The sequence below is a fragment of the Pimelobacter simplex genome (assembly GCF_900114845.1).
Taxonomy (GTDB): Bacteria; Actinomycetota; Actinomycetes; order Propionibacteriales; family Nocardioidaceae; genus Nocardioides; species Nocardioides simplex.
This window is the reverse complement of record NZ_FOUK01000003.1, coordinates 56,775-497,734: the sequence shown is the minus strand read 5'-3', so window position 1 is coordinate 497,734 and position 440,960 is coordinate 56,775. Positions and strand designations below refer to the sequence as shown.

Genomic DNA, 440,960 nt, shown 5'->3' with positions numbered 1-440,960 from the left:
GACGAGAGCGTCCACCCGGCCGGCGGTCTCGACGAGCCGAGTGTGCTCGGACTCCTCGATCTCGATCTTGGGCATGGTGTCCTCCTTGGACTCCTTGGTGGTCTTCTTCTCGTCCGGCCGGGTGGCCGGGACGTAGGTGGTGACGATCCGCACCTCGGTGCGATCGCCGGTGAGCTCGACAGCACCGCTGGAGCTCTGCGTGTAGGGCTGGCCGTAGATCCCGTTCTCGTCGCCCTCGGACTCGATCTCGAACCAGACCGTCGAGTCGTCGAAGTCCCGCACCCACACCCAGGTCCGCTCGCTGCCGCCGTAGGCGTCGCGCAGCGCGACAGCGAGCCCGTCGCGGGTGTCGTTGACGGTGGCCTCCCGCAGCCCGCGGCCCGCCGCGCGGCGGCCGGCACGCGCGGACTCGAGCACGCTGAGCGCGCGGCCGCCGCGGCCGGCGCGGGTCACCCAGTCGACGGACTGGACGAAGGCGAGGCCCTCGATGATCGTGCCGCGGCGGCCGTCGGCCTCGCCGATGCTGGTGTCGGTGGCCGAGCCGAGGATCGAGACGCCGATGTCGTCGGCGAGGTCGTCGATCAGGTCGCGGTACGGCGTGACGACCCGGACCTCGGCGACCAGTGCGCCCGGCTCGGCGCCGGCCGCGATGTCGGCGTCGGTCGCGAGACGCGCCTCGGTGGTCGTGGTCGAGACCAGGTCCTTGATCGAGCGCTCGGGACGCTCCATCAGCTCGATGTCGGTGGGGTGGTCGGCGTACATGTGCGTGCCGGCCGGGATGACCTGGTCCGCGACCGCGGCTTCGAGGACGGCCGGCGAGTAGTACCCCGAACTGCCCCAGCCGGGGGAGATGAGCTGGACGAGGCGGAGACCGGGGCCCTGGCCGTCGGCGGCCTCGAGCAGGCGCGCGGTCTCGCGCAGCTTCTTGGACATGAGGAACCTCCCGGTAGCGGGGCGAGCGGGGTAGCGTGCGGCGGATGGAGTCCGAAACTGACGAATCAAGGTGTGCCCGGTGCGGTACCGAGCTCGTGTACGACGAGGCGCCCGACCAGGTGTCGCCGGACGAGGCATCGGTCACGATCGGGTTCGTGGCTCGGTGCCCGAACCCCGATTGCCCGGGGAACGAGTCCGAGCTCGCGCCGGTGGCAGATGGCTACTGACCCCGGGCGCGACGCCGCCCAGCCGTGCACCGTCGAGGCGGGTCACGTCTGGGCGTTGTTGGGGATCCACCTCTCCCTCACGCGAGGGGCGGAGGCGGAGGAGCAGTGCGCGCGGCCGGGCTGCGGCGCGATGCGGTACGTCGTCGATCGGGGCCGTCGGACGGCCTAGACGGTGGCCGCCGCGGTGTTACCCTGAAGTCGTGGGGCCCGCCTCCGTACCACGGGGGGACGGGGCCCCACACTCACTTCTAGGGCTGGACGAGCGGCACGGCGTGCACCCGGCCACTGGCGAAGATCCACAGGCCGGCGACGAGGTACTTGCGTCGGTCGACGTTGAAGTCGACGAGCTCGTCGATCAGCCCGCCGGGTAGCGCCTGGTCGCCGAGGTCGACGATGAAGTTCTCCTTGGTGACGCCCTGCCGTGCGGCCCGGCTCATCGCGTCGACGAGGCGGCCGTGGATGGTGGCGGCCCGGGCTTTGGTGGACTTCAGCTCGACCGGCAGCCGTTCGCGGCTGGTCCAGAAGAAGTCGTTGGTGGGCAGCGCGGGGTCCTTGGGGATCCACTCGATGTCCTCGCCGGCGTCGAGGAACCGCTCGACGAACTCGACCTCGTGGGGCTTGAGGATGTCGCCGCCGAAGTCGAGGGGGAGCGCTCCCTGCCGCTGGGCCCAGTACTCGCGGGCCTCCCACGGCTCGACGTCCACCGGCGGCGGACCGAACCGGGCGAGCGCGGCTTCGCGGTACGACGGCGGCGGCTCGTCGCTCACGTCGCTGCCCGGCGCGCCCGGCCGACCGTCCCCGCCACCGCCGGCGGCGCCGCCCTTGCTCGGCGGGCTGGCCGGCACCTGGGAGTCGCGCCACCCGTCGGCGTGCCGGGTCGTCGTCCACGCCTCCATCGGGAAGTCCCCGGCAGCCCAGGCCCGGTAGCCGTCCTTGCCGAGGATGGCCTTCTGGTCGGCGACCGACAGGCCGGCGAAGTGCTCCTCGGCCGACGGCAACCAGGACAGGTCGACCGAGCCGTCTTCCTCCCGCACGACCGGCACCCGGCCGCACCGGCCGGACGGGTGGTCGTTCGGGCCCGGGACCTCGAGGTCGAACACCTGGCCGTGCATCGCCAGGCACGAGCGGCAGGTCCGTGACCCGAGGTGTGCCGCCCACACCCAGCCGGCGAGGAGGTCGGCGTGCGCCTGCTGGGTGACCCGCTCGCCTTCGCGGTAGGCGTCGAGGGTCTCGGTCCGCGCGATGTTCTGCGCCCGCGCGCGGCCGAAGTTCATGTGGTCCTCGGCCCGGGACACCATCCGTGCCGCGGTCTGGCGGGGGTTGTCGCCGGCCGCGACGCCGCGGGTGAGCTCGCCGAGCACGATCGCGTACGTCTCGTCGGCGAGCGGGAGGGCGGTCGAGGTGACCTGCTGCGTCGTACGCCGGACGATGGCGTCGAGGGCCGCGGTCGGCACCTCGCGGTGCGGCAGTGGCCGGGACAGGCGCTGGGCGGCGATCAGCTCGACGGTGCCGGTCTGCGCCTGGGCGAGGACGTCGGCGAGGTCGTTGGTGATCGTGATGCCGAGGTTGGTAGCGAGGGTGTCGAGGCGGTCCGCGATCGCGGCGAGCACGCGGGCGAACCGCTCGTAGCGCACGACGGCGGTGGCGTTGACGCGGCCGACGTCGCTCAGGATGACGGTGAGGACGTCGAGGAGGTCGGCCGAGACCTCGGACCACGCGGCCGCCCAGGCCTGCGCGATCTGGGCGTCCTGGGCGTTGGCCAGCTCGGCGAGCGCCGCGGCGAGCGCGACCTCGACGGCGTAGGGGCTGGGCTGCTCGGGGGTGCCGGTCGTCATCGAGCAGCGCTCCGATCAGCCGTCGGCCGGCACGACGGTGCGGCGGCTCCCGCACTCGTCGCAGTAGCGCTGTTCCTGCAGGTGCATCCGAGCTCCGTGCCGTACGACGACCCACACGATCCACCCGGAAGGCAGGGCGCACCTCGTGCACCAGTGCCCGGGCTCGGTCTGCAGGATCTCGACGGCGACGCCGACGACACGGTGCTGATCGGCCACGGTCAGGCTGCCTCGCGCTGGCGGGCAATCGCTGCGGCCGCGGCCTCGATCCGCGGATCGACGAAGTTGCCCTGCTCGTCGGTGACGGCCTTGAGGACCTCGTCGACGTCCTTGACCCGCAGCGCGGTGAGGAGCAGCCGTAGCGTCTCCAACCCGGGAACCACGCCGGTGCTGTCGGCTGCGACGATCGCCTCGATCATCTTCAGCGGGTCGAGCTCGTTGAGGTCGGGCCATTCGACGACCACGGTCTTCTCGACGTCGCCGGCGAGCGTGACGACCTGCCGGTTGCCGACCTGCTGCACGACGCCGCGGAGCGGCCCCTGCGGTGCCTTCACCGCCTGATCGACGGCGTACGCGGCGAGCTGCTGGAGCACCGCTCCCCACAGCTCGCGCCGCATCCCCATCTCGAGGATCGTGGGCTGCTCCAGCGTCTCCGCGACTGCCCGCGCGCCCGTCGTACCGGGATCCGAGAGCAGCGTGGTGACCGGGAGCCCGAGCCCGGCCGCGGCCAGGGCGGCGAGCGGGCGCCCGGAGTCGCTGTCGATCGTCGCGCCGGTCTTCGGGATCGCCTCGAGGTTCGCGCCCGGTCCCATCGCGGCCACGCCGCCTGCGTCTGAGCCACCGATCGGCGGGACGTCCGCGGGCAGCGCGGACTGCATCCGGGCCACCGCGCTGCGGACCTTTGGCGCCCGGTCCCCGGTGAGCTTCCACGCGAACTTCGACAGCGCCTTGCATAGGCGCGCCCAGTCGGTCAGGAAGCCCTCGTACGCGCGTGCCCACGGCAGGGAGGCGTAGACGTCGGGGACGCCCCACTTCCAGCCGTCGAGCCGATTCACCGGGACGTGCAGGATCGGGACGTCCCACTGGACCGGGATGCCGTCGATCGACTTCGGCCGCGTGGCCGGCCAGAACCCGAGCGCCGGGTGGAACACGCGCCGCGTCTCCGGGCGCAGACGGGTGAGGCCGGAGTAGCCGCGCTCGACGACCGTGGCGTTGTACTCGCGGAGGTAGAACCAGGGGTCGTCGCGGTCATCGGGGTTGTTGACGACGTCGAGGATCTCCTCGAACGGGGTGGACCGGACCTGCACCCGCCCGGTCAGCTGGTTGGTGAAGCAGGCGATGAAGACCTGGCCGTCGGTACCGAGCGCCCGCTCGAGCTCCTCTTGGGCCTGCGAGCTGGTCAACGCCTTCTGGTTCGACTCGTCGTCCCACCACGCCTGGACGACCGCGTTGACATCCTGGCCAGCGTCCTCGCCAGCGGCACGAGCCTGGACGGTGACGCCCTGCCCCCAGATGTAGCCGGCGCGGAGCTGGATGCCGCGCTTGATCAGCGGCGACGCGACGGCCATGACGCGGCAGTTGCGGGTCACGCGCTGGAGGCCCTGCCGGGAGAACTCCTCGAGCAGCTTCGTGGAGGCCCGCTCCCAGCCGACGTCCTCGGCGGCGAGCTCGAGGTCAGCGAGGCGCTCGCGGAGCAGCGAGTTGTCGCTGTTGAGCGCCGCGACCTCGGTCAGCAGGTCGACGGTGTCGGGGACGGAGCCCTGGGGCCAGTCGGGCACGGCGGATCACCTGCCTCTCACGCTCGATCAGTTTGTGTCGGAACCCCGGCTTAGGGTCGGGGAGATCGGTGCCGGCGAACGGCGCCCCTAACGGAAGGAACAACCATGGCCGTGAAGGTCACCACCACCGAGGTAAGCGCCGGCACGAGCACCTACACCGTCGTCACGCACGACGACGGCGTGGACTTTCTCATCGACGATGGCCACCTGATGGTGTTTGACAAGGCCGGTGATCGAGCGGCCGGCTACGCGCCCGCGACCTGGCGCAGTGCAGTCGTTGCTGATTCTCAGTAGGGCGTGATGCTGAAGGCGTCGAGCTCGGGCTCGAGGTCTTCGCCCGTCACGACCTGGCTAATCAGGAGGGGCTGGAGCAACAGCCGGTTCAGGCCCTGCGACAGCGCGTCGACGTCGTCGTCGTGGGCGGCGGTCGGGAAGCCGGCGGCCTCCTCGATGACGTCGTCGGCCCACGGCGCGAGCTCGCTCGAGGGGAGCCAGACGTTCCCAGCCTCGACGAGCGGGGAGACGGCCGCGGCGCGGGCTTCCTTCCCGCCGTCGGGCTCGACGGGCACGATCCCGCCGATGCTGTTGGACAGCATCGCGATCACGGCCGGCCCGTTGGCCTTGTCCTCGACGAGCTTCAGCGTGGCCTGTGGCCATCGGGCGGCGAGCCGGCGGAACGCGGCGAGGGTCTCGACGAAGTCCATCCGGCCGTGGACCCGGTCGAGGAGGTAGGCGTTCGCGCCGCGGCGGCCCCAGACCTGGCCGGAGACGTAGTCGGTGCCCTCGGTCTTCTTGAAGGTGAGGTCCCAGGAGATCAGCAGGTCGTCGAACCCGGTCACGATCCGGGAGCCGTCCTCACGGACCAGCCAGAGCGGCTCGTCGTACCGCTGCCACCAGGTGCGCTTCAGGATCGTTCCCTCGGCCGGCGCCGGCCGGCCCTGGTAGAGCGCGTTCCAGGCGCGGGACCCGACCTCACGGATCTTCTTCAGCCAGTCCTTCACCGTCCGGCCGCGCGCGGAGACCATGAACTCGCCGGGCTCGCGGCCGAGCACGTCGATCTCGCCCTTCTCCGGGTCGTGGTCGGCCTGGGCCGGGATGTTGAGGGCCGCCCACTCGTCGGCGAACTCCTTCTGGAGCCAGCCGGCCATGTCGTCCTCGCGCCACCGGGTCTGGATCAGCACGACCGGCGCGCCCGGAGCGAGGCGGGGGAGCGCGACCTCGCGCCAGAAGTCCTCGACGGTCTGCTTCCAGGCCTTGGAGTCGGCCTGCTTCGCGTCCTTGTACGGGTCGTCGATGATCAGCACGTCGACGGGCCGCGAGGTCAGGCCGCCCTCGACGCCGACGCACACGACGCCGCCGGCGTAGCCGAGCAGCTCGAACTCGTCCTGGCGCTGGGAGGACTGGGAGAGCGTGAGGCCGAGCTCGGGGTGCTCGCGGAGGATGTCGCGGATCCGGCGGCCGAAGCGGCGGGCGACGTCCTTGCCGTAGGACACGATCGCGATCCGCAGGTTGGGGTTGCCATGGAGCAGCCACAGGGGGAACCACACCGAGGTGCGCTGGCTCTTGCCCTCCTGCGGGGGCATGTTGATGATCTGCCGCTCGCAGTCGCCGTCGCGGACCGCGACGAGACGTGCGTCGATGGCGTCGAGGGCGGGGGTCTGGATGGTGGTGCGGTCGAGGGCCTGGGCCATCTCGCCCGGCGTCTTCCATGGGCGCTGCCGCAGCTCGGGGGCGAGCTGGGTGCGGATCATCTCGACCATCAGGTCGGGGGCGGTGGTCATCCAACACCACCCACTTCCCCGAATCCACGACGTTCTGTCGGACCCCCCTGAGAGGGTGCTCGCATGAGCGAAGAGAACAACAACATGCCCGAGCCGAGCGACGACTACCTGGCGGAGAGGGCGGCTGCCCAGCCGGATCCGGTGCTGGGCCTTCTCGCCGACTCGATCATGGCCGGAGACAGTTCGCTGCAGGTCACGTTGACCGTCGGAGGGTCCCTCGTCACGGGTGTCCTGGTCAGCCGTACCAAGTGGATCAACGACCTGATGGATCACTACGGCGAGGCCGTGGCCTACATGGACGGCTTCGCGCGGGCGTGGAGCAAGATGGATGCGGAGGCGGAGCAGAACCCGGCCGAGCCGGCGTACGCCGGCTTCCTGCACCTCGTCGAGGCACGCGTGGTCTCTCCGGCGGGATTCCTGCCGAACGGAGACCCAGGGGCGTTCTGGCGTGGTCGGCTGAGCGAGGTCCAGGGCTGGTCGCTTGGCGTGCTGCAGGCCACCTGAGTCAACGCCGCCGAAATCTCAAGAACCCGTGTGCACCAGTGTCTGGGCATACGGGTTCTTGATGTGAAGATAACACCTCGCTGCGCGGACCAGCGACAGGTCGACGAGGTCAGGGCTCCAGCGTCATGCCCCGGCCGGTGTCGCGGACCGTGCCGACCCGGTTGCCCTGGGCGTCGTAGACGACGCCGTCCGACGCGGCGATCCGCTGCCGCATGGCGTCGCGCTGCTCGGCCCGCTCCTGCTCGGCGCGCCGCCGCTCCTCCGCGGCCCGCTGCTGCTCCGCCCGGGCCGCGGCCGCCCGCTCGGCCTCCTCGCGCTCCTCGCGCTCACGGGTGGCGGCCTTGACGGCGTCGTAGAGCTCGGCCATCTCGCGCTGCGCGTCGTCGTACGCCGCGCGGGCGCGCTGCCAGCGCTCGATCTGCTCCACGGTGGCCTCGATCTCGACCCCGAACGTCGAGACGACGGAGTAGTCCGGGAACCGCTCGTCCTCGTGGATCTTGATCGTGGTCATGCGCCGATCCTCCCACCACGCTGACCGCTTCGCCGCTCGACAGCGCGTCGCAGCACGTCCGGCCACGACACCACCTGCACCCCGCCCCGCGCGCCCTCGACCCACCGGCACGCGATCCCGATGTCGTCGCCCCGCGCGATCCACACCCTGATCGTCGGCGCGCTGATCGGCCGGCCCGTGATCTCCGCCGCCGCGTCGGCCGCCGCCTGCAGCGTGCACCAGCCCGTCTCGTCCGTCCCGCCGACCAGCGACGACCGGACCGCCGTCGCGTACTCGGCCACGGAGTACTCCTTCCGGCAGCCCGGGCACTCCCACGACCGGCCGGCGCCCGGGTCGTCGAGCCCGCCTTGGCTTTCCTTCCACGCCCGCGAGCACGCGCCGCACGGCGTACGGGCCTCGGCGACCAGCGACGCCGGGAGCGCGGCCGCCGCCTTCACCTCGTCGACGCGCGGGCCGCCGAGCTCGGGGTACGACGCGAGCACCCGCAGCCAGTCCTGCGCCGCGGCTCGCCGGACCAGCGCGGCCTGGAGCCGCCGGCGCGCCGGCGTGCGGTGCCGGCATCGCTTCGGGTCACGGAACCGGCGGACCAGCTCGTCGCCGCACTCGAAGCACTCGACGCCGCGCTCGGGCTCGCGCTCGTCGTGGAGCGCGCGTTCGATCTGCGCGCGCAGGGACCGGATCTCGCGGGTGAAGGCGAGGAAGTCGGGGCCGTCGGTGCGCTGGGCGATGTCGGGGAGGTGGTCGCGGAGGTACGCGATCGCGCTGCTGATGGTGGGCCGGCGGTACCCGGCGATCTTCTGCCCCCACCGTGCGGTCTTCGGGGGCCGGCTGGTGCCGGCCTGGTCGAGGAAGGTCCGGTAGACGTCCTCCCAGTGGGCAAGCACGGCGAGCGGCGGTACGGCGTCGGCGCGGCGGTGGTCGTCGCGGTAGGTGCGGGACACGAGGACGGCGTCGAGGCGGACGGTGGGGCCGATGAGGACCTGGGCGTCGCCGCCCGGGATCGGTGCCGCGGCGACGAGCTTGCCGTCGTGGCCGGCCTCGAGCGCTTCGGCCGACAGGGCGGCGTACCCGGCCTGGGTGTCGGCGAGGTCGTTGTCGACCTTGCCCTGGCACTCGGGGCAGGTCTGGGGCTGGGCGGTGGTGGCGTGCTCGCGGCCGCAGAGCGCGCAGTGTCGTTCCTCGCAGGGGGCGCAGCCGCGGTGGCCGGGGCAGGTGTGGTCGCTGGCGCAGTCGGGGAGGTGGGGCGTGGCGCCGCGGGGGCCGTGGGCGACGCGGTAGCGCAGGGTGCGGTCGTAGTGGCAGCTCGGGGTCAGGGTCACAGGTCCTCCTGGTCGGCTCGGTTCTGGTCGGCGTGGTCGAGGTCGTCGACGTTGGCGGGGCAGCAGAGCATGTGCTCGCCGGCGTCGCATCCGGGTTCTCCGGTGCAGATGGCCGGGGTGTCTGGGTGGGGCTCGCACAGCGCGCGGGGCCGGTCGCGCTGGGCGTCGACCTCGTCAGCGAGCCGTGCCCACAGCTCGGCGTCAGCGGGCGACGGCGCCCTGCACGAGCAGCGGCAGTCGCCGGCGGTGCAGGCGCCGTGGTCGGGCTCGCGCCAGGTCGTGACGGTCCACGGGTTCCGGTTCCCGGCGCAGGCCGAGCACGGGCGGCCCGGGGCGAAGTCGGCCATCGCGCGTGCGTGGTCGCGGAACCGCTCCAGGTCGCCGGTCACGGTCGCTCCTCGAGCGTGGTGATGACGAACGCGCCGTCGTCGGTCTCTCGCGCCGCGGCGACAGCGAGCCCAGTGGCGGGGTCAATGAACACACGCTGCTGGTGGCCGGACAGGTCGAGGTCGCCCCAGAAGATCGACGGGATGACGTCGCAGCCGTGGCGCCGCGGCCGGTAGGGCTGCTCCTGGCCGGCGTCGGTGCTCGACCAGATCCGTCCTGCCGCGAGGTCCTGCCGGAGCTGGTCGACGAGCCGGTCGCGATTGCGTCGCGCCGCGTCGAGGAGGTCGGCGGCCATCTGCTGGCGGAACGCGTCCATGTCGAAGTCGCTCACGCTGCACCGCCGATCGCGTCCGGCCCGCCCGTGCTGTTCGTCGCACCGAGCAGCTCGAGGAAGGCCCGCACCACCGCGTCCCGGTCCGCCGGCAGCAGCTGCACCCTCCCGGCCAGCACCTCCAGCGCACCGAGGAACGCCGCGGTCACCATCTGCGCCCGCGCCTGCTCGAGCTCGACGTGCCGCTCCGCGATCCCGAGCCGCGCCATCGTGTCGCCGGCCTTGAGGAGCTTGTCGAGCAGCCGGTCGAGGAGCGTGACCTCGGCGCGAAGCTGGGTCATGTCCTTGCCGCCGGCGATGCTCGTGTTGAGGTCGTTGACGCGGCCGCCGACGACGTCGGCCATGTGCTCGAGCGCGCCGGCGGTGCGGGCGAGGAGGTCGACGGGGTCCTTGATCGGGTCCTGGCCGGCGAGGCCGGGCCAGAGCTTGCGGATCTCCTCGTCCGCCTGGCGCTCGGTCTCTCGCTGGGCGGCAGCGGCGACGGCCTGGGGCGACTTGCCGCCATGGGCGGCGCAGACCTCCTGACCCTTGACGGGTTGGGCGCCGCAGGGTCCCTTGTGGCGCTTGGAGTGCGCGGTGCACTTCGTGTGGACCTGACCGCAGCGGTCGCACGGCGGGCGGGACGAGGCGGTCATCGGTGGAGGCCTCCGGTTCTGCTGAATGGGTCGGACCCGGTCGGTACGGTCAGCGCCATGACGGAAGACCCCTCGTTCTGGGACTGGCTCTGGTTCACCGCGCTCGACGGCATCGGGGGCGGGCTGCTCGGTGGTGCGATCGCCGCGTGGGCCCTCAGCCGGACGATCCGACATGAGCGGAGGCTTCGAGACGAGGAGCGTCGCAACGCCGAGGTGGACACGCTTCGGCAGCAGGTCCTCCAGTTCCGCGAGGTGGTGCACGACGCGGTGTTCACACTCGACCGAGACAACGCCGCAGACCTCCTGCGGATCCGGATCCAAATCTCGCAGGCGACACACGCATGTCGTGCCGTGGCGCGTGTCCCCGCTCCTGGCCTTTCTGCCCTGTTGGACGAGTTCAACCGCGAGTTCACCCGCATCGCCAGTGCGGACGAGATCGATTGGCTCGCGTTCGATCTCCTGACCGCCGCGATCCACGCGCACGCCTTCATCTGGATCGGCAACCCGGAAGTGTTCGAGGGCGACGACCGGCCGTCTCTGTACGACCCCGTCGAGGACGAGATGGCCGAAGAGCAGGAAGCCGAGGAGCTGGGCGCCGAGTCGGCAGACTGACCCTCGGGGCGCCTAGCCATGCTCGCCGCCGTCCCGCACGCGGCGAGCGCGCTGCTCGACCACCTTGGCGGCGTGGTGCACGCCGTCCCACCAGCCGTCTCGGTACCGGTAGGACCGGGTGTCCTTGCGCGGGGGCATGTCGTGGTCTCGGAACAGCTCCGCGCTGATCTTCTTGAGCTCGTCCGCCGCGACCTCCTGCGCGGCCACCGCGAGCCGGTCGTCGATGTCGCGTACGACCTGGCCCGCGACCGTGCCGCTGACGAGCCGGTCGCCGACGTGCAGCCGGACCTCGCCGGTCGGGTGGCGCCGGAGGTCGCTCAGGAACAGGTGCTCGCTCAGCCTGGCCCGGTCGGACGGCTCGGGAGCGGGCGCGTCGGCCTCCAGCTCCTTCGCGCGAGCCACAACACGAGCGGCGACCTCGTCGCTGACGGATGCGCGCAGAGCCACGGCTTCCGGGGTGCCGAACGACGACCGCTCGACCAGCGCCGTCATCGTGCTGTCGGTCGCCACGGGCAGGTCGGCCGGGTGCTCGTCGAGCAGCGCGCGGAGGGCGGCCACCGACACCGAGACGCAATCCAGGTCGACCTGCCGCCCCCGCTTGTCCGCCTCTGCGAGGTCGTCCTCGTCGTAGGAGTGCCCGCGGCCCTCCTCGCCGCAGCCGTACTGCTGCCGCTCGGCGTACCGCAGCCCACAGTCCAGGCACCGGACGTCGGCCCGCTCCGACCGGGCGCCTCGGTCGGCGGCCTCGGCTATCGCCTTGTCGAGCAGCGCGGCGAGCGCGGCGTGCAGGCCGGTCATCGCTCATCCTTCCGCCGGGTCTCGTAGGAGCGGATCTCGTCCGGGTTCAGGCCGTAGTGCACCGCCCGCTCCCAGACGATCTCGGCGGACTCACTGTGGTTACGGACGCTGGCCCAATCAGCCGCCTCCTGGCCAGCGAGACCCTGGGCGAGGGCATCGAGCAGGAACGCGCTCCTGGCGTGGCCGAGGAACTGGCCAAGCGCGAAGTCGAGCCGCGCGCCGACCTCCTGGTCGCCCACGACCTCGGCGAACGCGAGGTGCCACGCCTGAGCCTGCGCATAGTGGTAGCGCACCAGGCGGTCCAGGGGGACGGTCTCGCCCTCGCCGGGGTGTGGCTCGATCTCGTGGGCGTAGCGGGTCTCAGGCATGGGTGTCTCCTTCGTGGACGGCGGCGCCGTCGGTCGTAGTGGTGGCGGTCGGCTGGTCGGCGGCGCAGCGCAGGCACCACATGTGGTCGATGAGCCCCGCGACGACCAGCGACCCGATGCCGGGGTCGACGCGGCGCTGGTGGCCGCAGGCCAGGTCGACGGGCAAGAGCTCGAGGCGAGCCCGGTGCTCGGCCGGCGGGTGCGCTGTCGGCTCGGGCTGCGGTGTCGCGCAGGTCCCGTCGCAGTAGCTGCTGAGCATGCCGTCGCACATGGTCAGGCACCTTCCGCGGCGACGGCGCCAGCCACGACGCGGAGCACGCGCGCGACCGTCTGCTTCGTGTGGCTCCCGCCCGGCTCGTCTCCGCCGTCGAGGCGCTGCGCTGCGGCGAGGAGCATCGAGGCGTCGGTGTCGTTCGGGCCCTTGAACGGGTGCCGGGCCGCGCCGACGAGGGCATCGAGGGTCGCGCGCTGGTCGGCGACCTTCCGCGCCAGGTCGTTCCGGTTCTCCTCGACGTCGCGCAGCTGGAGCCGCAGCGCCTCGAGCTGGGCGAGCAGCGCGGTGGCCGACGCCGACCGGGCAGTGAGGACCTGCCCGCCCGACTCCCGACCACGCTTCCGAGCGTCACCCACCATCCCGCCACGGGCCACGCCCAAGAGGTGACCAGGGCCGTCGCCCGGCGCATCGGGTCGGAGGCCGTCGACGTCGTCGTGGTGCTCGGGGTCGGTGGCGTTGAGGGCGGTCTCGATGAGGTTGCGGTCTCGGAGTCGGGTGCGTCCTCGGCGGGTGGTGATCCAGCCGCGGCGGCTGGCGGATCGGAGGTGGTTCCGGATCGTCTGGTCGTTGAGGTCGGCGGTGTTGCGCATGAGCTGTGCGAGGTCGGTGGTGGGGTGCCACTGGTCGTCGTCGAGGAGGTCGAGGATCGCGATCCAGGCGGGGCGGCAGCGGGGGGTGAGGAGCCACTGGCTGCCGGTGCTGAAGCCGGGCGGTGGGTGGTGCTCGTCCTGCCGGGGGGACGCACTGGCGAGTGCGTCCCTGGAGGGCTCGCTGAGTGCGTCCCCCTCGTAAGAGTGGGGGACGTGGGACGCACTCGACTCGCGGGGTGCCCTGGCGCCGGTCGGGACGCAGTCAGGGACGCACTCAGGGACGCAGTCGTTGGGCTGGTTGGTGGGGTCAGGCGACGTGGTCATCTTCGGCCTCTCGGTACAGGGCGATGGAGTGGTGGAGTCGGGAGTTCCGGGCTCCGGGGATGGTGGAGATGAAGCCCTCGGTGACGAGGAGCTTGAGGGCGTGGCGGAGGTAGGTGCCCTTGCCGGCGACGTCGTTCTCGATGTCGCGCTGGGTGCACTGGTCGTTGTCTTCGACGTAGCGGCTGATGGCCTCCATGAGCTTGGTGGGGCGGAAGGTGCCGTCGTCGTTCTTGGGGGCTTCCTCGCGGGCGATGGACCAGTTGGTGATGCCGTGGGTCTCGGAGCGGGTGGAGTCGAGGGTGAGGGTGCCGGCGTAGCCGCCGCCGGAGGCCTTGCGGAGTTCGCCGGCGGTGTCCTTCTCGATGCGGAGGGTGATGCGGCCGATCTGGCCGGGGGCGGGCTGGGTGCGGGCTTCGGCGCGGAGGTAGGTGCCGCGGATCATGCGCTTCTTCGCGATGGACCCGATGGCGTAGCCGCTGGTTCGGGCCTCGGTCGACTTGGGGAGGTGGTCGATGGTGATGACGCAGGAGCCCGCGTCGGCTGGTCGGGTGCAGAGGAGCCGCATGACGCCGGAGATCTCGTCGCCGTCGTTGGTGTTGGCGCCGAGCATGGGGATCGCTTCGCCGATGGAGTCGATGAGGACGACGTCGGGGGCGTGGCGGACGACGTCGTCGATGGCGGCGCGGAGCTCGGGGCCGTCTTCGGGCTGGTAGTAGCGGAAGCGGGTGGAGTCGGCGATGTGCTCGAGGCGGGCGCCGAGGAGGAGGAGGCGGGCGGCGGTGTGGTTGGGGCCGTTGTGGTCGACGTCGACCATGGCGGCGGTGTCGCCGGCGTTGAGGGCTTCGACGATGGCGGCTTGGGCGAGCCAGGTCTTGCCGCACTCGGGGTCCCCGAAGATGCCGTTGACCTTGCCGGCGTAGAAGAGGGCGGCGCCGTCGACGCGGCGGCAGACGGTGGGCGGGTCGACGACGGGCGGGGTGCCGCCGTTGACCCAGGAGAGGTCGATGAGGCCGGTGCCGTTGTGGGTGGCGGGGCCCCAGCGGGTGACGATCTGCTCGAGCTCTTCGTAGGCGGTCTCGACCTGCATCGTGACGCTGCTGGGGTCGCCGGTGCGGGCGAGCTGGAGGAAGCGTTGGCCGATGGTGGCGACGCCGCGGAGGCGGGCGGTGTCGCGGACGATGGTGGCGTAGTGGCCGGCGTTCGCGGGGATGGCGCAGGCCTGCATGAGGTCGTGGAGGTAGGTGGCGCCGCCGATGCGCTGGATGTCGCCGGTGCGGATGAGGTGGTCGGCGACGAGGACGGCGTCGACGGTGCGGCCGGTGTCGGCGAGGTCGTGGACGGCGTGCCAGACGGTGGCGTGTTCGGGCCAGTAGAAGTCGGCGGCGGTGAGCTCGTCGCGGAGTTCAGGGATGAGGGTGGGCTCGAGGAGGAGGGCTCCGAGCACGGCGCGTTCGGCGTCGCGGGACGCGACGGGGCGTCGGTCGTCGAACGGCTTGTCGTAGTCAGGGTCGAAGGGCGGCTCGTCGGTCCCGGTGGGGTGGTCGACGGCGTGGAGGTGGTGACGGGGTGGGGTTCCGTCGGCGCTCACGGTGTCGGTGGCTCCTTCGCCTGGTGGTGGTCGGGGTGGTGGTCGGGGGAGGGGTGGTGCCTGGCCCGGGGCAGGTACGCCTGGCCGGAAAGGTGCGGCGTCGTGGGCGTCCTTCGAGGAACAGTTCGGGGACTCGTTGACCCCGGGCCAGGTGGTCTCAGGCGGCGGGGCCGGGGAAGTCGGGGTTGTCGATGAGGGCGTCCTCGTCCTGGTCGTCCTGGTCGTCCTCGTGCTCGTCGTCGTCTGGGTCGTCCGGCTCGGCGGCGCTGCTGGTGGTGCTCACGGAGAACGGGTCCTCGAGGCCGCTGCGGTCGGCGTGCACCGCGGCGCTCTCGATCTGGCCGCAGCGGTCGCAGACCGGGCCGTGCTCGGAGTCGTCGATCGAGAGGGTCGAGGAGAGGTAGGGGTGTGGCTCGTGGCGGGCGCCGGCCTCGACGACGGCGGCGAGGTGGGGCTCGGTGGGGCCGTCGCCGTACTCGAGGGTGGGGGCTTCGCCGGCGGCGAGCTGGCGCTCGTAGTGGAAGGACCGGGCGAGGTTGCGGAGGTGCTCCTCGGTGGTGGAGTCGGGGGCCGGCTCGATGGTGAGGATGGACAGGGAGACGGCCTCGTCGCCGCTGCGCTTCTCCGAGCGGGACTCGGCGACGAGCTCAACGACGGCGAGCACCTTCTTGCCGAGCTGGTCGTGGCAGCGCTTGGCGAGGTCCTCGGTGATGCCGGTGTTGCTGGTGCCCTTGGAGGCGATCTTGGCGGTGGTGGTCATGCGGGTGGTGCTCCTTCGGTGGTTGGTGAGGACGGATCTCGGTGGGTCAGAACGGGGGCTCGTCGGTGGCCGGCGGGGTGTCCCAGCCGGCGTTCGTCGAGGTGGCGGCCGTGCGCTGCTGGGCGCCCTGGGCGGGCCGTGCGGCCGCGGGGACCTTGGCGATGGTGGGGAACTTGATCTCGAGCGAGGTGCCCTTGCCGCCGTCGCGGGTCTCGTACTCGCGCTGGTAGATGCGACCGGTGACCAGCACCCGGTCGCCTCGGCGGAAGGCCTCCGCGGCGGGCTCGGCAGCCTGCTCCCAGAGGGAGACGTTGACGAAGATCTGCTCGAGGTTCTCGTAGGAGCCGTCGTCGAGGCGGCGGGAGTCGTTGGCGGCGACGCGCATGGAGCAGACGGGCTTGCCTGCGGGGGTGAAGCGGAGCTCGGGGTCGGCGACGAGGCGGCCGTCGATGGTGATGGTGGGCAGCAAGGGGGTGTTCCTCTCGGGTCAGGCGGAAGGGGTGGGGGAGCTGGTGGCGTGGGCGGCGGCGAACTTCTCGACGAGAGCGCGCGCGGGGAGGCCGCGGTGCATTGCGGGGAGGTGGCCAGCAGCGATGGCCCAGAGCTTGATCTCGGCCGCGGTGGTGTGAAGGTCGGCGATGCGCTGCTTGAGCGTTCTGGCGTTGTCGGCGCCTTGGCGGGCCTTGGCGGGGCGGCGCTCGATGTCGGCCTTGGCCATCACGGACTGGACGACCTTGAGCCCGATCCCGAGGCGCTGGCCCACCTCGATCTGGGTGAGGTTCTCGTCGACGTAGAGCCGGCGGACCTGCTCGACCAGGTCCGCCGAGCGGGGGACGGGGGCGCCGCGTCGCGGGACGCCGTGCTCCTCGAGGAGCCGGCCGATGGTCGGCGCGCTGCAGCCGTGGGCCGCGGCGATCTCGCCGGTGGTCTGGCCGGCCCGGTACGCGGCGACGATCTGCTCGGCGGGGAGCACCATCCGCTCTGGCCCGGAGCGACGCTGCGGGGTCGCCGGCGTCGGCCGGGGTGCCGCGGCGTCGACAGCAGGCGTCGCCGGCGGGGGCGGCGCGGGCGGCGCGGCTGGGGTGAGCTCGGCGAGCAGGTGGAGCGCCTCGAGGGCCGCGACGACCGCCGCGCGCGCGGCCGCAACGGCGGGGTGCGGGTGGCTGGCCGTCGAGCGCAGGAGCTGCCCGGCGTGGTCGACCTGGGCGTCGAGGATCTGGCTGGCGGTCGGGCGGGAGGGGGCCGGCGGTTGGCGATTCTCGACCGGCTTGGAGGGGCCGCCGGCGACGACAGGGCGCGTCTCCTGCGCCGCCGGCGGGTTCTTCCCCTGGGTGGTGGAGGAACCAGCGCCGGGAGCCCTGCCCGGTGTGCTTCGCACGTCGCTGGTCGATGTCGCCCGCGGTGCGCTACTCCGCGTCGTGGGCTTGCCCTGCTTCCCCTCCGTGGGCAGCTCGGTGGTCGCCGGCTTGGTGGGGGCCGGCGCAGGAGTCGGTGCTGGTCGTTTCGTGGTGGTCGCTCGGGCGGCCTTCTCGGCGGCCTGCTGCGCCTCCTCGGCCGCCGCGCGGCGGGCGGCGCCTTCGGCGCGCGTGATGGCCGCGCGGGCGCACTGCGGGCACCGGCCGTCGTCGTCGAGCTCGCGGCCCTTGCGCTTGCAGTCGGCACACCAGGGCTGGTGGGCCGCGCGGATCGTGCTGGTGTCGCGGGGGAGGTCGACGGGCGGCATGTCGGTGTAGTTGCCGCCGGTGGTGGCGTTGCCGAGGACCTGGACCATCAGAACAGCACTCCCTCGGCCCGGGTTGGCTCCTCGACTACCGACACGGTGGGCGTCGGGCCAGTGAGCGGGGTGACGGCGATCCGGGCGCCCGTGGCGGCGTCGGCGTAGCGCTTCACCCCGTGCAGATCGACGACCTGGCAGTCGTCGAGGTACACGCCGGCGGCCTTGAGGGCGTCCAGAACGGTGCGCTCGAGCTTGTCGGTGTCCGGCTTCTTGTCGGCGTACGACGGCGCGGTCGGCTTGAGCCGGCTGGCGTTCTTCCCGGTGCCGTAGTGGTAGCGGGGCCGGGCGAGGAAGAACTCGATGCTGACGCGCACGGGCCCGGCGATCGGGGTCCAGCCGTCAGGCAGCGCCTCTTGGGTGGCGCCGGCGACGGCCTGCCACCAGGGCCGCACCTTGCTGCTGGACTCGACCATGCGGGCGCGGCCGTTGACGACGAACGCGCGCTTGGATCCAGCGGGCGCGGGGGTCCCGACGGCGTGGATGGTGAGGGTGGTCATCGGCGGGTGTCCTCTCGGTCGAGCCAGACGATGAGGGGGAGGGCGGTGGCGAGGACCGCGACGATCAGGGAGCCGACGATGAAGTACTCGTTCACGGCGCACCGCCCGTCGAGTCGGCGGCGGTGTCGAGGTAGCGCCAGGTGATGACGGTGACCTCCTGGTCGACGGCGCCGCCCATGTGCTTGGTGAAGAACGCGACGAACGCGCGGGCAAGCGCGCCACGGGCGGGCCAGTCGAGCGGCAGGAACTCGCGGAGGTCGGCGGCCGTGAACCCCTCGCGGGCGACGGCGTCGTCGGTGATCGCGTTCAGGGGCTCGCGGCGGGTGGCGACGACCTCGACGTCGACGATCCGCACGAGGGGCTCGCCGGCCTTGCGGCCCATGACCTTCTCGCAGAGGGTGAGCCGGTCGCCGGGGCGGAGCATGGTCCAGCCGCCGCGGCGGGTCTCGGTCTTGCGGCGCTCGATGACGGCGTCCTTGGTGAGCGTCACGGACATCAGGCGCGGCATCAGAAGAGCACCGCCTGCGTGGTGGAGACGAGCACGACGGAGGGCGGTGCCGCGTCCTCGCCGTCCTCGACGCGCTGCTCGACGCGGGCCGCGTCGTACGCCTCGGCCTGCCACGGTGGCGCGACCGGCGCGCCCGCGGCCGGGTATCGCGCTGAGTCGCGCCAGATCACGCGCCCGGACGGCAGCTCGACGACCTGCATCGCGGGGATCCCGAGGCCGACGACGGCACCTGCCCACCGAGCGGCCTGCATGACCGCGGCACGGGCATCCCGCTTCGGCTTCCAGCGTGCCTTCGCGGCACCGTTCTCCATCGGCTCCCAGTAGTGCCTGGTGGTTGGGTACGGGCACCCGGGCAGATGTCCGTCGCGCGCGATGGGGCAGGTGCAGGCGTCGGCGTGGCTCCACGACTGCATCTGGTAGGTCGCTCGCTCGTCGGGGATGTCGACCAGGTGCTCGCTCACCGGGTCACCTCCGGGAACTCGTCCCAGGTGCGTCCGTCGAGCTCGCGGCCGGCGGCCCTCTTGTTCATGCGGATCATCTGGTCGGGCTGGTCGGTCGCGTTGGCGAGGCCGTAGGAGCCCCACTGCTTGAAGTGGAACGCGACGCTCGCCCGCACGCACTGATCGCGTAGGGAACGCACCCAGGCCGGCTGCATCGGCCGGGCGCCGCGGCCGGACTCGCCGCCGACGATCACCCAGTCCAGGTCGGCGGCGTAGTTGGGGTCCGCGCAGCTGCACGGGCACCCGAGCCAGGTGCGCAGCTCGACGGGCCCGAGGAGCGGCTCCATCGAGAGGAACCTGACCGCGGCCGGCGTGGCGAGCAGCGCGGGGATCCGGATGTCGGCCCACTGCTGGTTCTCGACCGAGACGCCGAGCCAGACGTTCGACAGCGGCCACGGCAGATCGTCCGGGTTCGGCGTGCTGGCTGGCAGGACGCCGTTCGAGCAGAGGCGGTTTCGCTCGTTGAACGCGACGTTGCGGACCGCGTCCTCGAACGAGAGCCAGCCGTTCGGCGTGTCGATCAGTCGCCGCTCGTTGAGGAGCGCCCGCATCCGCCCGTGGCGCTTCGTGAGGAGCTGGAAGGTGTGCTGGCCGGCCAGCGCCATGACGGCGAACACGCGGACGATGAACTCGTCCGAGATCTCGTCGTGGAACAGGTCGCTCATGCTGTTGACGAAGATCCGCCGCGGCCGTGTCCACCGCAGCGGCTGCTCGAGCTTGGTCGGCCGGAGCACGACGTCGAAGCCCTGCTCGTAGTAGTGGCCGGGCGTGCCGCGGAACCGCTCGGCCAGGGTCTCGGCGTAGCAGTGGTCGCACCCGGGCGACACCTTCGTGCAGCCCGTGACCGGGTTCCAGGTGGCGTCGGTCCACTCGATGTTGCTGCGGTCGCTCATGGCGTCACCGACCGGGCGTTGCCGACGGGAGCGTGCACACCGAGCTCGTGCCACACCGGGTGGCAGCCGTCGTCGGCCAGCTCGGGCTCGCCGGTGAGGATCCGCAGGACCTCCGCACGCATGGCCTCGGCGCCGTCGCGGAAGACAGGCCGGTCGATCGCGGTGACCTGGAGGTCCTCGACCTGGGCGACGACGCGGTCGACGGCGGGCGCGGCGATGGTGCGGGCGGCGGTACGGCGGGCGCTGAACCAGAGGCGCTTCATCGAGCCACCCCCAGAACGCGCGCGGCCTGCTCGACCTGGTTCCAGAGAGTGTGGTCGCCTCCCCGTCGATCGGGGTGCGCGATCTTCCGAGCGGCTCGCCTGACCTCGAACGCGACTGCGGGGTCGTCGAGGATGTCGCGAACCGTGCGGTCGCGCAGCGGTCCCTCGTTGCCGATGGCGATCCGCTCGAGCAGCTCGGCGGCCTCAGTTCGGGTCATGTGCGACGCGGGCATCGCGGTGCCGGCACCGATCGCCTTGAAGCCGGTGTACTGCTCACCGCGCTTCGTCACGCCGTACCGGTCGACCATCCGCAGCGCCTCGAGGCCCTTCGCGATGGCATAGAGGTTGTGCTGCCACGGGTGGGCCATGGTGTCGCGCCGACGACGGTTCGCTCCGGTGCCGACGTACGCCCAGGAGGGTCCGCGGACGAACGCGTCGGTCGCGTAGGCGAGCGGGCCGACGTTCGAGTCGAAGGCGAGTCGCACCCCGGGGCTCTTCGCCTTGGCATCCGAACGGAGCAAACCGTCGAGGCGGATCTGGCGCTCCTCGACGTCGACCTCGACGACGACGTTCTCGGCGTCGAGGTGGTCAAGCTCGCGCCCGAGCAGATCCAGGACGTCGGAGTACGTCACGGTGAACCGCGACGCTTCGTGCTGGCCGGTGAAGGCGGTGCGGTCGCTGATGGGCCGGACGGTGTACTTCATCGGGTGCTCCTCTCGTGGGTGAGCCCCGCGGGCTCGATCGGGTACTGGCCGCCGCACGCCGCCTTCCACTGCCGGCGCACCGAGCGGACGAGCTCGTAGTGCGCGCGGCCGCGGTTGCCCGCGATGAGCAGCTCGACGGTGGTGCGGATGCCGACCTCGCGCTGGGCGTCGATCACTGCCTGGGTGATCTCGTCGTCGGACTCGGTGGTGTCGATCGGCACCACGACCAGCGGACGGTCGACACGTCGCGCCAGGGCGCTCACGCCGGCACCGTCTGGCCGGAGTAGTGACGCTGCAGACCGAGGTAGGTCGGCCAGCCGGGGTCAACGCCGTCGTGCTCGATGCCCTTCTTGTCGAAGTACTCCCGCAGCCCGTCCGCCTGCTGCCGGCGCCACTTCACCTGCTCGGCGTGCAGCGCCGGGAGCGTCATGCCGGGGAACTTCCTGATGTGCTTGGCCATCAGCCTGGGGAAGATCCGGGCCGCGGCGATCGCGTCCGCCGTCGCGTCGTGCTCACCGGCGTGCACGACGCCGTAGTGCTCGCACACCTGAGCGAGCTTCCGCCCGCCCTTGCGGTAGGGGTCGGCGAACTTGTCGAGCACGAAGACGTCGACGATCGGCGTGACCTTGCCCATCCCCAGGCGGTCGAGCAGGGTCGGCTGGCCGCGGCGCATGTTCTCGGCCTCGAGGAGCGTCATGTCGTACGCCGCGTTGAACGCGACCACCGGCATGCCCTGACCGAGCCAGCGGGCGATGCGGCCGGAGACCTCGAACAGCATCTGCTCGGGCGTGTGGGTGGCGTTGGCGATGGCGTGCTCCCGGGTGATGCCGTGGACCTCGCTCGCCTCGACGGGGATGTCGATGCCGGGGTCGACGAGGTAGGTCGCGGTGACGGGGCGCTGCCCGGGGTGGAGCTCGACGAGCGCGGCCTGGACGATGCGCTCGTTGAGCGGGTCGACGCCGGTGGACTCGGTGTCGAAGGCGAGGACCGGGAAGCCCGCCCACTTCGCGGCGGCGCTCACGCCGCGTGGCCCGTCTGGAGCTGGGTCAGATAGTGCTGCAGCTCGGCCGCCGAGGCGGAGTCACACGTCAGCCCGCCCATGACCTGCGCGAAGTGGTCCTGCACGTCGGGGAGCGTCATGCCCTGCTGCCCGGCCTCGGTGACGATGCGCTGCCAGATCGCGTCGGCGTCCGGGCCCGGGTCGGCGACCGGCGTGTCGTCGCCGACGACCTCGCCCTCGACGGCGCCGTCCTCGTCGACGGCCTGCTCAGCGGGCGCGGCGGCGGCCGCGGGGTCGGGGAGCTCGGCCGCGCGCCTCACCAGGTGCTCGTTGAGGCCCTGGGTCATGTGTCCGGCGGCGTTCGCCTGCCGCCAGAGCTCGCGGATCTCCTCGGCGTCGGTCGCCTCGGCGGCGAGCGCGACGTAGTCCGGGCCCGCCGCTGCGAGCGCCGGCGCGCTGGTGACCGGACCACCCGCGAGCGCCGGGGCGGCGACGCGCCCGTGCCCGGCCATGAGCTGCGCCGGCGTCACGTCGATCTCGATGATGGGGACCATGTAGTGCCGGGTCTCGGGCTGGCCCGTGCTCTCGTTGCGGCCGACGGACGTGCGCTGCTCGAGGGCGAGCCAGCCGTTGACGTAGCCGCCGGCCTGGGCGAGGAACTCGGCCACGTCGGGGAGTTCCAGGGCGGCGTTCCAGCCGTGGGTCTCCACGCGCCACACGCCGATGCCCTCGACGTCGCGCAGGACGACGTTGAGGCGGGTGGTGGGCTTCTTCAGGGCCTCGATGTGCTGGGGGTCGTCGGGGTCGCAGGGCTCGTCGGTGAGGACGTTGTGCTGGCCGTCGCAGCGGTGCTGGCAGCCGGCGCGGGACCAGGTCTCGTACCACTGGGTGACGGGCTGCGGCGGGACCATGATGGGGAGGCGGGCCGAGGCGGTGACGACTTCCCACTGCGGGGAGCCGCCGGGCGGGGTCCACTCGGCGACGTCGCCGCCGTAGAGCTCGGCGACCTTCTCGAGGAGCGGCTTGGACGCGGAGGTGAGGCGGAAGCGGTCGAGCTTGACGGGCTTGACGCCCTCGGAGCCGTCGCGGCGGGTGAAGGCCTGCTTCTGGCCGAGGCGGATGCGGCCGAGCTCGCGGGCGCGCTTCTGGATGTCGAGGATGGGCATGGTTCAGTCCTTCGGTCGTTCGGTCTGGGTGTGGCCGCAGCGCGAGCAGACGAACTCGTCGCGGGCCGGGGCGAACCCGATCTCCGGGTACTTGCAGTTGGGGCAGGTGGCGTCACAGGCGATCCGCACCTCGGGGATCGCGCGATGACGGGTGGCCTCCTGCGGCTCGGCGTGCTCCCACTCGGCGTCGGACCAGCGCTGCTCGCCGACGGCGATGGAGATCGAGATCTGGCTCTGACACTGCGCGCAGACGCTGGTGCGGGTCTCGGTCCTGGGCTGAGTGGTCATCACGCCACCGCCTCGGCCGGGCGAGCAGGCGGCACGAGTGCCTTGCCGATCACCGGCTCGTCGGCCTTCGCCGACGCGATCCGCGACGACCACTCGTCGACCATCTGCGCGTGCCGGAAGTACCGGTACTCCAGCTCGCCGCACCGGGCCGGGTAGAGCCGGTAGCCCTCCGGGCGCAGGTGCAGCACGACGCCGACCTCGGCCGTCGCGGGCATCGGAGCCTTCGAGCCGTCGCGCAGCCAGCAGACCTTGCCCTGCCGGTACGCCGACATCTGCAGCCCGGCCTCGGGGTAGACGCCGTGCACGTGCCCGGAACCGAGGATCTTCGGGTGCGGAGCGCCGCCGTCGGCCGGCACGATCCAGTCGCCGCCGGTCTTCGTGTCGCCCATCAGGTCGCCCGCCGGGTCGACCTCCCAGCCCGCCGCGCGCAGGGCGTCGCCGATCCGGCCGTCGGCACCGATGAGGTAGTCGAGCGTGCCGGCCCAGCCGTGCTCAGGGTTCGCCACAACCATCTCGGACGCCGTCCACCGCGGCTGCCACTCATCCTCGAACCGGAGGAAGTGCTCGAGGAAGGGCGCGAGCTCGGGTCCGTCGATCGCCCACTCGGTCTCGCCGACCCGGATCACCTGGGGGAGGGGCGTGCCGAGGAGCCGCGACTCGATGACCTTGTGGACCAGACCGCCGACCTCGGCGCGCTCGTCCTTCTTCCGGGTGTGCGCCTTGGTGATCCACCGGCGCAGCTCGGCGAGCTGCTCAGGGTTCCGCGACGCCGCGACCAGCGCGGGCAGGTTCCCGATCGCCGAGTCGGCGACCATGTTCCCGGCCCAGTGGATCAGCGCCGGCTTCGGCACCCCGCCGCCGAGGATGGTGGTGACCGAGCGCAGCCGGTCGCCGGTGGTGTGGTCGGCGTAGTAGCCGTTGCCCTGCCGGGCGGGGATCGGTCCGCGGTCCTTCTTCTTCGGCTGCTTGCGGTGGTCCATCGGCCGGCCCTCGACAGCGGGCGGGTTGATGGTGTCGATGAGCAGCGGCCCGTCGAGGGCCATGTCGGTGGGGTCGCTCATGCTGCGGCCCTCCCGCTCGTGCCGAGGCAGTAGCAGCCGTCCGCGGCCGCGGTGACGGCGTCGTGGTGGCAGCCGGTCTCGGCCAGCTCGGCCTCGGTCTGCTCGGCGAGCTGGACGGCGGCCGAGGGGCACAGCTCGTTGCACTCGACGCCGGCAGGAGCCCCGCAGTCGGGGCACGCCCACGCCAGCTCGACGGTGGCGATCGCGGTCAGCATCGGCCCCACCGGTCCTCGTCGGCTCGGCAGTACACGCAGTGGTGCGCCGCGCAGCCGGGGCAGTACTGCCGGCCGTCGTGGCTGCAGACGTCGCGCTCGAGGCCGTCGCACTGGTTGATGCAGCCGCACAGGACCTCGCCACAGCCGCCGCAGTCCTCGTGGTCGGTGGGGAGCAGCGCGACGGGCAGGTCGGCGAGGACTTCGTCGGACCAGGCGCCGAGGGTGAGCTCGAGCGCGAGGTTGGTGAACTCCTCGCGGAGGGCGGGGTGCGGGGTGTGGACGACGGAGAGCTCGGGGTGCTGCCGGGCGGTGACGCCGACGGCCTCGGCGATCGCGAGCAGGTCGTCGTCCCACTCGGGGTTCACGTTCGAGGTGCTCATCGGCCGACCTCCGCGGCGATGGTGACCAGCTCCTGCATCGCGGTCTCGCGGTCGTTGGCGCCGGAGTTGGGCAGGAGCGTCGCTCCGTTCCAGGTGCGGCCGGAGAGCCAGCGGACGCGGATCAGGTCGTTGGTCCACTTGGTGAGGTACGGCTCGTTCGGCTGCTCGGCGAGGTCGGCCGCGAGGCGGTCGGCGTACCGGAGCAGCGCGCGGCGGACGAGGACGGCGTCCTCGAGGCCGATCGGGTCGAGGGCCTGCAGGGCGGGCTGGTCGGCGGCCTTGGACTCGACGGCCGGCCAGGAGCCGGCCGGGGCGTGCAGGTTGCACCAGAGGGTGAACCCGGCCGGGTTCCAGGGATCGCGCTGGTCCCACGCCTCGGAGTAGGTCTGAGCGGTGGCCCGGCGCGGGCACGTTGAGCACGTCGCGGTGGTCATCGGCTGCTCACCGCCTTGAGGCCGGCGCCGCGGATGCCGAACCGCATCCACTCGACGATGACGCGCACGCCGGTGTTGGGCAGGCGGCCCTCGACGCGGTGCACGGTGAGCCCGTGCTCGCGGCGCTGCTCGATGACGTCGTCGACGCCGGCGCCGAGCGAGGCGATCCAGACCGCGGCGTCGTCGCCGGCGATGTGGAACTCGAGGTGGTCGTGCTCGATCTCGATGGAGCCGGGCTCGGGGAGGTGGTGGGTGGCGATGTGGTTGGCGAGCGCGTGGAGGGCGTGGGCGACGATGCCGGCGCGCTGGCTCGTGGTCGGCGTCGTCATCACGCCACCACCGAGAAGCCGACGAGCACGTTGATGGCCCTCGCGACCGCCGCGCGGTTGCGCAGGTCCAGGTGGCTGATCGTGTCGTGGAGCGAGACCGTCGGGCCCGAGTGGCAGATGGACGCGAGCAGCTTCCAGAGCGCCGCGGTCCCGGTGCCGACCTGCTCGATGCTCAGCGCGTGCGTGCCGCCGGTCCAGCGGATCTCGTCGACGCTCACACCGGGGGAGATGATCTCGACGTACCGGTCGAGCGTGCTGCTCTCGACGAGTACCCGCGACGCTGCCAGGACCGGCCCCTTGTCGGCGTAGAGGACGGTAGGTGTCTTGCTGGTGGTGTTGGTCTCGGTCATGAGACGATCCCTTTCGATTGGTGTTCGAGACCCCTGGCGCGGCTTCCGACGGCGAGCGCTGGGGGCTCTCGGCTTTTCTGGTCAGGCAGTGCGGGTGTTGGCCTCGATGAACTCGTCGAGGTCCTCGGGGTAGACGCGGGTCTTGGGCCGGGCGCCGGAGACCTTGATCTCGACGGCGCGGAGCTTCCCGGCGGCGATGAGCCGGTAGACGTGGTGCCGCGAGCAGTCGAGCCGCTCCGCGGCCCGCTGCACCGAGATCACCCGGAGACCTCCGCTGCCGTTGCCGCGCGCCGCCTCGGCGGCGTGCGTGATCGGCGCCGCACTCACGCGGCGTTCCCGTTGCCAGTGCCACGCGAGGGAGTAGCAATCGCGGAGTTGCGAATGATTGGGCGCGCCTCGAAGTAGTCCTCCAGCTCGACCTGCAGGGTCCTGCAGATCCGGATCGCGATGTCCTCGCTGCAGTCGCTGTCTCGGCCCGACTCGAGGAGCGACACGTACTGCTGGGTGCACTTCGAGAGGACTGCGACCTGCATCTGGCTCAGACCGAGCGACTTGCGGCGGCGCTTCAGCTTGCCGGGGTCGATGACGTACATCCACACCTCGCGGATCGGGGGTCGAGCCCGGCGTCGCGGCCGGGCTTGGGGTCGGTTGCTCATGCTGCTCCTCATCTCGGTTGATTACAAGTCTCTCGCGAGACAGTAGCAACCAGTTGTGAGTTGTACAAGTAGTGAAGTAGGAACGTCTCCGCAGGTCAGCCCGCATGCGCCGTTCCGAGTGCCGCGGTTTACTTGTGCTTACACCGATGTAGTTCGGCGATCGACGTTGTACAACTCCCGAGGAGAGGCCCCACCGTGAGCGACGTGAACGAGACGCTCCAGGACCTGATGGAGCGTCGCCTCTACGAACTAGGGAGACGTCGTGGTCGCGGTGAGAGCATCAGCCTTCGAGAGGCATGGCAGCGCCTGCCCGAAGACGAGAACGGTGCGCGCCGACCGACCTACGAAGTCTTCCGTCGCATCCGGCAGGCCGGCCACAGCAACATCACCGACGAGACCGCGGACGCGCTCGCCACCATGCTGGACGTCCCGGTCGGGGACGTCCTCGTCGCAGCCGGCCAGCGCCCGCGCCTCGGACGGTTCGAGCTCCCGCGCCGAGCGGACCGGCTCACCCAAGGGGAGCGCGACGTCGTGATGGGCGTCGTCGACGCGATCCTCACGGCCGGCGAACGCGCAGAAGCCCCAGCTGAGCGCCCGCGCCACCTCGAGGCAGCTCGACGTGGCACGCCCCGCCTCCGCGAACTTCGCCAACAGCAAGATGAGGCCGGTCAGGCACCGGATCCCGAAGGTCCCGAGGGGGGCGCATGAGCGGCAAGGGTGGAGTGCTCGCGATGGTCGGTGGCGCCGTCGTCGCGATCGGCGTGACGATCGGTGCCGCCGTCGCGTTGACGGGCGGCACCGACCTCAAAGATGTCGCCGCAACCTGCGAGATCTCCGAGGCTCCCGAGGTCGTCACGGTCGGCGACGGCGGCGACTCGCTCACCGTCGGCGACGGCCAGGCGGAGGTCGCGAACAAGGCGTCGACCTGTGTACTCGACGAGCTCGACGCCCCCGACAGCGTCCGGGGCAAAGTGCTCGACACCAACGCTGCCCAGGGGCGCCAGAGCGACTCGTGGGACGACTGGGAGGTCTCCTGGACCTACCACCCGGACCGCGGCCTCCACCTGATTGTGGAGAAGGCCTGATAGATCCGTCGGACCCTCTGCCTAGGGTCCGTCGGCATGTACGACCCGTGGGACGACTTCGAGCTGCACCGGCTCAACGGCTGGAAGGTCGAGTGGCGACCGCTCACCGACCTGCCCGAGGACCGGCTAGGCCTGACGACCTGGCTGGACCGGACGATGCATCTCGACCCCGACCAGGAGAACCGGCAAGAACGGGTCACCGTCACGCACGAGGTGGTCCACATCGAGCGCGGCCCGGCGCCCGACGGTCACGAAGACCGCGAGGAGCGGATCGTCGACGACCTCACGGCCCGCCGGCTCATCAGCCTTGAGGCGCTGGCCGAGGCGATGGTCTGGGCGTACGACGTCGACGAGGTGGCATTCGTCCTGTGGGTCGACGAGCCGAGCGTCCGCGTCCGACTGCGGGGGCTCACGCCGGAGGAGGGCCGCTACATCCAGGAGGTCGTCGACGCGGCAGAAGCACGGTTCCCCGAGGACGTGTACGACGACGTCGCGTGGAGCGAGATCGGGATCGCCTGGAACGGAGACATCGAGCGAGGAGAGGAGGCGGGCTAGTGGCCAGCATTGATCGGCTGCCGTCCGGGAAGTGGCGCGCGACGGTCGTCACCCCCATCAAGCAGCCCAACGGCCGGTTCCGCCGAGTCACGAAGACCGACCCGCTGAAGTCGGTCGTCGAGCACTGGGCGAAGCGCACCGAGGCGGCGATCGCCACGGGCACCTGGATCGCGCCCGAGAACGCAGCGACGACACTGGGGGAGTACCGCGCGGTGTGGCGGACGACGAAGGTCGCCGATTCGAGCTCGATCGAGAAGAACGACAGCCACTGGCGCGTCCACATCGAGCCTGTCTGGGCCGGCCACCCCCTCGGGCTCATCGTGCGCCCCGACCTGAAGACCTGGGTGAAGCAGCTCGCGACCGAGCAGTGCCGCCGCTGCCACGCGAGCCCCGGCATCGGCGCCGACGGGCTGCTCAAGGTCCACAAGACCTCGCTCACCGGCGCGGCGCTGCTGCGCGCCCAGCGCCGCGAGGAGCCGACGGTGCGGCGCTGCTCCGGCAGCGGCATCGAGCCCGGCCTGGGCGCCTGGACGATCCAGGGGATCGTCTCCCACCTCTCCGGTCTGCTCACCTCCGCCGTCGAGGACGGCCTGATCCCCGCCAACCCCGCCCTCCGACTGAACCTGCCGCCGGCCCGGCCCAAGCCGATCTTCTTCTGGCACAGCTGGGAGGCCGAGAAGATCATCCTCGAGCTCGAGGAGCCGTACGCCCTGGCTGTCGATCTCGACATGCACGTTGGCTACCGGCCGGGCGAGCTGTTCGGTCTCACGCGCCGCTACGTCGACGTCCACACGTGGCAGATCTACGTGCACGGCGTCGCGACCCGCACCGGCTGGCGGCCGTACGCGAAGTCGACGAGGTCCCACCGGGCGACCCCGATCCCGAAGCGCCTGCGCGAGCGCGTGGCCGAGCACGTCGAGGACCTCGGCCCGGATGACCTGCTGTTCCCGGCACCTGGCGGCGGAGTCTGGGACGACCGGAACTTCGCCCGCAGGATCTTCACGCCGGCCATCAAGCGGGCCGGGGTGAAGCTCGGCACGCCGTACGACATGCGGCACACCGCGGCGTCCTGGCTGGTCCAGAAGGGCGTTGACCTCAAGCGAGTCCAGGACCTGCTCGGGCACGAGAAGTACTCCACGACGCTGCGGTACGCCCACCTGAAGCCGGGAGCGTTTGACGAGGTCCTCGACGCCTGGGGGGACTGATTGTCGGATCGGCCGTCCTCACCGCGTCCTCACGGAGCCCGCAGGCCCGCGGCCGTCCCAACGACGAAGAAGACCCCCTGACGCGCGTTTCCGCTGGTCAGAGGGCCTTCGTGATGCTGGTGGGCGATACTGGGTTTGAACCAGTGACCTCTTCCGTGTCAAGGAAGCGCGCTACCGCTGCGCCAATCGCCCCTGTGGAGTTGTGCTTTCGAGGTGGGTACGGGATTTGAACCCGTGTACACGGATTTGCAGTCCGTTGCCTCGCCTCTCGGCCAACCCACCACGGTGGCCCTACACACTGGCCTGGTCAGGCAGTGGGTCTGACCACTCCGAGCGGACGACGAGGCTCGAACTCGCGACCTCAACCTTGGCAAGGTTGCGCTCTACCAACTGAGCTACGTCCGCATCGCACTGCTTCGAGGCCCTTTCGGACCGCTCTGCGGTGCGGTTGAGAACATTAGCCGATCCCCAGGTGCGTGCCAAAACGGGGGGTGCCTTCGGGATGTCGCGGGGGTGTTGCGGGCGTGGCGCGGGGCGTTCCGGAGCCCTCCTAGGCTGGCCCCATGCGTGCGTGGATCAATGGCCAGCTCCTGTCCGACCCGACGGCGCCAGCGGTGCCGGTGACCGACCACGGGCTGACCGTGGGCGACGCGGTGTTCGAGGCGGTCAAGGTGGTCGACGGGCAGCCGTTCGCGCTGCGGCGCCACCTCGACCGGCTGGAGCGATCGGCCGCGGGGCTGGGGCTCGAGGGCCTCGAGCTCGACGACGTACGGCGGGGTGTGGCCGCCGTCCTGGGGGAGGAGCACCTGGCGCTGGGCCGGCTCCGGATCACGGTCACCGGCGGCAACGCCCCGCTGGGCAGCGGGCGGGGCACCGATCCGCTGAACGTGATCGTGGTGGCGAGCCCGATGGCGCCGGCCGCGGCGACGACGTCGGTGATCACGGTCCCGTGGCCGCGCAACGAGCGAGCGGCGCTGGCCGGCCTCAAGACGACGTCGTACGCCGAGAACGTGGTGGCGCTCGCGGCCGCGCAGAAGGCGGGGGCGACCGAGGCGGTGTTCGCGAACCTCGCGGGGCACCTGTGCGAGGGGACCGGCACCAACGTCTTCTACGTCGTCGAAGGCGAGCTGCGCACCCCCACGCTGGCCAGCGGCTGCCTCGCGGGCGTGACCCGGGCGCTCGTCATCGAGTGGTTCGGGGCGACGGAGGTCGACGAGCCCCTCGAGGTCGTTGCGGGAGCCGACGAGATCTTCCTGGCGTCGACGACGCGCGACGTCCAGGGCGTGCACCGCTGGGACGAGCGCGAGCTGCCGGCGCCGGGACCGGTGACCCAGGCCGCGGCCGCCACCTGGCGGGAGCGCGAGCCGGAGCTCATCGGGTTCGATCGTTGACCGTGAGCGTGACGCCCTCGCCGAGCCGGTAGGGGTTCGTCGCGAGGAGGGCGCCCAGGACCCGCCGCATCCGGGAGATCTCGGCGCGGACGGTGACCTGGTGCTCGGCGTCGCCGTAGAGCCGGCGGCTCAGCTGGCCGGCGGACATCCCGGCCGGTCCGGCCATGGCGATGGCGGCGAGCAGCTCGGCGTGCCGCGGGGTGAGCGCCACCCGCCAGGGGGAGTCGCCGCCGCGGACCTCGAGGGTCGCGGGTCCGGTGCCGAGGTGGAGCTCGGCGGTCAGCACGGGGCCGGACGCCGACGGGCGGATCAGCCAGCCGCCGCGCAGCCGCTCGGGCAGGCACACCCCCAGCCCCGGGACGGCCAGCGCCCGGTCGGGCTGCGGTGCCTCGACCCGGTCGCGCACGGCCACGCCCTGGTGGGCGGCGACCCAGCCGTGGTCGTCGACCACGAGGAGGGGGCCGTTGGCGCCGGACAGCAGCGGCTCCGCGGTCCGCCGGAGCTGCTCGAGGCCCTCCTCGTGGTGGCGCCAGAGCCGTGCCTCGGCGAGCCGGACGGACGCCGTCACGAGCGCCTCGATCGCCGGGTGCAGCGTGAGCGCCGGGCCGCTGACGTCGACGATGCCGAGCAGCGAGCCGTCGATCGGGTCGTGGATGGGGGACGCCGTGCAGTACCAGGGCACCTGGGCGTTCTCGAAGTGCTCGGCCGAGAACAGCTGCACCGGGGCGCCCTCGGCCAGGGCGGTGCCGATGGCGTTGGTCCCGACGGCAGCCTCGGTCCAGCGGGCGCCCTCGGCGAAGCCCAGACCGTCGGCCTGGCGGCGCACCCGCGGTGACCCGCTGCGCCACAGCACGATGCCGTCGGCGTCGGTCACCACGACCAGGTAGTTGGACGCGTCGGCGGCCGAGAGCAGCAGCTCGCGGATCTCGTCGATGACCAGCGCCAGCCGCGACGTGCGGCGGCGCTCGTCGACGTCCGCCGGCGTGAGGGGGTCGCGTCCGTTGCGCCCGTCGGGGTCGATGCCGAGGCCGAGCACCCGGCTCCACGAGCGCGCCACGACCGCCCGCGGCCGCTCCGGGGGAGCGGTGCCGGAGAGCACCGCGTCGTGGATCCGGACCAGGTCGCGGGCCCGCAGCGCGAGGTCGTGCGTGGCCATGCCCCCACAGTAGGCGCCGCGATGTGACCGGGGCCACATGCAACAACGTGCAACGGTTCCGGGGAGGGTGGCCGCGGAGGTCGACTTCTCGGCATGACCCAGCTCGACGACCGGCCCGTCACCGCGGCCGACACGACCGAAGCCCCCGACCCGGCGACCGCCTGGTTCGCCGCGTTCGAGGACGCCCTGACCGCCCGCGACGTCGACCGCGCCGCCGGCCTGTTCGCCGCGACCAGCTTCTGGCGCGACCTGATCGCCTTCACCTGGAACCTCACCACGGTCGAGAACCCCGACGGCGTCGCCGGCCTGCTCGCCAGCACGCTCGACCGGGTCGACCCCCGCGGCTTCCGGCTCACCGAGCCGGCCGACACCGCTGACGGCGTCACGACGGCGTGGTTCGAGTTCGAGACCTCCGTCGGCCGTGGGCGGGGCCTGGTCCGGATCGTCGACGAGGACGGCCCGAAGGCATGGACCTTCCTGACCACCCTCTACGAGCTCACCGGCCACGAGGAGCCGCGCGGCGTACGCCGTCCGATGGGTGCCGAGCACGGCGCGACCAAGGAACGGGTGACGTGGCTCGAGAAGCGGCAGGCCGAGGACGCCGCGCTCGGCGTCGACACCCAGCCGTACGTGCTCGTCGTCGGCGGCGGCCAGGGCGGCATCGCGCTCGGTGCCCGGCTGCGCCAGCTCGGCGTCCCGGCGCTCGTGATCGACAAGCACCCGCGCCCCGGCGACCAGTGGCGCAACCGCTACAAGTCGCTGTGCCTCCACGACCCGGTCTGGTACGACCACCTGCCGTACCTGAAGTTCCCCGACAACTGGCCGGTCTTCGCGCCCAAGGACAAGGTCGGCGACTGGCTGGAGTTCTACACGCGGGTGATGGAGGTGCCGTACTGGTCGAGCACGGTCGCCACCGACGCGTCGTACGACGAGGAGACGGGGGAGTGGACCGTTCACCTCGAGCGCGAGGGCAAGCCGCTGGTGCTCAAGCCGACGCACCTCGTGATGGCGACGGGGATGTCCGGCAAGCCCAACATCCCCGTCGTCCCGGGCGCGGACGTCTTCCAGGGCGAGCAGCACCACTCCTCGCAGCACCCCGGCCCCGACGCGTACGCCGGCAAGCGCGTCGTCGTGATCGGCAGCAACAACTCGGCCTTCGACATCTGCGGGGCCCTGTGGGAGACCGGCGCCGACGTCACGATGGTGCAGCGCTCCTCGACCCACATCGTCAAGAGCGACACCCTGATGGACATCGGTCTCGGCGACCTCTACTCCGAGCGTGCGGTCGAGGCCGGGATGACCACCGAGAAGGCCGACCTGGTCTTCGCCTCGCTGCCGTACCGGATCATGCACGAGTTCCAGATCCCCCTCTACGACCAGATGCGGGAGCGGGACAAGGACTTCTACGACCGGATGGCCGCGGCCGGCTTCGACCTCGACTGGGGCGACGACGGCTCGGGGCTGTTCATGAAGTACCTGCGCCGCGGCTCCGGCTACTACATCGACGTCGGTGCGGCCGAGCTGGTGGCCAGCGGTGACGTGAAGCTCGCGCACGGGCAGGTGGAGCGGCTCACCGAGACGTCCGTCGTCCTGGCCGACGGGACGGAGCTGCCCGCCGACCTCGTCGTCTACGCGACCGGCTACGGATCGATGAACGGCTGGGCGGCCGACCTGATCAGCCAGGAGGTCGCCGACCGCGTCGGCAAGGTCTGGGGGCTCGGCTCGGACACCACCAAGGACCCCGGTCCGTGGGAGGGGGAGCAGCGCAACATGTGGAAGCCGACCCAGCAGGAGAACCTGTGGTTCCACGGGGGCAACCTCCACCAGTCGCGGCACTACTCGCTCTACCTCGCGCTCCAGCTCAAGGCCCGCCACGCCGGGATCGAGACGCCCGTGCACGGCCTGCAGGAGGTGCACCACCTGGGCTGAGCCACCCTCCCCGCCCACCCTGGCCACGGCCGGGTCCGTGCCCTCGCGGCGCGGGCCCGGCCGTTCGTCGTCCCTCGGATCGACGTCTTGCGAACAGGTGCCGGGGTGACCTGTTGACAAAGCACGCCTTCCGTTCTCAACTTTGGATGACCATCCACAGATGGTCATACGTGAACGACCACACACTCGGGGGTTTGCAAGATGAGGAAGCTGTTGATCGGAGGTGTCGCGGCCGTCGTCGCGGCGGCGATGGTGCCGGTGTCCGGCCCGGCGGGCGACGCGCGCGCCGCTGAGAGCGAGGCCACGGCCGACAACGTGGTGGGCACCGTGCTCGCCGAGGTCGACGGGGTGCTGCGCGCCGTGTCCGGTGCCCAGGTCAAGGTCTGGTGGGTCCCCAGCGAGCTCGACGGCGCGATCGGTGCCGACCTGCCGATCCAGACCGTCGGCACCGTGCTCACCGCCAGCGACGGGTCCTACCGGCTGCCGCTGAGCTCGACGGTGCAGATGCAGCAGGCCGCCCGGGCCAACGGCGGCTACCTCAACCTCGACATCGGTGTCATCTCCGACGAGCTCGGCAAGCTCGAGACCACGACCGTCGTCCGCAAGCTCAACCCGCTGGGCCAGTGGGCGCTGCCCGAGCCGGTGAGCACCGACGCCGACGTCGACGGCACCGGCGACCCCAACGACCCCGAGGCCGGCGACGACGCGCCCGACGCGCTCGCCGCGCCGGTCAGCGACGACCCCGAGGTCGAGAACCCCCAGGCGCAGCCGGACTTCGTGCTGTCCTCCGACTCGCCCGACGTGCCGGACGCGCCGGCCGCCTCGTCGTCGTCCTCGAACCGGGCCGGTCTCGCCGCGGAGACGCCGGTGTACACGCCGTGCAGCTACGTCGTCGACGCCCGCCCGGTCCGCTCGGTCAACATCATCGAGTTCCACAACGCGAGCAACAGCGACGCCGGCTGGGTCTACGGCGAGTCCGCCGACTCCGACATCGAGGGCGCGGTCGACTACTCCGGTGACGGCGGCTGGTCCATCCACGGCTCGCGTCATGTCGGCAACACGGACAGCGGGTCGGTCCGCCGCACCTACACCGGCGGGAAGCGGGCCAACAACTTCGGTACGACGACCTTCACCTTCGTCGACGGCCACTACAAGGCGCTGGGCGTCGGCAAGTGGTGCGAGGGCACGACCATCCCGCCGGGAACCAAGCTCAAGCGGGTCGGCTCCTGGTACGGCGGCGTCGGCGCCAACACGGGGCCGGGCTCGGAGTTCATCGGCTGCTTGAAGAAGCCGCAGTCCGACCACCGCAACTCCATCGCCAAGTCCGGCGGGTTCACCCGCTCGACCAAGCGCGCGGCGAAGATCACGGGCGCGGTCAATGTCGGCCCGATCAAGGTGGGCGCGCAGAGCGGCTTCTCGTCGAACCTCGACGTGCACTGGGACGCCGTCCGGGGGCCGATCTGGCTGTGCGGCACCAACTACGAGCCGAAGTCCGCGGGAGTGATCCACGCGCAGAACAAGTAGCGCGCGTGGCACGTCCTCACCTGACCCGTGCGGTCGCCGTCGCGGCACTCTGCCTGCTCGCGCTTCTCGGAGCGTGCAGCGACAGACCCGGGACGGCGGCCGGACCGGTCCGTTTCGACGCTCCCGACGGCGTCGACCAGTGGGCCTTCATGAGGGCCGCCGCCGGCCACCAGGTGGTCTTCGGCATGCTCGGCCTCACCAACCACGGTGACCGCCCCGCCGTCCTCGCCCGGGCGGATCTCACCGGTCCGTCCGACGAGGTCGTCGCCGACGGCGCCCGGGTCGCGGAGGTGCTGGTCCGCGACGTCTCCGCGGACGACGACTACGTCGCCGCGGCACCGTGGCCCTACGAGCACTACGGCGACGGCACCGTGCCGCTGGAGGGGTACGAGCTGGCGCCGGCTGCCACGGTCGAGGTGCTCTTCGTCCTGACGGTCGACGACGTCGGACACTGGTACTGGCCGCGCACGGAGGTGCGCTACACCATCGACGGGATCGGCTACACCGACCGGACCTCGACCGGCTTCCTGATCTGTCCGCCCGGCGTCGAGCGGTCCTGCGACCCGCCCGCTTGATGATCCCTCGACGATTCGCGAACCGTCCGGGACGACGGTGTTGACGGCGGGGTCGCGCATCCGGACGGTGGAGCCCATGTCGACAGCGAGATCGCCCGCCGCGAGGAGCGGCGAGGCGAGGCGGCGGCCGCGGGTCAGGATGGCTGCTGCCCTGGCCGGTGCCGTCGTCCTCATGGTCCTGGCCGGCGTGGGATGGGCCGCCACGCGGCCCGGTCCGGTGAGGTTCGACACCGAGGGCACGGAGGGCACCGCCTGGGCCTACGCCCTGGCCGGTGCCGGTCAGCGCCCGGTGTTCGGCCTGCTCGGGGTCACGAACCACGGCGACCGGCCGGCCGTCCTTCGCGGTGCCCGGCTCACCGGGCCCTCCGACGAGGTGGCCGACGGCGGCGCCCGCGTGGTGCAGGTCCTGGTCCGCGACACCCCGGCCGGCGCGGACTACCTCGGCGCCGCGCCGGACTGGCCCGTCGAGCGTTTCGCCGACGACGCAGTTCCGCTCGAGGGCTACGTGCTCGCCCCTGGCGCGACCGTCGAGGTCCTCTACGTGGTCGCGGTCGACGTCGACGGCCACTGGTTCTGGCCTCGCAGCGAGCTCACCTACACCAGCGGCGGCCGGCGGTACCGGACCTCGACGTCGACCGGCTTCCTCATCTGCCCGCCCGAGGTCCGCGCGTGCGAACGACCCGGGTGAGCGCCCCGGATGAGAGCCGCGCGCGGGGGATAGGTTAGAGTCTCCGACCGCGGTTCCTTCGGGCTCCGCTCCGGGCGATTGGCGCAGTGGTAGCGCGCTTCGTTCACACCGAAGAGGTCACTGGTTCGAACCCAGTATCGCCCACCGGAGAGCTCAGGCCCCTGACCTGCCAGCACGGCAGACCAGGGGCCTGAGCCTTTCCCGGGCCGGTCCTCAGGGCGCCGCGGGGGAGTGCGCGGGTGCGGCCGCGGCGGGCTGCTGCGGCGGGGCCGGATCGGTCAGGGTCCGGTAGAGCGCCCAGGTCAGCAGCGGCATCAGGACCAGGGGCGCGAGCGCGGTCTGGAGACTGGTGGCGTCGGCCAGGGCGCCGATGGCGGGACTGGCCAGGCCGCCGATGCTGACGGTCAGGCCGAGGGTGATGCCGCTGGCGGTGCCGACCCGCGAGGGCAGGTAGTCCTGGCCGAGCGTCACCTGCAGCGAGAACGGGACGTAGAGGCCGATCGAGGTCAGCGCGACGAAGACGTACATCAGCGGTCCCGGCACCCAGACGACGCCGGCGACGGCGAGGGTGCTCAGGCCGTACGACCACCGCGACACGCTGACCCGGTCCCAGCGGTGCGCGAGCGAGCCGCCGGCCAGGGAGCCGACGATGCCGCCGGCGTAGAGCACGAAGAGGGCGGCGGTGCCGGCCGTCGAGCTCCCGCCGAGGCGCTGCTGGGCGAAGAGCGCGATGAAGGTGCTGAGCCCGACGAAGGCGATGGAGCGGAAGACGACGGCGAGCGAGAGGCGGACGAACGCCGGGATGTCGTCGTCGCCGGTCGGCAGGTGGTCGGTGCCGCCGGCGGTCCGGTCGCGGGCGAGCGCGGTGAGCACGGGCAGGGTGACGGCGAATGCCGGCGAGTGCCGGCAGCACGAGCAGGGGCGTCAGGGCGAGACCGCCGGTGGCGACGAAGGCGGCGACCAGGAGCGGCGCCAGGGCGAAGCCGATGTTGCCGCCGGTCGAGAAGAGCGCCATCGCCCGGTGGCTGCCGGCGCTCGCGATCCGCGCGAGACGCGCCGACTCCGGGTGGTAGGCGGCCACGCCGATCCCCGATACGGCGGCGAACCCGAGGGTCAGCGCGTACGAGCCGCCGACGCCGCTCAGCGCGATGCCGACACCGCCGACGAAGGTGCTGACCGGCACCAGCCACGGCAGCGCCCACCGGTCGGTCAGCGCGCCGAAGACCGGCTGGGCGATCGACGAGAGCAGCGAGGCGGCGAGCACGATGCCCGACGCGGCGGCGTAGGTGTAGTCCCGCTCGGCGATGAAGAACGGCACCAGGGCGGCCACCGCTCCTTGGTAGACGTCGACGCAGGCGTGCCCGAAGGCGAGGAGTCCGATGGATCGTGGAGAGGTCACGCCTCATCGTGGGTCGCCGGAACGGTGGCCCGCTTCCGATACTCTGCCAATCGATGACGGAGATCCGCCACACCCCGATCGCGCCCACCGTGACCCGCTCGCTCGCGGCCGGGGGGCACATCGACGCGCACCGGCACGAGGACCACCAGATCGCGTACGCCGGCCACGGCGTGGTCTCCGTGCTCACCGACCGCGGCACCTGGGTCGCCCCGGCCACCCGCGCGATCTGGGTCCCGGCCGGGACGGTCCACGCGCACCGGGCGCACGGCCGCGTGGAGCTGCACTTCCTCGGCCTGCCGACGACGGTCAACCCGCTGGACCTGAGCTCGCCGGCGGTGCTCGGCGTCGGCCCGCTGCTGCGCGAGCTGATCGTCGCCTACACCCAGGACGACGACGTCGACACTCCCGCACGCAGGCGGCTGCGCGCCGTCCTCCTCGACCAGCTCCGGGTCTCGCCGCAGCAGCCGCTGCACCTGCCGGTGCCCACGCACCCGGTGCTCCGGGCGGTGTGCGGCCTCCTGCAGGACGACCCGGGCGACGACCGGACGCTGGCCGATCTGGGCCGGGTGGTGGGCGCCAGCGACCGCACGCTCTCCCGCCTGTTCCGTGCCGACCTCGGCCTGACCTTCCCGCAGTGGCGGACCCAGCTGCGCCTGCACCTCGCGCTGGTGCTGCTGGCCGAGGGCACCCCCGTCACCACCGTCGCGCACCGGTGCGGCTGGTCGTCCGCGAGCGCCTTCATCGACGTCTTCCGGCGCACGTTCGGCAGCACGCCCGGGGCCTACGCCGCCGAGGGCTGAGGCGCTGGGACGTCTCGGGCCGCGCGCTACCGTCGGGAGACATGAGGTCCACCCACCGGCTCGCCCTGCTGGCGGGCCTGACGTTCGCTCTCGCCCTGGCCGTCAGTGCCTGCGGTACCGACGACGGCGGGGACGCCACGCCCCAGCCCGGTACGTCGTCCACCGGCTCCGGCACGCCGGGCAGCGGGACCAGCAGCGAGAGGATGAGCGCGGGCGCGAGCGAGTCGGCGGCGGGTCCGCAGGCGTGCACGGCGGCACAGCTGTCGTTGCTCGTGCGGCCGGCGAAGGGCGGTGGCGCGGCGGGCTCGCAGTACACCGAGATCGTGCTGACCAACAGCAGCGACAGCCCGTGCACGACGGGTGGCTTCGGTGGGGTGTCGTACGTGGGGAGCGGCGACGGCAGCCAGATCGGCGCGCCCGCGAGGCGGGTCGACGCCGACCACGTGCTGACGTTGACGCTCGAGCCGGGCGAGGCGGCGGTCCAGGTGCTGCGCGAGACCCGGGCCGAGAACTACTCGCGGGCCGACTGCGACCCGGTCGCCGTCGACGGACTGCGGGTCTACCCGCCCAACGAGACGCACTCGCTCTACGCGGCCCACCCGACCACCGGCTGCGCGAGCCGGTCGATCGAGCTGCTCGAGGTCGAGCCCTACCACGCGGCCGCCTGAGCGGCCGCGTGGCGAGTGGCCAGGAGCCCGGGGTCTCAGCCGGCGGCGCGAGCCGCGTCGGTCTCGCTGCGGGCGCCCTCGGTGCTGAGCCGGCCGCCCTTGTCCTCGAGGTGGGCGCGGACGAACCAGTGGAAGAGCTCGAGCTGCTCGGTCTGCGCGATGAACATGTCCTGGGTGACCAGGTCGAGGTCGTCGAGCTCGGCGATGCCCTCGCGGTAGGTGGTGATCACGCCCTGGTAGACGAGGTCGAGCGCGCCGAGGTGCTCCTGGGTGCTGGCCCGGCCGATCGCGTAGTCGTCCCAGGTCCGCGCGGCGACGAGCGCGCCCGGGGTGCCCTGGGGTGATCCGCCGAGGGTGGCGATCCGCTCGGCCAGGTCGTCGGCGAACCCGCGCACCGCGTCGACCTGGGGGTCGAGCATCTCGTGGACGGCGATGAAGTGGGGGCCGACCACGTTCCAGTGCACGTGCTTGAGCGTGAGGTGGAGGTCGGTGCAGGCGTCGAGCCGGCTCTGCAGGAGCGCGACCACGCGCTGCGCGGTCGCCTCGTCGAGTCCGGGCGTCGTGTAGTGGAGGGCGGGGGTTGAGTTCATGGACCATCGGTACGCGATCGCGGCGACCTCAAACGTCCAACCTCTTACTCCCGCGCACGGGCCCTGCCCGGCTCGGTACGATCGTCACGCGGCCGGCCGGCCGCGCCCATCACTGCGCCAAGGGAGCACCTCCGTGTCCGACATCAAGGTCGTCGTACTGTCCGCCGATGCGCGCCAGGAGTCGACCGTCACGACGGGCACCAAGGCCTGGGAGCTGTTCCGGGACGACGCCGACGTCATCGCCGCACGGGTCGCGGGCCAGCTCAAGGACCTGTCCTACGAGCTCGCCGACGGCGACGAGGTCGAGGGGGTCGCCATCGACAGCCCCGACGGCCTCGACATCCTGCGGCACTCGACCGCCCACGTGCTGGCGCAGGCCGTGCAGCAGGTCTTCCCCGACGCCAAGCTCGGCATCGGCCCGCCGATCCAGGACGGCTTCTACTACGACTTCGACGTGGCGACCCCGTTCGTCCCCGAGGACCTGGTCAAGCTCGAGTCCGCGATGCGCAAGATCGTCAAGGAGAACCAGCGCTTCGACCGCCGGGTCACCACCGACGAGGACGCCCTCGTCGAGCTGGCCGACGAGCCCTACAAGGTCGAGCTGATCGGCCTCAAGGGCAACGCCGCCGATGCGGCCGAGGGTGCGAGCGCCGAGGTCGGCGCCGGCGAGCTGACCATCTACGACAACATCAACCGCAAGGGCGAGGTGGCCTGGAAGGACCTCTGCCGGGGGCCGCACCTGCCCACCACCAAGCGGATCCCGGCGTTCAAGCTGATGCGCAGCGCCGCGGCCTACTGGCGCGGCGACGAGAAGAACAAGCAGCTCCAGCGCATCTACGGCACCGCCTGGCCGAGCAAGGAGGCGCTCGACGAGCACCTGCACCGGCTCGAGGAGGCCGAGCGCCGTGACCACCGCAAGCTGGGCCGCGAGCTCGACCTGTTCAGCTTCCCCGACGAGATCGGGTCCGGGCTGCCGGTGTTCCACCCCAAGGGTGGCGTGATCAAGCGCGAGATGGAGGACTACGTCCGCCAGCGGCACATCGAGGAGGGCTTCTCCTACGTCGGCACGCCGCACATCTCCAAGGACGGCCTGTTCCACACCTCGGGGCACCTGCCGTACTACGCCGACACGATGTTCCCGCCGATGGAGTTCGAGGGCGCGAACTACCAGCTCAAGGCGATGAACTGCCCGATGCACAACCTGATCTTCAGCAGCCGCGGGCGCTCCTACCGCGAGCTGCCGCTGCGCCTGTTCGAGTTCGGCTCCGTCTACCGCTACGAGAAGTCCGGCGTCATCCACGGCCTGACCCGGGTGCGCGGCTTCGCCCAGGACGACTCCCACTCCTACTGCACCCCGGAGCAGGCGCCGGCCGAGGTCAAGCACCTGCTGTCGTTCATGCTCGGCGTCCTCAAGGACTTCGGTCTCGACGACTTCTACCTCGAGCTGTCGACCCGCGACGACGCCAAGCCCGACAAGTTCGTCGGCTCCGACGAGGACTGGGCGACCGCGACCAAGGTGCTCGAGGACGTCGCTGCCGAGACCGGCCTCGAGCTGGTCCCGGACCCGGGCGGCGCCGCCTTCTACGGCCCCAAGATCTCGGTCCAGGCCAAGGACGCCATCGGCCGGACGTGGCAGATGGGCACCGTCCAGTACGACTTCAACCAGCCCGCGCGCTTCGGCCTCGAGTACACCTCGTCCGACGGCACCAAGCAGCAGCCGGTGATGATCCACTCCGCCAAGTTCGGCTCGATCGAGCGCTTCCTCGGCGTCCTCGTCGAGCACTACGCGGGTGCCTTCCCTCCGTGGCTCGCGCCGGTGCAGGTGGTCGGGATCCCGGTCGCGGACGCCTTCACCGACTACCTGTACGAGATCACCGACCAGCTCAAGAAGCGGGGCGTCCGGGTCGAGGTCGACGAGTCCGACGACAGGTTCCAGAAGAAGATCCGCAACGCGCAGCTGCAGAAGATCCCCTTCATGCTCATCGCCGGCGGTGAGGACGTCGAGAAGGGCGCGGTCAGCTTCCGCTACCGCGACGGGCGCCAGGACAACGGCGTCCCGATCGCCGAGGCGATCGAGCGCGTCGTCGCGGCCGTGGCGAGCCACGAGCAGGTCTAGGGCATGACCCCCTTGCGCCGCACCGCGCTCGCCGGCGCCGCCGTCCTCGCGACGGCGGTGCTGGCGGGCTGCGGCGGAGGGGACGAGTCGGCGGCGCCCTCGCGCCCGCCGACGCCCACGCCGAGCGTGGCCGCGAGCACCGACGCGGCCCTGCCCGGCGGCGACGCCGGCGACCCGGGCACCGACGCCGGCGACCTGGCCAAGATGGCCGAGGAGCGGGCCGGCGACCTGGCCTCCGAGCGCGGCGCGGGCAGCACGATCGCCCCGCGCGACGGCAACGTCCTCGGCGGCGACGTGAGCTGGCCGCAGTGCCCCAAGGGCGTCGGCATCCCGCAGAAGCAAGGCCAGGGGCTGCCGATGCCGCTGCCCGAGGCCGAGTACGTCGTCCTCGGGCTCACCAACGGACCGGGCTTCACGCCCAACCCGTGCCTCGCCGACCAGGTCGCCTGGGTCAAGCAGAACGACGTCCTCGTCTCCGTCTACGCCGTGTCGAGCTACCCGAGCAAGGCCCAGTTCGACGAGTACGGCGCCGACGGTCCCTACGACGCGTCGACCAAGACCGGGCGGCTCCAGAACGTCGGCTACCAGCAGGCGCGCTTCAACGTGGGCACGATGGGCCAGGTCGGCCTGGTCAGCCCCATCGTGTGGATCGACGTCGAGCCGGTGCCGCTGTTCTCGTGGAGCACCGACCTCGCCGCCAACGCGGCCGTGATCGAGGGCGCGGCGCGCGGCTACGTCGACGCCGGCTTCCAGATCGGCGTCTACTCGACGCCCCACCTCTACCGCACCGTCGTCGGCGACCTCACCCTCGGCGGTGTGCCCGAGTGGCGGGCCGCCGGGCAGACCTCGCGCGCCGAGGCGCTGCGCCGCTGCGGCGACGACTGGTCGATCCAGGGCGGCCCGGCCGTGCTCGGCCAGTGGGTCGAGGCGCAGCGCGACCAGAACGTCACCTGTGACGGGGTCGCCGCCGACCTCGGCCGCTGGTTCCACCGCTTCGCCTGAGCCCGGCCGTGCCGGGAGGACATGAGAAGGTTTGCCAATGACTTCGGACGACGTCGCCCCCGAGGTGCTCGACGGACGGCGCCGGCGCTGGCAGGAGCACAACCAGGTGCGCCGCCAGGTGATCATCGACGCTGCGATCGCCGTCCTGGAGCGCCAGGCACCCGGTGAGGACGTCCAGGTGCAGGCCGTCGCCGACGAGGCGAGCATGAGCCGCACGGTGATCTACCGGCACTTCGAGGACCGCTCCGACCTCGACCGCGCCGTGCAGCGCCAGATCTGCGAGAACGTCGGCAACGAGCTCCTGCCCGCCCTCTCGTACGACGGCACGCCGGACCAGATCATCCACCGCATCGTCGGCAGCTTCATCCGCTGGGCCGAGGCGCACCCCACGCTCTACTGGTTCGCCGAGCGCGACCTGTCCGGCTGGGGACCGAGCCCGCTGGGCCAGGCGGTCGAGCAGGTCGCCGAGGGCATCGAGGGGATCATGGCGATCGTCGTCGCCGCGCTGGGCGTCGAGCTGAGCGAGGACGACAAGGCCGCGCTCGACCCCTGGGTGTTCGGCATGATCGGCGCGGTCTTCGCGGCCGTGCGGCGCTGGCTCGAGCGCGACGTGCGCCAGCCCGGCATCGACGCGTGCATCAACATCCTGTCCGAGTCGATCTGGCTCCAGATCAACGGCATGGCGCTCTCCCGCGGGCTCAACCTGCCCGACCTGCCGGTCTCCGACCTGCTCCAGGCCCTGCAGCCCGGGGGCGACGAGTGAACGGGCCCGACGGCCTGGAGCGTCTCTGGACGCCCCACCGGATGGCCTACGTGCGGGGCGAGGAGGGAGAGGCCGACCGGCCGGCCCACGTCGACCCGCGCCCGTCGTGCCCGTTCTGCCGGATCACCCGCGACCCGGCGACGTCCACCGACGACGAGCTGGTCGTGGTGCGCGGAGAGACGGCGTACGTCGTGCTCAACCTCTACCCCTACAACCCGGGCCACCTGATGGTGCTGCCCTACCGGCACGTCGCCGACTACCTCGACCTCGACGACGCCGAGACCGACGAGGTGACCGCGCTGACCAAGGCGGCGCTGCGCACGATCCGCGAGGTCTCCCAGCCGCACGCGTTCAACGTCGGGCTGAACCTCGGGGGAGCGGCCGGCGGCTCGCTGTCGGGACACCTGCACCAGCACGTGGTCCCGCGCTGGTCGGGGGACGCGAACTTCATGACGGTGATCGGCGGCACCAAGACGCTCCCGCAGCTGCTGGGCGAGACCCGCGACCTCCTCGCCGCCGCCTGGCGATAGCGCCGCTGTCGCGACGATCGAGTAGGTTCCTGACCCGTGTTGGAACGCTTCAAGGAGTTCTGGGCGGGCACCCTCCTGCACCCGTTCGTGCGGCTGTTCATCCGGATGGGCATCAGCCCGGACGCGGTGACCCTGGTGGGCACGCTCGGCGTCAGCGCCGGCGCGCTGATCTTCTTCCCGCGCGGCGAGCTCCTCATCGGCGTCCTCTTCATCACCGCCTTCGTGTTCAGCGACCTGATCGACGGGCGGATGGCCCGGGAGATGGGCCGGGTCTCCAAGTTCGGCGCCTTCTGGGACTCCACGCTCGACCGGATCGGCGACGGTGCGATCTTCGGCGGCCTCGCCCTCTACTTCGCCGGCACCGGCGCACACCAGGGCGACAGCTACCTCTACCTCTGCGTGACCCTCTGGTGCCTGGTGATGGGCTCGGTGACGTCGTACGCCCGGGCCCGCGCCGAGTCGCTCGGCATGGACGCCAAGGGCGGCATCGCCGAGCGCGCCGACCGGCTCGTCTCGATCCTCGTGATGACCGGCCTGGGCGCCCTCCTCGACCTCCCGATCCTCATGTACGTCACGCTCTGGGCGCTCGCCGTGGCGAGCACCTACACCGTCGTCTTCCGGGTGCTGAAGGTGCGCCGGCAGGCGCTCGCCCTCGACGCCGCGGCAGCCGGGTCCGCCGAGGGCGAGACCGATTCCTGAACACCGTTCGGGAGGCCCTAGACTCGGTCTCATGAGCGAGCAGCAGGAGCACGGCACGACCCGGGTCAAGCGCGGCATGGCCGAGATGCTCAAGGGCGGTGTGATCATGGACGTGGTCACCCCCGAGCAGGCCAAGATCGCCGAGGACGCCGGCGCGGTCGCCGTGATGGCGCTGGAGCGGGTCCCCGCCGACATCCGCGCCCAGGGCGGGGTGTCGCGGATGAGCGATCCCGACATGATCGACGGCATCATCGAGGCCGTCTCGATCCCGGTGATGGCCAAGGCCCGGATCGGGCACTTCGCCGAGGCGCAGGTGCTGCAGTCGCTGGGCGTCGACTACATCGACGAGTCCGAGGTGCTGACCCCGGCCGACTACGCCAACCACATCGACAAGTGGGCCTTCACGGTCCCGTTCGTGTGCGGTGCGACCAACCTGGGCGAGGCGCTGCGCCGGATCACCGAGGGCGCGGCGATGATCCGCTCCAAGGGCGAGGCCGGCACCGGTGACGTGTCCAACGCGGTCACCCACATGCGCACCATCCGCGGCGAGATCCGTCGTCTGTCGGTGCTCGGCGACGACGAGCTGTACGTGGCAGCCAAGGAGCTGCAGGCGCCCTACGACCTGGTCGTCGAGGTCGCCCGCACGGGCAAGCTGCCCGTCGTCCTGTTCACCGCCGGCGGCATCGCGACCCCGGCCGATGCGGCGATGATGATGCAGCTCGGCGCCGAGGGCGTGTTCGTGGGCTCGGGCATCTTCAAGTCCGGCAACCCGGCCCAGCGGGCCGAGGCCATCGTCAAGGCCACCACCTTCCACGACGACCCCGACGTGGTCGCGAAGGTCTCGCGCGGTCTGGGCGAGGCGATGGTCGGCATCAACGTCGACGAGCTCCCGGTCGCCCACCGCCTCTCCGAGCGCGGCTGGTGACCCGCCGCGGCCGGTCCGGGTGCCGGACCGGCCGCGGAAGGTAAAACTTCACCCGGATCTTCACCCCCTTCCGTAACTGCAGCACCTTTCGGTCATTGGTCGTGTGTACCTCCGGCGCTTCGGGCGCGCCGGCCTCCCTGGTCACTCGGGACCCCCGATCCGAAGGTGGCACACATGAAGAAGTCGACGAAGGGTGCGCTCGCGGCCGGTGCCGCAGCCGTGCTCCTCATGGGCGGCGCGGGCACCCTCGCGTACTGGACGGCCGACGCTGACGTCGAAGGCATCGCCGTGACCGCGGGCGAGCTGAAGATCATCAACGACAGCTGCGCGAACGCGACGTGGAAGTTCGACAGCGCCGAGACCGTGTCCGGCAAGACCTACGCGCCCGGTGACCTCATCGTCCCCGGCGACGTCCTCACCAAGACCTGCTCGTTCGAGATCCAGGCGACCGGCGAGCACCTGCGCGCCACGCTCGACGTCACCGACCCGACCCGCGGCGGCAGCCTGTCCGGCACCAACCTGACGATCGACGACTCGTTCCAGATCGGCGGCGTCGACGTCGCCGACGGCGTGATCACCGAGGCGAACGACGGCAACGTCGTCAACGCGTCGATCACGATCACCTTCCTCGGCACGTCCGGCAACGGCACCCAGGGGCAGAACGTCTCGCTCAGCGACTTCGGCTTCGCGCTGCAGCAGGTCCACAACTGAGTCCTGCGGTGCGTGCGACGGCCGGTTGGCTCGGCCAGGTGCTCGCCTGGCTGGTGATCCTCGGCGTGGTGGGCGTGCTGGCGGTGGCGGTGGCAGTGCCCCGCATCGCCGGCGCGACCCCCTACACCGTGCTCACCGGGTCGATGGAGCCGTCGTACCCACCGGGGACCTTGGTGGTGGTCAAGCCGGTCGACTTCGACCAGATCGGCATCGGCGACGTGGTGACCTACCAGATCGAGTCGGGCAAGCCGGCCGTCGCGACCCACCGGGTCGTGGGGGAGGCCAACCGGTTCGACGGGACGCGGGTGCTCATCACGCAGGGCGATGCCAACGGCGACCCGGACCCGCAGCCGGTGACGGCGGTCCAGGTGAGAGGAGAGCTGTGGTACTCGGTTCCCTACCTGGGGCACGTCAACACGGCGCTCAGCGGATCGCAGCGCCAGCTGGCGGTGTGGGTGGTCGCCGGGCTCCTGGTCGGCTACGCGGCGTTCATGTTCGTGGGGTCGGTCCGGGACCGGCGGCGCGGACGCGTCGCACCGGACCTTCCTGCTGTTCCTGCCACTGCCGCTCCCGCCGCCCGGACCGCGCCTGAGCCCGCACCGGCGCCCGGCCCTGCCGGCGGCGTCCCGGCCCTCCTGGTCGGCGTCGCCGGGGTGACCGGCTGGCTCCTGCTCACCGGACTCGCCCGGCGCCGCACCCGCACCACCTGACCCTCCCGCACCGACCGAAGGAGAACCCCCGGATGTTCCGCCGGCTCGCCGCCCTCGCCACCACCGCCGTCGCGGTCGTGGCGACCGCGGCCGCGCCCGCCCACGCGGACGACGAGATCGGGCTGAGCACCGACGGCGTCACCTGGGCGGAGCAGCTCAGCGCGCCGTTGTTCGCGCCGGGCTTCCGGATCGTGCCGGGCGATGCGGAGAGCCGGACCTTCCGGGTCCGCAACGACGGGCCCTCGGCGGGCCTGCTCACCGTGGACGTCGACTCGGCCGATCCCGACGGCCTCCTCGGCTCCGGCGACCTCACCATCGAGGCGCGGGTCGGTGCCGGACCCTGGCAGCCCGTCGCCGCCGGGACCACCCGGACCGCGACCCGCCTGAAGGTCGCCGAGGGAGCGCAGACGACAGTGACCGTCCGGGCCACCTTCGACTGGGACTCGACCCGCCAGGACCAGAGCGTGCCGTTCTCCGTGCACCTGCAGCTGTCCGAGGACGGCGAGGTCGGGGGTGTCGACGAGGGCGGCGGCAACGGCAACGGCAACGGCGGGGAGGTCGGCGGCGAGAGCGAGGGCCTGCCGGCCACCGGCTCGGCCGTCGCGCCGGGACTGCTCTGGCTCGCCGCCGGGCTGGTGGGCGCCGGCCTGGCGCTCGTCCGCCGCCGTGACCGTGACGACGAGGGGGCCGACCGTGGCTAGTCATCGCGCGTCTCATCGCGCGTCCCGCCGCTGGTTCGGCCGGGGCCGGACCCGGGCCCTGCTGGCCACCGGCCTGCTGCTGGGCGTCGGCGCGGTGGGGACCTCGGCGTACTGGAGCACGGGGGCCACGGTCACCGGGGTCCAGGCGACCGCGGGCGCCATCCACATCGACCTCGCGGGCGCCCAGCGGGTCAAGCCGGAGACCTACGCGTGGACCGACCTGGGCGGCAACCTCTCCACGGCCGGCGGCTCGCAGGCGAAGGTGATCCGGGTGCGCAACAACAGCACCGGGGCGGTGCGGTTCAGCTACGACCTCGCGGCGTCCGCGCCGAACACGACCTTCGGCAACGCGCTGCAGGTGACCGTGCGCAAGGGCGGCTCGGTGAGCGGGACGTCCTGCACCGGCGGCACGCTCGTCGGCGGCGCCGGCGCGAACCTGCGGACCTACTCGGCGACCGTCGGCACGATCAGCTCGTGGTCGGCGGCGCCGTACGACGACCTGTGCGTCCAGGTCACCCTGCCGGCGGGCTCCGGCGTGACCGGCGGCAGCACGGCCGCCCTCACCTTCACCTTCTCCGCGACGCAGGTGGTCTCATGAGCAGGACGCTGCGGCTCGGCCGCGAGGCCGCCCTCTGGACCGGCGGGATCCTCGGCACCCTGTGCTTCCTCGCCGTCCTCGGCGGGTGGCTGTTCAACGTCACCCCGCTGGTCTTCGCGTCCGGCTCGATGACCCCGGCATACGGCGTCGGCTCGCTCGGCATCGCGCACGAGGTGCCGGCGTCCGAGCTGGCCGTGGGCGACGTGGTCAGCGTCCGCGACGCCCGGGGGAGCCGGGTGACCCACCGCATCGTCGGCGTCGACGCCCGCGGCGACGGCGCCGTGCTGACCCTCAAGGGCGACACGAACGACGTCGTCGACGCGCAGACCTACGAGGTCACCAGCGCCGACCGGGTCGTGCTCGACGTCCCCTATGCGGGCTACGTCCTCGCGGCGGCCTCGAGCCCCGCCGGTCTCGCCGCCGGGGGACTCCTGGTGATCGGCCTGCTCGTGCTCGCGTTCGGTCCGCGGAACGGGCCGCGGACCGGTCCGCGCCGGCACGCCCTCGTCGGGGCCGGCGCGGTCGCCGTCCTCGGGGTCGGCGGCGGGCTCGGCCTGACCGGCCAGGTGCCGTGGGCGTTCACCTCCGCGGCCTGGACCGACGCCGCGACCGCCACCGCGACCGTCTCCGCGACGACGCCGGCACCGGTCGCGCCCGTGCTGTCCTGCTCGGTCGTCGGTACGAACGGCGACTGGAAGATCAAGCTCGACTGGACCTACAGCCCCGACCCGACCACGAAGTTCGTCGTCCGCTCCAACGGCCTCGGCGTGCCCGGCACTCCCGTCGACGTCGCCAAGACGCTGCGGACCTGGACCTCGGCCGGCTTCACCAGCCGGAACGGTCAGGTGTGGGTGGTCGCGGTCAACGGCGTGAACGAGGTCGAGTCCACGCGCATCAGCTTCGACTTCGGCCCGGGCGCCGGCAACGGCAACAAGCTCTGTCCCTCTGCCTGACGCCGCGACCGCCTGCCGTAGCCTTCGCGCGTGCCCGCCATCGGTGTCTTCGCCCTCCAGGGCGACGTCCGTGAACACCTGCAGACCCTGACCGCCCTCGGCGCCGACGCCTTCCCGGTGCGACGCCCCACCGAGCTCGCCCGCTGCGACGGCCTCGTGCTGCCCGGCGGCGAGTCGACGACGATGTCCAAGCTGGCCCGCACCTTCGAGCTCCTCGACCCGCTGCGCGAGCGGATCGCCGGCGGCATGCCCACCTTCGGCACCTGCGCCGGGATGATCCTGCTCGCCGACCGGATCGAGGGCGGCACCGCCGACCAGGAGACCATCGGCGGCCTCGACGTCACCGTGCGCCGCAACGCCTTCGGCCGCCAGGTCGACTCGTTCGAGGCCGACCTGCCCTTCACCGGGCTCGACGCGCCGGTGCACGCCGTCTTCATCCGCGCGCCGTGGGTCGAGGCGACCGGGCCGTCGGTCGAGGTGCTCGCCCGGGCGCAGGACCACCCGGTCGCCGTACGCCAGGGGCACCTGATGGCGACCTCCTTCCACCCCGAGGTCGACGGCGACGGCCGGGTGCACCGGCTGTTCGTGGAGATGGTGGCGAGCGCCGGGGTTCGGGCGCAGGGATAGACTGCATCGGCTGTTTCGAGCAGCCGTGGACTGTCGACGTAGAAGAGGGACTGATGTCTGGCCACTCCAAGTGGGCGACCACCAAGCACAAGAAGGCCGCGATCGACGCCAAGCGAGGCAAGCTCTTCGCGAAGCTGATCAAGAACATCGAGATCGCGGCCAAGATGGGCGGACCCGACCCGTCCGGCAACCCGACCCTCTACGACGCCATCCAGAAGGCCAAGAAGCAGTCGGTCCCCAACAAGAACATCGACTCCGCGGTCAAGCGCGGCGGTGGCCTCGAGGGCGGCGGCGTCGACTACGAGACGATCATGTACGAGGTCTACGGCCCCCAGGGCGTCGCGCTCCTCGTCGAGTGCCTCACCGACAACCGCAACCGCGCCGCGATGGAGGTCCGCACCGCCGTCACCCGCAACGGCGGCACCATGGCCGACCCCGGCTCGGTCTCGCGCCTCTTCACCCGCAAGGGCGTCGTCGTGGTCGCCAAGGACCAGGACGGCAAGGACATCTCCGAGGACGACGTCCTCGAGGCCACCCTCGACGCGGGCGCCGAGGAGGTCAACGACCACGGCGACAGCTTCGAGATCCAGGCCGAGGCCAGCGACGTCGTCGCCGTCCGCACGGCCCTGCAGACCGCCGGCATCGACTACGACTCCGCCGAGGTCCAGTTCGTCGCCTCGATGGACATCCCGGTCGCCGACCCGGCCGCCGCGGGCAAGGTGTTCAAGCTGGTCGACGCGGTGGACGACCTCGACGACGTGCAGAACGTCTTCTCGAATGCGGACATCCCGGACGAGGTGCTGGAGCAGATCGAGGACTGACGAGACGCGCGGTCCTCCGCGTGTCTCGTCTATTTTCTGTGGACGTCGTCTACTGTCGGTGTCCGAACATCTGTTCGGACGAAAGGTGACGACGTGCGCGTGCTCGGGATCGACCCGGGGCTCACCCGCTGCGGCCTCGGCGTGGTCGAGGGCTCGATCGGGCGGCCGCTGACGCTGGTCGACGTGAGCGTCGTGCGGACCTCGTCCGAGCTCGCCGTCCCCGAGCGGCTGGTCTCCATCGAGAAGGGCATCGACGCGCGGCTCGACGAGTACCGGCCCGACGCGGTGGCCATCGAGCGGATCTTCGCGCGCTCCGACGTCAGCACGATCATGGGCACTGCCCAGGCGGCGGGCATCGCAATGGTGTGCGCGGCCCGGCGCGGTCTGCCGGTCGCGCTGCACACGCCGAGCGAGGTCAAGGCCGCGGTGTCGGGCAACGGCCGCGCCGACAAGAACCAGGTCGGCATGATGGTCACCCGGATCCTGCGCCTCGACGCGATGCCCAAGCCGGCCGACGCCGCCGACGCGCTCGCGCTCGCCATCACCCACATCTGGCGCGGGGGGACGCAGGCGCGCATCGATGCCGCCGTCGCGGCCGCCCGCCCGGCCCGTTCCCGCATCCCTGGAGGAGCCCGATGATCGCCTTCGTCCGCGGCCAGGTGGCCGCTCTCAGCCTGACCAGCGCGGTGGTCGAGGTTGGGGGAGTCGGCCTCGAGCTCATGTGCACGCCGGGCACGCTCGCCCAGCTGCGCACCGGCGCCCAGGCCACGCTGCCCACGAGCATGATCGTGCGCGAGGACTCGCTGACCCTCTACGGCTTCGCCGACGAGGATGAGAAGGTGCTCTTCGAGCTCGTCCAGACGGCGTCCGGCGTCGGGCCCAAGGTGGCCCAGGCGATCCTCGCCGTGCTCTCGCCCGACGGCGTCCGCACGGCGATCGCGGGCGACGACGTCAAGACGCTCACCAAGGTCCCGGGCATCGGGCAGAAGGGCGCGCAGCGGATCATCCTCGAGCTCAAGGACCGGATCGGCGCGCCCACCGGCGGGTCCGTCGCCAGTGCGCGGCCGAGCGCCGACGCGTGGCGCGACCAGGTCCACCAGGGCCTGGTGGGGCTGGGCTACAACGCCAAGGACGCCGAGAAGGCGGTCGACGCCGTCGCGCCCGACGCGGGCGACGCCCCCGACGTCGGTGCGCTGCTGCGCGCCGCGCTGCGCAGCCTCTCCAAGGCCTGAGAGGCTGAGCCATGCCCTTCCACGAGGACGAGCTCGCCGAGGCCGAGGAGGTCCACCTCCGCTCGCTCACCGCCGCCGAGGCCGAGGGCGACGAGCGCGCCGTCGAGGCGGCGCTGCGTCCGCGGAGCCTCGACGAGGTCGTGGGCCAGAGCCGGGTGCGCGACCAGCTCGGGCTCGTGCTCGAGGCGGCGCGCCAGCGCGGCCGGGCCCCGGACCACGTGCTGCTGTCGGGTCCGCCGGGCCTGGGCAAGACCACGCTCGCGATGATCATCTCCCACGAGATGAGCGCGCCGCTGCGGGTCACCAGCGGCCCGGCGATCACCCACGCGGGTGACCTCGCCGCGATCCTGTCGGGGCTCAACGAGGGCGAGGTGCTCTTCGTCGACGAGATCCACCGGATGTCGCGACCGGCCGAGGAGATGCTCTACCTCGCCATGGAGGACTTCCGGGTCGACGTCGTCATCGGCAAGGGGCCGGGCGCGACCGCGATCCCGCTCGAGATCCCGCCGTTCACGCTGGTCGGCGCCACCACCCGGGCCGGCCTGCTGCCGGGGCCGCTGCGCGACCGGTTCGGCTTCACCGCGCACCTGGAGTTCTACGAGCCGCACGAGCTCGACCTGATCGTGCACCGCTCCGCCGGGCTGCTCGGCGTCGAGCTCACCGACGAGGGATCGTCCGAGATCGCCGGACGCTCGCGCGGCACCCCCCGGATCGCCAACCGGCTGCTGCGCCGGGTCCGCGACTACGCCCAGGTGCGCGCCGACGGCGTCGTCACCCGCGGGGTCGCCCAGGCGGCACTCGACCTCTACGAGGTCGACGCGCTCGGCCTCGACCGGCTCGACCGCGCGGTGCTCGACGCGCTGTGCCGCCGCTTCGGTGGGGGACCGGTCGGCGTCTCCACGCTCGCCGTCGCCGTGGGCGAGGAGCGCGAGACGGTCGAGGAGGTCGCCGAGCCGTTCCTGGTCCGCAACGGCTTCCTCGCCCGGACGCCGCGCGGCCGGATCGCCACGCCCGCCGCGTGGACCCACCTCGGGCTGACTCCGCCGCCCCTGCCGTTCGACGACGCCGCCGCCACGCTGTTCGACGAGTGAGCGGGCCCGACAGCGGGCGGCCAGCGGCACGAATGTGACCGAACCTGCCGCCGATCCACCGCGCTGGGGGGTCCGTGGCTACACTTTGCCGCGGTCCGCCCGCTCCCGCGCGGAGCGGTGTCCCACCATGCCCCCTCACCCGAAGGTTCCTCGTGAAAGACGCGCTGTCCCTGCTGCCGATCGTGGCGATCGCGGCCATCTTCTGGCTGCTCATCGTCCGGCCGGCCTCCCGTCAGCGCAAGGAGGCGGTCGCACTCCAGGGCCGCCTGGCCGTCGGTGACGACGTCATGCTGACCTCCGGCATCTTCGGCACGATCGTCGGCGTGGCCGACGACCACTTCGAGGTCGAGATCGCGCCCGGCGTGGTCGCCCGCGTGGTCCGCGGCGCGGTCGCCTCGGTGCGCCGTACCGAGGACGAGGCGCCGGCCGGCACCGACGCCACCGACGGTGACGACACCGTCGCCCACGACAACGACAACAACGAGGAGCGCTGAGCATGGCGTCTCGCCGTTCGCACCCGGGACGCCACCTGGTCGTCTTCTTCATCGGGGTCGCCATCCTCTACGGCCTGACGGCGCTCTCGCAGGCGCACGTCGACAAGGGGGAGACCGCGTGGAAGCCCGCGCTGGGCCTCGACCTCCAGGGCGGCGTCCGGATCACGCTCTCCGCCGACGGCAGCACGTCGAAGGAGAACCTCGACGAGGCCCGCCGGATCATCGACCAGCGCGTCAACGGCTCCGGTGTCGCCGAGGCCTCCGTCGCGACCCAGGGCGGCCGGAACATCGTCGTCGAGGTCCCCGGCAAGACGGCCGACCGCGACCAGCTCGAGGAGACCGTGCGGCGCCAGGCGCAGCTGCGCTTCCGCCTGGTCGCCTGCTCCGACCAGTCGCCCGGCCCCTGCGCCGCGCCCGACCCGACCGCCGGCCTCGGCCGGGCCCCGCTCGACCTGGCCGCCGACGACGAGACGCCGGCCCCGTCGGACAGCGCCTCCGGGACGCCGAGCGGCACGCCGACCGGCACGCCGACCGACACCGCCAGCGGTACCCCGGGCGCCGAGCAGCCGGCCGACGACGTCGCGAAGGCGACGAGCGTCAAGACGGCGCTCGCGTGGATCAACCAGCCCGACCAGGCCGCGATCGCCGAGTTCAACCAGTACGCCTGCGACCCCAAGGGCGTCCTCGTCGATGCCCAGGGCAAGGCGGCCGACCTGCCTGACGAGCCGGCGAAGCCGCTCGTCGCCTGCTCGAAGCCCGAAGAGGGCGTGGTCATCAAGTACCTGTTGAGCGCTTCGGTCATCGAGGGCACCGAGCTCGACAACGCCTCCGCCGGCACCCCCGCGAACGGTGTCAACTGGGAGGTGCAGATCGCGATGGGCAACAGCAAGAACCGTGCCTTCCCGAAGGGCACCACCGGCGCGTCCGACGACTTCGAGGCCGTCTCCCGAGCCTTCAACGGCTCCGAGAACCAGTTCGCGATCGTTCTCGACGGGGTGGTCATCTCCGCGCCCCGGATGACGGCGGTCATCATCGACGGACGCTCGAGCATCACCGGCAACTTCACCGAGCAGAGCGCCCTCGACCTGGCCAACAGCCTCAAGTTCGGTGCGCTGCCGATCAAGTTCAGCGACAAGAACACCTCGGTCGAGGAGATCGGGCCCTCGCTCGCCGGCAACCAGCTCAAGGCGGGCATCACCGCCGGCGCGATCGGTCTCGCGCTGGTCATGCTCTACTGCCTCTTCTACTACCGCGGCCTCGGCCTGGTGGTGGTCAGCTCGCTCTTCGTGGCGGCGGGCATCACGTACGCGCTCGTCCTGCTGCTGAGCAAGACCGCCGGCTTCACGCTGACCCTGCCCGGCATCGCCGGACTCATCATCGCGGTAGGTGTCACCGCCGACTCCTTCGTCATCTTCTTCGAACGCATCCGGGACGAGATGCGTGAGGGCAAGTCGATGCGGGTCGCCGTCGAGACCGGCTGGGCGCGGGCCCGGGTCACCCGGGTCGCGGCCAACACGGTGCAGATCCTCTCGGCGGTGGTCCTCTACATCTTCGCCACCGGCGCGGTGAAGGGCTTCGGCTTCGCGCTGGGCCTGACCACGCTGATCGACCTCGCGGTGCTGTTCTGGTTCACCAAGCCGATGGTGTCCTGGCTCGCGCAGTTCAAGGCGTTCAACTCCGGTCACAAGCTGTCCGGCCTGAGCAAGGAGACCCTCGGCATGGATGTGCCCACGCCGCGACGCACCGCCGCTGCGGGAGGGGACGCCTGATGGGCAAGATGTCCCGCCTCGGCAACGACCTGTACCAGGGGCGCAAGTCGATCGACTTCGTCGGCAAGCCGTGGCTCTGGTACGCCGTCTCCGGCGTCGTGGTCGCGCTCTCCGTGCTCGTCCTCTTCGTCAAGCCGCTCAACATGGGCGTCGAGTTCACCGGCGGCTCCTCGCTGTCGATCGAGGTCGGCAACGGCAACGCGACGCAGAAGAACGCCGACGACCTCCGTGAGGAGATCTCGAAGTCCGGCATCGAGCCGGCCGCCAACCCGATCGTCACGACGGAGGGCAACTCCTCGCTCACCGCGCAGGTCGAGAACCTCAACCAGGCGCAGCGCGACGAGATCAGCAAGGTGATCCAGGAGGTCTTCCCGGACGTCACCCAGAGCAAGATCTCGATCCAGGAGATCGGCCCCAGCTGGGGCCAGGAGGTCGCCAAGCGCGCTGCGACCGGCGTCCTGATCTTCCTGGTCCTGGTCGTGCTGTTCATCTGGGCCTACTTCCGCGAGTGGCGGATGTCGGTGGCGGCGCTCATCGCGCTGATCCACGACGTGATGCTGACCGTCGGCGTCTACGCGCTGTCGGGCTTCCAGGTCACGCCGGCCGCGGTCACCGGTCTGCTCGCGATCCTCGGCTTCTCGCTGTACGACACCGTGGTCGTCTTCGACAAGGTCAAGGAGAACACCGGCCACCTGCGCAAGAACACGCAGACCTACGCCGACGCGGCCAACCTCGCGGTCAACCAGACGCTGGTCCGCTCGATCAACACCTCGATCGTGGCGCTGATCCCGATCGGCGCGATCCTCTACGTCAGCGCGGTCCAGCTGGGTGCCAGCTCGCTGCAGGACCTCGCGCTCGCGCAGTTCGTCGGCATGGGCGTCGGTGTCTACTCCTCGGTCATGCTGGCGCCGCGCGTGCTCGTGCAGCTCAAGATGCAGGAGACCGACGTCCAGATCCAGGCGCGCCGGGCCAAGGCCAAGCAGCGGGCGCTCGCCGACCGCTATGCGTCGGTCCCGGCCGCGGTCGACGAGGGTCCGGTCGTGGGCCGGCGCGGCGCGGACCTCGAGGTCCCCGACGAGCTCCTCGACGAGGACGACGACGAGCTGTACGCCGAGGAGGAGACTCCCCGGCGTGGCGGCGGCGGGTCCGGTGCGGGCACCGTGTCGTCGACCGACCCGCTCGGCAAGGGCCGCAACGTGCCCAACGCCGCGCGGCCGGTCAGCGACAGCGGCAGCTCGGGACGCAAGCAGCCGGTGCGCCAGGCGCGCTCCAAGCGCGGCAAGAAGTAGCCGGGTGGCCGATCAGGAGATCCGGGACCGCGCGGTCGACGCGCTGACCCGGCTGGTCCGGGACGTCCCCGACTTCCCGGAGCCGGGCGTGCTGTTCAAGGACATCGCGCCGCTCCTGGCCGACGGCCCGGGCTTCGCGGCGGTCGTCGCGGCGCTCGCGGACCTCGGCCGGGACGACGCGGGCCGCCCCGCCGTCGACAAGGTGGTCGGCATGGAGGCGCGCGGGTTCATCCTCGCCGCCCCCGTGGCCGTCGCGCTGGGTGTCGGCTTCGTGCCGGTCCGCAAGGCCGGCAAGCTGCCCCACGACACCCACCAGGTCGCCTACGCGCTCGAGTACGGCGAGGCCGTGCTCGAGCTGCACCAGGACGCGTTCGCGCCGGGGGAGCGGGTGCTCGTCATCGACGACGTGCTCGCCACCGGCGGCACCGCCCGGGCCACCTGCGAGCTGGTCCGGCGCTGCGGCGCGGAGCCGGTGGCGTTCGCGGTGCTGCTGGAGCTGGGCTTCCTGTCCGGGCGTGAGCAGCTCACCGACGTACCGGTGACGGCGCTGACCACGACCTGACCCATAGAATGGGGAGATGACCGAGGAGCGCATCACACCCCGCGTCCCCCAGCGGGCGCCCGGTGCCCCTGCCCCGGTCAGCTCCGAGCCTCCCGCCGGGCGAAGCGTCCGCGCTCGCCTGGCCCGGATGGGCAGCCGCGGTCAGGTCTCCAACCCGGTCCTCGAGCCGCTGTTCCGCGCGGTCCGCGCCAACCACCCCAAGGCCGACCTGGCGCTGATCGAGCGCGCCTACGTCACGGCCGAGCGGCTCCACGCCGAGCAGAAGCGCAAGAGCGGCGACCCCTACATCACCCACCCGCTCGCGGTGACCACGATCCTCGCGGGCATCGGGATGACCGAGCCCACGCTGGTCGCCGCGCTGCTGCACGACACGGTCGAGGACACGCCCTACACGCTCGAGGAGTGTCGTCGCGAGTTCGGCGACGAGGTCGCGCTGCTCGTCGACGGCGTGACCAAGCTCGACAAGGTCGTCTACGGCGACTCGGCCAACGCCGAGACCATCCGCAAGATGATCGTGGCGATGTCGCGCGACATCCGGGTCCTGGTCATCAAGCTCGCCGACCGGCTCCACAACATGCGCACGCTGCGCTTCGTGAAGCAGTCGACCCAGGAGCGCAAGGCCCGCGAGACCCTCGACATCTACGCGCCGCTGGCCCACCGGCTGGGCATGAACACGATCAAGTGGGAGCTCGAGGACCTCGCGTTCGCGACCCTGCACCCCAAGATCTACGACGAGATCGTCCGTCTCGTCGCCGAGCGGGCGCCCTCGCGCGACTCGTTCCTGGCCGAGGTCATCAGCCAGGTCGAGAAGGACCTGCGCGAGGCCAAGATCAAGGCGACCGTCACCGGACGCCCGAAGCACTACTACTCGATCTACCAGAAGATGATCGTCGGCGGCCGCGACTTCTCCGACATCTACGACCTGGTCGGCATCCGCATCCTCGTCGAGGAGGACCGCGACTGCTACGGCGTCCTCGGCGTGCTGCACTCGCGCTGGAACCCGGTCCTGGGCCGGTTCAAGGACTACGTCGCGATGCCGAAGTTCAACATGTACCAGTCGCTGCACACCACGGTGATCGGCCCGCAGGGCAAGCCCGTCGAGATGCAGATCCGGACCTTCGCCATGCACCGTCGCGCCGAGTACGGCGTCGCGGCGCACTGGAAGTACAAGGAGGACGGCCGCGCCGGCAACGACACCGACCGGCCCGGCGACCTCGACGACATGAGCTGGGTGCGCCAGCTCCTCGACTGGCAGAGCGAGGTCGAGGACCCGGGCGAGTTCCTCGAGTCGCTGCGCTTCGAGATCAACCAGGCCGAGACCTACGTCTTCACGCCGCGCGGCGACGTCATCGCGCTGCCCTCGGGCTCGACCCCGGTCGACTTCGCGTACGCCGTCCACACCGAGGTCGGCAACCGCACCATCGGCGCCCGGGTCAACGGCCGCCTCGTCCCGCTCGAGTCGACGCTCGAGAACGGCGACGTGGTCGAGGTCTTCACCTCCAAGGCCGAGGGCGCGGGTCCCTCGCGCGACTGGCTCAACTTCGTGAAGTCGCCGCGCGCCCGCTCCAAGATCCGCCAGTGGTTCACCAAGGAGCGGCGCGAAGAGGCGATCGAGCGCGGCAAGGACGAGATCGGCAAGCTGATGCGCAAGGAGGGCCTGCCCCTCAAGCGGCTGCTCTCCCACGACTCGCTCACGCTGGTGGCCACCGCCTTCCGGCTCACCGACGTCACCGCGCTCTACGCCGCCGTCGGCGAGGGCAACCTCGGGGCGCAGACCGTCGTCCGCAAGGTCATCGAGCTGCACGGCGGCGACCAGGGGGCCCAGGAGGACCTCGCCGAGGCCGTCACCATCACCGGCCGCCGCGGCCGCCCGACCCGTCCCACGAGCGGGGACGCCGGCGTCATCGTGACCGGCTCGCCCGACGTCTGGGTCAAGCTCGCCAAGTGCTGCACGCCAGTGCCGCCCGACGCGATCCTGGGCTTCGTCACCAAGGGCGGCGGCGTCTCGGTGCACCGCAAGGACTGCACCAACGCGGCCGGCCTCCTGGCCCAGCCCGAGAAGCTGGTCGACGTCGAGTGGGCGCCGACCGGCCAGTCGACCTTCCTGGTCAACATCCAGGTCGAGGCGCTCGACCGCTCCCGCCTGCTCTCCGACATCACCATGGCGCTCTCCGACGCCCACGTGAACATCCTGTCGGCCAACCTGACCACCTCACGCGACCGGACGGCGAAGTCCCGGTTCACCTTCGAGATGGCCGACGCCAAGCACCTCGACACGGTGCTCAAGGCGGTGCGGACGGTCCCGGGCGTGTTCGACGCCTACCGCGTCACCCAGTAGGCAGGCGGGCGGGTCGTCCGGCCCGCCGAAGTTCGTGGGTTGCGGGTGCGAGGTGCGACCTGGTGCTCGTGTTTCGGGGTGGGTGGGCCCGTCGGGTGAGCTGGGTTGCGGTGGCGGCCGCTCAGCCGGCACGGACCTCGTCCGCGCCGCCGCTACGCGGCCGCCACCTCGGCCTCGCCGCGCGCTTGTGCGGGGTCGTGTGCCTGAGAACGCGTCTCAGGCACACGACTCCCGATTCCGGGGCCGGGCCCGGGCCCGGGCGGTGCTGGCTCAGCCGAACTCGGCGGAGGCCTTCTTGGCCATCTCGAGGAAGGACCGGCGGCCCTCGAGGTTCTCCTCGAGCTCGCGGGCCTTCTTCTCGTCGCCGCGCGCGCGGGCGGCCTCGAGCTTGGCCTCGGCCTCGGCGATGGCGGCCTCGAGCTTGGAGACCATGTCGTCGGCGCGGGCGGACTTCTCGGGGTCGCTGCGCTTCCACTGGTCGTCCTCGGCCTTGCGGATCGTGCTCTCGACGGCGCGCATCCGGCCCTCGAGGTCCTTGATCCGGTCGCGCGGGACCTTGCCGGCCTCGTCCCACTTGTCGGCGACGACGCGGAAGGCGGCCTTGGCGGCGGCGAGGTCGCCGGAGGCCTGGAGCTCGGGCAGGATCGCCTCGGCCTCGACCAGGAGGGCCTCCTTGACCTCGGCGTTCGCAGCGAACTCCGAGTCGAGGGCGGCGTTGGCGGCGTCGCGGTTGCCGAAGAAGGTGTCCTGGGCGCCGCGGAAGCGGCGCCAGAGCTCGTCGTCGACGGCCTTGGGCGCGGGGCCGGCGGCCTTCCAGTCGCGCATCAGGTCGCGGTAGCGGCCCGAGGTGGGACCCCAGTCGGTGGAGTCGGCCAGCGCCTCGGCCTCGGTGACCAGGCGCTCCTTCACGATCCGCGCGCCCTCGCGCTTCTCGTCCTGCTCGGCGAAGTGCGCCTTGCGCGCCTTCGTGTACGACGAGCGCGCCGACGAGAACCGCTTCCACAGCTCGTCGTCGGCGGCCTTGTCGATGCGGGGGAGCTGCTTCCACTCCTCGAGCAGCTCGCGCAGCCGGTTGGCGCCGTTGCGCCAGTCGCGACCGCCGGCGATCTTCTCGGCCTCGGCGGCCAGCCGCTCCTTCTCCGCCCGGGCGTCGGCGACGCGCTGGGCCTTGGCGGCCTTGCGCGCATCCCGCTGCGTGGCGATCACCGGGCCGAGCTCGTCGAGCTTGCGCCCGAGGGCGGCGAGGTCGCCGACCGCGTGGATGTCGGCGAGCTGCTCGCGGACGACCTTGACCGATGACTGCGCTTCCTCGGGGGAGAGCACTCCGGTCAGCACCCTCTGGTGGAGCAGGTCCACCTCGAGAGCGAGGTTGTCGTACCGCTTGGTGTAGAAGGCAAGAGCCTCCTCGGGCGTCGCGTCAGGCATCTGCCCGACCGCCCGTTCGCCGTCGGTCGTCTTCACGTAGACGGTGCCGTCGTCGCCGACGCGGCCCCAGTCGGAGGTAGTCACAGTGGCCCATGCTAATCAAAGCCGACCCAGTCGATAGGCTGGGCCGGTGCTGATCGCCGCTTTCCCCGCCGGACCATGGGGCACCAATTGCTATGTCGCGGCCACGGCACCGGGCGCCGAGTGCGTCGTGATCGACCCCGGCAAGGACGCCGCGGCGGGTGTCGCCGAGGTGGTCCGCGAGCACAAGCTGAAGCCCGTCGCCGTGCTGCTGACCCACGGTCACATCGACCACATGTGGTCGGTGACGCCCGTCGCCGGCGCGTACGACGCCACCGCGTGGATCCATCCCGGTGACCGGCACCTGCTCACCGACCCGATGGCCGGCATCTCGGCGGAGTCGGCGAGCATGCTGCTCGGCGGCGACTACGAGTTCACCGAGCCGGACGACGTCGCGGAGCTCGCCGACGGCGCGGCGCTCGAGCTCGCCGGCCTGACGTTCGTGGTCGACCACACGCCGGGACACACCGCCGGCTCGGTCACCTTCCGGACGCCGTGGGCCTCCACAGGCTCGACCAGCGGCGGACCAGACATCTCCGAGGTGATGTTCTCCGGCGACCTGCTCTTCCAGGGCTCGATCGGCCGGACCGACCTCCCCGGCGGCGACCATGCCGCGATGCTCCGCTCGCTCAGCGCCAAGGTGCTGCCCCTGGCCGACGACGTCGTCGTCCTGCCCGGGCACGGCGAGCAGACGTCCATCGGCCGCGAGCGCGCGACCAACCCCTTCCTGCTCGACCTGATCGACACCGGCGGCGAGACCGCCGGACGAGTCACCCGAGGACTGTGACGACCCGCATGGCCAAGCCCACTCCGCTCAGCGGATTCCCCGAGTTCCTGCCTGCCCAGCGCTTCGTGGAGCAGGAGGTGATCGCCACCCTCGCGCGCACCTTCGAGCTGCACGGGTTCGGCAACGTCGAGACCCGCGCCGTCGAGCCGATGGACCAGCTGCTGCGCAAGGGCGACACCTCCAAGGAGGTCTACGTCCTGCGCCGCCTGCAGGAGGAGGACGGCGGCAAGGACCGGGGGATCGGCCTCCACTTCGACCTGACCGTCCCGTTCGCGCGCTACGTGCTCGAGAACGCCGGCAAGCTCGAGTTCCCCTTCCGCCGCTACCAGATCCAGAAGGTCTGGCGCGGCGAGCGGCCCCAGGAGGGCCGCTTCCGCGAGTTCACCCAGGCCGACATCGACATCGTCGGGCGCGACACGCTGCCCTTCCACCACGACGTCGAGGTCGCCCGGGTCATGCTCGAGGCGCTCTCCAGGCTCGACTTCCTGCCCGGCTTCCGGCTGCAGGTCAACAACCGCAAGCTGATCCAGGGCTTCTACGCCGGCCTGGGCCTCGACGAGCACGGGATCGACGAGGTCATGCGCCTGGTCGACAAGCTCGACAAGCTCGACCCGGCCAAGGTCCGCGAGCTGCTGCTCACCGAGGCCGGCGTCACCGAGGAGCAGGCCGACAAGGCGCTCGCGCTGGCGACGATCCGCACCACCGACGACTCGTTCGTCGAGCAGGTCCGCGCGCTCGGCGTGTCGAGCGAGCTGCTCGACGAGGGCCTCGACGAGCTCGCCACGCTCGTGCGCGCCTGCGCGCCGCTCGTCACCGAGCGCACGCGGATCGAGGCCGACCTGTCGATCGCCCGCGGTCTCGACTACTACACCGGCACCGTCTTCGAGACCCGTCTCGACGGCTTCGCGTCGCTCGGCTCGATCTGCTCCGGCGGCCGCTACGACGCCCTCGCCTCCGACGGCCGGACGACGTACCCCGGCGTGGGCATCTCGCTCGGCCTGAGCCGGCTGCTCGTCCCGCTCGTCCAGCGCGGCGTGCTGACGGCCGACCGCTCGGTGCCCAGCGTCGTCGTCGTCGCGGTCACCGCCGAGGAGACCCGCGCCGAGGCCGACGCCGTCGCGACCGCCCTGCGCGCCCGCGGCATCCCGTGCGAGGTCGCGCCCAGCGCGGCGAAGTTCGGCAAGCAGATCCGCCACGCCGAGCGCCGCGGCATCCCCTACGTCTGGTTCCCGGACGCCGAGGGGGCCGGCGAGGTCAAGGACATCCGCAGCGGGAACCAGGTCGCGGCCGACCCCGCCACCTGGCAGCCTCCTACCCAGGACCTGCGACCGCAGGTCGTCGTCACCACCACCTCCACCTCCACCTCTGAAGGGGAATCCTCGTGATCCGCACCCAAGACGCCGGCGCCCTGCGCGCCGAGCACGTCGGCCAGAACGTCACCCTCGCCGGGTGGGTGGCCAACCGGCGCGATCACGGCGGTGTGGCCTTCATCGACCTGCGCGAGGCCAGCGGCGTCGTCCAGGTCGTCATCCGCGACGAAGCCGTCGCGCACAGCCTGCGCTCGGAGTTCTGCCTCAAGGTCACCGGCGAGGTGACCGCCCGCGGTGAGGGCCGCGAGAACCCCAACCTGCCGACCGGGGCCATCGAGGTCGTCGCCAGCGAGGTCGAGGTGCTGAGCGCCGCGGCGCCGCTGCCCTTCCCGATCAGCGACCACGTCGACGTCGGCGAGGAGGTGCGCCTCAAGCACCGCTACCTCGACCTGCGCCGCAGCGGCCCGGCCCAGGCCATCCGGCTGCGCAGCCAGGTCAACAAGGCCGCGCGCGACGTCCTGGCCGGTCACGACTTCGTCGAGGTCGAGACCCCCACGCTGACCCGCAGCACGCCCGAGGGCGCGCGCGACTTCCTGGTGCCCGCGCGCCTGGCGCCCGGCAGCTGGTACGCCCTGCCGCAGAGCCCCCAGCTGTTCAAGCAGCTGCTCATGGTCGGTGGTCTGGAGCGCTACTACCAGATCGCGCGCTGCTACCGCGACGAGGACTTCCGCTCCGACCGTCAGCCCGAGTTCACCCAGCTCGACATCGAGATGAGCTTCGTGACCCAGGACGACGTGATCGCCCTGGGCGAGGAGATCGTCGCCGCGCTGTGGAAGCTGATCGGCGTCGACGTCCCGCTGCCGCTGCAGCGGATGACCTACGCCGAGGCGATGGCCCGCTACGGCTCCGACAAGCCCGACCTGCGCATGGGCCTCGAGCTCGTCGAGTGCACCGACTACTTCAAGGAGACGCCGTTCCGCGTCTTCCAGGCGCCGTACGTCGGCGCGGTGGTCATGCCCGGCGGCGCGAGCCAGCCCCGCAAGCAGCTCGACGCCTGGCAGGAGTGGGCCAAGCAGCGCGGCGCGCGCGGCCTCGCCTACGTGCTGGTCCAGGAGGACGGCGAGCTCGGCGGCCCGGTCGCCAAGAACCTCTCCGACGACGAGAAGGCCGGTCTCGCCGCCCACGTGGGCGCCAAGCCGGGCGACTGCGTCTTCTTCGCCGCCGGCGCGGTCAAGAGCAGCCGGGCCCTCCTGGGCGCCGCGCGCCTCGAGATCGGCCGTCGTACCGGCCTGCTCGACGAGGACGCCTGGAGCTTCCTGTGGGTCGTCGACGCGCCGCTCTTCGAGCCGGCCGACGAGGCCACCGCGGCCGGCGACGTCGCCGTCGGCGGGGGAGTGTGGACCGCCGTCCACCACGCCTTCACCAGCCCGCAGGACCTCGAGACCTTCGACCAGGACCCGGGCAACGCCCTGGCCTGGGCCTACGACATCGTCTGCAACGGCAACGAGATCGGCGGCGGCTCCGTCCGTATCCACCGCGAGGACATCCAGAAGCGCGTCTTCGAGGTCATGGGCATCACCCCCGAGGAGGCCGACGAGAAGTTCGGCTTCCTCCTCGAGGCCTTCAAGTACGGCGCGCCGCCGCACGGCGGCATCGCCTTCGGCTGGGACCGGGTCACCGCGCTGCTCGCCGGCACGGACTCGATCCGCGACGTCATCGCCTTCCCCAAGACCGGCGGCGGCTACGACCCGCTGACCGCAGCGCCGGCGCCGATCAGCGCCGAGCAGCGGAAGGAAGCCGGTGTGGACGCCCGTCCGGAGGACGAAACGAAGGCCTGAGGGCATCCTCACCGGACGGTTTGCCGGTCGTCGAGACCAAACCGTTACCGCGTCGGTATCGCCTTGACGCACCTGGTGCGCCTAGTGTCACGGACGGCGCGCGGCCAGAGTGGCCCGCGTCGCATCCGTGACGCACGGCGACGAGGTGAAGATGACGATCCCGGGCTCCGAACTGGAGATCCACGAGACTGACGCCCCGGTCGAGGACGACTCGGTCGTCTCGGTGGCCGGCCGGTCCCCGACCCAGCTGGCCATCGCCCGGTTCCGGGCCGACAAGCTGTCGATGATCTCGTTCACGGTGACCGTGTTCATCGTCCTGTGCGCGATCGCGGCGCCGATCCTCGTGGCGACGGGCGTGCTGCACCCCAACGAGTTCCACCAGGAGCTGCTGTCGGACGACGGCGTCGCGCCGGCCGGCCGCTTCGGCGGCATCAGCTGGGACCACCCGTTCGGTGTCGACCCGGCCTCCGGGCGCGACCTGCTCGCCCGGCTGATGCTGGCGATCACGTCGTCGCTGACGATCGCGATCAGCGGCACGATCCTGACCGTCATCATCGGCTCGGTGCTCGGCATCGTCGCCGGCTTCTCCGGTGGCTTCGTCGACGCCGTCATCGGCCGGATCATCGACCTGACGCTGTCCTTCCCGCAGACCCTGATGCTGCTGGCGCTGTCCGGTCCGGTGGTGCTGATGTTCCGCACCCAGATCGCGGACTTCGCGCCGCTCAGCTTCTTCGAGAGCGCCGACCTGTCCAACGGGTTCTACGTCATCCTCATCCTCGCGATCTTCGGCTGGCCGCCCGTCGCACGTGTCGTGCGTGGCCAGGTGCTCTCGATCCGCGAGCGCGAGTTCATCGAGGCGGCGCGCCTGCTCGGTGCGTCGCGGCGGCGGCTGTACTTCAAGGAGGTGCTGCCCAACGTGTGGGCGCCCGTCCTGGTCTACGTGACGCTGCTCGTGCCGGCCTACATCTCGGCCGAGGCCGCGTTCAACTTCCTCGGCGTCGGCATCAAGCCGCCGACCCCCACGCTGGGCAACATCCTCGGTGACTCGGTCAGCTACACCAGCGCCGACCCGATGTACTTCTTCCTGCCCGGCGCCCTGCTCGCCCTGATCGTCGTGGTGTTCAACCTCGTCGGTGACGGCGCCCGCGACGCGCTCGACCCCAAGTCGCACCGATAACAAAAAGACCCGGTGCTCCGCCGACATCACGGGACCCGGAGCACTGCGGCGCCGGCCGGGCCGGCGTCACTCACTGAAAAGGAGATAGTTGGATGGCCTTCAAGAAGCCATTGGCTGCAGTGGCCGCCACGGCGCTCGCGGCAACACTCGCCGCGTGCGGTGGTGGTAGTGACGACGGCAACAACAGCGGAAGCAGCGGGGGCAAGGCGGAGAAGGGCGGCAACGCGATCTTCCTCGTCGGCGTCCGGAACGTCGAGCACTGGGACCCCCAGCGCATGTACTTCGGCCGCGACCTCAACAACTCGGGCCGGCTGTTCTACCGCAGCCTCGTGGCGCTGCCGGCGTCCAACGACAAGGTCGAGGGCACCACGCCGATCGCCGACCTCGCGACCGACACCGGCACCACCAACGACGGTGGCAAGTCGTGGAGCTTCACCGTCCGCGACGGCGTGAAGTGGGAGGACGGCAAGGAGATCTCCTGCGAGGACTTCAAGTACGGCGCCTCGCGCAACTTCGCGACCGACGTGATCATCGGTGGTCCCGCGAACTACCTGTTCACCTACCTGGACATCCCGTCGGGCAGCGACGGCCTCCCGGAGTACAAGGGCCCCTACAACAAGAAGGGCCAGGACCTGTTCGACAAGGCCGTCACGTGTGACGGCAAGACGATCACGTACCGCTTCAAGAAGGCGTGGCCGGACTTCCCGCTGTCGATCGCGCAGCTGCGGTACATGGACCCGTACCGCGAGGACCTCGACAAGGGTGACGCGAACAACTTCGCGATCATCTCGAACGGTCCCTACAAGCTCGACGGCGCCTGGAAGGAGGGCACCGGCGGCAAGTTCGTCCGCAACGAGAACTGGGACGAGAACACGGACCCCATCCGCAAGGCCTACCCGGACACCTGGGACTTCCGCGAGGGTGACACCGACGAGGCGATCTACGAGCAGCTGCTCGCCGACTCCGGTGACGCGCAGTACTCCGTGACCGAGCGTCGTCTCCCGCCGGCTCTGTTCAGCCGCAAGGACGAGGCGGGCGACCGCTACACGCAGGTCGAGTCGCCGTCCGTCGACTACGTGCTGCCGAACTTCAACTCGCCGGTGTTCAAGGACGCCAACTGCCGCGAGGCCCTGAAGCTCGCGACCGACCGCGCCGCCTGGATCAAGGCCGGCGGTGGCGACCAGTACTTCAAGTCCGCCGACTCGGTCATCAACCCGAGCGTCCCCGGCTACAAGTCCAACCCGGCCTTCGAGGCCATGGGCGAGTCCGGTGACCCGGACGCTGCCAAGGCTGCGCTCGACAAGTGCTCGGCCCCGAAGCCGGTGAAGATCAAGTTCACCTACTCGGGTGGCACCCCCACCTCCGACAAGCAGGCCTCCGCGCTGAAGGCCGGCTGGGACAAGGCCGGTTTCCAGACCGAGCTCGACCCGCTGGAGGACACCTACTACTCCGTGATCCAGAAGCCGGACGCCGACTTCGACGTCACCTGGGGTGGTTGGGGTGCTGACTGGTCGTCCGCCGGCACCGTCATCCCGCCGCTCTTCGACAGCCGGATCAACCTGACCGGTGACTCGAACGGCAACGACTACGGCAACTACAAGGGTGGCCCCGAGGTCAACCAGATGATCGACGACGCCTACGCCGAGCCCGACCTCGACGCCGCCGCTGACAAGTGGTCCGCGGTCGACGCCAAGCTGGGTGAGGATGTCGCCTACATCCCGCTGGAGATCACGATCTTCAACTTCGTCCACGGAGGGAAGATCACCGGCTACGCCAACAACATCTCGGTGAACGGCTACGCCGACCTCGCCGTGCTCGGCGTGCAGAGCTGATTCTCCGCTTCTCACGATGACAGTCGGGGGTCGCCCCCAGGGCGGCCCCCGACTGTCGGTGCCCACTGCTCGACTCCTCTCAGACCGAGGTCCGCTGTGCTCGCGTACGTCATCCGCCGGCTCTTCGCCGGCGTGATCATGCTCATCGTGATGAGCATCGTCACCTTCGCCCTGTTCTTCGCCTCCCCGATCGACGAGGCGTCGTTCATCTGCGGCAAGAACTGCTCGGCCGCCCAGAAGAAGCAGACCTCCGCCGCCATGGGTTACGACGACCCGTTCGCGGAGCAGTGGTGGAAGTTCGCGAAGGGTGTCGTCCAGGGGCGCGACTACCCCGACGACCCCCAGCTGCGCGAGACGGCGCCGGAGACGATCGTCCACTGCGACGCGCCCTGCCTCGGCTACTCCCGCGAGCGTGGTGACACGGTCACCAACCTGATCAAGGACACCTTCCCGGTGTCGTTCTCCCTGGCGGTCGCCGCCTTCATCCTCTGGATCACCGGTGGCGTCCTGCTCGGCGTCATCGCAGCCCTGAAGAAGGGCACGGTCATCGACCGCGGCCTGGTCGGCCTCTCGCTGATCGTCTACGCCTTCCCGACGTTCTTCGTCGGCCTCGTTCTCTACAAGTTCGTCGCCATCAAGTGGGGTCTCACCGAGATCCCCCGCTACACATCGATCGCCGAGGGCGGGGTCGGCGGCTGGCTGTCGAGCCTGACGCTGCCGGCGATCACCCTCGCGGTGTTCTTCATGGCGGCCTACGTCCGGATGACGCGCTCCTACGTCATCGAGTCGTTCCAGGAGGACTACGTGCGCACGGCCCGGTCCAAGGGCCTGCCGGAGCGCACCGTGACCTTCAAGCACGCACTGCGTGCCGCGCTCACCCCGATCGTGACCATGGCGGGCCTCGACTTCGCCGGCCTGATGGGTGGCGCGATCATCACCGAATCGGTCTTCAACTACCCGGGCATGGGCAAGCTGGCGGTGCGCGCCAGCCAGGACTTCGACCTGCCGACCACCGTCGGCCTGGTCGTCCTGCTGGCCGCCTTCGTCATCATCGCCAACATCGTCGTGGACCTGTTGTACGCCGTCATCGACCCGCGCGTGCGGCTGGGCTGAGAGGAACAACCGAATGTCCACCACCTCCCCGTCCACCTCGGCCACGACGGCCACGTCGTCCGCGCCGCTGCTCGCGGTCCGCGACCTGCAGGTCCACTTCCCGACCCAGGACGGCGTCGTCAAGGCCGTCAACGGCCTGACCTTCGACGTCGAGCGGGGCAAGACGCTCGGCATCGTCGGCGAGTCCGGCTCCGGCAAGTCGGTCTCGAGCATGGCGATCATGGGCCTGCACCGCGGCACCAACGCGAAGATCGAGGGCGAGATCGTCCTCGACGGCGTGAACCTCCTCGACATCTCGGCCGAGGAGATGCGCAAGAAGCGGGGCCGCGAGGTCTCGATGATCTTCCAGGACCCGCTGTCGGCGATGCACCCGTACTACACGGTCGGCAACCAGATCGCCGAGGCGTACCGGGTGCACCACGACGTGTCCCGCAAGATCGCCAAGCAGCGCGCGATCGAGATGCTCGACCGGGTCGGCATCCCCAACCCGGACAAGCGGGTCAACGACTACCCGCACCAGTACTCCGGCGGCATGCGCCAGCGCGCCATGATCGCGATGGGGCTGATCAACGACCCCAACCTGCTCATCGCCGACGAGCCGACCACCGCGCTCGACGTGACGGTCCAGGCGCAGATCCTCGACCTGCTCCAGGACCTGCAGCGGGAGTTCAACTCGGCGGTCATCATCATCACCCACGACCTGGGGGTCGTGGCCGAGATGGCTGACGACGTCCTCGTGATGTACGCCGGGCGCGCCGTCGAGTACGGCCCGTGCAAGGAGATCCTCACGCACCCCGAGATGCCCTACACGTGGGGCCTGCTCTCGAGCGTGCCGGACCTGACCGGCGACACGGACGCGCGGCTGATCCCGATCCCCGGCAACCCGCCGAGCCTGCTCAACCCGCCGTCCGGCTGCGCCTTCCACCCGCGGTGCCCGCACCGCGACAAGGTGCCCGGCGACCTGTGCCGCACCCAGCTGCCGATGCTCGTCCCGGGCCAGCGCGGCGAGATGCACACGAAGCGCTGCCACCTGCCCAACGCCGACGCGATCTACGCGGCCGAGGTGCTCCCGGTGATCGCACCGGACCTCGCCGAGGAGCTGTGATGACGAACGAGACCATCAACCAGGACCCCGAGGACGTCCCGGCGCCGCAGCCGTCCGGCCACGGTGCCGCGGTGGCCCGGGCCGACGCCAAGCCGATCCTCGAGGTCGACCAGCTGCGGATGTACTTCCCGGTCAAGGCGCCCGGCGTGTTCCGCCGTACGGTCGGCCAGGTCCAGGCCGTCGACGGCGTCTCCTTCCAGGTCGCCGAGGCCACCTCGCTCGGCCTCGTGGGCGAGTCGGGCTGCGGCAAGTCGACCACCGGCCGGCTGATCACCCGGCTCTACAAGCCCACGGCCGGCGCGATCCGGTTCGGGGGCAAGGACATCGCGCAGGCGGGGGCGTCCGAGCTCAAGCCGCTGCGCCGCGAGATCCAGATGATCTTCCAGGACCCCTACACGTCGCTGAACCCGCGGCAGACGGTCGGCTCGATCGTCGGTGCGCCCCTGGCGATCCACAAGGTGCTGCCGAAGAACAAGATCCTCCCGCGGGTCCAGGAGCTGCTCGAGATCGTCGGGCTCAACCCGGAGCACTACAACCGCTACCCGCACGAGTTCTCCGGCGGCCAGCGCCAGCGCATCGGCATCGCCCGCGCGCTCACGCTGCAGCCCAAGCTGCTCGTCGCCGACGAGCCGGTCTCGGCGCTCGACGTGTCCATCCAGGCCCAGGTCATCAACCTGCTCCAGGACATCCAGAACGAGTTCGGCGTCGCGTTCCTGTTCATCGCCCACGACCTCGCGATCGTCCGGCACTTCTGCCCCGAGATCGCCGTCATGTACCTCGGCAAGATCGTCGAGATCGGCGACCGCGAGTCGATCTACAACAACGCTCACCACCCCTACACCCAGGCGCTGCTCTCGGCCGTCCCCGACGTCAAGCAGGCCGCCACGGGTGGCCGGATCGAGCGCATCCGGCTGCAGGGCGACGTGCCCAGCCCGATCGAGCCGCCGTCCGGCTGCCGGTTCCGCACCCGCTGCCCGATCGCCCAGGAGATCTGCGCCCGGCACGAGCCGCCGCTGCTCCAGATCGGCCGCCAGCACAAGGTGGCGTGCCACTTCCCGGGTCGCCTGGGTGAGGCTCCCCGCGAGCCGTTCACCACCGGTCTGCTCGGCGTCGACGCCGAGGGCCGGCCGGACCCGGGCGCCAGCCCGAGCACCGACCTGGTCGAGCAGCCCGGGTACGCCGACACCTGGTTCGACCTCGACAACAAGTCGATCGGCCGCGCCTGAGCGAGCCGCTCTGCGGCGTGCCGCCCGCGTCCTCGGACGTCGGCGGCACGTCCTAGAGTCGATGTCGTGGACTCCGACCTCCAGCTGTTCGACACGCCGGGCTCCGGCGCGCCCTCCGGGCGGACCGGAGGCTCGCTGAGCGACTCCGCCCACGCCGCGGCGCCGCTGGCCGTGCGGATGCGGCCGCGGGGGCTCGACGAGCTGGTGGGGCAGTCCCAGCTGCGGGCGCCGGGCTCCCCGCTGCGCCAGCTGGTCGACGGCGACAAGTCGCTCTCGCTGCTGCTGTGGGGGCCGCCGGGCACGGGCAAGACGACGATCGCGTCGATCGTGAGCCAGCAGACGGGCCGGCGGTTCGTCGAGATCTCGGCGGTGTCCGCGGGTGTCAAGGAGGTGCGCGCGGCCATCGACCAGGCGCGGCGCGAGCTGGTGGCCACGGGGGAGGAGACGGTCCTCTTCGTCGACGAGGTGCACCGGTTCAGCAAGGCGCAGCAGGACGCGCTGCTGCCGGGCGTCGAGAACCGCTGGGTGACGCTCGTGGCGGCGACGACCGAGAACCCGTCGTTCAGCGTCATCTCGCCGCTGCTCTCGCGCAGCCTGCTGCTGCGGCTCCAGCCGCTGACCGACGACGACATCGCCGAGGTCCTCGACCGGGCGGTGGCCGACGAACGGGGGCTCGGAGGCGAGCTGACCCTCGAGGACGAGGCGCGGGCGCACCTGGTGCGGCTGGCCGGGGGCGACGCGCGGCGCTCGCTGACCTATCTCGAGGCGGCGGCCGGGGCGGCGACCTCCCAGGGCTCCGACGTCATCGACGTCGCCACGGCCGAGACGGCGGCCGACCAGGCGGCCGTCCGCTACGACCGTGACGGCGACCAGCACTACGACGTCGTGAGCGCGTTCATCAAGTCCATCCGCGGCTCCGACGCCGACGCGGCGCTGCACTACCTGGCCCGGATGCTCGAGGCGGGGGAGGACCCCCGGTTCATCGCGCGGCGGCTGATGATCAGTGCCAGCGAGGACATCGGCCTGGCCGATCCCACGGCGCTGCAGACCGCGGCGGCGGCCGCGCAGGTGGTCCAGATGATCGGGCTGCCCGAGGGCCGGCTCACGCTGGCGCACGCGACCATCGCGCTCGCGGTGGCGCCGAAGTCCAATGCCGTCACCACCGCCATCGGCGAGGCGACCTCCGACGTGCGGGCCGGCAAGATCGGCGCGGTCCCGCCCCACCTGCGCGACGCCCACTACTCCGGCGCGCGCGACCTGGGGCACGGCGTGGGCTACATCTACAGCCACGACGCGCCCTTCGGCGTCGCCGAGCAGCAGTACGCGCCCGACGTCGTCCTCGACGCCCGCTACTACCGTCCGACCGAGCTCGGCGCCGAGGCCGCGGTCAAGCAGCGGTGGGAGCGAGTACGCCGGATCATCCGCGGCAAGTAGGCTTGCTCGTCGTGACCAACGAGCTCGCCGTCCCGGCCTGGCTGGCCGTCGTGACCCTCGGGGGCCTGCTGGCCCTCGTGGTGGTCGTGGCGAGCCTGGTCCGGTCCGTGCGCCGGGCCCGCAGCCACACCGACGCGCTGCTCGCCGCGGCCGCCCACGACGCCGAGGCGCTGCGCGAGCAGCTGAGCGGCATCGAGGACGAGCTGCGCGCCCAGCAGGCGGCCAGCGCAGGCACGGGCCGCGGGCGGGCCCCGGTCGCCGTCGTCGACGACCGCGAGTACGTCATCACCGACCTCGGCACCGAGCGGGGCCCGCGGGTCCCCGCACGGGTGGTGCCGGCGCCGATGTTCGCCGACATCGTGCTGCGCGAGAGCGTCATCAAGACCGCCGCGCTCGCCGCCGGCCTGCGCCGCGCGCTCTCGCCCGAGGTCCGCAACCGGATCCGGTTCGAGATGAAGCGCGAGGTCAAGCGCTCCCGCAAGGAGCGCCGGCTCCTGCTCAAGCAGGCCCGGCGCGACCTCGAGGCCCGCCAGCGCGCGAGCGTGGAGGTGCCCTCGTGAGGTCGGGCCTCTGGTTCACCGTGGGCGCCGCGGCCGGCGTCTACGGCGTGGTCCGCGTGCGCCGGCTCGCCGAGGCGTTCACCCCCGACGGCATGCGCGACCGGATCGGCGCCGCCTTCGTCGGCGCCCGGATGTTCCGCGACGAGGTCGCTCGCGGCCAGGCCGAGGCCGAGATCCACCTGCGCCAGCGCTTCGACGGCGCCGACGCCGGGCCACCCCGGCTGAGCGCACCCGACGACGGCACCCGCCGTCAGCTCGCGACCCGCACCACCACGACGGCCGACCCGGCCGCCTCCGACACGGAAGAAGGCAGCACCCGATGAGCGACCGGTACCTGAGCAGCGCGGAGATCCGCAACCGGTTCCTCGCCCACTTCGAGGGGCGCGGCCACACCGTCGTACCGTCGGCCTCGCTGCTGCTGGACGACCCCAACCTGCTCTTCGTCAACGCCGGCATGGTGCCGTTCAAGCCCTACTTCCTCGGCCAGGAGACGCCGCCCTACCGGCGCGCGACCAGCGTCCAGAAGTGCGTGCGGACCCTCGACATCGAGGAGGTCGGCAAGACCACCCGGCACGGCACGTTCTTCCAGATGAACGGCAACTTCTCGTTCGGCGACTACTTCAAGGAAGGCGCCATCCAGTACGCCTGGGAGCTCATCACGGGCGACCAGGCCTCGGGTGGCCTCGGCTTCGAGCCCGACAAGATCTGGGTCACCGTGCTCCCCGAGGACGACGAGGCGCGCCAGCTCTGGAAGCAGGTCGCCGGCCTGCCCGACGAGCGGATCCAGCCCCGCGGGCTCAAGGACAACTACTGGAACATGGGCGTGCCCGGTCCGGGCGGTCCCTGCAGCGAGATCTACATCGACCGCGGCCCCGAGTACGGCCCCGACGGCGGCCCCGACGCCGACGAGGACCGCTTCCTGGAGATCTGGAACCTGGTCTTCATGCAGGAGGAGCTCAGCGCCGTCCGGGCCAAGGACGACTTCGACATCGCCGGCCCGCTGCCGAGCAAGAACATCGACACCGGCATGGGTCTCGAGCGGGTCGCCTACCTGCTCCAGGGCAAGCAGAACCTCTACGAGATCGACTCCGTCTTCCCGGTCATCGAGAAGGCGATGGAGCTCTCCGGCAAGAAGTACGGCGCCACCGGCTCCGACGCCCACCTCGACGACGTCCGCTTCCGCGTGGTCGCCGACCACGTGCGCAGCTCGCTGATGCTCATCGGCGACGGCGTCACGCCGGGCAACGAGGGCCGCGGCTACGTGCTGCGTCGCCTGCTGCGCCGCGCGGTGCGCAACATGCGCCTGCTCGGCTACCAGGACCCCGCGCTGCCCGAGCTGCTGCCGATCTCGCGCGACAAGATGGGCGAGAGCTACCCCGAGCTGGTCTCCGGGTGGGACCGCATCGCGCAGGTGGCGTACGCCGAGGAGGAGGCGTTCCGCAAGACCCTCCAGGCCGGCACCCAGATCTTCGACCTGGCCGCGGGCGAGGTGAAGCAGTCCGGCGCGACCACCATCTCCGGTGACAAGGCGTTCGCGCTGCACGACACCTACGGCTTCCCCATCGACCTCACGCTCGAGATGGCGTCCGAGGCCGGCCTGACCGTCGACGAGCCCGGCTTCCGCGAGCTGATGAGCGAGCAGCGGGCCCGCGCCAAGGCCGACGCGAAGGCGAAGAAGGGCCACCACGCCGACACCGGCGTCTATCGCGACATCCTCGACGCCAACGGCCCGACCGAGTGGCTGGCCTACGAGACGCTCGAGACCGAGTCGCGCCCGCTCGCGCTGCTGCGCGAGGGCGCGCCGGTCCGGGCGCTGGGCACCGGCGAGGTCGGCGAGCTGGTCCTCGACCGGACGCCGTTCTACGCCGAGTCCGGCGGCCAGGTCGCCGATGCCGGCGTCATCGAGTTCGCCGGCGGCAAGGTCGAGGTGCTCGACGTCCAGCGTCCGGTGCGCGGCCTGGTCGTGCACCAGGTGCGAGTGGTCGACGGCGAGCTGCCCGCCGACGCGCGCGAGCTGCACGCCCAGGTCGACCCGCAGTGGCGCACCGGCGCCCGGCAGGCCCACTCCGGCACGCACATCATCCACGCGGCGCTGCGCGAGGTGCTCGGGCCCACGGCGCTGCAGTCCGGCTCCTACAACCGGCCCGGCTACCTGCGTCTCGACTTCGGCTGGCTGAGCGCGCTCTCGCCCGAGCAGGTCCACGAGATCGAGCAGGTCGCCAACAACGCGCTGCGCGCCGACCTCCCCGTCGGCTGGCAGTACATGACGCTCGGCGAGGCCCGCGACTGGGGCGCGCTCGCCCTCTTCGGCGAGACCTACGACGACCAGAAGGTCCGCGTCGTCGAGATCGGCGGCCCGTGGTCGCGCGAGCTGTGCGGTGGCACGCACGTCGACCACTCCAGCCAGGTGGGCACCATCGTGGTCACCGGCGAGGCGTCGGTGGGCTCGGGCAACCGGCGCATCGAGGCGCTGACCGGCATCGAGGGCTTCTCCTACCTGGCCCGCGAGCGCGACGTCGTCGGCCAGCTCTCCACGCTGCTCAAGACCCAGCCCGACGACATCGTCGGCCGGGTCGGCGACCTGGTCGACCGGCTCAAGCAGACCGAGAAGGAAATCGAGAAGATCCGCCTCCAGCAGCTGCTCGCCGGCGGTGCCGCTCTCGCCGAGGGTGCGACCGACGTCAACGGCGTCCGGCTCGTGGCGCAGCGGCTCGACGGTGCGGGCGGCGGCGACGTGCGCACGCTCGCCACCGACGTCCGGGCCCGGCTCGGCGGCGACACGCCGGCGGCCGTCGTCCTGATCGGTGCCGCCGACGGCAAGGCGGCCGTGGTCGCCGCACTCAACGACGCGGCCCAGGCCCGCGGCCTCGCGGCCGGCGACCTGGTCCGTGCGGCGGTGCCCTTCCTCGACGGCAAGGGCGGCGGCAAGGCCGACCTGGCCCAGGGCGGCGGCACCGACGTGTCCCGCATCGACGAGGCGCTCGCCGCCGTGACCGCGGCGGTCGCATCGGCGTGAGGCACGGCGTCCGCCTCGGCGTGGACCCCGGGGACGCCCGGATCGGCGTCGCGCGCAGCGACCCGTCCGGCGTCCTGGCCACCCCGGTCGAGACGGTCCGCCGCGGCAAGGGCGACCTGCGCCGGATCCACCAGCTGCTCACCGCCGAGAACGCGGTCGAGGTGGTGATGGGCCTGCCCCGCTCGCTGTCGGGCGGCGAGGGTCCGGCGGCGGTCAAGACCCGGGTGTTCGCCGAACGCCTGGCGCGGCGGATCGCGCCGGTCCCGGTGCGCCTGGTCGACGAGCGCCTCACGACCGTGACCGCGGAGGCTATGCTGCGCGACCAGCGCAAGGGTGCGAAGCGTCGTGCCGTGGTCGACCAGGTCGCGGCCGTCGTCATCCTGCAGCAGGCGCTGGACGCCGAGCGTGCCACGGGGACACCCCCCGGGGAGCTCGTGACCCCGATGGACGAGGAGACGCATGACTGAGTCGGTCCTGCCGGACATGAGCCCCGAGGGCGGCGATCCGGTCCCGACCGCGCCGGGCGGACGCCGGCGCGCCAGCAAGCGCCGCTCGGGCTGCCTGCCGATCCTCCTCGTCGTGGTGCTCTTCTGCGCCATCGTCGCCTGGTTCGCCCGCGGGGCGATCGCCGACGTCAAGGACCTGCTCGCCGGGCCCGAGGACTACTCCGGCCCCGGCAGCGGCGAGGTCATCCTGGTCATCGACCCGGGCCAGTCGGTCCGCTCGATGGGCGACGAGCTCGAGAAGCTCGGCGTGGTCGCCTCGGCCGACGCCTTCGTCGACGCCGCGGCCGACAACGACCGCTCGACCGGCATCCAGGCCGGTACCTACCTGCTGAAGAAGAAGATGAAGTCCTCCGACGTCGTCGACATCCTCGTCGACCCGTCGAAGATGGCCCGCGAGACGGTGACCGTCCCCGAGGGCAAGCGCACCGACGACATCGTCAAGCTGCTCGCCAAGAACACGGAGTTCTCGGCCCGGCAATACCGCAAGGTGCTCGCCGACCCCGCCGCGCTCGGCCTGCCCGAGTCCGCCGGCGGCAACCCCGAGGGCTACCTGTTCCCGGCCACGTACGTCATCACGCCGGTCGACACGCCGCAGACGATCCTGGCCGCGATGGTCGAGAAGTGGAAGACGACCGCCGCCGGGCTCGACCTCGACGCGCAGGCCCAGAAGATCGGGCTCACCGCGCACGAGGTGCTCACCGTGGCGAGCATCCTCGAGTTCGAGGCCAGCCGGACCCAGGACTACCCGAAGGTGGCCCGGGCGATCTACAACCGCCTCGACGACGGCATGCGCCTGCAGTCGGACGCGACGGTCGCCTACGCCAACGGGCTCTCCGGAGAGGTCTGGACCACCTCCGAGCAGCGCCAGATCGACTCGCCGTACAACACCTACGCGAACGAGGGCCTGCCCCCGGGGCCGATCGGCAACCCGGGCGAGGAGACCATGAACGCGGCGCTGCACCCGGCCGACGGCCCGTGGCTCTTCTGGGTCGTGGTGAACCTCAAGACCGGCGAGACGGTGTTCTCGACGACGCTCGCCGAGCACAATGCGGCGACCGAGCGGCTGCGCGAGTACTGCCGGACGTCCGACGCCTGCTGATGCGCTGCGCGGTCGTCGGCGACCCGATCGCCCACTCGCTCTCCCCGGTGCTGCACCGGGCGGGGTACGCCGCCCTGGGCCTCGACGCGTCGTACGACGCGATCCGGGTGCCGGCCGGTGAGCTGGCCGCCTTCGTCGCCGGGCTCGGGCCGGAGTGGCGCGGGCTGTCGGTGACCGCGCCGCTCAAGCGCGAGGCGCTCGAGCTCGCCGACACGGTCAGCGCGCGCGCCGAGCTCGCCGGGGGCGCCAACACGCTGGTGCGCAGTGAGACCGGCTTCGGCTGGACGGCCGACAACACCGACCTGCCGGGCGCCACGGCCGCCGTCCGCGAGCGGTACGACGGCCCGGTCGGCGCCGCCACCATCGTCGGCGCCGGTGCCACCGCGGCCTCCACGGGCCTCGCGCTCGCCGAGCTCGGTGCCTGCACGATCCGGCTCCTGGCCCGCGACCGGGCCCGGGCCGCCGAGACCGTCGCGGCGCTGGAGCGGCACCCGGGCCTCGAGGTCGACGTCGTCCCGATCGAGGGCGGCGCGATCATCGGCGAGGTCGTCGTCTCGACCGTCCCGGCCGCCGCGCAGAGCGAGGTCCTGGTCGCCGCGACCGCCGCCGCCGCGGTGGTCTTCGAGGTCGTCTACGACCCGTGGCCGACGCCGCTGGCCGCCGCGGCCGCGGCCCGGTCCCAGCCGCTCGTCAGCGGTCTCGACCTGCTCGTGCACCAGGCGGTGCTGCAGTTCGCGATGTTCACCGGCCACGACGGACCGCTCGACGCGATGCGCGCGGCGGGCGAGCGGGCGCTCGCCGCCCGGTAGGTTCCCCGCATGGAGCTCGTCCCGGCGCTGGTGTGCGCGCTCGCCGGCGCGCTCGGCGGCCTCGCCGTCCCGCGACTGGTCGCATGGTGCCCCGAGCCGGAGCACGACCCGGCCGAGAACCCCGCCGACTACCCCGACCACGTGCCGTTCGCCGAGCTCGCGGCGCGCCCCGGGCTCGCTGTCCGGTCGGCGGTGGCGTGCGCCCTCGCGGCCGGCGTCCTCGGCCTGGTCCTCGGCTGGAGCTGGGCGCTGGTCTGGCTGGTGCCGCTGGTGCCGGTCTGCTGTGCGCTCACGGTGATCGACTACGTGACCTGGTACCTGCCGACCCGGCTGATCTGGCCCTCCGCCGCGGTCGTCGCCGTCCTGGTCGCGGGCGTCTCGGTCGTGGTCGCGGACCCGGCCGTGCTCGCGTGGTCGGCCGCCGGCTTCGTCGTGCTCGGCGGCTACTACGGGCTGATGCGGCTGCTCAGCCCGCGGGCGATGGCCGGGGGAGACGTCCGCCTCGGCGCCCTGCTGGGCCTCGCGCTGGGGCCGCTCGGCGCCGGCGTGCTCCTGGTGTCGGCACTGGCCGCGGCGGTGCTCAGCGCGCTCGCCTACGTCCCGATGCTGCTGCGCGGCCGGGCGATCCGGAACGCGGGCAGCAAGGCGCTGCTCAAGCACCGCATCCCGTACGGCCCGTTCCTCGTGCTGGGCGCCCTCGTCGCCGTCGTCGTGGGACAGGTCCTGAGCGGCTGAGGCGCCCGTGGGAGACTTCTCCCATGTTGCGCTGGCTGACCGCGGGGGAGTCCCACGGCCCCTCCCTGGTCGCGATCCTCGAGGGCCTGCCGGCCCACGTCGAGGTCACGACCGACGACATCTCCGATGCCCTGGCCCGCCGTCGTCTCGGCTACGGCCGCGGCGCACGGATGAAGTTCGAGGCCGACGAGGTCACCGTCACCGGTGGCGTCCGGCACGGCCGGACCCAGGGCGGACCGGTCGCGATCCAGGTCGGCAACACCGAGTGGCCCAAGTGGGAGACCGTGATGTCGGCCGACCCGGTCGACCCCGCCGTCCTCGAGGCCCAGGCGCGCAACGCCGCGCTCACCCGCCCCCGCCCGGGCCACGCCGACCTCGCCGGAATGCAGAAGTACGACTTCGCCGACGCCCGCCCGATCCTCGAGCGGGCCTCGGCCCGCGAGACCGCCGCCCGGGTCGCGCTCGGCCGGGTGGCCAGCAACTTCCTCGAGCAGGCGACCGGAGCCCGGATCGTCAGCCACGTGCTCGAGATCGGCGGCGTCCGCACGCCGTCCGCCGAGCTGCCCGCGCCCGACGACGTCGCCCGCCTCGACGCCGACCCGGTCCGCTGCCTCGACGCCGACGGCTCGAAGCAGATGGTCGAGCGGATCGACCAGGCCCACAAGGACGGCGACACGCTCGGCGGGGTCGTCGAGGTCGTCGTCCACGGGCTGCCCCCGGGCCTCGGATCGCACGTGCACTGGGACCGCCGCCTCGACGCGCGGCTGGCCGGTGCGCTCATGGGCATCCAGGCGATCAAGGGCGTCGAGGTCGGCGACGGCTTCGAGCTCGCCGCCACCCCCGGCTCGCTCGCGCACGACGAGATCGTCCCCACCGAGGACGGCCTGCGCCGGGTCTCGGGTCGCTCCGGCGGCACCGAGGGCGGCATGACCACCGGCGAGATCCTCCGCGTCCGCGCGGCGATGAAGCCGATCGCCACGGTCCCGCGGGCGCTGCGCACCGTCGACCTCGCCACCGGCGAGGAGGCCGTCGCCCACCACCAGCGCTCCGACGTCTGCGCGGTCCCCGCGGCCGGCATCGTCGCCGAGGCGATGGTGGCGCTGGTCCTCGCCGAGGCCGTGCTCGAGAAGTTCGGCGGCGACTCGGTGCAGGAGACCCGCCGCAACGTGCAGTCCTACCTCGACACGCTCCGGTTCAAGTGACCGCTCCCGGCGCGCAGGGGCCGCGGGCGGTCCTGGTCGGCACCATGGGCGCCGGCAAGACCACCGTGGGCCGGATCGTGGCCGAGCGGCTCGGCGTCGCCTTCGCCGACAGCGACGCGATCGTCGAGGAGCGGGCCGGCAAGGTCGTCCAGGACATCTTCGTCGAGGACGGCGAGGCCGCCTTCCGGGAGCTCGAGCGCGAGGCCGTGGCGTGGGCGCTGGCCCACCACGACGGCGTGCTCTCGCTGGGCGGGGGAGCCGTGCTCGACCCGGCCACCCGCGCGCTGCTCGCCGCGCACCCCGTCGTCTTCCTCCGGGTCGGCCTGGCCGACGCGGTCAAGCGGGTCGGCCTCGGCACCGGCCGCCCGCTGCTGCTCGGCAACGTCCGGTCCCGGGTCAAGCAGCTGCTCGACGAGCGCACCCCCGTCTACGAGGGCGTCGCCCGGATCACCGTCGAGACCGACGGCCGCGGCCCCGCCGAGGTCGCCGCCGAGATCGTCACCGCCATCGCGAGCCAGGGAGAGCCCACGTGACCGCACCGACCGTCCTCCACGTGGCCACCGCGTCGCCGTACGACGTCGTGGTCGGCCACGGTGTCCTCGACCGGCTGCGCGGGCTGCTGCCCGACGGCGTCCAGCGCGTCGCGATCATCTGCCCCGAGTCGCTCGAACACCTCCTCGAGCCCTTCGCCGACCTCCTCGACGGCCTCGACGTCGTCGTCCTGCAGGTGCCCGACGGCGAGGAGGCGAAGAACTGGGAGGTCGCCGCCGCGTGCTGGGAGGCGCTCGGCGAGGAGGGCTTCACCCGCTCCGACGCGGTCGTCACGCTCGGCGGCGGTGCCACCACCGACCTGGGCGGCTTCGTCGCCGCGACCTGGCTCCGCGGGGTCGCCGTCGTCCACGTGCCGACGACGCTGCTGGCCATGGTCGACGCGGCCGTCGGCGGCAAGACCGGCATCAACACGCCCGCGGGCAAGAACCTGGTCGGCTCCTTCCACGAGCCGGCAGGCGTCCTGTGCGACCTGGCGCTGCTCGCCACGCTGCCGCGCGAGGAGCTCGTCGCCGGCCTCGGCGAGGTCGTCAAGTGCGGCTTCATCGCCGACCCGCGCATCCTCGAGCTGGTCGAGACCACCGACCCGGCCGCGCTGACCGCCGACTCCCCGGTGCTGCGCGAGCTCGTCGAGCGCGCCGTCCAGGTCAAGGCCGACGTCGTCGCCGGCGACCTCCGCGAGACCGGCGGCGCGGGCGGCCGCCCCGGCCGCGAGGCGCTCAACTACGGGCACACCCTCGCCCACGCCATCGAGAAGGCGACCGGCTACGAGATCCGGCACGGCGAGGCCGTCGCGATCGGCTGCGTCTTCGTCGCCGAGCTCGCCGCCCGGGCCGGCGCGCTGCCTGCCGAGCTGGTCGACCGGCACCGCGCCGCCTTCGGCCGGGTCGGGCTGCCGACCTCGTGGGACGGCGCCGACTTCGACACCCTGCTCGCGACCATGCGGGTCGACAAGAAGGCGCGCGGCAACCAGCTGCGCTTCGTCGTCCTCGCGGACCTCGCCCAGCCCGTCGTCCTGGCCGGTCCGTCCGAGGCCGACCTGCGCGCGGCGTACGCGGCGATCTCGGGCGGCGCCGCATGAGCGGGCCGCGCGACGTCTACGTCCTCAACGGCCCGAACCTCGGCCGGCTCGGCCGCCGCCAGCCGGAGATCTATGGCACGACCACGCTCGCCGAGCTCGGCAAGCAGTGCGTCCGGTGGGGACAGGACCTCGGCCTCGCGGTCAGGTTCCAGCAGACCAACCACGAGGGCGAGATGCTCGACTGGCTGAACGACGCGGCCGACCGCGGGTGGCCGGTCGTGCTCAACGCGGCCGCCTGGACCCACTACTCGTACGCGCTCTTCGATGCGTGCGCGCAGCTCGAGGCGCCGCTGGTCGAGGTGCACATCAGCGCGCCGTCGAAGCGGCCCGAGGAGTTCCGTCACACCTCGGTGGTGACGCCGCACGCGGCCAGGGTGATCGAGGGGCAGGGCATCGACGGCTACCGGCAGGCGCTGGTTTTCCTTGCAGAGGGCGGCGCCCAGTAGGATTGTCCGTCGGCCCGGCTGCGGGCCTCGCTCTTGGACACCTCAACAGAAGGCTGGCGCATGGCAACGACGAACGACCTCAAGAACGGCATGGTGCTGAACCTGGAGGGCCAGCTCTGGCAGGTGGTCGAGTTCCAGCACGTGAAGCCGGGCAAGGGTCCCGCGTTCGTCCGCACGAAGCTCAAGCACGTCGAGACGGGCAAGAACGTCGACAAGACCTTCAACGCCGGCACCAAGGTCGAGACCGCCACGGTCGACCGCCGGTCGTTCCAGTACCTCTACAACGACGGCAACAACTTCGTCTTCATGGACGTCCAGGACTACGACCAGCTCGAGGTCGACCCGGCGATCGTCGGCACCGCCGCCGGCTTCCTCCTGGAGAACCAGGAGGTCATCCTGGCCACCAACGAGGGCCGGGTGCTCTTCATCGAGATGCCCGCCTCCGTCGAGCTGCTCGTGTCCTACACCGAGCCCGGCGTCGTCGGCGACTCGGCCACCGGCCGGACCAAGCCCGCCACGCTCGAGACCGGCGCCGAGATCCAGGTCCCGCTGTTCATCGAGCAGGGCGAGAAGATCAAGGTCGACACCCGCGAGGGTGGCTCCTACCTGAGCCGTGTGAAGGGCTGATGGGAGCCCGGACCAAGGCCCGCAAGCGCGCCCTCGACGTCCTCTACGCCGCCGACCTGCGCGGCGAGTCGGGCGTCGAGGCGCTCGAGCGCGTCACCGCGGAGGCCGAGGCCCCCGCGAACCCCTACACCGCCGTCCTCGTGCGCGGCGTCTCCGAGCACCAGGCCCGCATCGACGAGGTGCTCGAGGAGTTCTCCACCGACTGGAGCCTGACCCGGATGCCCGCGGTCGACCGCAACGTCCTCCGGATCGGTGTGTGGGAGCTGCTCTGGGCCGACGACGTGCCGGACACCGTCGCCGTCACCGAGGCGATGACGCTCGTGCGCGAGCTCTCGACCGACGAGTCGCCGGCCTTCGTGAACGGGGTGCTCGGCGCGATCCAGCGGAAGAAGTCCACGCTCGTCTAGGAGCACCGGGTGGCCGTCCGCGCGACGGCGACCGACGACGCCTGGCTATTGGCGCCGGTGGAAGCGGACCGCACCGCTGCTCAGCCACTCGTGGGCGTAGGCCGGGTCGTGGATCCGGTGATGGTGGTGCGGGCAGAGGCACGCGGCGTCGTCGACGGTGGTCGACCCGCCCTGGGCCCACGGGGTGCGGTGGTGGATCTCGCACCAGGCGGCCGGCGTGGTGCAGCCCTCGGCGCGGCACCCCCGGTCGCGCAGCCGGATGGCCTTGCGCTGGGCCGGTCGGTGCAGGCGCTGCGCCCGGCCGAGGTCGAGGACCTCGCCGCGGCCGCCGAGCACGACCGGCAGGAGGGTGGCCTGGCAGGCGAGCCGTCGGGCGTCGGTGGCGCTGATCTCGCCCTCGCCGTCGGCGGCGAGGACGCCGGCCGTGGCCAGCTCGCCGCGGACCTGGTCGAGGGTCATGGTGACGAAGACCGATGTCGCGTCGCCACCGTGGAGCGGCAGGCCGTCGGGATCGATGTTCTCGAGCAGCGCGGCCAGGGCGTGGGCGTACGCGCGGTGGCGCGGGACGCGGCGTCCGTCGACGAGCGGGGCGTCGGTCGGCGAGGTGGCCTCGTCCGGCCGGCGGCGCGGTGAGGTGTAGGCCTGGAGGTAGTGCTCGAAGCGCTGGGCGACCGGCGTCGGGAGCACACCCCAGAGCCGGGTGCGGCCGTTGCCGAGGTCGCGGAACCGGAGCGAGGCCCGCTCGCGCGCCCGGCGCTCCTCGGCCTCGAGCCGGGAGCCCTCGGCGGCCTCGGCGCCGTCGGGGTCGAGGACCTCGAGCAGGCGGCGGGTGAGCCGGCGCAGCTCGCGCGGGCGGAAGTCGGCGCAGTAGCCGACGAGCTCGTGCTCGGCGGCGGCGGCGACGGCGTCGTCGACGTCGCCGGGCAGGTCGTCGAGGCCGTTCAGGATGATGTGCGCCTGGGCCGGCGAGACGGTGCCCGCCCGCATGCCGGCGGCGAGCTGGGGATGCTGGTCGAGGGCCTTGGCGAGGTGCCGGTCGGCGCGTGCTGCCTTGGTGTCGAGCTGCGCGGCGCTGGAGAGCCAGGCGGCGGAGTCGCGCGCGCCGGACTGGTCGCCGACCTCGTCGGCGCCGGCGAGCACCCGCAGCCGCAGCTCGTGGACCATCGACTCGACCTGGGCCAGCCGGACCAGGGCCGTCTGCTTGTCGGCCGTCGTCATGAACACCGGCTCGACGTGGGCGACCTCGCGGAGGGCGTCACCGAGTGCGTCGACACAGACCAGCACGGGGTGCGGGGGAGCGAGAGTGGCGGCGGACAAGGGGACCTCCTGAGGACAGGCGCGACAAAGGATCTGTCGCTCTGTCAGGAGGCACCTCTTCGGGTGCAGCGATGCACTGCCTCTGGCTGAGGCGCGTCTTGTCCTGCGGAGCTCGACCTCAGGACCCGGGACCACCACGAGCGCCCCGCCATCAGCCGTGCGGGCACACTAGCACACGTTCGAACAGATGTTCTAGTGGCTTTCGCGACGAGTTCCCGCGTGCCAGGCTGTCGCCATGCCGGATGCTGCTGAGAACGAGGTCGATGTCGTCGTCATCGGGCTGGGGCCGGGCGGCGAGCACGTCGCCGCCTCGCTCGCCCGCGCCGGGCTCGAGGTGGTCGGGGTCGACCGCCGCCTGGTCGGGGGTGAGTGCCCCTACTTCGGGTGCATCCCCTCGAAGATGATGATCCGGGCCGCCGACGCGCTCGCCGAGGCCCGCCGGGTGCCGGCGCTGGGTGGGGCGACCGAGGTCCGGGCGAGCTGGACGACGGTCGCCGACCGGATCCGGGACGAGGCGACCGACGACTGGGACGACCGGGTCGCCGTCGAGCGGCTCGAGAAGGCGGGGGCGCGCTTCGTCCGCGGGCACGGCCGCCTCGACGGGCCCAGGCGTGTCGTCGTCACCACTGCCGACGGCGAGGTGGCGATCACCGCGCGGCGCGGCGTCGTCCTCAACACCGGCACCGAGCCGGCCGTGCCGCCCATCCCGGGGCTGGCCGGCACGCCGTACTGGACCAACCGGGACGCCGTGCGCGTCCGCGAGCTGCCCGCGAGCCTCGCCGTCCTCGGCGGTGGGGCGATCGGCTGCGAGCTCGCCCAGGCGTTCGCGCGCTTCGGCGTCGAGGTGAGCGTGATCGAGGCCTTCGACCGGATCCTCGGTCCCGAGGAGCCCGAGGCCAGCGCTGTCGTTCGTGCGGCGCTCGAGGCCGAGGGCATCACGGTCCGCACCGGCGTCGGCGTCACCGCGGTCGCCCACGAGGGCGCGTTCAGCATCGGCCTCGCCGACGGCACGTCGGTCGGCGCCGACGCGCTGCTCGTCGCGGCGGGCCGTCGTACCAACCTGGGGGACATCGGCCTCGACACCGTCGGCCTCGACCCGGCGGTGCGCGCGCTCGACGTCACCCGCCGGATGCGGGTCAAGGGCACCCGGGGCCTGTGGGCGATCGGCGACATCACCGGCAAGGGCGCGTTCACGCACATGTCGATGTACCAGGCCGATCTCGTCATCCGCGTGCTCACCGACGACGGCAAGCCGCGCGCCGACTACCGCGCCGTCTCGCGGGCGACGTTCACCGATCCCGAGGTCGGCTCGGTCGGGATGACCGAGCAGCAGGCCCGCGATGCCGGCCTGCGGGTGGGCGTCGGGCTGGCGAAGCTCCCGGAGTCGAGCCGCGGCTGGATCCACAAGGTCGGCAACGAGGGCCTGATCAAGGTCGTCGCCGACCTCGACCGCGACATCCTCGTCGGGGCGACCGCCGTCGGGCCGTCCGGCGGCGAGATGATCGGCATGCTCGTCACCGCGATCCACGCGCGGGTGCCGTTGGCGACCCTGCGCGGCATGCACTTCGCCTACCCGACCTTCCACCGGGCGATCGAGACCGCCCTCGGCGACATCAGCTGAGGGCGGCGGCGGCGTCGGCGGCGGGGGACCGCGCGGCCCGCCGCCGGTCCCACCAGGCCCAGCCCGCCATCACGACCACGACGAGCAGGGCGCCGGCGATCTCGTCGATGACGTAGTGCTCGGCGTAGTAGACCAGCGAGAACAGCATGCTGGCGGGGTAGAGCAGCACGGTCCAGCGCCACGGGCTCGCGAAGCGCGCGATCACCCACCAGGCGATGAAGATCGCCAGCGCGGAATGCAGCGAGGGCATCGCCGCGACCTGGTTGCCGATGGTCGAGACGTTCTGGTGCGCGGTGGTCGTGCTGCCCGCCGAGGCGGTGAGGTCGAACCAGCCGCGGCCGGTGATCCGGGCGACGTCGTCGGTCAGGTAGCCGTCACGCGCGGCCATCCACGGCGGCGCCATCGGGTAGAGGACGTAGCAGATCACCGACAGCGAGATGATCACGAGGTAGCGGCGCATGAAGTAGACCCACTCGTCGCGCTTGCGCTTCCACAGCACCGCGCCGATGGCGAGCGCGGCAAAGAAGTGGGAGTAGTAGACGGTCGTGAGCACGACGTCGTACCAGCGCGGGGCCAGGGACTGCCGGCACGGCACGCCGCACAGGTGCTCCTGCAGGAACTGCGTCGGGAGCGTGCCGCCGAACAGCCAGCGATCGGCCTCGATCGGCTCGGTGAAGTGCACGCTGAAGATGCCGAGGTCGTCGGAGACGCCGCGGCTGTAGAGGTAGAAGAGCAGCACCACGAACGGCGGCCACCAGTCGCGCAGGAAGGCCAGGTGCTCGCGCACCGGACGGCGCACGTCCCAGGCGACCGTGGCCAGCCAGAGGATGAGGACCACCTGGTAGCCCTGCCGGGGCAGGCCCTCGACCTGCATGTAGACGACCAGGCCGACGACGAACGCGAGCGCGCCCAGCACGCGGACGACGTCGACGCGCGGCAGGTCCGACCGCACCGCCTCCGCTTCACCGCCCGTCATCACGACCTCCGGGAGGGAGAGTAGCCGGTGACCTCGCTCACCCAGGGGGATGGGCCCGGATCGGGTGCCGGGTGCCGGGTACCTGGGGTCCACGGCCGCGCCTGGCGCGGCACCGACACCGAAGGGAGTGGAGCAGCATGGGTCTCGACGACAAGCTCAAGAACACCGCCGAGGAGAAGATCGGTGAGGCCAAGGAGGCCACCGGCAAGGCGACCGACGACAAGGACCTCGAGGCGGAGGGCAAGGCCGACCAGGCCAAGGGCGCCCTCAAGCAGGCCGGCGAGAAGGTGAAGGACGCCTTCAAGTGACGTCGGCATGACGTGCCGGGCCCGGGGTGGTGCGAACCACGCCGGGCCCGGTTCCCGTCAGAGCCCCGGGAGTCGGTAGAGTCGGCGCAGCAACATCCTTTAACGAGCCGTCCTGTGAGGCGGAGAAGGAGGTTCCGTCAGTCTTGCCTGCACAGCAGACTCCGGAGACGCCCGCGAGCACGGGCCGCGTCGTTCTCGACGCCGGCGACATCAGCCGGGCGCTGATCCGCATTTCCCACGAGATCCTCGAGCGCAACAAGGGCGCCGAGGATCTCTTGCTTCTCGGGCTCCACACGCGCGGCGTCCCGCTCGCCCACCGCATCGCCGCGAACATCGCCGACGTCGAGGGGACGACGGTCGCGACCGGCGAGCTCGACGTCACGATGTACCGCGACGACCTGCGCTCCCACCCGACCCGCACGCCCCACCGCACCCAGGTGCCGGCCGGCGGCGTCGACGGCAAGACCGTCGTCCTGGTGGACGACGTGCTCTACTCCGGCCGCACCATCCGGGCCGCGCTCGACGCGCTCTCGGACCTGGGCCGCCCGGCCGTCGTCCGGCTGGCGGTGCTGGTCGACCGCGGCCACCGCGAGCTGCCGATCCGCGCGGACCACGTCGGCAAGAACCTGCCGACGGCGCGCAGCGAGCGGGTCAGCCTGCGGTTGGTCGAGACCGACGGCGAGGACGAGGTGCGGATCGCATGAACAAGCACCTCCTCAGCATCGACGACCTGAGCGCCGGCGACATCGAGCAGCTCTTCACCACGGCGGCCGAGATGCACGACGTGCAGCGGCGCGAGGTCAAGAAGCTTCCCGCGCTGCGCGGGCGCACCGTCATCAACCTGTTCTTCGAGGACTCCACCCGGACCCGGTCGAGCTTCGAGATCGCCGGCAAGTGGCTCTCGGCCGACGTGATCAACCTGTCCGCCAAGGGCAGCAGCGCGAGCAAGGGCGAGTCCCTGCGCGACACCGTGCTGACGGTGACCGCGATGGGCGTCGACGGCCTCGTCGTGCGCCACGGCGCGAGCGGTGCGGCCGAGCAGATCAGCCGGTGGATCGACGTCCCGGTGATCAACGCCGGCGACGGCACCCACGAGCACCCCACCCAGGCGCTGCTCGACAGCTACACGCTGACCCGCAAGCTCGGCTCGCTCGAGGGCAAGCACGTCGCGATCGTGGGCGACCTGACCCACAGCCGCGTCTTCCGCAGCAACGTCAAGTGCCTGGCCAAGCTGGGCGCGACGGTCACCGTGGTGGCGCCGCCGACGCTGATGCCGGCCGGCGTGGGCGACTGGTCCAAGACGGCGGGCTTCGCGACGTCGTACGACCTCGACGCGGTGCTGCCGAGCGCCGACGCGGTGATGATGCTCCGCGTCCAGCGCGAGCGGATGAGCGGCGGGTTCTTCCCGACCGCGCGTGAGTACACGGTCGGCTACGGGCTCACCCGCGACCGGCTCGCCGTGCTGAAGCCGGGGACGCCGATCCTGCACCCGGGCCCGATGAACCGCGGCCTGGAGATCTCCGCGGACGCCGCCGACGCGCTCGACTCGGTCGTCCTCGACCAGGTCTCCGCCGGCGTCGCCGTCCGCATGTCCGTGCTCTACCACCTGCTGGCGGGGGAGGAGACCAAGTGACCGCCTCGACCCTGATCAAGGGCGCCACCCTGCCCGACGGCACGACGACCGACGTCCTCGTCCAGGACGGCGTCATCGCCGAGCTGGGCGCGGTGAAGGCCACGGCCGACCGCACCATCGACGCCGACGGCCTGCGCCTGCTGCCCGGCCTCGTCGACCTGCACACCCACCTGCGCGAGCCCGGCCGCGAGGACGCCGAGACGGTGCTCACCGGCTCGCGCGCGGCCGCGGTGGGCGGTTTCACCGCCGTCCTCGCGATGGCCAACACCAGCCCGGTGACCGACACCGCCGAGGCCGCCGAGCGGGTCTACGACCTGGGCCGCGCGGCGGGCCTGGTCGACGTCCAGCCCGTCGGCGCGGTCACCAAGGGCCTGGCCGGCGAGGAGCTCGCCGAGCTCGGGCTGATGGCCCGCAGCCGGGCCAAGGTGCGGGTCTTCTCCGACGACGGCAAGTGCGTCCACGACCCGCGCGTCATGCGGCGCGCGCTCGAGTACGTCAAGGCGTTCGGCGGCGTGGTCAGCCAGCACAGCCAGGACCCGTCGCTGGCCGGACCGACCGCCTGCTGCCACGAGGGAGAGCTCTCGGGACAGCTCGGCCTGCCCGGCTGGCCCGGCGTCGCCGAGGAGGTCATCGTCGCCCGCGACGTGATGCTCGCCCGCCACACCGGCAGCCGGGTCCACGTCGCGCACGTCTCGACCGCCGGCAGCGTCGAGGTGGTCCGCTGGGCCAAGGCGCAGGGGATCGCGGTGACCGCCGAGGTCACCCCGCACCACCTGCTGCTCACCACCGACCTGCTCACCGGCTACGACCCGACGTTCAAGGTCAACCCGCCGCTGCGTCCCGACGAGGACGTCCGGGCGCTGCGCGAGGCGCTGGCCGACGGCACCATCGACGCCGTCGCCACCGACCACGCGCCGCACGCGCGCCACGACAAGGAGCACGCCTTCGTCGACGCGGCGTTCGGCATGCTCGGGCTCGAGACGGCGCTGCCGGTCATCACCACGGTGATGGTCGAGAACGGCCTGCTCGACTGGGCCGGCGTGGCCCGCACGATGAGCGTCAACCCGGCCCGGATCGCCGGTCTGGACGACGTCCACGGCCGTCCGGTCGCCGTCGGCGAGCCGGCCAACCTCACGCTCGTCGACCCGGCCGCGAAGGTCGTCGTCGACCGCGCCGCCAGCGTCTCGCTGAGCCGCAACAACCCCTGGCACGACCGCAAGCTCACCGGACGGGTGGTCGCCACGCTGCTGCGCGGCACGCCCACGGTGCTCGAAGGAGCTCTCGCATGACCACCGCTGCACTGCCCGCGCTGCTCGTCCTCGAGGACGGGCGCACCTTCCACGGCGAGGCCTACGGCGCCGAGGGGGAGACCTTCGGCGAGGCCGTCTTCAACACCGGCATGACCGGCTACCAGGAGACACTGACCGACCCGTCGTACCACCGCCAGGTGGTCGTGATGACCGCGCCGCACATCGGCAACACCGGCGTCAACGACGAGGACCCGGAGTCGAAGCGCATCTGGGTCGCCGGGTACGTCGTCCGCGAGCCCGCGCGCATCCCGAGCAACTGGCGCTCGCGCCGCACGCTCGACGACGAGCTGCGCGCCCAGGGCGTCGTCGGCATCTCCGGCATCGACACCCGGGCGCTGACCCGGCACCTGCGCGAGCGCGGTGCCATGCGGGTGGGCATCTCCACGGTCGAGACCGACCCCGAGGCGCTGCTGGCCCGGGTCAAGGAGTCGGCCGAGATGAGCGGCGCCAACCTGTCCGAGGCGGTCTCCACCGGCGAGGCCTACGTCGTGCCCGCGCAGGGCGAGAAGCGGTTCACCGTGGCCGCGCTCGACCTCGGCATCAAGGACATGACGCCCTACCGGATGAGCGAGCGCGGCATCGAGGTCCACGTCCTGCCCGCCACCGCGAGCATCGACGACGTCCTGGCCGTGCAGCCGGACGGCCTGTTCTTCTCCAACGGCCCCGGCGACCCGGCCGCCACGACCGGCCAGGTGCAGCTGCTGCAGCAGGCGCTGGAGCGCGAGCTGCCCTACTTCGGCATCTGCTTCGGCAACCAGCTGTTCGGGCGGGCGCTCGGCTTCGGCACCTACAAGCTGAAGTACGGCCACCGCGGCATCAACCAGCCGGTGATGGACCTGACCACCCGCAAGGTCGAGGTCACCGCGCACAACCACGGGTTCGCCGTCGACGCCCCGGTCGGCGAGCCCACCGAGACGCCCTACGGCGTCGCGACGGTCAGCCACGTGTGCCTCAACGACGACGTCGTCGAGGGACTCGAGCTGCGGACCGCCGACGGCAGGCTCAAGAGCTTCTCCGTCCAGTACCACCCCGAGGCCGCTGCCGGCCCGCACGACGCGGCGTACCTCTTCGACCGCTTCACCACGCTCCTGGAGGAGAACGCCTGATGCCGAAGCGCGAAGACATCAAGTCCGTCCTGGTCATCGGCTCCGGCCCGATCGTGATCGGCCAGGCCTGCGAGTTCGACTACTCCGGCACGCAGGCGTGCCGGGTGCTCAAGGAGGAGGGCCTGCGGGTCATCCTCATCAACTCCAACCCGGCCACGATCATGACCGACCCGGAGTTCGCCGACGCGACGTACGTCGAGCCGATCACGCCCGAGTTCGTCGAGAAGATCATCGCCAAGGAGCGCCCCGACGCGATCCTGCCGACGCTGGGCGGCCAGACCGCGCTCAACGCCGCGATCGCGGCTCACGAGAGCGGCGTCCTGGAGAAGTACGGCGTCGAGATGATCGGCGCCTCCTTCGAGGCCATCCACCGCGGTGAGAACCGCGAGCTGTTCAACGCCATCGTGCACAAGGTCGGCGGCGAGGTCGCCCGCTCGTTCGTGTGCCACTCGATGGACGAGGTCGAGAAGGCCGCCGGCGAGCTGGGCTTCCCGGTCGTCGTCCGCCCGTCGTTCACCATGGGCGGTCTCGGCTCCGGCATCGCGTACGACGGTGCCGACCTGCAGCGGATCGCCGGTGCCGGCCTGTCCGCCAGCCCCACCACCGAGGTGCTGATCGAGGAGTCGATCATCGGGTGGAAGGAGTACGAGCTGGAGGTGATGCGCGACAAGGCCGACAACGTCGTCATCATCTGCTCGATCGAGAACTTCGACCCGATGGGCGTCCACACCGGCGACTCGATCACCGTCGCCCCGGCGATGACGCTGACCGACCGCGAGTACCAGCACCTGCGCGACCTGGCGATCGGCATCATCCGCGAGGTCGGCGTCGACACCGGCGGCTGCAACATCCAGTACGCCGTGAACCCCGCCGACGGCCGGGTCATCGTCATCGAGATGAACCCGCGGGTCTCGCGCTCCTCGGCGCTGGCGTCCAAGGCGACGGGCTTCCCGATCGCCAAGATCGCGGCCAAGGTCGCGGTCGGCTACACGCTCGACGAGATCCCCAACGACATCACGAAGGAGACGCCGGCGTCCTTCGAGCCGAGCCTCGACTACGTCGTGGTGAAGGTCCCGCGGTTCGCGTTCGAGAAGTTCCCGACGGCCGACCCGACGCTGACCACCCACATGAAGTCGGTGGGCGAGGCGATGGCGATCGGGCGCAGCTTCAGCGAGGCGCTCAACAAGGCGCTGCGCTCGCTCGAGAACAAGCACGCGCCGTTCGACTGGGCGGCCCCGCTCGGCGACAAGGCCGCCCTGCTCGAGGGCACGAAGGTCCCGCACGACGGCCGGCTCCAGGAGGTCATGCAGGCGATCCGCGCCGGCGCGACCCAGGACGAGGTCCACGACGCCACCAAGATCGACCCCTGGTTCGTCGACCAGCTCTTCCTGATCGACGAGATCGCGCAGAAGGTCGCCGCGGCCGAGGCGCTCGACGCCGGCGCGCTGCGGCTGGCCAAGCGGCACGGGCTCTCCGACCTGCAGGTCGCGCAGATCCGGGGGATCTCCGAGGCCGAGGTCCGCGCGGCGCGCCACGCCACCGGCGTCCGCCCGGTCTACAAGACCGTCGACACCTGCGCGGCCGAGTTCGCCGCGCAGACGCCGTACTACTACTCCTCCTACGACGAGGAGTCCGAGGTGCAGCCGCGCGCCGAGGGCAAGCAGGCCGTGATCATCCTCGGCTCCGGGCCCAACCGGATCGGCCAGGGCATCGAGTTCGACTACTCGTGCGTCCACGCCAGCCTGGCGCTGGCCGAGGCGGGCTACGAGACGATCATGGTCAACTGCAACCCCGAGACCGTCTCCACCGACTACGACACCTCGGACCGCCTCTACTTCGAGCCCCTGACGCTCGAGGACGTGCTGGAGATCTACGAGGCCGAGAAGGCCGCCGGCCCGATCGCGGGCGTCATCGCGACGCTCGGCGGGCAGACCCCGCTCGGCCTGGCGCAGGGCCTCCAGGACGCCGGCGTCCCGATCGTCGGCACCAGCCCCGAGGCGATCGACCTCGCCGAGGAGCGCGGCGCCTTCGGGCGGGTGCTCGCCGAGGCCGGCCTGGTCGCGCCCAAGCACGGCACGGCGGTGTCCTACGAGGACGCCCAGGCGATCGCGCACTCCATCGGCTACCCGGTGCTCGTGCGTCCGTCGTACGTGCTGGGCGGGCGGGGCATGCAGATCGTCTACAGCGACCAGGCGCTCGAGGCGTACATCAACGCCGCGACCGAGATCAGCCCGGACCGCCCGGTCCTGGTCGACCGGTTCATCGACGACGCGGTCGAGATCGACGTCGACGCGCTCTACGACGGCACCGAGCTGTTCCTCGGCGGCGTGATGGAGCACATCGAGGAGGCCGGCATCCACTCCGGTGACTCCTCGTGCGCGCTGCCGCCGATCACGCTGGGCGACGCCGAGATCGACCGGATCCGCGCGGCCACCGAGGCGATCGCCAAGGGCGTCGGCGTTCGCGGCCTGATCAACATCCAGTTCGCGCTGGGCGCCGACGTGCTCTACGTGATCGAGGCCAACCCGCGTGCCTCGCGCACGGTGCCGTTCGTCTCCAAGGCGACGGGTACGCAGCTCGCCAAGGCCGCGGCCCGGGTGATGCTGGGGGAGTCGATCGCCGAGCTCCGCGCCAACGGCGGGCTCCCGGCCGAGGGCGACGGCGGCTCGCTGCCGTCCGGTGCGCCGATCGCGGTCAAGGAGGCAGTGCTGCCGTTCAACCGGTTCCGCACCAAGGACGGCCAGTTCGTCGACACCGTGCTCGGCCCCGAGATGAAGTCGACCGGTGAGGTGATGGGCTTCGACGCCGACTTCGGTACGGCGTTCAGCAAGTCCCAGGCTGCCGCCTACGGCCCGCTGCCCACCTCGGGCAAGGTCTTCATCTCGATCGCCAACCGCGACAAGCGCACGATGGTGTTCCCCGCGCGGGTGCTGGCCGACTACGGCTTCGAGATCCTCGCGACCCAGGGCACGGCCGAGGTGCTGCGCCGCAACGGCATCCAGGCGACCATCGTGCGCAAGCACTTCGAGGGCCCCGGCCCCGACGGGCAGCCGACGGTCGTGCAGATGATCCTCGACGGCGAGATCGACCTGATCGTCAACACCCCGCACGGATCGACCGGCGGCGGCGACTCGCGGGTCGACGGCTACGAGATCCGCTCGTCGGCGGTGCTCACCGGGACGCCGTGCATCACGACGGTCCAGGGTCTGGCCGCGGCGGTGCAGGGCATCGCCGCGATCCGCGCGGGCTCGGTCGGCGTCCGCTCGCTCCAGGAGTGGAACGCCGCCGCCGAGGCCGCCCGGTGACGCTCTACGACAAGGTCTTCGACCACCTCCTGGTCAAGATGGACGCCGAGAAGGCGCACCACCTGACCTACGACGCGCTGCGAGCCGGGGGACCGGTGCTCTCCCGGGCACCGATCCCCGGCCGCGCGCCGGTCGAGGCGATGGGCCTGACCTTCCCCAACCGGCTGGGGCTCGCGCCGGGCTTCGACAAGAACGCGCGGGTCTACGACCGGATGGGTGCGTTCGGGTTCGGGCACGTCGAGATCGGCACGGTCACCGCGCTCGCGCAGCCGGGCAACCCGAAGCCGCGGCTGTTCCGCCTGCCCGAGGACCGCGCGATCGTCAACCGGATGGGCTTCAACAACGACGGCTCGGCGGTCGTGGCGGCCCGGCTCGCCAAGCGCCGCCGCGGCGACCTGGTCCTCGGCGTCAACATCGGGAAGTCCAAGGTCGTCCCCGACGACGACCAGGCCGCCGTCGAGGCCGACTACGAGACGTCGACGCGCCGGCTCGCCCCGCACGCGGACTACCTGGTGGTCAACGTGAGCTCGCCCAACACCCCCGGGCTGCGCAACCTGCAGGCAGTCGAGAAGCTCGCCCCCCTGCTGCGCCACGTCCGTCGCACGGCTGACGAGGTGACGGCCGCCCCGATCCCGCTGTTGGTGAAGATCGCGCCCGACCTGTCCGACGACGACGTGCTCGCCGTCGCCGACATGGCGCTCGACCTCGGCCTGGCCGGCGTCATCGCGACCAACACGACGATCTCGCGCGAGGGGCTGCGCACGCCGTCGGCGAAGGTCGAGGAGGTCGGCGCGGGCGGGCTCTCCGGGGCCCCGCTCACCGAGCGCTCCACCGAGGTGCTCCGGCTGCTGCGCGGGCGGGTCGGCGACCGGCTCACGCTGATCGGTGTCGGCGGCATCAGCACGCCAGAGCAGGCCGCGGCGCGGGTCGCGGCCGGCGCGGATCTCGTGCAGGCCTACAGCGCGCTCATCTACGGTGGCCCGATGTGGCCACGACAGATCCTCAAGGCGCTGTGACATGAGCTTCGGCGACTACCAGCTGGAGCTCTACCTCGGCGCCCTCGGCGGCGTCCTGCCCGCGCACCCGTTCGACTACGCCGACCTCGAGGCGCGCGCGCTGGCGGCGCTGCCGCCCGAGCTGCGCACCTACGTCGCGGGCGGGGCCGGCGACGAGTCCACCCAGCGTGCCAACGTCGCGGCGTTCGAGCGCTGGGCCGTCGTGCCGCGGATGCTGCGCGCGCCGGCCGAGCGCGACCTGTCGGTCGAGCTCCTCGGCCGGACCCTGACGAGCCCGCTCCTGCTGGCTCCGGTCGGGGTGATCGGGATCTGCACGCCCGACCAGCACGGCGACGTCCACGCAGCCGAGGTCGCGGCGGCGACCGGCGTCCCGTTCATCGGCTCCACGCTGATGAGCGACCCGCTCGAGGTCGTGTCGGCCGCGGCCGGCGACGCGCCGAAGTGGTTCCAGCTCTACACGCCCAAGAACCGCGAGCTCGCCGAGAGCCTCGTCCGCCGGGCCGAGGCGGCCGGCTACGAGGCGATCGTCGTCACGCTCGACACGTGGGTACCGGGATGGCGCCCGCGCGACCTCGCCTCGGGCAACTTCCCGCAGCTGCGCGGCAAGGCGCTGGCCAACTACACCTCCGACCCGGTGTTCCAGGAGATGACCGGGCCGAACCCCGACCCGGGCACCGTGGTGATGACCTGGGCCGGCACGTTCGGCCACCCGGTCACCTGGGAGGACCTGCCGTGGCTGCGCTCGCTGACCGACCTGCCGATCGTGCTCAAGGGCATCTGCCACCCCGACGACGCCCGGCAGGCGCTCGACGCGGGCGTCGACGGCATCTACTGCTCCAACCACGGCGGCCGCCAGGCCAACGGCGGGGGAGCGGCGCTCGACTGGCTGCCCGACGTCGTCGCGGCCGTCGACGGCCGGGCGCCGGTGGTCTTCGACTCGGGCGTGCGCTCCGGCGCCGACGTCGTCAAGGCGGTCGCGCTCGGAGCCGACGCGGTCGCCATCGGGCGCCCCTACGCCTACGCCCTGGCGCTCGGCGGCGTCCCCGGCGCGGTCCACCAGATCCGCTCGATGCTCGCCGAGGCCGACCTGATCATGGCCGTCGACGGCTACCCGACCCTGGCCGACCTCGGCCCCGACGCCCTGCGGAGGACCTCCTGATGACCTTCGGTGCCCGACTCGTCGCCGCCGTCGCCGACCGCGGCCCGTTCTGCGTCGGCATCGACCCGCACGCGTCCCTCCTCCACGCCTGGGGGTACGACGACGACGTCGCCGGGCTCGAGCGGTTCGCGCTCGGCGCGGTCGAGGCGGTGGCTCCCCACTGCAGCGTGATCAAGCCGCAGTCGGCGTTCTACGAGCGCTTCGGCAGCCGCGGGGTCGCCGTCCTCGAGCGGGTGATCGAGGCCGGCCGCGCGGCGGGCGCGCTCGTGCTGCTCGACATCAAGCGCGGCGACATCGGCTCCACCTCGCAGGCCTACGCCGACGCCTACCTCGATCCGGCCTCGCCGCTGGCCTGCGACGCGGTCACGGTGAGCCCCTACCTCGGCTTCGGCTCGCTGCAGCCGTTCGTCGACACCGCGGAGAAGTTCGACGCCGGCCTGTTCGTCCTCGCCGCGACCTCCAACAAGGAGGGCCCCGAGGTGCAGGAGGCCGTCACCGGCGGGCGCACCGTCTCGGCCACCGTTCTCGACCACCTGCGCCGGCTCAACGCCGACGCGGTCCCGCTCGGCTCGTTCGGGGCCGTCGTCGGGGCCACGCTCGAGGACGACCGCGGCCTGGACCTCGCGTTCAACGGCCCCATCCTCGCCCCCGGGTACGGCGAGCAGGGCGGCACCACCGCCGACCTGCGCCGGATCTTCGGGGCCGGTGTCCGCAACGTCCTGGCCACCTCCTCCCGCGGCGTCCTCCGGCTCGGGCCCGACCCGGCCGCCCTCGCCGGCGCGGTGCGGCGCAGCAACGACGAGCTCCGCGAGCTGCTCGGGTGAGTCCGCGGAGCCGCCGGCTCGCCGCCGCGGCCGTCGTCGTGGCGGTCGCGCTCGTGGTGGGCTTCCTGTGGCTGCGGGGGAGCGGCGACGACGACCCGTTCGCGTCGTACTGCTCCGAGGTCGAGAACCGCCGCGAGCAGGTCGGTGCCGCGCTCGCGGCCGGCCCCGAGGTCGGCCTGATCCGGGCGCTGCCGAGCTTCGAGGCGCTCGAGGAGAAGTCGCCCGACGACATCCGGGCCGACTGGCAGCTCGTCGTCGCGCGGATCACCGACCTCGAGAAGGCGCTCTCGGACGCCGGGGTCGACGCCGCGACCTACGACCGCGAGGACCCGCCCGCGTCGGTGTCCGCCGACGACCGGAAGGCGATCGACACGGCCGCGGTCCGGCTGGGCTCGCGCGAGACCGCGGCGGCGCTGTCCCGGGTCCAGCAGCAGGCCCGCGACGTCTGCAAGACCCCGCTGAGCCTCTGAGCGTTCACCCGCGTTGCCGCCGCCGATCCCTTCTGGCTAGATTGGCCGACGGCGGCTCCGTCCGCCCCGCGACCACCCACCGAAGGACTCCGCACCCGTGGCTCTGCCTCCTCTGACCCCCGAACAGCGCCAGGCTGCGCTCGCGAAGGCAGCGGCCGCGCGCCGCGAGCGGGCCGAGGTGAAGAACCGGCTCAAGAACTCCGGCGCCTCGATCAGCGACGTGCTCGCGCAGGGCCAGGTCAACGAGGTCATCGGCAAGATGAAGGTGCTCGACCTCCTGCAGTCCGTGCCGGGCCTGGGCAAGGTCCGCGCCCGCCAGGTGATGGAGCGGCTCGGCATCGCCGAGTCCCGGCGGGTCCGCGGCCTGGGCGCCAAGCAGGTCGCCGCGCTGGAGCGCGAGTTCGCCGCCGGTGAGTAGCCGTCTGTTCGTCCTCGCCGGGCCCACCGCGGTCGGCAAGGGCACGGTCGCCGCCGCCGTCCGCGAGGAGCACCCCGAGGTCTACCTCTCGGTCTCCGCGACCACCCGGGCGCCGCGCCCCGGCGAGGTCGACGGCGTCCACTACCACTTCGTCGACGACGCCGAGTTCGACCGGCTGGTCGCCGAGGGCCAGATGCTCGAGTGGGCCGTCGTCCACGGCGTGCACCGCTACGGCACGCCGCGCGGACCGGTCGAGGCCGCGGTCGCCGCCGGTCGCCCGGCCCTGCTCGAGATCGACCTGCAGGGCGCGCGCCAGGTGCGCGAGACCGCGCCGGAGGCCGTCTTCGTCTTCCTCAAGCCGCCGTCCTGGGACGAGCTGGTGCGCCGGCTCGTCGGCCGGGGCACCGAGAGCGAGGAGGAGCGCGAGCGCCGGCTGGCCACCGCGCGCGACGAGCTGGCCGCCGAGGCCGAGTTCGACGTGACCATCGTCAACCGCGAAGTTAACGCTGCCGTCGATGAGTTGATAGCCTTGATGGTTGATTCCGTCCACGATCAGTGAGGACCTCTGTGTCTGCCCCGAACATCGCCGCTGAGGGTGTTACCAACCCGCCCATCGACGACCTGCTGTCCAAGACCGACAGCAAGTACAAGCTGGTCCTCTACAGCGCCAAGCGGGCGCGGCAGATCAACGCCTACTACTCCCAGCTGGGCGAGGGCCTGCTCGAGTACGTCGGCCCGCTGGTCGAGACCCACGTCCAGGAGAAGCCTCTCTCGATCGCGCTGCGCGAGATCAACGAGGACCTCCTGACCTGCGAGGACATCGACCCGTCCGAGCTCGTCGAGCCGGCTGCCGCGGCGGCCGCCCTGGCTCCCGCGGCCGACGCCGAGTGATCTGACGGCCCCCATGACCCGGCCCCGCGTGGTGCTCGGCGTCTCCGGCGGCATCGCGGCCTACAAGGCCTGCGAGCTGCTCCGTCACTTCACCGAGTCCGGTCACGACGTGACCGTGGTCCCCACCGCGGCCGCGCTGGAGTTCGTCGGCGCCCCCACCTGGGCGGCGCTGTCGGGCAAGCCGGTGTCGGCCGAGGTGTGGACGGGCGTGCACGAGGTGCCGCACGTCCGGCTGGGCCAGAGCGCCGACCTGGTGATCGTCGCCCCGGCGACGGCCGACCTGATGGCCAAGGCCGCGCACGGCCTGGCCGACGACCTGCTCACCAACACGCTCCTCACCGCCCGCTGCCCGGTCGTGCTGGCCCCGGCCATGCACACCGAGATGTGGGAGCACCCCGCGACCACCGCCAACGTCGCCACGCTGCGCTCCCGCGGCGTGATCGTGATCGAGCCGGCCGAGGGCCGGCTGACCGGGGCCGACACCGGCAAGGGCCGGCTCCCCGATCCCGACGAGATCTTCGAGGTCGCCCGCGACGTCCTGGCCCGCTCGCAGTCCGCGACGGTCACCGCCGTGCACGACCTCGCCGGGCGCCAGGTCGTCGTGTCCGCGGGCGGCACCCGGGAGCGGCTCGACCCGGTCCGCTTCCTGGGCAACCGCTCCTCGGGACGCCAGGGCTACGCGCTGGCCCGCGCCGCGGCCGCCCGGGGCGCCGAGGTCACCCTCGTCGCGGCCAACGTGGCGCTGCCCGACCCGGCCGGCGTCAAGGTGGTCCGCGTCGAGTCCACCGCCGAGCTGCGCGACGCCGTCCTGTCGGCCGCCGCGAGCGCCGACGCGGTGGTCATGGCGGCGGCCCCGGCCGACTTCCGGCCGGTGACCACCTCCGAGGTGAAGATCAAGAAGGCCGACGACGGATCGGCTCCGGCGATCACGCTGCAACAGAATCCCGACATCCTCAAGGAGATCTCGACCCACCGGGCCCGCCCGGAGTCGGTGATCGTGGGCTTCGCCGCCGAGACCGGCGACGCGACCGGCAGCGTGCTCGACCTGGCCCGCGCCAAGCTGGCCCGCAAGGGCTGCGACCTGCTCGTCGTCAACGACGTGAGCGGTGGCGCGGTCTTCGGGAGCACCGACAACGAAGCGGTGATCCTGGGCGCCGACGGGTCCGCGGTCGACGTACCGCACGGCTCGAAGTCGGCCCTCGCGCACCTCATCTGGGACCAGGTCGTCACCCGACTTTCCTGAGACTCCCAGGCATCACCTCGTGCCGTCCGTATCGTTGGACCACCGCCCATCCAGCCCCCAATCAGGAGTTCCCACCACCATGACCGGACGTCTGTTCACGTCGGAGTCGGTGACCGAGGGTCACCCGGACAAGATCGCTGACCAGATCAGCGACACCGTCCTCGACTACCTCCTCGAGCACGACCCCAAGAGCCGGGTCGCCGTCGAGACGCTGCTGACCACCGGTCTCGTCGTCGTGGCCGGCGAGGTCACCACCGAGGCCTACGCCCCGGTCGCCCAGCTGGTGCGCGACAAGATCCTCGAGATCGGCTACGACTCCTCCGCCAAGGGCTTCGACGGCAACTCCTGCGGCGTCCAGGTCGCGATCGGCGCCCAGTCGCCCGACATCGCCCAGGGCGTCGACACCGCCGAGGACGTGCGCCTGGGTGGCTCCTCCGACGAGCTCGACAAGCAGGGTGCCGGCGACCAGGGCCTGATGTTCGGCTACGCCTGCGACGACACCCCCGAGCTGTTCCCGCTGCCGATCAAGATCGCGCAGACGCTCGCCGAGCGCCTCACCGAGGTCCGCAAGAACGGCACGCTCGCCTACCTGCGTCCCGACGGCAAGACCCAGGTCACCATCGAGTACGACGAGGACGACCGCGCCGTGCGCGTCGACACCGTCGTGCTGTCCACGCAGCACGCCGAGGACGTCAGCCAGGAGCAGATCGCCGCCGACATCACGACGCACGTCATCGAGCCCGTGCTCGAGCAGTTCAAGACGAGCGTCCCGTTCGACGGCTACAAGCTCCACATCAACCCCACCGGCAAGTTCGTCGTCGGTGGCCCGATGGGCGACGCCGGCCTGACCGGCCGCAAGATCATCGTCGACACCTACGGCGGCATGGCCCGCCACGGTGGCGGCGCGTTCTCCGGCAAGGACCCGTCCAAGGTCGACCGCTCGGCCGCCTACGCCATGCGCTGGGTCGCCAAGAACATCGTCGCCGCGGGCCTGGCCCGTCGCGCCGAGGTCCAGGTCGCCTACGCGATCGGCGTCGCCAAGCCGGTCGGCGTCTTCGTCGAGACCTTCGGCACCGGCGTCGTCCCGGACGAGAAGATCCAGGCCGCCGTTCTCGAGGTCTTCGACCTGCGCCCGGCCGCCATCCTGCGCGACCTCGACCTGCGCCGCCCGATCTACGCCAAGACGGCCGCCTACGGCCACTTCGGCCGCGAGCTGCCCGAGTTCACCTGGGAGCGCACCGACCGTGCCGACGCCCTCAAGGCCGCCGTCGGAGCCTGACCACCCGGACACCCGCACGCCCGTCGTCCCGCTGGGGACGGCGGGCGTGTGCCGTCTCCCCCGAAGTGCGCCGGTTGCGGGCGCGAAGTGGACTGGTTGCGGGCGCGAAGTGGGGAGGTTGCGGGGGTGAGGCGCGGACGTTGCCGGGCGACCTGCACCTCGGACCCGCAACCGGCGCACTTCGCGCCCGCAACCTCCGGACCTCGGACCCGCAACCGGCGCACTTCGTGGTTGGATCGGGGGTCGCTGGTAGAACTGCCGCCATGACCCCGACCCCCGACGAGCCGGCGCTCGAGCTGCCGGGGCTCGTTCGCGACCGGGTCAAGGAGGGGCGGGCGAAGGCGGCGGCGACGCGGGCGCGCAAGGTCGCGGGGGCCGAGATCGCGGCGGTCGAGCCGGTGGCGCGGGTGGTGCTCGACGTGGCGCTGGCGCACCTCGACCGGGTGTTCGACTACGCGGTGCCGGCAGCGATGGCCGAGGGGGCGCGGCCGGGGACGCGGGTCAAGGTGCGGTTCGCGGGGCAGGAGGCCGACGGCTTCGTCGTGGCGCGCGCCGAGGCGTCCGACCACGACGGCACGCTCGTGCCGCTGCGGCGCCTGGTCAGTCCCGAGCCGGTGCTGAGCCCGGCCGTCGAGGCGCTGTGCCGGCGGGTGGCCGAGCGCTATGCCGGCGTCAGCGCCGACGTACGACGTCTCGCCGTGCCGCCGCGCCACGCGACCACCGAGCGCGAGCCCACGTCCCCCGAGCCGCCGCTCGACCACGACCCCGCGGCGGCCGACCGGGCGTGGGCGGCGTACCCGGCGGCAGCGCCGTTCCTGGCGCACGTCCGCGAGGGGCACGCGCCGCGGGCCGTGTGGGGAGCCGCGCCCGGCGACGACTGGCCGGCGATGCTCGCCCAGCTCGCTGCCGCGGCCCGCGCGGCGGGCCGGGGCGCGATCCTGTGCCTGCCCGACCACCGCGACGTCGCCCGGCTCGACGCCGCGCTCACCGACCTCCTGGGGCCGGGGCACCACGTCGCGCTCCACGCCGACCCCGGCCCGGCCAAGCGCTACCGCGAGTTCCTCGCGGTCAGCCGGGGCGCGCGGCGCATCGTCGTCGGCACCCGTTCGGCCGCCTTCGCGCCGGTCCACGACCTCGGTCTCGTCGTCATCTGGGACGACGGCGACGACCTCCACGCCGAGCCGCGGGCGCCGTACCCCCATGCCCGCGAGGTGCTGCTGCTGCGCGCCGAGCACGAGGGCACGGCGGCGCTCATCGGCGGCTTCAGCCAGACCGTCGAGGCGCACCACCTGCTCCGCACGGGCTGGGCCCGCGAGATCACGCTGCCGCGGGCGCAGGTGCGCGAGCGGGCGCTCATCGGCGTCAGCGGCGCCAGCGAGATCGCCCTGCTCCGCGATCCCAGCGGGGGCGGCGCGCGGGTGCCGCGCGAGGCCCACGACGCGCTGCGGTGGGGTCTCGAGCGCGGGCCGGTGCTGGTCCAGACGCCGCGCGCGGGCTACGTGCTCCGGCTGGCCTGCGAGCGCTGCCGGACGCCGGCCCGGTGCGGCGCCTGCGCCGGCCCGCTCGAGCTCACCGGGCCGACCACGCCACCGCGCTGCCGCTGGTGCGCGACCGAGGCACCGGCCTGGTCGTGCCCCGAGTGCGGGGCGGCCGGGCTCCGGGCGCCGATCGTGGGCGACGCCCGCACGGCCGACGAGCTGGGGCGCAGCTTCCCCAAGGTGCCGGTGCTGTCGTCGTCGGGCGACCAGGTCCGGTCCCGGGTCGGTGCCGAGCCACGGATCGTCGTCGCCACCCCGGGCGCCGAGCCCGTCGCCGAGGCCGGCTACGCGGTCGTCGTCCTGCTCGACACGTGGTGGGCGCTGGGCCGCGACAGCATGCGCGCGGGTGAGGAGGCGCTGCGCCGCTGGTGCAACGCCGTCGGCCTGCTCGGTGCCGGCGGGCGCGCACTGGCGGTCGGCGACCCGGCGCTGCCCGCGCTCCAGGCGCTCGTCCGCTGGGACCCGGCCGGCTTCGCCGCGCGCGAGGCGGGGGAGCGGCGCGAGGCCCGGCTGCCTCCGGCCGCTCGCATCGCGACCATCCGCGGGGCGCCGGGCGCGCTCGACGACGTCCTCACCCTGCTCGACCTGCCCGAGCCGGGTGAGGTGCTGGGCCCGGTGCCCACCCGCGACGACGACGTCGAGCGGGTCGTCGTCCGGGTGCCGCGGAGCCAGGGTGCCGACCTGTCCCGGGCGCTCGCCGAGGCGCAGCGGCTGCGCTCGGCACGCAAGCTCGAACCCGTCCGGATCCAGGTCGATCCCAGCGAGCTGCTCTGAGCGGCCGAGCGCGGCTCCGCCGCAGGGGAAGGCAGCAAGCTGCCTGGCGGGCGGCTCCCGCCGCGCTGCCGGCCAGGCGCCTCAGTAGGCTTGCGCAGTGGCTATCCGACCCATCCGCCTCTTCGGCGACCCGATCCTGCGCAAGCCGGCGATCGAGGTCGTCCACTTCGACGCCGAGCTGCGCCAGTTGGTCACCGACCTGACCGACACGATGCTCGAGGCACCCGGCGCCGGCCTGGCCGCGCCCCAGATCGGTGTCGGCCTGCGCGTGTTCACCTGGAACGTCGAGGGCGAGGTCGGCCACCTGGTCAACCCGCAGCTGAGCCTGTCCGACGAGACCCAGGACGGCCCCGAGGGCTGCCTGTCGCTGCCCGAGCTCACCTACGACTGCCTGCGCGCGCTCTCGGTGATCGCCACCGGCTTCGACATGCACGGCGAGCCGGTCACGATCGACGGCAGCGGCTACCTGGCCCGCGCGATCCAGCACGAGACCGACCACCTCGACGGCATCCTCTTCATCGACCGCCTCGACGACGCCGGCCGCAAGGCGGCGATGCGCGAGATCCGCCAGTCGGAGTGGTTCGGGCTCGAGAAGCCGACCATCCGGGTCTCGCCCCACGCGACGGGAGGCTTCGGCCGATGAGGGTCGTCTTCGCCGGCACCCCCGAGGTCGCCGTCCCCGCGCTCGACGCGATCGCCGCGTCCCCCCACGAGCTGGTCGGCGTGGTCACCCGCCCCGACGCGCCCTCGGGCCGCGGCCGCAAGCTCACCCCCAGCCCGGTCGCCCAGCGGGCCGCCGATCTCGGCGTCCCGGTGCTCAAGCCGGAGCACCCGCGCGAGCCGGAGTTCCAGGAGGCGCTGCGCGCGCTGCGCCCCGACTGCTGCCCGGTCGTGGCCTACGGCGCCCTCATCCCGCAGAGCGCGCTCGACATCCCCGAGCACGGCTGGGTCAACCTGCACTTCTCGGTGCTGCCGGCCTGGCGCGGCGCGGCGCCCGTCCAGCACTCCCTCTGGGCCGGCGACGAGTACACCGGCGCCACGACGTTCCGGATCGTCAAGGAGCTCGACGCCGGGCCGACGTTCGGCGTGATGACCGAGCGGATCCGCCCGACCGACACCGCCGGCGACCTGCTCACCCGGCTCGCCGAGGGCGGCTCGGGCCTGCTGGTGGCGACGCTCGACGGCATCGCCGACGGCTCGATCGAGGCGCGCGAGCAGCCCACCGACGGGATCAGCCTGGCGCCCAAGATCTCGGTCGAGGACGCCCGGGTCGACTGGTCCGAGCCCGCGGTGGGCGTCGACCGCCGGATCCGGGCCTGCACGCCCGGCCCCGGCGCCTGGACGACGCTCGACGGCGACCGGGTCAAGCTCGGCCGGGTCGAGATCGTCACCGACGGCCCGGACCTCGCGCCCGGCGCGATCCAGGCCGGCAAGAACGAGGTCCTCGTCGGGACGGCGTCCGCCCCGGTGCGGCTCACCGACGTCAAGGCGTTCGGCAAGAAGCAGATGGGCGCCGCCGACTGGGCGCGCGGGGTACGACTGCCCGAGACCGCGAGCTTCGAGTGAGCGGCCGCGGCCGGCAGCGGGTCGATCCCGCGCGGGTCGCGGCGCTCGACGTGCTGCGGGCGGTCCGGGTCGAGGACGGCTACACCAACCTGGTGCTGCCCGCCGTCCTCGCCCAGCACGGCCTGGGCGGGCGCGACGCCGCCTTCGTGACCGAGCTGGCCGCGGGCACGATCCGTCGCCGGGCGACCTACGACGCGGTGCTCGCCGCGTGCATCGACCGGCCGCTGCGCAAGGTCGAGTCCGCGGTGCTCGACGCGCTGCGGCTCGGCACCCACCAGCTGCTCGGCATGCGGGTGCCTGCGCACGCCGCGATCAGCACGACCGTCGACCTGGTCCGGGCCAAGGTCAGCCACGGCGCGGGCGGCTTCGCCAACGCCGTCCTGCGCAAGGTCTCGGCGCGCGACCTCGACGGCTGGCTCGCCGCGGTCGCTCCCGACGCCGGGTCCGACCCGCACGGGCACCTCGCGGTGGCCGAGAGCCACCCGCGCTGGGTGGTCGACGCGCTCGCCGAGGCGGTCGGTGAGGACGACGTGGCCGCGCTCCTGGCGGCCGACAACGTCCCGCCGCGGGTGACGCTGGTCGCCCGCCCCGGACGGGCGAGCCGTGACGAGCTGCCCGGTGCGCCGACCCCCTACTCGCCGTACGGCGTGACGCTCGACGGCGGCGACCCGGCCGGAGTGCCGGCCGTCGCCGACGGGCGCGCGGGCGTCCAGGACGAGGGCTCCCAGCTCGTCGCGCTGGCGCTCGCGAACGCCGCCGTGACCGGCCGCGACGAGCGGTGGGTCGACCTGTGCGCCGGTCCCGGCGGCAAAGCGGCGCTGCTCGCGGCGCTGGCCGCCGAGCGCGGCGCGGCGCTGACCGGCGTCGAGCTGCACCACCACCGGGCCCGCCTCGTCGCCCGCGCCGCTGCCGCGGGGCCCGGCCTGGCCGGCGTCGTCCAGGCCGACGCCACCCGGGCGCCGTTCGCCGACGCGAGCGCCGACCGGATCCTCCTCGACGCGCCCTGCACCGGCCTCGGCGCGCTGCGCCGGCGTCCCGAGGCGCGCTGGCGGCGGACGCCGGGCGACCTGGCCGAGCTCGTCACCCTCCAGCGGGCCCTGCTCGCCGAGGCGGCGCGGGTGCTGCGGCCCGGGGGAGCGCTGCTCTACGCGACGTGCTCGCCGGTGCTCGCCGAGACCGCCGAGGTCGTCACCGCGATCCTCGACGCCCACCCGCAGCTGCGGCTCGACGACGTGCGGGGCAGCCTGCCCGCCGTACCGGACGCCGAGGGGCCGCTGCCCGGCACCGTCCAGCTCTGGCCGCACCGGCACGGCACGGACGCGATGTTCCTCGCCCTGCTCAGGCGGGAATGACCCGAGATGGTTGACGGTTCAACCAGTGTGAAGAAGATCGGATTCCTCTCCTTCGGCCACTGGACGCCCAGCCCGCACTCGCAGGTGCGGACGGCCTCCGACGCGCTGCTCCAGTCGATCGACCTCGCGGTCGCGGCCGAGGAGCTCGGCGCCGACGGCGCGTACTTCCGGGTGCACCACTTCGCCCGGCAGCTCGCCAGCCCCTTCCCCCTGCTCGCCGCGATCGGCGCCCGGACCAGCCGGATCGAGATCGGCACCGGGGTGATCGACATGCGCTACGAGAACCCCCTGTACTTCGCGGAGGACGCCGGCGCGGCCGACCTGATCTCCGAGGGCAGGCTCCAGCTCGGCATCTCGCGCGGGTCACCGGAGCAGGTCGTCGACGGCTGGCGCTACTTCGGCTACGGCCCCGGCGAGGGCGAGACCGAGGCGGACATGGCCCGCCGGCACACCGAGGTGCTGCTCGACGTCCTCAAGGGCGAGGGCTTCGCCCAGCCGAGCCCGCGCCCGATGTTCGCCAACCCGCCCGGCCTGCTGCGCCTCGAGCCCCACTCCGAGGGCCTGCGCGACCGGATCTGGTGGGGTGCGGCCTCCAACGGCACCGCCCGCTGGGCCGCCGGGCTCGGCATGAACCTGATGAGCTCGACGCTCAAGGAGGACGAGAGCGGCCAGCCGTTCCACGTCCAGCAGGCCGACCAGATCCGCGAGTTCCGCGCGGCCTGGGCCGAGGCGGGTCACGCGCACGCGCCGCGGGTCTCGGTGAGCCGCTCGCTCTTCCCGCTGGTCACCGACGAGGACCGGGCCTACTTCGGCACCGGCCGCGACGAGTCCGACCAGGTCGGTCAGATCGACAACATGCGCGCGATCTTCGGCCGCACGTACGCCGCCGAGCCGGACGCGCTCGTCGAGCAGCTGCGCGAGGACGAGGCCATCGCCGAGGCCGACACGCTGCTGCTGACGGTCCCCAACCAGCTCGGCGTCGACTACAACGCGCACGTGCTGGAGTCGGTGCTCACCCACGTGGCGCCGGCGCTCGGCTGGCGCTGACGCCGGGTCAGGCGGAGGCGGGCGCAGGTGCGGGCGCGACCTGCGCCCGGGTCTGGTCGAGGAAGCGGTGGATCGTGTCGCGGCTGCGGCTCAGGCAGGCGATCCGCTTCTCGAGGCCGTCGAGCTCGGCAGCGAGGAGCGCGGCGACCTCGGCCGGGCAGGTCGGCTCCTCGCGGGCGCAGGCCTCCTCGGCGTCCATGAGCACCTTGACGAGCCGGGTCGGGATGCCGGCCTGGACCAGGCCGGCGACCCGCTCGACCCGCTCGACGTGGGCCTCGCCGTAGTCGCGGTAGCCGTTGGGCTGCCGGTCGGCGGTGAGCAGGTCCTGCTGCTCGTAGTAGCGGATCAGGCGCGGCGCGACCCCCGTGCGCGCCGCCAGCTCGCCGATCTTCATGTCTGCTGCCTCACCTTCGCGTGAAGAGACCTTGACATTGACATCAGTGTCAAACTCTAGCGTCGAAGCATGACGCTCACCAGTACCCCCGAACCCGCCACCACCGAGCCGGGTGCCGCCGCGCTGCCCTGGCCCGCCCTCCTCGTCCTCGGCGGCGCGACGCTGGTGATGGTCACCGGCGAGATGCTGCCCACGGCCGTGCTCGGGCCGATGAGCCGCGGGCTCGGGGTCACCGAGTCGGCCACCGGGCTGCTCGTCAGCCTGTGGGCGGCGGTCGTGGTCGTGGCGAGCTTCCCGCTCGTGCGGCTGACCCGGCGCTGGCCGCGGCCGCTCGTCGTCGCGGGCAGCCTGGTCGCCTTCGCGGTGGCGGCCGCACTCACCGCCCTCGCGCCGTCGTACGGCGTGGTGCTGGCGGGGCGCACCCTCGGCGCGGCGTCGGTCGGTCTGCTCTGGTCGACGGTCAACGCGCACGTCGCGGACCTCGTCCCGGACCGCCTGCTCGGCCGCGCCACCTCCGTCGTGCTCGGGGGCGCCACGCTGGGCCTCGTGCTCGGGACGCCGGTCGGGCGGCTGGTCGCGGACCTGGCCGGCTGGCGGGCGTCGTTCGCGCTGCTGGCCGTCGCGAGCCTGGCGATGGCCGTGCTGGTCCTGCGGCTGGTTCCCGCCGCACCGGCCGCCGACCCGGGCGTGACGGCGAGCGGTGCGGGCGGATCGTCGCTGCGCCCGATGGTGGTGATCACGCTGCTGGTCGCGCTGGTGCTCGTCGGGCACTACGGCGCGTACACCTTCATCACCCGCCTGGCCGGCCCGCCGGCGCTGGTGCTCCTGGTCTTCGGGCTGGCCTCGGCGCTCGGCGTGGTGGTGGCCGGTCGCGCGGACCGGACCGGGCTCGCGATGGTCGTCGCGACCGCCGTGACCGCGGCGGCGATCCTGGCCGTCGCGGGGACCGGCAGCCTGGCGCTCGTCGTGGTCTGGGGCGTGGCCTCCGGCGCGCTCCCGCCGCTGGCCCAGACGCTGGTGCTGCGCCTCGCCGGTCCCGCGCACCGCGGGCTGGCCGGCGCGCTCATCCCGGTGCTGTTCAACGGCGGGATCGCGGTCGGTGCCGCCCTCGCCTCCGGCGTCGTCGCGCGGTACGGCGTGGGCGGCCTCGGACTCCCCGCCGCGGCGCTCGTCGCGGCCGCCGCGGCGGGTCTGGCGGCGGCGACGCTCAGGGGCGGTCCCAGCGCGGCGCGAGGTGCAGCCCGTCGATGAAGGCCTGCAGCGGCGTGGGGCCAAGCCCGTCAGCGCCGGCGCCTCCTTGCACGGTCACGAAGTAGTTGCCGTGCACGGGGCTGGTCCACAGCGTCGACGGGTCGGCGCCCTTGTCGGGCTGGCCCGCCCAGGCGGCGTGGTCCTCGGCCGGGCGGACGACGACCGACAGGTTGCCGCCCCGGGTGCTCGTGCACCAGGCCTTGTCGTCGACCGGGAAGTACTCGCAGGTCCAGCCCGCCAGGTCGAGCGTGAACGGCAGCGCCGGGTCGCCCGGCGCGCCGACGTCGTGGCTCTGCTGGTCGCCGGGCGTCGGCGTCGCGGTCACCGTGGCGGTGGCCGACGGCGTCGGCGTGGTGGCGACGGTGCCGTCGCGGGCGGTCGTGCCGCCCCCGGACAGGAGGCCGGCGGTGACGGCAACCGCCGTAACGCCGAGGACGGCGCCGGCCGCGGCTCCGGCCCGGCGGCGCCGGCGGCCCCGGATGCCGGCGCGCAGGGAGGACTGGGCGAGGTGCTCCAGGTCGGGGCGCTCGTCGCGCAGCCGCTCGCGCAGGGCGGTGCTGAGGCGGGGGTCGTGGTTCGGGTCGGTGTCGGTCACGGGTGGGTCCTCTCGGCGTGGGGTGCGATCAGGGGGCGCAGCCGCAGCAGGGCGCGGCGCGCGCGGGTCCGCACGGCGGACTCGCTGATCCCGAGATCGGTGGCGGTGTCGGCGACGCTGCGGTCCTCCCAGTAGCGGAGGACGACGACGGCGCGGTCGAGCGGGGACAGTCCGGCGAGCGCGGCGAGGAGGTCGACGCGCGCACCGGGATCGGGATCGGCCCCGGCCGGTGGGCCCAGGTCGGCATCGGTCAGCTCGCTCGGGTGCTCGCTGCTGCGGCGCAGCCGGCGGTGGGACAGGAAGGTGTTGAGCAGCGTCGTGCGTGCGTAGGCGAGCGGGCTGTCGGCCGCCTGGACGCGGCGCCAGTGCACGAACACCTTCGCGTACGTCGCCTGGGTCAGGTCCTCGGCGAGGTGGTGGTCGCCGGTCAGGAGCATCGCCGCATGGTGGAGCTGGGTGCCGCTCGACCGCACGAACGCGGTGAACTCCTCGGCCTGCCGGTCTGCCTTCACACCCATCTGACGCCCCAGGTGGGCGGGCGCGTGACAGCCGATCTCACATCGGCCTCAGTCGAGGACGTGGCGCAGGTAGCGCTGCGGGTCGTCGAGGTAGCGACGCCAGTGCTGGACGAGGTCGAGCTCGGCCCACGTGGTGCGGTGCAGGCCGGCGTCGCCGACCTCGAGGATCGTGGCGCCCGGCATCGCCGCGAGCACGGGCGAGTGGGTCGCGCACAGCACCTGCCCGCCCTCGCCGACCACGCGGTCGAGCACCGAGATCAGCCCGAGCGTCGAGGAGAACGACAGCGCGGCCTCGGGCTCGTCGAGGCAGTAGAAGCCGGGGGAGTCGAAGCGGGTGCGGAGCAGCTCGAGGAAGGACTCGCCGTGGCTCATCTCGTGGTACGCCGCGTCGCGGTTCTCGGCCCAGGGGACCCGGTTGCTCTCGAGGAAGCTGTACCAGCCGTGCATCGTCTCGGCGCGCAGGAAGAAGCCCCACCGGGCCGCGCCGATGCCCCGCTGGAGCCGCAGCGCCGTGTGCAGCGGCGACTCGGTGGGCCGGGTGCTGTGGTGGCCCTGCGCGGTGCCGCCCTCGGGGGAGAGGCCGAAGGCCACCGCGATCGCCTCGACCAGCGTCGACTTGCCGGAGCCGTTCTCGCCGACCAGGAAGGTCACCCCCTTGGGCAGGTCCAGGCCCTCGCGGACGACCTGGGCCACCGCCGGCACGGTCATCGGCCAGGCGCGGGCGTCGAGGCGCTCGTCGGCCTCGACGCGTACGACGGGCGGCTGATCGAAGTCCACGCCGTCACCGTAGCGACGGGGTCCGACTACGGTGGTGTGATGAGCGCGAGCCGCTGGAAGCGCACGTCGAGCCGGGTGGTCTACGAGACGCCGTGGATCCGGGTCCGCGAGGACGAGGTCGTGCAGCCGGACGGCGGCCAGGGGATCTACGGTGTCGTCGAGGTGCGCTCGACGGCGGTCTTCGCGGTGGCGCTCACCGACGACGACGAGGTGTTGATGGTCGAGGTCGACCGCTACCCGACGGGCGATCCGGACTCTCTCGAGGTCCCCGCCGGCGGCAGCGACGGCCAGGACCCGCTGGTCGCCGTGCAGCGCGAGCTGCGCGAGGAGACCGGGTTCGCGGCGGCGGACTGGCGCGAGATCGGCCGGATGAACGCCTTGATCGGCGTCGCGGACGCGCCCCAGGTGGTCTACCTGGCGCGCGGGCTGACGTACGTCGGCGGCGAGGAGCACGCGGCCGACGGGATCGTCGGCCTGCGCCGGGTGCCGCGCGCCGAGATACCGGACCTCATCGTGGGGGGTGCGATCGCGGACGCGTCCAGCCTGGCGGCGCTCCTGCTCGCGCTCGTCGCGTCGCCGGACGTCGTCTGAGGGGTTCGGTACTGTCGCGCCATGGCGTCCCCCGCGGTCGAGATCGAGGTCGAGAGCCGGGTCGTGCGGGTGAGCAACCCCGACCGGGTGTACTTCCCGGAGATCGGCGCGACGAAGCTCGACCTGGTCGAGTACTACCTCGCGGTCGGTGACGGCATCGTCAACGCCCTGTGGGAGCGCCCGTGCATGCTGCACCGCTTCCCCAAGGGGCTCGACGGCGACAAGGTGCACCAGAAGCGGCTGCCCGCGGGCGCGCCCGACTGGGTCGAGACCGTCCAGCTCTTCTTCCCCCGGTGGAAGCGGACCGCCGACGAGCTCTGCGTGACCGAGCTGGCGTCGGTGATCTGGGCCGTCCAGATGTCGACGGTCGAGTTCCACCCCTGGAACAGCCGGCGCGGCGCGACCGAGCAGCCCGACGAGTGGCGCATCGACCTCGACCCCGGCCCGGCCTCGACGTACGACGACATCCGCCGGGTCGCCCACGTCGCCCACGAGGTGCTCGACGAGCTGGGCGCCGTCGGCTATCCGAAGACCAGCGGCAGCAAGGGCCTGCACGTCTACGTCCGGATCAAGCCCGAGCTCGACCACAAGGGCGTACGACGGGCGGCGCTCGCCTTCGCGCGCGAGGTCGAGCGGCGCGCGCCCCAGCTCGTCACCACGACCTGGTGGAAGAAGGACCGCGACCCGGCCGCGGTGTTCGTCGACTACAACCAGAACGCCCGCGACCACACCATCGCGGCGGCGTACTCGGTGCGCGGGCTGCCCGACGCCCGCGTCTCGACACCCATCCGCTGGGACGAGATCGACGACGCCGACCCGCGCGACTTCACGATCCGCACGGTGCCCGCGCGGTTCGCCGAGCTCGGCGACCTGCACCACGACATCGACGACCACGTCTTCGACCTCGCGCCGCTGGTGGCGTGGGCCGATCGGGACGATCTGCCGGATGAGGGCGACGAGGGCGGCGAGAGCGCAGAGGGCGCGGAGTAGGTGGCCCGGGTCCGTCTGCTGAGGCGCCGTCTCGAACGTGCCGCGCGGTTGGTCGCCGCCGTCGTGCTCGGGCTGTGCGCGCTGGTCCTCGTCGCCGTGGGCGCTGTCGAGTGGCACGACCGGAACCTGCCGCGCCACTGGGGCACGTTCACCGAGACGTCGACCGTCTGCGACGGCGGCCCGCGCCGGGGGTGCACCGTGACCGGGACGTGGGTCAGCGAGGACGGCTCGATGGTGAAGGCGGACATCGAGCTGGACGGCACCGTCGAGCCGGGGCGCTCGGTGCGGGCGGTGTACCAGCCGGGTGGCGGCCGGGGGGACGACGCCGACAACATCGTGCACACGGCGCCCTGGGCGAACGCCGGGCTGTGGGTGCCGTTCGTGCTCGCCGTCGCGGTGGCCGTCGGCGCGTGGCGTGTCGGGCGGCGGTCCCCTCAGGTCCTGCCCGCGGAGTAGGTTGCGAGGGTGACGCAGACCTCGCTCGACGCCGCGGCGCTCGACGCCGCCGACCCGCTCGCCGCCCACCGGGACCGCTTCGTCGGCGCGGCCGGCCCCGTCGTCTACCTCGACGGCAACTCGCTCGGCCGCCCGCTGCGGTCGACGGCGGCGCGGATGACCGCGTTCGTCGAGGAGGAGTGGGGTGGCCGGCTGATCCGCGGGTGGGACGAGCGCTGGTTCGAGCAGCCGCTCACCCTCGGTGACCGGCTGGCCGAGGTCGCGCTCGGCGCGGGGCCCGGGCAGACCGCCGTCGGCGACTCGACGACGGTGCTGCTCTACAAGATGGTCCGCGCGGCGGTGGCCGCGCGGCCGGGACGGCGCGAGATCGTCGTCGACCGCGACAACTTCCCCACCGACCGGTACGTCGTCGAGGGCGTCGCGCGCGAGTGCGGGCTCACCGTCCGCTGGCTCGACGTCGACCCCGACGGGGGCATGACGACCGACGACCTGGCAGCCGTGCTGGGCCCCGACACGGCGCTGGTCGTGGTGAGCCATGTGGCCTACAAGTCCGGCTACCTGGCCGACGTCGCCGCGCTCACCCGCCTCGCCCACGACGCGGGCGCCTGGATCCTCGTCGACCTCTGCCACTCGACCGGCGCGGTCCCGGTCGCGCTCGACGCGTGGGAGGTCGACGTCGCCGTCGGCTGCACCTACAAGTACCTCAACGGCGGTCCGGGCGCGCCCGCGTTCGGCTACGTCGCGGCCCGCCACCTCGCCGACGGCACGTTCGCGCAGCCGGTGCAGGGCTGGATGGGTGCGGCCGACTCGTTCACCATGGGGCCGTCGTACGCGCCGGCGACCGGCATCCGCCGCCTCCTCAGCGGCACCCCGCCCATCGTCGGGATGCTCGGCCTCGCCGACATGGTCGAGCTGGTCGCCGAGGCCGGCATCGAGGCGGTCCGGGCCAAGTCCGTCGCGCTCACCGAGTACGCCATCGCGCTCGTCGACCGCGACCTGCCCGATGTCCGCCTGGCGTCGCCGCGCGACCCCGCCGTCCGGGGCGGGCACGTCACGCTCGCGCACCCGCGGATGCGCGAGGTCACCGCCGTGCTGTGGGAGCGGGACGTGATCCCGGACTTCCGGATGCCCGACGGGCTGCGGCTCGGGCTCTCGCCGCTGTCGACGTCGTTCGCGGAGGTGGCCGAGGGCGTGGCGGCGATCCGGACGGCGCTCGACGGCTAGTCGCCCGTCCCGTCGGCGGCCACCCAGCGGTCGCCGTCGTCGGTGCGGAAGACGCCGCCCAGGGTCGTGAGGTAGGTCGTGTCGCCGACGACGAAGCTCGGACCGGTCACGACGCTCTGGGGCGGCCCGTGCGAGGTGGACTCGTCACCGTCGGGGGAGACGATCCACCCGTCGAGGTTCTCCTTGAGGACGGCGACCCGGCCGCCCGCGATCGGGACGACGGCCGTGGGTGCCTCGATCGGGAGGTGGAGGTACGGCGCCGCCTGGTCGTCGCCTGGGGTCCAGCGGTAGAGGGTCTGGTCGTTCCCGCACAGCGCGAGCACCGCGCCGCCACTCGGGTAGAGGGCATCCTCGCTGTCGCACCGGAAGGCGACGGGCGTCCAGGTCCGGCCCCGGTCGGTGGTCGCCGCGGCCCCGTTGCCGGCGCCCTCGTAGGTCAGCAGCAGCGCGTCGCCGGCCACGGCGAGCGATCCGGGCTGCCGTCCGTCGGGCAGCGGAACGACCTCGCCGCGGTCGCTGCCCGCGGGGAACCAGCGCAGCACCTCCTCGCCGGCGGTGGCGACCCAGGCGCCGTCGTCCTGGGCGACCACCTGGACGCCGGCGAAGCTGATGCCGTCACGCTGCGGTGCGGGGAGGCGGAGCGGCGTCCAGGTGGCGCCGCCGTCGGTGGTGGTGACGACCCGGCTGGGGTCGGTGGTGAGCTCCAGGCCCGGGAGGGCCCACCCGGAGGTGGTGATCGCCCAGCCGTGCTCGCCGTCGGGGGCGAACGTGAGCCCGAGGACGCGGGCGTCGTCGAACACGTGCACCCGGCGCCAGGCGCCGTCGTCGTAGCGATGGAGCACCGTGCACCCGCAGTCGGGCGGCGCCGCGGCCGCGAAGGCGGCCTTCTCGGTGATCGCGATCTGCTGGACGTCCTCGGGCCACTCGGCGCGGTCGAGGCCGCGCAGGTCGTGGCGTCCGGTGGGGGACGGCGGTCCGTCGCTGCCCCGCAGGCCGAGGACCGCGCCGACCGCGACGAGGGCGATGACGAGCGCCCCGGCGCCCACCGCGGCCGCGCGGCGCCGGGCCTGCTGGCGCCGGCGGACGCCGTCCCGGACCTGGCCGGCGACCTGCTCGGGGTCGGCTGGCGTCATGTCGGCGAACGTCGGCAGCTGCTCCCGCAGGACGGCGAGCGCGCGGTGGGCCTGGCTCTTGACCGTGCCGACCGAGCAGCCGAGCACCTCGGCGGTCTGCGCCTCGGTGAGGTCCTCGTAGTAGCGCAGGGCGATCACGGCGCGCTGGCGCGGCGGGAGCCGGCGGACGGCGGCGAACAGCTCGTGGTCGTGGGGCCGGTCGGCGGAGGCCGAGGCCGGGGGTGCGTCGGGGAGCTCGGGCAGGAGACGCTCGCGGCGCAGCTTGCGCCACACCGAGATGCTGCGGTTGACCATGGCCCGCCGGACGAAGCCCTCGGGGTCGTCGAGCTTGCGCCAGCGGGGCAGGGCCCGCTCCAGGGCGTCCTGCACCAGGTCGGCACCGCGCTGCTCGTCGCCGGTCAGCGCGCGGCCGAGCTTGAGGAGCTGCGGCAGGCGGGCGGCCACGAACGCGTCGAACGCGGTGTCGTCGCGATCGGCGGGCAGGGTGTCCGTCAGCAGTGGCTCCACGACCCGAGGACGCACGAGCGCGGCAGAAGGTTGCCTCGTGCTGGGATCGGGTCCGGGCGAGCCGGGGCCGGGTGGCTCACGCGCTGAGCGGCGGCCGGTCCAGGACGGCGCGCAGCTCACGGGCGTGCGCGTGCAGGATCACGGCGGCGAAGCCGTTGCCGGAGGCCTCCTCGAGCGCGGCCTCCTGGTCCCAGGCGTCGGCCAGGCGGTGGACGCCGGCCTGGTCCGCCGCGCGGCCGGCGGCGTCGGCGGCCCGCTTGCGGGCCTCGCTGTTCATCATCGGCATGGTGGTGCCTCCCCACGGCGAGTCGGCGGTGACTCGTCCTCCCATGATCGGCCGCCGGGCGCCGGATCGGAGGAGAATCGCCGAGGTCAGGCGGGATCGTCGACCCAGGCGACGGCGCTGATCCGCCAGCCGTCGGCGGTCCGGACGAGCTGGATCGACTTGGTGCCGGAGCCGGTGACCTCGGCGCCGTCCTGGTGCCAGGACTTCGCGTAGGTGCACCAGTGCTGGGCGATGTCGCCGGCCAGGTCGGTGCGCCCGGCGACCACCCACTCGCGGAAGTCGGTCATGGTGCCCGACGCCAGCAGGGCGACGCGCGGGGCGATGAACCCCTCGACGTCGTACGTCGTGGGGCCGGCCGGATCGGCCGGGGCGGTGCGGACGACGAGCGCCTGGGGGAGCAGGACCGCGCGCAGGTCCGCGGCTCGCTCGGCAGCGTCCGGACCGCTGACGAAGGCGGCGAAGAAGCGGGCGACGACGGCCTCGACGGCGGCGCGATCGCTGGTGGAGACCTCGGGCACGCCTCCGATCATGCCCGACCGTAGACTGACGGCCCGTGGGCCACATCCAGATCACGCCGTCGATCCTCAACTCCGACTTCGCCCGGCTAGGCGAGGAGGTCGCCCGGATCCCGGGCGCCGACTGGGTCCACGTCGACGTCATGGACAACCACTTCGTGCCGAACCTGACGTTCGGCCCGACGATGGTCGAGGCGCTCGCCCGGGTCAGCCCGGTGCCGCTCGACGCGCACCTGATGATCGAGGACGCCGACCGCAACGCCGTCGCCTACGTCGAGGCCGGGTGCGGCTCGGTGACCTTCCACGTCGAGGCGGCCAAGGCGCCCGTCCGGCTCGCCCGCGAGATCCGGTCCGCCGGCGCCCGGGCGTCGATGGCGCTCAAGCCGGCCACGCCGATCGAGCCCTACGAGGACCTGCTGCCCGAGCTCGACATGCTGCTCATCATGACCGTCGAGCCGGGCTTCGGCGGCCAGAAGTTCCTCGACCTGTGCCTGCCGAAGATCCGCCGGGCCCGGGCGATGATGGACAAGCACGGCATCGAGACCTGGCTCCAGGTCGACGGCGGGGTCTCGCTCGAGACCATCGAGCGGTGCGCGGAGGCCGGCGCCGACGTCTTCGTCGCGGGCTCCGCGGTCTACTCGGCCGACGACCCGGACGCGATGATCGCCGCGCTGCGCGCGAAGGCCGACGCCGCGCGCGGCTGACCGTGTCCTAGGCTGGGCTCGATGATGACCAGTCGGGCCCGTGCGGGCCGCTCCCGGAACGGCGACCTGGTCGTGGTCTGATCCGCGCACCTCCTGGCGTCTGCGTCACCCCGACCAGAACGCAGACCACCTCAGGAGAGACATGACCGCGCACTTCAACCACACCATCATCGCGTCGACCGACCCGGCGGCGATGGCCGCCTTCTACCGCGACCTGCTCGAGGCCGACGAGCAGCCCTCGTGGGGGCCGTTCACGAACCTCACCATCGGCGGCGACGTCCTGCTGCAGTTCGCGACGCCGCCGGTCGAGTTCCCGCCCCAGCACTACGCGTACCTGCTCGACGACGAGCACTTCGACCGGGCGTACGCCTGGATCACGGCCGCGGCCCGGCAGCACTGGGCCGATCCCCAGCAGACCCGGCCCGGTGAGGTGAACGACGAGCACGGGGGCCGGGGCGTCTACCTGCTCGACCCGTCGGGCCACTACCTCGAGCTGATCACCCGGCCCTACCTCTGAGCGCCTACGCTCGGCGTCGTGCCGGAGCAGCCCGTCGTCGCCGAGATCCACGTCGCCAAGGCGACCCGGTTGCCGATGCAGGCCAAGGACGTCGTCGAGGTCGAGACCGGCCGCGGGATCGTGGGCGACCGCTACCACGGCACGCGGCACCGGCACGTCACGGTGCAGAGCCGGGAGACGCTCGACGAGGCGGCGCAGGTCTACGGCCGTCCGGTCCCGAGCGAGCTGACCAGGCGCAACCTGACGATCAGCCACGGCGTGGTGCCACGCGACCCGGGGCAGCGGATCCGGGTCGGTGAGGTGCTGCTGGAGGTGGTCCGGGTGGCGGCGCCGTGCAAGCTGCTCGACGACACGATCGGCGCCGGAGCGCAAGAAGCGCTCCGGCGCCGGGCCGGGACCGTGTTCCGGGTCCTCGAGGGCGGGACGATCCGCGTGGGGGACCCGGTCGAGCTCAGCCCTCCAGAGCCGCGTCCAGCGTGATCTCGGTGCCGGTGAGCGCCTTGCTCACCGGGCAGCCCGCCTTGGCGGCCGCGGCCGCCTCGGCGAAGGCGGCCTCGTCGAGGCCCTCGACCTCGGCACGGACGGTGAGCTTGATGCCGGTGATCGCGGGGCCGGCGCCCAGCGTCACGTCGGCGGTCACGTCGAGCGCGACCGGGGTGCCGCCGGCCTTGGCGATCTCGCTGGACAGCGCCATCGAGTAGCAGGCGGAGTGGGCGGCGGCGATGAGCTCCTCGGGGCTCGTCGTACCGTCGGCGTCGTCGGCGGCGCGCTTGGGGAACGACACGTCGAAGGTGCCGGCACCGGACGAGGTCAGCTCGACCTGGCCGGAGCCGTCCTGGAGACCGCCGTTCCAAGCAGTGCGGGCAGTGCGCGTGGGCATCGGGGGAACACCTTTCGTCGGGGCGTCGGGGACGCACCCAACGTAGCGCCGCCCCCTATGCCAGCGACAGCACGCAGTCGGCGAGGACGGGGGAGCCGTCGCGCTCGCCGCCGTCGATCGCCGCGGAGGCGATGATCGACCCGCCCTCGCGCCAGCCGGACACCCGGATGGTCTCGCCCGGGAAGACGACGCCGGCGAAGCGTCCGGTGAAGCCGCCGACCTGGGTGGCGTCGCCGCCGAGCAGGCCGTCGGTGAGCTCGCGCAGGACGATGCCGTAGGAGCACAGCCCGTGCAGGATCGGCGCCGGGAAGCCGGCCGCCTTGGCGAAGCCCGGGTCGGCGTGCAGCGGGTTGCGGTCGCCGCAGAGGCGGTAGAGCAGGGCCTGCTGCGGCGTCACGGCGTACGACGACACGTGGTCCGCGTCGCGCTCGGGGACGTCGACGGCGGTGGCCGAGCCCCGGTCGCCACCCCAGCCGCCCTCGCCGCGCACGAAGATCGACGAGCGGGTCCGCCAGAGCTCCTCGCCGCTGCCGTCGCTGCCGGCGGTGGCGACGCCCTCCTGCCAGATGACGGCGGCCTTGCCCTTGTCCCAGACGTCGGTGATCGTCGTCCGCACGGTGGCCGTGCCGGAGGTCGGCAGCGCGCCGGAGACGGAGATCGACTGGGCGCCGTGCACGACCTGGGCGAGGTTGATGTCGCAGCCCGGCAGGTCGAGCGGCGGCGGGTCGGTCTCGTGGAAGGTGGGCGCGACCACGCCGAACGACGGCAGCACCTGGAGGGCGGCGTCGTCGAGGGTGTACCGCAGCGCCGCGGGCGACAGGTTGTCGCCGGACCGGGAGCCCGCGCCGATGGCCAGGTGGTAGAGCAGCACGTCGGACTCGGTCCACGAGAACGTGCGGGCGCCGAGGTCGGCGCCGATCGCGACGGACGGGTCGATCGGCATCAGCTGCGCTCCTTGGTGAGGTCCTCCGCGGCCAGGTAGCCGAAGACGATGGCGGGCCCGATCGTGCCACCCGGGCCCGGGTAGGTGTTGCCCATGACGGCAGCCGAGACGTTGCCCGCGGCGTAGAGGCCGGGGATCACCGAGCCGTCCTCGCGCAGCACCCGGGCGCGCTCGTCGGTGACGAGGCCGCCCTTGGTGCCGAGGTCGCCCGGGACGATCTTGACGGCGTAGAACGGGCCCTTCTCGATGGGCGCGAGCGAGCAGTTCGGCTTCACCGTCGGGTCGGAGTAGTACTTGTCGTACGCCGACTCGCCGCGGTGGAAGTCCTCGTCGGTGCCCGAGCGGGCGAAGCCGTTGAACCTGTCGACGGTCGCGTCGAGCGAGCCCTCGGGCAGGCCGACCTTGGCGGCCAGCTCGGCGAGCGTGTCGGCCCGGACGACGACGCCCTCCTTGTACCAGCGGCCGGGGAACGGCTGCCGTCCCGCGACGCCCGCGAACAGGTAGCGGTTGCGGTAGGTCTGGTCGAACACCATGTACGACGGCACGTGGTCGACGCCCGTGGCCTGGCCCTTGTAGATCTCGTGGGTCGCCTCGACGTAGGGGAGCGCCTCGTTCATGTAGCGCTGCCCGGCGGAGTTCACGATGATCGAGCCGGGCAGGTTGCGCTCGGCCAGGCAGAACCAGGCGCGCCCTGGGAGCGGGATGGTCGGCCCCCACCAGGCGTCGTCGAGCAGGTCGGTGGCGGCACCGGCCGCCGTGCCGGCGAGCAGGCCCGCGCCGGTGTTGGCCGGCGCGCCGGTCGACCACTCCGCGGCGGTCGGCTGGGGGAGGAACTTCTCGCGCAGCTCCTGGCTGTGCTCGAAGCCGCCGGAGCCGAGGATGACGCCGCGCCGGGCGCGGATCTCGCGGCGCTCCGTCCCACCGTCGGTCGAGCTTGTCGAGACCACCACGCCCACGACCCGCCCGTCCTCGACGAGCAGGTCGAGCAGGGCGGTGTCGTACTCGACCGGGACACCGGCGTCGGCGAGGCCCTTGCGCAGGCCGATGGCGATGGCGTTGCCCATCGCGAACATCTTCTTGCCGGTGACGATCGCGAGGAGGCGCTTGAGCATCACCTTCACCATCGTCAGCGGGCCGCGGAGGGTGCGCAGGCCGAGGCTGATCTTGCGGAAGTCGGCCTGGGTGACGATGAGGTTGGCCGGTGCCTTCGTGTACGGCGGGTGCAGCCGCTCGAGCTCGTCACCGAGGAAGCGCGCGTCGAGCGGGACCGGCTCGACGCTGCGCCCGCGCGGGCGGCCGCCGGGCTGCTCGGGCAGGTAGTCGGCGTACTCGGGGACCCAGGTGAAGCGCAGCGGGGTCTTCTCGCGCAGGAAGCCGAGGACCTCGGGGCCGCGGTCGAGGTAGGTGTCGCGGCGGACCTTCGGGACGACGTCGCCCACGATGGAGTCGAGATAGGTCTTGGCGGCCTCGCGGTCGCCCGGGTCGACCTGGCCGGCCGCCTCCAGGGCATAGTTGCCCGGGATCCACACGCCGCCGCCGGAGCGGGCGGTCGAGCCACCGAAGTAGCTGCTCTTCTCGACCAGGACGGTGTCGAGGCCCTGGGCGGAGGCGGCGAGCGCGGCCGACATGCCGGCACCGCCGGCGCCGACCACGACGACGTCGTAGGAGTCCTTCATGCGAAAAACTGTAACAGGTTCTAGTATGTCCGGGTGACCCCTCCAGACGCCGTCGCGGCGGCCGTGGACCGGCTCGCCTCGGCCCAGGCGACGCGGGTGCCGTGCGCGGCCGTCCGCGACCTCATCGGGACCGACGACCTGCCCGCCGCGTACGCCGTCCAGCAGGGTCTCGTGCAGGCCCGGATCGCCGGCGGAGCGCGGGTGGTGGGCCGCAAGATCGGGGCCACCTCCGAGGCCGTGCAGCGCCAGCTCGGCGTCGACCAGCCCGACTTCGGCTACCTGCTGAGCGACATGGACGTCAGCGACGGCGCCGCTGGCGCACCGGTCTCGATGCGGACGCTGGTCCAGCCGCGGGTCGAGGCGGAGGTCGCCTTCCGGCTCGGCGCCGACCTCGCGCCGGCGAGCGAGGACGAGATCACCCTCGAGCTGGTCCGGGCGGCGGTCGACGTCGCGCTGCCGGCACTCGAGATCGTCGACTCGCGCATCGAGGGCTGGGACATCACGTTCACCGACACGGTCGCCGACAACGCCTCCAGCGGGCTGTTCGTGGTCGGCCGTGACGGACTCCCGCTCAGCGGGATCGAGCCCCGCGACGTCGTCATGTCGCTGACGATCAACGGCGAGGAGCGCTCGGCCGGCACCGGCGCCGCCTGCCTCGGCGACCCGCTCGAGGCGCTGCGCTGGCTCGCCGTCCAGGCGCACCGCTTCGGCGACCCGCTGCGCGCCGGCCACCTGATCCTGTCCGGGGCCCTGGGCCCGTTCGTGCCGTTCGCCGCGGGCGACCGCGTCACGGCGTCCATCAGCGGCTTCGCGCCGCTGACCGTCACCTTCGAGGAGTGAGATGAGCAAGCTGACCGCCGCGATCGTCGGGCCCGGCAACATCGGCACCGACCTGCTCTTCAAGCTCCGGCGCAGCGACGTCGTCGAGCCGCGCTGGATGATCGGCGTCGACCCGTCGAGCGAGGGCCTGCGGATCGCCGCCGACCACGGGCTCGCCGTCAGCCACGAGGGCGTCGACTGGCTGCTCAAGCAGGACGAGCTGCCCGACCTGCTCTTCGAGGCGACCTCCGCCTACGTGCACCGCGAGTACGCGCCGCGCTACGCCGAGGCCGGCATCCGCGCGATCGACCTGACCCCGGCCGCGGTCGGGCCCGCCGTCATCCCGCCGGTCAACGGCACCGAGCACGTCGGCGCGCTCAACGTCAACATGATCACCTGCGGCGGCCAGGCCACGATCCCCATGGTCAACGCGGTCTCCCGGGTCACCCCGGTGTCGTACGCCGAGATCGTCGCGTCCGTCTCCAGCGTCAGCGCCGGGCCGGGCACGCGCGCCAACATCGACGAGTTCACGCGTACCACCGCGGCGGGCGTCGAGACGATCGGTGGCGCCGCGAAGGGCAAGGCGATCATCATCCTCAACCCGGCCGACCCACCGATGATCATGCGCGACACGATCTTCTGCGCCGTCGACCCGGACGCCGACACCGACGCGATCGCCGAGTCCGTGCACCTCATGGAGCAGGCCGTCCAGCAGTACGTGCCGGGCTACCGGCTGCTCCAGGAGCCCCAGTTCGACGGGCCCTCGGACTTCACCCGCGGGATGCGCCGGGTCTCGATCTTCGTCGAGGTCGAGGGGGCGGGCGACTACCTGCCGCCGTACTCGGGGAACCTCGACATCATGACCGCCGCGGCCGCGCAGGTCGGCGAGAACATCGCCCGGCACCTGATCGAGAAGGGCAACTGACATGGGTCTCGACAAGCTCGACCACCGGGCCGACGCACTCACCCGCACCTGGTCCGGCACCCACGGCGACGAGCCGTTCGGGACGCTCGACCTGCGCCTCACCGACACCTGCCTGCGCGACGGCTCGCACCACAAGCGCCACCAGTTCACGGCCCAGGAGGTCGAGGACGTCGTCCGCGCGCTCGACGAGTCCGGCATCCCGGTGATCGAGGTGACCCACGGCGACGGCCTGGGCGGCTCGTCGTTCAACTACGGGTTCTCGCGCACGCCCGAGCAGGAGCTGATCCGGATCGCCGCCGCGACGGCGAAGCGGGCCAAGATCGCCTTCCTGATGCTCCCCGGCGTCGGCACCAAGGACGACATCCGCGCCGCCCAGGACAACGGCGGCCAGATCTGCCGGATCGCCACCCACTGCACCGAGGCCGACGTCTCGATCCAGCACTTCGGGCTGGCCCGTGAGCTCGGCCTCGAGACGGTCGGCTTCCTCATGATGAGCCACACCCAGCCGCCTGAGGTGCTCGCGCAGCAGGCCCGGATCATGGTCGACGCCGGCTGCCAGTGCGTCTACGTCGTCGATTCCGCCGGCGCGCTCATCATGGAGCAGACCGCCGACCGGGTCGCCGCCGTCGTCGCCGAGATCGGGAGCCAGGCCGACGTCGGCTTCCACGGCCACGAGAACCTCGGCCTCGGCGTCGCCAACACGGTGATCGCGGCCCGCGCGGGCGCGACCCAGATCGACGGCTCGGTGCGCCGCTTCGGCGCGGGCGCCGGCAACACGCCGCTCGAGGCGTTCATCGGCGTGTGCGACAAGCTGGGCTGGACCACCGGCGTCGACTTCCTCAAGATCGTCGACGCCTCCGAGGACGTCATCAAGCCGGCCATGCCCGAGGAGTGCCAGCTCGACCGGATGACGCTGATGATGGGCTACGCCGGCGTCTACTCCTCGTTCCTCAAGCACGCCGGCAACGCCGCCGAGCGGTACGGGGTGAGCGGGGCGCAGATCCTGCTGGAGGCCGGGCGGCGCAAGCTGATCGGTGGCCAGGAGGACCAGCTGATCGACATCGCGCTGCAGCTGAGGGCGCGGGCGGGTGCGGGCGTCTGACGTGGCAGTTTCACCGCCTAGGCGGTGAAACTCCCGCTCAGCGGCGATCCCGACTTGCCAAAACTAGAACGTGTTCTACTATTGGACACACACTCTGTCGCAGACACAGGAGCTCCCATGAACCAGGACTTCACTCCCGAGGTAGCCGCCGTCCTCGCGGGCGTGCGCGACCTGCTGCCCACCTTCCGCGAGCGGGCCGAGGAGGGCGACCGCCTCCGGGTGATCCCGGACGCCTCGATCAAGGAGCTCGAGGAGACCGGGTTCTTCCGCCTCCTCCAGCCGAAGCGGTACGGCGGCCTCGAGGCCGACCCGGTCGCGTTCTACACCGCGGTGCGCGACATCGCCTCGGCCGACGGCTCGACCGGCTGGGTCTCCAGCGTGGTCGGCGTGCACCCGTGGCAGGTGGCGCTCTTCGACGACAAGGCGCAGCAGGCCGTGTGGGGCGACGACCAGAGCGTGCGGCTCTCGTCGTCGTACGCCCCGACGGGCAAGGCCGTCGTCGCCGAGGGCGGCTTCACGCTCTCGGGCAAGTGGAGCTTCTCGTCGGGCTCGGACCACTGCGCGTGGGTGCTGCTCGGCGGGCTCGTGTTCAACGCCGAGGGCCAGGTCGTCGACTTCCGGACGTTCATGGTCCCGCGCGAGAAGTACCAGGTCGTCGACGTCTGGAACGTCGTCGGCCTGCGCGGCACCGGCTCGAACGACATCGTCGTCGAGGAGACCTTCATCCCCGAGGAGTTCACGCTCTCGATGGGCGAGACCGGCCAGTGCAAGGGGCCGGGCCAGGCGGTCAACACGAGCGACCTCTACAAGCTGCCGTTCCACTCCATCTTCACCTCGACCATCGCCACGCCGATCATCGGCATGGCCAAGGGCGCGTACGCCGAGCACGTCGAGATGCAGCAGAAGCGGGTGCGGGCGGCGTACCTGGGCGAGAAGGCGTCGCTCGACCCGTTCGCCGCCGTGCGCATCGCGCGCTCGTCGTCCGAGATCGACGCGGCCTGGGCGCTGCTGCTGAGCAACATCCGCGAGGAGCAGGCGCACGTGGCGAAGGGGGAGCAGATCCCGCTCGAGCTCCGGCTGCGCGTGCGCCGCGACCAGGTGCTCGGCACCGCCCGCGCGATCGAGGCGATCGACGCGCTGTTCGAGGCCTCCGGCGGCCGTGCCCTCGCCGAGGGCACCTACCTGCAGCGCGCGTGGCGCGACGCCCACGCCGGGCGGGTGCACGCGGCCAACGACCCCGAGCGCGCCCTGCAGATGTACGGCGCCCAGCAGTTCGGCCACAAGGTCGACCCGGGGATGTACTGATGGCCGACTTCTCCCAGGAGGCGACCCGTCGCTCGGCCAAGGCCGGCGACATCACGCTCAACTACTACGAGGCCGGCCCGGAGGGTGGGTCGCAGGTCGGCGGCGGCCTGCCGTTCGTGCTGCTGCACGGCGGCGGCCCGGGTGCCTCGGCGTGGAGCAACTTCGGCTCGGCGCTGCCGCGGTTCGCCGGGACCTTTCGGACCCTGCTGGTCGACCAGCCGGGCTTCGGCGCCTCGGACAAGCCGCCGGTGACGGCCAACTACTTCCGCCACTCGGCGTCGTACCTCGTCCGGCTGCTCGACGAGCTCGAGATCGACCGGATCCACCTGCTCGGCAACTCGCTCGGCGGAGGGACGGCGACCCGGTTCGCGCTGGAGTACCCGGACCGCGTCGGCCGGCTCGTCCTGATGGGCCCCGGCGGCATGTCGGTCAACCTCTTCCACGCCGACCCGACCGAGGGCGTCCAGCGGCTGATGGACTTCAGCATGAACCCCAGCCGCGAGGCGCTGCGGGCGTTCATCTCGACGATGGTCGTCAACCAGGCGCTCGTCACCGACGAGCTCGTCGAGGAGCGGTTCGCCGACGCCACGGCGCCCGGCTCGCTCGAGGCGATGCGCTCGATGGGCGCGTCGTTCTGGAACCCCGAGTGGGCCGAGGACGGCATGCTCTGGCGCGAGGCGCACCGGCTGCGCAAGCACACCCTGCTGACCTGGGGCCGCGAGGACCGGGTGAACCCGCTCGACGGCGCCCTGGTCGCGCTCAAGCAGATCCCCAAGGCCCAGCTCCACGTCTTCCCGAACTGCGGCCACTGGGCGCAGATCGAGGCGGCCGACGAGTTCGCCGAGATCTGCACCGCCTTCCTCGCCCGCCACAAGGAGCGTTCATGACGATCGACATCAGGTCGATGGGCTACATCCGGGTCGCGAGCACCGACCTGGACGCCTGGCAGACCTTCGCCGGCAAGGTCCTCGGCCTCGCCGCGGGCCGCGGGCCCAACCCGGAGCACCAGTACTGGCGCATCGACGACGTGTCCGCCCGCGTCGTCGTCTTCCCGAGCGACGTCGACCAGCTCGACTGCACCGGCTGGGAGCTCGCCGACCACCAGGCGCTCCAGGCCGCCCGCGAGCACCTGCAGAAGGCCGGCGTCGAGTTCGAGGAGGGCACCCGCGACGAGCTCGCCGAGCGCCGGGTCCAGGAGCTGATCCGGTTCCGCGACCCGTGGGACAACGTCTTCGAGCTCTTCCACGGCATCACCTACGAGTCGCGGCCCGTCGTGACGCCGTACGCCGCGAGGTTCGTCACCGGCGACCAGGGCATGGGCCACATCGTCGTCCCGGTGCTCGACGACGTCGAGGCGCTCCGGTTCTACACCGAGGTGCTGGGCTTCCGGCTGCGCGACTCGATGAGCATGCCGGGCGAGTTCGTCGGCAAGGAGCCGGGCAGCAAGGTCTGGCTGCGCTTCCTCGGCGTGAACCCGCGCCACCACTCGCTGGCGTTCCTGCCGATGCCCAACCCGAGCAAGTGCGTGCACGTGATGCTCGAGGTCGACGAGCTCGACCACGTCGGACGGGCGCTGGAGCGGGTCCGCAAGCACAAGGCGCCGCTGTCGGCGACGCTCGGGCGGCACATGAACGACGAGATGATCTCGTTCTACGTCAAGTCGCCCGGCGGCTTCGACGTCGAGTTCGGCACCGAGGGCATGACCGTCGACGACGCCCGCTGGGTGGCGCGCGAGTCGACGGCGGTGTCGTACTGGGGCCACGACTTCGGCGGACAATGAGCGCGACTAACGTGGGCGACGTGAGCGAGATCCCCGACGGCATCAGTTCCGACGCCCGGGACACCTGGCCGCACCCCGAGCTGATCCAGTCGTGGCTGGGCGATGCCGAGGTCGACTTCGAGCTCCGCCCGGGCGAGGAGGTCGCGGTCCACGACGACCCCGAGGCCCAGGCGGCGGCTCGGCGGTTCCGTGACGTCCTCGGCTGCTTCGCCTCCGGCATCGCGGTGGTCACGACGATGAGCGGCGACGAGCCGGTCGGTATCACCTGCCAGTCGTTCTCCAGCGTCTCGCTCGACCCGCCGCTGATCACGTTCATCCCGGCCCGCTCGTCGCGGGCCTGGCCGCTCATCCAGCGCGCGGGGCGGTTCTGCGTCAACATCCTCGCCGCCGACCAGGAGCACGTCTCCGGTCAGATGGCGACCAAGGGCGTCGACAAGTTCGCCGGGATCGACTGGACGCCCGCCGCGGCGACCGGCTCGCCGGTCATCACGGGGACGCTCGCCCACCTCGACTGCACGATCCACGCGGTCTACGAGGGCGGGGACCACTTCATCGTGGTCGGCCGGGTCGAGCACCTCGAGACGCACGACCCGCAGGCCGCGGTCACCGAGCCGCTGCTCTTCTTCAAGGGCCGCTACCGCACCACCGACACCGCCAACACCGCTTCGTAGCCTCGCGGGCCGCTCGCGCGTTGATCCTCCGATCGACGTACGACGGCCCGGTCTGGGGGGATCGATGGCGACGAAGAGGCGCGCGACCGCCGCGCTGGCGTGGCTGCTGCTCGCCGGCCTGCTCACGACCGCGCCCGGGGCGACGGCCGCCGCGCCCGCGCCGGCCGCCGGGGGCGGCGCGGGACCGGTCGACGTCCGGGCCTACTGGACGCCGCAGCGGATGCGCGCGGCCGTGCCGGTCGACCGCTCCGCCGGCGTCACGGTCGCCGGCCGCCGTCCGGCCGCGGGTGGTGCCCGGGCGCGCGCGGTGGTGGCGCCGCGCAGCACCGGCAAGCTGTTCTTCTCCGACGGCGCGTCCGACTACGTGTGCTCCGGGGCCGCGGTCAACACCCCGGAGCGCAATGTCGTGCTCACCGCCGGGCACTGCGTCAACAGCGGCGCGACCCGCGGCCTGCTCGGCTGCCGGCCGGGGCGCTACTTCACGCGCTTCCTGTTCGTGCCCGGCTACGTCGCGGGCGCGCGCCCCTATGGCGCCTGGGCGGGCGTCACCGCGCTCGCCCAGCCCGACTGGGTCAACCAGTGCGGCAACTTCAGCCACGACCAGGCCGTCCTGACGGTCGCACCTCTCGGCGGGCGTCAGCTCGTCGACGTGGTCGGGGGCAACGCCGTCGCGTGGGGCTACCCGCCGCGCGAGGACGGCGTCCGGGTGATCGGGTGGCCGGCCGAGGCCCCCTACGACGGCGAGCGGGCGCAGCAGTGCGCCGGCCCCACCACGGCGTTCCCCGAGACCGGCGACGCGCAGATGTCGTGCCCGCTCAACGGCGGCGCCAGCGGCGGCCCGTGGTTCCTCGGCATGGTGAGCCCGGACGTCGGCTACATCTGGGCGGTCACCTCCCGGCGGACCACCGAGGGCCCGGCGCTCCTGCTCGCCTGGCCGCTCGACCGGACGATCCTGACGCTGCTCGCGGCCGTCCGCTCGGCGACGGCGACGGCGACCGCCGCGCGCCCCCGTGGGCGCGGGCCGCTGTCGGTGGCCGCGCTCCCGGCGGTCACCGGGCGCGGCCAGCCCTACCGGCTGCGGCTGCGGGCGCGGGCCGGGACCCGCGTCGTCGTCCAGGCCCGGCGCTCGGCGACGGCGCGCTGGCGCCGGCTGACCGTGGTCCGGATGCCGGCCTCGGGCGTGGTCGACCTCAACCGGGCCAGCGGGCCGGCCGGTCCGGTGTGGTTCCGGCTCAAGCAGGGCAAGCGGGTCGGCAAGAAGGCCAAGGTCGTGGTCCGGGCGTGCCCGCTCCCGGTCGACCGGCGGGCGGCCGTGGTGGCTGCCACCGGTTGCAGCAGCCCCACGGCCTGAGCGGGCTCAGAGCGCGACGGCGCCCCGGTGCGCGTGCGGCGCGCCGAACAGCTGACCGAGCGCGTGCGCCCGCTTGAAGACCAGGTGCGCGTCGTGCTCCCAGGTGATCGCGATGCCGCCGTGCAGCTGGACGCACTCGCTCGCGGCCAGGCTCGCCGTCTCCAGTGCGTACGACGCCGCGGCGTGCGTCTGGAAGGCCGCCTCGTCGGGGTCGGTCGCCGGGTCGCTCAGCGCGTACGACGCCGCCCAGCTCGCCGAGCGCGCCATCTCGACGCGGGCCAGGACGTCGGCCATCCGGTGCTTGAGCGCCTGGAACGAGCCGATCGGCCGGCCGAACTGCACCCGCTCCTTGCTGTAGTCGACCGTCATCCGCAGCGCCCGGTCGGCGAGGCCGACGGCCAGGGCCGCCACGGAGGCCGCACCGACGAGCTCGGCCCGGGTGCGCGCGGCGACGCCGTCGCCGATCACGGTGAGCTCGGCGCCGGACAGGTCGAGCCGGGCGAGCCGGACGCTCTGGTCCATCGCCTCGACCCAGGTCGCGCTCGCGCCGCTCACCTCGACGAGGTCGTCACCGCGCACGGCGAGCACGATCGCGGCGCGGTCGCCGTCGAGGACGGCACCGTCGTCGAGCGCGAGGGTCGCGATCTCGCCCGCCGCGATGCGGGGGAGCAGCCGCGCCCTGGCGTCGTCGGTGCCGCCGGCGAGCAGCGCCTCGGTCGCGACGGTGGTGGCCAGCAGTGGGCTGGGCGCGAGGGTCCTGCCGAGCTCCTCGAGCACCACGGCGGTCTCGAAGAAGGTGGCGCCGACGCCGTCGTGCTCCTCGGGGACCGCGAGCGCGGCCACGCCGATCTGCTCGCACAGGGTCGCCCAGAGCGTCTCGTCGTACCCGCTCGGGGAGACGGACGCCGCCCGCACGGCCGCCGAGTCGGCGCGCTTCTCGAGCAGCCCGCGGACGGTCGCGGCCAGCTCGGCCTGCTCCTCGCTGAGGTCGAAGTGCATCAGGCGCTCCCGACCAGCGAGTCGAGGATGCGTGCGCGGTGCTCGGCCGGCGTGCCCCAGGCGGTGACCAGCGCGCGGATCTTGGTGATCCAGACGCTCAGGTCGAACTCCTGCGTGTAGCCGATCGCGCCGTGCACCTGCAGCCCCGTGCGCGAGGCGAGGTAGGCCGCGTCGGCGCACGCCACCTTGGCGGCCGAGACCGCGCGCGGCGTGGGGTCGAGCGCGGCGCCGTGCACGAGGGGGCGGGCGAAGTCGAGCGCGATCCGGACGTCGGCCAGCTTGTGCTTGATCGCCTGGTACGAGCCGATCTCGCGGCCGAACTGCTTGCGCTGCTTGACGTAGGTGACCGCGTCGGCGAGCACCCGCTCGCCGGCACCGAGCAGCTGGGCGGCGGTGGCCAGCACCGCGAGGTCGTGCGCCGCGGCGAGGTCGCCGTCCGCGTCGACCGCGTCGCCGACGGTGACCTCGAACAGGTGGCGGCTCCGGTCGACCGAGGTGAGCGCGGCGCCGACGGTCGCCGCGTGCAGCGCGCCGCCGGCCACGGCGTAGACCTGGTCGGCGACGTCGGCATCGAGGGCGTACGGCATCGCGACGGTGGCAACGCCGTCGACCTCGGCGCCGAGGGCGAGCGGCAGGTAGGCGGCTGCCTCGACCCAGGGACCGGGCACGGCGTGCCGGCCCAGCGCCTCGAACGCGACGCACAGCTCGACCGGCGTCGCCTCGGTGGCGAGCATGGTCAGGCCCTGCTCGGCGAGGCGCTCCCAGAGCGCGAGTCCGGGGGCGTGGTCGCCGGCGGCCCAGGCCCGGGCCACCGCGACGCTGTCGGCGGCGGACAGCAGGGCGTCGAGCGACGCGGCGAAGTCCCGCTGGTCGGTGGTGAGCTCGAACCTCACTTCTGGACTCCCTTCGGCTCGCGGGGGAGCCCGAGGATCCGCTCCGCGATGATGTTGCGCTGGATCTCGTTGGTGCCCGCGTAGATCGGGCCGGACAACGAGAAGGTGTAGCCGTCGAGCCAGGTCGACTCGGCCTCGGCGTCCGGGCCGAGCAGGCCGAGGGCGGTCTCGTGCAGCGCCACGTCGAGCTCGCTCCACCAGACCTTGTTGACCGAGCCCGCCGCGCCGACGTCCCCGCCGTTCTTGAGCCGGGTGACGGTGCCCCACGTGTAGAGGCGGTACGCCTCGGCCTTGATCCACGCGTCGACGACGCCCTGGGTGGCGGCCGCGCGGTCCGGGCCGTCGGGCGTCTCGTCGTAGAGCGCGAGGAGCCGGTCGGCGGCCGCGGTGAACCGGCCGGGGGAGCGCAGCGAGAGACCGCGCTCGTTGCCGGCGGTGCTCATCGCGACCCGCCAGCCGTCGCCGGGCGCGCCGAGCACGTCGGCGTCCGGGACGAAGACGTCGTCGAAGAAGACCTCGGCGAAGCCCGCCTCGCCGTCGAGCTGGGCGATCGGGCGCACGGTGACGCCCTCGGCGTCGAGCGGGAAGAGGAAGTAGGTCAGGCCCGCGTGCTTCTGCGCCTCGGGGTCGCTGCGGAACAGGCCGAAGCCCCAGTGCGCGAGCGCGGCCCGCGAGCACCAGATCTTCTGGCCGTTGAGCACCCAGCCGCCGCGCTCGTCGTCGCGGCGCGCGGTGGACTTGAGCGAGGCGAGGTCGGAGCCGGCCTCGGGCTCGCTCCAGCACTGCGCCCAGATCCGCTCGCCGGTCGCCATCGAGGGCAGGAAGCGGCTCTGCTGCTCGGGGGTGCCGTGCTCGAAGATGATCGGCGCGAGCAGGAAGATGCCGTTCTGCGACACGCGCAGCGGCGCGCCGGCCCGGTAGTACTCCTCCTCGAAGATGACCCACTCGACGAGGGACGCCTCGCGGCCGTGGTGCTCCCGCGGCCAGGAGACGACCGACCAGCGGTCGGCGGAGAGCTTCGCCTCCCACTCCTGGTGCCGCACGAAGCCCTCGGCGGTGTCGAGGGACGGCAGCGGCTCGGCCGGCACGTTGGCCGCGAGCCAGGCGCGTGCCTCGGCCTGGAAGGCCAGCTCGGACTCGCTCAGTTCGAGATCCATGTCAGTTCGTGTTCCTCATCCCGTCGGGACCGTTGTGCGAGAGAATCTAGGCCCGGTCCGTGCTTGAACCAAGCATTTGCTTGGTAGGGTAGCAGCCATGAACCTGACCGAGGGTGCTGAGGACCGCGCTTTCCGCGCCGAGATCCGGGAGTGGCTGGGCGACCACCTCACCGGCGAGTGGGCGGCGCTGCGCGGGCTGGGCGGTCCCGGGCGCGAGCACGAGGCCCACGACGAGCGACTCGCCTGGAACCGGCACCTCGCCGAGCACGGCTGGACGGCCGTCGGCTGGCCCACCGAGCACGGCGGCCGCGGGCTGTCCCTGTGGCAGCAGGTGATCTTCCACGAGGAGTACGCACGCTCCAACGCGCCGGCCGGCGTCAACCACCTCGGTGAGCAGCTGCTCGGCCCGACGCTCATCGCGTTCGGCACGCCCGAGCAGCAGCAGCGCTTCCTGCCCGAGATCGTGGCGGTCCGCGAGCTGTGGGCGCAGGGCTACTCCGAGCCCGGCGCCGGCTCCGACCTCGCCAACGTGCAGACCCGGGCGCGTCTGGTCTCGACAGGTTCGACCGGCGGAGGTGAGGAGTGGGTCATCGACGGCCAGAAGGTGTGGACGTCGCTCGCGCACCTGTCCGACTGGTGCTTCGTCGTCGCGCGCACCGAAGCCGGCTCGGCGCGCCACCAGGGACTCTCCTTCCTGCTCGTCCCGCTCGACCAGGACGGCGTCGAGGTCCGCCCCATCGAGCAGCTCACCAGCGGCTCGGAGTTCAACGAGGTCTTCTTCACCGGCGCCCGCACGGCCGGCGACCTCGTCGTCGGCGAGCCGGGCCGCGGCTGGGGCGTGGCGATGGGCCTGCTCGGCTTCGAGCGCGGCGTGTCCACCCTCGGCCAGACCGTCGGCTTCGCTCGCGAGCTCGAGAGCGTCGTCGCCCGGGCCAAGGAGAACGGCTCCATCGACGACCCCGTCGTGCGCGACCGGCTCGCCGAGCTCAAGGTCGAGCTCGCCGTCATCCGCAGCTACGCGCTGCGTGCGCTCGCCCTGGTCGAGGGCGGCCAGGACTCCGCGGCCGGCGGGGGAGCGGGCTCGATCTTCAAGCTCGCCTGGGCCACCTGGCACCGCACCCTCGGCGAGGTGGCGATGGACGTCGCCGGCCGCGACGGGCTGCTCACCCGGGAGTCCGGGGCGTCGTACGACCTCGACGACCACCAGCGTCTCTTCCTCTTCTCGCGCGCCGACACCATCTACGGCGGCAGCGACGAGATCCAGCGCAACATCCTCGCCGAGCGCGTGCTCGGCCTACCGAAGGAGCCCCGCGGATGAATCACCCCACAAAGTTCTTCTCCTCCGCTTTGCTCCCCCGAACAACTTCGCGGGGGCCCCGATGACCGCCATGCGACCCGAACAGCCGACCCCCGACTACGTCCCGGGCCACGACCTGCTCGCCGGCAAGGTGGTCGTCGTGACCGCCGCCGCGGGGGCGGGCATCGGCGCGGCCGTCGTCCGCCGGGCGCTGGAGGAGGGCGCGAAGGCCGTCGTGTTCAGCGACACCCACGAGCGCCGTCTCCAGGAGGCCGAGGAGGCGCTGGCCGCCGAGTTCGGCGCCGACCGGGTCCGCCAGCTGGTCTGCAACGTGACCAAGGAGGAGGACATCACCGCCCTCCTCGACGCGGCCGACGAGCTCGGCGGCGTCGACATCATGATCAACAACGCGGGCCTGGGCGGCACGGACTCGATCCTCGAGGTCACCGACGAGACCTGGAACCGGGTCATCGACATCACCCTCACCGGCACCATGCGCGCCACCCGCGCCGTCGGCCAGCGCTTCGTGGCGGCCGGCAAGAAGGGCGTCATCGTCAACAACGCCTCCGTGATCGGCTGGCGCGCGCAGGAGGGCCAGGCCCACTACGCGGCCGCCAAGGCGGGCGTGATGGCGCTGACCCGGTGCTCCGCGCTCGACCTCGCGCCCCACGGCATCCGGGTCAACGCGGTCTCGCCCTCGCTGGCGATGCACCCGTTCCTCGAGAAGGTCACCTCGCCCGAGCTGCTCGTCGAGCTCAAGCAGCGCGAGGCGTTCGGCCGCGCGGCCGCCCCGTGGGAGGTCGCCAACGTGATGGTGTTCCTCGCCAGCGACTACTCGTCGTACCTGACCGGCGAGGTCATCTCCGTCAGCAGCCAGCACGCCTGATCACCCCTCACTTCGAACGCAAGGAGACCTGCCATGGCTGAGGCCTACATCGTCGACGCGGTCCGCACCGCGGTCGGCAAGCGCGGCGGCGCGCTCGCCGGCGTCCACTCCGCCGACCTCGGCGCGCACTCGATCGGCGCGCTCGTCGAGCGGACCGGTGTCGACCCGGGCGCCGTGGACGACGTCATCCTGGGCTGCTGCGACACGCTCGGCTCGCAGGCCGGCGACATCGCGCGGACGGCGTGGCTCGTCGCGGGCCTGCCCGACCACGTCCCCGGCGTCACCATCGACCGCCAGTGCGGCTCGTCCCAGCAGGCCGTGCACTTCGCGGCCCAGGCGGTCATGTCCGGCACCCAGGACCTCGTCGTCGCCGGTGGCGTGCAGAACATGAGCGCCATCCCGATCTCGGCCGCGATGCTCGCGGGCCAGCAGTACGGCTTCTCGACGCCCTTCGCCGAGTCGCCCGGCTGGATCAAGCGCTACGGCGACCAGGAGGTCAGCCAGTTCCGCTCCGCCGAGATGATCGCGGAGAAGTGGGACATCTCGCGCGAGGACATGGAGCGCTACGCGCTCGCCTCGCACGAGCGGGCCCGCGCCGCGATCGACGCCGGTCGCTTCGCGAGCGAGATCGCGCCGTACACGCTGGAGGACGGGACGGTCTTCGCCACCGACCAGTGCCCCCGCGACACGTCGCTGGAGAAGATGGCCGGCCTCGAGCCGCTCGCCCCCGGCGGCCGGATCACCGCCGCCGTCGCCTCGCAGATCTGCGACGGCTCGGCCGCGCTGCTGGTCGCCTCGGAGCAGGCGGTCAAGGACCACGGACTCACCCCGCGGGCGCGGATCGTGCACCTCTCGGTGCGCGGCGACGACCCGGTCTGGATGCTCACCGGCCCCATCCCCGCCACGAAGCACGCGCTGGCCAAGAGCGGGATGTCGATCGACGACATCGACCTGTTCGAGTGCAACGAGGCGTTCGCGTCCGTCGTCCTGGCCTGGATGAAGGAGACCGGCGTCCCCCACGACAAGCTCAACGTCAACGGCGGCGGCATCGCCCTCGGGCACCCCATCGGTGCCACCGGCGCCCGCCTGATGACCACGCTGCTCAACGAGCTCGAGCGCACCGGCGGGCGCTACGGCCTGCAGACCATGTGCGAGGGCGGTGGTCAGGCCAACGTGACCATCATCGAGCGCCTCTGAGCTTGTCGGGTCGAGCGCGTCTCCAGGGCTTCGGAGCGGCAGCAAGCTGCCCGGCGTGCCCTTCCCGCCGCGCTGCCGACCTGAGCCTCAGATCCAGCCCATCCGGCGCGCCGTCGCGGCGGCGTCGTGCCGGTTGGCCGCCCCGAGCTTGATGACCGCGCTCGACAGGTAGTTGCGGACGGTGCCCGGCGACAGCGCGGCCCGCTCGGCGATCTCGTCGACGGGCGCGCCGTCGGCGGCGAGCTCGAGGACGTCCGCCTCGCGCGGGGTCAGCGGGCTGTCGCCGGCGGCGATCGCCTCGGCGGCCAGCTCGGGGTCGACGTGGCGCCCGCCGGCGTGGACCTTGCGGACGACCTCGGCGAGCGTCACCGCCGACGTCGTCTTCGGCAGGAAGCCGCGGACGCCGGCACCCAGCGCGCGCTTGAGGTGACCCGGGCGTCCGTGGCTGGTCACGATCACGACGCCGCACCCGGGCAGCCGGCCGGCGAGCTGCTCGGCGACCGCGATGCCGTCCGGGCCGGGCATCTGCAGGTCGAGGACCGCGACGTCAACGGCGTGCTTGACCGCCATCGCCAGCGCCTCGTCGCCGGTCGCGGCCTCGGCGACGACGGCGAGGTCGGGCTCGAGCCCGAGCAGCTGGACGAGGGCGGTGCGGATCAGGTTCTCGTCGTCGGCGAGCAGCACCCGGATCGGTGACGTCACGAGATCTCCTGCAGGGGGTCGGCGAAGCGGGCGGTGAGCCGGAAGGACGGCACGTCGGCGGACGTCGTCAGGGTGGCGCCGAGCGGGGCGAGCCGCTCGCGCAGGCCGTCGAGGCCGAGCCCGGTGGCGCCCGGAGGTGACGCGGTCACGCCGTCGTTGGTGATCGAGAGCTCGTCCCCGCGGAAGGTGATCGCGACCTGGGTCGCGGCGGAGTGGCGGAGCACGTTGGTGACCGCCTCGCGCACGATCCAGGCGGCCGGCTCCTGCCAGGGCGCGGGCACCTCGGCGACGTCGAGGCGGACGTCGATGCCGGCCGATCGCAGCAGCGACCGCGCACCCTCCAGCTCCTGGTGCAGGTCGGTCGGGCGGTAGCCGCGGGCCAGCTCGCGCGCCTCGCGCAGGGCGTCGTGGGCGACGCCGCGGACAGCGAGGATCTGCGCCGCCGCACGCGGGTCCTGCCGGTCGGCGAGCGACGCCGCGAGCTCGGCCTGGACGGCGATCGCGGAGAGCCGGCGTCCCATCACGTCGTGGACGTCGCGGGAGAACCGCAGCCGCTCCTCGGCGACCGCCAACGCTGCCTGCGCGGATCGTGCCTGGTCGAGCTCGGTGACGACGCCGAGCAGCCACAGCGAGGCGCGCACGGTGAAGACGCAGAAGGCCGCCATGAACATCCCGCCGGCCAGCAGGGCCGGGTCGCCGGTCGTCGCGCCGATGAGGACGCCCAGCCCGAGGACGAGTGCCACGGTCAGCCAACGGTCCCGCAGCCCGCCCAGCGACCAGACCACGTTGACGAAGACCGCGACGACCACGACCTCCCACACCGGGTGTGGCAGCGCCAGCGCGACCGCGACCGCGCTGAGCGCGAGGAGCAGGGCGATCCGGCGCCACGGGCGCTGCTGGTCGAGCACCGCGTGCAGCACGCTCGTGGCCAGCACCGTGAGCACGAGGATCCCGGTGCCCGCGACGGCGAAGGCCGTGCGGTGCTCGGGATCCTGCGCGATCGCGGAGATGGTCAGCGTGCCGACGAAGAACCACAGCAGCAGGTAGAGCGACTGCCGGGTGTAGACGTCGACCCGCTCGACCTCGCTGAGCTCGGACCAGCGGCGCATGGGGTCGAGCCTAGGCGCTCTCACACCCGGGGCTCCCAGTGCAGCGAGCGCGCCGCGAGCGCGAACGCCGCCACGGTCCAGGCGACCAGCACCGCGAGGTGCGGCGCGGCCGCGCCCCAGGTGGCGGCGAGGTCGAGGCTGCTGGTGGTCCGGCCGTCGTCCAGGCCGAACCAGGTGACCCGGACCAGGCCGGTCAGCGCCGCACCCGGCGTGAGCTCGGCCCAGCGCTGGGCGGCCTCGGGGAGGGCCAGGCTGAGCTGGCCGCCCACGGCCAGGAGGATCACCGGGAGGCTGGTCAGCTGGGCTGCCTCGGCGTTGCGGGTCCAGGCCGCCGTCCAGAAGGCGAACGCGGCGTACAGCGCGATGCACGCGAGGACGCCCACGACGTACAGGAGCGGGTTGCGGGGGAGGTCCTGGCCGAACGCCGCGGCGACCGGGATCGCCGCCAGCGCGACCACCACGGCGATCACCGCACCCGGCAGCACGAGCGCCGTGAGCAGCTCGGCGTCGCGGGCCTCGCCGGTGCGCAGCCGCTTCAGGACGAGCTCGTCGCGGCGGGTCACGAACTGCGACAGGACGTTGTAGAAGACCGGGAAGACGAGCGCCATGGTCAGCGTCGTCGCGATGGTCGCGGCGCCGAGCGCCTCGTCGCCGCGGTCGCCGCCGAGCAGCAGGGCGAGGGGGAGCAGGGGCAGCGCGGCCGCATAGGTCAGCGCGAGCCGGTTGCGGGTCAGCAGGACGGCGTTCCAGCGGGCCAGCCGGAGGGTGCGCGGCACGGAGATGCGGGGGACGACGGGGAGGGTGCTCATCGGAGGGCCGCCTCGGGCTCGGGGGTGGTCGTGGTGGTGGTCGCGGGGTGGGTGCCGTCGGCGATCGCGAGGAACACCGACTCCAGGCTGGCGTGGCGGGCCTCCAGGTCGTCGAGCCGGAGCCCCTCGGCGCCGGCCCGGACCAGCAGGGCCGTCAGCGTCTCCTGGAGCGCGTCGGTCTCGACGGTGGTCCGGCCGCCGTCGGTGATGACGCCACGGCCCGCGGGGAGCTCGTCGAGCCAGGCCGGCGCGCTCGTCGTGCGGAGCCGGATGTGGGAGGGATGCCCGGCCACCACCTCAGCCGCCGTCCCGGACCGGACGATCCGGCCGGCGTGCATGATCTCGAGCCGGTCGGCGAGCGCCTCGGCCTCCTCGAGGTAGTGCGTGGTCAGCAGCACCGTGGTGCCGGCGTCCCGCAGCGACCGGACCAGCGCCCAGACGTCGCGCCGGCTCTCGGGGTCGAGCCCCGTGGTCGGCTCGTCGAGGAGCAGCACCTCGGGTCGGCCCATCAGCGCGCACGCCAGGTCGAGCCGGCGTCGCTCACCGCCCGACAGCGCCCGGACCGCGACGTCCGCCCGATGCCCGAGGCGGAGCAGGTCGACCACCTCGGCCAGCGGGCGCGGCGCGGTCAGCGTGCCGGCCCACATCCGCAGCGTCTCGTCCACGGTCAGGTCGCCGGAGAAGCCGCTCGTCTGCAGCAGCGTGCCGGTGCGCCGCCGTACCTGGTCGCGCGCGGCGACCGGGTCGAGGCCGAGCACCCGGACCTCGCCGGCGCTGGGGGAGCAGAGCCCCTCGACGACCTCCATCGTGGAGGTCTTGCCGGCGCCGTTGGTGCCGAGCAGGGCGGTGAGGGTCCCCGCGGGCACGTCGAGGTCGACGCCGCGGACCGCCTCGTAGGCCGTCGCGCCGGAGCCGTAGGAGCGGCGCAGGCCGCGGACCTGGATCGCTGGTGAGGTCATGCCTCCACGGTGCCGCCGGAGGCCGGCGTCCGGCAGGCCGCGCTGTCACCGGTTCCCGATGACATCTGTCATACGGGCGCGGCCGGGACGCTCAGGTACGGCTGCGCCGGCGCCGCTCGACCGCGAACACGACCGCCCGCAGCCGGTCGCCGTGCCGGCGCGGCTCGGCGAACGCCACCGCCACCCCGTGGCCCCCGCTCGCGAACGCCACGTGCCGCACCACCGTCGCCGGTTGGGTGAGGTTCTCCCCGTCCACCCGGACCGTCGCCTCGACCCGGGTGCCGAGCGCGGGCGGGCGGCTCGGGACCGTCGCCAGCAGGCCGCCCTCGCTGAGGTCGACCACGACGCCGTGGAGCTCGACGGGCTCCGGCTGCTCCTCGGTCTCCTCGGTCTCCTCGGTCTCCTCGGTCGCCTCGGTCCAGGTGAGCAGCACCGGGACGGTGAGCCGGGCCCGGAAGTAGGCCCGCTCCTGCAGCCGGGTCGCGGGCGCGTTGGCGCACACGAGCCAGACGTCGCCGTACGCGCGCCGGCCGGGACGGGTGCGCACGGTGCACTCCATCCGGCCCAGCGGGTAGGTCCAGGCCAGGGTCGCGTCGAAGTGGTGCTCGCGCGGGTCGAGGCCCGGCGGCGGAGCGACGACGAGGGTGGTCGAGCCGTCCGGCTGCGGCTCCAGGTCGAGGACCTTCGTCTGCAGCGCGAGCGGCGCGCCCGACGTCGGCCGGACCGTCAGTGCGACGGACTGCAGCACGGCAGGGTGCAGCTCGGGCGGTGCCATGACCATGTCGTGCTGATCGGCACCGCGGTCGCGCGGTTGAGGCCGATCGCGCACGTTTCGGCACGGGGTGTCGGCGGCCGCTGCTTCGATGGGGCCCATGATCGATCACCTGGGCATCAACTGCGCCGACCTCGACACGTCCAAGACCTTCTACGACCGCGTCCTGGGCGCGCTCGGCCACTCCCGCGTGATGGACTTCGGGGTGGCCTGCGGCTACGGCGTCGAGGGTCACCCCGGCTTCTGGCTGAGCAGCTATGCCGACATGCCGGCCGACCAGCGCGAGGTCCACGTCGCCTTCGAGGCCGCCGACGTCGCCGCCGTCCATGCCTTCCACGAGGCCGCCGTCGCCGCCGGCGCGGAGGTCCTCCACGCGCCGCGCGCCTGGCCGGAGTACCACCCCGGCTACTACGCCGTCTTCGTGCGCGACCTCGACGGCAACAACATCGAGGCGGTCACCCACCAGTACGTCGCCGCGGGCTGAGCGTCGCGGCTCAGAGCACCGTCCACCAGAGGCCGATGACCCCGGGGGCGAGCCCGAGCAGCAGCCACGGCGACTTCCACGAGCGGCCGTTGAGCAGCAGCGTGGCGGCGATGCCGCCGACCATGAACGCCACGGCGATGATGTTGAGGCCGACCCGGGCGTCGGTCCGGTCGGGGTCGACGTGGTCGGCGGCGATCACGAAGCCGGCCGAGAGGTGCAGGATCGTGGTCACGACCAGCACCGACACCACCCGGCGCTGGACCCGCTGCAGACGCTCGAGGTCGCGCGGGTCGGGCGCCTTGCGCGGGGCGTTGGGGTCCATCAGGTGGCGCCGGCGAGCGGAGCCGGGAGTGCCGGGACCGGTGGGCGGCGTCGCGTTCACCCGGCCAGGATATCCAGTGGAACCGGCGGCTCCGGCACCGCATGCTGCTGCCATGGAGCTTCACCCGTTCGGCCCCGACGACACCGCGGCCCTCGCCGCCTGGACCGACCTCGTCACCGCGATCTCCGCGACCGACGCGCCCTGGGAGCGGCGGATGACGCCCGCCCTCGCCGCCGCCCGCTGGCGGCACGGCTGGGACGGCGAGCCCGGGACGCCGTACCTGGCGCGGGTGGGCGATCGCGTCGTCGGCTGGGCCGGCGTCGCGGCCAGCGAGCACGACAACCTGCACCTCGCCTGGCTCGAGCTCGGCGTCCACCCCGACGCCCGGCGCCAGGGTCACGGCTCGGCGCTGCTGGCCGCGATGGAGGCCGAGGCCCGGCGCCTGGGCCGGACCAGCCTCGCGATCGGGGCCTGGGAGAGCGTCGCCGGCGACGCCTTCGCCCAGGCGCACGGCCTCGAGCGCAAGTCGGCCGAGATCAACCGCCGCCAGGTCCTCGCCGAGCTCGACTGGGACACCCTCGACCGGCACTACGCCGAGGCCCTGCCCCACGCCGCCGACTACGTCCTCGAGCGCCGCTTCGGCCCGACCCCGGACGACGCCCTCGACGCCGTCGCCGAGATGGCCTCGGCCATCAACGACGCCCCCACCGACGACCTCGACTACGAGGACGAGGTCTTCAGCGGCGCCCGGATGCGCGCCTACGAGACCTCCGTCGACGCCCACGGCGCCGACCTCTACCGCGTCGTCGCCCGGCACGTCCCGACCGGCGAGCTCGCCGCCCAGACGGTCGTCGCCGTCTCCCGGACCGAGCCGACCTGGGGCGACCAGCACGACACCTCCGTCACCCGGGCGCACCGCGGCCACCGGCTCGGCCTGCTGCTCAAGACCGACATGCTCCGCTGGCTCCGTGACGCCGCCCCCGCCCTGGCCACCATCGACACCTGGAACGCGGAGTCGAACGACCGGATGATCGAGGTCAACGAGGCGCTCGCCTACCGCGTCCTCGGGCGCGCCTGGACCTACCAGCGGCCCTGCTGAGCCGCTGACCTGCTGACCGGCAGACCTGCTGACCGGCAGGGCCTAGGAGTAGCGGTGCGACTTGGCGGCGTGGCCGCGCTCGCGGGTGCAGGTGCGGCCGCTCATGTTGCGGTGGCCGCACAGCTCTTCCTGCTCGTTCTCGTTCTCGTTGTCGCTCGCGGCCGGCTTGCGCGCCTTGGTGGCCTTGGTGGCCTTGGTGGACTTGGTGGACTTGGTGGACTTGGTGGACTTGGTGGACATGGTGGCCTTGGCGGGCTTCGCCGTCGCCGCCGGGGTCGACCCACTCGCGTCGGAGGCCGGCGGCGCGACGGCGGGCCGCGCCCGGGTGCCCGGTCGTCCGGCGCGCTGCTGGTCCTGCTGGTACCGGGCCTCGCGCATGGCCCGCAGTGCATCGAGCTTGCTCATCGGTTGATCACGCCCCTGACGCTAGGGCAGAGGTCCGACAGAACCGGGCGCGGGTAGGCTCGCGGCTCCGACGGACGACCCCCGAACGACGTCCGACCGACCCTGACCAAACCCCGAGCACCCGAACGGTGAGGTACTGACATGGTGGCGAGCCGAGCTGCTCGGGAGCGCAAGGCGCGGACCCAGGCGGGCCCCCTGGCCCGGGTCCGGATCGACCTCGGCGCGCAGGAGCAGTTCGTCTACAAGATCAGCTGCACCGAGTGCGTGGTCAAGAACGACCGCCCGTGGTCGGCGTACCGGCCGGGCGAGGACAACGGGTTCATGGCTGCCATGGACCGCTGGATCTTCCACCTGCGCGAGAAGCACCCGGCGGCGGAGGCTCCGTGCCTGGAGTTCCTCCCGGCGGCCGAGCAGCGGCTGCACGAGCGGCGTCAGCAGCGCGAGGCCCGCCGCTCCGCGGCGGACCCGGACTGACCGGCGCAGTCGCCGGCGAGCCCGGGCCCGGCCCGGAGCGCGCGCTCACCTCACACGACGTACGACGACGCCCGCTTCAGCTCCGCGGCCGCCTGGACGACGATCCGCTCGACGAGCTCCGCGCACGACGGCAGGTCGTCGATGACGCCGACCACCTGCCCGCTGGCGAGGACGCCCGCGGAGGTGTCGCCCTCGACCAGGCCGGCGCGCAGCATGGTCGGGGTGTTGGCGGCGAGGGCCATCTGGCCGAGGGTGCGGCCCTGGGCCTTCTTCATGGCCCGGCCGTCCTTGAGCAGGCCGGTCCACGACATGCCGGAGGACTTCTTGAACTCCAGCGTGCGGCGCATCGTCGGCCCGAGGCGGCGGACGGCGGAGGTCTCCTCGAGCGAGTCGACGAGGTCGGTGCGGAGCATCCGGTGCGGCATGCCGTCGACCTTGGTGGTGACGACGGTGTCGGCCAGGCCCTTGGTGAGGTAGAGCTCCTTGACCGCGTCGGGGACGGCGGAGTCGCGGGTCAGCAGGAAGCGGGTGCCCATGCCGACGCCCGCGGCGCCGTACGACAGGGCGGCGGCGAGGCCGCGGCCGTCGAAGAAGCCGCCCGCGGCGATCACCGGGATGTCGACGGCGTCGAGGACGGTCGGCAGCAGGAGCGTGGTCGGGACGGCGCCGGTGTGGCCGCCGCCCTCGCCGCCCTGGACCATGACGGCGTCCGCGCCCCAGGACGCGACCTTGACCGCGTGCTTCGCCGCGCCGATCGAGGGCATCACGACGATGTCGTGCTCCTTGAGCTTGGCGATGAGCTCCGGCTTGGGCGCGAGCGCGAACGAGGCGACCTTGACGCCGTGGTCGATGAGGAGCTGGCAGCGGTCGGGCGCGTCGGCGGCGTCGGCACGCAGGTTGACGCCGAACGGCTTGTCGGTGCGGCCCTTGACCTCGATGATCGCCTGCTCCAGCTCGGCGAAGGTCATGGTCGCCGAGGCGAGGATGCCGAGGCCGCCGGCCTCGGCGGTCCCGGAGACCAGGCGGGGGCCGGAGACCCAGCCCATGCCGGTCTGCACGACGGGGTGCGGGACGCCGACCAGGTCGGTGAACGCGGTGCGGATCTGCTGCTCGATCATGCGGCGGGAACCTCCTTGAAGCGCAGGCCCTTCGGGTCGAGGACCTCGCGGATGATCACCAGCTCCTCGTACGACGGCGCGCGGGTCTCCGGGACGTCGTCCGGGACCTCCAGCGCGAAGCCCGTCGCGGCGACGACCTCGTCGACGCCCACGCCCGGGTGCACCGAGACGAGGCGCATCGTGTCGCCCGCTCCGCCGAGGTCGAAGACGCCGAGGTTGCTGACGACGCGGTGGATGTCGTTGAACCGCGAGGCGCCCGCCCCGGCGGCGGCCGCGCGCGCGGGCCCGACGCCGGAGACGATGTCGACCTGCTCGACGAAGACCCGGGTCGAGTGCTTCGGGACCCAGTACGACGTCCGGTTGTTGACGGTGTTGCCCGGCGCGCCGCGCGAGCCGAGGAGCTGGCGCTTGGGCTGGGCGAACGGACCGATCGCGGAGATGTTCTGGTTGCCGTGCCGGTCGACCTGGGTGGCGCCCATCATCACGTGCCGCTTGCCGTAGGCGACGACGTCGAAGACGCGCCGGAACGGGATCCAGCCCTCGACGACGTCCTTGCCGCCCAGCGGGGGAGTGCCGCCCAGGAAGACCGACTCGCCGTCGCTGATGACGAGGTCGGGGTTCGACGTCAGCTTGGCGAGCCGGACGCCGAGCGTCGGCAGCAGGCCCATCGGGCTGGCGAAGATCTCGCCGTCCTGGCTGAAGGCGTCCGCGATCGCGGCGGCGCAGACGTCCGCGCGGGTGAAGTCGGTGTCGCTCACTGGGCGTTCTCCTCGGTGAAGGCCTGGACGGCGGCCTGGTAGGCCGCCTCGTCGCCGGCGAGGAAGCGGTCGTGGAAGGCCTGCCACTCCTCGTCGGTGCCGCCGGCCGCGGCGGCGTAGGCGCGCTGGAACTTCTCGTCGCGCTCGTAGTCGGGCGTGCAGGTGCTGAAGTGCGCACCGTTCGGGGTCTCGACGACGCCGGTGACCATCATCCGGCTCAGCAGCAGGCGCTGGACGGGGGCGTCGACGGTCAGCCCGGCGGTGTCGACGACCTGCTCGACGCTGACGTAGGTCTTGTCGGCGGCCATCGCGAAGAGGTCGTCGAAGTACGGGTCCGGTCCCAGGTACGACGCGTTGCCGTGCTGGTCGGCACGGTTGAGGTGGACGAGCGCGGCGTCGAGGCGCAGTGCCGGGACGGCGACGAGCTCCTCGTGGCCGTGACCGTCGTCGTAGGGGCTGGTGACCGTCTTGATCCAGGGGTTGTTGACGAGGACGTCGGAGCCGAGTCCCGCACGCATCGGCAGGAACGGCAGCCGCTCGGCCGCCGCCTTGAGGCCGGTCTGGAACATGCCCTCGTCGAGCTCGACGACCTCGGGGATCGACGCGGCCTGGCGGGCGCGCTGGAAATTGGGCTCCAGGGGGACGGTGTCGAGCGAGACGAACGCGTAGACCAGCTTGCGGATCTTGCCGGCCCGCGCGAGCAGACCGACGTCGGCCCCGCCCCAGCTGACGATCGTCAGGTCGGTGAGGTCGGAGTTGTAGATCGCGCGGACCAGTGCCATCGGCTTGCGCCGCGGGCCCCAGCCGCCGATGCCGATGGTCATCCCGCTCTCGAGGCTGCCGACGACGTCGTCGATCGACATCCGCTTGTCGCGCGGCTTGCGGCTCACTGGGCGCCTCCTGCCTTGGTGGTGCCGGCGAAGTCGTCACGGAGCTCGTCGCTGACGCCCATCAGGTTGAGCTCGAACGTGAAGCCCTGCTCCCAGCGGTAGGACTTGTTGACGTCGATCGGGTCGATCCCGTTGAGCGCCTCCTTGGCGGCGCGGATGACCTTGGTGTTCTTGGCGGCGATCTCGCCGGCCACCTTGAGAGCGGCGTCGAGCAGGTCCTCGCGCGGGACGACCTCGAGCACCGAGCCGAACTGGACGAGGTCCTTGGCCGGGATGGTGCGCGCGGTGAAGTAGAGCGTGCGCATCATGTGCTGGGGGACGAGGCGCGCCATGTGGGTGGCCGCGCCGAGGGCCCCCTGGTTGACCTCGGGGACGCCGAAGTAGGCGTCCTCGCTGGCGACGACGATGTCGGCATTGCCGACCAGGCCGACGCCGCCGCCGACGCAGAAGCCGTTGACCGCCGCGACGACCGGGACCGAGCACTCGTAGACAGCCTTGAACGCGGCGAAGCAGCCCCGGTTGGCACCGAGGAGCGCCTCGAAGCCGGTCGTGTTCTGCATCTCCTTGATGTCGACGCCGGCGTTGAAGCCCTTGCCCTCCGCGCGGAGGACGACGACCTTCGTGGCCATGTCGGCGCTCGCCTCGTCGAGGGCGGCCGCCACGTCGAACCAGCCCTGCACGGTGAGGGCGTTGACCGGGGGAGCGTTCATCGTGACGACGCGGATGCCGTCCGGTCGCAACTCGCTGGTGACTGTCATAGATGCATGCTACCAAGCATTTGCTTGGTATTGTGGAGTCATGACACTCAGCGTGGACCTTGGCGGCCGGGTCGCCCTCGTCACCGGCGGGGCGCGCGGCATCGGCCGCGGGATCTCCGAGGTGCTCCTCGCGGCCGGCGCCACCGTGGTCACCTGTGGCCGCTCGGAGGCCGAGCCGCCCGCCGGTGCGACGCACCTGACCTGCGACGTCCGTGACCCCGACTCGGTGGCGGCCCTCGTCGACGCCGTCGTCACCCGGCACGGCCGGCTCGACATCGTCGTCAACAACGCCGGCGGCGGCCCGTTCGTGATGGCCGACGAGGCCTCGCCGCGGCTGAGCGAGAAGGTCGTCGGGCTCAACCTGATGGCCGCACTGCACGTCAGCCAGGCGGCCAACCGGGTCATGCAGACCCAGGAGAGCGGCGGCGCGATCGTCAACATCTCCTCCGTCTCGGCGCTGCGGCCCTCGCCGGGTACGGCGGCGTACGGCGCGGCGAAGGCCGGCGTCGACTCGCTGACGACGTCGCTCGCGATGGAGTGGGGCCCGAAGGTGCGGGTCAACTGCATCGACGTCGGCCTGGTGCGCACCGCCGACACGGCGGAGCACTACGGCGGCGACGCCACCGTCGCCGCGATCGAGCGGACCATCCCGGCCCGCCGGATGGCCCGGTTCGACGAGATCGGCAATGTCGCCGCCTTCCTCGCCAGCGACCTGGCGACCTATGTCTCCGGCGCCAGCGTCGCCTGCCACGGCGGCGGCGAGATGCCGGTCTTCCTGCACATCTTCCAGAACACAGGAGAGAACTCGTGAGCAAGCTGCTCGACGGCCGCGTGGCCATCGTCACCGGAGCCGGCCGCGGTATCGGCCGCGCCCACGCCCTGGAGCTCGCCCGGCACGGCGCCAAGGTCGTCGTCAACGACTACGGCGTCTCCGCCGCCGGTGAGGGCACCGACGAGTCCCCGGCCCACGCGGTCGTCGCGGAGATCGAGGCGATGGGCGGCCAGGCCGTCGTCAACGGCGCCGACGTCGCCGACTTCGCCGCGGCCGAGGCGATGATCCGCCAGGCGATCGACACCTTCGGCGGCCTCGACATCCTCGTCAACAACGCCGGCTTCCTGCGCGACCGGATGCTCGTGAACACCGCCGAGGACGAGTGGGACGCCGTCATCCGGGTCCACCTCAAGGGCCACTTCGCCCCGCTGCGCCACGCCGGCGCCTACTGGCGCGCCGAGGCCAAGGAGGGCCGCACCCGCGCGGCCCGCGTGATCAACACGTCGTCGGGTGCGGGCCTGCAGGGCTCGATCGGCCAGGCGACGTACTCGGCCGCCAAGGCCGGCATCGCCGGCCTGACCCTGGTCGCCGCCGCCGAGATGGGCCGCTACGGCGTCACCGTCAACGCGATCGCGCCCGTCGCCAAGACCCGGATGACCGAGGGCGCCTTCGACACCTCCGCGATGGCCCTGCCCGAGGACAACTCCCCGATCGTCGCCTGGCTCGCCTCCGAGGAGGCCGGCGACGTCACCGGCCGGGTGATCGAGATCGACGGCTCGGTGATCACCGTCGAGAACGGCTGGACCCACGGCGCCTCCCGCGACGCCGGCGCCCGCTGGGAGGCCGAGAAGGTCGGTGGCGCCCTCCGTGACCTGCTCGCCGAGGGGCCGGCGCCCGAGCCGGTTTACGGGACCGCCTGAGTGGCGGCAGTTTCACCGCCTAGGCGGTGAAACTGCCGGTAGGCCCACGGAATTCTCTATGCCAAGGGGGAGTTCCGTGGGCCTAGTTGCGTCCAACCCCGCTGCTCGCGCGGAATGCCCGACGGATGCGCTCGGACGTCGCGTGAGGCCGGTCGAGGTCGGCCCACGTCAGGCGGACCATCGTCCAACCGGTCAGCTCGCGAATCTCGTCCTCGCGCTGCTTCTCGCGCATCACCATCTCCTCGAGCCTCTCGCCTGGACGGCGAAACCGGTGGTACTTCTCGCGGCCGTCGAACTCGAGCATCGTCCGATGCTGGGGCCACGCGAAGTCGAGCCGGCCGGCGAGGCGGCCGCTGGGGTGGCGAACCTCGAACTGCGTGGTCGGTGGGGGAAGGTGCTCGTCCAGGCACAGCAGACGTGTCCGTGTCTCGCCGACCGACTCTGCCGAAGAGTCGGCGAGGCGTAGCGCGAGCTGCAAGAGGAGTGTTCGCGGCCAGCTGGTCATCCGCTGGAAGCCGACAGCGAGATCGTCCTCCGTCGTGAGACCGCTGTTGAGGTACCAGTCGAGAACTGCGACCGCAGCGTCGCGAGACGCGCCGCTAGCGGTGTCCAGTGCGGTACGCGTGGGCGACGTGATCCAGCCGGCCGCATCGCGGGTGACGTCGTCGACAAGGCAACGGCCGTGGTGATGAATCACTCGCGCGAGACGCCGGCCGCTGGTCCCGTCGAGGTGGGTTACATGGGCAGTGGCGAGGTTCAGGCCCCAGTGCGGGCCGCCCTGCTCGATGCATGCGCTCACGTGGGACAACGCGACCCCGATGCCGTACTGCTGACGGACCGCGGCCGCCAGGAGGCGATGTCGGTCCACGGGGTCGGCTTGTGCCCACACGGGATGGACGACATAAGCGCCTTGGCGAAGCCGGATGAGGTGACCGGATCGGACCGCTCGCGAGAGCGCCTTGTCGTCAGCACCGGCCGCGATGGCGTCTCGACGGAGAAGGATGCCGTCCTGGTTGGCGAGCAGCTCGATCATCGGGCCAGCGTGGGTGCCCCGTCCCGGTCCTGCCAGCGCTTCGTACACGGCTTGTGGACAGGGCGTCGGCTGCAGACGCCTGTGGACGGTTGGCGTACGAATCTGGGCGTGGGCGCACGGACTTCCGTGCGCCCACCGGCAGTTTCACCGCCTAGGCGGTGAAACTGCCCGTCGTACGGAGGGAGGCTGAGGGGGCGGGGCGGGGGGTTAGATCCGCTCGATGATCGTGCCGGTGGCCATCGCACCGCCGGCGCACATGGAGATCAGGGCCGTGGAGGCGTCGCGGCGCTCGAGCTCGTGGAGCGCGGTGGTGATCAGGCGGACGCCGGTGGCGCCGACGGGGTGGCCGAGGGCGATGGCGCCGCCGTTGACGTTGACCTTGTCCATGTCGACGCCGTGCACCCCCGCCCACGACAGGACGACGGACGCGAAGGCCTCGTTGACCTCGAAGAGGTCGAAGTCGCCGATCGCCATGCCGGTCTTGTCGAGGAGGCGCTGGGTGGCGTCGATGGGGCCGTCGAGGTGGTAGTAGGGGTCGGAGCCGACGAGGCACTGGGCGACGATCCGGGCGCGCGGGGTGAGGCCGAGGGCGCGCGCCTTCGACTCGTCCATGATGAGGAGGGCGGCGGCGCCGTCGGAGATCTGGGACGACGTGCCGGCGGTGTGCAGGCCGCCGTCGAGGACGGTGCGCAGGCCGGCGAGGCCCTCGGCGGTGGTCTCGCGCAGGCCCTGGTCGGCGTCGACGACCCGGGTCTCGCCGGTGGGGTTGCCGTCGGCGTCGAGGACGGGCGCCGAGATCGGGGCGATCTCGCGCTTGAACCGGCCCTCGTCCACGGCGACACGGGCCTTGGCCTGCGAGGCCAGGCCGAGCGCCTCGAGGTCGGCGCGGGACAGGCCGCGGTTCTTCGCGATCCGGTCGGCGGCCTCGAACTGGTTGGGCATGTCGATCGACCAGTCGGCCGGGCGGGGGTCGCCCATCCCCGGGGGCACGTTGGCGCCGAGGGGGATGCGCGACATCATCTCGACGCCGCAGGCGATGCCGACGTCGATCGTGCCGGCGGCGACCATGTCGTTGACCAGGTGGGTGGCCTGCTGGCCCGAGCCGCACTGCGCGTCGAGCGCGGTGCCGGCGGTCGCCTGGGGGAGACCGGCGTACAGCCAGGCGCGGCGGACGGCGTCGTTGGACTGCTCGCCCGCCTGGGTGACGCAGCCGCCGACGACCTGCTCGACCAGGGCCGGGTCGACGCCGGCGCGGCGGAGCACCTCGGCCTGGACGAAGCCCAGGGTCTGCGCGGGGTGGAGGCCGGCCAGCCAGCCCTTGCGCTTGCCCAGCGGGGTGCGGACGGCATCGACGATCACAGGGTTGCCCATGCGGTCACCGTAGCACCGAACTAGAACACGTTCTACGAGTCGTCCCGGTCCCGGAGAAACGATTCACGAAACCCTTTCGTAATCGCGCGAGGCTTTGTACGGTAGGGCTCTAGAACGTGTTTCACCCCCATCAGCCGCAGCGAAAGGCTCAGCGCGTGACCGAGCTCCTCATCCCGACGGATTGGGATCCCACCGATCCCGACATCAACGAAGTGGCCGTGCCCCACGAGCAGTTCCGCGCGCTGCGCGAGAGTGAGCCGATCCGCTGGATCGAGCAGGTCCCCGAGGCGCGCGCCGGCTTCCTCGACACCGGCTACTGGGCGCTGACCCGGCACGCCGAGGTCCGCCAGGTCTCCAAGGACAACGAGAACTGGTCGGCGATGGAGAACGGCGTCATCATCCGGTTCGCGCCGGACATGACCCGGGACCAGGTCGAGGTCCAGCGCGCGATGCTGATCCACCACGACCCGCCGGACCACACCCAGATGCGCGGCATCGTCTCGCGCGGCTTCACCCCGCGCGTGATCGCCGCCCTCAGGACGGTCCTCGAGGAGCGTGCCCGCGAGATCGTCGCCGGCGCCGTCGCCCAGGGCTCCGGCGACTTCGTCGAGGACATCGCCGCCGAGCTGCCGCTGCAGGCGATCGCCGACTTCCTCGGCGTCCCGCAGGAGGACCGCAAGAAGCTGTTCGAGTGGTCCAACCAGATGATGGGCTACGACGACCCCGACATCGGCGCCGACCCGGCCGTCGCGTCGATGGAGATCCTGGTCTACTTCGACCAGCTCGCCAACGAGCGCCGGGCCAACCCGCAGGACGACATCGTCACCAAGCTGATCAGCGTCGGTGCCGACGACGACCACGGCGCGCTGACCAACGACGAGTTCGGCTTCTTCGTCATCCTGCTGACCGTCGCGGGCAACGAGACCACGCGCAACGCGACGAGCCACGGCATGCACGCCTTCTTCGAGCACCCCGACCAGTGGGAGCTGTGGAAGAAGGAGCGCCCGGAGACCGCCATCGACGAGATCGTCCGCTGGGCGACCCCCGTCACGGTCTTCCAGCGCACCGCCAAGAAGGACACCGAGCTGGCCGGCCAGGCGATCAAGAAGGGCGACCGGGTGGCGATGTTCTACGCCTCCGCGAACTTCGACGAGACCGTCTTCGACGAGCCCTTCAAGTTCGACATCAAGCGCGAGAACAACCCGCACGTCGCCTTCGGCGGCCACGGGGCGCACTACTGCCTCGGCGCCAACCTGGCCCGCCTGCAGATCAACCTGATCTTCAACGCGATCGCCGACCTCGCTCCCGACATCAAGCTCGTGGGCGAGCCGCGCCGGCTCCGCTCCGGCTGGCTCAACGCCATCAAGGAGATGCAGGTCGAGTACCGCTGACCTTCAGCGCAGGTTCAGGGTGGCTCCGTGAGAATGGGGCCACCCTGAGTCCATTTCTCGCCGGAGGTGCGGTGTGCGGGTGCTGGTGGTCGACGACGAGCAGCGGCTCGCGCGCTCGCTGCGGCTCGGTCTCGAGGCCGAGGGCTTCGCTGTCGACGTCGCCCACGACGGCACCGACGGGCTCTGGCTGGCCCGCGAGAACGAGTACGACGCGATCGTGCTCGACCTCATGCTGCCCGGCATCAACGGCTACCGGGTCTGCTCCACGCTGCGGGCCGAGAAGAACTGGACGCCCATCCTGATGCTCACCGCCAAGGACGGCGAGTGGGACCAGGTCGAGGGCCTCGACACCGGCGCCGACGACTACCTCACCAAGCCGTTCTCGTTCCCGGTGCTCGTGGCCCGGCTGCGCGCCGTCGCCCGGCGCGGGGCTCGGGAGCGGCCCACGGCGCTCGAGGTCGGCGACCTCGTCGTCGACCCCGCCGCGCGCCGGGTCCACCGCGGCGGCACCGAGGTGAGCCTCACTGCGCGGGAGTTCTCGGTGCTCGCCTTCCTCGCTCGGCACCCCGGTGAGGTGGTGTCGAAGCGCCAGGTCCTCGACGCCGTCTGGGACGGCGACTTCGAGGGCGACCCGAATATCGTCGAGGTCTACGTCCGGCACCTGCGCAACAAGGTCGACCGGCCGTTCGGGCGCGACGCGATCCAGACCGTCCGCGGTGCGGGCTACCGCCTCGCGAGCGACGGAGGCTGACCGTGGCGGTCCGCACCCGCACCACGCTCGGTGCCGTCCTCGTCGTGGCGCTCGCCCTGCTGGCCGGCGCCGCCGCGCTGGTGCTGGTGGTCCGCGGGTCGCTGCACGACGCGGCCGAGACCACCGCGGAGCACCGGGCCGACGACCTCGCCGCGCAGGTCGCCGCCAGCGGCCCGCCGGCGGCGTCGGTCGCGGAGCAGGGCGACGACGACGCCGACGACCCCGACGACCCCGACGACGTCGTCTGGCAGGTGCTCGACCCGTCCGGTGCCGTGGTCAGCGCCTCGCAGCCGCTCGCCGGACCACTGCCGGCCGGGGACGACGACGTCGTCGACCTGCCCGGCGCCGATCACCCCTACGTGGTCGTGAACGAGGAGGCCGAGCACGGCGGCACGACGTACGTGGTGGTCGCGGCGGTCTCGCTCGAGGACGTCGACGAGACGACCGCCGCGCTCCTCACCCCGCTCCTGGTGGGGCTGCCCGTGCTGCTCCTGGTCGTCGGTGCGACGACGTGGCTGGTGGTGTCGCGTGCGCTCGGTCCGGTGGAGCGGATCCGCCGCGAGGTCGAGCAGATCACCGGCACCCGGCTCGACCGGCGGGTGCCGGAGCCGCCGTCCCGGGACGAGATCGGTCGTCTCGCGCGCACGATGAACGGCATGCTCGGCCGGCTCCAGGACGCGGCGCGCCGCCAGGAGGAGTTCGTCGCGGACGCCTCCCACGAGCTGCGCTCGCCGTTGGCCAGCCTGCGCCAGGTGGCGGAGGTCGCCCAGGCGCACCCGGGCGCTCTCGACGAGGGCGAGCTCGCCACGACGGTGCACGAGGAGACGGTCCGGATGCAGGCGCTGGTCGACCAGCTCCTCGTGCTGACCCGGGCCGGTGCGGGCCGGGAGGGCGCGGTGCGGGTGGACGTCGACGTCGACGACCTCGTGCTGGCCGAGGCCCGTCGCGCCGCGCGGGCCGGGGTCGCCGCCGACACCACCGCCGTGGGCCCGGGACGGGTCCAGGGCGATCCGGTGGCGCTCGGCCAGGTGGTGCGCAACCTCGTCGACAACGCGCTGCGCCACGCCGCGTCGCGGATCGCGCTCGGCGTCGCGGAGGACGGCCGGCACGTCGTCGTGACCGTCGACGACGACGGCCCCGGGATCCCCGCGGCCGACCGGGAGCGGGTCTTCGAGCGCTTCGTGCGCCTCGACGACGCCCGGGCCCGCGACGCCGGTGGGAGCGGCCTGGGGCTGGCGATCGTCCGTGCGCTGGTCGCGGCCCACGGGGGCGTCGTCACGGCCGAGGACGCGCCGCTGGGCGGGGCGCGGCTGGTCGTCCGGCTGCCTTCCTGAAGGCGCCGTCAGACGCCTTCAGGAAGGGTTCAGCGACGTCCCGGCAGGCTCGGTGCCACACCGAGAACCACCCGAGAGGAACTCCCATGAGGACCACCGCCCTGCGCCGCAAGCGCGTCGTCATCCCCGCCCTCGCCACCGTCGCCGTCCTGGCCGTCGGAGGGACCGTGTGGGCCGCATCGGCCGACGAGGTCCGTGGCGACGAGCGGGACCGGGTCGAGTCCGCCGCGGTCGCGGCCGCCGGCGGTGGCCGGGCGGTCGACGTCGAGAAGAGCGACGACGCGGGGGAGGCCTACGAGGTCGAGGTCCGCCTCGACGACGGCCGCGAGGTCGACGTCACCCTCGACGACGACCTGAAGGTACTGGACCGCGACGCCGACGACGACGACAACGACGACGACGCCGACGACCGGCCGGTCGCCATCGGCGCGCCCGAGCGCACCGCAGCCGAGAAGGCCGCCCTCGCCGCGGTCGGCGGCGGCACCGTGGTGGACGTCGACCCGAGCGACGACCCCGGCGTGACCTACGAGGTCGAGGTGCGGGACCGCTCCGGCGTCGAGTGGGACGTCGACCTGGACGCCGCCTTCGCCGTGGTGAACCGGGTCCAGGACCGCTGACGCCGGCTGCCCGGGTGCAGTAGCGTCTGGTTGTGAAGCAGGCCGACGACCACCAGGAGGGCGAGATGAGCCAGATCAACGCCGACCAGTTCCCGGGATTCGCCGAGAACCACTACCAGCACGGCATGCACAGCCTGGCCTGGATCTCCCTGTGGGTCATCGTCGGTCTGGGCGTCGCGGCCGGTGTCTTCGGCTTCGTCTGGGGTCTCAACCACTGACCTGGCGCCATGCGGCGCCGGTGCGCGCGACCAGGTCGTCGACGACGTCCGCCACGTTGCCGCCCCCGCGCTCGTAGGCGGCGCGCTGCCGGGTGGCCCCGCCCTCGGCGAGGACCTGGGGGAGCACGGCGTCCACCAGTGCGGTGTCGCCGTGGGCCTCGAGCTGGTCCCGGACCCGGTGCACCAGGCTCTCCGCGACGGCGCGCGCCGGGGCGAGCCGGCCGGTGCGCGGGTCGAGCAGGCGGTCGGTGAGCCCGTAGCGGGCCGCGCGCCAGCGGGCCGCCCGGAGCAGCTCCGCACGCCAGGGGGCCGGTTCGGACGTGGTGGCGAGGGCGTGGTCGACCAGGCCGCGCACGAGCGCGGCGATCAGCACCGCCTCGTCGGGATCGGTGCAGACGTCGGTGATCCGGACCTCGACGGTCGGGTAGCTCTCGGAGAGCCGGGCGTCGTAGTAGAGCATCCCAGGATCGAGGGCCGCACCCGACGCGATCAGCTGCCGGCTGGCCTCGCGGTAGCCGGCCGCGGAGCCGAACGGCGCCGTCGGTCCGGCGCTCGGCCACTGCGTCCAGACCTGCGAGCGCCACGAGGCGTAGCGGGTGTCGCGCCCGTGGTGGAAGGGCGAGTTCGCGCTGATGGCGAGCAGCACCGGCAGCCACGGGGTGATCGTGTCGATCGCGCGGACGCCGTCGTCGTCGGAGTCGATGGCGACGTGGACGTGCAGCCCGCACGTGCCGCCCGGGCGGGCCACCTCGCCGTACGTCTCGACCATCGCGCGGTAGCGGTCGTCGGGCGAGGTCCGCGGGTCCCCGCCCCCCAGGGGGACGGCGCCGGACGCCGCCACCGCGAGGCCGACCGCGGCCGCCGCCTCGGTCGCGTCGTGCCGGGCGCCGACCAGGTGCCGGCGGAGGTCGTCGAGCGAGGTGACCGGTGGCGTGCGCGTCTCGAGCTGGTGGCGGAAGAGCTCGTGGTCGAGAGCGTCGCTCGCACCGCTGCCGTGCTCGCGGGCGTACTTGAGGACCTGCTCCGCACGCGGTGCGGGAAGGCGGCTCTCGGGGTCGATGAGGAGAAGCTCCTCCTCCACCCCCACGGTGCGTCGATCCATGGCGAGCGCGCGGTACCCGAAGGCCGCCGCGGCAGTCGCCGACGCCGCCTGACAGGATCCTCCACGTGACCTGGAGCCCGTGGCGGACCGTCGTCGCCTTCGGTTTCGTCAGCCTCCTCGCCGACATGGTCTACGAGGGCATGCGCTCGGTCGCGGGCCCGTACCTCGGCACGCTCGGCGCCTCGGCGCTCGTCGTCGGTCTGGTCACCGGCGCCGGCGAGGCGATGGCGCTGCTGCTGCGCCTCGGCACCGGCCCGTGGGCGGACCGCAGCGGTCGGCACTGGCGGCTGACCGTCGTCGGGTACGGGCTCACCGCGGTGTGCGTACCGCTCCTGGCCGTCGCCCCCGCGCTCGGGACGGCGGGCGTCGCGGTCGCCGCGGCGCTCATCCTCGCCGAGCGGGCGGGTAAGGCGATCCGGAGCCCGGCGAAGTCCGCCCTGCTCGCCCGGGTCGCCGTCGGCGGCAGCATGGGCCGGGCGTTCGGCGTCCACAAGGCGCTCGACCAGGTCGGCGCGTTCGCCGGGCCGCTCGTCGTCGCCGGGATCGCGGCCCTGACCGGCACGCTCTGGCCCGGATTCGCGGTGCTCGCGATCCCGGGCGCGCTCTCGCTGCTCCTGCTCGCCCAGCTGGCCCGCCGTGCCCCGCAGCTCACCGTCGTACCGGACGATCTGGCTGTCGCAGAGGCCTCCGGACAACCAGATCGTCCGGTACGACGGGGGCTCGGTGCCGCGCTGGGGCTCGACCTGCCGGCCCGGTTCCACGTCTTCTCGGCGGCCGCCGCGCTCGCCACGGCCGGGCTGATGACGTTCGGCATCATCTCGTTCCGGTTCGTCGAGATCGGGCTCGTGCCGCTCGCCGCCGCTCCCGTCGTCTACGCCCTCGCGATGGCGACGGCGGCCGTCGCCGCGCTCGGCACCGGCGCGCTGTTCGACCGGTGGGGGCCGCGGGTGCTGCTCGCCGTCCCGGTGCTGGTCGCGGTGCTGCCGCCGCTGGTCTTCGCCGACCACCTCGGCCCGGTCCTGGCCGGCGTCGCGCTGTGGGGCGTGGCCACCGGGATCCTCGACTCGACCGTCAAGGCGCAGGTCGCGGCCGTCGTCCCCGGACCCCGCCGCGCCACCGGGTACGGCGTGTTCGCCGCGGTCCAGGGGCTCGGGGCGATCGTGGGCGGTGCGGTCGCCGGAGCGCTCGTCACCCACCACGCGACGCTCCTCGGCGTGCTCGTCGCGGTCGCCCAGGTGGCGGCGCTCGGGCTGCTCGTGGGGGTGCTCAGGACCCGCCGGTGAGCTCCTCGAGCACCCGCTGGAACTCCGGCCCGACGACGATCGAGAGCGCGCCGTCGTCGTCGAGGCGGCTGAGCTGCTGGTAGCCGCCGCCGTCCCACCAGTAGAGGTGGGGGCTGAGCGGGCCGGGGGCGTCGCCGAAGCCGAGCGCCGCGAAGCGGGCCATGGCCTGGACGACGGGCACCACCGTCGCATCGCGGACCAGGTGCCAGGCGACCTGGTGCCGGTTGGGGACGCACAGCAGCCAGCCGTGCCGGCCGCTCTCGTGGCCGGTCAGCTCGGTGGCCAGCCGGGGCAGCAGCAGGGCCCGGCTGGCGGTGTGCACCGACTCGCCGAGCAGCACGTGGAAGGCGCCGCCGCCGTCGGGCAGGTCGAGGCGCTCGAGCTGCTCGACGGGCTGGCGGTGCAGGTTGGTGAGCCCGTGGGCGCGCAGCACGTCGGTGCCACCGAGGCGGGCGGCCCGGGCGTCGTCGTACACGGCGACGGTGTCGGGGAGGTCGAGCGCGAGCATCTCGACCAGGCCGGGCGCGAACTCGCGGTGGGGGAAGCCGTCGAGGCGGGGGATCGCGTCGCGCTCGTAGAGCCGCACGTAGGTCCGGGTCGCCGCCTGCTGGGGACTGAGGTCGGCGAACGGGTCGGGCGCGTCCATGCTGGCCAGCACCCGCTCGACGTGGGTGCCGACCAGAGCGGGCCAGGCGGCGTGGCCGCGGTCGTCCTGGTGGCACGACGCCGCCACGTTCCACAGCCCGAACTGGCGCCCGGAGTCGTCGGCGACGTGGCCGGCGTGGACGCTCACCTCGACCCCGCGCTCGGCGAACGCCGTGCGCACGAGCCCGCGCAGGTGCTGGGCCTCGTCGACGCCCAGGAAGGGCAGTGCCTCGTCCGGTACGACGGGTGCGGCCGCTCGGTCCGGGCGGCCCGGCTGGTCACCTTCGTCGTCGCGCCGCCGGCGCCGGAAGATGCTCACGTCGTCGCGTCCCCGGCCGGCCGGATCAGTCGCGCGCGGTGAGGATGATCGGGTCGCCGTCGGTGATGGCGACGGTGTGCTCGGCATGGGCGCCCCGGGAGCCGTCGGCGCTGCGGATCGTCCAGCCGTCGGGGTCGAAGACGATCTCGTCGGTGGTGTGCAGGAACCACGGCTCGATGGCGATGACCAGGCCCGGGCGGAGCTTGGGGCCGCGCCCGGCGCGACCGTCGTTGGCGACGTGCGGCTCGCCGTGCATGGTCCGGCCGACGCCGTGGCCGCCGAACTGGAGGTTCACCTTGAGCTCGGCCTCGTGGGCGACGCTGCCGATCGCGAAGGAGATGTCGCCGAGCCGGTTGCCGGCCCGGGCGGCGTCGATGCCGGCGGCGAGCGCCTTCTCGGTGACCTCGATCAGGCGGAGGTCCTCGTCGCGGGGCTTGCCGACGACGACGGAGAGCGCCGAGTCGGCGACCCAGTTGTCGACCGAGGCCGCGAAGTCGACGGAGAGCAGGTCGCCGTCCTGGAGGACGTAGTCGTGGGGGAGCCCGTGCAGCACCGCGTCGTTGACCGACGTGCAGAGCACCTTGCCGAAGGGGCTGGCCCCGAACGACGGGTGGTAGTCGATGTAGCACGACTCGGCGCCGGCGTCCTTGATCATCCGGTGCGCCAGCTCGTCGAGCTCGAGCAGGTTGACCCCGACGTCGGCCTTCTCGCCGAGCGCCTTGATCACCGAGGCGACGAAACGGCCCGCGGGCCGCATCTGCTCGATCTGGGTGGGGGTACGCAGCTCCATCACGGGATCAAGACTACGGGCCCGGCGCGGCAACCACGACGGCGCTGTGGCTCGACGCGTCGTCGGCGTCGAAGGCGATCCCGTCGAGGCGCCCGCCGGACACCGAGATCGTGCCGGTCCGGGAGACCGACTCGCCGGGGTCGACGGACGACGTGGTGCCGTCGAGCCAGGGGTCGCGCCATTGGCCGTCGACGACTCCCTTCACCCGGATGTTGTCGAGGTAGATCGTCCGGTCGCTCTTGTTGGTCGCCTCGAACGCGAAGTCGCAGGGCTCCGAGTCCGGGCAGGTGATCGAGGTGACGACGATCGACAGGTCGCCGTCGTCGGTGGTGAAGCGCTCGCCGACCTTCGCGCTCGGATCGGGCGGGTCGACGAAGTCGAGGAGGTCGCCGAGGTAGCGCAGCACGATGAAGCCGACGACGACGGAGATGACGAGCGCCGTCGCCGACAGGCCGGTGCCCCAGGCCGCCAGGCCCCGGCGCCCGAGGCGGCCGGCTCGGAGCAGGGCGATCGTCCCGAGCACGAGGCCGATCAGTGCGCAGATGCCGCCGACGAAGTTGAGGAGCGGGATCGGCGAGGCGCAGAGCCCGATGATGCCCAGCACGAGCGAGGCCACGGCGATGCCGTTGCGCGGCGTGCGCGGGGGCGGGGCGTCCGGGGACGCCGGCCAGGGCGGGGGAGGCGGGTACGGCGCCGGGGGCTCGCTCACCCTCGGACCCTAACCGCCTCCCGGCCCGCGCAAACCGTCAGTTCGTGGGCTTGTCGGCCCCCACGACCCACATCGCGAAGAACTGCGACCCACCGCCGTAGGCGTGGCCGAGCGCCTTGCGGGCGCCGTCGACCTGGTGCTCGCCGGCCGCGCCGCGCACCTGCAGCGCCGCCTCGCCGAAGCGGAGCATGCCCGAGGCGCCGATCGGGTTGGAGGACAGCACGCCGCCCGAGCAGTTGACCGGGATCCGGCCGCCCATCGCGGTCTCGCCGGCCTCGGTGAGCTTCCAGCCGTCGCCCTCGGCCGCGAAGCCGAGGTTCTCGAGCCACATCGGCTCGAACCACGAGAACGGGACGTAGATCTCGGCCGCGTCGATCTCGTCGATCGGGCTGGTGATGCCGGCCTGCTTCCACAGCGCGGCCGCGGCGTCGCGGCCGGCCTGCGGGTTGACCTGGTCGCGCTCGGCGGCCGTGGTCGGCTCGGAGCGCATCACCGTGCCGTGGATCCAGGCCGGGTTGGGCGACGACTTCGCGACGTCCTCGTCGGCGATGACCAGCGCGCACGCGCCGTCGGAGGAGGGGCAGGTCTCCTCGTAGCGGATCGGGTCCCACAGCATCTGCGAGGCGAGGACCATGTCGACGGTCTTCTCCTCGCGCAGGTGCGCGTAGGGGTTCTTGAGCGCGTTGGTGCGGTCCTTGGCGGCGACGATCGCGCCGATGTGGGTGGGCGCGCCGGAGCGGCGGATGTAGGAGCGCACGTGGGGGGCGAAGTAGCCGCCCGCGCCGGCGTGGACCGGCATCACGAACGGCACCGGCACCGACAGCGCCCACATCGCGTTGGACTCGGACTGCTTCTCGAAGGCGACGGTCAGCACCTTCTTGTGCACGCCCGACTGCACGAGCGAGGCCGCGACGATGGCGGTCGAGCCGCCCACCGAGCCGGCCGTGTGCACGCGCAGCAGCGGCTTGCCGGCCGCGCCGAGCGCCTCGGCGAGGTAGAGCTCGGGCATCATCACGCCCTCGAAGAGGTCCGGCGCCTTGCCGACGACGATCGCGTCGATCTCGTCGAGGGTCAGCCCGGCGTCCTCGAGCGCACGGTCCATGGCCTCGCGGCACAGGCCCGCCATGGAGACGTCCTCGCGCTTGGCCCGGTGGTGGGTCTGGCCGACGCCGATGACGGCGGCAGGGGTCTTGCCCATCAGTTCGTTCCCTCCATGACGCAGACGAGGTTCTGCTGCAGTGCCGGCCCGCTGGTCGCGTGGCCGAGCACCTTGTCGGCGGTGCCGTCCCAGATCCGGCGAGCGGCCTCGCCGATCCGGATCGCGCCGCCGGTGAACATCGGGTTGCCGGCGAGCGGGCCGCCCGAGGGGTTGATCCGGACGTCGTCGGCGAGCCCGAGGTCGCGGCGCAGGATCAGCTCCTGGTGGCTGAACGGCGCGTGCACCTCGGCGATCTCGACGCCGTCGAGGCCGCCCACCGCGGCGGCCGCGCGCGAGGCCGACTCGGAGCGGGTCAGCTCGCGGGTGCCGAGCTGGAGCCCGTCGGTGAAGTGGGACAGGCCGGTGATCCAGGCCGGGCGCTCGCGCACCTCGCGGGCCTTGTCGCCGGCGGCCAGGACGATCGCGGCGGCACCGTCGGTGACCGGCGCGGCATCGTGCTTGCGGAGCGGGTCGGCGAACATCGGCCGGGCGAGGAGATCCGCGACGGACGAGCCGCCCGCGCGGACGGCGTACTCGTTCTTCTCGGCGTCGGAGAGCGAGCGGTTGACGACCTCGGCCATGGCGGTCTCGTCCCACAGGCCGGCGTCGATGCCGAGGCGCGCCTGGAGCGCGGCGATCGACACGGTGTCGGGCCACAGCGGGGTGAGCGTGTAGGGGTCGAGCTGCAGGGCCAGGGTGCGGCGCAGGACGCCGGCCGAGGCCTTGCCGAAGCCGAACACCAGGGCCGTGTCGACCTCACCGGTCTGGATCTTGAGCCACGCCTCGTAGAGCGCCCAGGCGGCGTCCATCTCGACGTGGGACTCGTTGACCGGCGGGAGCACGCCGATCGCGTCGATCGCGCTCACGAACGAGAACGACCGGCCGGCCAGGTAGTCCGAGGAGCCGGAGCACCAGAAGCCGATGTCCTTCTTGGTCCACCCGGTCTGCTCGTAGCACTCGGCGAACAGCGGCACCAGGAGCTCGGCGCACTGGGGGGATCCGTCGTAGTCCTGCAGCTGTCGCTGCGCGAACCCGACGACGGCAACGTCACGCATGTCTTGTCCTTCCCGCCGCTCAGAGGTGGTGCTTGTAGGTGTCGAAGTCCGCGTCGGGCTCGTCGGCCGGCGCGAAGTGGCTGATGTTCTCGATCGTGGTGCCCCACTCGTCGCGGGGCTTCCAGACCGCCTTCACCCGCAGGCCCATCCGGATCTCGTCGACGGGGATGTCGAGGATCAGGTGCTGCAGCGCGATGTCCGCGCCGTCGAGCAGGATGTACGCCGACACGTACGGCGGCGCGATCTTCTGCCCGAGGAAGGGCACGTTGACGATGCAGAAGGTGGTCACGGTGCCGGTGTCGGAGAGCTCGATCTCCTCGACGGTCGGGACGCCGTCGGTCGGGCACGCGGGGCGCGGCGGCACGTAGACCTTCTCGCACTTCGGGCAGCGCTGGCCGACGATCCGGCCCTCGGAGAGGCCGCGGAAGAAGGCGGACTCCTCGGGCGAGGCGGCGTAGGTGTAGTCGAGGCTGACCGGTGTCACGATGCCGGTGACCGGCTCTGCCGGGGTCTCGTTGGTCGAGCTTGTCGAGACCGGCTCGGTGGGGGTCTCGACAGGCTCGACCGGCGCGGGCTCGAAGACGAGGTCGGTCATCGCGCCGGTGCGCTCCGCGGCCCAGCGGGCGCGGACCTTCAGGCCGGTGCTGATCTCGTCGGGGCTCGCGACGTCGACCGCGTGCAGGAAGGGCGCGTCGGCGCCGTCGAGGGTGACGAGCGCGAAGGCGAAGGGCCGGTCGAACGGCTGGCCCGCCACGGGCTCGCTGACCCAGGTCCAGGAGGTGACCGTGCCGGTCTCGGGCAGGTCGACGAAGTCGGCCGTGGCCTCGTGGGTGACCGGGTCGAACTCCGGGGGCGGGACGACGACGCGACCGTCGCTGAGCCGGGCGCCGACGAAGCGGCCGTCGCGCAGCCCGGTGAGGAAGCGGCCGATCACCGGGCCGACCGATCGGGTGTAGTCGAAGGACACCGTCACCGGTGCCGAGAGGGTGCGACTCATGAGCCAAAGTGAAACATGTTCTGCTCAAAAGTGAAACACGTTCTAGAAACGTGTCCGCGAGCCGGGCATGATGCAGCCATGAAACTGGGTCTGCAGCTGGGTTACTGGTCCGCACAGCCGCCGCAGGGCGTCGGCGAGCTCGTCGCGGCCGCGGAGGACGCGGGCTTCGACGCGATCTTCACCGCCGAGGCCTGGGGGAGCGACGCCTTCACCCCGCTGGCCTGGTGGGGCCGGGAGACCTCGCGGGTCCGGCTCGGCACCTCGATCGTGCAGATGTCCGGCCGGACGCCGGCCTCGATCGCCATGCACGCGCTGACCCTCGACCACCTCACCGGCGGCCGGGTCGTCCTCGGCATGGGCGTGAGCGGCCCGCAGGTCGTCGAGGGCTGGTACGGCGTCCCGTTCTCGAAGCCGCTGGCGCGCACCCGCGAGGTGGTCTCGATCATCCGCCAGGTGCTGGCCCGCGAGGCGCCGGTGACCAACGCCGGCCCGCACCACCCGCTGCCGTACGACGGCCCCGGCGCGGTCGGCCTCGGCAAGCCGCTCAAGCCGATCGTGCACCCCCTGCGCGCCGACCTGCCGATCTGGCTGGGCGCCGAGGGCCCCAAGAACGTCGCCCAGACCGCCGAGATCGCCGACGGCTGGATCCCGATCTTCTACACGCCCAAGAGCGCGGGCATGTACCAGCCCTGGCTCGACGAGGGCTTCGCGCGGCCGGGCGCCCGTCGTACCCGGGCGGACTTCGAGATCGCCGCCACCTGCCACCTGCAGATCGTCGAGAACGCCGAGCAGAAGCAGCAGGTCATCGACGGCATGAAGCCGTTCGTCTCGCTCTACATGGGCGGCATGGGCGCCAAGGAGCAGAACTTCCACCACCAGGTCTTCACCCGGATGGGCTACGGCGAGCTGGCCGACGAGGTGCAGGAGCTCTACCTGTCCGGCGAGAAGGACAAGGCCACCGCGCTCATCCCCGACGAGCTCGTCGACGACATGCACATCATCGGCACGCCGGGCGAGGTCCGCGAGCGGGTGGCGCAGTGGGAGGAGACCGGCGTGACCACGCTGCTGCTCTCGTGCCGCAGCGCCGCCGAGGTGCGGCAGATCGCGGAGCTGCTCGCCTGACGTCGTCCTCCTGAGGTGCTGGTCGCTGTCGGAGGTCCGGGCTACCGTCTCGGGCATGAGGCGGGAGCCGCACGAGAACGTCGCCACGGTGCTGGTCGACCCAGCGCTGCTGCCCGCCCTCGAGCTCGAGCTGGTCGAGCGCGACCTGTGGGTGTGGCCGGTCCGCTCGGCGCCGATCTGCGCCGACGGGCCGCGCACCGAGTTCCAGCTGCGCCGTCGCCTGGTCGAGGCCCAGCGCGGCGCCTGGGACTGCGCCGCCGCCTGGACGCCGGTCTGGATCAGCTTCGGTGAGCGCTGGGCGCGCGGCGACGACCCGCTGCCGTGGTCGGCGCACCGCACGCTCTGGGACCTGCTCGACGCCCACGCCGACCAGGTGCGGTTCCACCGGCGGCTGGGCGGGGTGCGGCCGCTCGTCGCGCCGGTCGAGCAGCGTCCTGCCGGCTGACCTGCGCCGCCGCTACTCCGACTCGAGCGGGTAGCCGCGCGAGGCGAAGGCCTCCTTGACGACGGCGCGCTTGGCCTCGACCGGCTTGTCGAACAGCCGGCGGCCGTCGGTGCCCTCGATGACGACCTTCTTGCCCTCGAAGTGGATGCCGAGGATCGTCTCGCGCACGAGCCGGCGCCGGTCGCGGTCGTGGACGACGACGATCGCGTCGTCGTGCACCTCCAGGCGCCACTCGTCGACGAGCACCACGAAGGCGACGACCAGGCCCGCCACGAGGCCGATCGCGGGCCGCGCGACCCAGGCCCACGGCTGGTCGAAGTCGCCGACCCAGCGCACGACGTCCTTGAACGGGATGAACGGCACGTCCGCGAGCCAGCGGGCGAGGAGCGGTCCGACGGTGAGCAGCAGGACGCCGCCGACGGCGAAGAGGGCGTAGGTCCAGATCTTGTCCTCGCGCGTGGAGCCCAGGTCGTCGTACGGCATGGGGACGACGCTAGGTGCCGGGGCGGGGGCCGGGCATCGGTCGCAGGTAGGGACCTGCCCGACCAAGGTAGGGTCCTTGCCCCGCAATAGAACACGTTCTAGTCTGCGAGGGTGACCGACACGCTCCGCACCCCTGCCCACAACGGCCACCTGATGGTCGCGGCCCTCAAGCGGCACGCGAACCGCCCGATCGTCCACCTCGGCGAGGTGACGCTGACCGGCCGCGAGACGGCGGAGCGGATCTCGCAGTACATCCAGGCGTTCGAGTCGCTCGGCGCCGGCCGCGGCACGCCGGGCGCGCTGCTCGCGCTCAACCGGCCCGAGGTGCTCTTCATCCTCGGTGCCGGCCAGACCCAGGGCTTCCAGCGCACGTCGCTGCACCCGCTCGGCTCGGCCGACGACCACGCCTACGTGATCAACGACGCCGGCATCACGACGCTCGTGATCGACCCCTACTTCGCCGACCGCGCGGTCGAGCTGCTCGGCAAGTGCCCGGGCCTCAAGCAGGTGCTGACGATCGGTCCCGTCCCCGAGGGTCTCGCGGACGTCGGCACCGACCTCACCGCCGTCGCCGCGACCTTCGAGCCGCAGCCGCTCACCGCCGCGGTGCTGGAGCCGGAGCACATCACGTCGATCACCTACACGGGTGGCACGACGGGCAAGCCGAAGGGCGTGATCGGCAACGTGCGCGCCTTCTCGACGATGGCGCAGGTCCAGATGGCGGAGTGGGAGTGGCCCGCCGAGCCGCGCTTCCTCATGTGCACGCCGCTCTCGCACGCCGGCGCGGCGTTCTTCGTGCCGGTCGTGCTCCAGGGCGGCACGCTCTTCGTCTCGGCCCGGTTCGACCCGGCCGACGTGCTCAAGACGATCGAGGAGAAGCGGATCAACTCGCTGATGCTCGTGCCCACCATGCTCTACGCGCTGATGGACCACCCCGACTCGCGCACCCGCGACCTGTCGTCGCTCGAGACCGTCTACTACGGCGCGTCCGCGATCAACCCGGTCCGGCTCAAGGAGGCGATCGAGCGGTTCGGCCCGATCTTCGCCCAGTACTACGGGCAGTCCGAGGCGCCGATGGTGATCAGCTACTTCCCGAAGGGCGACCACGTCGACGCCGCGGGCGTGCCGATCGAGTCGCGGCTGACGTCGTGCGGCCGGCCGTCGGCGTACCTGCGGACCGCGCTGCTCGACGAGGCCGGCAACCCGGTCCCGCCGGGCGAGCCGGGGGAGATCTGCGTGGCCGGGCCGCTGCTGTCGGCGGGCTACTGGCAGCTGCCCGAGGCCACCGCCGAGACCTTCCGCGACGGTTGGATGCACACCGGTGACGTGGCGCGCGAGGACGAGGACGGCTTCTGGTACATCGTCGACCGGACCAAGGACATGATCGTCACCGGCGGCTTCAACGTCTTCCCGCGGGAGGTCGAGGACGTCATCGCCGAGCACCCCGCGATCGCCCAGGTCGGCGTGATCGGCACCCCGCACGAGAAGTTCGGCGAGGCGGTCACCGCCGTCGTCGTGCTGCGCGAGGGCCAGGAGCTGACCGACGAGGTCGTCGCCGAGATCAAGGACGCCGTCAAGGAGCGCAAGGGCTCGGTCCAGACGCCCAAGGACGTCATCGCCGTCGACGCGCTGCCGCTCACCGCGCTCGGCAAGCCGGACAAGAAGGCGCTGCGGGCGCGGTTCTGGACGGGGGAGCGCTCGGTCGGCTGACGCCCGCTCAGCCGCGGGGCAGGGTCGTGAGCACGTCGAAGTCGCACCCGGCCGCGGCGGCCAGGTAGACCGGCTGGTCGGTGTGCGCCGAGCGCAGCGCCAGGCTGCCGCGCGGGCCGTCGTACCGGGTCGGGCGCGCGCACGACAGCAGGTCGTCGACCGCCGTCGACCCGGCGCCGTTGACGAGCGACTCGAGCAGCAGCAGGCCCTCCATGCACGACTCGCCCATCGCGGACGGCGGGCACGCGTCGGGTCCGTAGGCGCCGAAGTAGCGGCTGCCGAAGTCCATCGCGGCGTCGGTGACGAGCGAGCCGAAGTAGGCCGACGCCACGAAGAGGTCGGCGGTGGCGTCGGGACCGGAGGCCAGCAGCATGCTCTCGTCCATCAGCGGCGAGAAGCGGACGATGCCCGCAGCGAGCCCGAGCGCGGCGAACTGGCGGTTGAAGTGGACGGCGTCCTGGCCGAGCTGGAGCTGGATCACGCCGGTCGCCCCGGACGCCTCGATCATCGTCAGGACGTCGTCGTAGGCCTCGGTGCCGACGGAACGGTAGGCCTCGCCGCAGATCTGCACGCCCAGCGTGCGGGCGTAGTTGTGGCAGGCGGCCGCCGTCCGGCGCGGCCAGAGGTACTCGCTGCCCACGACGAACCACCGCCGCACGGCGAGCTCGTCGCGCAGCCAGCGCAGCGCCGGGAGCACCTGCTGGCGCGGCGTTTCGCCGGTCAGCCACAGGCCCTCGGTGTGCTCGCCGCCCTCGTAGAGCGCGGTGTAGACGTAGGGGACCCGCCGGTCGAGGCGCCGGGCCACCGCCCGCCGCACGTCGGAGCGGTGCCAGCCCACGACCGCCTGGATCCGGTCGCTCTCGACCAGGCCGGCGACGGAGCCCGCCGCGCCGGCGGCGGCGACCGAGGCGTCGATCGCCTCGATCCGGACCTGGCGGCCGAGGATCCCGCCGCGCGCGTTGACGTCGTCGACGGCCAGTCGCGCGGAGGTCAGGCAGGAGGGTCCGAACAGGCCGGCCGGCCCCGACTGCGGGTAGAGCAGGCCGACGACGTACTCGTTCGTCGTGGTCGGCATCGGCGCTCCTGGGGGACGGGACCTTCGCTGCTCGGACCCTAGCGCCGCGGTCCACGTGGGGGGAACAGCGTCGCCGGTCGGTTAGCGTTGTCCCATGCCCCGAGGACAGCTGAGCGCCGCCGCCCCGGGCGCACGCGTCCCTGCGGCCGACGTCGTCGCGGCCGACGACCTGGTCGTCGCCCGGCTGCTTCCGGTGCTCGACGCGCACGGCGTCGGGCTCGACGTCTTCCGGGCGCTGCGCCGGCTCTCCGACGCGGCCGAGGGGCTCACGGTCGGCGAGCTGGGCCGGCTGATCTCCGCGACGCCGCCCGCGACCACGCGCGTCGTCGACCGCCTGGTCACCGAGGGGCTGGCCTTCCGGCGCGCCGACGCCACCGACCGGCGCCGGGTCCTCGTCGTCGCCTCGGACGACGGGCGCGACCTCTGGCGCACGCTCGTCGCCGCTCTCGACGCCTGAGCGAACCCCGGCGAGGGCCGTTGACGGGCCTTTCCGGCGCCCCCTATGGTTCCGATCTGCAATAGTTCCAGATCGGTACGATTGTGCGGAGGTGCCCGGTGTCCAATGTGGGACTGCTGTTCGTCGGAGCGGTGCTGTTCGTCAACGGCCTGGGCCTCCTCGGCCTGGTGACCGCGCGCGGGGGAGCGCCGCTCAACCTGCTCGTCGGCACGCTCCAGGTGGTGCTGCCGACCATCGCGCTGATCCAGGCGCCCGACCTCGCGACGGCCGCGAGCTGGGCGCCGATCTACCTGTTCGGGTTCACCTACCTCTACGTCGGGATCAACGCCCTGGCCGGCCTGGACGGCACCGGCCTCGGGTGGTTCTCGTCCTTCGTCGCCGTGATGGCGGTCGTCCAGGCGGTGCTCTCGATCGAGGACGACCTCGCGTTCACCGCGATCTGGCTGACCTGGGCCGTCATGTGGCTGCTGTTCTTCCTCGTCCTGGCGCTCGGCCGCGACGAGCTGACCCGCTTCGCCGGCTGGGTGCTCGTGCTCGGGAGCCACCTGACCTGCACCGTCCCCGCCCTGCTCGGGCTGCACGGCAACTGGCCCACGTCGACCGGCTTCGGCGTGCTCGCGCTCGCCCTGGCGGTCGCGGTGGTGGGCCTGGCCGCCGTTCTCGCCCGGACGGCGCCCGCCGCCGCCACCGTGCCCGCACCCCGCACCGCCGCCTGAGAGGAAGTCATGCCGCTCTACGCCTTCCGGTGCCCCGAGGGCACCGAGTTCGACCGGACCTACCCGATGAGCGAGGTCCCCGCGTCCGTGGACTGCCCCGCGTGCGGAGCGACCGCCCGGCGCCGGATGAGCGCGCCGCGCCTGTCGGTCGCCGGCAGTGCGGCGTACCGGCTGATCGACAGCACGACCGCGACGGCGCACGAGCCGCAGGTCGTCACCTCGCTGCCCGGCGCCGGTCCCCGCGGCGGCGCAGGCGCGCGGGTCACCCGCAACCCGCTGCACCAGAAGCTGCCGCGCCCCTGATCGTCCCGTTCCGCCACCCATCACCCGAGGAGCACACCCCATGCCTGAAGTGATCTTCCCGCTCGACAGCGGAAAGAAGTTCGAGGACCAGCAGAAGCTCGGCCACAACCGGTGGCACCCCGAGATCCCGCCCGTGGCGACGGTCAAGCCGGGCGACTCCTTCCGGGTCGACTGCCGGGAGTGGTTCGACGGCGCGATCGTCAACGACGACTCGGCCGAGGACATCCTCAACGCGCCGCTGCTGACCGTGCACAAGCTGTCGGGTCCGTTCGCGGTCGAGGGTGCTCGCCCCGGCGACCTGCTCGTCGTCGACATCCTCGACGTGGGCCCGATCCCGCAGGAGGACTCCGGCCCGCTCGCCGGCCAGGGCTGGGGCTACACCGGCATCTTCGCCCGCAACAACGGCGGCGGCTTCCTCACCGACCAGTTCCCCGACGCCTACAAGGCGATCTGGGACTTCAACGGCCAGGTCGCGACCAGCCGGCACGTGCCGCACGTCAGCTTCGAGGGCCTCATCCACCCGGGCCTGATGGGGACGGCGCCGTCGGCCGAGCTGCTCGCCACCTGGAACCGCCGCGAGGGCGCGCTCATCGCCACCGACCCGGACCGGGTCCCGCCGCTGGCGCTGCCGCCCGAGGGCGAGCACGCCGTGCTCGGCGGCCTGGCCCGCGACCAGTGGGGCCGGGTCGGCGCCGAGGCCGCGCGGACCGCGCCGGCCCGCGAGAACGGCGGCAACCAGGACATCAAGAACCTGTCCAAGGGCACCCGGATCTTCTACCCGGTGTTCGTCGACGGCGCGAACCTGTCGGTCGGCGACCTGCACTTCTCGCAGGGCGACGGCGAGATCACGTTCTGCGGCGCGATCGAGATGGGCGGGTTCATCGACCTGCGCGTCGACATCATCAAGGGCGGCATGGAGACCTACGGCGTCAGCGAGAACGCCATCTTCATGCCGGGCCGGGTCGACCCCCGGTTCAGCGAGTGGATCGCGTTCTCCGGCACCTCGGTCACCCTCGACGGCGAGCAGCGCTACCTCGACTCGCACCTGTCCTACCAGCGGGCGTGCCTGCACGCGATCGACTACCTGACGAAGTTCGGCTACGCGCCCGAGCAGGCCTACCTGCTCCTCGGCGCCGCGCCGATCGAGGGCCGGCTCTCGGGTGTCGTCGACATCCCGAACTCGTGCTCGACGGTCTACATCCCGACGTCGATCTTCGACTTCGACGTGCGCCCCTCGGCCTCCGGGCCGTTCCAGGTCGACCCGGGCATCGGCGCCCCGCGCGCCGAGAACCGCTAGGCGCCGGCCGCGGGGAGCGGCTAGCGCGGCGCCTCGCCGCGCAGCCGCTCCCACACCAGGTCCGGGATGCGGTCGAGCAGCGCGTCCATCACCTGGAGCTTCCCGTCGATCTCGGCCGGGGCGTGCGCGCCCGACCGGATCATCAGCAGCGAGTCGCCGGTGATCCGCCACGACAGCCCGGGATGGTGGCGCATCACGTCGCGCACGTCGGAGAGCAGGACGTCGGCCGCGAACTCCGGCGCCGGCGAGTGGATCGTGAACGCCGCGTCGAACGCCGGGTCGCCGATCTCGATGTCGCGGCCGGTGAGCGAGTCGGCCCAGCGGCGCAGGGTGGTGGTGGGGCCGACCGCGAGGTCGGGCGCGCGCACGCCCAGGTTGAGCGCGACCACGGAGTAGGTGTGCCGGCTGGAGTCGTCGCCGCTGCCGGTCGTGAACTGGTAGTCGAACGCGGTGAACGGGCGGCCGTCGTACTGGCCGATGAGGACGTTGCTCACGTGCCGGCCGTGCCCGCGCCCGAACGGTGCGCCCTGGAAGCGGTCGACGAGCGCCGGGTCGGAGGGGCGGTACTCCCACTCGCGGCTGTGCGCGAACGCGGCCAGGCCCTGGCGGCGCTCGGCGGCGCGCTTGGTGCCCACGACGATGCCGACGACCAGCAGCGCGAGCACCGTGACGAAGACGAGTCCGATGACGAGGAACAGCAGGAGGGCGACCATGGCGCCATCCTGCCCCGGTCCGGGCCCTCGATAACGTGGCCCCATGCCGGATCTCGTCGTCGGGTTCAACCTCGACATGACCCTCATCGACACCGCCCCCGGGTTCCGCGACGTGCTGCACGCGCTCGGTGCCGAGCTGAGCGTCGAGTTCCCGGTCGAGGAGATGACCCGCCGGCTCGGCCCGCCCCTCGACCTGCTGCTCGAGCCCTACCTGCCGGCTGCGGAGATCCCGGCCGCGGGCGAGCGCTTCCGGGCGCTCTACCCCCACCACGCGATCACCGGCGTGCCGGTGCTGCCGGGCGCGCACGAGGCCATCGCCGCCGTACGACGGCGCGGCGGCCGGGTGGTCGTGGTCACCGGCAAGTTCGCGCCCAACGCCCAGCTCCACCTCGACCACACCGGCCTCGACGTCGACGTGCTCGAGGGCTGGGTCTGGGGCGTCGGCAAGGCGGCGGTGCTGCGCCGCGAGGCGGCCTCCGTCTACGTCGGCGACCACGTCCACGACGTCGAGGGCGCGCTGGCCGCCGGCGTCACGAGCGTCTCGGTGCTCACCGGCGGCTGCACGGCCGACGAGCTGCGGGCCGCGGGGACGCACGTCGTCCTCGAGAGCCTGGCGGAGTTCCCCGCCTGGCTCGACGGGCACCTCGACGGCCGGGAGGCAGCGGGCGTCAGCGCCCCTTGAACTGGGGGGCGCGCTTCTCGAGGAAGGCCCGCGGGCCCTCCTTGGCGTCGTCCGACGAGAAGACCGCGGCGCCGACCTTGGCGTCGTCGGCCCAGCAGTCCTCCTCGTGCTTGCCCTCGGAGTCGCGCATCGTCTTGAGGATCGCCTGGACGGCGAGCGGGCCGTTGGCGGCGATCAGGTCGGCGAGCTCGTGGGCCTTGGCCAGCGCCTGGCCGTCGGGGACGACGTGCCCGATCAGGCCGAGCTCCTTGGCCTCGGGCGCCTTGAGCGTGCGGCCGGTCAGCAGCAGCTCGGCGGCGACCGTGTAGGGGATCTGGCGGGGGAGCCGGACCGCGGAGCCGCCCATCGGGTAGAGCGACCAGCGCGCCTCGGCGACGCCGAACTTCGCCGACTCGCCCGCGACCCGGATGTCCGTGCCCTGCAGGATCTCGGTCCCGCCGGCGATCGCCGGGCCCTCGACCGCGGCGATCAGCGGCTTGGTGAGCCGGAAGCCCTTGAGCAGGCCCTTGATGACGGTGGGGTCGTACTCGCCGGACTCGAAGCTCTCCGACGGCGGCTTCTCGTCGGCGGCCTTGAGGTCCATGCCGGCGCAGAAGTAGCCGCCGGCGCCGGTGAGGATGCAGACCCGGATCTCCGGGTCCTCGTTGACCCGGTCCCAGGCCGCCTCCATGATCCGGAGCATCGGTCCGGACAGCGCGTTGCGCCGCTCGGGGCGGTTCATCGTGACGATCAGCTTGTGGCCGTCCTGCTCGACGAGGCAGTCGGGGGAGGCGTCGGGGGCGACTTCGGTGGCGGACATGTGAACAACGCTAGCGAAAAAGTGAAACGTGTTCTACTGTCGGCCTCGTGGCCCTGAACATCGCCGACCTCTTCGAACACGCCGTCGACGCCGTCCCGGACAAGCCTGCCGTCCAGGTGGGGGACCGCGTCATCACCTTCGCCGAGCTGGAGGCGGAGTCCAACAAGCTCGCGCACTACCTGCAGGCGCAGGGCATCGGGACCGGCGACCACGTCGGTCTGTACGCGAAGAACAGCATCGAGCACGTGATCGCGCTGATCGCGATCCTCAAGGTGCGGGCCGTCTCGATCAACGTGAACTTCCGCTACGTCGCCGGCGAGCTCGAGTACCTCTTCGACAACGCCGACCTCGTCGGCCTCGTCCACGACCGCGTCTACGCGCCGCTCGTCGCCGAGGTGCTCCCCAAGGTCGGCGCCATGAAGGCGGTCATCGCCGTCCCGAACCCGCTCGAGCCCGACGACGCGAGCGACCTGTCGCCGTTCGGCGGCGTGACGCTCGAGGAGGCCGTGGCCGGCCAGTCCGACGTGCGTGACTTCGGCGAGCGCAGCCCCGACGACATCCACATCATCTACACCGGCGGCACCACCGGCTTCCCGAAGGGCGTCATGTGGCGCCACGAGGACTTCTGGCGGGTGCTCGGCGGCGGCATCGACTTCATGACCTCCGAGCCGCTCGAGGAGTACGACCAGTCCAAGAAGGCGCTGCAGGACAGCCTGGTCACCCTCCCGCTCAGCCCGCTCATGCACGGCGGCGCGCAGGCCTCGCTGCTCATGCACCTCTTCGCCGGCCAGGTCACCATCCTGGAGCCGAAGTTCGACCCGGTCCGCACCTGGGAGCTCGTCGACCAGCACGGCGTCCAGATGCTCTTCATGACGGGTGACGCGATGGCGGTGCCGCTCATCGACGCCTACGAGGCCGGCGGGTACGACGGCCAGACGCTCTTCGCGATCGCCTCGAGCGCCGCGATCTTCTCGAAGTCGGTCAAGGAGCGCTGGATGAAGGCGTTTCCCAACGCCGTGTTCACCGACTCCGTCGGCTCCTCCGAGACCGGCTTCCAGGGCACCGGCCTGCAGGACGCCAGCGCCCTCTCCACCGACGGGCCGGTCGTCTCGATCCCGCCCACGACGGTGATCCTCGGCGACGACAACCGCCCGCTCGACCCGGCCACCGACGTCGGCAAGATCGGCCGGACCGCTCGTGCGGGCAACGTCCCCGTCGGCTACTACAAGGACCCCGAGAAGTCGGCCAAGACCTTCATCGAGATCGACGGCGTCCGCTACTCGATCCCCGGCGACAACGCCCGGATCGAGGAGGGCAACCGGATCACGCTGCTCGGCCGCGGCTCCAACTGCGTCAACACCGGCGGCGAGAAGGTCTACCCCGAAGAGGTCGAGCAGGCCATCAAGGCCCACCCCGGCGTGTACGACGTCCTGGTGGTCGGCCTCCCCGACGAGAAGTACGGCCAGACCGTGGCCGCCGTCGTCGAGCTGCGGCCGGGCGCGAGCCTCGAGCTCGAGGAGCTGCGCACCTTCCTGCGCGCGCACCTGTCCGGCTACAAGCTGCCGCGGGCCCTGACGATCGTGCCCGAGATCCCGCGCAATGCCACCGGCAAGGCGCAGTACCCCCGGGCCAAGGAGCTCGCGCTCGCGGCCCGCACCGACGACCGCACCGATGACCGCACCGACACCGTGGAGGCGAACGCCTGATGCACACCGCGCTCTGTGATGCCTTCGGCATCGACTACCCGATCTTCGCGTTCACCCCCTCCGAGCACGTCGCGGCCGCCGTCTCGCGCGCGGGCGGCCTCGGCGTCCTGGGCTGCGTCCGGTTCAACGACCCCGACGAGCTCGACCGGGTGCTCACCTGGATGGACGAGAACACCGACGGCAAGCCCTACGGCGTCGACGTCGTGATGCCGATGAAGATCCCCACCGAGGGCACGTCGGCCGACCTGTCGACGTACATCCCGGAGGAGCACCGGAAGTTCGTCGACGAGACGCTCCTCAAGCTCGGCGTCCCGCCGCTGCCCGAGGGCGAGGGCCGCGAGGGCGTCCTCGGCTGGCTGCACTCCGTGGCCCGCTCGCACGTCGACATCGCCCTGCAGCACCGCCCGGTCCTCATCGCCAACGCGCTCGGCTCCCCGCCGGTCGACGTCATCGAGCAGTGCCACGAGGCCGGCCTCAAGGTCGCCGCCCTCGCCGGCGCGCCCAAGCACGCGCTGAGCCACGTCGCCAACGGCGTCGACATCATCATCGCCCAGGGCTACGAGGCCGGCGGACACACCGGCGAGATCGCCAGCATGGTGCTCACCCCCGACATCGTCGACGCCGTCGGGCCCGACGTCCCGGTCCTCGGCGCCGGCGGCATCGGCTCGGGCCGGCAGATCGCCGCCTCGCTCGCGCTCGGCGCGCAGGGCGTGTGGACGGGCTCGATCTGGCTCGGCACCGAGGAGTACCGCAACCTGGCCGGCAACAAGGGCTGGGAGACCGCCTTCCTGCGCGCCACCTCGTCCGACACCGTCCGCACCCGCATCTACACCGGCAAGCCGGCCCGCCTGCTCAAGACGAAGTGGACCGAGGCCTGGTCGTCCGAGGACGCGCCCGCGCCGCTCCCCATGCCGCTGCAGAACCTGCTCGTCGCCGACGCCCACAACCGGATCAACGCCTCCGGCGACCCGGACGTCATCTCGATGCCGATCGGGCAGATCGTCGGGCGGATGAACGAGGTGCGGCCGGTGGCCTCCGTCGTCGCCGACCTCGTTGCCGAGTTCGAGGAGACCAGCAAGAAGCTCGGGGGCATCGCGGGGCTCTGAGGGGCTGCGCCGACGGGGCCTACGCTGGCCCCATGACGCGCAACGTCCTGATCGCCGGTGCCGGTCCCGGGGTGAGCGGTTCGCTCGCCCGCCTGTACGCCGCGGAGGGCGGCCGCGTGGGCCTGCTCGGCGCCGACGCCGACGTCCTGGCCGCGCTGCGGGCGGATGTCGAGGGCGCCGGCGCCGAGGCGCTGACCACGGTGGCCGACCTGACCGACGACGGCGCGACGCGCTCCGCGGTGACCCGGATGGCCGAGCAGCTCGGCCATGTCGACGTCGTCCACTTCAACCCGTCGGCGTACCGCGAGAAGGACCCGCTGAGCCTGACCCCCGACGAGCTGCTCGACGACGTCCGGCTCGGGGTCGGCGCGCTGCTCAGCGTCGTCCAGGCGGCGCGGCCGTTCATGGGACCGGGCGGCCGGGTGACGGCGACCGGGAGCATGGCGGCCGACAGCCCGTGGCACGGTGCGGCATCCCTGGGGGTGCAGAAGGCGGGCCTGCAGAACCTCGTGCGCAGCCTCGACCGGACCCTCGCGGACGACGGCATCCGCGCCGTGTCGGTGACCGTGCGGGGCACGCTCGCCAAGGAGGGCCCGTTCGCGCCCGACAACGTCGCGGTGGCGCTGCGGGCGGCGATCGACCAGGACGAGACGGACTGGCAGGCCGAGGTGCCGTACACCGGCTGAGCCCCGGCGCTCAGAACGCCGAGACGCTCGCCGGCGCGCGGCGCGCCCGTGCGCCAGGACGTCGTGGGTGGTCGACGGGGCCGCCGTGCCCGTGCCAGGGTGGGCCGACGCGCGGATCGACATGGGGGTCGGATGATGGCGGACAGCACGACCGGACGACGCCTGGTGCTGGCGTGCGTCGTGGCAGCGGCGCTGGTGGTGAGCGCGGTGCTCACCGCGGGCACCTCCCAGGCGGACCTGTCGCTCGAGGGCGTCCCGCGCGCGAGCTGCGCGCCCGGCGACCTGCCCGAGACGTCGATCCAGGGCCGGGTGCCCGCCTCGGACTACCGGTCGGGCCGCGCCGCCCAGGGCTACCGGTGCAACACCGCGCAGGTCGGTCACCACGGCCGGCGCTCGTTCCTGGGGTCGGGCGGCTTCAAGGTCCAGCGCTACACCGACGTGACCGGCCGCACCTGCGCCTACTATGACTCGGCCGTGATGGCCGGGCTCAACGTGCCGGGCCTGCTCACCGGTGGCGCCGGGCTCGGCGTCGTCGTGCTCGACATGACCGACCCGGCCAAGCCGGTCAGGACGGCCAACCTGATCACCCCGGCGATGCTCCAGCCGCACGAGTCCCTCCTCGTCAACCAGGGCCGCGGCCTGCTCGCCGCGGTGCTGGGCACCCTTGGCACCGCGCCCGGCGTGCTCGACGTCTACGACGTCAGCCGGGACTGCCGCCGGCCCCGGCTGATGTCGACCACGCTCTCCGGGGTGATGGGGCACGAGAGCGGGTTCGCCCCCGACGGCAAGACGTTCTGGACGGCGGGCGCGGCCGGGTTCACGCTCACCGCGGTCGACCTGACCGAGCCGCGCCGGCCCCGCGTGCTCCACACCAAGGCGGGCGTCGTCTACCACGGTCTCCGGCTCTCCGACGACGGCCGCACGATGTACGTCGCCAACATCGGAAGCCCGAGCGGGCGCAACGCCTCCGTCATCGACGGGGCGGGGCTCGACGTCCTCGACGTGTCGGACATCCAGGACCGCCGGCCGCGGCCGCAGATCCGCACGCTGTCCCGGCTCACCTGGGACGAGGGGTCGATCCCGCAGGTGGCCGAGCCGTTCACCCGCGACGGGCGCCAGTACGTCTTCGAGGTCGACGAGTTCAGCGACCTGTTCGGCGACCTCCGCCGGATCAACTCGCCCCGCAGCCCTGTCGGCGCCGCCCGCATCATCGACGTCACCGACCCGCGGGCGCCCTTTGTCGTGTCCAACGTGCGGCTCGAGGTGCACGACCCGGCGGTGCGGGCCGAGGTGATGGACGACCCCGGCGGGCGCACGATCGTCCGCAGCTACACCGGTCACTACTGCTCGCTGCCGACCCGCGACGAGCCGCGCATCGCGGCCTGCTCGATGATCGGCTCCGGGCTCCGGCTGTTCGACATCTCCGACCTGGCCCGGCCCCGCGAGGTCGGCTACTTCAACCAGCCCGGCCCCAACGGGGGATCGGCGATGTCCCAGCCGGCGTGGGACGTCGCGCGGCGCCAGGTCTGGTACACCGACACCGACGAAGGCTTCTTCACCGTCGCCCTGCGCGGGCCGGCGGCGGCGCTGCTGGCGGCGCGCTGAGGAGCGGCGTGCAGATCACCTCCGAGCAGCACCTCGACGACGGCCTCCTCGAGCAGCGGTTCACGCTCGACGGCGTCCCCGGCATCCTGTGGACCCCGCAGCGTCCGGGCCCGCTCGTCCTGCTGGGCCACCCGGGCGGCATCGACGCGATGTACCCGCGCCTGGCCGGCCGGGCCCGGGCACTCGGCAGGCTGGGCGCCGCGGCGGCCACGCTGGAGCTGCCCGGCAGCGGCGAGCGGCCCCGGCTGCCGACCGTGGACGCCGCCCGGGCCGACCTCCGCGCCGCGCTGGCGGCGGGCCGCCCGGTCTCCGCCGACGTCGTGGACCGGCTGATCCTGCCGCTCGTCGACCGGGCGGTGCCCGAGCTCCGGGCCGCCATCGACGTCCTCCTCGCCCGGCCCGGGATCACCGGCCCGGTGGCCTGCGCCGGCGGGGTGATCGCGATCGGCGTCCGCCTGGCCCGGGTCGAGCCGCGGCTCGTCGCGGCGGGCCTGTTCGCGGGCAGCTTCGTGCCCGCGTCGATCCTGGAGGAGGCGCGCGCGGTGACGATCCCGGTGCACGTCCTGCTCCAGTGGGACGACGCGGGCAACGACCGGCAGGCCGCGCTCGACCTGTTCGACGCGTTCGGCTCGTCCGAGAAGACGCTCCTCGCCAACCTCGGCGGGCACACCGGCGTCCCGGAGCACGCGGGCGACGACGCGACGCGCTTCTTCGCGCGCCACCTCGGTCTCGCCCCCTAGCGGTACGCCGTGCCGCGCTCCTCGCGCACCCACACGCCGTCCCCGGGCGCGGGGACCCCGCCGGCGGCCAGGTCGCGCTTGACCACCTTGTTGGTGGCGGTGCGCGGCAGGGAGTCGACGACCCGCACGTAGCGCGGCCACGCCTTCGGCGAGAGGTCGTCCTGCGCCGCGAGGAAGTGCTCGAGGTCGGCCGCCGTCAGGGGCGAGCGCAGGATCAGCGCGCAGGCGACCTGGTCGCCGACCTTCGGGTCCGGGACGGCGTACACGGCGGCCTCGCCGATCGCCGGGTGCCGCAGCAGGATCCGCTCGACGGGCGCGGCAGCGAGGTTCTCGCCGTCCACGCGCAGCCACTCGCCGGAGCGCCCGGCGAAGTAGACCCAGCCGTCGGCGTCGCGGTAGGCGAGGTCGCCCGACCAGTACATCCCGCCACGCATCCGTTCCGCCTCGGCGTCGGGGTCGTTGTAGTAGCCGGCGAAGGCGCCGGAGCCGGTGGTGTTGACGAGCTCGCCGACGGCCTCGTCGGCGTTGAGGAGCCGGCCGGCGTCGTCGAAGCGCGCATCGGGTGTCACCGCGCCGGTCTCGGGCGACAGCACGGCGACGCCGGGCAGGGGCATGCCGAGCGCGCCGGCCGGCATGTCCGGGCGACGCTGGACGATGACGGCGTTCTCGGTCGAGGAGTAGGAGTCGACCACCGTGCACCCGAAGCGGCGGCCGAAGGCGGCGATGTCCGCCTCGTTGGCCTCGTTGCCGAACACCAGGCGCAGCGGGTTGTCGGCGTCGTCGTCATGCTCGGGGGTGGCGAGGACGTAGGTGAGCGGCTTGCCGACGTAGTTGGCGTAGGTCGCGCCGAAGTCCCGGACGTCGGGCAGGAAGCCCCGGGCCGAGAACCCCGCGACGGCGAAGGTGGCTCCGGTGGTGAGCGCCGGCGCCCAGCCCGCCATCACGGCGTTGGAGTGGAACATCGGCATCGACACGTAGTGCACGTCGTCGGCACCCAGGCCGAGCCGGCCGACGAGGTGGGTGCCGGGGCCGGTGATCTTCTCGTGCGTGACGCGGACCGCCTTCGGCGACCCGCTGGTGCCGCTGGTGAAGATCAGCATGAAGAGCGACCCGTCCGCCGGCGCCGCGTCCGGCGGGGGGACCGTGGCCGGGTCCGCCAGGGCCCCGAGCGCGACGTCGGCGGAGTCGACGACCACCTGGCAGTCGGCCTTCGCGACGTCGGCAGCGAGGGCGTCGCCGCGCCGGGTCGCGTTCAGCCCGACCAGGACGTGCCCGCCCAGGCCGGCCGCGGCCAGGTGCAGCGCGAAGGCGGGTCCGTTGGGCAGGAGCACCCCCACGTGCGGCGGCAGCGCCGGATCGAGGCGCTCCTCGAGCGCGGCGGCGAGCCGGGCCGCCGCGGCGACGTACTGCCGCCACGACAGCTCGTGGACCGAGCCTGCCTCCCGCCAGCGCAGTGCCGGCCGGTCGTCGTCCGCGCGGGCGAGAAGCAGGTCCCGGACGGTCATGCGAAGCTGCGGCCGATCGCCAGCGCCTGCTCGGTCGCGCCCCCGAAGAGGAACTCGAACCGCTTGCCGCTCGTGAAGTAGCGGTGCGCCTCGCCGTCGAGGTCGATGCCGACCCCGCCGTGGACGTGCACGGTGGTGTGCGCGATCCGGTGCCCGGCGTCCGCGGCCCAGAGCTTCGCGGTGGCGACCTCGGTGCCGGCCGGCAGCCCCTCGTCGAGGCGCCAGATCGCCTGCCACAGCGTCAGCCGCTGGCCCAGGACGTCGATGAAGCCGTCGGCCAGCCGCTGCGAGACGGCCTGGAAGGTGCCGATCGGGCGGCCGAACTGCTCGCGGGTCTTGGCGTACTCGGAGGTCAGCCGCAGCGCGCCCTCGGTGACGCCGAGCTGCTCGGCCGCGGCGAGCGCGACGAGGAGCTGGCCGAGGCGCTCGGCTGAATCGGGCCCGCCGATACGGACGCCGGCGGCATTGGCGAAGGTGATCAGCGCGGCGACGTCGCCGTCACTGGTCTTCTGCGCGACGCGCTCGACACCATCCGCGGTCACGTCTACCAGGTAGACACCGGGACCGTCCGGGCCCGTGGCGGTGACGAGAAGAAGGTCGGCAGCCATGCCGGCCCGCACCAGGGTCTTGGTGCCGGTGACGGACCAGTAGTCACCGCCAGTCGCGTCCGCCGTGACGGCCGGCGAGGCGGGCAGGTGCGAGCGCTCCTCGGCGACCGCGGCGGCGTAGAGCCCCTGCCCGGCGTCCTGACCGGCACCGGTCACCAGCGTCGTGCACGCGGTGTGCGTCGCCAGGGGGAGGGGCGCGACGTGGCGGCCGACCTCGACGAGCACGCGGGCCAGCGTGACCAGGTCGAGCTCGGTCCAGTCGAAGGCGTCGCCCAGCGTGGCCCACAGCTCGCGGTCGAAGCGGTCGCCGCCGGCCTCGACCTCCTTGAGCCGCGCGTTGGTGGTCTTGTCCTTCAGGATCTGGGCGGCGAGCTCCGCGGCCTCGTCCTGCTCGGGGGTGAAGAGAAAGTCCATGGTTGTGTCCTCGGTCCTCAGGCTCGCTTGGCGGCGGGCAGGCCGAGGCCGACGTACCCGATGATGTCGCGCTGGATCTCGTTGGTGCCGCCGCCGAAGGTCATCACCAGCGACGAGCGGTGGAAGCGCTCCAGGCGACCGGCGAGCACGGCGCCGGGGGAGTCGGCGGTGATGCCGGCGTGGGGGCCGACCACCTCCATCAGGGAGCGGTAGACCTCGGTGGCCAGCTCGGAGCCGTAGATCTTGGTCGCCGACGCCTCGGCGGGGGAGAGCGCGACGCCGTGGTCGGCGTCCGCGGCGAGCTTCCAGTTGATCAGCGAGAGCGCCTCGACGCGCGCGTGGGCCCGGCCGAGCGCGATCTGCACCCACTCGGTGTCGATGACCCGGGTGCCGTCGGGGTTGCGGGTCTCGGCCGCCCAGTCCTTGACGAGCTGCAGGGAGTGGACCAGCGGGGCCGCGGAGGTGAGCGCCACCCGCTCGTGGTTGAGCTGGTTGGTCATCAGCGCCCAGCCTCCGCCGCGCTCGCTGATCAGGTTGGTGGCCGGCACCCGCACGTCGGAGTAGTACGTCGCCGACGTGCCGACCCCGGCGACGGTGTGCACCGGGGTGTACGAGACGCCGGGCGCGTCGGCCGGCACCAGGATCATCGACAGGCCCTTGTGCCGCGGGGCGTCGGGCTCGGTGCGGCAGGCCATCCAGAGCCAGTCGGCGTACTGGATGAGCGAGGTCCACATCTTCTGGCCGTTGATGACCCACTCGTCGCCCTCGAGCGTCGCCTTGGTCTGGAGCGAGGCGAGGTCGGTGCCCGACCCGGGCTCGGAGTAGCCGATCGAGAAGTGCAGCTCGCCGGCGAGGATCTTCGGGAGGAAGAACTCCTTCTGCTCGTCGCTGCCGAAGCGCATGATCGTCGGGCCGACCGTGTTGAGGGTCAGGTAGGGGATCGGCACGCCGGCGATCGCGGCGACGTCGGTGAAGATCAGCTGCTCGACCATGGACCGGGCCTGGCCGCCGTACTCCTTGGGCCAGCCGATGCCGAGCCAGCCGTCCTTGCCGATCTGGCGGATGACGTCCTTGTAGACGCCGGCCTCGCCGAACTCACCGGTGGCCGACGCCAGGCCGGCGCGGATCTCGGGGGTGACGAGCTGGGCGAAGTACGCGCGGAGCTCCTCGCGCAGGGCTACCTGCTGCGGCTCCAGGTCGATGTGCATCGGGTCTCCTGTGACGGTGCTCGGGGCGGCCGGTTGTTGTCAGCCTAACGGCAAAACTGTAACGTGTTCTACATGACCGACACCCGCATGCTCGACCAGGGGACCCAGCCGATCCGCTTCGCGCGCGGATGGCACTGCCTGGGCCTGGCCTCGGACTTCGCCGACGGCAAGCCGCACGCCGTCCAGGGGTTCGGGACCAAGCTGGTGGTCTGGCAGGGCGGCAACGGCGAGCTCAACGTCCTCGACGGCTACTGCCGGCACATGGGCGGCGACCTGACCCAGGGCGAGGTCAAGGGCGACCACATCGCCTGCCCGTTCCACGACTGGCGCTGGGGTGGCGACGGCAAGTGCAAGGAGATCCCCTACGCCCGGCGGGTCCCGCTGCGCGCGCGCACCCAGCGCTACGAGACGGTCGTGCGCAACGGCCAGCTGCTCATGTGGCACGACCCCGAGGGCTCGGCCGCCGACCACGAGCTGCTCCCGCCCGAGCTGCCCGACGTGATGACGGACAAGTACACGCCGTGGTCGTGGCACACCAAGGAGATCAACGGCTCGCACTGCCGCGAGCTCATCGACAACGTCGCGGACATGGCGCACTTCTACTACGTGCACTTCGCCTTCCCGACGAGCTTCCGCAACATCTTCGACGGGCACACCGCGACCCAGTTCATGGAGTCGAAGGGGCGGCCCGACACGATGGGCGGCGGGTACGGCGACGAGAACTCGACGCTCAAGTCCGTCGCGACGTACTACGGGCCGTCGTACATGATCAACTGGCTCGAGGTCGACTACAAGGGCTTCATCACCGAGGTCATCCTCATCAACTGCCACATCCCGACCGGGCCGACGTCGTTCACGCTCCAGTACGGCATCAGCGTGCGCAAGCCCGAGGGCCTCGACGAGAAGACCTGCGCCTACATCGCCGAGCGCTACACCGAGTCGTTCGGCGACGGCTTCCTGCAGGACGTCGCGATCTGGGAGAACAAGGTCGCCGTCCAGAACCCGCTGCTGTGCGAGGAGGACGGTCCCGTCTACCAGCTGCGCCGCTGGTACGAGCAGTTCTACGTCGACGTCGCCGACATCGCGCCCGAGATGACCGACCGCTTCGAGTTCGAGGTCGACACCACGAAGGCCAACGAGTACTGGCACGCCGAGGTCGCCGACAACCTGGCCAAGCGCGCGGCCGCCGAGGCCGACGCGGAGGCCGCCGCGCCCGCGGACGCCTGAGGCCCACGCCATGGCTTCGTTCGTCCCGACCAGCGACGAGACCCTCGAGGACCTGCGCCGCTACACCGAGGACCGGCTGGTCGACGTCGCCTGCCTCGACTGCCTGGCCCAGGTCCGGGTCAAGAAGAACAGCGACCACCAGACCTCCGTCCAGTGGAGTGCGGAGGCCCGCGCCGATTGTCAAGAGTTCCAGCGACGAGGCCAGGCGCCCGGAGGGCGGGACGTGCACAAGCCCTGCTCCCGGCTGATGGCTAGCATCGACGACGCCGTTCGGGCCGGAGCCGTCCCGATCGGTGCGTACGACGGCTACTGAGCCATCTTTTAGTAGGGGAGTTCCGTGGACATCGAGTCCTTCGTGCTGGACGTCGTCGGTGTGGTCGAGGAGACCGCCGACGCGAAGTCCATCAGCTTCGCCGTGCCCGAGGGCGCGGAGGAGAAGTTCGACTACAAGCCCGGCCAGTTCCTGACCGTGGCGGTGCCGAGCGACCAGACCGGCATCGCCGCGCGCTGCTACTCGCTCTCGAGCAGCCCCCACGACGGGGGACCGCTCACGGTCACCGTGAAGCGCACCGCCGACGGCTACGCCTCGAACTGGATCTGCGACAACCTGAAGGTCGGTGACACGCTCCGCGCGCTGCCGCCGTCCGGGATCTTCACGCCGGCCTCGCTCGACGCCGACCTGCTGCTCTTCGCCGGCGGCTCCGGCGTCACGCCGGTGATGTCGATCACGCGCACCGCGCTGGCGCACGGCTCCGGGCGGATCGTCGTCTTCTACGCCAACCGCGACGAGAGCTCGGTCATCTTCGCCGCCGAGCTCACCCGGCTCGCCGCCGAGCACCCGGACCGGCTCCAGGTGATCCACTGGCTCGAGTCCGTGCAGGGACTGCCGACCGAGGCGCAGATGAAGGCGTTCGCGGCGGCGTACGGCGGCTACGACTCGTTCGTGTGCGGCCCGGCGCCGTTCATGAAGATGGTCACCACCGTGCTCAAGGAGCTCGAGGTCCCGCGCAGCCTGCGCCACCAGGAGAAGTTCGTGTCGCTGGGCGGCAACCCGTTCGGCGACCTCGCCGAGCTCCAGGAGGCCGAGGCCGAGATCGCCCTCGCCGAGTCGGACGACGACGGCCCCGGCGCCGACGTCTTCGCCGACGCGCCGGCCGGGCCGGTCAAGGTCGAGGTCGAGCTCGACGGCGAGGAGTTCACCTTCGACGACTGGGACCCGCGCACCAAGCTCCTCGACTTCCTCGAGAGCAAGGGCGTCAAGGCGCCGTACTCCTGCCGCGAGGGGGAGTGCTCGGCCTGCGCGATCCGGCTTCTCGAGGGCGACGTCAAGATGCTCTACAACGACGTCCTCGACAAGGACGACCTGGACGACGGCATCCGGCTCGGCTGCCAGTCCGTCCCGCTGACCGACACGGTCAAGATCACCTACAGCTGAGCGACGACGGCCGCCGGCTGCACCCCCCGAGGCTGCAGCCGGCGGCCGTCGTCCGTCTGGCTCGTGCGGAGCGCCCGGTCAGGCAGCCGGGGCGGCCGGGTGGGCCGCCGTGCACTTGTCGAGGCGGGCCTGGGCGTGCGCGACGCGCTGGACCTGGGCCTTCTTGGCCTTCTTGACGTTCGCCTTCTTCTCCTTGGCGAGCGCGAGCGTGGCCTTGGCGGAGCGCTTCTCCTTGGCCGCGTCGGCGGCCTTGACGGCGCCCTTGGCCTCGCGGACCTTGGCCTGCTTCGCCGCGAGCTTCGCGGTCAGCGCGTCGAGCTTGGCCTCGGCGCGGTCCAGCTGGGTCTGCTGGGTGGCGCAGGGGGCCTTGGTGGGCGCGTCGGCGGCGACGGCGCTGGCGACGGGCGCGGCGCTCAGTCCGAGAGCGAGCGCGGCCACCGTGACGGCGGCGTGCTTCCTGAGGTTCATCCGTGGCTCCTGTGGATCGGTGACGGCTTTCACCGAGTACATGTCTCCACCGAGCCGGCGTGTTACAGCCCGCCCGGATCAGTGCGCGCCGGAGACGCAGAACTCGTTGCCGTCGGGATCGCTCAGCGTGACCCACCGGAAGCCCGGCATCTCGCGGTCACCCACGTGGCCCGCCCCCGCCGCACGGAGCTCGGCGACCGCCGCGTCGAGATCGGCGGCGACGAAGTCGACGTGGACCCGGTTCTTGCCTGGCGTGGGGTCGTCGACCTTCTGGAAGCCCAGCCGCAGGCCGTCCGGCAGCGCGACCATGACGAACCAGCCGTCGTTCTCCTCGACGACCTGCCCCCCTGTCCGCTCGGCCCACCAGCGGCCGAGGGCGAGGGCGTCGGTGGTGTCGAGGGTGATCATCGCGGGGGAGAGCGTCATGGGGCGACCGTAGCGGCGGCCGCGGACAGTGCGCGGCACGGTCGGCGCTGTGGGCGCTGTCGGCGTCCCGTGGGAGGGTCGGGACCATGAACGCTGCCCTGCCCGGCCCGGACGGACTCCCGCGCTGCCCGTGGTCGCTCTCGCCCGTCGAGCTGCCCTACCACGACACCGAGTGGGGCTTCCCGGTCGCCGACGACCAGCGACTGTTCGAGAAGATCTGCCTCGAGGGCTTCCAGTCCGGGCTGAGCTGGCGCACCATCCTGGTCAAGCGGCCGGCCTTCCGCGCGGCCTTCGCCGACTTCGACTACCGCGTGGTCGCCGGCTTCGACGAGCACGACGTCGTCCGCCTGCTGGGGGACGCGGGCATCGTCCGCCACCGCGGCAAGATCGAGGCCACCATCAACAACGCCGCCCGCGCCCTCGAGACCGTCGCCGAGCACGGCTCGCTCGCCGCCTACCTCTGGACCTTCGAGACCCCCGCCGCCGAGCTGGCCGCGCCGCAGACCCTCACCACCTCGCCCGCCGCCATCGCCCTCTCCAAGGACCTCAAGAAGCGCGGCTGGAAGTTCGTCGGGCCGACCACCATGTTCGCGTTCATGCAGGCGATGGGACTGCTCAACGACCACGTCGTCGGCTGCGTGACCCGGAGCGAGGTCGAGGCGGCGCGGGCGGCGTTCACCCCGCCCGTCGCGGCGTAGCATCGGGCGATGCACGAGCGCGGACGCCGGACCAAGGAGCTGCCGGGCTGAGGGCACCCGCGGCTGGCTCGAGCTGCGTGACGACGAGCGGCGCCCGAGGTGCTGTCCTCGGTCGAGGGCAGGCAGGTCTTGTGGTCGTCGCTGTGGCCGGCGCGGCCCGACGACCGCATCGAGCTCACCGTGATCCCCGACCCGCCCGGCCCAGCGACCGTCGGCCACCTCCGCCGTCGGCTCAACGAGCTGCTCTACGCGGACCTCAGGTACAGCTACGGCCAGTGAGCCAGTCGCCCAGAACGGCCACCGTGTCGGGCACGAACTCCACCTCGCCGACCATCTCGCGCAGCCGCGCCACGCTCACCCACGCACCCCAGGCGACCTCCTCGGGCTGCCAGGTGATCGGACCGTCGTACACGCAGGTGTAGGCGAACGCGTGGTACGCCGTGTGCTCGTCGGAGTAGTCCGCCTCGCCGAGCGCCGTCAGCTCGACCCCGTGCACCCCGAGCTCCTCGAAGGCCTCGCGCACCGCGGCGTCGTACGGGATCTCGCCGGCCTGGAGGACGCCGCCCGCCGCGAAGTCGTGGCGGCCGGGAAACACGTCCTTTGTGTCGGTGCGCCGGTGGACGTAGACCTCACCCGCGCTGTTGCGCACCACCACCAGCGTCGCCGCGTGGCGCAGGTTGCGGGCCCGGACCTCGGCGCGGGGCGCCACCTCGCCGGTCGGGCGGCCGTCGTCGCCGTACAGGGCGACGGGCTCGGTGGCGGGGTCGGGGTGGGGCATGCGGTCGACGATAGCGGCGGCAGTTTCACCGCCTAGGCGGTGAAACTGCCGGTGGGCAGCGGGAACTCCGTGTGCCCAGGGGGAGTTTCGGGCGGCCAGTCAGGCGGTGAGGGCAGTTTCACCGCCTAGGCGGTGAAACTGCCGCGGAGCGCAGCCGGACGGTGAGCGGGCGTCACCAACCTCGCTCGCGCCACTCCGCCAGGTGCGGCCGCTGCTCGCCGAGGGTCCCGTCGCTCCCGTGACCCGGGTAGAACCAGGTGTCGTCGGGCAGCGTGTCGAAGATCTTGGTCTCGACGTCGTCGATCAGGCTCCGGAACGCGTCGGCGTCGCCGAAGGTCCCGCCGACGCCGCCCGGGAACAGCGAGTCGCCGGTGAACAGGTGGGGGTGGCCGGCGGGGTCGCGGTAGAGGAGGCAGATGGAGCCGGGGGTGTGGCCGGTGATCCGGATGACCTGGAGGGCGCAGCTGCCGACCATGATCTCGTCGCCGTCGGTGACCCGGCGGTCGACGCTGACGCCGGTCTGCTCGGTGATGGCGTCGGCGTCGGGCTCGCCGGCGACGACGCCCGCCCCCGAGGCCCGGACGACGTCGGCGAGGGCGCGGTGGTGGTCCCAGTGCTGGTGGGTGGTGATCACGGTGGTGACGCCCTCGTCCCCGATGAGGGGGAGCAGGGTCTCGGGTGCGGCGGCGGCGTCGATGAGGACCTGCGAGCCGGTGTCGTGGCAGCGCAGCAGGTAGCAGTTGTTCGACATCTTCTCGTCGACGGCGACCTTGGTGATGGTCAGGTTCGCCAGCTCGCGGATAGCGGGGGCGCCGCCGACGGTCACTTCTCCGGTGTAGGTCACGGTCCCGATCCTAGGTGCAGCCTCAGGCGCTGGTGAGGTCCGGGAGGGCGCCGGCGCTGCTGGTGACGGCGCCGTCGGCGTCGCGTCCGGTGGCCCACCAGGCGAGGGGGCCGACGGGGCCGCTGACGGTGGCGGCGCCCTCGGCGGGGGTGCCGAAGGTCCAGCGGGCGGGCTCGTCGGTGGCGACGACGTGGAAGCCGGGGCCGGCGTACTGGCGCGAGGAGGCGGTGAGGAAGGACGTCGCGGTGGTCGGCGGCCAGTCGGAGGCCGTGTAGCCGGCGCCGAGGTCGGCGTGGTGGATCTCGACCTCGCGCAGGCGCAGGAAGGGGACGTTGTTGGCGGACATCTGGCGGCCGCCGGGGGTCCGCTCGAAGGTGGTGCCCTCGGGCAGGACGGTGGCCACGTCGACCACCTCGGCGAGTCCGGCGACGGCGCTGCGGAGGCGGTCGAGGATGGCGGCCGGCCCGGCGGCGGCGACGAGGTCGTCGATGTCGCCGTCGCGGCGCTCCTCGGAGACGTACATCGTGCGGGGCACGCCGTCGCGGAGGCCGCGCAGGATGCCGCCGAGGCCCTCGGCGTTGAGCGCGAGATGGGCGAGCACGTGCGCGCGGCTCCAGCCGGCGCACAGGCTCGGGGCGGCCCAGGCGTCGTCCGACAGGGAGGCGGCGGTGGTGAGGAGGCGCTCGGTCGCGGCGGAGAGAGTGGTCACAGAAGTCATCATGCACCCCACCTGCCGACCCGTCGGGGAGGCGTTGTCGGTGCCGGGTGAGAGGGTGGTTCCTGGCGCGCTGGCTTGCCTGCGCGACGTACCATGGCGAACACTTGTTCGAAGACTCCCACTCCAACCAGCGACCACGCAAGAGGACCGGTAGTGACCGATCAGCTGATCATCCGCGGCGCCCGTGAGCACAACCTCAAGGACGTCTCGATCGACCTCCCGCGCGACTCGCTCATCGTCTTCACGGGCCTGTCCGGGTCGGGCAAGTCGAGCCTGGCGTTCGACACGATCTTCGCCGAGGGCCAGCGCCGCTACGTCGAGTCGCTCTCGGCGTACGCCCGGCAGTTCCTCGGCCAGATGGACAAGCCCGACGTCGACTTCATCGAGGGGCTCTCGCCGGCGGTCTCGATCGACCAGAAGTCGACCTCCAAGAACCCGCGCTCGACGGTCGGCACCATCACCGAGGTCTACGACTACCTGCGGCTGCTCTACGCGCGGGCCGGCCGGGCGCACTGCCCCACCTGCGGCGCCCCCATCGAGCAGCAGACGCCGCAGCAGATCGTCGACCGGATGCTCGAGCTCGACGAGGGCACCCGCTTCCAGGTCCTGGCCCCGGTCGTGCGCGGCCGCAAGGGCGAGTACGTCGAGCTGTTCAAGCAGCTCCAGACGCAGGGCTTCTCCCGGGCCCGGGTCGACGGCGAGACGCACAACCTCGACAGCCCGCCCACGCTCGACAAGAAGCTCAAGCACACCATCGAGGTCGTCGTCGACCGGCTCGCCGTCAAGGCCTCCGCCAAGCGCCGGCTGACCGACTCGGTCGAGACCGCGCTCGGCCTGGCCGGGGGACTGGTCGTCTTCGACCTGGTCGACGCCGGCCAGGAGCTGAAGTTCTCCGAGAAGATGGCGTGCCCCAACGACCACCCCATCGAGACCGACGACCTCGAGCCGCGCTCGTTCTCGTTCAACTCGCCGTTCGGCGCCTGCCCGTCGTGCTCGGGCCTGGGCACCCGCATGGAGGTCGACCCCGAGCTCGTCGTCCCCGACCCGACGGCCACGCTGGCCGAGGGCGCGCTCCAGCCGTGGAGCCACGCCCACGTCGCCGACTACTTCGGCCGGCTCCTCGTCGCGCTCGGCGACGAGCTCGGCTTCGACGTCGACACGCCCTGGGAGCAGCTGACCACCCGTGCCCAGCGCGCCATCCTCGACGGCCACGCCACCAAGGTGCACGTCGTCACCCGCAACCGCTACGGCCGCGAGCGCTCCTACTACGCCGACTTCGAGGGCGTGCGCAAGTACGTCGAGCGGCGCCACCGCGAGGCCGAGAGCGACACGAGCCGCGAGCGGTTCGAGGGCTTCATGCGCGAGGTCCCGTGCCCGGTCTGCTCCGGCAGCCGGCTCAAGCCGGTCTCCATGGCGGTCACCCTGGGCGCCAAGGACAAGGGCGGCAAGAACATCGCCGAGGTCTGCGCGCTGCCGATCAACGAGACTGCGGCCTACCTGGCCGACCTCGACCTGTCCGCGCGCGAGCGCCAGATCGGCGAGCGGGTGCTCAAGGAGATCCAGGAGCGGCTCAACTTCCTGCTCGACGTCGGCCTCGACTACCTCTCCCTCGACCGGCCCTCGGGCTCCCTGTCCGGCGGCGAGGCCCAGCGGATCCGGCTGGCCACCCAGATCGGCGCCGGCCTGGTCGGCGTCCTCTACGTTCTCGACGAGCCGTCCATCGGCCTGCACCAGCGCGACAACCAGAAGCTGATCGAGACCCTGGTCCGGCTCAAGGACCTCGGCAACACGCTGATCGTCGTCGAGCACGACGAGGACACCATCCGGGTCGCCGACTGGATCGTCGACATCGGCCCCGGCGCCGGCGAGCACGGCGGCCAGGTGGTCCACTCCGGCACCGTCAAGGAGCTCCTCGAGCACCCGGACTCGATGACCGGGCAGTACCTCTCGGGCCGCCGCGAGATCCCGGTGCCCGCCATCCGCCGTCCCCGCACGGTCGGGCGCGAGCTCAAGGTGCTGGGCGCGCGCGAGCACAACCTCAAGAACGTCGACGTCGCCTTCCCGCTCGGCGTGTTCACCGCGGTCACCGGCGTCTCGGGCTCGGGCAAGTCCACGCTGGTCAACGACATCCTCTACACGTCGCTGGCCAAGCAGATCTACAACGCCCGCACGATCCCGGGCCGGCACCAGAAGATCACGGGCCTCGAGCACGTCGACAAGGTGATCCACGTCGACCAGTCGCCGATCGGCCGCACCCCGCGCTCCAACCCGGCGACCTACACGGGCGTCTTCGACCACGTCCGCAAGCTGTTCGCGCAGACGCCCGAGGCCAAGATGCGCGGCTACCAGCAGGGCCGGTTCTCGTTCAACGTCAAGGGCGGGCGCTGCGAGGCGTGCGCCGGCGACGGCACGATCAAGATCGAGATGAACTTCCTGCCCGACGTCTACGTCCCGTGCGAGGTGTGCCACGGCGCCCGCTACAACCGCGAGACGCTCGAGGTCCACTACAAGGGCAAGACCATCGCCGAGGTCCTCGACATGCCGATCGAGGAGGCGCAGGACTTCTTCGCCGCCGTCCCCGCGATCGCCCGGCACATGACGACGCTCACCGAGGTCGGCCTCGGCTACGTCCGGCTCGGCCAGCCGGCCACGACGCTCTCCGGTGGCGAGGCGCAGCGCGTCAAGCTGGCCGCCGAGCTCCAGAAGCGCTCGACCGGCCGCACGGTCTACGTCCTCGACGAGCCGACCACCGGCCTCCACTTCGAGGACATCCGCAAGCTGCTCGGCGTCCTCTCGGGTCTGGTCGACAAGGGCAACACGGTCCTGGTGATCGAGCACAACCTCGACGTCATCAAGACCGCCGACTGGATCATCGACATGGGCCCCGAGGGCGGCTCCCGCGGCGGCACGGTCGTCGCCGAGGGCACCCCCGAGGAGATCGCCGCGGTCGCCGAGAGCCACACCGGCCACTTCCTGCGCCCCCTGCTCGACGGTCGCGGCGCGGCCCAGCCGGGCGCGCCGAAGCGGGCGCCCAAGGCCGCCGTCGACGCCAAGAAGACGCCGGCCGCCAAGAAGGCCGCGGCCAAGAAGACCGCCGCGCGCAAGGTGGCGGCGGTCAAGAAGTCGACGACGGGCACGGCGCGCAAGCGGAAGGCCTGAAACCCCCGAACCGCCCGAGGCAGGCGCAGGCGGTCCACTAGGGTTCGTGCGTGACTCGACGTACCCGCGGCCGCTCGGTGCCGGCTCTGCTGCTCGGCCTGCTGCTCGCCTCGTCGCTCCTCGCGGGGGTCGCCGAGGCGGCCGGCGCCTCCGCCGCCACCACCAGCGCCGCGGCCCCGCAGCTCCGCTGCGAGATCGACGCCTACGGCCACACCCGGGACGGACGGATCCACCTCCGCAAGATCACCGGGAACCGGGTGACGGTCGCGAAGGCGACGGCGCGGCCGGTCTCCTGGCGCCCGGTCGCCTGGGGCCTGGTGATGCTCAACAGCTGGCCCGGCCACGAGGAGACGCACCAGGTCGTCGCGGCCACCGACGGCAAGGTCCGGCTCGTCCGGACCGAGTGGAACACCCGCGGCAGCCTGAGGACCACGGTGCTCAAGGTGCTCGGCTCCGGCTACCCGAGCCGGCTGATCGCCTTCAACGACCGGTCGCTGTACTGGGTGGCCACCGACGGACTGCTGCACCGGGCCACCTGGAACGGACGCCGCCTGGTGCGGCCGCGGGCGCTCCCGGTCCCGATCCGCCAGGCCACCACCCTGACCGCGGCGACGACCGAGCGCGGCGGCAGCCGCGTGTACTACACCGACCGGGCCGGTGCGCTCCACGTCGTGCGGGACGAGGGCGCGCAGTCGACCGACACCGTGCTGCGGACCTCGGGCTACGCAGCGGTGACCGCGCTGCGCTCCGGCACCTGCATCGACGACCGCTACACGGGCGCGCCGGTCCCGGGCGTGCTGCTGGTGGTCGATCGCACCACCGGGGTCGCCCGGGTCCAGCGGGTGCTGCGCCCCGACGACGCGAGCGGCGGGACGCTCGCGGCGCCGGTCCGGGTCCGCCCGGGCGGCTGGACCTGGCGCCGGCTCGGCTGACCCGGACGCAGGCCGCGACACGACGCCGAACCCACAGCCGGTTCTCAGCCACGGCCCGTAGCCTGACCCCCATGACTTCCTCCCTGAGCAGGAGACGTGCCCTGAGCGGAGCGGCCACGCTGGGGGTGGGCGTCCCGCTCCTCGCCGCGTGCGGCAGCGGTGACGACGGCGCGGCCAAGGATCCCGCGACCGACCCGGCCACCGACGCGCCGAGCACGCCGTCCTCGCCGACGGCGACCGAGACCGCGTCCGGGACGCCGAGCAGCGGGGGCGGTGGCGCCGGCGGTCTCGTCGCGACGGCCGATGTCCCGGTGGGCGGCGGCGTCATCATCAAGGACGCCGAGCTCGTCGTCACCCAGCCGTCGGCGGGGCAGTTCAAGGCGTTCAGCGCGATCTGCACCCACCAGGGCTGCCTGGTCGGCAGCGTCTCCGACGGGCAGATCCACTGCCCGTGCCACGGCAGCTCGTTCTCGGTCTCCGACGGCGCCAGCCAGGGAGGGCCGGCGCAGACGCCGCTGCCCGAGGTCGCGGTCACGGTGAGCGGCGACGAGGTCACGCGTGCCTGAGGTCCGCGTCCCCCGCCGCATCGTGTTCTCCGGTCTCGGTGCGCTCGGTGTGGCCGTCGCGCTCGCCGGGTGCGCCGGTGGCGACGACGGCGGCAGCGGCAAGCCCAAGGTCGCGGCCGGCGACGAGCTGACCACGACCGACCAGGTGCCGGTGGGCGGCGGGATCGTGCTCACCGATGCCAAGGTGGTCGTCACCCAGCCGAGCGCCGGGAAGTTCGAGGCATTCACCGCCGTGTGCACGCACCAGGGGCTCACGGTGACCTCCGTTGCCGACGGGCGGATCCAGTGCGCCCACCACGGGTCGTCGTACTCGATCTCGACCGGTGAGGTCGAGGGCGGTCCGGCGCCGTCCGCGCTGGCGTCGGTCGCGATCAAGCAGGACGGGCAGCGGATCCTCGCGGCCTGAGCGCCGCGACGAGGGCCCGGCCCGCGGGGGCGCCGAGGTCGTAGGCGTCGAAGTGGTGCGCGTTCGCGAGCACCTCGACGCGGACGCCCGGCGCGCCGGTGAGCGCGGCCGACTGACGCAGCGGGACGGTCTCGTCGAGGTCGCCGTGCAGCACCGTCACGCCGCCCCCGGGTCGGTCGGCGGCGCCGGCGAGCAGGCGCGGCAGCGGGTCCGCGGCGGCGTACCTCTCGGGCACGTCTGAAGGCGTGCCGCCCATCCACTCGACGACGGCGCCGTCGCCGAGGCGCTCCTCGGCCGCCCGGCGCAGGTCGGCCACCGGGGCGAGCGCGACGACGGGGACGGGCGGCAGGTCGGCGGCGCACGCGCGCCACAGGACGAGCGTCCCGCCGGCCGAGTGCCCGACCCATGCCGTCACCGGCGCGGTCGCGCGGACCAGGGCGTCCAGGGCGCGCAGGTCGGCCAGGGTGGCTGCGGGGTCACCGGGGATCCGGCGGTACTCCGCCAGCCACACCTGCTGCCCGGTCGTGGCGGCGAGGTCGGCGGCCAGCCTGCGGGCGTGGCCGCGGTCGATCGAGGGCCGGAAGTAGCCGCCGTGCACGAGGACGATCACCGGGGTCCCGGCCCCGGCGCCGGTCCCGTAGGTCTCGGCGACCTGGTCGGCGTCGGTGCCGTAGCGCACGAGCGGCGCGGGGGAGTGCGCGGCGGAGGCGGCGTCGATGCGCTCCCAGGCGGCGTCCTCTGCGGTCACGGCACCAGCATGCCGGTCGGCGCCGTCGCCGTCTCCTTCCAGCGCAGGTCGCGCAGCGCGGGACGACGGTCGAGCCGGGCGTCGAGCACGGTGCGGGCGTCGTCGTACCGGCCGGCGCGCAGGAGGGCCGCGATCCGGGCCTCCTCGACGATCTCGCGCTGCGCGTCGGAGCCGCCCAGGCGCCATACCTGGGGGCTCAGCGCGGCGAGCCGGTCGGCCGCCTGCGAGCAGCGTCCCGCGGCGAGCAGGTCGAGGGCCCGGGCCAGGGGAGCGACGACCTCGCGGTGGGTCGGGCTCGCGTGCCCGGCGCTCCACTCGGCAAGGCGGCGCAGCCCGGGCCGGTCGTCGGTCGCCAGCAGGACGACGGCGGCGTGCAGCGCCAGGAAGGCCGTCGCGGGCTGCTCGAGGACGGTGCGGCCGGTGACCGCCGCGACCTCGTCGAGCGCCGGGACGTCGTGGGCGTCCGGGGTGATCGCCCAGCGGAACAGCAGGGCGCCGGTGTCGACGAGCGCCCGGCAGCCGACCGCGTGCTGGGGACGCAGCTGGTTCTCGTAGCGGGTCCGGACGGCGCCGAGGTCGCCGATCGAGAGCTCGTGGAGCGCGGCGTGCCAGGAGAAGTGGGTGAGGCTGTCGGTGGCGGCGCCGTCGCCGAGGATCCAGGCGTCCATCCAGGCGAGGCCGGCGGCGTGGTCGCCGGTCTCGTAGTGCGCGTGCGCGCGGGCGTGCGCCGCGTGCCCGCCGCCCGGGTCGCTCGCCAGCGAGCGGCAGGAGAGGTCCATCGCCTCGTCGAAGCGGCGCTGCTCCTGGCGCACGAACGCGAGGATGCCGGCGATCCACGGGTCGTCGCCGTAGGCCGGCGCGGCGCCCTCGACGATCCGCCAGGCCTGCTCGGGGACGTCGGTCACGCCCGCGAACGCGATGGTCGGCATCGCGACCGAGAGCAGCAGGGCGTCGCGCGGGTAGGTCGCCAGGTGGGCGACCAGGGGCGCGGGATCGCCCTGCAGGTGCCGGTCGATGGCGTGGACGTGGCTGCGCTCGCGCTCGGTCGCGCGCCCCGCGTGCAGCCGAGCGTCGGCGAGCCGCGCTGCGACGTCCACCTCGACGCACATCTCGTGGCCGAGCAGCGCCAGCGCCGCATGGCCGAGCGCGAAGGTCGGGTCGAGCGCGATGGCGGTGGCGATCCGGCTGGCCGCGCCCGAGCGGAGCCGCAGCAGGTCGCGCACACCGTCGACGTAGGCGTCGGCAGCGAGCGAGCCGGTGGTGAGGTCGTATCCGTAGGCGTCGCGACATCGGGTGCGTGCTGGCATAAGTCAAGTAAACCACCAGACAAAGTCTTTTAAAGACATGTCGGTGCATCTCCGTAGGGTTGACCGCGTGTCACCAGCGCTGAGTTACCGGCCCGCGCCCGGCTCGATTCCGACGCAGCCGGGGGTCTACCGGTTCCGCGACCGCTCCCAGCGGGTGATCTACGTCGGCAAGGCGAAGAACCTGCGCGCCCGCCTGTCGTCGTACTTCCAGGACATCGGCAACCTGCACCCGCGCACCGCCACCATGGTGACCACCGCGACGTCGGTCGAGTGGACGGTCGTCGGCACCGAGGTCGAGGCGCTGCAGCTCGAGTACTCCTGGATCAAGGAGTACGACCCGCGCTTCAACGTGAAGTACCGCGACGACAAGTCCTACCCGTGGCTCGCGGTGACCGTCTCCGAGGAGTTCCCGCGGGTCATGGTCGGGCGTGGCGCCAAGCGCAAGGGCACCCGCTACTTCGGCCCCTACGGCCATGCCTGGGCGATCCGCGAGACCGTCGACATCCTGCTGCGCGTCTTCCCGATGCGCTCGTGCACCAACGGCGTCTTCAAGCGCTCGAGCCAGATCGGGCGGCCCTGCCTGCTCGGCTACATCGACAAGTGCTCGGCGCCCTGCGTCGGCAACATCTCGCCCGAGGACCACCGCGCGATCGTCGACGACTTCTGCGAGTTCATGGCCGGCCGCACCCGGCCGTTCACCAAGCGCATCGAGCAGGAGATGTACGCCGCCTCCGACGCCCTCGACTTCGAGAAGGCGGCACGCCTGCGCGACGACCTCGGCGCGATGCAGAAGGCGCTCGAGAAGCAGGCCGTCGTCCTCGGCGACGGCTCCGACGCCGACGTCATCGCGCTCGCCGAGGACCCGCTCGAGGTCGCGGTCCAGGTGTTCTACGTGCGCGGCGGCCGGATCCGCGGGCAGCGCGGCTGGGTGGCCGACCGCACCGACGAGGGCGACACGTCGTCCCTGGTCGAGGACTTCCTCCTGCAGCTCTACGCCGGCGTCGCGCCCGAGGACGCCCGGGACGCCGTGCCGCGCGAGATCCTGGTGCCCGAGCTGCCGCCCGAGCACGCGACCTTCGAGCGGCTGCTCTCCGACCTGCGCGGGGCGAAGGTCGAGATCCGGGTGCCCCAGCGCGGCGACAAGAAGTCGCTCCAGGAGACGGTCGCCCGCAACGCCGTCGAGTCGCTCGCGCTCCACAAGACCAAGCGCGCCAGCGACCTCACCACGCGCAACCGGGCGCTCGCCGAGATCGCCGAGGCGCTCGACCTCGACGAGGCGCCGCTGCGGATCGAGTGCTACGACGTCTCCCACATCCAGGGCACCGAGATCGTCGCGTCGATGGTGGTCTTCGAGGACGGGCTCGCGCGCAAGGGCGAGTACCGCCGCTTCGTGATCAAGGACCAGGAGGGCTCCGACGACGTCAAGGCCATGCACGAGGTGATCACCCGGCGCTTCCGGCGGCTCCTCGACGAGCAGGCGCGCTCCGAGCTGCGTCCCGGTGACCCGGCCGCCGGCACCGGGCCGATGCTGGTCGACCCCGACACCGGGCGGCCCCGCAAGTTCGCCTACGCGCCCGGCCTCGTCGTGGTCGACGGCGGTGCTCCGCAGGTCGCGGCCGCGCAGCGGGCGCTCGACGAGCTCGGCATCGACGACATCCCGATCTGCGGGCTGGCCAAGCGGCTCGAGGAGGTCTGGGTGCCCCGCGAGGAGGACCCGGTGATCCTGCCGCGCACCTCCGAGGGGCTCTACCTGCTCCAGCGGGTGCGCGACGAGGCCCACCGGTTCGCCATCACCCACCACCGCAACCGGCGCTCGAAGTCGATGGTCGAGAGCATGCTCGACGGCGTCCCGGGCCTCGGCGAGGTGCGCCGCAAGACGCTGCTGCGCCACTTCGGCTCGCTGCGCAAGCTGCGGCTCGCCACGCTCGACGAGATCGCCGCCGTCCCGGGGGTCGGACCGCGCACCGCGGCCGCCATCAAGGAGGCGATCGCGGCCGACGACGCGACGCGATCCCCGTCCTCGACGGGTCCTGCACCACAATGACCCCATGAGCGAGAGCACCCCCGGCCAGCTCGTGGTCGTCACCGGCATGACCGGCGCCGGCCGCAGCACGGCCGCCAAGGAGCTGGAGGACCTCGGCTTCTACGTCGTCGATAACCTGCCGCCGAGCCTGCTGCCGGACGTCGTCCGGCTGGTCGACGAGAGCCACGGCCCCGCGCAGCCGGTCGCCGTCGTGGTCGACGTCCGGTCCGGCTCGTTCTTCCAGGGGCTGCGCAGCGCGCTCGCCCACGGCGTCGCCGGACGCGAGACCACTCTGGTCTTCCTCGACGCGATCGACGAGGTGCTCGTCCGCCGCCAGGAGGCCGCCCGTCGTCCGCACCCGCTCCAGGAGGGCGGCCGGCTGCTCGACGGCCTGCACCGGGAGCGCGTCGTCCTCGCCGACCTGCGCTCCGAGGCCGACCTCGTCATCGACACGTCGAACCTCAACGTGCACCAGCTCACCGACCGGATCGCTGACGCCTTCGGCACCCTGCAGACCACCCGGCTGCGGGTCTCGGTGATCAGCTTCGGCTTCAAGTACGGCATCCCGGTCGACGCCGACTACGTCGCCGACATGCGCTTCCTGCCCAACCCGCACTGGGTGCCCGAGCTGCGCCCGCGCACCGGCCAGGACCCGGAGGTCGCGGCGTACGTGCGCGGACGCCCGGGCGCCGAGGAGTTCCTCGACGCCTACGTGCCCCTGCTCGCCGGGGTCGCCGAGGGCTACATCCGCGAGGGCAAGCGCTTCATGCGCGTCGCCATCGGCTGCACCGGCGGCAAGCACCGCAGCGTGGCCATGAGCGAGGAGATCGCGCGCCGGTTCGGCGAGCGCGGCTACGTCGCCCGGGCGATCCACCGCGACCTGGGCCGGGAGTGATCGACCGGATGAGCTCGGACTTCCTCGGGAGCGACCAGCGTGCCCAGGCGGTGGTCGCGCTCGGCGGCGGGCACGGCCTCCACGCGTCGCTGAGCGCCCTGCGTCACCTCGTGGACGACCTCACCGTCGACGAGCTCACCGCCGTCGTCACCGTCGCGGACAACGGCGGCTCCTCGGGCCGCCTGCGCGGCGAGTTCGGCGTCCTCCCGCCGGGCGACCTGCGGATGGCGCTCGCCGCCCTCTGCGGGGACGACGAGTGGGGCGACACCTGGGCCCGCGTGCTCCAGCACCGCTTCGCCGGCGACGGCGAGATGCGCGGGCACGTCGTCGGCAACCTCCTCATCGTCGGCCTCTGGGAGCTCCTCGGCGACCACGTCGACGCCCTTGACTGGGTCGGCCGGCTGCTCGGCGCCAAGGGGCGCGTGCTCCCCATGGCCACCGAGCCCATGGACATCACGGCCGACGTCCGCGGTCTCGACCCGGCCGACCCCGACGCCCTCACCTCCGTGCGCGGGCAGGTCGAGGTCGCCACCACCGACGGCGTCATCGCCGCGATCGCGCTCGAGCCGCCCGACCCGGAGGTCAGCCCCGCCGTCGTCGACGCCCTCGCCGCCGCGGACTGGGCCGTCCTCGGCCCCGGCTCCTGGTTCACCAGCGTCCTCCCGCACCTCCTCGTCCCGCGGCTGCGCTCCGCGCTCGTCGCCACCGAGGCCCGGCTCATCGTCGTGCTCAACCTCGAGGAGCAGGCCGGCGAGACCCCCGGCTTCGGGCCGGCGGACCACCTCGCCGTCCTCTCCGAGCACGCCCCGGACCTCGCCATCCACACCGTCCTCGCCGACCGCCGCTCCCTGGCCGACGTCGACCCCGCCGAGCTCGCCGAGCTCGAGGAGACCGTCGCCGCCCTCGGCGCCCGCCTCGTCGTCGACGACGTCGCCGCCGACGACGGAGCACCCCGGCACGACCCCGTCCGGCTGGCCGCCGCCTACGCCCGGATCTTCGCGGCGGGCTGAGTCCCGGCGCCGGTGTGTGGCGCGGATCGCTCGCCCGCGGGCCGTCGTACCGCCTGGACGGCGAGGGTGGTTGACCCGCGTGGAAAGATCGGCCCCATGGCGATGACGGCACAGGTCAAGGCGGAGCTGGCCAGCACCCCGGTCACGAAGGTCTGCTGCCGCAAGGCCGAGGTGGCCTCGATGCTGCGCTTCGCCGGCGGGCTGCACATCGTGGGCGGCCGGATCGTGGTCGAGGCCGAGCTCGACACCGGCGCCGCGGCCCGCCGCCTCCGCAAGGACATCTCCGAGATCTACGGCCAGGGCTCCGAGGTCGTCATGGTGCAGGGCAACGGCCTGCGCAAGGGCAGCCGCTACATCGTCCGTGTCGTCAAGGACGGCGAGGCGCTCGCCCGCCAGACCGGGCTCCTCGACCAGCGCGGCCGCCCGGTCCGCGGGCTCCCGCCCGCCGTCGTGTCGGGTGGTGCGTGCGACGCGGTCGCCGCCTGGCGGGGTGCCTTTCTCGCGCACGGCTCGCTCACCGAGCCGGGCCGCTCGTCGTCGCTCGAGGTGACGTGCCCGGGCTCCGAGGCCGCGCTCGCCCTCGTGGGTGTCTCGCGCCGCCTCGGGATCCAGGCCAAGGCCCGCGAGGTCCGCGGCATCGACCGCGTCGTCATCCGCGACGGTGACGCCATCGGCCAGCTGCTCGCCCGCCTCGGTGCCCACGAGACCCTGATGGCCTGGGAGGAGCGGCGGATGCGCCGCGAGGTCCGGGCCACCGCCAACCGTCTCGCGAACTTCGACGACGCCAACCTGCGCCGCTCCGCGCGCGCCGCCGTCACCGCCGGCGCCCGGGTGCACCGGGCCATGGAGATCCTCGGCGACGAGGTCCCCGACCACCTGAAGATGGCCGGCGAGCTCCGCCTCGAGCACAAGCAGGCCTCGCTCGAGGAGCTCGGCCAGCTGCACGAGCCGGTCCTCACCAAGGACGCCATCGCCGGCCGGATCCGCCGTCTCCTCGCCATGGCCGACAAGCGCGCCGAGGACCTCGGCATCCCGGACACCGAGGCCTCGCTCACCCCGGAGATGCTCGCCGGCGACGCCTGAGCGCTGCGCCGGCGTCTCCGCGTCGACCCTGCCGCGGCCGTCCACCTGGGGGATAGGGTCGGGAGCACCGGCAACGTCCCGCACTCCCAGGAGGATCGCAGTGACCGTTCGTGTAGGAATCAATGGATTCGGCCGGATCGGCCGCAACTTCTTCCGCGCCGTCCGGGCCGGCGGTGCCGATATCGAGATCGTCGGTGTCAACGACCTGACCGACAACGCGACGCTGGCGCACCTGCTGAAGTACGACTCGATCCTGGGCCCGCTCGATGCCGAGGTCGAGGCGACCGATGACGCGATCGTGGTCGGCGGCACCGAGATCAAGGCGTTCGCCGAGCGCGACCCCGCCGCCCTGGGCTGGGGTGAGCTGGGTGTCGACGTGGTGGTGGAGTCGACCGGCTTCTTCACCGATGCCACCAGGGCCCGGGCTCACGTGGATGGGGGTGGTGCGAAGAAGGTGATCATCTCCGCGCCTGCCTCGAACGAGGACATCACCATCGTGATGGGCGTCAACCACGAGCTCTACGACCCGGCCGTGCACACGGTGATCTCGAACGCCTCGTGCACCACGAACTGCCTGGCGCCGATGGCGAAGGCCCTCAACGACGGTCTGGGGATCGTGTCGGGTCTGATGACCACGGTGCACGCCTACACCGCGGACCAGAACCTGCAGGACAACATCCACAAGGACCTGCGCCGTGCCCGTGCTGCGGCGTTGAACATCGTGCCGACCTCGACGGGTGCGGCCAAGGCGATCGGTCTGGTGCTGCCTGAGCTCAAGGGCAAGCTCGACGGGTACGCCCTTCGCGTTCCGACGCCGACGGGGTCGTTGACGGACCTGTCGTTCGCCGCGCCCCGTGACACCTCGGTCGAGGAGGTCAACGAGATCGTGAAGGCGGCTGCCGACGGTCGTTACCTGGTCTACTCGACGGACCCGATCGTGTCGTCGGACATCGTGACCAACCCGGCCTCGTGCATCTTCGATGCGCCGTTGACCAAGGTGATCGGCAACCAGGTCAAGGTCGCGGGCTGGTACGACAACGAGTGGGGCTACTCCAACCGGCTGGCCGACCTCATCACGCACGTCGGCGCCTGATCCGCATCGTCTAGGCTCTGACGCTTGTGACAGCAATCAACGGGCTCGACGAGTCGTTCCTCCAGGGTGTCGCGGGCAAGCGCGTGCTCGTCCGGTCGGACCTGAACGTCCCCCTCGACGGGGCGACCATCACCGACGACGGGCGGATCCGGGCCAGCGTCCCGACGATCGAGGCGCTCGCCGCGGCGGGCGCCCGCGTCGTCGTCGCGGCCCACCTCGGCCGCCCCAAGGGCGAGCCGGACCCGGCCTACTCGCTGGCTCCCGTCGCCGCGCGGCTCGGCGAGCTGCTCGGCCGGCGGGTCGCGTTCGCCACCGACACCGTCGGCACCTCCGCCCAGGAGACCGTGGCCGGCCTGGCCGACGGTGTCGTCGCGCTGCTCGAGAACGTCCGCTTCAACGCCGGCGAGACCAGCAAGGACGACGCCGAGCGCGGCGCCTTCGCCGACCAGCTCGCCGCCCTCGCCGACGTCTTCGTCTCCGACGGCTTCGGCGTCGTGCACCGCAAGCAGGCCAGCGTGTACGACGTCGCCCAGCGCCTCCCGCACGCGATGGGTGGCCTCGTCGCCGCCGAGATCGACGTGCTGCGGCGGCTCACCGTCGACCCGGCCCGGCCCTACGTCGTCGTCCTCGGCGGCTCGAAGGTCTCGGACAAGCTCGGCGTCATCGACAACCTGCTCGGCAAGGCCGACAAGCTGCTCATCGGCGGCGGCATGGTCTTCACCTTCCTCAAGGCCGACGGCCTCGAGGTCGGCCAGAGCCTGCTCGAGGAGGACCAGCTCGACACGGTCCGCGCCTACCAGGCCCGGGCGAAGGAGCTCGGCGTCGAGATCGTGCTGCCCACCGACATCGTCGTCGCCGACAGCTTCGGCGACGAGGCGTCGGCCCGCGTCGTCGCCGCCTCCGCGATCCCGGCCGGGACGCTCGGGCTCGACATCGGACCCGAGTCCGGCAAGGCCTTCGCCGCGGCCCTCGCCGACGCGCGGACCGTCTTCTGGAACGGCCCGATGGGTGTGTTCGAGCAGCCCGCCTTCGCCGACGGGACCCGCGCGGTCGCCGCGGCGCTCACCGAGGTCGACGGGCTCTCGGTCGTCGGCGGCGGCGACTCCGCGGCCGCCGTCCGGTCGCTCGGGTTCGACGAGTCCGCCTTCGGTCACATCTCGACCGGTGGCGGTGCAAGCCTCGAGTACCTCGAGGGCAAGGAACTCCCCGGCATCACGGTTCTGGAGGACTGAATGGCCAGCACGACGCGCACGCCGTTGATGGCGGGCAACTGGAAGATGAACCTCAACCACGCCGAGGCCGTGGTGCTGGTGCAGAAGCTCGCCTGGACGCTGTCGGACAAGCGCCACGACTACGGCAAGGTCGAGGTCGCGGTCATCCCGCCGTTTACCGACATCCGCTCGGTGCAGACCCTCATCGACGGCGACCGGCTCGCGATCCGGTACGGCGCGCAGGACGTCTCGGAGCACGCCAACGGCGCGTACACCGGCGAGATCTCCGCGGCCATGCTCGCCAAGCTCGGCTGCTCGTACATCGTCGTCGGCCACTCCGAGCGCCGGCAGTACCACGGCGAGACCGACGCCGTCGTCAACGCCAAGGCGAAGGCGGCGCTGGGCGAGAAGATCACGCCCATCGTGTGCGTCGGCGAGGGCCTCGACGTCCGCCAGGCCGGCGAGCACGTCGCGCACACCAACGCGCAGGTCGAGGGCTCGCTCGCCGGGCTGTCGAAGAAGCAGGTTGCCGGCCTCGTCATCGCCTACGAGCCCGTGTGGGCCATCGGCACCGGCGAGGTCGCCACCCCGGACGACGCGCAGGAGGTCTGCGCCGCCATCCGCGGCAAGGTGCGCGAGCTGTTCGGCGACGAGGCCGCGGACGCCGTACGGATCCTCTACGGGGGCTCGGTGAAGGCCGCGAACGTCGCCGGGATCATGGCCAAGACCGACGTCGACGGCGCCCTCGTGGGCGGGGCGAGCCTGGAGGCGGACGAGTTCGGGGGAATCTGCCGCTTCTACGACATGCCGGTGCTGTCCTAGTACCGGACCTGACGTAGGATTCCTCGCGTGTCGACGCTTCTGACTGTGCTGCTCGTGATCACGAGCCTGATCCTGATCCTGCTCGTGCTGCTGCACAAGGGTCGGGGCGGCGGCCTCTCGGACATGTTCGGCGGCGGCGTGTCGAGCTCGCTCGGCGGCTCCTCCGTTGCCGAGCGGAACCTCGACCGGTTCACGGTCGGGATCGGCGTGATCTGGTTCGCCTGCGTCATCGCGCTGGGCCTGCTGCTCGCGTACCAGAACTGATCTACTGCATCCGGCGCGCGGGAGAGCCGCGGCCGTCCGAGGCTTTGAGGAGATAGTCCGTTGGCTGGTGGTGGTGGAAACGCGATCCGCGGGAGCCGTGTCGGCGCGGGTCCGATGGGAGAGGCCGAGCGTGGCGAGGCGGCTCCCCGGCAGGCGGTGACGTACTTCTGCGCCAACGGTCACCGGGCCGTGATCACCTTCTCGGTCGAGGCCTCGGTCCCCGAGTCGTGGGACTGCCCCAAGTGCGGCCTGCCCGCCGGGCTCGACTCCGAGAACGCGCCCCCGGCGCCCAAGATCGAGCCGTACAAGACGCACCTCGCCTACGTGAAGGAGCGCCGCTCCGACAAGGAGGCCGAGGTCATCCTCGACGAGGCGATCCAGCTGCTGCGCTCGCGGCGGAAGTCCGGCGAGATCATCTTCTGAGCTGGTGGGCGCGAGCGCGTCTTCGCGGTGATGGAGGGCAGCAAGCTGCCCGATGGGCAGCTCTCGACGCGCTGCCGCGCTCGCGGTCGAGGTTTGCTCGGTGCGGGGTTGCTGGGCGGCAAGACGTCGGTGTCGCGTCGCGAGCGCGTCTTCGCTGACTCGGGGGGCAGCAAGCTGCCCGATGGGCAGCTCTCGACGCGCTGGCGCGCTCGCGGTCGAGGTTTGCTCGGTGCGGGGTTGCTGGGCGGCCAGACCTTGGTGTCGCGTCGCGGCGGCTGGTGTGGAGCGGTGCTGCGGCGCGCTCGCGGGTTGTGGGGTCACCACGGGACGGCCTCGACGATGAGGTTCCGGCGGTAGTGGAACCCGCCGCCGGGGGTGGTGACGCGGTCCGTGCAGGTGATGAGGACGAGGCGGCGGGCGACGTCCTGGGTGAAGACGCTCCGGGGCAGCCGGTGGCGGTCGACCGACCAGGTGCGGGTGACCCGCCACCGGTGGATGGTGCCCGCTCCGCCCGCGCCATCTGCCACCCGTACGACGTCACCTCGGCGCGCTGAGCGGAGCCGGGCGAACGCGCCGGGCCGGTCACGGTCGTCCGAGACGTGCCCGGTGAGCACGGTGGTGCCGACGAGCGCGTCCAGGGGCGCGCCGTGGGTCCACTGACCGGCGGTCCGGGCGCCGCGGGGTGCGGGGAGAACCGCGCCGCGGAAGGCGACGCCCGTCAGGGTGGCGGTGAGGCCGAGGCGGGGGAGGGCGACGGTGCTGGTCCCGCGGGCGGGGCGGGGGGATCCGGGGCGGGAGCCGCCGGTGTCGACGCGCGGATGCTGGGGAACGGCGACCGGGCGGGGGCCGACGAGCGAGGTCTCGTCGGCGATGCCCGCGGCGGTCCAGGGCACGGGTGCGCTCTGCGCCGACCCGGCGAGGGCCTCGCGGTACGTATAGCAGCCGCCGCGGGCGATCCGGGTCCGGCCGACGAGGAGCGTCGCCGTGGGCTCGCCGGTGAGCGGGACCGCGAACGTGCCGGCGGCGAGGACGGGTGCGCCGGTCCAGGTGGCGCGGGTGCAGCGGCCCTGGGCGTCGGGGGCGACCGGTCCGAGGAGCTGCCACTGGCCGGTGAGCGATCCGGTGCCGTTGCCCGAGCCGGGCGCTGGGGCGACCGCAGCGACGGCCGGGCCCGTGGGCAGGCCGGTGAGCACGACCCGGTCGACCAGCTCGACTCCTGCGGTGGCGCGCTGGTGGTTGACGAGGGTCCGCAGGCGCGGTGCGGCGGCGACGAGAGTGGTCTCCTCGGGGAGGCCGGCCGACGTCCAGGGGACGGGCAGGGTGGTGGCGGAGCCGAAGAGGCGTTCGCGGTAGGTGTAGCAGCCGGTCGCCGAGACGCGGGTGGCGCCGACGGAGAAGGTGCCGTCGTGGGGCACCGGGAACCGGCCGCCGGCGGCGACCGGTGCGCGCGACCAGTCCCGGCCACGGCAGCTCGCCGGTGCCTGGGTCGGTGACGCCGGCGATGCCGGCGCGGAGCCGGGTGCCGGGGCGACCGGGCCGAGGAGCTGCCACTCGCCGGTGAGGGGAGTGGGCAGGGGCGGTCCGCCGAGTCCGGAGACGGTGACGGCGTCGACGAGCTGCGCGCCGGGCTCGGCGCGCTGGAGGTTGACCTGGGTGCGGAGGGTCGGCGTCCGGAGCACCGGTGCCGGGGCGGTCGCCGATGCGGTCAGGGTGCGCGGGCCGGCGGCGGTGGCGACGCGCTGGGCGCGGGCGGACCCGTGGTGCAGGCGGTAGTGGTGCGCGGGCACGCCCGTGTAGCGGACCCGGAGAGCGACCGGCCCAGCCGCGGAGCCGCGCCGCCACGAGATCGGCGCCGGCGCGGAGGTGGTGGTGACGAGGGTGCGGGTGCTCCGGCCGTCGGCGAAGGTGGCCCCGCCGGTGAGGTGGAGGGTGACCCGGACACCCGGGACGGGCAGCCCGCGCGCGGAGCGGAGGCCGAGACCGGTGAGCGTCCCGGCTCCTGACCGCGCCGGATCGGCGGCGGGCCGGAGGACGGGCCTGGGCGCGCGGTAGCCGCCGCGCGGGGCGGCGCGGCGGACGGCGTCGCGCACCCACCCCCGAGCCGTACGACGCACGCGGGCGGCGCGGGCGCCGTCGGTCCGGTCGAGCTCGGCGAGGTAGGCGCGCATGGTGGCGGGCGCGGAGTTGCGGCCGCGGAGGGCGCCGACCGCCCACCAGAGGGCCGCGGCGCGGACCGGGTCGTGCCGGGCGCGGTCGAGGTGGGTGGTGAGCAGGTAGCCGACGACGGGGTCGCGGACCAGGTGGCTGGGGGTGGCCGCGGTCGGCCAGGCCCGGGTGCCGGTGTCGAGGCAGAGGCCGTGGCTGCCGCCGGGCAGGCGGGCGATGCCGAGCTCGTGGCCAGCGGAGGTGGTCAGGCCGACGAAGCCCGGGGTCCGCTCGGCGACAGGCCCGGGCGGCAACGGCGCCGACGGTGCAGGCGCCGGGGGTGCGGCCGCCGCACCACCCACCAGCGGCACCGCCGCCAGCGGGGTGAGCAGCGCGAGGACGAGGAGGAGCAGGGATCGCAGCAGGGAGGTTCGCATGCGACCGATCGTCGGCGGCGAGCGGCCGAGGCGCGATCGGGTCGGGTCGGGCCTGGGGATGACGGGCGGAGAACAGCTGCCTGTGGACGCTTCGTGGCTGACCAGGGGACCCAGGAGGCTCAGGAGACGCCTGAGGCCGCAGGCCCCGCCCTGCCCCCGCGAGGCCGGGCTCAGAGCGCGCTGGCCGCCGCGCTGTCGAGGAACCAGACCGTCTCGGTCTTGCCGGTGACGCCGCGGGCGGGCGTCTCGGCGACGGTGCCGTCGTCGGCGAGGGCGCGGCGGACGGCGTCCGCCTTGGCGTCGCCGCTGACCAGGAACCAGACGGACTGGGCGCGGTTGAGGGCCTCGAAGGTGAGGGTGACCCGGGAGGGCGGGGGCTTGGGGGAGTCCTCGACGGGGGCGGCGATCGCGTCGACGACGTCGAGACCCGGGTGGCCGGGGAAGAGCGAGGCGATGTGCCCGTCGGGGCCGACGCCGAGCATGAGCACGTCGAAGTCGCCGCCGCCCTCGGCGCGGATGGTGTCGCCGTAGGAGGTCGCCGACGCGGCGAGCGAGTCGGCCTCGTCGGAGGCCGGGGCGCTGTGGACGCGGAAGGCGCCGACCTCGTCGAGGAAGGCGGCGCGGGCCTGGGTGAGGTTGCGGTCGGGGGAGTCGGCGGGCACGTAGCGCTCGTCGCCGAACCAGAAGCTCACCGCGCCCCAGTCGACGCCGGAGGCCGGGGCCAGGCGGGCGATCTCGCGGTGCACCGCCTCGGCGATGGTGCCGCCGGTGAGCCCGACGTCGGGGACGTGGCCGGCGGCCTGGGCGTCAGCGATCCGGTTGAGGAGCTCGCCGGCGACGGCGGTCGCGAGCGCGCCCGGGTCGGGGTGGACCTCGACGAGGGGGGCCGGACGGTCGGTGATCGGCGAGGTCATCGCTGACGGTGCTCCTGGTAGTAGCGGACGAAGGCCTGGGTGGAGGTGTCCTGGGCGGCGAGGACGTCGTCGTCGCCGGACAGCGCCGGCGCGATCTGGACGGCGAGCTGCTTGCCGAGCTCGACCCCCCACTGGTCGAAGCTGTCGATGCCCCAGACCACGCCCTGGGTGAACGTGATGTGCTCGTAGAGAGCGATCAGCTGGCCGAGCACCGACGGGGTCAGCGCGGGCGCCATGATCGACGTCGTGGGCCGGTTGCCGGGGAAGACCCGGGCCGGGACGATCGCCTCGTCGGTGCCCTCGGCGCGCACCTCGTCGGCGGTCTTGCCGAACGCGAGCGCCCGGGTCTGGGCGAGGAAGTTGGCCAGCAGCAGCTCGTGGACGTCGGTCGTGCCGTCGACGAGCGGGTAGGCCGGCGTCGCGAACGCGATGAAGTCGGCCGGCACGAGACGCGTGCCCTGGTGGATGAGCTGGTAGAAGGCGTGCTGCCCGTTGGTCCCGGGCTCGCCCCAGAACACCTCGCCGGTGTCGGTGGTGACGGGAGTGCCGTCCCAGCGGACCCGCTTGCCGTTGGACTCCATCGTGAGCTGCTGGAGGTACGCCGGGAACCGGTGCAGCGACTGGGCGTAGGGGAGCACCGCATGGGTCTGGGCACCGAGGAAGTTGGTGTACCAGACGTTGAGGAGCCCCATCAGGGCCGGCACGTTGCGCTCGATCGGCTGGGTCTGGAAGTGCTCGTCGACGGTCCGGAACCCGGCGAGGAACTCCTCGAAGCGCTCCGGGCCGATCGCCACCGCCAGGGAGGTCCCGATCGCGGAGTCGACGGAGTAGCGCCCGCCGACCCAGTCCCAGAACCCGAAGGCGTTGGCCGGGTCGATGCCGAACTCGGCGACCTTGTCGAGCGCCGTCGAGACGGCGACGAAGTGCCGCGCCACGACCGCCTCGTCGCTGGGGACGGCGTCGGCGCCGGCCGCCGCGCGGATGCCGTCGACGAGCCACCGGCGCGAGAGCCGCGCGTTGGTGAGCGTCTCGAGCGTCCCGAACGTCTTGCTGGACACGATGAACAGCGTCGTCGCCGGGTCGAGGCCGGCGAGCTTCTCGGCCGCGTCGGTCGGGTCGATGTTGCTGATGAACCGGCACTCGAGGCCCTCGTGGGCGTACGGCTTGAGCGCCTCGTAGGCCATCACCGGGCCGAGGTCGGAGCCGCCGATGCCGATGTTGACGACCGTGCGGATGCGCTCGCCGGTGAAGCCGCGCCAGGTGCCCGAGCGGACGTCGTCGGCGAAGGCGTAGATCCGGCGGAGCACGGCGCGCACCTCTTCGACGACGTCGGCGCCGCCGACCTCGAGGTTGGACCCGGCCGCGCGCCGCAGCGCGGTGTGGAGCACCGCGCGGTCCTCGGTGACGTTGATGTGGTCACCGCGGAACATCGAGTCGCGGCGGTCCGGCAGGCCGACCTCGCCGCCCAGCGCCACGAGCGCGTCGAGCACCTCGCCGGTGAGCAGGTTGCGCGACAGGTCGACGCGGAGGTCGCCCGCGTCGAACGACAGGTGCTCGGTGCGCTCCGGGTCGTCGGCGAACCAGCGCCGCAGGTCGGGGGTGAAACCGTCGGCGAGCCGGGTCAGGCTCGCCCAGGCAGCGGTCGACCGGGGGTCGACGGGAGCCGCGCCCACGGCTTCAGGCTCCGGCCTGGGCCATCTGCGCCTCGACAGTGGTGACGAGCTCAGTCCAGGAGGCCTTGAACTTGTCGACACCCTCGGTCTCGAGCGTCAGGAAGACGTCGTCGAGGTCGATGCCGGCCGCGACGAGCTGGTCGAACACCGCCTGCGCGTCGGCGGCCTGGCCGCTGACCCGGTCGCCCTCGACCTCGCCGTGGTCGGCGAACGCGAGGAGCGTCTTCTCGGGCATCGTGTTGACCGTGTCGGCCACGACGAGGTCGGTGACGTAGAGGGTGTCGGGGTAGGCCGGGTTCTTCACGCCGGTGGACGCCCAGAGCGGACGCTGCGGGTGCGCCCCCGCGGCCGCGAGCGCCTGCCAGCGGTCGGAGGCGAGGACCTCCTCGAAGGCCGCGTAGGCCAGGCGGGCGTTGGCGACGGCGGCCTTGCCCCGCAGCGCGAGCGCCTCGTCGGTGCCGATCTTGTCGAGCCGCGCGTCGATCTCGGTGTCGACGCGGGACACGAAGAACGACGCCACCGACTGGATGGTGCCGAGGTCGATGCCGGCGTCCTTGGCCTGCTCGAGGCCGGCCAGGTAGGCGTCCATGACGCCGCGGTAGCGCTCGACGGAGAAGATCAGCGTGACGTTGACGCTGATCCCGGCCGCGATCGCCGCCGTGATCGCGGGCAGGCCCTCGAGGGTCGCCGGGATCTTGATCAGCACGTTCGGACGGTCGACCGCGGCCCACAGCGCCTTCGCCGAGGCGATGGTCGCGTCGGTGTCGTTGGCCAGGGTGGGCTCGACCTCGATCGAGACCCGGCCGTCGGCGGGGTGCGCAGCGGCCACCGGGGCGAGGACGTCGCACGCGTTGCGCACGTCGTCGGTGGTGAGCGCGAAGATCACCTTGTCGGCGTCCGCGCCGTCGGCGACGAGCTGGCGCACCTGTGCGTCGTAGCGCTCGCCGTCGGCGATGGCTCCGGCGAAGATCGTCGGGTTGGTGGTCACGCCGACCACGGACTTCTCGGCGACGAGCTCGGCGAGGTTGCCGGTCTCGATCCGCTCGCGGGACAGGTCGTCGAGCCAGATGGACACCCCCGCGTCAGCGAGGGCCTTCAGTCGTTCACTCATGGATCCTCCTCGTGCGGTGGATGCTGCGGGGGTGGTGCGGTCGATCAGTTGCGGGCGGCCGCCGCGATGCTCTCCTTGGCGGCCTGGACGACGGCCTCGGGCGTGAACCCGAACTCCCGGAAGAGCGTGCCGGCGTCGGCGCTGGCGCCGTAGTGGTCGATGCTGACGATGCGGCCGGCGTCGCCGACGTACTCGCGCCAGCCCTGCTTCACGCCGGCCTCGACGGAGACGCGCGCCTTGACCGTGGGCGGGATGACCTGGTCGCGGTAGGCCTGGGTCTGGGCCTCGAACCACTCGAGGCAGGGGAGCGAGACGACGCGGGCGCCGACGCCCTCGGCGGCGAGCTTCTCGCGCGCGGCGACGGCGTGCTGGACCTCGGAGCCGGTGGCCAGCAGGACGACGTCGGGCTGGCCGCCCTCGGCGTCGAGCAGCACGTAGCCGCCCTTGGCGACGTTGTCGGTCGTGGCGTAGCCGTCGGTGCCGCGCGGGAACGTGGGGACGTTCTGGCGGCTGAGGATGAGGCCCGCCGGACGGTCGCTGTTGCGCAGGACCTGGAGCCAGGCGGCCGCGGTCTCGTTGGCGTCGGCCGGGCGGATGATGTCGAGGCCGGGGATCGCGCGGAGCGCGGCGAGGTGCTCGATCGGCTGGTGGGTGGGGCCGTCCTCGCCGAGACCGATGGAGTCGTGGGTCCAGACGTACACGACCGGCGCCTTCATCAGCGCACCGACGCGGACCGCGCCGCGCATGTAGTCCGAGAACGTCAGGAAGGTGCCGCCGAAGACGCGGGTGCCGCCGTGCACGGCGATGCCGTTCATGATCGCGCCCATGCCGTGCTCGCGGATGCCGAAGTGCAGCACCCGGCCCTGGTAGGGGTCGCCCTGCCACTCCTCGACGGAGCGGTCGAGCGGCAGGAAGGACGGCGCGTCCTTGATGGTGGTGTTGTTGGAGCCGGCGAGGTCGGCCGAGCCGCCCCACAGCTCGGGCATCACGGCGGCGACGGCGTTGATCACCTTGCCGGACGCCGCGCGGGTGGCGACCCCCTTGGCGTCGGCCTCGAAGACCGGCAGGGCGTCCTCGATGCCGTCGGGGAGGCGACGGTCCTTCATGCGGTGCAGCAGCGCGGCCTGCTCGGGGTTGGCCGCGGCCCAGACGTCGTACTCCTTGGTCCAGGCGGCGGCCCACTCCTTGCCGCGCGCGATGAGCGAGCGGGTGTGGGAGAGGACGTCGGCGGGGACCTCGAAGCTCTTGTCGGGGTCGAAGCCGAGGACCGCCTTGGTCGCGGCGACCTCGTCGGCGCCGAGCGCGGAGCCGTGGGCGGCCTCGGTGTTCTGCGCGTTGGGGGCCGGCCAGGCGATGACCGTCTTGAGGACGATCAGCGACGGCTTGTCGGTGACCTCGTCGGCGGCCTTGACGGCGGCGTAGAGGGCCGGGACGTCCTCCTCGTAGTTGGCGAGGTCGGAGTGGTCGGTGCCGGTCCAGTCGACGGTCTGGACGTGCCAGCCGTAGGCCTCGTAGCGCTTCGCGACGTCCTCGTTGAACGCGATGTGGGTGTCGCCCTCGATCGAGATCCGGTTGGCGTCGTAGATGACCGTGAGGTTGCCGAGCTCCTGGGTGCCCGCGATGGACGACGCCTCGCTGCTCACGCCCTCCTCGAGGTCGCCGTCGGAGGCGAGCACGTAGACGTGGTGGTCGAACAGCGACGGACCGTCGCCGGCGCCGGGGTCGAGCAGGCCCTTCTCGCGGCGGGCGGCCATCGCCATGCCGACCGCGTTGGCGACGCCCTGGCCCAGCGGGCCGGTGGTCACCTCGACGCCGGCGGTGTGGCCGAACTCGGGGTGGCCGGGGGTCTTGCTGCCCCAGGTGCGCAGCGCCTCGAGGTCGGCGAGCTCGAGGCCGAAGCCGCCGAGGAAGAGCTGGGTGTAGAGGGTGATCGAGGAGTGTCCGCAGGAGAGGACGAAGCGGTCGCGGGCCATCCAGTCCGGGTCGGCCGGGTCGTGGCGCATGACCTTCTGGAACAGCAGGTAGGCGGCGGGCGCGAGGCTCATCGCCGTACCCGGGTGACCGTTGCCCACCTTCTGGACGGCGTCCATCGCGAGGACGCGGGCGGTGTCAACTGCCTTGCGGTCGAGGTCGGTCCACTCGAGCTCCGGGATCATGGTTCCGAGCCTACCGAGAGCGCGTGGGAGTGGGACATTCGCATGGCGCCCGGACGGCGTGCTGCCGGCCGGGCGCCACGGAGGGCCGTCCTACGACCAGTCGGACGCGATGGCGTCCAGGTCGCCGTCGGCCGGGGTGGGGAAGTGGCGGGCGCCCGGGAACCGCACCGACGGCTCCGTGTACGCCCCGGACTCGACCAGCCGGGCGATGTTGGCCCGGTAGACCTCGTCGACCTCGGCATGGCGGCCCGGCTCGGCGTCCAGCCACAGGTTGGCCGGGTGGATCGGCCGGTCGTACATCCTGCGGAACAGCTCGGTGCGCACGTCCTTGAGCCAGTTCGAGTTGAGGTTCATCATCCGGAACTGGCGCAGCGCCTCGATGTCGACCGGCGCCGCGATGATCGCGTTCGCGCCCGAGGAGGCGCGGGCGATCACGTGCCCGTTGTAGTCGACGACGTGCCCGTTGCCCCCGGCGATGTCGACCGGGTGCTCGGCGGCGGGGGAGGAGTACACCGGTCCGGTGTTCGGGCACAGCATGTAGAGGCTGTTGAAGTGCGCGTGCGCCCGGTTCTGCAGGAGCCACGTGCCGCCGTCGTCCGGTCCCGAGGTGGTCATCGGCACCGCCTCGCTCGGCCGGTAGACGAGCTCGGCGCCGTTGAGCGCGAGCGCCCGCACCGCCTCGGGATACTCCCCGTCGCTGCAGCAGAGCGTGCCGATGTTGCCGATGTCCGGTGTGCGCAGCACCGGGTAGAAGGCGTCGATCCCGTCGCCGAACAGCTCCACCCAGCGGTCGTAGACGTCGTGCGGGGTGCACGAGTGCTCGCGGCACCACACGTGGTTCTTCGCCGCGCGGTGGACGATCTCGCCGCTCGGCGAGATCACCACCATGACGTTGAAGAAGCGGTCCTCGATCACCTCGGGCCAGCGGGCCTTGCACTGCACGATGACGTAGGTGTCGTACATGCGCGCCAGCTCGGCGATCCGCTCGGTCTCGGGGCCGGGGATGTCGATGAACAGGTCGCGCGCGCTGCGGACGTGGGGGAGGTCGTAGATCTCGTCGGTGAACCCGGTGAGCGCCCCCTCCGAGAGCGCGACCAGCCTGACCGGCAGGTTGATCCCGACGATCGACACCGCGGCGTGGAAGGCCTCCTCGATGGTGTCCAGGTTGCGGGCGATGTGCTCGCGCGCGCCGATGCCGTGGACGAACGTCGAGAGCCCCACCGCGAGGTACGGCGCCACCGGTGCGCTCGCGCTCATGCGGCACCGCACCAGCGGACGGCCGCCGTGGCGTAGGCCTTCGCGGCGACCATGATCTCGTCGATCGCGCAGCGCTCGTCGACCGCGTGGGCCATCGACAGCGAGCCCGGGCCCAGGCCGACGGCGGGGATGCCCGCGGCCGTGAACCAGGTGAGGTCGGTCGCGCTCGGGAAGGGACGGACGTCGGGCGCCCCCGCGTACGCCGTCCCGGCGGCGGCCTCTTCGCGGGCGGCGACGACCGCGCGGCAGAAGGGGTCCGCCCGGTCGGTCCGTCCGCCGGGGTAGTGCATCGGCCACTCGACGCGCGGCAGGTTGCGGCGCAGCCACGGGTCGCCCTGCGCGACCCGGGCGACCGTCGCGGTGATCTCGGACTGGATCGCGGAGACCTCTGCCGAGGGCGGGTAGAAGATCGCGTAGTCGAGCGTGGTCTCGTCGGGGATGAACGCGACATTGCGCGCGGCCCGGGCGCCGCCGTCGATGACGTCGAGCCCGATCGTGAACTGGCCGGGCTCGAACAGCGGGTCGGTGAGCGTCACCTCCCACTCCTCCTCCAGCCGGCGCAGCGCCTCGTGGACGAGCAGGGCGCCGTCGACCGCGCTCGCGGCGACGGGCTCGGCGTCCGGTGCGGTGCGCAGCTGGGCGCGCATCAGCGAGCGGGCGGAGGCGTGCCCGGTCCTGCCGGCGACGGTGATCCGCATGACCAGCACGCCGGGCGTCGCCGGCATCACGCTGAGCGAGCCGACCGCGCCGGTGGGCTCGGCGATGATCGCGCCGTGGGCGGTGAAGCCGTGGCCGAGCACCAGGGACGTGCCGAGGTGGTGCTCGAGGTTCTCCTCGCCGGCGACCCCCTGGAGGACGAGGTCGCCCCGCAGCCGGACGCCGGACTCGCGCAGCGCCCGCGCCGCGAACGCCTGCGCGACGAGCCCGCTCTTCATGTCGACCGCGCCCCGGCCCCAGATGTGCGTGCCGTCGACGTGCCCCGCGAACGGATCGTGGGTCCAGGTGCTCGCGTCGCCGGCCGGGACGACGTCCAGGTGGCCGTTGAAGATCAGCGAGCGGCCGCCACCGGTGCCGCGGACCACGCCGACGACGTTGTCGCGGCCGGGGGCCTCGCCGAACAGCTGCGTCTCGGCGCCCGCCTGGCGGTAGTGACCGGCCAGCAGCCGGGCGACCTCGGTCTCGCCGCCGACGAGGTCGTCGTAGTCCTGGTCGGGGTACGTCGGGTTGACGCTCCGGACGGCGATCGCCTCCTGCAGCGTGCCGACGAGCTCGTCCTGCATCCCGTCGAGGCGGGCGAGGACCTTCTCCACGGCGATCATGCCGTCACCTCCGCCGTGTCGTGGACGACCTCGCCGCCCAGGTAGGTCCGCAGCACGCGCGTGTCGCGGAGGTCGTCGATGTCGCAGGTCAGCGGGTCGCGGTCGACGATCAGCACGTCGGCGTGCTTGCCGGGGGCCAGCGAGCCGATGTCGGACCAGCCGAGGACGCTCGCCGCGCCGGACGTCCACATCCGCAGCGCGTCGAGCCGCGAGAGGCTCTGGTCGGGACCGTCGTTGCGGTGGTCGCTGCCCGCGAACCGGTGGGTCTGGGCGAGCTCGATCTGCTCCCAGGGGTTCTTCGGTCCCCAGTCGGAGCCGCCGGCCAGCTCGAGGCCCAGGTCGGTCAGCCGCTGGAGGGGCTCGAGGTCGCGCCAGGCGTGCTCGCCGATCCGCTCGCCGTACATGGCGCCCTTGCCCCAGGCGAAGCCCGCGCTCGTGGTGACCTGGAAGCCCAGGTCCTTGTACCGGCGGGCCTGCGCGGGGGTGATGGTGATCGCGTGCTGGAGGATCCAGCTCCGGTCGCGGAAGTCGTGCTCCTGGACGACGCGCTCGGCGATCTCGAGGAAGTCGTCGTGCTCGCGGAACGCGCCCAGGCACATGTTGGCGCGGATGCCCTCGGTGGCGCAGAAGCGGACGAACGCCTCCTCCTTCTCGACCGAGATGAACCGGGTGCCGCGGGTGGGCCGGCCGAACGGGTTCTTCGCCGGCTCGTACGTCGCGAAGTAGCCCGAGAAGCACGGCCCGCCGGGGCTGATGGTGAGCCCGTCGGTGCGCAGCAGGTCGTCGGAGCGGTCGCCGACCTGGGCGGCGAACTGGCGGAGCCGGGCCGCGAACTCCTCGTCGGTGAGCGGGTCGAAGGGGTAGAAGATCACCGACTCGACGTCAAGGGTCGCCTGGATCCGCATGGTGAGGGCACCGGACGCGCGCAGGTGCTGGTAGAGACCGAGGTGCTCGGGCTCCATGGCGTGGCCCTCGTACCCCGTGGTGACGCCCTGGGCGGTGAACCGCGCCATCTCGGCGAGCGTCCCCGCGGCTGCGGAGTCCATGCTGGGCGGGGGGAGCTTGGTGAGGATCTGACCCCAGAACGGGTCGTAGGTGTAGTAGTTGGTGACCGGGCCGCGCAGGATGCCCGTGAGGTCGCCGTCGTCGGTCTTCTCGATCTCGACGTCGCACACCCTGTCGGGGATGAAGGCGGTGAGCCCGACCGCGCGCAGGCCGGCGCTGTTGAAGGCGACGACATTGGGCATCCGCGGCGCCCAGGCCTGGATCATCACGGGGTGCTCGTCGGTGGCCGTGTCGAGCACCCGGCGGCCGGGCAGGTGCCGCTCGAGCAGGTCCTTCTCGTTGCGCCGGATGAAGTAGTGCGGCTCGCCGACGGGCGTGCACATGATCCACTCGCCGGCCGGCGTCGTGGCGGCCTTGGCCCGGATCCGCGCCACGATGTCGGCGTGGTCGACGGCGTCGGTCAGGTCGACCATGCCGCCGGACAGGATCCCGAAGTGCATGACGTGCGGGTGGGTGTCCACCAGGCCCGGCATCACGACGCCGCCACCGGCGTCGACGCGGTCGGCGCCGGACCCGGCGACGTCCTCCATCTCGCGCCGGTCGCCGACGGCGAGCACGCGCCCGCCGGAGAGCACGACCGCCTCGGCCTCGGGCCGGTCCGGATCGAGGGTGAGCACGCGCCCACCGGTGATGAGTGTGTTGGTCATGAGTGGCCTTTCGCCGTGGTCGACAGTGACGTGCGCCACCGTAGTCCTGTGTTCTCCGTTTGGAGAAGACTGTCGGTGAAATCGGCCCGGATACGATGCGGCCATGCCTCCGCCCCCCTCCGTGCGCGAGCCCCGGATGGCCCGGGGCGTCGCCCGGCGCGAGGCGCTCCTCGATGCCGCGGTCCGGCTGCTCGCCCGCGACGGCGTCGGGGCCCTGACCCACCGGTCGGTCGCCGCCGAGGCCGGCACCACCCACGGCAACGCCCGCTACTACTTCGGGACGCTCGACCAGCTGCTCGACGAGGCGCTCCGGCGCCTGGCCGACCGCCAGATCGCCGAGGTGCGCGCGGTCTTCGAGGAGCTGCCCGACGTCGACGTCGCCCAGCGCGTCGACCGGCTGACGTCGTACCTGATGACGGCGCTGACCGACGACAGGGACTCCGCGATCGCCCGCTACGAGCTCTTCCTCGGCGTCGCCCGCCGTCCCGCGCTGCGCGCCAGCCTCGACGCCTGGGGGACCACCCAGCGCGCCGCCTTCGCCGGCGAGCTGCGCGGCGCCGGGGTCGCCGACCCCGAGGCGGCGGCGGCCGACCTGCTCACCGCCGTCAACGGTCTCGTGCTCGAGCACCTCGCCCTGCCGGTCGACGACTTCGAGGACGCCCGGCTGCGGCCGCTGGTCGCGAGATTCTTCCCACAGCACTGACCCCCGTGTCCGCTTTCTCCCCCGAGAAGCGCTCGGGCTACACTCGGAGCGCTTCTACCCCTGTTTGCGAGGACTTCCGTGACCTACGTCGACCCGACCAGCCCCGAGCTGCTGGCTGACGACGAGGGACCGCAGAGGGCGACCTTCCGCGACGTGGTGATGGCGTACGTCGGGCTGACCAAGCCGCGCGTCATCGAGCTGCTGCTGCTGACCACCGTGCCGGTGATGTTCTTCGCCGCGCGCGGCGTGCCCCCGCTGGGGCTGGTCGTGGCGACCGTCATCGGCGGCACGCTGTCGGCCGGGTCCGCCTCGGTCTTCAACTGCGTCTACGACCGCGACATCGACGAGCAGATGCGCCGGACGCGGCGGCGGGCGCTGCCCCGCCACATCGTCACCCCGGCCGCGGCGCTCGTCTTCGGCGTCGTCCTCGGCGTGCTCTCGACCGTCGTCCTGGCCCTGTGGGTCAACCCGCTCTCCGCGGTGCTCTCGGTCAGCGCCAACGCCTTCTACGTCTTCGTCTACACGATGCTCCTCAAGCGCCGTACGACGCAGAACATCGTGTGGGGCGGCATCGCCGGCTGCTTCCCAGCCCTCATCGGCTGGACCGCCGTCACCGGTGAGCTCTCCTGGGTGCCGATCGTGCTCTTCGCCGTCGTCTTCTTCTGGACGCCGCCGCACACCTGGGCCCTCGCCCTGCGCTACCGCGAGGACTACGCGCAGGTCGACGTCCCGATGCTGCCGGTGGTCAAGTCGGCCCGCGTCGTCGCGCTCCAGATCGTGATCTACAGCTGGGTCATGGTCGCCACCTCGCTCCTGCTGTGGCCGGTCGCCTCGACCGGGCTGCTCTACCCGATCGTCGCCGTCGTGCTCGGCGCGGTCTTCCTCGCGCAGGCGCACGGGCTGCACCGCCGGGCCAAGACGTCCGACGAGCTGAGCGTGCTCCAGCCGATGCGGCTGTTCCACTCGTCGAACCTGTACCTGTCGCTGCTGTTCGTCGCGGTGGCCATCGACCCGCTGCTGCACTGAGCTGACTGGCGCGAGCGCGGCTTCGCCGCTTGGAAGAGGCAGCAAGCTGCCCCGCTAGCGGCTCACGCCGCGCTGCCGCGCTCGCGGTCGAGGTTTGCTGGGTGCGGGGTTTGCTGGCGGCCAGACGGCCGCTCGCGCCCCCTCGCCCCGACCTCGGACGGCCGGCTGCGGGCCGGTTTATCCCCGGGCGCGGGTGGTGACGACGACCCGCGCGATGCCCGCGGCGATCACCGCGGCGCCGAGCATGTGCAGCCCGACCAGGATCTCGGGCAGGTCGGTGAAGTACTGGACGTAGCCGAGCAGCCCCTGCGCGAGCTCGACGACGAGCAGCACGCCGGCGAACATCGCGAGGCGGTGGTCGCCGCGACGCCGGGCGACGAGGGCGAGGGCGATCGTCAGGACGACGAGCAGCCACACCGAGTAGCCGTGGATGTGCGAGACGGTGGCCGGGTCGAGGCCGGTACGGCGGGAGTCGAGGTCGCCGGAGTGGGGTCCGGAGCCGGTGACGACGGTGCCGAGCCAGAGGACGACCCAGCCGACGGCGAACGTCACCCAGGCGAGCCGCGTCGACACGGCGGAGGCGTCGGGGCGGGTGGGGCCGGTGAGCTCGTCGAGGATCCAGACGCAGACGCCGACCATGGCCATCGAGACGAGCAGGTGGCCCGCCACGACCCACGGGTTGAGGTCGGTGAGGACGGTGATGCCGCCGACGACCGCCTGGGCCGGGATGCCGGCGAGGACGACGAGGCCGAGCGTGCGGACCCGGCCGGCGCGCTGCCAGGCGGCGACCACGAAGGCGAGCGCGATGGCGAGGAGGACGTAGGTCAGGAGCCGGTTGCCGAATTCGATCACGCCGTGGATGCCGAGGGCGCCGTGGGCGGTGTAGGACTCGTCAGTGCACTTGGGCCAGGTGGGGCAGCCGAGGCCCGAGCCGGTCAGGCGGACGGCGCCGCCGGTGACGACGATGAGGATGTTGGCGACGAGGTTCGCCCACGCGAGCGGCACGAGGCGTGCCGCCAGGGTGCGCTGCAGGCCGGCCAGTCGGGTCGTCGTGGTGGTCACGGTCACTCCCACTTGAAGGTTCGGGCGGTCAGGGCCGAGCCGGCGACGGCCCAGGCCGCGAGCACGACCAGGTCGCGGACGGCGATCGCGCCGTCGCACGCGCTGCGCATGGCCTCGCCGAGCGCTCCCGAGGGCAGCCAGCGGACGACGTCGCCGAGGCCGCCGTACTGGTCGGCCGGCAGGACGACGGCGCCGCCGGCCAGGAGCAGCAGGTAGACCAGGTTCGCGGCGGCGAGCGTGGCCTCGGCGCGCAGCGAGCCGGCGAGGAGCATGCCGAGGGCGGCGAAGGCGGCGGTGCCGCACAGCGCCGCGAGCACGACGCCGAGCACGCCGACGACGCCGGACGGGCCGGACCAGCCGAGCGCGAGCCCGACCCCGCCGATGACGACGAACTGGAACACCTCGACGACCAGGAGGGCGAGCACCTTGCCGCCGAGCAGCGTGGCGCGGGACAGGGGAGCGGTGCCGAGCCGCTTGAGGACCCCGTAGCGGCGCTCGAAGCCGGTCGCGATCGCCAGGGAGGTGAACGCCGTCGACATCACGGCGAGGGCGAGCACGCCGGGGGTCAGCACGTCGATCGGCTTGCCGCCGAGGTCGAGGCCGACCTTCTCGGAGCCGCGGACGGCGCCGACGAGCACGATCACGGGGATCACGACGGCGATCAGGAGCTGCTCGCCGTTGCGCAGCATGAGGCGGGCCTCCATGCCGGCCTGCGTGAGGAGCTGGCGGCCGACGGGCGCGGCGCCGGGGGCGGGCGCGAACGTGCTCATGACAGGGTCTCCCGGCCGGTCAGCTCGAGAAACACGTCCTCGAGGTTGCGCTGCCCGAGCGAGAGCGACTCGGGGAGGACGTCGTGGGCGGCGCACCAGGCGGCGACGGTGGCGAGCGTGCTGCTGTCGGCCGGTCCGGAGAGCTGGATGCTGAGGGGGTCGAGCTCGGTCAGCTCGGTACCGGGCCCGAGCTCGGCGGCCAGGGCGGCAGGCGCGCCAGGGGGGAACGGCTGGGTGACGACGATGCGCAGGGTGGCGACGGTGCCACCGCGGGTCAGCTCGAGGGGGGTCCCGCTCGCGACCAGCCGGCCGCGGTCGACGATGTGCACCTTGTCGGCGAGGCGCTCGGCCTCCTCGAGGTAGTGCGTGGTCAGCACCACGGTCACGCCGTCGTGGCGCAGCTCGTCGAGCAGCTCCCAGACGGCGCGGCGGATCTGCGGGTCCATGCCGGCGGTCGGCTCGTCGACGAAGACCAGCTCGGGCCGCCCGATGAGTGCGAGCGCCAGGCCCAGCCGCTGCTGCTGGCCCCCCGACAGCCGCCGGTACGGCGTCCGCCCGCACTCGTGGAGCGCGAGCCGCTCCATGAGCACGCCGGTGTCGAGGGGGTGGGCGTGGAGCCGGGCGAAGTGGTGGAGCATCTCGTCGGCCCGGGCGCCGCTCCACGCGCCGCCGGACTGCAGCATGACGCCGATCCGGGGGAGCAGCGTCCGCCGCTCCCGCACCGGGTCGAGCCCGAGCACCCGGACCGTGCCGGCCTGCGGACGGCGGTAGCCCTCGCAGGTCTCGAGCGTGGTCGTCTTGCCAGCACCGTTGGGGCCGAGGACGGCGGTGATCGTGCCCCGCTCGACGGTCAGCGAGAGGCCGTCGACGGCGACGGTGTCGCCGTACCGCATGACCAGTCCGTCGACCTCGACTGCATGATCACCAGCGAGAGACACGGCGACAGTCTAGGAACGCGCTCTCAGAGGCCGTCGGGCAGGGCCAGGGGGGCGAGCTCGTCGAACCGGTCGCCCGGGCCGGGGTTCGCCGGGGCGCTCGCGCCGCCGAGGTGATGCACGACACCCCACACCGCGTTGAGGGCCGTGGTGACCGCCCCCTCGGCCCATCCGGCGGTCCACGAGATGTCGTCGCCGGCCAGGAAGATGCCGCGCTGGTGGGCGGGCAGGGCGTCCTGCACGAAGTGCGTGAACAGCCGTCGCTGGTAGCGGTAGTGGCCCGGCAGGTTGGCCTTGAACGCGCCCATGAAGTTGGGGTCCGACTCCCACGAGACGGTGATCGGGTCGCCCACGATGTGCGACGCGATGTCGACGTCCGGGTAGATCTTGCGCAGCGAGTGCAGCTGCAGGCGCACCCGCTCCTCGACCGGCAGGGCGAGCCACTTCAGGGCGTCGTCGTTCCAGGTGTACGACAGGCAGATGGACGCGGCGCCGTCGTCCTCGAGCAGGTACGTCGCCCGGTTGAGCCGGTCGGTCAGCGTCATGCTCATCAGGTCCCGCCCGGTCGCGGGGTCGGCGTCCTTCCAGAAGGGCCGGTCGACGCGCACGAACGTCTTGGACGACTGCATGTAGTGCGTGCGCTCCATCGCCATCCACAGCGCGGGGGAGAAGAGCGACTCGTCGACGTCGATGCGCGCCGAGAGCAGCCAGACCTGGCAGGTGACGACGACGGCGTCGTACTCGCGGGTGGTGCCCCAGCGGTCGGTCAGCGCGAACTGCCGGTCGGTGCCGGGCGCGATCCGTGCGACGCCGGGCAGCGGAGCGCCGCCGTGGAGGCTCGCCAGACTGGTGCCGGCAGGCCAGTGCACGCAGTCGTCCGGGGCGTCGTTCCAGAGCCGGACCGGCAGCTGCTGCGCGCCGCCGTGGACCATCTGGTGCTCCTCGTCGGCGTTGGTGAAGATCACCCGGAGGATCTCGAGCATCGAGTTCGGGAAGTCGGTGTCCCAGCCTCCGGTGCCGAAGCCGACCTGCCCGAACGCCTCGCGGTGGCGGTGGCTGCGGGCCTGGAAGGCCTTGCTGTTGGCGAGGAACCCCGAGAACGGCTCCTCGTCGAGCTCGAGCACGAGTCGTGCCCACAGCTCGCGGATGCGGGGGACGTCGCGGTCGGTGAGCGCCCGCTGCATCTCGGCGAAGCCGACCTCGCCGAGGGCCTCGTGCCAGGCGTCGGCGACGTCCTTGAGGAAGGGCGGGAGGTCGTCGTAGGTGCGGGCGTAGTGGGACTCGCCGCCCAGCTCGATCACCGTGCTCGGCGTCGCCTCGGAGAGCGGGTTGGGGAACGGCGAGGTGCGCAGCCCGACCTTGTCGATGTAGTGGAAGAGCGCCCGCGACGACAGGGGGAAGCGCATGCCCCCCAGCTCGGCGATGGGCCCGTCGGCGCCGCCGAACGGCTGCGAGCGGAGCCGGCCGCCGATCTGGTCGGCCTCGTAGATGACGGGGCGCAGGCCGAGCCGCATCAGCTCGTAGGCCGTCACGATCCCGGACAAGCCGCCGCCGACGATCGCCACCTCGCGCCCGTGGTGCTCGGCCGGGACGGAGCCGAGCCCGGCCGGGTGGGCGAGCTGCTCGTCGTACGAGAAGGGGAAGTCGGGGCCGAGCATGGTGACGCCGGTGGGCGCCCCGTCGGCGGGGACGGCGTCCGGGGTGGTCTGGGCGGTCGTCATCGGTGCAGGCCTCCGTAGACCTCGGGCCGGCGGTCGGCCAGGTGGGTGTTGGCGCGGCGCGCGTCGGCGAGCGCGACCGGGGTGACGGTGCCGACGACGAGGGCGGCCTCGTCGCCCGCGCGGGCGAGGTCGGTGCCGTCGGCGCCGACGACGCAGCTGCTCCCGCAGTAGGTCAGGGCGTTCTCGGTGCCGGCCCGGTTGGCGTAGACGATCGCCATCTGGTTCTCGTACGCGCGGGCGCGCACCAGCAGGCTGCTGACCGTCTCGTAGGGCTCCATCAGCGCGGTCGGGCACACGAGCAGGTCGGCGCCCGCGAGCGCGACCAGGCGGACCTGCTCGGGGAACTCGATGTCGTAGCAGACCAGCAGCCCGACGGTGAACCCGTCGAGCGAGGCGACGACGGGGTGCCCGTCGCCGGGGACGTACGCCGCGGCCTCGTCCGGGCCGTAGAGGTGCGCCTTGCGGTGCCGCGCGAGCACGGTGCCGTCGCGGTCGACCAGCTCGGCGGAGATGTGCACCGTCGCCCCGTCGCGCTCGGGCCAGCTCCACGCGATGGCGAGGCCGTGCGCGGCGGCGATCGCGGCGACCGCCTGGGCCATCGGACCGCCGGCGGGCTCGGCCAGCTCGGCCGCGTACGGGCCGATGTCGTAGCCGGTGAGCGTGAGCTCGGGACAGACGAGGAGCCGGACGCCCTGCGCGGCGGCGTCGGCCGCGGCGGCGTCGAGCGCGACCAGCGCGGCGGGCACGTCGCGCAGCGGGCCGTCGGCCTGCCAGGCCGCGACGACGAGCCCCGGGGCGCCGGGGGAGGCGGTGGTGTCGGTCACGGGCTCACGCTATTGCTGCGGCGACGCAAGATCGAGAGATGCGCGTTGCCGGTCAGCGGAGATCCGTTGCGTCGCGACGGCCCGCGCAGGCGATCCGTTGTGGCGCCTACGAGGGCAGGCTGCCCTGCTCGCGGCGCAGGAGGGGCGACATGACGAGCTCGCTCTTGGTGCGCACCATGAAGTCCTCGCGCGCGATCCGCTCGACGACCTGCTCGAAGTGGCGCACGTCGGAGGCGAGGATGTGCAGGATCGCGTCGGCCTCGCCGGTCACGGTCGAGGCGGAGACCACCTCGGGCAGCCTCTCGACCGCGGCCAGGATCTGGTCCGGGGACGTCGAGCCGCGGCAGTAGATCTCGACGTACCCCTCGGTCGACCAGCCGACCACGGCCGGGTCGACGCGGACGGTGAACCCGGTGATCGCGCCCGACGCGACGAGCCGGTCGACGCGGCGCTTCACCGCGGGCGCCGACAGCCCGACCCGGTCGCCGATCTGGGCGAAGGTCGCCCGGCCGTCCTCGAGGAGGACGCCGATGATGGAGCGGTCGAGCTGGTCGAGCTGCATGGCGCTCATTGTGGCGGAACCGGAGCCGCGGCCGGGCGGCCGAGGCGCGAGTGCCGGCGGCCGTAGCCGGCGTAGAGGCACAGCCCCAGCGCCATCCAGCCCAGGAACACGATCCAGGTGGACGCGCCGAGGCTGAGCATCGCGTAGCAGCACAGCGCGGCGCCGAGCACCGGGACCAGAGGAGCCAGGGGTACGCGGAACGCGCGGGGCAGCTCGGGCCGGGTCCGGCGCAGGATGACGACGGCGACGTTGACCAGCGCGAACGCGAACAGCGTGCCGATCGACGTCGCGTTCGCCAGCTCGCCCAGGGGGACGACGGCCGCGAGCGCGCTCACGAAGAGCCCCACCACGAGCGTGTTCGCGCGCGGCACGCCCGTGCGGCGGTCGACCCGGGAGAAGAGTGGCGGCACGAGGCCGTCGCGCGACATCGCGAACAGGATCCGGATCTGCCCGTAGAGCACGGTCAGCACCACGCTCGCGATCGCCACCACCGCGCCGAGGGAGAGCAGCCCGACCACGACGGAGCCGCCGCCGGCCTGGTCGACGATCCGGGCCAGCGCGGCCTCGGTGCCCTCGAACCGGCGCCAGGGCATCGCGCCGACGGCCGCGAGCGCGACCAGGCAGTAGAGGACCGTGACGATGCCGAGGGACAGCATGATCGCGCGCGGCAGGTCGCGCTGCGGGTTGCGCGCCTCCTCACCGGCGGTGGAGGCGGCGTCGAAGCCGATGTAGGAGAAGAACAGCGTCGCCGCGCCCGAGCTCATCCCGGCCAGGCCGAGCGGGAACAGGGGAGTGAGGTTGCCCGCCCGGAAGGCGGTGAAGGCGACCGCGCAGAACAGCAGCAGCGCCAGGATCTTCACGACCACCATCGCGGTGTTGACCCGCGCGCTCTCGGTGACGCCGCGCAGCAGCACGAGCGTCGCGAGCACGACCACGACGAGCGCGGGCAGGTTGACGTGGCCGCCGGCCCCGGGCGGCTGGCTCCACGCGTCGGGGATCGTCACGCCGACGGTCGCGTCGAGGAGCTCGTTGACGTACTGGCCCCAGCCGACCGCGACCGCGGCGACCGAGACGCCGTACTCGAGGACGAGGCACCAGCCGCAGACCCACGCGGCGAGCTCGCCGAGCGTCGCGTACGAGTAGGAGTACGACGAGCCCGCGGCCGGGATCATCCCGGCCAGCTCGGCGTACGACAGGGCCGAGAGCAGCGCGATCACGCCGGCCACGACGAACGACAGGACGACGGCCGGTCCGGCGACCGGGACCGCCTCGCCGAGCACGACGAAGATGCCCGTGCCGAGGGTCGCCCCGATGCTGATCATCGTCAGGTGCCCCATGCCCAGCGTGCGGCGCAGGTGACCGCCGTCCCCGGCGCCGGCGTCCGCGAGGAGCATCTCGACGGGCTTGCGGCGGGTCAGCTGGGAGCGCAGCGACCCAGGGCGCGCGGCAGCGGTCGGTGGTGCGGTCGGAGCCATGACGAGAAACGTACGGGCGGTGACGGCCGTCACGTAAGCGACGTGACTTGCGCTCCGGCACAAGAATCTTGCGCGAGAACCTTCTCTCGCGGTGCTTTGTTCCACACCCACGCTCCGCCCTACGCTGGCGGCCGTGACTCCCTGGCTCTACGGCGTGCTGCTCGTGCTCGCGGGCGTGACCGCCGTGCTGCTCGTGGTCGACCTGGTCCGGGACCGGTCCGCCCAGGACTCCCACTACATCGCCTTCGCGGTGCTGGAGGTGGCGCTGCTGGTCCAGCTCGTGGTGGGCATCGTGGCGCTGGCCCGCACCGAGCGTGACGTCGAGGGCGCCGTCTTCGTCAGCTACCTGGTCACCAACGCGCTCATCCCCGTGGTCGGCGCCTTCTTCTCGCTGGCCGAGCGCTCCCGGGTCGGGACGACGATCCTGCTGCTCGCCGTGGTGACCGTCGCCGGGCTCGAGGTCCGGCTCTGGGACGTCTGGGGTGGTCGGGGTGCCTGAGCCGGGAGTGACCCAGGGCAACGCGCTCTCGCAGGGCTGGGGCCGCGCGCTCGTCTTCGTCTACGGCATCTTCGCCGTCGCGGCCACCGGCCGATCCGCCGTCCAGCTCGGCATGGAGCCCGACCGGGCGCCGCTGGCGTACTCGCTCTCGCTGGTCGCCGCCGTGCTCTACCTCGTCGCCACCACCTGCCTGCTGCTCGGCGGCCGCACCGGCTGGCGGATCGCCGGCGTCGCGGTCAGCATCGAGCTGCTCGGCGTGCTCTCGGTCGGCACGCTCAGCTACGTCGCCACCGACCTGTTCCCGGACAAGACGGTCTGGTCGCACTTCGGCCAGGGCTACGGCTTCCTGCCGCTCGTGCTGCCCTTCGCGGGGCTCGCGTGGCTGCGGCACACCCGCCCTCCGCGAGCGTGATCCCGGCAACTAAGGCTGACCTTCCTTGAAGGACCCTCCGCATTATCGGCACACTGATGTTGTGGAAATGCTGACCGAGACCGACGAGCCGACGCGCCAGCGCGTCGCGCGCGCGATCCTGGTCAACGGTCCGTCCACCGCGGCGGCCCTCGCCGAGCGTCTCGACCTGACGCCGGCCGCCGTCCGGCGCCACCTCGACCAGCTGCTCGCCGAAGGCGCGGTCGACGCGCGCGACCCCCGCCCCGCCGGGGCCCGGGGCCGCGGCCGGCCGGCCAAGGTGTTCGCGCTCACCGAGCGCGGCCGCGACGCCTTCGACCAGCAGTACGACGACCTCGCCACCGAGGCGCTGCGCTTCCTCGCCGAGACGGCGGGCGACGACGCGGTGCGCGCGTTCGCCGAGCGGCGGGCGGCCTTCATCGAGAAGCGCTTCCCCGAGGTCGCCGCGGCGCACCCGGGCGCCTCGCCCGCCGAGGTGCTGGCGCTGGTGTTCTCCGACGAGGGCTACGCCGCCACCGTCCGCGAGCTGCCGGTCGTGGGGGAGCAGCTGTGCCAGCAGCACTGCCCGGTGTCCCACGTCGCCCACGAATTCCCCCAGCTGTGCGAGGCCGAGACCGAGGCCATCGGCCGGGTCCTCGGCACCCACGTCCAGCGTCTGGCCACCATCGCCCACGGCGACGGGGTCTGCACCACGTGCATCCCGGCCTCGACAGGCTCGACCACCGAGAAGAGCTCGACCACCAAGAAGAAGGAGCAGGTCACGTCATGACCTCGATCGAAGAGCTGAACCCCGAGCTCAAGGGGATCGGTCGCTACGACTTCGGCTGGTCCGACAAGAACGACGTCGGCGCCAACGCCAAGCGCGGCCTCAACGAGGACGTCGTCCGCGACATCTCCGGCAAGAAGAACGAGCCGGGCTGGATGCTCGACCTGCGCCTGAAGGGCCTCAAGCTCTTCGACCGCAAGCCGATGCCGACCTGGGGCTCCGACCTCAGCGCGATCGACTTCGACAACATCAAGTACTTCGTGCGCTCCTCGGAGAAGCAGGCCCAGAGCTGGGAGGACCTGCCCGAGGACATCAAGAACACCTACGACAAGCTCGGCATCCCCGAGGCGGAGAAGCAGCGCCTCGTCGCCGGCGTCGCCGCGCAGTACGAGTCCGAGGTCGTCTACCACTCGATCCGCGAGGACCTCGAGGCGCAGGGCGTGCTCTTCCTCGACACCGACACCGCGCTGAAGGAGCACGAGGAGCTCTTCAAGGAGTACTTCGGCACCGTCATCCCGGTCGGTGACAACAAGTTCTCCGCGCTCAACACCTCGGTGTGGTCGGGTGGCTCGTTCATCTACGTCCCGAAGGGTGTCCACGTCGACATCCCGCTCCAGGCCTACTTCCGGATCAACACCGAGAACATGGGCCAGTTCGAGCGGACGCTGATCATCGTCGACGAGGACGCCTACGTGCACTACGTCGAGGGCTGCACGGCGCCGATCTACTCGTCCGACTCGCTGCACTCCGCGGTCGTCGAGATCATCGTCAAGAAGGGCGGCCGCTGCCGCTACACGACCATCCAGAACTGGTCGAACAACGTCTACAACCTCGTCACCAAGCGCGCGGTCTGCGAGGCCGGCGCGACGATGGAGTGGGTCGACGGCAACATCGGCTCCAAGGTGACGATGAAGTACCCGGCCGTCTACCTGATGGGCGAGCACGCCAAGGGCGAGACGCTCTCGATCGCGTTCGCCGGCGAGGGCCAGCACCAGGACGCCGGCGCCAAGATGGTCCACGCGGCCCCGCACACCTCGAGCTCGATCCTGAGCAAGTCGGTGGCGCGCGGCGGCGGCCGGACGTCGTACCGCGGCCTGATCCAGGTCAACGAGGGCGCCCACGGCTCCAAGTCCAACGTGCTGTGCGACGCGCTCCTGGTCGACCAGATCAGCCGCTCCGACACCTACCCCTACGTCGACATCCGCGAGGACGACGTGTCCATGGGCCACGAGGCGTCCGTCTCGAAGGTCTCCGACGACCAGCTCTTCTACCTCATGTCGCGCGGCATGGAGCAGGACGAGGCGATGGCGATGATCGTGCGCGGCTTCGTCGAGCCCATCGCCAAGGAGCTGCCCATGGAGTACGCGCTCGAGCTCAACCGACTGATCGAACTGCAGATGGAAGGAGCCGTCGGCTGATGACGGCCTTGCAAGATGTCATGGCTGAGGCTGTCGAGATGGGCCATGAGAAGCGCATCGAGAGCCACCTGAACCCGCCCGCGTCGTACGACCTGGCCGACCACCCCGTGCCCACCGGGCGCGAGGAGGTCTGGCGGTTCACGCCGATCAAGCGCCTGCGCGGGATCCTCGACGGCGAGGCCTCCGCGGCCGCGCTGACCCGGGAGACGAACCTCCCCGAGGGCGTCACGCTCAGCGAGATCACGGCCGACGAGGCCGTCGCGCTCGGCGAGCTCGGGCCCAACGAGCGCCCGGCCGCGCTGGCCGCCGCCAACGCCGGCAGCGCGCTGCTGCTCGACGTCCCGGCCGAGGCCGTCGTCGCCGAGCCGATCGTCATCCGGCTCACCGGTGAGTCGGTCGACGACCTCGTGTGGGGCCGGCTGCTCTACCGGATCGGCGCCCACGCCGAGGTCACCATCGTCCTCGTGCACACCGGATCGGTGCGCTACTCGGCCATCTCGACCTTCCTCGTCGGCGACGGCGCCAAGGTCAACGTGCTGAGCCTGCAGGACTGGGCCGACGACGCCGTCCACCTCGGTCGCGATGCGATCCGGGTCGGGCGCGACGCCTTCGTCAAGCACACCTCGATCTCCTTCGGGGGCGACCTGGTGCGCATGCACGCCAACGTCGAGTACGCCGGTCCGGGCGGCGAGGCCGAGCTGCTCGGCCTCTACTTCGCCGACGAGGGCCAGCACCTCGAGCACCGGCTCTTCGCCGACCACAACGCCCCCAAGACCAAGAGCCACGTGGTCTACAAGGGCGCGCTGCAGGGCCAGGGCGCGCACACGGTGTGGATCGGCAACGTCCTCATCCGCAAGGTCGCCGAGGGCATCGAGACCTACGAGGAGAACCGCAACCTGGTGCTCACCGACGGCTGCCAGGCCGACTCGGTGCCCAACCTCGAGATCGAGACCGGCGAGATCGAGGGTGCCGGGCACGCCTCGGCGACGGCCCGCTTCGACGACGAGCAGCTGTTCTACCTGCGCTCGCGCGGCATCTCCGAGAAGGAGGCGCAGCGCCTGGTCGTGCACGGCTTCTTCAACGACCTGATCCGCAAGGTCGGCATCCCCTCGATCGAGGACCAGCTGCTCGAGACGGTCGAGGCCGAGCTGGCCAAGAACGTGCTCAAGGAGCTGGCATGACCTTCGAGCGGGCCTGCGCGCTGGCCGACGTACCGACCGACGAGGCGCTCGCCGTCACCGTCGACCGGTACGACGTCGCCGTCGCCCGCGACGGCGACGAGGTCTTCGCGCTGCAGGACCTCTGCTCGCACGCCGCCGTCGCGCTGAGCGAGGGCGAGGTGGAGGACTGCACCGTCGAGTGCTGGCTCCACGGCTCGCGCTTCGACCTGCGCACCGGAAAGCCCACCGGGCTCCCGGCGACCGAGCCGGTCGCCACCTTCCCCGTCGAACTGCGCCCGACCGATTCGGGCGACGTCGACGTCTACATCGACGTCACCACCACGCTGAACGGAGTCACCCCATCATGAGCACCCTCGAGATCAAGGACCTGCAGGTCCAGGTGCAGACCGAGGACGGCCCCAAGGAGATCCTCAAGGGCGTCACGCTGACGATCAACGACGGCGAGACGCACGCGATCATGGGCCCCAACGGCTCGGGCAAGTCCACGCTCGCCTACTCCATCGCGGGCCACCCGCGCTACGAGGTCACCGGCGGCACCGTCACCCTCGACGGCGAGGACGTCCTCACGATGTCGGTCGACGAGCGCGCCCGCGCCGGCCTCTTCCTGGCCATGCAGTACCCGGTCGAGGTCCCCGGCGTCTCGGTGTCGAACTTCCTGCGCACCGCCAAGACCGCCATCGACGGCGAGGCGCCCAAGCTCCGCACGTGGGTCAAGGACGTCACCGGCGCCCTCGACCGGATGAACCTCGACGGCACCTTCTCCCAGCGCTCGGTCAACGAGGGCTTCTCCGGCGGCGAGAAGAAGCGCCACGAGATCGCCCAGCTCGACCTGCTCGACCCCAAGGTCGCGATCCTCGACGAGACCGACTCCGGCCTCGACATCGACGCGCTCAAGGTCGTCTCCGAGGGCGTCAACCGGTTCCGCGAGCGCGACGGCAAGGGCGTCCTGCTGATCACGCACTACACGCGGATCCTGCGCTACATCAAGCCCGACCACGTGCACGTCTTCGTCGCGGGCAAGGTCGCCGAGTCCGGCGGTCCCGAGCTCGCCGAGGAGCTCGAGGCCAACGGCTACGAGCGCTTCCTCACCGCGGCGGTCTGATCATGGCCCTGGAGGGGCTCCTCCCGGAGCTGGCGGTCATCCGCAAGGACTTCCCGATCCTCGAGCGCGAGCTCGCGGGCGGGCTGCCGCTGGTCTACCTCGACAGCGCCAACACCTCGCAGAAGCCGCAGGTCGTCATCGACACGATGGTCGACCACCTCGAGCGGCACAACGCCAACATCGCCCGCGCCATGCACCAGCTCGGCGCCGAGTCGACCGAGGCGTTCGAGGCGGCGCGCGACAAGGTGGCTGCGTTCATCGGCGCGCCCGAGCGCGACGAGGTGATCTTCACCAAGAACGCCTCCGAGGCCCTCAACCTGGTCGCCAACACGCTGGCCTGGGCGGGTCCGCGCCAGGTCGGCGCCGGTGACGAGGTGGTCATCACCGAGATGGAGCACCACTCCAACATCGTCCCGTGGCAGCTGCTCACCCAGCGCACGGGCGCGACGCTGCGCTGGTTCGGGATCACCGACGACGGCCGGCTCGACCTGTCGGCGATCGACGAGCTGATCACCGAGCGCACCAAGGTCGTCTCGCTGACCTGGGTGTCCAACATGCTCGGCACGATCAACCCGGTCGCCGCGATCACCAAGCGCGCGCACGCCGTGGGTGCTCTCGTCGTGGTCGACGCGTCACAGGCCGCGCCGCAGCTGCCGATCGACCTCGCCGCGATGCCGGCCGACGAGCGCCCCGACCTCGTCGCCTTCACCGGCCACAAGGTCGTCGGCCCGACCGGCATCGGCGTCCTCTGGGGCGCGCGTGCGGTCCTCGACGTCCTCCCGCCGTTCCTCGGCGGCGGCGAGATGATCGAGACCGTCCGCATGGAGTCCTCGACCTACGCGGGCATCCCGCACAAGTTCGAGGCCGGCACCCCGCCGATCGTCGAGGCCGTCGGCCTCGGTGCCGCGGTCGACTACCTCGGCCACATCGGCATGGACGCCATCCACGCCCACGAGCAGGCCATCACCGGCTACGCCCTCCAGGGCCTGCAGACCGTCAAGGGCCTCACCGTGCTCGGCCCGCTCGACCCCGCGGCCCGCGGCGGCGCGATCTCGTTCGAGCTCGACGGCGTCCACCCGCACGACATCGCCCAGGTGCTCGACAGCCGGGGCGTCGCCGTCCGGGCGGGGCACCACTGCGCCAAGCCGGCCCACGCCCGCTTCGGCGTGCAGAGCTCGACGCGCATGTCGTCGTACCTCTACACGGAGCCGAGCGAGATCGACGCCCTGGTCGAGGCGCTGGAATACACCCGTTCCTACTTCAAGTTGGACTGAGGATGACTGCTCAGGACCTCGATGCTCTCTACCAGGAGATCATCCTCGACCACTACAAGAACCCCCACGGCAAGGGGCTGCGTGAGCACGCCGACCGCACGGCCGAGGTGCACCACGTCAACCCGACCTGCGGTGACGAGGTGACCCTGCGGGTGCATCTGGCCGACGGCGTCGTCGACGACGTCTCGTACGACGCGCTCGGCTGCTCGATCTCGCAGGCCTCCGCCTCGGTGCTCTACGACCTCGTGGTCGGCAAGGGCGTCGACGAGGCGATGGCCATCCACCAGGAGTTCCTGACCCTCATGCAGGGCAAGGGCACCGTCGAGCCCGACGAGGACGTCCTCGAGGACGGCATCGCCTTCGCCGGCGTCGCCAAGTTCCCGGCACGCGTCAAGTGCGCGCTGCTGTCGTGGATGGCGTGGAAGGACGCGACGGCCCAGCTCGTCGCCACGAACTCACCAGCCGGAGACGGAGACAAGTCATGACCGAGTCCATCGACCACAGCGACCTCCCCGACGTGCCCGAGGCCGCAGCGGCCAGCACCAACGCGTCGTCCAACGTCGCGCTCGCCGACATCGAGGAGGCGATGAAGGACGTCGTCGACCCCGAGCTCGGCATCAACGTCGTCGACCTCGGCCTCGTCTACGGCATCCACGTCGACGAGAACACCAACCTCGTCCTCGACATGACGCTCACCTCCGCGGCCTGCCCGCTGACCGACGTCATCACCGACCAGACCGAGTCCGCGCTCGAGGGCCTCGTCAACGACGTCGCCATCAACTGGGTCTGGATGCCGCCGTGGGGCCCCGACAAGATCACGCCCGACGGGCGCGAGCAGCTGCGGGCGCTGGGGTTCAACGTCTGAGGCTCCGCCTCCTGAGGTCGACCTCCTGAGGGTCGTCGTCGGACGCCCGTCCGAGTTGTCGGCCGTTTCCTCCTGAGCGGCGTTGCTGCCTGCCGGTCGGACCTAGGGTGCCCGTTACCGTCGTCGCGGTGGGTGCCGGCGGTCATGACATCTCAGGAGGCAGGGCATGAATCACTGGCGATCCAAGGTCGGCGCGCTCAGCGCGGCGGCCCTGGTGATGGGCACCGCGTCCGCACTCGCGGCACCGGCTCAGGCTGAGCCGGGCGACGCCCCCACGACGGGACACGTGATCGGCTGGGCCGACGGCGTCCAGACCTCCAGCTACCCGGCTGAGGGCGGCCCTGCGGGTCCGTGGGCCGAGCTCGGCGACAACGGCATGGGCCCGAACGGCGTCGGCGCGATCCGCGAGGACGGCACGGTCGACATGCTGGCCGCCGCCCAGCCCTCGGCCATGTCCGTGCCGGCGAGCGTGAGCGCTCAGCGGACGGTGTCGCTGAGCGTGGGTGGCTCCCGGTCCATCTGGGCGGCCACGGCCGACGGCAGCATCACCAAGTGGGGCGGTTCCCGCGGTTCGATCCCGGACCAGACCTGGACGGCGGAGCAGCTCGGTGGCAAGGCAGTCGCGGTCACCGGCGGCGTCTACCGCGTCTACGCCATCGTGGAGGCCTCGGACGGCGCGCGCAGCGCGGTGGTGATCGCCTTCAGCCCCGACCCGAACGGGGACCTCGAAGGGGTCGTCCCCGTGCAGAACGGTTCGGGTACGGCGGTGACCGACCTGGTCGCGCTGGGTCCGGTCAACCGGGCGCCGGCCGGGGGCTACAGCACGAACACGATCGCGCTGCGCGCGGACGGCTCGCTGGTGGTCCTCGCGGACGGCGTGGGCTGGTCGGAGCTGCGCGCGGCCGGCGACGACCCCGTCGTGGCCTTCAGCAGCCAGGCCGCAGACGGGTTCGACCCGCTGCAGACCGCGGCGACCGGAACCTTCATCACCCAGAGCGGCAAGAGCTACGGCTTCCGGCTCTCGGCCGCCACCGGAAGCGCCCCGCAGACCTTCCAGTCGTGGCAGGACGACAACTTCCCGGGCGTCCCGGAGGGCGAGACCCTGAAGGAGGTCAACAGCACCGGTGACACGGCTGCCGGCAGCCCGCAGTTCCTGCTGACCGAGCAGGGCAATGTCGTGGCGTGGTCCTCCGAGCCGCAGGCCGGTGGCAGCGGGCCCGCCCCCGACGTTCCGCTCCCCGCGGCGATGACCGGCGGAGACGTGCTCGACATCGCCGACGGCGCCTACGCGCTCGTGGCCGGCGACGCGACGCCTCCGCTGGAGGCCACGAGCAGCCCGACCGTCGCCGGCACCGCCCGCGTGGGCGAGACGCTGACCGGTACCCCGGCGGCGTTCAACGACGCGTCGGCCACGGTGACGAACCGGTGGAAGGCCAACGGCACGGCGATCGACGGGGAGACGGGCACCACGCTCGCCCTGACGGCCGCGCTGCAGGGTCAGACGATCACGTTCGAGTCCACCGCCACTCGTGGTTCGGACACGCTCACCTCCGAGTCGACCCCGACCGCGCCGGTGGCGGCAGCCGCGGCGCCGTTGGCGGTCACCAGCGTCCCGACCATCGCGGGCACGGCCCAGGTGGGTCAGAAGCTGACGGGGACGCCCGCCGTCTTCAACGACGGCTCGGCCACCGTGACGAACCAGTGGAAGGCCAACGGCGCGGTGATCAGCGGGGCCACGGGCACCACGCTCACCCTGACCGCGGCCCAGCAGGCCAAGACCATCACCTTCGAGTCGACGGCGACGCGGGGTGGGGACACGCTGACCTCGGCCTCCGCGGCGCGGGGTCCGGTGACGGCGGCGCCGATCGTCAAGGTCTACCCGAAGCGGCCGACCCTGAAGATCACCAAGAAGCCGACCAGCAGGAAGGCCGGCAAGGCGACGGTCGTCGTGGCGCGCGCCAGTGCTGCGACCCCGGTGCCGACCGGCACGGTGCGGGTGACCCTCACCAAGGGCAAGACCAAGCGGGTCGTGACGGCGACGCTCAGCGGCGGCCAGCGGGCCATCAAGCTGCCGAAGCTGGCCAAGGGCAAGTGGCGGATCCAGGTCAGCTACCTGGGTGACGGCCGCTACCACCCCTACGCCTCGGCGGTCACCGTCCTGAAGGTCAAGTAGGCGACGATGATGCGCACGGTGGCCCCCGGAACCTGCCCGGGGGCCACCGTGCGCTCAGACCGCGACGTCCCAGGTCGGCAGGACCGAGCGCAGGGCGACGATGAGCTCGAGCCGCGTGGGCGGGTCCTCGAGCTTGGCACCGAACATCTCGCGCAGCTTGGCGAGTCGGCTGTGGAGCGTCTGGGGAGGCAGGCCCATGTCGCGGGCCAGCTGGTTCGTGGGGACGGCGGTCTCGAGCCAGCGCAGCAGGGTGAGCGCGAGGTCGTTGCGGCGCAGCGCCCGGACGCCGTCGAAGACGGCGAGGTGCTTGCTCACGAGCAGCCCCGTCAGCAGCGGGTTGCCGGCGACGAGGAGGTGGCCGAGCATCTCGGTGCACGGCACCAGCAGCCGGTCGTCCGCGGCCAGGCCGTCGCTGAGCAGCCGGGTGGCGCGCCACACCAGCTGCAGGCTGTCGCCGAGATCGGCCCACGGGGTGAGTGGCCCGACGACGACCTGTCCGGTCAGCGCCGGCTCGAGCGTCTCCGGGGCGACCTCCTCCGGGACCAGGAGCTCGTAGGCCGACGACCGGGCGACGAAGCGCGGATCGGCGCGCAGCTGCACCGGCAGCTCGTCACGGACCGCGACCAGCACCCGGATCCGCCCCACGCGGCCGGAGTGGTCGAGGTGGGCGACGTGGGGGAGCGGCTCGTCCGTGCCACCGACCTCGGCCCTCCAGTGCGCGTGCCGGTGCGCCCGGCGGGCGCTCTCGCGGCGGAGCTCGACGGTCATCGTCGTGCACACGAGGTGCAGGTAGCGCTGCGCGGCCCGGCGTAGCGCGAGCATCGCGTCGCCCCGCAGGGTGTCGTCCACGACCTGGCCGAGCGCGCTGACCACGACGGGGTGCACCGCCCGGAACAGGCGGTGGACGTCGACGGTCAGCAGGCCGGCGTGGCTGAGCTCGACCGCGAGGGCGCGGACCACGCGCTCGGCGTCGTGCGCGGCGTCCTCAGCGCGACCGCCGGCCGCGATGAAGCACTGGACGACGTCGGCGATCGCGCTCCGGACGTGCGGGTCGTCGGGCGGCGTGCCGAGCGACGTGCTCACCGCGCGCACCATGCGATGGCACAGGAGAGCCAGCCGGTCCGGCCGGAGCCGGACGGTGGACGTGCTGCCGGACGCCTCGATCGACAGGAACGAGACCGGCAGGGTCGAGACGGGCATTGCTGTCCTCCCTCCGTCGGCGACGGCACTCACCGTCGGGTCGTAGGGGGCGACCACCTCGATTGAGCCATGCGGACCCGGCCCGGCCAAGGGCCGCGGGCGGACCGGCTCCGGAACGGCCGGGATGTTGTGACGTGCGTGACAAGAAGTGGGCGCGGCCGGCGTCCGCTGCGGTCTCGCCCTGCGCTCCCGCACGCCGGGCACCCGACGCCGTCGCGCCGGTGCTCACCTCGGTGACAAGTCAGCGCCCGGACGGCGCACGATCGCGCCGGGAGAGCCCGGAGCGGGTTCCGGCGAGGCTAGGCTCCGGACCAGCACCGGTGACCGTCAGGGGGCGCCGGCCGGTGCGCCGAACCGCTCGTCCGTGTACGTCCGCAGGTTCTTGAGGAACCACCGGAACGCCGCGTCGAGGAGCGGCTTGCTCGGCGCGAGCGTGAAGCGTGCGGCTCCGGTGACCTCCAGCGCCAGGGTCCAGGTGAGGCGGCAGCCGTCCGCGGTCGCGACGACGTCGTAGCGCTCGCCGAACGCCTTGATCCGCTTCTCTGAGGCCTGGTCGAACCGGAAGGCGAGGAGCGTGTGCTCCTCCCAGGCGATGAACTCCTCGGCACCGACGAGCCCGCCGCGCATGGTGACGGTGCGGCGGGTCCCGACGCCCCGCGGCTCGGGTGTCGTCCAGGTGACGTCGGTGATCGCCTTCGCCCACCGCGGCCAGGCGGTCGCGTCGGCGAGCACGTCGAACAGCTGGGCCGGGGTGATCGCGAGGTCGACGCTGTTGGTGAAGCGGTGCGGCGCGGTGTCGATCCAGGCGAGATCGACGCGGTCGCAGGCGTGCAGGGTCGGGGTCGAGGCCATGGCTGCACACTAGAACAGGTTCTCGTCAGTAGGGTCGTCCCGTGCCCGAGGTCCTCGTCCCCACCACCCGCTGGGCGCGCTGGCTGGCGAACTTCACCGTCTCCCACGGCGCTCCCGAGCTCGTGGTCGACGCCGCCGCCCTGCGCGGGACGGCGGCCGACGGCTCGTGGTTCACGGTCCGCCTCCCCTTCTCCCGTCCGTACGACGGCCCGGCCGACCCGGTGGCGTTCGCCGAGGCGGCCACGGTGCCGGAGGCGTGGGGCCTGCTCCTGGTGCGCAAGGGCGGGTTCGCGGTCGCCCGGCTGACGGGGGAGCAGCTGACCGGGAGCAAGGTCGGGCAGCGGCACGTGCAGGGCCGCACCAAGGCCGGCGGGCAGTCCCAGCAGCGGTTCGCGCGGCGCCGGGCGAACCAGGCGCGCGACGCCTATGCGGCCGCGGCCGACCACGCCGTGCGGGTGCTCGACGGGGCGCCGCTGGTGGTGGCGGGCGGCGACCGCTCGGCGGTGGCCGAGGTGCTGGCCGACCCACGGCTGGCCGGGGTGAGCGCGGTGGGGCCGTGGCTCGCCGTACCGGACCCGCGGCGCACGATCCTCGACCAGGCGATCCGCGACGCGCAGGCGCTGGTTGTCGAGGTCGTGAACGCGCCTACAGCGCCCGGCTGAGGAAGGTGCTGCTCGGGTCGAGGGCGTAGCCCTCGAACGGTCCGCACTCCTCGAACCCACGGTTCAGGTAGAGGGCGCGGGCCGCGGCGAAGTAGTCCTGGGTGCCGGTCTCGAGGCTGACCCGGCGGTGCCCGGCCGCGCGTGCGGCGTCGAGCACGTGGTCGAGCAGCCGTCCGGCGACGCCGCGGCGGCGGGCGGCGGTCGCGGTGCGCATCGACTTGAGCTCGGCGTGGTCGTCGTCGATGCGCTTGAGGGCGGCGCAGCCGAGGAGGAGGTCGCCGGCCTCGGCGTCACGGGCGGTCCAGAACGTGATCCCGGGTGCCGCGAGCGCCTCGGGGTCGAGGGCGTGGACGCTCTCGGCCGGCGAGGTGGCGTACATGTCGGCCAGGTGCTCGTCGAGCAGGGCCAGGACGTCGGCCCGCCGGGGGTCGTCGGTCGCGATCCGCATGGACGGCATCCTGCCGGAGTCAGTCGCCGAGGCCGAGCTCGACCCGTCGCACGGCCCAGCGCCGGTCGAGGTCGGACATCTCCTCGAGCACGAAGGCGAGGAACTCGCGGGCCAGGACCAGGCGGTGCCGGGCCGGGTCGTCGTCGGGCAGGTCGGCGAGGCCGCGCTCGAGGGCGGCGATCATCGGGCCGTAGAGCTGGTCGATCCGGGTCATGGTGCCGTGCCAGGCGTCGTCCTCGACGACGAAGACGTCGCGCCGCGAGCCGCGCTCCCGCTCGCGGCGGATCATGCCGACGGTGTCGAGGTAGCGGACCGCGCCCGAGACCGACGCTGCACTGACGTCGAGCGCCGCGCCGAGCTCGGCGGCGGTCATCCGGCCGTCGTCGTCGACCAGCAGCGCGGCGAACACCCGCGAGGGCAGCCGGGCGAGCCCCGCGCTGGCCAGGGCACCGCCGAGCCGCTCGGTGAACGCGGCGCGCTGCTCCTCGGTCGACATGCCGTGATTCTACAAGATTCAGAAACTACTGAAACAGGTGCATGATGGGGACATGACGAGTCCCCTCATCGAGGTCCGCGGGCTGGTGAAGGCCTTCGGCAGGTTCCGGGCGCTCGACGGCCTCGACCTCGTGGTCGAGCCGGGCGAGGTGCACGGCTTCCTCGGCCCCAACGGCGCCGGCAAGTCGACCACCATCCGGGTGCTGCTCGGGCTGCTGCGCAAGGACGCGGGGGAGGTGCGGCTGCTCGGCGGAGACCCGTGGGCCGACGCCGCGGGGCTGCACCGGCGCCTGGCGTACGTCCCCGGCGACGTGAGCCTGTGGCCCAACCTCAGCGGCGGCGAGATCGTCGACCTCCTGATCCGGATGCGCGGCGCGGACCCCGCGGCGTCCCGCCGCGAGGAGCTCATCGAGCGGTTCTCGCTCGACCCGACCAAGCGCGGTCGTGCCTACTCCAAGGGCAACCGGCAGAAGGTCGCGCTCGTCGCAGCCCTCGCCACCGACCCCGACCTGCTCATCCTGGACGAGCCGACGTCCGGCCTCGACCCGCTCATGGAGCAGGTGTTCAACGACTGCGTCGCCGAGCAGACCGCGCGCGGGGCGACGGTGCTGCTGTCGAGCCACATCCTCAGCGAGGTCGAGCGGCTCGTCGACCGGGTCACGATCATCCGCGAGGGCCGGGTCGTCGAGTCCGGGAGCCTCGGCTCGCTGCGGCACCTGCACCGGACCAAGGTGGTCGCGACCGTGACCGGCCCGCCGCCGGAGCTGACCGGGATCGACGGCGTCCACGACGTCGCGGTCGCCGGCGACCAGGTGAGCTGCTCGGTCGAGCCGGACGTCCTGCCCCGGGTGCTGCGGGCGCTCACCGACGCCGGCGTGACGGCGCTGACGAGCACCCCGCCGAGCCTGGAGGAGCTGTTCCTCGACGCCTACCGCGACCGGGCGGGCGCCCGGCGATGAGCGCCACCGGCTGGACCCTCCTGCTGCGCCTCGGACTCCGCCGCGACCGGGTGCTCGCACCGGCCGGCATCGGCGTCCTGGTGCTGATGAGCATCGCCTCGGCCGCCGCGACGCCGAGCCTCTACGACGGGCCGGCCGAGCGGATCCACGCGGCAGAGGCGATCAACGCGAGCCCCGCGATCGTCGCGCTGTACGGGCCGATCCTCGACGTCACCAGCGAGGGCGAGCTTGCGATGACGAAGATGACGGTGCTCTACGCCGTCTTCGCCGCCGTGCTCTTCGTCGCTGTCGTGCGCCGGCACACCCGGGTCGAGGAGGAGACCGGCCGCACCGAGCTCATCGGCGGCACCGCCGTCGGCCGGGACGCGCCCCTCGTCGCCGCCGGCGTCGAGGCGCTGCTGCTCGCCGGCGTCCTGGGCGTGCTCACCGCCCTCGGCAACGTCATCGGCGGGCTGGACGCCGGCGGGTCGGTCGCCTTCGGCCTGCTGTGGGGCGGCAGTGCGCTGGTCGCGGCCGGGATCGGCCTGCTGACCGCACAGCTCTCGGCCAGCGCCCGGACCTGCGCGGGCTTCGCGGCGGGCGCCATCGGGGTGCTCTTCGTGCTGCGGGCGGTCGGCGACACGGGCCCGCAGTGGGTCAGCTGGCTCTCGCCGCTCGGCTGGAACACCCAGGTCCGCGCGTACGGCGACACCCGCTGGTGGCTCCTGCTGGCGTACCCGCTGCTCGCGCTGGCGCTCGCCGGCGGGGCCGTGCTGCTCCGCTCGCGCCGCGACCTCGGCGCCGGCCTGCTCGCGACCCGCCCCGGCCCTGCGACCGGATCGCCGCGGCTGGCCGACGCGTTCTCGCTCGCGGTGAAGGTGCACGCGACGACGCTCCTGCTGTGGAGCGTGGCGGCGGCCGCGCTCGGCGTCGTCTTCGGCATGATCGCGCCCGGGGTCGGGGACCTCCTCGACAACGCGACGGCGCAGTCGATCATCGACGAGCTCGGCGGCGCGCTGGTCTCGGCGATCCTGTCGATCGTCGCCGTCGTGCTCACCTACTTCGCCGCCACCGTCGTCGGCCACACGGCCCGGGACGAGACCGACGGACGGGTCGAGATCGTGCTCGCCACCGGCGTCAGCCGCACCCGCTGGTTCGCGGCCACAGCCGTGCTGGCCCTGGCCGGCACCGCCTGGCTGCTCGTCGTCACGGGCGTCGGCCTCTGGGTCGGGTACGTCGCCGCCGACGGCCCCGGGATCGGCAACCTCGTCACCGCCGCCCTCGCCTGGGTGCCGGCGGCCTGGGTCGTCGGCGCGCTCGCCGCCCTCTGCCTGGCCCTCGGCGCGCGCTGGGCGGCGCTCGTCTGGGTGTGGCCGGCGGCGTTCCTGACCCTCTCGCTCCTCGGCGACCTGCTCGACCTGCCGGGCTGGCTGACCGGGCTCTCGCCGTACGCGCACGTGCCGCTGCTGCCCGCCGCCAGCTGGGACTGGGGGAGCGCCGGCGGGCTCACCGCCGTGGCCGTCGTCCTGCTGGGCGTGGCGTGGTGGCGCTTCCGCGCCCGCGACATCGGCTGATCCCGCCCGCCCCGCAACCGGCGCACCTCGGACCCGCAACCTCCACACTTCGGGGAGGGGGATCGGCTAGTTTCAGCCGCATGTGGCAGCCGGAGCCCGACTGGGTGGCGCTCCCGGGAGGCACCGGGACGTCGACCGTGGGCGTGTGGCGGACCGCACTCGGAGGGCGGCCGGTGGTGGTGAAGCGGATCGGCGCGCCCGGAACCGGGGATCCGGCGGTGCTCTCCGACCGGGCCCATGCGGGCTACTGGCGCCGGGAGGCGGACGTCCTGCTGACCGGCTTGTGCACCGCGACCCCCGGCCTGCGCTCGGCGCCCGCCTCCGTCGAGGAGGACGACGCCGGGGTCACCATCGTGCGCGACTGGGTCGAGGACGCCGCCTCGAGCGGGCTCTTCCTCGCCCTCTCGCTCGGCCGGTTCGCCGGCGCCGAGATCGGGCACCCCGCGTTCCTCGCCCGCGACCTGATGCGCGACCGGCTGGCGCGCGTCGCCCGCAAGGGCGGCTGGCCCACGCTCGCCCGGACCACCGTCGCCGACGTCGCCGAGCACCTCTGGACCCGCCGCGAGACGATGCTCGCCCTGCTCGACGGCGTGCCCCAGGTGCCCCAGCACGGCGACGCGACGCCCCGCAACCTGCCCGGCCGCGCGGACGACGACGCGCTCGCGATCGACTGGGGGACGCTCGGCCACGGACCGGTCGGCGGTGACCTCGGCTACCTCTCGCTCTCGGCCCGTGAGGAGTTCGAGCCGCTGCTCGATGCCTACCTGCTCGGCCTGCCCTCCGGCATCGCGGACCGGGACGCCGTCGTCCTGGGCGCCCGGGTCGTGGCGGTCTACACCGCGCTCAGCCGCGCGGAGTGGGCACTGGCCCGGGTCGCCGGAGGCGAGGGCGCGCTCGCCGGGAAGTACCGGCACCCCGCGGTCGCGCCCTACCTGCGGGCGCTGCAGCGCACGTTCGGGCACATGGAGGCCCTGCTCGACCTCTGAGGCTCAGACCCGGGGTGCGGCGAAGGTGTCGCAGGAGTCGACGGTGCCGCCGTCGTACCCGACCATGAACCACTTCTGCCGCTGCGCCGAGGAGCCGTGGGTCCACGACTCCTGGTCGACGCGGCCGCCCGCGCGCTTCTGGATGTAGTCGTCTCCGACCGCCTTGGCCGCGGCGATCGCCTCGTCGATGTCCTGCTGGGTGAGGTCGAGGAGGAGCACCTGGCCGGACGCGTCCTTGGTCTGGGTCGCGTGCTGGGCCCACAGCCCGGCGTAGCAGTCGGCCTGGAGCTCGAGGCGGACGCCGTCGCTCTGGGGGCCGGTCTGCTGGCTGCGGACCTGGCCCATGAAGCCGAGCAGGTTGGAGATGTGGTGGCCGTACTCGTGGGCGAGGACGTAGTACTCGACGAACTGGCCGGTCGGGCCGCCCAGCTGGCGCTCGAGGACGTCCTGGAAGAACGTGGTGTCGAGGTAGATGGTCTCGTCGGTGGGGCAGTAGAACGGGCCGACGTCGGAGGTCGCGCCGCCGCAGCCGGTGTCGATGCCGCCGCTGAAGGTGACCATCTCCTTCTCGGGGCGGAACTTGCCACCGAGCTCGGAGTCCCAGTAGTCGGTCAGGGAGTTCTCGATGGCGACCCGGGCGCAGTCGCTGCTGTTGTTGGCGTCGTCGCCCGTCTTGCAGTCGGCGTAGCGGTCGGTGCCCTGCTGGGCGTCGCTCATCCGGGCCGGCGAGTACGCGCCGCCGCCGGCCGGGCTGCCGCCACCGAGCGGGTTGCCCCCGAGCAGAAGACCGACCACGACGACGATGATCACGACGATGATGCCGCCGATCCCGCCCTTGCCCGTGGGGATGGGGAGCCGCATGCCGCCGCCCCCGAGACCACCGCCCAGGCCGCCGCCTCCGCCGCCACCGCTGCCGGCGTCGCGGACCCGAGACTGGTCGAGGCGAGCCTTCGGATTGAATCGCACCACGAATCGCACCCTAGTGCAGGTTCCGGCGTTTTCGGCGGTGCGATCTGGCGTGGGAGAATCGGCCGGTCATGATCACTGTGCACCAGCTCGAGGTTCGCGTCGGTGCGCGGCTCCTCATGGAGAACGTCAGCTTCCGTGTCGGCGCCGGCGACAAGATCGGCCTCGTGGGCCGCAACGGAGCCGGCAAGACCACCCTCACCAAGGTCCTCGCGGGCGACGTCCTGCCGGCCAGCGGCACCGTCAGCAACAGCGGCGAGCTCGGCTACCTGCCCCAGGACCCCCGCGTCGGCGACCCCGAGGTGCTGGTGCGCGACCGGATCCTGTCCGCGCGCGGCCTCGACGACGCCGTCCGCCGGATGCGGGCCGCCGAGGTCGCCATGGCCTCCGACGACCCCGCCGCGCGGGACAAGGCGTTCCGCAAGTTCCAGCGCGCCCAGGACGAGCTCGACGCCGGCGGCGGCTACGCGGCCGAGACCGAGGCGCTGCAGATCGCGCAGAGCCTCGGCATCCCGGACCGCCTGATGGAGCAGCCCCTCGGCACGCTCTCGGGTGGCCAGCGCCGGCGTGTCGAGCTGGCCCGGATCCTCTTCTCGAGCGCCGAGGTGCTCATCCTCGACGAGCCGACGAACCACCTCGACGCCGACTCGATCATGTGGCTGCGCGACTGGATGAAGACCTACAAGGGCGGCTTCATCGTCATCTCGCACGACAACGACCTGCTCGAGGAGACCGTCAACAAGGTCTTCCACCTCGACGCCAACCGCGAGGTCATCGACATCTACAACATGGGGTGGAAGAACTACCTCACCCAGCGCGAGACCGACGAGGCCCGCCGCAAGCGCGAGCTGATGAACGCGCAGAACAAGGCCAAGACGCTCACCGACCAGGCCAACAAGATGCGCGCCAAGGCCACCAAGGCGAGCGCCGCGCAGCAGATGCTCAAGCGGGCCGAGCGCCTTCTCGAAGGGGTCGAGGGCGAGCGCCAGTCCGACAAGGTCGCCGCGATCAAGTTCCCGACGCCCGCCGCCTGCGGCAAGACCCCGCTCACCGCCCACGACCTCTCGAAGTCGTACGGCGCGCTCGAGATCTTCACCGCCGTCGACCTGGCCATCGACAAGGGCTCGCGCGTCGTCATCCTCGGGCTCAACGGTGCCGGCAAGACCACCATGCTGCGGATCCTGGCCGGCGTCGACAAGCCCGACACCGGCGAGGTCGTCGCCGGACACGGCCTCAAGGTCGGCTACTACGCCCAGGAGCACGAGACGCTCGACGTCAGCCGCACGGTCCTCGAGAACATGCAGTCGGCGGCCCCCGAGCTGACCGACACCGAGGCCCGCTCGGTGCTCGGGTCGTTCCTCTTCAGCGGCGACGACGTGCACAAGCCGGCCGGCGTCCTGTCGGGCGGCGAGAAGACCCGCCTCGCGCTCGCCTCGCTCGTCGTCTCGGCAGCCAACGTGCTGCTGCTCGACGAGCCGACCAACAACCTCGACCCCGCCTCGCGCGAAGAGGTCCTCAACGCGATCCGCCGCTACGAGGGCGCCGTCGTGCTGGTCACCCACGACGAGGGTGCCGTGCACGCGCTGGAGCCGGACCGGGTGCTCATCCTGCCCGACGGCGTCGAGGACCTGTGGAGCCCGGACTACGCGGACCTGGTCGCGCTGGCCTGAGCCGGCTGACGAGTGGTACCGGATCAGGTGCCATGGCGGGTGAGGAGGTCTTCTCGTGGACATCGACACCCGTGAGGTCGTGGGCCGGCTGCGCGAGGCACTGGAGCGCAGCGGGCTGAGCCTGCGCGGGTTCGCCACTGCTCTGGGTACCTCGCACGCGCGGCTCTCGTCGTACCTCAAGGGGACGGCGAGCCCGTCCGCCGCGCTGTTCCTCCGCGCCCTGCGGCTCGGCACCGCGCTCGGCGAGGCCGCCGCCCAGGGCTGGCTGACGCCGACGACGACACAGCGTGCGTTGAAGGCCGCGCTCGCGGCCGGGGACGACCAGCGGGCGTTCAAGGTGACCACCCAGGCGCGCGACCAGGTCCGCGAGCTGCTGGCGCTCCCCGGCGCCCCGGCCGACGCCTGGGAGGCCCGGCCCGGCTCGACCGACGACGAGCGGTGGGACGTCCTGCTCGCCGCGCTGGTCGGGCACGAGTTCGAGCAGGCAGGACGGACCGCGCCGGCCTGGACCGACCTGCGGACCGACGAGGACTGGGTCAAGCCGAACCTGCTCCTCGGCGACGCGCAGATCCGAGCCGCGACGCCCGGCTGGCTGGGTGAGCGGGGGATCTACATCGCCGAGCGTGACCTGGCCACCGCCTGACAGCGCTCGCGTCTATGTCGTCGCTGGCGCGGGGATCGCGCTCACGGTCGCCGCGCAGCGGGTAGTGGTCGATGGCGACCGCGATCGCCCGGCGCCACGGCCTTCGACCGCGCTGGCTCAACCCAGGGGCGGCGCCGCGCGACATCGGTCTCACCGTCGACTACGCACCGCCCGAGCACCTGCTGGCGATGAAGATGGTCGCGATGAGGGAGCGCGACTACGCCGGCATCGCGCTCCTGGCGACCGCGATGGGCGTCCCGCGCAGCGGTGACCTCGCCACCGAGGTCGAGGCGGTGGCGCGCAGCGCCGTCCGGATCGTGCGCCTATTCGCTCGCGATCGCGTCGAGGACGTCGAGCCGCGCCGCCCGGATCGCCGGGACGACGGCGGCGAGGACGCCGACCACCACGGCGACCACGAGGAAGGTCACCAGGTTGCCGAGGGGCAGCCCGAGGCTGGTCAGGTCCTTGGACAGCGACTGCTGGAGCAGCACGCCGATCAGGACGCCGAGGGCCATGCCGAGGACGGCGCCGAGCACGGCGATGGTGACCGACTCGAGGGTGATCATCCGTCTCAGCTTGGCGCGGCTCATGCCGACGGCGCGGAGCAGGCCGACCTCGCGAGTGCGCTCGATGACGCTGAGGCCGAGCGTGTTGACGATGCCGATGACGGCGATGACGATCGCGAGGGCGAGCAGGCCGTAGATCATGAAGAGCAGCTGGTTGACCTGGCCGCGGAACTCGTCGGCGAACTCGGCCTTGTCGAAGACGCCGACGATGGGGGCGGGCTTGGCGGCGGCGTCGACCTCGTCGCGGACGGCGGTCGCGTCGGCGCCGGGGGAGAGCAGGATGCTGAGGGAGGTGTCCTGGCGCAGGACCCCGGCGCGGGAGAGCTGGTCGAGGGGGACGGTGACCTCGGAGGTGACGTCGGAGCTCTTCGTGATGCCGGTGATGGTGGGGGTGAGCGTCTTGCCGCCCTGGAAGCGCAGGTCGAGGGAGTCGCCGACGGCGAGGTCGTGCTTCTTGGCGAAGTCCTCGCCGACGAAGGCCTGGGCGCCGCTGATCGCGGTGGTGCCGCGGACCAGGTCGAGGTGGTAGATCCTCTGCCACGCCGGGTCGACGCCGGTGACGGAGACGCCCTTGTCGTCGTAGCGGGCCGACGTGTACTGCTGGCGGCTGAGCACGTCGATGCCGTCGATGCCGGCGATCCGGTCGCCGATGGCGGTCGAGAAGGGCAGGTAGGTCGTGCTCTGGACCAGCAGGTCGGCGGTGAACTGCTGGTCGACCTCGTCGTCGATCGAGCGGTTGAGCGACGAGGCGAGCACGCCGATGGTCGAGACGAGGGCGAGGCCGATCATCAGCGCCGACGCCGTGGCACCGGTACGGCGGGGGTCGCGCAGTGCGTTCTCGCCGGCCAGGCGTCCGGTGGCGCCGAAGAGCGCGGCGAACAGGGCGCGGCAGATGACGAGCACCGGACGGCCGAGCACGGGGGAGAGCGCGGCGGCGGTGAGGATCCACAGGACGGCGCCGATGCCGACCCACAGGGCGTTGGGGCGCTGCAGCCCGGCGACCGCGAAGGCCGCGCCGATGGCGATGACGACCGCGCCGATGATCGTGCGCCGCCGCAGCGACGTCCGCTCCGGTGCGGTGTCGGCCCGCATGGCCGCGACCGGCGCGACCCGGCCGGCCCGGCGGGCCGGCAGGTAGGCGGCGACCATGGTGACGCCGACGCCGACCAGGTAGCTGGTGATCACCGCGCGGGAGGTGAGCTGGAGCGCGTCGCCGGCGATGTCGAGGCCGACCACCCGGAAGAGAGCCGCCAGGCCGCGGGCCAGCAGCAGGCCGAGCCCGATCGCCAGCGTCGAGGTGACGATCGACAGCACGAACGCCTCGACGAGCACCGAGCGGGTGACCTGGCCGCGGCCGGCGCCGAGCGCGCGCAGCAGGGCGAGCTCGCGGGTGCGCTGGGCGACGAGGATCGAGAAGGTGTTGACGATGATGAAGCCGCCGACGAGCACGGCGATGATCGCGAACACCGTCAGGAAGGTCTGGATGACGTCGAGGAAGGTGCCGATGGCGTCCTGGGACTCCTTGGCGACCTGGTCACCGGTGACCGCCTCGAAGCCCTCGGGCAGCACCTGGCCGGCGGCCGTGGCCAGCTGCTTCTGGCTGACGCCGTCGGCGGCGGTGAGGCTGATCCGGTTGAAGACGTCCTTGCCGCCGAAGAAGAGGTCCTGCGCGCCTGCGGTCGAGAAGATCAGCAGGGTGGCGCCCGCCGTGCCGCCGCCGTTGAACTCGGCGGTGCCGACGAGGGTCGCGGTCCGCTCGAGGGTGCCGAACGGCGCGAGGAGCTTGACCTGATCGCCGAGCCGGTAGTCACCGGCCTCGGCGGCGCGCTCGTCGAGCACGATCTGGTCGGTTCCCTCGGGCCAGGCGCCGCTCTTGAGGAGCAGGGTCGGCTTGCCCTCCATGTTGGGGCTGCCGGTGTAGTTGAACGACAGCGTGGGCGCACCGGTGCCCCCGACGAGCGTGCCGTCGGAGGCGAGCAGGCTCAGCCCGGCGCTGTTGACCTCGCCGTCGGCCCGGGCCACCTCGGGGAGCGCGGCGAGCGCGTCGACGACGTCGGGGGTCAGGGCGAGCGCGGACTGGCCGGACTCGCCGCCGCCGAACTCCTCGGTGTCGGCCGCGCGGACCACGCCGTCGGGCGTCGATCCGTGCACGATGCCGTCGAAAGTTTCGGACAAGCCGTTGCTGAACACCAGCACGCCGGACAGGAACGCCACCCCGAGCACGATCGCCAGGCCGCTCATGAGCAGCCGGACCTTGCGCGCGAAGAGGTTGCGCAGCGTCATCCGGAGCACGGGCTCAGGCCTCCCGGCGCGCGGCGGCGGCCGCCTGGAGCGCGGTCATGTGGGCCAGGATGGCGTCGCGGTCGGGGTCGCGGATCTCGTCGACCAGGCGGCCGTCGGCGAGGAACACCACCCGGTCGCAGTAGGACGCCGCGACGGCGTCGTGGGTGACCATCACGATCGTCTGGCCGAACTCGTCGACGCTGCGGCGCAGGAACGAGAGCACCTCGGCACCCGAGGTGCTGTCGAGGTTGCCGGTCGGCTCGTCGGCGAACACGATGGACGGCTTGCTGACCAGGGCCCGGGCGCAGGCGACGCGCTGCTGCTGGCCGCCGGACATCTCGGAGGGGCGGTGGCCGAGCCGGTCGCGCAGGCCGACGGTGTCGACGACCGTGTCGAACCACGCCTGGTCGGGCTTGCGGCCGGAGAGGCTGAGGGGGAGCAGGATGTTCTCGCGCGCGCTGAGCGTCGGGATCAGGTTGAACGCCTGGAAGACGAAGCCGATCTCCTCGCGGCGCAGCGCGGTGAGCGCCTTGTCGCGCAGCCGGGACAGCGCGGTGTCGCCGACCCAGACCTCGCCGCCGGTGGGGGTGTCGAGCGCCGCGAGGCAGTGCATGAGCGTCGACTTGCCCGAGCCGGACGGACCCATGATCGCGGTGAACTCGCCGGCGGCCAGGTCGATGGTCACGCCGTCGAGGGCGCGCACCTCGGAGTCGCCGGAGCCGTAGACCTTGCGCAGGTCGACGGAGCGGGCCGCGACGGCGGCGGTGGAGGTCATGCGCCCACCTTGCCAGGAGGGTCCGACGACCCGCATCCGGAATGTCCCCGAGGCCGACCCCGGGGGTCCGTAGGCTTCGGGCCATGGCTGCTGACGCACGCTTCGTGGGGGCGATCGACCAGGGCACCACCAGCACCCGGTTCATGGTGTTCGACCATGCCGGCACCGAGGTCGCCCGGCACCAGCTGGAGCACCAGCAGCTCCTGCCGCGGGCGGGATGGGTCGAGCACAACCCGGTGGAGATCTGGGAGCGCACCTCGGCCGTCGTCCAGACCGCACTGGGCAAGGCCCGCCTCGGTGCCGAGGACCTGGCCGCCATCGGCATCACCAATCAGCGCGAGACGACGATCGTGTGGCACCGGCGCACCGGGCGCCCGCTCTACAACGCCATCGTCTGGCAGGACACACGCACCGACGCGATCGCGGCAGCCCTCGACCGGGACGGCGCGGGCGGTCGCGGCGACGTCATCCGGCACCGCGCGGGGCTGCCGCCGGCGACGTACTTCTCGGGCGGCAAGCTGCAGTGGATCCTCGAGAACGTCCCCGGCGTGCGCGAGGCGGCCGAGCGCGGCGACGCGCTGTTCGGCACGCCCGACACGTGGATCCTGTGGAACCTGACCGGAGGCACCGACGGCGGCGTGCACGTCACCGACGTCACCAACGCCAGCCGGACCATGCTGATGGACCTCGAGACCCTGAACTGGGACGACGAGCTGCTCGGCTTCTTCGGCGTCCCGCGGGCGATGCTGCCCGAGATCCGCGAGTCCTCGGCCACCACGCCGTACGGCGTCACGCGGGCCGCCGGACCGTTCGCCGGCGAGGTGCCGATCACCGGCATCCTCGGCGACCAGCAGGCCGCGACGGTCGGCCAGGTCTGCTTCGCTCCGGGCGAGGCCAAGAACACCTACGGCACCGGCAACTTCATGCTGCTCAACACCGGGACCGAGATCGTCCGGTCGAAGGCGGGGCTGCTCACCACGCCGGCGTACCGCTTCGGCGACGAGCCGTGCGTCTACGCGCTGGAGGGCTCGATCGCGGTGACCGGCTCGGCCGTGCAGTGGCTGCGCGACCAGCTCGGCATCATCAGCGGCGCGGGGGAGTCCGAGTCGCTGGCCCGCCAGGTCGACGACAACGGCGGCGTCTACTTCGTGCCTGCCTTCTCCGGGCTGTTCGCGCCCTACTGGCGCTCCGATGCCCGCGGCGCGATCGTCGGGCTGTCCCGGTTCAACACCAACGCGCACGTCGCGCGGGCCACGCTCGAAGCCATCTGCTACCAGTCGCGCGACGTGGTCGAGGCGATGTGCGCCGACTCCGGCGTCGAGGTCGGCGTGCTCAAGGTCGACGGCGGCGTCACGCTCAACAGCCTGTGCATGCAGATCCAGGCCGACGTGCTCGGCGTCGCGGTCAGCAGACCGGTGGTGCCCGAGACGACGGCGCTCGGCGCGGCGTACGCGGCCGGGCTGTCGGTGGGCTACTGGCGCGACACCGACGAGCTGCGCCAGAACTGGCGCGAGGACACCCGCTGGGAGCCCCAGTGGGACGACGAGCGCCGGGCGACGGGCTACGCGCAGTGGAAGAAGGCCGTGCAACGTACCCTCGACTGGGTGGAGGTGCCCGGATGAGTCCCGCCGCCCTGTCCCCCCGAGCCCGCAGCGCTGCGCTCAAGCGATTGGCCGAGCAGCCCCTCGACGTCCTCGTCATCGGCGGTGGCGTGGTCGGCTCCGGGGCCGCGCTCGACGCCGCCACTCGCGGCCTGTCGGTCGGCCTGGTCGAGGCGCGCGACTTCGCCTCGGGGACGTCGAGCCGCAGCTCCAAGCTGATCCACGGCGGCCTGCGCTACCTGGAGATGATGGACTTCCGGCTCGTCGCCGAGGCGCTCAAGGAGCGCGGCCTGCTCATGCAGCGGCTCGCGCCCCACCTGGTCCGCCCGGTGCCGTTCCTCTACCCGCTCAACGGCCGCGGCTGGGAGCGCTGGTACGCCGGCACCGGCGTCGCGCTCTACGACGCCATGTCGCGCGCCAGCGGCTACGGCAGCACGCTGCCGCTGCACCAGCACCTCACCCGCCGCGGCGCCCGCAAGGCGTTCCCGTCGCTGCGCAAGGACGCCCTCGTCGGCGCGATCCGCTACTACGACGCCCAGGTCGACGACGCCCGGCACACGATGTTCCTGGCCCGCACCGCGGCGACGTACGGCGCGGCCGTCGCCTCCCGGACCCGCGTGCTCGGCCTGGTCAAGGAGAGCGAGCGCGTCGTCGGCGCCGAGGTGATCGACCTCGAGACCGGGCGCCGCTTCGAGATCCGCGCCTCGCAGGTCATCAACGCCACCGGCGTCTGGACCGACGAGACGCAGGCGATGGCGCGCGAGCGCGGCCAGTTCAAGGTCCGGGCCAGCAAGGGCATCCACCTGGTCGTCCCGCGCGACCGGATCCGCGGCGACGCCGGGCTGATCCTGCGCACCGAGAAGTCGGTGCTGTTCGTGATCCCCTGGAAGAGGCACTGGATCATCGGCACCACCGACACCGACTGGTCGCTCTCCAAGGACCACCCCGCAGCGAGCAGCAGCGACATCGACTACCTGCTCGAGCACGTCAACCGGGTGCTGGAGGTGCCGCTCACCCGCGACGACGTCGAGGGCGTCTACGCAGGCCTGCGCCCGCTGCTCGCCGGCGAGTCCGACGCGACGTCCCAGCTCTCGCGCGAGCACGCGGTGGCGCACAGCGTTCCGGGCCTGGTGGTCGTCGCGGGCGGCAAGTACACGACGTACCGGGTGATGGCGGCCGACGCCGTCGACGAGGCGGTGCACGGGCTGGCGTCGGTGCAGGGGCGCACCGCGGGCGCCTGCGTGACCGAGAGCGTGCCGCTCGTCGGCGCCGACGGCTACCAGGCGCTCTGGAACCAGCGTCGCGCGCTGGCCACCCAGTCCGGGCTCGCCATCAACCGCGTCGAGCACCTGCTGGAGCGCTACGGCTCGCTCGTGCTCGAGGTGCTCGACCTGGTCGCGGCCGAGCCCGAGCTGGGCGAGCCGCTGCCCGGCGCCGAGGACTACCTCAAGGTCGAGGCGGTGTACGCCGTCACCCACGAGGGCGCCCGGCACCTCGACGACATCCTCACCCGGCGGATGCGGATCTCGTTCGAGACCTTCGACCGCGGGGTCGCGGCCGCGCCGCACGTGGCCGAGCTGGTCCGCGGGCACCTGCGCTGGGACGCCGACCAGCAGGAGCGCGAGCTCCAGCACTACCTCAAGCGCGTCGAGGCGGAGCGGGAGTCGCAGCGCCAGCCCGACGACCACACGGCCGACGCGGCCCGCAAGGGCGCCGCCGACGTCGTCCCGGTGTCGCGGATCGCCGAGGAGATCGAGTCGATCGAGTCGATGGAGATGGAGACCCCCTGATGGACCTGCAGCTGACCGACCGGGTGTACGTGCTCACCGGTGCCACCCGCGGCCTGGGCCGCGCCACCGCCGAGGCGCTCGTCGCCGACGGCGCCCGGGTGGTGCTCTCGGGCCGCAACCCGGAGTCGGTCGACTCGGCCGTCGCCGCGCTCGAGCAGATCGGGGGAGCGGGGTGCGCCCGCGGCGTGGTCGCCGACAACGCCGACCCCGACGCGCCGGCTCGGATCATCAGTGCGGCGAACGAGGCCTGGGGCCGCCTCGACGGCGCGCTGATCAGCGTCGGCGGGCCGCCGGCCGGGCCGGTGACGGCGATGACCGACGAGCAGTGGACCGCCGCCTTCGGCTCGGTCTTCCTGGGCGCCGTCCGGCTGGCGCGCGAGGTCGCCGCCGTCCTCGGTGAGGGCGGCTCGCTCGCGTTCGTGCTCTCGACGAGCGTGATCCAGCCGATCGCCGGCCTCGCCATCTCCAACGGCCTGCGCCCCGGCCTGGCGATGACGGCCAAGACGCTCGCCGACGAGCTCGGCCCGCGCGGCATCCGGGTCAACGGGCTGCTCCCGGGCCGGGTCGGCACCGAGCGGGTCGCCGAGCTCGACGCCGCCACCGGCGACCCCGAGGCGTCGGCGGCCGCCGCGCGCGCCCAGATCCCGCTGGGACGCTACGGCCGGCCCGAGGAGTTCGGCCGGGTCGCCGCGTTCGTGCTCTCGCCGGCCGCGTCGTTCGTGTCGGGCGTGATGCTCCCCGTCGACGGCGGGATGTCGCGCCCGCTCTGACGCGAGAACGGACCTCCCTGCCGGCGCTTGCTGCCCTGCCGCTCGCCGCGGGGGCCGTGCCGGCGCTCGTCCCACGCGAGGTAGGCGAAGCCGCCGATCCCGAGGACGCCGAAGAACCACCACTGCAGGCCGTAGAAGAAGTGCGGGCCCTCGCCGAGCTCGGGGAGCTCGACCGGCTCGAGCGCCTCGGCCGGCGCGGGGTCCTCGGACTTCAGCGCGACGAAGCCGGTGAACACGTCGAGGCCGGTCGCCTTGCCGATCGGGCCGCTGGCGATCGCCCGGGTCGAGCGCCCGCTCACCTGGGTGCTGCCGCCGGTGCCGTCGGCGCGGACCCAGCCGGTGATGGTCACCTCGCCCTCGGGCGGCGCGGGCAGCTCGTCGGGACCGATCTCGGGGTTGTCGGTGGCGAACCAGCCGCGGTCGACCAGCACGGCCCGTCCGTCGGGCGTCACCAGCGGGACGACGACCTCGACCCCCGGCGCGCTCTTGCGCGTGCGGTAGCGGACCACCACGGTGTTCTCGGCGTCGTACTCGCCGGTGGCCGTGATGAGCCGCCACTCGTCGGACTCCGCCACCGGACGACCGGGCGCGAGCACCTCGTCGACCTGGACCGGGGTCCGGTCCTCGTTGGCGACGACGATGGCGTTGCGCTCCTTGCGGTCCTCGAGCCGGCCGAACTGCCACTCGCCCAGCCACCAGGTGCCGTAGCCGAGCACGATGATGGCCAGGAAGAACAGGACCCAGCGACGGCTCAGCAGGAACCGCCACGAGCTCAGCAGGGATCGCACACGCCCAACGGTAGGACCAGCCGGAAGCCAACCGGACCCCGGCCTATGCTGGGGGTGTGCAGCCCCTCCTCGACCAGCACGGCCGCGTCGCGACGGACCTCCGGGTGTCGCTGACCGACCGCTGCAACCTGCGCTGCACCTACTGCATGCCGGCCGAGGGTCTCGACTGGATGCCGCTCGACGACCAGCTCTCCGACGACGAGGTCGTCCGGCTGATCGGTGTCGCCGTGCGCGAGCTCGGCGTCCGCGAGGTCCGGTTCACCGGTGGCGAGCCGCTCGTGCGCCGCGGGCTGGTCGACATCGTCCGCCAGGTCCGCGCGCTCGACGCCGGCGTCGAGATGTCGATCACCACCAACGCGCTCGGCCTGTCCCGGACGGCGGGCGCGCTCGCCGAGGCCGGCCTCGACCGGGTCAACGTCAGCCTCGACACCGTCCGCGCCGACACCTTCCACGAGATCACCCGCCGGGACCGCCTCGACGACGTCATCGCCGGGCTCGCCGCCGCCGAGGCGGCCGGGCTCGGGCCGGTCAAGGTCAACGCCGTCCTCCTGCGCGGCATCAACGACGACCAGGCCCCCGAGCTGCTCGGCTGGTGCGTCGACCGCGGCTACCAGCTGCGGTTCATCGAGCAGATGCCGCTCGACGCCCAGCACGGCTGGGACCGCGACGCCATGGTGACCGCCGACGAGATCTTCGCCTCGCTCGCCACACGCTTCACGCTGACGCCCGCCCACGAGCCGCGGGGGAGCGCCCCGGCCGAGCTCTTCGTCGTCGACGGCGGCCCCGCCACCGTCGGCGTCATCGCCTCGGTCACCCGGCCCTTCTGCGGCGACTGCGACCGGGTCCGGCTCACCGCCGACGGCCAGGTCCGCAACTGCCTCTTCGCCCGCTCCGAGTCGGACCTGCGCAGCGCCCTGCGGGCCGGCGCCTCCGACGAGGACCTCGCCGCGCGCTGGCGCACGGCGATGTGGGGCAAGGCCGCCGGCCACGGGATCGACGACCCGTCGTTCCTGCAGCCGGACCGGCCGATGTCGGCCATCGGCGGCTGAGCTCGCGGGCTCAGCCCGTCTGCTCGTCGACGATCTCGGCGTCCACCGCGTCGGCGCCGCCGAGGCCCTCGAAGTCGAAGGTCAGCTCGTCGCGGTCGAGGTCGGCGAGCGCGGAGAACTCCGACGAGGTGAGCGCGCGGGGGATCTCCTCGACCTCCTTGGGCGCCTCGATGGTCGCGACCGGGTCGGCGGCGTTGAGCTTGCGCGCCGCGGGGAGCACCGAGCGCTCGAGCGAGCCGGTGAACGAGTTGTAGTCCTTGACGCTGCGCTGCAGCGAGCGGCCGAGCTTGTCGACGTGCTCGGAGAGCTTGAGGATGCGGCGGTAGAGCACCTGGCCGAGCTCGAAGAGGACCTGCGCGTCCTCGGTGAGCGCCTCCTGCTTCCAGGTGAAGGCGACGGTCTTGAGCATGCTCCACAGGTTGGTCGGCGTGGCCAGCACGATGCCACTGGCGAAGGCGTGCTCCATGAGTGACGGGTCGACGTCGATGGCGGCGTTGAGGAGCTGCTCGTTGGGGATGAAGGCCACGGTGAACTCGGGACTCACCGCGAGGCCCGTCCAGTAGCCCTTGCGCGCGAGCGTGTCGACGTGGCCGCGGACCTTGCGCGCGTGGTCGTCGAGCAGCCGCTGGCGGGTCTCGGGCTCGAGGCCCTCACGCTGGGCGTCCATGAACGCGTTGTAGGGCACCTTGGCGTCGATGGCCATCTGCTTGCCGCCGGGCAGGTTGATGACCATGTCGGGACGCCGGTTGCCGGAGTCGGCCTCGACCGAGTGCTGGAGCTCGAAGTCGACCCGGTTGAGCAGGCCGGCGGTCTCGACCAGCGTGCGGAGCTGGGTCTCGCCCCAGGCGCCGCGCACGGCGTTGTTCTTGAGCACGGAGGCGAGCGTGTCGGCGGCCTTGCGGGAGTCCTCGACCGAGCGCTGGGTGTGCTTGATCTGGGTGGCGAGCTCGGTGTGCTGCTGGACGCGCGCCTTCTCGAGGTCGTCGACCTTCTGCTGCATCGAGCGCAGGTGCTCGACCACGGGCGTGAGCGTCTTGAGGACCTGGGTCTGGCCGGTCTCGTTGGCCTCGCGCTCGCGCTGGGCCTGGCGCTGCTGGTCGAGGAGCGTGCGGTACTGCGCGCGCGCCTCGTCGACGGCGACCCGCAGCTCGTCGACGGTGGCCAGCGCACCGGTCAGCTCGGACTGGACGGCGGCCCGCGCGGCGGACTCGTCGGCGCGCGCCTTCGCCACGCGCGCCTCGCCCTGGATCTCGGCCCGCTCGACCTCGTGGCGCAGCGCCGCGAGCGCGGACTCGTGCGTGGCGCGGAGCTGGGCGAGCGCCGCCTCGTGCCGCTCGGCGACGACCTCGGGCGCCTCGCCCGGCGCGACCTCGGGGACCGGCGCCAGGGTGGCCTGGCGCACCAGCCAGCCGACCCCTGCACCGAGCAGGAGTCCGACGAGGAGCGCGAGGAGAACGGCCATGGGAGCAGTCAAACAGGAGGGCCCGACAGAACTCCGGCGGGCTCGCCGGTGGGCGGCCGATCAGGCGTAGCGGACGGTCCGCTCGGCCCGGGTCCAGCCGTAGAGCGCCAGCCCGCCGGCCTCGGCCAGCCGGACCGAGAGCCCGGTCGGGGCACCGACCGCGACGAGGGCGCCGATCCCGCTGGCCACGGCCTTCTGGACCAGCTCGAAGCCGGCCCGGCCGCTGACCACGAGGACCGCCTCGGCCGAGGAGGCGCCGGCGAGCAACCGGGCGCCGACGACCTTGTCGACGGCGTTGTGCCGCCCGACGTCCTCGCGGACGGCGACCAGCTCGCCCTCGGCGGTGAACAGCCCGGCGGCGTGGGCGCTGCCGGTCCGCGCGAAGAGCTCCTGGCGCGGCCGCATCAGGTCGGGCAGCGTGCGGACCAGGTCGTCGGAGGGCAGCGGTCCGGACCAGGGGAGCGAGGGCCGGCGGGCCAGCACCTCGTCGACCTCGTCGGTCCCGCACACGCCGCACGCGGCCGAGCCGGCGCTGAGCGCGTCGAGCTGGCTGGGCACCCGGGCCGGCACGGTGTCGAGGGTGAGCGTGACGACGTTGAACTCCTGCTCAGGCCGCAGCTCGACGTCGGTGCAGTAGGCGACGCCGGCGGCGCGGCCGAGGCCCTCGTGGTGGACCCAGCCGGCGGCGAGCTCGAAGTCGCTCCCGGGGGTGCGCAGCGTCGTCCACACCCGGCGGGTCGCGGCGCCCGGCCAGGCGAGGCGGATCTCGAGCGGCTCCTCGGTGAGCACCCGGTCCTCGTGCCGTCGTACGCCGGTGGCGAGGTGCTCGGCGACCTTGAGCCGGCCGGTGGGACCCGGCCGCCGTGCCTTCGTCACGCCAGCACCGCCCGGCGTCGCCGCAGCTCGTCGAGCCGGTCGGTCAGCCGGCGCCGGACGGCGCCCGGGAGGTCGCCGTCGAGGGCGGCGAGAGCCGCGGCCTCGGTGGCGTCGTCGAGGTGCGTGATGGGGAAGAACGCCTCGATGACGTCGCCCTGCACCCAGCCCTGGTGCGCCGCGACGAGCGTGTCGAGCTGGTCGAAGTAGGCCCGCGCGTAGTGCTCGGTCAGCGCCCGCTGGTCGGCACGCCACAGCCCGGCGCCCGCGGCCTTGACCTCGTAGTTGGGCACGGGGATCTCGCCGGTGGCGCGAGCCCAGGCGAACTCCTTGGCCTCGGTCGCGGGCAGCGACGCGACGGCCCGCGCGTGGTGGACCTTGGCGGCGCCGGTGGGCTCGGCGGCCAGCGCCTCGTCGAGCGCGCCCTGGTCGGTGGCACCGATCTCGGCGAGCCGGCGGAGGGCCTTCCAGCGCAGGTCGGAGTCGGCGGCGATGCCCGGCGGCAGCGCCTCACCGGCAGCCCAGCGCTCGAGGTCGGCGGCGTCGCCGGCGGAGAGGACGGTCGCCCGGAACGCCGAGAGCTGCAGCTCGGAGCCCTCCGGCGCGGCCTCGGCGGCGGACCGGACGGCGGCGTGGAAGCGTCCCGTGGTGCCGTCGGGCGCCAGCGGGAGGACGGTCTCGAGCACCCACGGCAGCAGGTTGCGGGCACCGTCGGAGGTGTCCTCGACCGGTGGCGCGGCGGCGAGCAGGTCGGCGACCTGGGGGAGCGTGACGGCACCCTCGAACAGGCCGAGCCGGACGCTGTTCCACATCGTCGCGCGCAACCGCGGGTCGGTCAGCTCGCGGGCGAGGGTGGGCAGCGCCGCCATGGTCACCGCGTCGGGCGGGCACACCGCCCACGTCGTCTCGGTCGCGTCGAGGAGGACGGCGGCGTCGCCCACGGCGAGCGGCGTCGTGGGCGCGTCGACGACGAGCGGCTGCTGGGTCCACCCCTCAGGACCGTGGACGGCGACCTGGAGCTGGTGCGTCCGGTCGGCGGGGTGGGCCGGCGGCGACGTCCGCCGTACGACGCCCGCGCCCCGGTCGAGGTCGAGCCGGTCGGCGCCGGGCGTGAGCAGCCAGTCCTTGACGAAGCCGTCGAGCGTCGCGCCGCCGGCGGCCCGCTCCCAGCTCGCGAACAGGTCGTGCATGGTGGCGTTGCCGAACCGGTGGAGCTCGAAGTGCTCGCGCACGCCACCGAGGAAGGCGTCGTCCCCGAGCCGGATCGCGAGCTGGCGCAGCACGTTGGCGCCACGGGCGTAGGAGATGCCGTCGAAGTTCTGCAGCGCCGACAGGGCGTCGGGAGCGGCATTGCCGGCGACCGGGTGGGTGGTCGGCCGCTGGTCGGCGGTGATGCCCCAGGTCCGGCGGGCGTAGGAGTCGTGGACGGGCGCGTCGGCGTACTCGGTGGCGTCGGTGATGACGCGCAGCCCCATGTACTCCGCGAACGACTCGTTGAGCCAGAGGTCGTCCCACCAGGCCGGGGTGACGATGTTGCCGAACCACTGGTGCGCCATCTCGTGCGCGATGAGGTTGGCGCGGAAGCTGCGGTCGGCGCGGGTCGCGCTGGTCTCGAACAGCAGCGGGTCGCGGATCGTGATGCAGCCGGGGTTCTCCATCGCGCCGGCGTTGAACTCCGGCACGAAGGCCTGGTGGTAGTCGCCGAACGGGTAGCGGATGCCGAACAGCCGGTGCAGCTCGTCGAAGGACTGCCGGGTCAGCGTGAGCAGCTCGTCGGCCTCGCGGTCGAGCGTCGCGGCGAGGCTCTGCCGCGAGCTGAGCCCGAGCGGGATGCCGTCGTGCTCGTCGCGGATCAGGTGGTACGGCCCCGCCACCACGGTGACGAAGTACGTCGCCAGCGGCTGCGTCGGCCCGAGCTCCCACCGCTTGCTCGCGCCCTCGCCACCGACCTCACGCGCCGGCGCGTTGCCGACGACGAGCCAGTCGGCCGGCGCGGTGATCCGCATCGTGTAGGGCGCCTTGAGGTCGGGCTGGTCGAAGCACGCGAAGACCGACGGGGCGGCGTCCATGAAGGACATGCCGTAGACGTACGCACGTCCGTCGGCCGGGTCGACCGAGCGGTGCAGCCCCTCGCCGTCGTGGCGGTAGGCCATCGTGGCCTCGACGACGAGCTCGTGATCGCCGGCCGACAGGTCGAGCGGCACCCGGCCGTCGGCGAGGAGCCCGGTGTCGAGCGGCGCCCCGTCGAGCCGGACGGCGTGGAGCGCGGTGGGCTTCACGTCGACGAAGGTCGTCGTGCTCGTCTCGCAGCGGAACCGGATCGTGGTGAGCGACGTGAACACGTCGTCGGCTCCGGTGAGGTCGAGGTCGACGTCGTACGAGGAGACGGCGAGGACGCTCGCGCGGTGCTCGGCTTCGGCGCGGGTGAGGCTCATCCGGCCAGCCTAGAACCCGCCCGCGGGACTGGAGGTTGTGGGAGGGTTCCGGTCATGCGTCCGTGGACCCAGGTGCCGCCCCAGCCGGGCCGGCGGTTCGTCATCACCGGCTCCAACGGTGGTCTCGGCCTCGAGACCGCGCGGATCCTGGGCTCCCGCGGGGCCGAGGTCGTGCTGGCCTGCCGCAGCATCACGAAGGGCGAGGCCGCCGCACGGAGCGTGCCCGGCTACGACAAGGGGCGCGTCGAGGTGCGCCAGGTCGACGTCAGCGACCTGGCGTCGGTGCGCGACTTCGCCAAGGGGCTGCGCGACGACGGCCGGCCGGTCGACGTCCTGATCAACAACGCGGGAGTGCTCGGCGTCCCGCTGGCGCGGTCGGCGCAGGGCGTCGAGATGCACTTCGCGACCAACTACCTCGGGCACTTCGTGCTCACCGACGAGCTCCGCCCGGTCCTCACCGACCGGGTCGTCATGGTCAGCTCGCGCGAGCACCGCTCGGGCGCGCTCGACCTCGACGACCTCGGGTGGGAGCGCCGGCCGTACCGCCCCTTCCAGGCGTACGGCGACTCGAAGCTCGCCGACCTGCTGTTCATGCGCGAGCTCGACCGCCGGCTCCGCGCGGAGGGCTCGACCCTGCGCGCCGTGGCGGCCCACCCCGGCGCGTCGGCCACGAAGATCACCGGCGGCAGCGGCAACCCGGTGGTGACGGCGATCGGCTACTACGGCCAGAGGCTCGTCGGGATGCCGGCCTGGCGGGGTGCGCTCTGCACGGTCTACGCGGCGACGATGGACGTGCCGGGAGGCACCTACATCGGCCCGCACGGGCGGACCGAGCTGTGGGGGTGGCCCGCGCCCGCGCGGATGTCGCCGAAGGCCGACGACGCCGCGCTGGCGCGGGCGCTCTGGGAGCGCTCGGTCGAGCTCAGCCGACCTTGATGCTCTCGAAGGTCACCGGGGTCTTCGGGCGGCCGCCGCCACTCTGGGCCCAGAAGCCGTCGTTGCCCGAGGCGGTCGCCTTCTTGAGCGTCTCGAGCGACGCCGCGTCGAGGTGGCCCCACACCGTGTACGACGGCGGGAACTGCGAGTCGCCGAACACGATGAAGAACTGGCCGCCGCCGGAGTCCGGCTGGCCGGTGTTGGCCATCGCGAGCGTGCCGGCCGGGTAGGTCTCGGTGCCGTCGACCTCGTCGGGGATGGTGTAGCCCGGGCCGCCGGTGCCGGTCTTGTCGTCGGGCTGCGCGGCCTTCGGGTCGAAGTAGGGGTCTCCGCACTGGAGGAACTCGAAGCCCGGGTCGTTGCCCTGGCGGTGGCACGACGTGTTGTCGTAGTAGCCCTGCTCGGCCAGCGACGCGAACGACGAGACGGTGCAGGGGGCCTTGTCGCCGTCGAGCGTGACCTTGAGGTCGCCGACCGACGTCTTGAGGACGGCGGGGACCTTCTCGGTGTACTCCGGCGTGGCCGGCGGCGGCGTGACCTTGCGCGCGGCGTCGCCCGACGCGACGTACTCGCAGGTGCCCGCGGCGCCGCCGCCCGACGTCGTCTCGGTCGCGGTCGGGCTCCCCGAGGCAGCCGGCGACGAGGCGCCGTCGGTGGTCTCGGGGTCCTTGGCGGACGACGGAGAGTCGTCGTCCCCGCAGGCGGAGAGCGTGGCGAGCAGCAGCAGGGCCGGGACTCCGGCGAGCAGGCGAGAGCGCATGGGGCGCATCGTACGCAGCAGACCTGAGCAGTTCGGGTCTAGGTTGGCGGCATGGACCTGGGCATCCACTACGCCACCTTCACCCATCCGGAGTGGCAGACCACGCTCGCCGACCGGATCGCCGCGACCGCGAAGGTCGCCGACGAGGGCGGCCTCTCGCTCTTCACCGTGATGGACCACTACTTCCAGATGGAGATGTCCGGCGGGCCGGCCGAGCCGATGCTCGAGGGCTACACGACCCTCGGCTTCGCCGCCGCGCTCACCGAGCGCATCGACCTCGGTCTCTACGTCACCGGCGTCACCTACCGGCACCCCGGCCTGCTGGCCAAGATCGTCACCACGCTCGACGTCCTGTCCCGCGGCCGGGCCTGGCTCGGCATCGGCGCGGCCTGGTACGACCGCGAGCACGCCGGGCTCGGTGTCCCCTTCCCACCGGTCGCGGAGCGCTTCGAGCGCCTCGAGGAGACCCTGCAGATCTGCCGCCAGATGTGGAGCGACGACGACGGCCCCTTCGAGGGCGCGCACTACCGCCTCGCCGAGACCATCTGCGTCCCGCCGCCGGTGCGGGGCCGGGTGCCGGTCGTCATCGGCGGCTCGGGGGAGCGCAAGACGCTGCGCCTGGTAGCCCGGTACGGCGACGCGTGCAACCTCTTCACCGGCGAGGGCCCCGACGGCGTGGCGCACAAGCTCGACGTGCTGCGCCGGCACTGCGACGACGCCGGGCGCGACTACGACGAGATCCGCAAGACCATCCTGTGGTTCGGCGACCCGGTCGCGGAGTCCGAGCGCTTCGTGCGCGAGATGGACCAGTACGCCGCTCTCGGCGTCACGCTCACCTCGATGATGCCGCCGACCGACGACCCGGCCGGGTGGGCGGGAGCGCTGGTGGAGCAGGTGCTGCCGCGGGTCAGCGGCTGACGGGACGGGAGCGCGCGGCCGCGCCTCCTCTCACCGGTGCCCGCCGGCGATCCGCCCGTTGATCCTGCGGAGCACCCACGCCGGCGCCAGCCCCGACGACGCCATCAGCACCTTCGCCTGGGTGCCGACCGCGCGGTGGACGGGCTGCGGCAGCCGGTGGGGGCCGACGACGTCGAGCACCTCGCGCGCCACGTCGTCGGCCGTGAGCCGGATGCCGAGGGAGCGGGTCGAGGCGATGTCCATGCCGGTGGTCATCGCGGTCTGCACGAACAGCGGCCACACGGCCCGCACGGTGATGTCGTCGGCGGCCCACTCGAGGTCGAGCGCCTCGGTGAGGCCGCGAACGGCGAACTTCGTCGCCGAGTACGTCGCGAGCTCGGGCTGGCCGTAGATGGCACTCGCCGAGGCGAGGTTGACGACGTGGGCACCGGGGGTGGCGCGCAGGTAGGGGTAGGCGACGTGGCAGCCGTTGAGCACACCCTTGACGTTGACGTCGACGATCCGCTGCTGGTCGGCGAGCGGGATCGACGCGAACGGGCCGCTGCGCAGGATGCCCGCGTTGTTGACGAGGACGTCGAGCGTGCCGCCGGTCCGCTCGGTCAGCTCGGCGAGCCGCTGCTCCCAGGCGGTGGCGTCGCGGACGTCGAGCTCGCCGGTGACGATGCCGTCGAGCTCGCCGGCCAGCGTGGCGAGCCCGGGTGCGTCGACGTCGTACGCGCCGACGAGGTAGCCGGCGGCGTGGAACCGGGTGGCGACGGCGCGGCCGATCCCGGCGGCGGCTCCGGTGACGACGACACTGCGCTGCGCGTGCTGCTGCGGCTGGCTCATGGAGCGCAGTATCGCCGACCCGGGCTCAGGCGCCGACGAGTGCCGCGAAGTCGGTGGGCAGCTCGTGGTCCTCGAGCACGCGCATCTCGATCGGGCCGCCGCTGTAGGAGTCCTCGCCGATGATCATGAGGTCCTCGTCGAAGGACCAGAAGATCACGTTGCGCATCCGGATCAGGTAGTTCTTGTCGGCCTCGGCGAAGTCGCCCGCCATCGGGTGCTGCACCATGAGCGCACCCGGCTGGATCATGGTCAGGTTGCCCTCGATCACGATGCACTGGTCGTCGACGACCATGCGCTCGCAGTGGAACTCCAGCACGTGGCCGTTGTTCTCGACCAGGTTGCGGTAGTACGCCGCGACGCCCTCGCGGGTCTTGGGCCCGACGTCACCGGACAGCTCCCAGAAGTGGTAGTCCGTGGCCTCGCCCAGCGTGCCGACGAGCGTCTCGAGGTCGCCGTCGCGCTCGGCGGCGGCGTGGACGCGCATCCTCTCGAGCATGGTGCGCTGGCGCGGGGACTCGGTGGTCGCCAGCCGGTCGGTGATGACGTCGACGAGGTGGTTGCGGTCGAGCTGGATCATGGGTGCTGCCTTTCGGTGGGGTGAAGTGCGAGCCGGCCGTGGGCAGCGAAGGACGCCTCCCGAGCGGTGCGGTCGGCCGCGGTGAAGGGGCGGTAGCCGTCGGGGGTGGCGTGGAGCAGCAGGTCGTCGGTGAGCCAGGCCTCGCCGCGCAGCACCTGCTTGTCGAGCTTGCCGGTGCCGGTCAGGGGCAGCTCGTCGACGAGGCGCACCAGGCGCGGGCGCCACTTGGTGCCGAGGTCGGGCTGAGCGTCGAGGAAGCGGTCGAGCTCCGCGGCGTCCAGGCTCTCGCCGGGCACGAGCAGGAGCGAGGCCATCACCTCGTCGCCCGTGCGCGGGTCAGGCACGCCGTACACGACCGCGGTGGCGACCGCCGGGTGCCGGGCGAGGATCCGCTCGATCGGGGCGGTCGCGAAGTTCTCGCTGTCGACCCGGATCCAGTCCGAGCTGCGCCCCGCGAACCAGTAGTGCCCCTCGGCGTCGGCATAGGCGAGGTCGCCGGTCCAGAAGTCGCCGTCGCGCACCTTGGCCGCCATCGCGGCCGGGTTGTTGTAGTAGCCCTCGAACCGCGCCGCGCCACCGCGGACCACGATCTCGCCGATCGCCTCGGCCGCGTTGAGGAGGCGGCCGTCCGGGCCGAAGGCGGCGGGCGGGCACACCGCTCCGGAGGAGCCGACGATCTCCAGGCCCATCTGGGGGTCGGGGCGGCCGAGGGCGCCCGGGGGAGTGTCGGGGCTGCGCAGGATCGCGCACACTCCCTCGGACGAGCCGTAGGACTCGACGACGCGGCAGCCGAAGCGGCGGACGAACTCCTCGCGGTCGCGGGTCGAGGCCTCGGTCCCGAAGCCGTAGCGCAGCCGGGTCCGGCCCTCGCGGGGGTCCTCGGGCTGGGCCAGGACGTAGGACAGCGCGCGCCCGACGTAGTTGAAGAAGGTCGCCCCGAAGCGCTCGACGTCGGGCAGGAAGCCGGACGCCGAGAACCGGTCGCGCATCGCCAGCGTCCCGCCGACGACGAGGATCGGCGCCCACGCTGCCATCAGGGCGTTGCCGTGGAAGAGCGGCATCGCGTTGTAGGCGACGTCGTCGCGGGTCAGCCCGTGCCGGTTGAGCTGCCCGATCACGGCCAGCCGGTACGACGAGCACACGACCGCCTTGGGCGCCCCCGTCGAGCCGGACGTGAAGAGCAGGAGCAGGACGTGCTCGGCGCCCGGGGGAGCGGTCGTCGCGACGGGGTGCGCCTGCGCCCGGGCGATGACGTCGCGGTAGCGCTCCCCGTCGGCGTCGAGCACGTCGACGCCGGCGAGCTCGGCGGCGTCCACCCCGTCGACCAGCGCGCGGTGCCCGGGACCGACGACGAGGGTCTGGCAGTCGGTCGCGCGGATGTCGGCGGCCAGCTCCGCCCCGCGCCGGGTCGGGTTGACCCCGACGACCGTCGCTCCGCACAGGGCGGCGCCGGCGATCAGCAGCAGGTACTCCGGGTCGTTGTCCATGAGCACGCCGACGTGCCAGGGACCGGGCCGGCGCAGCGCGGTGAGGGCGCCGGCCCGGACCCGGGCCGCGGCGACGAACTCTCGCCAAGTCAGGGTCTCGGCCCCGAACAGGAGGGCAGGATGGTCGTCCTCGGCCCGCGCGAGCAGCAGCTCCGCGACCGAGCCGTGGGGGAACGAAGGTGTCACGAGGGCTCCCGGGTGATCCGCTTCATATTGCGTTGCGTGACGAAACATAAATAGACTCCGCCGCACCGTCAAGGGTCTGCCGATCTGAGGAGGTACCGATGAGCGAGGCCGCAGCCGCCGCCGGCCGTCCGCGCGACAGCCGGATCGACGAGGCCGTGCTCGTCGCCACCCGCGAGCTCGTCGCCGAGCTCGGGTACGCCGACCTGACCTTCCGCGCGATCGCCCAGCGGGCAGGGACGTCGGTGCCCGCGATCCGCCGGCGGTGGGCCTCCAAGGCGCACCTCGTGCACGAGGCGGTCTATCCCACCGACGTCGTGGGCGCCCCCACTGGCGCCGCCGACCTGCGCGCCGAGGTGCGCGCGGTCGTCGAGCGCTGCCTGGCGATCGTCGGCTCGCCGGCCGGCCGGCGCGCGACCCCGGCGCTGATGAGCGAGATGATGACCGACCACGCGCTCGAGCAGGAGCTCAGCGCCCGGCTGCTCGACGCCGGCTGGGACGCCCTCGCCGCCCGGCTGGCCGAGGCGTCGGAGCGCGGCGAGACCCGACCCGACATCGACCTGGGCGTCTTCGTCGAGATGGTCTTCGGCGCCACGCTGGTCGCCCTCGTCCTGCGTGGGCGCGAGGCGGTGGACGACGCCTGGGTCGAGGCACTGGTCACCGCGGTCGTCGACGGCCTGCGGGTGCGCTGACCCCTGCCGGCTGTCGGCTGTCGGCTGCGCGTCCTAGGGTCGGGCCATGGCCATCATCCACCGCGCGACGCTGAGCCCCTCCAAGCCCGAGCTGCTGGCCGCCTGGCTGGGCGGCGAGGTCGAGGTCCTCGGCAGCTTCCGGTACGACGACCCGGCGGGCGAGGTGGGCGTCGAGGCGTTCGTCGTCCGCGTGGGCGGCGAGGTGCGCCACGTCCCCCTGGCCTACCGCGGCGCCCCCGCGACCTACGACGGCGCGGTACCGGTCGGCACGATGGAGCACTCCGTGCTCGGCGCCCGCTGGGTCTACGACGGCACCGCCGACCCGGTCGTGCAGGGCTGCTACGCGCGGGCGCTGGCCGGCGAGCAGGAGCAGGCGGTCATGGAGCTCTGGGACGCCGGCGAGATGGTCGGCGTGGTGCCCGGCTCGGTCGTCGTCCGGCGAGAGGGCGAGGGCGATGCCGCCCGGCTGGTCGCGACCTGGGACAGCGGGACGCTGGTGGTGGCCGGTGACTGACCTCGACGAGCTCGCCCACCTCGACGCCGCCACCGCGCTGCTCCGGGCCCGGCTGGTCGCGGTCGGCCCGGACCGGTGGGACGCCCCGTCGCCCTGCGCGGGCTGGACGGTGCACGACGTCGCCGAGCACGTCGTCGGCGACGCGGTGCGCTACCGGCTGTGGCTGATCGGAGCTCCGGCCGAGCAGGTGACGGCCTCGCGGGCACTGACCTTCCTGGGAGACGACGCCGTCTCGTCGTTCGACGAGATCCAGGGCGCGCTGCGCGCCGCGTTCGCCGAGCCCGGGGCGCTGGACCGGATCGCGCGCCACTCGGCCGGCGAGATCACCGGCCGCGAGCTGCTCGAGCTGCGCCTGCTGGAGCAGACGCTCCACGCCTGGGACATCGCCACCGGCTCCGGCACCGATGCCACCATCGACGACGCGCTGTGCGAGCGGCTGCTCGGCTCGGCGGCGACGATCGAGCGGCTGCGCGGGCACGGCTACTACGCGCCGACGACGGCGCTGGCCGGCCCCGGCGACTCGCTGCAGGAGCGGCTGCTCCGGATCGCCGGACGCCGCTGACCGCTCGGGCCGGTCAGAGCATCACGAACGCGACGACCACGCCCGCCAGCACCACCGCACCCCGGAAGACGCCCGCCGGCAGCCGCCGGCCGATCCGCGCGCCGAGGTAGCCGCCGCCGACCGAGCCCGCGGCGAGCAGCCCGACGACCGCCCAGTCGAGGTCGGCGACGACGACGAAGATCAGCCCGGCCACGACGTTGCCGGCCAGCAGCGAGAGCGTCTTGAGCGCGTTGACGACGCGCAGCTCGACGTCCGTCCCGAGGCCCAGCACCGCCACCATCATCACGCCCGCACCGACACCGAAGTAGCCGCCGTAGATGCCGGTCAGGCCGGCGAAGAAGGTGGTGAGCGGGGAGAGGTGGTGGCGCGGCCCGGCCTCGGCGTCGCGGTAGCGCGCGAGCCGGCGGGCGAGCCACGGCTGGGCACCGACCAGCGCGCACGCGAGCAGGATCAGCCAGGGCACGGCCGCCTCGAAGGCCGCCGCCGGCAGCGCGAGCAGCAGCACGGCGCCGACCACCGCGCCGAGCGCGCAGCAGGTGAGCACGACCCTGGTCACCCGCGGGTGCTCGCGCAGCTCGGCCCGGTAGCCGAACGACCCGCTCAGCCCGGCCGGGATCAGGCCGACGGTGTTCGAGGCGTTCGCGACGACCGGCGGCAGACCGAGCGCGACCAGGACCGGGAAGCTCAGCAGCGAGGCGACGCCGACGGTCGAGCTCAGCACGCCCGCGCCGAACCCGGCGCCGAGGACGGCGAGCTGCTCGAGGCCCGTCACCCGTCGGTGCGGATCAGCGCGACGTCGCTGACCAGGCCGATGTGGTCGTGCATCGCGGCGGCGGCCGCGGCGGGATCGCCGGCGGCGATGGCATCGGCGATCCGGCGGTGGCCGGCGAGCGAGGCGTGGGGGCGCTCGGGCTGCGAGAGCGACTCGAGCCGGGTCTCGCGCACCAGCGGCCCGATCTCGAGCATCAGCCGGGCCAGGAGCGCCGAGTGGCTGGCGGCGGTGACCGCCGCGTGGAAGCGCTCGTCTCCCTCGACGCCGCGGCCACCGGCGGCGATGTCGGCCTCCATGGCGGTGATGGCGGCCTCGATCTCGGCCAGGTCGTCGTGGGTACGGCGCTCGGCGGCGAGCGCCGCGAGCTTGGTCTCGAGCGCGTCGCGGGTCTCGATGATCTCGGGGAGCCGGTCGGCGTGGGCCCGGATCGCCTGGGCGATGGTGCCCTCGGTCGGCCGGGTGAGCACCGTGCCGTCGCCGTGGCGCACGGTGACGACGCCGACGACCTCGAGCGCGACGAGCGCCTGGCTCAGCGTCGCCCGGCTCACGCCGAGCTGCTGGGCGAGCTCGCGCTCGGGCGGCAGCCGGTCGCCGACCGCGAGCCCGGTGGCGGTGATCCAGGCGGTGATCTGCTCGGCGACCTGCTCGTACAGGCGGGTCCGGGTGACCTTCGGGGGGAGGGGGCGTCCGTCAGCCATGGCGGCATCCTATTGACATTCGGCGGCACTGTCCTATTGGCTAGGCCACTGATCCAACCGTCCAGCCGGTGGGTCGGTGCCGGGCTCGCCGGCGTGAACGGGAGAGGTGGACCACTCATGGGAGCTGACCAGGCCGCACGGCCGGACGTCGAGGGCTTTCCGTCGTCGCTGTCAGGACCGCTGTCCGACGTCCTGGTGGTCGACCTCTCCCGCGCGCTGGCGGGCCCGCACGCCACGATGATGCTGGGCGACCTCGGTGCCCGCGTGGTCAAGGTGGAGGCGCCCGGGCACGGCGACGACACCCGCGGCTGGGGTCCACCGTTCGTCACGCCCGCCGGCGAGGGGGAGCGGGAGTCGACGTACTTCCTCTCCGCCAACCGCAACAAGGAGTCGATCGCGCTCGACCTCAAGGACGCCGAGGACCGCGCCGTCCTCCTCGACCTGGTCGACCGGGCCGACGTGATCGTCGAGAACTTCCGCACCGGCGTCCTGGAGCGGCTCGGGCTCGGCCTGGACCGGCTCCTCGAGCGCAACCCGCGCCTGGTCGCGCTGTCGATCACCGGCTTCGGCCACGACGGGCCCGAGGGCGGCCGGGCGGGCTACGACCAGATCGCGCAGGGGGAGGCCGGCCTGATGTCCCTGACCGGCTCCGGGCCCGACGACCCGCAGCGGGTCGGGACGCCGATCGCCGACGTCCTCGCCGGCATGTACGGCGCCTACGGCGTCCTCGCCGCGCTGCACGAGCGCGAGCGGACCGGCCGGGGCACCGTCGTCCGGACGTCGCTGCTGGCCGCGGTCGTCGGCGTGCACGCCTTCCAGGGCACCCGCTGGACCGTCGGCGGCGAGCTCGGCCAGGCGCAGGGCAACCACCACCCGTCGATCGCCCCCTACGGCCTGTTCCGCTGCGCCGGCGGCGCGGTGCAGATCGCGGTCGGCTCCGAGGCCCTGTGGGCCCGGTTCTGCGCGGCGTTCGACCTCGACCCCGCCCGCGAGGGCTTCGCGACCAACCCGGAGCGGGTCGGCCGGCGCGACGAGACGATCGCGCTCGTCGAGTCCGCCTTCGCGAGCTGGGAGGCCGAGCCCCTGCTCGCCAAGCTCGCCGACGCGGGCATCCCCGCCGGCAAGGTGCGCACCCTCGACGAGGTCTACGCCTGGGACCAGACCGCCAGCCAGGGCCTGCTGCTCGACGTCGAGCACGCCACGCTCGGCAGGGTCACGCTGCCCGGCCCGCCGCTGCGCTTCTTCGGCGCCGACGGCGCCGAGCAGACGGCGACCGACCACCGCCCGCCGCCGACCCTCGACCAGCACGGTGCCGCGGTCCGCTCCTGGGTGCGGGGCGAGGCGTGAGCGCCCGGCTCGGCGCCCGCGACCTGCTCGACCTCGTCCTCGACCCGGGCACCTTCACGTCCTGGGACGAGCCGGTCGACATCAGCGGCCACCCCGAGTCCTACCAGGCCGAGCTTCGGGCGGCGGCCGAGAAGGCCGGCACCGACGAGTCGGTGCTCACCGGTCGCGGGCTCGTCCACGGTCGGCCGGTGGCGGTCGTCGTCAACGAGTTCCGGTTCCTGGCCGGCTCGATCGGCCGGGCCGCCGCCGAGCGCATCGTCGCCGCCGTCCGGCGCGCGACCGCCGAGGGCGTGCCGCTGCTGGCCGCGACCGCCTCCGGCGGCACCCGGATGCAGGAGGGCACGCCCGCCTTCCTGCAGATGGTCGAGATCTCGCGCGCCCTCATGGACCACCGCGCCGCAGGTCTGCCCTACCTCGCCTACCTGCGGCACCCGACGACGGGTGGCGTGTTCGCGTCGTGGGGCTCGCTGGCCCACGTCACCGTCGCCGAGCCCGGCGCCCTGGTCGGCTTCCTCGGCCCGAAGGTCTACGAGGCGCTCAACGGCAAGGCCTTCCCGGACGGCGTCCAGGTCGCCGAGAACCTCGTCGCCAAGGGGGTCATCGACGCGGTCGTCGCCACCGAGCACCTCCCGCAGCTGGTGGACCGCGCGCTCGGCGTCCTCGTCGACCCGCCCGCGGCACCGGCCCTGCCCCGCCGCACCGGCGCGCTCGTCGAGCGCGACGCGTGGGAGAGCATCGTCGCCACCCGCGCCCCGGGCCGGGCCGGCGTCCGCGACCTGCTGCGCCACGGCGCCTCCGCGATGGTGCGCCTCTACGGCACCGACGAGGGGGAGCGGGACTCCGCTGTCCTCGTCGCGCTCGCCCGGATCGACGGCCAGCCCTGCGTCGTCGTCGGCCAGGACCGCGCCCGCCAGAGCGAGACCCACCCGCTCGGGCCGGCCGCGCTCCGGTCGGCCCGGCGCGCGATGCGGCTGGCCGACGAGCTCCGGCTCCCGCTCGTCACCGTCATCGACACCCCCGGTGCCGAGCTGTCGCAGCGCGCCGAGGAGGGCGCGATGGCCGGCGAGATCGCCCGCTGCATCGCCACCCTGACCACGCTGAGCGTGCCCACCGTGTCGGTGCTGCTCGGCCAGGGCTGCGGCGGCGGTGCGCTCGCCCTCCTGCCCGCCCGCACGATCGTCGCCGCCGAGCGGGCCTGGCTCACGCCGCTCCCGCCGGAGGGCGCCTCCGTCATCCGGCACGGCGACGTCGAGCACGCTCCCGACATGGCCCGCGCCCAGCACGTCCGGGCCGGGGACCTGCTGGCGGCGGGGAGCATCCAGGTCGTCGTCCCGGAACGCGACGAGGACAGTGCCGCCGACCTCGCGGTGGCGGTCGCAGCGGAGATCGGGCAGGCCTTGTCGGCGGCTAGGGCAGCGGTGCCTGCCTGACCGGGGTCCGCTGCCGGCGGCCGTGGACCACCATCGCCGCGGACGACAGCAGGCTCAGTGCGACGAAGAAGGCGATGAGGCCGCGGGGCTCGCCGTCGTCCAGGGCCAGCAGCAGGGCTCCGATCATCGGCGCGAAGCCTCCGAAGACCATGCCGGCGACCTGGTACGAGAACGACGCCCCCGTCGCCCGGCACGCCACCGGGAACAGCTCGCTGAGGAAGCCGGCCATCGGTCCGTAGGCGCACGACTGACCGACGCAGCGCATCACGATCATCAGCCCGTAGACGACCAGCAGGTTGCCCGACCCGAGCAGGGAGAACAGGGGGCCGACGGTGAGGATGCTGACCGCGACCCCGACGTGCACCACGCGCGCCGTGCCCCACCGATCGGCTGCCAGGCCCGCGAGCGGCAGCGTCACCACCTCGGCCGCTGCCGCGAGGGTCAGGCCGGTGAGCAGGAACGACGAGCTCAGGCCGAGGGTGTCGGTGCCGTAGCCCAGCAGCAGCGTGACGATGATGTAGTAGCCGCCGGTGGCGAGCGCCAGGGAGCCGATGGCGATCCCGATCGTCGCGCGGTGCTCGACGAGCACCGTGCGCAGCGGCGGCGTCGTACCGCCGTCGGCGCCGGTGGCGGCCCGGTGCTCCTCGAAGGCCGGCGACTCGTCCACCCGGAGCCGCACCACGAGACCGACCGCGACCAGGACGAGCGAGATCCAGAACGGGATCCGCCAGGTCCACGCCCGCAGGGCCTCGTCGCCGCCCAGCGCCACGAGGCTGAAGATGCCGGACGACAGCAGGGCGCCCGCCGGCGAGCCGAGCTGGGTGAAGGAGCCGTAGAACTTCCGGCGCTCCGGCGGCGCGTGCTCGACGGAGAGCACGGCGGCCCCGCCCCACTCGCCGCCGACGGCGAAGCCCTGCACCAGGCGGAGCGCGACGAGCAGGCCGGTGGCGAGCCAGCCGATGTCGTCGTACGTGGGGAGGCAGCCGATGAGGAAGGTCGCGACGCCCATGAGCAGCAGGGTCAGCACCAGCGTGCGGCGCCGGCCGACCCGGTCGGCGAGGCGCCCGAGCACGAGCCCGCCCAGCGGACGGGTCAGGAAGCCGACCGCATAGGTCGAGAGCGCCGCGAGCACCCCGAGCATCGAGCTGTGCTCGCTCTCGGGGAAGAACACGTGGCCGAACACGAGCCCCGCGGCCGTGCTGTAGGCGAAGAAGTCGTACCACTCGATGGTGGTGCCGACGAAGGCGGCGGCCGATGCCTTGCGCGCGCCCCGAGTCGCGGTCCGCATCAGGCCCTCCTCGCCCCTCGTCCGGCGCGCAGCGTGTGCACGATCTCGAGCACCACCCGGGCCGCCAGGAGGCCGGTGGTGCCGCCGAGGTCGTGGGGTGGGCTGACCGTGGCCACGTCGGCGCCGACGATGTCGAGCGGCTCGAGCGCCCGCAGGAAGGCGAGGCCCTCGCGGGCGCTGAGGCCGCCCCACTCGGGGGTGGCCACACCGGGTGCCGCCGCGGGGTCGAAGACGTCCATGTCCCAGCTCAGGTGCACCGGGCGGCCCGCGGTGTGCGTCACGAGCAGGTCGGTCAGCTCGGCCGGCGCGAGCGCGACGAGCTCGTCGGTGGTGCGCACCGCGTACCCCAGGCGCCGGGCGTGGGCGCACACCTCCGTCTGGAAGGTCGTGCCCCGCACGCCGAGGTGGATCGACCGGGCCGGATCGACCAGACCCTCGTCGACCGCGCGGGTGAACGTGGTCGCGGTGGTGAGCGGCTCCGCCCCGGCGTCGGCACCGGGAGGGGCGTCGGGATAGGCGTCGGTGTGGGCGTCGAAGTGCACGACGGCCAGCGGTCCGTGCGCCGCCGCCAGGGCCCGCAGCACCGGGAACGTGGCGGTGCCGTCGCCGCCGAGGACGACGGGGACCGCGCCGCTCGCCACGACCTCGGCCAGTGCCGGCGTGGCGTCGTCGAGCAGCGAGTCGAGCCGGCCGGGCGTCAGCCGGACGTCGCCCCAGTCGACGATCCCGCCGAGGTCGAGTGGGCCGCGGTCGGCCAGGTGGGGGCGCAACAGGCGCGACTGCTGGCGGATGTGGCCGGGTCCGCCGCGGGCGCCGATGCGGGACGGATGGGTGCCGACGTCGAAGCCGATGCCGACGATAGCGATCTCCGGACCGTCCGGCGGGTCGTCCGGCGCGGGCAGGGACAAGAAGGATCCATGGGGTGCCAGGAAGGCAGAGGTGCGGGACACGTTCGCTCACTTCGTCGTGGTCGTTGGTCATACCAACATTACCATTTGCGTATGGTGGTGCTCGAAGCTGCGGAGCGGACGCGGCGCGGAGGAGGAGGTGGGGTGATGGAAGCCGAGTGGGGTCCGGGCGACCTGCGACCGCGGTCGGTGGCCGGGGAGGTCGCGATCCTCCTCGAGCGCGAGATCCGCAGCGGCCGGTTCGGGCCGGGGGAGCGGCTGCCGTCCGAGCGCGAGCTCGCCACCCGGCTCGGCGTGTCCCGCACGAGCGTGCGCGACGCGATGCAGGAGCTCACGCTCAAGGGGCTCATCGACCGCCGCCCGGGACGCGGCACCGTCGTGGTCGAGCACGCGTCGCCGCTGGAGGAGTCGCTGCTCAGCACGATGGGCGCACCCGAGCGCTCCCTGCGCGAGGTCACCGACCTGCGCCGGGCGATCGAGGCCGCCGTCGCCGAGCGCGCCGCGCTGCGGGCCACCAAGACCGACCTGGCGAGCCTCGCCGCCTGCCTCGACCGGGCCCACGACCGGCTGCCGGCCGACGAGTCGCTCCGGCTCGACGAGGAGTTCCACCTGCTGGTCGCGCGGGCCACCCAGAACCCGCTGCTCGTCACCCTGGTCGAGACGACCGCCGAGTGGCTCGTCGACGTACGACGGCGCTCGCACCTCACCCGGGCCGGCCGGCGCGCATCCATCGCCGGCCACCGGGACGTCCTCGACGCGATCGCCGCCGGCGACACTGCCGCCGCCCGGCTGGCGATGGTGGCGCACGTCGCCGAGATCTCCCAGGTGATCCGGGCCCAGGGGCACTGACCGGTGGCCCGGTGCTGGCAGGCTGTGCCGCATGCCCGACGTCCCCCTGACCGACGAGCCCCTGATCCTCGACCGCCAGCCGCTGCCGGACGGCATCGGCGAGCGGCTCGCCGCCCAGCTGCGGTTCATCGCGGAGGCCGACAAGCTCAAGACCATCCTGCGCGCCTCGCCGCTGGCCGCCGCGGACCGGCGTGAGAACGACGCCGAGCACTCCTGGCACCTGGCGCTGATGGTCATCCTGCTCGCGGAGTACGCCGACGAGCCGATCGACGTCGGCCACGCGGTCCGGCTCGTGGTGATCCACGACCTCGTCGAGATCTACGCGGGGGACAGCCCGGTGTTCGTGCCGGGTGCCGCCGCGGACCAGGTCGAGCGCGAGGAGGCCGCCGCGGAGCGGCTCTTCGGGCTGCTGCCCGCCGACCAGGCCGCCGAGATCCGTGCGCTGTGGGACGAGTTCGAGGCCGGGCGCACGCCCGAGGCCCGGTTCGGCAAGGCGATGGACCGGCTCGAGCCGATGCTGCTCAACTGGCTCGACGGAGGCGGCACCTGGCAGCTGCCGGGAGCGACCGAGAGCACGGTGCGCGCCCGTGAGGCCGGTGTCGTCGCCGGGTCGACCTCGCTCGGATCGTTCACCGGGCAGCTGGTCGACGAGGGCCTGCGCCGCGGCTGGATCCGGCCGGACGAGGCGTGAGCGCCACCGAGCGACCGGTCGCGCTGGTCACCGGCTCCACCTCCGGCATCGGTGCGGGCATCGCCCGCCGTCTGGTCGCCGAGGGCTACACCGTCGTCCTGCACTCGCGCAGCTCGGTCGCGGCCGGCGAGGTGCTGGCCGCCGAGCTCGAGCACGCGGTCTACGCGCAGGCCGACCTCGCGGTCGAGGACAACCGGGTCCGGCTGGTCCGGGAGGCCGTGGCCCAGGCGGGACGACTCGACGTCCTGGTCAACAACGCGGGCATCAGCCGCGTCGTCCCGCACGACGACCTGGCCGCCGCCACGCCCGCGCTGTGGCGCGAGCTGCACGAGGTCAACGTGATCGCCCCGTTCCACCTGGTCGCCGAGGCGGAGCCGTACCTGCGGGCGGCACCCCGTGGCGGGTGCGTCGTCAACATCAGCTCGCACGCGGGCGTCCGGCCCAAGGGCGCCTCGATCCCGTACGCGGCCACCAAGGCGGCGCTCAACCACACCACCCGGCTGCTCGCGGTCGCGCTGGCCCCCGAGATCCGGGTCAACGCGGTCGCGCCCGGGCTGGTCGACACCCCGCTGACCGCCGACTGGACCGCCGCCCAGGAGCTCTGGCGCGAGCGGGCGCCGATGCGCCGCGCCGCCAGCCCCGACGACATCGCCCAGGCGGTGGCGCTGCTCGTGGCGTCGGACTACCTGACCGGCGAGGTGCTCCTCTCGGACGGCGGGCTCAACCTCACCTGAGCCCGGCGGCCGCCACCCCCGCACGGCGTCCGAAGTAGGTGCCGTCGCCGAGCGAGGTGCCGCTGATGTAGCCGCGGGCGTGCATGCTCGACGTCGCCCGGCCGGCGGCGTACAGACCGGGGATCGCGACGCCGTCGTGGTCGAGGACGGCGCCGTCGGTCGTCGTCCGCAGGCCGCCGAGGGTGAAGACCTCGGCGCCGCCTCCGGTGTCGCCGTACTCGGGGGCACTCATGCCGCGGCGGACGTCGATCGCGGCGAAGGGCGCGCGCAGCGGGCGCAGCCACCGCTCGGCCTTGTGGAAGTAGGGGTCCGCACCCCGCTCCGCATGGCGGTTGTACTCCGCAACGCTGGTCTGCAGCGCGCCGTCGGGCATGCCGATCTCGGCCTCGAGCTCGGCGACCGTCTCGGCCACGTGGTGCGGGCGGACGCCCCAGCGCTCGACCTCCGGCACCTCCTCGTAGGCCTGCTCGTCGAGCACCACCCACACCCGAAGGCCGTGCTTGAACAGGGCCGCCTGCCCGATCAGGCCGGGGTAGACGTCCTCGTTGATGAACCGCTGACCGCGCTCGTCGACGACCATCCCGCGCACCGCCATGCCCGGCACCAGCGTGATCCCGACCTGACCCGCCGCCATGTTGCGGACGGCGGCGCCCGCGGCCTGCGCCATCGCGATGCCGCGGCCGTCGTCCCCGCCGTCGCTGTTGACGGGCAGCCCGGCCAGGACCGGGGCGTGGGTGGCGACCATCGCCGCGTTGTCCGCGAAGCCGCCCGTGGTCAGCACGATCCCGCGCCGGGCCCGGTAGGTCACGTCCCTGCCCTCGCGCCGCGCGACCAGTCCGACGACCCGGCCGTCGACGTCGGTGACGAGCCGCTGGGCGCCGGTGTCGGTGTGCACCGGGATCCCGGCCTTCGCGACCGCCTCGCCCAGCACCTGCATGAGCACCTTGCCGCCGAACCCGTCGGAGGTGACCCGGTGCCCGCGCGGCGCCGGCGCCGCTGCGGCCGCGAAGGGGTGCGCGGCCTCGCCCATCCACATCAGGCCGTCGTCGGTCGGCGGCACCCAGGTGGGGGAGTCCCAGAGCGACTCCTTGAACGGCACGCCGTGGCCCACCAGCCAGTCGAAGTGCTCACGGCTGCCCCGGCTGTAGGCGGCGACCTTCTCCGCGTCGGCGTCCGGGCCGAGCGCCGCGAGCAGGAACTGCTCCATGTCGTCAGCCGAGTCGTCGAACCCGCACGCCTGCTGGACCGGCGTCCCGCCGCCGAGGTAGATCTCACCGCCCGACAGCGCGGCCGAGCCGCCCCCGGCCGAGAGCCGCTCCAGCAGGACGACGTCCGCGCCCGACGCCTGCGCGTCGAGCGCGGCCGCCGCACCCGCACAGCCGTAGCCGACGACGACGACGTCGGCCTCGTGGTCGAACTCCCGTACCTCGGCTGCCGCGACCGGCTTGACCGACGACTTCCACATGGCGCACTTCCTTCCGCTCGGTCCGCGGGACGCTAGGCGTGCCCGGGGGAGCGGGCGCTCGGCGTTCCCGCTGAGCGGCACCGAGGCCGGAGTCGACTCAGCGGCGCGCCCGCAGGTAGTCCGGCGCTCGGTCGAGCGCGGCATTGCGCTGGGGCCGCGCGGTGCTGCCGTCCAGCCCTGCCCAGGCACGGATCTGCGCGGTCGCCGCCGCGCGCTCCGCCTCGGGCAGCTGCGCGATCCGGGCGCCGTGGGTGCCACCGGCGACCACGTGGACCGAGCACTGGCGCCGCTCGACCGCCTTGCGGCCGCACGAGAACTGCTCGGCGCCCCAGGGGTCGTTGCCGCCGTACACGTAGAGCATGCGGTCCGACTTGTTCCGCACCCAGCGGTCGATGTCGGCCATCGCCCGCTTGTCGAACCGGATCGGCCGCAGCTCCTGCGGGACGAAGTTCGCGCCGCCCCAGCCGCCCGGGTAGCGCAGCACACCCGCGAGCGGCGCCTCGTACGCCTCGTACCACCCGAGCTGGTAGGCCGCCTGGTAGTAGTAGGCCAGCGTGCCGCGCAGGCCCTGGTCGAGGTAGCCGGTCAGCGGCACGACGCCCTGGGTCCAGTCCCAGACCTGCTCGTTGGTCGCATCGGCGCCGGGCACGTCGGCACAGGCGGACTGCGGGGAGTACTGCCAGAACGTGAAGTAGAGGTCGACGACGGCGGTCTCCATGCCCCGGTCGAGGCTGCCGAGGATCTCCCAGCTGTCACCGGTCGCCTCGGCGTCCTGCCGCGTGCGCTCCAGGAACCACGCGCGGTCCGGCCCGAGGATCCGCCGCTGGACCGCCGTCAACGCCGCCCGGCACTGGGGATCGGTGCCGACGTTCGCGAGGAACTCGTTGTAGGCGTCCTCGTCGTTGTCGACGTCGTTGGGCGCGACGTAGGGGATCGTGCCCTGGACATCGTCCGGGAAGAAGCGGCGGTGGTAGGTCGCCGTCATCCCACCCTTGGACCCACCCGTGGTCAGCCAGCTCTCGCGGTAGAGCCGCCGGAAGGACTGGATGATCGCGTGCTGGTCGGCCGCTGCCTGCCAGATCGTCAGCTGCTTCGGCCAGTCGGTCCGCGCCGGGATCGACGGCTCGAAGTAGCGGTACTCCATGCTCAGCTGGTTGCCGTCGACGATCTGCGTCGGCTCGCTGCGGCTCGGGTTCTGCGACACGTTGTAGCCACTCGTGTACATCACCATCGGCCGGCTCGTGTCCTTGTGCAGGAGCGTCAGCCGCTGCTCGAACGTGCCGGCGCGCGGGTTGCGGTGGTCGGCCGGCTGGCGGAACGTCAGCCTGAAGAAGCGGTAGCCGGCCGGCGCCGTCGCCTCCGTCACCGAGGTGACGCCGGGGAGGGCGGCGATCCGGTCGGCGATATCGCGCTGGTCCTGCTGGGCTCTCTGCTGTGCATGGTGCTGGGGTGTCGAGGATGCCGGTGGCGCGGCCAGGCCGGCGGTGAGCGTGGCCGCGAGCGCCGTGGCGAGGACCGCGCCGAGCGCGGACCGGGTGCGGGACATGGGGGACCTCCCGAGATCGTCGGCCGCACCACCGAGTCGGTGCGGCCGGGAGCCTTGATTCTGGCCCGCGGGCGCGCGCTCCGCCAGGGTCGTACCGGCTCAGCCGAGCCGGTACGACGCCCGTCGACGCCAGCTCGCCGCGGGCGCCGTCGCCAGCGCCGGCCCGCACCACAGCTCGACGTGGTCGACGGGCTGCTCGATCGGCAGGCGGGGGAGCACGGCTCGCTCGGCGGCGCGCAGCGCGTCGACGTCCCGCTCGGAGCTCCCGACCGTCACGTGCGGCACGACCGTCGCGAACGCGCCGCCGTAGGGCGGGTGCTCGGGGAACGCCGCCGCGACCGCCGCGGTCAGCTCGACGAACGGCGCCGGGTCGGCTGGTGCGAGGTACAGCACGGCGTCGTCGAACCACGCTGTCCGGTCGAAGCACGTCGTCCACGCGGGCACGGCTGCGAGCAGCGCCCGCAGCCGCTCGTCGTCGTCCACGGCCGGCTCCGGCCGGAACGGGTAGAGCACCGTCACGTGTGCCGGCACGCCCACCTCCGCTGCGCGGTCGAGCCGGGCCCGGTGGTGTCCTAGGGCGGGCTCCGCCGCGGGACACGGCACGATCAGCGCGCTCTCCACGCTTGCGACGTTACCGACTCAGGCGGGTCACCGCGGCCGCTCAGCTCGCTCGCGCTGCTCACCTCGCTCACGTCGTCGGCAGGACGAGCAGCCCCCACGCGACCAGCGGCGCGATCACGACGATCGACATGCCCCACTGCATCAGCCGCTTGAACACCAGCTCGCGGTCCTCGGGCTCCGCATTGGCCACCACCAGCGCGCCGTTGGTCGAGAACGGGCTGCAGTCGACGACCGAGCTCGAGATCGCCAGCGCCGCGATGAGCGCGACGGCGTTGACCTGGTCGGTCAGCAGGAAGGGGACGGCGAGCGGGATCAGCGCGCCGATGATGCCGGTGGTGGAGGCGAACGCCGAGACCACCGAGCCGATGAGGCAGATCAGCAGGGCGGCGATCACGGCGGCGCCGACGCCGGCGACCTCCTCGCCGAGCCACTGCACGACGCCCTGGTTCTCGAGCAGGGTCACGTAGGTGACGATGCCGCCGATGAGCAGGACCGTGCCCCAGCTGATCTTCTCGACCGCGCCCTTCGCGGACTGCGGGAACGCGAGCGTCAGCGCGACGGCGATCGTGAGGGCGGTGAAGCCCACGTCGAGGTCGAAGCCGAGCGCGCCGACGATGAGCGCGAGCAGGCCGAGGAGGGTGACGGAGCGCTGGGTGTCCAGGCGGTGCGGGTCGTCCTCGGCGGGGACGGAGGCGTTGGCCTTCACCTCGGCGGCCGAGTGCGGCTCGCGGTGGCTGGTAGGCCGGGTGGCGGCGAAGGACGCCGTCTCGGCGGTGGCCGCCATCGCGGAGACGTGGGCCTCCTCGCGGCCGCGGGCGATGAGCTGACGTCCGCCGAACGCGAGGTAGGTGATGACCGCGATGAGCGTGGCCGCGAGGAACGTCGTGAGGAAGAGGAAGCCCGCGTTGCCCGGCAGGTTGCGGTCGTCGACGACGCCGTTGGTGATGCTGCCGAAGATGCCGATGGGGGAGAAGCTGCCGGCGGTCGCGCCCTGCACGATCATCATGCCCATCATCACCGGGTGGATCTGGTAGCGGACGGCGAAGCCCATCCCCACCGGCGCGACGATGGCGACGGCCGCGGGGCTCACCGCGCCTACCGACGTCACGATCGCGCAGACCAGGAACATCGCCCACGGCACCAGCGCCACGCGCCCGCCGACCGCGCGGACGGCCGCATGGACGATCCAGTCGACGGTGCCGTTGTTCTTCGCCAGCGCGAAGAGGTAAGTGACGCCGACGAGGATGACGAAGAGGTCGCTCGGGAACCCGGCGAGCACGTCGTCCACCGTGGCGTCGTACACGGAGAGGCCGACGATGAACGACGCCACCAGGGCGAGCGCGCCCATGTTGACGCCGCGCAGGGTCGCGACGAGGAAGACGATCACGAGGACCGCCAGGGAGATCAGTTCATGCGACACATCGAGTCCGTTCCGAGAGCAAGCAGGTGAGGGGGCCGTGTGACCCAGGTCATGGCGATCGATCATGACAGTGGATGAGCCACCTGGCAACCCGGACAGTTGTCCACTAGTCTCCTGGCATGGATGCGGGATCCGGACGTTCCCTGCCGCCCCTCCGGCGCGAACGCCTCTACGAGAGCCTCGTGGCGCACATCTCGGACTTCATCGAGGCCCAGGGCCTGGTCAGCGGTGACCGGCTGCCGCCCGAGCGCCAGCTCGCCGCCGAGCTCGGCGTGAGCCGGGCGACCCTGTCCCGCGCACTCGCAGCGCTCGAGACCCGCGGGCGGATCGAGGTCCGCCACGGCATCGGCGCTCTCGTCCGCGAGCCGGACGTCGTCCCGGAGCCACGGGGGAGCGGGATCGAGCAGCAGGTGGCCGACCGCGCCGCCAGCGCGCCCGCCGAGGTCGCCACCGCCCGCGAGGCCGTTCTCGCCGGACTCGCCCGCGCCGCCGCCGTCAACCCCCAGGCCTCGCTGCGGATCGCCATGCTCGCCGACGACGGCCGCACCCGCACCTTCGACCACACCTGGCGCTGCATCCGCCGGCTGGCCGGTGTCTCGCTGCTCGCGGACCTCGACGACATGCTCGCCGCGAGCACGCCCGCGCCTGCTGACGGGCCGGAGGTGAGCGCGCGGCTCGACGTCCTCGCGGACGCGATCGTGGCGGGGGACCCGTCGGCGGCGGCGACTGCGTGCGACGGGCTGCTGGGCTGAGCTGCCGGACTGAGCTGCTGGGCTTGGCCGCTTGACGGATAGCGTGACGCCGTGACCTCCCGACTCGCCGTCGTGACCGGCGGCAGCCGTGGCGTGGGCGCCGCGACCGCCCGGCGACTCGCGCACGACGGGTGGAACGTGCTGCTGACCTACCGCACCGACGCGAGCGCCGCCGCCGAGGTCGTCGCCGACTGCCGTGCCGTGGGCGCCTGGGCGGGTGCCGTCCAGGTCGACGTCGCCGACGAGACCCAGGTCGACGCCCTCTTCGCCGACCTGCCTCCCGAGGCCGGCCCGCTGCGCGCGCTGGTCAACAACGCCGGGATCGTCGCGCCGACGTCCACGGTCGCGGACATGACGGCCGACCGGATCCGCCGGACCCTCGACGTCAACGTCGTCGGCGTCCTGCTCTGCGCGCGCAACGCCATCCGCCTGATGGCGACCAGCCGCGGAGGCGGTGGTGGCGCGATCGTGAACGTCTCGTCGCGGGCCGCCGTCCTCGGCTCGCCGGGGGAGTACGTCGACTACGCCGCCGCCAAGGCCGCCGTCGACACCGTCACCACCGGCCTCGCCACGGAGGTCGCCGCCGACGGGATCCGCGTCAACAGCGTCCGCCTCGGCCTCATCGCCACCGACATCCACGCCCGCAACGGCGAGCCCGGCCGCCTCGACCGGCTCGCGCCGTCCGTCCCGCTGGGGCGTCCGGGGACCGCCGAGGAGGCTGCGGCGGCGATCTGCTGGCTGGTGAGTGACGAGGCGTCGTACACGACGGGGGCGCACGTGGACGTCGCCGGCGGGCGCTGACGTGCTCGACCCCGCCGTCACCGAGGTCGAGGCACTGCTCACCGCGGCCGCCGCACGCCATCCCGCGCCGCCTTTGGCATCCGGCAGACCACGCCTGTCCGTGACGCACGCCCTGGCGGTCTGCGGCTGCGTCACCCTCGACGACGCGCCCACCTGGTTGCTCTACGTGACGGCCGACGGCGGCTTCGGCTGGACCAGCGTTCCCGACGGCGACGAATCCCTGGACCTGGTCGACGCCGGGTTCTCCGCCGTAGAGCACGCGGCGCCGTCCGACGTCCTGGCGTGGCTGCAGGGGAGCACCTGCGGTTCTTTCGGGGGCGGCGGCACCGAGCTTCGCGCCGTCCTCGAGGCGCTGGCTCAGGTCATCACTGCAGGCCGATGACCGGGCTGGCACGAACGTCCGGCCGCCGGTCGTGGTCATGACGAACGGTTGGCTCGGACTCGCTGTGAACTCGCCGGCCCGCGTTGCTCCGGGACCGCCCCAGCGTGGCCCACAGACCGCAACATGACATAATGTCACTTATCGGCGATCAAGTATCGCGGCCGGCACTGCACTACCTGCGTCTTCCGTACGACTGACGAGCCACCCCGACACACCTCAGGCAGAGCGATCCGAGCGTCTTGCTGGGCGGTGATCCGACGTCGACGGTATGTGCGCCTTCGTGCAGTCGGAAGCCGCGAGGACGACGATCACATCTTTCGGCTCGCCGGGGACTTCCACGGCCGACAGGTCATCAGGAGCCGTGTAGAACGTGACGTGACCAGTCGAGACGGTCGGATCGAAGAGTGTCGGCGTCACCGAGATCTGTCCGAGCATCGTGACGGTCGGCAGATCCTGCTGGCTCCGAGTGAGCGCCGCACAGGTGAACGCCGGCCCGCGGCGGAGCAGTATCTGGTCGCGATCTGCCCGGGAGCCGGCCAAGTCCTGATCCGGGATGCCCCGGCCGTTCACCGAGTACTCGTAGGCGTCGTCGCTAGGGAACCGCGCCCGGTCACCGTGATAGCTCTCCAACAATGCAGCTAGGACGTGGGCGCCGTCGCGGCGTTGCCAGCCAGCCCGCACGACTGATGCGAGCCCACTGTCGACGTCGTCGGGCTCAAGCGAGTCGAGAATCGACTGCACGCCGAGCTCGCTCGCACCCTGACTGATCCACGACATGAGCGAAGCCTGCCGACTCGACGCGTATCGCGCTACTCAGTCGGCGTCCCGCGCGGCAGTCGCGGCGAGGCGGACGTACGGTGGACGTTCCACGACAAGCAGGGAGATCCCGTGTCCGGCTACCCCGTCTTGCTCCACACCGCGATCGACGCTCACGACTGTCGCGGCTTGGCCGAGTTCTACCGCGAGCTGCTCGGGCTGCACTACCGGGATGGCGACGAGCCACCGACCGACGGAAGCCCTGATGACGCGAGTTGGCTGGTGTTGCTCGACGACGCCGGGGACCGGGTGCTGACCGTCCAGGAGAAGAAGGACACAACGCCTCCCACCTGGCCGTCCGAGCAGGTCCCGATGCAGATGCACATGGACTTCAAGGTGCCCACCGCCGACGACCTGGAGCGGCATCGCGAGCGTGCTGAGACGCTGGGCGCTCGGTTGTTGCACGACCGCTCGTCGGACGACGAAGAACCCCTGTACGTCCTCGCCGACCCGGCCGGACATCCCTTCTGCCTGCTCGTCCAACAGGGACGTCCGTAGCACCTCACGCTCCACGCGCCCGAGCCCACCGGGGACGGGGTGGTCCAGGCCCTGGGGGTTTCTGGACCACCCCTCGCCGAGGGGCTGCTCCTTAGTTCAGACCCGGCGCCGCTCCGAAGAGCTGAGGCCGAGCATACGTCGGCACTCCCCTGGCCGGATCCGTCTCAGGCCCTACCGGACCGCGAGGAACGCGGTCGCGCCGTCCACCTTGACCTGCAGGACCGCCGTCTTCACGCCGGCGACCGGTACGTCGTAGATCAGCCGGCCCTGCGCCGTGTCGTCGGTGTTCAGGATCCTCGGCGCGCTCTCGAAGGCGTCGCCATAGGGGGCCTTGTAGTCCGCGACGTGGCGGTAGCCCTTGCGGCCGATAACGAGGCGGGCGGCCGCGGGGTCGAAGGTGACGGGGAGGCCGCCGCGGTACGTCAGCTCGATCTCGACGACGACGAAGGAGCCGTTGTCCGAGAAGTCCTCGAGCTCGTCGGGCCCGATGTAGCCGACCGACTCGATCGACTTGATCTGGACCTGGCTCTTCCCGAAGCGCGCGACCGTTCCTCGTGGTGCCGGTGACGTCGCCGTGGTCGTGACCGTGGGACTGGGGGTGGCCGGCTCGGTGGCCGCAGGCGACCGCTTCTCCGACGTACCCACCCCCTGCCCGTCGTCACAGCCCGAAGCCGCAACGGCGAGGGCGAGCAGCAGCGCGGCGGCAAGGCCGGCAGCTCGACTGGGCCGAGCGCTGGGCAAGCCGTGGACAGACGGTGGCATGCCGCCGACCCTACGTCCGCGGCTGCAGCCGCTCCTCGCGGCGCTTCTCCACTCAGACTGTCGGGACGGTCCCCCCGTCGATGACGTACTCCGCACCGACGATGGCCGAGGCGCGGTCCGAGACCAGGAAGCAGACTAGGTCGGCGATCTCCTCGGTGCTGGCGAACCTGCCCAGCGGGACCCCGCCGAGTGAGTCGAAGATGCTCTGCCTGGCCTCCTCGCGGGTCATCCCGTTGTCGCTCGCGATGCTGTCGACGAACCGCTCGTACCCCTCCGTACGGATCCCGCCGGGGCTGACCGTGTTGACCCGGACGCCGCGCGGCGCCAGCTCGTTCGCGAGGCCCTTGCTGTAGGTGCGCAGCGCCGCCTTCGCCGACGCGTAGGGCAGCGTCGCGTCATGGAGGGGCATGATGCGCTGGATCGATCCGACGTGCAGGACGACCGCTCCCCCGGACTCGATCATCGCCGGGAGGAGTGCGCGATCGAGCCGCACCGCCCCGAGGAGGTTCAGGCTCAGCTCGGCCAGCCACTGCTCGTCGGTGACGACGGCGTACCCGCCGGCCGGCGTCGACGAGCCACCGACCACGTGGACCAGGATGTCCAGGACGCCCTGCTCGGCGATGCGGGCAGCCACCGCCTGGGTGCCCGCGACCGTCGACGTGTCCGCCTCGATGAAGCGATCGGGTCGCTCGTAGTCCTCGGGCATCGTCCGGGCGGTCGTCCAGACGTCGGCGCCCATCGCCCGGAGCCTGTCGACCACCGCTCTGCCGGCGCCCTTCGATCCCCCGGTGACCAGCGCCCGGCGGCCGTCGAGGCGGTCGCGATCCTCGTGTGCCATGTCTTCTCCTCGTCCGTCGGAAGGTCAGCCCGCGACGATGTCGAGTCGCTCGATGCGCCCGCCGTCGAGCACGAACCGGTAGTCCAGGTCGGCGGTGCCGCCGGGGAAGTCGCCCTCGAGGTGGTGGCCGACCACCCACGTCTCGCCGTCACGACGGACGCCGGTGAGCTCGGTCGTGTAGGTGAACTCCGCCCCCGCCTCGGTGAGGAACCGTCGCAGGGAGTCCGCGCCGCTGAAGGGCTCTCCGATGTCGGAGATCACCGCCGCGGGGGTCAGCAGGCGCAGGGCGGCGTCGGCGTCACGAGCCGCGTGGGCGTCCAGGAAGGCGCGGATCGTGGTGGGCAGCTGCTCGGTGTCGGCGTGGGTGTCGATGTGGCTGTTCGTGTCCATGCACTCGAGCCTGGGCACTCGGGCGCGGTGAGAGTCAAGGATTGGAGTCTCCCCCAGGGAGAGAGTCCAGACTTCGACCATGTTGGCGATCGGTGAGTTCTCACGGGTGACGCACCTCAGCATCCGCACGCTGCGGCGCTACCACGAGCTGGGGCTGCTCGAGCCGGAGCTGGTGGATGCGTCCAGCGGGTACCGCTACTACACCGCCGACCAGATCCCGACGGCGCAGGTGATCCACCGGCTGCGCGAGCTCGACGTCCCCCTCGCCGATGTCGAGCGCATCCTGGGGTCGCCCGACCCCGAGCAGCGCGCGGCGCTGGTCGCCGAGCACCTCGGGCGCCTGGAGGCGGAGCTGGCGCGCACCCGTGCGGCGGTCAGCTCGTTGCGACGGCTGCTGGCGCCGGAGCCCGCACCGTTGCGGGTCGAGCTGCGCGCGGAGCCCGCGGTCACGGTGGCCGCGGTCGAGGACGACGTGAGCGCGGGCGATGTCGATGCGTGGTTCGCCGGCGCGATGGCCGAGCTGGACGCCGCGCTCGGTCCGGCCTCCCGCGCGGAGCCGGCCGGCGGCCTCTACGACAACGCGCTCTACGAGCTCGGGCGTGGACACCTGCTGCTCTACCGGCCCGCCGCCGATCCGCCCAGCCGCGGACGGGTCCGCCCGGTCCGGCTCCCCGCGGTCGAGCTCGCCGTCACCACCCACGAGGGCGACCACGACGGCGTCGACGTGACCTACGGCCAGCTCGGCTCCTGGGTCGTCGACAACGCACTGACCGTGGCCGGGCCGGTCTGGGAGCGCTACCTCGTCGGTCCGCGCGACACCGACGACGAGACCGCCTGGCGGACCGAGATCGGATGGCCGGTCTTCCGCGTGGCCAAGGACCTCCCCTGACCCTGTGGCCAGGCTTCTCAGACGCCGGTGCGCCCGTCGACTCCCTCGCGGAGCAGGTCGGCGTGCCCGCAGTGCTGGGCGTACTCGGTGATCATCCGGAGCATCAGCCAGCGCAGGTTGACGTCCTCGTGCCAGTCCAGCGGTCGCGCGGTGTCGTCGAGCTCGTGAGCGGCGACGATCTCGCGGGAGACGGCGCACTCGTCGTGCCAGGTCGCCAGGTCGGCGGCGAAGTCGGCGTCTGCGGGCAGCTCGAAGTCGAGGTCGGGATTCTCCTCCGTGAAGAAGAGGAACGGCACCTCGCGTCGTTCGAAGTTCTGCTGGAACCACCAGCGCTCGCACCCGGCGAGGTGGCGGACCAGACCGTGGAGCGACAGCGTGGACGGCGCCATGGACCTGCTCCGCGCCTGCTCCGGGGTGAGGCCGCGACACTTCATCTCCACCGTCGCCCGGTAGTGGTCCAGGTACGCCGTCAGCGCCTCACGCTCGCCGGCCACCCGCGGGATCCGCGGGCGGTCGTCGTCCGCCCACTTGGGTGAGTAGGCGTCGTCGGTCAGGCCGGACTCCGGCCTGACCGTGCTGTCTCCCGAGTTCTCGCTCATGCTCCCTCACCCTGCCACGTCGTCGCCACACATCGGGTTGCCGAAGACGAGCGCCGGGCCACCGTTCTTGTGGACCTCCCGCTCGAGCACCATCCCGATCGCCTTCGCGACGCCCTGAGAGGCCACGTTGTCCGGGCGGATGATGGCGATCAGGTGCTGGATGCCAGCGTGCAGGGCCGCCTCACGGACGGCGGTGGCGGCCTCGGCGGCGTAGCCCTGGCGGCGCAGCGACGAGCGCACGTGCCAGCCGGCCTCGACGTGCCACTCCCCCTCGACCTCCTGCCAGGTCAGTCGAGCGTGGCGATGTTCGCGACGTCGGACGTCGTCATCTCACGGAAGCGGAGCCTGGCGGAGGGGGCGGGCAGCACGACGCGACCGTACGTCAGCTCGGACCGGCGGCGGCGACGACCTGCGGTCGCGCTCCCTGCCGCACCAGGGTCGGCGCGAGGGCCGCTCCGAACAGCACGGCCGAGACCGGCAGCAGGTCGAGGTCGGCCGACACGATCACGGTCGCGGCGAGCGCCAGCAGCGGAAAGGCGTACCAGCCCCGCCGGTGCTGGGAGCGCGCCGTCAGTCCGAGCAGGACGACCAGACCGGCGAGGAACAGCAGCGGGCCGACGGCGCGGAGCGGGGACGCCAGCTCCGGCCAGGCGGGGAAGAGGTCGGTGAGGGTGACCCAGGTGAACGCGGCGATACCGGCGACGGTGGCCGTAGCGGCACCGGTCCCCCAGGGCGCCGCGCGCGGCGTTCCGCGCAGGCGTGCCGCCATGCCGACCGCGACCGCGGCGAAGGCGATCCAGGAGACGAGGAAGCCGACATGGCCGAGGTTCCACCACAGGCCAGGGCCGTGGACGCCGTCGCGGCCGTCGAGCCAGCGGCACCCGGCGTAGACGAGGAGGGCGACGGGCACGGTCGCGCCGGCGCCCCTCACGAGGCCTCCTCGGGCGTGCTTGCGGCCGTCAGGGGGAAGCGCGCGTCGAGGCGGGGGCCGAGCACGGACTTCTCGAGGAACCGGAGGACGAAGAGCCCGCCGATCCAGTAGGCCGGGACGAGCAGGATGCCCTCGCCCGAGCTGTCCGGCGAGCTGACGGCGATGATCACGGCCGCGGTGATCGCGATGCCGAGACCGACGTAGAGGTAGCGCCAGCCGCGCTGCGCTGCCTGGGCCTTCGCCCGTGCCCGCCGCTGGTCGGCGATCCGGGTGTCGAGACCGTCGACCGCGATGCCGAGCCGGTCGCTCTCGACCGTGACGAACAGGTCGCGCACCGGGACGTCGAGCGCCTTCGCCACCATCGACAGGGTCTCGAGGCTGGCGTCGTTGCCGGCCTCCAGGCGCTGGATGGTGCGGACCGCGACGCCGCTCTCGTCGGCCAACCGCTCCTGGCTCCACCCTCGGGCGGTGCGCAGGTCCTTGATCCGAGCCTCGTTCATGTCAGTCATCCTTCCGTGCTGGGTTCATGGCTCCGAACCTAGGAACCAGCGACCTCCGGCGACCACGACAGCAGCCCGCCACCTCCCCGCCGCGGACCCGCCACGGACCCGACAACGACCTGACCGCCACTCGGCGGCGCCGGATCAGAGAGCGGCGAGGAACGCCCGCACCCGCTCACGCAGCAACGCGGCCGCGTCGGCGTCGTACGCGTCGAGCGAGGAGTCGGCGAACAGGTGCTGCTCCCCCGGGTACACGAAGAGCTCCGCCTCGGGCGCGGCGGCGACGAGCTCGCGGGCGGCGGGGAGGTCCTCGTCGAAGAACTCGTCGCCCTCCTTGCCGTGCACCTGCACCGGTACGCCGGCCGGCCACGACTTGCCGAGCTCCCCTACGGGCAGGCACGAGTACATGAGCAGCGCGCCGCGGGCACCCGGGCGGGTCTGGGCGAGGCGCTGGGCGATGGTGACGCCGAAGGAGAAGCCCGCGTAGACGAGCTCGCTGCCCAGGTCGTCGGCGACGGCGGCGCCGCGCTCGCGGATCGCGTCGAAGCCGGCCGCGCGGGCGTGGGCGAAGCCGTCCTCGATGCTCGTGAAGGTGCGCCCGTCGAAGAGGTCCGGCGCGTGCACGGTGTGCCCGGCCTCGCGGAGGTCGTCGGCGAACGCCCGGACGCCGTCGGTGAGTCCCTGGATGTGGTGGAACAGCAGCACCTCGGCCATGTCAGCGATCTCCTCGCTCATCGATCGGAACGTCCGGAACGTTCCTCGATGCTAGCCACGGCCACGGACAGCGTGGCCGGCCCAGCGCCGCAGCACCGCGACCTGGGCCAGGCCCGCCAGCACCCACCACGCGAACGCCCCGGCCACGCCGGCGTCGACCAGCCCCAGGACCACCCCCACCAGCCACACCGCGACCGCCAGGACGACGGTCAGCAGCGCCGTCCCGGCCGCCCCCACCGGCGAAGGACGGCACCACGGCCGCCCGGCCGCGACCGCGACGAGCAGCGGCGGGAGCACGACCGCCACCACCAGGGCGCCGAGGGGGAAGACGGCGAGGAGGACCGAGAGGAGCAGGACTCCCCCGGCGCTCCAGGCCAGGAGCGCGGGGCGCGGTCCGGTGAAGGACGCGACCGAGTCGGCGACCACCCAGGCCGCGGTGACGGCGAGCGAGAGGACGACGGCGGTCCCGGCGACGAGAGCCGGGACGAGCAGGCCGCCGGGCCCACGGCCGAGCGCCGGGACGACGCTCAGCGCCTGGACGAGCGCGGTCAGGGTGATCGTCACGCCGGCGACCGGAGGCCGGCCGGCGGCGGTCTGCTGGGTGGCGCTCACGACGGGTCCGTCCCGTCGACGGCCGCGGCGAGGAGGTCCTCGATCGACCCCGCGTAGACGACCTTCTCCCCCACGCGGATCTCCACCCGGTCCGGCTCGTCCGCCGGCGAGCGTGAGGTGAGGGCGACGCCGTCGACGGTGCTGCCGGTGCAGGTGACCTCGCCGGCTGCCGACGCGAGGCAGTCCGGGACGACGAGGAGCGGGACGTCGGTGCCGACCAGGTAGTCGATCGTGGCCACCCGCACGTTCGATGCCCGGTCGCCGCTGACCGGCGCGAGTCCGTCGTACACGGACCGGACCGAGCCGGCCGCGACGACGACCGCGCCGACGGCGACGACCGCGACCAGGGCGAGCAGGATCCGCCGGGCCCGCGGGGTGTGCGGCACGCGCTCGGCGACCGCGACCAGGGCACGGACCGGCCAGGACGGGGTGGTCATCGGGGCACCGCCTGCTCGTGGGCGGCGATCCGGGCGAGGTGCGTCATCCGCTCCGCCTCGAGCGTGGCGTCGGTGATGCCGTCGAGGGGGAACGGCGCGGGCAGGAGCAGCTCGGTGTTCCGGTCGAGCGGCGAGCCGCGGCGCATCAGCGGCGACTCGACCCAGTCGTTGAGGGCGAGCTCGCGGCTGCGGGAGGCGAGGTCGGCCGGCGTCCCGTCCCCCGTCGGCACGGCGGCCGACGCGTGGTCGATCACGGTGGTGAAGAGCGAGAGCGTCCCGTCGCGGTTGTCGACGATCTCGACCGTCTGCTGCTGCTGGGGGAAGTCGATGCACGAGGCCGTGGTGATCTCCCAGAACCCGCAGCCCGTCCCGGAGGTGTGCGCGAGGATCTGGTTGACGTGGGTGTGCCCGTTGAGCCAGGCGACGGCGACCGGGTGGCGGAGGAGCAGCTCGACCACGTCGGACGAGTGGTGCAGCCGCTCCCTCGATCCCGGCCGGTGCGAGGGATTGTCGAGCGTCCGGCTGTTGTGGTGCGAGGCGACGAGCACGAGCCTGCGCTCCTGCTCGGCCAGCACGAGCTCGCGCTCGAGCCACGCGAGCTGGCTCGCGACGACGGCTCCGTCGGGACCGGCGACGGCGTTGCAGGTGTCGAGCCCGAGCAGCCGGACCGTGCTGCTGAGGTCGGCGCGCCACCAGGTCTCGCCGGTGCGCAGGTTGCGCTCGGTGAAGCCGTGCCCGACCGGTCCGGGGCGGGACGCGGTGCGGAAGTGTTCGGCCATGAAGGCGCGCTGGTCGAAGAGCCGCCGCCCGGGGTTGGCGGGCACCGCCTTCGTGCCGCTCGCGCCGAGCAGCTCGCGGAACACGCCGCCGGCCTGCGTCCAGGCGCTGTTCTGGGCGGCGTACTCGGTCAGCATCGTCGAGAGCGTCGTCGGCATCGAGGAGGACTTGCGACCGCCGACGGCGATCCGCTCGGCCTGCTCGGTCACGCCGAAGGCGCCGAACAGCAGCACGTCGTGGTTGCCGAAGACGGCGTACCAGGGGGCGGCGAGGCCGATCGAGCGGACCTTCTGACCGACGGCCTGGTCGAGCAGACCGGGCAGACGGGGGTAGCCGTAGCGGGCGTACGCGCTGCCGGCGGGGTCGTCGGGACGGTAGGCCCACGTGGCGTCCTCCCACGCCTGGACGCCGTGGTACCGCCGGCCACCCGAGCCGGGGTCGACGACGCCGCCGTCCAGGAGGTCGATGTACCAGCGGAGCTCGAGCGTGGAGAGCATGTCGGCGCTGTCGCCGGTCACCACGGCGGCGCCCATCGGCGCCCGGGTGAGCGGGCTGAGGCGGGCCTGGTGGAAGCCGTCGACCATCGCCGCGACGGTGGCGACGGTGAGCTGCTCGTGCGGGCGGAAGGCGCCCATCCAGGTCGACTCGTCCTGCACGATCATCGGCTCCATGCGGCACGGCGACTGGGCGTCGACGAGGTGCAGGTCGGAGAGGTGCGCGAGGTAGAGCAGCGAGCGCCGGGCTCCGGCCCGCGCGGCGCCGGGGGCGCGACGCAGCAGGTCGAGGCGCGGGAGGTACCGCTCGCCGGGACCCGTCGTCAGGCGCCGGTACTCCCCCTGCACCACCGATCCGCGCAGGAACGTCTGCTGCAGCGTCGAGGGCAGGTCGTCGAGCCGCGGACTGCTCCCGACATCCGCCAGGCGGCGTGCCACCTGCACGCCGAGCGCGTCCGACTGCAGTCCGCCGGCTGCCGCGAGGGCGCCGATCCCGTGCACGAACGCGCGCCTGCTCAGCCCCGGCACACCGGACTCCTCATCCCGCTCCCCTGCTCCCTCACCGATTGGATACACAATGTATCGAGCCGGGGCGCCAGCGGGAAGAGGCCGGCCGCCCCACCTAGACTCGGACCATGCGCAGCCGTGCCGACACCCAGCAGCGGCTGGTGGCCGCGGCCCGTGAGGTGTTCGCCGAGGACGGCATCCGGGGCGCGAGCGTCAGCGCGATCTGCGCCCGGGCCGGCTTCACCCGCGGCGCGTTCTACTCCAACCACGCGAGCAAGGAGGAGCTCTTCCTCGAGCTCTACCGTGACGAGACCGAGGCCCAGATCGGCCGGCTGCGCGCGGCGGTCGCCGACGTCCTCGGCTCGGCGGAGCCGGCCGCGGACCCGGTCGCGCTCACCCGGCGCCTGGGCCACGCGGTCGCCGCGACGTTCCGCCGCGACCCGGTCTGGTTCCGGCTCGCCGCCGAGTTCGAGGTGCACGGACTCGACCAGCCGCACGTCCGCGAGGCGACCGCGCACATCGACGGCGAGGTCCGCCGCGCCGTCGAGGAGGTCGTCGCCGGGGTGCTCGCCACTGCCGGCATCACCGCCTCGCTCCCGGCCCCCGAGATCGCCGACGCGATGATCGGCATCTACAACGACGCCGTACGACGCGCGCTGCTCACCGGCGACACCGACGGCACGGTCCGGCACGCGGTCGAGACCGTGATCCCCCACGTCGTCGCCGCGCTCGTCGCCCCCGCGGCACGATGAGGCTCGGCCTCGCGCACCTCGTCGACCCCCGGCTGCTCCCGGCCGCCGCAGCCTCGCGCGCCTTCTACGACAGCAGGGTGCCCGGCCGCGGGCCTTCGAGCCGGGCCGAGCTCGAGGCGGCGCGCGCCGCCGTCCCCACCCCGGCTCCGGCCGACCCGCCGCCGCTCACCGAGGTCGTCCACGCCGACGGCCGGAGCGTGCCCGTGCGGATCCACCTGCCGACGGCCCGGCCGCCGTCGGGGGTGGTGCTCCAGCTGCACGGCGGCGGCTTCTACCTCGGGACGGCGGCCGCCGACGACGTCCGCAACCGCCGGCTCGCCGACGCCGTCGGTGTCGCCGTCGTCAGCGTCGACTACCGCCTGGCGCCCGAGCACCCGTGGCCCGCCGCACCCGACGACTGCGCCACCGCGGCGCTCTGGCTCACCGAGCACGCCGGCGCCCGCTTCGGCACGACGGACCTGGCCCTGCTCGGCCACTCCGCCGGCTCGACCCTCGCGATGACCACGCTGCTCCGGCTCCGCGACCGCGGACTCGCGCCCTTCCGCACGGCGGTGCTCCCGTTCGGCACCTACGACCTGAGCGGCCGCACGCCCGCGGGACGCCGGATCGCCGACGAGTACTTCCTCGACGCCTACGCCGGCGCCGCCGCCGACCGGACCCACCCCGACCTCTCCCCCGCCTTCGCCGACCTGGCCGGGCTGCCACCCGTCCTCGTCGTCGTCGGCACCGAGGACGTCCTCCTCGACGACAACCTGGCGATGGCGGCTCGCCTCGCTGCTGCCGGCGTCGACGTCGAGCTGAGCGTCTACCCGGAGGCACCCCACGGGTTCACCGTGCACCCCACCGCGCTGGCCCGCGCGGCGGCGGACGAGAGGGACGCCTGGCTGCGGACGCACCTCGGGAACCGGCAGGGCGGACGACCCTAGGCGCCGTGGGTGAGGTACCGGTCGGGCTCGGGCAGCGGCGCGAACCCGTGCTGCTCGTACAGGCCGTGCGCGTCGGCGGTCGCCAGCAGCACCCGGCGCAGGCCGAGCGGCTCGAGGTCGGCCAGCACCCCGGCGACGAGCATCTTGCCGATGCCGCGGCCGCGCGCGTCGGGGGCGACGAAGACGTCGCAGAGCCAGCCGAAGGTCGCGCCGTCGGTGACCACGCGGGCGTAGCCGACCTGGGCGCCGGTGGCGTCGTCGTAGACGCCGTAGTTGCGGGAGGAGTCGATCGCGGCGTCCATCGTCGCGGCGCTGCGGCCGGCGGCCCAGTACGACAGCTCGCTGATCCAGCGGTGCACGAGGGCACGGTCGATGCGGGCGACGTCGTCGGAGAAGGTGAGTCCGGCCATGCCCGCCAGCGTCCCAGACGTGATCGGGCGGAGGGCGCCGGGGATAGGCTTCCGCGGATGAGCCTCCTCGTCGCGACCGACCTCGACGGGACGCTGCTCCCCTACGACAGCGCGACGGTGCCGTCGTACACGGCCGAGGTGCTGCGGCACGCCGACGAGGAGGGGATCCCGATCGTGTTCGTGACCGCGCGGCCGCTGCGCTGGATGGAGCCGCTCTGGCCGTACGTCGGCCGGCACGGGCGGGCGATCGTGTCCAACGGCGCCATCACATACGACGTCCACCGGCGCGCGCCGATCACGGTCGCGGGCATCGAGCCGGGGCCGGGCCTCGAGCTGGTCGCCGCGATCGCCGAGAGCGTGCCCGGCGCGTCGTTCGCGGTCGAGTGCCTCGACGGGATCCGGCAGGACCCGCACTGGGAGGAGCCGTACCACCTGCCCGCCGGTGCGGTGCGCGGTCCGCTCGCCGACGTGTGGGACCTGACGGCGGTCAAGCTCCTGGTCCGCGCGCCCGGCAGCTCCCCCGACGCGCTGCGCGAGGGCGTGGTCGCGGCCGTGGGCGAGCGCGCCACGCCGACCTGGTCGGTGCCCGGGCTGATGGAGATCAGCGCGACCGGCGTCACCAAGGCCAGCGCACTGGTCGCACTGTGCGAGGGGCTCGGCGTCGGACCCGAGGACGTCGTCGCGTTCGGGGACATGCCCAACGACATCCCGATGCTCGCCTGGGCCGGGACGTCGTACGCGATGGCGGACGCGCACGAGAGCGTCCGCGAGGTGGCGGGCCACGTCGCGCCGGCGTGCGCCGACGAGGGCGTCGCGCAGGTGCTCGACCGGCTGCTGACCCAGCGCTCCTAGGCCTTGAGGCGCTGCTCCTCGCGGTCGAGGAATCCCTCCACCTGCTTGAAGGTCTCGGTGCTGAACGCGCCGATCGAGCGCTCCCGCAGCAGGGCGTCGCGCATCGCGTCGAGGTAGCGGCGCTGCACGATGAGGGCCTGCTCGCGCTGCCCCGGCCGGCTCTCGGCGACCCGGTGCACGCCGGCGAGCAGCATCGGCAGGAAGCGGTCCTTGAGCGACTCGACGACGGCCGGGTCGAGGGGGTCGCCGTCGACGGTCTGCTGGTCGAGGGGGCCGAGCGTGTCGGTGGCGTCCTCGGCGATCTGGCGCATCAGCGTGAGCAGGTCGTCGCGGCGCTCGGCCGGGTCGGCCGACGGGAAGTCCATCCGGCGGATGAGCGCCGGCAGGGTGAGCCCGAAGAGGGCGAGCGAGACCATCGCCACCAGGCACGCCACGAGGACGACGGTGTCGCGGTGCGGCGTCCCGCTCGGGATGGTCTGCGCGGCCGCCAGCGTGACGACGCCGCGCATCCCGGCCCAGGCCAGGACGACGTACCCGCGGGCGGTGATCGGCTCGCGCTCCTCGAAGGCGATGTCGGCGCTGGCCCGGGCGATCCGGCGCCGTGCCCAGCGCAGCCGGGTCTCCTCGCGGTCGTCCTTGGGCTCCCAGGTGTCGACCCGCTGCTCGATCTGGTCGAGCCGCTCGCGGACCCGGTCGCCGCGGTCGCCCGGTCCGTAGCGGCCGACGAGGGCCGGCCAGGCGAGGCCGGCGAAGCGCAGCGCGACGAGGGCGCCGAGGACGAGCGCGACCATGCCGACGACCTCGCCGGTGCTGGTCTCGGCCTTCGCGTCGTCGATGAGCATGGGCAGCTGGTAGCCCAGCGCGAGGAAGACGCCATTCTCGAGGATGAAGTTGATGGTGGCCCAGGTCGTCGTCTGGGTCTGCCGGTCGCGGGCGCTGAACCGCTTCGCGCCCATGGCGCCGGTGACCAGTCCGGCGACGACCACGGCGAGGACGCCGGACGCGTGCATCTCCTCGGCCGGCACGTAGGCCAGGAAGGGCGTCACGAACGAGATCGTCGTGTTGAGCACCGGGTCGTCCAGGCGCTCGCGGACGAGCACCGTCACCCAGGCGACCACCCAGCCGGCCAGACCCGCGCCGACCACCGCCCACAGGAAGTCGACCGTGGTGTCGCCGAGGCTGAACGCGCCGGCCACGCCCACCGCCGCGATCGCCGAGCGCAGCACGACGAGCGCGGACGCGTCGTTGACCAGGCTCTCGCCCTCGAGCACCGTGACGAGCCGTGGTGGCAGCCCGACCCGGCGGCCGACGGCGGTCGCCGCGACGGCGTCGGTCGGGCTGACCACGGCCCCCAGCGCGATGCCGAGCGCGAGCGGGATCGCCGGGAACACCAGGTGCACGAGCAGCCCGACGACGACCGCCGACACGATCACCATGACCACCGAGAGCCACGAGATCAGCGACAGGTTGCGGCGCAGGTCGATCACCGGAAGCTGGACGGCGGACGCGTAGAGCAGTGGCGGCAGGACGCCGGCCAGGATGAGCTCGGGCTCCAGCTCGAGGTGCGGCGTCGCCGGGATGAAGCTCGTGCCGATGCCGAGCGCCACCAGGAGGAGGGGCGCCGCGACGCCGGTGCGGCGGGAGAACACCGACGCGACGATGCTGATCGCCAGGCCCGCGGCGGCGATGAGGACGAACTCGTGGCTCACCCGGGAGAGTCTAGGAACGACGCCGGCTCAGCCGAGCCACTCCCCGTCGCGCAGGAGCGTCCGGCCGGCCATCTCGTTGGCCTCGCGCCAGGCCTGCAGCCGCTGCGGGCGCAGCACCTGGAAGACGTAGCCGGCGAGCCCGCGCGGGTCCCAGTCGGCCTGGGCGGCGTAGGCCTCGCCCAGCGCGGGATCGTCGTCGACGCCGGCCTCCCGCTCCAGGACGGCGTCGATCATCACGACGTCGCGGGTCGGGCCGACGCCGAGCCGCGCCCGGCCACCCGCCCGCAGGTTCGTCGCGGTCACCGACGCGCCGTCGAGCGCGATCACGACCCGCTCCCCCACCCAGGCCAGCGACACCGGCACGAGGTGCGGCACGCCGTCCCCGGAGGCGGTCGCGACCCACACGTCGATCGCGGGCGTCGCCAGCAGCGCCAGGCTGTCGGCCCGGCGCGTGGCGCCGTCCCGGGCGGGTGGCAGGTCGGGCACGCGGGCTCAGCTCGCCTGGTTGATGCGGACGTGGTTGCCGGCCGGGTCGCGGAAGGCGCAGTCGCGCACGCCGTACGGCTGGTCGATGGGCTCCTGGACGACCTCGGCACCGGTCGCCTGGATGCGCTCGAAGGTCGCGTCGAGGTCGTCGGTGCGCAGCACGATCGTGGCGTAGGTGCCCTTGGCCATCATCTCGGCGATGACCCGCTTCTCGTCGTCGGTGATGCCGGGGTCGGCGGCCGGCGGCGCGAGCACGATGGAGGGACCGGCCTGGCCGCCCTCGGGGGCCACGGTGATCCACCGCATGTCGCCGTACCCGACGTCGTTGAGGACCTCGAAGCCGAGCACGTCACGGTAGAAGGCCAGCGACGCCTCGGGGTCGGTCTGGGGAAGGAAGCTGTGCTGAATGCTGATGTCCATGCCCGTCACGCTAGTCGCGTCGGGAACGGGTCCGCTTCTCGATTCCTGATCGGTCGGGTGACCTTCTTGGTGACGCACGACGGCGGCTCGGCGAGGTCGCCGTCGTGGGCCGCGTCGCGGGTCGCGACCTCGTCGCGGTAGGCGCTCGGCGCCAGCCCGACCAGCTCGGTGAACCGGGTGCTGAACGTTCCGAGCGACGAGAAGCCGACCTCGAAGCAGACGTCGGTGACGCTCAGGTCGCCGCGGCGCAGCAGCGCCATCGCCCGCTCGATCCGCCGCGTCATCAGGTAGGAGTACGGCGGCTCGCCGTAGGCCCGCTTGAACTCCCGGCTCAGGTGGCCTGCCGACAGGTGCACGTCGCGGGCGAGCGCCTCGACGTCGAGCGGGCGCGCGTACTCGCGGTCGATCCGGTCGCGCACCTTGCGCAGCAGCGCGAGGGTGCGCAGCCGCTCGGGGTCGATGCCGGGGGTCTCGCTGGCCACGACGACATTGTCGCAAACCCGCGCGCCGGCGCGCGGGGCTAGCGTGGCGCCATGACCCGGGAGCCCGTCACCGTCCGTCGTGCCGGCGCCGCGGACGTCGCCGCGGTGCGCGAGGTCGGCCTCCGCACGTGGCCGGCGACCTACACCGCGCTCGCCGGCGCCGACTACGTGCGCACCGGGCTGGAGCAGTGGTGGAGCGTGGCCCGCACGGAGCAGGCGATCGGCGCGGGCCGGGTGCTGGTCGCCGAGCGCGACGGCGCGGTCGTGGGCATGGCGGCGTACACGACCGACGGCGACGTCCTCGACCTGTGGCGCCTCTACGTCGTGCCCGAGGCGCACGGCACCGGTGCCGGACGGGCGCTGATGGACGCGGTGCTCGCCGGTCCGGCGCGTGACCTGCGCGTCGTGCGGCTCGCGCACATGGACGGCAACACGGTGGCCCGCGCGTTCTACGAGCGGATGGGGTTCGTCGAGACGCACCGGTCCGCCGACGAGATCGGCGGACCGGACAACGTCTGGATGGAGCGGCCGGTCGGCCCCTAGGTCACCGACCTGCGATGTACTCCACCGACGGACCGGCGGTCCAGCCGCCGTCGACGGCGAGCTCGGCGCCGGTCGTGTACGACGCGGCGTCGCTCAGCAGGTGGACGACCGCACCCACGAGCTCCTCGGGCCGGCCGACCCGCTGGTACGGGTTGTTCGGGAAGGCGCCCTCGTCGGCGACGATCCCGGTCGGGGCGGTCATCGGCGTCAGGACCATGCCGGGGTGCACCGAGTTGACCCGGATCCGGTCGCGACCGAGCTCGACCGCCGCGATCTTGCTGAGCCCGCGCACGCCCCACTTGGCGGCGCCGTAGCCGCTGGTCATCGCCATGCCCATCAGGCCCGCGGCCGACGAGATGTTGACGATCGAGCCGCCGCCCGCCGTCCGCATCGCGGGGACGACGGCGCGCAGCCCGGTGTGGACGGCGATCAGGTTGATCTCGATGATCCGGCGGAAGACGTCGGTCGGCTCGTCGGCGGTCAGCTGGCCGGTGGCCGAGATGCCGGCGTTGTTGACCAGCCCGTCGAGCCGGCCGAAGGCGTCGACGCTCGCGGCGACGGCGGCCTCCCAGGACTCCTCGCTGGTGACGTCGAGGTGGACGTAGCGGGCCGCGGCGCCGAGCTCGTCGGCGACGGCGGCGCCCTCGTCGTCCAGCAGGTCGCCGATGACGACCCGGCCGCCGGCGGCGACGATGCCGCGGGCGAAGGCGGCGCCCAGCCCGCGGGCGCCTCCGGTGACGAGGACGACCTTGTCCTGCAGATCCATGGTGGTTCCTTTCCCTGCGGCGCGTGGGCGCCGCTACTCGTGGCGATCGCCGGCGAAGAGAGCCGCGCCGGCCGCGGCCGCCGCCTCGGGGGCGGTGAGACCGTCCTCGACCATGTGGGCGAGGGCGGAGATGGCGAGCACGATGGCCTGGCCGCACGCGACGGTCGTCGCGACGGCGCGCTCGGGGGCTCCGATCCGGGCCGCGACGGCGGGCCGCAGCACCTCGGCGGTCGCATAGCTGGCCTCGAGCCAGACCCGGCGCAGCGCGAGGTCACCGAAGACGGTGCGCATGAACGCCCGAGATGCGTCGTCGGTCATCGAGTCGTTCGCGGCGACGAACGCGCGGGTGACCGCCTCCCCCAGCGACAGCCCGGCCGGCTGCGCGGCGAGCGCGGCGGCGTAGGCGTCGTTGCCCTCGTCGAAGAGGGGGCGCAGGCAGTCGGCCTTGGTCGGGAAGTAGCGGTGGAAGCTGCGCTCGGAGACACCGGACGCGGCCACCAGCGCGGCGACGGTCGGGCTCGAGTCGCCCGCGGCGACGAGCACGTCGGCGCACGCACGGGCGATCCCCAGCAGGGTCGCGGAGTCCGGAGGGCGTCGGGCCATGGTTCCAGCGTACTCCGTTAGTGGCAGAAACTGCCATTAACGGCATGGGTAGGGTCGGGCCGTGCGCCGAACCGAGCTGAGCGACCCTGCCGGCGTCCGCTGGACGCCCGGGGCGCACCACGGCGTCGGCGCCCTCGTGCTCGGCGGCTCCAGCGGCCGCGTCGACGAGCAGCGGGCCCGGCTCCTGGCCCAGGAGGGCGTGCTCGCCGAGTCGATCCAGTGGTTCGGCGGCCCGGGACAGCACGACGGCCCCTGGGAGATCCCGCTCGAGATGTTCGCCGCGCGCGTCGACGCGCTGGCCGCCGAGTGCGACCGCGTCGTCCTGGTCGGCCTCTCGTACGGCGCCGAGGCCGCGCTCGCGACCGCCTCGCTCACCGGCGCGCCGGTCGCCGCGGTCGCCGCCTTCGCCCCGACCGACGTGATATGGGCCGGCACCACCGCCACCGGCCGGCAGACCGCGCACTGGACGCTCGCCGGCGAGCCCCTCCCTCACGTCCGGTACGACGACAACTGGGTGCCCGAGACCGACCCGCCCGCCTACGCCGGGCTGTACCGAGCCTCGCGCGCCGCCGACCCCGCGGCCGTGGCAGCGGCGACCCTGCCGGTCGAGCGGATCCCCGAGGTCCTCCTCGTCGCCGGCGACGACGACCAGGTCTGGCCCGCCCGCGAGCAGGCCGAGGAGATCGTCCTGCGCCGGGCCGCGCACGGCCTGCCGACCACGCTCGTCGCCGACCGGGCCGCCGGGCACCGCGCGGTCCTGCCCGGCGAGGAGGTCGTCACTGCCGGCCAGCGGATGGCCCGCGGCGGCACCGAGGCCGCCGACCGCCGGCTCGGCGCCGCCGCCTGGGAGGCGCTCCGCAGGCTGGTCAGGCCCGCGGCGCCCGGCGCGTAGGGGCGGACTCGATCCCGGCCAGCACCGCGGCACCGAGCACCGCGACCAGCGGCCGGTACACCCGGGCGTCGAGACGCACGAAGGTCGCGGACGGGGCCGGCATCCCGAGCAGCACGGTGGTGCGGCGCCCGCCCAGCGCGGCCCGGGCCAGCAGGCCGGTGCCGACCACGCCCCGCACGACGTCCTGGACCCGCGGCGCCACCGTGGTCGCCGTCCCGGCGGCGGCGACGAGCAGACCCGCGCCGACGGCCGCGGTGAGCGGAGCGGGCGGGAGGCCCGCCGGGGAGCCGGTGACCGCGTCCGCGAGGGTGTCGCGCGAGCGCGCCGGCCAGGGGCTGCCGGTGGCCCAGAGGAGGTGCAGGGCGCCCGCGGCCGCGAGGCCGAGCCCCGACGTGCGACGTCCGGCAGCGGCGAGGCGGGGCGAGAGCGGCACGTCGTCAGCCTAGAGCCGCCGAGGGGGCTCCTAGGGTGAGCCCATGAGCCAGCAGCCGCCACCGCCGCCACCGCCCCCTCCGCCGCCGGGGTACCTGCGGCTGACCGTGCAGGGGAACTTCATGCTCAGCATGATCACGCCGAGCATCCAGCTCGACGGCTACCCGGTCGCGGCGAAGTACGGCCAGAACGTCTACCCGGTCGTGCCGGGGGTGCACCAGGTCGCGGGCTACGCCCAGTGGATGTGGCGCTACGGGCACGCCCAGCAGCAGTTCCAGGTGGCACCGGGGCAGACCGTCGACGTGTTCTACGCCGCGCCGGCGCTGACCTTCATCGGCGGGCGGATCGGCTTCGAGAAGCAGCGCACCCCCGGGCTGCTCGCGCTGCTGCTCGTGCTGGGCGGCATCCTCGCGGTGCTGGTGGGCCTCGTGGTGCTGGTCGCGGTCTCCGCCTGACCTGTCGATCGACGATCTGCGCACCGGTGCGCGATCGGGGTTGACGTAGGTTGACCGATCGGTAAATTACCGATCGGTCAACCCGCCCGTCCCCCGGAGGTACCCGTGCCGCCTGCGTCCCCGTCCGCCCGGACCGGAACCAAGGGGCTCCCCCGCGCGCTGCGCGAGGAGCTCATCCTCGACGCCGCCACCGCCGAGTTCGGTCACTACGGCCATGCCGGCGCCTCGCTGTCGGCGATCGCGGCCGGTGCGGGCGTCTCCAAGCAGCTGGTGCTCGGCTACTTCGGCTCCAAGGACGCCCTCTTCGCGGCCTGCGCCAGCCGGGCCGGCACCGCCATCGCCGACCGCGTCGACGCCGTCCTGGCCGCGGGCGGGACGCCGCTCACCCTCGCCGAGGGCACCCTCGCGGCGATCTTCGCCGCCCTCGCACCGCGTCCCCACGACTGGAACGTGCTCAACGACCGGACGCCGCCCGCCGACTCGGTGGCCCACCAGGCCGCGCGGTCGGCACGGCTCCGGATCGCCGCGCAGGCCCGCGCCGGCGTCGGCACCCTCGCCACCCTCGACGCCGTCACCGACGCCGACGACCTCGAGATCCTCACCGACATCTGGATGGGCAGCGTCTCGGCGCTGGTCGGCTGGTGGCTGCGCCACCCCGACCGCTCCGCCGCCGAGATGACCGAGCGCGGACGCCGCGCGCTCCTCGCCCTCGCCCACACCCCGGCGCTCGACGACCAGGAGAACCACTGATGCAGGCACCATCGAAGCGACCCGATCGGTCCGGCCGGTCCTGGTGGGGCTGGGGCGACGAGTCCGGGCAGCTGACGCCCGCCGAGGCCGACGAGCTGGTCGGCCGGGTCTCCGCACTGCTGCCCGGCCACGACCTCACCGAGCACGCGCCGCCCGACCCGGCCGCGCTGGGCGTCCCGGAGCCACGGATCACCCCGCCGGCCGCGCTGGCCGCGCTCTGCTCGGACGCCCCGGTCGACCGGCTCGGGCACGCCCGCGGCAAGGCGTTCCGCGACGTCGTCCGCAACCTGACCGGCGACCTCGGCCCGGTCCCCGACCTCGTGGTCCGCCCGCGCACCGAGCAGGACGTCGTCGACGTCCTCGACTGGTGCACGAGCACCGGCACTCCCGTCGTCCCGTACGGCGGCGGCAGCTCGGTCGTCGGCGGCGTCGAGCCGCGCTTCGAGGGACCCGCGGTCAGCCTCGACCTCGAGCACCTCGACCAGGTCGTCGAGGTCGACCCGGTCAGCCGGGCGGCGCGCATCCAGGGCGGCGTCTACGGCCCCGCGCTGGAGGCCCAGCTCAAGCCCCACGGGCTCACCCTGCGGCACTTCCCCCAGTCGTTCGAGTTCTCCACGCTCGGCGGCTGGCTCGCGACCCGGGCCGGTGGGCACTTCGCCACGCTCGCCACCCACATCGACGACCTCACCGAGTCGCTGCGAGTGGTGACGCCGGCCGGCACCAGCACGTCGCGACGGCTGCCCGGGTCCGGCGCGGGCCCCTCGCCCGACCGCCTGTTCCTCGGCTCCGAGGGCGCGCTCGGCGTCATCACCGAGGCCTGGATGCGCCTGCAGGACCGGCCCGTGTGGCAGCGCACCGCGACCGCCGGCTTCGCCTCGTACGACGCCGCGGTGGCCGCCACGCGGGCGCTCGCGCAGTCCGGTCTGCACCCGTCGAACTGCCGCCTGCTCGACCCTGCCGAGGCGCTCATCAACGCCGGCACCGCGGTCGACGGCGGCCTCCTCATCGTCGCCTTCGAGTCCGCCGACCACCCCGTCGACGCCTGGTTCGACCGGGTCCTCGAGCTGGTCGCCGACCACGGCGGCACCGTCCTGGCCACCCGCGACCGGTCCGCCGAGGCGTCCACCGCCGAGGGCGACGCTGACGCCTCCCAGGCCTGGCGCTCCTCCTTCATCCGGATGCCCTACCAGCGCGACACCCTCGCCCGCCGCGCGATGATCGTCGAGACCTTCGAGACGGCGTGCACGTGGGACGCCTTCCCCACCTTCCACGCGGCCGTCACCGCGGCCGCGCAGCGGGCGATCGCCGAGGTCTGCGGCGGCCAGGGCGTCGTCACGTGCCGCTTCACCCACGTCTACCCCGACGGGCCGGCGCCCTACTACGGCATCTACGCAGGCGGGCGTTGGGGCAGCACCCTCGCCCAGTGGGACGAGATCAAGGCCGCCGTCTCCGACGCGATCATCGCCCACGGCGGCACCATCACCCACCACCACGCGGTGGGCCGCGACCACCGCCCCTGGTACGACGAGCAGCGCCCCGAGCCCTTCGCCCAGGCGCTGCGCGCGGCCAAGGCGGCCCTCGACCCGGCCGGCGTGCTCAACCCGGGGGTGCTGGTGTGAGCCTCCTCCACCGTGCCGCGCCCCTCGTCGTGCCGGCCTACCTGCGCACCGACCGGCGCCTCGCCGCCTCCGTGACCCCCTTCGACCGGACCGACCTGTTCCGGCCGCACCTGGCCTCCCGACGCTGGGCGTGGACCCACTTCGGCATCTTCCTGCCCGACCTGCCCGCGCCCTACCGCTTCCTCAACACGATGACGTTCATCGGAGCGACCGGCACGACCTGCTTCGACGACGACCGGATCGCCGCCCCCGACGCCCGCAACACCGCGCTGGTGCTGTCGGCGACCGCCCACGCCGACCAGCACCACCACGCCGGCTACGACGCGGCGACGGAGTGCTCGTTCCCCGACACCGGCCCGCTGCGCTGGGGCGACGACCTCACCGTCGAGGTCGAGCTCCCCCACGTCCGGGTCGCCGGGCGCTACGCGACGTTCGAGGTCGACGTCGAGCTGACCACCACCGACCAGGCGTCGTGGTTCGTGCGCAGCCCGGCCTACGACCACGTCAGCCTGCTCGCGCCCTACCGGGCGACGCTGCGCCACGGCGCGACCGAGCAGGCGCTCGAGGGTCTCGGCACGGTCGAGTACGCGCGCTGCTTCTCACCCCAGGCACTGCGCCGGCGCCCCCTGCCCGGCTGGGCCAAGCTGCCGTTCGACTTCTTCACCTACCAGATCGTCAACCTCGACCCCGACACCCAGGTCCTGCTCACCGACGTCCGGGCCGGGGGCGCGACGGCGTGCCGGCTCGTCCACGTGCGCACCCGCGGTGGCACCGCCGAGGTCTACGACGACGTCCGGTTCGAGGTGACCGAGTGGGATCCCGAGCCCCGCCGCGACCCGGCGGGCCGGCCGATGCGGGTGCCGCGCCGGATGTCCTGGACGGTCCGCGACGGCGGTGCCGAGATCCTGCGCCTCGACGCCGAGGTCGATGCGCCGTACCGCTACGGGCACGGCACCGGCTACGTCTCGGCCTACCGGCACCGCACGACCTGGCGCGGCGAGCAGCGCACCGGCAGCGGCTACCTCGAGTGGGTCGACCGGCGTCAGGACGCGGCGGGCTCCGCCACCCAGGCCTCGCTGCGCGACCAGAGCTCGGCGGCCAGCTCGTCGGTGACCACGCGCGACGGCTCCTTCTCGCGCTCGCTGTCGTAGTAGCGCCCGCTCTGCTGGGCGACCTCGGGCGAGGTCGCGCAGTAGAGCGACGTGCGCGCGCCGTCGGTGGTCGACTTCATGAACAGCTTCATGACGTGCCGCACGCCGAACGGGACCTCGCGCCACACGTCCGAGGCGATCGCCCCCGGGTGCAGCGAGTACGTCGTCACGCCGGTGCCCTCGAGGCGCCGGGCGAGCTCGCGCGCGTGCAGGATGTTGGCGAGCTTCGACACGCAGTACTCGTCGAACGCCGTGCGGGTCGCGCTCGGGCGGCGCACGGCGTCCCAGTCGATGCCCTTGGCCCGGTAGTGACCGGCGCTGGCGACGTTGACGATCCGGCCCGGTCCGGTCGCGGCGAGGTGGTCGCGGAGCAGCTCGGTGAGCAGGAACGGACCGACGTGGTTGGTGCCGAAGGCGAGCTCGAAGCCGCTCGTGGTCATCCCCCGCTTGCCGGCGAGACCGGCGTTGTTGACCAGGACGTCGAGCCGCTCGCCGGAGGCCAGGAAGGTCGCGGCCGCCGCCCGCACCGAGGCGAGGTCGCCCAGGTCGAGCGGCAGGTGGTCGAGGTCGGTGTTGCCGGTCTCGCCGGCGATCTCGCGGATCGCCTCCCGCGTCCTCTCCGCGGAGCGACCGGCGAGCACCACCCGCGCGCCCCGGCCCGCCAGCGCCCGCACCGTCTCCTTGCCGATCCCCGTGTTCGCGCCCGTCACCAGGAACGTCTTGCCGCGCAGCTCGCTCATGTCCCGCATCCTGACCGCCGTGCGACCGCGCTGTCTTCCTCCCAGGGTCGGAGATCGGGGCCGCTCGGGTCGGCTCAGATCGGGCCCCGCGCGACCGATCGGAGCGGGAAGCACACCGGGAGACAGCATGCGCGAATCGAACGTCATCGACCAGGACCACCTGTCGCACGACCGGCCCTGCCCCTACTGCGGGCACGCCGGTCACTACTACCTGCCGTGCGACCGGGAGTGCGGCTGCGAGGTCCGCACCCGCTCTCGAGGTCTCGGGATGTGACGCACGTCATAGGCACGGTGTGACGCAGGTCATGTCAGAGTGAGGCCATGAGCCTCGCGCTGATCCTCACCCTGGTCGCCGTCCTGGTCGTCGCCGCGCTCGCCGTCGGCGCCCTCTTCGGGGTCGTCTACTGGGCCGGCCGGTCCAGCAGCCGCGCGCAGGTCAGGCAGACCGGGCGCACCACGCACCCGGTCTGAGCCGCCCCTCCCGACAGCTCGGTCGATCGGGCGACCAGTCGATCAGTCGATCGCCTGGCCCAGCAGCCCCGTCACGAGTGCGCGCACGCCGTCGTCGCCGCTGATCGTCACGCCGGCGTCGTCGCCGCGGTGCCACAGCCAGGCGTCGAGGTCGGACGCGGTCCCGGTGACGAGGAGGGCCGGCGCGGTACCGGGGTCGGCCACGACGTGCTGGTCGGGCTCGCCGTCGTAGACCTTGCCCTCGGGCGAGGTGCCCGCGAACGTGCCGACCTGGGTCCAGACCGACGTCGCGGTGTCGGTCGTGCGGTACTCGACGTAGTGCTCGCTGGGCGTGAACCGGCCCCACGCCGGCAGGCCGCCGTAGATGACGTCGAGGGCCTCATGGATGCCGTCGGTCGCGAGCTCGGCGGGCAGCGGCGTCACCTGGCCCGCCACCAGCTCGGCGTCGAGCCGGTGGATCAGCGACTCGTGGGCCTGGCGGCGGAACGTGAAGGCGACGTTCTGGTCGTCGTCGCCGGACCACGACCACGCGGGCTCGGCGGGGTCGGCCGATTCGAGCGTGGCGACGAAGGTCGCGTGGTTCTCGCGGAACCGGGCCAGCTCGTCGGCGTAGGACGCCAGCGGCACCGGGCTCTCGGCGTCGTCCTCGGTGGGCGCGGCCGGCCGGCCCGCGATCACACCGGTCCAGAACTCCTGGACCCCGCCCAGGTGGGCGAGGAGGTCGGCGGCGGTCCAGTCGGGGCACGACGGGACCCGGGCGTCGGGCGGGCAGGTGGCGAGGACGTCGGCGAACCGGGCGGACTCGGTACGGATGTGGTCGAGGTAGGCGGCAGCGCCGAGACGGGTCATGCGGGTGACGCTAGAGCCCGCCGCCGACAGCGCGCACCCCGATTTCGCGGGAGCCCCGGGGACGGTCTCCGAGACGACCTCGGGACGGCGTCAGGGCCGCAGCATCACCTTGATCGCCCGTCGCTCGTCCATCGCCCGGTAGCCCTCGGGGGACTCCTCGAGCGGCAGGCTCAGGTCGAAGACCCGCCCCGGGTCGATCGACCGGTCCTGGACGAGCGCGAGCAGCTCGGGCAGGTAGCGGCGGACCGGCGCGATGCCGCCGCGCAGCCCGAGGTTGCGCTCGAACATCGTGCGCAGCGGCAGCTCGACGCCGTGCGGGACGCCGACGTACCCGACGCCGCCACCGGGACGGGTGACGCCGATCGCCGTCGTCATCGCGTCGTCGGTGCCCACGCACTCGAGGACGGCGTCCGCGCCGACGCCGTCGGTGAGCTCGAGCACCTCGGCGACGGCGTCCTTGCCGCGCGCGGCGACCACGTGGGTCGCGCCGAACGCGCGGGCGAGCTCCTGGCGCGGCGCGTGCCGCGACATCGCGACGATCCGCTCGGCGCCCATCGCCTTGGCCGCGATCACGCCGCACAGGCCGACCGCCCCGTCGCCGACGACCACGGCCGTGGCGCCCGGGGTGACCCCGGCGCAGACCGCGGCGTGCCAGCCGGTGGGCATCACGTCGGTGAGCGCGAGCACGGAGGCGAGCAGGTCGTCGGACGGCGTCCCGCCGGTGGCGACGAGGCTCCCGTCGGCCTGGCCGACCCGGGCGTACTCGGCCTGGCCGCTCGACGTCATCGAGAGGTTGACGCACGCCGACTGGGCGCCGTTGCGGCAGTGCGCGCACGTGTTGTCGCAGTGGCAGAACGGCACGATGACGTAGTCGCCCGCCTTGAAGTCGCGCACCTCGGCACCGACCTCCTCGACCACGCCGATGCACTCGTGACCGATGGTCGCACCCGGCCGGATCGGGTTCTCGCCGCGGTAGGGCCACAGGTCCGACCCGCAGATGCAGCCGGCGGTGACCTTCACGATGGCGTCGGTGGGACGCTTGAGCTGGGGGTCGGGCACCTCTTCGACCCGGATGTCCCGGGCCGCGTGGATCGTCGTCGCGCGCATGGCCAGCAGTCTTGCACCTGGGGTGGGGCGTCCGGCAGCCCGGCAGTTTCACCGCCTAGGCGGTGAAACTGCCCGGCGGTGCGATGCTTGCGATATCTCATATGTGAGTTACGGTCGATGCATGACTTCCGACGAGCCGAACGGCGACTACAAGGGCCGGATCGGCAACCTCATCCGGGACGCCCGGAAGCACCGCGGGCTGACCCAGGCCCAGCTCGCCGAGCGGCTCGGGACCAGCCAGAGCGCGATCAACCGGATCGAGAAGGGCCACCAGAACCTCTCGCTCGAGATGCTCGCCCGGATCGGCAGCGCGCTCGACTCCGAGATCGTCGCGCTCGGCGCCGGACCGACCCACCTGCGGGTCAAGGGCCCCACGACGCTGGCCGGCAGCATCGACGTCAAGACCTCCAAGAACGCCGGGGTCGCGCTGCTGTGCGCCTCGCTCCTCAACCGCGGCCGGACGACGCTGCGCAAGGTCGCCCGCATCGAGGAGGTCAACCGGCTGCTCGAGGTGCTCGACAGCATCGGCGTCCAGACCCGCTGGATCAACGGCGAGAACGACCTCGAGATCATCCCGCCCAAGGACATCGACCTCACCCGGATCGACGAAGAGGCGGCCCGCCGCACCCGCTCGGTGATCATGTTCCTGGGCCCGCTGCTGCACCGCGCCGACACCTTCGAGCTCCCCTACGCCGGCGGCTGCAACCTCGGCACCCGCACGGTCGAGCCGCACATGTCCGCGCTGCGGCCGTTCGGCCTCGAGGTCAAGGCGACCGACGGCTGGTACCACGCCCAGCTCAACCGGGCGATCGTCCCCGGCCGGCCCATCGTGCTCACCGAGCGCGGCGACACCGTCACCGAGAACGCGCTCATGGCCGCCGCGCTGCACCCGGGCACGACCGTCATCCGCAACGCGTCGTCCAACTACATGGTCCAGGACCTCTGCTTCTACCTGCAGGCGCTCGGGGTCGACGTCGAGGGCATCGGGACGACGACCCTGACCGTCACCGGCCGCGAGACCATCGACGTCGACGTCGACTACTCCCCCAGCGAGGACCCGATCGAGGCGATGTCGCTGCTCGCCGCGGCCATCGTGACCCGCTCCGAGATCACCATCCGCCGCGCGCCCATCGAGTTCCTCGAGATCGAGCTGGCCGTCCTCGAGGAGATGGGCTTCCGCTACGACCGCTCCGAGGAGTACCTCGCCGCCAACGGCCGGACCCGGCTGGTCGACATCACCACGCACCCCTCCGACCTCGTCGCGCCCCGCGACAAGATCCACCCGATGCCGTTCCCCGGCCTCAACATCGACAACCTGCCGTTCTTCGCGGTGATCGGTGCCGTTGCCGAGGGCCAGACCTACCTGCACGACTGGGTCTACGACAACCGGGCCATCTACCTCACCGAGCTCAACAAGCTCGGCGGGCGGGTCACCCTGCTCGACCCGCACCGGATCCAGATCGAGGGCCCGACCTCGTGGACCGGCACCGAGCTGGTCTGCCCGCCGGCGCTGCGGCCCGCGGTCGTCGTCCTGCTCGCGATGCTGGCCAGCAAGGGCACCTCGGTGCTGCGGAGCACCTACGTCATCCACCGCGGCTACGAGGACCTCGCCGAGCGGCTCAGCTCGCTCGGCGCCGAGATCGAGACCTTCAGGGACATCTGAGCGGCGCACCGCATGTATCTCCAGCCCGGCAGGGTCCTGGCGTTCGCCCACCGCGGCGGCGCGTACCACCCCGAGATCGAGGGCCTCGAGAACACCCTGGCGGCGTTCCGGCACGCCGCGGCGCTGGGCTACGACTACCTCGAGACCGACGTCCACCTGACCGCCGACGGCGTCCTGCTGGCCTTCCACGACGAGGTCCTCGACCGGGTCACCGACCAGCAGGGCGCGATCCGCGAGCTCACGCTCGCCGACGTGCGCCGGGCCCGGATCGGGGGCCGTGAGGAGGTGCCGACCCTCGTCGACCTCCTCGACGCCTTCCCCGAGGCGCGGTTCAACATCGACCTCAAGTCCGACGGCGCGGTCGAGGCGCTCGCCGCACTGGTCCGCGAGCGCGACCTGTGGGACCGGCTGCTGGTCGCGTCGTTCTCGCGCCGCCGGATCAGCCGGTTCCGGCGGCTGACCGAGGGCCGGGTGCCGACGGCGGCCGACCCGTGGCAGATCGTCGTCTTCCGGCTCTCCCCCGGCGTCCGGCTCGCCCGGCTGCTGGCCGGAAGCGCCTTCGCGGCGTTCCAGGTGCCGCACCGGCGCGGGCGGTTCGTCGTCACCAGCCCCGGCTTCGTGCGGCGCGCCCACGCCGCCGGCCACCAGGTGCACGTCTGGACGATCGACGAGCCCGGCGAGATGGACACCCTGCTCGACCGCGGCGCCGACGGCCTCTTCACGGACCGCACCGACGTGCTCAAGGATGTGCTCCAGCGACGTGGCCAATGGTGGTCCGCGCGGGGAGGGACGACATGACGATCGCGGACCTGGGCCCGCTGAACCGCGCCCGCGAGCAACGGGCCTGGTACTTCACCGACTGGGCCGCCTCGGCCTTCCAGACGACGGTCGCCGGCGTGCTGTTCGCGCCGTACCTGATCTCGGTGGCCGAGAACGCCGTCGGCGAGCACGGCCGGCTGCACGTCCTGGGGCTCTCGATCGCGCCGGGCTCGCTGCCGTCGTACGTCATCACGGTGTCGACGCTGCTCAGCGCGCTCATCTTCCCCGTGGTCGGCGCGCTCGCCGACCGGACCGCCCGCAAGCCCGACCTGCTCGTGGGCCTGTCGTGGGTGGGGGCGGTCGCGGCCGGGCTGCTGTTCTTCATGAGCGGCGACAACTGGCTCTTCGGCAGCATCGCGTTCATGGTCGCCAACCTCGCCGGCGGCGCGGCGATCGTGGTGAGCGACTCGATCCTGCCGCTCATCTCGACCGAGGCCGAGCGCGACCGCACGTCGTCCGTCGGCTGGGCCTACGGGTACGCCGGCGGCGGACTGCTGCTCGCGATCAACTTCGCCGTCGTCACCTTCCACGAGGCCCTCGGCCTCGACAAGGAGATGGCCGTCCGGCTCTCGCTGCTCTCGGCGGCGATCTGGTGGGCGGCGTTCATGATCATCCCCTGGCGGGGCATCCGGAAGCACCCACCCGTCGCCGTCGAGGACGTCGGGGGCGGGCTCCTCTCCCGCTCGTTCGGCCAGCTCGCCGCGACCCTCAAGGACCTGCGCAACTACCCCGTCGCGCTGACCTTCCTGCTCGCCTACCTCTTCTTCAACGACGGCATCCAGACCGTGATCGCCTCGGCGTCGACGTTCGGGATCGAGGAGCTCGGCTTCGCCGAGGGCACGGTGCTCGGCACCTACCTGCTCGTCCAGTTCGTCGCGATGTTCGGCGCGATCGGCTTCGGGCGCGCGGCCGCCCGCTACGGCGCGAAGAAGGTGATCCTCTCCGGCCTCGTCGGCTGGATGGGCATCGTCACCGTCGCCCTGGTCGTGCCCGACGGCCAGCTGGTGCCCTTCCTCGTGCTCGGCGTCGCGATCGGCGTCGTCCTCGGCGGCACCCAGGCGCTCGCACGGTCGTACTTCTCGCTCTTCATCCCGCGCGGCAAGGAGGCGGAGTACTTCAGCCTCTACCACGCCATGGACCGCGGGACGTCGTGGTTCGGCACGCTCACCTTCGGCGTGGTCTACCAGCTCACCGACTCGTACCGCCCCGCGATCTTCGCGCTCATCGCGTTCTTCGTGCTCGGCGGGCTGCTGCTCCTGCGCGTCGACACCGAGCGCGGCATCCGCGACGCCGGCAACGTGCGCCCGGCCGTCATCTGAGCCGGCGGCGCTCCGTGCGCCCGGTCTAGACCGGACCCGCTGTATCAGGCAAATGGTGTCACCCGCCTCATCGAGGCTTGGAACCTTTTGGTGCTGGGTAGCGTTGAAGCAGTCAGAGGCGAAACACGGGAGGTGAGGTTCTCATGGCGGAGCGCACACTGCGCGGTGCCCGACTGGGCGGCCAGTCGTTCGAGGACGAGCGGGGGATCGAGTTCGCTGCTCGCCAGCAGGTCGGCTACCGGTGTCCCCAGGGGCACGATTTCGAGATCACGATGTCGATCGAGGCGGAGGTCCCGGCCATCTGGGAGTGCCCCCGGTGCGGTCTCGAGGCCGAGTCCACGGCCGGCATCCAGCGTGAGGTCAAGGCGGAGAAGCCGCAGCGCACCCACTGGGACATGCTGCTGGAGCGCCGCTCCGAGAAGGAGCTCGAGGAGATCCTGACCGAGCGCCTCGAGCTGCTGCGCGGCGGCGAGATCGGCCCGGCGCACCTGCACCGGGCCAACGCCCGCAAGCGCAAGGCGGCCAAGGCCTGACCCGAGCGGTCAGTCCTCCGACTCGTCGATCACCTCGCCCCGGACCACCACTGGTCCGGGGCGAGTGGCGTCTCCGGGCCCGGAGCCGCCGCGCGGGCCCATCGGCCCCATCGGCCCCATCGGCCCCATGGCGCCGACCCGCCCGACCCGGCGGACGGCGAGCCCGGCGACGAGCCCGCGGAACAGCGGCCGGGTGAACGGCACGATCAGGAGCAGCGCGAGCAGGTCGCTGACGAAGCCCGGGACGGCGAGCAGCACGCCCGCCACCACGACCAGCCCGCGGTCGCCGACCTCGCGGTCGGGCAGCTGGCCGGTCTCGAGCCGGGTCCGCAGCGCGTCGACCGCACGGCGTCCGGCGCGCCGGATCACGGCGATGCCGAGGACGACGTCGAGGATCAGCAGGAGCACGGTCCAGCCCGGACCGATCGTCCGGCCGACCGCGGCCAGCACGACGACCTCGAGGGCCGCGACGAGCCCGAAGCCCAGCAGCACCAGGGCCAGTGTCCGTCGTGCGCGCCTGGTCATCGGGGAGTCCTCGCCGTCATGTCCTCATCGTGCCCTCACCGTGGTTGGAGCTGCCGCTCCGGCGCCGCGGCCCGGCGCTCGCCGCGCAGCTGCGCCCAGCGCTCGCGCAGGCCCCACTGGGTGATCCGCTTGAGGGACTCGACGGCGACCTGGCCGCTCATCTTCGACTCGCCGCGGACCCGCTCGACGAACTCGATCGGCACCTCGCGCACGGCCAGCCCGGCGCGCAGGGTCCGCGAGACCAGGTCGGTCTGGAAGACGTAGCCGGTCGAGCGCACCTCGTCGAGGCGCAGCTTCTCGAGGGTGGTGCGCCGGAACAGCCGGAAGCCGGCGGTCGCGTCGCGCACGTCGATGCCGAGCAGCAGCCGGACGTACAGGTTGCCGCCCCGCGAGAGCACCTCGCGCTCCCAGGGCCAGTTGACCACCGAGCCGCCGGGCACCCAGCGCGAGCCGATCACCAGGTCGGCGTCGGCCAGGCCGGCGAGCAGCCGGTGCAGCTGCTCGGGCTGGTGGGAGCCGTCGGCGTCCATCTCGCCGATGACGTCGTAGCCGCGCTCGAGCGCCCACGCGAAGCCCGCCAGGTACGCCGCTCCGAGGCCGCCCTTGGCGGTGCGGTGCAGGACGTGGACCTGCGGGTCGTCCGCGGCGAGACCGTCGGCGAGCGCGCCGGTGCCGTCGGGCGAGCCGTCGTCGACGACGAGGACGTCGACGGAGGGCTGCGCGGTGCGGAGCCGCTCGACGATCCAGCCGAGGTTGTCGGCCTCGTTGTACGTGGGGATCACCATCACCGTGCGGCCCAGGGTGAGATCGGTGTCAGCCAACGGGTGCCTCGCTCGTGGTCGGGGTCGGCGCAGGGTCGTCATCGCCGGAGCTCGCCTGCGCAGGGCCATCGAACTCTCGCCTTCGACGGTACGCGACGGCACCTGACACGAGAGCGGCGAGCGTCAGGAGGGTGAACATCCGGGCCGGCCACACCCCCAGGCGCATCGCCGGGGTCAGCCCGGTGGCCAGGCCGACCCGCTCGTCGAGGACGCCGGTCGTGCGCGGCGTCAGCGACGCCACCACCGTGCCGTCGGCCGCGATCACGCCGGTGCGGCCGTTGGTCGAGGCCACCGTGAGCCAGCGCCCGGCCTCGATCGCGCGCAGCCGGGTGATGGCGAACTGCTGCTCGATCTGGTGGGTGAAGATGAAGCTCGCGTTGCTGGTCTGGACCGTGAGCAGCTGGGCGCCCGAGCGCACCTGGGGCGGCAGCACGTCGTCGTAGGCGACGTCGAAGCAGATCGCGTCGGCCACCTTGATGCCGGCAACGCGCATGGGCGTCGTCCGGGTGCCGGCGCGCATGTCGCGCGAGATGAGCGCGAGCTTGCCGAACTTCGGGTTCCAGATGTTGCGGAGGGGGATGTACTCGCCGTACGGGACGGGGTGGTGCTTGGTGTAGCGGTCCCCCGGCCCGGTCGCCGGGTCCCACACGATGCCCTGGTTGAGGACGTGCTTGCGGTCGTCGTCGACGATCGCGCCGACCACCACGGGGACGCCGATCGCGGCGACCGCCTCGGTGATCCCGGTGTTGACCTCCCCCGGCTCGAACGGGTCGACCGCCGTCGAGTTCTCGGGCCAGAGCACGAAGTCCGGCCGCGGCCGCTTCCCGGCCGAGACATCGGCCGCCAGCTCGACCGTCGCGTCCACGTGGTTGCGGGTCACCCCGAGGTAGTCCCACAGGATGTCGTTGCCCGGCCCCGGCACGTCCCCCTGGACGACGGCGACGGTCGCGCTTCCGGTCTCCGGGACGTCGTACGGGACGACGGCGGGGGTGACCAGCACCGCCAGCACCCCGACCGCACCGAGCGCCGGCAGCCGCCACGGCGCCGCGGCGTCCCGGCGCCGGCCGAGGAGCGCCTCGACCAGCCGGGCCAGCGCGAAGCCGGTCAGTGCCAGCAGGAACGAGAGGCCGGTCATGCCGACGTACGCGACCATGTTGGCGGCCGGCGTGTCGATCGCCGCGAACGCGAGCCTCCCCCACGGCATCCCGCTGAACGGCCACCCGCTGCGCACCGTCTCCATCGTCGTCCACGCGGCGGCCAGCCACAGCGGCCACCCGGGCAGCCGCCTCAGCAGCGGCACCGTCAGCCCCAGCAGCCCGTAGAACAGCGCCTCGGCGGCGGACAGCGCCAGCCAGGCGTCGGTCCCGATGGACCCGCGCATCCACGAGATGTGGCTGTAGTAGAAGACCACCCCGAACACCAGCCCGACCAGACCCGACCGACGCACGCCCAGCCCGCGCAGGGCCAGCGCGTAGCACGCCACGCCGACGGGCAGCAGCCACGCCACTGCGACCGGCTCGAACGCCGCGGTCAGCAGGGCGCCGCCGACGGCGGCGAGGAAGAGGCGCTGCACCACGCGGTGAGCCTAGTCGGAGGCCCTCGGCCGGCAGCGCGGCGGGAGGCCGATCATCGGCCGGCACCGCGACGGGAGACGCGCTCGGCCCGAGGCAATGGCCGGCAGCGCGGCGGGAGGCGGCTGACCGGCAGCTTGCTGCCTGATGGAGCCGCCGGAGACGCGCTCGGCCCAAGGGAACGCGCCTCAGGGCGGGAGGGTCCGGGACACCTTCGGACCATCGCGGCGCCGACTGGCTGCCGGCGTGGCGATGTTGTCTAGGGGGCCCCGGACCCTACCGGTCCGCTCTCGAGGAGCGAACCGACCTCCGCGAACCGTGGTCGGGTGGAGCTGGTGCTACTCCCCCGACGTACGGCCACTCGGACGTCGGTCCGCCGGCCACGACCTGCACGAGCGAACGACTCCGTACTCTGGTGAGCCTTACCCGGACTGTCAACCGCCCGCTGACCTGCGGAGATCCGCGTTCTCGCAGGTCAGGAGGGGACGTCGGGAGCCGGAAAAGTTCGGAAAAAGTTCGGAAAAGACGGCTGCCGACGGCGTGTCGCGGGGCGACGCGCCGGGTCAGGAGCTGACCGGGCGGTTCTCGTAGTACGTCGAGAGCACGATGGTGGTCCGGGTGGACACGTTGGCGACCGAGCGGATCCGGCTCAGCAGGCCCTCGAGCTCGAGGGGGGTGGTGATCCGGACCTTGAGGAGGTAGGACTCCTCGCCGGCCACCGACCAGCACGACTCGATCTCCGGGAGGCCGACGAGCCGGTCGGGGCAGTCGTCGGGCTGCGAGGGGTCGATCGGGCGGATCGCGATGAACGCGGTGAGGGGCAGGCCGATCTCGGCGTAGTTGACGGTGGCGCCGTAGCCGAGGATGAGGCCGCGCTGCTCGAGGCGCTTGACCCGCTGGTGCACGGCCGAGGTGGACAGTCCCGTGGCCCGCCCGAGATCGGTGTAGGACATGCGCCCGTCCTTGGCCAGAAGCTCCAGGATCTGCCGGTCGGTCGCCTCGACCGTGGGATTGGTGCTCTGACTCACGCGGTGCAGCCTAATAGGCTGCGCTGTGATGACTGAGCGCCTTCTACTCCTCGATACGGCCAGCCTGTACTTCCGGGCCTACTTCGGCTCCCCGGAGATCCTCGCGCCGGACGGCACCAACGTGAACGCGGTGCGCGGCCTCCTGGGCTACCTCTCCCAGCTGGCCGAGCAGTACCAGCCCACCCACCTCGTCTGCTGCTGGGACGACGACTGGCGCCCGCAGTGGCGCGTCGACCTGATCCCCACCTACAAGGCGCACCGCGTGGTCGCCGAGGTCGAGGGTGCCCCCGACGTCGAGGAGGTGCCGGACCCGCTCGAGCTGCAGGTGCCGGTGATCCGCGAGGTGCTCGCGGCGTTCGGCATCGCCGTGGTCGGCGCGACCGGCTACGAGGCCGACGACGTCATCGGCACGCTGGCCACCGGGGCCGGGATGCCGGTCGACGTGGTCACCGGCGACCGCGACCTCTTCCAGCTCGTCGACGACGCGGCCGGCGTCCGGGTCCTGTACGTCGGGCGCGGCGTGGGCCGGCACGAGCGGGTCGACGAGGCGTGGGTGGTCGAGAAGTACGGCGTCCGGGCCGACCAGTACGCCGACTTCGCCACCCTGCGCGGCGACGCCTCCGACGGCCTGCCGGGCGTCAAGGGGGTCGGCGACAAGACGGCGGCCTCCCTGCTGCAGAAGTACGGCGACCTGGCCGGCGTCCGTGCGGCGGCGGAGGACCCCACCAGCGACCTGGGCCCCGGCCCGCGGCTGAAGATCAAGGAGGCGGCGCCCTACCTGGAGGTCGCCCCGGCCGTGGTCGCCGTGGCCCGCGACATCGACCTGCCGCGCGGCGACCGGTTGGCCCTCCCCCGCACCCCGGCCGACCCGGAGGGTCTGGCGGCGCTCGTCGAGCGCTGGTCCCTGTCGTCGCCGGTGGAGCGGCTGACCGGCGTGCTCGCCGGCCTCGACGCCGCCGGCGCCTAGCTGCTGCCGGCCAGCAGGCCGGCGTCGACGAGTGCCGGGATCACGTGGTCGCGGATCGCCGGCCCGAGCCCGGGCCGGGTCGCGTCGGCCACCCAGTCGAGGGCGGCGAGCTCGGCCTGGCGGGCCGGCTCGCCGTCGATCTCGGCGAGGAAGACGGTGAGGCTCATCGGGACCCGCTCGATCGCGGCGGGCGCCTCGACGTCGAGGAAGTGCTCGGCCTCGCGCACGACGACGCCGAGCTCCTCGTGCACCTCGCGGCGCATGGCTTGCTCGTGGGTCTCGCCCGGCTCCAGCTTCCCGCCGGGCAGGTAGAACACGTCGGGCGCGGCCTGCTTGCTCACCACCAGCAGCCGGCCCTCGCGCAGGACGACGGCCGCGGCGACCGTCAGCATCACCCGGTGGCCACGATCCCGCGGCGCAGCAGCTTGACCAGCTGCCGCGCGGTGTCGCGCACCGGGGTGCCCGCGGCGGCGTCGGCGATCTGGCCGGCGAAGTCGATGAGCTGCTTCATCTGACGCACGAAGTCGCCCGCGGTCTGGTCGTTGCGGGTGATCACCTCGTCGAGGTCCTGGCCCTCCGCCCACCGGTACGCCGTCCAGGCGAAGCCGGGGTCGGGCTTGCGCAGGAAGTCGAGCCGGTGCTGGCGCTCGAGCCCCTCGAGCTCGGACCAGAGCCGGGTCATCGCGTCGATGGTCACCTGGATGGCGCCGCCCGGCACGTTCGGCGGGCCCTCCTCGGGCCGGCGGGCCTCGTAGACGAGCGCCGAGAGCACAGCGCCGAGCTGGGCGGGCGTGAGGTCGTCCCACAGGCCGGTGCGCAGGGACTCGGCGGCGACCAGGTCGAGGTCGGAGTAGATCCGCATCAGCCCGCGACCGCGCTCGGTGACGTCGTCCTCGACGAGGTAGTCGAGCGCCTCGAGCACCTCGCACACCCGGTCGAAGGTGCGCGCCACGGTGTTGGTGCGCCGCTCGATGCGCTGGGCCAGGACCTGGGTGTCCTTGTCGAGCTTCGCGTAGCGCTCGGCCCACCGGCTGTGGTCCTCGCGCTCGGCGCAGCCGTGGCAGGGGTGCTCGCGGATCTGGGCGCGCAGCGCCTGGATCTCGCGCGCCGTCGCCTCGTCGACCGGGCCCCGCTCGGCCTTGGGCCGGGTGGTCGAGAGCGGCAGCGCGCGGACCGCCTCGCGGACCTGCTGGGCGATGTCCTTGCGCTGGTGGGGGTTGCGCGCGTCGACCCGCTTGGGCAGCCGGATCCGGGCGACCGGCTCGACGGGCGTCGGGAAGTCCATCATCGCCAGCCGCCGGCCCTGCCGCTCGGCGGTGATGACGAGCGGGCGGTGGCCGTGCTCGGACAGGCCGGGGTCGACGACGACCGCCGGGCCGGCGAACTTGCCGACCGGGACGACGATCACGTCGCCGGGCTTGAGCGCCTCGAGCGAGGCGATCGCCTCGTCGCGCCGGTCGTGGCGGCGGACCTTGCTCGACTCCTTCTCGAGCTCGGAGACCCGGCGCCGCAGCGCCGCGTACTCCATGAAGTCGCCGAGGTGGCACTGCGCGGCCTCGGCATAGCCCTGGAGGGCGTCCTCGGCCTTGCGCTGCTGGCGGGCGAGCCCGACCACGGCCCGGTCGGCCTGGAACTGCGCGAACGACTGCTCCAGCAGCTCACGGGCCTGGTGGCGGCCGTAGGAGTGCACCAGGTTGACCGCCATGTTGTACGACGGCCGGAACGACGAGCGCAGCGGATAGGTCCGCGTCGAGGCGAGACCGGCGAGCTCGCGCGGGTTCATCCCCGGCTGCCAGAGCACGACCGCATGGCCCTCGATGTCGAGGCCGCGGCGCCCGGCCCGTCCGGTGAGCTGGGTGTACTCCCCCGGCGTGATGTCGGCGTGGGTCTCGCCGTTCCACTTCGACAGCTTCTCGAGGACGACGGTCCGCGCCGGCATGTTGATGCCGAGCGCCAGCGTCTCGGTCGCGAAGACCATCTTGACCAGCCCGCGCAGGTAGAGCTCCTCGACGCACTCCTTGAACGCCGGCAGCATGCCCGCGTGGTGGGCCGCGACGCCGCGCGAGGCGGCGTCGAGGAAGTCGTGGTAGCCGAGCACGTGCAGGTCGTCGGAGGGCAGCCCGCCGAGGGTGCGCTCGACGTAGGCGATCGCCTCGTCGCGCTCCTCGGGCGTGGTGAGCCGCAGGTTCGCCTCGAGGCACTGCTTGACGGCGGCGTCGCAGCCGGCCCGGCTGAAGATGAAGTCGATGGCGGGCAGCAGGTTGTGCCGCTCGAGCTGGTCGATCACGTCGAGCCGGCCGGGGATCCAGATCCGCCGTCCGCTGCCCACGTTGCGGCTGCCGGGGCCGCCCTGGCGCCCGCGCGCGCCCTTGGGGGTGCGCCGGTCCTTGAGCCGGGAGGACGCCCAGTCGTCGCGGGCGAGCTTCATCAGCTCGTCGTTGACCGGGGCGCCCTCGCGCACGAAGCCCGCCGCTGCGTCGACGTCCGAGGACGCGAACAGGTCGAGCAGCCGGCGGCCCACCATCACGTGCTGGAACAGCGGCACCGGGCGCCGCTCGGCGACGATCGTGCGGGTCGAGCCGCGCACCGTCTCGAGCCACTCGCCGAACTCCTCGGCGTTGGAGACCGTCGCCGACAGGGAGATCACCGACACCGACTCGGGCAGGTGGATGATGACCTCCTCCCAGACCGCGCCGCGGGCGCGGTCGGCGAGGTAGTGCACCTCGTCCATCACGACGAAGCCGAGACCGACCAGGGTGCGGGAGCGCGCGTAGAGCATGTTGCGCAGCACCTCGGTGGTCATCACGACGACCGGCGCCTCGCCGTTGATCGAGGTGTCACCGGTGAGCAGGCCGACCTGGTCGGCGCCGTAGCGGTCGACGAGGTCGTGGTACTTCTGGTTCGACAGCGCCTTGATCGGGGTCGTGTAGAAGCACTTGCGCCCGGTCTCGAGCGCCAGGTGGACGGCGAACTCGCCCACCACCGTCTTGCCCGCACCGGTGGGCGCGGCGACGAGCACGCCGTCGCCGTCCTCGACTGCGCGGCAGCCCGCGACCTGGAACTCGTCGAGCTCGAACGAGAAGCCCGCCGCGAAGTCGCGGAAGACCGGGTGCCCCCGGTCCTTGCGGTACGACGCGTAGCGCTCGGCGGGGCTCACGTCCGCCTCGTCGGGGGTGCTCACACGATCACCCGCACCGCGCCGGGGACGCACTCGACGGTCAGCGGGAGCGGGCCGAACCGCTCGCCGTCGGCGTACCCGACGATGCCGGCGCTCGCCACCGTCACCCGCTTGACGCGGTGGCGCTCGTACTGCGGATGGCTCACGTGTCTCCCGTCGAAGAGCTGGGGGAAGGTCCTCACCAGCTCCATCCTGCCCAGTGGCTTGATGAGAACCACGTCGAGGAGCCCGTCGTCGAGCTGGGCACCGTGCGTGATCCGCAGCCCGCCGCCGAACGAGGGGCCGTTGCCGACCGCCACGAGCATCGCCTCGAGGCGCCGCTCGACGCCGTCGAGCTCGAGGACGTAGTGGAGCGGCTGGAACACCCGCAGCTCGGCGAGCGTGGCCAGGTTGTAGCGCATCTGGCCCCGCGGCCAGCGCATCCGGTTGGCCCGCTCGTTGACCACGGCGTCGAAGCCGGCCGCGAGCACGCCCCCGAAGTAGCGATCGCCGATCCGGGCCAGGTCGATCGTGCGCGGCGAGCCCTGCACGATCCGGGCCGCGGCGGCGGCGCCGTGCCCCAGCGGCAGGTCGAAGTAGCGGGCGAAGTCGTTGCCGGTGCCCGCAGGCAGGATGCCGACCGGCACCTCGGTGCCCGCGGCCGCCTGCAGCCCCAGGTTGACCATGCCGTCGCCGCCGCAGAGCACCAGCGCGTCGGGCTCCTCGGCGACGGCCAGCCGGGCCAGGTCGAGCGCCTCGCCGGCGTCGCGGCCGGTGAGCGCCGTCGTCCGCCAGCCGGCGCCGTGGAAGCGCGCCAGCGCCTCGTCACGGGTCCGCGCACCGCGCCCCTTGCCCGAGGTCGGGTTGGTCAGGACGATCGCGCGGGGCACGGGTGAAGGCTAGCGGGGCCTACAGGTCGAGCGGGCTGGCCTCGTCGGGAGACAGGCCCGCGTTGATCTTGTTCTTGTCGCGGCGCCGGTCGTTGAGCCGCGCGATCACCTCGGAGACGAAGAACAGCACCACCATCGGCACCGCCATGAACGTCATCGTGAACGGGTCGGTCGACGGCGTCGCGGCGGCCGCGAAGACGAAGCAGCCGATCACGATCCACGGGCGGACCGCGCCGAGCGCCTTGCCGCGCAGGATGCCCGCCATGTTGAGCAGCACCACGAAGACCGGGATCTCGAAGGCGATGCCGAACACCAGCATGGTGCGGGTGAAGAAGCTCAGGTAGTCGTTGAACTCGACGAGGTTGGTCAGGTCGGCCTGGGTGAATCCGATCAGGATCTCGAGGCCCTTGGGCAGGGTCACGTAGCCCAGGACGATGCCGCCGATGAAGAGCGGGCCGGCGATGACGGCGAAGAGCGCCGTCCAGCGCTTCTCGGTGGAGTGCAGCCCGGGCAGGATGAACGCCCAGATCTGGTAGAGCCAGATCGGGCTGGTGCCGATGATCGCGGCCAGTCCGCACAGCTTGAGGTAGAGCATGAAGCCGCCGGCCACGCCGCTGGTGGTGGCCATGGTGCGCTCGGCACCGAGCGACTCGCGGGCGCGCTGGTAGGGCTCGTTGATGACCGCGAAGATCGGGTCGAAGAAGAACAGCGCGACGATGAACCCCACGAGGAGGACGAGCGCAGCCTTCAGGATGCGGGCGCGCAGCTCCCGGAGGTGGTCGGACAGAGCCATCCGCCCGTCGTCACCGACAGGGTGGACCGGCCTGCCGACGAAGAGCCGGAGGATGCCGGAGAGAGCCAAGGGTCAGGCGTTGTTCTCGCGACGTTCGTCGACGATCTCGCCCTCGGCGATGTCGTCGTCGACGGCGTTGAGCTCGCCGGTCGACTTGGGGGCCTTCTTCTTGTCGTCGTCATCGTCGCGCAGGCCCTTGGTCTCGGCCTTGAAGATCCGCAGCGCCTGGCCGGTGCCCCGGGCCAGGTCGGGGAGCTTGGCCGCTCCGAAGACGAGCACCACGATCGCCAGGATGATGAGCCACTCGGCTCCCTGGGGCATTCCGATCAGGGGAATCATCGGTGGAACCAACTCTCGTTGTGTCGGGTACTGCGGTCGGAGCCCATGCTACGCCCTCGTCACTGGTAGAGCCTGAGGGTCTCCTGTGCACGCACGATGAACGACTCGGTGAACTCTGCGGGGCTGACCACCTCGGCGTGCGGCGCGAGGCGCAGCAGCAGGCGGGTCAGCCAGCGCCGGTCGACGACGAGCAGGTCGACCTCGGCGGAGCCGTCGTCGAGCGGGCGGACGGCGCGCACCGGGTAGTAGTCGGTGGCCCAGCGGGCCGGCGGGGCCAGCCGCAGCGTCACCGGGACGGCGTCGGGCGTCGCGTCGTCGCGGAAGAGCCCGTCGCTGAGGTCGCGCGGCGGCCGTGGGGTGGTCGTCGTGCGGCTGGGGAGGAGCTCGGCCTTGCTGATCCGGTCGAGCCGGAACAGGCGGTCACCCCCGGCCCGGTGGCACCAGGCGTCGAGGTAGGCGAAGACACCGTGGGTGACGACGCCGTAGGGGTCGACGACGCGCTCGGACTCCTCGTCGCGCGAGGGCACGAAGTAGGACAGCCGCAGCTGCTGGGAGCCGGCCAGCGCCTGCTGGACGAGCGCGGTGAGCTCGGCGACGACGACCTGCTGGGCGTCGCGCGGCGAGGGAGCGACCTCGACGTGGGCGGCGCCCGCCGTCGCCGCGGCCGACTCGAGCTTGGCCAGCACCCGGTCGACCAGCTCGGGCGTGGCGCCGGCGGCCCGGGTCTCGCGCAGCATCCGCAGCGCGACGATGACGGCCGAGGCCTCGGTGGCGCTCAGCCGCAGCGGCCGGGCGAGGTAGTCGGCGTTCTCGACCCGGATCACGCCCTCGGTGACCGGGCTCCCCTCGTCGGTGACGATCGCGTCGAGGTCGACGTCGATCAGGTCGTCGGGCAGGCCTCCGGGCAGTCCGCACATGAAGAGGACGCGCAGGTCGCGCACCACCTGGGCCGGCGTGGTGCCGAGCACCTTGGCGGCCTCTTCGAGGCGGACGCCGTCGCGGTGGTGGAGGAAGGGGACCAGGGTGAGCAGCCGCGCGACCTGGTCGCGCGCGCCGGGGGCCGGGGCCGGCCGGCTCTTGGGGGCGGGGCTCATCCGGCCACCTGCAGGAGCCGGGCGACCACCTCGTCGCGGATCGCGGCCGGCTCGACCAGCACCACGTCGGGGCCGTGGGAGAGCACCTCGTCGGCCAGTCCCTGGGTGGGGCGGACCACCTCGAGCCGGTCCCAGCCGGTGTGCTCGTCGGGGCCGGCGACGCCGAGCACCACCCGGCTCGCCGACCGGCGGAAGCCGTGACCGGCCCCCTCGCGGACCAGCAGCACCGCGGTCGCAGTGGGGGTGGGCGGCGCCATCCGGCGGGCGATCGCGCGCACGTCGGTGTCGGGCGGCACCTCGTAGGCGCCGGGCTGGCCGACCAGCCGGACCTCGCCGATCACCCGGGAGAGCCGGAAGACCCGCTCGGCGCCGCGGTCGGCGTCGTGGCCGACGAGGTACCAGCGGCCGCCGTAGCGGACGACGCCCCAGGGCTCGACGTGGCGGCGCATGGAGCTCTCGGCGCCGGCGCGCTGGTAGTCGAACTCGATGGCCTGGCGCTCGCACACCGCGACCCAGCAGGTCTCGAAGGCGGGCTCCTCGGCGGTCAGCAGCGGCCGCGCGATCTCGAGGGCGTCGAGGTCGACGTCGATGCCGGCCGCGGTCAGCTTGCGGACCGCGTCGGTGGTGGCCTGGGCCATCGTCGCGTGCTGCCAGACCCGGGACGCGATGCCGACCACCTGGGCCTCCTCGGCGGTGAGCTCGACCTCGGGCAGGGCGAACGCCTCGGGCGGGATGCGGTAGCCGACCTCGTCGTCGAAGAAGGGGTCGATCGGCGCGACCTCGACCGGGACGCCGAGGCTGCGCAGCTCGTCCTTGTCGCGCTCGAACATCTTCTCGAAGGCGTCGGGGCGCGAGTCCGGGTAGAGCAGCTCCCGGATGCGCTCCTTGGCGATCGGGCGCCGCTGGACCAGGAGCATGATGAGCAGGTTGAGCAGGCGCTCGCTCTTGGGCGCGGGCATGGGGACTATTGTGCCCCGTCGAACATCAGTTCGACGAACCCTCGCTGGGGGTGCCCGAGGGCGTCCCCGTGCTGCTCGGCGTACCGGACGGCGTGCCGCTCGGGGACGCCGTGTCGGTCGGCTCGGGCTTCGGCTCCGGGTCGGCCACGTCGAGGATGTCGATGACGAAGTAGAGCGTCGAGTTGGCCGGGATGTCCTCACCCTGGGCCTTGTCGCCGTAGCCCAGCTTCGGCGGGATCTCGAGGATCACCCGGCTGCCGGCGGTCTGGCCGACCAGGGCCTTCGACCAGCCCTTGACGACCGAGGCCTCCTTGCCGCCGAGGGTGGCGGTGAAGCCGCCCTTGCTGAAGCTCTCGTCGAACGGCTTCTTGCCCTTCGCGAGCTGGCCGAGGTAGTTGACCAGCGCCTGCTGGCCGTCCTTGATGGCCGGGCCCTCGCCCTTGGTCAGGACGGCGACGCGCAGCTCGCCGTTGGCGGCGGGCACGCCCTTGAAGTCGAGACCGGTCGGCACGCCGTCCTTCTCGACGATCTTGGGTGCCCAGGCCGGCGCCGTCTGCGCGGTGCCCTGCGGCTGGGCGAGGCCGACGATGTCGGCGACGTAGAGCATGCCGTCCTCGTTGCCGATGTTGAGACCGGCGAGCAGGCTCGCGGCCTGGCTGCCGAAGTAGTTGCCGAAGGCGACGTCGCTGCCGACCGCCACCGCGATCCGGGTGCCGACCGTCTGGCCCGCCTTGATCTGGCCGTCGAGGCCGATCGCGAGCAGGTCGGTGAGCGACTGCGGCTCCTTGGGGGTGCCGACGCGCACCAGCGTGCTGAGCTTGGTGTCGTCGTAGCTGTCGTAGGCGACCTGGTGGGTCCAGCCGTCGGCCAGCGTGAACTCGACCCGGACGAGGTCGCCCTTCTTGAGCGCGTCGCCGTCGCCCTTGGTGACCACCTTGGACTCGGCCTTCTCGGCCGTCATGGTGTCCTTCCAGTCCAGCTTCGGCGCCTCACCCACCTGGCCGCTGATGCTGACGGCGTCGAAGCCCTTGACACCGTCGGAGGAGTCGCTGCCGCACGCGGCGAGCGCGAGGCTCGCCGGGAGCAGGGCGGTGAGGACAAGGGTCGTCGGACGTCGCAGACGCATCAGCACGCGCAAACCCTACCGACTCCCCCTGAGAGATCTCCCAGGAGTCGCTCACATGCCGTCGATGAGCCGCTGCACCCGCTCGTCGTAGGCCCGGAAGGGGTCCTTGCAGAGGACCGTGCGCTGGGCCTGGTCGTTGAGCTTGAGGTGCACCCAGTCGACGGTGAAGTCGCGGCGTCGCTCCTGGGCGCGGCGGATGAACTCGCCGCGCAGCCGGGCCCGGGTGTTCTGCGGCGGGACCGACTTGGCCTCGAAGATCTTGAGGTCGGTGCTGACCCGGGCCACCGCGCCGCGCTTCTCGAGCAGGTAGTAGAGGCCCCGGTTGCGGTGGATGTCGTGGTAGGCCAGGTCGAGCTGGGCGACGCGCGGGTGGCTCATCGGCAGGCCGTGCTTGGCCCGGTAGCGGTCGATCAGCTTCCACTTGATGACCCAGTCGATCTCGCGGTCGACGAGGCTGAGGTCGTCGGACTCGACGGCCTTGAGGCCGCGCTCCCACAGGTCGAGCGAGCGCTCGATGACCGGCGTGCTGATGCCGCGCCGGTCGACGAAGTCGCGCGCCTTGGCGAGGTACTCGCCCTGGATCTCGAGCGCGCTGGCCTCGCGGCCGTTGGCGAGCCGGATCTTGCGGCGCCCGGTGACGTCGTGCGCGATCTCGCGGATGGCCCGGATCGGGTTCTCCATCGTGAGGTCGCGCATCACCACGCCCTCCTCGATCATCCGCAGCACGAGGTCGCAGCTGGCCACCTTGAGCATCGTGGTGGTCTCGCTCATGTTGGAGTCGCCGACGATCACGTGGAGGCGGCGGTACTTCTCGGCGTCGGCGTGCGGCTCGTCGCGGGTGTTGATGATCGGGCGGCTGCGCGTGGTCGCGCTGCTCACGCCCTCCCAGATGTGCTCGGCCCGCTGGCTCACCGAGTACGACGTCCCGCGGGGCGTCTGGGTGACCTTGCCGGCGCCGACGATGATCTGGCGCGTCACCAGGAACGGGATGAGGACGTCGGCCAGCCGGGAGAACTCACCGGCCCGGCTGACGAGGTAGTTCTCGTGGCAGCCGTAGGAGTTGCCGGCCGAGTCGGTGTTGTTCTTGAACAGGTAGATCTCGCCGGCGATGCCCTCGTCGTGCAACCGCTGCTCGGCGTCGAGGAGCAACCCCTCGAGCACCCGCTCCCCCGCCTTGTCGTGCGTGACGAGGTCGGTGACGTCGTCGCACTCGGGCGTGGCGTACTCGGGATGGCTGCCGACGTCGAGGTAGAGCCGCGCGCCGTTGCGCAGGAAGACGTTGCTGCTGCGTCCCCAGCTCACCACCTTGCGGAACAGGTAGCGGGCGACCTCGTCGGGGCTGAGCCGGCGCTGGCCGCGGAACGTGCAGGTGACCCCGTACTCGTTCTCGATCCCGAAGATCCGACGGTCCATGAGTGAACACTACTGGCCCGGGCCGCATCGGGTACGGCGTGCGCATGAACCCATCGCACGAGTTCGCGCTGGCCTACGACGTGGCAGTGGTCGGAGGCGGTCTCGCCGGACTGCTCAGCGCGCTCCTGCTCGCCCGGGCGGGGCGCGCGGTCGTCGTCCTCGAGGCGCGCCAGGTGGGCGACGGCACCACCGGGCACTCGACCGGCAAGGTCAGCCTGCTCCAGGGGACGAAGCTCAGCCGGGTGCTGCGCAGCCACGCGCTGCCGATCGCCCGGCAGTACGTCGAGGCCGGCCGCGAGGGCCAGGCCTGGCTGCGGCACTACTGCGCCGAGCACGGCATGCCGGTCGAGGGACGGCACGCGACGACGTACGCGACCACCGCGGCCGGTGAACGGCGGGCGCGCGCCGAGCTCGACGCGGCGCAGGCGGCCGGGCTCGACGCCGTGTGGACCGACGAGACCGAGCTGCCCTTCGCGGTGCGGGGCGCCGTCCGGCTCGAGGACCAGCTCCAGGTCGACCCGCGCGCGGTGCTCGACGCGCTGCTGGACGACGTGCGCGCCGAGGGCGGCGAGGTGCGCGAGGAGGCCCGGGTGGTCGGCGTGCGGCGGCACGGCTCGTCGGTCCGGATCACGACCGCCGACGGGACCGGGCTGAGCGCCGGCGCGGTCGTCGTGGCGACCAACCAGCCGATCCTCGACCGCGGCCTGTTCTTCGCCCGGCTGCAGCCGGAGCGCTCCTACGCGGCGACGCTGAGCGGCACCTGGGTGCCCGAGGGCATGCACCTCTCGTCCGACGACGACACCCGGTCGCTCCGCTCGGCGCGCGGCACCGACGACGACGGTGGGGACGGTGGGGACGAGGCGCTGCTGATGATCGGCGGCGCCGGCCACGTCACCGGCCGCGGGCCGGCGAGCGAGCACCGGGCGCGGCTGCTGGCCTGGGCGGGCGAGCACTTCCCGGAGGGCGAGGTGCGCGCGACCTGGTCCGCGCAGGACCAGGCCCCGGTCGCCGCACTCCCCTATGCAGGCCCGGTGCTGCCCGGTGAGCACCGGATCCAGGTCGTCACGGGCTTCGACAAGTGGGGGTTCAGCACCGCGCCCGCGGCCGCGCTCGTGGTGGCCGCCGAGCTGCTCGGCGGACGCCGTCCGGGCTGGGCGGAGGCGCTGCGCACCTGGGCGCCGCCCCGGGTCCGCGCGGCGGCGCGCACCGGGATCGCCAACGCCGAGGTCGGGTGGCACCTGGCGTGCGGGCACCTGCGCCGGCCGTTCGCGCAGGACCGGCCACCGCTGTGCACCCACCTGGGCGGCGTCCTGGCCTGGAACGACGTCGAGGAGTCGTGGGACTGCCCGCTGCACGGCTCCCGGTTCGCGGCGGACGGCACGGTCCTCGAAGGACCGGCCACCCGTCCGCTCACCAGGTAGGACGTCAGAGCGGCGGCGCGACGGGCGGCTCGCCCGTGCTGGGGTCCTCGAGCGGGGCGACGCCCCCGGAGACCTGGTCGGTCGGGTCGGTGGGGTCGTCGGTGGCCGAGGCCGTCGCACCGGAGCCGCCGGAGCCCGGGGCGCCGTCGTCGGGCAGCGGGGCGGCGTGCTCGGCCGGACCGCGGTCGCCGAGGATCTCGTCGAGACGGGCCGGCAGCAGGCGGCGGAACTTCCGCGGCTGGGTGCGCGTGCGGTCGAGCACCGCGACCTCGAGGTCGCCGACCGGGATCACCCGGTCCTCGACCTTGCCGCCGTCGGCGGTGTGGCCGAGCGCGGCGACCGCGACGTGGAGCGCGTCGGCGAGCGAGGCGCCCTCGGAGTAGTGCTCCTGGAGGTACTTGGCGACCGTGTCGGCGTCGCCGCCCATCACGGCGTAGCCGTGCTCGTCGGCGACCCGGCCCTCGTAGGTGAGGCGGTAGATCTGGTCGTCGGCGGCGGTGGTGCCGACCTCGGCCACGAAGATCTCGACCTCGTAGGGCTTCTCGCCGCCCGAGGAGAAGATCGTGCCGAGCGTCTGGGCGTAGGCGTTGGCGAGCCCGCGGCCGGTGACGTCGCGCCGGTCGTAGGCGTAGCCGCGCATGTCGGCGAGCCGGACGCCGGCGATGCGCAGGTTCTCGAACTCGTTGTAGCGGCCGACCGCGGCGAACGCGAGCCGGTCGTAGAGCTCGGAGACCTTGTGCAGCGCCTGCGAGGGGTTCTCGGTGACGAGGAGGACGCCGTCGGCGTACTGGACGGCGACGAGGGACCGGCCCCGGGCGATGCCCTTGCGGGCGAAGTCGGCCCGGTCCTTCATCAGCTGCTCGGGCGAGACGTAGAACGGGGTGCTCATGACTGAGCCTCCTCTCCCCCGCCGGGCAGCGGGGCGACGGGGCCGTCGGGACGCTGCAGGCGGGCGCCGACGACCTGGTCGGCGAGCTCGCCGATGCGCTCCTCGGGCAGCCGGACGCCGCCGTCGGCGGTGACCACCCAGACGACCGGGAAGATCCGCCGGGTGAGGTCGGGGCCGCCGGTCGCGGAGTCGTCGTCGGCGGCGTCGTAGAGCGCCTGGAGGCAGACCCGGACGGCGTCGTCGGAGGTGAGGTCGTCGCGGTAGAGCTTCTTGAGCGCGCCGCGGGCGAACATCGAGCCGGAGCCGACCGTGAAGAAGGAGGCCTCCTCGTGCCGGCCGCCGGTCACGTCGTAGCCGAAGATCCGGCCGGTGCGGCTGTCGAGGTCGTAGCCGGCGAACATCGGGACGACGGCCAGCCCCTGCATCGCCATGCCGAGGTTGGCCCGGATCAGCGCGGAGAGCCGGTTGGCCTTGCCGTCGAGCGAGAGGACCGAGCCCTCGATCTTCTCGTAGTGCTCGAGCTCGACCTGGAACAGGCGGACCATCTCGACCGCGAGACCGGCCGTGCCGGCGATGCCGACCACGGAGTACTCGTCGGCGGGGAAGACCTTCTCGATGTCGCGCTGGGCGATGACGTTGCCCATGGTGGCGCGGCGGTCGCCGGCCATCACCAGGCCGCCGGGGAAGGTGACCGCGACGATGGTCGTGCCGTGGGGCGCGATCTCGGCAGCGCCGCCGGCGGGCAGCGAGCGGCGGGCGGGAAGCAGGTCGGGGGCGTTCTCGGCGAGGAAGTCGCTGAACGAGGAGGTGCCCGGGCGCAGGAAGGCGCCCGGGATGCGCGCGTCGCTCATCAGGGCCTACTGCCCGCCCTTCTGGATGAACGACTTCACGAAGTCCTCGGCGTTGGTCTCGAGCACGTCGTCGATCTCGTCGAGGATCGCGTCGACGTCGTCGTCGAGCGTCTCCTTGCGCTCGGCGACGTCGCTCTCGGGCGCGACCTCGGTGGCCTCGTCGGCCTCGTCGGACTTGCGCGGCTGCTTCTGCTCCTGAGCCATGTCTGAACCCTATCCACTCAGCGGGTGAGCGCGCGGACCAACTCGTCGGCCGTTGCGCACTTGTCGATCAACGCACCCACGTGCGCCTTGCTTCCGCGCAGCGGGTCGATCGTCGGGACACGCTGCAGGGACTCGCGTCCCGGCAGGTCGAAGATGACCGAGTCCCACGACGCGGCGGCGATGTCGGGCGCGTACTTCTCGAGGCACCGGCCGCGGAAGTAGGCCCGGGTCTCGGCCGGCGGGTTCGTCATCGCGGAGTCGACCTCGTCGTCGGTGAGCAGCCGCTGGATGCGACCGGCCCCCACGAGACGGTGGTAGAGGCCCTTCTCGGGCCGGATGTCGGAGTACTGGTAGTCGATGAGCTGGAGCTTGGCGTCGTTCCAGGCCAGCCCGTCGCGGGAGCGGTACTGCTCGATGAGCTTGAGCTTGGCGACCCAGTCGAGCTGATCGGCCAGCGACATCGGGTCGGCCTCGAGCCGGCCCAGGACGTCCTCCCAGCGGGCGAGGACGTCGACCGTCTGGGCGTCCGCGTCGGCGCCGTAGCGGTCCTCGACGTACTTCTTCGCGAGGTCGAGGTACTCGAGCTGGAGCTGGATGCCGGTCAGCCGGCGGCCGTCGGCGAGCGTGATCACCTCGCGCAGGCCGGGGTCGTGGGAGATCGCGCGCAGCGCGCCGACCGGACCGTCGACGGTGAGGTCGCGGGAGATGAACCGGTCCTCGATCATCGCGAGCACCAGCGAGGTGGTGCCGACCTTGAGGTAGGTGGCGATCTCGGAGAGGTTGGCGTCGCCGATGATCACGTGGAGGCGGCGGTACTTCTCGGGGTCGGCGTGCGGCTCGTCGCGGGTGTTGATGATCGGGCGCTTGAGCGTGGTCTCGAGGCCCACCTCGACCTCGAAGAAGTCGGCGCGCTGGCTGATCTGGAAGCCCTCGCCGCGGCCGTCCTGGCCTCGGCCGACCCGGCCGGCGCCGCAGAACACCTGGCGGCTGACGAAGAACGGCGTGAGGTGCCGGACGATGTCGGCGAACGGCGTCGAGCGCCGCATCAGGTAGTTCTCGTGGGCGCCGTAGGACGCGCCCTTGTTGTCGGTGTTGTTCTTGTAGAGGACGATCTGCGGGCTGCCCGGCAGCTGCTGGGCCCGGCGGGCGGCGTCGAGCATGACCTGCTCCCCCGCCTTGTCCCAGCGCACGATGTCGAGGGGGGTGACCACCTCGGGCGTGGAGTACTCCGGGTGCGCGTGGTCGACGTAGAGCCGGGCGCCGTTGGTCAGGATGACGTTGGCCAGCCCGAGGTCCTCGTCGGTGAGCTGGGTGGGGTCGGCGATCTGGCGGGACATGTCGAAGCCGCGCGCGTCGCGCAGCGGCGACTCCTCCTCGAAGTCCCACCTCGCCCGGCGGGCCCGCACCGTCGCCGTGGCGTAGGCGTTGACGACCTGCGAGGAGGCGACCATCGGGTTCGCGGTCGGCTGCCCCTGGACCGAGATGCCGTACTCGACCTCGGTGCCCATCACGCGGCGCACGCTCATGACTCCACCCTACGGCGCGGGGCGAGCCGCGGCATGGGGTCGTCTCGCGCGGGTACACCGCAGACGTGCCCGGCCATCCTGTCCTCGACCGCCTCGCCCGTCTCGGGATGCTCGCCTACGGCCTCGTCTACGGCCTCGTGGCGTGGCTCGCCGCGGCCCTCGCGCTCGGCGACCGGCACGGCAGCCCGTCGGGCCAGGGCGCCTTCCAGCAGCTCGCCCAGGAGCCGGCCGGGCGGGTCGCGCTCTGGCTGGTCGCGGCCGGTCTCGCCGGGCTGGCGGTCGACCAGGCGGTCCGGGCGGTCCGCGGGTCCGACGGCTGGTTCACCCGGGCCGGGTCGGCCGGCCGGGCCGTCGTGCTCGGGTTCCTGGCCGTGCTCGCCGTGCGGTCGGCGCTCGACGGCTCCGGCTCCGGTGGCGGCCGGGAGGGCCCGCGGGGCCTGACGGTCACCCTGATGGACCTGCCGGTGGGACCGGCGATCGTGGTCGCGCTCGGCCTCGGGATCGTCGCGGTGGGCGGTGCCAGCGTGGTCCAGGGCCTGGGCGACGCCTGGCACGACGACCTCGACGCCGACGGCCGCAGCGGCACCACCGGCACCGTGATCGAGGCGCTCGCCCGGACCGGCTACCTGAGCCGCGGGCTCGCGTTCGGCGTGATCGGCGGGCTGTTCTGCTGGGCGGGGCTCACCCACGACCCGGACAAGTCGGGTGGGCTGGACCAGGCGATCGTCCGCTTCCGGGACGAGCCCTACGGCCGCTGGGTGATCCTGGTCGTGGCGGCCGGGCTGGCCTGCTACGGCGCGTACCACGTGGCCCGTGCGTGGTACCTGCGCGGGCGCTGATGCGACGGGCCCCGCACCGCAGTGGTGCAGGGCCCGTTCGCGGGAGTCGCGTCAGCGGCTCTTGGCGACCTTGACGGCGGCGGTGATGCCGAGCGCGACGAGGACGACGATGACGAGCTTCTTCATGGGATGGCTCCTTCGGGAGTCGGCGGGGGTGGTCGGGGTCCATCATGGCAAGCCGGTGGGAATCGCGTCCCACCGACGCGCGGATCGATCCGGCGTCAGCGGCCGAGCACGTCGGTGAGGGCGTCGAGCGCGCGGTCGACGTCGCCCCGGTCGCTGTAGGGCGCGAGCCCGAGCCGCAGCCCTCCGGTGGGCGGCAGCCCGAGCGCCCGGGCGCCCTCGTCGGCGTAGAAGGTGCCGGCCGCCGCGCACACGCCGCGAGCCGCGAGGTCGGCGACGACCCGGTGCGGGTCGCGACCCTCGACGGTGAGCAGGAGGGTCGGGGTCCGGCGGGCCGCGCGCGACCAGACCCGGACGCCGGGCAGGTCGTGCAGCGGCTCCTCCAGGACGGCGCGGAGCGCGTCCTCGTGGGCCTCCAGCGCGGTCATGGTGCGCAGCACGCGGGTCCGGCGGTCGTCGCCGTCGTCGCCGGGCGTGAGCGAGGCGAGCAGGTCGACGACCGCGGTGGTGCCGGCGAGCAGCTCGTAGGGCAGTGTGCCGAGCTCGAAGCGCTCGGGCAGCGCGTCGGTCGACGGCGCGAGCTTCGCGGGGCGCAGCGGCGCGAGCGCCGCGCGGCGGGCGACGAGGACGCCGCAGTGCGGACCGAGCACCTTGTACGGCGAGAGCACCAGGAAGTCGGCGTCGAGCGTGCCGAGGTCGACGGGTGCGTGCGCGACGAGGTGGACGCCGTCGACCCACACCTGCGCGCCGTGCGCGCGGGCCAGGGCGGCGATCGCGGTGAGGTCCGGCCGGGTCCCGGTGAGGTTGGACGCGCCGGTGAGCGCGACCAGCCGGGTGCGCCCGGAGAGCTGTGCGGCGACGCCTGCCACCGGGATCTCGCCGGTCGCGGGATCGGGGTCCACCCGGCGCACGACGGCGCCCGCGGCCGCGGCGGCCAGGACCCACGGCCGGATGTTGGAGTCGTGGTCGAGCGTCGAGACGACGACCTCGTCGCCCGGTGCCCAGCCCGCGGCGATCGTGCGGGCCAGGTCGAAGGCGAGCTGGGTCGCACTGCGACCGGCCACGACAGCGTGGTCGGTGGCCCCGACCAGGTCGCCGACAGCCGAGCGGAACGCCTGGACGACGGCGTCCGCGTTGCGGGCCGAGGCCGTCGCCGAGCCGCGGTTCGACAGCGGCGCGAGCAGCACCGCCCGCATCGCGTCGGCCACCGGCGCCGGCGTCTGGGTGCCGCCGGGACCGTCGAGGAAGACGGTGCCGTCAGCGAGCGCGGGCACGAGGGAGCGCAGCCGCGCGACGTCGTACGACGTCACGGGAGGACGCCGTCCTGGATCACCATGCGGAGATTCTCCGCGAACCGGTCGAGGTCGCTCCAGTCGCCGTCGAGGACCAGCAGGTCGGCGCGGGCGCCCACGGCGATCGTGCCGACGTCGTCGAGCCCGAGCAGCTCGGCACCGACGCGGCTGGTCGCGAGCACCTCCTCGGGACGCATCCCGGCGGCGGCGAGCAGGCCGAGCTCGCGGTGGTTCTGGCCGTGCGCGAACACGCCGCTGTCGGTCCCGAGGGCGATCTTCACACCGGCCTCGTGGGCGCGGGCGACGGCGGCGAGGTGGCCGTCGGCGATCCGGCGGGCCTTGTCCTCGACCTCGGGCGGCACCCGCATGCCCGCGTCGATCGCCTCGACGAGTGCGACCGGCGCGAGCAGCGTCGGCACCAGCCAGGCGTCGCGGTCGAGGAGCAGCTCGATGCCCGCCTCGTCGAGGTAGACCCCGTGCTCGATCGAGCGGACCCCGGCCGCCAGCGCCCGGCGGATGCCCTCGCCGCTGTGTGCGTGGGCCATCACGCCGAGGCCGTGGTCGGCCGCCTCGGCGACGCACACCGCGAGCTCGTCGTACGAGAACTGCGGGTGGTGCGGGTCGTCCCGGGTCGACATCACGCCGCCCGAGGCGCACACCTTGATGACGTCGGCACCGGCCCGGGCGAGCTCGCGCACGCGCAGCCGCATCGCCTCGACGCCGTCCACGACGCAGCCGGGGCGCCCGGGGTGCGGCGGCAGCAGCCGGACGTCGTCCCCGTGCACCGTCCAGCCGTCGGCATGACCGCCGGTCGGGCTGAGCACCGAGACCGCCGTGCGCAGCCGCGGGCCGGGCAGCAGGCCGCGCTCCTGGGCGACCTTCATGCCGAGGTCCGAGCCGCCCGCGTCGCGCACCGTGGTGACGCCCGCGGCCAGCGTGGCCCGCATCGCGCCGGCGGCCTGGAAGTACTGCAGCGAGAACGGCTCGGACTGGAGCCGCTGGGCGTCCATGCCGTCGAAGACGAGGTGCACGTGGCAGTCGACGAGACCGGGCGCCACGACGGCACCGGTCACGTCGACGGTCGCGCCGGCCCGGGCGGCCAGCGGACCGTCGACCCCCACCTCGACCACCCGGGCACCGTCGACGACGACGTCGGCCCGCACCGGGGTGGTCCCGTCCCCGACGAGGACGCGACCACCCCGCAGCAGGGTGCTGGTCATCCAGCGATCTCCTCGACCGGACGGAAGTCCACGTCGTAGCCGAACCGCCGGGGTCCGCTGATCTCGACACCGGCCGGCGTGCGCCAGTGGCCGTCGGCCGGGAGCCCGATCACCGCGACCCGGTAGCCGTAGCGGATGACCTCGGACGGGATCGGCTCGCCGGAGTCGAGCTCCATCGCCATGATCAGGTCGGGCGTGGTGGCGACGAACTCGCCGTTGCGCGTGGCGGCCAGGTTCTCGTTCTGGAAGTACATCGTGAACTCCTGGCCGTCGAACGCGTCCAGGCCCACCATGTTCGCCTCGCCGATGGTCCAGCCGTCCTTGTTCTGGCGCTGCACCGACTGCACCTTGCCCGTGAACAGCAGGACGCCGTCCTGCTGGTCGAGCACGGCCTGCACCGGGTTGACGTGCTGCTCGCGCGCCTCGCGGATGGCACGGCCGATGTCGGAGGCCGTCGTCAGCGCGCCGCGGACGAGCCGCTTCTTCGCCTCGGCGCCGGTCATCGGGTAGAGCGCCATCGCGGCGTTCGCACCACTGGCCAGGACGCCGGCCCGGGCGTAGTCCTCGGCCCAGGCGTTGGTCGCGGTCTCGGCGAACATCGTGTTGCCGTGCTCGTCGAGCATCACGAACGGGGTGGCCTTGCCGCCGTACAGCGTGGGCGTGACCATCTCCAGCTTCGGGAACGCGCGGCCCATGCCGTCGGCGTCGATCACCGGCACTCCGGACGGCGCGGCGCACGCGAAGGGCGTCACCGCGTTGAGGCCGCCGGCCTCGGCCGGGCAGACGTAGTCGTACTTCTGGCCGGTGAACCGCTCCAGCTCCTGCAGCACCCGCTCGTACTCGGCCGCGCGGGGCAGCTTCTCGATGAGCACGCCGGGCGCGCCGATGCCGGCGATGAACACGATGTGCGCGTCGTCGGGCACCTCCTCGAGGTCCACGAGCGGCACCGGGCCGTGCTTGCGGATGGCGTCGCAGGCCAGCAGCATCCCGACGTGCGGGTCGCCGCCGCCGCCGGAGCCCAGGATCGTCGAGCCCAGGGTCATGTCGAGCAGCGCCTGCTCGTCGATCATCTTCATGCCAGTGCACCTTCCAGCTCGCTCTTGGTGGCCGTGAACGGCCCGACTGCCTTGATCCGCACGTGCACCGCGCCGCCACCGGGCAGGTGGGTGAGCGGGACGTCCTCGACGTCGATGACCCGCACCAGGTCGGGGTCGGCGCCGGCCTCGACGGCGAGGCGGCAGGCCTCCTCCTCGGCCTCGGCGAGCACCTCGGCCCGGGTCCGGGTGGCCAGCGAGTAGGTCCGGTCGACCTCTCCCCCGGCCTCGGCGAACGCGGCGCCGACGGCGTTGGCGACCCCGGCCTGGTCGGGGATCACCAGGTCCTCGAGACCGGGCACCGCCTTGAGCAGCGGCGCACCGCCGCCGACGACGATCACCGGGACGGCGTCCTCGCTGAGCTTGGTGCGCTCGACGGCGTGCACGAGCCGGTCGCGGACGACGGCCAGCGCCCGGTCGACCGCGGCCCGGTCGAGCCCGGCCGCCAGGGCGCTGTCGCCGACCTCGGGGGCACCGGCAGCGACGGCGACGTCGGTGAAGGTCAGCGTCGAGCCGCCGAAGACCAGCGCCTCCTCGGTGATCCGGTAGCCGACGCTCTCGGGGCCCACGGTCGCGCCGTCGTCCTCGATCCTGGTGCCTCCGCCGAGGGCGAGCGAGAAGACGTCGGGGATGCGGAAGTTGCTGCGCACGCCGGCCAGGCTCATGGCGACCGTCGACTCGCGCGGGAAGCCGTTCTGCAGCAGGCCGATGTCGCTGGTCGTGCCGCCGACGTCGACCACGACGCCGTCCTGCAGGCCGGTGAGGAGGGCCGCGCCCCGCATCGAGTTGGTCGGGCCCGAGGCGATGGTGAAGATCGGGTAGGCGCGGGCCCGGTCGAGCGACATCACGGTGCCGTCGTTCTGCGAGAGCAGCACGGGTGCGGCGATGCCGACGCCCGCGACGACCTTCTCGAGACCGTCGACGACGTTCTCGGCGAGGCCGAGCAGCGCGGCGTTGAGGATGGTCGCGTTCTCGCGCTCGAGCAGGCCGACCCGGCCCACGTCGGCCGACTTGGTGACGGTGACGCCGGGCAGCTCCTCGGCGAGGATCTCGGCGGCCCGGTCCTCGGGTGCCGGGTTGACCGACGAGAACACCGAGCTCAGCGCGACCCGGCGCAGCCCGGCCTCCCGGATCTGCGCGGCGATGGCGCGCAGGCCGTCCTCGTCGAGCTCGGAGAGCAGCCGGCCGTCGAACTGGGAGCCGCCGGCACACACGAAGATGTGCTCGCCGACGACGTCGCGCAGGTGCTCCGGCCAGCCGCTGTGCGGGAACATGCTCTGCGGCGGCGTGGCCAGCCGCACGAAGGCGACCGGCTCGAGGCCGCGCGCCTGCGCGATGGCGTTGATGAAGTGGGTCGTCCCGATGAAGACGGACGAGACGTCGGCCGCGTCGACGTCCTCGAGCACCTCGGTGAGGGCGGCGAGGATGCCGGACGTGACGTCCGGGGTGGTCGGGCTCTTGGTGGAGGCCACCACCCGGGGGCCGTCGAGGACGGCCGCGTCGGTGTTGGTGCCACCGACATCGACTCCGATGCGCAGGGACATGGGGAACTTCCTCTCGAGGGGGTGGAGCGCGGAGGTGCGCAGGGTCAGTCGCGACGGGCGCGGTCGATGCCGACGGCGACGAGGAGGACGACGCCCTGGACGGCGCCGATCCAGAACTGGGGCATCCCGCTGAGCAGCAGGATGTTGGCGAGCACGACCAGGAACAGGATGCCGAGCAGCGTGCCGAAGAGGCTGCCCTGGCCGCCGGAGAAGCGGGTCCCGCCCAGCAGCACCGCGGTGAGCGCGAAGAACTCGTTGCCGATGCCGGCCGACGGGTCGGCGGCGCCGAGGTTGCCCAGGAGCAGCAGGCCCGCGATGCCGGCGCACAGCGAGCAGATGCCGTAGCAGGCCATCGTGATCGCGGTGACCGGAAGACCGGCGAGGCGAGCGGCCTCGCGGTTGCTGCCGACGGCGTACACGTTGCGGCCGAAGACCGTGCGGTTGAGCACCACCCACAGGACGGCGAAGACGACCGCCGCGACGATGATCGGCGTGCGGATGCCGAGCACCTCGCCGTTGGCGAGCGTGTCGAGTGCCGGGCTGTGCACCGGCTTGCTCGCGCCGTCGAGGATGACGCGCAGCAGGCTCGGCAGGATCGTGTACGTCGCCAGCGTGACGATGAAGTAGTTCATCCGCGCCCGGGTGATCAACAGACCGTGCACGACGGCGCCGATGGCCGTCGCCGCGACGAGGCAGCCGACGATCATCAGCCCGTCGGTGAAGCCGCGGCCCACCAGCAGGTAGACGAGACCGCCGGTGAAGCCCTGGACCGCGCCCGTCGACAGGTCGAAGCCGACCTGCAGCACGACGAAGGTCTGGCCGAGTGCCATCACCAGCACGGCGGAGTACGTCGCCAGCTGCAGCATCAGGTAGTCGGCGTCGCGCATCTGCGCCACGAACGGCATCGAGCCGACGAACATCGCGAGCAGGATCAGGCCGAACAGCGTCTGCTGGCGCATCGTCGGCGGGAGCGCTCGGACCCGGTCGAGCACCGGGTTGCCCGAGCCGGAGGGCCCGGCAGGGGCGTCGGGGGCGGTCACGGCGGTCATGCGAGCACCTCTTCGAGTTGATCGGTCGGGGCGTCGGGTGACGCCGAGGAGCCGAGCGAGGCGGCGAGCACCTCGTCCGGGGTGGTGGCCGCGCAGGGGCGGTCGAGCACCACGCGGCCGTCGTACAGGACGACGATCCGGTCGGCGAGCGCGAAGATCTCCTCGAACTCGCTGCACACGGCCACGACGGCGGTGCCCTCGGCCGCCGCGGCCGCGAGCGCCTCGTGGATCGCGGCACGGGCCGAGGCGTCGACCCCCTGGGTGGGCTCGTCGGCGACGACCACTTGAGGCCGTCCGGCCAGTGCCCGGGCGACGACGACCTTCTGCTGGTTGCCGCCGGAGAGCAGCCCGGCCTGCTTGTCGGGCAGCGGCGGCCGGATGTCGTACGACGTCACGAGCTCGCGGCCCACCCGGCGCTCGCCGCGCCGCGACCGGAAGGGGCCGGTGCGCAGGGCCGGGTCGTCCTGGCCGAGCAGGAGGTTGGCCTCGACGCTCTGGTTGCCCATGATCGCCGCTGCGTGGCGGTCCTCCGGGACGTAGGCGACCCCGGCCGCCCGCGCCGAGCGGATGCTGCCCGTGCGGATCTCGGTGCCGGCGACCTCGACGGTGCCCTCGACGGCGTGGGACCCCGCGAGCGCGGCGGCCAGCCGGGAGCGGCCGCTGCCGCTCTGGCCGGCGATGCCGACGATCTCGCCGGCCCGCACCGTCAGCTCGGGGACGTCGAGACCCCGCCAGCCCCGGATGCCGGTGGCGCGCAGCACGACGGGGGCGTCGGTGCCGGTGCGGTGCTCGCGCTCGACGCCCTCGTCGGCCGAGAGGAGCGCGACGATCTCGCGCTCCGACTGCGGCGTGACCGCGCAGTCGAGCTGGACCCGGCCGTTGCGCAGGACCACCACGTCGTCGGCCAGCTCCAGGACGTCCTTGAGCCGGTGCGACACGATCAGCACGGTGCCTCCGCGCTCGCGGAACGAGCGGACCAGCGCGTGGAGCGCGACCACGCCGTCCTCGTCGAGCACGGCGGTCGGCTCGTCGAGCAGCAGCACCTGGGGGTCCCGGGCCATCGCCGCGGCGAGCTGGACGAGCTGGCGCGACGACTTGCTCAACGAGCCTGTCGGCCGGTCCAGCACCCCCTCGGGCAGCAGCCCGGCGACGTGCTCGGCGGCGAAGCGCCGGGCCCGGCGGTCGTTGAGGAAGATGCCGGAGCGGCGGGCCGGGCTGACCAGGCTGACGTTCTGCCACACGGTCAGGTGCCCGGCGAGCGTGGGCTCCTGGGGCACCAGCACCACGCCCGCGTCGAGCGCGTGGTGGACCGAGCGGACCGGGTGCGACCCGAAGGCCAGCACCTGGCCGCTCGTCGGCGGCAGCAGACCGGCGAGGATCCGCAGCAGCGTGCTCTTGCCGGAACCGTTCGCGCCGACGACCGCGCTGACCCGGCCGGGCACGAATGCCAGGTCCACGCCGTCGAGGGCGAGCGTCGGGCCGAACCGGCGGGAGACGGACTCGACCTGGAGGGCCGGCGTCGTCCGGAGACCGAGGGCGTCCACGATCGGCCTCAGTAGGTGTGCGGGAGCTCGACGTACTGGATGCGCTCGGGCCACGGGACGAAGTCGCCCACGTTGTCCTGCGTGAAGATCTCGCCCAGCGGTGCCTCGACGACCTCGTTGGCGAGCTTCTCGCCCTTCAGCGCGCGAGCGACCAGGCCGGCCATCTCCTTGCCGTAGTTGGTGCCGCCGAAGTCGTACGACAGCGCGAGCTCGCCGGACTCGAGCTGCGCGATGTTGGCGTCCTCACCGGCCATCGTCGCGATCTTGACGTGGTCGAGCACGCCGGCCTGCTTGGCGGCCGCGATGGCGCCGGTGGCCGACGCGGAGTTGTAGACGACGAGGGCGTCGAGGTCCGGGTGCTGGGCGAAGATGCCCTGCGCGATCTGCTGGGCGCCCGGGGCGTCGTCCTTGAGGTTGCGCTGGTTGGCCGGGTCGCCGACGACGTCGAGCCCGCCCGCCTTCAGGCCCTCGACCGCACCGGCGACGGCGTCCTCGATGTTGTCGGTCGGGATGCCCGACAGCACCGTCGCCTCGCCGTCGCCGCCGACGATCTCGGCGAGCGCCTCACCGGTGTCGCGGCCGCGCTGCTGGTCGGGGAACGCCAGCTTGCCGGTCACGTCCAGGCCACCGAGGTCCTGGAAGATGAACAGCGGGATGCCGGCCTTCTTCGCCGCCTCGACACCGGGGCGGATCGCGTTCGCGTCGAGCGGGAAGGCCACGATCGCGTCGACCTTCTGGGCGATCGCCTCCTGGATCCGCTGGTTGGCGACCGCGAGGTCGAGCTGGTTCTGCGCGTTGGTCTGGTAGACGTCGACGAGCTTCGCGCCCTGCGCGTTCAGCTCGGTCGCGAGCCCCTGGGCGATGCCCTCCATCAGGGCGTTGCCGGGCATGCCGTCGATGTAGGTGACGGTCTTGCCCGCGAGGGGGCCGGACGCGTCGATCTGCGCGGCCTTCACCTCGGGGGCCGGCGCGTCACTGCCGCTGCTGCCGGTCGTGCCGCTGCTGCAGGCCGTGATGGCGAGCGTGGCCGACGTGGCCAGGGCGAGGAGGAGTGGACGGTTCATGATGTCTCCCGGTGGAGGGGGTTTCGATGTGGCGGCAGTCAAGTCCCGCCGGTCCTCGTGCGCAGGAGGCAATGAGCACTGCCGGTGCCCCCGCGCTGAGCACATCGCCCGATCCCGGGGGCGCCGCGGCGGTGCCGGACGGCGGCGCGGTGGGCGACCGGCGTCACAGGCCTGTGCGACCTGCCCAGTGACGCGCGACCCGGCTGTGCGTCGTGCATGGTCACGGCACCCGTGGCGTCACTAGGCTGCTGCCGGTGGACCGCGCGGCCCACCGGCGAGGAGCGATCATGTTGCGCCTGGGCATCGACGTGGGCGGCACGAACACCGATGCGGTCCTGCTCGCCGGCGACACCGTCGTCGCCGCCGCCAAGGAGGCGTCGAGCGCCGACGTGACGACCGGCATCGCCCGCGCCGTCGGAGCCGTCCTCGCCGGCCGGCCCGGCCAGGCCCGCGAGGTCGCGGCCGTGATGATCGGGACCACCCACTTCCTCAACGCGCTCGTCGACGGCTCGCAGCTCGCGCCGACGGCGGTGATCCGGCTGGGGCTGCCTGCCGCGGCCGCCGTCCCACCGCTGTCGGGGTGGCCGGACCGGCTGCGCGCCTCGGTCGGCGGGCACGTCTTCCTGTGCCGCGGCGGTCACGAGTACGACGGCCGGCTGATCTCGCCGTTCGACCCCGCCGAGTTCCGGGCGGCCGTCGACGCGGCCCACCACGCCGGCGCCCGCTCCTACGCGATCTCGTCGGTCTTCTCCCCCGTCGACCCCGACATGGAGCTCGCGGCCGCGCAGATCCTCGCCGAGGAGCTGCCCGACGCCCCGGTCAGCCTGTCCCACGAGATCGGCACCCTCGGCCTGCTCGAGCGCGAGAACGCGACCGCGCTCAACGCGGCGCTGCGCGAGCTCGCCGAGGTGGTCACCCACGGCCTGGTCGCCGCGGTCCGGGCCGCGGGCGTGGCCGCACCGATCTTCCTCAGCAGCAACGACGGCACGCTGATGGGTGTCGAGTACGCCCGCCGCTTCCCGGTCGCCGCGCTCGCCTCCGGTCCCGCCAACTCGATGCGCGGCGCGGCCGTGCTCGCGGGCCGGCCCACCTGCACCGTGATCGACGTGGGCGGCACCACCGTCGACATCGGCGTGCTCGAGCAGGGCTACCCGCGCGAGGCACCCGACGACGTCAGCGTCGCGCTGGTGCCGACCAACGTCCGGATGCCCGACGTGATCTCGCTGAGCTTCGGCGGCGGCAGCGTCGTCGGCGGCACGGCCGCGCACCCCACGCTCGGGCCGCGCAGCGTCGGCCCCCGGCTGCGCCGCGAGGCCCTGGCCTTCGGCGGCGACGTGCTGACCGCCACCGACATCGCCGTGGCCGCAGGCCGCAGCGACCTGGGCGACGCCGCGCTCGTGCGCCGGGTCCCGGACGCCCTGGTGACCGCCGTCCTGGCCCAGGTACGGCGTGCGCTCGGCGACGCCGTCGACCGGATGCGGCTCTCGGTCGACCCGGTGACGGCCGTCGTGGTCGGGGGTGGCGGTGCGATCGTCCCGGACGACCTGCCTGGCGTCGCCGAGGTGATCCGGCCCGCGCACCACGAGGTCGCCAACGCCGTCGGCGCCGCGGTCGCCGTCGTCAGCGGCGAGGTCGACCGGGTCGTCACCGCGCGCCGGTCGGGCGCGCGCGCCGCCGTCGACGCCGCCTGCCAGGAGGCGATCGACCGGGCGATCGCCGCCGGTGCCCGGCCCAGCACCGTCCAGGTCGTCGACACCGTGCGCCTCCCCCTCAACTACCTGCCCGGCGAGGCCTACCGGGTCCGGGTCAAGGCGGTCGGCGAGCTCGCCCTCCAGGAGCCGGTGCCGGCGGTGCCCCGTGGCTGAGCGGCGGATCGAGCGCGAGGACGTCGATGCCTTCGCCGCCGGCGCGGCCCTGCTCGGCGCCGGCGGGGGCGGCGACGTCCGGGTCGGCGCGCACCTGCTGCGGCACCTGCTGGCGGAGCGGTCGCTGCGCCTGGTCCCGGCCGCGGACCTGCCGCCCGACGGCATCGTCGTGCACACCGGTGCGGTCGGCTCCCCCGACGTCATCTCCGAGCGGCTGCTCAGCCCGGTCGACCTCGCCCGCGCCGCGGCCGCCGTCGCCGAGCAGGTGATGGGCCCGATCCGGGCGGCCGCCGCCTTCGAGATCGGCGGCCTCAACGCGCTGGTCGGCGCGATCGGGGCCATCGAGCTCGGCCTGCCGTTCGTCGACGGCGACCTGATGGGCCGCGCGTTCCCCAAGCTCACCCAGAACACGCTCGCGCTCCACGGCGTCGCGCCCGTGCCGCTGGCGGTCGCCAGCCCGGCCGGTGACGTGGTCGTGGTGCCCCTGATGGGACCGCGGGCCGTCGAGCCGATCCTGGCCGGGATCACCGCCGGCATGGGCGGCGCCGCCTCGGTCGCGGGCTACCCCACGACCGCCGGCGACCTCGCCCGGCTCGGTGTGCGTGGCAGCGTGAGCGCCTGCCTCGAGCTGGGCCGGCGCTTCCTCGCCGCCCGCTCCGCCGCGCTCCCGGTGCTCGTCGCCGACCTGGGCGCCCGCCTGCACGGCGTCGGCCGGGTCGAGGAGATCGTGCCGCGCCACGGCGGCACCCCGGGCACCGTCACCGTCATCGACAGCGAGGACGGCGCGGTCGTCCGCGTCGACCACCAGGAGGAGTTCCTGGCCACCGCGGTCGACGGCGTGCCGGCCGCGTGCACCCCCGACGTCGTCGCGGTGCTCGACAACCGAAGCCGGCGCCCTCTCCAGGTCGAGGAGGTGCGGGTCGGGCAGGCCGTCGTCGTCTGCTCCCTCCCGCCCCTGCACGCCTGGCCCGACAGCGCCCGTGACCTGGTCGGGCCGACGGCCTTCGGCCTGGTCGGGATGGAGGACCGATGAGCGAGACCCTGCGCGTGGCCGACCTGCTGGCCGAGCCCGAGCTCAGCGGCGCCCGGGTGGTCGCGGGCGCTGCCGGCCTCGAGCGGCTCGTCCTCGACGTCGCCTGGTACGACGCCGGCGACCCGGCCGCCGTCGCCGACAGCCTGCTCCTGTGCCGGCCCGAGGCGGTCGCGCCCGCCTACCGCCTCGACGCCCTGGTCCGCCGTGCCCACGACAGCGGCGTCGCCGGGCTGCTCGTCGTCGCCGAGACCGAGGTGCCGCTGCTCGCCACGAGCCGGCTGGCCGACCGGCTCGCCGTCCCCCTGGTGTGGCTGCCGCACGGACGGCCGGTGCACGTGCTCCAGGAGCTGACCGTGCGCGTGCGCGCCCCCGAGCTCGCCGAGGCGCGCGTCGTCAACCGGGTCGTGCGCCGCGTCCACGGCCGGCACACCGCCCCCGAGATCCTCGGCGCGGTGGGCGACGAGCTCGCCGTCCCGGTGTCGATGCTCGCCGCCGACGGGCGCAGCCTCGTCGGACCCGAGCTCGAACTGCCCGACGAGATCCGGCTCGACCGGGCCATCCCGCAGCGCGAGGCCGGCTTCCTGGTGCACCCGGTGCACGACCCCGACAGCCCGCGGGTGACCGCCTGGCTGGCCGCCCGGCTCGACCGCCCCTCGCACGGCCGGATGAACCAGGTCGCGAGCGCGCTCGCCGTCACCGAGCCGCACGTGCGCAGCTGGCTCACCACCCAGCGCGCCCAGTCGCGCCACGACGCGCTCGTCGAGCGGCAGACGCTCGCCGAGATCGTCGCCCACCGCGACGGCGTCAGCCGCGGCGTCGTCGAGAGCGCCGTGTCGCTGGGCTGGCAGCTCCAGCAGTGGCACGTCGGCGTCCACGCCGTCCCCCGCACCGGGCTCGACGACAACGACCGCGAGCGCGCCCGGGCCCGCTGGGCGAGCGAGCTCGCGGCGCAGGGCGTCGCCGTCGTCGCCTGCCAGGACGACGGCGACCGCTGGCTGGCATGGGCCTCGGCGGAGGTCGAGCCGCCGACGGCCGACGCCCGCGCCGTCCTCCAGCAGGTACGCCGCGCCGCCGCCGCGATGCCCCGCGACCTCGGCATCGCCGTCGGCATCGGCCGGCCCCACCGCGGTCCGGGCGGCCTGGTCGAGACGCTCGACGAGGCCCGCAACGCCGCCCTGCTGGCGCTGAGCCACGACTACCGGCCGGTGGTGGAGCACTCCGACGAGCTCGGCGTCGCGCGCCTGCTCGCCACCTGGCAGGAGTCCGAGGTGACCCGCTCGTTCGCCGAGACGGCGCTCGCACCGCTGATGGACGCGCCCTCCCAGGTGCTGCTCGCGACCCTGCGCGCCTACCTCGAGTGCGGTGGCTCGGTGGTCGAGACGGCGGCCGCGACGGGTGCCCACCGCAACACGATCACCACCCGGCTGCAGCAGATCCGCGAGCGGCTCGGCGTCGACCTCAACGACCCCAGCCAGCGGCTCGCGCTGCAGGTCGCCTGCCGCTCGCTGCGCGTCTGAGCCCGTCCGAGGCAGCCTCCGGCCCTGCCGCCCGCCTCGGCCTGTGCACCTCGCCCATGCCCGCGGCCGGTGACCCGGACCTAGCGTCGGGACTCCCCGAACAGAGGAGCCCTTCATGCACATCCGCGTCATCCTGCCCGCGATCGGCGACACGTTCCTGCAGTCCGCCCTCGACGACGCCACCGCCTGGGCGCTGCCCGACACCAAGATCGACGCCGTCCCGCTGCTGCGCGGCACGGCCAGCATCGAGTCGGAGTACGACGAGGCGCTCGCCGCCCCCGGCATCCTCGACCGGATCGCCGAGGCCAAGGCCGACGGCGTCGACGGCATCTTCATCACCTGCTTCGGCGACCCCGGTGTGCACGCAGCCCGCGAGGTCATCGACGTCCCGGTCGTCGGCGGCTTCGAGCCCGCCATCTTCACCGCGATGGCCCACGGCGAGCGGATCGCGATCATCACGGTGCTCCCCAACGTGCTCCCGATGCTGCGGTCGCTCGCCCGCCGCTACGGCGTCGAGGACCGGATCTCCGCCATCCGGGTCATCGACCTGCCGGTGCTCGGCCTGGATGACCACGACCTGATGATCCAGCGGCTCTCCGAGCAGGCCGTCGACGTGGTCGAGTCCGGCCAGGCCGACGTCGTCGTGCTCGGCTGCACCGGCATGCTCGGCGTCGTCGAAAAGATCCGCGAGGCGCTGGCCGAGGCGGGCCACCAGGTCCCCGTGGTCGACCCGACCGGCGCGGCGATCACCTGGCTCGAGAGCAGCGTGCGGCTCGGCCTCTTCCCCAGCCGGACCACCTACATGGTGCCGCCGGACAAGGCCCGCAACGCGTGAGCCCGTCTCCCCTCCCGGCCCAGAGCCCCGGCACGGTTCCCGTGCCGGGGCTCTGGCTCACCGTCCTCGGGCCCGCGGCGCTGGCCGCCGTCCTCGCCGACGCGACCACGCGCCCGCAGTGGCTCGGGGTCGACCTCCAGCACGGCGAGATCGGCTGGCCCGACGTACCGCACCTGCTGCGCTGTGCCGAGCTGCACGACACACCCGCGCTGATCCGCACGGCCGACCACTCCCCGGCGGCCATCGGCCGTGCGCTCGACCTCGGCGCGCGCGGCGTGGTGGTGCCCGCCGTCGAGAGTGCTGAGCAGGCGGCGGCCGTCGTCGCGGCCACCCGGTTCGCACCGGCCGGGACCCGGAGCGACGGCTACCGGCGTCCTCCGGCGCGTCCGGCCGCGCTGCCCGGACTCCCCGACCCCCTGGTGCTGCCGATGGTCGAGACCGCCGCCGGGCTCGGCGCCGCGGCCGACATCGTCGGCACCGACGGCGTCAGCGGCGTCTTCGTCGGGCCGATCGACCTGGCCCGGTCGTCCGGATGGCGCCCCGACGGCCCCGAGCTGACGGCGGCCGTCGCCGGTCTCTCGGCGCTCACCAGGAGCGAGCAGCGCCTGCTCGCCATGTTCGCGCTGTCCCCGGAGCACGCCGCGACGCTGCCGCCCCTCGACCTCGTCGCCCTCGGCACCGACCTCGGCCTCCTCGGCACGGCGGTGTCCCGCACGTTCGGAGCCTCCCGATGATCCTCGACCTCAGCAGCGACCACGTCGCCCCCGCCCATCCCGCCGTGCTCGCGGCCGTCGCCGAGGCCAACCAGGGCCGCGCGCGGTCGTACGGCGCGGACCCGTGGACCCGCGAGGCGGAGCGCCGGCTGCGCGCGATCTTCGGCCCGCGGATGTCGTACCTGCCGGTGTTCAACGGCACCGGCGCCAACGTGCTGGCCCTCACCGCGATGACCCGCCGCTGGGAGTCGGTGCTCTGCGCCGAGGACGCGCACGTCCACACCGACGAGACGGCCGCGCCGGAGCGGGCCGGGCTCAAGCTGGTGCTGGCCCCCTCGCCGACCGGGCGGATCTCGCCCGGCACGCTCGCCCGGCACCTCGCTCCCGGCAACCGGCACCGGCCCCAGGTGTCGGTGCTGTCGCTGACCCAGAGCACCGAGCTCGGCACCTGCTACTCCGTGGCCGACCTGCGCGCCCTGTGCGCTGAAGCGCACGAGCTCGGGCTCGCCGTCCACCTCGACGGCGCCCGGCTCGCCAACGCCGCCGTGACCCTCGGCGTCTCCTGGGCCGAGCTGACCACGGCCGTCGGCGTCGATGTGGTGTCGCTCGGCTGCAGCAAGAACGGCGGCCTGCTCGGCGAGGGCGTCGTCGTGCTCGAGCCCGGTGCGGTGCCCGGCCTCGACTACCTGCACAAGGCCGTCGGCCAGCTGCCCGCCAAGACCCGCTTCGTCTCCACCCAGCTGCTCGCCCTGCTCGACGACGACCTCTGGTACCGCAACGCCCGCCACGCCAATGCCCAGGCCCGGCGCCTGGCCGACGGCCTGGCCCGGCTCGACGACGTCCGGGTGCAGCTGCCGACCGAGGCCAACGCCGTCTTCGCCGACGTCTCCGCGGAGGTCGCCGCCCGGCTGGCGCAGGACGTCGCCACCGCGACCTGGCAGACGACAGGAGAGCGAGGAGAGCGCCGGCTGCTCCGGCTGATGACCGCCTGGGACACCGACCCGGCCGACGTCGACCGGGTCCTGGCCTGTGCCGCGGCCGCCGTCGGGGCGGGCCGCCCCCAGCAGGCCGAGCCGGTGTGCAGCTCGCCCACTGCCCTGTCCGCGCCGCGTCCCTAGGGTCGCGACATGACCGACATCTCCACCGCGCCGGACCCGACGACCACCTTCGGTGCGTCGCTCGCCGACCACATGGTCAGCCTGCGGTGGACCGCCGACGCCGGCTGGTCCGCCGCCCGGCTCGGCCCGCTCACCGACCTCCGGCTCTCACCCGCCGCCATGGTGCTCCACTACGGCCAGGCGATCTTCGAGGGCATGAAGGCCTACCGCGGCGAGGACGACGCGGTCCGCCTCTTCCGGCCCGAGGTCAACGCCGCCCGGCTGCAGGCCTCCGCCCGGCGGATGGCGATGCCCGAGCTGCCGGTCGCCGACTTCGTCGCCGCCGTCGAGCTGCTCACGGCGGCCTGCGCCGACCTGGTGCCCGCCGGGCCCGGGCGCAGCCTCTACCTGCGGCCGTTCATGATCGCCACCGAGGCCGCGCTCGGCACCCGGCCCTCCCGCGAGTACGCCTTCCACGTCATCGGCTCGCCCGCCGGCTCCTACTTCGCCTCCGAGTACGACGGCATCCGGGTCTGGGTCGAGGAGCACCAGCCGCGCGCCTTCCCCGGCGGCACCGGCGCCGCCAAGTGCGCCGGCAACTACGCCGGCGGGATGCTCGTCCAGCAGGCCGCCACCGAGCGCGGCTGCCAGCAGGTGCTCTACCTCGACGCCCGCGAGGGCCGCCACCTCGAGGAGCTGGGCGGCATGAACGTCGTCGTCGTCCTCGACGAGCCCGACGGCACCACGCTCGTGACCCCGCGCACGAGCGACACGATCCTCGCCGGGGTGACCCGCGACTCGATCCTCACCCTCGCCCGTGACCTCGGTGCCCGCGTCGAGGAGCGCCAGGTCTCGTTCGCCGAGGTCGAGACCGGCGCCCGCTCCGGCCGGGTCAGCGAGCTCTTCGCGTGCGGCACCGCCGCCGTGGTGACGCCGGTGGCCGAGCTCGCCTGGACCGGTGGCTCCGTGCGGATCGGCGACGGCGCCCCCGGCCGCTGGACGACCGCGCTGCGCGACGACCTGCTCGGCATCCAGGAGGGGCGCCGGCCCGACCGCTACGGCTGGACCCGGGTGGTCCGGTGAGCACCGCCGACCGGACCGCGGCCCTCGCGGCGCGCCTCGACACCGCCCTCCCCGCCGTCCTGGCCCGCCTCGACGAGCTGGTCGCCATCCCGTCGGTCAGCGCCGACCCCGCCCACCGGGGCGACGTGCTGCGCAGCGCCCGGGCGACGGCGGAGGCGTTCAGCGACCTCGGCGTCGAGGTCTCCGTGGTGAGCGTCGACGGCGGCCAGCCCGCGGTGCTCGGCCGCTCCGCACCGGTGGCCGGCCCGACCGTGCTGCTCTACGCCCACCACGACGTCCAGCCGACCGGCGACGTGTCCGCCTGGACCAGCCCTCCGTTCGAGCCGACCCGGCGGGGCGAGCGGCTCTTCGGCCGCGGCGCCGCCGACGACAAGGCCGGCATCGTGGTGCACCTCGCCGCACTGGCCGTCCTCGGCCCCGAGCTGGGGTGCAACGTCCGGCTCCTCATCGAGGGCGAGGAGGAGATCGCCTCCCCCACCCTCCCGAAGCTCCTCGTCGAGCACCGCGACGCCCTCGCCGCCGACGTCGTCGTGGTCGCCGACTCGGTGAACTGGGCCGTCGGCACCCCCTCGCTCACCACGTCGCTGCGGGGCATCCTCGACCTGGAGGTGACGGTCTCGGTCCTCGACCACGACCTGCACTCCGGCGCCTGGGGTGGCGCGGTGCCCGACGCGGCCGGCGTGCTCGTCCGCGCCCTCGCCTCGCTGTACGACGCCGACGGCGCGGTCGCCGTCCCCGGGCTGCACGCTCCCGAGCGCACCCCCGCCGTCGAGTACGACGAGCAGGTGCTGCGCGCCGACGCCGGCGTCCTGCCCGGCGCCGGCCTGCCCGGCCGCGGCCCGCTGACCGCCCGTCTGTGGCGCCAGCCGTCGATCACCGTGATCGGCACCAGCCTGCCCCCGGTCGACGACGCCGCGCACGCACTGCGGGCGCGCGCCACGGCCCGGCTCTCGGTGCGGGTGCCCCCGGGCGTCGACCTCACCGCGGCAGCCGCGGCGCTCACCGCCCACCTGAGCGCGAACGCTCCCCACGGCGCGCTCGTCGAGACGACGGTGCGCGCCTCCGGGCACCCCGTCGACCTCGGTGACGACGCGCCCGCCCACGCGGTGATGACCGGCGCACTGCGCGACGCCTGGGGCAGCGAGCCCGTCGACATCGGCGTCGGCGGCTCGATCCCGCTGATCCACCTGCTCGCCGAGAGCCTCCCGGAGGCGACCGTCCTGGTCACCGCCGTCGAGGACCCGGACACCCGCGCCCACGGCATCGACGAGAGCCTGCACCTCGGCGAGCTCACGCGTGCGTGCCTCGCCGAGGTGCTGCTCCTGGACCGCTTGGCCGACGGGCTCCCGCCGGCCCCCTAGAGGTACTGGCCGGTGTCGGAGACGGTGTCGATCGACCGACCCGGCTCGGTTCCCTGCTTGCCGGTGATGAGCGTGCGGATGAACACGATCCGCTCGCCCTTCTTGCCCGAGATCCGCGCCCAGTCGTCGGGGTTGGTCGTGTTGGGCAGGTCCTCGTTCTCCTTGAACTCGTCGACGCACGCCTGGAGCAGGTGCGAGACCCGCAGCCCCTTCTGGTCGTGGTCGATGAAGTCCTTGATCGCCGTCTTCTTCGACCGGTCGACGATGTTCTGGATCATCGCGCCCGAGTTGAAGTCCTTGAAGTACAGGACCTCCTTGTCACCGTTGGCGTAGGTGACCTCGAGGAAGCGGTTCTCCTCGGTCTCGGAGTACATCCGCTCGACCGCGGCCCGGATCATTCCGGTGACGGTCGCCTGCCGGTCGCCGCCGAACTCGGCGAGGTCGTCGGCGTGCAGCGGCAGGTTGGCGGTGAGGTACTTGCTGAAGATGTCGCGCGCGGACTCGGCGTCCGGGCGCTCGATCTTGATCTTCACGTCGAGCCGGCCGGGGCGCAGGATGGCCGGGTCGATCATGTCCTCGCGGTTGGAGGCACCGATGACCAGGACGTTCTCGAGCAGCTCGACGCCGTCGATCTCGCTGAGCAGCTGCGGGACGATCGTGTTCTCGACGTCGGAGGAGACGCCCGAGCCGCGGGTGCGGAAGAGCGAGTCCATCTCGTCGAAGAACACGATGACCGGCGTGCCGGTGCTCGCCTTCTCGCGTGCCCGCTGGAACACCAGGCGGATGTGCCGCTCGGTCTCGCCGACGTACTTGTTGAGCAGCTCGGGGCCCTTGATGTTGAGGAAGTAGGACTTCCCCTCCTGGCCCGTCTTGGCGGCGACCTTCTTGGCCAGCGAGTTCGCGACGGCCTTGGCGATGAGCGTCTTGCCGCAGCCCGGAGGGCCGTAGAGCAGGATGCCCTTGGGCGGCTTGAGCTCGTGCTCGGCGAAGAGCTCGGGGTAGAGGTAGGGCAGCTCGACGGCGTCCTGGATCATCTCGATCTGGTTGCCCAGGCCGCCGATGGTCTCGTAGGTGATGTCGGGGACCTCTTCGAGGACCAGCTCCTCGACCTCGGACTTCGGCACCTTCTCGTAGGCGTAGCCGGCCCGGGCGTCGAGCAGCAGCGAGTCGCCGGCGCGGAGCGTCTCGCCGAGCAGCGGCTCGGCCAGCCGGACGACGCGCTCCTCGTCGGCGTTGGCGATGACCAGCACCCGCTCGCCGTCGGCGAGCAGCTCCTTGAACATCACGACGTCGCCGACGCTCTCGAACTCGAACGCGGCGACCACGTTGAGCGCCTCGTTGAGCATGACCTCCTGGCCGCGCTGCAACGTGTCGAGGTCGACGGCCGGGCTCACCGTCACCCGCAGCTTGCGGCCGCCGGTGAAGACGTCGACCGAGTCGTCCTCGTTGCGCTGGAGGAAGGTGCCGAAGCCCGCCGGCGGCTGGGCCAGCCGGTCGACCTCCTCCTTCAGCTTCATGATCTGGTCGCGCGCGTCGCGCAGGGTCGACGCCAGGCGCTCGTTCTGCGCGGTCACCGCCGCGAGGGACCGCTGGGCGTCGGCGAGCCGCATCTCCAGCGATCTCGACGGCGCTCCGGGCGTGTCGACCAGGCGGCGGCGCAGGTCGTGGACCTCGTCCTCGAGGTAGCGGACCTGCTCCTCGAGCTCCTCAGGGCTCCGGGAGCCGTGGCTCCCCGAAGTGCCTTCTCCCATGCTCGTCATGGCACACCTCCTGGAACGACCCTACTCGGCAGCCGGGTGCACGGAAGCGATTAACGCGCGCTAGTCGTCGGCAGGTGTCTCGGGGACGCCGGGCGGGCGCGGACCGGTGTAGTCGGGGCCGTAGGCACCGGGCGCGGGACGGCGCTTCTTGAGCGGCGCACGCTCCCCCGGCGCCATCCGCCGCGCGGTGACCAGGAAGGCGGTGTGCCCGATCATCTTGTGCCCGGGGCGCACGGCGAGACCCTCGACGTGCCAGTCGCGGACGAGCGACTCCCACGGCGCGGGCTCGGTGAAGCCGCCGTGGACCCGCACCGCCTCGACGAACTTCGAGAGCTGGGTGGTCGTGGCGACGTACGCGCAGACGATGCCGCCGGGGCGCAGCGCGTCGGCCGCGGCGTCGAGGCAGTCCCACGGGGCGAGCATGTCGAGGATGATCCGGTCGCAGCGCTCACCGGAGGCCGGCAGCTCCTCGGCGAGGTCGCCGAGGGTCAGCTGCCAGGCCGGGTGGTCGCCGCCGAAGAACTGGGTGACGTTGCGCCGGGCGATGTCGGCGAACTCCTCGCGCCGCTCGTACGACGACACCCGGCCGTGCGGGCCGACGGCCCGCAGCAGCGAGCAGGTGAGCGCACCGGAGCCGACGCCCGCCTCGACGACGTGGGCGCCGGGGAAGATGTCGGCCATCGCCACGATCTGGGCGGAGTCCTTGGGGTAGACGACGGCCGCGCCGCGCGGCATCGAGACCACGAACTCCGAGAGCAGCGGCCGGAACACGAGGTACTCGCCGCCCACGGACGACGTGACCGCGAAGCCCTCCTCGCGGCCGATCAGCTCGTCGTGGTCGAGGTGGCCCTTGTTGGAGAAGAACCGCTTCCCCTCGACCAGCTCGAAGTTGTGCTTGCGGCCCTTGCCGTCGACCAGCCGCACCCACTCGCCGGCACGCAGGGGGCCGCGGTGGACACCGGACCAGGCGTCGTTCGGGACGTCGGGAGTCGCTTCGGTCACCGGCGCAATCTACCGGGAGCGCCGCCGGGAACGCTCAACGGGACGGACGCACGCGCCGCAGGACGTCGGTGGTGACCAGGACGCCGTACATGGTGCCGTCGGGGTTGACCAGGAGGTACTCCGTGGCGTTGGTGCTCCGGAGCGTCTCGAGCAGCTCGGCACCGCTGACCTCGGCCGGCAGCGTCAGGCCGGGCTCGATCCGGCGGGCGACGGAGGAGACCGGAACCCACGGCCGCCGCTCGTCGGGGACCGCGCGGGCGGCCGCCTCGTCGACAAGGCCGTCGGGCCGGCCGTCGGAGGTGACCGTGACGATCCCGCCGGCCTCGGCCTCGCGGGCCCGGCGCAGCGCCTCGGCCAGCGGCAGGTCGGGCGGCACGGCAAGGCCCCGGCGGGCGAGCCGGGCGGGGTCCAGGTGCCCGAACAGGCTGCTGATCCTGGACACCGCCAGCGCCTGCGAGGCGCCGGTCCACAGGAAGATGGCGACGATGCCGAGGATGACCGGGCTGGTGAGGTCACCGGACCGGGCGGTCCACAGCGCCCAGGCACCCACGACGAGCGCCAGCACCCGGCCACCCCACGCGGCGACCGTCGTCCCGGTGTCGACGCGGCCGGTCACCGCCCACACGCCCGCCTTGAGCACCCGGCCGCCGTCGAGGGGCAGGCCCGGCACGAGGTTGAGGACGCCGATGAGCAGGTTGGCGCCGGCCAGGCCCTCGACGACCAGCCGCAGCAGGCCGTCGGGGATGACGAACCACAGGCCGAGCGCTCCGGCGCCGACCAGGATCGACGTGAGGGGCCCGACCACGGCGATCCAGAACTCCTGGCGAGGGCGCTGGGCCTCGCCCTCGATCGCCGTCGCACCGCCGAGGAAGTGCAGCGTGATCGAGTGCACCCGGAAGCCGAAGCGGCGCGCGACCACCGCGTGCGAGGCCTCGTGGAGCAGGACGGCGACGTACAACGCGATCGCGAAGGCCAGCCCCACGACGTACTTCCAGCCGCCGAGGCCGCTCTGCACCTGGTCGACCCGCGGCGCCATGATCAGCGCGATCAGGCCGGCGATGAGGAACCACGAGCTGGACACGAGGACGTCGCTGCCGGCGATCTGGCCGATCCGGAACATTCCCCGGGGCACGGGCGTGCGCTCGGGGCTGGAGGGGGAAGGACCGGACACACTCCGAGGCTATCCGGCCCGGTGTCGGACCCCTGCCCTAGTGTCGAACGCATGACCACCGAGACCGCCAGCGCCGGCGTCGAGCCGGCCGACCCGTCCGAGCGGGGCGGCACGCGCGTCGACGGCGTCACGGTCCTCGGCGCGCTCTCGCCCTCGCGGGTCGGCGACTTCCTGTCGTGCCCGCTGCTCTTCCGGTTCCGCACCATCGACCGGCTCCCCGAGCCGCCCTCGCCGGCCGCCGTCCGCGGCACCGTCGTCCACCGGGTGCTCGAGCAGCTCTTCGACCTGCCCGCGGCCGACCGCACCCCCGACCACGCCGACGCGATGATCGCCCCCGCCTGGGCCGAGCTCCAGGAGGTCGAGCCGGCGGTCGCCACCATGTTCCCCGCCGACGGCCCCGAGATCACCGCGTGGCTCCTGTCCTGCCGCGAGACCCTGCGCCGCTACTTCGACCTCGAGGACCCCACCCGCCTCGAGCCCGCCGACCGCGAGCTCTACGTCGAGACGCTCACCGACACCAAGCTGCTGCTGCGCGGGGTGGTCGACCGGGTCGACGTCGCACCCGACGGGGCGATCCGCATCGTCGACTACAAGACCGGCAACGCGGTGAGCGAGATGTTCGAGGGCAAGGTCCTCTTCCAGCTCAAGTTCTACGCGCTCGTGCTGTGGCGCACCCGCGGCGTCGTCCCGAAGATGCTGCAGCTGATCTACCTCGGCGACGGCCAGGTGCTCCGCTACGAGCCCGACGAGCACGAGCTGCTCGCCGTCGAGCGCAAGGTCCAGGCGGTGTGGCAGGCCATCCGCGCGGCCACCGAGCGCGGCGAGTTCCAGTCCCGCCCGGGCGCCCTGTGCCAGTGGTGCCCGCACCAGGCGCTCTGCCCGTCGTACGGAGGCACGCCGCCCCCGTTCCCGGCCGACCGGGCGGCGCGGCCTACAGGCGACCCAGCTCCGCCGGCGTGAGCTCCTCGAGCGTGTCCCTGAACACCAGCCCCGGCCCCGGCGGGACCGGCACGTGGTTCGGCACGACGAGCACCCGGCACCCCGCGGCGACCGCCGAGGTCGCGCCCGTCGGCGAGTCCTCCACCGCCACGCACTCCCCCGGCTCGACGCCGAGCGAGGCCGCGGCAGTCAGGTAGGGCTCCGGGTGCGGCTTGCCCTGGTCCACCATGTCACCGGTGACGATCACCCGGAAGGTCTCCGGCGGCAGGTGCTCCAGGATCGGCGCCACCAGCCGCTGGTACGACATCGTCACCAGCGCGCACGGCACCCCCGCCTCGTGCAGGTCCAGCAGCAGCTCCCGGGCGCCGTCCCGCCACGGCACCGCGTGCCGCACCTGCGCCACCACGCTGTCGAGCAGCATCTCGACGATCTCCTCGGGCGTGAACGCCAGCCCGAGCCGGTCCTTGATGTACGCGCCCGACACCAGCAGGTCGCTCCCGACCAGCGCCATGGCGTCGTCGTGGGTCCAGGTGCCGCCGTACTCCTCGGCGATGGCCTGCTCGGCCGCCATCCAGTAGGGCTCGGTGTCGACGATGGTGCCGTCCATGTCCCACAGGACGGCGGCGGGCAGGACGGCGGGTGCACTCGTCACGCGCCCAGCCTAGGAGGTCAGGACCCGGGCGACGCGACGTCCCCCCAGGACCGGAGCCAGGCCGCGGCCCGCTCCGCTGCAGCCTCGAAGCGGGCCTCGACCGTGGGCAGCCGCTCGACGATGAGCGCACGGTCGACCAGCCGAGCAGCGATGAGCGCCCCGACGAACTCCCGGTCCTTCTCGCGGAAGGCGCACAGCTTCGCGACGCACAGGTCCTCCTTGTCGAGGCACCAGCCGGTGAAGACCGGGTCGCCGCCGGGAGCAGCCGTGTTGTCGTTGCTCACTGCGACGAGCCGGTCGCGCCAGCCTCCAGGAAGGACGCAGGTGCTCAGGTCGACGCCGTCGATGCTGAAGCCGTGCAGGTCCTCGAACGGCGAGAACTCCCCCGCGACACCCTCGATCACGTCGGCCAGCCGCGCGGTCTCCTCGTTCGTGCCCGCGAGCGGAAGGACGTCGATCTCCAGGGACATGGTGGCCTCGTTCGGGAGGTCCTCCTCGCGGTAGGTACCGAGGATCGACTGCGAGCCGACCACGATGACCTCGCGGGACCCGATGATCTGGCAGGCCGCGCGGATCGCGTGCTCGAGCTGGTCGCGCCGCATCAGCCGGCCAGCGCGAGCTCGTCCAGCACCTGGCGGCGCTCGACGTCGGACAGCAGGCCACCCAGCGGCGAGACCTCGCGCATGTCGATGGACGTGCGGTCGAGCCCGGTCATGACCCGGTGCAGGCCGAGCACGTCGCGCTCGTCGACCAGCGTTCGCCAGCGCTCGATGCTGTCGAGGTGCACGCGACCGCGGACCTGCTCGTCGAGCCGGCCGAGATTGCGCTCGATCGTCGGGAGCCACTCGTCGAGCCGTTCCCGGGTCAGGTGCCCCGAGAGCGTGCGGTGGAGCATCCAGGACCGGCGCTCGGACCGGGTGAGCTCCGGCCGCACCGGCCGGCGGACGACCTCGAGCCGGAAGCCCATCGCCGACAGCAGCCGGTCGAGCTGCTCGTCGCTGAGCTCGACCCTGCCGGACAGGAACTGGCTGATGCTGGGCTGGCGCACGCCGGTGAGACGCGAGAGCTGCGACTGGCTGGTGCCCGTCTCGCTCATCACGTCCCGCAGGACCGTTCGCCTCGTCATGCTTGAACTATAGCAAGCCGTGCTATAGGACTTCGCCGCGCGTCAGGGGCGAGGGCAGTTTCACCGCCTAGGCGGTGAAACTGCCGCCAGACCGCCACCCAGCCTCAGTCGTCCGGGTCGTACCCCAGGTTCGGCGAGAGCCACTTCTCGGTCTCGGTGACGCTCCACCCCTTGCGCGCGGCGTAGTCCTCGATCTGGTCCCGACCCAGCCGGCCGACCACGAAGTACTGCGCCTCGGGGTGGCTGTAGTAGAGACCGGAGACCGAGGCGCCGGGCCACATCGCCATCGACTCGGTCAGCTCCATGCCCGTGTTGGCCTGGACGTCGAGGAGCTCCCAGATGGTGCGCTTCTCGGTGTGGTCCGGGCAGGCCGGGTAGCCGGGGGCCGGGCGGATGCCGGTGTACTTCTCGGCGATGAGGTCCTCGTTGGTCAGCTGCTCCTCGGGGACGTGCGCCCAGAACTCGGTGCGCACGCGCTGGTGGAGCCGCTCGGCGAAGGCCTCGGCCAGGCGGTCGGCGAGCGCCTCGAGCAGGATCGCCGAGTAGTCGTCGAGGTCCTCCTTGAAAGCCGTGATCCGCTCGGTGGTGCCGAGGCCGGCGGTGACCGCGAAGGCACCGATCCAGTCGCCGGTGCCCGGGGCGAGGTCGGCGCCGATGGGTGCGACGTAGTCGGCGAGCGAGCGGTTGGGGATGCCGGAGCGGTGCTGGCCCTGCTGGCGCAGCTGGTGCAGCGTCGTCCGGACGGCGGCCCGCGACTCGTCCTCGTAGACGACGACGTCCTCGCCGGTGCTCGCGGCCGGGAACAGGCCGTAGACGCCGTTGGCGGTGAGCCACTTCTCCTCGACCAGGCGGTCGAGCATGGCCTGGGCGTCGTCGTACAGCTTGCGCGCGGCGTCGCCGAGCGTCGGGCTGTTGAGGATGTCGGGGAACTTGCCCTTCATCTCCCAGGCGTTGAAGAACGGCTGCCAGTCGATGTAGTCGCGCAGCTCGGTGAGGTCGTAGCCCGCGAGGACGTGGACGCCGGGCGTGCGCGGCTGCGGCGGGGCGTAGCCGTCCCAGACCAGCGGCGACTTGTTGTCCTGGGCGTCGGCGAACGACAGCTGCGGGCGGTCGGACTTCTGGGAGTGCCGGGCGCGGAGCGAGTCGTAGTCGGCCTGGGTCGCCTCGAGCAGGGCGGGGCGCTGCCGGTCGTCGAGGAGGGCGGCCGCGGTGGGGACCGAGCGCGAGGCGTCCTTGACCCAGACGACGGGGCCCGAGTACTTCGGGTCGACCTTGACCGCCGTGTGGGCGCGTGAGGTCGTCGCGCCGCCGATGAGGAGCGGGATCTCGAGGCCGAGGCGCTGCATCTCGGTGGCGAAGCCGACCATCTCGTCGAGGCTCGGCGTGATCAGGCCGGACAGGCCGATGATGTCGGCGCCGACCTCCTTGGCCGTGTCGAGGATCTTCTGGGCCGGCACCATCACGCCGAGGTCGATGACCTCGTAGTTGTTGCAGGAGAGCACGACGCCGACGATGTTCTTGCCGATGTCGTGGACGTCGCCCTTGACGGTGGCGAGCACGATGGTGCCGTTGGTGTCCTTGGCGGCGGCCAGCTCGGGGTTGGCGGCCTTCTCCTTCTCGATGAAGGGGATGAGGTAGGCGACGGCCTTCTTCATCACGCGGGCGGACTTCACCACCTGCGGGAGGAACATCTTGCCCGCGCCGAACAGGTCGCCGACGACGTTCATGCCGTCCATCAGCGGGCCCTCGATGACCTCGATGGGCCGGCCGCCGCGAGCGGCGATCTCGCTGCGCAGCTCCTCGGTGTCGGCCTCGACGAAGCCGTCGATGCCCTTGACCAGGGCGTGGGTGATCCGCTCGCCGACGGGCAGCGAGCGCCACTCCTCGGCGGCCGCCTCGACCTTCTCGCCGCTGCCGCGGTGGGCCTCGGCGAGCTCGAGCAGCCGCTCCGTGGCGGCCAGCGTGTCGTCGGTGCGGTTGAGGACGACGTCCTCGATCGCGCCGCGCAGCGCCGGGTCGATGGTGTCGTAGGGCACCAGGGCGCCGGCGTTGACGATGCCCATGTCGAGCCCCGCCTCGATGGCGTGGAACAGGAACACCGCGTGGATCGCCTCGCGGACCGGGTTGTTGCCGCGGAAGCTGAACGAGACGTTGGAGATGCCGCCGGAGACCTTGGCGCCCGGCAGGTTCTGCTTGATCCAGCGGGTCGCCTCGATGAAGTCGACGCCGTAGGTGGCGTGCTCCTCGATGCCGGTCGCCACGGCGAACACGTTGGGGTCGAAGATGATGTCCTCGGCCGGGAAGCCGACCTTGTCGACCAGCACCCGGTAGGCGCGCTCGCAGATCGCCTTGCGGCGCTCGAGGTTGTCGGCCTGGCCGTCCTCGTCGAACGCCATCACGACCGCGGCGGCGCCGTACTTCTTGCAGAGGTTGGCCTGCTCGACGAACTTCTCCTCGCCCTCCTTGAGCGAGATCGAGTTGACGATCGGCTTGCCCTGGACGCAGCGCAGGCCGGCCTCGATGACCTCCCACTTGGAGGAGTCGATCATCAGCGGCACCCGGCTGATGTCGGGCTCGCTCGCGATCAGCTTGACGAAGCGGTCCATCGCGGCGACGCCGTCGATCATGCCCTCGTCCATGTTGATGTCGATGACCTGCGCGCCGGCCTCGACCTGCTGGGCCGCGACCGAGAGGGCGGTGTCGTAGTCGCCGTCCTTGATCAGGTTGCGGAACCGCGCCGAGCCGGTGATGTTGGTCCGCTCGCCGACGTTCACGAACAGGCTCGCGTCGGTGATCGTGAACGGCTCGAGACCCGAGAGCCGCATGGCCGGCTCGATCTCCGCGGGCTGGCGGACGGCACGGCCCTCCATCACCCGGGCGATCTCGGCGATGTGGTCGGGCGTGGTGCCGCAGCAGCCGCCGACGATGTTGAGGAAGCCCGCCTCGGCGAACTCGACCAGGACGCCGGCCGTGTCGGCGGGCGCCTCGTCGTACTCGCCGAAGGCGTTGGGCAGGCCCGCGTTCGGGTAGACCGAGACGAACGAGTCGGCCAGCCGAGAGAGCTCGGCGACGTAGGGCCTCATCTCCTGGGCGCCGAGGGCGCAGTTGAGGCCGACGGCGAGCGGGCGGGCGTGGCGCACCGAGTCCCAGAAGGCCTCGGTCACCTGGCCCGACAGCGTGCGCCCGGAGGCGTCGGTGATCGTGCCCGAGATGACGACGGGCCACCGGCGGCCGGCCTCGTCGAAGAGCGACTCGACGGCGAAGATCGCCGCCTTGGCGTTGAGGGTGTCGAAGATCGTCTCGATGAAGAGCAGGTCGGCGCCGCCGTCGACCAGGCCGCGGGCGGCATCGAGGTAGGCGTCGACGAGCTGCTCGTACGACACGTTGCGCGCGCCGGGGTCGTTGACGTCGGGGCTGATGGACGCCGTGCGCGTCGTGGGCCCGAGCGCGCCGGCGACGTAGCGCCGGCGACCGGTCGCGGCGGCGACCTCGTCGGCCACCCGGCGGGCGAGCCGGGTCGCCTCGAGGTTGAGCTCGTACGACAGCTCGGCCATGCCGTAGTCGCTGAGGGAGACCGCGTTGCAGTTGAACGTGTTGGTCTCGATGATGTCGGCGCCCGCGTCGAGGTACTCGCGGTGGATGCCGGCGATGATCTCGGGCTGGGTCACCGAGAGCAGGTCGTTGTTGCCGATCAGGTCCGAGGGCCACTCGTCGCGGCTGGCGAAGCGCTCGCCGCGGTAGCCCGCCTCGTCGGGCCGGTCCCGCTGGATGGCGGTGCCCATGGCGCCGTCGAGGATCACGATCCGCTCGCGGAGCAGCGCGGAGAGCTCGTCGGTCGCGTCCGGCTGCCAGCCGGCGGCGTCGACGCGCGCGATGTCAGACATGCACCAATCCTTCCGTGTGGAAGGCGCCCTTGGTTCATCGGCCGAGCGTGGCGGACGGGTCCGTCGGTGGACCGTCCGTTGCAACGCCTCTCGGCTGCTGCCGATCCTACTTCGTCCGGGGCGACTAGGCTCGCAGAGTGATGGAGATCGAGACGGTCACCGGGCTGGTCCGGCCGGTGGTCATCGCCGCGTTCGAAGGCTGGAACGATGCCGCCGAGTCGGCGACCGGGGTCGTGGACCACCTGATGCGGGTCTGGAACGCCAAGGTGGTCGCGGCGATGGACCCCGAGGACTACTACGACTTCCAGGTCAACCGGCCCACCGTCGGTATCGACGACAACGGCTTCCGCAAGCTGACCTGGCCCAGCACCCACGTGGCGGTCGCCTCGCCGCCCGAGCTCGACCGCGACGTCATCCTGATCCGCGGCATCGAGCCCAACATGCGCTGGCGGCAGTTCACCGAGGAGCTCCTCACCACCGTCGACGAGCTGGGCGGCGAGCTGCTGGTCACGCTCGGCGCGCTGCTGTCCGACAGCCCGCACACCCGGCCGATCCCGGTCTCGGGCTCGGCGACCGAGGCCGACCTGCTCGACCGGCTCTCGCTGGAGCAGTCGACGTACGAGGGACCCACCGGCATCGTCGGCGTCCTCCAGGAGGCCTGCATCCGGATCGACATGCCCGCCGTGTCGTACTGGGCGGCGGTCCCCCACTACGTCGCCCAGCCGCCCTGCCCGAAGGCGACGCTCGCACTCCTCGGCCGGCTCGAGGATCTCTTCGAGGTGCCGATCCCGCTCGGCGACCTGCCCGACGAGGCCCGCGCCTGGGAGCGCGGCGTCGACGAGCTCGCCGAGGAGGATGAGGACATCGCCGAGTACGTCCGCTCGCTCGAGGAGTCCCGCGACACCGCCGACCTGCCCGAGGCCTCCGGCGAGGCGATCGCCCGCGAGTTCGAGCGCTACCTCAAGCGCCGCGGCGAGGACGACTGAGCGGGCTCCGCGGATGCTCCAGGAGCGGGTCGAGACCCGCGACGGCTGGGTGAGCGTCGCCGTCCACGGTGACCCGGACGCGCCCGGGATCGTGCTGGTGCCCGGCGTGATGAGCGACGCGCGCACCTGGCGCCACGTCGCGTCGGCGCTCACCGCCTGGCCGTCGGTCACCGTGCTCAACCGCCGTGGGCGGAACCCGTCGGGCCCGCTGGGCGACGGGTACGACCTCGCCACCGAGGTCGCCGACCTGGGCGCGGTCCTCGACGCCCGGCCCGGCCCGGCCGCTGTCCTCGGCTGGAGCTACGGCGGGACGATCGCGCTCCTCGCCGCCGGCGAGCGGGAGCTCCCGCACGTCATCGCCTACGAGCCGGTCGACCCCGAGTTCGGCAGCGCGGCACTCCCCGACCTGGCCGCGGCCGACGCTGCCGACGACACCGACCGGGCGGTCGAGATCGTCAACCGGCAGATCTCGGGCTACTCCGCCGAGCACGTCGCCCGGCTCCGCGCCGACGTCGGCTCGTGGGCGGTCCTGCGCCGGCTCAGCCGCCCGCTGTACGCCGAGCTCCGCGCGCTCAACACCGCCCGGCTGCCGGAGCGCCTGGCGGCGCGAGCGGGTCGCGTCGACCTGGTGGTCGGCGCCGAGAGCACCGGCCGGGCGCCGTACGGGACGGCGCTCGAGCGGGTCCGCGCCCGGCTGGGCGAGCACCGCGTCACCGAGCTGGCCGGGCACGGCCATCTCGCGCACGTGACCGGGCCGGGCGACCTGGCCCGGCTGGTCGACTCGCTGGCGGGCTAGCGGGTTGGAGGGCTAGAGCGCGAGGCCGAGCGCGGCGTCGAGCACCGGCAGCAGCGTGACGGCGGCCTCGGCGTCGCTCGTGTCGGCGAGCCCGTCGGTGCCGAGCGTGGCCGCCACCCAGGCGTCGATCGCGGCGGTCGCCCGCGGCGCGTCGAGGTCGTCGGCGAGCGCCGCGAGCACCTCGGCGACGACCGGCGCGGCCGGCGCTCCGGCGCCGAGCGCGAGCGCGCGGCGCCACGAGGCGACGTCGTCGACGGCCTGCCAGAGCTGGGCGTCGGTCCACTCCCAGTCGGTGCGGTAGTGGTGGCGCAGCAGGGCGAGGCGGATCGCCATCGGGTCGATGTCGCTGTTGCGCAGCGCGGAGACGAAGACGAGGTTGCCGAGCGACTTGGACATCTTCTGGCCGTCGTAGGCGACCATGCCGGCGTGGCTGTAGACCGCGGCGAAGCGCTCGCCGGTCGCCACCTGGACGTGACCCGCGCACATCTCGTGGTGCGGGAAGACGAGGTCGCTGCCGCCGGCCTGGACGTCGAAGGCGGTACCGAGGTGCTCGAGCGCGATCGCCGCGCACTCGATGTGCCAGCCAGGCCGGCCGCGTCCGAACGGGCTGTCCCAGGCGGGCTCGCCGTCGCGCTCGCCGCGCCACACGACGCAGTCGAGCGGGTCCTTCTTGCCGGCGCGGTCCGGGTCGCCGCCGCGCTCGCCGAAGAAGCGGAGCATGGTCTCGCGGTCGTAGCCGGACTCGTCGCCGAAGGCCGGGTCGGCGGTCACCGAGAAGTAGAGGTCCTGCTCGACCCGGTAGATCGAGCCGGCCGCGTCGAGACGCTGGATCAGGTCGATCACGAGCGGGATGGACTCGACGGCGCCGATGTAGGCGACCGGCGGGAGGACGCGCAGCGCCTCCATGTCCTTGCGGAACAGCTCGGTCTCGCGCTCGGCGAGCTCGACCCAGTCGACGCCCACCTTGTCGGCACGCTCGAGCAGCGGGTCATCGACGTCGGTGACGTTCTGGACGTACTGCACGTCGTGGCCGGCGGTGCGCCAGGCGCGGTTGAGCAGGTCGAAGGCGACGTAGGTGTTGGCGTGCCCGATGTGCGTGGCGTCGTAGGGGGTGATGCCGCAGACGTAGAGGCGCGCGGCGCCGTCGGGCTGTGAGGAGATCTTGTCGCCGGTGGCGGTGTCGTGGAGGACGACGGGGGGCCCGGAGACGGGGAGCGCCGGGAGACCCGGCGCGTTCCATGCGCGCATGGGTCGATGTTAGAGGTTCACTCTAGAACGGAGGCCAGGGGATGGCGGGCCAGTCGCCTGACGGCCCCGGGAGGACGCCGGCCGCCAGCAGCCGCTCGGTACGACGCTCCAGCGCGCGCAGCTCGTGCTCGGCGAGGTGGGTGGCGAGCCGCTCCCCCAGCTCGCCCCGCACGGCGGTGAGCACCGCGTCGACCACGGTGACCTCCTGGTCGGTCAGCGGCGTCCCGGCCCAGCCCCACAGGACCGTGCGCAGCTTGGGCTCGTGGTGGAAGGCGACGCCGTGGTCGACGCCGTACCGGTGGCCTCCGGTCATCGCCAGCACGTGGCCGCCCTTGCGGTCGGCGTTGTTGACGAGCACGTCGTACACGGCGAGGCGGCGCAGGGCCGCGGTGTCCTCGTGGACGAGCGTGACCGGCCGGTCCCGCTCGTCGAGGCCCTCGACGACCTCGAGCCAGCCGTCGGGGGCGGCGCCGGAGCGGACCAGGGTGACCGCCTCCTGCTCGGCGTCGACCTCCTGCCACTCCTGGACCATGCCGGGACCGTGCGGCCCCTCGCCCCACCAGGTGCGCGGGACGAGGTCCCAGCCGGTGGCCTGCGCGACGAGGTAGGCGGCGACCTCGCGGTCGGCGAGCGTCCCGTCAGGGAAGTCCCAGAGGGGGCGCTCCCCCGCGACCGGCTTGTAGACGACCTCGCGGCCGTCGAGCTCGCCGAGGAAGGTGGCGTTGGAGGCCGGCATGATCCGGCCCTTGATGGTGAGCGTCACGACGGGTCGCGGCGCTTGAACCCGTTGGCCCGGACGCAGAGGTGGCCCTCGGGGTCGATCGGCTGGCCGCAGAACGGGCAGGACGGCCGGCCGGCGCCCACGACGTGCTCGGAGCGGCGGACGAACGCCCGCGCCTGGCCCGGCTCGAGCCGGACCAGCAGCACCTCGGCCGGGTCCTCGCCGTCGGTCAGCTCGACCGGCTCCTCGCCCACCGGGAAGACCTCGATCACCACGCGCTCGTCGTCCGGGTCCCAGGAGAGCGTCATCGTGCCGGCCCGGAACTCCTCGACGATGGGCAGCTCGAGCGGCTCGTCGTCCGCGAGGCCGAACGGCGCCATCGCGGGCACGACGCCGCGGGCCCGGCCGTCGGCGATCACCTCGTCCAGCAGCTCGTCGATGCGCTCGGCCAGCGCCGCCACCTGCTGCTTCTCCAGCGAGACCGAGACCATGCGGGGTCCGATCCGGGCCTGGAGGAAGAAGGTGCGGCCGCCGGGCTCGCCGACGGTGCCGGCGACGAAGCGCTCCGGCGGGTCGAATCCGTGGACGATGGGCATGGTCCCGAGCCTATCCAGGCCGGTTCAGGCCGGACCGGCGCCACCGCCGACGACCGCGCCCGGGTCGGCCGCGGGCCGCCTCCGGCCGCCGCGCCGGGGGGCCGGCTTCGGCGCCAGCCAGGACAGGTCGCCGTCGTGCGTGTTGCTCGCCAACACGTAGGGACGGTCCGGGGCGTACCGGATCACCGACACCGACGCCGGGTCGACGTTGATCCGCTGGAACAGGTCGAGGTGCATCCCCAGCGCGTCGGCGAGGAGCGACTTGATGATGTCCCCGTGGCTGACCGCGACCCAGACCGCGTCCGCACCGTGCTCGGCGGTGATCGCGGCGTCGAGGCGGCGGACGGCGGAGACGGCGCGGTGCTGCATCGCGACCATCGACTCCCCACCCGGGAAGACCGCCGCGGACGGCTGCCGCTGGACCGTCTTCCACAGCGGCTCCTTGAGCAGCTCCTTGATCGGGCGGCCCTGCCAGTCGCCGTAGTCGCACTCGGCCAGGCCCCGCTCCGTGGCCGCCTTGGTGACCGGGTGACCGGCGCCGCGCTGGCCCTCGGCGACCGCCTTGGCCGTCTGCCGGCACCGCTCCTGCGGGCTGGTCAGGAGCGCGGCGATCGGGACGCCCGCGATCCGCGCCCCGGCCCGCCGGGCCTGCTCGGCGCCGGTGTCGTCGAGGCGTACGCCCGGCGTCCGTCCGGCGAGGATGCCCGAGGCGTTCGCGGTGGTCCGCCCGTGGCGGACCAGCAGCAGGGTGGCCATGGCGGCGAGCCTAGTGGCCCGGTCCGCACGCTCGGCCCGGCACCGGTACTAGCGTGGGTCCGTGATCGTCGACAGTGCCGTCTACCGCCACGGCGTCCGGGTGCCGGTGGACTGCCACCTCCACGACTACCCGGCCCTGCGCGCCGCGGCCGACGGCGACGGCGACTTCGTCTGGGTCGGCCTCTACGAGCCCAGCCACGTCGAGCTCTCCGAGATCGCGGAGGCCTTCGGCCTGCACCCCCTCGCCGTCGAGGACGCCGTCGTCGCCCACCAGCGCCCCAAGCTCGAGCGCTACGAGAACAGCCTCTTCCTCGTCCTCAAGACCCTCTGGTACGTCGACGAGGACGACGCCGTCGAGACCGGCGAGATCAACCTGTTCGTCGGCCCCAAGTTCGTCATCACCGTCCGCCACGGCCGCGGCTCCTCCCTCCGCGACGCCCGCCACGAGCTCGAGCAGCAGCAGGCCGTCCTCGGCCACGGCCCCTCCGCCGTCGTCTACGCGGTCTGCGACGCCGTCGTCGACGGCTACACCTCCGTCGTCGCCGAGCTCCAGACCGACGTCGACGAGGTCGAGGTCTCCGTCTTCTCCGACCGCCGCACCAACGACGCCGGCCGCATCTACATCCTCAAGCGCGAGCTCTCCGAGGTCCGCCGCGCCGTCCTCCCCCTCCGCGAGCCCATGCGCCGCTTCGCAACCGGCGCCGTCGACCTCATCGCCACCGAGTCCGCCCCCTTCTTCCGCGACGTCAACGACCACCTCCAGCTCGCCGCCGACGGCCTCGAGACCCTCGACGACCTGCTCTCCAGCGCCTTCGACGCGCACCTCTCGCGGGTGGCGGTGCAGCAGAACGACGACATGCGCAAGATCTCCGCGGGGGCCGCGCTGGTCGTCGTACCGACGCTGATCGCGGGGGTCTACGGCATGAACTTCACGCACATGCCCGAGCTGAGCTGGACGTTCGGGTACCCGTTCGCGATCCTGCTGATGCTGTCGTCGGTGGCGGGGCTGTGGATCTTCTTCAAGAAGTCGGGCTGGTTCTGACCCGTCAGGCGCACGCCGATCCGCTTGTAACTAAGTGTTCAGACCACTACCCGGGTGGTCGACACCCCTGGTAGTGGTCTGAACACTGAGTTACATGGCGCAGCGGCCCGCGGACGGCGCCGCCATACTGACCGCATGCGGACCGCCCGGACGACGCTGGTGCTCACCGCGGCGACCGCCACCCTGGCGTCGATGACCGCGGTCGGCGCCGTCCTGGCGTACGACGGCGGCGCCGGGCTCTACGGATGCACCCGCGGCGACGTCGACTTCGGCCGCCGCCTGACCGACGACCCGGCGCTGGCCGCGCTGGCCGGCCGGCTCGATCCCGGTGCCGAGCCGGACTGGTCCTGCGACCAGGACGATTCGTCGGTCGCGGCCAGCCTCGAGCTCGTCACCGGCCTGGAGCGCGACGCCGCTCTCCCGGCGGGCGGCGCCGTCCTGGAGGAGGCCGGGTGGGTGCGCAGCGAGCGGAGGGCGTGGTGCTTCGAGAAGCGGATCGGCGGGCGCCGTGTGAGCGCGACGCTGACCTACGACGACGAGTTCCGGTCCGACCCGCGCACCGACCTGGGCATCACGCTGCATCGCCACGGCAGGTGCTGAGCCCCTTGTAACTCAGTGTTCAGACCACTACCCGGGTGGTGGACACCCCTGGTAGTGGTCTGAACACGTAGTTACAAGGCGGAGCGCGGTGACAAGGCCCGGCGGGCTAGGCCGCCAGGACGCCCGTCCCCAGCAGCACCAGCACGGCCGCACCCAGCACCACCCGGTACAGCACGAACGGCGTGTACGAGCGGGTGCTGACCCACTTCAGCAGCCACGCGATGGCGGCGTAGCCCACGACGAACGACACGATCGTCGCCGTGATCGTCGGGCCCCAGCCGTAGTCGGCCTCGCCCGGGTGGGCGGTGCCGACGTTGGCGATCTCCTTGAGCTCGAACAGCCCCGCGCCGACGACGGCGGGGATGGCGAGGAGGAAGGCGAAGCGGGTGGCGGCCTCGCGCTCGTAGCCGAGGAAGCGGCCCATCGAGAGGGTGGCGCCCGAGCGGGAGACGCCGGGGACGAGGGCGAGGGCCTGGGCACCGCCCATGAGGGCGGCGTCACGGAGGGTCATCTGCTTGATGGCGCGCTCGTTGCGTCCGATCCGGTCGGCGAGGCCGAGGACGAGGCCCATCACGATGAGGGTGCAGCCGATGATCCAGAGGTTGCGGAAGTCCTTCTCGATGACGTCCTTGAGCAGGATGCCGAGGATCACGATGGGCATCGAGCCGACGATGATGTACCAGCCCATCCGGGCGTCGAGGGAGCCGCGGTACTCCGGCTTGACCAGCGAGAGCACCCAGGCGCGGGCGATCCGCCAGATGTCCTTGCGGAAGTAGACGAGGACGGCGAGCTCGGTGCCGATCTGGATCACCGCGGTGAACGCCGCGCCCGGGTCGCCCCAGCCGAACAGCTCGGGGAAGATCCGCAGGTGCGCGCTGCTGGAGATCGGGAGGAACTCGGTCAGTCCCTGGAGCACGCCGAGGAACACTGCCTGGAGGAAGTCGACCACGACGGCACATCCTAGGGAGTCGCTGGTTGGCGGTGTGGCGGCGCACCGGTCCCGGGGCGGGCCGGATACCTTGTGCCCCATGCAGCAGCGGTACGTCGGCGCCAGCGGCCTCCAGGTGTCGCGGCTCGCCCTGGGCACGATGACGTGGGGCAAGGACACCGACGAGCACGAGGCGCGCGACCAGCTCGCGGCGTACGTCGAGGCCGGCGGGACGACGATCGACACCGCCGCCGGCTACACCGACGGGCGCTCCGAGGAGCTGATCGGCTCCCTCCTCGGCGACGTCGTACGACGCGACGAGGTGGTCCTCGCGACCAAGGCGGGCATCTGGCGGCGCGGGTCCGAGCGGGTCACGGACACCTCCCGCGGGGCGCTGCTGCGCGGGCTCGACCGCTCGCTCGAGCGGCTCGGCACCGACCACGTCGACCTGTGGCAGGTGCACATCTGGAGCGACGACGTGCCGCTCGAGGAGACGCTCGCCGCGCTCGACCACGCGGTGAGCAGCGGGCGGGCGACGTACGTCGGGATCTCCAACTACAACGGCTGGCAGACCGCCCGCGCGGCGACGCTGCAGGAGGCCGTGCCGGGGCGGGCCCGGATCGTGTCGACCCAGATGGAGTACTCGCTGGTCAACCGGCGCATCGAGCGCGAGGTGCTGCCCGCGGCCGAGGCGCTCGGGATCGGCGTCCTCCCCTGGTCGCCGCTGGGCCGGGGCGTGCTGACGGGCAAGTACCGCACGGGCACGCCGTCGGACTCCCGGGCCGCCTCCCCCGTCTTCTCCGGCTTCGTCGAGGCCTACCTCGACGACCACAGCCGCGGCATCGTCGAGGCGGTCGCCCGCGCGGCCGACGGCCTCGGCTGGACGCCGCTCGAGGTGGCCCTCGTCTGGGTCCGCGACTCCCCCGGCGTCACCGCGCCGGTCGTCGGCGCGCGGACCGCCCACCAGCTGAGTGCCGCCCTCGCCTCCGAGGAGAAGGTGCTGCCGCCCGAGATCCGGGCCGCGCTCGACGACGTGTCGGCAGGTGCCGCATGAGCCGCGCGCTGCTCCGGCCCGGCCTGATGCGCGGGCTCGGGCGCGGTGTCGAGTGGGAGTTCGAGCGGGTCACCTTCGACCGCGACTTCTCGCGCAACGTCGTCACCAAGCTGCTCGTCGAGCGCGCCGAGCACGGCGGCTGGGAGCTCGACCGGGTGCAGATCGGCCCGGACGGCAAGCGGCGCGTCGTGCTGCGCCGCAAGATCATCCGGGCCGTCCGCACCGCCTGAGCGGCGGCAGTCCTCGTCAGATCTCGTCGAGGAAGCGGTCCATCACCCGCGCACCGAACTCCAGCGCGTCGACCGGCACCCGCTCGTCGACGCCGTGGAAGAGCGCGGTGAAGTCGAGGTCGTCGGGCAGCCGCAGCGGCGCGAAGCCGTAGGAGCGCATGCCGAGCATGCTGAAGTGCTTGGCGTCGGTGCCGCCGCTCATCAGGTACGGCGCGACGAGGGCGTCGGGGTCCTCGGCGAGCAGGCTGCGGGTCATCGCGTCGACCAGGGCGCCCTCGTACGGCGTCTCCCACGGGGGCTGGCGCGAGACGAAGTCGATGTCGATGCCCTCGCCGGTCAGCTCGGCGAGCGTCGTGAAGAACTCGTCCTCGAAGCCCGGCAGGAAGCGGCCGTCGACGTGCGCGGTGGCGTCGGTGGGGATGACGTTCACCTTGTAGCCGGCCTCGAGCATGGTCGGGTTGGTGGAGTTGCGGAGCACGGCGCCGAGCATCCGGGCGGCGCCGCCGAACTCCTCGACGAGCGCGGGCGCGTTCTCGGGGGTGGCCTCGACGCCGGCGAGCTCGCCGACGGTGGCGAGCAGCGTCCGCATGGTCGGGGTGAGCCGGACCGGCCAGTCGTGGGCGCCGATCCGGGCGACGGCGGCCGCGAGCCGGGTGACGGCGTTGTCGTCGTTGAGCATGGAGCCGTGGCCCGCCCGGCCGCGCGCGCTGAGGCGCATCCAGGCCATGCCCTTCTCGGCTGCCTCGATCAGGTAGAGCCGGCGTCCGCGCACGGTCGTGCTGAAGCCGCCGACCTCGCCGACGGCCTCGGTGCAGCCCTCGAACCACTCGGCGTGGTTCTCGACGAGCAGCTGGGCGCCGTCGTGGCCGCCGGCCTCCTCGTCGGCGGTGAAGCAGAGCACGACCTCGCGCTCCGGCGCCCGGCCGGCGCGCTGCCGGGCCCGGACCACCGAGAGCAGCATCGCGTCGAAGTCCTTCATGTCGACCGCGCCGCGGCCCCAGACGTAGCCGTCCTGGACCTCGCCGCTGAACGGGTGGACCTGCCAGTCCTCGGCCGCGGCCGGGACGACGTCCAGGTGGCCGTGCAGCAGCAGCGCGCCTCGATCAGCGGCCGCCGAGCCGGAGCCGGAGCCCCCGCCCGCACCGCCCCAGCGCGCCACCACGTTGGCCCGGCCCGGCTTGGTCTCGATCACCTCGGCGGCGATGCCGACCTCGTCGAGCAACCCGGCGACGTACTCGGCCGCCTTGCGCTCGCCAGGGCCCTCGTCGGAGCCGTAGTTGGAGGTGTCGATCCGGATCAGCTCACGGCACAGGTCGACGACCTCGCCGGCGACATCGTGGGTGGTGGAGTCGGCCATGGCGCCATCGTCGCACCTGCGGATCAGCGGGTGAACTCGGCCCGTCGCGGGAGCTCCGGTTCAAGCCTCGAGAAGCACTACCGTGGCGCCGTGGCACCCCCTGAGTGGAAGCAGTACTCCCCCGACCCGCAGCGGCGCAGCGACGGGTTCGACCCTGCGGACACCGCCGGCCGGCCCGAGATCACGCCGTACGCGGCGCCTGCGGAGCTGCCGTACGTCCGCACGGTCGAGGAGCGCACCGTCCGCCGCGGTCCCCAGGGCGCGGGGAGCAAGCTGCTGGTCCTGTTCCTCCTGGCGGTCGTGGTCGTCGGGGGCATCGTGATCGGCCGCGCGGACCGCGACCCGGGCCCGGGTGAGGTGGTGCCGCGGCTCGCGGCCGAGCCCGAGCGGCCCGGTCCCAGCCCGATGGGTGCCCAGGGCTTCGGCCGCCTGCTCGCCGCTCTCCAGGAGCGGCAGGGCAGCACGCTGGTCTTCCAAGCCGTCCTCCACGACTCCTACGCCGAGCTGACCGTGCCGTTCGCGACCCCGGTGGCGCGGGGCGACCAGCGCGCGATCGAGCTCTTCTGGGACGGCACCAGGCTGAGCGACCGAGGCGACACCAGCGGGCGCATGGCGCCGCACGACCTCGCGGACCTCGCCGGCACCGACCTGGCCGGCCTGTGCGCCACGGCCCGCGCGCTGCTCACCGCCGCGGACAGCTGCTACCTGATCATCGCCCGGCCCGACCCGGCCTCGACCCAGCGCACCCTCATCTCCGCCTGGGCAGGCGCACCGTTCGACGCGAGCGCCATGGTGCGGTTCGACCGGCACGGCCGGAAGGTCGACCAGACGGTCTCGCGGCCGCAGCCCGACGGTCCGGAGTGATGGCGGCTGGCGCGCGCGACGGCGGCGGCGACTGGGCGTACGAAACTGCCGGTGGGCGCACGGAGTTCCCTGGGCCCACCGGCAGTTTCACCGCCTAGGCGGTGAAACTGCCGCCAACCTCAACCCGCAGGCGCGGTGACGTCGGCGACCGTCGCGCCGAGCGCCGCGACCAGCGCGTCGCCGTCGAGCGTGAGGGCGACGCCGTACCCGCCGCCGCCGACCGAGACGGTCCCGGTGACCCGGCTGTCGGCGATGACGGGCAGCGGGGTCGTGGCGCCGAGCGGGGTGATGGTGCCGCGCACGTAGCCGGTCACCTCGCGGGCGGCGTCGGCCGAGGGCATCGAGATCCGGTTGACGCCGAGGAGGGCGCGCAGCTGGGGCCAGGAGATCTCCCGGTCGCCGGGCACGAGCACGAAGCGGTGGTCGCCGTCGGCGACGCGGACGACCATCGTCTTGACGATCTGGCGTGGCTCGATGCCGCGGACCGCGGCGGCCTCCTCGAGCGAGCCGACCGGGCCGTGCCGGGTGACCTCGTAGGTGAGGCCGAGCGCGTCGGCCGCGGCGATGGCGCGCGCGGAGCGGTCGGTGTCGGTGGGCTCGGGCTGCTCAGGCACGCCACCAATCTAGGACGCGGTACCCAGCCGGGGCGCTCGCCGGGACGGCGGGCGCGCGGGGCGCGACCGGCGCCACCCGCGTGTACGACGAGCCGCGCGCCGGCCGCGGGTCGGCGTCCCCCTTGTTGGGCCACATCGCGACGGCCCGCTCCGCCATCGCGGTGATGGTGAGCGAGGGGTTGACGCCGAGGTTGGCGGCGACGGTGGAGCCGTCGATGACGTGGAGGCCGTCGTGCCCGTGCAGGCGGTGGTAGGGGTCGACGACGCCGTCGGCCGCGGTCTCCCCGATCGGGCAGCCGCCGATGAGATGGCCGGTGGCGGGCACGTTGACCAGGTCGGCCCAGGTCCCGCCGGGGATGCCGTCGACCTCGTCGGCGACGCGCCGGGCGACGTCGTGGCCCTGGGGGATCCAGACCGGGTTGGCGGCTCCGGTCCCCTGCCGCGTCGACATCGTGCGTCCCCACGGCCGCCGGCGCAGGTACGTCGTCAGCGAGTTGTCGAGGCTCTGCATCACGAGCAGCACGATGGTCTGCTCCGACCACCCGCGCGGGTCGTGGAGCCGGGGCAGGTCGCGCCGGTGCCGCCACATCTCGCGCAGCCCGGCGAGGGCGCGGGAGCGGCCGTCGGCGGGCGCGTCGGTGAGCGCGGCCATCAGCAGGCCGAGCAGGTTGCTGCCCCGCCCGTAGCGGACCGGCTCGACGTGGGTGTGCTCGTCGACGTGGAGCGACGAGGTGATCGCGACGCCGCGTGAGTAGTCGACGTCGTCGCCGCGGGCGCGCACGCCGAGGATCGCCTCCGAGTTGGTCCGGGTCAGCTCCCCCAGCCGGGGCGAGACGTGCGGCAGGCTGCCGCGCTCGCGCAGCCGGTGGAGCAGCCGCTGGGTGCCGAGCGAGGCAGCAGCGAACACGACCTGGTCGGCGGTGAAGGTGCCCCGGCCGCGGCGGAGCTTGCCCTCGGTGCGGCGCGTGGTGACGGCGTACCCGCCGTCGGGGCACGGCCGGACGTCGGTGACGGTGGTGAGGGGGTGGACGACGGCGCCGGCCGCCTCGGCGAGGTGCAGGTAGTTCTTGACCGTCGTGTTCTTCGCGCCGACCCGGCATCCGGTCATGCAGGCGCCGCAGTCGGTGCAGGTCGTGCGCTCGGGACCCGCGCCGCCGAAGAACGGGTCGGGCACGCGCTGGCCCGGTCGCTCGCCGAAGAGCACGCCGACGTCGGTCGGGCGGAAGCTCTCGCCCACGCCGAGGCGCTCGGCGACCGAGCGCATCACCCGGTCCGACGGCGACGTGTGGGGGTACGGCGTCACGCCGAGCATCCGGCGCGCCTGGTCGTAGTAGGGCGCGAGCTCGTCGGCCCAGTCGGTCAGGTGCGCCCAGTGCGGGTCGTCGTAGAACGCCGACGGCGGCTCGTAGAGGGTGTTGGCGTAGACGAGCGACCCGCCGCCGACGCCTGCGCCGGTCAGCACGAGGACGTCCTTGAGCAGGGTCATCCGGAGCAACCCGTAGCAGCCGAGGGCCGGGTTGAAGACGTAGTCGCGGACCTTCCACGAGCTGGTCGGCAGCTCGTCGTCGGTGAAGCGGCGCCCCGCCTCGAGCACACCGACGCGGTAGCCCTTCTCGGCCAGCCGGAGCGCGGTGACGCTGCCCCCGAAGCCGGAGCCGATCACCAGGACGTCGTAGTGGGTCATCGGGCCTCCGCCTCGTCGCGCCGCTCGGCGAGCCGCCGGAAGTCGGCGGGGTCGAACCGGGCGGTGCGCCGGCGGTACTCGGTCACCGTGCCCGGCCAGTTGGTCGTGATCCGGCCGCCGGGGTCGCGGTACCAGCTCGCGCACGAGCTCCACACGCTGCCGGCCAGCCGGTCCTGCATCTCCTCGTCGTAGGCCGCCGCCCGGTCGGCGCGGACCTCGAGCGGCCCGTGCGCGGCGATCTCGCGGACCGCCTGGACGACGTAGCGGGCCTGCGCCTCCAGCATCCCGATGATCGAGCTGCCGCCCAGGTTGGTGTTGGGGCCGTAGATCACGAAGAAGCTCGGGAAGCCGGGCACGCTCAGCCCGAGGTGCGCGCGGGCACCGCCCTCCCAGGCGTCGGCGAGGCGGACGCCGTCGCGCCCGGCGACCTCCATCGGCACCAGGAACTCGGTGGCCGCGAAGCCGGTCCCGAGGACGAGCACGTCGAGCTCGTGGAGTCGGCCGTCGGCGGTCCGGACGCCGCCGGGCTCGACCGCGGTGATCGCGTCGCCCACCACGTCGACGTGCGGCCGGGTGAGCGCGGGGTACCAGTCGTTCGAGAACAGCAGCCGCTTGCAGCCGAGCGGGTAGTCCGGCACCAGGCGCGCCCGCAGCGCCGGGTCGGGGACCTGGCGGCGCAGGTGGAGCTGCCACGCACGGTGCAGCACGGCCGCCAGCCGGCCGTCGGAGTCGAGGGTCCGGTTGAGCTGCTCGGAGAGGTGGAAGACGCCCTGCCGGGTGGCCCGGTGCAGCCGCGGGTGCCGGGCGAACCGGTGCTGCTGGCGCCGGGAGTAGGCGCCGTCGGGCTTCGGGACGACGTACGGCGCCGAGCGCTGGAAGACCGTCATCGCACCGACCCGGTCGACGATCGCCGGGACGAGCTGGATGGCGCTCGCACCGGTCCCGATCACGCCCACCCGGCGCCCGGCCAGGGCGACGTCGTGGTCCCAGGTCGCAGAGTGGAAGACCGGGCCCGCGAAGCTGTCGAGCCCCGGGAGGCGCGGCACGGCGGGCCGGGAGAGCTGCCCGACGGCGGACACGAGGACGTCGGCGCTCAGCGTCTCTCCGGTGGCGAGGGTGACGTGCCAGCGGCGGGCGGGCTCGTCGTACCGGGCGTGGGTGACGTCGGCGCCGGTGCGGACCCGGTCGCGCAGGCCGCTGCGCCGGGCGTGGTCGCGGATGTAGTCGAGGATCTCGGGCTGGCGCGCGTAGCGGTGCGACCAGTCGGTCTTGGGCGCGAACGACCAGGAGTAGAGCACCGACGGGACGTCGCAGGCCGCGCCCGGGTAGACGTTGTCGCGCCACACGCCACCGACGTCGCCGGCGCGCTCGAGCAGCGTGACGTCGTCGAAGCCGGCCGTGCGCAGGTGGTGCGCGGCGGCGAGCCCGCCGAAGCCGGCGCCGACGACGATCACGGAGGGACGGTCTGCCATGGCCCCCACGCTAGGAATCCCGGCGGGTCGGTGCCAGCGACCTCCGGCCAACCGATCCATAATTCCGGCCATGATGTCCGCGCAGTTCGAGTCGGCCGCCACCCGCGACTGGGACTTCCCCCGTCACGTCGCCGGGACGGCGCTGCTCGTCGCGGTCGGGGGCGAGCACGGCCTCGACCCGGCCACGCTGCTGCGCGGCACCGGCCTCACCCCGCGCGACGTGGCGGACCACCACCGCGAGGTCACCGCGGCCCAGGAGCTGCGCGTGGTGCGCAACCTGCTCGCGAGCACCCCGGCCGTGAGCGGCGCCCGCGTGGGCGCGGCCTACCACGCGTCCACGTTCGGGCCGCTGGGCTTCGCCCTCCTGAGCAGCCCGACCCTCGGCGACGCTGCCAACCTGGCGCTGCGGTTCATCGACCTCAGCTTCTCGTTCACGCCGCTCGCTGCCGTCGTCGAGGGCGACGACGTCGTCGTCACCGGTGACGACCGGGGCGTGCCCGACGACGTGCGACGGTTCGTGGTCGAGCGCGACCTGGCGGCGATCTGGACGGTGCTGCGCGAGATCTGCGGCGGGGCGCCCCGGTTGAGCGCGGTCGGCCTTCCGTTCCCCGCACCGCCGCCCGAGCACGACGCCGCCCACCGCGCGGCCTTCGGCGTCACGCCGCGGTGGGCGGCCCCGCACGCGACGCTGCGCTTCGACGCGTCCTGGCTCGGCCTCGCGCTCCCCCAGGCCAACGCGCACGCCTTCGCCCTGGCCGAGTCGCTGTGCCGCGACCTGGTCTCGCCGCGCCGGCGCCGGCACGGGATCGCCGAGGAGGTGCGGATCCTCATCGCCCAGCGCCTCGAGGACGGCGCCCCGATGGCCGCGGTCGCCACCGCCCTCGGCCTCAGCGAGCGCTCCCTGCGTCGCCGGCTCCAGGACGCCGGCACGTCGTACCGCGCCCTGCTGGACGACGTCCGCGCCCGCGCCGCCGAGCGCCTCCTCGCCGACCCGGAGCTCGCCCTCGACGACGTCGCCGCCCGACTGGGCTATGCCGAGGCGACCAGCCTCGTCGTGGCGCACCGCCGGTGGACCGGACGGACCCCGCGCGGGCTCGGGTCGCCGGGGTCCGCGTCCCGATAGCATCGGAACCCCCCGGACACGCCGCGCGGATCCCCCACCGCGACGGACGCCCGGCCGACTCGCGACGGAGCCCGCGTGCCCACGATCGATCCCCGACGACTCCTCGTCCTCCGCGCCTTCGTGCTCTCCGACTCGGTCACCGCGACCGCGGCGGCGCTGCACCTGACGCCGTCGGCGGTCTCCCAGCAGCTCTCCGCGCTGGAGCGCGAGGTGGGGCACGCTCTCGTGGTGCGGACCGGCCGCAAGCTGGCGCTGACGCCGGCCGGGCGCATCCTCGCCGAGCACGCCGAGGAGATCAGCTCGCGGCTCAAGCTGGCCGAGGCCGACCTGGCCGCGCACGCGGGCGGCGTCCTGGGGCAGCTGCGGATCGGCGCCTTCCCGACGGCGATCAACGGCGTCGTGGCACCGGCGATCGTCGAGCTGCGGCGCCAGGCGCCGGGGGTGAGCGTGACCGTCGTCGACGCAGAGGCGCACATGAGCCACCGGATGCTCATGCGGGGCGACATCGACGTCACGGTGAGCCTGGAGTACGAGTCGGACCCCGAGCGCGACTCCCCCGACATCGCCAAGTTCCCGCTCTACATCGAGCGGTTCCGGGCCGTGCTCCCCCACGGGCACCCCCTCGCCGGCGAGGAGGGCATCGAGCTCACCCAGCTCACCGAGGACGGCTGGATCATGCCGTCACCGGGCAACCCGTGCCGCGCGATGGTGCTGCAGGCATGCGCCGAGGTCGGCTTCCACCCGCCGATCGCGCACGTCTCGGACGACTACCGCGCGGCGCTCGCCCTGGTCGCGGCCGAGGCGGGCATCTGCCTGGTGCCCGAATCCGCGCTCTCGGCCCGCGACGCCGACTGGGTGACGATCCTGCCGACCCGCGGCATCGCGCCGCTGCGCAAGGTGATCATGACGACGCGGCGCGACAACCAGGGGCACCCCGTCGTCCGCGCGGGGTTGGACGCGATGCGGGCCGCGCTCGCCGAGCCGGACTCGGAGATCCACGGCCCGCTCGCGCGGTCCGACACGTTCAGCGTCGAGTGACGGCTCCGGCCGACGGGGCGTTCTCGCGCAGGAAGGCGTCGACGTGCCGGTGGTACTCCTCGGGCACGTCCCGGCGCACGCAGTGCCCCGCGCCGTCGATGACGACGACGTCGAAGCCCGGCGCGACGGCGGTGAGCCGGTCGCGGGAGTGCTTGTCGACGATGACGTCGCCGGTGCCCGTCACGAGCAGCGCGGGCACGCCGGCCGGTCCGACGGTGATCTGGCGCGCGGTCGGCGTCCAGATCCGGCGCTTCTCGTGCAGGCGCTGCTCCATGTAGTCGGTGTCGACGGCCTTCATCGCCTCGGCCAGCGGCAGCAGCTCCTGCTCGGGCCAGTGCGGCTTGAGCTCGCGCTGCAGCGCGACGAGGTCGTCGAGCGTCGAGGTCTCGACCTCGTCGAAGGGGTCCCGCTCACGCTGGTCGGCCGGCACGCTCAGCCACGGGTTGGGACCGGCCTCGGGCACCCACCACGGCGGGTCCTCCAGGACCACGCCCGCCACCAGGTGCGGCGCGTCGGCCGCGACGAAAGCGGCGATCCGGGCCCCCATCGAGTGCCCGACGACCAGCGTCTTGCGGCCGGTCGCCTCGAGCAGGTCGCTGAGGATGTCGATCGCGTCCTGCACCATCACGTCGGTCGACGGCACGCCCTCGTGGTCGGCGCGGCGGCCGGGCGACTTGCCGTGGCCGCGCGCGTCCGGCGCGACGATGTGGAAGTCGCCGCCCCACCGGTCGACGGCGTCGCCGTAGCACGCGCCGGACTCCACGGCGCCGTGCAGGATCAGGATGGCGGGCGCATCGGCTGCGTCCCGCCCGTACGTCCGGACGAACAGGTCGGTTCCCACGTCTCTTCTCTCTATCGGTGCGTCATGTGCTGATCGTGGCACGGCCCGTCGGCGCCGTGCAGCGCTCGGGCGAAGGTCAGGTCGGCAGCTCGGCCTCCGGGGTCGCGGCCACGAGCGCCTGCGTGCAGGGGTGCTGCGGGGATCGGAAGATCTCGTCCGACGGGCCGGTCTCGACGACGCGCCCGCGCTGCATGACGGCGACCCGGTCGCTGTAGAGCCGGATGACCGCCAGGTCGTGGCTGACGTGCAGGAACGAGATCCCCTGGTCGCGCTGGAGGTCGGCGAGCAGGTTGAGGATCTGGGCCCGCACGCTGACGTCGAGCGCGGAGGTCGGCTCGTCGGCGATGATCAGGTCGGGCTTGAGCGCGAGCGCCCGGGCGACGGCGACGCGCTGGAGCTGGCCGCCGGACGCCTCGTGCGGGTAGCGCCCGAGGTAGTCGGGGCCGAGGCCGACCGACTCCAGCAGTGCGACGAGCTCGCCGGTCGACGTCGTCTCGCCGTGCGCGCGGTAGACGTTCTCGAGCGTCTGCCGCACGGTCTGGCGCGGGTTGAGCGAGGCCAGCGGGTCCTGGAACACCATCGCCACGTTGCGCCGCAGCCGGCGCAGGCCGCGCCGGCTCAGTGCCGCGACGTCCTGGCCGTCGGTGCGGACCGTGCCGGACGTCGGTGTCACCAGGCCGTTGGCCATCCGGGCGAGCGTCGACTTGCCGGAGCCGGACTCGCCGACCAGCCCCAGGGCCTCGCCACGCTCGACCCGCAGCGAGACGCCGTCGACGGCCAGGAAGCCGTTGCGGCGCCGGCCGAAGCCACCCGGCGTCCGGAAGCGCTTGCTGACGTCGGTCATCTCCAGGATCGGGGCGTCGGCGCTCATCGGGCGACCTCCTCGAGGGTCGGGAGCCGGTCGAGGTGGCAGGCGGCGCGGTGCACGCCGCCGTCGGTGCTCGCCGTGCGGAGGGTGGGCAGCGGCACCTCGACAACGCAGCGCTCCCCCACGCGGTCCGCGAGCGCACAGCGGGGCGCGAAGGCGCACCCCGCGCCCGCGTCGCGCAGGGACGTCGGCGCGCCGGGGATCGCGCGGAGCCGGGTCCGCTCCCCGTTGCTGTCGAGACGGGCGTCGAGGCGCGGCGTCGCACCGCGGAGGCCCGCGGTGTAGGGGTGCGCGGGGTGCTCGAAGATGTCGCGCAGGCTGCCGTACTCGGCCTCGCGGCCGGCGTAGAGCACGAGGACGTCGTCCGCCGCGCTCGCCACGACCCCGAAGTCGTGGCTGATCAGCAGCATCGCCATGCCGAACTCCTGCTGGAGCTCGCGCAGCAGCGCCAGGATCTGCGCCTGCACGGTGACGTCGAGCGCCGTCGTCGGCTCGTCGGCGATGAGCAGCGCCGGCCGGTTGACCAGCGCCATCGCGATCACCGCCCGCTGCCGCATGCCGCCGGAGAACTCGTGCGGGAACCGTCGGACGGCGTCCGCCGGCTCGGGGATGCCGACCCGTTCGAGCATCTCCACCGCCCGCAGGCGTGCGGCCCGCCGGCTGACCGAGCGGTCGTGCAGGCGCACCGCCTGGGCGATGTGCGCGCCGATGTCGAGGTACGGGCTCAGTGCCGACATGGAGTCCTGGAACACCATCGCCACGTCGGACCCACGGGCCCGGCGCAGCTCGCGCTCGTCGGCGGAGAGCATCTCGCGGCCTGCGACCACGATCCGTCCACGGGCGCTCGCGGCCTGCGGCAGCAGCTGCATGATCGCGCGGCCGGTGATCGTCTTGCCCGACCCCGACTCGCCGACGACCGCGAGCGTGCGGCCGCCGTCCAGCGTCACCGAGAGGTCGCGGACGACGTCCGCGCTGACGCCGCCGCTGGTGAACGAGATCGACAGGTCCTCGACCTGCAGCACGGGGTCAGGCACGGCGGATCCTCGGGTCGAGAAGGGGCATCAGCAGGTCGGCGATCAGGTTGCCGACGATGATGAGGAAGGCGGAGAAGAGAGTCACCCCGACGACGATGCTCAGGTCGGACTCGTTGACGCCGGAGAGCAGCAGGTCGCCGAGCCCGTGCAGGCTGAAGACCTTCTCCGCGATCACCGAGCCGCCCAGCAGGGCGGTCACGTCGAGCGCGAACATCGCCACCACCGGCACCATCACGCCGCGCACGGCGTGCCGGTTGACCTGCCGGGGCGAGGCGCCGCGGGCGGTCATCGCGACCAGGTGCTCGGCCGAGAGCTCGTTGAGGAGCTGCGTCCGGGTCACCCTGATGTAGCCCGCGGCGAGGATGAACGACAGCACCATCCACGGTCCGATCAGGTGCCAGGCCCAGTCGGCGGGCGACTCCGAGAACGACACGAAGCCCGAGTACGGCAGCGCGTTGAGCATGAAGCCGAACACCTGCACGACCAGCAGGCCGACCAGGAAGGTCGGTACGGACAGGCCGAACATCGCGAACCCGGTCGAGAACCGGTCCACGAGCCCGCCTCTTCGGATCGCCGACAGCGCGCCCAGCCCGATGCCCACCACGAGGCACAGCACCGCCGCTCCCGCGGCGAGCGACAGCGTCACCGGCAGCCGCTCGGTGATGAGCGACGTGACGTCGCTGCGGTTGGGGAACGAGTAGCCGAAGCACGGTGCGTCGCAGTGCACCTGCTGCCGGCCCTCTCCGTACGTGCGGCCGGCGACGAGTCCCTTGACGAACTGGCCGTACTGCCACACGACGCTCTGGTCGGTCTGCATGTAGGCACTGACCTTCTCCTTGGTCTCCGCCGGGCACGGCTTGCCGCACATGGCGCGCGCCGGGTCCTTGGAGGCCCCGAAGAACAGGGCGATCGTCACGAAGGCGATCGCGAGGAGCATGAACACCGCGGTGACCATGCGTCGGGCGATGTAGGTGATCATGCGGCATCCTCCGTGCGCACGTCGAGGACGTCGCGGAGCGCGTCACCGGCGAGCGTGGCGCCGAAGACGATCAGGAACACCACGGCGCCGGGGAAGAGCATGTACCAGACGTCGGCGCCGCTGTAGATCCACGGCAGCGAGTCCGAGAGCAGCTTGCCGAGGTCGGGCACGTCGCCGCGCAGGCCGACGCCGAGGAAGGACAGGCCCGCGACGACGCTGACGTTGGCGGGCAGGGACATCGCGAACAGGACGACGACCAGGCCGAAGAGGTGCGGCAGCATCTCGCGGCGGATGATCTGGCTCGCCGGAGCCCCGGTGGCCCGGGCGGCCTCGACGAAGGCGCGCGCGTTGATGGCGCTCGCCTGGGCGCCGATGATCCGGGCCGGCACGGTCCAGCCGAAGAAGGCGAGGACCAGCACGAGCACCAGTCCACGGGGCATCTCCGGCGGCACGATCGCCATGATCGCGATCACGAACATCAGGCCCGGGAAGCCGAACATGAAGTCGATGAGCCGGCCGCCGACCGCGTTGAGCCAGCCGCCGAAGTAGCCCATCGCCGTGCCCAGGACCGCCGCGACGACGATCGCCAGGATGCTCGCGCCGAACGCGATGAACAGCGAGGAGCGGATGCCGTAGACGATCTGCGCGAACAGGTCGATGCCGGTGACCGGGACGACGCCCAGCCAGTGGTCGGCGCTCACGCCCCCGAGGGCGCCGAGCGGGCGGCCGCCGTCCGGGTCGAGCAGGTCGGTGTGGAAGGTGTGCGGGTCCTGGCCCTCGAGCCGGACCAGCAGCGGGGCGCAGAGCCCCGCGACCAGCGGCACGACGAGCATGACCAGCCCGGCGACGCCTGACTTCCTGCGGAGGAAGCGGCGGAGGACCGACGAGCGCCGGCCCTCCGCCTGCTCGATCTCAGTGATCGACACCGACGACCAGCTCGTTCGCGAACGGCGGGTAGGCGGGCATGAAGTAGTTCAGGATGTTCGACCCGGCCAGTGCCTGCGTGCGCTGCACGAGGAACGGGACGATCGGAGCGTCCTCCATGATCTGCTTGTCGATCGCGGCCCACATCTCGGCGGCCTTGTCGAGGTCGGGCTCGGAGATCGCGGCGTCGATCGCCGCGTCGACCTCGGGGTTGGAGTACTGCGAGGCGTTGCCGCCGCCGTTGCCGATCTCGCTCGACGCGAACAGCGGCTGGATGGTGCTCATGCCGCTCGGGAAGTCGGCGCCCCAGCCGTTCGTGGTCAGGTCGTAGTCACCCTTGGCGTCCGAGATCAGCTCGTACCAGGTGCTGCCGTCGAGACCCTTGAGCTCGACGTCGATGCCGACCCGCTTGAGCGAGTTCTTGACGCTCAGGGCCTCCTTCTCCTCGATCGCGCTGACGTCGGTCGGGTAGGTCAGCGTGAGCTTGAGGTTCTTCACGCCGGCCTCGTCGAGCAGCTCCTTGGCCTTCTCGACGTCACCGGTGTCGCCGCCCGGGTACAGGTCGTAGTCGGTGGCGCCGGGGATGCCCTCGGTCATGATCGACGAGGTGATCTGACCACCGAACTTCGGGCCGCCGTACACGCTCTGGATCTCGGACTTGTTGATCGCGTAGTTGATCGCCTGGCGCACCCGGACGTCGGAGAGGCCGGGCCGCTTCACGTTCATCGCGAGGTAGCGGAAGTAGCCCGAGGGGCCGTTGGCCAGCCGGTCCGAGATCGACGTGTCGGACTCGATCCGCTGGAACTGCGACGGCGAGATGAGCGCGTTGCTGATCGCGTTCTTGTCGTCGCCCTTGTCGTCGATGAGCCGCTGCACGATCGTGTCGTTGTTCAGGCCCATGTCGAGGATGATCTTGTCCGGGCCGGCCAGGCGGGCCTGGTCGGTGTCCGCCTTCCAGTTCGGGTTGCGCTCCAGGACGGCCTGGGTGCCCTTGCTGAAGCTGGTCACCATGTACGGGCCGCTGGCGACCGGCTTCTCGCCGTACGTCTCCGGCTCGGTGTCGGCCGCCTCCGGCACCGGCGCGAAGGCCGGCATGCTCACGATCCACGGCCAGTTGCCGAACGGGCGGGTGAGGTGGAAGACGATCTTGTGCTCGTCGACGACCTCGATGGAGTCGAGCTCCTTGCCGTCGTACGGGCCGTCGTAGTCGGTGCCGCCCTCGAGCAGCGTCTTGTGGTAGCCGAGACCGCCCTGGAACATCGGCGCGAACGACCGCTCGATGCCGTACTTCACGTCCTGCGCGGTGATCGGGCTGCCGTCGGAGAACTTCAGGCCCTCCTGGAGCTCGAACGTCCAGGTCTTGCCGCCGTCGTCGGTCGTGCCGGTGTCCTTGGCGAGGTCGGGGACGAGGATCGTGTCCTTGTCGGGGAACGTCTGCCACGACGTCAGTCCACGGTGCACCCACCGCAGCCGGCTGGTCGGCACCATCTGCGCGTTGGCGGTCTCGAAGGACTCGGTCGCCTTCCGCGAGAGGTAGTGCAGCGTCCCGCCCTGGGGCACGGACTCCATCGCCGTCGTGTTCTTGTCCTTGGTCGAGCCGTCGGACGACGAGTTGGCATTGCAGCCGGCCACCGCGAGGGCCAGGACGAGGGCGAGCCCGACGGGCACCACTCTCCGGGATCGTTTCGCCATAGATCGCGCTTCCTGTGAGGCGGCCCGATCCGATCGGGTCCGCGCTGGGATCTCAGGAAGGGAGTCTGTGGGCGGGCGAGAGTGCGCGTCCATCGAGGAGTTCTGCAGGGCACCTTTCAGAAAATCTGAAAGATCAGAGGCCTCTGCGGGGGCGGCGTCCACGATAGCCGCCGATCCCGCTGGCCGGAAGACCGCGACGTGCACCTGCGCTTCATGTCTAGCCTCGGCCCATGACGTCGCTCTCCCCCGCCGACCACCTCGCCCTCGCCGACCTCGTCCACCGCTACGCGGCCGGCGTCGACGACCGCGACCTCGACGCCGTCCTCGCCCTCTTCGCGCCCGACGCCACCATGACCGCCCCCACCGACCCCGGTCGCTCGCCCGACACCGTCACCCACGACGGGCTCGACGCCATCGCCGCCGCACTCGGCGCGGTGCGCCGGCTGCCGGTGACCGTCCACGCCGTCGTGGGGACCGTGTTCGACGCCGTCTCGGCCGACGAGGCCCGGGGCCGGGTGGCCTGCGTCGCCCACCACGCGTTCGAGCGCGACGGCGGCGCCCGGGACGACACCTGGCACGTCGTCTACCGCGACCACTACCGCCGTACCGACGGGGGATGGCGGTTCGCGCGCCGCGAGCTCGAGGTGCGGCTGCGGACCGCGGGCGACGTCCGGGTGGTCACGCCCGGCGCACCCCGCTGACCCCCCGGGGCGACCCCAGCCGGTCTGGAGCCCACCATCCGACCAGGGCCTCGCCAGTGTGCCCGAGAGCACGCCGACTGCAATTCCGCTACCCGGTCGGCCGCGCGCCAGACCGGCGACCTGAGCAAGAGGGGGCGACCTGACCAGAACCGCCCGGGCCGCCCGTCGGCCCGCATCCGCTGCACGCCCGCGACGTAGGCTGGATAGTGCCCGCCCCCCAGCGCACCCCGCGTCGGCCGGACCGAGCAGCTCGGAGCCCACGATGTCAGGGATCGACCCCCGACCCCCGCGCGAGCAGCGCCACGACCGCGCACTCCTGGGCGCCTGCCTGGCCGAGGTGGACTCGGCCCGCGCGCAGCTCCAGGCGGCCCGCCGTACCGGCGCTCGGCTCGACGCCGAGCCCTTCCGCGCCCACCTCGTCGCGGCGCTCGAGGAGTACGCCGCCACGATCGAGCGCTCCGGAGCGCCGGTGCCGCGCGCCGTCCGAGCAGAGCTGGGCCTCTACCGCAGGCTCGGCCACCGGCTCTAGCCGCGACGGCTAGAGCTCGTCGGTCCGGCCGGGAAGCAGGCTCCCCAGCGGCCCGAGGTCGATGTTGAGGTCCTCAGCGCAGAGCCCGTAGCGGTCCTTCAGGTCCTCCATCGCCTGCTCGAGGTGCATCAGCCCGGTGCCGAGGCCCTCGACCTCGGCGTCGGTCAGGTCCCCCTCGTCGACCCGGCGCAGCGCCTGCTTCTCCATGAGCTGGCGGATCAGCTCGACGACGGTGAGGACCAGCCGCAGCAGGTCGCGCTCGACGGCCTCGGCGTCGGTCTCGAGGCGCTGGGCGACCACCGCCCGGTGCCGGCCGGCGCCGGGGGCGGCCGTCGTCCGGTCGCTCATCCCGCCGCGGCCGTCCGGCGCTCGGCCATCTCGGCCCGGATCGACGTGACGAGCAGCTGCAGCCGGATCTCGACCAGGTCGACGCCGGCGAGCGAGACGACGACGTCGCCGGCGACCACGACGCCCGTGCCGAGAAGCCGGTCGAGCAGGTCGACCAGCGCCACGGGCGCGAGGTCGCGGGTGCGTGCCGCGTCGGTGGTCATCGTGCCTCCAGCATCGCGAAGGAGTACGGCGGCCACGGCCCCCGGCTGTCGACGACCACCCGGTCGTCGTGGGTGCCCAGCTGCTCGACGAGGGCCGCGAACGCGGCGCGCTCCTGGTCGGGCACGAGGTAGGCGGCGTTGAGGACCATCGTGCCCCGGTGGCCGGAGAGCCGCGGGTCCTGGGCGGGAAGGATCCGGCTGGCCCGGGCGAGCAGGACCAGTGCGTCGTGGATCCGCCCGGCTGCCTCGGCGACCGAGCTGTCGTGCGCCGAGCGCCGCTCGGCCAGGAGCTTCTTGCGGCGCAGGTAGTCGGCGCCGTTCGTGACGGCCGGCGCCGCCCCGTCATCGATCGCCTGATCGGTGGGCGCGGTCAGCACCTTCACGCTCCACTCCGAGCAGCCCTCGATCCGGTCGAGCACGTGGGCCAGGTCGACGTACCACTCGCGCAGCCGGGCGCGGACCACCGCGTCGTCGAAGCAGATCGTGGCCAGCCGCATCGGGGCGGTCGGCGCGCACCGGGACACCGCCCGGACGACCTCGTCGTGGACGCGCGCCGTCTCCTCGAGCCAGGCGATGTCCTCGAGGTTGCGGCGCAGCGCCTCCTCACCGAAGACCGCCAGCGACACGGTCGAGACGACGGCCATCAGGTCGTGCTGCACCACGACGTCGAGAGGTGCGTCGCCCAGGGCCGGAACTCCCTGCAGGACGGCGGGATCGAGCCTGCGGCACACCGCGTAGAGGTACCGGGCGGACGAGCGCTCGTCATCCGTCATGGCGCGCCTCCCCCTCCGCGCCGCGGCCCTCGAGCTCGGCGACGCGTTCGCGCAGCTGCCGGTTCTCCTCCTCCATCCCACGCTCGCCCACGGTGAGCATCGGGTCGTGGCGCCACCAGTCGATGCCCATCTCCTCGGCCTTGTCGACCGAGACGACGAGCAGCCGCAGCTTGATCGTCAGCAGCTCGATGTCGAGGAGGTTCACCCGGATGTCGCCGGCGATGATGATGCCCTTGTCGAGGACCCGCTCCAGGATGTCGGCGAGCGAGGCCGGCTCGGGCCCGTGCCGGCTGAGCGACGTGCTGTCCCGGACCCGTTCGAGCGGGCGTCCCGCGGTCTCGCTCATCGCCACTTCTCCCCCGCCGCACCGCGCGTGTACCGGTCGACGCGGCGGTAGCCGAGCAGGTCGCCCGAGCGGTCCAGGTCGACCTCGTACACCGCGAGGACGTCGGTCGTGCCCGGGATCCGGCGGATCTCGACCACCTCGACCTGCACCGTCCACCCCTCGCCGTCGCCGTCGTCCGAGAGCCCGACGACGCCCTCCAGCTCGCGGCCGGTCAGCTCCGCCAGCTGCTGCGCTCCCCGCGCGGCCGCCCGCGGACCCGACAGCCGGGCCGGCCGGCGCGCGCGCTGCTCGGACGCCGCGCTCCGCCTCGGGGTGCCCTCGGTCTCAGCCATGGCCGTCCCTCGCCTGTCCGGTCAGGAGCCGGTCGATCAGCTCCTCCTCCCAGGCCGCGGCGGTGGCCTCGTCGATCCGGCCGTCCTGGCGCCGGCGCTCGACCTCCTCGAGCTCCTGCCGGATGAGGGCCGGGTCGTAGAACCGCTCCTCCGCATGGCGCAGGATCTGGTCGGCGACACCGAGGGTGCCGCGCAACGGCGCCAGCGGCAGGGTGAGGAGGCCGGAGATCAGGCCCATGGCGGGTCTCCCGCGAAGTCGTAGGCCGCCATCGGGCCGACGAGACGGAGCCGGATCTGCTCGTGGTTCTCCTCGGCGAGCCCCTCCAGGCGGTCGAGGAGGTGCTGCGTGCGCGCGTCGTCCACCAGCAGCGCGACGTCGAGAAGCTGGGTGCCCGCCGGCTCGCTGCGGACCCGCAGGTCGGCGACCAGCGGCTCGACACTGCCGAGGAGGACGTCGGCGTCCCGAGCGCCCCGCGCCGCGAGTCCCCGGGCGACGAGCTCCCCCAACCGGATCCGGTCGGGATAGGACGCGTCCTCGCTGACGTCGCGGGTGCGCTCGCGCAGCGCCCGGATCTCCGGGTCGCTCACCACGAGGTCGGCCAGGACGGCGTCCTCCACGTAGGTGGCGCGCAGGTTGAACTGCCGCCGCCCGGTCAGGGCGTCGAGCGTCGCGGCCAGCCGGTCGTGCTGCTCGGAGAGGAAATCGACCACCCCGGCCCGGTCCGGAGCGATGGTCCCGAACCGCACGGGCACGGTCGCGCCCCGAGCGGCCAGTGCGTCGAGCACGCCGTGGTGGTGGAGCAGCTCGGCCCGGCCCGGCCGCACGTACGACGGCGGGGCGGGCGCCACGGCCGCCGCGAGATCCGCGCTGACGACGAACGTCACCCGCAGGTCGTCGGGCATCTCGACGCCGGACGCGCCGGCGGCCGGCACGACCCCGAACACGATGAGTGCGCCGGTCTCGCCGGTCTCGCCGGTCTCGCGGGTCTCGGTCGGTGCCGACGTGCGCGAGGGGGCCCGGGCCGGCATCAGTCCGACTCGGAGCGCCGCCGGCTCGGGGCCTTCCTGGCCGGGCGGCGCTCCCTCTCGTCGTCGTCGTCATCGTCGCTGTGCCCCCGCGAGAGGGCGCGCTTGACGCCCTCGACGGCACCCTGGGCCTTCCCGGCCGCGCCTCCCCGCTGGAGGTCGTGCACCATCTCACCCAGGTCCTTGCCGCCCTTCTCGTAGAGGTCCAGCCGGCTGGTCGCCTCCGCGAACCGGAGGTAGGTGTCGACGCTCGCGATCACGATCCGCGCGTCGATCGTGAGGAGCTCGATCCCCACCAGCGACACCCGGACGTAGGCATCGATCACGATGCCCTTGTCGAGGATCGAGTCGATGACGTCGGCGAGCCCGCTCGGGGCCGGTCGCTCGAGATAGCCTCCCGAGCGCTGGTGCGTCTGGACGGTCATGTCCTGCCTCCTGGTCTCGGTCCGGTCTCGGTGCTCAGCTCGCCCGGCGGCGGGAGCGGGGACGCTCGTCCTCGTCCTCGTCCTCGTAGTCGGGCTCGTCCTCGTACTCGTCCTCGGGCTCGTCTTCCTCGTACTCGTCCTCGGGCTCGTCGTCCTCGGGCTCGTCCTCGTACTGGTCCTCGGGCTCGTCTTCCGGCTCGTCCTCGTACTGGTCCTCGGCCTCGTCGTTCTCCTCGGCGAGCGCGTCCTCGTGGGTCTGCACGACCTCGCCGTCCTGGATCGTCCCGCGCCAGCCCTCCGTCGAGTCCGGGTCGAGGACGGTCTGGGTCATCACGTGGCGCCTGAAGTGCTTGAGCTCGACCCGCGCCCGTCGTCCCTGGGCGCGCCACAGGTTGCCGGTGCGCTCGAAGAGACCCTTGGGGTGGTACTCGAGCACCACGAGGATCCGGGTCAGGTTCGGCCCCAGCTCGTGGAAGGTGACGGCGCCGTCGACGTGCCCCTTGGCGCCCGTGGAGCGCCACACGATCCGCTCGTCGGGGACCTGCTCGAGGATCGTCGCCTCCCAGGTCCGGTGCGACCAGACGATCTGGGCCCGCCAGGTGAGCTTGTTGTCCTCGTCGGACTGGACGTTCTCCACCTTCTTCATGAAGGTCGGGAAGCCGCCGAACTCGGTCCACTGGTTGTACGCGACGCGCACCGGCACGCCGACGTCGATGTCCTCGATGATGTTCGTCGCCTTGGTGGCCTTCGGCGATCCGCTCGTCGACTTCGAGCTGCCCCCACCCACGAGCGGGAGCTTGTCCTTGACCGCCCCCACGGCGCCGACGACGCGCTCGCCGAGCGAGGGACCCGAGCTCGACGACGGCTCGCCGGTCACGACGCCCTCGAGCCGGTCCGCCAGTCCCGCGACGCGGTTCCCGACGGACTCGGCCGCCTTGCCGGCCAGCGCCTGCGCGAGTCCGCCCGACGCGGACAGGAGGCGCGAGTGGCCCTCGGACTTCGCCATCGCCCTCACCTCCTCGAGCTGGCGGACGACTTCTTCGCCGTCCCGCGCCGGCTCGTGGACCGCTTCGCCGCCGTCTTCTTGGCGGGGGCCTTCTTGGCGGCCGTCTTCTTGGCGGCGGCGGTGGTCTTCTTGGCCGGCGTCCTCTTGGCGGGAGCCTTCTTGGCCGGCGCCTTCTTGGCCGCAGCCTTGCGGGGACGCCGCTCCGGCGGGCTCTCCTCGTCCTCGGGCTCGTCCTCGGGCTCGTCCTCGGGCTCGTCGTCCTCGGGCTCGTCCTCGGGCTCTTCCTCGGCCTCGTCCTCGGCCTCGTCTTCGGGCTCCTCGGGCTCCTCGGCCTCCTCGGGTTCCTCGTCCTCGTAGGCCTCGTCCTCGTAGCCCTCGTCGTCGTCCAGCTCGTCGTCGGGCTCGTCGTCGTCCCGGCCCTGGTCGCGCTTCCCGCCCTTCAGCGACTGGGTCAACGACTCCACCCGGGACGCCGTGGCGACGAGCGCCGCCTCGCGGGCGACCTCGACGAGCCGGCCGGTGAGCTGACCCTGCAGCTCCTTGAGCTGGGGATTGCCCTCGACCAGCTTGGCGCCCTGCGCCAGGAGCTGGCGGTTGGTGGCGAGCTTCTTCCCCGCCAGCATCCCGGCGAGGGTCATGGCCAGGCGCAGCTTCTTGGTCCGCCCCAGCAGGTAGCCCCCGGCGACGGCCAGGGCGATCTTCGAGTTCGCAGACATCGTGTGCAGGCCGTCGATGCACTCCCCCCGGGGTGCAGGTCGCGGCCACCTCCCTCGGCAGCCATGTACCCGCGGCCCCACCCACCAGACGCGAAATCAGTGACTGGCGTCACATCTCCCCAATATGGGGGAGGAGTTCGCCGCGGAGCATCTCGACGGCGTGCGTCGTCAGGTCCGCGTGCACCATGACGACGCCCCGGCGGGCCCGTCCGTGCTCGACGATCGGCCGGACGACGTCCAGGTTGACGTCGCTCGCCAGCACCAGCAGCGCGGACGTCCCGGGGGCGAACGCGCGCCGCGCGTCCGCGAGGAGCTGGTGGTCGATGCCCGTGCCGGTGAGCCGGGAGGCCAGGGCCGAGATCCGGTGCCCGCCGTCGGGGCCGGAGTCGGCGAGCAGGCTGACCAGGCTGCAGAGGACGGACGTCCCCGGAGCGGGCGAGCGGCGGCGGAGGTGTCCGACGTGGGGGCGGTGGCTGCCCCGGACCCAGGTCACGGCGACGGCCTCGATGACCACCACGGCGCCCCGCCGGACGAGCTCCTTGAAGCGGACCTCCCCCGCGGCGCCGCCCAGGGGCGAGTCGTACACCCAGATCGTGAGCGACGGCGCCGCGCGCCACCGCTCCGACGGGCTCGAGCCCCGTTGCGTCCCCGGCACGACCGCCTCCTTCCGACCCACGCCTCCCGGTACCCCGAACGCCGCAGAGCAGCATCCGCCGCGCGCCGCCGGGTACCGCTGAGGACTCGGAGGAGAGCAACCAAGGGGGGAACGAACCATGGAACGGAACAACGCGGACAACCCGAACAACGCGGACACGAGAGCGCGCATCGTCGACCTGCTCATGGACAAGGTCGCGGAGGACGCCTTCCCGTCGATCCCGATGATGACGCTGCTCGAGGACCTCCTCGAGCCCGACGAGGTCCCGGCGTACGCCGCGGTCCTCATGCAGAAGATCAGCGAGACCAACTACCCGAGCGTCTCGATGCTGGCCCGGCTGGCATCGCTCGCCGGGAACGACTGAGGAGCCGGCCGTGCGTGTGCTGCGGTGGACGGCGGCCGCCCTGCTGTGGATCGTGGGCGGACTGCTCGGTCTGGTCGGTGGGCTCCTGTGCGTGACGGTGATCCTGCTCCCGCTGGGCATCCCGGTGCTGTTCCTGACCCGCCGGGTGTTCGGCCTGGCCGGCCGCCTGGTCGTGCCGCGCGAGCTCCGGCACCCGATCAGCGAGCTGGCCGACCGTGGGTCCGACGCCGGCAAGAACGCCGCCAAGAACGCCAAGAAGACCGGGAAGAAGACCGGGAAGAAGGCGAAGCACGGCGTCCACGGCCTGCGGAAGCGCCTGCACCTGTCCTGACGATCGCGAGCGGCCGGCCCCACGGCCGGCCGCTCGCCCCACCTCGTTTCCGTTTCCTAGGGGGGAATGATGACGGTTCACCTCGACCGCCACGACCAGGCGGACGTGGACGTCCCCGAGCTGGACGGCCTCGTCCTGGTGATCGCGGTGCTGGTCCTCGCCGGCATCCTGGTCTGGCTCTGCACCTGACGGCACCCCCGGGCCGTGCGCCCTCAGAGCATCTCGTCCGGGCCCCGTCGGGTGTGCGCCCCGGCCGGGTCGGTCGGGTCGGTCGGGTCGGCGGGAAGGTCGTACCGCCGCGTGGCGGTACCGGTCGGGTCGGTCGGGTCGGTCGGGTCCGTGGCCCGGCTCGCGGCGCGGCGGCTGTAGCGGGCCCGCTCGGCCTCCTCGCGTCCCTTCGCGTAGGCGTCCTCCAGCACCCGCTGGGCGACCGGACGGCCACCGAGCCCGAAGGCCAGCGCGAGCCCGAGGGCCAGGGCGCCCATCGTCGCGGCGAACGCGATGCGCACGATCTCCGGGGCGATCTGGAGCTGCTCGAGGATCATGAACATCGCGATGACCATGACCACGGCCGGCAGCACCGTCGCCACGATCTTGCCGGTCGGCGTGTCCCCCATCATCCGGGAGACGCCCGTCGCCACCCCGCTCGACAGCAGCGCCGCAATGACGAAGATCGCGATCGCGACGAGGACGTTCGGCAGGTAGGCCAGCACGTCGTTCATGAAGATCGTCAGCTCCCGGACCTCCAGCGCCGTCACCGCGGCCACGGCGAAGAACACCAGGACGAACCAGAAGACGACCAGCGAGACGGCCCGGGCGACGCCGACGCCGGGCAGTGCCCGGGACAGGTACGCATGGGCGCTCGAGCGCTCCAGGTGGCCGTCGATGCCCGTCATCTCCAGGCCCTTGCGGACGGCGACCTGCACGAGCTTGGCGACGATGAAGCCGATGATCAGCAGCACCAGGAAGCCGATCAGGTTGGGCAGGAATCCGATGAATCTGTCCAGAGCGTTCTGAAAGCTGTCGTCGATGTTCATTTCTCTCTCCCCCAGTAGTGATGGTCCCCACGTGTGCCTAGGCAGTACCTCCCGCACCACGAGGCAGACGGGACGCCGCCCGGCACGCGCCGATGGGCCCGCACCCGTATGGCCTGGGGTTTCGGGGGCACCGTTCCCGCATGTACATCGGACTGGGAATCGTGTTGCTCGTCCTGGGGCTGATCCTCGCCCTCGACGTGATCACCGTCGACCTCGACTTCGTCAACGACGGCGCCCTCGGGACCATCCTGATCGTGGCCGGGGTGCTGGCCATCGTCCTCTCGCTGCTCTACGCGCCGCCGTGGCGCCGCGGGCCCCGGGAGACCGTCGTCCACCACCGCGACGACCCGCGCATCTAGCCGCATCCGCGACCAGGTGCCATGACCAGCGTCCCGCTCGCGCCGCTGGCGCCCGGCGTCCACGAGCACGACTGGCACCTGGCCAGCGTCGAGAACGAGCCGGGCGGCGCCGTGCGCGAGTTCGTCTGCGGCGCGTGCCCGGCGGTGACCTACCGGTAGCGCAGCCCGAAATGACAGAAGGAACCCCGGGTCTTCCCGGGGTTCCTTCTGTGTCTTCGGTGTCCGAGGGGGGACTTGAACCCCCACGCCCTAATACGGGCACTAGCACCTCAAGCTAGCGCGTCTGCCAATTCCGCCACCCGGACGAGTGCGGGTGAAACCGTAGCAAAGGCTGGCCCGAGATGCCGCATCGGCACCCCCTTCCGGCGTCCGGCCGGGCTCGTCGCGGTGGCCGGCGCGCGGCCCGGCGCCCTTGATCGAGTCCGTCCCACCTGCAACGGTGGGAAAGGTCTCTGACCTCAACCGAGAAGGCAAGCCATGCTCACCCTGACTGAGAACGCATGCACGATCGTCAAGCAGATGACCGACATCCCGGACGCCCCGGACACCGCGGGCCTGCGCATCACGCAGGTCGAGACGGGGTTCGCCGTCGCCGCCACGGAGCAACCGGTGGCGGGTGACCAGGTGGTCGAGCAGGACGGCGCGACCGTCTACCTCGACGCCGGGGCCGCGGAGAAGCTGGACGAGATGACGCTCGACGCGGGCGTCGACGAACAGGGCTCCCTGCAGTTCGGGCTGCTCGCCCAGGCCTAGCCGCCGAAGCCACGGTCGGGCGTCGCTTCTGGGATCGTGGGGGCATGGAAGAGCTGCGTGTCGCCTTCGTCCCCGGAGTGACGCCCGACAAGTGGGCCCGGGTGTGGCGGGAGCGTCATCCCCGGCTGCCGCTGCGGCTGCTCCCCGTCGAGGAGGAGGCCGGCCGCGGCGTGCTCGACGACGGCACCGCCGACCTCCTGCTGGGCCGGCTGCCGATCGACCTCGAGGCACCCGCTCCGCTCCACTGCGTCCGCCTGTACGACGAGCAGCCGGTCGTCGTCGCCGGCCGCGAGCACTTCGTCGCGGCCGCCGACACCGATGCACCGCTCGACCTCGCCGAGCTCGCCGGCGAGCAGCTCGTGCTCCCCCACCCGTCCGGGTGGACGCCGGACGCCGAGCAGCTGCCGTTCCCGCCGATGACGGTCAAGGACGCCATCGAGGTCGCCGCCTCCGGCAGCGGCGTCGTGATCGTCCCGATGTCGCTGGCCCGCCTGCACCACCGCAAGGACGTCGTCACCCGCCCGGTCGACCTGCCGCCGACGACGGTCGCCCTGCTGTGGCTCCGCGACGCCGACAGCCCCGTCCACCAGGACTTCGTGGGCGTCGTTCGCGGCCGGCGGGCGTCGAGCAGCCGCTGAGGCGACGCTGTCCGCCGTCGCTCAGCCCAGGTGGGTCGCCGCCCACTCCCCCAGCACCCGCGCGCTGCGGTCGACCAGTGCCACCCACTCCATCGCGCCCTCGTCGGCGTTGTCGGAGACGTGCTTGATCATCCGCAGCGGGACGCCGAGCTCCTGGGCGACGTACGCGACGGCGTACCCCTCCATGTCGACGAGCTGCGCCTGCTCGGCGAGCCGTGCCCGGACCGCCGCGTCGTTGACGAAGACGTCGCCGGAGGCGAGCACCGTGGGGCTGTCGCCGATCACCAGCCGGTCGCGCGGGTCGTAGCCCAGCGCCCGGATGGCGTCGCCGTTGATGTCGTGGTTGAGCACCGTGCCGATCTCGTAGAGCCCGGGCTCGCCGTCGAGACCGTCGAGCCCGTCGTGCAGCGCGCCGGCGGTGCCGAGGTTGACGACCACCAGGTCGTCGAGGTCCGTACGACGGGCGAGGTGCCGGGTGAGCGCGGTCGCGGCGGCGGTCTTGCCGATGCCGGTGACGACGACGTCGATCCCGGCCGGGACGTAGGCCACCTCGGACCGGGCGGCGGCGACGATCAAGGGACGAGGCACGGCGCCACGCTAGCGGCCCGTCGGGGAGGATGAGCGGGTGACCTCAGCGACCGCCACGGCACCCGGCCGGGTGAACCTGATCGGCGAGCACACCGACTACAACGGCGGGCGCTGCCTGCCGTTCGCGATCCCGCTCGCGACCACCGCGACGGTGACGGTCCGCGACGAGCCCGGACTGGTGGTCGAGAGCAGCGCCGACGCCGACGGGTCCGGGACCGAGTACGTCGCCGGCGTCGTGTGGGCGCTGCGCGAGGCGGGCTGGGACGTCCCCGGCCTCGACGTCGCCGTCACCACGGACCTGCCCCTCGGCGGCGGCCTGTCCAGCTCGGCGGCGCTCGAGTGCGCGGTCGCCGTCGCGGTCGCCGGTCTGCTCGGGCGACCCCTGGACCGGTCCGGTCGCCGGTCGATCGCGGAGGCGTGCCGCCGTGCCGAGACCGAGCACGTCGGCGCCCCCACGGGCGGCATGGACCAGCTCGCCAGCATGCTCGGCACCGCCGATGGCGCGCTGCTGCTCGACTTCGCCGATCCCGCGCGCCCGCGCGTGCGCGACGTCCCCCTCCCCCTGGCCGCCGCCGGCCTGACCGTCCTCGTCACCGACACCGGCGTGCGCCACGTGCTCGCGGACGGCGACGGCGGCTACGCCCAGCGCCGCCGCGAGTGCGCGGCGGGCGACCCGCGCCGGCTCCGCCACGTGACGACCGAGGACGCCCGCGTCGGAGCGGCCGTCGAGGCGATCGAGGCCCGCGACTGGGGCACGCTGGGCGTCCTCATGACGGCGTCCCACACGTCGTTGCGCGAGGACTTCGAGGTCTCCGTCCCCGAGCTCGACACCGCCGTCGACGCCGCGCTGGCCGCGGGCGCGCTCGGCGCCCGGCTGACCGGCGGCGGCTTCGGCGGGTGCACCATCGCGCTGGTCGCGGAGGCCACCGCGCCCGCGATCGCGACGGCGGTCGACGACGCCTACGCGGCCGCCGGCTGGCCCGCGCCCACGCACCGCACCGTCCGGCCGGCCGCGGGCGCACGGCTGCTGAGCTAGCGAGCTCGACGAGCCGGGCCCCGGCCCTCACGTCGCGACCACCACCAGGCGCCGAGGAGCAGCAGGCCGAGCACCCCCTCGACCGTGTGCAGCGCGGCGCCGGCCGCGAACTCGCTGAACTCGCCGACCCCGTGGAGCCCGAGGCCCAGCGCGAGCGGCGTGCACGTCAGGACCGCCACCCCGCCCCAGGCACGGCGTACGGCGGCCGCGGCCGCGCACACCGCGGCCGCGATCGTCGCCAGCGCGCCCTCGAGCAGGGCGTGCGGCGCGAACGGCTCATCGACGTGGCGGGCGATCCAGTCGCCGGCCATCAGGCTCCCGCCGGCCTGCACCACGAAGGCCGCCGCCAGGGCCAGCGCCGCGACGGCGACCAGCCGGTGCGGCCGGTCGGCGTGACGGGTCACCGCGCGGTCGACCCGCGCGGCCAGCCGGGCCGGCGGGGTGGGCCGCGCCGCCCCGGCCAGCCAGAGCAGCACGGAGTCGGACGCCGGGTCGCCGCGCCCGCCCAGCACCGCGTCGATGCCGGCCTCGGTCCGTGCCTCGGGCTCGTGCTCGCGCTCACTCATCGGCGAGCACCTCCCGCAGCCGCCCGACCGCGCGGTGCACGAGCATCCGCGCCGCGCTGGGGGTGACGTCGAGGAGGGCGCCGATCTCGGCCGACGTGAGCTCGCTGCCGAACCGCAGCGCGACCGCCTCCCGCTCCCGCGGGGTGAGGTGACCGAGCCGGCGGCGTACCTCGTCGGCGCCGAGGCGGCGCAGCACCTCGCCCTCGGGGTCGTCGTCCGCGGTCCCGCCCGCGAGGCTCGGCGCCGCGGGGTCGGTCGGCAGCTCGCGTCCCGCCCGGCGCCACCAGTCCGCGACGGTGTACCGCGCGATCCCGGTCAGCCAGGCGCCGACCGACCCGCGGGCGGGATCGTAGCCCGGCCACGCGCGGATCGCCCGCTCGAACACCTGGCTCGTGACGTCCTCCGCATCGCTGTCCGCGGGCACGCGCAGGCGCACGTAGCGCCACACGGGCGCTACGTGCGCGGCGTACACCTCGGCGAACCCGCCGGTTCCTGGTTGCATCCCGACCTTCTTCGCACGGGATCGCCGAGGTGTCACGCGTCGTCGCGGATCAGCTCACTTGAGCTCGGCGCTGGAGAGCCCGAGCACGCGGCGCGCCACGATCAGCTGCTGGATCTGCTGGGTGCCCTCGAAGATGTCGAGGATCTTGGAGTCGCGCGCCCACTTCTCGAGCAGCTCCTCCTCGCTGTAGCCGATCGACGCGCACAGCTCGACGCACGAGAGCGTGACGTCGGAGCCCACGCGGCCGGCCTTCGCCTTGGCCATCGAGGCCTCGAGCGAGTTGGGCTTGCGGTTGTCCGCCATCCACGCGGCCTGGAGGGTGAGCAGGCGCCCCGCCTCCCAGTCGGCCTCGAGCTGGAGGAACTTCGCGGCCGCGGCGCTCTGCAGCAGGGCCGGGCGGTCGTAGTCGACCTCGATGCCCGCCTCCTTGAGCAGGTCACGGGTCAGGTCGAGCGAGGCCCGGGCGCAGCCGACGGCCATCGCGGCCACCAGCGGGCGGGTGTTGTCGAACGTCGCCATCGCGCCGGCGAAGCCCTGCTCGACGTTGATCTCCGGCGACCCGAGGAGGTTCTCCTTGGGCACGCGGGCGTCGGTGAACGTGATCACCGCCGTGTCGGAGGCGCGGATGCCGAGCTTCTCCTCGAGCCGCTCGACCTTGACGCCGGGCGTGTCCTTCTCGACCACGAACGACTTGATCGCCGCCCGGCCGAGGGACTTGTCGAGGGTCGCCCAGACCACGATGCAGTCGGAGCGCTCGCCCGAGGTGACGAAGATCTTCTCGCCGTTGATGACGTACTCGTCGCCGTCGAGGACGGCGGTCGTGGAGATCGCGGCCGAGTCGGAGCCGAACGACGGCTCGGTGATCGCCATCGACGCCCAGCGGCCCTTGAACCGCTCGAGCTGCTCGTCGTTGGCGACCGAGGCGATCGCCGAGTTGCCGAGGCCCTGGCGGGGCATCGAGAGCAGCAGGCCGGTGTCGCCCCAGCACATCTCGGCGACCGAGGTCACCGAGGCGAGGTTGGCGCCGTTCTTGACCGCGTTCTTCTTGTCGCCGTCGTCGGCGTCGCGCCGGACGCCGGTCGCGCCGGCCCCCTCGCTCGCGCCGGACTCGGAGAGCCCGTCGATCATTGCCGCGAGCATGTCGAGCTCCTTGGGGTACTCGTGCTCGGCGATGTCGTACTTGCGGGAGATCGGTCGCAGCATGTTCATCGCGACCTGGTGGGCCTGGTCGACCAGGGCCCGGTGCTTCTTCGGGACTTCGAGGTTGATCGCCATCAGACGAGCACCGTTCCTTCCATGATGCCGATGGCACGCAGGTCGCGGTACCACCGCTCGACCGGGTGCTCCTTGACGAAGCCGTGGCCACCGAGCAGCTGGACGCCGTCGAGGCCGATCTGCATGCCCTTGTCGGTGCACGCCTTGCGGGCCAGTGCGACCTCGCGCGAGAAGTCCTTGCCCGCGGCGGCCCGGGCGGCGGCGCGGTAGGTCAGCAGCCGCATGCCCTGCAGCTCGATCGCGATGTTGGCCACCATGAAGGCGACCGACTGGCGGTTGGCGATCGGCTCGCCGAACGCCTCGCGCTCCTTGACGTAGGGGGTCACGTAGTCGAGCACGGCCTGGCCGGTGCCGACGGCGAGCGCGCACCAGGCGAGGCGGGAGAGCCGCACGCACTCGGTGTAGGTCGACCCGTCGGTCTCGCCGAGGACGGCGTCGGCCGGGACCTTGACGTCGTCGAGCACGAGCTTGGTCAGCGACGCGGCGCGCACGCCCATCGCCGGGTCGCCCTCGATCGAGAGACCCTCGGTGGAGGACTCGACGAGGAACAGGACCGGCTTGCCGTCGAGCTGGGCGCCCACCACGAAGAGCTCGGCGTGGTCGCCGCGGGCGACGAGGCTCTTGGTGCCGTTGAGCACGTAGCCGTCACCGGACTTGCGTGCCGTGGTCGACGGGCTCAGCACGTCGAACAGGACCGCGGGCTCGCTCAGCGCGAGCGCCGCAGCGGGCACCTCGTCGCCGGTGAACGCCGGCAGGTAGGTCTGCTGCTGCGCATCGGTGCCCCACAGACCGATGGCGGTGGCGACCGAGCCGGGAGCGAGCGTGGCGACGGCCAGGCCCATGTCGCCCTTGGCGAGCGCCTCGGCGACGAGCGTGCCGGCCATCGCCGAGCGCTCCTCGGAGACGCCGCCGAGGGACTCGGGCACGCCCAGGATCGGCAGCCCGATCTCGAGGCTGGACTTGAGCAGCGCCTCGGGCGCGGCGCACTGCTTGTCGGCCTCGAAGGCGGCCGGGCGGACGACCTCGTCGGCGAACTCGGTGACGACGTCGACGAGCATCTGCTCGTCCTCACCCGGGGTGAGGTCGAAGACGCCGCTCGACGCGGCGGCCGTCGGCCGGGTCCCCGGCTGACCCTTCTGGCCGGCCTTGGCGAACGTCCGGCTGGCGTTGGTCATCGTCTTGAACCCGGTCCGGGTGACGGAGAAGACGGCCTGCTCCGTCGGCTTGCGGAGGCGGACCTTGTCGAGGAGGTCGGTCTGGGCGAGCCGGTTGAGGCCGGCGACGAGGTAGCCGATGGGATCGCGGCTCTCGTTGCTCGGAACCCCGTGCTTGCCGCCCGGCTTGAGGTTGCTGATCAAGGACATGCGGTAACTGTAACCGTGAGTTACACACCGCGCTACAGGTAGCCCGGATCGGCGCGGTGTGATCCTCGCCAATACGATGCCCGCCATGGAGGACCAGACCCCGCTCGCGCCGTACGGACCCCTGCCCCGGGGCGGCACGGTGCGCCCGATGACCCGCTGGGGAACGCCGGTCATGCACCGCGCGCAGGAGCGGGTCACCGTCTTCGACGACGCGCTGCGTGCCCTGGCCGCCGACATGGTCGCCACGATGTACGCCGCCGAGGGCGTCGGGCTCGCCGCCTGCCAGATCGGCGAGGACGTCGCGATGTTCGTCTTCGACTGCCCCGATGCGAGCGACCAGCGCGTCGTCGGCGTGGTGTGCAACCCGAGCCTCGTGCTGCCCGAGGGCCGCGACCGGCGTCTCGACGACAGCCCCGAGGGCTGCCTGTCCTTCCCGGGCGCCTTCGTCGACTGCGCCCGCCCCGACTACGCCGTCGTCGAGGGGGTCGGGCTCGACGGCCGCCCGGTCCGGTTCGAGGGCGACGGCCTGCTCGCCAAGTGCCTCCAGCACGAGACCGACCACACCGTCGGCACCGTCTTCGGCGACCGGCTCTCGGCCAAGGCCATGAAGAAGCTGCGCAAGCAGCACGACGCCGCGGTCGACGACTACCCCGCGGACTGGCCCACCTGAGCCCCGTCGTGGGCTAGCGTCGGCGCATGCCCGTCGACCCGTCCCTGGCCGGCCTCCTCGAGGCCATCGAAGCCGGTACCCCCCTGTCCGCGCTCTCCCCCACCGACGCGCGCGCGGTCTTCCGCGCCCTGACGGTCGACGGCCGCGCGCCCGACACCCTCGCGCCGGTGGGCTCGATCACCGACGACCAGGTCGCCGGCGGCGCCGGTTCGCTCGCCGCGCGGGTCTACCGCCCCGAGGGCACCGGGCCGTTCCCGACCGTCGTCCTGCTCCACGGCGGCGGCTGGGTGGTCGGCGACCTCGACACCCACGCCGCGATGGCGCGGTCGATCTGCGCCGGTGCCGGCGCGGTCGTCGTCGCGGTCGACTACCGGCTGGGTCCCGAGGCCCGCTTCCCCGCGGCGGCCGACGACGCGATCGCCGCGGTGCGCGACGTCCAGGCGCGCCTCGCCGACTACGGCGGCAGCGACGTCCTCGCGGTGGCCGGCGACTCGGCGGGCGGCAACCTGTCCGCGGTCGCGGCCCAGCAGGTGCCGGGCATCGCCGCCCAGCTGCTCGTCTACCCGGCGACCGACGTGCTGGGCGACTACGCCTCGCGCAAGGAGAACGCCACGGGCTACTTCCTCGACGAGCCGACCATGGTGTGGTTCGTCGGCAACTACGTCACCGACGACACCGACCTGATGGACCCTCGCATCTCGCCGCTGCACGGCACGCTCGCCGGCCAGCCGCCGGCCGTCGTCGTCACCGCGGAGTTCGACCCGCTGCGCGACGAGGGCGTGGCCTACGCCGACGCCCTCGCCGCGGCCGGCGTCCCCGTCGAGCAGAAGACCTACCCGGGCCTCATCCACGGCTTCTTCGACATGGGCCCCTGGTCGCCCGCGTGCCAGGCGGCCGTCGACGAGACGATCGCCCGGTTCGCGGCGCTGCTGCGCTCGGCCTGAGCGCTCAGCCCTGGCCCGCGTGGCTCGGCAGGACGCACGCGGCGTCCAGCCCGAGCACGCGGTTGAGGCGCCCGAACGCGATCCACGAGCCCAGGCACATCGACAGCTCGGCGATCTCGCGATCGGTGTAGTGCGTGCGCATCCGCTGCCAGAACCCGTCGTCGATGCCGTGGTGGTCGAGCGCGTAGCGCTCGGCGTACTCGGCGGCCAGGCGGGTGCGCTCGTCGAAGTCCGGCGTCGTGCGCCACTCCTGGACGGCGGCGTCGAAGGTGTCCTCGACCTTCTGGCCGTCCCGCTCGGTCCGCCAGTCCTGGCAGAAGATGCAGCCGTTGATCTGCGCGATCCGCAGCCGCGCCGCCTCGAACTCGCGCAGCCCCAGCGTGCTGTGCTCGTAGATGCTCATCGCGAACGCGGACGCCGCCGGGCCGATGCCGGGGACCAGCTCGCCCCAGACGTAGAGGATCGGGTCCTTGCCCTCGGGGATCTCGATGAACATGCTCACGCCTCCCCGGTCGTGCCGGCGGCGCGCAGGTAGGCGGACGGCTGCAGCGGGACGTCCAGGCCGTCGTACAGGCCGGGGGTGGCGGTGCGCAGCCACGGGATGGCGTTGACCAGGCGGTTGGCCGCCGTGGCGTTGCCGCCGGCGGCGCGGTTGCCGCCCTCGTCGGTCGCCTCGACGTTGATCTCGATCCGCGGCCGCCCCTCGACGATCACCCGGTGCGCCCCGTCGCCGCCGTCGGCCGGCATCGGCCAGTCGGTCGCGCACCCGGCACTGATCCGGGTGACGTGCTCGATGACGATCCTCGGCTCGCCGCCGACGATGCCCTGGACCTCGAAGCGCAGCGCACCCTGCGTCCCCGCCTCGAACTCCCCCAGCGCCGTCGTCACCGTCTCGTCGAGCTCGCGCCGCTCCAGCGTCTCGCGCAGCTCGTCGATCTCGACCCCGAGCGCCCGCGCGATCAGCCGCACCTGACCGCCCCACACCATCGACGGGATCCCGGCCGCCACCATCGGCGGCTCGTAGTCCATCGGCTGGCCCATCCCGACGATGTAGCGGACCGAGTCCTCGGCGTCGTAGGTCGAGTAGTCGAAGATCTCCTGGCACCGCACCTGCTCCACCTCGGACGCCAGCCCGCTCACCAGCACCGGCAGCAGGTCGTTGCCCCACCCCGGGTCGATCCCGCTGACGAACAGCGCGCTCCCACCCTCGGCGCACGCCTTGGTCAGCGGATCGGTCATCTCGGCCGGCGCGCTGCGGTGGTCGTAGAGCGCGTAGACCGACGGCGTCACCACCACCGCTCCCCCCGCCAGCGCCCGCGTGATGTCGACGACCGCCTCGTCCGGGCGCAGCTCGCCCGACGCGGCGTACGCGACCGCACCTCCGCCGTCGAGCGTCGCGAGGGCCGCCGCGACGTCCGTCGTCGCCAGGACACCGGTGGTGCGGCCCAGGTCCGCGAGGTCGCCCGCGTCCTTGCCCGCCTTCGCCTCGTCGCTGACGATGACCGCGCTCAGGGTCAGGCCGGGGTGGGCAGCGACCGCGCGGATCGACGCGCGGCCCATGTTGCCGGTGCCCCAGACCACGACGGGGACAGATGAGTAGAACGTGTTCTCGTTCGCCATGCAGGGAGCGTAGGCGGGCGGGGCGGGGTGCGGTAGTGCGACAGCGTGTCTTTTTTGGTGATCGCTCGTCAGTGGGTGTCGTCGGGCGTGCGGTGCTCGGCGAACCTCCGGGCCCGGCCGGGCGTGAGGCCAGGGACCTCACGGCCGTGCAGGGCGTCGACAGCCACCGCCACGGCCGCGCTCGGCGCCGTACCGAGCCGGGTGACCCGGCCGGCCTCGTCGACGCCGATGTAGCCGAGCTCGAAGAGGGCGTCGCACCCGAGCACGCACGCCGGGAACACGGCCTCCGGGTCACGTCGCTGCGCTTCGTCCACCCGGTGGCGCGGGACGATGTGCGCGGCGACGAGGAGCTCGACGGGCAGGACCCGACCGCACAGGAAGCACGCCGCGTCCGTCGCGTCGCCGAGCAGCTGTCTCCGGAGCCGCCGCTGCTCGCGGCGGACCGGGGTCATCCTGAGGAGGTCCGTCGGGTCGGGTTCCCGATCGGCGACCGCAACCAGCTCAGCGACACTGATCTGCTGGCTCGGGTCGGCGAGCCCGTCCCGGAACCGGATGCCGTCGTCGGCCAGCGCCTCCAACTGGGTCCGCCGGTCGGTTGGGTGGTTCCGCACGAAGTCGGACGACAGCCTCCCCTGCCCGTGGAGCACGCGCCACACGTGCTCGCACTCCGTGCAGGCCTTGAAGTGGCTTCCCAGGCCCTGACCCGCCGTGCCCACGGCGCTGGCGAGGTCGGCGTAGCGCACCCAGCGGCCGACCGGGACGGCGTCAAGGAGGTCGTGGAGCCGATCGACGTCGAACGCCGGCATCAGCGCCGCGCCGTCACGTAGCACGCGACCGCCGTCGCCGCCGCCACGTTGAGCGAGTCGATGCCCGCGGCCATGGGGATGATCGCGCGGCGGTCGGCGGTCTGCTCCCAGCGCTCCGAGAGCCCGTGCCCCTCCGAGCCGAGCACGAGGGCGACCTTGTCGAGTCCGGCCACCGCCTCGTCCACCGGGACGGCGTCCGGGGCGAGCGTGAGCGCCACGGTGGTGAACCCGCGCGAGGTGAGGTCGGGCAGGGCGTCGTACCAGTCGGGCAGGCGGGTCCAGGGCAGGGAGAAGACGGCGCCCATGGCGACCTTGATGGCGCGGCGGTAGAGGGGGTCGGCGCAGCGCGGGGCCAGGAGGACGGCGTCGAAGCCGAGCGCCGCGCCCGAGCGGAGGATGGCGCCGACGTTGGTGTGGTCGACGATGTCCTCGAGCACGAGGACCGAGCGGGCGCCGTCCAGGACGTCGTCGACGGTGGGCAGCGGACGCCGCTCCAGCGAGGCGAGGGCCCCGCGGTGGACGTGGAAGCCGGTGACCTCCTCGGCCAGCGCCTCCGAGACGACGTAGCAGGGCGCCGGCGACAGCGCGAGGACGTCGGCGAGCCCGTCGAGCCAGCGCGGCGCCATCAGGAACGAGCGCGCCGGGTAGCCGCCGAGGATCGCCCGGCGCACGACCTTCTCGCCCTCGGCGAGGAAGAGGCCGTGCTCGGCCTCCAGGTGCTTGCGCAGCTCGACGTCGCGCAGGTCGCGGTAGTCCGCGAGCCGCGGGTCGTCGGCAGTGGCGATCTCGACGAACTCGGCCACGCTCAGAAGGCCTCGGGGTGGGCCACCCGGACGACCTCGCCGATCACGATGATGGCGGGCGGCTTGACCGCCTCGTCGACCAGGCGGGTGGCGAGCGTGTCGAGGGTGGCGAGGACGGTCCGCTCGGTCGGCATGGTGCCGTCGCAGACGACGGCGACGGGCGTCGTCCCGGGGCGGCCGCCGGCGACGAGGGCCTTCGCGATGGCGGGCGCGTTCTCGACGCCCATCATCACCACGACGGTGCCGTTGAGCCGGGCCAGTGCGGCGTAGTCGGTGAGCGCCTCGGGGTGCCCGGGCGGCAGGTGGCCGGAGACGACGGCGAACTCGTGCGCGACGCCGCGGTGGGTGACCGGGATGCCGGCCACGCCGGGCACGGTGACCGGCGAGGTGAGGCCCGGGATGACGGTGACCGGGACGCCGGCCGCGCGGCACGCGATGACCTCCTCGTAGCCCCGGCCGAACACGAAGTTGTCGCCGCCCTTGAACCGCACGACCCGCTTGCCCTCGAGCGCGCGCTCGACGATCACCCGGTTGATCTCCTCCTGCTGCGCGGAGCGGCCGCGCGGCAGCTTCGCGACGTCGACGAGCTCGACGTCGGCAGGCAGGTCGCCCAGGAGCTCGCGCGGCGCGAGCCGGTCGGCGACGACGACGTCCGCCGCCATGAGCGCCTTGCGCCCGGCGATCGAGATGAGCTCGGGGTTGCCGGGACCGCCGCCGACGAGCGTCACGCCCGGCGTCCGGTCGCGGTGGTGGGGGGCGGCGATCGTGCCGTCGCGCAGGCCGGCGACGATCTCGTCGCGCACGGACGCGGAGCGGCGCGGGTCGCGGTTGCCGACGACGGCCACGGTGATCCCGGCCTCGCGGCCGATCGCCGGCGTCCACGCCGTACCGAGGGTGGCGTCGTCGGAGCGGACGCAGAAGATCCGCTGCTCCTCGCACAGCTGCGAGACGTGGTCGTTGACCGCGCGATCGTCGGTGACGGCGATGACGTACCAGGTGCCGTCGAGGTCGGCGTCGGCGAAGGCCCGCTCGTGCCAGGTGATCTCGCCCGAGCCGACCAGGCCCTCGATCGCGGGGGTCACCACCGGCGAGACGACGTGGACGTCGGCACCGACGGCGATCAGCTGCGGGACGCGGCGTTGCGCGACGTGGCCACCGCCGACGACGAGCACACGGCGCCCGGCGAGGCGCAGACCGGACGGGTACGGCGGGAAGTCGCTCACCGGGACATTCTCTCGACAGTTCGCGAACGGCCGTTGGCCCGGGCCAACCACCGGACTACCTTCGGGTGACATGAGTCTCGATCGCCCGGTGACCCCGGACCCGTACCCCCTGCTCCCCGCCGCCGCCTCCTTCGGCGTCACCAGCACCGACGTCACCGACGGCCAGCCGCTGAAGGCCGACCAGGTCTACGCCGCCGGCAACACCTCGCCCCAGCTCACCTGGGAGCCCGGTCCCGAGGGCACCCAGAGCTATGTCGTCACCTGCTTCGACCCCGACGCCCCCATCCCGAGCGGGTTCTGGCACTGGGTCGTGGTCGACGTCCCGGCCGACGTGACCAGCCTCGACACCGGCGCGGGCGCCTCCGACGCGAGCCTCCCGGCCGGCGCCTTCCACGTCCGCAACGACTTCGGGACGCCGGACTTCGCCGGCGCCGCCCCGCCCGAGGGCGACCAGGTCCACCGCTACTTCTTCGTGGTGCACGCCGTCGGCGAGCCCACCCTCGGCGTCGACGGATCGGCCACGCCCGCCGTCGTCGGCTTCAACCTGGCGTTCAAGACGCTCGGCCGCGCCATCCTCACCGGCACCTACCAGCACTGAGCCTTCCCCCACCACGAAGTGGGGAGGTTGCGGGCACGAAGTAGGGAGGTTGCGGGTCCGAGATCGCTATCTCGGACCCGCAACCCGCGCACTTCGCGCCCGCAACCCGCGAACTTCGCGGGGACCTAGAGCCCCATCGACTTGGCGATGATCAGCTTCATGACCTCCGAGGTCCCGCCGTAGATGCGGGTGACGCGGGTGTCGGCGTAGAGGCGGGCGATGGGGTACTCGTTCATGTAGCCGTAGCCGCCGTGGAGCTGCAGGCAGCGGTCGATGACCCGGCCGGCGACCTCGGTGCAGAAGAGCTTGGCCGAGGCGGCGTCGACGGCGGTGAGCTCGCCGAGGTCGTGGGCCTCGAGGGCGCGGTCGCAGACGGCCTGGGCGGCGTCGACCTCGGACTGGCAGGCGGCGAGCTCGAACTTCGTGTTCTGGAAGGACGCCACGGTGGTGCCGAAGACCTTGCGGTCCTCGACGTAGGCCTGGGTGAAGCGGATGGCGGCGGCGGCCTGCGCGTACGCGCCGTAGGCGATGCCGAGGCGCTCCTGCGGGAGGTTCTGGCCGAGGTAGGTGAAGCCCTCGTTCTCCTCGCCGAGCAGGTCGCTCGCGGGGACCATGACGTCGGTGAACGACAGCTCGGCGGTGTCGGAGGTGCGCAGGCCGAGCTTGTCGAGCTTGCGGCCGACCGCCCACCCGGGCGACTTCGTGTCGACGGCGAAGAGCGAGATGCCGAAGCGGCGGTTGCTCTCCAGCGGCGGCGAGGTGCGGGCGCAGACGATGACGCGGTCGGCGAGCACGCCGCCGGTGATGAACGTCTTGGCGCCGTTGAGCACGTAGTGGTCGCCGTCGCGCTTGGCGGTGGTCTGCATGCCGGCGAGGTCCGAGCCGGTGCCGGGCTCGGTCATCGCGATCGCCCACATCTCCTCGCCGGAGATGAAGCCGGGCATCCAGCGGTGCAGCTGCTCGGGGGTGCCGAGCTTGAGGAGGTACGGCAGGCAGAGCTCGACGTGGACGCCGGAGCCGCCGAGGTTGACGCCGGCCCGGGCACACTCCTCGGTCAGGACCGCGGAGAACTTGAACGACTCGATGCCGGCGCCGCCGTACTCCTCGGGCACCTCGATGCCGAAGACACCGAGGTCCCCGACCTTCTTGTAGAGGTCGCGCGAGACCTGGCCCGCGTCGTACCACTCCTGGTAATTCGGGACGACCTCCGACTCCAGGAAGGCCCGGATCGTACGGCGGAAGTCCTCGTGGTCCTCGTTGAACACTGTGCGGCGCATGCGCTCATGCTGCCACCGCGGTCAACGGACCGTGTCGCCACCCGCCTCGCGCAGGAGCTGCTCGAACGGCGTCGGGGCGGCGAACTCCGCCTCGACCGACCGGCGCCGCGGCGCGGTGGCCTCGGCGGCGGCCGGGCCGCCCAGCAGCGCGGCGAGCTCGCCCGCCGCCCGCTCGACCCGCTTGTCGAGGGCGCCGTCGTCGGTGGCCCCGAAGTCCTCGCTGGCCGCGAACACCCCCGTCGGTACGACGACCGCCCGCAGGTAGGCGAGCAGCGGGCGCAGCGCGTGGTCGAGGACGAGGCTGTGCCGCGCCGTCCCCGCGGTGGCGGCGATGACGACGGGCTTGCCGTCGAGCATGCCGTTCTCGAGGACGTCGAAGAACGTCTTGAACAGCCCCGAGTACGACGCCGAGAACACCGGCGTCACGACGACCAGACCGTCCGCGTGGCGCACCGCCTCGATCGCCCGGGCCAGGTCCCCCGACGGGAACCCGGTCAGCAGGTGGTCGGCCAGCGCGTGCGCCAGCGGCCGGAGCTCGACGTGCTCGACGTCGACCTCGTGCCCCCGGGCGCCGACCGCGCGCTCGACGGCGGAGCCGAGCTTGTCGGCCAGCAGCCGTGTCGACGACGGGACCGACAGCCCCGCCGAGACGACGACGATCCGGGTGCTGCGCGTGGTCATGCGTCGATCTCCTCACGGTCGGTGGTGCCGGTCATGGTGTCCTCGGCGTGCACGGTGACGTCGTGCGCACCGCCCGCCGCCGCGACGAGCGAGGCGTGCGTCGGGGCGTCCGGGACGTCGGCGCCGCGGCCCTCGGCGAAGCCCTTGCGCATCTCGGGCAGGATCTCGCCGAGCAGGTCGAGCTGCTCGAGGACCGTCTTGAGCGGCAGGCCCGCGTGGTCGACGAGGAAGAGCTGGCGCTGGTAGTCGCCGGCGTACTCGCGGAACGACAGCGTCCGCTCCAGGACCTCCTGGGGCGAGCCCACGGTCAGCGGCGTCTGCCGGGTGAAGTCCTCCAGCGACGGGCCGTGGCCGTAGACCGGGGCGTTGTCGAAGTAGGGGCGGAACTCGCGGACGGCGTCCTGGCTGTTCTTCCGCATGAAGAACTGGCCGCCGAGGCCGACGATCGCCTGCTCGGCCGTGCCGTGCCCGTAGTGCGCGAACCGCTCCCGGTACAGGCGCACCATCTGCTGGGTGTGCGAGGCCGGCCAGAAGATGTGGTTGTGGAAGAAGCCGTCGCCGTAGTAGGCCGCCTGCTCGGCGATCTCGGGGCTGCGGATCGAGCCGTGCCACACGAACGGCGCGACGCCGTCGAGCGGGCGCGGGGTCGACGTGTAGCCCTGCAGCGGGGTGCGGAAGCGCCCCTCCCAGTCGACGTTCGCCTCGGTCCAGAGCCGGCGCAGCAGCGCGTAGTTCTCGATCGCGAGGTTGATGCCCTGGCGGATGTCCTTGCCGAACCAGGGGTAGACCGGGCCGGTGTTGCCGCGGCCCATCATCAGGTCGACCCGGCCGTCCGTGAGGTGCTGGATCTTGGCGTAGTCCTCGGCGATGAGCACCGGGTCGGTCGTCGTGATCAGCGTGGTCGCCGTCGAGAGGATGATGTTCTCGGTCTGCGCGCCGATGTAGGCGAGCGTGGCGGTCGGGTTGGACGCGATGAACGGCGGGTTGTGGTGCTCGCCGGTCGCGAACACGTCCAGGCCGACCTCCTCGGCCTTCTTGGCGATCGCGACGGTCGCCTTGATCCGCTCGTGCTCCGTCGGGGTCCGCCCGGTCGTCGGGTCGGGGGTGACGTCGCCGACGGTGAAGATGCCGATCTGCATGCCCATGGTTCGCGCTCCGCGTCTGGTGGTGGATGAGTCACCGGTCAGAACCGGTGACGTGTCAACTATATTCCAGGGACGGCGGTCCCGCCGCACCGGGGCGCCCGGGCGCCCGGCACTCACCCCTCGCGCTGGAGCAGCAGCACCGCGCGGTCGTCGTCCCCCCGGACGACCTGCTCGATGATCCGGTCGGCGGCGCCGTCCCAGCCGGCCAGCAGAGCCGCACCCGCCGTCCGGCGCAGCCAGGCGATGCCCTCGTCGATGTCGACGCCCCGCGACTCGACCATGCCGTCGGTGTAGAAGAGCAGCCCGTCGCCGGGACCGAGCTGTCCCTTGCTGTCGGTGACGTCGACCTGCTCGGTGACCCCGAGCGCGGTGCCGCGCGCGTTGTCGACCCGCCAGGCGAGCGCGTCCGGTGGGCCGGTGCGCCAGTGCAGCGCGGGCGGGTGCCCGGCGCTGCGGATCCGGTACTGGCCGTCGCGCAGGTCCACCTCGACCTGGACGGCGGTGGCGATGCTCTCGTCGGAGGGCTGGCGCAGCAGGTAGGCGTTGGCTGCGGGCAGCAGGTCGTCGGGCGCGACGACGGAGATCAGGCTCTCGAGGGCGCCCGCGAAGCCGAGGGCGGCCGGGACGGCGGCCGCTCCCCCACCGCAGACGTCGACCAGGACCATCTGGAGGTGCGCGCCGTCGGGAGCCAGGTCCGCGACGATGAAGTCGCCGCCGTAGGCGACCCCGAGGGCGGCGAGCATCGCCGACTGGCGACGCCATCCGGCCGGCAGCTCGGGGACCCGGCCGCGGGCCTGGAGCCGGGCGTGGAGCTGCCCGAGCACGCGTTCCTGGTCGGGTCCGTCCACGCCGCCAGCGTACGGACGCTAGCCTTGGGCTGGGCCCGGTCCGGCAAACCCCCCTTTGCCGGACCGGGTCCGCCTGTCTTTCGGCGGTTCCACCGCGGGGCTGGCAGACTCGGCAGACGTGAGCGAGCAGAGCGTGGTCGACGTCCTCGGGGAGCCGTGGCGCAGCGAGACGATCCCCCTCACCGACGACTTCGAGGGCGAGGTCGTGGCGACGCTGGTCAGCCGGCGCCGCGAGGACGAGCCCACCGACCGGGCCACGCTGCACGTGCACGGCTTCTCGGACTACTTCTTCCACGCCGAGTACGGCGCCTGGTGGCTCGACCGGGGCCGCGACATGTACGGCCTCGACCTGCGCAAGTACGGCCGCTCCCTGCGCCCCCACCAGTCGGCGACCTACGTGGCCGACCTCGACGAGTACTTCGCCGAGCTCGACGCCGCCTGGGAGCGGATCACCGTGCGCGACGGGCACCGCGACGTCGTCCTGTCCGGGCACTCCACCGGCGGCCTGGTGGTCGCGCTCTGGGCCGATGCGCGCCAGCCGGCCGAGCTGAGCGGGCTGCTGCTCAACTCCCCCTGGCTCGACCTGCAGGGCAGGCCGGCGCTGCGCTCCCCCGTCGCCAACCTGCTCGTCGACCAGCTCGGACGGCGCCGCCCGATGCGCGAGCTGGGCCGCGACGTCAGCGGCTTCTACGCGCGCAGCCTGCACCGCGACCACGAGGGCGAGTGGGACTTCGACCTCACCTGGAAGCCGGTCGGCTCCTACCCGGTGCGCTTCGGCTGGCTGCGCGCCGTCCGCCGCGGGCACGCCCGGCTGCAGGCCGGCCTCGACGTGCCGGCGCCCGTGCTCGTGCTCTCGTCGGACCGCTCAGGGCGCCCGCAGGCGATGGACGAGGAGGTCTTCTCGACCGACATCGTGCTCGACGTGCGCCAGATCCGGCGCTGGTCGACGTCCGTCGGCCCGCACGTGACCTACGCCGCCGTCCCGGGCGCGGTGCACGACGTGGTGCTCTCGCGCAGCGAGCCGAGGGCGCGGGCCTACGACGAGATCGAGCGCTGGCTGGGCGCGTACGTCGACGGCGTCAGTCGCAGCTGAACGTCCCCGACGAGTCGGTCGAGCAGTCGACGCTGTTCTCGACGAAGACGCCGAGCGCGATGAAGAGCACCACCATGCCGACGAACAGCGCGGAGCCGAGCCACCCGACGATGACGCCGGCGAGGGCGAGCCCGCCGCCCTCCTGCTGCTCGCGCCGGATCTGACCGCGCGCGACGTGGCCCAGGATGGCGCCGATGAAGCCGGGCGCGCCCACGCACACCACGATCGAGAGCACGCTGACCACCAGCGACGCGATCGCCAGGCCGTTGGTCGGTCGCGGCGCCGGGTAGCCGTAGGGGCTCTGGCCGTAGGGCTGCTGCTGCCCGTACGGCGGCTGCGGGCCGCCGTAGGGCTGGTACGGCGGCGGTTCCGGCGGCGTCGTCATGGCCGCATGCTGCCACGCGACGGGCGATCCGCGGACCTCGCCCCGCGGCCGCCGTCGCTCCTCTAGGGTCTGGCCATGGATCCCGTGACTGGACTCTCCCTCGGCCGCATCGCCCTCGGCGTCGGCGCGCTCGCCGCACCCACGACGGCCGCCAAGGCCTTCGGGCTCGACCCGGCGAGCAACCCGCAGCTGCCGTTCTTCGGCCGGATGTTCGGTGCCCGCGAGATCGCGCTCGGTGCGGTCACCCTGGCCTCGAAGGGGCGGCTGCGCCGCAACCTCACGCTGGTCGGGATCGCCGTCGACGGGGCCGACGCCGCCACCGGCGTCCTCGAGCTCAAGGGCAACGCCGTGCCGAAGCCGTCGGCCGGGATGCTCGCGGGCGTCGCGCTCGGCGCCGTCGGCTCCGGGCTCGTCGCCCTCGTGCTCAACCGCGGCGGCAGCGCGGCTCAGTAGGTGGAGTAGTCCCAGCTGTCGCCGGACGCGACGATCACCACGACGTAGAAGATCGAGAACGCCACCGCGATCCCGAACGCGATCCAGCCGACGATGATGCCGGACAGCGCCAGCCCGGCGCCCTGCTCGCCGCGGGCGCGGATCTGGCGCCGCGCCACGTGGCCGAGGATCGCGCCGACCGCGCCGAGCAGGCCCGGGAAGAAGCACAGGCAGATGCCCACGGCGGACAGGATGCTGACCACGAGCGAGGCGATCGCCAGGCCGCTGGTCGGCGCCGGAGCGCCGTAGCCGTAGGCGTAGTAGCCGTACGGCTGCTGCGCCGGCGCCTGGCCGTAGGGGTCGTAGACCGGCTGCACGGGCTGCTGCGGCGGGGGCGGGTAGCCGGGCTGGCCGTAGGGCTGCTCGGGGCCCGGCTGACCGTGGCCCGGGTAGCCCGGGTAGCCCGGGTACGGCTGGGTCGGCTCGGTGCCGGGCGGCTGGCCCGTCCCGTCGGGTCGCTGGCCGTCGGGCTGCTCGCCACCCCACGGCGGGGTCGGTGTCGACATCGGTTCCCTTCCGGAGAATCAGGTCACGAACAGTACGGCCACGGCGACGAGGCCGACGACCACGATCACCCCACGCAGCACGAGGGGCGGCAGCCGGCGGCCGACGGCGGCGCCGAGGAAGCCGCCCGCGATGGCGCCGGTGCCGATCAGCAGCACGAGGAGCCAGTCGACCTCGGCGTCGGTGCCGAGGAGGCCGAGCTCGGCGACGACCACGAAGATCAGGCCGGCGACGCCGTTGACGACAGCGACGAGGACGTTCTTGACGCCGTTGAGCCGCTGGAGCGACTCGGCGACGCCGATCCCGAGCACGCCCATGAGGAGCACGCCCTGGGCGGCGCCGAAGTAGCCGCCGTACAGGCCGGTCGCGAAGACGGCCGGCGGCACCCACCACGCCCGCTCGACCGGGACGACGCCCGCGGCGGCGCGGCGCTCGGCGCGCTCGGCCACCATCCGGGACAGCCGCGGCTGGACGATCACGAGCACGATGCCGAGCAGGATGAGGACCGGGACGATCGTCTCGAAGGCCCCCGGCGGCAGCACCAGCAGCAGGACCGCGCCGAGCGCCCCGCCGGCCGTCGAGAACACCAGCAGCCGCAGCACCCGCCCGCGCTGGCCGGTGAGCTCGCGCCGGTAGCCGATCGCACCGGCGACACCACCGGGGACCAGGCCCAGGCTGTTGGACATGTTGGCCGTCACCGGCGGCACGCCGAGGGCGAGCAGGGTCGGGAACGTGATGAGCGTCCCCGACCCGACGACGGTGTTGATGGTGCCGGCGCCGACGCCGGCGAGCAGGATCGCGGCTGCTTCGAGCGGACTCACTCCGCCGGAGGCGCCGGGGGTGCCGGCGGCGGGGGCGGCACCGCGTCCGTGGGCGCGGCGGCGTCGTCGTTGTCGTCGCCGTTGGTCAGCGACTTGCCCGGGCGGGCGGCGCTCTCGGCCTCGGCGATGGCCTCCTGGACGGCGGCCGCGGCCTCGCTGAGGCCGGTGTCGGTGGCCAGCGACGGCTCGCTCGGACCCATGTCGACCCGGGTGACCGGCCCCGACGTCTGCTTGGGGATGCCCGCGATCTCGTGGATCGAGGAGCCGAGGCCCTCGAGCGCCTTGGTGATCTCGGAGGGGATGACCCACACCTTGTTGGCGTCGCCCTCGGCGATCTTGGGCATCATCTGGAGGTACTGGTAGGCCAGCAGCGACTGGTCGGGGCGCCCGTCGTGGATCGCCTGGAAGACCGTCTGGATGGCCTGTCCCTCACCCTGGGCGCGCAGGATCTGCGCCTCGCGCTCGGCCTGGGCGTTGAGGATCTGGGCCTCGCGCTGGCCCTCGGCGTTGAGGATGGCGGACTGCTTGTTGCCCTCGGCCGTCAGGATCGCGGACTGCCGCTGGCCCTCGGCGGTGAGCACCAGCGCGCGCTTGTCACGCTCGGCACGCATCTGCTTCTCCATCGCGTCCTTGATGGACGGCGGCGGGTCGATGCCCTTGATCTCGACCCGCTTGACCTTGATGCCCCAGCGCCCGGTGGTCTCGTCGAGGACGGCGGACAGGCCGCTGTTGATGGACTCGCGGCTGGTCAGCGTCTGCTCGAGGTCCATGCCGCCGACCACGTTGCGCAGCGTGGTCATCGTCAGCTGCTCGATGGCCTGGATGTAGTTGGAGATCTCGTAGGTCGCCGCGATCGGGTCGGTCACCTGGAAGTAGATGACGGTGTCGACGTCGACGGTGAGGTTGTCCTCGGTGATCGCCGCCTGCGGCGGGAAGCTCACGACCTGCTCGCGCAGGTCGATCATGTAGCGCACCTTGTCGACGAAGGGCACGACGAAGTTGAGGCCGGCGGGCAGCGTCTCCTTGTACTTGCCGAAGCGCTCGACGATGCCGGTGTAGGCCTGCGGGACGACCCGGATGGACTTCGCCACCACCGTGATCGCCAGCAGCATCAGCAGGATCAGCAGGACCAGGACGATCATCGGGGCTCCTCGAGCTCGGGTGCGGTCACAGGACGGACGTGGGCGGTGGCACCGGCGATCGAGACGACCTCGACGCTGGTGCCGACCGGGAGGGAGGACACGGGTGCCGCGCCGACCGCGAGCCAGGACTCGCCGCCGATCTTGACCCGGCCGGGGCGGTGCTCGGAGACGGCCTCGGTGACGATGCCGCGGCTGCCGACGAGGCTGGCCGGACCGAGCACCAGGTCGGGCCCGCCGTGCAGCCGGCGCACGAGCGTGGGCCGGACCAGGCCGAGCAGCAGCACGGCCGTGGCCGAGGCGACGAGCACCTGGATGACGGCGCTGTCGGTGACCAGCGCCGTCGCGACACCGGCGAGCGCGCCGCCGGCGAGCATGAGCAGGAAGAGGTCGAGGCTGATCAGCTCGGCGAGCGCGAGCAGGATGGCAGCACCGAGCCAGGTCTCCCAGAGGTGGTCGCGCAACCAGTCCATGAACAGAGCCTAGGCGGTGGGCCCGACGGAAGGGCGCCGGGCCGTCAGCCGCGGCGCAGCTTGCGCCGCGCGGCGTACCGGCCGTCGTCGTGGTGGTCGAGCGTCAGGGGCATGCCGAAGGTGGCCGAGAGCGTCTCGGCGCTGAGCGTGTCGTCGATCGGCCCCTCGGCCACGACCCGGCCGTCGCGGAGCATGATCACGTGGGTGAAGCCCGGCGGGATCTCCTCGACGTGGTGCGACACGAGCACGGTCGCCGGGGACGACGGGTCGTAGGCGAGCACCGAGAGCGTGGAGACGAGGTCCTCGCGACCGCCGAGGTCGAGGCCGGCGGCGGGCTCGTCGAGGAGCAGCAGCTCGGGGTCGGTCATCAGTGCCCGGGCGATCTGGACGCGCTTGCGCTCACCCTCGCTGAGGGTGCCGAACGTGCGGTCGGCCAGCTTCATCACGCCGACCTCGCGCAGCAGCGCGTCGGCGCGGGCGTGGTCGACGTCGTCGTACTCCTCGCGCCAGCGCCCCAGCACGGCGTACGACGCGGACAGCACGAGGTCGCGGACCGTCTCGTTGCGCGGTATGCGCTCGGCGACGGCGGCGCTGGAGACCCCGATCCGGGGCCGCAGCTCGAAGACGTCGACGGTGCCGAGCAGCTCGCCCAGCAGCCCGACCGCGCCCGACGTGGGGTGCAGCTGGGCTGCGGCGATCTGGAGCAGGGTGGTCTTGCCGGCACCGTTGGCGCCCAGCAGGATCCAGCGTTCGCCCTCGCGCACCACCCAGCTGACCCGGTCGAGCAGGGTCGCCTCCCCACGACGCACGGTGACCTCGGCGAGCTCGAGCACGGCGGACATGCGAGCCACCTTAACGAGTACTCTCCGGGCCGTGAGCGCACTCCCCGCATCGGCCCGCCTGTCCTGGTGGGGTACGGCGTGGCTGCGCGGGCGGGTCGGTCCCGACGACCTCCTCGACGCGCTGCTCGGCGACGACGTCGCCCACGTGGTGACCGGGACGACGGAGCCCGCTCCCCTGCTCCTCGAGCTCGCCGCCGCCCGCAACGACGGCGCCACCGGGATCGCGGCCGTCTTCCCGGCGCCCGGCGACCCGGCCGGGCTGCGCGGCCCCCGCGAGCTCAACCACGCCGCGATCGAGGCGGGCGAGGTCGCGCTGCTGCTCGGCGCCGGGACCGGCCTGGTGCCGCGCCAGGTGGGCCGGGCCGTCGAGTGGACGCTGCTGCCCGCCGAGCGTCGTCCGCCGCCCGACCTGGGCGAGGCCGACCGCGCCCTGCGCGCCGCGCTGCTGGCCGCGGCGAACCGGCTCGCCGAGCTCGAGGTCGCCCACTGGCGCCCCGAGGTGGCCGACGAGCTGCACGACCTCCGCGCCGGCGTCCCCCTCACCGCGCCGCCGGGGACGCCCGCGCGCTGCATCGACCTGGCCGGCCGCGCGCTGCACCTCGAGCACGTCGCCGCCCTCGCCCTCGAGGACGACGGCGGCGCGGTGAGCGCGAGCGAGGCGGCCGCCCGCCGCGACGCGCTCGAGCCGCTCGAGCGGGCCGCGCGGCACGCGCTGAGCGCCGCGTGCGCGCCCGACGGCTGGCCACCGGCCGACGACGAGCACCGACAGCGATAGCCTGCACCCGCGATGAGCCCTCACGATCCCGCCGTGGACGACACCCTCCTGATCACCGTCACCGGTGCCGACCGGCCCGGCGTCACCTCGGCCGTCCTCGAGAGCCTCGCCGGCTCCGGCGTGGCGGTCGTCGACATCGAGCAGATCCTGATGCGCGGCCGGCTCGTGCTCGGCGTCCTGGTGACCGCCCCGCGGGACCGCAAGAAGCTGCGCCACGCGGTGACCACCACCGTCGAGGCGCTCGGCATGGCGGTCGAGATCGAGCGCGGCTCCGGCGACAACCGGACCCGCCCCGCCGACCGCGCCCACGTCACCGTGATCGGCGCGCCACTCAAGGCCTCCGCGATGGCCGCCATCGCCGGCCGGATCGCCGACTGCGGCGGCAACATCGACCGCATGGAGCGGATGGCGCGCTATCCCGTGACGGCGATCGAGCTCGACGTCTCGGGCGCGGCCCCCGACCGGCTCCGCACCCTGCTCGCGGGCGACGCGGCGTCGTTCGGCATCGACGTGGCGGTGCAGCCGGCGAACCTCCTGCGCCACGGCATGCGGCTGATCGTGATGGACGTCGACTCCACCCTGATCCAGGGCGAGGTCATCGAGATGCTCGCCCAGCACGCCGGCTTCGGCGCCGAGGTCGCCGACGTCACCGAGCGCGCGATGCGGGGCGAGATCGACTTCGAGGAGTCGCTGCGGGCCCGGGTCAAGCTGCTCGCCGGGCTCGACGAGAGCGTCATCGACGAGGTCTACGACGCCATCGTCGTCAACCCGGGCGCCCGCACGATGGTGCGGACGCTGCGCCGCCTCGGCTACCGGTTCGCGATCGTGTCGGGCGGCTTCAGCCAGATCACCGACCGGCTCGCCGCCGACCTCGGCATCCACCGTGCCCGCGCCAACACGCTCGAGATCGTCGACGGCAAGCTCACCGGCGAGGTCGTCGGCGAGGTCGTCGACCGCGCGGGCAAGGCCCGGGCGCTGCGCGAGTTCGCCGCCGACCTGGGCGTCTCCGAGGCCGCCACCATCGCTATCGGCGACGGCGCGAACGACCTCGACATGCTCGACGCCGCCGGGCTGGGGATCGCCTACAACGCGCGGGCCGTCGTCCGCGAGGCCGCCGACACGTCGCTCACCGTGCCGTACCTCGACACGATCATGTACCTGCTCGGGATCACCCGCGAGGAGATCGAGGCGGCCGACGCCGAGGCCGGCATCGTGACGCCCGCCCCGCCGCTGGGCTAGGCCCCGCTAGGCCCCGCGGCCGACGTGGAACGCGGCCAGCCGGGCCGCCATCGGCTCGACGTCGGTCCACGCCCCCGGGACGGCGAACACCGCGGCCGCCGCGGTCGGGAAGCCCTCGGTCGCGACGGCGCCCGTGGCCGGGCCCTCGCCGTCGTCGAGCAGCTGGGCCAGGGTGCCCACGGTCGGGTTGTGGCCGATGACGACGACCGTGCCGACGTCGTCGGGCGTCGTGTGCACGAGCTCGAGGACGCCGTCCTCGTCGGTGCCGTAGAGGTTGCCGTCGATCTGCGGCTGGATCGTCCAGCCGGCGGCCTCGGCGACGACCTGCCAGGTCTCGCGGGTGCGCGCGGCATAGGACACGTAGGCGACGCCGGGCGACACTCCCTGGCCGGCCAGCCACGCGCCCAGCGCGGCGCCGTCGGCGCGCCCCCGGTCGGTCAGCACCCGCTCGACGTCGGAGGCGGCGAACGGCTCGGCCTTGGCGTGTCGCACGACGACCAGCAGCCGTTGGTTCTCCACCCGTGCATGGTAGTGCCGTGGAGCAGTACGGGCCCACCCACCTGGTGCCGCTGGCGATCTTCGCCGCCGGCCTCGTCGGCGCGCTCCTGCTCGGCCGGCGCGAGGCCGCCTCGGGGACACCCGGTCCCAGCCGGTTCAGCCGCACCTGCGCACTGCTGATCCCCGCGGTGACCGTGCCGTTCCAGGTGATCGACCTGGTCGCCAACTTCGACATCGACGTCACGCTGCCGCTGCACCTGTGCGACCTGGCCTGGATCGCGGCCACCTGGGCGCTGTGGACGCACCACCCGTTCCCGGTGACGCTCACCTACTTCTGGGGCCTGACGCTGACCGTCCAGGGGGTGCTGACGCCCTCGCTCAACGAGGACCTGCCGCACCCGCGCTACTTCGCGTTCTGGGCGCTGCACCTGCTCATCGTGTGGGCGGCGGTCTACCTCGTGCTCGGGCTGCGCCGGGCGCCGCGCTGGCGCGACTACCGGGCGGCCGTCGCCACCACGCTCGGGTGGGCGGTGGCGACGTACGCCTTCAACGTGGTGGCCGACACCAACTACGGCCACCTCGTGCGCAAGCCGGGGACGTCGGTCCTCGACCTCCTCGGGCCGTGGCCGTGGTACGTGCTCGAGGAGATCGCGATCGTCGTCGTCGCGTGGGCGCTGCTCACCGTGGGTGCGCAGCGCCTCGCGCGTCGTCGGGTGACCTAGGCGCCCATCGCGTGGAAGCCGCCGTCGACGTGGACGATCTCGCCCGTCGTCGCCGGGAACAGGTCCGAGAGCAGGGCGCAGACCGCCTTGGCGGTGGGCTCCTGGTCGGTGTTGTCCCAGCCCAGCGGGGCCTTCGTGGTCCACATCGCCTCGAGGTCGCCGAAGCCCGGGATGGCCTTGGCCGCGAGCGTGCGCAGCGGACCGGCCGAGACCAGGTTGACCCGGATCCCGTCGCCGCCGAGGTCGCGCGCGAGGTAGCGGGCGCACGACTCGAGGCCCGCCTTGGCGACGCCCATCCAGTCGTAGACCGGCCAGGCGACGCTCGCGTCGAAGGTGAGGCCCACGACCGAGCCGCCGTTGCCCATCAGCGGGCGGCAGGCGACCGCGAGCGACTTCAGCGAGTACGCCGAGACCTGCACGGCCTGGGCGACGTCCTCCCACGGGCCCTCGAGGAACTTGCCGCCGAGCAGCGTCTCGGGGTTGCCGTAGGCGATCGAGTGCACGACGCCGTCGAGCGTGGCGTCGGCGCCGAGCGCCGCGCGGACGGCGTCCGGGAGCGCCGCCAGGTGCTCGGCGTCGGTGACGTCGAGCTCGATGACCTCGGGCATCTCGGGGAGCCGCTTGACGATGCGCCGGGTGATCCGCAGCGCCTGCCCGAAGTTGGAGACGAGCACCGTGGCGCCCTGCTCCTGGGCGAACTTGGCGACCGCGAAGCCGATGGAGGTGTCGAGCGTGACGCCCGCGACCAGGATGTTCTTGCCGTCGAGGATTCCGCTCATGATCAGTGCCCCATTCCGAGTCCGCCGTCGACCGGGATCACGGCGCCGGTCACGTACGCCGCCTGCGGGCTCGCGAGCCACAGGACCGCTCCGGCCACCTCGGCCGGGTCGGCATACCGCCCCAGGGGGACCTGGGTGCGGATCGCCTCCTTCTGCTCGTCGGTGAGCACGGCGGTCATGTCGGTGTCGACGTACCCGGGGGCGACGACATTGGCCGTGATCGAGCGCGGCCCGAGCTCGCGCGCCAGCGAGCGCGCCATCCCGACCAGACCCGCCTTGGAGGCGGCGTAGTTGACCTGGCCCGGCGAACCGAGCAGGCCGACCACGCTGGAGATGAAGATGATCCGGCCCTTCTTCTGGCGCAGCATGCCCTTGGCGGCGCGCTTGGCCAGGCGGAAGGAGCCGGTCAGGTTGGTGTCGATGACCGAGTCCCAGTCGTCCTGCGACATCCGCAGGAGCAGGGTGTCCTTGGTGATGCCCGCGTTGGCGACGAGCACCTCGACCGGCCCGTGCGCCTCCTCGGCGGCGGCGAACGCCGCCTCGACCGCGGCCGGGTCGGTGATGTCGGCCACGAGCTCGAGGGCACCCTCGGGTGCGCCCCCGCTCCGGGTGGTGACGGCGACCTTGTCGCCCGCAGCGACGAAGGCCTCGGCGATCGCGCGGCCGATGCCGCGGTTGCCGCCGGTGACGAGCACAGAGCGTGGAGAGTTCACGCTCTGTGACGCTAGTGGTGCGGGGCCCGCCGCCTCGTGGGCGGCGGGCACCAAGATCGCCTCGTTCAGTTGTAGGACCTCGACAAAGAGGTGGCTACTCGTCGTCCTCGAGCCGGAACCCGACCTTCATGGTGACCTGGAAGTGCTCGACCTGGCCGTCCTTGATCTGGCCGCGCACCCCCTCGACCTCGAACCAGTCGAGGTGGCGCAGGGTCTGGCCGGCGCGGATCACGCCGTTGCGGATCGCCTGGTCGATGCCGTCGGGGGACGTGCCGACGATCTCGGTGACGCGGTAGGTGCGGTTGGACATGCGAGCAGCGTACTCAGGCCGGGCGTAGGGTGGGGACATGTCCTCCTCGCGTCCGCTCCACCCCCGGGGGCACGGCGACGACGCGATCCGGATCACGACCGCGGGGTCGAGCCCCCAGGCCGACATCGCACGCCGCCAGCGCCGCTACGTGATCGCGATGTCGATCCGCACGCTGTGCTTCATCGGCGCCGCGATCAGCGGTGCGGCGGGCATCCACTGGCTCTGGCCGCTGCTCATCGCGGGCGCCATCATCCTGCCGTACGTCGCGGTGGTCGCGGCCAATGCCGAGGACAGCCGCTCGACCGAGCTGCCGCTCACCGGCGGCGGCGACGCGCAGCGGCAGCTGGGCGAGGGACCGGGCGGCGAGCGTGGCTGAGGGCACCGACGAGGCGCGCGAGCCCGACCTCTGCTCGGCCAAGGGCTGCCGGGAGCCGGCGCTGTGGCAGCTGCTGTGGAACAACCCCAAGATCCACACGCCCGACCGGCGCAAGACCTGGCTCGCGTGCGACGAGCACCGCGCGTCCCTCGAGACGTTCCTCGGTGCCCGCGGCTTCCTCAAGGAGACCGTCGCGCACGTCCCCGCTTGAGACCTGAGGCCTGAGGCCTGCGGCTCACACGGCGCCGCGCGGCTCCACCCCGGCCGAGAGGTCGACCGTACGACGGGTGTTGGCCAGTGCCGTGACGGTGGCGGTGCCGACGACTCCGGTGCTGTCGAAGACCTCCGCGGTGCCGACCACGATGCCGTCGGCGCCGACGTGGTCGAGGGCGCGCAGGCCGAGCCGGGTGCTGTCGGGCAGCCGGCACAGGGCGAGGTCGATGTCGGTGTTGATGTGCTCGACGCCGGCACTGCCCCAGTTGGTGACCATGCTCGTCGCGTCGGCGATCGAGGCGACGGCCTGGAAGGGCGTGCACTCCTCGCCCTCGACGATGGTGACGGCGGTCTGCCAGGTCTGGTGGCGGCCGGCGTTCTGGTGGTCGCCGAAGTCGTCCGACCACGGCGCGGCGCTCGCGAACATCGGGACGTGGTGCTCGCCGGCGGGCGGCAGCAGGTCGGCGGGCGGCGGGGTCGGTCGCTCGCCGGGGGCCGCCCAGACCTCGCCGGGGGCGGCGGCGGAGGGCGCCAGGAAGGTGGCACCTGCCCGGGCGACGACCTCGCCGTCCTGCTCGACGGTCGCGTCGAGGAGCACCAGGCGGGGCCCCTCGCGCACGATCCGGGCGGTCGCGGTGGTGGTGTCCATCCGGGCGGGCCGGAACAGGTCGACGTGGTAGCGCGCGGGCACCAGGCCGGTCCGGCCGGCGTCGCGCACGGCATGCTCCAGGGCCCGGGCGAGCAGGCCGCTCACGGCGACACCGTGCATCTGGTCGGCGCGCCACAGGCTCTGTGCCAGCGGCAGCGGGTCGAAGCCGGCGGCGGATTGACGGAACCAGGAAAACTGGAACGTGTTCTCGTTCACCCGGACATCATGCCAGGCCGCCGGGGATCGGCGCTCGCGGGTCGTACGGCGTCCGGGTCCACACGAACGTCGCGCACTCCAGGTGGCTCACCCCGCCGTCGGCACGACGCACCGCGCGCAGCGTCTCGCCGCGGTGGTAGCCGTCGGTCCCGGTGAAGCCGGCACCGTCGGGCCGCGGGCGGAACCGGTCCTCGACCTCTCCGCTGCGCAGGTCGCGCACGACGAGCTCGCCGCCGGTCCACTCGAAGCCGAAGGCGGTGTTGCCCCAGAACCACACGCCCAGCACGTCGACGACCGGCCCGGGCACCGGGACCTCCGAGGGCTGCCACGGCACGGTCGCGGCCGGCGCCGGGGTGAGCCCGAGCAGCACGCCGGCGGCGGCATCGGTGTCGAGCCCGGTCGTGGCGTTGGCCAGGACGGCGACCGCGTCGCGCGTCGTCCGGTCGACGAAGAGGGCGGCCTGGAAGCCCGGCATCGAGCCGGTGTGGCCGGCCAGCGTGCGGTCGCCGGCGGTGAGCACCCGCAGCCCCAGGCCGTAGTCCGCGGCCTGAGCGGTCGGCGTCGCCATCTCCGCCAGGGTCGCGGCACCGAGCACGTCGGGGTGCCCGGTGGCCAGGAAGTCGGCCCAGCGCAGCAGGTCGGCGGTGGTGCTCCACAGCTGCCCGGCGGGAGCCATCGCGCCGGTGTCGGTGAGCGGCTCGGGGCTCAGCGTGTGGGCGAAGTGGTCGACGCTGCGCCCCGGAGCGTGCCCCGCCGGCGGCAGGTACGACGTCGCGTCCATCGCGAGCGGCCCGAGCAGCCGCTCGCGCACGACGTCCCACCACGAGACACCCCGCAGCCGCGCGACGACCTCGCCGAGCAGCGCGTAGCCGAGGTTGGAGTAGTGGAAGTACTCCCCCGCCCCGGCCACCCGGCCGGAGCCGTCGTTGGCGGCGAGCAGGGCGTCGGTGCCGACCCCGGGCGAGCGCTCCCACCACGGTCCCGCCGGCTCGCTCTGCAGACCCGCGGTGTGGGCGAGCAGGTCGCGCAGGGTGGCCTCGCGGTAGCCGGTCTCGGGGACGAACCGCCCCACCGGGTCGGCGAGGTCGAGCCGGCCCTCGTCGCGCAGCTGCAGGACGAGGACGGCAGTCAGCGTCTTGGTGATCGACCCGATCCGGTAGGCGGTGCCCGGACCGAGCCCCGGCGTGCCCGGGTCGGCGACGAGGCTGCCCTGCCAGGCCGGTGCCCCGCCGCGGGCGACCGCCGCGGAGACCGACGGCAGCCGGCCGGCGCCCTGGAGCGCGGCCAGCCGCTCGTCGTACCGGATCGGGTCGGGGGTCACGCGCTCACTCGGAGTAGGCGTCGATCGGCGGGCAGGCGCAGACCAGGTTGCGGTCGCCGTAGGCCTGGTCGATGCGGGCCACCGGCGGCCAGTACTTGTCGACGGAGTGCCCGGCCGGGAAGACCGCGACCTCGCGGGAGTAGGCGCGGTCCCACTCGCCGACCAGGGCACGCGTGGTGTGGGGGGCGTGGTGCAGCGGCGACTCGTCGACCGCCCACTCCCCTGCGCCGACCTTGTCGATCTCGCCCTTGATCGCGATCATCGCGTCGCAGAACCGGTCGAGCTCGGCGAGGTCCTCGGACTCGGTGGGCTCGACCATGAGCGTGCCCGCCACCGGGAACGACATCGTCGGCGCGTGGAAGCCGTAGTCGACGAGCCGCTTGGCGACGTCGTCGACCGAGACGCCGGTCTCCTTGGTGATCTCGCGCAGGTCGAGGATGCACTCGTGGGCGACCAGCCCGGACTCGCCGCGGTAGAGCACCGGGAAGTGCTCACCGAGCCGCGCGGCGACGTAGTTGGCCGACAGCACGGCGACCGCGGTCGCCCGGGTCAGGCCGGCGCCGCCCATCATCCGGATGTAGGCCCACGAGATCGGCAGGATGCCCGCCGAGCCGAACGGCGCCGCGCTGATCGCGCCGGTGCCGTCGCGGCGCTCGGCGTCGGGGTGCAGCGGGTGGGTCGGCAGGTACGGCGCCAGGTGGGCGCGGACCGCGACCGGACCCACGCCCGGGCCGCCGCCGCCGTGCGGGATGCAGAACGTCTTGTGCAGGTTGAGGTGCGAGACGTCGCCGCCGAAGCGGCCCGGCGCAGCGTAGCCGAGCAGCGCGTTGAAGTTGGCGCCGTCGATGTAGACCTGGCCGCCGTGCTCGTGGACGACGTCGCACAGCTCGGTGATGGTCTCCTCGTAGACGCCGTGGGTCGACGGGTAGGTGACCATGATCGCGGCCAGCGTGTCGGCGTGCTGCTCGCACTTGGCCCGCAGGTCGGCGAGGTCGACGGTGCCGTCGTCCTCGGCCTTGACGACGACCACGCGCATGCCCGCCATCACGGCGGAGGCCGGGTTGGTGCCGTGGGCCGAGGACGGGATCAGGCAGACGTCGCGCTGGTCCTGGCCGTTGGCGCGGTGGTAGTTGCGGATCGCGAGCATGCCCGCGAACTCGCCCTGGGCACCCGCGTTGGGCTGCACCGAGACCCGGTCGTAGCCGGTGACCTCGGCGAGCCAGCCCTCGAGCTGCTCGATCAGCTGGCGGTAGCCGTCGGCGTCGGCGGCCGGCACGAACGGGTGCAGGTTGGCGAAGCCGGCCAGCGAGATGGGCTCCATCTCGGTGGTCGCGTTGAGCTTCATGGTGCACGAGCCGAGCGGGATCATGCCGCGGTCGAGCGCGTAGTCGCGGTGGGCGAGCCGCGTGACGTAGCGCAGCATCGACGTCTCGTTGTGGTGGGTGTTGAAGACCGGGTGGGTCATGAAGTCGGTGGTCCGCCGCTGCGCCTCGGGCAGCCCGGCGAGCGGCTCGGCCGCGGCGGGCGTCACGCCGAAGGCGGTGTGGAGCGCGCGCAGGGTGGGGGCGCCGGCGGTCTCGCCGAACGCGATACCGACGGTGTCGGCGTCGACCAGGCGCAGGTGCAGCTGCTCGGCGCGGGCGGCCGCGACGACGTCGGCCGCGCGACCGGGCACCCGGACCTGGAGGGTGTCGAAGAAGCTGTCGTTGACGAGCTCGAGGCCCGCACCCGTCAGCGACGCGGCAGCGCGGCCGGCGAGGGTGTGGATGTCGCCGGCGATGTCCTTGAGGCCCTGCGGGCCGTGGTAGACGGCGTACATGCCGGCGGTGACGGCGAGCAGCACCTGCGCGGTGCAGATGTTGGACGTCGCCTTGTCGCGGCGGATGTGCTGCTCCCGCGTCTGCAGCGCGAGCCGGTAGGCGGGGCGGCCCTCGGCGTCGACCGAGACGCCGACGAGACGACCGGGGAGCTGGCGCTCCAGGCCCTCGCGGACGCTGATGAAGCCGGCGTGCGGGCCGCCGTAGAAGAGCGGGACGCCGAAGCGCTGGGCCGAGCCGACGACGACGTCGGCACCGAGCGTGCCGGGCGCCTCGAGCAGGGTGAGCGCGAGCAGGTCGGCAGCGACGACGGCCAGGCCGCCGCGCTCGTGGACCGCGTCGATGACGGGCTTGATGTCGGGGACCCGGCCGGAGGCGCCCGGGTACTGGACCAGCACGCCGGAGACGTCGCCCTCGGGAAGGCCGTCGCTCAGGTCGGCGACGAGCACCTCGATGCCGATGCCCTCGGCGCGCGTGCGGACGACGTCGATGGTCTGCGGCAGCGCGTCGGCGTCGACGACGAACGGGCCGCTCGCCTTGCGGTTGGCGCGGAACGCCAGCGCGACGGCCTCGGCGGCCGCCGTCCCCTCGTCGAGCAGGGAGGAGCCCGCGGTGTGCAACCCGGTCAGGTCGGCGACCATGGTCTGGAAGTTGATGAGGGCCTCGAGCCGGCCCTGCGAGATCTCCGGCTGGTACGGCGTGTAGGCGGTGTACCAGCTCGGGTCCTCGAGCACGTTGCGGCGGATGACCGCCGGGGTGACCGTGGCGTGGTAGCCGAGGCCGATCATCGCCTCGCCCGGCACGTTGGCGCCGGCCAGCGCGCGCAGCTCGGCAGCGGCCGTCTCCTCGTCGACCCCGTCGGGCAGCCCGAGCGCCTCGGTGGCGCGGATCGACTTCGGGACCGCCGCCTCCATCAGCGCATCGAGGGAGGGATGGCCGAGACGGTCGAGCATCGTCTCGACCTGGGCGTCGTCGGGGCCGATGTGACGGTGGACGAAGGGTGCGCTCATGGGCTGGGTGGCTTCCTTGTGGAACAACAGGACAGCCTCCCCCTCTGTCAGCGCAGCGGTGCACCTTCAGAGTTGCCTGCTCTGCACGGTCCTGGCGCCTGAGAGGTTCCGGGGAGGGATTGCCCCTTCGGCGCCAGCCTCACGGTGGAGACTGGACTCTCCCGTGCAGCATCGAACAGCGAGTACAGGCTACCCCACGTTGCGGGCAGCGCGGCGCGCGGCGAGCTCGTCGCCGGCGACGTGACCGGCCTCGTCCGGCGTACCGGCCTCGGCGGCGGACTCGCTCGGCAGCTGGGCCAGCGTGCCCTCGATCTCGCGCCACACGCCACCGATGGCGATGCCGAAGACACCCTGCCCGCCCTGGAGCAGGTCGATGACCTCGTCGTTGCTGGTGCACTCGTAGACCGAGGCGCCGTCGCTCATCAGGGTGACCTGGGTCAGGTCGTCGGTGCCGCGCTCGCGCAGGTGGCCCACGGCGGTGCGGATCTGCTGGAGCGAGATGCCCGCGTCGAGGAGTCGCTTGATGATCTTGAGGATCAGGATGTCGCGGAAGCTGTAGAGACGCTGCGAGCCGGAGCCCTTGGCGCCGCGCACGCTCGGCTCGATCAGGCCGGTGCGGGCCCAGTAGTCGAGCTGGCGGTAGGTGATCCCGGCGGCGTTGCACGCGGTCGGACCGCGGTAGCCCTGGTCACTGGGAAGCGGAGAGACGTCATCGGTGAAGAGCAGACCCTGCTCCTCCGCGACAGCGGTCGCCGCAGCCGTGTCCTGACCGACCTTCTCGGGCTGCTGCTCGTTCACGGGGTCCTCCACTGGGCGCGGCGTTGCACTGCTGTCGTTTCGACTCTTCAAGGTACGGCCGCGGCATCGGGCCGGTCAAAGACGTCGACGGGCGTGTCGCGAAAACCCTCAGGTTCTAGTTGAGGTTCAGCCTCTGGATCGCCGGCCGGACAGCTCACTGCTCGGCGTCGAAGTCCTCCGGCGAGACGTGGTCGAGGAACTCGCGGAACGCCTCGACCTCGTCCTCCTCCTCGGCCGGCGCGGAGAGCCCCGCCTCGGCGAGGACGTCGTCGTCGCAGTAGATGGTGGTGCCGGTGCGCAGCGCGAGCGCGATCGAGTCGGAGGGCCGCGCACTCACCTCGGCACCCGAGGCGAAGACCAGCGTCGCGAAGAAGACGCCGTCGCGCACGTCGGTGATCCGGACCTCGCTCAGCTCGTTGCCGGTGGCCGCGAGGATGTCCTTCATCAGGTCGTGGGTCAGCGGCCGCGGCGGCGTCACGCCCTGCTGGGCGAAGGCGATGGCGGTCGCCTCGACCGCGCCGATCCAGATCGGCAGGTAGCGGTCGCCCGCCACCTCGCGCAGCAGCACGATCGGCTGGTTGGACGGCATCTCCACCCGCACGCCCATGACGTCGACCTCACGCATGCGTCCAGCCTACTGCTCGCCCCGAACTTCAGAGCTGGCGCAGTCCGGCCTTGACCAGCGTCGCGTGCAGCCGCACCGACAGCGCGGCGATCTCGCTGACCGCCTCCTCGGCGCGCGCGGCGGCCCCGGCGTCGCGGCCGCGGCGCGGGGCGACGACCTGCTGGATCAGGCCGATCTCGCGGTCGGCGGCGGTGCGGAAGGCACGCAGGTGGCGCGGCTCGATGCCGAAGTCGGCGAGCTCGCGGGCGGTCTCGGCGATGACGAGGGCGTCGGAGTCGTAGTGACCGGTGGGCGAGGGCGCGATGAGGGCGTAGGCCTCGAGCTGGCCCAGGAGGTCCTCGTCGATGTCGGCCACCTTCATCAGCTCCTTGCGCGAGAGCCGCAACCGGTCGGTACGACGGAACGACTCGGGGGCGGGCAGGCCGTCGGAGCCGAGGGCGACCTTGGGCACGGTGGGGACGACGGGCTCGGGCGCGGGCGGCTCGAGCCCCCGGTCGATGGCGTCGAGGTGCTCACCGATCACCTTGAGCGGCAGGTAGTGGTCGCGCTGCATCCGCAGGATGTAGCGCAGCCGCGCGATGTCGGCCTCGGAGAACTTGCGGTAGCCCGCGGGCGTGCGCTCCGGCTTGACCAGGCCCTCGGACTCGAGGAACCGGATCTTGGGGATGCTGATGTCCTCGAAGTCGGCGCGCAGCCGATCGAGGACCTGCCCGATGTTGAGCAGCGGCTCGCGCTCCCCCCGAGCGACGGCAGCCGGCATGCTCAGACGCTCTCGTGCCCGGCGAAGAAGACCAGGCGGTACTTGCCGACCTGGACCTCGTCGCTGTCCTTGAGCGCGGTCTTCTCGATGCGGTCGCGGTTGACGTAGGTGCCGTTGAGGCTGCCGGCGTCCTCGACCGTGAAGCCGTCGCCCTCGCGGCGGAAGACCGCGTGGCGGCGCGAGACGGTGACGTCGTCGAGGAAGATGCCGCTCTCGGGGTGGCGGCCCGCGGTGACCTCGTCGGCGTCGAGCAGGAAGCGGCTGCCCGCACCGGGGCCCTTCTGCACGACGAGCAGCGCGTGCCCGGTGGGCAGCGCGTCGACGGCGGCCGCGTCGACCGCGCTGAGCGCGCGGTCGGAGGTCTCGACCTTGTCGCCGCCACCGAACTGGATGGTGGCGGTCGCGTCGGTCATCGGCGGGGCCGGCTCGGGGGCGACCAGGCGCGTGCCGCACTGGGAGCAGAAGCGCGCGTCATCGGGGTTCTGCCGACCACAGGCGGTGCAGAACGGCATCAGTGGACTCCTCGTCTGGACGGTTCGAATCGGCGATCGTGGGCGATCACCGGCTCACTCACGAACCTACCGGATCAGGTGTCGAGCTGGGCTTCATATCCCGCCGCGTCGAGCAGACCGTCGAGGTCCGCGCCGTCGGCCGGGACGATCTCGAACAGCCAGCCGGCGCCGTAGGGGTCGGTGTTGACGAGCTCGGGCGTGGCGTCGAGCGCCTCGTTGACGGCGACGACCTCGCCGGTGACCGGCGCGTAGACGTCGCTGACCGACTTGGTCGACTCGAGCTCGCCGCACGCGCTGCCGGCGGTGACCGCGGCACCGGTCTCGGGCAGCGAGACGTAGACGATGTCGCCGAGCGCGTCCTGGGCGAAGTCGGTGATGCCGACCCGTACCGAGCCGGCGGCCTCGCCGGGCTGGCGGATCCACTCGTGCTCGGCGGTGTACTTGAGGTCCCCGGGGTTCGTCATGGCCGGAAGGCTACTGCCCTTCGCCGGGTACTGCGTAGCGCGGCTCGTCCTGGCGCGCCACGGCCTCGATGTCGACCGTGCGCAGCTCGCGGACCTGCACCCGGGCGCCGTCGTCCTCGAGCTGCTTCTTGGGGCCCAGCGCGAAGTCGATGGCACCGCTGAGGACGCCGGGCTCGCCGATCACGTCGATGACGTACGGCGCCTCGATCCGCTCGCCGTCGACGAGGAAGCCGCCGTCGGTCTCGGTGAACGAGGTCTGCGCGACCACCCGCACCTTGCCGTTGATAGCGATCGCCTCGGCGCGCACGGTGCGCAGCTCCTCGATGGTGTCGAGCAGCGAGGCGAGCTCGACGCGGCCGTCGCCCTCGGTGATGGTGAGCCGGATGCCGGGCCCGGTGACCGGGACCAGCCCGGCCAGGATGTTGAGCTGGTCGAGCTCGGCGTCGGCCTGGTCGAGCGCGGTCTGGCGCTTCGTGGAGTCGTCGCGCAGGCCGGCCGCGACGTCCTCGAGCCGGCTGATCTCGCCCTCGGTGCGCTGCCGGGTGCCGGCCAGGCCGTCGAGGAGGTCGATGAGGTCCTGCTCGCGCAGGCCCGAGTAGGTGTCGTCGGTGCCGGTGAGGCGGACCTGGGTGACCGCAGCGAACCCGAGCACGGCCAGGAGCACGCCGGCCACGACCTGCTTGCGCGAGGGGCGGAAGAGCGCCCGCCGCAGGCGCTCGGCGGCCGTGGTCGGCTCGGGCTCCTGCTCAGGCATGGAAGAGGTGCCTCCGGATGGCGGCGACGTTGGTGAAGATCCGGATCCCGAGGACGACGATGACGCCCGTCGAGAGCTGGCCGCCGACGCCCAGGCGATCGCCCAGGTAGACGATGCCCGCCGCGATGATCACGTTGCTCACGAACGAGACGACGAAGACCTTGTCGTCGAAGATGCCGTCGAGGTAGGCGCGCAACGCTCCGAACACCGCGTCGAGCGCGGCCACGACCGCGATCGGCAGGTAGAGCTCGAGCCCTGCGGGGACGTCGGGCTGGAACACCAGCCCGAGGACCACGCCGACGACCAGACCCAGCACCGCGATCACGGCGCCTCACCTCCCTTGGTCTTCGGGTTCCGCTGCAGGTATGTCGCCGACCGTAGCCGCTGGAAGCCGCTGGGCGCGGCTCCGAGCCGCACGTCGTCGACATTGTCGATCTCGTGGGTGAAGCCGTACTGGTCGGCCAGGTTGAGGAACCGCAGCCCGCTGCGGCTCTCGACGAAGTCGGCGCCGAGCGTACGACGGTCGCCGATCGCGATCACCGTGTAGGGGGGCGCGATGCCCACGCTGTTGACCTCGATGGGCTCACCCGAGTTGCGGATCGCACTGGCTCCCGAGAGGCGCTGGCCGTTGATCGAGATCGCCTCGGCGCCGGCCTCCCAGAGACCGTTGACGAGCAGCGCGAGGTCGGAGTCGCGCACGACCTCGTTGGGTCCGGCGTAGTCGGGGTTGTCGACGACGATGCGCACGCCGGAGCCGGTGACGGGGGCGAAACCGGTCAGCGCGCCCAGCGCGGCGACCCGGGCCCGGGCGTCGGCGTAGCGGCGGTTGAGCGAGCTCAGCAGCTCCTGGCCCTGGGCGTTGGCGTCGCGCAGCTGGGCGATCCGGTCCTGGTTGTCGCGCAGCACCGCCTGGCGCGCCTCGACCCGGTCGATCAGGCTGGCCCGGCTGGCGTCGTCGACGTCGGCGTTCTGCGAGGTCTGGACGGCGGCCACGGTGACGAGCATCGCGAAGACCCCGATCACCACGATCACCCCGCCGCGGTAGCTGCGCCGGCGCTCCGGCCGCTCGCCGTCGCCGCGGCGCGACGCGGCCACCTGGTAGTCGCGGTCGAGCGCCTCCTGCGTGATCAGCGTCAGCAGCGGCGTCCGGGCGCGGTCGAGCGACGGCTCAGTCATGGCGCAGCCGCTCGGTGGTGGCCAGCAGCTTGCGCACCTGCCAGGCGTAGAGGACGCCGGCCCACCAGTACAGGCCGATCCCCCACAGCGCGAAGGCCCAGCCGAACACCTGGGCGAGCGTGGCGACCGTGCCGTCGGCGTCGCCGAGGAGCAGCAGCGGGAAGGCGTAGAGCAGGTTGAACGTCGCGGCCTTGCCGAGGAAGTGGACGGGCAGCGCGCTGTAGCCGCGGGTGCGCAGCAGCGGCACCAGCCCCCACAGCAGGAGGTCGCGCAGCGGCAGCGACAGCGCGACCCACCAGGGGATGATGTCGCGCATCGCCAGGCCGACGACGACCGCCAGGATGTAGAGACGGTCGGCGATCGGGTCGAGCAGCTGACCGATCTCGGACTGCTGGTCGAGCTTGCGCGCCAGCCAGCCGTCGAGGAAGTCGGTGACGCCCGAGAGCATCAGCACGACCAGCGCGAGGACGTCGGCCTCGGGGCCGAGCACGAGGTAGAGGAACAGCGGGACGCCGAGCAGCCGCAGCAGGCTGATCAGGTTCGGCACGGTCAGCACGCGACCGCGGCCGGTCCCGTCGGGACGGTCGGTGCTCGTCCTCGATCCAGCCACGGACGACACCCTAGATGACAGGTGACTCGTCGGAGTGCGCCGCGTCGCGGATCTCCCCGACCAGCTCCTCGATGACGTCCTCGAGCGCGGCCACGCCCTGCGTCGTCCCGCTGACGTCGACCACGCGGGCCATGTGCGAGCCGCGGCGCTGGAGCACCTCGAGCGCGTCGTGGAGCAGCATGTCGGGGGTGACGGTGGCGAAGGGCCGGATCCAGCGGTCGGCGACCGGACGCTCGCGGCGCTCCTCGTCGGGCTCGAGGACGTCCTTGATGTGGAGGTAGCCGACGAGGTCGCCCTGCTCCCCCACGACCGGGAACCGGCTGAAGCCGGTGGAGGCGCACAGCGCCTCGACGTCGGCGCCGGTGGAGCCGCGGACCACGGTGGCGAGGCTCTCGGGGCGCATCATCACCTCGGCGACGGTCTTCTCGGTGAAGCCGAGGGCGCCGGAGAGCCGGTCGTACTCGTCCTCGGCCAGCAGCCCCTCGCCGTGGGACTCCTCGACCAGGGCGGCGACCTCCTCGCGGGTGAAGGTGCTGCCGATCTCGTCCTTGGGCTCGATCCGGAGCATGCGCAGGATCGCGTTGGCGATCGCGTTGATCGTGACGATGATCGGGCGCAGCACCGTGACGATGCCGAGCATCGGCGGGCCGAGGATGAGCGCGGCGCGGTCGGGGCCCGCGATGGCGATGTTCTTGGGCACCATCTCGCCGAGCACGACGTGCAGGAAGACCACGATCGTCATCGCGATCACGAAGGCGACCGGGTGCAGCCACGCCTCGGGCACGTGCAGCTCGTGGAAGACGGGCTCGATCAGGTGGGCGAGCGCGGGCTCGCCGACGGCACCGAGGCCGAGCGAGCAGATGGTGATGCCGAGCTGGGCGCCGGCCATCATCTCGGAGACGCGCTCCATGGCGGTCAGCGTGATCCGGGCCATCCGCGAGCCGGCCTGGGCCTGGGGCTCGATCTGGCTGCGGCGCGCGGAGATCAGGGCGAACTCGGCGCCCACGAAGAACGCGTTGGCCGCGAGCAGGAAGACGGCGAGCAGGACGCCGGCGAGGTCACCCATCGGTCGGGCTCACCTCCTCCACGCGCAGGGACAGCCGGTCGATGCGGAGCCCGTCCATGTGGTCGACGGTCAGGACCGCGCGGCGCTCGGGCTCGTCGTCGTCCTCTCCCGTGAGCGGCAGCGGCACGACGGCCGTGTCGCCGTTCTGCGGGATCCGGCCGAGCACCTTGAGGACGAGGCCCGCGACCGTGTCGTAGTCCTCGTTCTCGGGCAGCTCGACGCCGGTGAGGTCCTCGACCTCGTCGGGCCGGAGCAGGCCGGACAGCGACCAGGTGCCGTCGCGGCGCAGCCGGCCGCGGCTGCCGAGCCGGTCGTGCTCGTCGGCGATGTCGCCGACGATCTCCTCGATCACGTCCTCGAGCGTGACGATGCCGGCGTGGTCGCCGTACTCGTCGAGGACGACGGCCATCTGGAAGCTCTCGGCGCGCAGCAGCGCCAGCAGCGGGTCGAGCCGGAGCGAGTCCGGGACGACGATGGGCTTGGCCATCAGGTGCTTGACCTTCGTGGTCGCGCGCTCGTGGAGCGGCAGCGCCACGGCGTTCTTGACGTGGACGGTGCCGACCACGGCGTCCGACTCGTCGAGCACCGGGAACCGGGAGTTGCCGGACTCGCGGGCCAGCGCGATCACGGCGCTGGCGCGGTCGTTGGTCTCGAGGCTGCGGGTGCGCACCCGCGGCGTCATGATCTCGCCGGCGGTCCGGGTGCCGAACTCCACCGAGCGCTCCATCAGCTCGGCGGTGTCGGCGTCGAGGGTGCCCTCGTCGGCGGAGTGCTGGATCAGCGAGGCGAGCTCGGTCGAGCTGCGCGCGGAGCGCAGCTCCTCCTGCGGCTCGACGCCGAGCCGGCGCACGATCGCGTTGGCGCTGCCGTTGAGGACCTTGATCGGCCCCCGGCAGACCGCGGTGAAGGCGCGCATCGGGCCCTGGGTGAGCCGGGCCGTCGTCAGCGGCAGCGCGATCGCGACGTTCTTGGGCACCAGCTCACCGATGAGCATCGTCAGCAGGGTGCTCAGCGTCAGGCCGAGCGCGACGGCGACCGGGCGCACGGCGCTCTCGGCGACGCCGGCGTCACCCAGCGGGCCGCGCAGCAGCTCGGCGATCGCCGGTTCGGCCAGGAACCCGATGGCCAGGTTGGTGATCGTGATGCCGACCTGGGCGCCGGAGAGCTGGGTCGAGAGCGTGCGCAGCGCCTTCTGGAGGCCGACCGCGGAGGCGTCGCCGTCGGCGGCGGCGCGGTCGACCTGACCCCGGTCCACGGTGACGAAGGCGAACTCGGCAGCGACGAACAGGCCGCAGGCGAAGATGAGGAGGATGGCAAGTCCCAGCAACAGCCAGGCGGTCATCGGTGTCCTTCAACAGGGTGGGGCAGGAGCACCACACACTACCGGTCGCCCCCACGGGACGACGCGGCGCGATCAGCGCCGCTTCGCTCGGCGGGCCCGGCCCACCTCGGCGTACCAGGCGACCAGGTCCGGGTCGTCCACGCTGCCGGCGTCGA

Annotated in this window: 479 protein-coding genes, 5 tRNA genes, 1 pseudogene and 1 riboswitch (2 of these 486 cut by a window edge); of the genes and pseudogenes, 233 read left to right on the top strand and 252 right to left on the bottom strand. The window is 72.8% G+C overall.

The genetic code is table 11. The annotated features are described in order from the left end of the window. From BM223_RS15200 to BM223_RS15175, 4 genes are all read right to left on the bottom strand, one after another. Positions 1 to 933: the 5' portion of a hypothetical protein gene (locus BM223_RS15200; protein ID WP_038679450.1), read on the bottom strand. Its footprint begins 357 nt before the window's first position; only the first 933 of its 1,290 coding nucleotides appear in the window; its start codon is at positions 931 to 933; its stop codon lies beyond the left edge, outside the window. 475 nt (positions 934 to 1,408) lie between these two features. After that, the gene (locus BM223_RS15185; protein ID WP_038679444.1) at positions 1,409 to 2,995 is read right to left on the bottom strand and encodes a phage minor head protein; all 1,587 of its coding nucleotides are present in this window, start codon (positions 2,993 to 2,995) and stop codon (positions 1,409 to 1,411) included. A 15-nt stretch (positions 2,996 to 3,010) separates the two neighbouring features. Beyond that, positions 3,011 to 3,211 (bottom strand): hypothetical protein, encoded by a 201-nt coding sequence (locus BM223_RS15180; protein WP_038679443.1) that lies wholly within the window; start codon positions 3,209 to 3,211, stop codon positions 3,011 to 3,013. A 2-nt stretch (positions 3,212 to 3,213) separates the two neighbouring features. Then, on the bottom strand, positions 3,214 to 4,770 hold the full coding sequence (locus tag BM223_RS15175; RefSeq protein WP_038679441.1) for a hypothetical protein: 1,557 nt from the start codon (positions 4,768 to 4,770) through the stop codon (positions 3,214 to 3,216). A gap of 105 nt (positions 4,771 to 4,875) precedes the next feature. Here BM223_RS15175 and BM223_RS15170 point away from each other — a divergent pair, with 105 nt between their 5' ends. Then, positions 4,876 to 5,064, top strand: coding sequence for a hypothetical protein (locus tag BM223_RS15170; RefSeq protein WP_038679440.1), 189 nt, complete (start codon positions 4,876 to 4,878; stop codon positions 5,062 to 5,064). On the opposite strand, the gene terL is transcribed toward BM223_RS15170, so the two are convergent. After that, positions 5,058 to 6,551, bottom strand: coding sequence for a phage terminase large subunit (gene terL, locus BM223_RS15165; protein ID WP_235318923.1), 1,494 nt, complete (start codon positions 6,549 to 6,551; stop codon positions 5,058 to 5,060). The genes BM223_RS15170 and terL overlap by 7 nt on opposite strands. A 63-nt stretch (positions 6,552 to 6,614) precedes the next feature. On the opposite strand from terL, the gene BM223_RS15160 reads away from it, so the two are divergent. Then, complete coding sequence (locus BM223_RS15160; protein ID WP_038679439.1) at positions 6,615 to 7,055, top strand: hypothetical protein; 441 nt, start codon at positions 6,615 to 6,617, stop codon at positions 7,053 to 7,055. Positions 7,056 to 7,164: 109 nt separating this feature from the next. On the opposite strand, the gene BM223_RS15155 is transcribed toward BM223_RS15160, so the two are convergent. The 5 genes from BM223_RS15155 to BM223_RS15135 are packed head-to-tail and all read right to left on the bottom strand — an operon-like array spanning position 7,165 to position 10,238. Further along, positions 7,165 to 7,566 carry a hypothetical protein gene (locus BM223_RS15155; RefSeq protein ID WP_038679437.1) on the bottom strand — a complete coding sequence of 134 codons (402 nt, stop codon included), beginning with the start codon at positions 7,564 to 7,566 and terminating at the stop codon, positions 7,165 to 7,167. Further along, entirely contained in the window at positions 7,563 to 8,885 is a 1,323-nt protein-coding gene (locus BM223_RS15150) for a hypothetical protein (protein WP_038679436.1), read from the bottom strand. The genes BM223_RS15155 and BM223_RS15150 overlap by 4 nt, the downstream gene beginning before the upstream one ends. Next, positions 8,882 to 9,274: a hypothetical protein gene (locus BM223_RS15145; protein WP_038679434.1), complete on the bottom strand. Its 393-nt coding sequence runs from the start codon at positions 9,272 to 9,274 to the stop codon at positions 8,882 to 8,884. Before BM223_RS15145 ends, BM223_RS15150 begins: the two co-directional genes overlap by 4 nt. Continuing rightward, entirely contained in the window at positions 9,271 to 9,603 is a 333-nt protein-coding gene (locus BM223_RS15140) for a hypothetical protein (protein ID WP_038679432.1), read from the bottom strand. Before BM223_RS15140 ends, BM223_RS15145 begins: the two co-directional genes overlap by 4 nt. Next, a complete protein-coding gene (locus BM223_RS15135; RefSeq protein WP_038679430.1) occupies positions 9,600 to 10,238 on the bottom strand; it encodes a hypothetical protein in 639 nt (212 codons plus the stop codon). The genes BM223_RS15140 and BM223_RS15135 overlap by 4 nt, the downstream gene beginning before the upstream one ends. Positions 10,239 to 10,295: 57 nt before the next feature. Between BM223_RS15135 and BM223_RS15130 the strand changes: the two genes are divergently transcribed. Next, on the top strand, positions 10,296 to 10,850 hold the full coding sequence (locus tag BM223_RS15130) for a hypothetical protein (protein WP_038679428.1): 555 nt from the start codon (positions 10,296 to 10,298) through the stop codon (positions 10,848 to 10,850). Positions 10,851 to 10,862: 12 nt separating this feature from the next. Here BM223_RS15130 and BM223_RS15125 read toward each other — a convergent pair whose 3' ends face one another. The 26 genes from BM223_RS15125 to BM223_RS15000 all read right to left on the bottom strand — a co-directional run bounded on the left by BM223_RS15125 (position 10,863) and on the right by BM223_RS15000 (position 26,510). Then, positions 10,863 to 11,648, bottom strand: a complete 786-nt coding sequence (locus tag BM223_RS15125) for a hypothetical protein (RefSeq protein WP_038679425.1) — start codon at positions 11,646 to 11,648, stop codon at positions 10,863 to 10,865. Next, positions 11,645 to 12,016 (bottom strand): hypothetical protein, encoded by a 372-nt coding sequence (locus BM223_RS15120; RefSeq protein WP_038679424.1) that lies wholly within the window; start codon positions 12,014 to 12,016, stop codon positions 11,645 to 11,647. Before BM223_RS15120 ends, BM223_RS15125 begins: the two co-directional genes overlap by 4 nt. Further along, the gene (locus tag BM223_RS15115; RefSeq protein ID WP_038679422.1) at positions 12,009 to 12,287 is read right to left on the bottom strand and encodes a hypothetical protein; all 279 of its coding nucleotides are present in this window, start codon (positions 12,285 to 12,287) and stop codon (positions 12,009 to 12,011) included. The genes BM223_RS15120 and BM223_RS15115 overlap by 8 nt, the downstream gene beginning before the upstream one ends. Before the next feature lie 2 nt (positions 12,288 to 12,289). After that, the gene (locus BM223_RS15110; RefSeq protein WP_038679420.1) at positions 12,290 to 13,204 is read right to left on the bottom strand and encodes a hypothetical protein; all 915 of its coding nucleotides are present in this window, start codon (positions 13,202 to 13,204) and stop codon (positions 12,290 to 12,292) included. Beyond that, a complete protein-coding gene (locus BM223_RS15105; protein ID WP_052138712.1) occupies positions 13,188 to 14,792 on the bottom strand; it encodes a DnaB-like helicase N-terminal domain-containing protein in 1,605 nt (534 codons plus the stop codon). Before BM223_RS15105 ends, BM223_RS15110 begins: the two co-directional genes overlap by 17 nt. 157 nt (positions 14,793 to 14,949) lie before the next feature. Further along, positions 14,950 to 15,552, bottom strand: coding sequence for a hypothetical protein (locus BM223_RS15100; RefSeq protein ID WP_038679418.1), 603 nt, complete (start codon positions 15,550 to 15,552; stop codon positions 14,950 to 14,952). A gap of 46 nt (positions 15,553 to 15,598) precedes the next feature. After that, complete coding sequence (locus BM223_RS15095) at positions 15,599 to 16,021, bottom strand: single-stranded DNA-binding protein (protein WP_038679416.1); 423 nt, start codon at positions 16,019 to 16,021, stop codon at positions 15,599 to 15,601. Between the two features lie 18 nt (positions 16,022 to 16,039). Then, positions 16,040 to 17,323: a MerR family transcriptional regulator gene (locus tag BM223_RS15090; RefSeq protein ID WP_052138711.1), complete on the bottom strand. Its 1,284-nt coding sequence runs from the start codon at positions 17,321 to 17,323 to the stop codon at positions 16,040 to 16,042. Then, positions 17,323 to 17,826, bottom strand: coding sequence for a RusA family crossover junction endodeoxyribonuclease (locus tag BM223_RS15085; protein WP_052138709.1), 504 nt, complete (start codon positions 17,824 to 17,826; stop codon positions 17,323 to 17,325). The genes BM223_RS15090 and BM223_RS15085 overlap by 1 nt, the downstream gene beginning before the upstream one ends. A 91-nt stretch (positions 17,827 to 17,917) precedes the next feature. Further along, positions 17,918 to 18,322, bottom strand: a complete 405-nt coding sequence (locus BM223_RS15080; protein WP_144405062.1) for an ASCH domain-containing protein — start codon at positions 18,320 to 18,322, stop codon at positions 17,918 to 17,920. Between the two features lie 11 nt (positions 18,323 to 18,333). Then, positions 18,334 to 18,795 carry a hypothetical protein gene (locus BM223_RS15075; protein ID WP_038679414.1) on the bottom strand — a complete coding sequence of 154 codons (462 nt, stop codon included), beginning with the start codon at positions 18,793 to 18,795 and terminating at the stop codon, positions 18,334 to 18,336. Beyond that, entirely contained in the window at positions 18,792 to 19,727 is a 936-nt protein-coding gene (locus BM223_RS15070) for a DUF5131 family protein (protein WP_038679412.1), read from the bottom strand. The genes BM223_RS15075 and BM223_RS15070 overlap by 4 nt, the downstream gene beginning before the upstream one ends. Beyond that, positions 19,724 to 19,990 (bottom strand): hypothetical protein, encoded by a 267-nt coding sequence (locus BM223_RS15065; RefSeq protein ID WP_038679410.1) that lies wholly within the window; start codon positions 19,988 to 19,990, stop codon positions 19,724 to 19,726. Before BM223_RS15065 ends, BM223_RS15070 begins: the two co-directional genes overlap by 4 nt. Then, complete coding sequence (locus tag BM223_RS15060) at positions 19,987 to 20,694, bottom strand: hypothetical protein (RefSeq protein WP_038679408.1); 708 nt, start codon at positions 20,692 to 20,694, stop codon at positions 19,987 to 19,989. The genes BM223_RS15065 and BM223_RS15060 overlap by 4 nt, the downstream gene beginning before the upstream one ends. Beyond that, entirely contained in the window at positions 20,691 to 20,957 is a 267-nt protein-coding gene (locus BM223_RS15055; protein WP_038679406.1) for a hypothetical protein, read from the bottom strand. The genes BM223_RS15060 and BM223_RS15055 overlap by 4 nt, the downstream gene beginning before the upstream one ends. Continuing rightward, on the bottom strand, positions 20,954 to 21,715 hold the full coding sequence (locus BM223_RS15050) for an exonuclease domain-containing protein (RefSeq protein WP_052138707.1): 762 nt from the start codon (positions 21,713 to 21,715) through the stop codon (positions 20,954 to 20,956). Before BM223_RS15050 ends, BM223_RS15055 begins: the two co-directional genes overlap by 4 nt. Continuing rightward, entirely contained in the window at positions 21,712 to 22,860 is a 1,149-nt protein-coding gene (locus tag BM223_RS29025; RefSeq protein WP_038679405.1) for a recombination directionality factor, read from the bottom strand. Before BM223_RS29025 ends, BM223_RS15050 begins: the two co-directional genes overlap by 4 nt. 3 nt (positions 22,861 to 22,863) lie before the next feature. Beyond that, a complete protein-coding gene (locus tag BM223_RS15040; RefSeq protein WP_038679403.1) occupies positions 22,864 to 23,148 on the bottom strand; it encodes a hypothetical protein in 285 nt (94 codons plus the stop codon). Next, positions 23,148 to 24,209, bottom strand: a complete 1,062-nt coding sequence (locus tag BM223_RS15035; protein WP_052138706.1) for a hypothetical protein — start codon at positions 24,207 to 24,209, stop codon at positions 23,148 to 23,150. Before BM223_RS15035 ends, BM223_RS15040 begins: the two co-directional genes overlap by 1 nt. Beyond that, a complete protein-coding gene (locus tag BM223_RS15030) occupies positions 24,206 to 24,424 on the bottom strand; it encodes a hypothetical protein (RefSeq protein ID WP_141267279.1) in 219 nt (72 codons plus the stop codon). Before BM223_RS15030 ends, BM223_RS15035 begins: the two co-directional genes overlap by 4 nt. After that, the gene (locus tag BM223_RS15025; RefSeq protein WP_038679398.1) at positions 24,418 to 24,804 is read right to left on the bottom strand and encodes a hypothetical protein; all 387 of its coding nucleotides are present in this window, start codon (positions 24,802 to 24,804) and stop codon (positions 24,418 to 24,420) included. Before BM223_RS15025 ends, BM223_RS15030 begins: the two co-directional genes overlap by 7 nt. Then, entirely contained in the window at positions 24,801 to 25,238 is a 438-nt protein-coding gene (locus BM223_RS15020) for a hypothetical protein (RefSeq protein ID WP_038679396.1), read from the bottom strand. Before BM223_RS15020 ends, BM223_RS15025 begins: the two co-directional genes overlap by 4 nt. After that, positions 25,235 to 25,567, bottom strand: coding sequence for a hypothetical protein (locus BM223_RS15015; protein ID WP_038679394.1), 333 nt, complete (start codon positions 25,565 to 25,567; stop codon positions 25,235 to 25,237). Before BM223_RS15015 ends, BM223_RS15020 begins: the two co-directional genes overlap by 4 nt. Continuing rightward, complete coding sequence (locus BM223_RS15010) at positions 25,567 to 25,917, bottom strand: hypothetical protein (protein ID WP_038679392.1); 351 nt, start codon at positions 25,915 to 25,917, stop codon at positions 25,567 to 25,569. Before BM223_RS15010 ends, BM223_RS15015 begins: the two co-directional genes overlap by 1 nt. Positions 25,918 to 25,998: 81 nt before the next feature. After that, positions 25,999 to 26,244 (bottom strand): helix-turn-helix domain-containing protein, encoded by a 246-nt coding sequence (locus BM223_RS29020; protein WP_038679390.1) that lies wholly within the window; start codon positions 26,242 to 26,244, stop codon positions 25,999 to 26,001. Then, entirely contained in the window at positions 26,241 to 26,510 is a 270-nt protein-coding gene (locus tag BM223_RS15000) for a helix-turn-helix transcriptional regulator (protein ID WP_158510203.1), read from the bottom strand. Before BM223_RS15000 ends, BM223_RS29020 begins: the two co-directional genes overlap by 4 nt. A 258-nt stretch (positions 26,511 to 26,768) precedes the next feature. On the opposite strand from BM223_RS15000, the gene BM223_RS28410 reads away from it, so the two are divergent. From BM223_RS28410 to BM223_RS14980, 4 genes are read left to right on the top strand one after another with little or no spacing between them, the layout of a single operon-like run. Continuing rightward, on the top strand, positions 26,769 to 27,281 hold the full coding sequence (locus BM223_RS28410; protein WP_141267280.1) for a hypothetical protein: 513 nt from the start codon (positions 26,769 to 26,771) through the stop codon (positions 27,279 to 27,281). Next, complete coding sequence (locus tag BM223_RS14990; protein WP_038679384.1) at positions 27,278 to 27,658, top strand: hypothetical protein; 381 nt, start codon at positions 27,278 to 27,280, stop codon at positions 27,656 to 27,658. Before BM223_RS28410 ends, BM223_RS14990 begins: the two co-directional genes overlap by 4 nt. A 36-nt stretch (positions 27,659 to 27,694) precedes the next feature. Continuing rightward, positions 27,695 to 28,213 carry a hypothetical protein gene (locus tag BM223_RS28405; protein WP_052138705.1) on the top strand — a complete coding sequence of 173 codons (519 nt, stop codon included), beginning with the start codon at positions 27,695 to 27,697 and terminating at the stop codon, positions 28,211 to 28,213. Further along, the gene (locus tag BM223_RS14980) at positions 28,213 to 29,418 is read left to right on the top strand and encodes a tyrosine-type recombinase/integrase (protein ID WP_052138704.1); all 1,206 of its coding nucleotides are present in this window, start codon (positions 28,213 to 28,215) and stop codon (positions 29,416 to 29,418) included. The genes BM223_RS28405 and BM223_RS14980 overlap by 1 nt, the downstream gene beginning before the upstream one ends. 117 nt (positions 29,419 to 29,535) lie before the next feature. Here BM223_RS14980 and BM223_RS14975 read toward each other — a convergent pair. The 3 genes from BM223_RS14975 to BM223_RS14965 form a co-directional block, all read right to left on the bottom strand. Next, positions 29,536 to 29,610 (bottom strand) — tRNA-Val (locus tag BM223_RS14975). Between the two features lie 19 nt (positions 29,611 to 29,629). Beyond that, positions 29,630 to 29,700: transfer RNA gene (locus BM223_RS14970), tRNA-Cys, on the bottom strand. Between the two features lie 50 nt (positions 29,701 to 29,750). After that, positions 29,751 to 29,823: transfer RNA gene (locus tag BM223_RS14965), tRNA-Gly, on the bottom strand. A gap of 158 nt (positions 29,824 to 29,981) precedes the next feature. Between BM223_RS14965 and BM223_RS14960 the strand changes: the two genes are divergently transcribed. Further along, the gene (locus BM223_RS14960; protein ID WP_038679382.1) at positions 29,982 to 30,809 is read left to right on the top strand and encodes an aminotransferase class IV; all 828 of its coding nucleotides are present in this window, start codon (positions 29,982 to 29,984) and stop codon (positions 30,807 to 30,809) included. Here the strand turns inward: BM223_RS14960 and BM223_RS14955 are convergent. Continuing rightward, positions 30,790 to 31,965 carry a GAF domain-containing protein gene (locus tag BM223_RS14955; RefSeq protein ID WP_038679380.1) on the bottom strand — a complete coding sequence of 392 codons (1,176 nt, stop codon included), beginning with the start codon at positions 31,963 to 31,965 and terminating at the stop codon, positions 30,790 to 30,792. The two genes, BM223_RS14960 and BM223_RS14955, sit on opposite strands and share 20 nt — an antisense overlap. Positions 31,966 to 32,058: 93 nt before the next feature. Here BM223_RS14955 and BM223_RS14950 point away from each other — a divergent pair, with 93 nt between their 5' ends. From BM223_RS14950 to BM223_RS14930, 5 genes are all read left to right on the top strand, one after another. Continuing rightward, complete coding sequence (locus BM223_RS14950; RefSeq protein WP_038679377.1) at positions 32,059 to 33,894, top strand: flavin-containing monooxygenase; 1,836 nt, start codon at positions 32,059 to 32,061, stop codon at positions 33,892 to 33,894. Positions 33,895 to 34,095: 201 nt separating this feature from the next. After that, on the top strand, positions 34,096 to 35,418 hold the full coding sequence (locus tag BM223_RS14945; protein ID WP_141267282.1) for a hypothetical protein: 1,323 nt from the start codon (positions 34,096 to 34,098) through the stop codon (positions 35,416 to 35,418). A 5-nt stretch (positions 35,419 to 35,423) separates the two neighbouring features. Further along, positions 35,424 to 35,993, top strand: coding sequence for a hypothetical protein (locus tag BM223_RS14940; protein ID WP_038679374.1), 570 nt, complete (start codon positions 35,424 to 35,426; stop codon positions 35,991 to 35,993). Positions 35,994 to 36,132: 139 nt separating this feature from the next. Further along, positions 36,133 to 36,681, top strand: coding sequence for a hypothetical protein (locus BM223_RS14935; protein WP_038679372.1), 549 nt, complete (start codon positions 36,133 to 36,135; stop codon positions 36,679 to 36,681). Positions 36,682 to 36,753: 72 nt separating this feature from the next. Beyond that, positions 36,754 to 36,825: transfer RNA gene (locus BM223_RS14930), tRNA-Val, on the top strand. A gap of 69 nt (positions 36,826 to 36,894) precedes the next feature. Here the strand turns inward: BM223_RS14930 and BM223_RS29765 are convergent. After that, complete coding sequence (locus tag BM223_RS29765) at positions 36,895 to 37,554, bottom strand: MFS transporter (protein WP_235318913.1); 660 nt, start codon at positions 37,552 to 37,554, stop codon at positions 36,895 to 36,897. Between the two features lie 22 nt (positions 37,555 to 37,576). Next, a pseudogene (locus tag BM223_RS30185) lies at positions 37,577 to 37,999 on the bottom strand (MFS transporter); the annotation flags it as partial. Between the two features lie 134 nt (positions 38,000 to 38,133). Here BM223_RS30185 and BM223_RS14920 point away from each other — a divergent pair. Both BM223_RS14920 and BM223_RS14915 read left to right on the top strand, forming a co-directional pair. Continuing rightward, positions 38,134 to 38,880 (top strand): AraC family transcriptional regulator, encoded by a 747-nt coding sequence (locus BM223_RS14920; RefSeq protein ID WP_038679370.1) that lies wholly within the window; start codon positions 38,134 to 38,136, stop codon positions 38,878 to 38,880. Between the two features lie 41 nt (positions 38,881 to 38,921). Next, positions 38,922 to 39,548, top strand: a complete 627-nt coding sequence (locus BM223_RS14915) for a DUF4232 domain-containing protein (RefSeq protein WP_052138703.1) — start codon at positions 38,922 to 38,924, stop codon at positions 39,546 to 39,548. 35 nt (positions 39,549 to 39,583) lie between these two features. Here the strand turns inward: BM223_RS14915 and BM223_RS14910 are convergent, their stop codons facing one another. Continuing rightward, the gene (locus tag BM223_RS14910) at positions 39,584 to 40,138 is read right to left on the bottom strand and encodes a Dps family protein (protein ID WP_038679369.1); all 555 of its coding nucleotides are present in this window, start codon (positions 40,136 to 40,138) and stop codon (positions 39,584 to 39,586) included. A gap of 133 nt (positions 40,139 to 40,271) precedes the next feature. On the opposite strand from BM223_RS14910, the gene thrS reads away from it, so the two are divergent. The 21 genes from thrS to BM223_RS14805 all read left to right on the top strand — a co-directional run bounded on the left by thrS (position 40,272) and on the right by BM223_RS14805 (position 60,069). After that, the gene (gene thrS / locus BM223_RS14905) at positions 40,272 to 42,254 is read left to right on the top strand and encodes a threonine--tRNA ligase (RefSeq protein ID WP_038679367.1); all 1,983 of its coding nucleotides are present in this window, start codon (positions 40,272 to 40,274) and stop codon (positions 42,252 to 42,254) included. A 3-nt stretch (positions 42,255 to 42,257) separates the two neighbouring features. Next, positions 42,258 to 43,256 carry a glycoside hydrolase family 25 domain-containing protein gene (locus BM223_RS14900; protein WP_052138702.1) on the top strand — a complete coding sequence of 333 codons (999 nt, stop codon included), beginning with the start codon at positions 42,258 to 42,260 and terminating at the stop codon, positions 43,254 to 43,256. Between the two features lie 37 nt (positions 43,257 to 43,293). Next, positions 43,294 to 44,019, top strand: a complete 726-nt coding sequence (locus BM223_RS14895) for a TetR/AcrR family transcriptional regulator (RefSeq protein WP_038679366.1) — start codon at positions 43,294 to 43,296, stop codon at positions 44,017 to 44,019. Between the two features lie 41 nt (positions 44,020 to 44,060). Next, complete coding sequence (locus BM223_RS14890; protein ID WP_082003674.1) at positions 44,061 to 44,549, top strand: HIT family protein; 489 nt, start codon at positions 44,061 to 44,063, stop codon at positions 44,547 to 44,549. 36 nt (positions 44,550 to 44,585) lie between these two features. After that, the gene (gene pgsA / locus BM223_RS14885; protein WP_038679362.1) at positions 44,586 to 45,248 is read left to right on the top strand and encodes a phosphatidylinositol phosphate synthase; all 663 of its coding nucleotides are present in this window, start codon (positions 44,586 to 44,588) and stop codon (positions 45,246 to 45,248) included. Between the two features lie 31 nt (positions 45,249 to 45,279). Further along, positions 45,280 to 46,173 (top strand): pyridoxal 5'-phosphate synthase lyase subunit PdxS, encoded by an 894-nt coding sequence (pdxS, locus tag BM223_RS14880; protein ID WP_038679361.1) that lies wholly within the window; start codon positions 45,280 to 45,282, stop codon positions 46,171 to 46,173. Positions 46,174 to 46,347: 174 nt separating this feature from the next. After that, positions 46,348 to 46,884 carry an alternate-type signal peptide domain-containing protein gene (locus BM223_RS14875; protein WP_052138701.1) on the top strand — a complete coding sequence of 179 codons (537 nt, stop codon included), beginning with the start codon at positions 46,348 to 46,350 and terminating at the stop codon, positions 46,882 to 46,884. A gap of 8 nt (positions 46,885 to 46,892) precedes the next feature. Beyond that, positions 46,893 to 47,594, top strand: coding sequence for a signal peptidase I (locus tag BM223_RS14870; RefSeq protein ID WP_075018631.1), 702 nt, complete (start codon positions 46,893 to 46,895; stop codon positions 47,592 to 47,594). A 32-nt stretch (positions 47,595 to 47,626) separates the two neighbouring features. Continuing rightward, the gene (locus BM223_RS14865) at positions 47,627 to 48,295 is read left to right on the top strand and encodes an LPXTG cell wall anchor domain-containing protein (protein WP_038679359.1); all 669 of its coding nucleotides are present in this window, start codon (positions 47,627 to 47,629) and stop codon (positions 48,293 to 48,295) included. Next, positions 48,288 to 48,893, top strand: a complete 606-nt coding sequence (locus tag BM223_RS14860; protein WP_038679356.1) for a hypothetical protein — start codon at positions 48,288 to 48,290, stop codon at positions 48,891 to 48,893. Before BM223_RS14865 ends, BM223_RS14860 begins: the two co-directional genes overlap by 8 nt. Next, positions 48,890 to 49,846, top strand: coding sequence for a signal peptidase I (locus BM223_RS14855; protein ID WP_075018630.1), 957 nt, complete (start codon positions 48,890 to 48,892; stop codon positions 49,844 to 49,846). Before BM223_RS14860 ends, BM223_RS14855 begins: the two co-directional genes overlap by 4 nt. 30 nt (positions 49,847 to 49,876) lie before the next feature. After that, complete coding sequence (gene pdxT / locus BM223_RS14850) at positions 49,877 to 50,473, top strand: pyridoxal 5'-phosphate synthase glutaminase subunit PdxT (protein WP_038679354.1); 597 nt, start codon at positions 49,877 to 49,879, stop codon at positions 50,471 to 50,473. A 53-nt stretch (positions 50,474 to 50,526) separates the two neighbouring features. Further along, positions 50,527 to 51,294 (top strand): YebC/PmpR family DNA-binding transcriptional regulator, encoded by a 768-nt coding sequence (locus tag BM223_RS14845; protein ID WP_038679352.1) that lies wholly within the window; start codon positions 50,527 to 50,529, stop codon positions 51,292 to 51,294. Between the two features lie 93 nt (positions 51,295 to 51,387). Next, positions 51,388 to 51,933, top strand: coding sequence for a crossover junction endodeoxyribonuclease RuvC (gene ruvC / locus BM223_RS14840; RefSeq protein WP_038679349.1), 546 nt, complete (start codon positions 51,388 to 51,390; stop codon positions 51,931 to 51,933). Continuing rightward, entirely contained in the window at positions 51,930 to 52,526 is a 597-nt protein-coding gene (gene ruvA, locus BM223_RS14835) for a Holliday junction branch migration protein RuvA (protein ID WP_038679346.1), read from the top strand. The genes ruvC and ruvA overlap by 4 nt, the downstream gene beginning before the upstream one ends. Positions 52,527 to 52,537: 11 nt before the next feature. Then, on the top strand, positions 52,538 to 53,617 hold the full coding sequence (ruvB, locus tag BM223_RS14830; protein ID WP_038679344.1) for a Holliday junction branch migration DNA helicase RuvB: 1,080 nt from the start codon (positions 52,538 to 52,540) through the stop codon (positions 53,615 to 53,617). 152 nt (positions 53,618 to 53,769) lie between these two features. Continuing rightward, on the top strand, positions 53,770 to 54,111 hold the full coding sequence (gene yajC / locus BM223_RS14825; protein WP_038679342.1) for a preprotein translocase subunit YajC: 342 nt from the start codon (positions 53,770 to 53,772) through the stop codon (positions 54,109 to 54,111). Positions 54,112 to 54,113: 2 nt separating this feature from the next. Next, on the top strand, positions 54,114 to 55,880 hold the full coding sequence (gene secD, locus BM223_RS14820) for a protein translocase subunit SecD (protein ID WP_038679341.1): 1,767 nt from the start codon (positions 54,114 to 54,116) through the stop codon (positions 55,878 to 55,880). Continuing rightward, on the top strand, positions 55,880 to 57,169 hold the full coding sequence (gene secF, locus BM223_RS14815) for a protein translocase subunit SecF (RefSeq protein ID WP_038679338.1): 1,290 nt from the start codon (positions 55,880 to 55,882) through the stop codon (positions 57,167 to 57,169). The genes secD and secF overlap by 1 nt, the downstream gene beginning before the upstream one ends. A gap of 4 nt (positions 57,170 to 57,173) precedes the next feature. Next, a complete protein-coding gene (locus BM223_RS28400; protein ID WP_235318909.1) occupies positions 57,174 to 57,731 on the top strand; it encodes an adenine phosphoribosyltransferase in 558 nt (185 codons plus the stop codon). Between the two features lie 16 nt (positions 57,732 to 57,747). Beyond that, positions 57,748 to 60,069, top strand: coding sequence for a RelA/SpoT family protein (locus BM223_RS14805; RefSeq protein WP_038679336.1), 2,322 nt, complete (start codon positions 57,748 to 57,750; stop codon positions 60,067 to 60,069). Between the two features lie 270 nt (positions 60,070 to 60,339). Here the strand turns inward: BM223_RS14805 and BM223_RS14800 are convergent, their stop codons facing one another. After that, entirely contained in the window at positions 60,340 to 61,578 is a 1,239-nt protein-coding gene (locus BM223_RS14800; protein ID WP_038679334.1) for a DUF349 domain-containing protein, read from the bottom strand. A 46-nt stretch (positions 61,579 to 61,624) separates the two neighbouring features. Here BM223_RS14800 and BM223_RS14795 point away from each other — a divergent pair, with 46 nt between their 5' ends. The 22 genes from BM223_RS14795 to nusB all read left to right on the top strand — a co-directional run bounded on the left by BM223_RS14795 (position 61,625) and on the right by nusB (position 84,434). Beyond that, the gene (locus BM223_RS14795) at positions 61,625 to 62,362 is read left to right on the top strand and encodes an MBL fold metallo-hydrolase (protein WP_052138699.1); all 738 of its coding nucleotides are present in this window, start codon (positions 61,625 to 61,627) and stop codon (positions 62,360 to 62,362) included. An 8-nt stretch (positions 62,363 to 62,370) separates the two neighbouring features. Continuing rightward, positions 62,371 to 63,747 (top strand): histidine--tRNA ligase, encoded by a 1,377-nt coding sequence (gene hisS / locus BM223_RS14790; protein ID WP_038684508.1) that lies wholly within the window; start codon positions 62,371 to 62,373, stop codon positions 63,745 to 63,747. Beyond that, a complete protein-coding gene (aspS, locus tag BM223_RS14785) occupies positions 63,744 to 65,510 on the top strand; it encodes an aspartate--tRNA ligase (protein ID WP_038679332.1) in 1,767 nt (588 codons plus the stop codon). The genes hisS and aspS overlap by 4 nt, the downstream gene beginning before the upstream one ends. A 151-nt stretch (positions 65,511 to 65,661) precedes the next feature. Next, positions 65,662 to 66,687, top strand: coding sequence for an ABC transporter permease (locus BM223_RS14780; RefSeq protein ID WP_075018651.1), 1,026 nt, complete (start codon positions 65,662 to 65,664; stop codon positions 66,685 to 66,687). Positions 66,688 to 66,779: 92 nt separating this feature from the next. Next, positions 66,780 to 68,519: an ABC transporter substrate-binding protein gene (locus tag BM223_RS14775; protein ID WP_075018629.1), complete on the top strand. Its 1,740-nt coding sequence runs from the start codon at positions 66,780 to 66,782 to the stop codon at positions 68,517 to 68,519. Positions 68,520 to 68,615: 96 nt separating this feature from the next. Then, on the top strand, positions 68,616 to 69,632 hold the full coding sequence (locus BM223_RS14770; RefSeq protein WP_038679329.1) for an ABC transporter permease: 1,017 nt from the start codon (positions 68,616 to 68,618) through the stop codon (positions 69,630 to 69,632). Between the two features lie 13 nt (positions 69,633 to 69,645). Next, positions 69,646 to 70,737, top strand: coding sequence for an ABC transporter ATP-binding protein (locus BM223_RS14765; protein ID WP_038679327.1), 1,092 nt, complete (start codon positions 69,646 to 69,648; stop codon positions 70,735 to 70,737). After that, a complete protein-coding gene (locus BM223_RS14760) occupies positions 70,737 to 71,963 on the top strand; it encodes an ABC transporter ATP-binding protein (protein ID WP_075018628.1) in 1,227 nt (408 codons plus the stop codon). The genes BM223_RS14765 and BM223_RS14760 overlap by 1 nt, the downstream gene beginning before the upstream one ends. Positions 71,964 to 72,029: 66 nt before the next feature. After that, entirely contained in the window at positions 72,030 to 73,397 is a 1,368-nt protein-coding gene (locus BM223_RS14755; protein ID WP_038679325.1) for a replication-associated recombination protein A, read from the top strand. Between the two features lie 11 nt (positions 73,398 to 73,408). Next, positions 73,409 to 73,957 carry a hypothetical protein gene (locus BM223_RS14750; protein WP_141267285.1) on the top strand — a complete coding sequence of 183 codons (549 nt, stop codon included), beginning with the start codon at positions 73,409 to 73,411 and terminating at the stop codon, positions 73,955 to 73,957. Beyond that, on the top strand, positions 73,954 to 74,280 hold the full coding sequence (locus BM223_RS14745; RefSeq protein WP_038679321.1) for a DUF6167 family protein: 327 nt from the start codon (positions 73,954 to 73,956) through the stop codon (positions 74,278 to 74,280). The genes BM223_RS14750 and BM223_RS14745 overlap by 4 nt, the downstream gene beginning before the upstream one ends. Continuing rightward, entirely contained in the window at positions 74,277 to 76,973 is a 2,697-nt protein-coding gene (gene alaS, locus BM223_RS14740) for an alanine--tRNA ligase (RefSeq protein WP_235318906.1), read from the top strand. The genes BM223_RS14745 and alaS overlap by 4 nt, the downstream gene beginning before the upstream one ends. Next, positions 76,970 to 77,440, top strand: coding sequence for a Holliday junction resolvase RuvX (ruvX, locus tag BM223_RS14735; protein ID WP_038679319.1), 471 nt, complete (start codon positions 76,970 to 76,972; stop codon positions 77,438 to 77,440). Before alaS ends, ruvX begins: the two co-directional genes overlap by 4 nt. Further along, positions 77,433 to 78,578, top strand: coding sequence for an endolytic transglycosylase MltG (mltG, locus tag BM223_RS14730; RefSeq protein WP_038679317.1), 1,146 nt, complete (start codon positions 77,433 to 77,435; stop codon positions 78,576 to 78,578). The genes ruvX and mltG overlap by 8 nt, the downstream gene beginning before the upstream one ends. Beyond that, positions 78,578 to 79,387 (top strand): shikimate dehydrogenase, encoded by an 810-nt coding sequence (locus tag BM223_RS14725; protein WP_052138695.1) that lies wholly within the window; start codon positions 78,578 to 78,580, stop codon positions 79,385 to 79,387. Before mltG ends, BM223_RS14725 begins: the two co-directional genes overlap by 1 nt. Positions 79,388 to 79,396: 9 nt before the next feature. Next, positions 79,397 to 80,122, top strand: a complete 726-nt coding sequence (locus tag BM223_RS14720) for an A24 family peptidase (RefSeq protein WP_038679315.1) — start codon at positions 79,397 to 79,399, stop codon at positions 80,120 to 80,122. Between the two features lie 23 nt (positions 80,123 to 80,145). Further along, positions 80,146 to 81,324 carry a chorismate synthase gene (gene aroC / locus BM223_RS14715; RefSeq protein ID WP_038679313.1) on the top strand — a complete coding sequence of 393 codons (1,179 nt, stop codon included), beginning with the start codon at positions 80,146 to 80,148 and terminating at the stop codon, positions 81,322 to 81,324. Beyond that, positions 81,321 to 81,857 (top strand): shikimate kinase, encoded by a 537-nt coding sequence (locus BM223_RS14710; protein ID WP_038679311.1) that lies wholly within the window; start codon positions 81,321 to 81,323, stop codon positions 81,855 to 81,857. Before aroC ends, BM223_RS14710 begins: the two co-directional genes overlap by 4 nt. Next, complete coding sequence (gene aroB, locus BM223_RS14705; RefSeq protein ID WP_038679309.1) at positions 81,854 to 82,954, top strand: 3-dehydroquinate synthase; 1,101 nt, start codon at positions 81,854 to 81,856, stop codon at positions 82,952 to 82,954. The genes BM223_RS14710 and aroB overlap by 4 nt, the downstream gene beginning before the upstream one ends. After that, positions 82,951 to 83,400, top strand: coding sequence for a type II 3-dehydroquinate dehydratase (locus BM223_RS14700; protein WP_038679308.1), 450 nt, complete (start codon positions 82,951 to 82,953; stop codon positions 83,398 to 83,400). The genes aroB and BM223_RS14700 overlap by 4 nt, the downstream gene beginning before the upstream one ends. 60 nt (positions 83,401 to 83,460) lie before the next feature. After that, positions 83,461 to 84,027 (top strand): elongation factor P, encoded by a 567-nt coding sequence (efp, locus tag BM223_RS14695; RefSeq protein ID WP_038679307.1) that lies wholly within the window; start codon positions 83,461 to 83,463, stop codon positions 84,025 to 84,027. After that, positions 84,027 to 84,434 (top strand): transcription antitermination factor NusB, encoded by a 408-nt coding sequence (gene nusB, locus BM223_RS14690; protein ID WP_038679306.1) that lies wholly within the window; start codon positions 84,027 to 84,029, stop codon positions 84,432 to 84,434. Before efp ends, nusB begins: the two co-directional genes overlap by 1 nt. 45 nt (positions 84,435 to 84,479) lie before the next feature. Here the strand turns inward: nusB and BM223_RS14685 are convergent, their stop codons facing one another. Beyond that, positions 84,480 to 85,751 (bottom strand): HNH endonuclease signature motif containing protein, encoded by a 1,272-nt coding sequence (locus tag BM223_RS14685; protein ID WP_052138693.1) that lies wholly within the window; start codon positions 85,749 to 85,751, stop codon positions 84,480 to 84,482. 235 nt (positions 85,752 to 85,986) lie between these two features. On the opposite strand from BM223_RS14685, the gene BM223_RS14680 reads away from it, so the two are divergent. After that, complete coding sequence (locus BM223_RS14680; protein ID WP_038679304.1) at positions 85,987 to 87,372, top strand: dihydrolipoyl dehydrogenase family protein; 1,386 nt, start codon at positions 85,987 to 85,989, stop codon at positions 87,370 to 87,372. Here BM223_RS14680 and BM223_RS14675 read toward each other — a convergent pair. Next, the gene (locus BM223_RS14675) at positions 87,365 to 88,348 is read right to left on the bottom strand and encodes a phosphatase PAP2 family protein (protein WP_052138692.1); all 984 of its coding nucleotides are present in this window, start codon (positions 88,346 to 88,348) and stop codon (positions 87,365 to 87,367) included. The genes BM223_RS14680 and BM223_RS14675 overlap by 8 nt on opposite strands. A 137-nt stretch (positions 88,349 to 88,485) precedes the next feature. Between BM223_RS14675 and BM223_RS14670 the strand changes: the two genes are divergently transcribed. The 20 genes from BM223_RS14670 (at position 88,486) to BM223_RS14575 (ending at position 109,587) form a co-directional block, all read left to right on the top strand. Further along, positions 88,486 to 88,656 (top strand): CsbD family protein, encoded by a 171-nt coding sequence (locus tag BM223_RS14670; protein ID WP_038679302.1) that lies wholly within the window; start codon positions 88,486 to 88,488, stop codon positions 88,654 to 88,656. A 143-nt stretch (positions 88,657 to 88,799) separates the two neighbouring features. After that, entirely contained in the window at positions 88,800 to 89,360 is a 561-nt protein-coding gene (gene pyrR, locus BM223_RS14665) for a bifunctional pyr operon transcriptional regulator/uracil phosphoribosyltransferase PyrR (RefSeq protein ID WP_038679301.1), read from the top strand. Continuing rightward, positions 89,357 to 90,289: an aspartate carbamoyltransferase catalytic subunit gene (locus BM223_RS14660; protein ID WP_038679299.1), complete on the top strand. Its 933-nt coding sequence runs from the start codon at positions 89,357 to 89,359 to the stop codon at positions 90,287 to 90,289. Before pyrR ends, BM223_RS14660 begins: the two co-directional genes overlap by 4 nt. Next, on the top strand, positions 90,286 to 91,578 hold the full coding sequence (locus BM223_RS14655; RefSeq protein WP_038679297.1) for a dihydroorotase: 1,293 nt from the start codon (positions 90,286 to 90,288) through the stop codon (positions 91,576 to 91,578). The genes BM223_RS14660 and BM223_RS14655 overlap by 4 nt, the downstream gene beginning before the upstream one ends. Continuing rightward, the gene (gene carA / locus BM223_RS14650) at positions 91,575 to 92,705 is read left to right on the top strand and encodes a glutamine-hydrolyzing carbamoyl-phosphate synthase small subunit (RefSeq protein ID WP_038679295.1); all 1,131 of its coding nucleotides are present in this window, start codon (positions 91,575 to 91,577) and stop codon (positions 92,703 to 92,705) included. The genes BM223_RS14655 and carA overlap by 4 nt, the downstream gene beginning before the upstream one ends. Then, entirely contained in the window at positions 92,705 to 96,010 is a 3,306-nt protein-coding gene (gene carB / locus BM223_RS14645; RefSeq protein ID WP_038679293.1) for a carbamoyl-phosphate synthase large subunit, read from the top strand. The genes carA and carB overlap by 1 nt, the downstream gene beginning before the upstream one ends. Further along, the gene (locus BM223_RS14640; RefSeq protein ID WP_038679291.1) at positions 96,007 to 97,026 is read left to right on the top strand and encodes a quinone-dependent dihydroorotate dehydrogenase; all 1,020 of its coding nucleotides are present in this window, start codon (positions 96,007 to 96,009) and stop codon (positions 97,024 to 97,026) included. The genes carB and BM223_RS14640 overlap by 4 nt, the downstream gene beginning before the upstream one ends. Position 97,027: 1 nt before the next feature. Beyond that, the gene (locus BM223_RS14635; protein ID WP_038679290.1) at positions 97,028 to 98,185 is read left to right on the top strand and encodes an alpha-hydroxy-acid oxidizing protein; all 1,158 of its coding nucleotides are present in this window, start codon (positions 97,028 to 97,030) and stop codon (positions 98,183 to 98,185) included. Next, a complete protein-coding gene (pyrF, locus tag BM223_RS14630) occupies positions 98,185 to 99,009 on the top strand; it encodes an orotidine-5'-phosphate decarboxylase (RefSeq protein ID WP_038679288.1) in 825 nt (274 codons plus the stop codon). Before BM223_RS14635 ends, pyrF begins: the two co-directional genes overlap by 1 nt. Then, a complete protein-coding gene (locus tag BM223_RS14625) occupies positions 99,006 to 99,479 on the top strand; it encodes a hypothetical protein (RefSeq protein WP_038679286.1) in 474 nt (157 codons plus the stop codon). The genes pyrF and BM223_RS14625 overlap by 4 nt, the downstream gene beginning before the upstream one ends. A 97-nt stretch (positions 99,480 to 99,576) precedes the next feature. Then, positions 99,577 to 99,897: an integration host factor, actinobacterial type gene (gene mihF / locus BM223_RS14620; protein ID WP_038679284.1), complete on the top strand. Its 321-nt coding sequence runs from the start codon at positions 99,577 to 99,579 to the stop codon at positions 99,895 to 99,897. Next, positions 99,890 to 100,456 carry a guanylate kinase gene (gene gmk / locus BM223_RS14615; RefSeq protein WP_038679282.1) on the top strand — a complete coding sequence of 189 codons (567 nt, stop codon included), beginning with the start codon at positions 99,890 to 99,892 and terminating at the stop codon, positions 100,454 to 100,456. The genes mihF and gmk overlap by 8 nt, the downstream gene beginning before the upstream one ends. An 8-nt stretch (positions 100,457 to 100,464) precedes the next feature. Further along, complete coding sequence (rpoZ, locus tag BM223_RS14610; RefSeq protein ID WP_038679281.1) at positions 100,465 to 100,788, top strand: DNA-directed RNA polymerase subunit omega; 324 nt, start codon at positions 100,465 to 100,467, stop codon at positions 100,786 to 100,788. A gap of 13 nt (positions 100,789 to 100,801) precedes the next feature. After that, on the top strand, positions 100,802 to 102,031 hold the full coding sequence (coaBC, locus tag BM223_RS14605) for a bifunctional phosphopantothenoylcysteine decarboxylase/phosphopantothenate--cysteine ligase CoaBC (protein ID WP_038679279.1): 1,230 nt from the start codon (positions 100,802 to 100,804) through the stop codon (positions 102,029 to 102,031). A 79-nt stretch (positions 102,032 to 102,110) separates the two neighbouring features. After that, on the top strand, positions 102,111 to 103,310 hold the full coding sequence (gene metK / locus BM223_RS14600; RefSeq protein ID WP_038679278.1) for a methionine adenosyltransferase: 1,200 nt from the start codon (positions 102,111 to 102,113) through the stop codon (positions 103,308 to 103,310). A 263-nt stretch (positions 103,311 to 103,573) separates the two neighbouring features. After that, on the top strand, positions 103,574 to 105,622 hold the full coding sequence (locus BM223_RS14595; RefSeq protein WP_038679276.1) for a primosomal protein N': 2,049 nt from the start codon (positions 103,574 to 103,576) through the stop codon (positions 105,620 to 105,622). Between the two features lie 97 nt (positions 105,623 to 105,719). Further along, a complete protein-coding gene (gene def / locus BM223_RS14590) occupies positions 105,720 to 106,265 on the top strand; it encodes a peptide deformylase (protein WP_038679274.1) in 546 nt (181 codons plus the stop codon). Continuing rightward, complete coding sequence (fmt, locus tag BM223_RS14585; RefSeq protein ID WP_038679272.1) at positions 106,262 to 107,188, top strand: methionyl-tRNA formyltransferase; 927 nt, start codon at positions 106,262 to 106,264, stop codon at positions 107,186 to 107,188. Before def (BM223_RS14590) ends, fmt begins: the two co-directional genes overlap by 4 nt. Next, positions 107,185 to 108,540 (top strand): RsmB/NOP family class I SAM-dependent RNA methyltransferase, encoded by a 1,356-nt coding sequence (locus BM223_RS14580; protein ID WP_038679270.1) that lies wholly within the window; start codon positions 107,185 to 107,187, stop codon positions 108,538 to 108,540. The genes fmt and BM223_RS14580 overlap by 4 nt, the downstream gene beginning before the upstream one ends. A gap of 27 nt (positions 108,541 to 108,567) precedes the next feature. Further along, positions 108,568 to 109,587: an LLM class flavin-dependent oxidoreductase gene (locus tag BM223_RS14575; RefSeq protein ID WP_038679268.1), complete on the top strand. Its 1,020-nt coding sequence runs from the start codon at positions 108,568 to 108,570 to the stop codon at positions 109,585 to 109,587. A gap of 7 nt (positions 109,588 to 109,594) precedes the next feature. Here BM223_RS14575 and BM223_RS14570 read toward each other — a convergent pair whose 3' ends face one another. Beyond that, positions 109,595 to 109,981 (bottom strand): MerR family transcriptional regulator, encoded by a 387-nt coding sequence (locus BM223_RS14570; RefSeq protein ID WP_038679266.1) that lies wholly within the window; start codon positions 109,979 to 109,981, stop codon positions 109,595 to 109,597. Positions 109,982 to 110,050: 69 nt separating this feature from the next. Between BM223_RS14570 and BM223_RS14565 the strand changes: the two genes are divergently transcribed. Continuing rightward, positions 110,051 to 111,232 carry an MFS transporter gene (locus tag BM223_RS14565; protein ID WP_052138689.1) on the top strand — a complete coding sequence of 394 codons (1,182 nt, stop codon included), beginning with the start codon at positions 110,051 to 110,053 and terminating at the stop codon, positions 111,230 to 111,232. Here BM223_RS14565 and BM223_RS14560 read toward each other — a convergent pair. From BM223_RS14560 to BM223_RS14550, 3 genes are read right to left on the bottom strand one after another with little or no spacing between them, the layout of a single operon-like run. Further along, positions 111,189 to 111,827 carry a hypothetical protein gene (locus BM223_RS14560; RefSeq protein WP_038679264.1) on the bottom strand — a complete coding sequence of 213 codons (639 nt, stop codon included), beginning with the start codon at positions 111,825 to 111,827 and terminating at the stop codon, positions 111,189 to 111,191. The two genes, BM223_RS14565 and BM223_RS14560, sit on opposite strands and share 44 nt — an antisense overlap. Then, positions 111,824 to 112,345, bottom strand: coding sequence for a SigE family RNA polymerase sigma factor (locus tag BM223_RS14555; protein WP_038679263.1), 522 nt, complete (start codon positions 112,343 to 112,345; stop codon positions 111,824 to 111,826). Before BM223_RS14555 ends, BM223_RS14560 begins: the two co-directional genes overlap by 4 nt. A gap of 48 nt (positions 112,346 to 112,393) precedes the next feature. Next, complete coding sequence (locus BM223_RS14550) at positions 112,394 to 113,122, bottom strand: AAA family ATPase (protein WP_038679261.1); 729 nt, start codon at positions 113,120 to 113,122, stop codon at positions 112,394 to 112,396. Between the two features lie 39 nt (positions 113,123 to 113,161). Here BM223_RS14550 and BM223_RS14545 point away from each other — a divergent pair, with 39 nt between their 5' ends. Genes BM223_RS14545 through BM223_RS14530 form a run of 4 tightly spaced genes read left to right on the top strand, consistent with a single transcriptional unit; the run spans position 113,162 to position 116,383 of the window. After that, complete coding sequence (locus BM223_RS14545; RefSeq protein WP_038679259.1) at positions 113,162 to 113,713, top strand: NUDIX domain-containing protein; 552 nt, start codon at positions 113,162 to 113,164, stop codon at positions 113,711 to 113,713. A gap of 21 nt (positions 113,714 to 113,734) precedes the next feature. After that, positions 113,735 to 114,703, top strand: a complete 969-nt coding sequence (gene ligD, locus BM223_RS14540; RefSeq protein WP_038679258.1) for a non-homologous end-joining DNA ligase — start codon at positions 113,735 to 113,737, stop codon at positions 114,701 to 114,703. Beyond that, positions 114,704 to 115,159 carry a hypothetical protein gene (locus BM223_RS14535; RefSeq protein ID WP_141267286.1) on the top strand — a complete coding sequence of 152 codons (456 nt, stop codon included), beginning with the start codon at positions 114,704 to 114,706 and terminating at the stop codon, positions 115,157 to 115,159. Positions 115,160 to 115,168: 9 nt separating this feature from the next. Next, positions 115,169 to 116,383, top strand: a complete 1,215-nt coding sequence (locus BM223_RS14530) for a kynureninase (protein WP_038679255.1) — start codon at positions 115,169 to 115,171, stop codon at positions 116,381 to 116,383. Here the strand turns inward: BM223_RS14530 and BM223_RS29015 are convergent. The 3 genes from BM223_RS29015 to BM223_RS14515 all read right to left on the bottom strand — a co-directional run bounded on the left by BM223_RS29015 (position 116,380) and on the right by BM223_RS14515 (position 118,827). Beyond that, positions 116,380 to 118,023, bottom strand: coding sequence for a SigE family RNA polymerase sigma factor (locus tag BM223_RS29015; protein ID WP_052138688.1), 1,644 nt, complete (start codon positions 118,021 to 118,023; stop codon positions 116,380 to 116,382). The genes BM223_RS14530 and BM223_RS29015 overlap by 4 nt on opposite strands. Before the next feature lie 76 nt (positions 118,024 to 118,099). Beyond that, a complete protein-coding gene (locus tag BM223_RS14520; RefSeq protein ID WP_141267287.1) occupies positions 118,100 to 118,300 on the bottom strand; it encodes a hypothetical protein in 201 nt (66 codons plus the stop codon). A gap of 95 nt (positions 118,301 to 118,395) precedes the next feature. Further along, positions 118,396 to 118,827: a Cif family virulence factor gene (locus tag BM223_RS14515; protein WP_235318903.1), complete on the bottom strand. Its 432-nt coding sequence runs from the start codon at positions 118,825 to 118,827 to the stop codon at positions 118,396 to 118,398. A 35-nt stretch (positions 118,828 to 118,862) separates the two neighbouring features. Here BM223_RS14515 and rpe point away from each other — a divergent pair, with 35 nt between their 5' ends. From rpe to BM223_RS14500, 3 genes are all read left to right on the top strand, one after another. Further along, positions 118,863 to 119,528, top strand: a complete 666-nt coding sequence (gene rpe / locus BM223_RS14510; protein ID WP_082003669.1) for a ribulose-phosphate 3-epimerase — start codon at positions 118,863 to 118,865, stop codon at positions 119,526 to 119,528. Between the two features lie 142 nt (positions 119,529 to 119,670). Then, on the top strand, positions 119,671 to 120,045 hold the full coding sequence (locus BM223_RS14505; RefSeq protein WP_038679249.1) for a VOC family protein: 375 nt from the start codon (positions 119,671 to 119,673) through the stop codon (positions 120,043 to 120,045). Positions 120,046 to 120,063: 18 nt separating this feature from the next. Then, the gene (locus BM223_RS14500) at positions 120,064 to 120,525 is read left to right on the top strand and encodes an MOSC domain-containing protein (RefSeq protein WP_038679248.1); all 462 of its coding nucleotides are present in this window, start codon (positions 120,064 to 120,066) and stop codon (positions 120,523 to 120,525) included. Here the strand turns inward: BM223_RS14500 and BM223_RS14495 are convergent. Genes BM223_RS14495 through kstD form a run of 3 tightly spaced genes read right to left on the bottom strand, consistent with a single transcriptional unit; the run spans position 120,497 to position 123,544 of the window. After that, positions 120,497 to 120,925, bottom strand: a complete 429-nt coding sequence (locus BM223_RS14495; protein WP_038679246.1) for an OsmC family peroxiredoxin — start codon at positions 120,923 to 120,925, stop codon at positions 120,497 to 120,499. The two genes, BM223_RS14500 and BM223_RS14495, sit on opposite strands and share 29 nt — an antisense overlap. Positions 120,926 to 120,980: 55 nt before the next feature. Continuing rightward, on the bottom strand, positions 120,981 to 121,868 hold the full coding sequence (locus BM223_RS14490) for a MaoC/PaaZ C-terminal domain-containing protein (protein ID WP_038679244.1): 888 nt from the start codon (positions 121,866 to 121,868) through the stop codon (positions 120,981 to 120,983). Beyond that, positions 121,868 to 123,544 carry a 3-oxosteroid 1-dehydrogenase gene (gene kstD / locus BM223_RS14485; protein ID WP_038679242.1) on the bottom strand — a complete coding sequence of 559 codons (1,677 nt, stop codon included), beginning with the start codon at positions 123,542 to 123,544 and terminating at the stop codon, positions 121,868 to 121,870. The genes BM223_RS14490 and kstD overlap by 1 nt, the downstream gene beginning before the upstream one ends. 33 nt (positions 123,545 to 123,577) lie before the next feature. Between kstD and BM223_RS14480 the strand changes: the two genes are divergently transcribed. From BM223_RS14480 to BM223_RS14445, 8 genes are all read left to right on the top strand, one after another. After that, entirely contained in the window at positions 123,578 to 124,384 is an 807-nt protein-coding gene (locus tag BM223_RS14480; protein WP_038679241.1) for a 2-keto-4-pentenoate hydratase, read from the top strand. Position 124,385: 1 nt separating this feature from the next. After that, positions 124,386 to 125,288 carry an acetaldehyde dehydrogenase (acetylating) gene (locus tag BM223_RS14475; RefSeq protein WP_038679238.1) on the top strand — a complete coding sequence of 301 codons (903 nt, stop codon included), beginning with the start codon at positions 124,386 to 124,388 and terminating at the stop codon, positions 125,286 to 125,288. 1 nt (position 125,289) lies between these two features. Then, a complete protein-coding gene (gene dmpG, locus BM223_RS14470; protein WP_082003668.1) occupies positions 125,290 to 126,390 on the top strand; it encodes a 4-hydroxy-2-oxovalerate aldolase in 1,101 nt (366 codons plus the stop codon). A 117-nt stretch (positions 126,391 to 126,507) separates the two neighbouring features. Then, on the top strand, positions 126,508 to 127,695 hold the full coding sequence (gene hsaA / locus BM223_RS14465; protein ID WP_038679236.1) for a 3-hydroxy-9,10-secoandrosta-1,3,5(10)-triene-9,17-dione monooxygenase oxygenase subunit: 1,188 nt from the start codon (positions 126,508 to 126,510) through the stop codon (positions 127,693 to 127,695). Beyond that, on the top strand, positions 127,695 to 128,582 hold the full coding sequence (gene hsaD / locus BM223_RS14460; RefSeq protein ID WP_038679234.1) for a 4,5:9,10-diseco-3-hydroxy-5,9,17-trioxoandrosta-1(10),2-diene-4-oate hydrolase: 888 nt from the start codon (positions 127,695 to 127,697) through the stop codon (positions 128,580 to 128,582). The genes hsaA and hsaD overlap by 1 nt, the downstream gene beginning before the upstream one ends. After that, positions 128,579 to 129,475 (top strand): iron-dependent extradiol dioxygenase HsaC, encoded by an 897-nt coding sequence (gene hsaC / locus BM223_RS14455; protein ID WP_141267288.1) that lies wholly within the window; start codon positions 128,579 to 128,581, stop codon positions 129,473 to 129,475. The genes hsaD and hsaC overlap by 4 nt, the downstream gene beginning before the upstream one ends. Positions 129,476 to 129,495: 20 nt before the next feature. Next, complete coding sequence (locus tag BM223_RS14450) at positions 129,496 to 130,146, top strand: flavin reductase family protein (protein WP_235318902.1); 651 nt, start codon at positions 129,496 to 129,498, stop codon at positions 130,144 to 130,146. A gap of 64 nt (positions 130,147 to 130,210) precedes the next feature. Beyond that, positions 130,211 to 131,497 (top strand): trypsin-like serine peptidase, encoded by a 1,287-nt coding sequence (locus BM223_RS14445; RefSeq protein ID WP_052138687.1) that lies wholly within the window; start codon positions 130,211 to 130,213, stop codon positions 131,495 to 131,497. Between the two features lie 6 nt (positions 131,498 to 131,503). On the opposite strand, the gene BM223_RS14440 is transcribed toward BM223_RS14445, so the two are convergent. Genes BM223_RS14440 through BM223_RS14430 form a run of 3 tightly spaced genes read right to left on the bottom strand, consistent with a single transcriptional unit; the run spans position 131,504 to position 134,546 of the window. Further along, a complete protein-coding gene (locus tag BM223_RS14440; RefSeq protein ID WP_038679232.1) occupies positions 131,504 to 132,496 on the bottom strand; it encodes an acyl-CoA dehydrogenase family protein in 993 nt (330 codons plus the stop codon). After that, entirely contained in the window at positions 132,496 to 133,389 is an 894-nt protein-coding gene (locus tag BM223_RS14435) for an acyl-CoA dehydrogenase family protein (RefSeq protein WP_038679230.1), read from the bottom strand. The genes BM223_RS14440 and BM223_RS14435 overlap by 1 nt, the downstream gene beginning before the upstream one ends. Continuing rightward, positions 133,386 to 134,546, bottom strand: a complete 1,161-nt coding sequence (locus BM223_RS14430) for an acyl-CoA dehydrogenase family protein (protein WP_038679228.1) — start codon at positions 134,544 to 134,546, stop codon at positions 133,386 to 133,388. Before BM223_RS14430 ends, BM223_RS14435 begins: the two co-directional genes overlap by 4 nt. A 97-nt stretch (positions 134,547 to 134,643) precedes the next feature. On the opposite strand from BM223_RS14430, the gene BM223_RS14425 reads away from it, so the two are divergent. From BM223_RS14425 to BM223_RS14415, 3 genes are all read left to right on the top strand, one after another. Beyond that, the gene (locus BM223_RS14425) at positions 134,644 to 135,864 is read left to right on the top strand and encodes an acyl-CoA dehydrogenase family protein (protein ID WP_038679226.1); all 1,221 of its coding nucleotides are present in this window, start codon (positions 134,644 to 134,646) and stop codon (positions 135,862 to 135,864) included. 61 nt (positions 135,865 to 135,925) lie between these two features. Further along, positions 135,926 to 136,729 (top strand): SDR family oxidoreductase, encoded by an 804-nt coding sequence (locus BM223_RS14420; protein ID WP_038679221.1) that lies wholly within the window; start codon positions 135,926 to 135,928, stop codon positions 136,727 to 136,729. Between the two features lie 33 nt (positions 136,730 to 136,762). Next, entirely contained in the window at positions 136,763 to 137,926 is a 1,164-nt protein-coding gene (locus tag BM223_RS14415) for an acetyl-CoA C-acetyltransferase (RefSeq protein ID WP_038679213.1), read from the top strand. Positions 137,927 to 138,013: 87 nt separating this feature from the next. Here the strand turns inward: BM223_RS14415 and BM223_RS14410 are convergent, their stop codons facing one another. From BM223_RS14410 to BM223_RS14390, 5 genes are all read right to left on the bottom strand, one after another. Further along, positions 138,014 to 138,628 (bottom strand): response regulator transcription factor, encoded by a 615-nt coding sequence (locus tag BM223_RS14410; RefSeq protein ID WP_038679206.1) that lies wholly within the window; start codon positions 138,626 to 138,628, stop codon positions 138,014 to 138,016. Next, entirely contained in the window at positions 138,625 to 139,737 is a 1,113-nt protein-coding gene (locus BM223_RS14405) for a sensor histidine kinase (RefSeq protein ID WP_038679198.1), read from the bottom strand. The genes BM223_RS14410 and BM223_RS14405 overlap by 4 nt, the downstream gene beginning before the upstream one ends. Before the next feature lie 20 nt (positions 139,738 to 139,757). After that, on the bottom strand, positions 139,758 to 140,546 hold the full coding sequence (locus BM223_RS14400; RefSeq protein ID WP_052138686.1) for an ABC transporter permease: 789 nt from the start codon (positions 140,544 to 140,546) through the stop codon (positions 139,758 to 139,760). After that, complete coding sequence (locus BM223_RS14395) at positions 140,543 to 141,505, bottom strand: ABC transporter ATP-binding protein (RefSeq protein WP_052138685.1); 963 nt, start codon at positions 141,503 to 141,505, stop codon at positions 140,543 to 140,545. The genes BM223_RS14400 and BM223_RS14395 overlap by 4 nt, the downstream gene beginning before the upstream one ends. A gap of 91 nt (positions 141,506 to 141,596) precedes the next feature. Then, a complete protein-coding gene (locus BM223_RS14390) occupies positions 141,597 to 142,280 on the bottom strand; it encodes a PilZ domain-containing protein (protein WP_038679196.1) in 684 nt (227 codons plus the stop codon). 97 nt (positions 142,281 to 142,377) lie between these two features. Between BM223_RS14390 and BM223_RS14385 the strand changes: the two genes are divergently transcribed. Beyond that, a complete protein-coding gene (locus BM223_RS14385; RefSeq protein ID WP_038679194.1) occupies positions 142,378 to 142,761 on the top strand; it encodes a VOC family protein in 384 nt (127 codons plus the stop codon). A 10-nt stretch (positions 142,762 to 142,771) separates the two neighbouring features. Here the strand turns inward: BM223_RS14385 and BM223_RS14380 are convergent, their stop codons facing one another. Continuing rightward, positions 142,772 to 143,143, bottom strand: coding sequence for a hypothetical protein (locus tag BM223_RS14380; RefSeq protein WP_052138684.1), 372 nt, complete (start codon positions 143,141 to 143,143; stop codon positions 142,772 to 142,774). Positions 143,144 to 143,195: 52 nt separating this feature from the next. Here BM223_RS14380 and BM223_RS14375 point away from each other — a divergent pair, with 52 nt between their 5' ends. Then, positions 143,196 to 144,182, top strand: a complete 987-nt coding sequence (locus BM223_RS14375) for a GNAT family N-acetyltransferase (protein WP_082003665.1) — start codon at positions 143,196 to 143,198, stop codon at positions 144,180 to 144,182. 42 nt (positions 144,183 to 144,224) lie between these two features. Here BM223_RS14375 and BM223_RS29010 read toward each other — a convergent pair whose 3' ends face one another. Next, positions 144,225 to 144,587 carry a hypothetical protein gene (locus tag BM223_RS29010; RefSeq protein WP_075018627.1) on the bottom strand — a complete coding sequence of 121 codons (363 nt, stop codon included), beginning with the start codon at positions 144,585 to 144,587 and terminating at the stop codon, positions 144,225 to 144,227. A gap of 141 nt (positions 144,588 to 144,728) precedes the next feature. Here BM223_RS29010 and BM223_RS14365 point away from each other — a divergent pair, with 141 nt between their 5' ends. Then, positions 144,729 to 145,061: a hypothetical protein gene (locus BM223_RS14365; protein WP_038679190.1), complete on the top strand. Its 333-nt coding sequence runs from the start codon at positions 144,729 to 144,731 to the stop codon at positions 145,059 to 145,061. A 50-nt stretch (positions 145,062 to 145,111) separates the two neighbouring features. On the opposite strand, the gene BM223_RS14360 is transcribed toward BM223_RS14365, so the two are convergent. From BM223_RS14360 to BM223_RS14345, 4 genes are read right to left on the bottom strand one after another with little or no spacing between them, the layout of a single operon-like run. Next, positions 145,112 to 146,179 carry an NAD(P)H-dependent flavin oxidoreductase gene (locus tag BM223_RS14360; protein ID WP_038679187.1) on the bottom strand — a complete coding sequence of 356 codons (1,068 nt, stop codon included), beginning with the start codon at positions 146,177 to 146,179 and terminating at the stop codon, positions 145,112 to 145,114. Then, a complete protein-coding gene (locus BM223_RS14355) occupies positions 146,176 to 146,937 on the bottom strand; it encodes a CoA-transferase subunit beta (RefSeq protein WP_038679185.1) in 762 nt (253 codons plus the stop codon). Before BM223_RS14355 ends, BM223_RS14360 begins: the two co-directional genes overlap by 4 nt. After that, positions 146,934 to 147,827 carry a CoA transferase subunit A gene (locus BM223_RS14350; protein WP_218030661.1) on the bottom strand — a complete coding sequence of 298 codons (894 nt, stop codon included), beginning with the start codon at positions 147,825 to 147,827 and terminating at the stop codon, positions 146,934 to 146,936. Before BM223_RS14350 ends, BM223_RS14355 begins: the two co-directional genes overlap by 4 nt. Further along, the gene (locus BM223_RS14345; protein WP_038679183.1) at positions 147,824 to 148,585 is read right to left on the bottom strand and encodes an enoyl-CoA hydratase family protein; all 762 of its coding nucleotides are present in this window, start codon (positions 148,583 to 148,585) and stop codon (positions 147,824 to 147,826) included. Before BM223_RS14345 ends, BM223_RS14350 begins: the two co-directional genes overlap by 4 nt. 40 nt (positions 148,586 to 148,625) lie before the next feature. On the opposite strand from BM223_RS14345, the gene BM223_RS14340 reads away from it, so the two are divergent. Beyond that, complete coding sequence (locus BM223_RS14340; RefSeq protein WP_038679181.1) at positions 148,626 to 149,396, top strand: SDR family oxidoreductase; 771 nt, start codon at positions 148,626 to 148,628, stop codon at positions 149,394 to 149,396. Further along, on the top strand, positions 149,393 to 150,277 hold the full coding sequence (locus tag BM223_RS14335; RefSeq protein ID WP_038679180.1) for an SDR family oxidoreductase: 885 nt from the start codon (positions 149,393 to 149,395) through the stop codon (positions 150,275 to 150,277). Before BM223_RS14340 ends, BM223_RS14335 begins: the two co-directional genes overlap by 4 nt. 82 nt (positions 150,278 to 150,359) lie before the next feature. Here BM223_RS14335 and BM223_RS14330 read toward each other — a convergent pair whose 3' ends face one another. After that, entirely contained in the window at positions 150,360 to 151,310 is a 951-nt protein-coding gene (locus BM223_RS14330) for a type IV toxin-antitoxin system AbiEi family antitoxin domain-containing protein (protein WP_038679178.1), read from the bottom strand. Between the two features lie 207 nt (positions 151,311 to 151,517). Further along, positions 151,518 to 152,681, bottom strand: coding sequence for a steroid 3-ketoacyl-CoA thiolase (locus tag BM223_RS14325; protein WP_038679176.1), 1,164 nt, complete (start codon positions 152,679 to 152,681; stop codon positions 151,518 to 151,520). Between the two features lie 155 nt (positions 152,682 to 152,836). On the opposite strand from BM223_RS14325, the gene BM223_RS14320 reads away from it, so the two are divergent. The 5 genes from BM223_RS14320 to BM223_RS14300 all read left to right on the top strand — a co-directional run bounded on the left by BM223_RS14320 (position 152,837) and on the right by BM223_RS14300 (position 156,992). Further along, complete coding sequence (locus BM223_RS14320) at positions 152,837 to 154,072, top strand: cytochrome P450 (RefSeq protein WP_038679174.1); 1,236 nt, start codon at positions 152,837 to 152,839, stop codon at positions 154,070 to 154,072. 73 nt (positions 154,073 to 154,145) lie between these two features. Beyond that, entirely contained in the window at positions 154,146 to 154,823 is a 678-nt protein-coding gene (locus tag BM223_RS14315; RefSeq protein WP_038679172.1) for a response regulator transcription factor, read from the top strand. A 2-nt stretch (positions 154,824 to 154,825) separates the two neighbouring features. Next, a complete protein-coding gene (locus BM223_RS14310) occupies positions 154,826 to 156,157 on the top strand; it encodes a sensor histidine kinase (protein ID WP_200886980.1) in 1,332 nt (443 codons plus the stop codon). 86 nt (positions 156,158 to 156,243) lie between these two features. Further along, complete coding sequence (locus tag BM223_RS14305; protein WP_038679168.1) at positions 156,244 to 156,774, top strand: PepSY domain-containing protein; 531 nt, start codon at positions 156,244 to 156,246, stop codon at positions 156,772 to 156,774. 32 nt (positions 156,775 to 156,806) lie between these two features. Next, positions 156,807 to 156,992 carry a hypothetical protein gene (locus BM223_RS14300; protein WP_038679166.1) on the top strand — a complete coding sequence of 62 codons (186 nt, stop codon included), beginning with the start codon at positions 156,807 to 156,809 and terminating at the stop codon, positions 156,990 to 156,992. On the opposite strand, the gene BM223_RS14295 is transcribed toward BM223_RS14300, so the two are convergent. Then, a complete protein-coding gene (locus tag BM223_RS14295; protein WP_038679164.1) occupies positions 156,982 to 158,094 on the bottom strand; it encodes a carboxylate-amine ligase in 1,113 nt (370 codons plus the stop codon). The two genes, BM223_RS14300 and BM223_RS14295, sit on opposite strands and share 11 nt — an antisense overlap. Before the next feature lie 65 nt (positions 158,095 to 158,159). Here BM223_RS14295 and BM223_RS14290 point away from each other — a divergent pair, with 65 nt between their 5' ends. Then, entirely contained in the window at positions 158,160 to 159,377 is a 1,218-nt protein-coding gene (locus BM223_RS14290; RefSeq protein WP_235318900.1) for an MFS transporter, read from the top strand. Here BM223_RS14290 and BM223_RS14285 read toward each other — a convergent pair. Genes BM223_RS14285 through BM223_RS14260 form a run of 6 tightly spaced genes read right to left on the bottom strand, consistent with a single transcriptional unit; the run spans position 159,361 to position 165,090 of the window. Then, positions 159,361 to 160,341, bottom strand: coding sequence for a hypothetical protein (locus BM223_RS14285; RefSeq protein WP_038679161.1), 981 nt, complete (start codon positions 160,339 to 160,341; stop codon positions 159,361 to 159,363). The two genes, BM223_RS14290 and BM223_RS14285, sit on opposite strands and share 17 nt — an antisense overlap. A gap of 25 nt (positions 160,342 to 160,366) precedes the next feature. Further along, a complete protein-coding gene (gene map, locus BM223_RS14280; RefSeq protein WP_038679159.1) occupies positions 160,367 to 161,134 on the bottom strand; it encodes a type I methionyl aminopeptidase in 768 nt (255 codons plus the stop codon). A 10-nt stretch (positions 161,135 to 161,144) separates the two neighbouring features. Next, positions 161,145 to 161,840, bottom strand: coding sequence for a DUF4190 domain-containing protein (locus BM223_RS14275; protein WP_075018626.1), 696 nt, complete (start codon positions 161,838 to 161,840; stop codon positions 161,145 to 161,147). Positions 161,841 to 161,877: 37 nt separating this feature from the next. Next, positions 161,878 to 163,038, bottom strand: coding sequence for a thiolase domain-containing protein (locus BM223_RS14270; RefSeq protein WP_038679157.1), 1,161 nt, complete (start codon positions 163,036 to 163,038; stop codon positions 161,878 to 161,880). After that, on the bottom strand, positions 163,038 to 164,093 hold the full coding sequence (locus BM223_RS14265; RefSeq protein ID WP_038679155.1) for a thiolase domain-containing protein: 1,056 nt from the start codon (positions 164,091 to 164,093) through the stop codon (positions 163,038 to 163,040). Before BM223_RS14265 ends, BM223_RS14270 begins: the two co-directional genes overlap by 1 nt. Before the next feature lie 19 nt (positions 164,094 to 164,112). Beyond that, positions 164,113 to 165,090 carry a Zn-ribbon domain-containing OB-fold protein gene (locus BM223_RS14260; RefSeq protein ID WP_038679153.1) on the bottom strand — a complete coding sequence of 326 codons (978 nt, stop codon included), beginning with the start codon at positions 165,088 to 165,090 and terminating at the stop codon, positions 164,113 to 164,115. Positions 165,091 to 165,168: 78 nt separating this feature from the next. Between BM223_RS14260 and BM223_RS14255 the strand changes: the two genes are divergently transcribed. Both BM223_RS14255 and BM223_RS14250 read left to right on the top strand, forming a co-directional pair. Then, entirely contained in the window at positions 165,169 to 166,212 is a 1,044-nt protein-coding gene (locus BM223_RS14255; RefSeq protein ID WP_038679151.1) for an LLM class F420-dependent oxidoreductase, read from the top strand. Positions 166,213 to 166,267: 55 nt separating this feature from the next. Next, positions 166,268 to 166,657 carry a hypothetical protein gene (locus BM223_RS14250; RefSeq protein ID WP_038679149.1) on the top strand — a complete coding sequence of 130 codons (390 nt, stop codon included), beginning with the start codon at positions 166,268 to 166,270 and terminating at the stop codon, positions 166,655 to 166,657. A 12-nt stretch (positions 166,658 to 166,669) separates the two neighbouring features. On the opposite strand, the gene BM223_RS14245 is transcribed toward BM223_RS14250, so the two are convergent. After that, on the bottom strand, positions 166,670 to 167,140 hold the full coding sequence (locus BM223_RS14245; RefSeq protein ID WP_038679147.1) for a YqeB family protein: 471 nt from the start codon (positions 167,138 to 167,140) through the stop codon (positions 166,670 to 166,672). Between the two features lie 111 nt (positions 167,141 to 167,251). On the opposite strand from BM223_RS14245, the gene fadD8 reads away from it, so the two are divergent. After that, positions 167,252 to 168,850, top strand: a complete 1,599-nt coding sequence (fadD8, locus tag BM223_RS14240; RefSeq protein ID WP_038679145.1) for a fatty-acid--CoA ligase FadD8 — start codon at positions 167,252 to 167,254, stop codon at positions 168,848 to 168,850. Positions 168,851 to 168,857: 7 nt separating this feature from the next. Here the strand turns inward: fadD8 and BM223_RS14235 are convergent, their stop codons facing one another. After that, the gene (locus BM223_RS14235; protein ID WP_075018625.1) at positions 168,858 to 169,925 is read right to left on the bottom strand and encodes a substrate-binding domain-containing protein; all 1,068 of its coding nucleotides are present in this window, start codon (positions 169,923 to 169,925) and stop codon (positions 168,858 to 168,860) included. Positions 169,926 to 170,019: 94 nt separating this feature from the next. Between BM223_RS14235 and BM223_RS14230 the strand changes: the two genes are divergently transcribed. The 4 genes from BM223_RS14230 to fmdA all read left to right on the top strand — a co-directional run bounded on the left by BM223_RS14230 (position 170,020) and on the right by fmdA (position 172,698). Continuing rightward, entirely contained in the window at positions 170,020 to 170,382 is a 363-nt protein-coding gene (locus BM223_RS14230) for a MarR family transcriptional regulator (RefSeq protein WP_052138680.1), read from the top strand. Positions 170,383 to 170,480: 98 nt separating this feature from the next. Continuing rightward, complete coding sequence (locus tag BM223_RS14225) at positions 170,481 to 171,098, top strand: AmiS/UreI family transporter (protein WP_038679141.1); 618 nt, start codon at positions 170,481 to 170,483, stop codon at positions 171,096 to 171,098. A gap of 9 nt (positions 171,099 to 171,107) precedes the next feature. Next, a complete protein-coding gene (locus BM223_RS14220) occupies positions 171,108 to 171,401 on the top strand; it encodes an FmdB family zinc ribbon protein (RefSeq protein ID WP_038679139.1) in 294 nt (97 codons plus the stop codon). A gap of 40 nt (positions 171,402 to 171,441) precedes the next feature. Beyond that, positions 171,442 to 172,698, top strand: coding sequence for a formamidase (gene fmdA / locus BM223_RS14215; RefSeq protein ID WP_038679137.1), 1,257 nt, complete (start codon positions 171,442 to 171,444; stop codon positions 172,696 to 172,698). A 20-nt stretch (positions 172,699 to 172,718) separates the two neighbouring features. On the opposite strand, the gene BM223_RS14210 is transcribed toward fmdA, so the two are convergent. Continuing rightward, positions 172,719 to 173,411: a type III secretion system chaperone family protein gene (locus BM223_RS14210; protein WP_038679134.1), complete on the bottom strand. Its 693-nt coding sequence runs from the start codon at positions 173,409 to 173,411 to the stop codon at positions 172,719 to 172,721. 43 nt (positions 173,412 to 173,454) lie between these two features. On the opposite strand from BM223_RS14210, the gene BM223_RS14205 reads away from it, so the two are divergent. After that, positions 173,455 to 174,093, top strand: a complete 639-nt coding sequence (locus BM223_RS14205; RefSeq protein ID WP_038679132.1) for an HAD family hydrolase — start codon at positions 173,455 to 173,457, stop codon at positions 174,091 to 174,093. Here BM223_RS14205 and BM223_RS14200 read toward each other — a convergent pair. Beyond that, complete coding sequence (locus tag BM223_RS14200; RefSeq protein WP_038679131.1) at positions 174,080 to 174,892, bottom strand: crotonase/enoyl-CoA hydratase family protein; 813 nt, start codon at positions 174,890 to 174,892, stop codon at positions 174,080 to 174,082. The genes BM223_RS14205 and BM223_RS14200 overlap by 14 nt on opposite strands. Positions 174,893 to 174,939: 47 nt before the next feature. Between BM223_RS14200 and BM223_RS14195 the strand changes: the two genes are divergently transcribed. From BM223_RS14195 to BM223_RS14175, 5 genes are all read left to right on the top strand, one after another. After that, entirely contained in the window at positions 174,940 to 176,598 is a 1,659-nt protein-coding gene (locus BM223_RS14195; RefSeq protein WP_038679129.1) for an acyl-CoA synthetase, read from the top strand. Further along, positions 176,598 to 177,704, top strand: a complete 1,107-nt coding sequence (locus BM223_RS14190; protein WP_038679127.1) for an NAD(P)H-dependent flavin oxidoreductase — start codon at positions 176,598 to 176,600, stop codon at positions 177,702 to 177,704. The genes BM223_RS14195 and BM223_RS14190 overlap by 1 nt, the downstream gene beginning before the upstream one ends. 32 nt (positions 177,705 to 177,736) lie before the next feature. Further along, entirely contained in the window at positions 177,737 to 178,390 is a 654-nt protein-coding gene (locus BM223_RS14185) for an SDR family oxidoreductase (RefSeq protein ID WP_038679126.1), read from the top strand. A gap of 135 nt (positions 178,391 to 178,525) precedes the next feature. Then, the gene (locus BM223_RS14180) at positions 178,526 to 179,995 is read left to right on the top strand and encodes an LVIVD repeat-containing protein (protein ID WP_075018649.1); all 1,470 of its coding nucleotides are present in this window, start codon (positions 178,526 to 178,528) and stop codon (positions 179,993 to 179,995) included. Between the two features lie 8 nt (positions 179,996 to 180,003). After that, positions 180,004 to 180,735: a dienelactone hydrolase family protein gene (locus tag BM223_RS14175; RefSeq protein ID WP_038679124.1), complete on the top strand. Its 732-nt coding sequence runs from the start codon at positions 180,004 to 180,006 to the stop codon at positions 180,733 to 180,735. Here the strand turns inward: BM223_RS14175 and BM223_RS14170 are convergent. The 3 genes from BM223_RS14170 to BM223_RS14160 are packed head-to-tail and all read right to left on the bottom strand — an operon-like array spanning position 180,732 to position 184,470. Continuing rightward, positions 180,732 to 182,240: an AMP-binding protein gene (locus BM223_RS14170; RefSeq protein WP_038679122.1), complete on the bottom strand. Its 1,509-nt coding sequence runs from the start codon at positions 182,238 to 182,240 to the stop codon at positions 180,732 to 180,734. The two genes, BM223_RS14175 and BM223_RS14170, sit on opposite strands and share 4 nt — an antisense overlap. After that, positions 182,237 to 183,262, bottom strand: coding sequence for an acyl-CoA dehydrogenase family protein (locus BM223_RS14165; protein WP_038679120.1), 1,026 nt, complete (start codon positions 183,260 to 183,262; stop codon positions 182,237 to 182,239). The genes BM223_RS14170 and BM223_RS14165 overlap by 4 nt, the downstream gene beginning before the upstream one ends. 17 nt (positions 183,263 to 183,279) lie before the next feature. Beyond that, positions 183,280 to 184,470, bottom strand: a complete 1,191-nt coding sequence (locus BM223_RS14160; RefSeq protein WP_038679118.1) for an acyl-CoA dehydrogenase family protein — start codon at positions 184,468 to 184,470, stop codon at positions 183,280 to 183,282. Between the two features lie 72 nt (positions 184,471 to 184,542). Here BM223_RS14160 and BM223_RS14155 point away from each other — a divergent pair, with 72 nt between their 5' ends. The 3 genes from BM223_RS14155 to BM223_RS14145 are packed head-to-tail and all read left to right on the top strand — an operon-like array spanning position 184,543 to position 187,132. Then, positions 184,543 to 185,697 (top strand): 3-ketosteroid-9-alpha-monooxygenase, oxygenase component, encoded by a 1,155-nt coding sequence (locus tag BM223_RS14155; protein WP_038679116.1) that lies wholly within the window; start codon positions 184,543 to 184,545, stop codon positions 185,695 to 185,697. A gap of 10 nt (positions 185,698 to 185,707) precedes the next feature. Then, entirely contained in the window at positions 185,708 to 186,010 is a 303-nt protein-coding gene (locus BM223_RS14150) for a hypothetical protein (protein ID WP_038679114.1), read from the top strand. A gap of 24 nt (positions 186,011 to 186,034) precedes the next feature. After that, complete coding sequence (locus BM223_RS14145) at positions 186,035 to 187,132, top strand: ferredoxin--NADP reductase (RefSeq protein WP_141267292.1); 1,098 nt, start codon at positions 186,035 to 186,037, stop codon at positions 187,130 to 187,132. A gap of 78 nt (positions 187,133 to 187,210) precedes the next feature. On the opposite strand, the gene BM223_RS14140 is transcribed toward BM223_RS14145, so the two are convergent. Next, the gene (locus tag BM223_RS14140; protein ID WP_038679112.1) at positions 187,211 to 187,600 is read right to left on the bottom strand and encodes a hypothetical protein; all 390 of its coding nucleotides are present in this window, start codon (positions 187,598 to 187,600) and stop codon (positions 187,211 to 187,213) included. Positions 187,601 to 187,678: 78 nt separating this feature from the next. After that, positions 187,679 to 188,026: a VOC family protein gene (locus BM223_RS14135; RefSeq protein ID WP_038679110.1), complete on the bottom strand. Its 348-nt coding sequence runs from the start codon at positions 188,024 to 188,026 to the stop codon at positions 187,679 to 187,681. An 86-nt stretch (positions 188,027 to 188,112) separates the two neighbouring features. Between BM223_RS14135 and BM223_RS14130 the strand changes: the two genes are divergently transcribed. Both BM223_RS14130 and BM223_RS14125 read left to right on the top strand, forming a co-directional pair. Further along, positions 188,113 to 188,724 (top strand): DNA-3-methyladenine glycosylase I, encoded by a 612-nt coding sequence (locus BM223_RS14130; protein ID WP_038679108.1) that lies wholly within the window; start codon positions 188,113 to 188,115, stop codon positions 188,722 to 188,724. Between the two features lie 99 nt (positions 188,725 to 188,823). Next, entirely contained in the window at positions 188,824 to 189,003 is a 180-nt protein-coding gene (locus BM223_RS14125) for a hypothetical protein (protein ID WP_052138678.1), read from the top strand. Here the strand turns inward: BM223_RS14125 and BM223_RS14120 are convergent. The 3 genes from BM223_RS14120 to BM223_RS14110 form a co-directional block, all read right to left on the bottom strand. Then, on the bottom strand, positions 188,981 to 189,502 hold the full coding sequence (locus BM223_RS14120; RefSeq protein WP_038679107.1) for an NUDIX hydrolase: 522 nt from the start codon (positions 189,500 to 189,502) through the stop codon (positions 188,981 to 188,983). The genes BM223_RS14125 and BM223_RS14120 overlap by 23 nt on opposite strands. Positions 189,503 to 189,674: 172 nt before the next feature. Next, a complete protein-coding gene (locus BM223_RS14115; protein ID WP_038679104.1) occupies positions 189,675 to 190,346 on the bottom strand; it encodes an MBL fold metallo-hydrolase in 672 nt (223 codons plus the stop codon). 22 nt (positions 190,347 to 190,368) lie between these two features. Beyond that, complete coding sequence (locus BM223_RS14110; protein ID WP_052138677.1) at positions 190,369 to 191,055, bottom strand: maleylpyruvate isomerase family mycothiol-dependent enzyme; 687 nt, start codon at positions 191,053 to 191,055, stop codon at positions 190,369 to 190,371. Between the two features lie 162 nt (positions 191,056 to 191,217). Between BM223_RS14110 and uvrA the strand changes: the two genes are divergently transcribed. The 4 genes from uvrA (at position 191,218) to BM223_RS14090 (ending at position 196,127) form a co-directional block, all read left to right on the top strand. Next, complete coding sequence (gene uvrA, locus BM223_RS14105) at positions 191,218 to 194,223, top strand: excinuclease ABC subunit UvrA (RefSeq protein ID WP_038679102.1); 3,006 nt, start codon at positions 191,218 to 191,220, stop codon at positions 194,221 to 194,223. A gap of 50 nt (positions 194,224 to 194,273) precedes the next feature. Continuing rightward, on the top strand, positions 194,274 to 195,155 hold the full coding sequence (locus BM223_RS14100) for a hypothetical protein (RefSeq protein WP_141267293.1): 882 nt from the start codon (positions 194,274 to 194,276) through the stop codon (positions 195,153 to 195,155). A gap of 71 nt (positions 195,156 to 195,226) precedes the next feature. After that, positions 195,227 to 195,721 (top strand): Rieske (2Fe-2S) protein, encoded by a 495-nt coding sequence (locus BM223_RS14095; protein WP_038679098.1) that lies wholly within the window; start codon positions 195,227 to 195,229, stop codon positions 195,719 to 195,721. Beyond that, positions 195,714 to 196,127: a Rieske (2Fe-2S) protein gene (locus BM223_RS14090; RefSeq protein WP_075018624.1), complete on the top strand. Its 414-nt coding sequence runs from the start codon at positions 195,714 to 195,716 to the stop codon at positions 196,125 to 196,127. Before BM223_RS14095 ends, BM223_RS14090 begins: the two co-directional genes overlap by 8 nt. Here BM223_RS14090 and BM223_RS14085 read toward each other — a convergent pair. Then, on the bottom strand, positions 196,093 to 196,875 hold the full coding sequence (locus BM223_RS14085) for an alpha/beta hydrolase family protein (protein ID WP_052138676.1): 783 nt from the start codon (positions 196,873 to 196,875) through the stop codon (positions 196,093 to 196,095). The two genes, BM223_RS14090 and BM223_RS14085, sit on opposite strands and share 35 nt — an antisense overlap. Further along, positions 196,872 to 198,182 carry a tetratricopeptide repeat protein gene (locus tag BM223_RS14080; RefSeq protein ID WP_038679096.1) on the bottom strand — a complete coding sequence of 437 codons (1,311 nt, stop codon included), beginning with the start codon at positions 198,180 to 198,182 and terminating at the stop codon, positions 196,872 to 196,874. Before BM223_RS14080 ends, BM223_RS14085 begins: the two co-directional genes overlap by 4 nt. 37 nt (positions 198,183 to 198,219) lie before the next feature. Here BM223_RS14080 and uvrC point away from each other — a divergent pair, with 37 nt between their 5' ends. From uvrC to BM223_RS14035, 9 genes are all read left to right on the top strand, one after another. Further along, positions 198,220 to 200,226 carry an excinuclease ABC subunit UvrC gene (gene uvrC / locus BM223_RS14075; RefSeq protein ID WP_052138672.1) on the top strand — a complete coding sequence of 669 codons (2,007 nt, stop codon included), beginning with the start codon at positions 198,220 to 198,222 and terminating at the stop codon, positions 200,224 to 200,226. Positions 200,227 to 200,230: 4 nt separating this feature from the next. After that, positions 200,231 to 201,100 (top strand): RNase adapter RapZ, encoded by an 870-nt coding sequence (gene rapZ / locus BM223_RS14070; protein ID WP_038679093.1) that lies wholly within the window; start codon positions 200,231 to 200,233, stop codon positions 201,098 to 201,100. Between the two features lie 8 nt (positions 201,101 to 201,108). Next, positions 201,109 to 202,110 (top strand): gluconeogenesis factor YvcK family protein, encoded by a 1,002-nt coding sequence (locus BM223_RS14065; RefSeq protein ID WP_082003969.1) that lies wholly within the window; start codon positions 201,109 to 201,111, stop codon positions 202,108 to 202,110. Positions 202,111 to 202,206: 96 nt separating this feature from the next. Beyond that, positions 202,207 to 203,193 (top strand): DNA-binding protein WhiA, encoded by a 987-nt coding sequence (gene whiA, locus BM223_RS14060; RefSeq protein ID WP_038679091.1) that lies wholly within the window; start codon positions 202,207 to 202,209, stop codon positions 203,191 to 203,193. 100 nt (positions 203,194 to 203,293) lie between these two features. Next, positions 203,294 to 204,286, top strand: coding sequence for a type I glyceraldehyde-3-phosphate dehydrogenase (gene gap / locus BM223_RS14055; protein WP_038679089.1), 993 nt, complete (start codon positions 203,294 to 203,296; stop codon positions 204,284 to 204,286). 26 nt (positions 204,287 to 204,312) lie between these two features. Beyond that, the gene (locus tag BM223_RS14050; RefSeq protein WP_371861502.1) at positions 204,313 to 205,518 is read left to right on the top strand and encodes a phosphoglycerate kinase; all 1,206 of its coding nucleotides are present in this window, start codon (positions 204,313 to 204,315) and stop codon (positions 205,516 to 205,518) included. Continuing rightward, positions 205,519 to 206,319, top strand: a complete 801-nt coding sequence (gene tpiA / locus BM223_RS14045) for a triose-phosphate isomerase (protein ID WP_038679087.1) — start codon at positions 205,519 to 205,521, stop codon at positions 206,317 to 206,319. A 27-nt stretch (positions 206,320 to 206,346) separates the two neighbouring features. After that, positions 206,347 to 206,583, top strand: coding sequence for a preprotein translocase subunit SecG (gene secG / locus BM223_RS14040; protein WP_052138671.1), 237 nt, complete (start codon positions 206,347 to 206,349; stop codon positions 206,581 to 206,583). A gap of 60 nt (positions 206,584 to 206,643) precedes the next feature. Then, positions 206,644 to 207,006, top strand: a complete 363-nt coding sequence (locus BM223_RS14035; RefSeq protein ID WP_038679084.1) for an RNA polymerase-binding protein RbpA — start codon at positions 206,644 to 206,646, stop codon at positions 207,004 to 207,006. A gap of 317 nt (positions 207,007 to 207,323) precedes the next feature. Here the strand turns inward: BM223_RS14035 and BM223_RS14030 are convergent, their stop codons facing one another. The 8 genes from BM223_RS14030 to BM223_RS13995 all read right to left on the bottom strand — a co-directional run bounded on the left by BM223_RS14030 (position 207,324) and on the right by BM223_RS13995 (position 219,730). Next, entirely contained in the window at positions 207,324 to 209,588 is a 2,265-nt protein-coding gene (locus BM223_RS14030; RefSeq protein ID WP_052138668.1) for a class F sortase, read from the bottom strand. Positions 209,589 to 209,758: 170 nt separating this feature from the next. Next, entirely contained in the window at positions 209,759 to 210,502 is a 744-nt protein-coding gene (gene pgl / locus BM223_RS14025) for a 6-phosphogluconolactonase (RefSeq protein ID WP_038679082.1), read from the bottom strand. Continuing rightward, on the bottom strand, positions 210,499 to 212,175 hold the full coding sequence (gene pgi, locus BM223_RS14020; RefSeq protein ID WP_038679081.1) for a glucose-6-phosphate isomerase: 1,677 nt from the start codon (positions 212,173 to 212,175) through the stop codon (positions 210,499 to 210,501). The genes pgl and pgi overlap by 4 nt, the downstream gene beginning before the upstream one ends. Positions 212,176 to 212,179: 4 nt before the next feature. Continuing rightward, positions 212,180 to 213,286: a transaldolase gene (tal, locus tag BM223_RS14015; protein WP_038679079.1), complete on the bottom strand. Its 1,107-nt coding sequence runs from the start codon at positions 213,284 to 213,286 to the stop codon at positions 212,180 to 212,182. A gap of 44 nt (positions 213,287 to 213,330) precedes the next feature. Continuing rightward, entirely contained in the window at positions 213,331 to 215,442 is a 2,112-nt protein-coding gene (gene tkt / locus BM223_RS14010) for a transketolase (RefSeq protein ID WP_038679077.1), read from the bottom strand. Between the two features lie 90 nt (positions 215,443 to 215,532). Further along, on the bottom strand, positions 215,533 to 216,699 hold the full coding sequence (locus BM223_RS14005; RefSeq protein ID WP_082003663.1) for a nitrilase-related carbon-nitrogen hydrolase: 1,167 nt from the start codon (positions 216,697 to 216,699) through the stop codon (positions 215,533 to 215,535). After that, complete coding sequence (locus BM223_RS14000) at positions 216,696 to 218,018, bottom strand: M20 family metallopeptidase (protein ID WP_038679075.1); 1,323 nt, start codon at positions 218,016 to 218,018, stop codon at positions 216,696 to 216,698. The genes BM223_RS14005 and BM223_RS14000 overlap by 4 nt, the downstream gene beginning before the upstream one ends. Continuing rightward, entirely contained in the window at positions 218,015 to 219,730 is a 1,716-nt protein-coding gene (locus BM223_RS13995; RefSeq protein WP_038679074.1) for an amidohydrolase, read from the bottom strand. The genes BM223_RS14000 and BM223_RS13995 overlap by 4 nt, the downstream gene beginning before the upstream one ends. A gap of 103 nt (positions 219,731 to 219,833) precedes the next feature. On the opposite strand from BM223_RS13995, the gene BM223_RS13990 reads away from it, so the two are divergent. Together BM223_RS13990 and BM223_RS13985 are read left to right on the top strand one after the other, a co-directional pair. Further along, positions 219,834 to 220,433, top strand: coding sequence for a TetR/AcrR family transcriptional regulator (locus BM223_RS13990; protein WP_082003662.1), 600 nt, complete (start codon positions 219,834 to 219,836; stop codon positions 220,431 to 220,433). Between the two features lie 78 nt (positions 220,434 to 220,511). Further along, on the top strand, positions 220,512 to 221,459 hold the full coding sequence (locus BM223_RS13985) for a heme o synthase (RefSeq protein ID WP_038679072.1): 948 nt from the start codon (positions 220,512 to 220,514) through the stop codon (positions 221,457 to 221,459). 177 nt (positions 221,460 to 221,636) lie between these two features. Here the strand turns inward: BM223_RS13985 and BM223_RS13980 are convergent, their stop codons facing one another. The 7 genes from BM223_RS13980 to BM223_RS13950 form a co-directional block, all read right to left on the bottom strand. Then, complete coding sequence (locus tag BM223_RS13980) at positions 221,637 to 222,521, bottom strand: COX15/CtaA family protein (protein ID WP_235318898.1); 885 nt, start codon at positions 222,519 to 222,521, stop codon at positions 221,637 to 221,639. A 2-nt stretch (positions 222,522 to 222,523) separates the two neighbouring features. Beyond that, complete coding sequence (locus BM223_RS13975; RefSeq protein ID WP_038679070.1) at positions 222,524 to 223,291, bottom strand: ABC transporter permease; 768 nt, start codon at positions 223,289 to 223,291, stop codon at positions 222,524 to 222,526. Then, complete coding sequence (locus BM223_RS13970) at positions 223,288 to 224,229, bottom strand: ABC transporter ATP-binding protein (protein ID WP_038679069.1); 942 nt, start codon at positions 224,227 to 224,229, stop codon at positions 223,288 to 223,290. The genes BM223_RS13975 and BM223_RS13970 overlap by 4 nt, the downstream gene beginning before the upstream one ends. A gap of 23 nt (positions 224,230 to 224,252) precedes the next feature. Then, the gene (locus BM223_RS13965) at positions 224,253 to 225,947 is read right to left on the bottom strand and encodes a flavin monoamine oxidase family protein (RefSeq protein WP_038679067.1); all 1,695 of its coding nucleotides are present in this window, start codon (positions 225,945 to 225,947) and stop codon (positions 224,253 to 224,255) included. Then, positions 225,944 to 226,771, bottom strand: coding sequence for a carbon-nitrogen hydrolase family protein (locus BM223_RS13960; protein ID WP_075018623.1), 828 nt, complete (start codon positions 226,769 to 226,771; stop codon positions 225,944 to 225,946). The genes BM223_RS13965 and BM223_RS13960 overlap by 4 nt, the downstream gene beginning before the upstream one ends. Positions 226,772 to 226,877: 106 nt before the next feature. After that, positions 226,878 to 227,333, bottom strand: a complete 456-nt coding sequence (locus tag BM223_RS13955) for an Lrp/AsnC family transcriptional regulator (RefSeq protein WP_038679066.1) — start codon at positions 227,331 to 227,333, stop codon at positions 226,878 to 226,880. A 5-nt stretch (positions 227,334 to 227,338) separates the two neighbouring features. After that, positions 227,339 to 228,808 (bottom strand): amino acid permease, encoded by a 1,470-nt coding sequence (locus tag BM223_RS13950; RefSeq protein WP_038679064.1) that lies wholly within the window; start codon positions 228,806 to 228,808, stop codon positions 227,339 to 227,341. A gap of 133 nt (positions 228,809 to 228,941) precedes the next feature. On the opposite strand from BM223_RS13950, the gene BM223_RS13945 reads away from it, so the two are divergent. From BM223_RS13945 to BM223_RS13895, 11 genes are all read left to right on the top strand, one after another. Beyond that, the gene (locus BM223_RS13945; RefSeq protein ID WP_052138661.1) at positions 228,942 to 229,307 is read left to right on the top strand and encodes a hypothetical protein; all 366 of its coding nucleotides are present in this window, start codon (positions 228,942 to 228,944) and stop codon (positions 229,305 to 229,307) included. Further along, complete coding sequence (locus BM223_RS13940; RefSeq protein ID WP_200886979.1) at positions 229,300 to 229,719, top strand: hypothetical protein; 420 nt, start codon at positions 229,300 to 229,302, stop codon at positions 229,717 to 229,719. Before BM223_RS13945 ends, BM223_RS13940 begins: the two co-directional genes overlap by 8 nt. Positions 229,720 to 229,786: 67 nt before the next feature. After that, positions 229,787 to 230,485, top strand: coding sequence for a helix-turn-helix transcriptional regulator (locus BM223_RS13935; protein WP_038679061.1), 699 nt, complete (start codon positions 229,787 to 229,789; stop codon positions 230,483 to 230,485). Next, positions 230,482 to 231,900: a Fe-S cluster assembly protein SufB gene (gene sufB, locus BM223_RS13930; RefSeq protein ID WP_038679059.1), complete on the top strand. Its 1,419-nt coding sequence runs from the start codon at positions 230,482 to 230,484 to the stop codon at positions 231,898 to 231,900. Before BM223_RS13935 ends, sufB begins: the two co-directional genes overlap by 4 nt. A 20-nt stretch (positions 231,901 to 231,920) precedes the next feature. Then, entirely contained in the window at positions 231,921 to 233,081 is a 1,161-nt protein-coding gene (sufD, locus tag BM223_RS13925) for a Fe-S cluster assembly protein SufD (RefSeq protein ID WP_235318896.1), read from the top strand. Then, a complete protein-coding gene (locus tag BM223_RS13920) occupies positions 233,078 to 233,428 on the top strand; it encodes a non-heme iron oxygenase ferredoxin subunit (protein ID WP_038679055.1) in 351 nt (116 codons plus the stop codon). Before sufD ends, BM223_RS13920 begins: the two co-directional genes overlap by 4 nt. Beyond that, a complete protein-coding gene (sufC, locus tag BM223_RS13915) occupies positions 233,425 to 234,183 on the top strand; it encodes a Fe-S cluster assembly ATPase SufC (protein ID WP_038679053.1) in 759 nt (252 codons plus the stop codon). Before BM223_RS13920 ends, sufC begins: the two co-directional genes overlap by 4 nt. A gap of 2 nt (positions 234,184 to 234,185) precedes the next feature. After that, entirely contained in the window at positions 234,186 to 235,457 is a 1,272-nt protein-coding gene (locus BM223_RS13910) for a cysteine desulfurase (protein ID WP_038679051.1), read from the top strand. 2 nt (positions 235,458 to 235,459) lie between these two features. Further along, positions 235,460 to 235,942: a Fe-S cluster assembly sulfur transfer protein SufU gene (sufU, locus tag BM223_RS13905; RefSeq protein ID WP_038679050.1), complete on the top strand. Its 483-nt coding sequence runs from the start codon at positions 235,460 to 235,462 to the stop codon at positions 235,940 to 235,942. Further along, positions 235,939 to 236,322: a metal-sulfur cluster assembly factor gene (locus BM223_RS13900; protein WP_038679048.1), complete on the top strand. Its 384-nt coding sequence runs from the start codon at positions 235,939 to 235,941 to the stop codon at positions 236,320 to 236,322. The genes sufU and BM223_RS13900 overlap by 4 nt, the downstream gene beginning before the upstream one ends. A gap of 166 nt (positions 236,323 to 236,488) precedes the next feature. Next, positions 236,489 to 238,495 (top strand): Ig-like domain repeat protein, encoded by a 2,007-nt coding sequence (locus BM223_RS13895; protein ID WP_038679046.1) that lies wholly within the window; start codon positions 236,489 to 236,491, stop codon positions 238,493 to 238,495. Positions 238,496 to 238,549: 54 nt separating this feature from the next. Here the strand turns inward: BM223_RS13895 and BM223_RS13890 are convergent, their stop codons facing one another. After that, on the bottom strand, positions 238,550 to 239,695 hold the full coding sequence (locus BM223_RS13890) for a helix-turn-helix domain-containing protein (protein WP_038679044.1): 1,146 nt from the start codon (positions 239,693 to 239,695) through the stop codon (positions 238,550 to 238,552). Positions 239,696 to 240,022: 327 nt separating this feature from the next. Beyond that, a complete protein-coding gene (locus BM223_RS13885) occupies positions 240,023 to 240,547 on the bottom strand; it encodes an SRPBCC family protein (RefSeq protein ID WP_038679042.1) in 525 nt (174 codons plus the stop codon). Between the two features lie 41 nt (positions 240,548 to 240,588). Here BM223_RS13885 and BM223_RS13880 point away from each other — a divergent pair, with 41 nt between their 5' ends. Beyond that, positions 240,589 to 241,209, top strand: a complete 621-nt coding sequence (locus BM223_RS13880; protein ID WP_038679040.1) for an acVLRF1 family peptidyl-tRNA hydrolase — start codon at positions 240,589 to 240,591, stop codon at positions 241,207 to 241,209. Here BM223_RS13880 and BM223_RS13875 read toward each other — a convergent pair. Both BM223_RS13875 and BM223_RS13870 read right to left on the bottom strand, forming a co-directional pair. Beyond that, on the bottom strand, positions 241,193 to 241,657 hold the full coding sequence (locus BM223_RS13875) for a GNAT family N-acetyltransferase (RefSeq protein WP_038679039.1): 465 nt from the start codon (positions 241,655 to 241,657) through the stop codon (positions 241,193 to 241,195). The genes BM223_RS13880 and BM223_RS13875 overlap by 17 nt on opposite strands. A 19-nt stretch (positions 241,658 to 241,676) precedes the next feature. Then, entirely contained in the window at positions 241,677 to 242,153 is a 477-nt protein-coding gene (locus BM223_RS13870; RefSeq protein WP_038679037.1) for a GbsR/MarR family transcriptional regulator, read from the bottom strand. A gap of 52 nt (positions 242,154 to 242,205) precedes the next feature. On the opposite strand from BM223_RS13870, the gene BM223_RS13865 reads away from it, so the two are divergent. The 3 genes from BM223_RS13865 (at position 242,206) to BM223_RS13855 (ending at position 245,650) form a co-directional block, all read left to right on the top strand. Beyond that, on the top strand, positions 242,206 to 243,111 hold the full coding sequence (locus BM223_RS13865; protein ID WP_038679035.1) for an ABC transporter ATP-binding protein: 906 nt from the start codon (positions 242,206 to 242,208) through the stop codon (positions 243,109 to 243,111). After that, complete coding sequence (locus tag BM223_RS13860; protein ID WP_038679034.1) at positions 243,108 to 244,664, top strand: ABC transporter permease; 1,557 nt, start codon at positions 243,108 to 243,110, stop codon at positions 244,662 to 244,664. Before BM223_RS13865 ends, BM223_RS13860 begins: the two co-directional genes overlap by 4 nt. An 80-nt stretch (positions 244,665 to 244,744) precedes the next feature. Then, positions 244,745 to 245,650, top strand: a complete 906-nt coding sequence (locus BM223_RS13855; RefSeq protein ID WP_038679032.1) for a phosphotransferase — start codon at positions 244,745 to 244,747, stop codon at positions 245,648 to 245,650. Positions 245,651 to 245,653: 3 nt separating this feature from the next. Here BM223_RS13855 and ypfJ read toward each other — a convergent pair whose 3' ends face one another. After that, positions 245,654 to 246,616, bottom strand: coding sequence for a KPN_02809 family neutral zinc metallopeptidase (gene ypfJ / locus BM223_RS13850; RefSeq protein WP_038684432.1), 963 nt, complete (start codon positions 246,614 to 246,616; stop codon positions 245,654 to 245,656). 71 nt (positions 246,617 to 246,687) lie between these two features. On the opposite strand from ypfJ, the gene BM223_RS13845 reads away from it, so the two are divergent. Together BM223_RS13845 and BM223_RS13840 are read left to right on the top strand one after the other, a co-directional pair. Further along, positions 246,688 to 248,286 (top strand): ABC-F family ATP-binding cassette domain-containing protein, encoded by a 1,599-nt coding sequence (locus BM223_RS13845; RefSeq protein WP_038679030.1) that lies wholly within the window; start codon positions 246,688 to 246,690, stop codon positions 248,284 to 248,286. A 55-nt stretch (positions 248,287 to 248,341) separates the two neighbouring features. Continuing rightward, the gene (locus BM223_RS13840) at positions 248,342 to 248,929 is read left to right on the top strand and encodes a helix-turn-helix domain-containing protein (protein ID WP_038679028.1); all 588 of its coding nucleotides are present in this window, start codon (positions 248,342 to 248,344) and stop codon (positions 248,927 to 248,929) included. A gap of 323 nt (positions 248,930 to 249,252) precedes the next feature. On the opposite strand, the gene BM223_RS13835 is transcribed toward BM223_RS13840, so the two are convergent. Both BM223_RS13835 and BM223_RS13830 read right to left on the bottom strand, forming a co-directional pair. Further along, positions 249,253 to 251,778 (bottom strand): ABC transporter permease, encoded by a 2,526-nt coding sequence (locus BM223_RS13835; protein ID WP_235318892.1) that lies wholly within the window; start codon positions 251,776 to 251,778, stop codon positions 249,253 to 249,255. 13 nt (positions 251,779 to 251,791) lie between these two features. Next, a complete protein-coding gene (locus tag BM223_RS13830; RefSeq protein ID WP_038679024.1) occupies positions 251,792 to 252,553 on the bottom strand; it encodes an ABC transporter ATP-binding protein in 762 nt (253 codons plus the stop codon). 83 nt (positions 252,554 to 252,636) lie between these two features. Between BM223_RS13830 and glpK the strand changes: the two genes are divergently transcribed. Genes glpK through BM223_RS13815 form a run of 3 tightly spaced genes read left to right on the top strand, consistent with a single transcriptional unit; the run spans position 252,637 to position 256,714 of the window. Then, entirely contained in the window at positions 252,637 to 254,175 is a 1,539-nt protein-coding gene (glpK, locus tag BM223_RS13825; protein WP_038679022.1) for a glycerol kinase GlpK, read from the top strand. Continuing rightward, on the top strand, positions 254,172 to 255,944 hold the full coding sequence (locus tag BM223_RS13820; protein WP_052138658.1) for a glycerol-3-phosphate dehydrogenase/oxidase: 1,773 nt from the start codon (positions 254,172 to 254,174) through the stop codon (positions 255,942 to 255,944). The genes glpK and BM223_RS13820 overlap by 4 nt, the downstream gene beginning before the upstream one ends. After that, on the top strand, positions 255,944 to 256,714 hold the full coding sequence (locus BM223_RS13815; RefSeq protein ID WP_038679020.1) for an SDR family oxidoreductase: 771 nt from the start codon (positions 255,944 to 255,946) through the stop codon (positions 256,712 to 256,714). Before BM223_RS13820 ends, BM223_RS13815 begins: the two co-directional genes overlap by 1 nt. On the opposite strand, the gene BM223_RS13810 is transcribed toward BM223_RS13815, so the two are convergent. Beyond that, a complete protein-coding gene (locus tag BM223_RS13810) occupies positions 256,600 to 257,502 on the bottom strand; it encodes an SURF1 family cytochrome oxidase biogenesis protein (RefSeq protein ID WP_075018622.1) in 903 nt (300 codons plus the stop codon). The genes BM223_RS13815 and BM223_RS13810 overlap by 115 nt on opposite strands. Before the next feature lie 56 nt (positions 257,503 to 257,558). Here BM223_RS13810 and moaA point away from each other — a divergent pair, with 56 nt between their 5' ends. Then, positions 257,559 to 258,551, top strand: coding sequence for a GTP 3',8-cyclase MoaA (gene moaA, locus BM223_RS13805; protein ID WP_038679018.1), 993 nt, complete (start codon positions 257,559 to 257,561; stop codon positions 258,549 to 258,551). Positions 258,552 to 258,561: 10 nt separating this feature from the next. Here moaA and BM223_RS13800 read toward each other — a convergent pair whose 3' ends face one another. Genes BM223_RS13800 through pepN form a run of 3 tightly spaced genes read right to left on the bottom strand, consistent with a single transcriptional unit; the run spans position 258,562 to position 263,321 of the window. After that, a complete protein-coding gene (locus tag BM223_RS13800) occupies positions 258,562 to 260,013 on the bottom strand; it encodes a DNA recombination protein RmuC (protein WP_075018621.1) in 1,452 nt (483 codons plus the stop codon). A 60-nt stretch (positions 260,014 to 260,073) separates the two neighbouring features. After that, a complete protein-coding gene (locus BM223_RS13795) occupies positions 260,074 to 260,889 on the bottom strand; it encodes a formate dehydrogenase accessory sulfurtransferase FdhD (RefSeq protein WP_038679016.1) in 816 nt (271 codons plus the stop codon). Next, positions 260,886 to 263,321 (bottom strand): aminopeptidase N, encoded by a 2,436-nt coding sequence (pepN, locus tag BM223_RS13790; RefSeq protein WP_038679015.1) that lies wholly within the window; start codon positions 263,319 to 263,321, stop codon positions 260,886 to 260,888. The genes BM223_RS13795 and pepN overlap by 4 nt, the downstream gene beginning before the upstream one ends. 54 nt (positions 263,322 to 263,375) lie before the next feature. Between pepN and BM223_RS13785 the strand changes: the two genes are divergently transcribed. Then, positions 263,376 to 264,257: an oxidoreductase gene (locus BM223_RS13785; protein WP_038679013.1), complete on the top strand. Its 882-nt coding sequence runs from the start codon at positions 263,376 to 263,378 to the stop codon at positions 264,255 to 264,257. Here the strand turns inward: BM223_RS13785 and BM223_RS13780 are convergent. Next, positions 264,244 to 265,017: a peptidylprolyl isomerase gene (locus BM223_RS13780; protein ID WP_038679011.1), complete on the bottom strand. Its 774-nt coding sequence runs from the start codon at positions 265,015 to 265,017 to the stop codon at positions 264,244 to 264,246. The genes BM223_RS13785 and BM223_RS13780 overlap by 14 nt on opposite strands. A gap of 51 nt (positions 265,018 to 265,068) precedes the next feature. Between BM223_RS13780 and BM223_RS13775 the strand changes: the two genes are divergently transcribed. Further along, positions 265,069 to 265,935, top strand: a complete 867-nt coding sequence (locus tag BM223_RS13775) for an LLM class F420-dependent oxidoreductase (protein WP_038679010.1) — start codon at positions 265,069 to 265,071, stop codon at positions 265,933 to 265,935. Positions 265,936 to 265,965: 30 nt separating this feature from the next. On the opposite strand, the gene BM223_RS13770 is transcribed toward BM223_RS13775, so the two are convergent. Genes BM223_RS13770 through BM223_RS13760 form a run of 3 tightly spaced genes read right to left on the bottom strand, consistent with a single transcriptional unit; the run spans position 265,966 to position 269,013 of the window. Further along, complete coding sequence (locus BM223_RS13770; protein WP_038679008.1) at positions 265,966 to 266,763, bottom strand: SDR family oxidoreductase; 798 nt, start codon at positions 266,761 to 266,763, stop codon at positions 265,966 to 265,968. A gap of 25 nt (positions 266,764 to 266,788) precedes the next feature. After that, positions 266,789 to 267,340, bottom strand: coding sequence for a hypothetical protein (locus tag BM223_RS13765; RefSeq protein ID WP_038679007.1), 552 nt, complete (start codon positions 267,338 to 267,340; stop codon positions 266,789 to 266,791). After that, positions 267,337 to 269,013 (bottom strand): AMP-binding protein, encoded by a 1,677-nt coding sequence (locus BM223_RS13760; RefSeq protein WP_038679005.1) that lies wholly within the window; start codon positions 269,011 to 269,013, stop codon positions 267,337 to 267,339. The genes BM223_RS13765 and BM223_RS13760 overlap by 4 nt, the downstream gene beginning before the upstream one ends. A 98-nt stretch (positions 269,014 to 269,111) precedes the next feature. On the opposite strand from BM223_RS13760, the gene BM223_RS13755 reads away from it, so the two are divergent. From BM223_RS13755 to BM223_RS13745, 3 genes are read left to right on the top strand one after another with little or no spacing between them, the layout of a single operon-like run. Continuing rightward, entirely contained in the window at positions 269,112 to 269,702 is a 591-nt protein-coding gene (locus BM223_RS13755; RefSeq protein ID WP_038679003.1) for a TetR/AcrR family transcriptional regulator, read from the top strand. 46 nt (positions 269,703 to 269,748) lie between these two features. Then, on the top strand, positions 269,749 to 270,216 hold the full coding sequence (locus BM223_RS13750) for a maltokinase N-terminal cap-like domain-containing protein (protein WP_038679001.1): 468 nt from the start codon (positions 269,749 to 269,751) through the stop codon (positions 270,214 to 270,216). Continuing rightward, positions 270,209 to 270,778, top strand: coding sequence for a TIGR03086 family metal-binding protein (locus BM223_RS13745; RefSeq protein WP_052138657.1), 570 nt, complete (start codon positions 270,209 to 270,211; stop codon positions 270,776 to 270,778). The genes BM223_RS13750 and BM223_RS13745 overlap by 8 nt, the downstream gene beginning before the upstream one ends. 13 nt (positions 270,779 to 270,791) lie before the next feature. On the opposite strand, the gene BM223_RS13740 is transcribed toward BM223_RS13745, so the two are convergent. Continuing rightward, on the bottom strand, positions 270,792 to 271,550 hold the full coding sequence (locus tag BM223_RS13740; RefSeq protein WP_038678999.1) for a sulfite exporter TauE/SafE family protein: 759 nt from the start codon (positions 271,548 to 271,550) through the stop codon (positions 270,792 to 270,794). Continuing rightward, the gene (locus BM223_RS13735; RefSeq protein WP_038678997.1) at positions 271,547 to 272,248 is read right to left on the bottom strand and encodes a FadR/GntR family transcriptional regulator; all 702 of its coding nucleotides are present in this window, start codon (positions 272,246 to 272,248) and stop codon (positions 271,547 to 271,549) included. The genes BM223_RS13740 and BM223_RS13735 overlap by 4 nt, the downstream gene beginning before the upstream one ends. A gap of 117 nt (positions 272,249 to 272,365) precedes the next feature. Here BM223_RS13735 and BM223_RS13730 point away from each other — a divergent pair, with 117 nt between their 5' ends. Next, positions 272,366 to 273,595, top strand: a complete 1,230-nt coding sequence (locus BM223_RS13730) for a CaiB/BaiF CoA transferase family protein (protein WP_052138656.1) — start codon at positions 272,366 to 272,368, stop codon at positions 273,593 to 273,595. Beyond that, entirely contained in the window at positions 273,592 to 275,025 is a 1,434-nt protein-coding gene (locus BM223_RS13725) for a carboxyl transferase domain-containing protein (protein ID WP_038678995.1), read from the top strand. Before BM223_RS13730 ends, BM223_RS13725 begins: the two co-directional genes overlap by 4 nt. Here BM223_RS13725 and BM223_RS13720 read toward each other — a convergent pair. Then, a complete protein-coding gene (locus tag BM223_RS13720; protein WP_052138655.1) occupies positions 275,003 to 276,313 on the bottom strand; it encodes an MFS transporter in 1,311 nt (436 codons plus the stop codon). The genes BM223_RS13725 and BM223_RS13720 overlap by 23 nt on opposite strands. Then, the gene (locus BM223_RS13715) at positions 276,313 to 277,221 is read right to left on the bottom strand and encodes an arginase family protein (RefSeq protein ID WP_052138653.1); all 909 of its coding nucleotides are present in this window, start codon (positions 277,219 to 277,221) and stop codon (positions 276,313 to 276,315) included. Before BM223_RS13715 ends, BM223_RS13720 begins: the two co-directional genes overlap by 1 nt. Before the next feature lie 147 nt (positions 277,222 to 277,368). Between BM223_RS13715 and BM223_RS28390 the strand changes: the two genes are divergently transcribed. Genes BM223_RS28390 through BM223_RS13700 form a run of 3 tightly spaced genes read left to right on the top strand, consistent with a single transcriptional unit; the run spans position 277,369 to position 279,495 of the window. Next, entirely contained in the window at positions 277,369 to 278,070 is a 702-nt protein-coding gene (locus BM223_RS28390; protein WP_052138651.1) for a FadR/GntR family transcriptional regulator, read from the top strand. A gap of 31 nt (positions 278,071 to 278,101) precedes the next feature. Beyond that, on the top strand, positions 278,102 to 278,761 hold the full coding sequence (locus BM223_RS13705) for an HD domain-containing protein (RefSeq protein WP_038678993.1): 660 nt from the start codon (positions 278,102 to 278,104) through the stop codon (positions 278,759 to 278,761). After that, positions 278,758 to 279,495: an SDR family NAD(P)-dependent oxidoreductase gene (locus tag BM223_RS13700; RefSeq protein WP_038678990.1), complete on the top strand. Its 738-nt coding sequence runs from the start codon at positions 278,758 to 278,760 to the stop codon at positions 279,493 to 279,495. Before BM223_RS13705 ends, BM223_RS13700 begins: the two co-directional genes overlap by 4 nt. On the opposite strand, the gene BM223_RS13695 is transcribed toward BM223_RS13700, so the two are convergent. The 4 genes from BM223_RS13695 to BM223_RS13680 form a co-directional block, all read right to left on the bottom strand. Continuing rightward, positions 279,488 to 280,960, bottom strand: coding sequence for an FAD-dependent oxidoreductase (locus BM223_RS13695; RefSeq protein WP_038678989.1), 1,473 nt, complete (start codon positions 280,958 to 280,960; stop codon positions 279,488 to 279,490). The two genes, BM223_RS13700 and BM223_RS13695, sit on opposite strands and share 8 nt — an antisense overlap. Before the next feature lie 97 nt (positions 280,961 to 281,057). Further along, entirely contained in the window at positions 281,058 to 282,506 is a 1,449-nt protein-coding gene (locus tag BM223_RS13690; RefSeq protein ID WP_052138649.1) for a S28 family serine protease, read from the bottom strand. A 99-nt stretch (positions 282,507 to 282,605) separates the two neighbouring features. Continuing rightward, a complete protein-coding gene (locus BM223_RS13685; protein ID WP_038678987.1) occupies positions 282,606 to 283,127 on the bottom strand; it encodes a 2'-5' RNA ligase family protein in 522 nt (173 codons plus the stop codon). Positions 283,128 to 283,194: 67 nt separating this feature from the next. Further along, positions 283,195 to 284,547: an SLC13 family permease gene (locus tag BM223_RS13680; protein ID WP_038678985.1), complete on the bottom strand. Its 1,353-nt coding sequence runs from the start codon at positions 284,545 to 284,547 to the stop codon at positions 283,195 to 283,197. A gap of 119 nt (positions 284,548 to 284,666) precedes the next feature. Between BM223_RS13680 and BM223_RS13675 the strand changes: the two genes are divergently transcribed. The 3 genes from BM223_RS13675 to BM223_RS13665 are packed head-to-tail and all read left to right on the top strand — an operon-like array spanning position 284,667 to position 286,482. Further along, positions 284,667 to 285,299, top strand: a complete 633-nt coding sequence (locus tag BM223_RS13675) for a FadR/GntR family transcriptional regulator (RefSeq protein ID WP_038678984.1) — start codon at positions 284,667 to 284,669, stop codon at positions 285,297 to 285,299. 51 nt (positions 285,300 to 285,350) lie between these two features. Continuing rightward, positions 285,351 to 286,100 (top strand): SDR family oxidoreductase, encoded by a 750-nt coding sequence (locus BM223_RS13670; RefSeq protein WP_038678982.1) that lies wholly within the window; start codon positions 285,351 to 285,353, stop codon positions 286,098 to 286,100. A 1-nt stretch (position 286,101) separates the two neighbouring features. Next, a complete protein-coding gene (locus tag BM223_RS13665; RefSeq protein ID WP_038678981.1) occupies positions 286,102 to 286,482 on the top strand; it encodes a hypothetical protein in 381 nt (126 codons plus the stop codon). A 216-nt stretch (positions 286,483 to 286,698) separates the two neighbouring features. Here BM223_RS13665 and BM223_RS13660 read toward each other — a convergent pair whose 3' ends face one another. Next, positions 286,699 to 287,259: a hypothetical protein gene (locus BM223_RS13660; RefSeq protein ID WP_038678979.1), complete on the bottom strand. Its 561-nt coding sequence runs from the start codon at positions 287,257 to 287,259 to the stop codon at positions 286,699 to 286,701. Positions 287,260 to 287,370: 111 nt separating this feature from the next. Here BM223_RS13660 and BM223_RS13655 point away from each other — a divergent pair, with 111 nt between their 5' ends. Further along, on the top strand, positions 287,371 to 287,796 hold the full coding sequence (locus BM223_RS13655) for a VOC family protein (protein ID WP_038678977.1): 426 nt from the start codon (positions 287,371 to 287,373) through the stop codon (positions 287,794 to 287,796). 171 nt (positions 287,797 to 287,967) lie between these two features. Here the strand turns inward: BM223_RS13655 and BM223_RS13650 are convergent, their stop codons facing one another. From BM223_RS13650 to BM223_RS13640, 3 genes are all read right to left on the bottom strand, one after another. Next, positions 287,968 to 288,441: a hypothetical protein gene (locus BM223_RS13650; protein ID WP_038678976.1), complete on the bottom strand. Its 474-nt coding sequence runs from the start codon at positions 288,439 to 288,441 to the stop codon at positions 287,968 to 287,970. 169 nt (positions 288,442 to 288,610) lie between these two features. Further along, positions 288,611 to 289,396: an SDR family oxidoreductase gene (locus BM223_RS13645; protein WP_075018620.1), complete on the bottom strand. Its 786-nt coding sequence runs from the start codon at positions 289,394 to 289,396 to the stop codon at positions 288,611 to 288,613. A 24-nt stretch (positions 289,397 to 289,420) separates the two neighbouring features. Then, positions 289,421 to 289,786 carry a nuclear transport factor 2 family protein gene (locus tag BM223_RS13640; protein WP_038678975.1) on the bottom strand — a complete coding sequence of 122 codons (366 nt, stop codon included), beginning with the start codon at positions 289,784 to 289,786 and terminating at the stop codon, positions 289,421 to 289,423. Positions 289,787 to 289,865: 79 nt separating this feature from the next. Between BM223_RS13640 and BM223_RS13635 the strand changes: the two genes are divergently transcribed. Continuing rightward, the gene (locus BM223_RS13635; RefSeq protein ID WP_038678974.1) at positions 289,866 to 290,675 is read left to right on the top strand and encodes a MerR family transcriptional regulator; all 810 of its coding nucleotides are present in this window, start codon (positions 289,866 to 289,868) and stop codon (positions 290,673 to 290,675) included. A gap of 17 nt (positions 290,676 to 290,692) precedes the next feature. On the opposite strand, the gene BM223_RS13630 is transcribed toward BM223_RS13635, so the two are convergent. The 8 genes from BM223_RS13630 to BM223_RS13595 all read right to left on the bottom strand — a co-directional run bounded on the left by BM223_RS13630 (position 290,693) and on the right by BM223_RS13595 (position 296,267). Further along, complete coding sequence (locus BM223_RS13630) at positions 290,693 to 291,274, bottom strand: DinB family protein (RefSeq protein WP_052138647.1); 582 nt, start codon at positions 291,272 to 291,274, stop codon at positions 290,693 to 290,695. Between the two features lie 6 nt (positions 291,275 to 291,280). Continuing rightward, the gene (locus BM223_RS27920; protein ID WP_200887167.1) at positions 291,281 to 291,565 is read right to left on the bottom strand and encodes a GNAT family N-acetyltransferase; all 285 of its coding nucleotides are present in this window, start codon (positions 291,563 to 291,565) and stop codon (positions 291,281 to 291,283) included. 91 nt (positions 291,566 to 291,656) lie between these two features. After that, positions 291,657 to 292,205, bottom strand: coding sequence for a hypothetical protein (locus tag BM223_RS13620; protein WP_052138644.1), 549 nt, complete (start codon positions 292,203 to 292,205; stop codon positions 291,657 to 291,659). Next, on the bottom strand, positions 292,202 to 292,705 hold the full coding sequence (locus BM223_RS13615; RefSeq protein WP_038678973.1) for a helix-turn-helix transcriptional regulator: 504 nt from the start codon (positions 292,703 to 292,705) through the stop codon (positions 292,202 to 292,204). Before BM223_RS13615 ends, BM223_RS13620 begins: the two co-directional genes overlap by 4 nt. A gap of 144 nt (positions 292,706 to 292,849) precedes the next feature. Continuing rightward, complete coding sequence (locus BM223_RS13610) at positions 292,850 to 293,440, bottom strand: dienelactone hydrolase family protein (RefSeq protein ID WP_075018619.1); 591 nt, start codon at positions 293,438 to 293,440, stop codon at positions 292,850 to 292,852. 30 nt (positions 293,441 to 293,470) lie between these two features. Beyond that, positions 293,471 to 294,031, bottom strand: a complete 561-nt coding sequence (locus tag BM223_RS13605) for a hypothetical protein (RefSeq protein ID WP_038678972.1) — start codon at positions 294,029 to 294,031, stop codon at positions 293,471 to 293,473. Then, a complete protein-coding gene (locus BM223_RS13600) occupies positions 294,028 to 294,468 on the bottom strand; it encodes a hypothetical protein (protein WP_038678971.1) in 441 nt (146 codons plus the stop codon). Before BM223_RS13600 ends, BM223_RS13605 begins: the two co-directional genes overlap by 4 nt. Continuing rightward, entirely contained in the window at positions 294,465 to 296,267 is a 1,803-nt protein-coding gene (locus tag BM223_RS13595) for a TIGR03767 family metallophosphoesterase (protein ID WP_038678970.1), read from the bottom strand. The genes BM223_RS13600 and BM223_RS13595 overlap by 4 nt, the downstream gene beginning before the upstream one ends. Positions 296,268 to 296,374: 107 nt before the next feature. On the opposite strand from BM223_RS13595, the gene BM223_RS13590 reads away from it, so the two are divergent. Both BM223_RS13590 and BM223_RS13585 read left to right on the top strand, forming a co-directional pair. Further along, the gene (locus BM223_RS13590) at positions 296,375 to 296,998 is read left to right on the top strand and encodes a TetR/AcrR family transcriptional regulator (RefSeq protein WP_052138642.1); all 624 of its coding nucleotides are present in this window, start codon (positions 296,375 to 296,377) and stop codon (positions 296,996 to 296,998) included. Then, the gene (locus BM223_RS13585; protein WP_038678969.1) at positions 296,995 to 297,924 is read left to right on the top strand and encodes an alpha/beta hydrolase; all 930 of its coding nucleotides are present in this window, start codon (positions 296,995 to 296,997) and stop codon (positions 297,922 to 297,924) included. The genes BM223_RS13590 and BM223_RS13585 overlap by 4 nt, the downstream gene beginning before the upstream one ends. Here the strand turns inward: BM223_RS13585 and BM223_RS13580 are convergent. Beyond that, positions 297,921 to 298,334: a GNAT family N-acetyltransferase gene (locus BM223_RS13580; RefSeq protein WP_038678968.1), complete on the bottom strand. Its 414-nt coding sequence runs from the start codon at positions 298,332 to 298,334 to the stop codon at positions 297,921 to 297,923. The two genes, BM223_RS13585 and BM223_RS13580, sit on opposite strands and share 4 nt — an antisense overlap. Positions 298,335 to 298,391: 57 nt before the next feature. Between BM223_RS13580 and BM223_RS13575 the strand changes: the two genes are divergently transcribed. Continuing rightward, positions 298,392 to 299,186, top strand: a complete 795-nt coding sequence (locus BM223_RS13575) for an HAD family hydrolase (protein ID WP_038678966.1) — start codon at positions 298,392 to 298,394, stop codon at positions 299,184 to 299,186. On the opposite strand, the gene BM223_RS13570 is transcribed toward BM223_RS13575, so the two are convergent. Genes BM223_RS13570 through BM223_RS13555 form a run of 4 tightly spaced genes read right to left on the bottom strand, consistent with a single transcriptional unit; the run spans position 299,183 to position 302,283 of the window. Then, the gene (locus BM223_RS13570) at positions 299,183 to 300,895 is read right to left on the bottom strand and encodes a cation:proton antiporter (RefSeq protein ID WP_052138641.1); all 1,713 of its coding nucleotides are present in this window, start codon (positions 300,893 to 300,895) and stop codon (positions 299,183 to 299,185) included. The genes BM223_RS13575 and BM223_RS13570 overlap by 4 nt on opposite strands. A gap of 27 nt (positions 300,896 to 300,922) precedes the next feature. Then, positions 300,923 to 301,381: a pyridoxamine 5'-phosphate oxidase family protein gene (locus BM223_RS13565; RefSeq protein ID WP_200887119.1), complete on the bottom strand. Its 459-nt coding sequence runs from the start codon at positions 301,379 to 301,381 to the stop codon at positions 300,923 to 300,925. Positions 301,382 to 301,387: 6 nt separating this feature from the next. Next, entirely contained in the window at positions 301,388 to 301,801 is a 414-nt protein-coding gene (locus BM223_RS13560; RefSeq protein WP_174823539.1) for a VOC family protein, read from the bottom strand. A 5-nt stretch (positions 301,802 to 301,806) separates the two neighbouring features. Beyond that, complete coding sequence (locus BM223_RS13555) at positions 301,807 to 302,283, bottom strand: helix-turn-helix transcriptional regulator (RefSeq protein ID WP_038678963.1); 477 nt, start codon at positions 302,281 to 302,283, stop codon at positions 301,807 to 301,809. A 51-nt stretch (positions 302,284 to 302,334) separates the two neighbouring features. On the opposite strand from BM223_RS13555, the gene BM223_RS13550 reads away from it, so the two are divergent. Then, on the top strand, positions 302,335 to 302,826 hold the full coding sequence (locus BM223_RS13550) for a GNAT family N-acetyltransferase (protein WP_052138638.1): 492 nt from the start codon (positions 302,335 to 302,337) through the stop codon (positions 302,824 to 302,826). A gap of 1 nt (position 302,827) precedes the next feature. Here the strand turns inward: BM223_RS13550 and BM223_RS13545 are convergent, their stop codons facing one another. Beyond that, positions 302,828 to 303,592, bottom strand: a complete 765-nt coding sequence (locus BM223_RS13545; RefSeq protein ID WP_038678961.1) for a glucose 1-dehydrogenase — start codon at positions 303,590 to 303,592, stop codon at positions 302,828 to 302,830. A gap of 33 nt (positions 303,593 to 303,625) precedes the next feature. Then, positions 303,626 to 304,195, bottom strand: coding sequence for a TetR/AcrR family transcriptional regulator (locus BM223_RS13540; RefSeq protein ID WP_052138637.1), 570 nt, complete (start codon positions 304,193 to 304,195; stop codon positions 303,626 to 303,628). 61 nt (positions 304,196 to 304,256) lie between these two features. On the opposite strand from BM223_RS13540, the gene BM223_RS13535 reads away from it, so the two are divergent. Next, positions 304,257 to 305,087, top strand: coding sequence for an alpha/beta fold hydrolase (locus BM223_RS13535; RefSeq protein WP_038678960.1), 831 nt, complete (start codon positions 304,257 to 304,259; stop codon positions 305,085 to 305,087). Here the strand turns inward: BM223_RS13535 and BM223_RS13530 are convergent. Continuing rightward, positions 305,062 to 305,520 carry a DUF3995 domain-containing protein gene (locus BM223_RS13530; RefSeq protein WP_052138632.1) on the bottom strand — a complete coding sequence of 153 codons (459 nt, stop codon included), beginning with the start codon at positions 305,518 to 305,520 and terminating at the stop codon, positions 305,062 to 305,064. The genes BM223_RS13535 and BM223_RS13530 overlap by 26 nt on opposite strands. Before the next feature lie 43 nt (positions 305,521 to 305,563). Here BM223_RS13530 and BM223_RS13525 point away from each other — a divergent pair, with 43 nt between their 5' ends. The 4 genes from BM223_RS13525 (at position 305,564) to BM223_RS13510 (ending at position 309,494) form a co-directional block, all read left to right on the top strand. After that, entirely contained in the window at positions 305,564 to 305,974 is a 411-nt protein-coding gene (locus BM223_RS13525) for a hypothetical protein (protein ID WP_158510202.1), read from the top strand. Between the two features lie 105 nt (positions 305,975 to 306,079). After that, positions 306,080 to 306,724 carry a TetR/AcrR family transcriptional regulator gene (locus BM223_RS13520; protein WP_052138630.1) on the top strand — a complete coding sequence of 215 codons (645 nt, stop codon included), beginning with the start codon at positions 306,080 to 306,082 and terminating at the stop codon, positions 306,722 to 306,724. After that, positions 306,724 to 308,343 carry an FAD-binding oxidoreductase gene (locus tag BM223_RS13515; protein ID WP_075018618.1) on the top strand — a complete coding sequence of 540 codons (1,620 nt, stop codon included), beginning with the start codon at positions 306,724 to 306,726 and terminating at the stop codon, positions 308,341 to 308,343. Before BM223_RS13520 ends, BM223_RS13515 begins: the two co-directional genes overlap by 1 nt. Further along, complete coding sequence (locus BM223_RS13510; protein WP_075018617.1) at positions 308,340 to 309,494, top strand: DUF6670 family protein; 1,155 nt, start codon at positions 308,340 to 308,342, stop codon at positions 309,492 to 309,494. The genes BM223_RS13515 and BM223_RS13510 overlap by 4 nt, the downstream gene beginning before the upstream one ends. Here the strand turns inward: BM223_RS13510 and BM223_RS13505 are convergent. Continuing rightward, on the bottom strand, positions 309,386 to 310,234 hold the full coding sequence (locus BM223_RS13505) for an SDR family oxidoreductase (protein ID WP_052138628.1): 849 nt from the start codon (positions 310,232 to 310,234) through the stop codon (positions 309,386 to 309,388). The two genes, BM223_RS13510 and BM223_RS13505, sit on opposite strands and share 109 nt — an antisense overlap. Positions 310,235 to 310,361: 127 nt before the next feature. On the opposite strand from BM223_RS13505, the gene BM223_RS29005 reads away from it, so the two are divergent. Beyond that, complete coding sequence (locus BM223_RS29005) at positions 310,362 to 310,508, top strand: hypothetical protein (protein ID WP_158510201.1); 147 nt, start codon at positions 310,362 to 310,364, stop codon at positions 310,506 to 310,508. A 47-nt stretch (positions 310,509 to 310,555) separates the two neighbouring features. After that, entirely contained in the window at positions 310,556 to 310,705 is a 150-nt protein-coding gene (locus BM223_RS29000) for a hypothetical protein (RefSeq protein ID WP_158510200.1), read from the top strand. A gap of 42 nt (positions 310,706 to 310,747) precedes the next feature. Here BM223_RS29000 and BM223_RS13500 read toward each other — a convergent pair whose 3' ends face one another. Beyond that, the gene (locus BM223_RS13500) at positions 310,748 to 311,554 is read right to left on the bottom strand and encodes a maleylpyruvate isomerase family mycothiol-dependent enzyme (RefSeq protein ID WP_052138627.1); all 807 of its coding nucleotides are present in this window, start codon (positions 311,552 to 311,554) and stop codon (positions 310,748 to 310,750) included. A gap of 90 nt (positions 311,555 to 311,644) precedes the next feature. Next, complete coding sequence (locus BM223_RS13495; protein WP_038678953.1) at positions 311,645 to 312,661, bottom strand: zinc-dependent alcohol dehydrogenase family protein; 1,017 nt, start codon at positions 312,659 to 312,661, stop codon at positions 311,645 to 311,647. A 121-nt stretch (positions 312,662 to 312,782) separates the two neighbouring features. Between BM223_RS13495 and BM223_RS13490 the strand changes: the two genes are divergently transcribed. From BM223_RS13490 to BM223_RS13475, 4 genes are all read left to right on the top strand, one after another. Further along, complete coding sequence (locus tag BM223_RS13490) at positions 312,783 to 314,324, top strand: UDP-N-acetylglucosamine 1-carboxyvinyltransferase (protein ID WP_038678951.1); 1,542 nt, start codon at positions 312,783 to 312,785, stop codon at positions 314,322 to 314,324. Positions 314,325 to 314,336: 12 nt separating this feature from the next. Then, a complete protein-coding gene (locus tag BM223_RS13485; protein ID WP_038678950.1) occupies positions 314,337 to 315,122 on the top strand; it encodes a glycerophosphodiester phosphodiesterase family protein in 786 nt (261 codons plus the stop codon). Continuing rightward, on the top strand, positions 315,119 to 316,462 hold the full coding sequence (locus BM223_RS13480) for an MFS transporter (RefSeq protein ID WP_038684381.1): 1,344 nt from the start codon (positions 315,119 to 315,121) through the stop codon (positions 316,460 to 316,462). The genes BM223_RS13485 and BM223_RS13480 overlap by 4 nt, the downstream gene beginning before the upstream one ends. Positions 316,463 to 316,605: 143 nt before the next feature. Further along, positions 316,606 to 316,995, top strand: a complete 390-nt coding sequence (locus BM223_RS13475; protein ID WP_038678948.1) for an RNA polymerase-binding protein RbpA — start codon at positions 316,606 to 316,608, stop codon at positions 316,993 to 316,995. A 9-nt stretch (positions 316,996 to 317,004) separates the two neighbouring features. Here the strand turns inward: BM223_RS13475 and BM223_RS13470 are convergent, their stop codons facing one another. The 4 genes from BM223_RS13470 to BM223_RS13455 form a co-directional block, all read right to left on the bottom strand. Beyond that, the gene (locus BM223_RS13470) at positions 317,005 to 317,520 is read right to left on the bottom strand and encodes an FxsA family protein (RefSeq protein ID WP_038678947.1); all 516 of its coding nucleotides are present in this window, start codon (positions 317,518 to 317,520) and stop codon (positions 317,005 to 317,007) included. A 35-nt stretch (positions 317,521 to 317,555) separates the two neighbouring features. Beyond that, entirely contained in the window at positions 317,556 to 318,341 is a 786-nt protein-coding gene (locus BM223_RS13465; protein WP_235319268.1) for a polyprenol monophosphomannose synthase, read from the bottom strand. Next, positions 318,334 to 319,917 (bottom strand): apolipoprotein N-acyltransferase, encoded by a 1,584-nt coding sequence (gene lnt, locus BM223_RS13460; RefSeq protein ID WP_075018616.1) that lies wholly within the window; start codon positions 319,915 to 319,917, stop codon positions 318,334 to 318,336. The genes BM223_RS13465 and lnt overlap by 8 nt, the downstream gene beginning before the upstream one ends. A gap of 558 nt (positions 319,918 to 320,475) precedes the next feature. Continuing rightward, the gene (locus BM223_RS13455; RefSeq protein WP_038678945.1) at positions 320,476 to 320,940 is read right to left on the bottom strand and encodes an Lrp/AsnC family transcriptional regulator; all 465 of its coding nucleotides are present in this window, start codon (positions 320,938 to 320,940) and stop codon (positions 320,476 to 320,478) included. 28 nt (positions 320,941 to 320,968) lie between these two features. On the opposite strand from BM223_RS13455, the gene BM223_RS13450 reads away from it, so the two are divergent. Then, a complete protein-coding gene (locus BM223_RS13450; RefSeq protein ID WP_038678943.1) occupies positions 320,969 to 321,907 on the top strand; it encodes a 5'-3' exonuclease in 939 nt (312 codons plus the stop codon). Here the strand turns inward: BM223_RS13450 and BM223_RS13445 are convergent. The 9 genes from BM223_RS13445 to pafA all read right to left on the bottom strand — a co-directional run bounded on the left by BM223_RS13445 (position 321,904) and on the right by pafA (position 331,678). Then, positions 321,904 to 322,299, bottom strand: coding sequence for an NUDIX hydrolase (locus tag BM223_RS13445; RefSeq protein WP_038684374.1), 396 nt, complete (start codon positions 322,297 to 322,299; stop codon positions 321,904 to 321,906). The genes BM223_RS13450 and BM223_RS13445 overlap by 4 nt on opposite strands. Then, complete coding sequence (locus BM223_RS13440) at positions 322,299 to 325,088, bottom strand: DEAD/DEAH box helicase (protein ID WP_038678941.1); 2,790 nt, start codon at positions 325,086 to 325,088, stop codon at positions 322,299 to 322,301. Before BM223_RS13440 ends, BM223_RS13445 begins: the two co-directional genes overlap by 1 nt. Continuing rightward, entirely contained in the window at positions 325,085 to 325,954 is an 870-nt protein-coding gene (locus tag BM223_RS13435; protein ID WP_038678939.1) for a diacylglycerol kinase, read from the bottom strand. The genes BM223_RS13440 and BM223_RS13435 overlap by 4 nt, the downstream gene beginning before the upstream one ends. Positions 325,955 to 325,973: 19 nt before the next feature. Beyond that, positions 325,974 to 326,747: a twin-arginine translocase subunit TatC gene (gene tatC / locus BM223_RS13430; protein WP_075018614.1), complete on the bottom strand. Its 774-nt coding sequence runs from the start codon at positions 326,745 to 326,747 to the stop codon at positions 325,974 to 325,976. Between the two features lie 72 nt (positions 326,748 to 326,819). Continuing rightward, on the bottom strand, positions 326,820 to 327,086 hold the full coding sequence (tatA, locus tag BM223_RS29755) for a twin-arginine translocase TatA/TatE family subunit (protein WP_052138623.1): 267 nt from the start codon (positions 327,084 to 327,086) through the stop codon (positions 326,820 to 326,822). Between the two features lie 59 nt (positions 327,087 to 327,145). Continuing rightward, entirely contained in the window at positions 327,146 to 328,180 is a 1,035-nt protein-coding gene (locus BM223_RS13420; RefSeq protein WP_052138622.1) for a helix-turn-helix transcriptional regulator, read from the bottom strand. Next, positions 328,177 to 329,139, bottom strand: a complete 963-nt coding sequence (locus BM223_RS13415) for a helix-turn-helix transcriptional regulator (protein ID WP_038678933.1) — start codon at positions 329,137 to 329,139, stop codon at positions 328,177 to 328,179. Before BM223_RS13415 ends, BM223_RS13420 begins: the two co-directional genes overlap by 4 nt. 25 nt (positions 329,140 to 329,164) lie before the next feature. Then, positions 329,165 to 330,265 (bottom strand): FKBP-type peptidyl-prolyl cis-trans isomerase, encoded by a 1,101-nt coding sequence (locus tag BM223_RS13410; protein WP_235319288.1) that lies wholly within the window; start codon positions 330,263 to 330,265, stop codon positions 329,165 to 329,167. A 51-nt stretch (positions 330,266 to 330,316) separates the two neighbouring features. After that, on the bottom strand, positions 330,317 to 331,678 hold the full coding sequence (gene pafA / locus BM223_RS13405; RefSeq protein ID WP_038678929.1) for a Pup--protein ligase: 1,362 nt from the start codon (positions 331,676 to 331,678) through the stop codon (positions 330,317 to 330,319). Between the two features lie 44 nt (positions 331,679 to 331,722). Here pafA and BM223_RS13400 point away from each other — a divergent pair, with 44 nt between their 5' ends. Further along, complete coding sequence (locus BM223_RS13400) at positions 331,723 to 333,099, top strand: FAD-dependent oxidoreductase (protein WP_038678927.1); 1,377 nt, start codon at positions 331,723 to 331,725, stop codon at positions 333,097 to 333,099. 4 nt (positions 333,100 to 333,103) lie between these two features. Here the strand turns inward: BM223_RS13400 and prcA are convergent, their stop codons facing one another. From prcA to dop, 4 genes are read right to left on the bottom strand one after another with little or no spacing between them, the layout of a single operon-like run. Further along, positions 333,104 to 333,988 carry a proteasome subunit alpha gene (gene prcA, locus BM223_RS13395; RefSeq protein WP_038678925.1) on the bottom strand — a complete coding sequence of 295 codons (885 nt, stop codon included), beginning with the start codon at positions 333,986 to 333,988 and terminating at the stop codon, positions 333,104 to 333,106. Further along, positions 333,985 to 334,839: a proteasome subunit beta gene (gene prcB / locus BM223_RS13390; RefSeq protein WP_038678923.1), complete on the bottom strand. Its 855-nt coding sequence runs from the start codon at positions 334,837 to 334,839 to the stop codon at positions 333,985 to 333,987. Before prcB ends, prcA begins: the two co-directional genes overlap by 4 nt. Positions 334,840 to 334,845: 6 nt before the next feature. Continuing rightward, positions 334,846 to 335,043: a ubiquitin-like protein Pup gene (locus tag BM223_RS13385; RefSeq protein WP_038678921.1), complete on the bottom strand. Its 198-nt coding sequence runs from the start codon at positions 335,041 to 335,043 to the stop codon at positions 334,846 to 334,848. Positions 335,044 to 335,060: 17 nt separating this feature from the next. Next, positions 335,061 to 336,569, bottom strand: coding sequence for a depupylase/deamidase Dop (dop, locus tag BM223_RS13380; protein WP_038678919.1), 1,509 nt, complete (start codon positions 336,567 to 336,569; stop codon positions 335,061 to 335,063). A gap of 65 nt (positions 336,570 to 336,634) precedes the next feature. Here dop and BM223_RS13375 point away from each other — a divergent pair, with 65 nt between their 5' ends. Continuing rightward, positions 336,635 to 337,408 (top strand): DUF1206 domain-containing protein, encoded by a 774-nt coding sequence (locus tag BM223_RS13375; RefSeq protein ID WP_141267303.1) that lies wholly within the window; start codon positions 336,635 to 336,637, stop codon positions 337,406 to 337,408. Between the two features lie 221 nt (positions 337,409 to 337,629). Here BM223_RS13375 and BM223_RS13370 read toward each other — a convergent pair whose 3' ends face one another. The 7 genes from BM223_RS13370 to BM223_RS13340 are packed head-to-tail and all read right to left on the bottom strand — an operon-like array spanning position 337,630 to position 346,338. Further along, complete coding sequence (locus BM223_RS13370) at positions 337,630 to 338,841, bottom strand: cysteine desulfurase-like protein (RefSeq protein WP_038678916.1); 1,212 nt, start codon at positions 338,839 to 338,841, stop codon at positions 337,630 to 337,632. After that, positions 338,838 to 340,043 (bottom strand): metal-dependent hydrolase family protein, encoded by a 1,206-nt coding sequence (locus BM223_RS13365; protein ID WP_038678915.1) that lies wholly within the window; start codon positions 340,041 to 340,043, stop codon positions 338,838 to 338,840. Before BM223_RS13365 ends, BM223_RS13370 begins: the two co-directional genes overlap by 4 nt. Next, complete coding sequence (locus BM223_RS13360; protein WP_038678913.1) at positions 340,040 to 341,119, bottom strand: S-methyl thiohydantoin desulfurase family protein; 1,080 nt, start codon at positions 341,117 to 341,119, stop codon at positions 340,040 to 340,042. The genes BM223_RS13365 and BM223_RS13360 overlap by 4 nt, the downstream gene beginning before the upstream one ends. Further along, positions 341,116 to 342,681 carry a hydantoinase/oxoprolinase N-terminal domain-containing protein gene (locus BM223_RS13355; protein WP_200887117.1) on the bottom strand — a complete coding sequence of 522 codons (1,566 nt, stop codon included), beginning with the start codon at positions 342,679 to 342,681 and terminating at the stop codon, positions 341,116 to 341,118. Before BM223_RS13355 ends, BM223_RS13360 begins: the two co-directional genes overlap by 4 nt. Positions 342,682 to 342,725: 44 nt before the next feature. Next, on the bottom strand, positions 342,726 to 343,730 hold the full coding sequence (locus BM223_RS13350) for an ABC transporter permease (protein ID WP_052138619.1): 1,005 nt from the start codon (positions 343,728 to 343,730) through the stop codon (positions 342,726 to 342,728). Beyond that, the gene (locus tag BM223_RS13345; protein WP_052138617.1) at positions 343,727 to 345,274 is read right to left on the bottom strand and encodes a sugar ABC transporter ATP-binding protein; all 1,548 of its coding nucleotides are present in this window, start codon (positions 345,272 to 345,274) and stop codon (positions 343,727 to 343,729) included. Before BM223_RS13345 ends, BM223_RS13350 begins: the two co-directional genes overlap by 4 nt. Before the next feature lie 8 nt (positions 345,275 to 345,282). Continuing rightward, complete coding sequence (locus tag BM223_RS13340) at positions 345,283 to 346,338, bottom strand: sugar ABC transporter substrate-binding protein (protein ID WP_038678911.1); 1,056 nt, start codon at positions 346,336 to 346,338, stop codon at positions 345,283 to 345,285. Between the two features lie 287 nt (positions 346,339 to 346,625). Here BM223_RS13340 and BM223_RS13335 point away from each other — a divergent pair, with 287 nt between their 5' ends. From BM223_RS13335 to BM223_RS13300, 8 genes are all read left to right on the top strand, one after another. Then, on the top strand, positions 346,626 to 348,203 hold the full coding sequence (locus BM223_RS13335; protein WP_218030662.1) for a hydantoinase/oxoprolinase N-terminal domain-containing protein: 1,578 nt from the start codon (positions 346,626 to 346,628) through the stop codon (positions 348,201 to 348,203). After that, entirely contained in the window at positions 348,196 to 349,236 is a 1,041-nt protein-coding gene (locus BM223_RS13330; protein ID WP_052138616.1) for a DUF917 domain-containing protein, read from the top strand. Before BM223_RS13335 ends, BM223_RS13330 begins: the two co-directional genes overlap by 8 nt. Further along, positions 349,233 to 350,753: a helix-turn-helix domain-containing protein gene (locus BM223_RS13325; RefSeq protein WP_052138615.1), complete on the top strand. Its 1,521-nt coding sequence runs from the start codon at positions 349,233 to 349,235 to the stop codon at positions 350,751 to 350,753. Before BM223_RS13330 ends, BM223_RS13325 begins: the two co-directional genes overlap by 4 nt. A 115-nt stretch (positions 350,754 to 350,868) precedes the next feature. Then, positions 350,869 to 351,588 (top strand): aspartate/glutamate racemase family protein, encoded by a 720-nt coding sequence (locus tag BM223_RS13320; protein ID WP_038678909.1) that lies wholly within the window; start codon positions 350,869 to 350,871, stop codon positions 351,586 to 351,588. Continuing rightward, entirely contained in the window at positions 351,585 to 352,322 is a 738-nt protein-coding gene (locus tag BM223_RS29510; RefSeq protein ID WP_141267304.1) for an HpcH/HpaI aldolase family protein, read from the top strand. Before BM223_RS13320 ends, BM223_RS29510 begins: the two co-directional genes overlap by 4 nt. Then, positions 352,319 to 353,419, top strand: a complete 1,101-nt coding sequence (locus BM223_RS13310; protein ID WP_052138613.1) for a threonine aldolase family protein — start codon at positions 352,319 to 352,321, stop codon at positions 353,417 to 353,419. The genes BM223_RS29510 and BM223_RS13310 overlap by 4 nt, the downstream gene beginning before the upstream one ends. Before the next feature lie 9 nt (positions 353,420 to 353,428). Next, positions 353,429 to 354,481 (top strand): branched-chain amino acid aminotransferase, encoded by a 1,053-nt coding sequence (locus BM223_RS13305; protein WP_038678907.1) that lies wholly within the window; start codon positions 353,429 to 353,431, stop codon positions 354,479 to 354,481. Further along, entirely contained in the window at positions 354,478 to 355,842 is a 1,365-nt protein-coding gene (locus tag BM223_RS13300; RefSeq protein ID WP_038678905.1) for a M20/M25/M40 family metallo-hydrolase, read from the top strand. Before BM223_RS13305 ends, BM223_RS13300 begins: the two co-directional genes overlap by 4 nt. On the opposite strand, the gene arc is transcribed toward BM223_RS13300, so the two are convergent. The 3 genes from arc to BM223_RS13285 are packed head-to-tail and all read right to left on the bottom strand — an operon-like array spanning position 355,839 to position 359,775. Next, complete coding sequence (gene arc / locus BM223_RS13295) at positions 355,839 to 357,602, bottom strand: proteasome ATPase (protein ID WP_083427855.1); 1,764 nt, start codon at positions 357,600 to 357,602, stop codon at positions 355,839 to 355,841. The two genes, BM223_RS13300 and arc, sit on opposite strands and share 4 nt — an antisense overlap. 60 nt (positions 357,603 to 357,662) lie before the next feature. After that, positions 357,663 to 358,613 (bottom strand): tRNA (adenine-N1)-methyltransferase, encoded by a 951-nt coding sequence (locus BM223_RS13290; protein WP_038678903.1) that lies wholly within the window; start codon positions 358,611 to 358,613, stop codon positions 357,663 to 357,665. A 25-nt stretch (positions 358,614 to 358,638) separates the two neighbouring features. Next, complete coding sequence (locus BM223_RS13285; protein ID WP_235319267.1) at positions 358,639 to 359,775, bottom strand: site-2 protease family protein; 1,137 nt, start codon at positions 359,773 to 359,775, stop codon at positions 358,639 to 358,641. Positions 359,776 to 359,826: 51 nt separating this feature from the next. Between BM223_RS13285 and BM223_RS13280 the strand changes: the two genes are divergently transcribed. Further along, complete coding sequence (locus BM223_RS13280) at positions 359,827 to 360,735, top strand: RecB family exonuclease (protein ID WP_052138610.1); 909 nt, start codon at positions 359,827 to 359,829, stop codon at positions 360,733 to 360,735. Here BM223_RS13280 and BM223_RS13275 read toward each other — a convergent pair. The 4 genes from BM223_RS13275 to metH form a co-directional block, all read right to left on the bottom strand. Beyond that, a complete protein-coding gene (locus tag BM223_RS13275) occupies positions 360,707 to 361,366 on the bottom strand; it encodes an HAD family hydrolase (protein ID WP_038678899.1) in 660 nt (219 codons plus the stop codon). The two genes, BM223_RS13280 and BM223_RS13275, sit on opposite strands and share 29 nt — an antisense overlap. A gap of 17 nt (positions 361,367 to 361,383) precedes the next feature. Beyond that, positions 361,384 to 361,968, bottom strand: a complete 585-nt coding sequence (locus tag BM223_RS13270) for a DUF6036 family nucleotidyltransferase (protein ID WP_038678896.1) — start codon at positions 361,966 to 361,968, stop codon at positions 361,384 to 361,386. Then, complete coding sequence (locus BM223_RS13265; RefSeq protein ID WP_200887116.1) at positions 361,968 to 362,492, bottom strand: helix-turn-helix domain-containing protein; 525 nt, start codon at positions 362,490 to 362,492, stop codon at positions 361,968 to 361,970. The genes BM223_RS13270 and BM223_RS13265 overlap by 1 nt, the downstream gene beginning before the upstream one ends. Positions 362,493 to 362,596: 104 nt before the next feature. Beyond that, positions 362,597 to 366,376, bottom strand: a complete 3,780-nt coding sequence (gene metH / locus BM223_RS13260) for a methionine synthase (RefSeq protein ID WP_052138609.1) — start codon at positions 366,374 to 366,376, stop codon at positions 362,597 to 362,599. Positions 366,377 to 366,516: 140 nt separating this feature from the next. Between metH and BM223_RS13255 the strand changes: the two genes are divergently transcribed. Both BM223_RS13255 and BM223_RS13250 read left to right on the top strand, forming a co-directional pair. Beyond that, on the top strand, positions 366,517 to 367,362 hold the full coding sequence (locus tag BM223_RS13255; protein ID WP_275069269.1) for a PAC2 family protein: 846 nt from the start codon (positions 366,517 to 366,519) through the stop codon (positions 367,360 to 367,362). A gap of 13 nt (positions 367,363 to 367,375) precedes the next feature. Beyond that, the gene (locus tag BM223_RS13250) at positions 367,376 to 368,158 is read left to right on the top strand and encodes an alpha/beta fold hydrolase (protein WP_038678891.1); all 783 of its coding nucleotides are present in this window, start codon (positions 367,376 to 367,378) and stop codon (positions 368,156 to 368,158) included. Positions 368,159 to 368,170: 12 nt separating this feature from the next. Here BM223_RS13250 and mshC read toward each other — a convergent pair whose 3' ends face one another. The 4 genes from mshC to BM223_RS13230 are packed head-to-tail and all read right to left on the bottom strand — an operon-like array spanning position 368,171 to position 371,479. Beyond that, entirely contained in the window at positions 368,171 to 369,406 is a 1,236-nt protein-coding gene (mshC, locus tag BM223_RS13245; protein ID WP_038678889.1) for a cysteine--1-D-myo-inosityl 2-amino-2-deoxy-alpha-D-glucopyranoside ligase, read from the bottom strand. A 22-nt stretch (positions 369,407 to 369,428) separates the two neighbouring features. Beyond that, positions 369,429 to 370,169 carry an SCO1664 family protein gene (locus tag BM223_RS13240; RefSeq protein WP_038678887.1) on the bottom strand — a complete coding sequence of 247 codons (741 nt, stop codon included), beginning with the start codon at positions 370,167 to 370,169 and terminating at the stop codon, positions 369,429 to 369,431. Then, positions 370,166 to 370,723 (bottom strand): DUF3090 domain-containing protein, encoded by a 558-nt coding sequence (locus tag BM223_RS13235; RefSeq protein ID WP_038678885.1) that lies wholly within the window; start codon positions 370,721 to 370,723, stop codon positions 370,166 to 370,168. The genes BM223_RS13240 and BM223_RS13235 overlap by 4 nt, the downstream gene beginning before the upstream one ends. A 24-nt stretch (positions 370,724 to 370,747) precedes the next feature. Further along, positions 370,748 to 371,479, bottom strand: a complete 732-nt coding sequence (locus tag BM223_RS13230) for a histidine phosphatase family protein (protein WP_038678883.1) — start codon at positions 371,477 to 371,479, stop codon at positions 370,748 to 370,750. Between the two features lie 61 nt (positions 371,480 to 371,540). Here BM223_RS13230 and corA point away from each other — a divergent pair, with 61 nt between their 5' ends. Both corA and BM223_RS13220 read left to right on the top strand, forming a co-directional pair. Continuing rightward, the gene (corA, locus tag BM223_RS13225) at positions 371,541 to 372,521 is read left to right on the top strand and encodes a magnesium/cobalt transporter CorA (protein WP_038678881.1); all 981 of its coding nucleotides are present in this window, start codon (positions 371,541 to 371,543) and stop codon (positions 372,519 to 372,521) included. Between the two features lie 135 nt (positions 372,522 to 372,656). Continuing rightward, positions 372,657 to 373,121 carry a hypothetical protein gene (locus BM223_RS13220; RefSeq protein ID WP_038678879.1) on the top strand — a complete coding sequence of 155 codons (465 nt, stop codon included), beginning with the start codon at positions 372,657 to 372,659 and terminating at the stop codon, positions 373,119 to 373,121. Positions 373,122 to 373,227: 106 nt separating this feature from the next. Here BM223_RS13220 and BM223_RS13215 read toward each other — a convergent pair whose 3' ends face one another. Continuing rightward, positions 373,228 to 374,070 carry an undecaprenyl-diphosphate phosphatase gene (locus tag BM223_RS13215; protein WP_038678878.1) on the bottom strand — a complete coding sequence of 281 codons (843 nt, stop codon included), beginning with the start codon at positions 374,068 to 374,070 and terminating at the stop codon, positions 373,228 to 373,230. Between the two features lie 79 nt (positions 374,071 to 374,149). Between BM223_RS13215 and BM223_RS13210 the strand changes: the two genes are divergently transcribed. Both BM223_RS13210 and BM223_RS13205 read left to right on the top strand, forming a co-directional pair. Further along, a complete protein-coding gene (locus BM223_RS13210) occupies positions 374,150 to 375,103 on the top strand; it encodes an aldo/keto reductase (RefSeq protein WP_038678876.1) in 954 nt (317 codons plus the stop codon). Continuing rightward, positions 375,100 to 375,333, top strand: a complete 234-nt coding sequence (locus BM223_RS13205) for a DUF5703 family protein (RefSeq protein ID WP_075018612.1) — start codon at positions 375,100 to 375,102, stop codon at positions 375,331 to 375,333. The genes BM223_RS13210 and BM223_RS13205 overlap by 4 nt, the downstream gene beginning before the upstream one ends. Before the next feature lie 16 nt (positions 375,334 to 375,349). Here BM223_RS13205 and BM223_RS13200 read toward each other — a convergent pair whose 3' ends face one another. Continuing rightward, a complete protein-coding gene (locus tag BM223_RS13200) occupies positions 375,350 to 376,690 on the bottom strand; it encodes a M20/M25/M40 family metallo-hydrolase (RefSeq protein ID WP_038678874.1) in 1,341 nt (446 codons plus the stop codon). Positions 376,691 to 376,780: 90 nt separating this feature from the next. On the opposite strand from BM223_RS13200, the gene BM223_RS13195 reads away from it, so the two are divergent. After that, the gene (locus BM223_RS13195) at positions 376,781 to 377,554 is read left to right on the top strand and encodes a hypothetical protein (RefSeq protein ID WP_038678872.1); all 774 of its coding nucleotides are present in this window, start codon (positions 376,781 to 376,783) and stop codon (positions 377,552 to 377,554) included. Positions 377,555 to 377,673: 119 nt separating this feature from the next. On the opposite strand, the gene BM223_RS13190 is transcribed toward BM223_RS13195, so the two are convergent. From BM223_RS13190 to BM223_RS13180, 3 genes are read right to left on the bottom strand one after another with little or no spacing between them, the layout of a single operon-like run. Beyond that, positions 377,674 to 378,168 (bottom strand): aminoacyl-tRNA deacylase, encoded by a 495-nt coding sequence (locus BM223_RS13190; RefSeq protein ID WP_038678870.1) that lies wholly within the window; start codon positions 378,166 to 378,168, stop codon positions 377,674 to 377,676. Next, positions 378,161 to 379,852, bottom strand: a complete 1,692-nt coding sequence (locus BM223_RS13185; RefSeq protein ID WP_038678869.1) for a GMC oxidoreductase — start codon at positions 379,850 to 379,852, stop codon at positions 378,161 to 378,163. Before BM223_RS13185 ends, BM223_RS13190 begins: the two co-directional genes overlap by 8 nt. Beyond that, positions 379,849 to 381,324: a flavin-containing monooxygenase gene (locus tag BM223_RS13180; RefSeq protein WP_038678867.1), complete on the bottom strand. Its 1,476-nt coding sequence runs from the start codon at positions 381,322 to 381,324 to the stop codon at positions 379,849 to 379,851. The genes BM223_RS13185 and BM223_RS13180 overlap by 4 nt, the downstream gene beginning before the upstream one ends. A 70-nt stretch (positions 381,325 to 381,394) precedes the next feature. On the opposite strand from BM223_RS13180, the gene BM223_RS13175 reads away from it, so the two are divergent. Continuing rightward, complete coding sequence (locus tag BM223_RS13175; protein WP_052138606.1) at positions 381,395 to 382,447, top strand: AraC family transcriptional regulator; 1,053 nt, start codon at positions 381,395 to 381,397, stop codon at positions 382,445 to 382,447. A gap of 75 nt (positions 382,448 to 382,522) precedes the next feature. Further along, a complete protein-coding gene (locus tag BM223_RS13170; RefSeq protein ID WP_052138605.1) occupies positions 382,523 to 383,485 on the top strand; it encodes a LysR family transcriptional regulator in 963 nt (320 codons plus the stop codon). Here the strand turns inward: BM223_RS13170 and BM223_RS13165 are convergent. The 6 genes from BM223_RS13165 to BM223_RS13140 all read right to left on the bottom strand — a co-directional run bounded on the left by BM223_RS13165 (position 383,472) and on the right by BM223_RS13140 (position 389,802). Continuing rightward, on the bottom strand, positions 383,472 to 384,326 hold the full coding sequence (locus BM223_RS13165; protein WP_038678865.1) for an alpha/beta fold hydrolase: 855 nt from the start codon (positions 384,324 to 384,326) through the stop codon (positions 383,472 to 383,474). The two genes, BM223_RS13170 and BM223_RS13165, sit on opposite strands and share 14 nt — an antisense overlap. Positions 384,327 to 384,402: 76 nt before the next feature. Further along, positions 384,403 to 385,197 (bottom strand): ATP-binding cassette domain-containing protein, encoded by a 795-nt coding sequence (locus tag BM223_RS13160; RefSeq protein ID WP_052138603.1) that lies wholly within the window; start codon positions 385,195 to 385,197, stop codon positions 384,403 to 384,405. Further along, the gene (locus BM223_RS13155) at positions 385,194 to 386,228 is read right to left on the bottom strand and encodes an ABC transporter ATP-binding protein (RefSeq protein ID WP_038678863.1); all 1,035 of its coding nucleotides are present in this window, start codon (positions 386,226 to 386,228) and stop codon (positions 385,194 to 385,196) included. The genes BM223_RS13160 and BM223_RS13155 overlap by 4 nt, the downstream gene beginning before the upstream one ends. Continuing rightward, positions 386,221 to 387,207, bottom strand: coding sequence for an ABC transporter permease (locus BM223_RS13150; protein WP_038678862.1), 987 nt, complete (start codon positions 387,205 to 387,207; stop codon positions 386,221 to 386,223). The genes BM223_RS13155 and BM223_RS13150 overlap by 8 nt, the downstream gene beginning before the upstream one ends. Beyond that, on the bottom strand, positions 387,204 to 388,133 hold the full coding sequence (locus BM223_RS13145; protein ID WP_052138601.1) for an ABC transporter permease: 930 nt from the start codon (positions 388,131 to 388,133) through the stop codon (positions 387,204 to 387,206). Before BM223_RS13145 ends, BM223_RS13150 begins: the two co-directional genes overlap by 4 nt. Next, on the bottom strand, positions 388,120 to 389,802 hold the full coding sequence (locus BM223_RS13140) for an ABC transporter substrate-binding protein (RefSeq protein WP_235319266.1): 1,683 nt from the start codon (positions 389,800 to 389,802) through the stop codon (positions 388,120 to 388,122). The genes BM223_RS13145 and BM223_RS13140 overlap by 14 nt, the downstream gene beginning before the upstream one ends. A 251-nt stretch (positions 389,803 to 390,053) precedes the next feature. On the opposite strand from BM223_RS13140, the gene BM223_RS13135 reads away from it, so the two are divergent. Together BM223_RS13135 and BM223_RS13130 are read left to right on the top strand one after the other, a co-directional pair. Beyond that, positions 390,054 to 390,524 carry a nuclear transport factor 2 family protein gene (locus tag BM223_RS13135; RefSeq protein ID WP_052138598.1) on the top strand — a complete coding sequence of 157 codons (471 nt, stop codon included), beginning with the start codon at positions 390,054 to 390,056 and terminating at the stop codon, positions 390,522 to 390,524. Positions 390,525 to 390,786: 262 nt separating this feature from the next. Beyond that, on the top strand, positions 390,787 to 391,053 hold the full coding sequence (locus tag BM223_RS13130; RefSeq protein ID WP_038678859.1) for a hypothetical protein: 267 nt from the start codon (positions 390,787 to 390,789) through the stop codon (positions 391,051 to 391,053). Positions 391,054 to 391,062: 9 nt separating this feature from the next. Here BM223_RS13130 and BM223_RS13125 read toward each other — a convergent pair whose 3' ends face one another. The 11 genes from BM223_RS13125 to BM223_RS13075 form a co-directional block, all read right to left on the bottom strand. Further along, the gene (locus BM223_RS13125; RefSeq protein WP_038678857.1) at positions 391,063 to 391,401 is read right to left on the bottom strand and encodes a gas vesicle protein K; all 339 of its coding nucleotides are present in this window, start codon (positions 391,399 to 391,401) and stop codon (positions 391,063 to 391,065) included. Next, a complete protein-coding gene (gene gvpJ, locus BM223_RS13120; RefSeq protein WP_038678855.1) occupies positions 391,398 to 391,604 on the bottom strand; it encodes a gas vesicle protein GvpJ in 207 nt (68 codons plus the stop codon). Before gvpJ (BM223_RS13120) ends, BM223_RS13125 begins: the two co-directional genes overlap by 4 nt. Next, positions 391,601 to 392,377, bottom strand: coding sequence for a GvpL/GvpF family gas vesicle protein (locus BM223_RS13115; protein WP_038678854.1), 777 nt, complete (start codon positions 392,375 to 392,377; stop codon positions 391,601 to 391,603). Before BM223_RS13115 ends, gvpJ (BM223_RS13120) begins: the two co-directional genes overlap by 4 nt. Further along, positions 392,367 to 392,723, bottom strand: coding sequence for a gas vesicle protein (locus BM223_RS13110; protein ID WP_038684332.1), 357 nt, complete (start codon positions 392,721 to 392,723; stop codon positions 392,367 to 392,369). The genes BM223_RS13115 and BM223_RS13110 overlap by 11 nt, the downstream gene beginning before the upstream one ends. Beyond that, positions 392,720 to 393,055 carry a gas vesicle protein GvpO gene (locus BM223_RS13105; RefSeq protein ID WP_038678852.1) on the bottom strand — a complete coding sequence of 112 codons (336 nt, stop codon included), beginning with the start codon at positions 393,053 to 393,055 and terminating at the stop codon, positions 392,720 to 392,722. The genes BM223_RS13110 and BM223_RS13105 overlap by 4 nt, the downstream gene beginning before the upstream one ends. Next, positions 393,048 to 393,293, bottom strand: a complete 246-nt coding sequence (locus BM223_RS13100) for a gas vesicle protein GvpG (RefSeq protein WP_038678850.1) — start codon at positions 393,291 to 393,293, stop codon at positions 393,048 to 393,050. The genes BM223_RS13105 and BM223_RS13100 overlap by 8 nt, the downstream gene beginning before the upstream one ends. Then, positions 393,284 to 394,084, bottom strand: a complete 801-nt coding sequence (locus BM223_RS13095) for a GvpL/GvpF family gas vesicle protein (RefSeq protein WP_052138597.1) — start codon at positions 394,082 to 394,084, stop codon at positions 393,284 to 393,286. The genes BM223_RS13100 and BM223_RS13095 overlap by 10 nt, the downstream gene beginning before the upstream one ends. After that, positions 394,084 to 394,506 (bottom strand): gas vesicle protein GvpJ, encoded by a 423-nt coding sequence (gene gvpJ, locus BM223_RS13090; RefSeq protein ID WP_038678848.1) that lies wholly within the window; start codon positions 394,504 to 394,506, stop codon positions 394,084 to 394,086. The genes BM223_RS13095 and gvpJ (BM223_RS13090) overlap by 1 nt, the downstream gene beginning before the upstream one ends. A 34-nt stretch (positions 394,507 to 394,540) precedes the next feature. Then, positions 394,541 to 395,512: an SRPBCC family protein gene (locus BM223_RS13085; RefSeq protein WP_075018611.1), complete on the bottom strand. Its 972-nt coding sequence runs from the start codon at positions 395,510 to 395,512 to the stop codon at positions 394,541 to 394,543. 5 nt (positions 395,513 to 395,517) lie between these two features. Then, complete coding sequence (locus tag BM223_RS28995) at positions 395,518 to 396,228, bottom strand: histone protein (protein ID WP_158510199.1); 711 nt, start codon at positions 396,226 to 396,228, stop codon at positions 395,518 to 395,520. Between the two features lie 109 nt (positions 396,229 to 396,337). Then, positions 396,338 to 396,883, bottom strand: a complete 546-nt coding sequence (locus tag BM223_RS13075; RefSeq protein WP_038678847.1) for a DUF1269 domain-containing protein — start codon at positions 396,881 to 396,883, stop codon at positions 396,338 to 396,340. A gap of 118 nt (positions 396,884 to 397,001) precedes the next feature. On the opposite strand from BM223_RS13075, the gene BM223_RS13070 reads away from it, so the two are divergent. Further along, on the top strand, positions 397,002 to 397,247 hold the full coding sequence (locus BM223_RS13070) for a hypothetical protein (protein ID WP_038678845.1): 246 nt from the start codon (positions 397,002 to 397,004) through the stop codon (positions 397,245 to 397,247). Positions 397,248 to 397,257: 10 nt separating this feature from the next. After that, the gene (locus BM223_RS13065) at positions 397,258 to 397,578 is read left to right on the top strand and encodes a hypothetical protein (protein ID WP_038678843.1); all 321 of its coding nucleotides are present in this window, start codon (positions 397,258 to 397,260) and stop codon (positions 397,576 to 397,578) included. 212 nt (positions 397,579 to 397,790) lie between these two features. Here the strand turns inward: BM223_RS13065 and BM223_RS13060 are convergent, their stop codons facing one another. Continuing rightward, positions 397,791 to 398,615, bottom strand: coding sequence for a mechanosensitive ion channel family protein (locus BM223_RS13060; RefSeq protein WP_052138596.1), 825 nt, complete (start codon positions 398,613 to 398,615; stop codon positions 397,791 to 397,793). Between the two features lie 140 nt (positions 398,616 to 398,755). Between BM223_RS13060 and BM223_RS13055 the strand changes: the two genes are divergently transcribed. After that, entirely contained in the window at positions 398,756 to 398,974 is a 219-nt protein-coding gene (locus tag BM223_RS13055; RefSeq protein WP_038678841.1) for a DUF6458 family protein, read from the top strand. Positions 398,975 to 398,995: 21 nt separating this feature from the next. After that, entirely contained in the window at positions 398,996 to 399,133 is a 138-nt protein-coding gene (locus tag BM223_RS28990) for a hypothetical protein (RefSeq protein ID WP_158510198.1), read from the top strand. Between the two features lie 60 nt (positions 399,134 to 399,193). Here BM223_RS28990 and BM223_RS13050 read toward each other — a convergent pair. Next, positions 399,194 to 399,279 (bottom strand) — tRNA-Leu (locus tag BM223_RS13050). A 172-nt stretch (positions 399,280 to 399,451) separates the two neighbouring features. On the opposite strand from BM223_RS13050, the gene BM223_RS13045 reads away from it, so the two are divergent. Together BM223_RS13045 and BM223_RS13040 are read left to right on the top strand one after the other, a co-directional pair. Next, complete coding sequence (locus tag BM223_RS13045) at positions 399,452 to 399,727, top strand: Fe-S cluster assembly protein HesB (RefSeq protein WP_038678840.1); 276 nt, start codon at positions 399,452 to 399,454, stop codon at positions 399,725 to 399,727. A gap of 44 nt (positions 399,728 to 399,771) precedes the next feature. After that, a complete protein-coding gene (locus BM223_RS13040; protein ID WP_038678838.1) occupies positions 399,772 to 400,365 on the top strand; it encodes a LysR family transcriptional regulator substrate-binding protein in 594 nt (197 codons plus the stop codon). A 21-nt stretch (positions 400,366 to 400,386) separates the two neighbouring features. Here the strand turns inward: BM223_RS13040 and BM223_RS13035 are convergent, their stop codons facing one another. Continuing rightward, positions 400,387 to 400,953: a nucleosidase gene (locus tag BM223_RS13035; RefSeq protein ID WP_038678836.1), complete on the bottom strand. Its 567-nt coding sequence runs from the start codon at positions 400,951 to 400,953 to the stop codon at positions 400,387 to 400,389. A gap of 37 nt (positions 400,954 to 400,990) precedes the next feature. Between BM223_RS13035 and BM223_RS13030 the strand changes: the two genes are divergently transcribed. Continuing rightward, complete coding sequence (locus tag BM223_RS13030; RefSeq protein ID WP_038678834.1) at positions 400,991 to 401,989, top strand: galactokinase; 999 nt, start codon at positions 400,991 to 400,993, stop codon at positions 401,987 to 401,989. Here the strand turns inward: BM223_RS13030 and BM223_RS13025 are convergent. The 4 genes from BM223_RS13025 to BM223_RS13010 are packed head-to-tail and all read right to left on the bottom strand — an operon-like array spanning position 401,986 to position 405,696. Next, complete coding sequence (locus tag BM223_RS13025; protein WP_052138594.1) at positions 401,986 to 402,555, bottom strand: hypothetical protein; 570 nt, start codon at positions 402,553 to 402,555, stop codon at positions 401,986 to 401,988. The genes BM223_RS13030 and BM223_RS13025 overlap by 4 nt on opposite strands. After that, positions 402,548 to 403,057 (bottom strand): RNA polymerase sigma factor, encoded by a 510-nt coding sequence (locus BM223_RS13020; RefSeq protein WP_052138591.1) that lies wholly within the window; start codon positions 403,055 to 403,057, stop codon positions 402,548 to 402,550. Before BM223_RS13020 ends, BM223_RS13025 begins: the two co-directional genes overlap by 8 nt. 54 nt (positions 403,058 to 403,111) lie before the next feature. Next, positions 403,112 to 404,332 carry an acyl-CoA dehydrogenase family protein gene (locus BM223_RS13015; protein ID WP_038678830.1) on the bottom strand — a complete coding sequence of 407 codons (1,221 nt, stop codon included), beginning with the start codon at positions 404,330 to 404,332 and terminating at the stop codon, positions 403,112 to 403,114. Continuing rightward, on the bottom strand, positions 404,332 to 405,696 hold the full coding sequence (locus BM223_RS13010) for an acyl-CoA dehydrogenase family protein (RefSeq protein ID WP_082003646.1): 1,365 nt from the start codon (positions 405,694 to 405,696) through the stop codon (positions 404,332 to 404,334). Before BM223_RS13010 ends, BM223_RS13015 begins: the two co-directional genes overlap by 1 nt. Before the next feature lie 85 nt (positions 405,697 to 405,781). Here BM223_RS13010 and def (BM223_RS13005) point away from each other — a divergent pair, with 85 nt between their 5' ends. Continuing rightward, complete coding sequence (gene def / locus BM223_RS13005; protein WP_038678828.1) at positions 405,782 to 406,366, top strand: peptide deformylase; 585 nt, start codon at positions 405,782 to 405,784, stop codon at positions 406,364 to 406,366. A 26-nt stretch (positions 406,367 to 406,392) separates the two neighbouring features. Then, a complete protein-coding gene (locus BM223_RS13000) occupies positions 406,393 to 407,310 on the top strand; it encodes an alpha/beta hydrolase (RefSeq protein ID WP_038678826.1) in 918 nt (305 codons plus the stop codon). Between the two features lie 4 nt (positions 407,311 to 407,314). Here the strand turns inward: BM223_RS13000 and BM223_RS12995 are convergent, their stop codons facing one another. The 5 genes from BM223_RS12995 to cobA all read right to left on the bottom strand — a co-directional run bounded on the left by BM223_RS12995 (position 407,315) and on the right by cobA (position 411,762). Then, on the bottom strand, positions 407,315 to 407,806 hold the full coding sequence (locus BM223_RS12995) for a carboxymuconolactone decarboxylase family protein (protein ID WP_038678825.1): 492 nt from the start codon (positions 407,804 to 407,806) through the stop codon (positions 407,315 to 407,317). Between the two features lie 2 nt (positions 407,807 to 407,808). Continuing rightward, the gene (locus BM223_RS12990; protein ID WP_038678823.1) at positions 407,809 to 408,930 is read right to left on the bottom strand and encodes an NAD(P)H-dependent amine dehydrogenase family protein; all 1,122 of its coding nucleotides are present in this window, start codon (positions 408,928 to 408,930) and stop codon (positions 407,809 to 407,811) included. A 68-nt stretch (positions 408,931 to 408,998) separates the two neighbouring features. After that, the gene (locus tag BM223_RS12985; protein ID WP_052138586.1) at positions 408,999 to 409,760 is read right to left on the bottom strand and encodes an MGMT family protein; all 762 of its coding nucleotides are present in this window, start codon (positions 409,758 to 409,760) and stop codon (positions 408,999 to 409,001) included. Beyond that, a complete protein-coding gene (locus tag BM223_RS12980) occupies positions 409,736 to 410,539 on the bottom strand; it encodes a TrmH family RNA methyltransferase (RefSeq protein WP_038678821.1) in 804 nt (267 codons plus the stop codon). Before BM223_RS12980 ends, BM223_RS12985 begins: the two co-directional genes overlap by 25 nt. A gap of 2 nt (positions 410,540 to 410,541) precedes the next feature. Next, positions 410,542 to 411,762 carry a uroporphyrinogen-III C-methyltransferase gene (gene cobA, locus BM223_RS12975; protein WP_038678819.1) on the bottom strand — a complete coding sequence of 407 codons (1,221 nt, stop codon included), beginning with the start codon at positions 411,760 to 411,762 and terminating at the stop codon, positions 410,542 to 410,544. Between the two features lie 70 nt (positions 411,763 to 411,832). Here cobA and BM223_RS12970 point away from each other — a divergent pair, with 70 nt between their 5' ends. After that, complete coding sequence (locus BM223_RS12970; protein ID WP_038678817.1) at positions 411,833 to 412,360, top strand: YbhB/YbcL family Raf kinase inhibitor-like protein; 528 nt, start codon at positions 411,833 to 411,835, stop codon at positions 412,358 to 412,360. A 125-nt stretch (positions 412,361 to 412,485) separates the two neighbouring features. On the opposite strand, the gene BM223_RS12965 is transcribed toward BM223_RS12970, so the two are convergent. The 4 genes from BM223_RS12965 to BM223_RS12950 form a co-directional block, all read right to left on the bottom strand. Next, positions 412,486 to 413,637, bottom strand: coding sequence for an acyl-CoA dehydrogenase family protein (locus BM223_RS12965; protein WP_038678815.1), 1,152 nt, complete (start codon positions 413,635 to 413,637; stop codon positions 412,486 to 412,488). A 21-nt stretch (positions 413,638 to 413,658) separates the two neighbouring features. Then, entirely contained in the window at positions 413,659 to 414,318 is a 660-nt protein-coding gene (locus BM223_RS12960; protein ID WP_038678813.1) for an FMN reductase, read from the bottom strand. Further along, entirely contained in the window at positions 414,315 to 415,457 is a 1,143-nt protein-coding gene (locus BM223_RS12955) for an LLM class flavin-dependent oxidoreductase (protein WP_038684319.1), read from the bottom strand. The genes BM223_RS12960 and BM223_RS12955 overlap by 4 nt, the downstream gene beginning before the upstream one ends. Before the next feature lie 119 nt (positions 415,458 to 415,576). Then, the gene (locus BM223_RS12950) at positions 415,577 to 416,311 is read right to left on the bottom strand and encodes a PP2C family protein-serine/threonine phosphatase (protein ID WP_141267307.1); all 735 of its coding nucleotides are present in this window, start codon (positions 416,309 to 416,311) and stop codon (positions 415,577 to 415,579) included. A 118-nt stretch (positions 416,312 to 416,429) separates the two neighbouring features. Here BM223_RS12950 and BM223_RS12945 point away from each other — a divergent pair, with 118 nt between their 5' ends. Then, on the top strand, positions 416,430 to 417,404 hold the full coding sequence (locus tag BM223_RS12945; protein ID WP_235319265.1) for an alpha/beta hydrolase: 975 nt from the start codon (positions 416,430 to 416,432) through the stop codon (positions 417,402 to 417,404). Here the strand turns inward: BM223_RS12945 and BM223_RS12940 are convergent. Beyond that, on the bottom strand, positions 417,391 to 417,789 hold the full coding sequence (locus tag BM223_RS12940; RefSeq protein WP_052138583.1) for a DUF4190 domain-containing protein: 399 nt from the start codon (positions 417,787 to 417,789) through the stop codon (positions 417,391 to 417,393). The genes BM223_RS12945 and BM223_RS12940 overlap by 14 nt on opposite strands. 75 nt (positions 417,790 to 417,864) lie before the next feature. On the opposite strand from BM223_RS12940, the gene BM223_RS12935 reads away from it, so the two are divergent. Further along, entirely contained in the window at positions 417,865 to 418,242 is a 378-nt protein-coding gene (locus tag BM223_RS12935; RefSeq protein WP_038678809.1) for a DUF4267 domain-containing protein, read from the top strand. On the opposite strand, the gene BM223_RS12930 is transcribed toward BM223_RS12935, so the two are convergent. The 5 genes from BM223_RS12930 to BM223_RS12910 are packed head-to-tail and all read right to left on the bottom strand — an operon-like array spanning position 418,236 to position 422,060. Further along, positions 418,236 to 418,787, bottom strand: coding sequence for a DUF4190 domain-containing protein (locus BM223_RS12930; RefSeq protein WP_038678807.1), 552 nt, complete (start codon positions 418,785 to 418,787; stop codon positions 418,236 to 418,238). The two genes, BM223_RS12935 and BM223_RS12930, sit on opposite strands and share 7 nt — an antisense overlap. 18 nt (positions 418,788 to 418,805) lie before the next feature. Then, positions 418,806 to 419,606, bottom strand: coding sequence for a sulfite exporter TauE/SafE family protein (locus tag BM223_RS12925; protein WP_038678805.1), 801 nt, complete (start codon positions 419,604 to 419,606; stop codon positions 418,806 to 418,808). Continuing rightward, on the bottom strand, positions 419,603 to 420,748 hold the full coding sequence (locus tag BM223_RS12920) for an SPFH domain-containing protein (RefSeq protein ID WP_075018610.1): 1,146 nt from the start codon (positions 420,746 to 420,748) through the stop codon (positions 419,603 to 419,605). Before BM223_RS12920 ends, BM223_RS12925 begins: the two co-directional genes overlap by 4 nt. Then, the gene (locus tag BM223_RS12915; protein WP_038678803.1) at positions 420,745 to 421,218 is read right to left on the bottom strand and encodes an NfeD family protein; all 474 of its coding nucleotides are present in this window, start codon (positions 421,216 to 421,218) and stop codon (positions 420,745 to 420,747) included. The genes BM223_RS12920 and BM223_RS12915 overlap by 4 nt, the downstream gene beginning before the upstream one ends. A 44-nt stretch (positions 421,219 to 421,262) precedes the next feature. Continuing rightward, the gene (locus BM223_RS12910; RefSeq protein WP_038678802.1) at positions 421,263 to 422,060 is read right to left on the bottom strand and encodes an ABC transporter ATP-binding protein; all 798 of its coding nucleotides are present in this window, start codon (positions 422,058 to 422,060) and stop codon (positions 421,263 to 421,265) included. Positions 422,061 to 422,091: 31 nt separating this feature from the next. Here BM223_RS12910 and BM223_RS12905 point away from each other — a divergent pair, with 31 nt between their 5' ends. Beyond that, a complete protein-coding gene (locus tag BM223_RS12905; RefSeq protein WP_038678800.1) occupies positions 422,092 to 422,835 on the top strand; it encodes a hypothetical protein in 744 nt (247 codons plus the stop codon). A gap of 12 nt (positions 422,836 to 422,847) precedes the next feature. Continuing rightward, positions 422,848 to 424,074, top strand: a complete 1,227-nt coding sequence (gene serB / locus BM223_RS12900; protein WP_038678798.1) for a phosphoserine phosphatase SerB — start codon at positions 422,848 to 422,850, stop codon at positions 424,072 to 424,074. Positions 424,075 to 424,080: 6 nt separating this feature from the next. Here serB and BM223_RS12895 read toward each other — a convergent pair whose 3' ends face one another. Continuing rightward, on the bottom strand, positions 424,081 to 424,593 hold the full coding sequence (locus BM223_RS12895) for a SixA phosphatase family protein (protein WP_038678796.1): 513 nt from the start codon (positions 424,591 to 424,593) through the stop codon (positions 424,081 to 424,083). A gap of 17 nt (positions 424,594 to 424,610) precedes the next feature. Here BM223_RS12895 and BM223_RS12890 point away from each other — a divergent pair, with 17 nt between their 5' ends. Continuing rightward, positions 424,611 to 425,294: a YwaF family protein gene (locus BM223_RS12890; RefSeq protein ID WP_052138579.1), complete on the top strand. Its 684-nt coding sequence runs from the start codon at positions 424,611 to 424,613 to the stop codon at positions 425,292 to 425,294. Here the strand turns inward: BM223_RS12890 and fabI are convergent. From fabI to BM223_RS12875, 3 genes are all read right to left on the bottom strand, one after another. Next, positions 425,291 to 426,073, bottom strand: a complete 783-nt coding sequence (gene fabI / locus BM223_RS12885) for an enoyl-ACP reductase FabI (RefSeq protein ID WP_038678793.1) — start codon at positions 426,071 to 426,073, stop codon at positions 425,291 to 425,293. The genes BM223_RS12890 and fabI overlap by 4 nt on opposite strands. A 2-nt stretch (positions 426,074 to 426,075) precedes the next feature. Beyond that, positions 426,076 to 426,786, bottom strand: coding sequence for a beta-ketoacyl-ACP reductase (locus BM223_RS12880; RefSeq protein WP_174823540.1), 711 nt, complete (start codon positions 426,784 to 426,786; stop codon positions 426,076 to 426,078). Between the two features lie 94 nt (positions 426,787 to 426,880). Further along, a complete protein-coding gene (locus BM223_RS12875) occupies positions 426,881 to 427,096 on the bottom strand; it encodes a dodecin (protein ID WP_038678790.1) in 216 nt (71 codons plus the stop codon). 37 nt (positions 427,097 to 427,133) lie between these two features. Between BM223_RS12875 and BM223_RS12870 the strand changes: the two genes are divergently transcribed. Continuing rightward, entirely contained in the window at positions 427,134 to 427,472 is a 339-nt protein-coding gene (locus BM223_RS12870; protein ID WP_038678788.1) for a DUF3099 domain-containing protein, read from the top strand. Further along, entirely contained in the window at positions 427,465 to 427,683 is a 219-nt protein-coding gene (locus tag BM223_RS12865; RefSeq protein ID WP_038678787.1) for a hypothetical protein, read from the top strand. The genes BM223_RS12870 and BM223_RS12865 overlap by 8 nt, the downstream gene beginning before the upstream one ends. Before the next feature lie 24 nt (positions 427,684 to 427,707). Here BM223_RS12865 and BM223_RS12860 read toward each other — a convergent pair whose 3' ends face one another. The 15 genes from BM223_RS12860 to BM223_RS12790 all read right to left on the bottom strand — a co-directional run. Further along, positions 427,708 to 428,550 (bottom strand): acyl-CoA thioesterase domain-containing protein, encoded by an 843-nt coding sequence (locus BM223_RS12860; RefSeq protein WP_038678785.1) that lies wholly within the window; start codon positions 428,548 to 428,550, stop codon positions 427,708 to 427,710. Between the two features lie 7 nt (positions 428,551 to 428,557). Next, entirely contained in the window at positions 428,558 to 429,871 is a 1,314-nt protein-coding gene (locus BM223_RS12855; RefSeq protein WP_038678783.1) for a serine hydrolase domain-containing protein, read from the bottom strand. 4 nt (positions 429,872 to 429,875) lie between these two features. Next, positions 429,876 to 432,698, bottom strand: coding sequence for an aminomethyl-transferring glycine dehydrogenase (gene gcvP / locus BM223_RS12850; RefSeq protein WP_038678781.1), 2,823 nt, complete (start codon positions 432,696 to 432,698; stop codon positions 429,876 to 429,878). 76 nt (positions 432,699 to 432,774) lie between these two features. Further along, positions 432,775 to 432,872, bottom strand: a riboswitch (glycine riboswitch). Positions 432,873 to 432,887: 15 nt separating this feature from the next. After that, a complete protein-coding gene (locus tag BM223_RS12845) occupies positions 432,888 to 433,496 on the bottom strand; it encodes a MerR family transcriptional regulator (RefSeq protein WP_038684312.1) in 609 nt (202 codons plus the stop codon). Between the two features lie 154 nt (positions 433,497 to 433,650). Further along, the gene (locus BM223_RS12840) at positions 433,651 to 434,121 is read right to left on the bottom strand and encodes a bifunctional nuclease family protein (RefSeq protein WP_038678779.1); all 471 of its coding nucleotides are present in this window, start codon (positions 434,119 to 434,121) and stop codon (positions 433,651 to 433,653) included. A 28-nt stretch (positions 434,122 to 434,149) separates the two neighbouring features. Continuing rightward, positions 434,150 to 434,881 (bottom strand): transcriptional regulator FtsR, encoded by a 732-nt coding sequence (gene ftsR / locus BM223_RS12835; protein ID WP_052138577.1) that lies wholly within the window; start codon positions 434,879 to 434,881, stop codon positions 434,150 to 434,152. Between the two features lie 2 nt (positions 434,882 to 434,883). After that, positions 434,884 to 435,393, bottom strand: coding sequence for a zinc-ribbon and FHA domain-containing protein (locus tag BM223_RS12830; protein ID WP_038678777.1), 510 nt, complete (start codon positions 435,391 to 435,393; stop codon positions 434,884 to 434,886). 74 nt (positions 435,394 to 435,467) lie between these two features. Next, positions 435,468 to 435,857 (bottom strand): glycine cleavage system protein GcvH, encoded by a 390-nt coding sequence (gene gcvH / locus BM223_RS12825; protein ID WP_038678776.1) that lies wholly within the window; start codon positions 435,855 to 435,857, stop codon positions 435,468 to 435,470. Positions 435,858 to 435,867: 10 nt separating this feature from the next. Beyond that, the gene (locus tag BM223_RS12820) at positions 435,868 to 436,611 is read right to left on the bottom strand and encodes a DUF881 domain-containing protein (protein WP_038678773.1); all 744 of its coding nucleotides are present in this window, start codon (positions 436,609 to 436,611) and stop codon (positions 435,868 to 435,870) included. Further along, positions 436,604 to 436,936, bottom strand: coding sequence for a small basic family protein (locus BM223_RS12815; RefSeq protein WP_038678772.1), 333 nt, complete (start codon positions 436,934 to 436,936; stop codon positions 436,604 to 436,606). Before BM223_RS12815 ends, BM223_RS12820 begins: the two co-directional genes overlap by 8 nt. Then, the gene (locus tag BM223_RS12810) at positions 436,933 to 437,787 is read right to left on the bottom strand and encodes a DUF881 domain-containing protein (RefSeq protein WP_038678771.1); all 855 of its coding nucleotides are present in this window, start codon (positions 437,785 to 437,787) and stop codon (positions 436,933 to 436,935) included. The genes BM223_RS12815 and BM223_RS12810 overlap by 4 nt, the downstream gene beginning before the upstream one ends. Next, positions 437,780 to 438,397, bottom strand: coding sequence for a cardiolipin synthase ClsA (gene clsA / locus BM223_RS12805; protein WP_052139288.1), 618 nt, complete (start codon positions 438,395 to 438,397; stop codon positions 437,780 to 437,782). Before clsA ends, BM223_RS12810 begins: the two co-directional genes overlap by 8 nt. A gap of 10 nt (positions 438,398 to 438,407) precedes the next feature. Next, positions 438,408 to 439,463: a hemolysin family protein gene (locus BM223_RS12800; protein WP_038678768.1), complete on the bottom strand. Its 1,056-nt coding sequence runs from the start codon at positions 439,461 to 439,463 to the stop codon at positions 438,408 to 438,410. Then, positions 439,456 to 440,805 (bottom strand): hemolysin family protein, encoded by a 1,350-nt coding sequence (locus BM223_RS12795; RefSeq protein ID WP_038678766.1) that lies wholly within the window; start codon positions 440,803 to 440,805, stop codon positions 439,456 to 439,458. Before BM223_RS12795 ends, BM223_RS12800 begins: the two co-directional genes overlap by 8 nt. Positions 440,806 to 440,877: 72 nt before the next feature. Then, a protein-coding gene (locus BM223_RS12790) for an acetoacetate--CoA ligase (RefSeq protein ID WP_052138575.1) crosses the window boundary here: on the bottom strand, positions 440,878 to 440,960 show its final stretch. The gene runs 1,795 nt beyond the window's last position; only the last 83 of its 1,878 coding nucleotides appear in the window; its start codon lies off the right edge, out of view; it ends in the stop codon at positions 440,878 to 440,880.

Coding starts and splice junctions, on each gene's coding strand:
- BM223_RS14390 (WP_038679196.1), bottom strand. CDS start 142,280: ATGGCACCGCCCGAGCTGCACCCTGCCGTGCTGCAGTCCGTCGCACTG.
- efp (WP_038679307.1), top strand. CDS start 83,461: ATGGCAACGACGAACGACCTCAAGAACGGCATGGTGCTGAACCTGGAG.
- BM223_RS13445 (WP_038684374.1), bottom strand. CDS start 322,299: ATGCTGACGGTCGCCGCGGCCGTCGTCCTGCGCGAGGGCCGGCTGCTG.
- BM223_RS13110 (WP_038684332.1), bottom strand. CDS start 392,723: ATGAGCGAGACCGCGGGACGCCCGCTCGAACGGGTCCGGGACAGCACG.
- BM223_RS13325 (WP_052138615.1), top strand. CDS start 349,233: ATGAGCGAGACCCTGCGCGTGGCCGACCTGCTGGCCGAGCCCGAGCTC.
- BM223_RS14255 (WP_038679151.1), top strand. CDS start 165,169: ATGAAACTGGGTCTGCAGCTGGGTTACTGGTCCGCACAGCCGCCGCAG.
- BM223_RS15135 (WP_038679430.1), bottom strand. CDS start 10,238: ATGACCGCCTCGTCCCGCCCGCCGTGCGACCGCTGCGGTCAGGTCCAC.
- BM223_RS12870 (WP_038678788.1), top strand. CDS start 427,134: ATGTCCTCCTCGCGTCCGCTCCACCCCCGGGGGCACGGCGACGACGCG.
- BM223_RS13830 (WP_038679024.1), bottom strand. CDS start 252,553: ATGACCTCCACCGCCGCCGTCGCGGCCCGCTCCGTCGACCTGCGCAAG.
- BM223_RS14385 (WP_038679194.1), top strand. CDS start 142,378: ATGATCGATCACCTGGGCATCAACTGCGCCGACCTCGACACGTCCAAG.
- BM223_RS12820 (WP_038678773.1), bottom strand. CDS start 436,611: ATGCCTGAGCAGGAGCCCGAGCCGACCACGGCCGCCGAGCGCCTGCGG.
- BM223_RS12830 (WP_038678777.1), bottom strand. CDS start 435,393: ATGCCGTTCTGCACCGCCTGTGGTCGGCAGAACCCCGATGACGCGCGC.
- BM223_RS13205 (WP_075018612.1), top strand. CDS start 375,100: ATGAGCCGCGCGCTGCTCCGGCCCGGCCTGATGCGCGGGCTCGGGCGC.
- BM223_RS14700 (WP_038679308.1), top strand. CDS start 82,951: ATGAGCGGGCCGCGCGACGTCTACGTCCTCAACGGCCCGAACCTCGGC.
- BM223_RS12995 (WP_038678825.1), bottom strand. CDS start 407,806: ATGTTCATCGAGATCCCCGAGGGCAAGGACCCGATCCTCTACGTCTGG.
- tpiA (WP_038679087.1), top strand. CDS start 205,519: ATGGCCAGCACGACGCGCACGCCGTTGATGGCGGGCAACTGGAAGATG.
- BM223_RS29000 (WP_158510200.1), top strand. CDS start 310,556: ATGAGCCTCGCGCTGATCCTCACCCTGGTCGCCGTCCTGGTCGTCGCC.
- BM223_RS12800 (WP_038678768.1), bottom strand. CDS start 439,463: ATGGGTGACCTCGCCGGCGTCCTGCTCGCCGTCTTCCTGCTCGCGGCC.
- BM223_RS14305 (WP_038679168.1), top strand. CDS start 156,244: ATGAGGACCACCGCCCTGCGCCGCAAGCGCGTCGTCATCCCCGCCCTC.
- BM223_RS13590 (WP_052138642.1), top strand. CDS start 296,375: ATGCGCAGCCGTGCCGACACCCAGCAGCGGCTGGTGGCCGCGGCCCGT.
- BM223_RS14250 (WP_038679149.1), top strand. CDS start 166,268: ATGAGGCGGGAGCCGCACGAGAACGTCGCCACGGTGCTGGTCGACCCA.
- BM223_RS14160 (WP_038679118.1), bottom strand. CDS start 184,470: ATGCACATCGACCTGGAGCCGCAGCAGGTAGCCCTGCGCGAGGAGCTC.
- BM223_RS13100 (WP_038678850.1), bottom strand. CDS start 393,293: ATGGGCCTGATCTCCGGCCTCCTCACCCTGCCGCTGGCGCCGTTGCGC.
- BM223_RS13400 (WP_038678927.1), top strand. CDS start 331,723: ATGAACCCATCGCACGAGTTCGCGCTGGCCTACGACGTGGCAGTGGTC.
- BM223_RS14765 (WP_038679327.1), top strand. CDS start 69,646: ATGTCCACCACCTCCCCGTCCACCTCGGCCACGACGGCCACGTCGTCC.
- BM223_RS13600 (WP_038678971.1), bottom strand. CDS start 294,468: ATGACCACCCCGTCCTGGCCGGTCCGTGCCCTGGTCGCGGTCGCCGAG.
- BM223_RS13025 (WP_052138594.1), bottom strand. CDS start 402,555: ATGAGTGAGCGCGAGCACGAGCCCGAGGCACGGACCGAGGCCGGCATC.
- BM223_RS13855 (WP_038679032.1), top strand. CDS start 244,745: ATGTGGCAGCCGGAGCCCGACTGGGTGGCGCTCCCGGGAGGCACCGGG.
- BM223_RS12875 (WP_038678790.1), bottom strand. CDS start 427,096: ATGTCCAACCGCACCTACCGCGTCACCGAGATCGTCGGCACGTCCCCC.
- prcA (WP_038678925.1), bottom strand. CDS start 333,988: ATGAGCACCCCGTTCTACGTCTCGCCCGAGCAGCTGATGAAGGACCGG.
- fmt (WP_038679272.1), top strand. CDS start 106,262: ATGAGGGTCGTCTTCGCCGGCACCCCCGAGGTCGCCGTCCCCGCGCTC.
- BM223_RS13150 (WP_038678862.1), bottom strand. CDS start 387,207: ATGATCACCTACATCGCCCGACGCATGGTCACCGCGGTGTTCATGCTC.
- BM223_RS13800 (WP_075018621.1), bottom strand. CDS start 260,013: ATGGCCGTTCTCCTCGCGCTCCTCGTCGGACTCCTGCTCGGTGCAGGG.
- hsaA (WP_038679236.1), top strand. CDS start 126,508: ATGAACCAGGACTTCACTCCCGAGGTAGCCGCCGTCCTCGCGGGCGTG.
- BM223_RS13350 (WP_052138619.1), bottom strand. CDS start 343,730: ATGACCGCCGTGACCGCCCCCGACGCCCCTGCCGGGCCCTCCGGCTCG.
- dmpG (WP_082003668.1), top strand. CDS start 125,290: ATGGGTCTCGACAAGCTCGACCACCGGGCCGACGCACTCACCCGCACC.
- BM223_RS13360 (WP_038678913.1), bottom strand. CDS start 341,119: ATGAAGATGATCGACGAGCAGGCGCTGCTCGACATGACCCTGGGCTCG.
- fmdA (WP_038679137.1), top strand. CDS start 171,442: ATGCCTGAAGTGATCTTCCCGCTCGACAGCGGAAAGAAGTTCGAGGAC.
- pafA (WP_038678929.1), bottom strand. CDS start 331,678: ATGGACCGTCGGATCTTCGGGATCGAGAACGAGTACGGGGTCACCTGC.
- BM223_RS13775 (WP_038679010.1), top strand. CDS start 265,069: ATGGACCTGGGCATCCACTACGCCACCTTCACCCATCCGGAGTGGCAG.
- BM223_RS12970 (WP_038678817.1), top strand. CDS start 411,833: ATGAGTCTCGATCGCCCGGTGACCCCGGACCCGTACCCCCTGCTCCCC.
- BM223_RS14555 (WP_038679263.1), bottom strand. CDS start 112,345: ATGGGTGTGAAGGCAGACCGGCAGGCCGAGGAGTTCACCGCGTTCGTG.
- BM223_RS13175 (WP_052138606.1), top strand. CDS start 381,395: ATGATGTCCGCGCAGTTCGAGTCGGCCGCCACCCGCGACTGGGACTTC.
- whiA (WP_038679091.1), top strand. CDS start 202,207: ATGGCGATGACGGCACAGGTCAAGGCGGAGCTGGCCAGCACCCCGGTC.
- BM223_RS13720 (WP_052138655.1), bottom strand. CDS start 276,313: ATGCGGACCGCGACTCGGGGCGCGCGCAAGGCATCGGCCGCCGCCTTC.
- BM223_RS13250 (WP_038678891.1), top strand. CDS start 367,376: ATGCTCCAGGAGCGGGTCGAGACCCGCGACGGCTGGGTGAGCGTCGCC.
- BM223_RS28990 (WP_158510198.1), top strand. CDS start 398,996: ATGACCAGCGTCCCGCTCGCGCCGCTGGCGCCCGGCGTCCACGAGCAC.
- metH (WP_052138609.1), bottom strand. CDS start 366,376: ATGTCTGACATCGCGCGCGTCGACGCCGCCGGCTGGCAGCCGGACGCG.
- BM223_RS13335 (WP_218030662.1), top strand. CDS start 346,626: ATGTTGCGCCTGGGCATCGACGTGGGCGGCACGAACACCGATGCGGTC.
- BM223_RS14200 (WP_038679131.1), bottom strand. CDS start 174,892: ATGTCCGCCACCGAAGTCGCCCCCGACGCCTCCCCCGACTGCCTCGTC.
- BM223_RS15160 (WP_038679439.1), top strand. CDS start 6,615: ATGAGCGAAGAGAACAACAACATGCCCGAGCCGAGCGACGACTACCTG.
- BM223_RS12965 (WP_038678815.1), bottom strand. CDS start 413,637: ATGCGCCGCACAGTGTTCAACGAGGACCACGAGGACTTCCGCCGTACG.
- BM223_RS13815 (WP_038679020.1), top strand. CDS start 255,944: ATGGACCTGCAGCTGACCGACCGGGTGTACGTGCTCACCGGTGCCACC.
- BM223_RS13235 (WP_038678885.1), bottom strand. CDS start 370,723: ATGCCCATCGTCCACGGATTCGACCCGCCGGAGCGCTTCGTCGCCGGC.
- BM223_RS14545 (WP_038679259.1), top strand. CDS start 113,162: ATGAGCGCGAGCCGCTGGAAGCGCACGTCGAGCCGGGTGGTCTACGAG.
- BM223_RS14165 (WP_038679120.1), bottom strand. CDS start 183,262: ATGGACTTTCTCTTCACCCCCGAGCAGGACGAGGCCGCGGAGCTCGCC.
- BM223_RS13515 (WP_075018618.1), top strand. CDS start 306,724: ATGCAGGCACCATCGAAGCGACCCGATCGGTCCGGCCGGTCCTGGTGG.
- BM223_RS15025 (WP_038679398.1), bottom strand. CDS start 24,804: ATGAGCACCTCGAACGTGAACCCCGAGTGGGACGACGACCTGCTCGCG.
- BM223_RS13410 (WP_235319288.1), bottom strand. CDS start 330,265: ATGCGTCTGCGACGTCCGACGACCCTTGTCCTCACCGCCCTGCTCCCG.
- BM223_RS14210 (WP_038679134.1), bottom strand. CDS start 173,411: ATGGTCGCCCTCCTGCTGTTCCTCGTCATCGGACTCGTCTTCGTCACG.
- BM223_RS14570 (WP_038679266.1), bottom strand. CDS start 109,981: ATGAAGATCGGCGAGCTGGCGGCGCGCACGGGGGTCGCGCCGCGCCTG.
- mshC (WP_038678889.1), bottom strand. CDS start 369,406: ATGCGCGCATGGAACGCGCCGGGTCTCCCGGCGCTCCCCGTCTCCGGG.
- ruvB (WP_038679344.1), top strand. CDS start 52,538: ATGCCCTTCCACGAGGACGAGCTCGCCGAGGCCGAGGAGGTCCACCTC.
- BM223_RS14495 (WP_038679246.1), bottom strand. CDS start 120,925: ATGCCCACGCGCACTGCCCGCACTGCTTGGAACGGCGGTCTCCAGGAC.
- BM223_RS13550 (WP_052138638.1), top strand. CDS start 302,335: ATGACCCGGGAGCCCGTCACCGTCCGTCGTGCCGGCGCCGCGGACGTC.
- BM223_RS13420 (WP_052138622.1), bottom strand. CDS start 328,180: ATGAGCCCCGCCCCCAAGAGCCGGCCGGCCCCGGCCCCCGGCGCGCGC.
- BM223_RS14130 (WP_038679108.1), top strand. CDS start 188,113: ATGAACGCTGCCCTGCCCGGCCCGGACGGACTCCCGCGCTGCCCGTGG.
- BM223_RS14775 (WP_075018629.1), top strand. CDS start 66,780: ATGGCCTTCAAGAAGCCATTGGCTGCAGTGGCCGCCACGGCGCTCGCG.
- BM223_RS13895 (WP_038679046.1), top strand. CDS start 236,489: ATGAATCACTGGCGATCCAAGGTCGGCGCGCTCAGCGCGGCGGCCCTG.
- BM223_RS28390 (WP_052138651.1), top strand. CDS start 277,369: ATGGAAGCCGAGTGGGGTCCGGGCGACCTGCGACCGCGGTCGGTGGCC.
- BM223_RS13845 (WP_038679030.1), top strand. CDS start 246,688: ATGATCACTGTGCACCAGCTCGAGGTTCGCGTCGGTGCGCGGCTCCTC.
- BM223_RS12795 (WP_038678766.1), bottom strand. CDS start 440,805: ATGACCGCCTGGCTGTTGCTGGGACTTGCCATCCTCCTCATCTTCGCC.
- BM223_RS13735 (WP_038678997.1), bottom strand. CDS start 272,248: ATGGCTGACGGACGCCCCCTCCCCCCGAAGGTCACCCGGACCCGCCTG.
- BM223_RS15090 (WP_052138711.1), bottom strand. CDS start 17,323: ATGGTCCAGGTCCTCGGCAACGCCACCACCGGCGGCAACTACACCGAC.
- BM223_RS13890 (WP_038679044.1), bottom strand. CDS start 239,695: ATGCCCGTCTCGACCCTGCCGGTCTCGTTCCTGTCGATCGAGGCGTCC.
- BM223_RS15060 (WP_038679408.1), bottom strand. CDS start 20,694: ATGAAGTACACCGTCCGGCCCATCAGCGACCGCACCGCCTTCACCGGC.
- BM223_RS12940 (WP_052138583.1), bottom strand. CDS start 417,789: ATGACGACGCCGCCGGAACCGCCGCCGTACCAGCCCTACGGCGGCCCG.
- BM223_RS14935 (WP_038679372.1), top strand. CDS start 36,133: ATGGCTGCTGCCCTGGCCGGTGCCGTCGTCCTCATGGTCCTGGCCGGC.
- alaS (WP_235318906.1), top strand. CDS start 74,277: ATGAGCGACCGGTACCTGAGCAGCGCGGAGATCCGCAACCGGTTCCTC.
- tal (WP_038679079.1), bottom strand. CDS start 213,286: ATGAGTGAACGACTGAAGGCCCTCGCTGACGCGGGGGTGTCCATCTGG.
- BM223_RS15130 (WP_038679428.1), top strand. CDS start 10,296: ATGACGGAAGACCCCTCGTTCTGGGACTGGCTCTGGTTCACCGCGCTC.
- BM223_RS12910 (WP_038678802.1), bottom strand. CDS start 422,060: ATGTCCGCCGTGCTCGAGCTCGCCGAGGTCACCGTGCGTCGTGGGGAG.
- BM223_RS12955 (WP_038684319.1), bottom strand. CDS start 415,457: ATGCAGATCGGCATCTTCACCGTCGGCGACGTCACCCCCGACCCGACG.
- BM223_RS13990 (WP_082003662.1), top strand. CDS start 219,834: ATGCCTCCGCCCCCCTCCGTGCGCGAGCCCCGGATGGCCCGGGGCGTC.
- BM223_RS14955 (WP_038679380.1), bottom strand. CDS start 31,965: ATGGCCACGCACGACCTCGCGCTGCGGGCCCGCGACCTGGTCCGGATC.
- tatA (WP_052138623.1), bottom strand. CDS start 327,086: ATGATTCCCCTGATCGGAATGCCCCAGGGAGCCGAGTGGCTCATCATC.
- BM223_RS14360 (WP_038679187.1), bottom strand. CDS start 146,179: ATGATCGAGCAGCAGATCCGCACCGCGTTCACCGACCTGGTCGGCGTC.
- BM223_RS13415 (WP_038678933.1), bottom strand. CDS start 329,139: ATGCCCGCGCCCAAGAGCGAGCGCCTGCTCAACCTGCTCATCATGCTC.
- BM223_RS13265 (WP_200887116.1), bottom strand. CDS start 362,492: ATGACGAGGCGAACGGTCCTGCGGGACGTGATGAGCGAGACGGGCACC.
- BM223_RS13750 (WP_038679001.1), top strand. CDS start 269,749: ATGGCCATCATCCACCGCGCGACGCTGAGCCCCTCCAAGCCCGAGCTG.
- BM223_RS13835 (WP_235318892.1), bottom strand. CDS start 251,778: ATGACGCTGCGCAACCTCTTCGCGCGCAAGGTCCGGCTGCTCATGAGC.
- BM223_RS13645 (WP_075018620.1), bottom strand. CDS start 289,396: ATGGCACACGAGGATCGCGACCGCCTCGACGGCCGCCGGGCGCTGGTC.
- BM223_RS14260 (WP_038679153.1), bottom strand. CDS start 165,090: ATGAGTCGCACCCTCTCGGCACCGGTGACGGTGTCCTTCGACTACACC.
- BM223_RS14185 (WP_038679126.1), top strand. CDS start 177,737: ATGACGCGCAACGTCCTGATCGCCGGTGCCGGTCCCGGGGTGAGCGGT.
- BM223_RS13210 (WP_038678876.1), top strand. CDS start 374,150: ATGCAGCAGCGGTACGTCGGCGCCAGCGGCCTCCAGGTGTCGCGGCTC.
- BM223_RS12920 (WP_075018610.1), bottom strand. CDS start 420,748: ATGATCGTCCTGGTCCTGCTGATCCTGCTGATGCTGCTGGCGATCACG.
- BM223_RS14150 (WP_038679114.1), top strand. CDS start 185,708: ATGGCTTCGTTCGTCCCGACCAGCGACGAGACCCTCGAGGACCTGCGC.
- BM223_RS13630 (WP_052138647.1), bottom strand. CDS start 291,274: ATGAGCGAGAACTCGGGAGACAGCACGGTCAGGCCGGAGTCCGGCCTG.
- BM223_RS13480 (WP_038684381.1), top strand. CDS start 315,119: ATGACGATCGCGGACCTGGGCCCGCTGAACCGCGCCCGCGAGCAACGG.
- BM223_RS12915 (WP_038678803.1), bottom strand. CDS start 421,218: ATGGACTGGTTGCGCGACCACCTCTGGGAGACCTGGCTCGGTGCTGCC.
- BM223_RS13045 (WP_038678840.1), top strand. CDS start 399,452: ATGCTCACCCTGACTGAGAACGCATGCACGATCGTCAAGCAGATGACC.
- BM223_RS13785 (WP_038679013.1), top strand. CDS start 263,376: ATGCGTCCGTGGACCCAGGTGCCGCCCCAGCCGGGCCGGCGGTTCGTC.
- kstD (WP_038679242.1), bottom strand. CDS start 123,544: ATGAAGGACTCCTACGACGTCGTCGTGGTCGGCGCCGGCGGTGCCGGC.
- BM223_RS13475 (WP_038678948.1), top strand. CDS start 316,606: ATGGCGGAGCGCACACTGCGCGGTGCCCGACTGGGCGGCCAGTCGTTC.
- gcvP (WP_038678781.1), bottom strand. CDS start 432,698: ATGAGCGCACCCTTCGTCCACCGTCACATCGGCCCCGACGACGCCCAG.
- BM223_RS13705 (WP_038678993.1), top strand. CDS start 278,102: ATGCCCGACGTCCCCCTGACCGACGAGCCCCTGATCCTCGACCGCCAG.
- BM223_RS14440 (WP_038679232.1), bottom strand. CDS start 132,496: ATGCACTTCGACCTCAGCGAGGAGCAGGCCGAGCTGGCCGCGACCGTC.
- BM223_RS28995 (WP_158510199.1), bottom strand. CDS start 396,228: ATGTCTGCGAACTCGAAGATCGCCCTGGCCGTCGCCGGGGGCTACCTG.
- BM223_RS13575 (WP_038678966.1), top strand. CDS start 298,392: ATGAGCCTCCTCGTCGCGACCGACCTCGACGGGACGCTGCTCCCCTAC.
- sufC (WP_038679053.1), top strand. CDS start 233,425: ATGAGCACCCTCGAGATCAAGGACCTGCAGGTCCAGGTGCAGACCGAG.
- pdxS (WP_038679361.1), top strand. CDS start 45,280: ATGAGCGAGCAGCAGGAGCACGGCACGACCCGGGTCAAGCGCGGCATG.
- BM223_RS13040 (WP_038678838.1), top strand. CDS start 399,772: ATGGAAGAGCTGCGTGTCGCCTTCGTCCCCGGAGTGACGCCCGACAAG.
- BM223_RS14990 (WP_038679384.1), top strand. CDS start 27,278: ATGAGCGGCAAGGGTGGAGTGCTCGCGATGGTCGGTGGCGCCGTCGTC.
- BM223_RS13200 (WP_038678874.1), bottom strand. CDS start 376,690: ATGGCCGACTCCACCACCCACGATGTCGCCGGCGAGGTCGTCGACCTG.
- BM223_RS13910 (WP_038679051.1), top strand. CDS start 234,186: ATGGCCCTGGAGGGGCTCCTCCCGGAGCTGGCGGTCATCCGCAAGGAC.
- BM223_RS15040 (WP_038679403.1), bottom strand. CDS start 23,148: ATGACCACTCAGCCCAGGACCGAGACCCGCACCAGCGTCTGCGCGCAG.
- BM223_RS13975 (WP_038679070.1), bottom strand. CDS start 223,291: ATGAGCACGTTCGCGCCCGCCCCCGGCGCCGCGCCCGTCGGCCGCCAG.
- BM223_RS13355 (WP_200887117.1), bottom strand. CDS start 342,681: ATGTCCCTGCGCATCGGAGTCGATGTCGGTGGCACCAACACCGACGCG.
- BM223_RS14155 (WP_038679116.1), top strand. CDS start 184,543: ATGACCGACACCCGCATGCTCGACCAGGGGACCCAGCCGATCCGCTTC.
- gcvH (WP_038678776.1), bottom strand. CDS start 435,857: ATGACGAACCCCGGGGACCTCAAGTACACCGCCGAGCACGAGTGGATC.
- BM223_RS13545 (WP_038678961.1), bottom strand. CDS start 303,592: ATGGATCTGCAGGACAAGGTCGTCCTCGTCACCGGAGGCGCCCGCGGG.
- hsaC (WP_141267288.1), top strand. CDS start 128,579: ATGACGATCGACATCAGGTCGATGGGCTACATCCGGGTCGCGAGCACC.
- BM223_RS13770 (WP_038679008.1), bottom strand. CDS start 266,763: ATGAGCCAGCCGCAGCAGCACGCGCAGCGCAGTGTCGTCGTCACCGGA.
- BM223_RS13525 (WP_158510202.1), top strand. CDS start 305,564: ATGAGCCAGCAGCCGCCACCGCCGCCACCGCCCCCTCCGCCGCCGGGG.
- BM223_RS14235 (WP_075018625.1), bottom strand. CDS start 169,925: ATGCCGACCACGACGAACGAGTACGTCGTCGGCCTGCTCTACCCGCAG.
- BM223_RS13505 (WP_052138628.1), bottom strand. CDS start 310,234: ATGAGCGAGCTGCGCGGCAAGACGTTCCTGGTGACGGGCGCGAACACG.
- BM223_RS14670 (WP_038679302.1), top strand. CDS start 88,486: ATGGGTCTCGACGACAAGCTCAAGAACACCGCCGAGGAGAAGATCGGT.
- pyrF (WP_038679288.1), top strand. CDS start 98,185: ATGACCTTCGGTGCCCGACTCGTCGCCGCCGTCGCCGACCGCGGCCCG.
- BM223_RS13920 (WP_038679055.1), top strand. CDS start 233,078: ATGACCTTCGAGCGGGCCTGCGCGCTGGCCGACGTACCGACCGACGAG.
- BM223_RS13070 (WP_038678845.1), top strand. CDS start 397,002: ATGGAACGGAACAACGCGGACAACCCGAACAACGCGGACACGAGAGCG.
- BM223_RS14415 (WP_038679213.1), top strand. CDS start 136,763: ATGGCTGAGGCCTACATCGTCGACGCGGTCCGCACCGCGGTCGGCAAG.
- BM223_RS13135 (WP_052138598.1), top strand. CDS start 390,054: ATGACGTCGCTCTCCCCCGCCGACCACCTCGCCCTCGCCGACCTCGTC.
- BM223_RS13470 (WP_038678947.1), bottom strand. CDS start 317,520: ATGACCAGGCGCGCACGACGGACACTGGCCCTGGTGCTGCTGGGCTTC.
- ligD (WP_038679258.1), top strand. CDS start 113,735: ATGGCGTCCCCCGCGGTCGAGATCGAGGTCGAGAGCCGGGTCGTGCGG.
- BM223_RS14430 (WP_038679228.1), bottom strand. CDS start 134,546: ATGGATCTCGAACTGAGCGAGTCCGAGCTGGCCTTCCAGGCCGAGGCA.
- BM223_RS14890 (WP_082003674.1), top strand. CDS start 44,061: ATGGCCTACGTGCGGGGCGAGGAGGGAGAGGCCGACCGGCCGGCCCAC.
- BM223_RS14520 (WP_141267287.1), bottom strand. CDS start 118,300: ATGAACAGCGAGGCCCGCAAGCGGGCCGCCGACGCCGCCGGCCGCGCG.
- nusB (WP_038679306.1), top strand. CDS start 84,027: ATGGGAGCCCGGACCAAGGCCCGCAAGCGCGCCCTCGACGTCCTCTAC.
- BM223_RS12810 (WP_038678771.1), bottom strand. CDS start 437,787: ATGACTGAGCCGTCGCTCGACCGCGCCCGGACGCCGCTGCTGACGCTG.
- BM223_RS13115 (WP_038678854.1), bottom strand. CDS start 392,377: ATGACGGATGACGAGCGCTCGTCCGCCCGGTACCTCTACGCGGTGTGC.
- BM223_RS14660 (WP_038679299.1), top strand. CDS start 89,357: ATGAACAAGCACCTCCTCAGCATCGACGACCTGAGCGCCGGCGACATC.
- secF (WP_038679338.1), top strand. CDS start 55,880: ATGGGCAAGATGTCCCGCCTCGGCAACGACCTGTACCAGGGGCGCAAG.
- BM223_RS14140 (WP_038679112.1), bottom strand. CDS start 187,600: ATGAACCTCAGGAAGCACGCCGCCGTCACGGTGGCCGCGCTCGCTCTC.
- BM223_RS14395 (WP_052138685.1), bottom strand. CDS start 141,505: ATGACCTCACCAGCGATCCAGGTCCGCGGCCTGCGCCGCTCCTACGGC.
- BM223_RS14245 (WP_038679147.1), bottom strand. CDS start 167,140: ATGCCGTACGACGACCTGGGCTCCACGCGCGAGGACAAGATCTGGACC.
- BM223_RS13490 (WP_038678951.1), top strand. CDS start 312,783: ATGACTTCCGACGAGCCGAACGGCGACTACAAGGGCCGGATCGGCAAC.
- BM223_RS15000 (WP_158510203.1), bottom strand. CDS start 26,510: ATGTACGTCATCGACCCCGGCAAGCTGAAGCGCCGCCGCAAGTCGCTC.
- BM223_RS14120 (WP_038679107.1), bottom strand. CDS start 189,502: ATGCCCCACCCCGACCCCGCCACCGAGCCCGTCGCCCTGTACGGCGAC.
- BM223_RS13365 (WP_038678915.1), bottom strand. CDS start 340,043: ATGACCAGCACCCTGCTGCGGGGTGGTCGCGTCCTCGTCGGGGACGGG.
- BM223_RS14505 (WP_038679249.1), top strand. CDS start 119,671: ATGACCGCGCACTTCAACCACACCATCATCGCGTCGACCGACCCGGCG.
- BM223_RS14915 (WP_052138703.1), top strand. CDS start 38,922: ATGAGGTCCACCCACCGGCTCGCCCTGCTGGCGGGCCTGACGTTCGCT.
- BM223_RS15030 (WP_141267279.1), bottom strand. CDS start 24,424: ATGCTGACCGCGATCGCCACCGTCGAGCTGGCGTGGGCGTGCCCCGAC.
- BM223_RS14000 (WP_038679075.1), bottom strand. CDS start 218,018: ATGATCGCCGTGGAGAAGGTCCTCGCCCGCCTCGACGGGATGCAGGAC.
- BM223_RS13965 (WP_038679067.1), bottom strand. CDS start 225,947: ATGACGACCGCCCAGACCACCCCGGACGCCGTCCCCGCCGACGGGGCG.
- BM223_RS15125 (WP_038679425.1), bottom strand. CDS start 11,648: ATGACCGGCCTGCACGCCGCGCTCGCCGCGCTGCTCGACAAGGCGATA.
- metK (WP_038679278.1), top strand. CDS start 102,111: ATGACCGGACGTCTGTTCACGTCGGAGTCGGTGACCGAGGGTCACCCG.
- tatC (WP_075018614.1), bottom strand. CDS start 326,747: ATGGCTCTGTCCGACCACCTCCGGGAGCTGCGCGCCCGCATCCTGAAG.
- carB (WP_038679293.1), top strand. CDS start 92,705: ATGCCGAAGCGCGAAGACATCAAGTCCGTCCTGGTCATCGGCTCCGGC.
- BM223_RS14945 (WP_141267282.1), top strand. CDS start 34,096: ATGAGGAAGCTGTTGATCGGAGGTGTCGCGGCCGTCGTCGCGGCGGCG.
- sufD (WP_235318896.1), top strand. CDS start 231,921: ATGGCTGAGGCTGTCGAGATGGGCCATGAGAAGCGCATCGAGAGCCAC.
- BM223_RS13580 (WP_038678968.1), bottom strand. CDS start 298,334: ATGGCCGGACTCACCTTCTCCGACGACGTCGCCCGCATCGACCGTGCC.
- BM223_RS13125 (WP_038678857.1), bottom strand. CDS start 391,401: ATGAGCGACCGGACGACGGCCGCCCCCGGCGCCGGCCGGCACCGGGCG.
- BM223_RS14230 (WP_052138680.1), top strand. CDS start 170,020: ATGCCCCGAGGACAGCTGAGCGCCGCCGCCCCGGGCGCACGCGTCCCT.
- BM223_RS14960 (WP_038679382.1), top strand. CDS start 29,982: ATGCGTGCGTGGATCAATGGCCAGCTCCTGTCCGACCCGACGGCGCCA.
- BM223_RS13185 (WP_038678869.1), bottom strand. CDS start 379,852: ATGACCCACTACGACGTCCTGGTGATCGGCTCCGGCTTCGGGGGCAGC.
- BM223_RS14490 (WP_038679244.1), bottom strand. CDS start 121,868: ATGCCGATCGACCCGTCCGTCGCGATCGGCGCCGACCTCGGCGCCCGC.
- def (WP_038678828.1), top strand. CDS start 405,782: ATGGAGGACCAGACCCCGCTCGCGCCGTACGGACCCCTGCCCCGGGGC.
- BM223_RS14205 (WP_038679132.1), top strand. CDS start 173,455: ATGCCGGATCTCGTCGTCGGGTTCAACCTCGACATGACCCTCATCGAC.
- BM223_RS13695 (WP_038678989.1), bottom strand. CDS start 280,960: ATGTGGAAGTCGTCGGTCAAGCCGGTCGCGGCAGCCGAGGTACGGGAG.
- sufU (WP_038679050.1), top strand. CDS start 235,460: ATGACTGCTCAGGACCTCGATGCTCTCTACCAGGAGATCATCCTCGAC.
- BM223_RS14635 (WP_038679290.1), top strand. CDS start 97,028: ATGAGCTTCGGCGACTACCAGCTGGAGCTCTACCTCGGCGCCCTCGGC.
- BM223_RS14910 (WP_038679369.1), bottom strand. CDS start 40,138: ATGAACTCAACCCCCGCCCTCCACTACACGACGCCCGGACTCGACGAG.
- glpK (WP_038679022.1), top strand. CDS start 252,637: ATGGCTGCTGACGCACGCTTCGTGGGGGCGATCGACCAGGGCACCACC.
- BM223_RS14065 (WP_082003969.1), top strand. CDS start 201,109: ATGAGCTCGGACTTCCTCGGGAGCGACCAGCGTGCCCAGGCGGTGGTC.
- BM223_RS15015 (WP_038679394.1), bottom strand. CDS start 25,567: ATGACGACGCCGACCACGAGCCAGCGCGCCGGCATCGTCGCCCACGCC.
- BM223_RS13610 (WP_075018619.1), bottom strand. CDS start 293,440: ATGAGCGAGGAGATCGCTGACATGGCCGAGGTGCTGCTGTTCCACCAC.
- BM223_RS13270 (WP_038678896.1), bottom strand. CDS start 361,968: ATGCGGCGCGACCAGCTCGAGCACGCGATCCGCGCGGCCTGCCAGATC.
- hsaD (WP_038679234.1), top strand. CDS start 127,695: ATGGCCGACTTCTCCCAGGAGGCGACCCGTCGCTCGGCCAAGGCCGGC.
- BM223_RS13860 (WP_038679034.1), top strand. CDS start 243,108: ATGAGCGCCACCGGCTGGACCCTCCTGCTGCGCCTCGGACTCCGCCGC.
- BM223_RS14595 (WP_038679276.1), top strand. CDS start 103,574: ATGACCCCGACCCCCGACGAGCCGGCGCTCGAGCTGCCGGGGCTCGTT.
- BM223_RS13305 (WP_038678907.1), top strand. CDS start 353,429: ATGACCGACATCTCCACCGCGCCGGACCCGACGACCACCTTCGGTGCG.
- BM223_RS12935 (WP_038678809.1), top strand. CDS start 417,865: ATGGATCCCGTGACTGGACTCTCCCTCGGCCGCATCGCCCTCGGCGTC.
- ruvA (WP_038679346.1), top strand. CDS start 51,930: ATGATCGCCTTCGTCCGCGGCCAGGTGGCCGCTCTCAGCCTGACCAGC.
- BM223_RS12960 (WP_038678813.1), bottom strand. CDS start 414,318: ATGACCACGCGCAGCACCCGGATCGTCGTCGTCTCGGCGGGGCTGTCG.
- BM223_RS13280 (WP_052138610.1), top strand. CDS start 359,827: ATGACCACCGAGACCGCCAGCGCCGGCGTCGAGCCGGCCGACCCGTCC.
- BM223_RS13640 (WP_038678975.1), bottom strand. CDS start 289,786: ATGGACACGAACAGCCACATCGACACCCACGCCGACACCGAGCAGCTG.
- BM223_RS13000 (WP_038678826.1), top strand. CDS start 406,393: ATGCCCGTCGACCCGTCCCTGGCCGGCCTCCTCGAGGCCATCGAAGCC.
- secD (WP_038679341.1), top strand. CDS start 54,114: ATGGCGTCTCGCCGTTCGCACCCGGGACGCCACCTGGTCGTCTTCTTC.
- BM223_RS12990 (WP_038678823.1), bottom strand. CDS start 408,930: ATGGCGAACGAGAACACGTTCTACTCATCTGTCCCCGTCGTGGTCTGG.
- BM223_RS13955 (WP_038679066.1), bottom strand. CDS start 227,333: ATGCAGCTCGACCAGCTCGACCGCTCCATCATCGGCGTCCTCCTCGAG.
- BM223_RS13875 (WP_038679039.1), bottom strand. CDS start 241,657: ATGCGGATCGCGACCGACGACCCCCGGCGGGCCGACGTCCTGGCCCTG.
- BM223_RS14405 (WP_038679198.1), bottom strand. CDS start 139,737: ATGCGCCGCTGGTCCGAGCTCAGCGAGGTCGAGCGGGTCGACGTCTAC.
- BM223_RS15170 (WP_038679440.1), top strand. CDS start 4,876: ATGGCCGTGAAGGTCACCACCACCGAGGTAAGCGCCGGCACGAGCACC.
- BM223_RS13730 (WP_052138656.1), top strand. CDS start 272,366: ATGGGAGCTGACCAGGCCGCACGGCCGGACGTCGAGGGCTTTCCGTCG.
- BM223_RS13495 (WP_038678953.1), bottom strand. CDS start 312,661: ATGCGCGCGACGACGATCCACGCGGCCCGGGACATCCGGGTCGAAGAG.
- BM223_RS14030 (WP_052138668.1), bottom strand. CDS start 209,588: ATGCGAACCTCCCTGCTGCGATCCCTGCTCCTCCTCGTCCTCGCGCTG.
- BM223_RS13085 (WP_075018611.1), bottom strand. CDS start 395,512: ATGGCGAAGTCCGAGGGCCACTCGCGCCTCCTGTCCGCGTCGGGCGGA.
- BM223_RS14475 (WP_038679238.1), top strand. CDS start 124,386: ATGAGCAAGCTGACCGCCGCGATCGTCGGGCCCGGCAACATCGGCACC.
- BM223_RS13900 (WP_038679048.1), top strand. CDS start 235,939: ATGACCGAGTCCATCGACCACAGCGACCTCCCCGACGTGCCCGAGGCC.
- BM223_RS14365 (WP_038679190.1), top strand. CDS start 144,729: ATGGTGGCGAGCCGAGCTGCTCGGGAGCGCAAGGCGCGGACCCAGGCG.
- BM223_RS14720 (WP_038679315.1), top strand. CDS start 79,397: ATGGAGCTCGTCCCGGCGCTGGTGTGCGCGCTCGCCGGCGCGCTCGGC.
- BM223_RS14805 (WP_038679336.1), top strand. CDS start 57,748: ATGACCGAGGAGCGCATCACACCCCGCGTCCCCCAGCGGGCGCCCGGT.
- hisS (WP_038684508.1), top strand. CDS start 62,371: ATGGCCAAGCCCACTCCGCTCAGCGGATTCCCCGAGTTCCTGCCTGCC.
- BM223_RS13660 (WP_038678979.1), bottom strand. CDS start 287,259: ATGTCGTGGATCAGTCAGGGTGCGAGCGAGCTCGGCGTGCAGTCGATT.
- BM223_RS14270 (WP_038679157.1), bottom strand. CDS start 163,038: ATGGGCAAGACCCCTGCCGCCGTCATCGGCGTCGGCCAGACCCACCAC.
- BM223_RS14295 (WP_038679164.1), bottom strand. CDS start 158,094: ATGGATCGACGCACCGTGGGGGTGGAGGAGGAGCTTCTCCTCATCGAC.
- BM223_RS29025 (WP_038679405.1), bottom strand. CDS start 22,860: ATGCCCATCCTCGACATCCAGAAGCGCGCCCGCGAGCTCGGCCGCATC.
- BM223_RS13950 (WP_038679064.1), bottom strand. CDS start 228,808: ATGGCTCCGACCGCACCACCGACCGCTGCCGCGCGCCCTGGGTCGCTG.
- BM223_RS15085 (WP_052138709.1), bottom strand. CDS start 17,826: ATGACCACCCTCACCATCCACGCCGTCGGGACCCCCGCGCCCGCTGGA.
- fabI (WP_038678793.1), bottom strand. CDS start 426,073: ATGAGCGGAATCCTCGACGGCAAGAACATCCTGGTCGCGGGCGTCACG.
- BM223_RS13995 (WP_038679074.1), bottom strand. CDS start 219,730: ATGACCAACACACTCATCACCGGTGGGCGCGTGCTCACCCTCGATCCG.
- BM223_RS14760 (WP_075018628.1), top strand. CDS start 70,737: ATGACGAACGAGACCATCAACCAGGACCCCGAGGACGTCCCGGCGCCG.
- BM223_RS15010 (WP_038679392.1), bottom strand. CDS start 25,917: ATGACCGAGACCAACACCACCAGCAAGACACCTACCGTCCTCTACGCC.
- BM223_RS13010 (WP_082003646.1), bottom strand. CDS start 405,696: ATGTCCTTGATCAGCAACCTCAAGCCGGGCGGCAAGCACGGGGTTCCG.
- ftsR (WP_052138577.1), bottom strand. CDS start 434,881: ATGCCGGCTGCCGTCGCTCGGGGGGAGCGCGAGCCGCTGCTCAACATC.
- BM223_RS15185 (WP_038679444.1), bottom strand. CDS start 2,995: ATGACGACCGGCACCCCCGAGCAGCCCAGCCCCTACGCCGTCGAGGTC.
- BM223_RS13180 (WP_038678867.1), bottom strand. CDS start 381,324: ATGGCAGACCGTCCCTCCGTGATCGTCGTCGGCGCCGGCTTCGGCGGG.
- BM223_RS13935 (WP_038679061.1), top strand. CDS start 229,787: ATGCTGACCGAGACCGACGAGCCGACGCGCCAGCGCGTCGCGCGCGCG.
- prcB (WP_038678923.1), bottom strand. CDS start 334,839: ATGAGCGACGCGCGCATCCCGGGCGCCTTCCTGCGCCCGGGCACCTCC.
- terL (WP_235318923.1), bottom strand. CDS start 6,551: ATGACCACCGCCCCCGACCTGATGGTCGAGATGATCCGCACCCAGCTC.
- coaBC (WP_038679279.1), top strand. CDS start 100,802: ATGACCCGGCCCCGCGTGGTGCTCGGCGTCTCCGGCGGCATCGCGGCC.
- BM223_RS13865 (WP_038679035.1), top strand. CDS start 242,206: ATGACGAGTCCCCTCATCGAGGTCCGCGGGCTGGTGAAGGCCTTCGGC.
- BM223_RS14330 (WP_038679178.1), bottom strand. CDS start 151,310: ATGATCGAGCTGCTCGCCAACCAGGACGGCATCCTTCTCCGTCGAGAC.
- BM223_RS13755 (WP_038679003.1), top strand. CDS start 269,112: ATGAGCGAGGCCGCAGCCGCCGCCGGCCGTCCGCGCGACAGCCGGATC.
- BM223_RS13540 (WP_052138637.1), bottom strand. CDS start 304,195: ATGGCCCGACGCCCTCCGGACTCCGCGACCCTGCTGGGGATCGCCCGT.
- aroC (WP_038679313.1), top strand. CDS start 80,146: ATGTTGCGCTGGCTGACCGCGGGGGAGTCCCACGGCCCCTCCCTGGTC.
- BM223_RS13055 (WP_038678841.1), top strand. CDS start 398,756: ATGTACATCGGACTGGGAATCGTGTTGCTCGTCCTGGGGCTGATCCTC.
- BM223_RS13220 (WP_038678879.1), top strand. CDS start 372,657: ATGCGGACCGCCCGGACGACGCTGGTGCTCACCGCGGCGACCGCCACC.
- BM223_RS14895 (WP_038679366.1), top strand. CDS start 43,294: ATGACTTCGGACGACGTCGCCCCCGAGGTGCTCGACGGACGGCGCCGG.
- BM223_RS13500 (WP_052138627.1), bottom strand. CDS start 311,554: ATGACCCGTCTCGGCGCTGCCGCCTACCTCGACCACATCCGTACCGAG.
- BM223_RS13870 (WP_038679037.1), bottom strand. CDS start 242,153: ATGTCGACCGAGGAGCAGCGCGCCGCGTTCACCGAGCGGCTCGGCGGT.
- gvpJ (WP_038678848.1), bottom strand. CDS start 394,506: ATGACCGTCCAGACGCACCAGCGCTCGGGAGGCTATCTCGAGCGACCG.
- BM223_RS14340 (WP_038679181.1), top strand. CDS start 148,626: ATGACACTCAGCGTGGACCTTGGCGGCCGGGTCGCCCTCGTCACCGGC.
- BM223_RS13230 (WP_038678883.1), bottom strand. CDS start 371,479: ATGGCCACCCTGCTGCTGGTCCGCCACGGGCGGACCACCGCGAACGCC.
- BM223_RS14920 (WP_038679370.1), top strand. CDS start 38,134: ATGACGGAGATCCGCCACACCCCGATCGCGCCCACCGTGACCCGCTCG.
- BM223_RS13310 (WP_052138613.1), top strand. CDS start 352,319: ATGATCCTCGACCTCAGCAGCGACCACGTCGCCCCCGCCCATCCCGCC.
- BM223_RS13635 (WP_038678974.1), top strand. CDS start 289,866: ATGTTGGCGATCGGTGAGTTCTCACGGGTGACGCACCTCAGCATCCGC.
- BM223_RS14950 (WP_038679377.1), top strand. CDS start 32,059: ATGACCCAGCTCGACGACCGGCCCGTCACCGCGGCCGACACGACCGAA.
- BM223_RS15120 (WP_038679424.1), bottom strand. CDS start 12,016: ATGCCTGAGACCCGCTACGCCCACGAGATCGAGCCACACCCCGGCGAG.
- BM223_RS15070 (WP_038679412.1), bottom strand. CDS start 19,727: ATGAGCGACCGCAGCAACATCGAGTGGACCGACGCCACCTGGAACCCG.
- BM223_RS14180 (WP_075018649.1), top strand. CDS start 178,526: ATGGCGGACAGCACGACCGGACGACGCCTGGTGCTGGCGTGCGTCGTG.
- BM223_RS13105 (WP_038678852.1), bottom strand. CDS start 393,055: ATGGCTGAGACCGAGGGCACCCCGAGGCGGAGCGCGGCGTCCGAGCAG.
- BM223_RS14725 (WP_052138695.1), top strand. CDS start 78,578: ATGCGCTGCGCGGTCGTCGGCGACCCGATCGCCCACTCGCTCTCCCCG.
- BM223_RS14265 (WP_038679155.1), bottom strand. CDS start 164,093: ATGCGTGACGTTGCCGTCGTCGGGTTCGCGCAGCGACAGCTGCAGGAC.
- pepN (WP_038679015.1), bottom strand. CDS start 263,321: ATGAGCCTCACCCGCGCCGAAGCCGAGCACCGCGCGAGCGTCCTCGCC.
- BM223_RS14080 (WP_038679096.1), bottom strand. CDS start 198,182: ATGCCAGCACGCACCCGATGTCGCGACGCCTACGGATACGACCTCACC.
- BM223_RS13765 (WP_038679007.1), bottom strand. CDS start 267,340: ATGATCCAGCTCGACCGCAACCACCTCGTCGACGTCATCACCGACCGG.
- carA (WP_038679295.1), top strand. CDS start 91,575: ATGACCACCGCTGCACTGCCCGCGCTGCTCGTCCTCGAGGACGGGCGC.
- BM223_RS13450 (WP_038678943.1), top strand. CDS start 320,969: ATGACTGAGCGCCTTCTACTCCTCGATACGGCCAGCCTGTACTTCCGG.
- BM223_RS13820 (WP_052138658.1), top strand. CDS start 254,172: ATGAGTCCCGCCGCCCTGTCCCCCCGAGCCCGCAGCGCTGCGCTCAAG.
- BM223_RS14425 (WP_038679226.1), top strand. CDS start 134,644: ATGAACCTGACCGAGGGTGCTGAGGACCGCGCTTTCCGCGCCGAGATC.
- BM223_RS13560 (WP_174823539.1), bottom strand. CDS start 301,801: ATGGACATCAGCATTCAGCACAGCTTCCTTCCCCAGACCGACCCCGAG.
- BM223_RS14445 (WP_052138687.1), top strand. CDS start 130,211: ATGGCGACGAAGAGGCGCGCGACCGCCGCGCTGGCGTGGCTGCTGCTC.
- BM223_RS14095 (WP_038679098.1), top strand. CDS start 195,227: ATGACTTCCTCCCTGAGCAGGAGACGTGCCCTGAGCGGAGCGGCCACG.
- BM223_RS14375 (WP_082003665.1), top strand. CDS start 143,196: ATGGAGCTTCACCCGTTCGGCCCCGACGACACCGCGGCCCTCGCCGCC.
- BM223_RS29010 (WP_075018627.1), bottom strand. CDS start 144,587: ATGAGCAAGCTCGATGCACTGCGGGCCATGCGCGAGGCCCGGTACCAG.
- BM223_RS13690 (WP_052138649.1), bottom strand. CDS start 282,506: ATGTCCCGCACCCGGTCCGCGCTCGGCGCGGTCCTCGCCACGGCGCTC.
- BM223_RS14675 (WP_052138692.1), bottom strand. CDS start 88,348: ATGACGGGCGGTGAAGCGGAGGCGGTGCGGTCGGACCTGCCGCGCGTC.
- tkt (WP_038679077.1), bottom strand. CDS start 215,442: ATGATCCCGGAGCTCGAGTGGACCGACCTCGACCGCAAGGCAGTTGAC.
- BM223_RS13160 (WP_052138603.1), bottom strand. CDS start 385,197: ATGAGCGCCGACGCCCCGATCCTGGAGATGACCGACGTCAGCAAGCGC.
- BM223_RS15110 (WP_038679420.1), bottom strand. CDS start 13,204: ATGACCACGTCGCCTGACCCCACCAACCAGCCCAACGACTGCGTCCCT.
- BM223_RS13130 (WP_038678859.1), top strand. CDS start 390,787: ATGTCAGGGATCGACCCCCGACCCCCGCGCGAGCAGCGCCACGACCGC.
- BM223_RS13060 (WP_052138596.1), bottom strand. CDS start 398,615: ATGAACATCGACGACAGCTTTCAGAACGCTCTGGACAGATTCATCGGA.
- BM223_RS14345 (WP_038679183.1), bottom strand. CDS start 148,585: ATGACAGTCACCAGCGAGTTGCGACCGGACGGCATCCGCGTCGTCACG.
- BM223_RS14190 (WP_038679127.1), top strand. CDS start 176,598: ATGCACACCGCGCTCTGTGATGCCTTCGGCATCGACTACCCGATCTTC.
- BM223_RS14900 (WP_052138702.1), top strand. CDS start 42,258: ATGACCCCCTTGCGCCGCACCGCGCTCGCCGGCGCCGCCGTCCTCGCG.
- BM223_RS13615 (WP_038678973.1), bottom strand. CDS start 292,705: ATGAACGAGGCTCGGATCAAGGACCTGCGCACCGCCCGAGGGTGGAGC.
- BM223_RS13485 (WP_038678950.1), top strand. CDS start 314,337: ATGTATCTCCAGCCCGGCAGGGTCCTGGCGTTCGCCCACCGCGGCGGC.
- BM223_RS14680 (WP_038679304.1), top strand. CDS start 85,987: ATGCCGGATGCTGCTGAGAACGAGGTCGATGTCGTCGTCATCGGGCTG.
- BM223_RS14845 (WP_038679352.1), top strand. CDS start 50,527: ATGTCTGGCCACTCCAAGTGGGCGACCACCAAGCACAAGAAGGCCGCG.
- BM223_RS14170 (WP_038679122.1), bottom strand. CDS start 182,240: ATGACCGTCCGGGACCTGCTTCTCGCCCGCGCGGACGACGACCGGCCG.
- BM223_RS15080 (WP_144405062.1), bottom strand. CDS start 18,322: ATGTCCGTGACGCTCACCAAGGACGCCGTCATCGAGCGCCGCAAGACC.
- gvpJ (WP_038678855.1), bottom strand. CDS start 391,604: ATGACCACCGACGCGGCACGCACCCGCGACCTCGCGCCCGTGGCGCTG.
- BM223_RS14420 (WP_038679221.1), top strand. CDS start 135,926: ATGACCGCCATGCGACCCGAACAGCCGACCCCCGACTACGTCCCGGGC.
- BM223_RS14220 (WP_038679139.1), top strand. CDS start 171,108: ATGCCGCTCTACGCCTTCCGGTGCCCCGAGGGCACCGAGTTCGACCGG.
- BM223_RS12840 (WP_038678779.1), bottom strand. CDS start 434,121: ATGCGTGAGGTCGACGTCATGGGCGTGCGGGTGGAGATGCCGTCCAAC.
- mltG (WP_038679317.1), top strand. CDS start 77,433: ATGACTGAGTCGGTCCTGCCGGACATGAGCCCCGAGGGCGGCGATCCG.
- BM223_RS13780 (WP_038679011.1), bottom strand. CDS start 265,017: ATGCGCTCTCGCCTGCTCGCCGGAGTCCCGGCCCTGCTGCTGCTCGCC.
- serB (WP_038678798.1), top strand. CDS start 422,848: ATGAGCCCTCACGATCCCGCCGTGGACGACACCCTCCTGATCACCGTC.
- BM223_RS13675 (WP_038678984.1), top strand. CDS start 284,667: ATGGATGCGGGATCCGGACGTTCCCTGCCGCCCCTCCGGCGCGAACGC.
- uvrC (WP_052138672.1), top strand. CDS start 198,220: ATGTCGGTGCATCTCCGTAGGGTTGACCGCGTGTCACCAGCGCTGAGT.
- BM223_RS15155 (WP_038679437.1), bottom strand. CDS start 7,566: ATGACCACGATCAAGATCCACGAGGACGAGCGGTTCCCGGACTACTCC.
- arc (WP_083427855.1), bottom strand. CDS start 357,602: ATGACGAGCATGGGAGAAGGCACTTCGGGGAGCCACGGCTCCCGGAGC.
- BM223_RS13095 (WP_052138597.1), bottom strand. CDS start 394,084: ATGCCGGCCCGGGCCCCCTCGCGCACGTCGGCACCGACCGAGACCCGC.
- BM223_RS15115 (WP_038679422.1), bottom strand. CDS start 12,287: ATGTGCGACGGCATGCTCAGCAGCTACTGCGACGGGACCTGCGCGACA.
- rapZ (WP_038679093.1), top strand. CDS start 200,231: ATGAGCGAGAGCACCCCCGGCCAGCTCGTGGTCGTCACCGGCATGACC.
- dop (WP_038678919.1), bottom strand. CDS start 336,569: ATGAGCGTGCGCCGCGTGATGGGCACCGAGGTCGAGTACGGCATCTCG.
- BM223_RS15100 (WP_038679418.1), bottom strand. CDS start 15,552: ATGACCACCACCGCCAAGATCGCCTCCAAGGGCACCAGCAACACCGGC.
- BM223_RS14135 (WP_038679110.1), bottom strand. CDS start 188,026: ATGACGCTCTCCCCCGCGATGATCACCCTCGACACCACCGACGCCCTC.
- BM223_RS13320 (WP_038678909.1), top strand. CDS start 350,869: ATGCACATCCGCGTCATCCTGCCCGCGATCGGCGACACGTTCCTGCAG.
- BM223_RS28405 (WP_052138705.1), top strand. CDS start 27,695: ATGTACGACCCGTGGGACGACTTCGAGCTGCACCGGCTCAACGGCTGG.
- BM223_RS12930 (WP_038678807.1), bottom strand. CDS start 418,787: ATGTCGACACCGACCCCGCCGTGGGGTGGCGAGCAGCCCGACGGCCAG.
- pgl (WP_038679082.1), bottom strand. CDS start 210,502: ATGACCTCGCCGATCACCGACCGTCCGGCCCCCCTCGTCGAGGTCCAC.
- sufB (WP_038679059.1), top strand. CDS start 230,482: ATGACCTCGATCGAAGAGCTGAACCCCGAGCTCAAGGGGATCGGTCGC.
- BM223_RS13015 (WP_038678830.1), bottom strand. CDS start 404,332: ATGGCGATCAACCTCGAAGTCCCGAAGAAGCACCGGGCCCTGGTCGAC.
- BM223_RS29005 (WP_158510201.1), top strand. CDS start 310,362: ATGCGCGAATCGAACGTCATCGACCAGGACCACCTGTCGCACGACCGG.
- BM223_RS14400 (WP_052138686.1), bottom strand. CDS start 140,546: ATGAGCACCCTCCCCGTCGTCCCCCGCATCTCCGTGCCGCGCACCCTC.
- BM223_RS14780 (WP_075018651.1), top strand. CDS start 65,662: ATGACGATCCCGGGCTCCGAACTGGAGATCCACGAGACTGACGCCCCG.
- BM223_RS13585 (WP_038678969.1), top strand. CDS start 296,995: ATGAGGCTCGGCCTCGCGCACCTCGTCGACCCCCGGCTGCTCCCGGCC.
- BM223_RS14325 (WP_038679176.1), bottom strand. CDS start 152,681: ATGGGCAACCCTGTGATCGTCGATGCCGTCCGCACCCCGCTGGGCAAG.
- BM223_RS13020 (WP_052138591.1), bottom strand. CDS start 403,057: ATGCAACCAGGAACCGGCGGGTTCGCCGAGGTGTACGCCGCGCACGTA.
- BM223_RS14865 (WP_038679359.1), top strand. CDS start 47,627: ATGTTCCGCCGGCTCGCCGCCCTCGCCACCACCGCCGTCGCGGTCGTG.
- BM223_RS14875 (WP_052138701.1), top strand. CDS start 46,348: ATGAAGAAGTCGACGAAGGGTGCGCTCGCGGCCGGTGCCGCAGCCGTG.
- BM223_RS14565 (WP_052138689.1), top strand. CDS start 110,051: ATGACGCTCACCAGTACCCCCGAACCCGCCACCACCGAGCCGGGTGCC.
- BM223_RS13385 (WP_038678921.1), bottom strand. CDS start 335,043: ATGGCTCAGGAGCAGAAGCAGCCGCGCAAGTCCGACGAGGCCGACGAG.
- BM223_RS14005 (WP_082003663.1), bottom strand. CDS start 216,699: ATGAGCGCGAGCGCACCGGTGGCGCCGTACCTCGCGGTGGGGCTCTCG.
- BM223_RS13340 (WP_038678911.1), bottom strand. CDS start 346,338: ATGAACCGTCCACTCCTCCTCGCCCTGGCCACGTCGGCCACGCTCGCC.
- BM223_RS15065 (WP_038679410.1), bottom strand. CDS start 19,990: ATGAAGCGCCTCTGGTTCAGCGCCCGCCGTACCGCCGCCCGCACCATC.
- BM223_RS15035 (WP_052138706.1), bottom strand. CDS start 24,209: ATGAGCGACCCCACCGACATGGCCCTCGACGGGCCGCTGCTCATCGAC.
- BM223_RS13885 (WP_038679042.1), bottom strand. CDS start 240,547: ATGGCCTCGACCCCGACCCTGCACGCCTGCGACCGCGTCGATCTCGCC.
- BM223_RS14855 (WP_075018630.1), top strand. CDS start 48,890: ATGAGCAGGACGCTGCGGCTCGGCCGCGAGGCCGCCCTCTGGACCGGC.
- BM223_RS13255 (WP_275069269.1), top strand. CDS start 366,517: ATGGAGATCGAGACGGTCACCGGGCTGGTCCGGCCGGTGGTCATCGCC.
- BM223_RS15020 (WP_038679396.1), bottom strand. CDS start 25,238: ATGACCACCGCGACGTGCTCAACGTGCCCGCGCCGGGCCACCGCTCAG.